Source organism: Salinicola endophyticus (genome assembly GCF_040536835.1).
Taxonomy (GTDB): Bacteria; Pseudomonadota; Gammaproteobacteria; order Pseudomonadales; family Halomonadaceae; genus Salinicola; species Salinicola endophyticus_A.
This window is the reverse complement of the sequence record NZ_CP159578.1, coordinates 452,878-904,440: the sequence shown is the minus strand read 5'-3', so window position 1 is coordinate 904,440 and position 451,563 is coordinate 452,878. Positions and strand designations below refer to the sequence as shown.

General features: G+C 65.9%; 417 protein-coding genes, 16 tRNA genes, 3 rRNA genes, 1 pseudogene and 1 riboswitch (2 of these 438 cut by a window edge). Of the genes and pseudogenes, 168 read left to right on the top strand and 269 right to left on the bottom strand.

The features are described from left to right. Both murU and ABV408_RS04305 read left to right on the top strand, forming a co-directional pair. Positions 1-376, top strand: the 3' portion of a protein-coding gene (gene murU, locus ABV408_RS04310) for an N-acetylmuramate alpha-1-phosphate uridylyltransferase MurU (protein ID WP_353981216.1). The gene continues 293 nt to the left of window position 1, outside the view; the window shows 376 of its 669 coding nt (coding positions 294-669); its start codon lies off the left edge, out of view; it ends in the stop codon at positions 374-376. Positions 377-436: 60 nt separating this feature from the next. Then, positions 437-856, top strand: coding sequence for an OsmC family protein (locus ABV408_RS04305; protein ID WP_035472326.1), 420 nt, complete (start codon positions 437-439; stop codon positions 854-856). A 119-nt stretch (positions 857-975) separates the two neighbouring features. On the opposite strand, the gene coq7 is transcribed toward ABV408_RS04305, so the two are convergent. From coq7 to purD, 4 genes are all read right to left on the bottom strand, one after another. After that, complete coding sequence (gene coq7, locus ABV408_RS04300) at positions 976-1,617, bottom strand: 2-polyprenyl-3-methyl-6-methoxy-1,4-benzoquinone monooxygenase (RefSeq protein WP_353981215.1); 642 nt, start codon at positions 1,615-1,617, stop codon at positions 976-978. Between the two features lie 69 nt (positions 1,618-1,686). Beyond that, a complete protein-coding gene (locus tag ABV408_RS04295; RefSeq protein WP_035472332.1) occupies positions 1,687-2,031 on the bottom strand; it encodes a histidine triad nucleotide-binding protein in 345 nt (114 codons plus the stop codon). Between the two features lie 57 nt (positions 2,032-2,088). Then, entirely contained in the window at positions 2,089-2,961 is an 873-nt protein-coding gene (locus ABV408_RS04290; RefSeq protein ID WP_035472335.1) for a phosphoribulokinase, read from the bottom strand. Between the two features lie 153 nt (positions 2,962-3,114). Next, positions 3,115-4,422 carry a phosphoribosylamine--glycine ligase gene (purD, locus tag ABV408_RS04285; RefSeq protein ID WP_353981214.1) on the bottom strand — a complete coding sequence of 436 codons (1,308 nt, stop codon included), beginning with the start codon at positions 4,420-4,422 and terminating at the stop codon, positions 3,115-3,117. Positions 4,423-4,612: 190 nt separating this feature from the next. On the opposite strand from purD, the gene ABV408_RS04280 reads away from it, so the two are divergent. Then, on the top strand, positions 4,613-5,326 hold the full coding sequence (locus ABV408_RS04280; RefSeq protein WP_353981213.1) for a 16S rRNA (uracil(1498)-N(3))-methyltransferase: 714 nt from the start codon (positions 4,613-4,615) through the stop codon (positions 5,324-5,326). A gap of 106 nt (positions 5,327-5,432) precedes the next feature. Here ABV408_RS04280 and ABV408_RS04275 read toward each other — a convergent pair whose 3' ends face one another. The 4 genes from ABV408_RS04275 to ABV408_RS04260 all read right to left on the bottom strand — a co-directional run bounded on the left by ABV408_RS04275 (position 5,433) and on the right by ABV408_RS04260 (position 10,969). Next, complete coding sequence (locus ABV408_RS04275; protein WP_353981212.1) at positions 5,433-5,828, bottom strand: hypothetical protein; 396 nt, start codon at positions 5,826-5,828, stop codon at positions 5,433-5,435. Continuing rightward, positions 5,825-8,092, bottom strand: a complete 2,268-nt coding sequence (flhF, locus tag ABV408_RS04270; RefSeq protein WP_353981211.1) for a flagellar biosynthesis protein FlhF — start codon at positions 8,090-8,092, stop codon at positions 5,825-5,827. Before flhF ends, ABV408_RS04275 begins: the two co-directional genes overlap by 4 nt. A 353-nt stretch (positions 8,093-8,445) precedes the next feature. Further along, entirely contained in the window at positions 8,446-9,786 is a 1,341-nt protein-coding gene (locus ABV408_RS04265) for a lytic murein transglycosylase (RefSeq protein ID WP_353981210.1), read from the bottom strand. Between the two features lie 145 nt (positions 9,787-9,931). Continuing rightward, positions 9,932-10,969 carry a deoxyribodipyrimidine photo-lyase gene (locus tag ABV408_RS04260; protein ID WP_353981209.1) on the bottom strand — a complete coding sequence of 346 codons (1,038 nt, stop codon included), beginning with the start codon at positions 10,967-10,969 and terminating at the stop codon, positions 9,932-9,934. A 526-nt stretch (positions 10,970-11,495) separates the two neighbouring features. Here ABV408_RS04260 and ABV408_RS04255 point away from each other — a divergent pair. From ABV408_RS04255 to ABV408_RS04225, 7 genes are all read left to right on the top strand, one after another. Beyond that, positions 11,496-11,672, top strand: coding sequence for a hypothetical protein (locus tag ABV408_RS04255; protein WP_353981208.1), 177 nt, complete (start codon positions 11,496-11,498; stop codon positions 11,670-11,672). A 288-nt stretch (positions 11,673-11,960) separates the two neighbouring features. After that, positions 11,961-14,765 (top strand): monovalent cation/H+ antiporter subunit A, encoded by a 2,805-nt coding sequence (locus ABV408_RS04250; protein ID WP_353981207.1) that lies wholly within the window; start codon positions 11,961-11,963, stop codon positions 14,763-14,765. Next, the gene (locus ABV408_RS04245; protein WP_353981205.1) at positions 14,765-15,115 is read left to right on the top strand and encodes a Na+/H+ antiporter subunit C; all 351 of its coding nucleotides are present in this window, start codon (positions 14,765-14,767) and stop codon (positions 15,113-15,115) included. Before ABV408_RS04250 ends, ABV408_RS04245 begins: the two co-directional genes overlap by 1 nt. Further along, positions 15,112-16,626, top strand: a complete 1,515-nt coding sequence (locus ABV408_RS04240; protein WP_353981204.1) for a monovalent cation/H+ antiporter subunit D — start codon at positions 15,112-15,114, stop codon at positions 16,624-16,626. The genes ABV408_RS04245 and ABV408_RS04240 overlap by 4 nt, the downstream gene beginning before the upstream one ends. Next, a complete protein-coding gene (locus tag ABV408_RS04235; RefSeq protein ID WP_353981203.1) occupies positions 16,623-17,120 on the top strand; it encodes a Na+/H+ antiporter subunit E in 498 nt (165 codons plus the stop codon). Before ABV408_RS04240 ends, ABV408_RS04235 begins: the two co-directional genes overlap by 4 nt. Then, complete coding sequence (locus ABV408_RS04230; RefSeq protein ID WP_035472357.1) at positions 17,117-17,386, top strand: K+/H+ antiporter subunit F; 270 nt, start codon at positions 17,117-17,119, stop codon at positions 17,384-17,386. Before ABV408_RS04235 ends, ABV408_RS04230 begins: the two co-directional genes overlap by 4 nt. Positions 17,387-17,414: 28 nt before the next feature. After that, positions 17,415-17,807, top strand: a complete 393-nt coding sequence (locus ABV408_RS04225) for a Na+/H+ antiporter subunit G (RefSeq protein ID WP_353981202.1) — start codon at positions 17,415-17,417, stop codon at positions 17,805-17,807. 149 nt (positions 17,808-17,956) lie between these two features. On the opposite strand, the gene hemH is transcribed toward ABV408_RS04225, so the two are convergent. Further along, positions 17,957-18,940 carry a ferrochelatase gene (gene hemH, locus ABV408_RS04220; RefSeq protein WP_353981201.1) on the bottom strand — a complete coding sequence of 328 codons (984 nt, stop codon included), beginning with the start codon at positions 18,938-18,940 and terminating at the stop codon, positions 17,957-17,959. Positions 18,941-19,053: 113 nt separating this feature from the next. Between hemH and ABV408_RS04215 the strand changes: the two genes are divergently transcribed. Then, positions 19,054-20,616 carry a cryptochrome/photolyase family protein gene (locus tag ABV408_RS04215; protein ID WP_353981200.1) on the top strand — a complete coding sequence of 521 codons (1,563 nt, stop codon included), beginning with the start codon at positions 19,054-19,056 and terminating at the stop codon, positions 20,614-20,616. 136 nt (positions 20,617-20,752) lie between these two features. Here ABV408_RS04215 and ABV408_RS04210 read toward each other — a convergent pair whose 3' ends face one another. From ABV408_RS04210 to rnr, 10 genes are all read right to left on the bottom strand, one after another. Next, positions 20,753-21,055 (bottom strand): DUF6482 family protein, encoded by a 303-nt coding sequence (locus tag ABV408_RS04210; RefSeq protein WP_035472366.1) that lies wholly within the window; start codon positions 21,053-21,055, stop codon positions 20,753-20,755. 171 nt (positions 21,056-21,226) lie between these two features. Beyond that, positions 21,227-22,930 carry a bifunctional diguanylate cyclase/phosphodiesterase gene (locus ABV408_RS04205; protein WP_353981199.1) on the bottom strand — a complete coding sequence of 568 codons (1,704 nt, stop codon included), beginning with the start codon at positions 22,928-22,930 and terminating at the stop codon, positions 21,227-21,229. Positions 22,931-23,113: 183 nt separating this feature from the next. Beyond that, complete coding sequence (locus ABV408_RS04200; protein WP_035472372.1) at positions 23,114-23,407, bottom strand: hypothetical protein; 294 nt, start codon at positions 23,405-23,407, stop codon at positions 23,114-23,116. A 28-nt stretch (positions 23,408-23,435) separates the two neighbouring features. Next, positions 23,436-24,821: a replicative DNA helicase gene (dnaB, locus tag ABV408_RS04195; RefSeq protein ID WP_035472375.1), complete on the bottom strand. Its 1,386-nt coding sequence runs from the start codon at positions 24,819-24,821 to the stop codon at positions 23,436-23,438. Between the two features lie 232 nt (positions 24,822-25,053). Continuing rightward, complete coding sequence (rplI, locus tag ABV408_RS04190) at positions 25,054-25,500, bottom strand: 50S ribosomal protein L9 (RefSeq protein WP_035472378.1); 447 nt, start codon at positions 25,498-25,500, stop codon at positions 25,054-25,056. 16 nt (positions 25,501-25,516) lie between these two features. Beyond that, positions 25,517-26,368 carry a hypothetical protein gene (locus ABV408_RS04185; protein WP_353981197.1) on the bottom strand — a complete coding sequence of 284 codons (852 nt, stop codon included), beginning with the start codon at positions 26,366-26,368 and terminating at the stop codon, positions 25,517-25,519. Positions 26,369-26,397: 29 nt separating this feature from the next. Further along, on the bottom strand, positions 26,398-26,625 hold the full coding sequence (gene rpsR / locus ABV408_RS04180; protein ID WP_035472385.1) for a 30S ribosomal protein S18: 228 nt from the start codon (positions 26,623-26,625) through the stop codon (positions 26,398-26,400). Positions 26,626-26,648: 23 nt separating this feature from the next. Further along, positions 26,649-27,062 (bottom strand): 30S ribosomal protein S6, encoded by a 414-nt coding sequence (gene rpsF / locus ABV408_RS04175; protein WP_110674708.1) that lies wholly within the window; start codon positions 27,060-27,062, stop codon positions 26,649-26,651. Positions 27,063-27,409: 347 nt separating this feature from the next. After that, entirely contained in the window at positions 27,410-28,234 is an 825-nt protein-coding gene (rlmB, locus tag ABV408_RS04170) for a 23S rRNA (guanosine(2251)-2'-O)-methyltransferase RlmB (protein ID WP_353981196.1), read from the bottom strand. Continuing rightward, positions 28,234-30,657, bottom strand: a complete 2,424-nt coding sequence (gene rnr / locus ABV408_RS04165) for a ribonuclease R (RefSeq protein ID WP_353981195.1) — start codon at positions 30,655-30,657, stop codon at positions 28,234-28,236. Before rnr ends, rlmB begins: the two co-directional genes overlap by 1 nt. A gap of 294 nt (positions 30,658-30,951) precedes the next feature. Between rnr and ABV408_RS04160 the strand changes: the two genes are divergently transcribed. The 10 genes from ABV408_RS04160 (at position 30,952) to ABV408_RS04115 (ending at position 40,031) form a co-directional block, all read left to right on the top strand. After that, a tRNA-Leu gene (locus tag ABV408_RS04160) sits at positions 30,952-31,038 on the top strand. A 49-nt stretch (positions 31,039-31,087) separates the two neighbouring features. After that, positions 31,088-31,174, top strand: a tRNA-Leu gene (locus ABV408_RS04155). Between the two features lie 29 nt (positions 31,175-31,203). Beyond that, positions 31,204-31,290, top strand: a tRNA-Leu gene (locus ABV408_RS04150). Between the two features lie 850 nt (positions 31,291-32,140). Beyond that, positions 32,141-32,599, top strand: a complete 459-nt coding sequence (locus tag ABV408_RS04145; protein ID WP_353981194.1) for a MarR family transcriptional regulator — start codon at positions 32,141-32,143, stop codon at positions 32,597-32,599. Between the two features lie 83 nt (positions 32,600-32,682). Further along, positions 32,683-33,588 carry a transporter gene (locus tag ABV408_RS04140; protein WP_353981193.1) on the top strand — a complete coding sequence of 302 codons (906 nt, stop codon included), beginning with the start codon at positions 32,683-32,685 and terminating at the stop codon, positions 33,586-33,588. A gap of 28 nt (positions 33,589-33,616) precedes the next feature. Beyond that, positions 33,617-34,381 carry a coniferyl-alcohol dehydrogenase gene (locus ABV408_RS04135; protein ID WP_353981192.1) on the top strand — a complete coding sequence of 255 codons (765 nt, stop codon included), beginning with the start codon at positions 33,617-33,619 and terminating at the stop codon, positions 34,379-34,381. A gap of 25 nt (positions 34,382-34,406) precedes the next feature. Continuing rightward, positions 34,407-35,876, top strand: coding sequence for a benzaldehyde dehydrogenase (locus ABV408_RS04130; RefSeq protein WP_353981191.1), 1,470 nt, complete (start codon positions 34,407-34,409; stop codon positions 35,874-35,876). A 124-nt stretch (positions 35,877-36,000) separates the two neighbouring features. Then, positions 36,001-36,843 (top strand): p-hydroxycinnamoyl CoA hydratase/lyase, encoded by an 843-nt coding sequence (locus ABV408_RS04125; RefSeq protein ID WP_353981190.1) that lies wholly within the window; start codon positions 36,001-36,003, stop codon positions 36,841-36,843. Between the two features lie 24 nt (positions 36,844-36,867). Then, positions 36,868-39,015, top strand: a complete 2,148-nt coding sequence (locus ABV408_RS04120; RefSeq protein WP_353981189.1) for an acetate--CoA ligase family protein — start codon at positions 36,868-36,870, stop codon at positions 39,013-39,015. Positions 39,016-39,068: 53 nt separating this feature from the next. Beyond that, on the top strand, positions 39,069-40,031 hold the full coding sequence (locus ABV408_RS04115; RefSeq protein ID WP_353981188.1) for an alpha/beta hydrolase: 963 nt from the start codon (positions 39,069-39,071) through the stop codon (positions 40,029-40,031). Between the two features lie 94 nt (positions 40,032-40,125). On the opposite strand, the gene ABV408_RS04110 is transcribed toward ABV408_RS04115, so the two are convergent. Together ABV408_RS04110 and ABV408_RS04105 are read right to left on the bottom strand one after the other, a co-directional pair. Next, entirely contained in the window at positions 40,126-40,869 is a 744-nt protein-coding gene (locus tag ABV408_RS04110; RefSeq protein ID WP_353981187.1) for a DNA/RNA non-specific endonuclease, read from the bottom strand. A gap of 118 nt (positions 40,870-40,987) precedes the next feature. Then, positions 40,988-41,263: an Lrp/AsnC family transcriptional regulator gene (locus ABV408_RS04105; protein WP_035474285.1), complete on the bottom strand. Its 276-nt coding sequence runs from the start codon at positions 41,261-41,263 to the stop codon at positions 40,988-40,990. A 379-nt stretch (positions 41,264-41,642) separates the two neighbouring features. Between ABV408_RS04105 and ABV408_RS04100 the strand changes: the two genes are divergently transcribed. Continuing rightward, positions 41,643-41,939: a high-potential iron-sulfur protein gene (locus ABV408_RS04100; protein WP_353981186.1), complete on the top strand. Its 297-nt coding sequence runs from the start codon at positions 41,643-41,645 to the stop codon at positions 41,937-41,939. A gap of 47 nt (positions 41,940-41,986) precedes the next feature. Here ABV408_RS04100 and ABV408_RS04095 read toward each other — a convergent pair whose 3' ends face one another. The 11 genes from ABV408_RS04095 to ABV408_RS04045 form a co-directional block, all read right to left on the bottom strand. Next, a complete protein-coding gene (locus ABV408_RS04095; RefSeq protein ID WP_353981185.1) occupies positions 41,987-43,543 on the bottom strand; it encodes a SpoVR family protein in 1,557 nt (518 codons plus the stop codon). A gap of 28 nt (positions 43,544-43,571) precedes the next feature. Further along, positions 43,572-44,855 (bottom strand): YeaH/YhbH family protein, encoded by a 1,284-nt coding sequence (locus ABV408_RS04090; RefSeq protein ID WP_353981184.1) that lies wholly within the window; start codon positions 44,853-44,855, stop codon positions 43,572-43,574. A gap of 114 nt (positions 44,856-44,969) precedes the next feature. Next, complete coding sequence (locus tag ABV408_RS04085) at positions 44,970-46,892, bottom strand: PrkA family serine protein kinase (RefSeq protein ID WP_353981183.1); 1,923 nt, start codon at positions 46,890-46,892, stop codon at positions 44,970-44,972. Positions 46,893-47,219: 327 nt separating this feature from the next. Beyond that, positions 47,220-48,275, bottom strand: a complete 1,056-nt coding sequence (locus tag ABV408_RS04080) for a low specificity L-threonine aldolase (RefSeq protein WP_353981182.1) — start codon at positions 48,273-48,275, stop codon at positions 47,220-47,222. 253 nt (positions 48,276-48,528) lie between these two features. Next, on the bottom strand, positions 48,529-50,541 hold the full coding sequence (locus tag ABV408_RS04075; protein WP_353981181.1) for an NADPH-dependent 2,4-dienoyl-CoA reductase: 2,013 nt from the start codon (positions 50,539-50,541) through the stop codon (positions 48,529-48,531). 363 nt (positions 50,542-50,904) lie between these two features. Beyond that, positions 50,905-50,981: transfer RNA gene (locus ABV408_RS04070), tRNA-Asp, on the bottom strand. Between the two features lie 31 nt (positions 50,982-51,012). Then, positions 51,013-51,089 (bottom strand) — tRNA-Val (locus tag ABV408_RS04065). Between the two features lie 30 nt (positions 51,090-51,119). Next, positions 51,120-51,196: transfer RNA gene (locus ABV408_RS04060), tRNA-Asp, on the bottom strand. Between the two features lie 103 nt (positions 51,197-51,299). Then, positions 51,300-51,376 (bottom strand) — tRNA-Asp (locus ABV408_RS04055). A gap of 42 nt (positions 51,377-51,418) precedes the next feature. Further along, positions 51,419-51,494, bottom strand: a tRNA-Val gene (locus ABV408_RS04050). Between the two features lie 64 nt (positions 51,495-51,558). Beyond that, positions 51,559-52,296 carry an alpha/beta family hydrolase gene (locus ABV408_RS04045; protein WP_353981180.1) on the bottom strand — a complete coding sequence of 246 codons (738 nt, stop codon included), beginning with the start codon at positions 52,294-52,296 and terminating at the stop codon, positions 51,559-51,561. Positions 52,297-52,608: 312 nt separating this feature from the next. Here ABV408_RS04045 and hpxO point away from each other — a divergent pair, with 312 nt between their 5' ends. Then, positions 52,609-53,781 (top strand): FAD-dependent urate hydroxylase HpxO, encoded by a 1,173-nt coding sequence (gene hpxO / locus ABV408_RS04040; RefSeq protein ID WP_353981179.1) that lies wholly within the window; start codon positions 52,609-52,611, stop codon positions 53,779-53,781. Positions 53,782-53,818: 37 nt separating this feature from the next. On the opposite strand, the gene ttcA is transcribed toward hpxO, so the two are convergent. The 4 genes from ttcA to ABV408_RS04020 all read right to left on the bottom strand — a co-directional run bounded on the left by ttcA (position 53,819) and on the right by ABV408_RS04020 (position 57,429). Then, positions 53,819-54,721, bottom strand: coding sequence for a tRNA 2-thiocytidine(32) synthetase TtcA (gene ttcA / locus ABV408_RS04035; RefSeq protein WP_035475387.1), 903 nt, complete (start codon positions 54,719-54,721; stop codon positions 53,819-53,821). Positions 54,722-55,006: 285 nt separating this feature from the next. Continuing rightward, the gene (locus ABV408_RS04030) at positions 55,007-55,228 is read right to left on the bottom strand and encodes a hypothetical protein (protein WP_353981178.1); all 222 of its coding nucleotides are present in this window, start codon (positions 55,226-55,228) and stop codon (positions 55,007-55,009) included. A gap of 110 nt (positions 55,229-55,338) precedes the next feature. Beyond that, a complete protein-coding gene (locus ABV408_RS04025; RefSeq protein WP_353981177.1) occupies positions 55,339-57,123 on the bottom strand; it encodes a sodium:solute symporter family protein in 1,785 nt (594 codons plus the stop codon). Positions 57,124-57,171: 48 nt separating this feature from the next. After that, positions 57,172-57,429: a DUF4212 domain-containing protein gene (locus tag ABV408_RS04020; RefSeq protein WP_353981176.1), complete on the bottom strand. Its 258-nt coding sequence runs from the start codon at positions 57,427-57,429 to the stop codon at positions 57,172-57,174. 444 nt (positions 57,430-57,873) lie between these two features. On the opposite strand from ABV408_RS04020, the gene ABV408_RS04015 reads away from it, so the two are divergent. Beyond that, positions 57,874-61,839, top strand: a complete 3,966-nt coding sequence (locus tag ABV408_RS04015; protein WP_353981175.1) for a NahK/ErcS family hybrid sensor histidine kinase/response regulator — start codon at positions 57,874-57,876, stop codon at positions 61,837-61,839. 150 nt (positions 61,840-61,989) lie between these two features. Here the strand turns inward: ABV408_RS04015 and ABV408_RS04010 are convergent, their stop codons facing one another. Continuing rightward, positions 61,990-63,285, bottom strand: a complete 1,296-nt coding sequence (locus ABV408_RS04010) for an outer membrane protein transport protein (protein WP_353981174.1) — start codon at positions 63,283-63,285, stop codon at positions 61,990-61,992. 334 nt (positions 63,286-63,619) lie between these two features. On the opposite strand from ABV408_RS04010, the gene ABV408_RS04005 reads away from it, so the two are divergent. The 3 genes from ABV408_RS04005 to ABV408_RS03995 all read left to right on the top strand — a co-directional run bounded on the left by ABV408_RS04005 (position 63,620) and on the right by ABV408_RS03995 (position 67,562). After that, complete coding sequence (locus ABV408_RS04005; protein ID WP_353981173.1) at positions 63,620-64,063, top strand: MerR family transcriptional regulator; 444 nt, start codon at positions 63,620-63,622, stop codon at positions 64,061-64,063. Continuing rightward, positions 64,060-66,867: a heavy metal translocating P-type ATPase gene (locus ABV408_RS04000; protein WP_353981172.1), complete on the top strand. Its 2,808-nt coding sequence runs from the start codon at positions 64,060-64,062 to the stop codon at positions 66,865-66,867. The genes ABV408_RS04005 and ABV408_RS04000 overlap by 4 nt, the downstream gene beginning before the upstream one ends. Before the next feature lie 245 nt (positions 66,868-67,112). Beyond that, on the top strand, positions 67,113-67,562 hold the full coding sequence (locus ABV408_RS03995) for a VOC family protein (RefSeq protein WP_353981170.1): 450 nt from the start codon (positions 67,113-67,115) through the stop codon (positions 67,560-67,562). Between the two features lie 10 nt (positions 67,563-67,572). On the opposite strand, the gene ABV408_RS03990 is transcribed toward ABV408_RS03995, so the two are convergent. The 12 genes from ABV408_RS03990 to ffh form a co-directional block, all read right to left on the bottom strand. Next, a complete protein-coding gene (locus ABV408_RS03990) occupies positions 67,573-68,187 on the bottom strand; it encodes a YitT family protein (RefSeq protein ID WP_106418572.1) in 615 nt (204 codons plus the stop codon). Between the two features lie 188 nt (positions 68,188-68,375). Then, entirely contained in the window at positions 68,376-70,184 is a 1,809-nt protein-coding gene (locus ABV408_RS03985) for a DHH family phosphoesterase (RefSeq protein ID WP_353981169.1), read from the bottom strand. 38 nt (positions 70,185-70,222) lie between these two features. Continuing rightward, complete coding sequence (locus ABV408_RS03980; RefSeq protein ID WP_353981167.1) at positions 70,223-70,843, bottom strand: glutathione S-transferase; 621 nt, start codon at positions 70,841-70,843, stop codon at positions 70,223-70,225. A gap of 50 nt (positions 70,844-70,893) precedes the next feature. After that, on the bottom strand, positions 70,894-72,282 hold the full coding sequence (thrC, locus tag ABV408_RS03975) for a threonine synthase (protein ID WP_353981166.1): 1,389 nt from the start codon (positions 72,280-72,282) through the stop codon (positions 70,894-70,896). Positions 72,283-72,642: 360 nt separating this feature from the next. Next, the gene (locus tag ABV408_RS03970) at positions 72,643-73,959 is read right to left on the bottom strand and encodes a homoserine dehydrogenase (RefSeq protein ID WP_035475370.1); all 1,317 of its coding nucleotides are present in this window, start codon (positions 73,957-73,959) and stop codon (positions 72,643-72,645) included. 423 nt (positions 73,960-74,382) lie between these two features. Next, positions 74,383-75,132, bottom strand: a complete 750-nt coding sequence (locus ABV408_RS03965; protein WP_353981165.1) for a DsbC family protein — start codon at positions 75,130-75,132, stop codon at positions 74,383-74,385. Between the two features lie 2 nt (positions 75,133-75,134). Further along, positions 75,135-76,022, bottom strand: coding sequence for a site-specific tyrosine recombinase XerD (xerD, locus tag ABV408_RS03960; protein ID WP_353981164.1), 888 nt, complete (start codon positions 76,020-76,022; stop codon positions 75,135-75,137). A gap of 143 nt (positions 76,023-76,165) precedes the next feature. Continuing rightward, positions 76,166-76,522, bottom strand: coding sequence for a 50S ribosomal protein L19 (gene rplS / locus ABV408_RS03955; protein ID WP_035475366.1), 357 nt, complete (start codon positions 76,520-76,522; stop codon positions 76,166-76,168). 112 nt (positions 76,523-76,634) lie between these two features. Then, positions 76,635-77,399 carry a tRNA (guanosine(37)-N1)-methyltransferase TrmD gene (trmD, locus tag ABV408_RS03950; protein WP_110674740.1) on the bottom strand — a complete coding sequence of 255 codons (765 nt, stop codon included), beginning with the start codon at positions 77,397-77,399 and terminating at the stop codon, positions 76,635-76,637. Positions 77,400-77,449: 50 nt separating this feature from the next. Beyond that, positions 77,450-77,992, bottom strand: coding sequence for a ribosome maturation factor RimM (gene rimM / locus ABV408_RS03945; protein WP_353982199.1), 543 nt, complete (start codon positions 77,990-77,992; stop codon positions 77,450-77,452). An 11-nt stretch (positions 77,993-78,003) separates the two neighbouring features. Next, on the bottom strand, positions 78,004-78,255 hold the full coding sequence (gene rpsP, locus ABV408_RS03940; protein WP_035475363.1) for a 30S ribosomal protein S16: 252 nt from the start codon (positions 78,253-78,255) through the stop codon (positions 78,004-78,006). Positions 78,256-78,412: 157 nt separating this feature from the next. Continuing rightward, positions 78,413-79,834: a signal recognition particle protein gene (gene ffh / locus ABV408_RS03935; RefSeq protein ID WP_353981162.1), complete on the bottom strand. Its 1,422-nt coding sequence runs from the start codon at positions 79,832-79,834 to the stop codon at positions 78,413-78,415. A 277-nt stretch (positions 79,835-80,111) separates the two neighbouring features. Between ffh and ABV408_RS03930 the strand changes: the two genes are divergently transcribed. Both ABV408_RS03930 and ABV408_RS03925 read left to right on the top strand, forming a co-directional pair. Next, positions 80,112-80,915, top strand: a complete 804-nt coding sequence (locus tag ABV408_RS03930; RefSeq protein WP_353981161.1) for a cytochrome c biogenesis protein CcsA — start codon at positions 80,112-80,114, stop codon at positions 80,913-80,915. 180 nt (positions 80,916-81,095) lie between these two features. After that, positions 81,096-82,379 (top strand): HlyC/CorC family transporter, encoded by a 1,284-nt coding sequence (locus ABV408_RS03925; RefSeq protein ID WP_353981160.1) that lies wholly within the window; start codon positions 81,096-81,098, stop codon positions 82,377-82,379. A gap of 48 nt (positions 82,380-82,427) precedes the next feature. On the opposite strand, the gene ABV408_RS03920 is transcribed toward ABV408_RS03925, so the two are convergent. Together ABV408_RS03920 and ABV408_RS03915 are read right to left on the bottom strand one after the other, a co-directional pair. Beyond that, positions 82,428-84,329, bottom strand: coding sequence for an MFS transporter (locus tag ABV408_RS03920; RefSeq protein ID WP_353981159.1), 1,902 nt, complete (start codon positions 84,327-84,329; stop codon positions 82,428-82,430). Beyond that, positions 84,326-84,940, bottom strand: coding sequence for a TetR/AcrR family transcriptional regulator (locus tag ABV408_RS03915; RefSeq protein ID WP_285951657.1), 615 nt, complete (start codon positions 84,938-84,940; stop codon positions 84,326-84,328). The genes ABV408_RS03920 and ABV408_RS03915 overlap by 4 nt, the downstream gene beginning before the upstream one ends. A gap of 261 nt (positions 84,941-85,201) precedes the next feature. Here ABV408_RS03915 and ABV408_RS03910 point away from each other — a divergent pair, with 261 nt between their 5' ends. Both ABV408_RS03910 and ABV408_RS03905 read left to right on the top strand, forming a co-directional pair. Continuing rightward, positions 85,202-85,876, top strand: a complete 675-nt coding sequence (locus tag ABV408_RS03910) for an SOS response-associated peptidase (protein WP_353981158.1) — start codon at positions 85,202-85,204, stop codon at positions 85,874-85,876. A 152-nt stretch (positions 85,877-86,028) separates the two neighbouring features. Continuing rightward, on the top strand, positions 86,029-88,884 hold the full coding sequence (locus tag ABV408_RS03905; RefSeq protein ID WP_353981157.1) for an insulinase family protein: 2,856 nt from the start codon (positions 86,029-86,031) through the stop codon (positions 88,882-88,884). Positions 88,885-89,046: 162 nt separating this feature from the next. Here the strand turns inward: ABV408_RS03905 and sbcB are convergent, their stop codons facing one another. The 4 genes from sbcB to minC form a co-directional block, all read right to left on the bottom strand. Next, positions 89,047-90,510 carry an exodeoxyribonuclease I gene (sbcB, locus tag ABV408_RS03900; protein ID WP_353981156.1) on the bottom strand — a complete coding sequence of 488 codons (1,464 nt, stop codon included), beginning with the start codon at positions 90,508-90,510 and terminating at the stop codon, positions 89,047-89,049. 84 nt (positions 90,511-90,594) lie between these two features. After that, the gene (gene minE / locus ABV408_RS03895) at positions 90,595-90,849 is read right to left on the bottom strand and encodes a cell division topological specificity factor MinE (protein WP_035475350.1); all 255 of its coding nucleotides are present in this window, start codon (positions 90,847-90,849) and stop codon (positions 90,595-90,597) included. After that, positions 90,846-91,667: a septum site-determining protein MinD gene (minD, locus tag ABV408_RS03890; RefSeq protein ID WP_353981155.1), complete on the bottom strand. Its 822-nt coding sequence runs from the start codon at positions 91,665-91,667 to the stop codon at positions 90,846-90,848. The genes minE and minD overlap by 4 nt, the downstream gene beginning before the upstream one ends. 93 nt (positions 91,668-91,760) lie before the next feature. Beyond that, positions 91,761-92,504, bottom strand: a complete 744-nt coding sequence (minC, locus tag ABV408_RS03885) for a septum site-determining protein MinC (RefSeq protein WP_353981154.1) — start codon at positions 92,502-92,504, stop codon at positions 91,761-91,763. 235 nt (positions 92,505-92,739) lie between these two features. Here minC and ABV408_RS03880 point away from each other — a divergent pair, with 235 nt between their 5' ends. After that, entirely contained in the window at positions 92,740-95,508 is a 2,769-nt protein-coding gene (locus tag ABV408_RS03880; protein WP_353981153.1) for a DUF349 domain-containing protein, read from the top strand. A 28-nt stretch (positions 95,509-95,536) separates the two neighbouring features. After that, positions 95,537-95,613 (top strand) — tRNA-Met (locus tag ABV408_RS03875). A 167-nt stretch (positions 95,614-95,780) separates the two neighbouring features. On the opposite strand, the gene ABV408_RS03870 is transcribed toward ABV408_RS03875, so the two are convergent. Further along, positions 95,781-96,566, bottom strand: coding sequence for a DUF3750 domain-containing protein (locus ABV408_RS03870; RefSeq protein ID WP_353981152.1), 786 nt, complete (start codon positions 96,564-96,566; stop codon positions 95,781-95,783). A gap of 105 nt (positions 96,567-96,671) precedes the next feature. Between ABV408_RS03870 and ABV408_RS03865 the strand changes: the two genes are divergently transcribed. Then, the gene (locus ABV408_RS03865) at positions 96,672-97,604 is read left to right on the top strand and encodes a tetratricopeptide repeat protein (RefSeq protein ID WP_353981150.1); all 933 of its coding nucleotides are present in this window, start codon (positions 96,672-96,674) and stop codon (positions 97,602-97,604) included. A gap of 125 nt (positions 97,605-97,729) precedes the next feature. On the opposite strand, the gene ABV408_RS03860 is transcribed toward ABV408_RS03865, so the two are convergent. Further along, the gene (locus ABV408_RS03860) at positions 97,730-98,878 is read right to left on the bottom strand and encodes a PatB family C-S lyase (RefSeq protein ID WP_353981149.1); all 1,149 of its coding nucleotides are present in this window, start codon (positions 98,876-98,878) and stop codon (positions 97,730-97,732) included. Between the two features lie 82 nt (positions 98,879-98,960). Between ABV408_RS03860 and ABV408_RS03855 the strand changes: the two genes are divergently transcribed. Continuing rightward, on the top strand, positions 98,961-99,410 hold the full coding sequence (locus tag ABV408_RS03855; protein ID WP_353981148.1) for a hypothetical protein: 450 nt from the start codon (positions 98,961-98,963) through the stop codon (positions 99,408-99,410). 27 nt (positions 99,411-99,437) lie between these two features. Here ABV408_RS03855 and ABV408_RS03850 read toward each other — a convergent pair whose 3' ends face one another. Further along, positions 99,438-99,734, bottom strand: coding sequence for a hypothetical protein (locus tag ABV408_RS03850; RefSeq protein ID WP_353981147.1), 297 nt, complete (start codon positions 99,732-99,734; stop codon positions 99,438-99,440). A 172-nt stretch (positions 99,735-99,906) separates the two neighbouring features. Here ABV408_RS03850 and ybaK point away from each other — a divergent pair, with 172 nt between their 5' ends. The 3 genes from ybaK to ABV408_RS03835 all read left to right on the top strand — a co-directional run bounded on the left by ybaK (position 99,907) and on the right by ABV408_RS03835 (position 101,652). Next, entirely contained in the window at positions 99,907-100,377 is a 471-nt protein-coding gene (gene ybaK, locus ABV408_RS03845; protein ID WP_353981146.1) for a Cys-tRNA(Pro) deacylase, read from the top strand. 166 nt (positions 100,378-100,543) lie between these two features. Next, positions 100,544-101,065, top strand: coding sequence for a DUF501 domain-containing protein (locus ABV408_RS03840; RefSeq protein WP_353981145.1), 522 nt, complete (start codon positions 100,544-100,546; stop codon positions 101,063-101,065). Positions 101,066-101,100: 35 nt separating this feature from the next. Then, complete coding sequence (locus tag ABV408_RS03835; RefSeq protein WP_353981144.1) at positions 101,101-101,652, top strand: TIGR00730 family Rossman fold protein; 552 nt, start codon at positions 101,101-101,103, stop codon at positions 101,650-101,652. An 8-nt stretch (positions 101,653-101,660) separates the two neighbouring features. Here the strand turns inward: ABV408_RS03835 and ABV408_RS03830 are convergent, their stop codons facing one another. Next, complete coding sequence (locus tag ABV408_RS03830; protein ID WP_353981143.1) at positions 101,661-101,861, bottom strand: hypothetical protein; 201 nt, start codon at positions 101,859-101,861, stop codon at positions 101,661-101,663. Next, a complete protein-coding gene (locus ABV408_RS03825) occupies positions 101,858-103,402 on the bottom strand; it encodes a lysophospholipid acyltransferase family protein (protein WP_353981142.1) in 1,545 nt (514 codons plus the stop codon). Before ABV408_RS03825 ends, ABV408_RS03830 begins: the two co-directional genes overlap by 4 nt. A gap of 142 nt (positions 103,403-103,544) precedes the next feature. Between ABV408_RS03825 and ABV408_RS03820 the strand changes: the two genes are divergently transcribed. Then, positions 103,545-104,510 carry an NAD(P)H-quinone oxidoreductase gene (locus tag ABV408_RS03820; RefSeq protein WP_353981141.1) on the top strand — a complete coding sequence of 322 codons (966 nt, stop codon included), beginning with the start codon at positions 103,545-103,547 and terminating at the stop codon, positions 104,508-104,510. Between the two features lie 19 nt (positions 104,511-104,529). Here the strand turns inward: ABV408_RS03820 and ABV408_RS03815 are convergent, their stop codons facing one another. Both ABV408_RS03815 and ABV408_RS03810 read right to left on the bottom strand, forming a co-directional pair. Continuing rightward, positions 104,530-105,027: a hypothetical protein gene (locus ABV408_RS03815; protein ID WP_353981140.1), complete on the bottom strand. Its 498-nt coding sequence runs from the start codon at positions 105,025-105,027 to the stop codon at positions 104,530-104,532. Positions 105,028-105,148: 121 nt separating this feature from the next. Next, entirely contained in the window at positions 105,149-105,664 is a 516-nt protein-coding gene (locus ABV408_RS03810; RefSeq protein WP_353981139.1) for a tetratricopeptide repeat protein, read from the bottom strand. Between the two features lie 288 nt (positions 105,665-105,952). On the opposite strand from ABV408_RS03810, the gene ABV408_RS03805 reads away from it, so the two are divergent. The 3 genes from ABV408_RS03805 (at position 105,953) to ABV408_RS03795 (ending at position 108,842) form a co-directional block, all read left to right on the top strand. Next, positions 105,953-106,990 (top strand): NADP(H)-dependent aldo-keto reductase, encoded by a 1,038-nt coding sequence (locus ABV408_RS03805; protein ID WP_353981138.1) that lies wholly within the window; start codon positions 105,953-105,955, stop codon positions 106,988-106,990. A 112-nt stretch (positions 106,991-107,102) separates the two neighbouring features. Next, positions 107,103-107,885 (top strand): peroxide stress protein YaaA, encoded by a 783-nt coding sequence (gene yaaA / locus ABV408_RS03800; RefSeq protein ID WP_353981137.1) that lies wholly within the window; start codon positions 107,103-107,105, stop codon positions 107,883-107,885. Between the two features lie 129 nt (positions 107,886-108,014). Continuing rightward, a complete protein-coding gene (locus ABV408_RS03795) occupies positions 108,015-108,842 on the top strand; it encodes a TIM44-like domain-containing protein (protein ID WP_353981136.1) in 828 nt (275 codons plus the stop codon). A 153-nt stretch (positions 108,843-108,995) separates the two neighbouring features. Here the strand turns inward: ABV408_RS03795 and ABV408_RS03790 are convergent, their stop codons facing one another. The 6 genes from ABV408_RS03790 to ABV408_RS03765 form a co-directional block, all read right to left on the bottom strand. Further along, positions 108,996-109,196, bottom strand: coding sequence for a hypothetical protein (locus ABV408_RS03790; protein ID WP_207031759.1), 201 nt, complete (start codon positions 109,194-109,196; stop codon positions 108,996-108,998). A 447-nt stretch (positions 109,197-109,643) separates the two neighbouring features. Then, a 5S ribosomal RNA gene (gene rrf / locus ABV408_RS03785) occupies positions 109,644-109,759 on the bottom strand. A gap of 144 nt (positions 109,760-109,903) precedes the next feature. Next, a 23S ribosomal RNA gene (locus ABV408_RS03780) occupies positions 109,904-112,792 on the bottom strand. A 336-nt stretch (positions 112,793-113,128) separates the two neighbouring features. Further along, positions 113,129-113,204 (bottom strand) — tRNA-Ala (locus tag ABV408_RS03775). Positions 113,205-113,307: 103 nt separating this feature from the next. After that, a tRNA-Ile gene (locus tag ABV408_RS03770) sits at positions 113,308-113,384 on the bottom strand. 69 nt (positions 113,385-113,453) lie between these two features. Continuing rightward, positions 113,454-114,993 (bottom strand): 16S ribosomal RNA (locus ABV408_RS03765). Together the 16S, 23S and 5S rRNA genes with 2 tRNA genes alongside form the textbook arrangement of a ribosomal RNA operon. 751 nt (positions 114,994-115,744) lie before the next feature. Here ABV408_RS03765 and ABV408_RS03760 point away from each other — a divergent pair. Continuing rightward, positions 115,745-116,533 carry a GntR family transcriptional regulator gene (locus ABV408_RS03760; RefSeq protein ID WP_353981135.1) on the top strand — a complete coding sequence of 263 codons (789 nt, stop codon included), beginning with the start codon at positions 115,745-115,747 and terminating at the stop codon, positions 116,531-116,533. Here ABV408_RS03760 and ABV408_RS03755 read toward each other — a convergent pair whose 3' ends face one another. Beyond that, on the bottom strand, positions 116,534-117,067 hold the full coding sequence (locus ABV408_RS03755) for a gamma carbonic anhydrase family protein (protein WP_353981134.1): 534 nt from the start codon (positions 117,065-117,067) through the stop codon (positions 116,534-116,536). Between the two features lie 57 nt (positions 117,068-117,124). Then, complete coding sequence (locus ABV408_RS03750; RefSeq protein ID WP_353981133.1) at positions 117,125-118,465, bottom strand: sodium-dependent transporter; 1,341 nt, start codon at positions 118,463-118,465, stop codon at positions 117,125-117,127. A gap of 222 nt (positions 118,466-118,687) precedes the next feature. Here ABV408_RS03750 and prlC point away from each other — a divergent pair, with 222 nt between their 5' ends. Together prlC and ABV408_RS03740 are read left to right on the top strand one after the other, a co-directional pair. After that, complete coding sequence (gene prlC / locus ABV408_RS03745) at positions 118,688-120,739, top strand: oligopeptidase A (RefSeq protein WP_353981132.1); 2,052 nt, start codon at positions 118,688-118,690, stop codon at positions 120,737-120,739. Between the two features lie 67 nt (positions 120,740-120,806). Next, entirely contained in the window at positions 120,807-121,064 is a 258-nt protein-coding gene (locus ABV408_RS03740) for a YheV family putative zinc ribbon protein (RefSeq protein WP_106418603.1), read from the top strand. 192 nt (positions 121,065-121,256) lie between these two features. On the opposite strand, the gene ABV408_RS03735 is transcribed toward ABV408_RS03740, so the two are convergent. The 21 genes from ABV408_RS03735 to ABV408_RS03635 form a co-directional block, all read right to left on the bottom strand. Next, on the bottom strand, positions 121,257-121,922 hold the full coding sequence (locus ABV408_RS03735) for a haloacid dehalogenase type II (RefSeq protein ID WP_353981131.1): 666 nt from the start codon (positions 121,920-121,922) through the stop codon (positions 121,257-121,259). Positions 121,923-121,985: 63 nt separating this feature from the next. Beyond that, a complete protein-coding gene (locus tag ABV408_RS03730; RefSeq protein ID WP_353981130.1) occupies positions 121,986-122,657 on the bottom strand; it encodes a metal-dependent hydrolase in 672 nt (223 codons plus the stop codon). Positions 122,658-122,843: 186 nt separating this feature from the next. After that, complete coding sequence (gene sodC, locus ABV408_RS03725) at positions 122,844-123,371, bottom strand: superoxide dismutase [Cu-Zn] SodC (protein ID WP_353981129.1); 528 nt, start codon at positions 123,369-123,371, stop codon at positions 122,844-122,846. Between the two features lie 102 nt (positions 123,372-123,473). Next, positions 123,474-124,310, bottom strand: coding sequence for a methylenetetrahydrofolate reductase [NAD(P)H] (metF, locus tag ABV408_RS03720; protein WP_353981128.1), 837 nt, complete (start codon positions 124,308-124,310; stop codon positions 123,474-123,476). Positions 124,311-124,532: 222 nt separating this feature from the next. After that, positions 124,533-125,498, bottom strand: a complete 966-nt coding sequence (locus ABV408_RS03715) for a cation diffusion facilitator family transporter (RefSeq protein ID WP_353981127.1) — start codon at positions 125,496-125,498, stop codon at positions 124,533-124,535. 112 nt (positions 125,499-125,610) lie between these two features. Beyond that, complete coding sequence (locus ABV408_RS03710; protein ID WP_353981126.1) at positions 125,611-125,745, bottom strand: hypothetical protein; 135 nt, start codon at positions 125,743-125,745, stop codon at positions 125,611-125,613. Between the two features lie 573 nt (positions 125,746-126,318). Beyond that, positions 126,319-126,414, bottom strand: a tRNA-Sec gene (locus tag ABV408_RS03705). Positions 126,415-126,476: 62 nt separating this feature from the next. Continuing rightward, complete coding sequence (gene selB, locus ABV408_RS03700) at positions 126,477-128,420, bottom strand: selenocysteine-specific translation elongation factor (protein WP_353981125.1); 1,944 nt, start codon at positions 128,418-128,420, stop codon at positions 126,477-126,479. Further along, positions 128,417-129,847, bottom strand: a complete 1,431-nt coding sequence (selA, locus tag ABV408_RS03695) for an L-seryl-tRNA(Sec) selenium transferase (protein ID WP_353981124.1) — start codon at positions 129,845-129,847, stop codon at positions 128,417-128,419. The genes selB and selA overlap by 4 nt, the downstream gene beginning before the upstream one ends. Positions 129,848-130,049: 202 nt before the next feature. Further along, positions 130,050-131,012 (bottom strand): formate dehydrogenase accessory protein FdhE, encoded by a 963-nt coding sequence (fdhE, locus tag ABV408_RS03690; protein WP_353981122.1) that lies wholly within the window; start codon positions 131,010-131,012, stop codon positions 130,050-130,052. Continuing rightward, positions 130,996-131,643, bottom strand: a complete 648-nt coding sequence (locus ABV408_RS03685; protein WP_285951631.1) for a formate dehydrogenase subunit gamma — start codon at positions 131,641-131,643, stop codon at positions 130,996-130,998. The genes fdhE and ABV408_RS03685 overlap by 17 nt, the downstream gene beginning before the upstream one ends. After that, entirely contained in the window at positions 131,640-132,584 is a 945-nt protein-coding gene (gene fdxH / locus ABV408_RS03680; RefSeq protein ID WP_353981121.1) for a formate dehydrogenase subunit beta, read from the bottom strand. The genes ABV408_RS03685 and fdxH overlap by 4 nt, the downstream gene beginning before the upstream one ends. A gap of 10 nt (positions 132,585-132,594) precedes the next feature. After that, a complete protein-coding gene (gene fdnG, locus ABV408_RS03675; RefSeq protein ID WP_353981120.1) occupies positions 132,595-135,669 on the bottom strand; it encodes a formate dehydrogenase-N subunit alpha in 3,075 nt (1,024 codons plus the stop codon). A gap of 266 nt (positions 135,670-135,935) precedes the next feature. Continuing rightward, positions 135,936-138,125: a TRAP transporter permease gene (locus ABV408_RS03670; protein WP_353981119.1), complete on the bottom strand. Its 2,190-nt coding sequence runs from the start codon at positions 138,123-138,125 to the stop codon at positions 135,936-135,938. A gap of 10 nt (positions 138,126-138,135) precedes the next feature. Further along, the gene (locus ABV408_RS03665; RefSeq protein ID WP_353981118.1) at positions 138,136-138,624 is read right to left on the bottom strand and encodes a DUF1850 domain-containing protein; all 489 of its coding nucleotides are present in this window, start codon (positions 138,622-138,624) and stop codon (positions 138,136-138,138) included. Between the two features lie 63 nt (positions 138,625-138,687). Then, positions 138,688-139,899 carry a TAXI family TRAP transporter solute-binding subunit gene (locus tag ABV408_RS03660; protein ID WP_353981117.1) on the bottom strand — a complete coding sequence of 404 codons (1,212 nt, stop codon included), beginning with the start codon at positions 139,897-139,899 and terminating at the stop codon, positions 138,688-138,690. 207 nt (positions 139,900-140,106) lie between these two features. Then, positions 140,107-141,342 (bottom strand): sodium:proton antiporter, encoded by a 1,236-nt coding sequence (locus tag ABV408_RS03655; RefSeq protein ID WP_353981116.1) that lies wholly within the window; start codon positions 141,340-141,342, stop codon positions 140,107-140,109. 148 nt (positions 141,343-141,490) lie between these two features. Continuing rightward, the gene (gene metK / locus ABV408_RS03650) at positions 141,491-142,711 is read right to left on the bottom strand and encodes a methionine adenosyltransferase (RefSeq protein ID WP_353981115.1); all 1,221 of its coding nucleotides are present in this window, start codon (positions 142,709-142,711) and stop codon (positions 141,491-141,493) included. Positions 142,712-142,923: 212 nt separating this feature from the next. Then, positions 142,924-143,742, bottom strand: a complete 819-nt coding sequence (locus ABV408_RS03645) for a hypothetical protein (protein WP_353981114.1) — start codon at positions 143,740-143,742, stop codon at positions 142,924-142,926. After that, positions 143,739-145,589, bottom strand: coding sequence for a glycerol-3-phosphate dehydrogenase/oxidase (locus ABV408_RS03640; RefSeq protein WP_353981113.1), 1,851 nt, complete (start codon positions 145,587-145,589; stop codon positions 143,739-143,741). Before ABV408_RS03640 ends, ABV408_RS03645 begins: the two co-directional genes overlap by 4 nt. Continuing rightward, positions 145,586-147,163 carry an FGGY-family carbohydrate kinase gene (locus ABV408_RS03635; RefSeq protein WP_353981112.1) on the bottom strand — a complete coding sequence of 526 codons (1,578 nt, stop codon included), beginning with the start codon at positions 147,161-147,163 and terminating at the stop codon, positions 145,586-145,588. The genes ABV408_RS03640 and ABV408_RS03635 overlap by 4 nt, the downstream gene beginning before the upstream one ends. A 304-nt stretch (positions 147,164-147,467) precedes the next feature. Here ABV408_RS03635 and ABV408_RS03630 point away from each other — a divergent pair, with 304 nt between their 5' ends. After that, positions 147,468-148,598, top strand: coding sequence for a zinc-binding dehydrogenase (locus ABV408_RS03630; protein WP_353981111.1), 1,131 nt, complete (start codon positions 147,468-147,470; stop codon positions 148,596-148,598). Further along, a complete protein-coding gene (locus tag ABV408_RS03625) occupies positions 148,591-149,379 on the top strand; it encodes a DeoR/GlpR family DNA-binding transcription regulator (protein WP_353981110.1) in 789 nt (262 codons plus the stop codon). Before ABV408_RS03630 ends, ABV408_RS03625 begins: the two co-directional genes overlap by 8 nt. 151 nt (positions 149,380-149,530) lie before the next feature. Here ABV408_RS03625 and ABV408_RS03620 read toward each other — a convergent pair whose 3' ends face one another. The 6 genes from ABV408_RS03620 to rpiB form a co-directional block, all read right to left on the bottom strand. Beyond that, positions 149,531-150,487, bottom strand: coding sequence for a D-ribose ABC transporter substrate-binding protein (locus ABV408_RS03620; RefSeq protein ID WP_353981109.1), 957 nt, complete (start codon positions 150,485-150,487; stop codon positions 149,531-149,533). An 87-nt stretch (positions 150,488-150,574) separates the two neighbouring features. Next, positions 150,575-151,696: an ABC transporter permease gene (locus ABV408_RS03615; protein ID WP_353981108.1), complete on the bottom strand. Its 1,122-nt coding sequence runs from the start codon at positions 151,694-151,696 to the stop codon at positions 150,575-150,577. Between the two features lie 85 nt (positions 151,697-151,781). Next, the gene (locus ABV408_RS03610; RefSeq protein WP_353981107.1) at positions 151,782-153,356 is read right to left on the bottom strand and encodes a sugar ABC transporter ATP-binding protein; all 1,575 of its coding nucleotides are present in this window, start codon (positions 153,354-153,356) and stop codon (positions 151,782-151,784) included. Then, positions 153,353-154,003 (bottom strand): DUF2291 domain-containing protein, encoded by a 651-nt coding sequence (locus tag ABV408_RS03605; protein ID WP_353981106.1) that lies wholly within the window; start codon positions 154,001-154,003, stop codon positions 153,353-153,355. Before ABV408_RS03605 ends, ABV408_RS03610 begins: the two co-directional genes overlap by 4 nt. A gap of 66 nt (positions 154,004-154,069) precedes the next feature. Continuing rightward, positions 154,070-155,182, bottom strand: coding sequence for a zinc-binding dehydrogenase (locus ABV408_RS03600; RefSeq protein WP_353981105.1), 1,113 nt, complete (start codon positions 155,180-155,182; stop codon positions 154,070-154,072). A gap of 457 nt (positions 155,183-155,639) precedes the next feature. Continuing rightward, on the bottom strand, positions 155,640-156,101 hold the full coding sequence (gene rpiB, locus ABV408_RS03595; protein ID WP_353981104.1) for a ribose 5-phosphate isomerase B: 462 nt from the start codon (positions 156,099-156,101) through the stop codon (positions 155,640-155,642). A gap of 367 nt (positions 156,102-156,468) precedes the next feature. On the opposite strand from rpiB, the gene ABV408_RS03590 reads away from it, so the two are divergent. Genes ABV408_RS03590 through tkt form a run of 3 tightly spaced genes read left to right on the top strand, consistent with a single transcriptional unit; the run spans position 156,469 to position 161,024 of the window. Next, the gene (locus ABV408_RS03590) at positions 156,469-158,196 is read left to right on the top strand and encodes a dihydroxyacetone kinase family protein (RefSeq protein WP_353981103.1); all 1,728 of its coding nucleotides are present in this window, start codon (positions 156,469-156,471) and stop codon (positions 158,194-158,196) included. Positions 158,197-158,205: 9 nt separating this feature from the next. Further along, positions 158,206-158,976 (top strand): triose-phosphate isomerase family protein, encoded by a 771-nt coding sequence (locus ABV408_RS03585; RefSeq protein WP_353981102.1) that lies wholly within the window; start codon positions 158,206-158,208, stop codon positions 158,974-158,976. A gap of 47 nt (positions 158,977-159,023) precedes the next feature. After that, a complete protein-coding gene (gene tkt, locus ABV408_RS03580) occupies positions 159,024-161,024 on the top strand; it encodes a transketolase (RefSeq protein WP_353981101.1) in 2,001 nt (666 codons plus the stop codon). A gap of 147 nt (positions 161,025-161,171) precedes the next feature. Here the strand turns inward: tkt and ABV408_RS03575 are convergent, their stop codons facing one another. After that, positions 161,172-162,062 carry a LysR family transcriptional regulator gene (locus tag ABV408_RS03575; protein ID WP_353981100.1) on the bottom strand — a complete coding sequence of 297 codons (891 nt, stop codon included), beginning with the start codon at positions 162,060-162,062 and terminating at the stop codon, positions 161,172-161,174. 190 nt (positions 162,063-162,252) lie between these two features. Here ABV408_RS03575 and ABV408_RS03570 point away from each other — a divergent pair, with 190 nt between their 5' ends. The 3 genes from ABV408_RS03570 (at position 162,253) to ABV408_RS03560 (ending at position 165,143) form a co-directional block, all read left to right on the top strand. Next, the gene (locus tag ABV408_RS03570) at positions 162,253-162,630 is read left to right on the top strand and encodes a hypothetical protein (RefSeq protein WP_353981099.1); all 378 of its coding nucleotides are present in this window, start codon (positions 162,253-162,255) and stop codon (positions 162,628-162,630) included. Positions 162,631-162,957: 327 nt separating this feature from the next. Further along, on the top strand, positions 162,958-164,142 hold the full coding sequence (locus tag ABV408_RS03565; RefSeq protein ID WP_353981098.1) for a DUF917 family protein: 1,185 nt from the start codon (positions 162,958-162,960) through the stop codon (positions 164,140-164,142). Then, positions 164,139-165,143, top strand: a complete 1,005-nt coding sequence (locus ABV408_RS03560; RefSeq protein WP_353981097.1) for a sensor domain-containing diguanylate cyclase — start codon at positions 164,139-164,141, stop codon at positions 165,141-165,143. Before ABV408_RS03565 ends, ABV408_RS03560 begins: the two co-directional genes overlap by 4 nt. A gap of 54 nt (positions 165,144-165,197) precedes the next feature. On the opposite strand, the gene ABV408_RS03555 is transcribed toward ABV408_RS03560, so the two are convergent. Next, positions 165,198-166,184 carry a sugar-binding transcriptional regulator gene (locus ABV408_RS03555; protein ID WP_353981096.1) on the bottom strand — a complete coding sequence of 329 codons (987 nt, stop codon included), beginning with the start codon at positions 166,182-166,184 and terminating at the stop codon, positions 165,198-165,200. A 193-nt stretch (positions 166,185-166,377) separates the two neighbouring features. Beyond that, positions 166,378-166,545: riboswitch (FMN riboswitch) on the top strand. Positions 166,546-166,682: 137 nt separating this feature from the next. Between ABV408_RS03555 and ABV408_RS03550 the strand changes: the two genes are divergently transcribed. Continuing rightward, a complete protein-coding gene (locus ABV408_RS03550) occupies positions 166,683-167,180 on the top strand; it encodes a 6,7-dimethyl-8-ribityllumazine synthase (protein ID WP_353981095.1) in 498 nt (165 codons plus the stop codon). 150 nt (positions 167,181-167,330) lie between these two features. On the opposite strand, the gene ABV408_RS03545 is transcribed toward ABV408_RS03550, so the two are convergent. From ABV408_RS03545 to ABV408_RS03530, 4 genes are all read right to left on the bottom strand, one after another. After that, entirely contained in the window at positions 167,331-168,839 is a 1,509-nt protein-coding gene (locus ABV408_RS03545; protein ID WP_207034146.1) for a tripartite tricarboxylate transporter permease, read from the bottom strand. 16 nt (positions 168,840-168,855) lie between these two features. Beyond that, positions 168,856-169,299, bottom strand: coding sequence for a tripartite tricarboxylate transporter TctB family protein (locus tag ABV408_RS03540; protein ID WP_035472198.1), 444 nt, complete (start codon positions 169,297-169,299; stop codon positions 168,856-168,858). Between the two features lie 104 nt (positions 169,300-169,403). Beyond that, entirely contained in the window at positions 169,404-170,456 is a 1,053-nt protein-coding gene (locus ABV408_RS03535; RefSeq protein ID WP_353981094.1) for an ABC transporter substrate-binding protein, read from the bottom strand. Between the two features lie 262 nt (positions 170,457-170,718). Further along, positions 170,719-171,771, bottom strand: coding sequence for a class I fructose-bisphosphate aldolase (locus ABV408_RS03530; RefSeq protein ID WP_353981093.1), 1,053 nt, complete (start codon positions 171,769-171,771; stop codon positions 170,719-170,721). A gap of 436 nt (positions 171,772-172,207) precedes the next feature. Here ABV408_RS03530 and ABV408_RS03525 point away from each other — a divergent pair, with 436 nt between their 5' ends. The 6 genes from ABV408_RS03525 (at position 172,208) to ABV408_RS03500 (ending at position 177,407) form a co-directional block, all read left to right on the top strand. After that, the gene (locus ABV408_RS03525; protein WP_353981092.1) at positions 172,208-172,564 is read left to right on the top strand and encodes a CidA/LrgA family protein; all 357 of its coding nucleotides are present in this window, start codon (positions 172,208-172,210) and stop codon (positions 172,562-172,564) included. Beyond that, entirely contained in the window at positions 172,557-173,285 is a 729-nt protein-coding gene (locus ABV408_RS03520; protein ID WP_353981091.1) for an LrgB family protein, read from the top strand. The genes ABV408_RS03525 and ABV408_RS03520 overlap by 8 nt, the downstream gene beginning before the upstream one ends. A 134-nt stretch (positions 173,286-173,419) precedes the next feature. Beyond that, a complete protein-coding gene (locus ABV408_RS03515; RefSeq protein ID WP_353981090.1) occupies positions 173,420-174,169 on the top strand; it encodes an alpha/beta hydrolase in 750 nt (249 codons plus the stop codon). 86 nt (positions 174,170-174,255) lie between these two features. Then, a complete protein-coding gene (locus tag ABV408_RS03510; RefSeq protein WP_353981089.1) occupies positions 174,256-175,293 on the top strand; it encodes a glyceraldehyde 3-phosphate dehydrogenase NAD-binding domain-containing protein in 1,038 nt (345 codons plus the stop codon). Between the two features lie 11 nt (positions 175,294-175,304). Continuing rightward, positions 175,305-176,468 carry a phosphoglycerate kinase gene (locus ABV408_RS03505; RefSeq protein WP_353981088.1) on the top strand — a complete coding sequence of 388 codons (1,164 nt, stop codon included), beginning with the start codon at positions 175,305-175,307 and terminating at the stop codon, positions 176,466-176,468. 6 nt (positions 176,469-176,474) lie between these two features. Further along, complete coding sequence (locus ABV408_RS03500) at positions 176,475-177,407, top strand: DMT family transporter (RefSeq protein WP_353981087.1); 933 nt, start codon at positions 176,475-176,477, stop codon at positions 177,405-177,407. 72 nt (positions 177,408-177,479) lie between these two features. On the opposite strand, the gene ABV408_RS03495 is transcribed toward ABV408_RS03500, so the two are convergent. From ABV408_RS03495 to ABV408_RS03475, 5 genes are all read right to left on the bottom strand, one after another. After that, positions 177,480-177,569: transfer RNA gene (locus tag ABV408_RS03495), tRNA-Ser, on the bottom strand. Between the two features lie 160 nt (positions 177,570-177,729). Beyond that, on the bottom strand, positions 177,730-178,455 hold the full coding sequence (locus tag ABV408_RS03490; RefSeq protein WP_353981086.1) for a transporter substrate-binding domain-containing protein: 726 nt from the start codon (positions 178,453-178,455) through the stop codon (positions 177,730-177,732). 159 nt (positions 178,456-178,614) lie between these two features. Then, positions 178,615-180,123 (bottom strand): tripartite tricarboxylate transporter permease, encoded by a 1,509-nt coding sequence (locus ABV408_RS03485; protein WP_353981085.1) that lies wholly within the window; start codon positions 180,121-180,123, stop codon positions 178,615-178,617. After that, on the bottom strand, positions 180,123-180,581 hold the full coding sequence (locus ABV408_RS03480; protein ID WP_353981084.1) for a tripartite tricarboxylate transporter TctB family protein: 459 nt from the start codon (positions 180,579-180,581) through the stop codon (positions 180,123-180,125). Before ABV408_RS03480 ends, ABV408_RS03485 begins: the two co-directional genes overlap by 1 nt. Beyond that, the gene (locus ABV408_RS03475) at positions 180,578-181,567 is read right to left on the bottom strand and encodes a tripartite tricarboxylate transporter substrate binding protein (protein ID WP_353981083.1); all 990 of its coding nucleotides are present in this window, start codon (positions 181,565-181,567) and stop codon (positions 180,578-180,580) included. The genes ABV408_RS03480 and ABV408_RS03475 overlap by 4 nt, the downstream gene beginning before the upstream one ends. A 260-nt stretch (positions 181,568-181,827) precedes the next feature. Here ABV408_RS03475 and ABV408_RS03470 point away from each other — a divergent pair, with 260 nt between their 5' ends. From ABV408_RS03470 to ABV408_RS03460, 3 genes are all read left to right on the top strand, one after another. Next, on the top strand, positions 181,828-182,496 hold the full coding sequence (locus ABV408_RS03470; protein ID WP_353981082.1) for a response regulator transcription factor: 669 nt from the start codon (positions 181,828-181,830) through the stop codon (positions 182,494-182,496). Then, complete coding sequence (locus ABV408_RS03465) at positions 182,493-183,935, top strand: sensor histidine kinase N-terminal domain-containing protein (protein ID WP_353981081.1); 1,443 nt, start codon at positions 182,493-182,495, stop codon at positions 183,933-183,935. The genes ABV408_RS03470 and ABV408_RS03465 overlap by 4 nt, the downstream gene beginning before the upstream one ends. Positions 183,936-184,018: 83 nt before the next feature. Continuing rightward, a complete protein-coding gene (locus ABV408_RS03460) occupies positions 184,019-185,002 on the top strand; it encodes an ABC transporter substrate-binding protein (protein ID WP_353981080.1) in 984 nt (327 codons plus the stop codon). Positions 185,003-185,023: 21 nt separating this feature from the next. On the opposite strand, the gene ABV408_RS03455 is transcribed toward ABV408_RS03460, so the two are convergent. The 13 genes from ABV408_RS03455 to ABV408_RS03395 all read right to left on the bottom strand — a co-directional run bounded on the left by ABV408_RS03455 (position 185,024) and on the right by ABV408_RS03395 (position 197,937). After that, on the bottom strand, positions 185,024-185,443 hold the full coding sequence (locus tag ABV408_RS03455) for a DUF393 domain-containing protein (RefSeq protein ID WP_353981079.1): 420 nt from the start codon (positions 185,441-185,443) through the stop codon (positions 185,024-185,026). A 98-nt stretch (positions 185,444-185,541) separates the two neighbouring features. Beyond that, on the bottom strand, positions 185,542-186,666 hold the full coding sequence (locus ABV408_RS03450) for an NAD(P)-dependent alcohol dehydrogenase (protein ID WP_353981078.1): 1,125 nt from the start codon (positions 186,664-186,666) through the stop codon (positions 185,542-185,544). A gap of 54 nt (positions 186,667-186,720) precedes the next feature. After that, a complete protein-coding gene (locus ABV408_RS03445; RefSeq protein WP_353981077.1) occupies positions 186,721-188,187 on the bottom strand; it encodes a benzaldehyde dehydrogenase in 1,467 nt (488 codons plus the stop codon). Next, positions 188,180-189,493, bottom strand: a complete 1,314-nt coding sequence (gene salA, locus ABV408_RS03440; protein ID WP_353981076.1) for a salicylate 1-monooxygenase — start codon at positions 189,491-189,493, stop codon at positions 188,180-188,182. Before salA ends, ABV408_RS03445 begins: the two co-directional genes overlap by 8 nt. 41 nt (positions 189,494-189,534) lie before the next feature. After that, positions 189,535-190,263 (bottom strand): alpha/beta hydrolase, encoded by a 729-nt coding sequence (locus ABV408_RS03435; RefSeq protein WP_353981075.1) that lies wholly within the window; start codon positions 190,261-190,263, stop codon positions 189,535-189,537. A 50-nt stretch (positions 190,264-190,313) separates the two neighbouring features. Then, entirely contained in the window at positions 190,314-191,528 is a 1,215-nt protein-coding gene (locus tag ABV408_RS03430; protein ID WP_353981074.1) for an outer membrane protein transport protein, read from the bottom strand. Positions 191,529-191,728: 200 nt separating this feature from the next. Beyond that, complete coding sequence (benD, locus tag ABV408_RS03425; protein WP_353981073.1) at positions 191,729-192,529, bottom strand: benzoate diol dehydrogenase BenD; 801 nt, start codon at positions 192,527-192,529, stop codon at positions 191,729-191,731. Beyond that, a complete protein-coding gene (benC, locus tag ABV408_RS03420; protein ID WP_353981072.1) occupies positions 192,526-193,551 on the bottom strand; it encodes a benzoate 1,2-dioxygenase electron transfer component BenC in 1,026 nt (341 codons plus the stop codon). Before benC ends, benD begins: the two co-directional genes overlap by 4 nt. A 22-nt stretch (positions 193,552-193,573) precedes the next feature. Next, a complete protein-coding gene (benB, locus tag ABV408_RS03415; protein WP_353981071.1) occupies positions 193,574-194,080 on the bottom strand; it encodes a benzoate 1,2-dioxygenase small subunit in 507 nt (168 codons plus the stop codon). Beyond that, entirely contained in the window at positions 194,077-195,462 is a 1,386-nt protein-coding gene (locus tag ABV408_RS03410; protein WP_353981070.1) for a Rieske 2Fe-2S domain-containing protein, read from the bottom strand. The genes benB and ABV408_RS03410 overlap by 4 nt, the downstream gene beginning before the upstream one ends. Before the next feature lie 22 nt (positions 195,463-195,484). Next, complete coding sequence (gene catA, locus ABV408_RS03405; protein ID WP_353981069.1) at positions 195,485-196,456, bottom strand: catechol 1,2-dioxygenase; 972 nt, start codon at positions 196,454-196,456, stop codon at positions 195,485-195,487. 57 nt (positions 196,457-196,513) lie between these two features. After that, positions 196,514-196,804 (bottom strand): muconolactone Delta-isomerase, encoded by a 291-nt coding sequence (catC, locus tag ABV408_RS03400; RefSeq protein ID WP_353981068.1) that lies wholly within the window; start codon positions 196,802-196,804, stop codon positions 196,514-196,516. A 14-nt stretch (positions 196,805-196,818) separates the two neighbouring features. Next, on the bottom strand, positions 196,819-197,937 hold the full coding sequence (locus ABV408_RS03395; RefSeq protein ID WP_353981067.1) for a muconate cycloisomerase family protein: 1,119 nt from the start codon (positions 197,935-197,937) through the stop codon (positions 196,819-196,821). Between the two features lie 107 nt (positions 197,938-198,044). On the opposite strand from ABV408_RS03395, the gene ABV408_RS03390 reads away from it, so the two are divergent. The 3 genes from ABV408_RS03390 (at position 198,045) to ABV408_RS03380 (ending at position 200,938) form a co-directional block, all read left to right on the top strand. Then, positions 198,045-198,953: a LysR family transcriptional regulator gene (locus ABV408_RS03390; RefSeq protein ID WP_353981066.1), complete on the top strand. Its 909-nt coding sequence runs from the start codon at positions 198,045-198,047 to the stop codon at positions 198,951-198,953. A 225-nt stretch (positions 198,954-199,178) separates the two neighbouring features. Next, positions 199,179-199,418, top strand: a complete 240-nt coding sequence (locus tag ABV408_RS03385; RefSeq protein WP_035472128.1) for a hypothetical protein — start codon at positions 199,179-199,181, stop codon at positions 199,416-199,418. Further along, entirely contained in the window at positions 199,415-200,938 is a 1,524-nt protein-coding gene (locus ABV408_RS03380) for a sodium:solute symporter family protein (protein ID WP_353981065.1), read from the top strand. Before ABV408_RS03385 ends, ABV408_RS03380 begins: the two co-directional genes overlap by 4 nt. A gap of 84 nt (positions 200,939-201,022) precedes the next feature. On the opposite strand, the gene pobA is transcribed toward ABV408_RS03380, so the two are convergent. Beyond that, a complete protein-coding gene (gene pobA, locus ABV408_RS03375; RefSeq protein ID WP_353981064.1) occupies positions 201,023-202,207 on the bottom strand; it encodes a 4-hydroxybenzoate 3-monooxygenase in 1,185 nt (394 codons plus the stop codon). 172 nt (positions 202,208-202,379) lie between these two features. Here pobA and ABV408_RS03370 point away from each other — a divergent pair, with 172 nt between their 5' ends. Next, positions 202,380-203,276, top strand: coding sequence for a helix-turn-helix domain-containing protein (locus ABV408_RS03370; RefSeq protein ID WP_353981063.1), 897 nt, complete (start codon positions 202,380-202,382; stop codon positions 203,274-203,276). Positions 203,277-203,568: 292 nt separating this feature from the next. After that, on the top strand, positions 203,569-204,825 hold the full coding sequence (codB, locus tag ABV408_RS03365) for a cytosine permease (protein ID WP_353981062.1): 1,257 nt from the start codon (positions 203,569-203,571) through the stop codon (positions 204,823-204,825). 81 nt (positions 204,826-204,906) lie between these two features. Here the strand turns inward: codB and pcaG are convergent, their stop codons facing one another. The 10 genes from pcaG to ABV408_RS03315 all read right to left on the bottom strand — a co-directional run bounded on the left by pcaG (position 204,907) and on the right by ABV408_RS03315 (position 215,557). Next, positions 204,907-205,539, bottom strand: coding sequence for a protocatechuate 3,4-dioxygenase subunit alpha (gene pcaG, locus ABV408_RS03360; RefSeq protein ID WP_353981061.1), 633 nt, complete (start codon positions 205,537-205,539; stop codon positions 204,907-204,909). Between the two features lie 10 nt (positions 205,540-205,549). Further along, positions 205,550-206,296, bottom strand: coding sequence for a protocatechuate 3,4-dioxygenase subunit beta (pcaH, locus tag ABV408_RS03355; RefSeq protein WP_353981060.1), 747 nt, complete (start codon positions 206,294-206,296; stop codon positions 205,550-205,552). Positions 206,297-206,493: 197 nt separating this feature from the next. Next, positions 206,494-207,417 carry a LysR substrate-binding domain-containing protein gene (locus tag ABV408_RS03350; protein WP_353981059.1) on the bottom strand — a complete coding sequence of 308 codons (924 nt, stop codon included), beginning with the start codon at positions 207,415-207,417 and terminating at the stop codon, positions 206,494-206,496. Between the two features lie 87 nt (positions 207,418-207,504). Further along, positions 207,505-208,695, bottom strand: coding sequence for an alpha/beta fold hydrolase (locus ABV408_RS03345; RefSeq protein WP_353981058.1), 1,191 nt, complete (start codon positions 208,693-208,695; stop codon positions 207,505-207,507). Between the two features lie 47 nt (positions 208,696-208,742). Beyond that, positions 208,743-210,056 (bottom strand): TIGR00366 family protein, encoded by a 1,314-nt coding sequence (locus ABV408_RS03340; RefSeq protein WP_353981057.1) that lies wholly within the window; start codon positions 210,054-210,056, stop codon positions 208,743-208,745. Between the two features lie 54 nt (positions 210,057-210,110). Continuing rightward, positions 210,111-211,316: a 3-oxoadipyl-CoA thiolase gene (gene pcaF / locus ABV408_RS03335; protein WP_353981056.1), complete on the bottom strand. Its 1,206-nt coding sequence runs from the start codon at positions 211,314-211,316 to the stop codon at positions 210,111-210,113. Next, positions 211,313-212,104: a CoA-transferase subunit beta gene (locus tag ABV408_RS03330; protein WP_353981055.1), complete on the bottom strand. Its 792-nt coding sequence runs from the start codon at positions 212,102-212,104 to the stop codon at positions 211,313-211,315. The genes pcaF and ABV408_RS03330 overlap by 4 nt, the downstream gene beginning before the upstream one ends. Continuing rightward, positions 212,104-212,922, bottom strand: a complete 819-nt coding sequence (locus ABV408_RS03325) for a CoA-transferase (RefSeq protein ID WP_353981054.1) — start codon at positions 212,920-212,922, stop codon at positions 212,104-212,106. The genes ABV408_RS03330 and ABV408_RS03325 overlap by 1 nt, the downstream gene beginning before the upstream one ends. A 280-nt stretch (positions 212,923-213,202) precedes the next feature. Further along, positions 213,203-214,552: an adenylosuccinate lyase family protein gene (locus ABV408_RS03320; RefSeq protein WP_353981053.1), complete on the bottom strand. Its 1,350-nt coding sequence runs from the start codon at positions 214,550-214,552 to the stop codon at positions 213,203-213,205. Between the two features lie 138 nt (positions 214,553-214,690). Further along, positions 214,691-215,557 (bottom strand): saccharopine dehydrogenase NADP-binding domain-containing protein, encoded by an 867-nt coding sequence (locus tag ABV408_RS03315; RefSeq protein WP_353981052.1) that lies wholly within the window; start codon positions 215,555-215,557, stop codon positions 214,691-214,693. A gap of 174 nt (positions 215,558-215,731) precedes the next feature. On the opposite strand from ABV408_RS03315, the gene ABV408_RS03310 reads away from it, so the two are divergent. The 3 genes from ABV408_RS03310 (at position 215,732) to ABV408_RS03300 (ending at position 218,987) form a co-directional block, all read left to right on the top strand. Further along, positions 215,732-216,730, top strand: coding sequence for a tripartite tricarboxylate transporter substrate binding protein (locus ABV408_RS03310; RefSeq protein WP_353981051.1), 999 nt, complete (start codon positions 215,732-215,734; stop codon positions 216,728-216,730). 111 nt (positions 216,731-216,841) lie between these two features. Next, entirely contained in the window at positions 216,842-217,312 is a 471-nt protein-coding gene (locus ABV408_RS03305) for a tripartite tricarboxylate transporter TctB family protein (protein ID WP_353981050.1), read from the top strand. Positions 217,313-217,487: 175 nt separating this feature from the next. Next, positions 217,488-218,987: a tripartite tricarboxylate transporter permease gene (locus tag ABV408_RS03300; RefSeq protein ID WP_353981049.1), complete on the top strand. Its 1,500-nt coding sequence runs from the start codon at positions 217,488-217,490 to the stop codon at positions 218,985-218,987. Between the two features lie 27 nt (positions 218,988-219,014). Here ABV408_RS03300 and ABV408_RS03295 read toward each other — a convergent pair whose 3' ends face one another. The 5 genes from ABV408_RS03295 to ABV408_RS03275 are packed head-to-tail and all read right to left on the bottom strand — an operon-like array spanning position 219,015 to position 223,865. Continuing rightward, complete coding sequence (locus tag ABV408_RS03295; protein ID WP_353981048.1) at positions 219,015-219,938, bottom strand: CehA/McbA family metallohydrolase; 924 nt, start codon at positions 219,936-219,938, stop codon at positions 219,015-219,017. A 51-nt stretch (positions 219,939-219,989) separates the two neighbouring features. Further along, a complete protein-coding gene (locus ABV408_RS03290) occupies positions 219,990-221,057 on the bottom strand; it encodes an ABC transporter ATP-binding protein (RefSeq protein WP_353981047.1) in 1,068 nt (355 codons plus the stop codon). Then, entirely contained in the window at positions 221,054-221,911 is an 858-nt protein-coding gene (locus ABV408_RS03285) for an ABC transporter permease subunit (protein WP_353981046.1), read from the bottom strand. The genes ABV408_RS03290 and ABV408_RS03285 overlap by 4 nt, the downstream gene beginning before the upstream one ends. Positions 221,912-221,925: 14 nt before the next feature. Then, complete coding sequence (locus ABV408_RS03280; RefSeq protein WP_353981045.1) at positions 221,926-222,819, bottom strand: ABC transporter permease subunit; 894 nt, start codon at positions 222,817-222,819, stop codon at positions 221,926-221,928. After that, positions 222,819-223,865 carry an ABC transporter substrate-binding protein gene (locus ABV408_RS03275; RefSeq protein WP_353982198.1) on the bottom strand — a complete coding sequence of 349 codons (1,047 nt, stop codon included), beginning with the start codon at positions 223,863-223,865 and terminating at the stop codon, positions 222,819-222,821. Before ABV408_RS03275 ends, ABV408_RS03280 begins: the two co-directional genes overlap by 1 nt. 316 nt (positions 223,866-224,181) lie before the next feature. Here ABV408_RS03275 and ABV408_RS03270 point away from each other — a divergent pair, with 316 nt between their 5' ends. Continuing rightward, the gene (locus ABV408_RS03270) at positions 224,182-224,967 is read left to right on the top strand and encodes an IclR family transcriptional regulator C-terminal domain-containing protein (RefSeq protein ID WP_353981044.1); all 786 of its coding nucleotides are present in this window, start codon (positions 224,182-224,184) and stop codon (positions 224,965-224,967) included. A gap of 98 nt (positions 224,968-225,065) precedes the next feature. Continuing rightward, complete coding sequence (locus ABV408_RS03265; protein ID WP_353981043.1) at positions 225,066-226,016, top strand: AEC family transporter; 951 nt, start codon at positions 225,066-225,068, stop codon at positions 226,014-226,016. 31 nt (positions 226,017-226,047) lie between these two features. On the opposite strand, the gene ABV408_RS03260 is transcribed toward ABV408_RS03265, so the two are convergent. Further along, positions 226,048-226,857: a sugar phosphate isomerase/epimerase family protein gene (locus tag ABV408_RS03260; RefSeq protein ID WP_353981042.1), complete on the bottom strand. Its 810-nt coding sequence runs from the start codon at positions 226,855-226,857 to the stop codon at positions 226,048-226,050. Between the two features lie 183 nt (positions 226,858-227,040). On the opposite strand from ABV408_RS03260, the gene ABV408_RS03255 reads away from it, so the two are divergent. The 4 genes from ABV408_RS03255 to ABV408_RS03240 all read left to right on the top strand — a co-directional run bounded on the left by ABV408_RS03255 (position 227,041) and on the right by ABV408_RS03240 (position 230,521). After that, positions 227,041-228,426: an SLC13 family permease gene (locus ABV408_RS03255; protein WP_353981041.1), complete on the top strand. Its 1,386-nt coding sequence runs from the start codon at positions 227,041-227,043 to the stop codon at positions 228,424-228,426. A 119-nt stretch (positions 228,427-228,545) separates the two neighbouring features. After that, positions 228,546-229,565 (top strand): protein-methionine-sulfoxide reductase catalytic subunit MsrP, encoded by a 1,020-nt coding sequence (gene msrP / locus ABV408_RS03250; protein ID WP_353981040.1) that lies wholly within the window; start codon positions 228,546-228,548, stop codon positions 229,563-229,565. Next, entirely contained in the window at positions 229,565-230,203 is a 639-nt protein-coding gene (msrQ, locus tag ABV408_RS03245; protein ID WP_353981039.1) for a protein-methionine-sulfoxide reductase heme-binding subunit MsrQ, read from the top strand. Before msrP ends, msrQ begins: the two co-directional genes overlap by 1 nt. 84 nt (positions 230,204-230,287) lie before the next feature. Beyond that, positions 230,288-230,521 (top strand): DUF2835 family protein, encoded by a 234-nt coding sequence (locus ABV408_RS03240; protein ID WP_353981038.1) that lies wholly within the window; start codon positions 230,288-230,290, stop codon positions 230,519-230,521. A gap of 89 nt (positions 230,522-230,610) precedes the next feature. On the opposite strand, the gene purL is transcribed toward ABV408_RS03240, so the two are convergent. Then, positions 230,611-234,540, bottom strand: a complete 3,930-nt coding sequence (gene purL / locus ABV408_RS03235) for a phosphoribosylformylglycinamidine synthase (RefSeq protein WP_353981037.1) — start codon at positions 234,538-234,540, stop codon at positions 230,611-230,613. Positions 234,541-234,806: 266 nt separating this feature from the next. On the opposite strand from purL, the gene mltF reads away from it, so the two are divergent. Both mltF and ABV408_RS03225 read left to right on the top strand, forming a co-directional pair. Beyond that, on the top strand, positions 234,807-236,258 hold the full coding sequence (mltF, locus tag ABV408_RS03230; protein ID WP_353981036.1) for a membrane-bound lytic murein transglycosylase MltF: 1,452 nt from the start codon (positions 234,807-234,809) through the stop codon (positions 236,256-236,258). Between the two features lie 59 nt (positions 236,259-236,317). Continuing rightward, positions 236,318-238,276: a diguanylate cyclase gene (locus ABV408_RS03225; protein WP_353981035.1), complete on the top strand. Its 1,959-nt coding sequence runs from the start codon at positions 236,318-236,320 to the stop codon at positions 238,274-238,276. Here ABV408_RS03225 and tadA read toward each other — a convergent pair. Next, entirely contained in the window at positions 238,271-238,738 is a 468-nt protein-coding gene (gene tadA / locus ABV408_RS03220) for a tRNA adenosine(34) deaminase TadA (RefSeq protein WP_353981034.1), read from the bottom strand. The two genes, ABV408_RS03225 and tadA, sit on opposite strands and share 6 nt — an antisense overlap. 139 nt (positions 238,739-238,877) lie before the next feature. Between tadA and ABV408_RS03215 the strand changes: the two genes are divergently transcribed. Continuing rightward, entirely contained in the window at positions 238,878-239,693 is an 816-nt protein-coding gene (locus ABV408_RS03215; RefSeq protein ID WP_353981033.1) for an acyl-CoA thioesterase II, read from the top strand. 127 nt (positions 239,694-239,820) lie between these two features. On the opposite strand, the gene ABV408_RS03210 is transcribed toward ABV408_RS03215, so the two are convergent. Next, complete coding sequence (locus tag ABV408_RS03210) at positions 239,821-240,894, bottom strand: NAD(P)-dependent alcohol dehydrogenase (protein ID WP_353981032.1); 1,074 nt, start codon at positions 240,892-240,894, stop codon at positions 239,821-239,823. 249 nt (positions 240,895-241,143) lie between these two features. Here ABV408_RS03210 and ABV408_RS03205 point away from each other — a divergent pair, with 249 nt between their 5' ends. Beyond that, complete coding sequence (locus ABV408_RS03205; protein ID WP_353981031.1) at positions 241,144-242,067, top strand: AraC family transcriptional regulator; 924 nt, start codon at positions 241,144-241,146, stop codon at positions 242,065-242,067. Between the two features lie 14 nt (positions 242,068-242,081). Here ABV408_RS03205 and ABV408_RS03200 read toward each other — a convergent pair whose 3' ends face one another. Further along, complete coding sequence (locus ABV408_RS03200) at positions 242,082-242,816, bottom strand: TSUP family transporter (RefSeq protein WP_353981030.1); 735 nt, start codon at positions 242,814-242,816, stop codon at positions 242,082-242,084. Positions 242,817-243,048: 232 nt separating this feature from the next. Here ABV408_RS03200 and ABV408_RS03195 point away from each other — a divergent pair, with 232 nt between their 5' ends. After that, the gene (locus tag ABV408_RS03195) at positions 243,049-243,540 is read left to right on the top strand and encodes a hypothetical protein (RefSeq protein ID WP_353981029.1); all 492 of its coding nucleotides are present in this window, start codon (positions 243,049-243,051) and stop codon (positions 243,538-243,540) included. A gap of 18 nt (positions 243,541-243,558) precedes the next feature. Here the strand turns inward: ABV408_RS03195 and ABV408_RS03190 are convergent, their stop codons facing one another. The 4 genes from ABV408_RS03190 to ABV408_RS03175 all read right to left on the bottom strand — a co-directional run bounded on the left by ABV408_RS03190 (position 243,559) and on the right by ABV408_RS03175 (position 246,926). Then, positions 243,559-244,068 carry an N-acetyltransferase family protein gene (locus tag ABV408_RS03190; protein ID WP_353981028.1) on the bottom strand — a complete coding sequence of 170 codons (510 nt, stop codon included), beginning with the start codon at positions 244,066-244,068 and terminating at the stop codon, positions 243,559-243,561. Between the two features lie 48 nt (positions 244,069-244,116). Beyond that, entirely contained in the window at positions 244,117-244,569 is a 453-nt protein-coding gene (locus tag ABV408_RS03185; protein WP_353981027.1) for an META domain-containing protein, read from the bottom strand. A 180-nt stretch (positions 244,570-244,749) separates the two neighbouring features. Then, positions 244,750-246,198, bottom strand: a complete 1,449-nt coding sequence (gene dacB / locus ABV408_RS03180) for a D-alanyl-D-alanine carboxypeptidase/D-alanyl-D-alanine-endopeptidase (protein WP_353981026.1) — start codon at positions 246,196-246,198, stop codon at positions 244,750-244,752. Between the two features lie 68 nt (positions 246,199-246,266). Next, on the bottom strand, positions 246,267-246,926 hold the full coding sequence (locus ABV408_RS03175) for an SAM-dependent methyltransferase (RefSeq protein ID WP_353981025.1): 660 nt from the start codon (positions 246,924-246,926) through the stop codon (positions 246,267-246,269). A gap of 336 nt (positions 246,927-247,262) precedes the next feature. Between ABV408_RS03175 and ABV408_RS03170 the strand changes: the two genes are divergently transcribed. The 7 genes from ABV408_RS03170 (at position 247,263) to ABV408_RS03140 (ending at position 254,490) form a co-directional block, all read left to right on the top strand. Beyond that, on the top strand, positions 247,263-249,140 hold the full coding sequence (locus ABV408_RS03170) for a beta-ketoacyl synthase N-terminal-like domain-containing protein (protein ID WP_353982197.1): 1,878 nt from the start codon (positions 247,263-247,265) through the stop codon (positions 249,138-249,140). Between the two features lie 43 nt (positions 249,141-249,183). After that, on the top strand, positions 249,184-249,672 hold the full coding sequence (gene coaD, locus ABV408_RS03165) for a pantetheine-phosphate adenylyltransferase (RefSeq protein ID WP_106418659.1): 489 nt from the start codon (positions 249,184-249,186) through the stop codon (positions 249,670-249,672). Continuing rightward, complete coding sequence (locus ABV408_RS03160) at positions 249,659-249,940, top strand: YfhL family 4Fe-4S dicluster ferredoxin (protein ID WP_405049937.1); 282 nt, start codon at positions 249,659-249,661, stop codon at positions 249,938-249,940. The genes coaD and ABV408_RS03160 overlap by 14 nt, the downstream gene beginning before the upstream one ends. Before the next feature lie 58 nt (positions 249,941-249,998). After that, positions 249,999-251,372: an MATE family efflux transporter gene (locus ABV408_RS03155; protein ID WP_353981024.1), complete on the top strand. Its 1,374-nt coding sequence runs from the start codon at positions 249,999-250,001 to the stop codon at positions 251,370-251,372. Between the two features lie 77 nt (positions 251,373-251,449). Further along, a complete protein-coding gene (locus ABV408_RS03150; RefSeq protein ID WP_353981023.1) occupies positions 251,450-252,763 on the top strand; it encodes a short-chain fatty acid transporter in 1,314 nt (437 codons plus the stop codon). Positions 252,764-252,905: 142 nt separating this feature from the next. After that, positions 252,906-253,382: an acyl-CoA thioesterase gene (locus ABV408_RS03145; protein ID WP_353982195.1), complete on the top strand. Its 477-nt coding sequence runs from the start codon at positions 252,906-252,908 to the stop codon at positions 253,380-253,382. 31 nt (positions 253,383-253,413) lie between these two features. After that, on the top strand, positions 253,414-254,490 hold the full coding sequence (locus ABV408_RS03140; RefSeq protein WP_353981022.1) for an ion transporter: 1,077 nt from the start codon (positions 253,414-253,416) through the stop codon (positions 254,488-254,490). 125 nt (positions 254,491-254,615) lie between these two features. On the opposite strand, the gene ABV408_RS03135 is transcribed toward ABV408_RS03140, so the two are convergent. After that, entirely contained in the window at positions 254,616-255,155 is a 540-nt protein-coding gene (locus ABV408_RS03135; RefSeq protein ID WP_353981021.1) for a cytochrome b, read from the bottom strand. A 119-nt stretch (positions 255,156-255,274) separates the two neighbouring features. Continuing rightward, positions 255,275-255,613 (bottom strand): I78 family peptidase inhibitor, encoded by a 339-nt coding sequence (locus tag ABV408_RS03130; RefSeq protein WP_353981020.1) that lies wholly within the window; start codon positions 255,611-255,613, stop codon positions 255,275-255,277. Between the two features lie 192 nt (positions 255,614-255,805). Between ABV408_RS03130 and ABV408_RS03125 the strand changes: the two genes are divergently transcribed. The 4 genes from ABV408_RS03125 to ABV408_RS03110 are packed head-to-tail and all read left to right on the top strand — an operon-like array spanning position 255,806 to position 259,773. Further along, positions 255,806-256,726: an ABC transporter substrate-binding protein gene (locus tag ABV408_RS03125; protein ID WP_353981019.1), complete on the top strand. Its 921-nt coding sequence runs from the start codon at positions 255,806-255,808 to the stop codon at positions 256,724-256,726. 7 nt (positions 256,727-256,733) lie between these two features. Further along, positions 256,734-257,921, top strand: coding sequence for an ABC transporter permease (locus ABV408_RS03120; RefSeq protein ID WP_353981018.1), 1,188 nt, complete (start codon positions 256,734-256,736; stop codon positions 257,919-257,921). 14 nt (positions 257,922-257,935) lie between these two features. Next, positions 257,936-259,012, top strand: coding sequence for an ABC transporter ATP-binding protein (locus ABV408_RS03115; protein WP_353981017.1), 1,077 nt, complete (start codon positions 257,936-257,938; stop codon positions 259,010-259,012). Then, positions 259,009-259,773: an ABC transporter permease gene (locus ABV408_RS03110; protein WP_353981016.1), complete on the top strand. Its 765-nt coding sequence runs from the start codon at positions 259,009-259,011 to the stop codon at positions 259,771-259,773. The genes ABV408_RS03115 and ABV408_RS03110 overlap by 4 nt, the downstream gene beginning before the upstream one ends. On the opposite strand, the gene ABV408_RS03105 is transcribed toward ABV408_RS03110, so the two are convergent. Next, entirely contained in the window at positions 259,758-260,675 is a 918-nt protein-coding gene (locus ABV408_RS03105) for a LysR substrate-binding domain-containing protein (protein ID WP_353981015.1), read from the bottom strand. The genes ABV408_RS03110 and ABV408_RS03105 overlap by 16 nt on opposite strands. Before the next feature lie 106 nt (positions 260,676-260,781). Here ABV408_RS03105 and ABV408_RS03100 point away from each other — a divergent pair, with 106 nt between their 5' ends. The 4 genes from ABV408_RS03100 to ABV408_RS03085 are packed head-to-tail and all read left to right on the top strand — an operon-like array spanning position 260,782 to position 264,556. Continuing rightward, positions 260,782-262,161: an acyclic terpene utilization AtuA family protein gene (locus ABV408_RS03100; RefSeq protein WP_353981014.1), complete on the top strand. Its 1,380-nt coding sequence runs from the start codon at positions 260,782-260,784 to the stop codon at positions 262,159-262,161. Positions 262,162-262,172: 11 nt separating this feature from the next. Beyond that, entirely contained in the window at positions 262,173-262,499 is a 327-nt protein-coding gene (locus ABV408_RS03095) for a hypothetical protein (RefSeq protein WP_353981013.1), read from the top strand. 37 nt (positions 262,500-262,536) lie between these two features. After that, on the top strand, positions 262,537-263,841 hold the full coding sequence (locus tag ABV408_RS03090) for a citrate:proton symporter (RefSeq protein ID WP_353981012.1): 1,305 nt from the start codon (positions 262,537-262,539) through the stop codon (positions 263,839-263,841). 4 nt (positions 263,842-263,845) lie between these two features. Next, on the top strand, positions 263,846-264,556 hold the full coding sequence (locus ABV408_RS03085) for an alpha/beta hydrolase (RefSeq protein ID WP_353981011.1): 711 nt from the start codon (positions 263,846-263,848) through the stop codon (positions 264,554-264,556). Positions 264,557-264,580: 24 nt separating this feature from the next. Here ABV408_RS03085 and ABV408_RS03080 read toward each other — a convergent pair whose 3' ends face one another. The 5 genes from ABV408_RS03080 to ABV408_RS03060 all read right to left on the bottom strand — a co-directional run bounded on the left by ABV408_RS03080 (position 264,581) and on the right by ABV408_RS03060 (position 269,645). Then, positions 264,581-265,345, bottom strand: a complete 765-nt coding sequence (locus tag ABV408_RS03080) for an SDR family oxidoreductase (protein ID WP_353981010.1) — start codon at positions 265,343-265,345, stop codon at positions 264,581-264,583. A 130-nt stretch (positions 265,346-265,475) separates the two neighbouring features. Continuing rightward, on the bottom strand, positions 265,476-265,772 hold the full coding sequence (locus ABV408_RS03075; protein ID WP_353981009.1) for a MarR family transcriptional regulator: 297 nt from the start codon (positions 265,770-265,772) through the stop codon (positions 265,476-265,478). Beyond that, on the bottom strand, positions 265,765-268,113 hold the full coding sequence (locus ABV408_RS03070) for an FdhF/YdeP family oxidoreductase (protein ID WP_353981008.1): 2,349 nt from the start codon (positions 268,111-268,113) through the stop codon (positions 265,765-265,767). The genes ABV408_RS03075 and ABV408_RS03070 overlap by 8 nt, the downstream gene beginning before the upstream one ends. 377 nt (positions 268,114-268,490) lie before the next feature. Further along, complete coding sequence (locus ABV408_RS03065; RefSeq protein ID WP_353981007.1) at positions 268,491-269,297, bottom strand: formate dehydrogenase accessory sulfurtransferase FdhD; 807 nt, start codon at positions 269,295-269,297, stop codon at positions 268,491-268,493. 216 nt (positions 269,298-269,513) lie between these two features. After that, positions 269,514-269,645 (bottom strand): entericidin A/B family lipoprotein, encoded by a 132-nt coding sequence (locus ABV408_RS03060; RefSeq protein WP_035475804.1) that lies wholly within the window; start codon positions 269,643-269,645, stop codon positions 269,514-269,516. 209 nt (positions 269,646-269,854) lie between these two features. Here ABV408_RS03060 and ABV408_RS03055 point away from each other — a divergent pair, with 209 nt between their 5' ends. Next, positions 269,855-270,280: an HIT domain-containing protein gene (locus ABV408_RS03055; protein ID WP_353981006.1), complete on the top strand. Its 426-nt coding sequence runs from the start codon at positions 269,855-269,857 to the stop codon at positions 270,278-270,280. A 146-nt stretch (positions 270,281-270,426) separates the two neighbouring features. On the opposite strand, the gene ABV408_RS03050 is transcribed toward ABV408_RS03055, so the two are convergent. Genes ABV408_RS03050 through ABV408_RS03035 form a run of 4 tightly spaced genes read right to left on the bottom strand, consistent with a single transcriptional unit; the run spans position 270,427 to position 273,222 of the window. Beyond that, the gene (locus tag ABV408_RS03050) at positions 270,427-271,458 is read right to left on the bottom strand and encodes a nickel/cobalt transporter (RefSeq protein WP_353981005.1); all 1,032 of its coding nucleotides are present in this window, start codon (positions 271,456-271,458) and stop codon (positions 270,427-270,429) included. After that, entirely contained in the window at positions 271,446-272,135 is a 690-nt protein-coding gene (locus ABV408_RS03045) for a DUF1007 family protein (protein WP_353981004.1), read from the bottom strand. The genes ABV408_RS03050 and ABV408_RS03045 overlap by 13 nt, the downstream gene beginning before the upstream one ends. A gap of 59 nt (positions 272,136-272,194) precedes the next feature. Continuing rightward, positions 272,195-272,608 carry a hypothetical protein gene (locus tag ABV408_RS03040; protein WP_353981003.1) on the bottom strand — a complete coding sequence of 138 codons (414 nt, stop codon included), beginning with the start codon at positions 272,606-272,608 and terminating at the stop codon, positions 272,195-272,197. Then, positions 272,605-273,222, bottom strand: a complete 618-nt coding sequence (locus ABV408_RS03035; protein WP_353981002.1) for a hypothetical protein — start codon at positions 273,220-273,222, stop codon at positions 272,605-272,607. The genes ABV408_RS03040 and ABV408_RS03035 overlap by 4 nt, the downstream gene beginning before the upstream one ends. Positions 273,223-273,436: 214 nt before the next feature. Here ABV408_RS03035 and ABV408_RS03030 point away from each other — a divergent pair, with 214 nt between their 5' ends. From ABV408_RS03030 to ABV408_RS03015, 4 genes are all read left to right on the top strand, one after another. Further along, positions 273,437-274,579 (top strand): glycerate kinase, encoded by a 1,143-nt coding sequence (locus ABV408_RS03030; protein ID WP_353981001.1) that lies wholly within the window; start codon positions 273,437-273,439, stop codon positions 274,577-274,579. 131 nt (positions 274,580-274,710) lie between these two features. Beyond that, positions 274,711-275,184 (top strand): Dps family protein, encoded by a 474-nt coding sequence (locus ABV408_RS03025; protein WP_353981000.1) that lies wholly within the window; start codon positions 274,711-274,713, stop codon positions 275,182-275,184. 196 nt (positions 275,185-275,380) lie between these two features. Continuing rightward, positions 275,381-277,117, top strand: a complete 1,737-nt coding sequence (locus ABV408_RS03020) for a PAS domain-containing methyl-accepting chemotaxis protein (RefSeq protein WP_353980999.1) — start codon at positions 275,381-275,383, stop codon at positions 277,115-277,117. After that, complete coding sequence (locus tag ABV408_RS03015) at positions 277,114-278,679, top strand: chemotaxis protein CheW (protein ID WP_353980998.1); 1,566 nt, start codon at positions 277,114-277,116, stop codon at positions 278,677-278,679. Before ABV408_RS03020 ends, ABV408_RS03015 begins: the two co-directional genes overlap by 4 nt. Here the strand turns inward: ABV408_RS03015 and rmuC are convergent. Beyond that, positions 278,676-280,232, bottom strand: a complete 1,557-nt coding sequence (gene rmuC / locus ABV408_RS03010) for a DNA recombination protein RmuC (RefSeq protein WP_353980997.1) — start codon at positions 280,230-280,232, stop codon at positions 278,676-278,678. The two genes, ABV408_RS03015 and rmuC, sit on opposite strands and share 4 nt — an antisense overlap. A 162-nt stretch (positions 280,233-280,394) precedes the next feature. Here rmuC and ABV408_RS03005 point away from each other — a divergent pair, with 162 nt between their 5' ends. Together ABV408_RS03005 and ABV408_RS03000 are read left to right on the top strand one after the other, a co-directional pair. After that, positions 280,395-280,958, top strand: coding sequence for a type 1 glutamine amidotransferase domain-containing protein (locus ABV408_RS03005; protein ID WP_106418683.1), 564 nt, complete (start codon positions 280,395-280,397; stop codon positions 280,956-280,958). A 114-nt stretch (positions 280,959-281,072) separates the two neighbouring features. After that, complete coding sequence (locus ABV408_RS03000; protein ID WP_353980996.1) at positions 281,073-282,218, top strand: phosphatase domain-containing protein; 1,146 nt, start codon at positions 281,073-281,075, stop codon at positions 282,216-282,218. A 42-nt stretch (positions 282,219-282,260) separates the two neighbouring features. On the opposite strand, the gene ABV408_RS02995 is transcribed toward ABV408_RS03000, so the two are convergent. From ABV408_RS02995 to ABV408_RS02970, 6 genes are all read right to left on the bottom strand, one after another. Then, positions 282,261-282,869: a Vat family streptogramin A O-acetyltransferase gene (locus ABV408_RS02995; protein ID WP_405049936.1), complete on the bottom strand. Its 609-nt coding sequence runs from the start codon at positions 282,867-282,869 to the stop codon at positions 282,261-282,263. Positions 282,870-283,060: 191 nt separating this feature from the next. Then, positions 283,061-284,536 carry an aminoacyl-histidine dipeptidase gene (locus tag ABV408_RS02990; protein WP_353980994.1) on the bottom strand — a complete coding sequence of 492 codons (1,476 nt, stop codon included), beginning with the start codon at positions 284,534-284,536 and terminating at the stop codon, positions 283,061-283,063. A gap of 112 nt (positions 284,537-284,648) precedes the next feature. After that, entirely contained in the window at positions 284,649-286,982 is a 2,334-nt protein-coding gene (locus ABV408_RS02985) for a GNAT family N-acetyltransferase (RefSeq protein WP_353980993.1), read from the bottom strand. 21 nt (positions 286,983-287,003) lie between these two features. Further along, the gene (locus ABV408_RS02980) at positions 287,004-287,417 is read right to left on the bottom strand and encodes a hypothetical protein (RefSeq protein ID WP_106418687.1); all 414 of its coding nucleotides are present in this window, start codon (positions 287,415-287,417) and stop codon (positions 287,004-287,006) included. Positions 287,418-287,528: 111 nt separating this feature from the next. Then, positions 287,529-289,079 carry a DHA2 family efflux MFS transporter permease subunit gene (locus ABV408_RS02975; RefSeq protein ID WP_353980992.1) on the bottom strand — a complete coding sequence of 517 codons (1,551 nt, stop codon included), beginning with the start codon at positions 289,077-289,079 and terminating at the stop codon, positions 287,529-287,531. 13 nt (positions 289,080-289,092) lie between these two features. Continuing rightward, a complete protein-coding gene (locus ABV408_RS02970) occupies positions 289,093-290,181 on the bottom strand; it encodes an HlyD family secretion protein (RefSeq protein WP_353980991.1) in 1,089 nt (362 codons plus the stop codon). Positions 290,182-290,427: 246 nt separating this feature from the next. On the opposite strand from ABV408_RS02970, the gene ABV408_RS02965 reads away from it, so the two are divergent. After that, positions 290,428-291,117, top strand: a complete 690-nt coding sequence (locus ABV408_RS02965; RefSeq protein ID WP_353980990.1) for a TetR/AcrR family transcriptional regulator — start codon at positions 290,428-290,430, stop codon at positions 291,115-291,117. Here ABV408_RS02965 and ABV408_RS02960 read toward each other — a convergent pair. Genes ABV408_RS02960 through ABV408_RS02950 form a run of 3 tightly spaced genes read right to left on the bottom strand, consistent with a single transcriptional unit; the run spans position 291,102 to position 294,939 of the window. Next, complete coding sequence (locus ABV408_RS02960) at positions 291,102-293,357, bottom strand: xanthine dehydrogenase family protein molybdopterin-binding subunit (RefSeq protein ID WP_353980989.1); 2,256 nt, start codon at positions 293,355-293,357, stop codon at positions 291,102-291,104. The two genes, ABV408_RS02965 and ABV408_RS02960, sit on opposite strands and share 16 nt — an antisense overlap. Continuing rightward, a complete protein-coding gene (locus ABV408_RS02955; RefSeq protein ID WP_353980988.1) occupies positions 293,354-294,388 on the bottom strand; it encodes a xanthine dehydrogenase family protein subunit M in 1,035 nt (344 codons plus the stop codon). Before ABV408_RS02955 ends, ABV408_RS02960 begins: the two co-directional genes overlap by 4 nt. Beyond that, the gene (locus ABV408_RS02950) at positions 294,385-294,939 is read right to left on the bottom strand and encodes a (2Fe-2S)-binding protein (RefSeq protein ID WP_353980987.1); all 555 of its coding nucleotides are present in this window, start codon (positions 294,937-294,939) and stop codon (positions 294,385-294,387) included. The genes ABV408_RS02955 and ABV408_RS02950 overlap by 4 nt, the downstream gene beginning before the upstream one ends. Positions 294,940-295,299: 360 nt before the next feature. On the opposite strand from ABV408_RS02950, the gene ABV408_RS02945 reads away from it, so the two are divergent. Further along, positions 295,300-297,018: a Na+/H+ antiporter gene (locus tag ABV408_RS02945; RefSeq protein ID WP_353980986.1), complete on the top strand. Its 1,719-nt coding sequence runs from the start codon at positions 295,300-295,302 to the stop codon at positions 297,016-297,018. A gap of 136 nt (positions 297,019-297,154) precedes the next feature. Next, positions 297,155-297,637 carry a DUF302 domain-containing protein gene (locus ABV408_RS02940; RefSeq protein WP_353980985.1) on the top strand — a complete coding sequence of 161 codons (483 nt, stop codon included), beginning with the start codon at positions 297,155-297,157 and terminating at the stop codon, positions 297,635-297,637. A gap of 160 nt (positions 297,638-297,797) precedes the next feature. On the opposite strand, the gene ABV408_RS02935 is transcribed toward ABV408_RS02940, so the two are convergent. The 3 genes from ABV408_RS02935 to ABV408_RS02925 are packed head-to-tail and all read right to left on the bottom strand — an operon-like array spanning position 297,798 to position 301,736. After that, positions 297,798-300,041, bottom strand: coding sequence for a xanthine dehydrogenase family protein molybdopterin-binding subunit (locus tag ABV408_RS02935; protein WP_353980984.1), 2,244 nt, complete (start codon positions 300,039-300,041; stop codon positions 297,798-297,800). A 22-nt stretch (positions 300,042-300,063) separates the two neighbouring features. Then, complete coding sequence (locus ABV408_RS02930) at positions 300,064-301,050, bottom strand: xanthine dehydrogenase family protein subunit M (protein ID WP_353980983.1); 987 nt, start codon at positions 301,048-301,050, stop codon at positions 300,064-300,066. Beyond that, positions 301,047-301,736: a (2Fe-2S)-binding protein gene (locus tag ABV408_RS02925; RefSeq protein WP_353980982.1), complete on the bottom strand. Its 690-nt coding sequence runs from the start codon at positions 301,734-301,736 to the stop codon at positions 301,047-301,049. Before ABV408_RS02925 ends, ABV408_RS02930 begins: the two co-directional genes overlap by 4 nt. Positions 301,737-302,001: 265 nt before the next feature. Between ABV408_RS02925 and ABV408_RS02920 the strand changes: the two genes are divergently transcribed. Further along, entirely contained in the window at positions 302,002-302,772 is a 771-nt protein-coding gene (locus tag ABV408_RS02920) for a MipA/OmpV family protein (RefSeq protein ID WP_353980981.1), read from the top strand. Positions 302,773-302,926: 154 nt separating this feature from the next. Here ABV408_RS02920 and nadA read toward each other — a convergent pair whose 3' ends face one another. The 3 genes from nadA to polA all read right to left on the bottom strand — a co-directional run bounded on the left by nadA (position 302,927) and on the right by polA (position 308,335). Beyond that, the gene (gene nadA / locus ABV408_RS02915; RefSeq protein WP_353980980.1) at positions 302,927-303,973 is read right to left on the bottom strand and encodes a quinolinate synthase NadA; all 1,047 of its coding nucleotides are present in this window, start codon (positions 303,971-303,973) and stop codon (positions 302,927-302,929) included. Between the two features lie 13 nt (positions 303,974-303,986). Beyond that, complete coding sequence (gndA, locus tag ABV408_RS02910) at positions 303,987-305,402, bottom strand: NADP-dependent phosphogluconate dehydrogenase (protein WP_353980979.1); 1,416 nt, start codon at positions 305,400-305,402, stop codon at positions 303,987-303,989. 152 nt (positions 305,403-305,554) lie between these two features. After that, positions 305,555-308,335, bottom strand: a complete 2,781-nt coding sequence (gene polA / locus ABV408_RS02905) for a DNA polymerase I (protein ID WP_353980978.1) — start codon at positions 308,333-308,335, stop codon at positions 305,555-305,557. Between the two features lie 222 nt (positions 308,336-308,557). Between polA and ABV408_RS02900 the strand changes: the two genes are divergently transcribed. The 3 genes from ABV408_RS02900 to speA all read left to right on the top strand — a co-directional run bounded on the left by ABV408_RS02900 (position 308,558) and on the right by speA (position 312,097). Next, complete coding sequence (locus ABV408_RS02900) at positions 308,558-308,875, top strand: DUF2782 domain-containing protein (protein ID WP_353980977.1); 318 nt, start codon at positions 308,558-308,560, stop codon at positions 308,873-308,875. A gap of 156 nt (positions 308,876-309,031) precedes the next feature. Then, positions 309,032-309,979, top strand: coding sequence for a homoserine kinase (locus ABV408_RS02895; RefSeq protein WP_353980976.1), 948 nt, complete (start codon positions 309,032-309,034; stop codon positions 309,977-309,979). Positions 309,980-310,189: 210 nt separating this feature from the next. Further along, positions 310,190-312,097: a biosynthetic arginine decarboxylase gene (gene speA / locus ABV408_RS02890; RefSeq protein ID WP_353980975.1), complete on the top strand. Its 1,908-nt coding sequence runs from the start codon at positions 310,190-310,192 to the stop codon at positions 312,095-312,097. 126 nt (positions 312,098-312,223) lie between these two features. Here the strand turns inward: speA and ABV408_RS02885 are convergent, their stop codons facing one another. Then, entirely contained in the window at positions 312,224-312,886 is a 663-nt protein-coding gene (locus tag ABV408_RS02885; protein WP_353980974.1) for a fumarylacetoacetate hydrolase family protein, read from the bottom strand. 179 nt (positions 312,887-313,065) lie between these two features. Next, positions 313,066-314,013 (bottom strand): ectoine hydroxylase, encoded by a 948-nt coding sequence (gene thpD, locus ABV408_RS02880; RefSeq protein WP_353980973.1) that lies wholly within the window; start codon positions 314,011-314,013, stop codon positions 313,066-313,068. A gap of 373 nt (positions 314,014-314,386) precedes the next feature. Here thpD and ABV408_RS02875 point away from each other — a divergent pair, with 373 nt between their 5' ends. Beyond that, on the top strand, positions 314,387-314,581 hold the full coding sequence (locus ABV408_RS02875) for a hypothetical protein (RefSeq protein WP_353980972.1): 195 nt from the start codon (positions 314,387-314,389) through the stop codon (positions 314,579-314,581). An 88-nt stretch (positions 314,582-314,669) separates the two neighbouring features. Here the strand turns inward: ABV408_RS02875 and ABV408_RS02870 are convergent, their stop codons facing one another. Next, entirely contained in the window at positions 314,670-314,975 is a 306-nt protein-coding gene (locus ABV408_RS02870) for a hypothetical protein (RefSeq protein WP_353980971.1), read from the bottom strand. Between the two features lie 515 nt (positions 314,976-315,490). Between ABV408_RS02870 and ABV408_RS02865 the strand changes: the two genes are divergently transcribed. The 12 genes from ABV408_RS02865 to ABV408_RS02810 all read left to right on the top strand — a co-directional run bounded on the left by ABV408_RS02865 (position 315,491) and on the right by ABV408_RS02810 (position 322,896). Beyond that, entirely contained in the window at positions 315,491-315,700 is a 210-nt protein-coding gene (locus ABV408_RS02865) for a tail protein X (RefSeq protein WP_035474354.1), read from the top strand. Positions 315,701-315,782: 82 nt separating this feature from the next. Further along, complete coding sequence (locus ABV408_RS02860; RefSeq protein ID WP_035474355.1) at positions 315,783-315,992, top strand: hypothetical protein; 210 nt, start codon at positions 315,783-315,785, stop codon at positions 315,990-315,992. Continuing rightward, complete coding sequence (locus ABV408_RS02855) at positions 315,989-316,489, top strand: lysozyme (RefSeq protein WP_353980970.1); 501 nt, start codon at positions 315,989-315,991, stop codon at positions 316,487-316,489. Before ABV408_RS02860 ends, ABV408_RS02855 begins: the two co-directional genes overlap by 4 nt. Continuing rightward, positions 316,486-316,854 (top strand): hypothetical protein, encoded by a 369-nt coding sequence (locus ABV408_RS02850; protein WP_353980969.1) that lies wholly within the window; start codon positions 316,486-316,488, stop codon positions 316,852-316,854. Before ABV408_RS02855 ends, ABV408_RS02850 begins: the two co-directional genes overlap by 4 nt. Next, positions 316,847-316,987, top strand: coding sequence for a hypothetical protein (locus ABV408_RS02845; protein ID WP_207034444.1), 141 nt, complete (start codon positions 316,847-316,849; stop codon positions 316,985-316,987). Before ABV408_RS02850 ends, ABV408_RS02845 begins: the two co-directional genes overlap by 8 nt. Beyond that, a complete protein-coding gene (locus tag ABV408_RS02840; protein ID WP_353980968.1) occupies positions 316,962-317,456 on the top strand; it encodes a phage tail protein in 495 nt (164 codons plus the stop codon). The genes ABV408_RS02845 and ABV408_RS02840 overlap by 26 nt, the downstream gene beginning before the upstream one ends. Before the next feature lie 123 nt (positions 317,457-317,579). After that, positions 317,580-318,218: a phage baseplate assembly protein V gene (locus ABV408_RS02835; RefSeq protein WP_353980967.1), complete on the top strand. Its 639-nt coding sequence runs from the start codon at positions 317,580-317,582 to the stop codon at positions 318,216-318,218. Further along, positions 318,218-318,568, top strand: a complete 351-nt coding sequence (locus tag ABV408_RS02830; RefSeq protein WP_353980966.1) for a GPW/gp25 family protein — start codon at positions 318,218-318,220, stop codon at positions 318,566-318,568. Before ABV408_RS02835 ends, ABV408_RS02830 begins: the two co-directional genes overlap by 1 nt. Before the next feature lie 3 nt (positions 318,569-318,571). Further along, positions 318,572-319,471, top strand: a complete 900-nt coding sequence (locus ABV408_RS02825; RefSeq protein WP_353980965.1) for a baseplate J/gp47 family protein — start codon at positions 318,572-318,574, stop codon at positions 319,469-319,471. Continuing rightward, positions 319,464-320,018, top strand: coding sequence for a phage tail protein I (locus ABV408_RS02820; protein WP_353980964.1), 555 nt, complete (start codon positions 319,464-319,466; stop codon positions 320,016-320,018). Before ABV408_RS02825 ends, ABV408_RS02820 begins: the two co-directional genes overlap by 8 nt. A 10-nt stretch (positions 320,019-320,028) precedes the next feature. Further along, the gene (locus ABV408_RS02815; RefSeq protein ID WP_353980963.1) at positions 320,029-322,233 is read left to right on the top strand and encodes a hypothetical protein; all 2,205 of its coding nucleotides are present in this window, start codon (positions 320,029-320,031) and stop codon (positions 322,231-322,233) included. A gap of 9 nt (positions 322,234-322,242) precedes the next feature. Then, positions 322,243-322,896 (top strand): DUF4376 domain-containing protein, encoded by a 654-nt coding sequence (locus ABV408_RS02810; protein WP_353980962.1) that lies wholly within the window; start codon positions 322,243-322,245, stop codon positions 322,894-322,896. Between the two features lie 103 nt (positions 322,897-322,999). Here the strand turns inward: ABV408_RS02810 and ABV408_RS02805 are convergent, their stop codons facing one another. Then, positions 323,000-323,515 carry a hypothetical protein gene (locus ABV408_RS02805; protein WP_353980961.1) on the bottom strand — a complete coding sequence of 172 codons (516 nt, stop codon included), beginning with the start codon at positions 323,513-323,515 and terminating at the stop codon, positions 323,000-323,002. A 118-nt stretch (positions 323,516-323,633) separates the two neighbouring features. Here ABV408_RS02805 and ABV408_RS02800 point away from each other — a divergent pair, with 118 nt between their 5' ends. From ABV408_RS02800 to ABV408_RS02770, 7 genes are all read left to right on the top strand, one after another. Then, positions 323,634-324,818, top strand: coding sequence for a phage tail sheath protein (locus ABV408_RS02800; RefSeq protein WP_353980960.1), 1,185 nt, complete (start codon positions 323,634-323,636; stop codon positions 324,816-324,818). Between the two features lie 40 nt (positions 324,819-324,858). After that, positions 324,859-325,371 carry a phage major tail tube protein gene (locus ABV408_RS02795; RefSeq protein ID WP_035474376.1) on the top strand — a complete coding sequence of 171 codons (513 nt, stop codon included), beginning with the start codon at positions 324,859-324,861 and terminating at the stop codon, positions 325,369-325,371. Positions 325,372-325,454: 83 nt separating this feature from the next. Then, positions 325,455-325,814 (top strand): phage tail assembly protein, encoded by a 360-nt coding sequence (locus tag ABV408_RS02790; RefSeq protein WP_353980959.1) that lies wholly within the window; start codon positions 325,455-325,457, stop codon positions 325,812-325,814. A gap of 50 nt (positions 325,815-325,864) precedes the next feature. Then, positions 325,865-326,029, top strand: coding sequence for a GpE family phage tail protein (locus ABV408_RS02785; protein WP_353980958.1), 165 nt, complete (start codon positions 325,865-325,867; stop codon positions 326,027-326,029). Beyond that, complete coding sequence (locus ABV408_RS02780; RefSeq protein ID WP_353980957.1) at positions 325,983-328,385, top strand: phage tail tape measure protein; 2,403 nt, start codon at positions 325,983-325,985, stop codon at positions 328,383-328,385. The genes ABV408_RS02785 and ABV408_RS02780 overlap by 47 nt, the downstream gene beginning before the upstream one ends. A 29-nt stretch (positions 328,386-328,414) precedes the next feature. Beyond that, positions 328,415-328,858: a phage tail protein gene (locus ABV408_RS02775; RefSeq protein WP_035470479.1), complete on the top strand. Its 444-nt coding sequence runs from the start codon at positions 328,415-328,417 to the stop codon at positions 328,856-328,858. Then, positions 328,855-329,856, top strand: a complete 1,002-nt coding sequence (locus ABV408_RS02770) for a contractile injection system protein, VgrG/Pvc8 family (RefSeq protein WP_353980956.1) — start codon at positions 328,855-328,857, stop codon at positions 329,854-329,856. Before ABV408_RS02775 ends, ABV408_RS02770 begins: the two co-directional genes overlap by 4 nt. Before the next feature lie 42 nt (positions 329,857-329,898). Here ABV408_RS02770 and ABV408_RS02765 read toward each other — a convergent pair whose 3' ends face one another. Further along, complete coding sequence (locus tag ABV408_RS02765) at positions 329,899-330,621, bottom strand: hypothetical protein (protein ID WP_353980955.1); 723 nt, start codon at positions 330,619-330,621, stop codon at positions 329,899-329,901. Positions 330,622-330,735: 114 nt separating this feature from the next. Here ABV408_RS02765 and ABV408_RS02760 point away from each other — a divergent pair, with 114 nt between their 5' ends. Further along, complete coding sequence (locus ABV408_RS02760; RefSeq protein WP_353980954.1) at positions 330,736-331,809, top strand: endonuclease; 1,074 nt, start codon at positions 330,736-330,738, stop codon at positions 331,807-331,809. On the opposite strand, the gene ABV408_RS02755 is transcribed toward ABV408_RS02760, so the two are convergent. Then, positions 331,810-332,202, bottom strand: a complete 393-nt coding sequence (locus ABV408_RS02755; RefSeq protein WP_353980953.1) for a hypothetical protein — start codon at positions 332,200-332,202, stop codon at positions 331,810-331,812. 389 nt (positions 332,203-332,591) lie between these two features. On the opposite strand from ABV408_RS02755, the gene ABV408_RS02750 reads away from it, so the two are divergent. Next, a complete protein-coding gene (locus tag ABV408_RS02750; protein WP_353980952.1) occupies positions 332,592-333,407 on the top strand; it encodes a transglutaminase family protein in 816 nt (271 codons plus the stop codon). 917 nt (positions 333,408-334,324) lie between these two features. Beyond that, positions 334,325-334,963, top strand: coding sequence for a hypothetical protein (locus ABV408_RS02745; RefSeq protein WP_353980951.1), 639 nt, complete (start codon positions 334,325-334,327; stop codon positions 334,961-334,963). Positions 334,964-335,072: 109 nt separating this feature from the next. Here the strand turns inward: ABV408_RS02745 and ABV408_RS02740 are convergent, their stop codons facing one another. The 6 genes from ABV408_RS02740 to ABV408_RS02715 all read right to left on the bottom strand — a co-directional run bounded on the left by ABV408_RS02740 (position 335,073) and on the right by ABV408_RS02715 (position 339,773). Continuing rightward, positions 335,073-335,654, bottom strand: coding sequence for a hypothetical protein (locus ABV408_RS02740; protein ID WP_353980950.1), 582 nt, complete (start codon positions 335,652-335,654; stop codon positions 335,073-335,075). After that, entirely contained in the window at positions 335,651-337,090 is a 1,440-nt protein-coding gene (locus ABV408_RS02735) for an AAA family ATPase (RefSeq protein ID WP_353980949.1), read from the bottom strand. The genes ABV408_RS02740 and ABV408_RS02735 overlap by 4 nt, the downstream gene beginning before the upstream one ends. Positions 337,091-337,419: 329 nt before the next feature. Continuing rightward, positions 337,420-337,761 (bottom strand): hypothetical protein, encoded by a 342-nt coding sequence (locus tag ABV408_RS02730; RefSeq protein ID WP_353980948.1) that lies wholly within the window; start codon positions 337,759-337,761, stop codon positions 337,420-337,422. Between the two features lie 14 nt (positions 337,762-337,775). After that, positions 337,776-338,135, bottom strand: coding sequence for a hypothetical protein (locus ABV408_RS02725; RefSeq protein WP_353980947.1), 360 nt, complete (start codon positions 338,133-338,135; stop codon positions 337,776-337,778). A gap of 123 nt (positions 338,136-338,258) precedes the next feature. Next, positions 338,259-338,924, bottom strand: coding sequence for a hypothetical protein (locus tag ABV408_RS02720; protein ID WP_353980946.1), 666 nt, complete (start codon positions 338,922-338,924; stop codon positions 338,259-338,261). A gap of 102 nt (positions 338,925-339,026) precedes the next feature. Continuing rightward, complete coding sequence (locus ABV408_RS02715; protein WP_353980945.1) at positions 339,027-339,773, bottom strand: LexA family transcriptional regulator; 747 nt, start codon at positions 339,771-339,773, stop codon at positions 339,027-339,029. 135 nt (positions 339,774-339,908) lie between these two features. On the opposite strand from ABV408_RS02715, the gene ABV408_RS02710 reads away from it, so the two are divergent. The 20 genes from ABV408_RS02710 (at position 339,909) to ABV408_RS02615 (ending at position 359,327) form a co-directional block, all read left to right on the top strand. Beyond that, positions 339,909-340,136 carry a hypothetical protein gene (locus ABV408_RS02710; RefSeq protein WP_353980944.1) on the top strand — a complete coding sequence of 76 codons (228 nt, stop codon included), beginning with the start codon at positions 339,909-339,911 and terminating at the stop codon, positions 340,134-340,136. A 93-nt stretch (positions 340,137-340,229) separates the two neighbouring features. Beyond that, on the top strand, positions 340,230-340,784 hold the full coding sequence (locus ABV408_RS02705) for an ogr/Delta-like zinc finger family protein (RefSeq protein WP_353980943.1): 555 nt from the start codon (positions 340,230-340,232) through the stop codon (positions 340,782-340,784). Between the two features lie 8 nt (positions 340,785-340,792). Further along, a complete protein-coding gene (locus ABV408_RS02700) occupies positions 340,793-341,254 on the top strand; it encodes a hypothetical protein (RefSeq protein WP_353980942.1) in 462 nt (153 codons plus the stop codon). After that, positions 341,251-343,701 (top strand): replication endonuclease, encoded by a 2,451-nt coding sequence (locus tag ABV408_RS02695; protein WP_353980941.1) that lies wholly within the window; start codon positions 341,251-341,253, stop codon positions 343,699-343,701. Before ABV408_RS02700 ends, ABV408_RS02695 begins: the two co-directional genes overlap by 4 nt. Positions 343,702-343,784: 83 nt before the next feature. Beyond that, positions 343,785-344,024, top strand: coding sequence for a hypothetical protein (locus tag ABV408_RS02690; protein WP_353980940.1), 240 nt, complete (start codon positions 343,785-343,787; stop codon positions 344,022-344,024). Further along, positions 344,017-344,232: a TraR/DksA C4-type zinc finger protein gene (locus ABV408_RS02685; protein ID WP_207034515.1), complete on the top strand. Its 216-nt coding sequence runs from the start codon at positions 344,017-344,019 to the stop codon at positions 344,230-344,232. The genes ABV408_RS02690 and ABV408_RS02685 overlap by 8 nt, the downstream gene beginning before the upstream one ends. Further along, a complete protein-coding gene (locus ABV408_RS02680; RefSeq protein WP_353980939.1) occupies positions 344,222-344,620 on the top strand; it encodes a DUF4224 domain-containing protein in 399 nt (132 codons plus the stop codon). The genes ABV408_RS02685 and ABV408_RS02680 overlap by 11 nt, the downstream gene beginning before the upstream one ends. A 64-nt stretch (positions 344,621-344,684) precedes the next feature. Further along, positions 344,685-345,962, top strand: a complete 1,278-nt coding sequence (locus tag ABV408_RS02675; protein ID WP_353980938.1) for a phage integrase central domain-containing protein — start codon at positions 344,685-344,687, stop codon at positions 345,960-345,962. A 110-nt stretch (positions 345,963-346,072) separates the two neighbouring features. Continuing rightward, entirely contained in the window at positions 346,073-346,480 is a 408-nt protein-coding gene (locus tag ABV408_RS02670; protein ID WP_353980937.1) for a Mor transcription activator family protein, read from the top strand. A 292-nt stretch (positions 346,481-346,772) separates the two neighbouring features. Then, on the top strand, positions 346,773-347,717 hold the full coding sequence (locus ABV408_RS02665) for a hypothetical protein (RefSeq protein ID WP_353980936.1): 945 nt from the start codon (positions 346,773-346,775) through the stop codon (positions 347,715-347,717). A gap of 147 nt (positions 347,718-347,864) precedes the next feature. Continuing rightward, complete coding sequence (locus tag ABV408_RS02660) at positions 347,865-348,188, top strand: hypothetical protein (RefSeq protein ID WP_285951484.1); 324 nt, start codon at positions 347,865-347,867, stop codon at positions 348,186-348,188. Between the two features lie 95 nt (positions 348,189-348,283). Beyond that, positions 348,284-348,541 (top strand): DUF1799 domain-containing protein, encoded by a 258-nt coding sequence (locus ABV408_RS02655; protein ID WP_285951483.1) that lies wholly within the window; start codon positions 348,284-348,286, stop codon positions 348,539-348,541. A gap of 29 nt (positions 348,542-348,570) precedes the next feature. Then, positions 348,571-353,673, top strand: coding sequence for an EF-hand domain-containing protein (locus ABV408_RS02650; RefSeq protein WP_353980935.1), 5,103 nt, complete (start codon positions 348,571-348,573; stop codon positions 353,671-353,673). Beyond that, positions 353,670-355,118 carry a hypothetical protein gene (locus tag ABV408_RS02645; RefSeq protein WP_353980934.1) on the top strand — a complete coding sequence of 483 codons (1,449 nt, stop codon included), beginning with the start codon at positions 353,670-353,672 and terminating at the stop codon, positions 355,116-355,118. The genes ABV408_RS02650 and ABV408_RS02645 overlap by 4 nt, the downstream gene beginning before the upstream one ends. Next, positions 355,118-355,987: a hypothetical protein gene (locus ABV408_RS02640; protein WP_353980933.1), complete on the top strand. Its 870-nt coding sequence runs from the start codon at positions 355,118-355,120 to the stop codon at positions 355,985-355,987. Before ABV408_RS02645 ends, ABV408_RS02640 begins: the two co-directional genes overlap by 1 nt. After that, a complete protein-coding gene (locus ABV408_RS02635; RefSeq protein ID WP_353980932.1) occupies positions 355,987-357,090 on the top strand; it encodes a hypothetical protein in 1,104 nt (367 codons plus the stop codon). The genes ABV408_RS02640 and ABV408_RS02635 overlap by 1 nt, the downstream gene beginning before the upstream one ends. 3 nt (positions 357,091-357,093) lie before the next feature. Then, a complete protein-coding gene (locus ABV408_RS02630) occupies positions 357,094-357,426 on the top strand; it encodes a hypothetical protein (protein ID WP_353980931.1) in 333 nt (110 codons plus the stop codon). Next, complete coding sequence (locus ABV408_RS02625; protein ID WP_353980930.1) at positions 357,426-357,863, top strand: hypothetical protein; 438 nt, start codon at positions 357,426-357,428, stop codon at positions 357,861-357,863. The genes ABV408_RS02630 and ABV408_RS02625 overlap by 1 nt, the downstream gene beginning before the upstream one ends. 358 nt (positions 357,864-358,221) lie before the next feature. Then, the gene (locus ABV408_RS02620) at positions 358,222-358,560 is read left to right on the top strand and encodes a TauD/TfdA family dioxygenase (protein ID WP_353980929.1); all 339 of its coding nucleotides are present in this window, start codon (positions 358,222-358,224) and stop codon (positions 358,558-358,560) included. Continuing rightward, on the top strand, positions 358,557-359,327 hold the full coding sequence (locus tag ABV408_RS02615) for a TSUP family transporter (RefSeq protein WP_353980928.1): 771 nt from the start codon (positions 358,557-358,559) through the stop codon (positions 359,325-359,327). Before ABV408_RS02620 ends, ABV408_RS02615 begins: the two co-directional genes overlap by 4 nt. Before the next feature lie 524 nt (positions 359,328-359,851). On the opposite strand, the gene xerC is transcribed toward ABV408_RS02615, so the two are convergent. Both xerC and mobH read right to left on the bottom strand, forming a co-directional pair. After that, positions 359,852-360,805: a site-specific integrase gene (xerC, locus tag ABV408_RS02610; RefSeq protein WP_353980927.1), complete on the bottom strand. Its 954-nt coding sequence runs from the start codon at positions 360,803-360,805 to the stop codon at positions 359,852-359,854. Between the two features lie 10 nt (positions 360,806-360,815). Then, positions 360,816-362,552: a MobH family relaxase gene (mobH, locus tag ABV408_RS02605; RefSeq protein ID WP_353980926.1), complete on the bottom strand. Its 1,737-nt coding sequence runs from the start codon at positions 362,550-362,552 to the stop codon at positions 360,816-360,818. 312 nt (positions 362,553-362,864) lie between these two features. Between mobH and ABV408_RS02600 the strand changes: the two genes are divergently transcribed. From ABV408_RS02600 to ABV408_RS02590, 3 genes are read left to right on the top strand one after another with little or no spacing between them, the layout of a single operon-like run. After that, positions 362,865-363,113 (top strand): DUF1654 domain-containing protein, encoded by a 249-nt coding sequence (locus ABV408_RS02600; RefSeq protein WP_353980925.1) that lies wholly within the window; start codon positions 362,865-362,867, stop codon positions 363,111-363,113. After that, positions 363,110-363,562, top strand: a complete 453-nt coding sequence (locus ABV408_RS02595; protein WP_353980924.1) for a translesion error-prone DNA polymerase V autoproteolytic subunit — start codon at positions 363,110-363,112, stop codon at positions 363,560-363,562. The genes ABV408_RS02600 and ABV408_RS02595 overlap by 4 nt, the downstream gene beginning before the upstream one ends. Beyond that, the gene (locus ABV408_RS02590) at positions 363,559-364,830 is read left to right on the top strand and encodes a Y-family DNA polymerase (protein WP_353980923.1); all 1,272 of its coding nucleotides are present in this window, start codon (positions 363,559-363,561) and stop codon (positions 364,828-364,830) included. Before ABV408_RS02595 ends, ABV408_RS02590 begins: the two co-directional genes overlap by 4 nt. 19 nt (positions 364,831-364,849) lie before the next feature. Here ABV408_RS02590 and ABV408_RS02585 read toward each other — a convergent pair whose 3' ends face one another. Further along, positions 364,850-365,590, bottom strand: coding sequence for a hypothetical protein (locus ABV408_RS02585; protein WP_353980922.1), 741 nt, complete (start codon positions 365,588-365,590; stop codon positions 364,850-364,852). A 204-nt stretch (positions 365,591-365,794) separates the two neighbouring features. Between ABV408_RS02585 and ABV408_RS02580 the strand changes: the two genes are divergently transcribed. From ABV408_RS02580 to ABV408_RS02570, 3 genes are all read left to right on the top strand, one after another. Then, complete coding sequence (locus ABV408_RS02580; RefSeq protein ID WP_353980921.1) at positions 365,795-365,926, top strand: topoisomerase DNA-binding C4 zinc finger domain-containing protein; 132 nt, start codon at positions 365,795-365,797, stop codon at positions 365,924-365,926. Positions 365,927-366,086: 160 nt separating this feature from the next. After that, on the top strand, positions 366,087-366,854 hold the full coding sequence (locus tag ABV408_RS02575) for a hypothetical protein (RefSeq protein WP_353980920.1): 768 nt from the start codon (positions 366,087-366,089) through the stop codon (positions 366,852-366,854). 131 nt (positions 366,855-366,985) lie between these two features. Further along, entirely contained in the window at positions 366,986-368,074 is a 1,089-nt protein-coding gene (locus ABV408_RS02570) for an AbiH family protein (protein ID WP_353980919.1), read from the top strand. Between the two features lie 79 nt (positions 368,075-368,153). Here ABV408_RS02570 and ABV408_RS02565 read toward each other — a convergent pair whose 3' ends face one another. The 12 genes and pseudogenes from ABV408_RS02565 to ABV408_RS02505 all read right to left on the bottom strand — a co-directional run bounded on the left by ABV408_RS02565 (position 368,154) and on the right by ABV408_RS02505 (position 381,599). Next, complete coding sequence (locus tag ABV408_RS02565; protein ID WP_353980918.1) at positions 368,154-368,483, bottom strand: FxLYD domain-containing protein; 330 nt, start codon at positions 368,481-368,483, stop codon at positions 368,154-368,156. Between the two features lie 188 nt (positions 368,484-368,671). Beyond that, a complete protein-coding gene (locus ABV408_RS02560; RefSeq protein WP_353980917.1) occupies positions 368,672-370,897 on the bottom strand; it encodes a DEAD/DEAH box helicase in 2,226 nt (741 codons plus the stop codon). A 159-nt stretch (positions 370,898-371,056) separates the two neighbouring features. Then, positions 371,057-372,166, bottom strand: a pseudogene (locus tag ABV408_RS02555) (DUF6094 domain-containing protein); the annotation flags it as partial. Between the two features lie 15 nt (positions 372,167-372,181). Then, complete coding sequence (locus tag ABV408_RS02550) at positions 372,182-372,778, bottom strand: hypothetical protein (RefSeq protein WP_353980916.1); 597 nt, start codon at positions 372,776-372,778, stop codon at positions 372,182-372,184. A 73-nt stretch (positions 372,779-372,851) separates the two neighbouring features. Next, positions 372,852-373,133 carry a hypothetical protein gene (locus tag ABV408_RS02545; protein WP_353980915.1) on the bottom strand — a complete coding sequence of 94 codons (282 nt, stop codon included), beginning with the start codon at positions 373,131-373,133 and terminating at the stop codon, positions 372,852-372,854. Positions 373,134-373,208: 75 nt separating this feature from the next. Next, positions 373,209-374,360, bottom strand: a complete 1,152-nt coding sequence (locus ABV408_RS02535; RefSeq protein ID WP_405049924.1) for a DUF3275 family protein — start codon at positions 374,358-374,360, stop codon at positions 373,209-373,211. A 102-nt stretch (positions 374,361-374,462) separates the two neighbouring features. After that, positions 374,463-374,852 (bottom strand): hypothetical protein, encoded by a 390-nt coding sequence (locus tag ABV408_RS02530; RefSeq protein WP_353980914.1) that lies wholly within the window; start codon positions 374,850-374,852, stop codon positions 374,463-374,465. Positions 374,853-374,936: 84 nt separating this feature from the next. Further along, a complete protein-coding gene (locus ABV408_RS02525; RefSeq protein WP_353980913.1) occupies positions 374,937-375,554 on the bottom strand; it encodes a hypothetical protein in 618 nt (205 codons plus the stop codon). Between the two features lie 110 nt (positions 375,555-375,664). Beyond that, on the bottom strand, positions 375,665-375,889 hold the full coding sequence (locus ABV408_RS02520; protein WP_110674234.1) for a hypothetical protein: 225 nt from the start codon (positions 375,887-375,889) through the stop codon (positions 375,665-375,667). A 436-nt stretch (positions 375,890-376,325) separates the two neighbouring features. After that, positions 376,326-380,135, bottom strand: coding sequence for an SIR2 family protein (locus tag ABV408_RS02515; protein ID WP_353980912.1), 3,810 nt, complete (start codon positions 380,133-380,135; stop codon positions 376,326-376,328). 340 nt (positions 380,136-380,475) lie between these two features. Then, complete coding sequence (locus ABV408_RS02510; RefSeq protein ID WP_353980911.1) at positions 380,476-381,168, bottom strand: RES family NAD+ phosphorylase; 693 nt, start codon at positions 381,166-381,168, stop codon at positions 380,476-380,478. Continuing rightward, positions 381,162-381,599 carry an antitoxin Xre-like helix-turn-helix domain-containing protein gene (locus ABV408_RS02505; protein WP_353980910.1) on the bottom strand — a complete coding sequence of 146 codons (438 nt, stop codon included), beginning with the start codon at positions 381,597-381,599 and terminating at the stop codon, positions 381,162-381,164. The genes ABV408_RS02510 and ABV408_RS02505 overlap by 7 nt, the downstream gene beginning before the upstream one ends. A 218-nt stretch (positions 381,600-381,817) precedes the next feature. Here ABV408_RS02505 and ABV408_RS02500 point away from each other — a divergent pair, with 218 nt between their 5' ends. Continuing rightward, entirely contained in the window at positions 381,818-382,117 is a 300-nt protein-coding gene (locus tag ABV408_RS02500) for a hypothetical protein (RefSeq protein ID WP_353980909.1), read from the top strand. A 37-nt stretch (positions 382,118-382,154) separates the two neighbouring features. Here the strand turns inward: ABV408_RS02500 and ABV408_RS02495 are convergent, their stop codons facing one another. From ABV408_RS02495 to ABV408_RS02475, 5 genes are read right to left on the bottom strand one after another with little or no spacing between them, the layout of a single operon-like run. Continuing rightward, positions 382,155-383,666: a conjugal transfer protein TraG N-terminal domain-containing protein gene (locus tag ABV408_RS02495; RefSeq protein ID WP_353980908.1), complete on the bottom strand. Its 1,512-nt coding sequence runs from the start codon at positions 383,664-383,666 to the stop codon at positions 382,155-382,157. A 1-nt stretch (position 383,667) separates the two neighbouring features. After that, positions 383,668-384,021, bottom strand: a complete 354-nt coding sequence (locus ABV408_RS02490; protein WP_353980907.1) for a hypothetical protein — start codon at positions 384,019-384,021, stop codon at positions 383,668-383,670. An 11-nt stretch (positions 384,022-384,032) separates the two neighbouring features. Next, the gene (locus ABV408_RS02485) at positions 384,033-385,469 is read right to left on the bottom strand and encodes a hypothetical protein (RefSeq protein WP_353980906.1); all 1,437 of its coding nucleotides are present in this window, start codon (positions 385,467-385,469) and stop codon (positions 384,033-384,035) included. A 4-nt stretch (positions 385,470-385,473) separates the two neighbouring features. Next, positions 385,474-386,427: a TIGR03756 family integrating conjugative element protein gene (locus ABV408_RS02480; RefSeq protein ID WP_353980905.1), complete on the bottom strand. Its 954-nt coding sequence runs from the start codon at positions 386,425-386,427 to the stop codon at positions 385,474-385,476. Then, the gene (locus ABV408_RS02475) at positions 386,424-386,849 is read right to left on the bottom strand and encodes a TIGR03757 family integrating conjugative element protein (RefSeq protein WP_353980904.1); all 426 of its coding nucleotides are present in this window, start codon (positions 386,847-386,849) and stop codon (positions 386,424-386,426) included. Before ABV408_RS02475 ends, ABV408_RS02480 begins: the two co-directional genes overlap by 4 nt. Positions 386,850-387,000: 151 nt before the next feature. On the opposite strand from ABV408_RS02475, the gene ABV408_RS02470 reads away from it, so the two are divergent. Beyond that, positions 387,001-387,423 carry a hypothetical protein gene (locus ABV408_RS02470; RefSeq protein ID WP_353980903.1) on the top strand — a complete coding sequence of 141 codons (423 nt, stop codon included), beginning with the start codon at positions 387,001-387,003 and terminating at the stop codon, positions 387,421-387,423. A 30-nt stretch (positions 387,424-387,453) separates the two neighbouring features. Here the strand turns inward: ABV408_RS02470 and ABV408_RS02465 are convergent, their stop codons facing one another. The 40 genes from ABV408_RS02465 to ABV408_RS02270 all read right to left on the bottom strand — a co-directional run bounded on the left by ABV408_RS02465 (position 387,454) and on the right by ABV408_RS02270 (position 425,927). Then, on the bottom strand, positions 387,454-388,209 hold the full coding sequence (locus ABV408_RS02465) for a DsbC family protein (protein WP_353980902.1): 756 nt from the start codon (positions 388,207-388,209) through the stop codon (positions 387,454-387,456). Continuing rightward, entirely contained in the window at positions 388,206-388,850 is a 645-nt protein-coding gene (locus ABV408_RS02460; RefSeq protein WP_353980901.1) for a hypothetical protein, read from the bottom strand. Before ABV408_RS02460 ends, ABV408_RS02465 begins: the two co-directional genes overlap by 4 nt. Then, on the bottom strand, positions 388,847-389,407 hold the full coding sequence (locus ABV408_RS02455; RefSeq protein ID WP_353980900.1) for a DUF2726 domain-containing protein: 561 nt from the start codon (positions 389,405-389,407) through the stop codon (positions 388,847-388,849). The genes ABV408_RS02460 and ABV408_RS02455 overlap by 4 nt, the downstream gene beginning before the upstream one ends. Continuing rightward, on the bottom strand, positions 389,404-392,322 hold the full coding sequence (locus ABV408_RS02450) for a conjugative transfer ATPase (protein WP_353980899.1): 2,919 nt from the start codon (positions 392,320-392,322) through the stop codon (positions 389,404-389,406). The genes ABV408_RS02455 and ABV408_RS02450 overlap by 4 nt, the downstream gene beginning before the upstream one ends. Next, entirely contained in the window at positions 392,322-392,768 is a 447-nt protein-coding gene (locus tag ABV408_RS02445) for a TIGR03751 family conjugal transfer lipoprotein (protein ID WP_353980898.1), read from the bottom strand. Before ABV408_RS02445 ends, ABV408_RS02450 begins: the two co-directional genes overlap by 1 nt. A gap of 10 nt (positions 392,769-392,778) precedes the next feature. Continuing rightward, positions 392,779-394,245 (bottom strand): TIGR03752 family integrating conjugative element protein, encoded by a 1,467-nt coding sequence (locus tag ABV408_RS02440; protein WP_353980897.1) that lies wholly within the window; start codon positions 394,243-394,245, stop codon positions 392,779-392,781. Continuing rightward, positions 394,242-395,111 carry a TIGR03749 family integrating conjugative element protein gene (locus tag ABV408_RS02435; protein WP_353980896.1) on the bottom strand — a complete coding sequence of 290 codons (870 nt, stop codon included), beginning with the start codon at positions 395,109-395,111 and terminating at the stop codon, positions 394,242-394,244. The genes ABV408_RS02440 and ABV408_RS02435 overlap by 4 nt, the downstream gene beginning before the upstream one ends. Next, on the bottom strand, positions 395,108-395,797 hold the full coding sequence (locus ABV408_RS02430; protein ID WP_353980895.1) for a PFL_4703 family integrating conjugative element protein: 690 nt from the start codon (positions 395,795-395,797) through the stop codon (positions 395,108-395,110). The genes ABV408_RS02435 and ABV408_RS02430 overlap by 4 nt, the downstream gene beginning before the upstream one ends. Further along, on the bottom strand, positions 395,794-396,186 hold the full coding sequence (locus ABV408_RS02425; RefSeq protein WP_353980894.1) for a TIGR03750 family conjugal transfer protein: 393 nt from the start codon (positions 396,184-396,186) through the stop codon (positions 395,794-395,796). The genes ABV408_RS02430 and ABV408_RS02425 overlap by 4 nt, the downstream gene beginning before the upstream one ends. A 13-nt stretch (positions 396,187-396,199) precedes the next feature. After that, positions 396,200-396,556: a DUF2976 domain-containing protein gene (locus tag ABV408_RS02420; protein ID WP_353980893.1), complete on the bottom strand. Its 357-nt coding sequence runs from the start codon at positions 396,554-396,556 to the stop codon at positions 396,200-396,202. A gap of 75 nt (positions 396,557-396,631) precedes the next feature. After that, entirely contained in the window at positions 396,632-396,862 is a 231-nt protein-coding gene (locus tag ABV408_RS02415; protein WP_353980892.1) for a TIGR03758 family integrating conjugative element protein, read from the bottom strand. Positions 396,863-396,865: 3 nt separating this feature from the next. Beyond that, on the bottom strand, positions 396,866-397,213 hold the full coding sequence (locus tag ABV408_RS02410; protein WP_353980891.1) for an RAQPRD family integrative conjugative element protein: 348 nt from the start codon (positions 397,211-397,213) through the stop codon (positions 396,866-396,868). Positions 397,214-397,368: 155 nt separating this feature from the next. Then, a complete protein-coding gene (locus ABV408_RS02405; protein WP_353980890.1) occupies positions 397,369-398,073 on the bottom strand; it encodes a TIGR03747 family integrating conjugative element membrane protein in 705 nt (234 codons plus the stop codon). Further along, positions 398,060-400,249, bottom strand: coding sequence for a type IV conjugative transfer system coupling protein TraD (traD, locus tag ABV408_RS02400; protein ID WP_353980889.1), 2,190 nt, complete (start codon positions 400,247-400,249; stop codon positions 398,060-398,062). Before traD ends, ABV408_RS02405 begins: the two co-directional genes overlap by 14 nt. Then, positions 400,246-402,276, bottom strand: coding sequence for a PcfJ domain-containing protein (locus ABV408_RS02395; protein ID WP_353980888.1), 2,031 nt, complete (start codon positions 402,274-402,276; stop codon positions 400,246-400,248). Before ABV408_RS02395 ends, traD begins: the two co-directional genes overlap by 4 nt. Further along, entirely contained in the window at positions 402,273-402,845 is a 573-nt protein-coding gene (locus ABV408_RS02390) for an integrating conjugative element protein (protein ID WP_353980887.1), read from the bottom strand. The genes ABV408_RS02395 and ABV408_RS02390 overlap by 4 nt, the downstream gene beginning before the upstream one ends. Positions 402,846-402,864: 19 nt before the next feature. Next, complete coding sequence (locus ABV408_RS02385) at positions 402,865-403,410, bottom strand: hypothetical protein (protein WP_353980886.1); 546 nt, start codon at positions 403,408-403,410, stop codon at positions 402,865-402,867. Positions 403,411-403,641: 231 nt separating this feature from the next. Next, positions 403,642-404,355: a TIGR03759 family integrating conjugative element protein gene (locus ABV408_RS02380; RefSeq protein ID WP_353980885.1), complete on the bottom strand. Its 714-nt coding sequence runs from the start codon at positions 404,353-404,355 to the stop codon at positions 403,642-403,644. A gap of 9 nt (positions 404,356-404,364) precedes the next feature. Then, complete coding sequence (locus tag ABV408_RS02375; RefSeq protein WP_353980884.1) at positions 404,365-404,886, bottom strand: hypothetical protein; 522 nt, start codon at positions 404,884-404,886, stop codon at positions 404,365-404,367. Positions 404,887-405,209: 323 nt separating this feature from the next. Continuing rightward, entirely contained in the window at positions 405,210-405,935 is a 726-nt protein-coding gene (locus tag ABV408_RS02370; protein WP_353980883.1) for an A24 family peptidase, read from the bottom strand. Then, positions 405,925-406,389, bottom strand: a complete 465-nt coding sequence (gene pilM / locus ABV408_RS02365) for a type IV pilus biogenesis protein PilM (protein ID WP_353980882.1) — start codon at positions 406,387-406,389, stop codon at positions 405,925-405,927. Before pilM ends, ABV408_RS02370 begins: the two co-directional genes overlap by 11 nt. Positions 406,390-406,392: 3 nt before the next feature. Beyond that, positions 406,393-407,691, bottom strand: coding sequence for a shufflon system plasmid conjugative transfer pilus tip adhesin PilV (gene pilV, locus ABV408_RS02360; protein ID WP_353980881.1), 1,299 nt, complete (start codon positions 407,689-407,691; stop codon positions 406,393-406,395). Between the two features lie 50 nt (positions 407,692-407,741). Next, complete coding sequence (locus ABV408_RS02355; RefSeq protein WP_353980880.1) at positions 407,742-408,680, bottom strand: ATPase, T2SS/T4P/T4SS family; 939 nt, start codon at positions 408,678-408,680, stop codon at positions 407,742-407,744. 5 nt (positions 408,681-408,685) lie between these two features. Next, the gene (locus ABV408_RS02350) at positions 408,686-409,306 is read right to left on the bottom strand and encodes a type 4 pilus major pilin (protein ID WP_353980879.1); all 621 of its coding nucleotides are present in this window, start codon (positions 409,304-409,306) and stop codon (positions 408,686-408,688) included. 31 nt (positions 409,307-409,337) lie between these two features. Continuing rightward, positions 409,338-410,426 carry a type II secretion system F family protein gene (locus tag ABV408_RS02345; RefSeq protein ID WP_353980878.1) on the bottom strand — a complete coding sequence of 363 codons (1,089 nt, stop codon included), beginning with the start codon at positions 410,424-410,426 and terminating at the stop codon, positions 409,338-409,340. Next, a complete protein-coding gene (locus tag ABV408_RS02340; RefSeq protein ID WP_353980877.1) occupies positions 410,423-411,961 on the bottom strand; it encodes an ATPase, T2SS/T4P/T4SS family in 1,539 nt (512 codons plus the stop codon). Before ABV408_RS02340 ends, ABV408_RS02345 begins: the two co-directional genes overlap by 4 nt. Continuing rightward, positions 411,958-412,485, bottom strand: coding sequence for a type IV pilus biogenesis protein PilP (gene pilP / locus ABV408_RS02335; protein WP_353980876.1), 528 nt, complete (start codon positions 412,483-412,485; stop codon positions 411,958-411,960). Before pilP ends, ABV408_RS02340 begins: the two co-directional genes overlap by 4 nt. Beyond that, complete coding sequence (gene pilO2, locus ABV408_RS02330) at positions 412,466-413,827, bottom strand: type 4b pilus protein PilO2 (RefSeq protein WP_353980875.1); 1,362 nt, start codon at positions 413,825-413,827, stop codon at positions 412,466-412,468. Before pilO2 ends, pilP begins: the two co-directional genes overlap by 20 nt. Next, positions 413,824-415,521: a PilN family type IVB pilus formation outer membrane protein gene (locus ABV408_RS02325; RefSeq protein WP_353980874.1), complete on the bottom strand. Its 1,698-nt coding sequence runs from the start codon at positions 415,519-415,521 to the stop codon at positions 413,824-413,826. The genes pilO2 and ABV408_RS02325 overlap by 4 nt, the downstream gene beginning before the upstream one ends. Continuing rightward, complete coding sequence (locus ABV408_RS02320; protein WP_353980873.1) at positions 415,521-416,729, bottom strand: TcpQ domain-containing protein; 1,209 nt, start codon at positions 416,727-416,729, stop codon at positions 415,521-415,523. The genes ABV408_RS02325 and ABV408_RS02320 overlap by 1 nt, the downstream gene beginning before the upstream one ends. 137 nt (positions 416,730-416,866) lie before the next feature. Further along, positions 416,867-417,661 carry a hypothetical protein gene (locus tag ABV408_RS02315; protein ID WP_353980872.1) on the bottom strand — a complete coding sequence of 265 codons (795 nt, stop codon included), beginning with the start codon at positions 417,659-417,661 and terminating at the stop codon, positions 416,867-416,869. Positions 417,662-418,285: 624 nt separating this feature from the next. After that, positions 418,286-418,414, bottom strand: a complete 129-nt coding sequence (locus ABV408_RS02310) for a hypothetical protein (RefSeq protein ID WP_353980871.1) — start codon at positions 418,412-418,414, stop codon at positions 418,286-418,288. Continuing rightward, positions 418,411-418,641: a hypothetical protein gene (locus ABV408_RS02305; protein WP_285951419.1), complete on the bottom strand. Its 231-nt coding sequence runs from the start codon at positions 418,639-418,641 to the stop codon at positions 418,411-418,413. Before ABV408_RS02305 ends, ABV408_RS02310 begins: the two co-directional genes overlap by 4 nt. A gap of 127 nt (positions 418,642-418,768) precedes the next feature. After that, positions 418,769-419,296, bottom strand: coding sequence for an STY4534 family ICE replication protein (locus tag ABV408_RS02300; RefSeq protein WP_353980870.1), 528 nt, complete (start codon positions 419,294-419,296; stop codon positions 418,769-418,771). 99 nt (positions 419,297-419,395) lie between these two features. Next, positions 419,396-419,761 carry a coiled-coil domain-containing protein gene (locus ABV408_RS02295; protein WP_353980869.1) on the bottom strand — a complete coding sequence of 122 codons (366 nt, stop codon included), beginning with the start codon at positions 419,759-419,761 and terminating at the stop codon, positions 419,396-419,398. Between the two features lie 782 nt (positions 419,762-420,543). After that, positions 420,544-421,377, bottom strand: a complete 834-nt coding sequence (locus ABV408_RS02290) for a hypothetical protein (protein ID WP_353980868.1) — start codon at positions 421,375-421,377, stop codon at positions 420,544-420,546. After that, positions 421,374-423,416, bottom strand: coding sequence for a DNA topoisomerase III (locus ABV408_RS02285; RefSeq protein ID WP_353980867.1), 2,043 nt, complete (start codon positions 423,414-423,416; stop codon positions 421,374-421,376). The genes ABV408_RS02290 and ABV408_RS02285 overlap by 4 nt, the downstream gene beginning before the upstream one ends. A 55-nt stretch (positions 423,417-423,471) precedes the next feature. Beyond that, positions 423,472-423,903, bottom strand: a complete 432-nt coding sequence (locus tag ABV408_RS02280) for a hypothetical protein (protein WP_353980866.1) — start codon at positions 423,901-423,903, stop codon at positions 423,472-423,474. A 952-nt stretch (positions 423,904-424,855) separates the two neighbouring features. After that, positions 424,856-425,338, bottom strand: coding sequence for a single-stranded DNA-binding protein (locus ABV408_RS02275; RefSeq protein ID WP_353980865.1), 483 nt, complete (start codon positions 425,336-425,338; stop codon positions 424,856-424,858). A 109-nt stretch (positions 425,339-425,447) separates the two neighbouring features. Then, positions 425,448-425,927 carry a DUF3158 family protein gene (locus tag ABV408_RS02270; RefSeq protein WP_353980864.1) on the bottom strand — a complete coding sequence of 160 codons (480 nt, stop codon included), beginning with the start codon at positions 425,925-425,927 and terminating at the stop codon, positions 425,448-425,450. Between the two features lie 3 nt (positions 425,928-425,930). On the opposite strand from ABV408_RS02270, the gene ABV408_RS02265 reads away from it, so the two are divergent. Beyond that, a complete protein-coding gene (locus ABV408_RS02265; RefSeq protein WP_353980863.1) occupies positions 425,931-426,593 on the top strand; it encodes a hypothetical protein in 663 nt (220 codons plus the stop codon). A gap of 2 nt (positions 426,594-426,595) precedes the next feature. Here ABV408_RS02265 and ABV408_RS02260 read toward each other — a convergent pair whose 3' ends face one another. The 17 genes from ABV408_RS02260 to ABV408_RS02180 all read right to left on the bottom strand — a co-directional run bounded on the left by ABV408_RS02260 (position 426,596) and on the right by ABV408_RS02180 (position 442,755). Then, positions 426,596-427,360 carry a PFL_4669 family integrating conjugative element protein gene (locus ABV408_RS02260; RefSeq protein ID WP_353980862.1) on the bottom strand — a complete coding sequence of 255 codons (765 nt, stop codon included), beginning with the start codon at positions 427,358-427,360 and terminating at the stop codon, positions 426,596-426,598. Between the two features lie 96 nt (positions 427,361-427,456). Continuing rightward, positions 427,457-428,698 carry an STY4528 family pathogenicity island replication protein gene (locus tag ABV408_RS02255; protein ID WP_353980861.1) on the bottom strand — a complete coding sequence of 414 codons (1,242 nt, stop codon included), beginning with the start codon at positions 428,696-428,698 and terminating at the stop codon, positions 427,457-427,459. Further along, a complete protein-coding gene (locus tag ABV408_RS02250; protein WP_353980860.1) occupies positions 428,698-429,321 on the bottom strand; it encodes a DUF2857 domain-containing protein in 624 nt (207 codons plus the stop codon). The genes ABV408_RS02255 and ABV408_RS02250 overlap by 1 nt, the downstream gene beginning before the upstream one ends. Further along, positions 429,321-431,354, bottom strand: coding sequence for a ParB family protein (locus ABV408_RS02245; RefSeq protein WP_353980859.1), 2,034 nt, complete (start codon positions 431,352-431,354; stop codon positions 429,321-429,323). Before ABV408_RS02245 ends, ABV408_RS02250 begins: the two co-directional genes overlap by 1 nt. Further along, entirely contained in the window at positions 431,351-431,857 is a 507-nt protein-coding gene (locus ABV408_RS02240; RefSeq protein ID WP_353980858.1) for a hypothetical protein, read from the bottom strand. The genes ABV408_RS02245 and ABV408_RS02240 overlap by 4 nt, the downstream gene beginning before the upstream one ends. Then, positions 431,850-432,539, bottom strand: a complete 690-nt coding sequence (locus ABV408_RS02235) for a DUF2786 domain-containing protein (protein ID WP_353980857.1) — start codon at positions 432,537-432,539, stop codon at positions 431,850-431,852. The genes ABV408_RS02240 and ABV408_RS02235 overlap by 8 nt, the downstream gene beginning before the upstream one ends. 296 nt (positions 432,540-432,835) lie before the next feature. Beyond that, the gene (locus ABV408_RS02230) at positions 432,836-433,705 is read right to left on the bottom strand and encodes a DNA adenine methylase (RefSeq protein ID WP_353980856.1); all 870 of its coding nucleotides are present in this window, start codon (positions 433,703-433,705) and stop codon (positions 432,836-432,838) included. After that, a complete protein-coding gene (locus tag ABV408_RS02225) occupies positions 433,702-434,256 on the bottom strand; it encodes a hypothetical protein (protein WP_353980855.1) in 555 nt (184 codons plus the stop codon). Before ABV408_RS02225 ends, ABV408_RS02230 begins: the two co-directional genes overlap by 4 nt. Next, positions 434,253-436,094: a DNA cytosine methyltransferase gene (locus tag ABV408_RS02220; protein WP_353980854.1), complete on the bottom strand. Its 1,842-nt coding sequence runs from the start codon at positions 436,092-436,094 to the stop codon at positions 434,253-434,255. The genes ABV408_RS02225 and ABV408_RS02220 overlap by 4 nt, the downstream gene beginning before the upstream one ends. Beyond that, positions 436,091-437,500, bottom strand: a complete 1,410-nt coding sequence (gene dnaB / locus ABV408_RS02215; RefSeq protein ID WP_353980853.1) for a replicative DNA helicase — start codon at positions 437,498-437,500, stop codon at positions 436,091-436,093. The genes ABV408_RS02220 and dnaB (ABV408_RS02215) overlap by 4 nt, the downstream gene beginning before the upstream one ends. Further along, complete coding sequence (locus ABV408_RS02210; protein ID WP_353980852.1) at positions 437,490-438,380, bottom strand: ParA family protein; 891 nt, start codon at positions 438,378-438,380, stop codon at positions 437,490-437,492. The genes dnaB (ABV408_RS02215) and ABV408_RS02210 overlap by 11 nt, the downstream gene beginning before the upstream one ends. A 146-nt stretch (positions 438,381-438,526) precedes the next feature. Then, a tRNA-Thr gene (locus tag ABV408_RS02205) sits at positions 438,527-438,602 on the bottom strand. A 21-nt stretch (positions 438,603-438,623) separates the two neighbouring features. Further along, positions 438,624-438,698, bottom strand: a tRNA-Gln gene (locus ABV408_RS02200). A 6-nt stretch (positions 438,699-438,704) separates the two neighbouring features. Then, positions 438,705-438,780 (bottom strand) — tRNA-Phe (locus ABV408_RS02195). A 91-nt stretch (positions 438,781-438,871) separates the two neighbouring features. Continuing rightward, positions 438,872-439,144, bottom strand: a complete 273-nt coding sequence (locus ABV408_RS02190) for an oxidative damage protection protein (RefSeq protein WP_207034522.1) — start codon at positions 439,142-439,144, stop codon at positions 438,872-438,874. A 14-nt stretch (positions 439,145-439,158) separates the two neighbouring features. Next, complete coding sequence (gene mutY / locus ABV408_RS02185; RefSeq protein ID WP_353980851.1) at positions 439,159-440,244, bottom strand: A/G-specific adenine glycosylase; 1,086 nt, start codon at positions 440,242-440,244, stop codon at positions 439,159-439,161. 87 nt (positions 440,245-440,331) lie between these two features. Beyond that, positions 440,332-442,755 (bottom strand): AsmA family protein, encoded by a 2,424-nt coding sequence (locus ABV408_RS02180; protein WP_353980850.1) that lies wholly within the window; start codon positions 442,753-442,755, stop codon positions 440,332-440,334. A gap of 242 nt (positions 442,756-442,997) precedes the next feature. Here ABV408_RS02180 and hisB point away from each other — a divergent pair, with 242 nt between their 5' ends. From hisB to hisF, 4 genes are all read left to right on the top strand, one after another. Further along, positions 442,998-443,591: an imidazoleglycerol-phosphate dehydratase HisB gene (gene hisB, locus ABV408_RS02175; protein ID WP_207034528.1), complete on the top strand. Its 594-nt coding sequence runs from the start codon at positions 442,998-443,000 to the stop codon at positions 443,589-443,591. Between the two features lie 52 nt (positions 443,592-443,643). After that, the gene (hisH, locus tag ABV408_RS02170; protein ID WP_353980849.1) at positions 443,644-444,285 is read left to right on the top strand and encodes an imidazole glycerol phosphate synthase subunit HisH; all 642 of its coding nucleotides are present in this window, start codon (positions 443,644-443,646) and stop codon (positions 444,283-444,285) included. Positions 444,286-444,380: 95 nt separating this feature from the next. Next, positions 444,381-445,139 carry a 1-(5-phosphoribosyl)-5-[(5-phosphoribosylamino)methylideneamino]imidazole-4-carboxamide isomerase gene (gene hisA, locus ABV408_RS02165; protein WP_353980848.1) on the top strand — a complete coding sequence of 253 codons (759 nt, stop codon included), beginning with the start codon at positions 444,381-444,383 and terminating at the stop codon, positions 445,137-445,139. Further along, a complete protein-coding gene (hisF, locus tag ABV408_RS02160; protein WP_106418753.1) occupies positions 445,136-445,909 on the top strand; it encodes an imidazole glycerol phosphate synthase subunit HisF in 774 nt (257 codons plus the stop codon). The genes hisA and hisF overlap by 4 nt, the downstream gene beginning before the upstream one ends. 142 nt (positions 445,910-446,051) lie before the next feature. Here hisF and ABV408_RS02155 read toward each other — a convergent pair whose 3' ends face one another. The 3 genes from ABV408_RS02155 to ABV408_RS02145 all read right to left on the bottom strand — a co-directional run bounded on the left by ABV408_RS02155 (position 446,052) and on the right by ABV408_RS02145 (position 448,001). After that, entirely contained in the window at positions 446,052-446,828 is a 777-nt protein-coding gene (locus ABV408_RS02155) for a DUF3298 domain-containing protein (protein WP_353980847.1), read from the bottom strand. A gap of 141 nt (positions 446,829-446,969) precedes the next feature. Further along, the gene (locus ABV408_RS02150) at positions 446,970-447,560 is read right to left on the bottom strand and encodes a YjaG family protein (RefSeq protein ID WP_353980846.1); all 591 of its coding nucleotides are present in this window, start codon (positions 447,558-447,560) and stop codon (positions 446,970-446,972) included. 138 nt (positions 447,561-447,698) lie between these two features. Then, positions 447,699-448,001, bottom strand: a complete 303-nt coding sequence (locus ABV408_RS02145; protein WP_353980845.1) for an MGMT family protein — start codon at positions 447,999-448,001, stop codon at positions 447,699-447,701. Between the two features lie 59 nt (positions 448,002-448,060). Here ABV408_RS02145 and ABV408_RS02140 point away from each other — a divergent pair, with 59 nt between their 5' ends. Then, entirely contained in the window at positions 448,061-448,705 is a 645-nt protein-coding gene (locus ABV408_RS02140; RefSeq protein ID WP_353980844.1) for a type 1 glutamine amidotransferase, read from the top strand. On the opposite strand, the gene mnmH is transcribed toward ABV408_RS02140, so the two are convergent. The 3 genes from mnmH to radA all read right to left on the bottom strand — a co-directional run. Continuing rightward, positions 448,702-449,784, bottom strand: coding sequence for a tRNA 2-selenouridine(34) synthase MnmH (gene mnmH / locus ABV408_RS02135; protein ID WP_353980843.1), 1,083 nt, complete (start codon positions 449,782-449,784; stop codon positions 448,702-448,704). The two genes, ABV408_RS02140 and mnmH, sit on opposite strands and share 4 nt — an antisense overlap. Then, a complete protein-coding gene (gene selD, locus ABV408_RS02130) occupies positions 449,781-450,821 on the bottom strand; it encodes a selenide, water dikinase SelD (protein ID WP_353980842.1) in 1,041 nt (346 codons plus the stop codon). The genes mnmH and selD overlap by 4 nt, the downstream gene beginning before the upstream one ends. A 108-nt stretch (positions 450,822-450,929) precedes the next feature. Continuing rightward, positions 450,930-451,563, bottom strand: the 3' end of a protein-coding gene (radA, locus tag ABV408_RS02125) for a DNA repair protein RadA (RefSeq protein ID WP_353980841.1). It continues 746 nt past the right edge of the window; 634 of the gene's 1,380 nt are visible here — the last part of the coding sequence; its start codon lies beyond the right edge, outside the window — the gene reads right to left on this strand; its stop codon occupies positions 450,930-450,932.

Here is a 451,563-nt window from a genome sequence, read left to right as displayed (position 1 = left end):
CGCCCCTTTTCTGCTGCTCAACGGCGATGTCTGGAGTGATATCGATCTGGCCCAACCGGCGCTGGCCGCGGGGGATCTGGCCAACCTGGCGATGGTCGATACCACCGACTTCCACCGCGGTGGCGACTTCCATCTCGACCCTAACGGACGCCTGCACGCCGAGGGCGAGCCGCGCCTGGTGTATGCCGGGGTCGGCGTGATCCACCCGCAGCTGATCGCCGATCTCCCCGACGGCGAGGCGGCCAAGCTGGCGCCGCTGCTGGTCGCGGCCATGCACGCCAAGCGCGTCGCTGGCTGGCACCACCGCGGCGACTGGGTCGATGTCGGCACGCCGCAGCGCCTGGCCGACCTCGAGAGCCGGCTGCGCCGGGCGTAACTTCAGCTAGGCGGGAGTGTTATGCTGCCGCCACGTTATCCGAGTGAAGGAATCGATTGCATGAAAGCCACAGTCAAGTGGACCGACGGCCGCCAGTTCGTCACCGAATCCGGCAGCGGCCACAGCGTCGTGATCGACGGCAACCCCGACCACGGCGGTCGCAACACCGGGCCGCGACCGATGGAACTGGTACTGATGGGGCTCGGCGGCTGCACCTCGTTCGACGTGATCCAGATCCTGGAGAAGGCCCGCGCCGACGTCACCGACTGCGTCGCGACCCTGGAAGCCGAACGCTTCGACGGCACGCCCAGCGTGTTCACCAAGATCCATGTGCACTTCGTGGTCACCGGCCGCGGCCTCAAGGACGCTCAGGTCAAGCGTGCGGTCGACCTCTCCGCCGAGAAGTACTGCAGCGCCTCGCTGATGCTGGCCAAGGGCGGCGTGGAGATCACCCACGACTACGAGATCGTCGAGGCCTGAGCGCCGGCCAGTCCGACGAGCCCCTCGAGCCCACAGCACAAGACGCAAAAACCGCGACTCCGGTCGCGGTTTTTGTTTGCCTTCCCGGCGGCTATCCGCCGCCCTCGACGACGCCATGCTCAGAGGCGATAGACGCTCTTGGTCATCACCTTCGACACCAGCCGCATGCCCCACTTCACCGGCAGCGGGAAGCGGCTGCCGCCGGACTCCAGCGCCATGCGCTCGTGCTGCGCTTCGTCGATGCGCATCTGTTCGAGTACCGCCCGCGAGCGCTTGTCGTCGATCGGCAGCTTGCGCAGATGCGCCTCCAGATGGCGCCCGACCTGCTCCTCGGTGGCGGCGACGAAGCCCAGGCTGACACGGTCGCCGACCGCCCCGGCCAGGGCGCCGAGTCCGAAGGAGGCGGCGTAGAAGGCGGGGTTGAGATAGCTGGTGCGGCCATCCAGTTCCCGCAGACGCTGGTCGCACCAGGCCAGATGGTCGATCTCCTCCGCTGCCGCCTCTTCCATCCGCTCGCGGGTGTCACCCAGCTTGGCGGTCAGCCCCTGACCCTGATAGAGCGCCTGGGCGCACACCTCACCGGTATGGTTGATGCGCATCAGCCCGGCCACGTGGCGGCGCTGCTCGTCGTCGAGTGCGCCCTCGGGCTGGGCGAGCGCCGGTGAGGGCCGGCGCGGCTGCGCCGATCCCGGCACCAGCGTGCGCAGCACGCTGTCGAACTGGTGGATCAGATTGTCGCTACGCGACAGCTGGCGCGCCATGTGAGTCTCCTTACCCGTGTGCGGATCATCCGCGAACGGATGGCCATATGCAGAAATGTCCCGGACCTATCAGCCCGGCGGCCAGGTCAGCTTGCGCCCACCCAGCAGGTGCATGTGGATATGATAGACCGACTGCCCGCCATCTTCGTTGCAGTTCATGACCACGCGGTAGCCGTCCTCGGCGAAACCGAACTGCTTGGCCAGCTTGGCCGCGGTGTACTGCAGCCGCCCGATCAGGGCCAGATCCGCTTCCTCGATATCATTCAGGGTGGCGATCGGCTTCTTGGGGATGATCAGCACATGAGTCGGTGCCTGGGGATTGATGTCACGGAAAGCGAGCACATGCTCGTCTTCGTAGACGATATCGGCCGGAATCTCGCGGTCGATGATCTTGCTGAACAGCGTGGGCTCCATGGGATCTCCTGCTCGAACATGAAAGGATCCGGCGTCAGCGGCTGACGCCTCGGCACATCAACGAAAACGGCGCTGCGCCAGCAGCTGGCGCACCTTGGGCGCCAGGATCAGATCCATCGCCAGCGACAGCCGCGCCCCCGGCACCACCAGGGTGTTGGGACGGCTCATGAAGGCATCGTGGATCATGGTCACCAGATAGGGAAAATCCACCGCTTCCGGGTCGCGGAAGCGGATCACCACGAACGACTCGCCGTCGTTGGGCACGTCCTGCAGCTCGAACGGATTGGAGGTGTCCACCGTCGGCACGCGCTGGAAGTTGATATGAGTGCGCGAGAGCTGGGGCTGGATGTAGCGCACATAGTCGTGCATGCGCCCGAGAATGGTCTCGATCACCGCTTCCTGCGAATAGCCGCGCAATTTGGTGTCGCGGTCGATCTTCTGCAGCCACTCCAGATTGATCGTGGGTGCCACCCCGATCAGCATGTCGACGTGCCGCGCGATATCCACCTCATGGGTCACCAGCCCGCCATGCAGCCCTTCGTAGAGCATCAGATCGGTGCCACTGGGGATCGGCTGCCAGTCGGTGAAGGTGCCGACCTGCCAGCCGGCCTCGATCATGCGCTTGTCTTCGGCATGGATATAGTGGCGGTAGGTGCCCTTGCCGCTATCGCCGTACTCCTGGAACAGCGTATCCAGCCTGTCCAGCAGGTTGGCATTGACCGAGAAATGCGACAGCTCCGCCTTGCGTTCCGGCTCGGTCTGCAGGATCTCGGCCAGCTCGGCCCGCGAGTAGCGGTGAAAGGCGTCACCGTCGATGAAGGCGGCGTGGACGTCCTCACGCGCGAACATGCGCTCGAAGGTGCGCTTGACCGTGGTGGTGCCGGCGCCGGAAGAGCCGGTGACGGCGATGATCGGAAACTCACGCGACATGCCGCGCCTCCCTGCCGAGCCGGATGACCCCCGACACGGCCCGGGCCGCCGCGGGACGGCAGGTCGCCGCGATGGCGTCGCGATATGGCTGTAGCTGCGGCATGGCGCTGGTTCCCCGATCCCGGTGCAGGTCGTGCCTGCACGCTGGGTTGATTAGCTGCGTGACGCGACGTCCTCGCGCTCACGCGCGATCGCCCGATGGGCGATGTCGCGGCGATACTCGGCCCCCGCCCAGGCGATCTCGGCGACGCCCGCGTAGGCCTGCTCGGCGGCGGCGGCCACGCTGTCGCCCAGCGCGGTAACACATAGCACGCGCCCGCCGCTGGTGACGACGCGACCATCGTCGCGCTGCGTCGTGCCGGCATGGAACACCTTGCAGCCGCGCTGCTCGGCGGCCTCGAGGCCGTCGATCGCATCATCCTTGGCATAGTTGCCCGGATAGCCGCCGGCCGCCATCACCACGCCAACCGCTGCGCGCGGGTCCCAGCTCCCTTCGGCACGGTCCAGGCGCTGCGCCAGGGCCGCCTGGCACAGGCCCACCAGATCGCCGTTCAGGCGCATCAGGATCGGCTGGGTCTCGGGGTCACCGAAGCGGCAGTTGTACTCGATCACCCTGGGCGCGCCGGTGGCGTCGATCATGAGCCCGGCATACAGGAAACCGGTGTAGGGGTGCCCTTCCGCAGCCATACCGGCGACGGTCGGGGTGATCACCTCGTCCATGATGCGCTGGTAGACCGCCTCGGTGACTACCGGCGCCGGCGAGTAGGCCCCCATACCGCCGGTGTTGGGGCCGGCGTCGCCATCGTAGGCGCGCTTGTGATCCTGGCTGGTGGCCATCGGCCAGACGTGCTCGCCGTCGACCATGACGATGAAACTCGCCTCCTCGCCATCGAGGAACTCTTCGATCACCACCCGGGCACCGGCATCGCCGAAGGCGTTGTCCTCGAGCATGTCACGGATCGCTGCGGCCGCCTCGTCGTGGGTCATCGCCACCACTACGCCTTTACCGGCGGCGAGGCCATCGGCCTTGATCACGATCGGCGCACCCTGCCGGTCGAGATAGTCGAGCGCCGGGGCGACTTCGCTGAAGGTCTGGTAGGCCGCCGAGGGGATCGCATGGCGCGCCAGAAAATCCTTGGTGAAGGCCTTGGACCCTTCGAGCTGGGCCGCGCCGGCCGAGGGGCCGAAGATCGCCAGGCCGGCCTGCTGGAAACGGTCGACCACGCCGGCCACCAGCGGCGCCTCGGGGCCGACGATGGTGAGCTCGACATCGTTGTCGCGGGCGAAGGCGATCAGCGCGTCGAAGTCCATGGCGTCGATCGCCACGTTGGTCAGCCCCGCCTCACGGGCGGTGCCGGCATTGCCGGGAGCCACGAACACCGTGTCGACCTGCGGCGACTGTGCCGCCTTCCACGCCAGGGCGTGCTCGCGCCCGCCGCCTCCTAGGATCAGAACCTTCATCGCTCGCCTTTCGTTGCGCTGTCACCGAATATGGAAGAGGCATTATGTCAGAAAGGCCCGGGCCAGAAAGCCCCCGAACGCATCGTGCCGGCTGCCGGCCGCCACGCGGCGGGTGCGCGGTTGGCCGCGGTGCCCGCGCCTGAGGCACAATAGGCGCCCCTTTCTCATCGCCGAGTGCCCCGCTGCCTGCATGAACCTGATTCTGCTCGAACCCGCCGACTGGATCGACGCCACCCACGCCCGCGTGGGCGACCCACGCCGCCTGACTCATCTGCGCGAGGTGCATCGTGCCGCCCCCGGCGACAGCCTCACCGTGGGCGCACTCGACGGCGCCATCGGCCGCGGCGAGCTGCTGACGCTGAGCGCCAGCGAGGCGCTGTTGCATGTCCCCGCACTCGACCGCGAACCGCCAGCGCCGCTGCCGGTACACCTGCTGCTGGCACTGCCACGCCCGCGCATGCTGGCGCGCAGCCTCGAACACATCGCCGCGCTGGGCGTGAAGCAGCTGACGCTGATGCACACGCGCCGGGTCGAGAAGAGCTACTGGCAATCGCCAGAGCTGCGCCCCGAGAAGATCCACCAGCACCTAGTGCTGGGGCTGGAGCAGGCGCGCGATACCCGCCTGCCCGAAGTAACCCTGGAGACTCGCTTCAAGCCGTTCGTCGAGGATCGTCTGCCGGCACTGCTGGCCGGCCGGCGCGGGCTGATCGCCCATCCTGGCATGCCGCGGGCCTGCCCCCGTGGGATCGACGAGCCGACGCTGCTGGCGATCGGCCCCGAGGGCGGCTTCGTCGATTACGAGGTGGCCCGCTTCGAGGAAGCGGGGTGCGAGGGGGTCCATCTGGGCGAGCGCATTCTGCGCGTGGAGACTGCGGTGACCGCGCTGCTGGCGCGCCTGTTCTGAACCGATGACGACACATCCGGACGGGCAAGGACAAGCCTGAACGGCCGATGACCAGCCGCCTGCGCGCAACGCCAGGCACGGCCATCCCAGGCACGGCGGCGAGGGGTCAAGGCACCAGCCAGCTTGCCGGGTCCTGGCTGAGCTCGACCCCCAGAAAGCGCCGCGCGGCGACGCTCAGGTTGTCCAGTCGCGCCTGGCTGATCGCTGCCGACTCCAGATGCAAGAGCGTCGGCAGCGGGCCGACATCCACCGCCATGCGCTTGAGCCAGCGGTAGTCGAGGGTCGCGTCCACCGGACGGCTCTCCATCCACAGCAGCGCATGCCCGGGTGCTGCGCGCGGCGCCTCGGCCAGGGTCACCGGCGCCCAGTGCCGCCCGCTGCGCTCGTTGAGCGACTTCAGCAGACTCTCCAGCGCGCCGCGCCGGGGTTCGCCCAGCACCAGCAGCGGCCAGCGATCACGCTGGCGCTGCCAGGCGCGCAGTCCGGCGGCCTGATCGCTCACCGCTCGGCGGCCGCCGCCGCCCCGCCAGCGCCCTTGGCGCGACGCAGGGTGTGGTGGGCACTCAGCGCATCCATCAGGCCTTCGAGCAGCGCCTTGGGCCGCCGCCCGCAGCGACGCTGGGCAATATCCGACAGGCGCGCACGCACGTCCGTGGCCCAGCCGGCTTCCGCCTGGGCCAGATGCAGTGCCAGAGCAGCCAGCGCCGCCGCGAGCTGCCAGCGATGGGCACGCTCCTCGAGCTCCGGGCGACGCGTCTTGAGCAGCCGCTCGGCCTGCTGAGTCAGGCTGGGCAGGCCTTCCAGCGCCAGCGCCGCGGCCAACCGCGAACCGCTGTCGAAGCCGGTGCGGGCACTACCGATCCAGAAGCGCCGTCCCAGCTGGCGGCCATCGGCCTCGTCGTGCCAGGTGCCTTCCCAGGCGATCACCGGCAGCCCCTCGCCATCACCACGGCGCTTGGCCAGGGTGGTCTCCAGACGCTTGAGATCGAGACGCGCCTGACGCCCGCGATGGAACATCGTGATCCCCGGCTGCGCTTCACCCAGCGCCAGCGCCTCGTCCAGACGCAGCCACTCGCCGCTATGGCGCACCCGGCGGCTGGCGCTGGTGGCGGCGAGCCAGCTGCGTCGCTGCACGTCGAGCCCGGCGAGCAGCTCGACATCCGGCAACTGGTTCAGCAGGTGCCACTCGGCACCCAGCGAGTCGGCCCAGGCAAAGCGCGCTTCGTCACCCGCCGGCAGTTCGTGGCGCGGCCACACCAGCGGCTGCGGCATGCCGTGGGCATCCAGCGCCACCAACGGCATCGCTTGCCCCTGGCCGCGCACCGGGGCCGGCTTGGACCACCATAGCGCGCGCGGCGCCCCCTCTCCGCGCAGCCCGGCCTGACGGTTCGCACTCATCATGCGTGCGGCGAAGGCGCCGCTCTCGGCGCCATGGTTGCGCGGCCAGGCGTGCTCCAGCCAGGCCATCCCCTGGACCTGTCGGCGCAGCGTGGCGAGCGTGGTCTCCAGCGCCTCGCCCTGGCGTAGCACGCCCTGGGAGAGTGCCTGCTGACGCGCCTGGGCCGGCGCCGCCGGGGCACTGCCCGCGGCGCGCGAGAACGGCGACTCGCCACCATGGTCGAGCGCTTCACGCAACAGCGCTTCGCGATCCACCGGCTCCAGATCTTCCGGCACCCGCTGTCCGCGCGAGAGATAGCAGAGCTTGAGCCCGTGGCGCATCAGCACGTCCAGCACCGGCCCCAGGCGCGCGGCCTCGTCGAGCTTGGTCAGAATGCAGCCCCACAGCGGCTCGCCAGCCTCCTGCGAGGCGCGCTGCCACGCCTCGACCACTTGCTCCAGGGTATCGCCGTGACGCGCGGCATCGAGCACCAGCAGCCGGCGCACGCTGACCGGCGCGGCGCCGAGGCGGGCGATTTCGCCCATCAGGCGCTGGTCGCGCTGGCTCATGCCGACGGTGTCGATCACCATCATGCGCTTGCCGCCGGAGCGTCCCATCAGCCCGCGGCGGGGCTGGGCCAGACGCCCCAGCAGCGCCCCCAGGTCGCCCTGTTCGTCGAGCGCATGCACTTCCACACCGAGCAGGCGCGCATAGATGCGCAGTTGCTCGGCGGCGCCGATACGGTAGCTGTCGGTGGTCACCAGCGCGGCCTCCCGCGGGCCGTGACGCATCACGTAGCGCGCCGCCAGCTTGGCCGTGGTGGTGGTCTTGCCGGCACCGGTGGGGCCGACCAGGGCGAACAGCCCGCCGGCCTCGAACAGCGCTTCTTCGCTGTCCAGCACCTCGAGGCGCGCCGCGAGCTGGCGCTCCAGCCACGCCTGCCAGGCAGGCGTCTCGGCCTCCTCGGCGGACTCGTCGAGCAGCGACGCTGGCAGCGTCTCGAGCAAGGTTTCGCACAGCACGTGGCTGAAACCGGCCTGGCTCAGCTGACGCAGGATGGCATCGCGTACCGCCTGCCCCGGGGCAGGCGCCGGGGCAGCGGTCTCGCGCAGCAACGCCCGCATGTCCTCGAGCATGCGCCGGTTGAAGGCTTCCCAGGCTGCCGGCGACTCGGCCGCGGCGCTCTCGCTCGCCGGCGTGCCGTCACTCTCGCCTTCGCCCGCGGGCCCGGCCAGCGCCTGGGCGTGGGCCTGCTCGGACATGGCGACGATCTCGACGCCACCGTCGACGACGCGGTTGGATAGGATCAGAACGTCCTCACCCAGAGCCTGGCGTATCTGACGCATGGTCTCCCGGGTGTTGGCACCGGTGAATCGCTGCACTCCCATGACTCGCCTCACGGCGCCGCGACGAGCGATGCACGAGGGCATCGCGCCGCGGCGCTCTCAAAACCGATGAAAGCGCCGAGTGTGACACGGCGCGGCGGGTGGCAAACAGTGGAAAAGACGCCGAATCGCGATCCAAGGAACCCCTGCCTAAATGCCTGCACGAGCGAATGACTACGTTGCGCGGTACTCGAAGGCTCGCCTAACCCCATGTTATGTCTCGCCCTCTGCGTTCCGTGCGCCTTGTCCCTCATCTCGTTCGACGATTTATTCAGCGCTTCCCCAATCGGCCCCCGCCACGCCGACACCGGGGTCATGCTGACCGGCGCGGCATTGCGCAGACAGGACGGCCGCCGTCAGGGCGTCTCGAGGCGCTGGATCAGCGCCTGAGTGGGATAGCCGTCCGGGGTGACACCGATCGAACGCTGGTAGGCGCGCAGCCCGGCCCGGGTATTGGGGCCGACCCGCCCGTCCGGCGTGCCGACGTCGAAGCCACGGGCGTTGAGCGCCTGCTGCATCTCGCGCACCTGGGTCCGGGACAGCGCCGGCTCCGAACGCGGCCACTGCCCCTGGATGCCGGGCCGCCCGGCGATGCGATCGGCAAGCGTGGCGACCGCCAGGGCATAGCTGGTGGAGGCGTTGTAGCGCATGATCACACGGAAATTGGGCCCGACCAGGAACGCCGGCCCCTCTGCCCCGGCCGGGGCGATGACCGAGGCCTCGGCGAAATCGGGCAGCGCCCCGCCGCCGACGCGAGCCACACCCTGGGCCGCCCATGCCTGGCTCGAGTGGCGCACCGAGAGTTCGGTCTGGGCATAGTCGAAACCGGCCGGCAGGGTCACTTCGGCGCCCCAGGGCTGGCCGCGCTGCCAGCCGGACTTGGCCAGGTAGTTGGCGGTCGAGGCCATGACGTCGGGAATGCTGCCCCAGATATCGCGCCGGCCGTCGCCGTCGCCATCCACGGCGTAGGCAAGGAAGCTGGAGGGAATGAACTGGGTGTGGCCCATGGCGCCGGCCCAGGAGCCGCGCATGTGGTCGCGATCGATATCGCCGTTCTGCAGGATCTTGAGCGCGGCCATCAGCTCGCCCCGGGCGAACGCCTGGCGGCGCCCTTCGTAGCCCAGCGTCGAGAGCGCGTCGATGGTCTCGAAGCTACCGAAATTGCTGCCGTAGTTGCTCTCCACACCCCAGATCGCGACCACGATGCTGCCGGGTACGCCGTAGCGCTGCTCGATGCGCTCGGCCAGGGCCTGATGGGCGGCCAACCGCGCGCGCCCGTTGGCGACACGCTGATCCGAGACCGCGCTATCCAGATAGCTCCACACCTGGCGGGTGAACTCGGGCTGGGAGCGGTCGAGCTCGATCACCCGCGGCTGATAGGTGGCGTGGTCGAAGGCCTCGGCCAGTGTCGCCCGGTCGATCCCCTCGCCGGCGGCCTGGCGACGAAAATCTGCGATCCAGGCGTCGAAGCCGGCACGCGCCTGCGGCGTGACCTGCTCGGCATCAGCGTCGGCGCGGGGCGTGGCGCTAGCGCTCGCCGAGGCACCGGCCTTATCGTCGGCCCCGGACGCCTGGGCGGCAGTGTCGGGCGCCTGGCTCGACGCCGGGGTGGCGGCCACGCTCTGACAGCCGACCAGGGCCAAAGAGAGGCAGAGAGAGAGGGTCAGGGACCCTTTGAGGGGAGCAGAACGCGTCACGATGCACTTCCTTTATGCTGGGAATCCTCGCGCCCTCGCCTGGCAGGCGTCGGCGTCAGCCCAGTGTAGCGCATCCCGCACGATCCCCGCGTGCTCCCAGGGTCGTGCGCCAAGTCGACGCGCGCCGACAGGGTTTACCCAACATCTAGTAACGATCGAACCAGGACCCCGTACTACGCCGCGGCGGCGCAGCGGGCGTTGGCTCACGGTGGCGCGGTGTCTCTTGGCGCAGCACGGTCACGGACCCGGCCGACTGAACATCGGGCGCGCCTTCGGCACGCAGGAAACCGGGCTCGCTGCCGCCGGACGGGTCGATGCACGAGGGCTGGAAACGGCTGACGTCGGCGCCATAGACCTGCTGGCGGCGCAGATACTCATGCCACAAAAGCTCGTGGCGCAGGTAGCGCTGCGGATGCTCGGCCCCGGCCGTACTATCCAGGCGCTCGCACAGCGCGTAGAGCTGACGCGCCGAGACGCAGCCCAAGGCGCGCCAGCGCAGCAGCTCGCGCACATCCTCGGGGTCCCATTCGCCCGGCGCGTCACGCAGCTGGCGCAGGCGTGCCTGGGCCGCCGGCTCCCCCCCCGACATCGTCGCCGCCAGCGGCTCGACGTCACCGAGCAGGCTACCGAGGGGCGGCAACCCGCGCGGGGCGTCGAACGGCCAGGGCGGCAGCGTGAACGGCTGCCCCGGACTCCTCGGTGCCAGGGCGCTCCTGCCCCGCGAGCGGGTGACGAACTCGCCGAAGGAGAACTCACGCATCTCGGTGTCATCATGCTGAGCCGGGAACAGCGGCGAGTCGGGCAGCACGCAGAGCTGGCCCGGCGCCAGCGCCGCCTGCACCAGCCGGGTCGTGGCGCTCTCGTTGCCCCCCTCCATGGCGTGGGTGATCACCCGCTGGGCACCGACCCGCTGGGCCAGCCGCGGCAGCAGTTGCTCGGGCTCGCCGACACACACCAGCAGGTCACTGCCTCGTGTCAGCAGCGTGCCGCGCAGATCGATCAGGCTCTGCCACAGCAGCGCCCACTGGGGCGACGTCTGCGCCGGCATCGCCTTGTCCAGCCAGCACGGTTCGAGCACGAAGACACATAGCAACGTCTCTGCGTGCGGTTCGACCGCCAGCAGATCGTTGTCGCTCAGGCGCAGATCGCGCCGGAACCAGATCAGATCGCAGGAAGATTCCATGCCGCCGCCTCTAGACTCGCGGGCTGGCTACCCGGCCATCGAGGCAATAGCTCCAGCCTGGCACTGCTTCGATGGCCGATTCCCGCTGCTGGAGACATCCAGGCGGTAGAGCGCGCCAGCCCACTATATTTGTACAAAAGCTATCACTACACAGAATTCATGTACAACGAATCCGCCATCCAATCGCTATGGCTCCCCCCAGGGCGGCGTGATACAGTCGTTAACGAGCGCCGGCTCGGTTACTCAAATATCCAATACTTTCAAGCCTTTCGGGCCCAGGCGAGAAAGCCGCGCTGCCCCGGAATGCCTATCACCGAGCTTGGGCCGTGCACGTGCGCCGTATCAGAGAAACGTTTTGAGTCGAAGCCGCGTGTTCGGCCGTAGACGCACAGCAAGCCTGACCAGCGTTCCACGAGAGAACGCCGCAGCCCCGGCGACGCCGGGCGCACCCTGCACGAACAGCGCTGTTGCAGCACGTTTCTCGAACGTGCAAGTCACGAAGCGCTTATCAGAGAGGAGAGACACCATGCCGGGCCACATGCCTAGCCAGCTGTCGCTGACATGCGCGACCTGCCGTATCGGTGCCCAGACTCCGTCGTCCCACGCTGGCATGCTCACCCTGAAAGGCCGCACCCCGGCGTGGATGCTGGCACCGCGTGGTGCGCGTCGCCCCTACCTGACCGATCCGCCCTGCCTGATCTGAGCCTGCCCGCTGTCCGTCACGCCGTGGCGGGGTGCGTGCGCCAGCGCCGCCATCCATCGGCGGAAACCGTGCCGCTCCGGCGGCCCAGTTCATCCGACCAACGCGTATCTCCTGATGTCCAGCGCTAGCACGCTGAGACGTGGACGAGTCCCTGAGAGTGGGCGAGATCGCCTACACTAGGACCGCCGGGCGCCATCACACCGGCCCCTCGACATACGCAGAGAGTCAGCCCGAGCCACCTGGTCTCGTCGGCTGTCCGTTCGGGTCCTTGAGAAGAGCGACAACTTCATGTCATTGCCGCTGATCGTGCTGCTACCCCTGTTGGGCAGCCTCATACCGCTGTTGAGCTCCAATCGACAGCGCAATCTCAATGCGGGATCGACCGCGATTCTGCCCGCCATAGCGCTGGCCATCGCGCTCTACCACGCGCCCCGCGTGCTCAGCGGGGAGGTCCCCCGCTTCAGCCTCGCCTGGGTGCCGCAGCTGGGGCTCGACCTGGCCTTCCGACTCGACGGGCTGTCGCTGCTGTTCGTGATGCTGATCCTCGGCATCGGTCTGCTGATCATCCTCTACTCGCGCTACTACCTGGCGCCCGAGGACAGCATGCCGCGCTTCTATGCCTATCTGATGCTGTTCATGACCTCGATGCTGGGCATCGTGATGGCCGACAACCTGCTGCTGCTGTGGGTATTCTGGGAGCTGACCAGTCTCTCCTCGTTCCTGCTGATCGGCTACTGGTACAAACAGAGCGAGGCGCGCCGCGGCGCGCGCATGGCGCTGACGGTGACCGGCATGGGGGGGCTGGCGATGCTCGCCGGTTTCCTGCTGCTCGGCCATATCGTCGGCACCTTCGACATGCAGACGGTGCTCGACAGCCGCCAGCTGATCCAGGCCGACCCGCGCTACCTGCCGGCGCTGCTGCTGATTCTGCTCGGCGCCTTCACCAAATCGGCCCAGTTCCCGTTCCACTTCTGGCTGCCGCACGCGATGTCGGCGCCCACGCCGGTCTCCGCCTTCCTGCACTCGGCGACCATGGTCAAGGCCGGCGTGTTCCTGCTCGCGCGCCTGCACCCGGCGCTTGCCGGCTCCCATCTGTGGCTCTACATCGTCACCCTGACCGGCCTGGTGACGATGATCTACGCCGCCTACTTCGCCCTGCTCAAGTACGACCTCAAGGGCGTGCTGGCGTTCTCCACCGTCAGCCATCTGGGCATGATCACCATGCTGTTCGGGCTCGACAGCAAGCTGGCGGTGATCGCGGGGCTGTTCCACATCATCAACCACGCCACCTTCAAGGCGTCGCTGTTCATGTCCTCGGGGATCATCGACCACGAGACCGGCACCCGCGACATCCGCAAGCTGAGCGGGCTGCGTCACAGCATGCCGATGACCGCGGCACTGGCCGGACTGGCGGCGGCATCGATGGCCGGCGTGCCGCTGCTCAACGGCTTCCTGTCCAAGGAGATGATGCTGACCGAGGCGCTCGGCAGCGGCATCCTCGGCGGCCTGGCGTGGCTGATCCCGGTGCTGGCGACCCTCGGCAGCGTGCTCTCGGTGGCCTACTCGCTGCGCTACGTGCGCAACGTCTTCTTCGGCCCGGCAGCCACGGATCTGCCCAAGACGCCGCACGAGGCGCCCTTCATGATGCGCCTGCCGATGCTGCTGCTGGTGGCGCTGTGCGTGCTCATCGGTCTGCTGCCGGCGCTGATGGTGACCGGTATTCTCGAAGCCGCGGGCCAGGCGACGATCCTCGCGCCACGCCCGGAACTGCACCTGGCGATCTGGCACGGTTTCAACCTGCCGCTGCTGATGAGCGCCATCGCCCTGGCCGGCGGCGTCGCCATCTACAGCGTGCGCCGCACCCTGTTCAGCTTCCAGCGCCAGTTCCCTCAGCGCAATGCGCTGATGCTGTTCGAGTACGCGGTGCGCCAGCTGCTCGGCGCCACCCAGCGCGGTATCGACCGTCTGGAGAACGGCTCACTGCAGCGCTACATGCTGTGGCTGATCGTGGTGGTGCTGTTCCTTACCGGCAGCGGGCTGCTCGATCTCACCCAGTTGAAGGGCGAGCTGCCGCTCAAGCCGCTGGATGGCCTCCTGGTGGTGGGCGCGTCGATCACCATTCTCGCCGGCCTCGGCACCGCCGTGCTGCATCGCCGCCGCCTGGTCTCGCTGATGATGCTCTCGGTGGTGGGGCTGATGGTGTCGCTGGCGTTCGCGCGCTTCTCGGCGCCGGACCTGGCGCTGACCCAGCTGGCGGTCGAGGTGGTCACGGTGATCCTGCTGATGCTGGCGCTGTTCTTTCTGCCCCAGCGCACGCCCAAGGAGTCGAGCGGCGCGCGCATCGTGCGCGACGTGCTGCTGGCGGCCAGCTTCGGCGGCATCGTCGCCAGCCTCAACTACGCCCTGCTGACACGCTCACTCGACAGCATCTCGGGCTACTTCCTCGCCAACAGCGTCAGCGGCGGCGGCGGTCACAACGTGGTCAACGTCATTCTGGTCGACTTCCGCGGCTTCGATACCCTGGGCGAGATCACCGTGCTGTGCATCGCCGCCATCGGCATCTACAAGCTGCTCAATCGCCTGCGCCTGTTCATGCCGTCGAGCGACAGCGAGGGCCGGCCGTGGTCGAAGGATCTGCACCCGATGCTGCTGGCCACGGTGTCGCAGAGCCTGCTGCCGCTGGCGCTGCTGGTCTCGGTGTTCATCTTCCTGCGTGGCCACAACGAACCCGGCGGCGGCTTCATCGCCGGCCTGGTCACCGCGGTGGCGCTGATCCTTTTGTACATCGCCCGCGGCGTCGACTGGGCGCAGCAGCGCCTGACCTTCCAGTACCAGCCGATTGCGGTGGCCGGAGTGGTGATCGCCGCCCTCACCGGCCTCGGCAGTTGGCTGTTCGGCCACAACTTCCTGACCTCGGCGTTCGGTCACTTCGCGATTCCCTATATCGGCGAAGTGGAGCTGGCCACCGCCATGCTGTTCGATCTCGGCGTCTATCTCACCGTGGTCGGCGCGACGCTGATGATCCTGGCCAACCTGGGCAAATTGACCACGCGTCACCGGCCCAGCAAAGAGAACGAGAAGGAGACCGTCTGATGGAAGCGCTCTACGCCACCGTAACCGGCTTTCTGGCGGCCAGCGGTCTCTACCTGGCCCTGCGCGGGCGCACCTTCCCCGTGGTCGTGGGGCTGACGCTGCTCTCCTACGCGGTCAACCTGTTCCTGTTCTCCACCGGCGGCCTCACCACCGACGGCGCCGCGGTGATCCAGGATGGCAAGACCCACTATGCCGACCCGCTGCCCCAGGCGCTGGTGCTCACCGCCATCGTGATCGGCTTCGCCATGACCGCGTTCTCGGTGATTCTGGCGATGCGCGTGCGCGGCGACCAGGGCAGCGATCAGGTCAACGACCAGCGCGGCGATGACGCCAGGGAGGAGAAGTCGTGATGCAGCATCTGATCATCCTTCCCATCCTGCTGCCGCTGTTCACCGGGCTCGCGATGCTGATCAAGCGCGACGCCACCATGCAGCCGCGGCGCACCATCGGCCTGGTGAGTACCGCGCTGCTGGTCGTGATCAGCATCGCCCTGGTGGTCGAGAGCAGCAACGGCCAGATCCGCTACTACGCCCTGGGCGACTGGCAGCCGCCGTTCGGTATCATCCTGATGCTCGATCGCCTCTCGGCGCTGATGGTGTGCCTGACCAGCGTGCTCGCCCTCGGCAGCCTGGCGTACGCCTGCGCCGGCGACGACAAGAAAGGCAGCAATTTCCATGGGCTGTTCCAGCTGCAGCTGATGGGGATCAATGGCGCCTTCCTCACCGGCGACATGTTCAACCTGTTCGTGTTCTTCGAAGTGTTGCTGATCGCCTCCTACTCGCTGCTGATGCACGGTGGCGGCAAGGACCGCACCCAGGCGGGCTTCCACTACGTAGCACTCAACCTGGCCGGTTCGGCGATGTTTCTGATCGCGCTCGGCGTGCTCTACGGCACCACCGGCACGCTCAACATGGCGGACATGGGCCAGCGGGTCGCCCAGCTCGACCCCGAGCGCCTGGGGCTGCTCAAGGCCGGAGCCTTCCTGCTGCTGGTGGTGTTCGGGCTGAAGTCGGCGATCCTGCCGCTCTACTTCTGGCTGCCGCGGGCCTATGCCAGCGCGCCAGCGCCGGTGGCAGCCCTGTTCGCGATCATGACCAAGGTGGGGATCTACGCCATTCTGCGCGTCTACACCCTGATCTTCGGCGACAGCGCCGGCGACCTGGCCAACTTCGTGCAACCATGGCTGTGGTGGTTCGCCCTGGCGACGGTCGCGCTGGGCGGGGTCGGCGTGCTCTCGGCCCGCGACCTGCGCACCCAGGTCGCCTATCTGATCCTGATTTCGGTGGGTACCCTGCTGGCCGGCGTGAGCATGGACCGCGTGGCCTCGCTCTCGGCACTGCTCTACTACATGCTGCATACCACTCTGGTCAGCGGCGGCCTGTTCCTGCTCGCCGACGCCATCGCCGACCAGCGCGGCAAGGCCGGCGCGCGTATCGTACCCGGCCGCGGCGTCACCCAGCCGGCGCTGCTGGGGCTGGCCTACTTCGTCGGGGCGATCACCGTGGTCGGCCTGCCACCGCTGTCCGGGGCGATCGGCAAGGCGCTGCTGCTCGACGCGGCGCAGCCGAGCGAGCAGCCGTGGCTGTGGCCGCTGCTGCTGCTGTCGAGCCTCGCCGGGCTGGTGGCGATGGGCCGCAGCGGCTCCACCATCTTCTGGAAGGCAGGCAAGCCCGACCCCGAAGGGCCGCGGCTCAAGCCGAGCATGCTGGCGGGGCTCGCCCTGCTGCTGGGCGCCTCGCCGCTGCTGGCGATCTTTGCCGGCCCGATCACCGCCTTCACCCAGGCGAGCGCTGCTCAGCTGCTCGACCCCGGCGCCTATACCCAGGCGATTCTCGCCCCGACTTCTGGAGGTGACTCATGATTCCTCCCGTACGCTGGCTACCGATGCCGGTGCTGTCGCTGCTGCTGCTGCTGGTATGGCTGCTGCTGCAGCAGAGCGTGGCCCTCGGCCAGTGGCTGCTGGGTGGCGTGCTGGCCGTGGCGATTCCGTTGCTGTGCCGCCCGTTCTGGGAGCGTCAGCCGCGCATCAAGCGCCCGCTCAAGCTGCTGCACTACCTGGGCCGGGTACTCAAGGACATCGTGGTGGCCAACCTCGAGGTCTCCAAGCTGATTCTCGACCCGCGCGGGCGCATGCGCCCGGCGTTCGTCGAGTACCCGCTGACGCTGACCGAGAACTTCCCCATCACCATTCTCGCCAGCACCATCACGATGACCCCGGGCACCGTGTCGGCCCACCTGCGCCTGGACAACCGCACGCTGCTGATCCACGCCCTCGACGTCGCCGACATCGACGGCCTGATCGCCGAGATTCATCAGCGTTACGAACGCCCGCTCATGGAGATCTTCGAATCATGATCGCTACCGCGCTGTGGATCGCCCTGGCGCTGTTCAGCGCCGCTATCGCGCTCAACTTCTATCGCGCCGTGATCGGCCCCAGCCTGCCGGACCGAGTGCTGGCGGTCGACACCATGTACATGAACTCGATCGCGCTGATCGTGCTGTTCGGTATCTGGGTCAACAACAAGGACTACTTCGAGGCGGCACTGCTGATCGCCATGCTCGGCTTCGTCAGCACCATCGCCGTGTGCAAGTACCTGCTGCGCGGCGACATCATCGAATAGCCAGCGCCACCGACTAGGAGAGCCAATCATGCTGGACACGCTGCTCGAAGGGGCGATCGCCTTCATGCTGATCGCCGGCGGGATCTTCGCCTTCATCGGCTCGCTGGGGCTGACCCACCTCAAGGACTTCTACATGCGCCTGCACGGGCCATCGAAGACCACCACCCTAGGGGTGGGGTGTACCCTGATCGGGTCGCTGATCTTCTTCAGTCAGGAGAATGGCCCGGTGATCCAGGAGCTGCTGATCACCATTTTCGCCTTCATCACCGCGCCGGTATCGGCGCACATGCTGGCCAAGAGCGCGCTGCATCACAAGCTCAAGCCGGACCCGCGGACCCGCGGCAATCCGCAGGAGCTGGAGAGCGACCGATCCAAGCACACGGTGGAAGAAGCGCCCCAGGGCAACTCGCCGCTGCCCTGACACCAAGGCTGTTAAAGTCGCCGTGACCGCGCAGATGAAGAAACGCGACCGAAACCCAAGGCGACACCCGGCGAGAGAGCCAACAAGAGAACAAAAGGGGCGCCGCTTGGCGCCCCTTTCTTCGCTGGATCATGAGTGCAGAGATAGGCTCACCAGCCAGCCGTGTTCTCCGCCACCAGCTGGCTGAGCAGATGGATATGCTCGGGGCGGTCGTTGAGCGCCGGGATATAGCGATAGCGCCCACCCCCGGCCTCCTGAAAGTATTCACGATTCTCGGCGTCGATCTCTTCCAGGGTCTCGAGACAGTCGGCGGCGAACGCCGGGCTGATCACGTCGACACACTCGGTCTTGTCGGCGCCCCACTGCTTGAGCGTCTCGTCGGTGTAGGGTTTGAGCCACTCTTCCCGGCCGAAGCGCGACTGATAGCTCTGGAACCAGCTACCCTCCTCGAGCTCGAGCGCCTCGGCGAGCAGCGCGCTGGTGCGCTGGCAGTGGCGACCGTAAGGGTCGCCGTTGTCGACATAGCGTTTGGGTATGCCGTGATAGGACATCAGCAGGCGCCCGCGATCGCCCAGGGTCTCCCAGTGTTCGCGTACGCTGGCGGCGAGCGCGGCGATATAGTCCGGGTGGTCGTGGTAGTGATTGACGAAGCGCAGTTGCGGCAGGTGCGGGCAAGGGGCCAGCGCCTTGGCCAGACGCTGGAAAACGGCACCGGTAGTGGTTCGCGAGAACTGCGGATAGAGCGGCAGCACCAGGATCTTGTCGACTCCGGCATCGCGCAGCGCCAGCCCGGCCTGCTCCATGCTCGGCTGACCGTAGGTCATCGCCAGCTCCACCGGAATCGCCTCGCCGGTGCGCTCGGCCAGCGCCGAGGCCAGCGCGCGCTGCTGGCGCCGCCCGATCGCCAGCAGCGGCGAGCCCTCCTCCTGCCACACCGAGGCATAGGCCTTGGCCACCTTGGGGGGACGAATGCGCAGAATCACCCCGTGCAGAATCGGCCACCACAGCCAGCGCGGCGCGTCGATCACCCGCGGGTCGCCCAGAAACTCCGCTAGATACTCTCTCACCGCCTTGGCCGTGGGCGCCGCTGGCGTTCCCAGATTGACCAGCATGACTCCGTAACGGGCCGCCATATCCTCTCCTTGTCTGCCGATACATCACTTGGCGACAGTCTACCACTCCCGCCTTGCTTAACCGCGATTAACTTATACGATGAACATCATGTGTATAAGTCATGGATAAGATCATGTCGCGCCCCCTGATCCTGATACTCGGCGACCAGCTCAGCGAGACACTCGACGTTCTCGTCGAAGCGCCGGACGATGCCCTCATCGCGCTGTGCGAGGTCCGCGCCGAGGGCGAGTACGTGCCGCACCACCCGCAGAAAATCGTGATGCTATTATCGGCGATGCGCCACTTCGCCGACACCCTGCGCGACAAAGGGTATCAGGTGCACTACAGCGCGCTCGATGATGACGATAACCACCACGACCTGCTCGAAGAGGCGGAGCGCCTGGCCGAGGCCTACGCCTGCGACGAGATCCGCGTCACCCATCCCGGCGAGTGGCGGCTGTTCGAACGCATCCAGCGCCGCGGCACCCGCTGGCGGCTCTACCCGGACAACCGCTTCTACTGTTCGATCGATGCCTTCGGCGAGTGGATGGCGGGACGCAAGCGCTTTCGCATGGAAGATTTCTACCGTCACATGCGCAAGCAGACCGGGCTCTTGATGCACGCGGACGAGCCGGCCGGCGGCCAGTGGAACTTCGATCATGACAACCGCGCGCCGATCGACCAGGGTCTCGACTTCCCCACCCCACCGCGTCACCGCATGGACGCCACCACTCAGGCGGTGGCCGAGCTGGTAGCGACGCACTTCGGTGAGCATTTCGGCACCCTCGAAGGCTTCAACTGGGCGGTGACTCGGCGCCAGGCGCTGGGTGATCTGCGTCACTTCATCACGCATGCGCTGGCCGACTTCGGCACCTACCAGGACGCCATCAGCGACAGCGAGCCGCTGCTCTACCACTCGCGCCTCGCCGCGGCGCTGAACATCGGCCTGCTCTCGCCACAGGAGGTGTGCGAGGCGGTGGAGACGGCCTGGCAGGACGGGCACGCGCCGATCAACGCCGCCGAAGGCTTCATCCGCCAGATCCTCGGCTGGCGCGAGTACGTGCGCGGCATCTACTGGCAGCGCATGCCCGGCTACAAGCAGGAGAATCGGCTCAACGCCCGCCGCGGTCTGCCAGCTTTCTACTGGAGCGGTGATACCGATCTGCGCTGCCTGCATCGGGCGATCGAGATGACCCGCGACAACGCCTACGCGCACCATATCCAGCGGCTGATGGTCACCGGCAATTTCGCCCTGCTGTGCGGCGTCTCTCCCGCCGCCCTGTGCGATTGGTACCTGGCGGTCTATGCCGACGCCTTCGAATGGGTCGAGCTGCCCAATACCCTTGGCATGACCCTCTATGCCGACGGCGGCTACCTCGGCTCCAAGCCCTACTGCGCGTCGGGAAAGTACATCGACCGCATGTCGGATCACTGCCGCCACTGCCGTTACGACGTCAAGCAGGTGACCGGCGGCGACGCCTGCCCGTTCAACAGCCTCTACTGGCACTTCCTGGAGCGCCATCGCGAGCGACTCAAGGGCAATCAGCGCATGAAGCTGATCTATGGCAGCTGGGACAAGATGGCGCAGTCGCGCCGCGAGGCGATCCTGGCGCAGGCGGGGGCCTTTCTCGAGCGTCTGGATACCGAGCCGCCTTACGGCCGCGGCGAGCACGCCGAGGGTTATCAGCGCCGCTGATACGCGCGCACGCCACCGCTATCGGGCAAGTCCTCGTCGACTTGCCGCGGTGAGTGTGTGAAGCGTTGGATTGATTAGGATCGAGGCGCGGGTTCAGCGCCCGAGCGAGCGCTCAGAGAAGCGGTCAGCGAAGCGCTCAGAAGACCAGCGGCATGCGTGACAGCAACGGATCGTGGTAGTGCGGCTCGTGGCCGACGATCTCGTCGTTGGCGACCTGCTGAACGAGATAGGCACGGTGGATACCGGCCTGCTTGAGTTCCCCGTAGACATCGTCGAGCGCGCGGAACAGCATCGGCTTGCCGCGGCGTGTCAGTACCTGGGTCGAGCCATCTTCCGGCTCCACCATCACCTGGTAGTAGCGGCTACCGGCGTGGGCGATGACGCGAATCTCGAAGTTGTCGTGATCGCGGGAAAAGCGTGTGAGCTCCTTGAGGTCCATGGTTCCCTCCTGTTCGGGTTGCATGTGCGAATACGGCGTTCAGCCATCCCTGCTGGACACCCGGCTGGCGCTTGGCCTGGCTGGCCTCGCGCATCCTGACCATTAGGTCGGATTCTTGTTAAGACTATATGTCAGTGGCGACATTTGCAGCATAAGAACGCCACCCTAGGATCATCGCTGCGGGTAGCGCTGCTCGCCGCGCAAGCTGACCACCACACGCCCGTGGGGCGCCCGCTTGGCCGCGCTCTTGAAGCGGCTCCAGAGGTCACCGAAGCTGTCGATGCGAGCATTCACCGGCACCCGCAGCGCGGTGATGGACAACCGTGTGTGGGGGAAGAAGCGCAGCTGGTCGAAGCGGTCCTTGGCCTCGAAGCCGCCAGCGCGGCGCTCGGTCTCCGGCAGCAGCTTGAGGCTCTCGGCGGCGAAGTTCTGCTGCAGTGCGGCCAGCCGAAGGTGCAGGCCAGCGGGGCTTTCGAGCAGCAGAATGAAATCGTCACCGCCGAGATGGCCGAGAAAGTCCTCACGCTCCAGGGCTTCGCTCAGTACCCGCGCCAGGGTCAGGATCATCTGGTCGCCCAGGGCATAGCCGAAGCGATCGTTGAACGGTTTGAAGTGATCGAGATCGAGATAGCAGGCGACGAAGGGCGTGTTCTGACGCTGATAGTGCTCGAGGGCGGCGCGGATCGGCCGGTTGCCCGGCAGCTGCGTCAGCGGATTGGCCTGACGCGCCAACTGAACCTGCTGCTCGGTGAATAGCTGCAGCAGGTTGATGACATGCCCGATGCCCAGGTAGCGGCCGGCGTCGGTGATGATGAAATCCTCATCGCGCATCGACTCGTCGCGGCCGGTCACCTTGCGCGAGACCTGCTCCAGCGGCTCTCCCGCCTCCACACAGAGCGCGCGCTGCTGCATCACCGTCTCGACCGGCTGGCGGCCGTGGAGATCGAAACCGTAGCGCTTGCCCAGCAGCGTCATCAACTGCTGACGCCCGAGCAGGCCGAGCGGCTGGTGACGCTGGTCGACCACGGCCAGGGCGTTGGCGCTCGGCAGGCGACTGAAACACTCCGCCGCCTCGGCCACTCTCGTCCCGATGCTCAGCGTCGGCAACGCCACGCTGAGGCGGCGGATCTCGGTCACCGCGACACTCTGGCGCCGCGCCGCGGCCAGCGCGACCAGCTGCGTTTCCAGCTGGGCGCGCTGGTCCTGCGGCGTGGGGCTGGGCCGCGCGAACAGCCAGCCCTGGTAGAAATCGGCCCCCAGCTCCACGAGCGCCTGCAGCTCGCCCTCGCGCTCGACCCCTTCGGCGACCACGCGACTCCCCAGACTGTGGGCGATATCGACGATCGAACGCACGAAACGGCGCTTGACCCGGTCGCGGTCGAGGCCGCTGACGAAGTGGCGATCGAGTTTGACGTAATCGGGGTTGAGCTGCGACCACAGGCGCAGCCCGGCATAGCCGTCGCCGAGGTCATCCAGGGCGATGGCGAAACCCATCGCCTGGTAGTGCTGGGCTGCCTCCGCCATCAGCCCCGGGTCGATGCCCGGCGACTGCTCGGTGATCTCGATCACGATCTGCTGCGGGCTCAGGCCGTGGGCCGCCAGCAGCGCCACGGTCTGGCCGCCGATGTGCGACGGATCGATCAGCACTTCGGGGGTGACATTGAGAAACAGCAGCTCGCTGAGCCCGGTGGCGACCCAGCCCTCGACCGCACGCTCGCGGCAGAGCCGCTCCAGTGGCGCCAGCTGGCCGGTCTCGCGGGCGGCATCGAAGAGCGGCAACGGCGTCGCGTAGGGCGATCCCCGAGGGCCGCGGGCCAGCGCCTCGTAGCCCAGCACCCGGGCGGTCGGCACGCTGACGATCGGCTGGAAATGCATGCATAGATCGCGCGTATCGAGCAGCCGCTGAAGTGGGCAAACGAGGGGCGCAGTCGGGGCAGGGTTCATGCCCGCCAGGGTGGCAGCCGCGCATGACAGTCATATGACAGCGCGCCCGTGGACAGGCTCCGCCGCCGTTCGCGCGGCACCCGGCACGGCCTCTGCCGGGCGTGGGGCCGGCGCCTACTGGTAGGCGGAGGGGTCGATCGCCTTGCCCAGGGAGTTGCGGTCGATCCAGCGCCCCGCCTTGGCTTCCTTGTAGCGGAATACCACGCGGTCACCCACTACCACCGGCAGCTCCGCATCCTCGGTCTGGTAGCTGTAGAGTTCGCCGTCCACGGTCAGCCAGTGCCGATAGAGATCCGGCATACCCAGCCACTCCTTGAACGGCCCCTCGCGTTCGAGCTTTTCCAGTTGCCCGCGAACCTCGATCTTGGGGACGCGTTGGCGCCGTCCGCGCTGAAAACCGCCTGCCATAGGTGTGACTCCTCAAGCCTTTGATGCGTTACTCGTAATGCTGGCCATAGCTGTCCGGGGCCAGGTCCTCGAATCGGGTGTACTTGCCGATGAACGCCATGTGTACGGTACCGATGGGGCCGTTACGCTGCTTGCCGATGATCAGCTCGGCCAGCCCCTTGTTGTCGGGATTATCGCTATTGTAGACCTCGTCACGGTAGACGAAGGCGATGACGTCGGCGTCCTGCTCGATAGCACCGGACTCGCGCAGGTCCGACATCACCGGGCGCTTGTTGGGGCGCTGCTCGAGCGAACGGTTGAGCTGAGACAGCGACACCACGGGGCAGTTGAACTCCTTGGCCACGCCCTTGAGCGAGCGCGAGATCTCGGAGATCTCCGCGGTGCGGTTCTCGGACAGCCCCGGTACCTGCATCAGCTGCAGGTAGTCGATCATCACCAGCCCGATGTTGCCGTGCTCACGGGCGATACGCCGCACCCGCGAGCGCAGTTCGTTGGGCGACAGTGCCGGGGTGTCGTCGATGAACAGCTGCTTGTCCTTGAGCAGGTTGACCGCCGAGGTCAGCCGCGGCCAGTCCTCGTCCTCGAGCTGGCCGGTCCTCACCCGGGTCTGGTCGATACGCCCCAGCGACGACAGCATACGCAGCATCAGCGACTCCGCCGGCATCTCCATCGAGAACACGATCACCGGCTTGTCGCCGGCGACCACCGCATGCTCGACCAGGTTCATGGCGAAGGTGGTCTTACCCATCGACGGGCGCCCGGCAATGATCACCAGATCCGAGGGCTGCAGCCCCGAGGTCATCTCGTCGAGGTCGCGAAAGCCGGTCGAGATGCCGGTCATCTGGCCCTTCATGTTGAACAGCTCGTCGATGCGGTCGACCGCCTTGGTCAACAGCTGACTCATGCCCTGAGGGCCGCCGAACTTGGGCCGCGACTCGCTGATCTGGAACACCAGCCGCTCGGCCTCGTTGACCAGTTCGTCGGAGGCGCGCCCATCCGGGGAGTAGGCACTGTCGGCGATCTGGCGCGAAGCCTGGATCAGTTTGCGCAGGGTGGCCCGCTCGCGCACGATATCGGCATAGGCGCGAATGTTGCCCGCCGAGGGCGTGTTGCGCGCCAGTTCCGCCAGGTAGGCCAGCCCGCCTACGCTCTCGAGCTGATCGCGCCGCTCCAGCGCTTCCGACAGAGTGACCACGTCGAGCGGCTGAGTGGCCTCGGCCAGCTCCGCCATGGCGTTGTAGGTGAGGCGGTGCTCCTGACGGTAGAAGTCGTCCGCCACCAGCCGCTCGGAAACCGTGTCCCAGCTGGAGTTGTCGAGCATCAGCCCGCCCAGCACCGACTGCTCCGCCTCCAGCGAGTGCGGCGGCAGCTTGAGCTTGGCCGTCTCTTGATCGTTATCGACGCGTTCGTTCATGCCTGGCCATCACCCTCGACAATCCGCTGGCGGAATTTGCCGTACATTATTTGCCGCACACGATTTGCCGCACATTCTACCCAGCCGGCGCCGCGACTCGCCACGCCCGCCAGCGCTTCTCGGCCGTGCCGGCCTTTCGCGACACGCGCCCATGCAAGACATGCGCCCATGAAAAAAGGCACGTGGGGCCGGGGCCCCACGTGCCTTGAGCGTCGCTGCGCGGGGAAACCGATTACTCGGCAACCACCACGACGCGAACGCTGGTGCTGACTTCGGCGTGCAGCTGCAGCGCGATGTCATATTCGCCGGTCTGGCGAATCGGACCTTCCGGCATGCGCACTTCGCTCTTGGCGACGTCGAGACCGGCCTGGACCAGCGCTTCGGCCAGATCGCGCGGACCGATGGAACCGAACAGCTTGCCTTCGTCGCCCGCTTTGGCGACCAGCGACAGTTCGATCTCGGACAGCTGTTCGGCACGGCTTTCGGCTTCCGCCTTGCGTGCAGCGGCCTGGGCTTCGAGCTCGGCACGCTGGGATTCGAACGCGGCGACGTTGTCCTTGGTGGCCGGCACGGCGAGACCGTAGGGCACCAGGTAGTTGCGGCCGTAGCCGGGCTTGACGGTGACCTTGTCACCCAGTTCGCCAAGCTTGCCGATGTTATCGAGCAGAATGACTTCCATTCTCGTGAACCTCTCGTCAATCACTGCGTGTCAGGCGACCGCGAAAATCCGCGAAGGTATCCACCAGTGCCAACAGCAGTACAATCAAAATCGTGGGCCAGGTAGTCAGCAGCAGCGCATAGAAGCCGACCAGCCAGAACCCGCTCATTCCCTTCACACCGATCAAACCATGAACCAGCGCCACGCCGGCCACCAGCAGCGGCACCCAGGCCAGCAGGCTGACGGCAGGTACTGCCAGCAGCATGCCTAGCGCAGTGGCACCGAGCAGCAGCGCCAGCTGCCCGCGCGACAGTTTCAGGGTGTGAAACTCCGCGCGGAAGCCGCCGGGGTTGTATAGCCCCGCCTGCCAGCTGCGGGCCAAAGCCAGACAGCCGATGCTCACCATCAGCACCACCAGGCCGGTGACTCCGCCGATGACCAGTGCGGCCATCTGCTGGGTGTCCACGCCCTGGGCCGAGAGCCGGTCCAGCATGCTGGAGACTTCGGCCGAGCTGCGCCGCAGCTCGTCGAGCAGCGGGCCGGCACCGCCGGCGGGCACGAAGATGCCCAGATGGACCAGCACCATGCACACCGAAGTGCCGGCGAGCAGCGTCTCGGTCCAGCGCATCCGGGCCCGCAGCACGGTGGCCATCAGCGCCACCAGCAGAATGCTCGCCAGCGGCACCGAATCGCCCTCCATCCACCACCAGCCGGCGGGGATGGCGGCGGCGATCAGCACCGGCGCGGCACTGGTGAGGCCGCGCCGCAGCGTGACCAGCCCGGCGACCGCGGCACTGAACCAGAACAGCCAGGGCACCAGCGCCGTCAGCGCTGCCACACCTACCGCCTGCGGCGTACCGCGCATGATCCAACGGGCCAGTCCCAGCATGACGCCTCGCTATGGTTGTCCGGGCCGGATTACTGGTGGCTGTCGGAGTACGGCAGCAGGGCCAGGTAGCGCGCGCGCTTGATGGCGGTAGACAGCTGACGCTGGTAACGCGCCTGGGTACCGGTAATACGGCTGGGAACGATCTTGCCGGTTTCGGTGACGTAGGCTTTCAGCGTATCGATGTCTTTGTAGTCGATGTACTTCACGCCTTCGGCGGTGAAGCGGCAGAACTTACGACGACGGAAAAAACGTGCCATGTGAATCTCTCCTCGAGCAGTGATCAGTTGGCTTCGGTAGCGGTTTCGGAACGCTCGGAACGCTCACGGTCGCCACGCTCGGAGGACTTGTCGTCACGACGACGGCTGCCCTTGTCGTCGGCCGGCTTCATCATCGGCGATGCTTCGGTGACGGCTTCCTTGTTGCGCACGATCATGCTGCGGATGATGGCGTCGTTGAAACGGAAGATGTTCTCGATCTCATCGAGGGTCTCGCCGCTGCACTCGACGTTCATCAGCACGTAGTGCGCCTTGTGGATCTTGTTGATCGGGTAGGCCAGGTGGCGACGGCCCCAATCTTCGAGACGATGCACGGTGCCGCCGTTTTCGGTGACGAGGCTGGTGTAGCGCTCGACCATGGCCGGAACCTGCTCGCTCTGGTCCGGGTGGACCATGAACACGATTTCGTAGTGACGCATGTTAGCTCCTTTCGGTTTGGCAGCTTCTGCGGGGTGATCGCGGTCACGCGCACCGCGAGAAGCAAGGAGTCGATTCCGGATCGCGCAAGCCCGCCACGCGCCGGATATTCGGACCTGTGAACGCCTCGCCGCTCCGTTGCCGGAACGTGCGAGCGCGGCTCTGCGAGCAGAGCCTGCCCACAGAACCGCGTAATTGTAGAGATCGAGGCGACCATGCGCAACCGCCGATACCGTGACGGCAGCAACGAAAGCGGGCCGGAGATGGCGTGTCACAGAGACGACGCCGCGGCGATGAGACGCGACCGTCCCTGCCGGCGATGCGCGCCCAAAGCGCAGCGAGGGTGGCGTCAGCCGCGCGCGGTGTGGCGCTGGCGCACCACCTCGAACAGGCACACGCCGGCGGCGACGGAGACGTTGAGACTGGTCACCTGCCCCTGCATCGGCAGCTTGACCAGCGCATCGCACGCCTCTCGGGTGAGACGCCGCATGCCCTTGCCCTCGGCGCCCATCACCAGCGCACAGGGGCCGCTGAAGTCGGCCTCGAACAGCAGCGTGTCGGCCTCGCCGGCGGTGCCGGTGATCCACACCCCCTGCTGCTTGAGCTTCTCCAGGCAGCGCGCCAGGTTGGTCACCTGGAACACCGGCACGCTCTCCGCCGCGCCGCAGGCGACCTTGCGTACCGTGGCGTTGAGCGGCGCCGACTTGTCCTTGGGCACGATCACTCCGTGCACCCCGGCAGCGTCGGCACTGCGCAGACAGGCACCCAGGTTGTGCGGATCGGTGATGCCATCGAGGATCAGCAGCAGCGGCGGCGTCTCCTCCTGCCACTGCTCCAGCCGCCACCACAGCGCGGTCTCGTTCTCGGCCACCAGCGGCGGGCAGAAACCGACCACCCCCTGATGCGCCGCCGGCCCCGATAGCGCATCGAGCACCTCGCGGGTGACCCGCTTCAGCTCGCAGCCGGCGGCATGCGCCTCGGCCAGCAGATCGTCGAGACGCTGCTCGGCGTGCCCCTGCTGGACCCACAGCACCCGTGGCGGCTGCTCACGCGCGAACAGCGCACGCACCGCGTGCACGCCGTAGACCGGTTCCAGGCCGTCGGGCGTGCGCGGACGCTCCGGCGCGGGCCGCGACTTGTTTCGCCCACGCTCGCGCTGAGGCCCCCGCGCCATCAGCGCTTACCGCGCCGCGGCCCGCGCGAGCGGCGCTGGCCGCCGCCGTTATCGTCGCCGCCCTGGCGCTCACGCTTGCCCGGGCGCTGCTTGCGCTTGCGCGGCGCCTGCTCGGTGGACGCCTCGCTGGCACCACCGCCATCTGGCTTGCGCGTGCGCGGCGTCTTGCGGTGGCGCGGTGCCGCGTCGGCGAGATCGAAATCGATCTTGCGGTCGTCGAGGTCGACCCGCGCCACGCGCACGGTGACGCCATCGCCCAGACGGTAGGCAACGCCGCTGCGCTCACCCTTGAGGCGGTGCTTCTCGGCCTCGTAGTGGTAGTAGTCGGAGGGCAGCGAGGTGACGTGGACCAGCCCCTCGACGTAGACGTCATCGAGGCGCACGAAGATCCCGAACTGGGTCACCGAGGCGATGGTGCCCTCGTAGGTCTCGCCCACCTTGTCGGAGAGGAACTCGCACTTGAGCCAGTCGGTGACATCGCGGGTGGCGTCGTCGGCACGCCGCTCGGTCATCGAGCAGTGCTCGCCCAGCTCCACCATCTGCTCGAAGGTGTAGGGGCACCAGGTGGTCGGCTTCTCGACCGGCGCGCCCTCGGCGCGCATCACCGTCTGGGTCTGGCGCGGGCCGCGGATCACCGAGCGGATGGCCCGGTGCACCAGCAGGTCGGGGTAGCGGCGGATCGGCGAGGTGAAGTGCGCATAGGCCTGATAGGCGAGGCCGAAGTGGCCCTCGTTGTGCGGCGAGTAGACCGCCTGGCTCATCGAACGCAGCATCACCGTCTGGATGATGTCGGCGTCGGGGCGGTCCTTGATCACCTCGCGCAGGGCCTGGTAATCCTTGGGCGAGGGGTCGTCACCACCGCCCAGGGTCAGGCCCAGCTCGCCGAGGAATACCCGCAGGTTCTCCAGGCGCTCGCTGGCCGGCGACTGGTGCACGCGATAGAGCGCCGGCAGGTCGTGCTTGTCGAGGAAGCGCGCGGTGGCCACGTTGGCCGCCAGCATGCACTCCTCGATCAGTTTGTGAGCGTCGTTGCGGGTACGCGGCACGATCTTCTCGATCTTGCGCTCGTCGTTGAAGACGATCTGGGTTTCGGTGGTCTCGAAATCGATCGCCCCGCGCGCCTCGCGGGCCTGGCGCAGCACCTTGTAGAGCGCATGCAGGTTCTCCAGCGATGGCACCAACTCGCGGTAGCGCTCGCGCAGCGCCTGCCCTTCCTCACTGTCGCCCTCATGCAGCATGGTGCCGACATCGGTGTAGGTAAGGCGGGCGTGGGAGCGGATCACCGCCTCGTAGAACTTGTAGCGGCTGATATTGCCGCTCTGCGAGATGTTCATCTCGCACACCATGGTGAGGCGGTCGACGTGCGGGTTGAGCGAGCAGAGGCCGTTGGAGAGCAGCTCCGGCAGCATCGGCACTACCTGGCCGGGGAAGTAGACCGAGTTGCCGCGCACATAGGCTTCGTTGTCGAGCGCACTGCCGCCGCGCACATAGTGGGAGACGTCAGCGATGGCGACGATCAGCTTCCAGCTGCCGGACTTGGTCTTCCACGCACACACCGCGTCGTCGAAATCCTTGGCGTCCTCGCCGTCGATGGTGACCAGCGGCGTATCGCGCAGATCGATGCGCGCACGCTTGTCCTCCTCCAGGACCTCGGCGGAGATGCCGGCGATCTGCTGATCCACCTCGGGCGGGAACTCTGCCGGGATATCGTGGGTGCGGATGGCGATGTCGATCTCGAGCCCCGGGTCCATGCGCTCACCCAGCACTTCGACCACTTCGCCCACCGGCTGCTGGCGGGTCTCCGGCTGGCGGGTGATATTGACCGAGACGATCTGACCATCCTTGGCGCCCTGGCTGGCGCTGTGCGGGATGATCACCTCCTGACTGATGCGCGAGTTCTCCGGGATCAGCACCGCGAACTCGGGGGAGTTCTGGCGGAAGACACCGACCAGGGTCTGGGTGTTGCGCGCCAGCACCTCGACGATGGTGGCTTCGTCGCGCCCGCGGCGGTCGCGGCCGCTGACCCGCACCAGCACCACGTCGCCGTCGAACACGCGGCGCATCTGGCGCGGCGGCAGCACCAGGTCGGGCTTCACGCCATCGTGGCGGATCAGGAAGCCCATGCCGTCGCGGTGCCCCTGAACACGCCCCTTGATCAGATCGAGCTTGTCGATCAGCGCATAGGCGCCCTTGCGGTCGCGCAGAATCTGGCCATCGCGCTCCATCGCGGCGAGACGACGACGCACCGCTTCCTGCTGGTTGTCGTCCTGGAGCCCGAGCATGGCGCTCATGTTCTCATGGGTGATCGGCTTGCCGTACTCCTCGAGCCGAGCGAGCAGATACTCGCGGCTGGGTACGGGATTGTCATATTTTTCCGTTTCGCGAGCCGCGTGCGGATCGTCGTCCAACGTCCAATGAGTCATGCAGCCATCGTCCTTGCTTCAGGGTGGGAGTCACGCGGCGGGCGGCAATTGCCGTTATTTACTTTATGGGTCATGCGTCAAGTATAGCGGTCACGCCTCTCCGACCCAACCACCGACGGCGTTGCATGCGTGCGAAGCTGTCGGCGCCATCCAGCGCCCGGTGTGATGGCGGCCCGAGAAAGGTCATGGTGATAAGGGTTTACGCCGAGGAGAGGCGCTGGCAGGAGATCGCGAGAGGTTTATCGACAAGGGCTTGCATTCGATCGCAGAGTCGGTATTATACACCGCGCCTTGGCCCAGATGGCGGAATTGGTAGACGCGCTAGCTTCAGGTGCTAGTGTCCTTACGGACGTGGAGGTTCAAGTCCTCTTCTGGGCACCATCGAGGTCGTCGACATGACGATCATCGAGGTAGACAGGGCCAGGATCGAGCCCGGATGGCGGAATTGGTAGACGCGCTAGCTTCAGGTGCTAGTGTCCTTACGGACGTGGAGGTTCAAGTCCTCTTCCGGGCACCAATCTCGATCCCGCGCAGCAAGCATGACAAGCCCAGGTGGCGGAATTGGTAGACGCGCTAGCTTCAGGTGCTAGTGTCCTTACGGACGTGGAGGTTCAAGTCCTCTCCTGGGCACCACGCTGTCATGCTTCATATGATGCGATTCTCCTGCTGGACACCCCCTGTCCTCACTGCAACACCCCCTCAATCCCAACGATTGTCCGAACACGCTTTGGGCTAGGCATTTTTGCGCGCCGCTGCAGGCTTTCTCGAATGGCCTGACGACGCCCTGAACAGCACCATTCTGCCCGCACTCACTGCTCGCCGCACTGTCACGAATCGACCGCTCCACGCCGTTCTTTCTCGTTTCACTCTTTCTCGCTCCGTTCTCTCGTTCCGCTCCTGCGTTTTCCTGCTGCGCACTGACTCCTGGCCAGCCCGCCCCCCGGCGGTTCGCCACCGTCGCACTCTTTTGCCCCTGTCTATCTGACTGTTTGCGTCTCTGTCTGTGCGCGACTTCCGCACGCCTGCTGCCGGCTCTGCTAGCCACACGCCCCCCCCGCGCGCCCATGGCGACGCTGCGTCTCACAATCTAGTTATTAGACGTAATGATTATGGATCATAACTATTTTCTTGCGGATACTCGCCTCGCACGTCGCTGCTGCGCTGGCGGGAGATGGCCGCATCGGTGGCGAATCCGGCCGGACCACGCCGCTCCCGGCCTCGAACCTCCATCCGCGCCCTTGCCGGAGAACGACCATGAACAAAACAACAAGTCGAAAAACAACGATGCCAAGAACAATCCGTCAAAAAACAACGAGGCAAAAAACTGCCGCGCTGCGCTCTCATCGATCCATCAGCCGCTATCATGGGGAGAACGCTTCGGCCCCCGTGCCGTGTCGCGCCCCGCTCCCGCGCTCCGGGCGGGGCGCACGGCCTGGGGCCGGTACTGTACTGCTCTCTCTATGCCAGGCCCGATCCCGCGCGCATGACTTCCGACGCCTCAGTTTCCCCCGATTCGCTCGACCAGTCGCGCCTGACGCGCCTGCTCGGATTTCGCATCACCCGCGCCGAGCTGCGCATACGCCGCCTGTTCCTGGAGTGCATGGCGCGCTTCGAACTCAAGCCGGTGGACTATTCGCTGCTGGTCCTGGTGGATGCCAACCCGGGCGTCAACCAGCGCCAGCTGGCCGAGGCGTTGGACGTCTCGCCGCCCAACCTGGCCATCGTGGTGTCAAGACTGATGAAGCGCGAGCTGCTACGCCAGGTTCGCGGCAAGCAGGACCGGCGCATGCAGCACCTGCATCTCACCGCCGCGGGCAAGCAGCTGCTCGACGAGACCGAGCTCGCGGTCAACGAGATGGAAGCGCGGCTACTCGACAGCCTCGGGCCGACGCACGGGGAGGCAATGCTGGCAGCGCTGGCGCGGCTCGAACATCTGGCCTGAACCACGTCGCCCGGTCGCTGCTGGGCCTGACGCTGACACTCGCCGCGGGACTTCTGCTCACGCCATCGGCCGAGGCCCAGTCGATGCCGCAGACGGTACAGCTACGCTCTGGCATGAACACCGGCGGTACCAGCTTCATGGATGGCTTCGGCCGTCTCGGCCAGGGCTGGACCTACATTCAATATGCGCGCCTGTCGCACCTCGATGCGATCAAGGATGCCAGCGGCGACGACTCACCCGCTTTTCGTGACCCGCAGATCGACTCCACCGCGCTGATCACCCAGTTCGCCTACACCTCCCCCTATCGCCTGTGGGGCGGCTGGCTCGGGTTCAACACGCTGGTGCCGCTGGTCAATCTGCATGCTTCCTTCGCCGACGACAGCCCCGCCACCCTGAGCGACAACGGCTTCGGACTGGGCGACATCACCTTCGGCCCCTATCTGCAGATGGCGCCGATCATCCGCCAGGGGCGTCCGGTCTTCTCACAGCGTTTCGAATTCGACGTGATCGCGCCGGTGGGCAAGTTCGACCGCGACCGTGCCCTCAACCCCGGTGATGGCTACTGGTCGATTCTCCCCAACTGGGCGGTCACCGTCCTCCCCACCCCGGCGTGGGAGATCAGCGCCCGCCTCAACTATCTCTACAACTTCGAAACCGACCGCGCCGGCGCACCGCCTGCCATCCCCGGCTTCGAGTTCGACAACGGCCAGGCCGGAGATGCCGCCTGGATCAACCTGGCCAGCTCCTACGCCGTCAGCGATGCGCTGCGTCTGGGCATCAACGGCTTCTACCTGCGCCAGCTGAGCGACAACCGCACCAACGGCGAGCGCGTGGCAGATTCGCGCCAGACCTTGCTCTATCTGGGGCCGGGCGGCGCCTATCGCTTCGATGCCGACAACCTGCTCAACGTCAATCTCTACTTCCCGCTCAAGGTCGAGAACGCCGCTGCCGGCAACAGCCTCAACCTGCAGTTCGTCCACAGTTTCTGAACGCGCCTTCGCGCAGAGGAGTCCAGACATGCAACTCTACGGCAAGACACTGATGGTGACCGGCGTCGCCTCGGGGATCGGCAACGAAGTCGCCCGCCTGGCACGCTTCCACGGCGCCCGGGTCATCGGGGTCGACCGCCATCCGGTCGACATGACACTGGATGCCTTTCATCAGGCCGACCTGAGCGATCCGCAGGCGATCGACGCACTCGTCGCGGCACTGCCCGAACGCCTCGACGGCCTGGCCAATATCGCCGGCGTGCCAGGCACCGCCGACCCGGCGTTGGTGGCGCAGGTCAACTATCTGGGCCTGCGCCATCTGAGCCAGGCACTGCTGCCGCGACTCACCGGCGGCAGCGTGGTCAACGTCGCCTCTATCCTCGGCGCCGCCTGGGCCGAGCGCCTGGAAGCCCACCGCGACCTCGCCGACACCCCCGACTTCGCCGCCGGTGAGCGCTGGCTGGCAGCACATCCGGTTCCCGCCGAGAGCTGCTATCAATACTTCAAGGAGGCGCTGATCGTGTGGAGCGCACGCTGCTCTCGGCCCTGGTTCGCGACCCACGACGTACGCGTCAACTGCGTCGCCCCCGGCCCGGTGTTCACCCCGATCCTCGACGACTTCGTCACCATGCTCGGGCCAGAGCGCGTCGCCGCGGATGCCGAAAAGATGAAGCGACCGGCGTTCGCCGACGAGGTGGCCGAGGGAGTCGTGTTCCTGCTCTCCGACGCCGCACGCTGGATCAACGGCGTCAACCTCCCCATCGACGGCGGCCTCGCGGCCACCGCCCTGTGACCCCTCATATTTCTGGAGAGACGCCATGAGCGATACCCCGACCCGACTCCCCGATCCCGCGCGCTGGCACGCCAAGCTGTTCGACGGTGACTGGATCGAGGCCGCCGCCACCCTCGAGGTGATCGAGCCCGGCGCCGGCACACCGCTGCATACCGTGGGCAAGGCCGATGCCGCCGCCGTCACCCGTGCCGTCACCCGGGCCAAAGAGGCGCAGCGCGCCTGGGCCGCGACCCCGCCCCGCGAACGCGCAGCAGTGTTCCATCGCGCCGCCGCGCTGCTCGAAGCGCAGGCGCCCGCCGTGGCGAGCCTGATCGCCCGCGAGACCGGAGCGATTCTGCCCAAGGGCGAGCACGAGGTGCGCGAGGCGATCGTGCTGCTGCAGCGCGCTGCCGCCATGCCGCTACAGGCCACCGGCCAGGTGCTGCCGAGCGAACCCGGGCGCATGAGCCTGGCCCGGCGCCGGCCGCTCGGCGTGGTCGGCGTGATCTCGCCGTTCAATTTCCCGCTGGTGCTGTCGCTGCGCTCGGTGGCGCCGGCGCTGGCGGTGGGCAACGCCGTGGTGATCAAGCCCGATCCGCGCACCCCCTACGCCGGCGGCTTCGCCATTGCCGAGGTCCTACACGCCGCCGGCCTGCCCAAGGGGCTCCTGCACGTGCTGCCAGGGGATGCCGAGGCCGGGCAGGCGCTGGTCGAGGCGCCGGGCGTGCCGATGATCGCCTTCACCGGTTCCACCGCCGCCGGCCGCCGCATCGGCGAGCTGGCGGGGCGCCATCTCAAGAAGGTGTCACTGGAGCTGGGCGGCAAGAACTCGCTGATCGTGCTCGATGACGCCGACCTCGACCAGGCGGTGTCGGCGATCGCTTTCGGCGCCTACTTCCACCAGGGCCAGATCTGCATGGCCACCGGCCGCGTACTGGTCCAGCGCCGCCTGGCCGCGGCGCTGACCCAGCGTCTGGCCGAAAAAGCCCGCCAACTGCCGGTGGGTGACCCGGCCAAGGAAGCGGTGGCGCTGGGACCGATCATCGACCAGCGCCAGCTCGAGCACGTCAAGGCGATCGTCGACGACAGCGTCGCCGCCGGCGCGGTGCTCGAAGCCGGCGGCACCCACGAGGGGCTGTTCTACGCCGCCACCGTACTCTCCAACGTGCGCCCGGGCATGCGCGCCTTCGACGAGGAGGTCTTCGGCCCGGTGGCCAACGTGATCGTCTTCGACGACGACGACGAGGCGGCGGCGCTGGCCAACGCCACCGACTACGGCCTCTCCGCCGGGATTCTCTCGGCCTCGGTGGGGCGTGCCATGGCGCTCGGCGACAAGCTGCATACCGGGCTTTTGCATATCAACGACCAGACCGTCGCCGACGAGGTGATCAACCCCTTCGGCGGTACCGGCAGCTCGGGCAACGGCACCAGTGTCGGCGGTCCCGCCGACTGGGAGCAGTACACCCACTGGCAGTGGGTCACGCTCAAGCAGACGCCGCCGAGCTACCCGTTCTGAGCGCTGCCCGCAGCGCCGAAGCGGCGCCGCGGGCCGGGTCTCATCCGTCACCCCGTTTCCGCTGCCACCGTCGCGCCTCGGCGCCACGCCGCAGCTCACTCTCCCAGCCCTGCGAGGTTTTGCCATGTCAACGTCACACAGCGAAGAAGAGACCGTCACCTACACCATCGAATCCGGCGTCGCCTGGGTGAAGTTCAACCGCCCGGATAAACGCAACGCCATGAGTCCGGCCCTCAATCGCCGCATGCTGGCGGTGCTCGACGCGCTCGAGTTCCACCCCGAGGTCGGGGTGCTGGTGCTCAGCGGCGAGGGCAGCGCCTGGACCGCCGGCATGGATCTGCAGCAGTACTTCCGCGATACCGAAGCCCACGGCCTCGCCGGCACCCGCCAGGCCCAGCGCGAGAGCTACGGCTGGTGGCGCCGCCTGCGCTGGTACGAGAAACCGACCATCGCCATGGTCAACGGCTGGTGCTTCGGCGGTGGCTACGGGCCGCTGTTCGCCTGCGATCTGGCGTTCGCCGCCGAGGAGGCCAAGTTCGGCCTGTCCGAGATCAACTGGGGCATCCTGCCGGGTGGCGGCGCCTCCAAGGTGGCGGTGGAGCTGCTCTCGTTCCGGCGTGCGATGTACCACGCCATGACCGGCGAGCCGATCGACGGCGCCACCGCCGCCGAGTGGGGGCTGGTCAACGAGGCGCTGCCGCTGGCGCGGCTACAGACGCGGGTCGCCGAGGTGGCCGCAATGCTACTGGAAAAGAATCCGATCGCGCTCAAGGCGACCAAGGATGCCCTGCGCCGGGTCCGCGAGATGACCTACGACAACGCCGAGGACTATCTGGTACGCGCCCAGGAGGCCGCCAACAGCCGTGACGACAGCGGCCGCCACGAAGGTCTGCGTCAGTTCCTCGACGAGAAGCGCTACAAGCCCGGCCTGGGCGCCTACGACCGCGCGCACTCCCGCGACGCCTGAGGCCTACCCAGAGGAGGCAGCATCATGTCGGACTCATCGCAGCAGGCGTCGAGACGCCTGCCCGAAGGCGCGGTAAGGCGCCTGCTGACACCGCGGTCGATCGCCATCGTCGGCGCCTCGGCCACCCCGGGCGCGCTCGGCGCCGCGGTGCTCGGCAACCTGACCCGCAACGGCTATGCCGGCGAGATTCACCTGATCAACCCCAGGCGCGCGGAGATCGCCGGGCGAGCGTGCCTGGAGAGCATCGCCGCGCTACCCGAAGGGGTCGATGTGGCACTGCTGGCGATCCCCCAGGCCGGCGTGGTGGACGCGGTGCGCGAACTCGCCGCGCGCCGGGTCGGCGCGGTGGTGATCTTCTCCGCCGGCTTCGCCGAGGCCGGCGAGGCGGGTCTGGCCCAGCAGCGCGAGATCGCCCGTATCGCCGCCGACGCTGGCATGCTGGTGCAGGGGCCCAACTGTCTGGGCAGCATCGACTACCGCCAGCGCCTGCCACTGACCTTCATCGAGGTGGCGATCAGCCCCGCCGAGGCCGAGCGCCACCGCAGCCAGCCGGCGATCGGCATTCTCTCCCAGAGTGGCGCCATGATGACGGTGCTCAACACCACTCTGGTGAGCCGCGGGCTGGCGCTCTCCTGCGCCATCTCCACCGGCAACGAGGCAGCCAGCCATCTGGAGGATTACCTCGACTACCTGCTCGACGATCCGGGTACGGCGGTGATCGCGATGATCGCCGAGCAGTTCCGCCAGCCCCGGCGCCTGCTGGCCCTGGCCCAGCGCGCCGAGGCCAGCGGCAAACGTCTGATTCTGCTGCATCCGGGCAGGAGCAGCGCGGCCCGTGCCGCCGCCGCGACTCACACCGGCGCCCTGGCCGGCGATCATGCGGTAATGCGCACCCTGGTCGAGCGCGCCGGGGTGGTGCTGGCCGAAACCCTGGAAGAGCTCGGCGATATCGCCGAGATCGCTCTGCGCTGCCCGGCCCTGCCCGCGACCGGCACTGCCATCGTGGGGGAGTCCGGCGCCTTCAAGGCGCTCTGTCTCGATCTCTGCGAAGCGCTCGAGCTGCCCCTGCCGACGATCGGCAGCGCCGACTCGCCAGCACTGCGCGAGGCGCTGCCGCCGTTCGTCGAGGTGAGCAACCCGCTCGATCTCACCGCCCAGGGCCTGGTCGACCCGCAGCTCTACCAGCGCACGCTGGAGGCGCTGTTCGCGGACCCCCGTTTCGGTACGGTCCTGGTCGGCCTGATCCAGACCGACCCGGTCACCTGCCGGATCAAGCTGCCGCCGGTGCTGCAGGCGGTACGCGAACAGCGCCCGGAGCTGGCGCTGATCTGCGCCGGCCTGGATGAAGGCGCCGAGATTCCCGCGGACTATGTCAGCGAGCTGCGCGCGCTGGGGGTGCCCTACTTTCCCAGCCACGAGCGCGCGCTGCGCGCCATCGCCCGGCTGCATCCGCTGGCCGCGCGCGACAACGAACGCGTGCCACCGGCGCCCCACGGCCTGGCGCTGCCCGCACAGGGGGGCGTGATTCCCGAGTACCGTGCCAAGCAGCTGCTGGCACCGCTCGGCGTGCCCTTCGGCGCGGGGGAGCTGGCCACCTCGCTGGACGAGGCGCAGCGTATCGCCGCCCACCTGGGCGGCGCGGTCGCGCTCAAGGCCCAGGCGGCGGCACTGAGCCACAAGAGCGATGTCGGCGGGGTCATACTGGGTGTCGAGGGCGAGACGGCGCTGGCCCGGGCCTGGGAACAGCTACATCGGGATCTGGCGCGCCTGGCCCCTGACACTCCGCTGGATGGCGTGCTGATCGAGCGCATGGGCGCCGCCGGCTGCGAGATGATCGTCGGCGCCCGTCACGACCCCCAGTGGGGGCCGGTGGTGCTGGTCGGTTTCGGCGGCGTCAGTGCCGAGGTACTGCGCGACGTGCGCCTGCTACCGGCGGACCTGAACGCGGCGGCGGTGCGCCGCGAGCTGGACAAGCTGCAGGGCGCAGCGCTGCTCCACGGCCACCGCGGCAAGCCGGCCTGCGACGTGGCTGCCCTGGCCGAGCTGGTGGCCGCACTGGGCGCGCTGATGCAGGCCGAACCGCGGCTGGTCGAGATCGACCTCAACCCGGTCATGGTCTACCCCGAGGGCCAGGGTGTGCTCGCCCTGGACGCCCTGATGCTGATCGCCTGACTAGCGGCCACACCGGTGGCCGCCCCTTACCCCCTGACAAGCAGGAGAGCGCCATGTCGGAACCGTTCGATCTTTCCCGTCTCGACCCCGAGGTCCAGACGGTCCTGGGCGAGATGGCGGCACAGTCGCTGCCGCCGCTGGATACCCTGCCGATCGCCCAGATGCGCGAGGTCTATCGCACGCTGGGCGATCGCCTCGGCGGCGAGGCGCAGCCCATGCACGAGATCCGCGATCTCGCCGCCGAGGGGCCGCTGGGGCCGATCCCGCTGCGCCTCTACCGCCCCCGCCCGGCGGACGCGGCGCCAGCAGCCGCGACGATCTATCTGCATGGCGGCGGCTGGATCATTGGTGACCTCGACAGCCACGACAAGATCTGCCGGCGCCTCGCCCACGCCTCCGGCGAGGCGCTGATCGCGGTGGACTACCGCCTGGCCCCGGAGCACCCGGCACCCAACGGGCCCGAGGATGTGCTCGCCGCGATTCGCTGGATCGCCGCCAATGCCGCCTCGCTGGGTCTGGACCCCGCGCGTCTGGCGGTGGCCGGTGACAGCGCCGGCGGCGGCCTCGCCGCCATGGCCTGCCAGCAACTGCGAGAGAGCGCCGTGGCGCTGCGTGCCCAGGTGCTGTTCTATCCCGGGCTCGACCTCACCCCCGAGTCGGACACCTTGCCGTCGCGTCAGCGCAACGGTCAGGTGCCGCCGCTCACCACCGAGCTGATGCGCGCCATGGCCGAGCCCTTCATCGGCGACTTCGACACCCACGACCTGCGCGTCTCGCCGCTGCTGGCAACCGATCTGCAAGCGCTGCCGCCAGCGCTGATCGTGACCGCCGAATTCGACGCCCTGCTCGACGAGGGGCGGCACTACCGCGACAAGCTGCAGGCGGCGGGTGTGGCGGTGACCTACGTAGAAGTGCCGCGCATGATCCATGGCTTCATCGAGATGGCCGGCGCCGTCTCCGCCGCCGTCAGCGTCCTCGACCAGGCCGCGGCATTCCTGCGCCAGCGGCTGGCGTGACCCGAGGGGCGGCATCACGCGCTAACGGCGGAGCTGACCGGTTCGGTTGGCAAGGCTGGCTCAGCCACGAGGGATGAGCAGCGAATCGCCCCGCTCACTGATAGCGGCCGGGGCGCCGGGAGATCGCCGCGAGGCCCCAGCCGGCGGTATCGACATGCCCTTCGAGCCGCTGCTGGACCTGCTCGCTGAGCAGCGGGAAGAAGTCGAGACCGGTACGCGCCTCGATCTCGTCGATGGTCACCAGGAAACGGTCCAGCGGCTCCTTGCCGCTGACCGTCTGCGGCATCAGGAAGGCGATCGCCCGCGGCGTGGTTCCCGGCACCACGATGATCTTGTAGAACGCCTCGGGAATCTGCGAGAAGCCGACCCGATGCAGCCACTGGTCGTCGTAGACCGGGCCGGTCAACACCCAGACGCTGCCGAAACGCGGCACGAAGTCGTCCATCACCGCCTCTTCCAGGCGCTGCCAGAGCTGGCGATTGAGGTGCGGCCGCTGCGGCGTGATGTTGGTCATCAGGAAGCTGTCGAGCTGGGCGCTTCGCCCATGGGCCACCGCCATGGCGTAGTTGGGGGCCATATGGCCTCGGTCATAGCCGCTGCCGGTGTAATCGCTGCTGGTGATCGGCCACAGGCTGCGCCAGTCGGGCGAGAAGTGGTCGGGCCGCGGCAGGCTGTGGGGGTTGTCCACCCGGGTCAGCGCATAGCCCACCCACAGCGGGCCGGCACGCAGATCCGACCAGCCGAGCAGGAAGCCGTCGTTGCGCAGCACCCGGTTCCAGCTGCGCCAGTCGCTCCACTGCCACTCGGGCACGCCCATCCAGCTGAGCTGATCGCGCACCCCGCTCTCGTGGTAGTACCAGAGCCCGCTGACGACAACGACGAAGACAATGGAGATCTTGGACGTACGCCAGAGCCGCGTCAGCGCTCCGGCAGACCGACGGCGCCCCACTCCGCGCTCAGAGGCCGACCGAGAACATGGCGTCGAGATCGTGGCGCGAATGCACCTGCATGGCGTTGAGGGTTTCAGTGTCGCGGATGCCCTCGACGCTCATCAGACGCTCGGTGACCAGGGTCGCGAGGGACTCGAAATCCGGCGTGCGCGCGATGGCGATGAGATCGTAGCGGCCGCAGGTCGAGTAGACTTCGCTGATCCCCTCGAGATCGGCGAGACGTTCGGCGACACCGCGAATCCGGCCCTTTTCGACGTTGATCAGAATGACCGCGTTCTGCATCTCTCTCTCCCACCGGCGGGTGGCCCCGGGCGGGACCACGACAATCAAGAATGAAGGCTCGGGCGCGAGTATATCAGCTCTCGCCCGGCGGCTGCGCTTGAACGGCGCCAGCGTGGGCCGCCATACTCGAGTCCTGGCTGCCGCCTCGCCGCCCGTCTATAGGGTTTGTACGAAAAGTCAGCGAGCGAAGGCCAGACCGGGGCGCGTAGCTAAGGCAAAAATCGGCGAAAACGGACCGGGCTGGCGCTCCAGTTTACGGGGTGTAAATGAGCATTTTTGACCGGGCTGGCGCTCCAGCCGATTTTTAACGCCGTATTGCCGAGCGCAGGTAGTTTTCGTACAAAGCATAGCGCCCACACCCACGCCGAGGAGCCTCAGCATGTCCATCGATCGCCGCCGTTTTCTGTGCCGTGGCGCCGCGCTCTCCGCCGGCCTGCTGCTGGCGCCCGGCTGGCGCGCCTGGGCTCAGTCAGCCCCGCTGCTCGACCCCGCCGCCAGGCAGGCGCGGGCGGTGCGCTACGTCGAGCAGGCCAGCGCCGCGCAGGACGACCCCGCCTACCGCGCCGGGCGGCGCTGCGCCAACTGTGACTTCTTCAGCGCCGGCCAGCGCTGCGCGCTGTTCCCCGAGCACCGCGTCTCTCCCGACGGCTGGTGTATGAGCTGGACCTCGGAATAACCCCAAGCACTTATTTCCACACCCGCTGATGATGGGCGCCGGGGGCTTCACGCCGACTCGCGCCCGCTCTCGGGGATCGGCCACTGGTAGCGGCGCACCGTATCGCCGTTCTCGATCGACTCCAGTTTGACCGGAAAACCCCATAGCTGATGCAGATGGCGCAGCACCGGGAACAGGCTCTGCCCCAGCGGCCGGCGCCGATCCTGCACGTGGCGCAGGGTCAGCGAGCGGTCACCGCGAATATCCGCCTCCCACACCTGGATATTGGGCTCCCGCGCCGAGAGCGCGTACTGCACGCTGAGCGCTTCGCGAATCCGGCGATAGCCGCGATCATCGTGGATCGCCTCGATCTGCAGGCTGTCGTCGCGGTCGTCGTCGACCAGGCTGAAAAGCTTGAGATCGCGGATCACCTTGGGCGACAGGAACTGCTGGATGAACGACTCGTCCTTGAAGTTGTGCATGGCGAAGTGCAGCGTATCGAGCCAATCGCTGCCGGCGATATCGGGGAACCACTCGCGATCCTCGTGGGTCGGCGCCTGGCAGATGCGCTGGATGTCGCTGAACATGGCGAACCCCAGAGCGTAGGGGTTGATCCCACCGAAATAGGGGCTGTCGTAGTCCGGCTGGCTGACCACCGAGGTATGCGACTGCAAGAACTCGAGCATCAGCCCCTCGTCGATCAGGCCGTCGTCGTAGAGCCGGTTCATCAGCGTGTAGTGCCAGAAGGTGGCCCAGCCCTCGTTCATCACCTGGGTCTGGCGCTGGGGATAGAAGTACTGGGCGAGCTTGCGCACGATGCGCACGATCTCGCGCTGCCACGGTTCGAGCAGCGGAGCATTCTTTTCCAGGAAGTAGAGCAGGTTCTCCTGCGGCTCGCTGGGGTAGCGGCCATGGCGATGCAGGCCGAGCGGATCGTTCTCGCTGTCCGGCAAGAGGTGGTCGGCGAGCGGCGCGGCGCGCTCCGGGATGGTGCTCCACAGGGTGTTGACCTGGGTCTGCAGGTAAGCCTCGCGCTCCTCCTGACGCCGCGCCTCGGCCTCGGCGGAGATCGGCGACGGGCGCTTGTAGCGGTCGACCCCGTAGTTCTGCAGCGCGTGGCAGGCGTCGAGCAGCTGCTCCACCGCCTCGACCCCGTGGCGCTCCTCGCACTGGGCCACGTACTTGCGCGCGAACACCAGGTAGTCGACGATCGCCGAGGCATCGGTCCAGGTCTGGAACAGGTAGTTGCCCTTGAAGAAGGAGTTGTGGCCGTAGCAGGCGTGGGCGATCACCAGCACCTGCATCATCAGCGAGTTCTCCTCCATCAGATAGGCGATGCAGGGGTCGGAGTTGATCACCAGCTCGTAGGCCAGCCCCATCTGACCGCGCCGATAGGCCTGCTCCACCGACAGGAACTGCTTGCCGAACGACCAGTGGTGATAGCCCACGGGCATGCCCACGCTGGCGTAGGCGTCCATCATCTGCTCGGAGGTGATGATCTCGATCTGATTGGGGTAGGTGTCGAGACGGTACTCCCGCGCCAGCTCGGCGATCGCCTGCTCGTAGCGCTCGAGGGTCTCGAAGTTCCAGTCCGAACCGGTGGCAATGGGCTTGCGTCGCGTCATCGATGTCTCCTCGGTGGCCATACCGACCTCAGCTTTCGGTACGCTGACGGAAGAGTTCGCGGAAGACCGGATAGATGTCCTCCGCCTGCACGATCTGCTCCATCGCGAAGCGCTCGGGATAGGCTGTCTTGATCGTGGCGTAGGCGTCCCACAGCGCCTGATGGGCGTGGGGCGTGATCTCGACGTAGGTGAAATACTGCAGCTTGGCCATCAGCGACTCGTCGAGCAGCTTGAGGCAGGTCGCGGAGTCGTCGTCCCAGTTGTCGCCGTCGCTGGCCTGGGCGACATAGAGGTTCCACTGCTCCGGCGAGTAGCGCGCCTCGATGATGCGATCGACCAGGGTCAGGGCGCTGGAGACGATGGTGCCGCCGGTCTCGCGCGAGTAGAAGAACTCCTCCTCGTCGACCTCCTTGGCCACGGTGTGGTGGCGCACGAAGACCAGCTCGACCTTCTCGTAATTGCGCTCGAGGAACAGATAGAGCAGCAGGAAGAAGCGCTTGCCGATGTCCTTGTGCGCCTGAGTCATCGAGCCGGAGACGTCCATCACGCAGAACATCACCGCCTGATTGGAGGGCATCGGCTGGCGGGTGAGGTGGTTGTAGCGCAGATCATAGGTATCGAGAAACGGGATCGATGAGATGCGCTTCTCGAGCCGCTCGATCTCCGACTTGAGCTCGTCGATCCGCGCCGGATTGCGCAGCACCGGGTCCTGACGCTCCTCCTCCGCCAGCGCCTCCTGGGCCTCGCGCAGGGCGCGTTTCAGCGGTGCGCGCATGCCGATGCGCCGGGCCTGGGCCTCGCGCATCGAGCGCACGATGTTGATTCGCGCCGGTACCCCTTCCCGTGAGATACCCGCGCGCACCGGGCGCGTCTCCTCGAGCACGCGCAGCTGCTTGCGCTCGAGATGCGGCAGTGCCAGACCGTCGAAGACGAAGTCGAGAAACTCCTCCCGCGACAGGGTGAACACGAACTCGTCGACCCCCTCGCCCTGGTTCGAGGCCTGGCCCTCACCGCTACCGCCACCGCCAGCACCGCCGCTCGGCCGACGCAGGCGATCGCCCTCGGCGAACTGCTTGTTGCCGGGGCTGACGATGGTACGCCGGCCCCCGGGGCCGTGCTGGAACGAGGGTTCGGAGATATCGCGTGAGGGGATCGAGACCTTCTCGCCGCGCTCCATGTCGGTGATCGAGCGCCGGTTGACCGACTCCTCCACCGCGCGCTTGATGTGCGCCCGGTAGCGCTTGAGAAACCGCTGGCGGTTGACCGCGCTCTTGTTGCGCGCATTGGGCCGCCGGTCGATGAAATAGCTCATGGCACCTCCCGCAGACTGGCTGCGGCGGCGGCCCGCGGTGGCCGGCCGCCGCCCGTAAGGCGCGCGGCGACCCGCCCCGCGCGCCCGCTGACCTCGGCGTCTGCCGCGGTCGACCTACTGCGACTTGCGCACGCGCAGATACCACTCGGAGAGCAGCCGCACCTGCTTCTCGGTATAGCCCCGCGTGACCATGCGGTCGACGAAATCCTCGTGCTTGCGCTGGTCGGAGGCCGAGGCCTTGGCGTTGAACGAGATCACCGGCAGGAGCTCCTCGGTGTTGGCGAACATCTTGTGCTCGATCACCCCCTTGAGCTTCTCGTAGGACTGCCAGTTGGGGTTCATGCCGTTGTTGTGGGCCCGCGCCCGCAGCACGAAGTTGACCACCTCGTGGCGGAAATCCTTGGGATTGGAGATCCCCGCCGGCTTCTCGATCTTCTCCAGGTCCTCGTTGAGTGCCTGACGATCGAACAGCTCGCCGGTTTCCGGATCGCGGTACTCCTGATCCTGGATCCAGAAGTCGGCGTAGGTGACGTAGCGGTCGAAGATGTTCTGGCCGTACTCGGTGTAGGACTCCAGATAGGCGGTCTGGATCTCCTTGCCGATGAAGTCGACGTAGCGCGGCGCCAGGTACTCCTTGATGAAGCGCAGATAGCGCTCATGGGTCTCCTTGGGCAGCTGCTCGCGCTCCAGCGCCTGCTCCAGCACGTATAGCAGATGCACCGGGTTGGCGGCGATCTCCTGGGTGTCGAAGTTGAACACCTTGGAAAGAATCTTGAAAGCGAAGCGGGTGGAGAGCCCGGTCATGCCCTCGTCGACCCCGGCGGCGTCGCGGTACTCCTGGATCGACTTGGCCTTGGGATCGGTATCCTTGAGATTCTCGCCGTCGTAGATACGCATCTTGGAGTAGATGCTCGAGTTCTCCGGCTCCTTGAGCCGCGAGAGCACCGAGAACTGCGCCAGCATGCGCAGGGTGTCGGGGGCACAGGGCGCGGCGTCGAGCGAGGAGTGCTCGAGCAGCTTCTGATAGATCTTGATCTCTTCGGAGACCCGCAGGCAGTAAGGCACCTTGACGATATAGACGCGGTCGAGGAACGCCTCGTTGTTGCGGTTGTTGCGGAACTGCTGCCACTCGCTCTCGTTGGAGTGAGCCATGATGATGCCGTCGAAGGGAATCGCCCCCATGCCCTCGGTGGGGTTGTAGTTGCCCTCCTGGGTCGCAGTCAGCAGCGGGTGCAGCACCTTGATCGGCGCCTTGAACATCTCGACGAACTCCATCAGCCCCTGGTTGGCCCGGCACAGGCCACCGGAGAAGCTGTAGGCGTCGGGGTCGTCCTGGGAGTAGAGCTCGAGCTGGCGGATATCGACCTTGCCCACCAGCGAGGAGATGTCCTGGTTGTTCTCGTCACCGGGCTCGGTCTTGGACAGCGCAATCTGGTTGAGCCGCGACGGGTAGAGCTTGACCACGCGGAACTTCGACAGGTCGCCGCCGAACTCCTTGAGCCGCTTGGCCGCCCACGGCGACATCGGGCCGTGCAGGTGACGCGTGGGGATACCGTACTCCTGGGAGAGCAGCTCGCCATCCTCCTCCGGCGAGAACAGCCCCAGTGGTGATTCGTAGACCGGCGAGTCCTTGATCGCGTAGAACGGCACGCGCTCCATCAAAAGCTTCAGGCGCTCGGCCAGCGACGACTTGCCGCCACCTACCGGGCCCAGCAGGTAGAGGATCTGCTTGCGCTCCTCGAGCCCCTGGGCGGCATGGCGGAAGTAGGCGACGATCTGCTCGATCGCCTCCTCCATGCCGTAGAACTCGGCGAAGGCGGGGTAACGGCGGATCACCTTGTTGGAGAAGATCCGCGACAGGCGGGGGTCCTTGGCCGTATCGATGGTCTGCGGTTCACCGATGGCGGAAAGCAGGCGTTCGGCGGCGCTGGCGTAGACACTGGGCTCCTTTCGACACAGTTCGAGATACTCCTCAAGGCTCATCTCTTCCTTCTGAACCCGCTCGTAACGGCTCTGGACGTGATCGAAGATACTCATGGAAGCCTCCTGGTCGTTACCCCCAACCGCTCAGGGCACTCACCCTGTCAGCCGGGCTAGCTGACTATCAGCATAGACAGATGCACGGAGCGCCGGGTAGACCCAATGGTCGAGTCATAGCGACGCAGCGTCGACAAGCTCGCTTTAGAACACGCTACCACGATCAGGGTTCGATGCACGGCAATTTGCGCGGAAAAAACCAAGGCCCCGACCAAAGTCGGGGCAAGCGTTTGAAACCGCTGAGAAATCACACATCTGGCGCGAACGGAAGGCGTTGCCGGCGGCCCGAAAAGCGCCTGCGGCGATAGCGGGAAGCCCCGCGGCGGGTCAGCGGGCGGCGTGGTCCAGCGCCGCACGGGCGTCGGTGAGCAGATCGTCGAGCAGCTCGGTGGTGGTGTTCCACGAGCAGACGAAACGCGCCCCACCGGCGCCGATGAAGGTGTAGAAGGTCCAGCCCTTGGCCCGCAACGCCTCGATCACCGGTGCCGGCAGGCTGACGAAGACGCTGTTGGCCTGGGTCGGGAACATCGGCCGGACGCCGGGCAGCGCCGCCAGCCCCTCGGCGAGGTAGCGCGCCATGGCGTTGGCGTGCTCGGCATTGCGCCGCCAGGCGCCGGTCTCCAGCAGCCCCAGCCAAGGGGCGGCGATGAAGCGCATCTTGGAGGCGAGCTGGCCGGCCTGCTTGCAGCGATAGGCGAAATCCTCGGCCAGACCCTTGTTGAAGAACAGGATCGCCTCGCCCAGCGGCAGCCCGTTCTTGGTCCCGGAGAAGCACAGCACGTCCACCCCGACCTGCCAGGTGAGCTCCGCCGGCGTGGCGTCCAGGGCACTGCAGGCGTTGGCGAAACGCGCGCCGTCCATATGCACGCGCAGATCGTACTTGTCGGCCATGGTGCGGATCGCCAGCAGCTCCTCGCGCGAATAGACGGTGCCCACCTCGGTGGCCTGGGTGATCGAGACCACCCGCGGCTTGGGGTAGTGGATATCGCTGCGGCGCACCACCAGGCGCTCGATCCCCTCGGGGGTAAGCTTGCCCTCTTCGCCCGGGCAGGTGAGCAGTTTGGAACCGTTGGAGAAGAACTCCGGGCCGCCGCACTCGTCGGTCTCGATGTGCGCCAGCTCGTGGCAGATCACGCTGTGATAGCTCTGACCGAGGGCGGCCAGGGTCAGCGAGTTGGCGGCCGTGCCGTTGAACACGAAGAAGACGTCGCAGTCGTAGTCGAACAGCTCGCGAAAGCGGTCGGCGGCGCGGTGGGTCCAGACGTCGTTGCCGTAGGCGAGATCGTCACTGGCGTTGGCCTGGATCAGATAGTCGAGGGCTTCCGGGCAGATGCCGGAGGTATTGTCGCTCGCCAGAAAGCGAGGAGTACAGTCAGAGGTCATTGGGCGGGTCCTTGTACGATCCCTCCCCCGCGAGCGAGGCTCGTGCGGAGGCCAGGCATGAACGCCTGAATCACGCGAAGCGCAAGCCGCGACGACAGGATCGCCATCGTCGCGGCTTGCGCTTCCTCAACCTCAGCAGTCTAACACCTGTCGGCGACGGCGGAAGCCAACCACCCGGGACGCCGCCGACTGCCCACCGGCGGCAGGCCCAGCGGGGCTAGCGGTGCGTGGAACGGCGGTGCCTTGCTCCCTCTCAGAGGCGTGCGGCCAGCCGCGTCCCCTGATCGATCGCACGCTTGGCGTCGATCTCGGCGGCGACGTCGGCCCCACCGATCCGGTGGGTGCCGATGCCAGCGCGGGTGAGATCGTCGAGCAGCGCAAGCTCCGACTCCTGCCCGGCGCACACCACCACGCTGTCGACCTCGAGCAGCCGCGGCTCGCCCGCCACACGCAGATGCAGGCCGGCATCGTCGATACGCACATAATCACACTCGGCCCAGCTCTCCACCCCGCGCGCCTTGAGCGCTGCCCGGTGCACCCAGCCGGTGGTCGCGCCCAGCCCCGCCCCCGGCTTGCCGGCCTTGCGCTGCAGCAGCGTGATCTGACGCGGGGCCGGCGGCGTCTGCCGCGGCTTGAGCCCGCCCGGCGCACTCACCTCGAGATCCACCCCCCACTCGTCGCACCATGCGTCCCTATCCAGCGCTGGCTGCCCGACGTGGGAGAGCAGCTCGGCGACATCGAAGCCGATCCCGCCGGCACCGATGATCGCCACCCGCCGCCCGACCCGTTCAGGGTGCAGGATCGCCAGCGGATAGGGCACCACGCTGGGGTGGTCGGCGCCCTCCAGCGCCAGCTCCCGCGGTTTGACCCCGGTGGCCAGGACCACCTCGTCGAAGGCCAGCAGCTGCTGGGCATCGACCTGCTGGTCGAGACGCAGATCGACGCCCCAGCGCACCAGCTGGCGTTCGAAGTAGCGCAGCGTCTCGGCGAACTCCTCCTTGCCGGGAATACGCCGAGCGTAGCGGAACTGCCCGCCGATCTCCGGCTCGCGCTCGAACAGGGTGACCCGGTGGCCACGCTCGGCGCAGGCAATGGCCGTGGCCAGCCCCGCCGGCCCGGCGCCGACCACGGCGATCTGCTTGGGCGCGGCGGTCGGCTCGAGTACCAGCTCGGTCTCGTGACAAGCGCGCGGATTGACCAGACAGCTGGTCAGCTTGCCCTGGAAGGTGTGATCGAGGCAGGCCTGGTTGCAGGCGATGCAGGTGTTGATCTCGTCGTCACGCCCTTCGGCAGCCTTCTCGACCCAGCCCGGATCGGCCAGGAAGGGGCGCGCCAGCGAGACCAGATCGGCGTGCCCCTCGGCCAGCACACGCTCGGCCACCGCCGGCATGTTGATGCGGTTGGTGGCCAGGGTGGGGATGCCGACGGCCGCGCGCACCGCTTGCGAGACGCCGACGAACGCCGCCCGCGGCACGCTGGTGACGATGGTCGGCACCCGCGCCTCGTGCCAGCCGATACCGCAGTCCAGTGCATCCACCCCGGCCGCCTCCAGCGCCGTGGCCAGGGCCACGATCTCGGACTGGGTACTGCCCTCCTCGACCAGATCGATCATCGACAAGCGGAAGATCAGCACGAAGTCCGCCCCGCAGCGGCGGCGAATGCCGCGCACGATCTCCAGCGCGAAACGCTGGCGCCGAGTCGCGTCGCCGCCCCAGTCGTCATCGCGCTGATTGCTGCGCGCGCACAGGAACTGGTTGATCAGATAGCCTTCCGAGCCCATCACCTCGACGCCGTCGTAGCCGGCACGCTGGGCCAGCTCGGCGCAGCGCACGAAATCCGCGATCTGCTGGTGTACCTCGGCATCGCTCAGCGCGTGGGGCGTGAAACGATTGATCGGCGCAGCGATGGCGGAGGGCGCAACCAGCGCCGGCGAATAGGCGTAGCGCCCGGCATGCAGGATCTGCAGGCAGATCGGCGTCTCTTCGGCGTGCACCGCCGCTACCACCTGGCGGTGCGCCTCGCACTCGGCCTCCTCGCTCAGCTTGGCGGCATGGGCGAAGACCGCGCCTTCGGCGTTGGGCGCAATCCCCCCGGTCACGATCAGCCCGACCCCGCGGCGCGCCCGCTCGGCGTAGAAGGCCGCCAGGCGTTCGAAGCCGCCGGGCGCCTCCTCGAGATTGGTATGCATCGAGCCCATCACGACCCGATTGCGCAGGGTCAGCGAGCCCACGCGCAGCGGGCGAAAGAGATTCGGATAAGCGGTCACGGTCGGCTCCACGCAGCGGTATGCGGCTGTTTTCAAACGCACGTATGAACGCCAGTGTAACCCAATCCACGGCGGCGACCATTCCACCAAAGCGGCATCGTCGCAGGCGGGCATATCGGCGGCCCCGGGTCTGCCGCTGCGAACGACGCCTCTGACAGGCACCAGGGGACAAAAAACAGGGCAGCGTCAGCGGAAAACAACGCAGCGTGAGTAGAGACAAGGAGGGACGCAGAGCGCGCGGCGGTGCCAGAAGCAAAGGCCAGAGACGAAAAAACCAGCTCTAAGGCTGGTTGGTTCGCTCACAGCGGCCGTTTGGGCGCTGCTGGTACTGGGCACTGACTAAACACATTGTCGAGACGTCGATGGCGGACCGGACGGGACTCGAACCCGCGACCTCCGGCGTGACAGGCCGGCATTCTAACCAACTGAACTACCGGTCCGCATATATCGGTGACCATCATCCTGAGACGATGGTGGGTGGTACAGGACTCGAACCTGTGACCCCCAGCATGTGAGGCTGGTGCTCTAACCGGCTGAGCTAACCACCCAAAACGTCTGACGCTGCGCAGCACGAAGTGTGGCGGACCGGACGGGACTCGAACCCGCGACCTCCGGCGTGACAGGCCGGCATTCTAACCAACTGAACTACCGGTCCACTCGAAGCATCGGGTCTGAGTCGTGAAACACCTACCTGATACCCACTACGCGACTTGCAAATGATACCCGGAAAACTTCTGCTCCCCGAACATCGGTGGAAATGGCGGACCGGACGGGACTCGAACCCGCGACCTCCGGCGTGACAGGCCGGCATTCTAACCGACTGAACTACCGGTCCCCAGTTTCCAATCACGTGATCCACGGTCCAGCGCTTGCGCGATGGTGGGTGGTACAGGGTTCGAACCTGTGACCCCCAGCTTGTAAGGCTGGTGCTCTCCCAGCTGAGCTAACCACCCGTGGTCACGTGGCGCTGCATTCTACCGGTAGCCGGTTGAAAGTCAACCGCTTTTCCGCAACGTTTTATCCTTGGTGTCGATTGACTTGCGCGAGGCGCCGGCAGATCAGGGCTGCAGCGGTGTCGATCAGTGCCGCCTGGCTCACGCCGAGACGCTTCGGGGGCTGCCAGTCGTGGTCACCACCGTCGAGAAAATGGCACTCGAGTTGCGCCGGCAGCGTATAGCCTTCGACCTCGGTGCGGGTCCCGAACGCATCCCGCGTCCCCTGCAGCAACAGCAGCGGACACGCGAGGTCGGGCCAGTGGTCGAGGCGCAGACGCTCCGGCTTGCCCGGCGGATGAAAGGGGTAGCCGCACAGCACCAACCCGGGCGTCGGCTCGCGCGCTGCCAGCAGGCTGGCCACCCGCCCGCCCATCGATTTGCCGCCCAGCCACGCCGGCGCCAGGCCGTCCGCGTCGATGGCCCGGCGCCAGGCGCTCAGTTCCGCCACCAGCCCCTCGACCCGCGGCGGCGGCCGGCGGCGGCCCTCACGGCGCATGCGCGCCATGTAGGCGAACTCCACCGCAATCACCTGTACGCCGCCTGCGGCCAGAGCGTGGCGCAGACGGCTCAGGAAGGGCGAGTCGTGCCCTGCCCCGGCGCCGTGGCTCAGCAGCAGCCGCGGCGCCTGCGCCGGCCCGCACACGCGCACACCACCGAGCGCGGTCTCGTGCAGCGTGTCGTCGCCGTGCGCCAGCGCGCTGGCGATCCGCCGGCGATCTTCGTCATCGGGTACCGGCACGTCATCTGCCTGGGTCCGCATCTTCCCTCCTCCTCACTTTCCCCTTCCCCACTTCGCTTGCCCGACTTCGTTGTCCCGCATTCGCTTGCCCGGGTATCGGTGCTTCGCCGCCCTCTTCGCAGCGCCCCCTGGGCGGTGGCCGTCGCTCGCCTCGAATCTGGCGAGACTGTTCCAGAACGGCCTGGTGGACGCTACCAGGCATTCCCCTGGGGCCTCGTTTCTGCGTAGGATGACAAAAACCTGTTCGATCGGTCAGGCACCTTGAGCGGCGGCGCCATGCCCCCGCTCGCCGACGATCCCCACGACACGACAATACGCTTGCGAGGATACCCCATGAGCTTGAACGTTCTGGTGATCGGTGCCGGCATGGGCGGGCTGACGGCCGCGCTGGCGCTAGCTCGCCGCGGCCATCGGGTGGCCGTGGTCGACCGGGTCGCCGAGCTGCGTCCGGTGGGCGCTGCCATCTCGGTGTGGTCCAACGGGGTCAAGATCCTCAAGGCGCTCGGCGTAGGCGAGGCGCTGGAGCAGGTCAGCGGCGACATGCAGCGCATGAGCTATTACACCCGCGACGGCGCCAGGCTCACCGACTTCAGCCTGGCGCCGCTGTATGCCGAGGTCGGCCAGCGCGCCTGCCCGGTGGCACGCGCCGCGCTGCAGCAGTTGCTGCTCGATGCGGTGGGCACCCAGGCCGTCACCCTGGGCACCGCCTGCACCGGCTATCGCCAGGACGATGCCGGCGTCACCGCCCACTTCGACGACGGCAGCGAGCGCCACGCGGACCTGCTGGTGATCGCCGACGGCACCCATTCGCGACTGCGCGAACAGGCGCTGGGCCGGCCGGTGCCACGACGCTACTGCGGCTACGTCAACTGGAACGTGCGCGTGCCCGCCAGCGAGGATCTGGCCCCACTGAACGACTGGGTACAGTACGTCGGCGATCACCAGCGGGTCTCGCTGATGCCGATGAGCGGCGATCCGGCGAACCCGGAGTTCTACTGCTTCTTCGATGTCCCGCTGCCCGCCGGCAGCGACAACGATCCCGCCCGCTACCGCGACGAGCTGGCGCACCACTTCACCGGCTGGGCGCCGCCGGTGCAGCACCTGATCGCCCGCATCGACCCCGCCGCCATGGCGCGGGTGGAGATCCACGACATCGAGCCGCTGGAGACACTGGTCGCCCCGCGCGTAGCGATACTCGGCGACGCCGCCCACGGTATGGCCCCGGATCTGGGTCAGGGCGGCTGCCAGGCGATGGAGGACGCCTGGGTGCTGGCCGAGGCGCTAGAGGCCAGCGACCACGCCATCGACGCAGCGCTCGAACGCTACGACGCCGCCAGGGTGTCGCGGGTGGGCGAGATCGTCAGCCGCGCGCGCCAGCGGGCCGAGACCACCCACGGCGCCGACCCCGCCGCTACCCGAGCCTGGTATGCCGAACTCGCCGCCGAGGACGGCCGCCATATCATGGGGGGGATGCGCAAGACGATCCTCGGCGGGCCACTCGGCTAGGCACCGTCTGATAGGCACTGTCTGAAAAGTGTCGCGCTCAGGCCTCGCGGGAGAGCAGGTCGAGCGCGTCGATCCGCGTCTCCTGACGCTGGCGCTGACGCGCCTCGAGCCCGGCAAAGTCGAACAGTTCGCGGTCGGCCAGCTGTGAGGGTGCGACATTGGTCACCGCCTTGAACATCGTCTCCAGGCGCCCCGGATGCTTGGCCTCCCACTCCGCCAGCATCTCCTTGACCACCTGGCGCTGCAGGTTGGGCTGCGAGCCGCACAGGTTGCAGGGGATGATCGGGAAGTCCATCAGCCGCGCATACTCGGCGATATCCGCTTCGCGGCAGTAGGCCAGCGGGCGAATGACGATGTTCTTGCCGTCGTCGGAGAGCAGCTTGGGCGGCATCGACTTGAGCGTGCCACCGTAGAACATGTTGAGGAACAGCGTCTCGAGGATGTCCTCGCGGTGATGGCCGAGGGCGATCTTGGTCGCGCCGATCTCCTCGGCGAAGCCGTAGAGCGAGCCCCGGCGTAGACGCGAACAGAGCGCGCAGGTGGTCTTGCCCTCCGGGGTCTTCTCCTTCACCACCGAGTAGGTGTCACGCTCGAGGATATGGTAGGCGACATCCTTGGTGGCGAGATACTCGGGCAGCACGTGCTCGGGGAAGCCCGGCTGCTTCTGGTCGAGATTGACCGCCACCAGCTCGAACGCCACCGGGGCGTTGCGCTGCAGGTTGAGCAGGATCTCCAGCATGGTGTAGGAGTCCTTGCCGCCGGACAGGCACACCATCACCTTGTCGCCTTCATGGATCATGCCGTAGTCGATGATCGCATTGCCGACCTGGCGGCGCAGGCGTTTCTGCAGCTTGTTGAATTCGCGTCTGGCCTTGGCAGACGCATCGGCCTCGGCAGTCTCTGCCTGCCGGCTATCGAGGGGATCGCTGGCTCGTTGCATGCTTCGCTCTTTCGCGCCGCTGCCCGCGACACGGCGAGGGCCGCCGGTCGCCGCTGGACGCGGGTGTCATTCGTGGGGTCGTGGGGCGCCTATGCTAACACCGCCCCGGGCGGCGGCGAAGCGCTGGCGTGGCGACGATCAGGGAATCACTGCATAAATGCCTGCACGAGCGAATGGCTGCGTTACGCGGTACTCGGAAGCTCGCCTAACCCCATGTTATGTCTCGCTTTCTGCGTTCCGGGCGCCTTGCCCTTCATCTCGTCCGGCGATTTATTCAGCGTTTCCTCAGATCACGTGCATCACACCCAGATAACGCACCGTCACCCCCACGAACAGCACCGCGATACCTGCGCGCTGCAGCTTGAACTCGGTCGGCGTGAGCACCATCCGCCGCTGCCAGAACAGCAGCACGCCACGCAGATCACGTGTGCGCCGCACATAGCGCAGATAGCTCACACTCACGACCAGCAGCCCGAGCAGCAACAGGCCATGCTCCATCCAGTTCATCACTGTTTCCTCACGTTATTCGTATCCTATGGTGAATATCGTCGCCGTCGGCCATCTCGACGCAAGACACCGCCCCGGCGCGCCGGGGCGGTGTGTGAGCAAGCCTCGGTTCAGTGGTCGACCGCGGCGCCGGCACCGCGGGGAACGCGGATCTCCTCGACGATCTGCTGGATCTCCGCCGGCGGCGGTGCGGTGAAGCGGCACACCACCAGCGACACCACGAAGTTGAAGATCATGCCCAGCGTACCGATCCCCTCCGGTGAGACGCCGAACCACCAGTGCTCGGGGGTGTTCATCTCCGGTGCCACGAACTTGAAGTAGACGATGTAGCTGAAGGTGAAGATCAGCCCCACCAGCATCCCGGCGATCGCCCCTTCCTTGTTCATGCGCTTGTAGAAGATGCCCATCAGGATCACCGGGAAGAAGCTCGACGCCGCCAGTCCGAAGGCGAATGCCACCACCTGAGCGACGAATCCCGGCGGATTGATGCCGAAGTAGCCGGCGATCACGATCGCCACCGCCGCGGCGATACGTGCCGCCAGCAGCTCCCCCTTCTCGGAGATGTCCGGCTTGAGCTGTTTCTTGAGCAGGTCGTGGGAGATCGCCGACGAGATCACCAGCAGCAGCCCGGCTGCGGTCGACAGCGCCGCCGCCACGCCCCCGGCGGCGACCAGCGCCACTACCCACGCCGGCAGATTGCCGATCTCGGGGTTGGCCAGCACGATGATGTCGCGGTCGATGTAGACCTCACCGGGGTTGTCGGTGGGGGCGTTGCTCAACAACCGCTCGCCGTGGCTGCCGCGCTCGCCGGTATAGACCGGGGCACCCTTGAACGGGTCGCCGGCGGACATCTGCACCTCACCGTCGGCGTTCTTGTCGGTCCACGCGATCAGCCCCGAGTTCTCCCAGTTGCGGAACCACTGCGGCAGCGATTCGTAGGCGGTGTTGTCGACCGTATCGATCAGGTTGACTCGGGCGAAGGCCCCCACCGCCGGCGCGCTGGTGTAGAGGATGGCGATGAAGAACAGCGCCCAGCCGGCACTGACCCGGGCATCGCGTACCCGCGGCACGGTGAAGAAGCGCACGATCACGTGAGGCAGACCGGCGGTGCCGCACATCAGCGCCGCGGTGATGAAAAAGACATCGATGGTCGACTTGGTGCCCGAGGTGTAGGCGCTGAAGCCGAGCTCGGTCACCAGCTGATCGAGCCGCGTGAGCAGGAAGACCCCGGTGTCGTTGCCGGCGGCGTCGAGCAGCGTGGCACCGAAGCCGGTCTGCGGCAGGATATGCCCGGTCATCATGATCGACAGAAAGATCGCCGGCACGGTGAAGGCGAAGATCAGCACGCAGTACTGCGCGACCTGGGTGTAGGTGATGCCCTTCATGCCGCCGAGCACGGCGTAGAAGAACACGATCACCATGCCGATCGCCACGCCGATGTCGACGTCGACCTCGAGGAAGCGGGCGAAGACGATCCCGGTACCGCGCATCTGTCCCGCCACGTAGGTGAACGAGACGAAGATGACGCAGATCACCGCCACCGTGCGCGCCACGTTGGAGTAGTAGCGGTCACCGATGAAGTCCGGCACCGTGAACTTGCCGAACTTGCGCAAATAAGGCGCCAGAAGCATCGCCAGCAGCACGTAGCCGCCGGTCCAGCCCATCAGGTAGACCGAGGCGTCATAGCCCGAGTAGGCGATGATCCCCGCCATCGAGATGAACGACGCCGCCGACATCCAGTCGGCCGCGGTGGCCGCGCCGTTGGCGATCGGCGAAACGCCGCCACCGGCGACGTAGAACTCCTTGGTGGAGCCCACCCGCGAGGCGATCGCGATAGCGATGTAGAGGACGAAGGAGCCCCCCACGAAGAGATAGGTCAGTAGTTGAATATCCATCAGGCCTGTCCTGTGTGTTGGTTATTGTCGGTTGCGATAGATGTCCAGTTACTGCTCTTCGACGTCGTACTCCCGGTCGAGCCGGTTCATCGCCCAGGCGTAGACCACGATCAGCACCAGGAAGGCGTAGATCGCGCCCTGCTGGGCGAACCAGAAGCCGAGCTTGAAACCGAAAAAGTGGATGGCATTGAGCGGCTCGACCAGCAGCACGCCGAAGCCATAGGAGACGATGAACCAGACCACCAACAGCGTCGCGATCAAGCGTACGTTGGCCTTCCAGTAGTCCTGCCGGCTCTTTCCCTTCATGAGATTCCCCCTCTCGCTGCTCGAAAGCGCCCCCCGCCTACCGGGCGCACACGGGTGCGTCCTGCCCGCCCCCGTGCCGATCGTCGGGCGCGCTGCTTAGCGCTCGAAAATCAACGGTTTGTCGGGTCCGGCGACACGAGTGCAGCCTATGTCAGAGGAGGCTTGCAGGGGCAGGCTGACTTTAGTCGAGGGCTGACACGCAGCTCGGTGCACTCGCGCCTTCTTCTTTAATATCAGTCGCTTGGAATATTCGTTCAGACATTGAACCTTGGTCTATCAGGCCAAAGCATGAGCGTCCGAGGCGCAGCCGGCGCTCACCTCTGTCACACTAGCCGCCCTGCAGCGCTACGCTGGCTAGACGCGCCGCGGCAGGCGATCATGGCGGGGGGTAACTCGAAAAGAATCACACGGGCGCGGAGGCGCCCGGCGCAAGTGGGGAAACACATGTTCGAAGGCGGCTTACTGATCGTCGTGGCACTGCTCTACGTGGCCACGCTGTTCGCCATTGCCTGGCGCGGCGACCGCCACGCCCGGCGCCACGGCCCGGCCAGCCGGCGGCCGATCGTCTACAGCCTGGCGCTGGCGGTCTACTGTACCTCCTGGACCTTCTACGGCAGCGTCGGCCAGGCCGCCACCTCGGGCTGGTCGTTCGCCAGCGTGTTCATCGGCCCGGTGCTCACCTTCCTGCTGTTCTGGCCGGTGATCACCAAGATGATCCGCGTGGCCAAACGCCAGAACGTCACCTCGATCGCCGACTTCATCGCCTCGCGCTACGGCAAGTCGCAGTCGTTGGCCGCCTTCGCCAGTCTGATCGCGCTGGTCGGCACGCTGCCCTACATTGCGCTGCAGCTCAAGGCGGTCTCCACCGCCTTCCGCGTGATGACCAGCGACGGCCACTCGGTCAAGGCGCCGATCGTCGACGACACCGCCTTCTATATCGCCATCGTGATGGCGGCCTTCGCGATTCTGTTCGGCACCCGCGACACCAACGCCACCGAACACCACGAGGGCCTGATCCAGGCGATCGCCTTCGAGTCGGTGGTCAAGCTGGTGGTGTTCCTGGTGCTCGGGGCCTACGTCACCTGGGGCATGTTCGACGGCCTCGGAGACCTGCTCGGCCGCGCCGACACCTATCTGCAGCTGCAGCAGCAGCTCACCGAGCAGAATTTCGACACCAGCTTCTGGACCCAGACCCTGCTGGCGATGCTGGCGGTGTTCTGTCTGCCACGCCAGTTCCATATCACCGTGGTCGAGAACACCAATACCGACGACGCCAAGCGCGCGCGCTGGCTGTTCCCGCTCTATCTGGTGCTGATCGGGCTGTTCGTGCTGCCGCTGGCGGCGGCCGGCCTGTCGCTGTTCCCCGGCGATGATCTGGCTCCCGACAGCTACGTGCTGGCGCTGCCGATCGTCGCCGATCAGCCGTGGCTGGCGATGCTCACCTTCGTCGGCGGGCTCTCGGCGGCCACCGGCATGGTAATCATGGCGGCGGTGGCCAATGCGATCATGATCTCCAACGAGATCGTGCTGCCGGCACTCTTCCGCCTGCGCTGGTTCGAGGAGAAGTCACGCGACTACGGGCGCCTGGTGCTGCTGGCACGGCGTATCACCATCGTCGCCATCCTGGCGCTGGCCTATCTGTTCTATCAGCTGGTGGCGGAGTACAGCTCGCTGGCCGCCACCGGCCTGCTCTCGCTCTCCGCTGCCGCCCAGTTCGCCCCGGCGGTGCTCGGCGGGCTCTACTGGAAGCGCGGCAACCGTCTCGGCGTGGTCACCGGGCTCAACGTGGGCTTTGCGATCTGGGCCTACACCCTGCTGATGCCGGCGCTGATTCGTGCCGGCCTGCTGCCGGAGGCGTGGCTGGCCGGCGGGCCACTGGGCGTGGCCTGGCTGTCGCCACTGCATCTGTTCGGGCTCAACGTCACCGACAGCTTCGCCCACGGGGTGATGCTGTCGCTCGGCTTCAACCTCTTTTTCTATATCTTCATCTCCCAACTGACGCCGCAGCGGGTGGTCGAGCGCATTCAGGCATCGCTGTTCGTCGACAGCATCGAGACCCGCCAGACCACGGTCAACCGCCCCTGGACCGGGGCCACCACGGTGGGCGACCTCAAGGTGCTGTGCGAGCGTTTCCTGGGCCAGTCCCAGGTCGAGCGCGCCTTCGACGACTACGGCCGGCGCAACGCCAAGCCGCTGGAGAACAACGCCCGCGCTTCGATCGACGTGATCCAGTTCACCGAACGCCTGCTGGCTTCGGTGCTCGGCGCCTCGTCGGCGCGCATCGTGGTCAACTCGGCGCTGCAGGGGCGCGGCATCGGAATCTCGGACGTGATCTCGATCGTCGACGAGGCGTCGCAGGTGCTGGAGTTCAACCGCGCCCTGCTGCAGGCGACCATCGAGAACATCAACCAGGGCATCGGGGTGGTCGACCAGAACCTCAACCTGGTGGTGTGGAACCAGCGCTACCTGGAGATCTTCCGCTTCCCCGACAACCTGATTCGTGTCGGCACGCCGATGGAGAAGGTGTTCCGCTACAACGCCCACAACGGCGAGTACGGCCCCGGTGACCCGGAGGAGCATGTCGAGCAGCTGATCGAGAACATCAGAAGCGGCCAGCCCCACCGCTACGAGCGCTACCGCCCCGACGGCAGCGTGCTCGAGGTGCTCGGCAATCCCATGCCGGGCGGCGGCTTCGTCTACACCTACCAGGACATCACCCAGCAGAAGCGCACCGAAGAGGCGCTGATCCGCTCCGAGAGCAACATCCGTATCTACACCGACAACGTGCCGGCGCTGATCGCCTACTTCGACACCGACTGCCGCTACCTCTTCACCAACCGCGCCTACGAGGCGGCGATGGGCATCGACCGCAACGCGGTGATCGGCGAGCGCGTGCAGAACGTCATGCCGGCGGCCGCGGCGCGCCAGCGCGGCCCCTGGATGCGCCGCGCCCTGGACGGCGAACGGGTCAATTTCGAGATCTCGCTGGACGACGGCGACGGCGGCGTGCGCTATATGCTGGTGACCTATACGCCCCACTTCGGCGAGGGCGGGCGCATCCTCGGCTTCTTCGCGCTCTACCAGGACATCACCGAGCGCCGCCTCGCCGAGATCGCCCTGCGCGAGACCAACGAGAATCTCGAAGAGCGCGTGCGCGAGCGAACCCAGGCGCTATCCAAGGCCAACGCCGCTCTGCGCCAGGAGAACCGGGTACGCGCCGAAGCGGAGCAGGCGCTGCGTCAGGCCAAGCAGACCGCCGAGGATGCCAACGCCTCCAAGACCCGTTTCCTCGCCGCCGCCAGCCACGACCTGCTGCAGCCGCTCAACGCCGCCCGGCTGTTCACCTCGGCGCTGGGCCAGCAGGTGGCGGATGGCGATCACCGCCGTACCATCGGCCATATCGACAACTCGCTGCAGGCCGCCGAGGAGCTGCTGGGCACCCTGCTCGACATCTCCAAGCTCGATGCCGGCGCGCTGACCCCGCGCCGGAGCCAGTTCCCGCTGGCCGACATCCTGCGTCCACTGCGCGCTGAGTTCGAGGTGATGGCCGACGACCGCGGCCTCGACCTGGACATGGTCGCCACCAGCCTGTGGGTCGACAGCGACGCCCAGATGCTGCGGCGCATCGTCCAGAACTTCCTCTCCAATGCCCTGCGCTATACCCAGCAGGGGCGGGTGCTGCTGGGCTGCCGCCGGCGCCACGACCGGGTGGTGATCGAGGTCTGGGACACCGGGCCGGGTATCCCCGACTCCAAGCTCAGCGAGATCTTTCAGGAGTTCCGGCGCCTCGATCAGGCCTCACGCCACAAGGAGAGCGAGCGCGGCCTGGGGCTCGGCCTCTCCATCGCCGAGCGCATGAGCCGGGTGCTCGACCACCCGATCCAAGTCCGCTCCAAGGTTGCCGCCGGCACCGTGTTCTCGGTCTCGGTACCGCTGGTGGCCGGCCGCCGCGGCAGCCCCAAGCCAGAGGAGAGCGCCCCGCGGCGCAGCGGTAACAAGCTCGGCGGCACGCGCATCCTGTGCATCGACAACGAGCGCCTGATCCTCGAAGGCATGAAGGCCATGCTCGAAGGCTGGGAGTGCGAAGTCTTCACCGCCACCTCCATCGGCGGCGCCAAGTCGGCGATCCGCAACATGGGCGGCGACCCCGACGCCATCCTCGCCGACTACCACCTCGACAACGAAGTGACCGGGGTGATGGCGCTGGAGGCGCTGGAGGAGCTGTGCGAACAGAGCGTGCCGGGGATCGTGATCACCGCCGATCGCACCGAGGAGGTCGCCGACGAGATCAAGCGCGGCGGCTATCAGCTACTGCTCAAGCCGGTGCGCCCGGCCGCCCTGCGCGCCCTGCTCACGCGCACACTGCAGGCCTCGCGGGCGACCCGCGCGGCGGGTGACGAGAGCCCCTGAGCCAAGCGCAGGCTGAAACGACGACGCGCCGCAGAGAGCGGCGCGTCGATGCAGATTGGCAAGCTGTGGGTGAATGCCCCGTTGGTATACCGGTTCGCCGGCCCGGGGCCAAGTGCCCGGGGCCGGCGAGCGCGACGGCAATGCGCAGGCTTAGAAGCGGTAGGTTGCCTGCACCCCGAACAGATTGAGCGAGTTGTCGTAATCGGCCTGATAGGAGGTGCCGTTGGCATCCTGCAAATCGACGTCGGCGCGATCTTCCCAGATGTAGCTGTAGGCGGCATCGATGGTCAGGTCGGGGATCGGGGTCCAGCCGGCACCGATCGAGACCAGATTGCGGTCCGCTGTGGGCACGCGCGGGCTGCGGTGGGCATCCTTGACCGGCGACTGGTCATAGGCGATACCGCCGCGCAGGGTCCAGGCCGGATTGACCTTGTAGGAGAGACCGGCGGCGTACTGCCAGGTGTCGCGGTAGTCCTGCTGCTCATCGATCGGCAGCCCCAGATCGTTGTCGACCACCAACTGGTCGAAGCGACTCCAGCGGATATAGGTCGCCCCGGCCATCACCGTCCAGCGGTCGTCGAGCTGGTGAGTGACCGAGAAGTCGATGGTCTCGGGCAGAGTGATATCGAGCGAGCCGTCGCCGCTGGCGTTGAGGAAGATCGGGCCGCTCCCACCCACGCCGCCGAAGACATTGGAGGCATCGACGTCACCGGTGAGGTGGTAGTCGACCTTGGAGCGGTAGGTGAGACCCAGGGTGGTGGACTCCACCGGGCGGTAGATCAGACCGATGTTGTAGCCCCAGGCGTCATCGTTACCCTTGACGTTGACGGTGCCGTCACCGGCGGCGGCCGGGTTGAGCGGATTGGGGGTCTTGCTCTCCAGCTCGCCCTTGATGTGGTTGTAGGTCACGCCGAAGCCGACGGCGAACTTGTCGTTGAAGCGGTACGACAGCGTGGGCTGGGCGGTGATGACCTCCAGGTCGCTGTAGTTGCCGAAGTAGCGCCCCTTGAAGTCGTCGCCGTAGTCGGTGACCAGGCCGAATGGCGCATAGACGCCGAGACCGAAGCTCCAGCGGTCGTTGATCGGCTGCACGTAATAGCCGAACGGCACCGCCTTGTGCGGAATCATGTCGCCGTCGGTACTGCCCTGGGTACCGACCACACCAGCGACTGTCGGCTGGGTGCCGCTGTCGTTGCTGATGTCCGAGCTGGCGTCGATGTAGTGGGTACCCGCGGTGACCTGAGCACGGTCGAGGAACGACATGCCCGCCGGGTTGCCGAAGACGATGGAACCGTCCTGAACGTTGGAGGAGCGTCCAGCCCAGGAGGTACCCTGGCCACTGACGCTCTGCTCCTGGAGTTGAAAGGACCCGGCCATGGCCTGGCTGGAGGCAGCGGCACTCACCAGCGCGATGGCCAGCGACAAACGGTTGTAGCGAAAAGACATAGCTCGTTCCCCTCTCCCAGTGGTCGCCCTTGCGCTTGCGCGTCTGGCGATCGTCTCCGCAGGCGCGATCTCGCTATCGCCTCGGCTATTAGTTTTCCCATCCCTTTTTCACTCAGCGCCGCATCAGCGTCAATGCGCAAACGGTCGTTTCAATCGCATTTTTGACTTCTCTTTAGTCGTAATACGAATCGCTATGTCGCTTTAGCTGCCATTGGCACTCAATGCCCCCCCTAACCAGCTTGCCAGCGCCACGCTCCGGTGATAGGGCATCGCCTTGACCTATGTGTTAGACCTAGGTTTTACACTGCTCTCGACAAGCGCGGAGGAGCTCACGATGAAAGTCACCGAACTGGCCAGAAGCGCCGGGGTCACCGCCGAGACCGTACGCCACTACACGCGCCAGGGTCTGCTGACGCCGCGGCGCGATCCGGACAACGGCTATCAGCTCTACGACCAGCGTGACCTGGGTCGACTGGGCTTCATCCAGCGCGCACGCACGCTGGGCTTCAGCCTCAAGGAGATCGCCGAGATTCTCGACCAGGCCGACCAGGGCGACTCGCCGTGTCCGCTGGTGCGCGATCTGCTCGCCGCACGCCTGCCGCGTATCCATGCCCAGATCCGCGAGCTGCAGGCGCTGGCAGAGCGCATGGAGCACGCTCTCGAGGATTGGGCACGGATGCCCGACGGTGCCCCCGACGGGCACAGCATCTGCCGCCTGATCGAACATACGTCCGACGGCGCCCACGGCTGCCAGGCCGCGCCGGGGAGGTCCGCGTGAACCGCTATCGCTATCGCGTCGACGCCATGCACTGCCAGGGCTGCGTCAAGCGTATCCGCGCGGCGGTGGCTGACGCCGACGCCGAGGCCACCCTCGAGGCCGCCCCCGCACAGCGCGAGCTGACGGTCACCACCCAGCTCGACGAGACAAGCCTGCGTCGACTGCTCGACCACGCCGGCTATCCCGCCGCGCCCCTCGACGAGACGAGCGATGCAGCGCTCACCCTGCAGGTACCGGCCATGCACTGCCAGGGCTGCGTCAAGCGCATGCGCGCGGCGATCCAGCAGGTGGATACCACCGCCGAAGTCAGCGGCGAACCCGCCGAGCAGCGGCTGGACGTGGTCTCCGTCCTGCCTGCCGAACGCATCGCGGACCTGCTCAGGGAGGCCGGCTACCCCCCCGCGCCCTGCGCCACCTCGGCCCAGGGCCTAGCAGTAATGCAAAACGAAAAAGCGCCGCCCGCTACGGCGACCGACGTGCAGCCTGCCCAGGCCATACCGCGGCGCCCTTCCAGCGAGTCCGTCAGCGAGCCAGCCGGCACGCCTACCGAGACGGCCGCCGACAGCGGCGCCCTGCGGCGGCTGGCAATCGGCGGCATGACCTGCGCCGGCTGCGTCAGTGCGGTACAGAAGGCGCTCGCGGCCACGCCGGGGGTGACCCGCGCCCAGGTCAACTTCGCCAGCGAGACGGCGCAGGTCGGCGGCAGCGCCGAACTCGATGCGCTGATCGCGGCGGTACGTAGCGCCGGCTATACGGCGACACCAATCGCCGATCTGCGCCAGGCCAGCGCCCAGCGACAGCGCGACAACCGCCGCCAGTGGCGCCGCCATCTGCGTGACGCCTGCCTGAGCCTCGCTCTGGGCATACCGATGATGCTGGCGATGTTCGTCCACCAGCCCCGCCTCGAGGGTGGCGAGCGCTGGCTCTGGCTGGCCCTGGGGCTGGCCACGCTGGGCGTGCTCGCCACTGCCGGGCGACGCTTCTTCGACGGCGCCTGGAAGGCGTTTCGCCACCATCAGGCCAACATGGACACGCTGATCGCCCTGGGTACCGCCGCGGCCTGGCTCTACTCGATGACGGTGGTGCTGTTTCCCGGCCTGATCCCGCCGGCCTCACGCCATCTCTACTTCGAGGCCTCGCTGATGATCGTGGGGCTGATCGGTATCGGCCAGGCGCTGGAGCTGCGCGCCAAGGGACGCAGCAGCCAGGCGCTGTCGCGTCTGCTCGATCTGCAGAGCCGTACCGCTCGGGTGATTCGCCAGGATCAGGAGCGCGAAGTCGCGATCGAGAGCGTGCAGGTGGGCGAACGCATCCGGGTGCGCCCCGGCGAGCGCCTGCCGGTGGATGGCGAGGTCGAGAGCGGCGAGAGCCATATCGATGAATCGATGCTGACCGGTGAGCCCGAGGCGGTGCGCAAGGGCCCCGGCGACAGCGTCAGCGCCGGAACCGTCAATGGCCGCGGCAGCCTGGTCTATCGCGCCACCCAGGTGGGTGACGATACCCGCCTCGGACGTATCGTCGATCAGGTCGCCCAGGCGCAGGAGTCGCGCCCGCCGATCGGCGCCCTGGCCGATCGTGTCGCCGGCATCTTCGTACCCAGCGTGATGATCGTCGCGGTACTCACCGCCCTCGCTTGGCTCGATGTCGGGCCCGCGCCGCAGCTGGTGCACATGCTGGTGGCCGCAACCACGGTATTGATCATCGCCTGCCCCTGCGCGCTGGGGCTGGCGACACCGATCTCGACCATGCTCGGTATCAGCAAGGCCGCCGAGCACGGTGTGCTGATCCGCGACGGCGAGGCGCTGCAGACCGCCAGCCGCCTGAGCACCCTGGTGGTCGACAAGACCGGCACCCTCACCGAAGGGCGCCCGAAGGTGACCGCCAGCCACTACTGGCAGACGCAGGCAAGCGCCCAGGCGGCGGTGGTCGCGCTCGAACGCGGTTCGGAGCATCCGTTGGCGAGCGCCCTGCTAGCGCACCTGGACGAGGCGCCCGAGCCCCCGGCGGTCGAAGCCTTCGAGAGCGTCACCGGGCGCGGGCTGGTCGCCAACCTGGCGGACGGCACCCGGGCGCTGCTCGGCAACGCCGCGCTGATGCACGACCACGCCATCGATATCGCGCCCGCCAAGCAGACCGCCGAGGCCTGGCAGCAGCAGGCCGCAAGCGTGGTCTATCTGGCCCTGGACGGCCAGCTGGCGGCGCTCTTCGCGGTGCGCGACGCCCTGCGCGAGGACAGCCGTGCCGCGGTGGCCCGACTTCGCCGGGCGGGGCTAAAGGTGGTGATGCTGAGCGGCGACAATGCCGCCGCGGCCAACGCGATCGCTCGTGAGGCGGGCATAGACGAAGTCCACGCCGAGCTGCTGCCGGGTGACAAGCAGGCTGCGGTGGCGGCACTGCAGCAGCGCGGCGAACGCGTGGGCATGGTCGGCGATGGCATCAACGACGCCCCGGCGCTGGCCCAGGCGGATGTCGGCTTCGCCATCGGCCAGGGCACCGATGTCGCCATCGAGAGCGCCGGTATCACGCTGATGCGCGACTCGCTGCACGGCGTGGCCGATGCCATCGCCATCAGTCGCGCCACGCTTTCCAATATCAAACAGAATCTGTGGGGGGCATTCGGCTACAACGCCCTCGGCATCCCCATCGCCGCCGGCGTGCTCTATCCGTTCACCGGGATGCTGCTGTCACCGATGCTCGCGGCGCTGGCGATGTCGGCCTCCTCGGTCACGGTGGTCGCCAACGCCAGCCGCCTGCGCCGCTTCACCCCGGGCGGTGGCACGCCCTCCGCCGAGGAGCGACACTGATGCTGATACTGCTCAATATGCTAGGCCTGGCGCTCATCCTCTTTATCGTGTGGTGGTTCTGGCTCAAGAACTGAGAGGGTATTTACAAACTGCCTGCGCTCGGCAATACGGCGTTGAAATCGGCCTCAAAGTACTCATTTACGCCATGTAAACTCCGCCTTATCGGCCGATTTCGCCTTGCCTTGCCTTCACTCGACGAGTCTGTAAACACCCTCTGAGCGCCACACCGTTCGAAAGGAGATCTCATGTCCGACTCATCCGGCACTGCCAGCGCTAGCGCACCGCCGCTCGACGGCATCGTCGAGAGCGTGCTCTACACCGCCGACAAGGCCCGCGCCCGGGACTTCTTCGAGCGCGTCCTGGGACTGGAACCGCACCTCGCCGACGAGCGCTTCCTGGCCTACCCGGTGGGTACCAGCATGCTGCTGGTGTTCCAGCGCGGCGAGACCGACACCACGGTGACGCTGCCCGACGGCATGGGCACCATTCCGCCCCACGACGGCGCTGGTCGCCAGCACGTGGCGCTGGCAATCAGTGCCGACCGGCTCTCCGCCTGGGAGGCGCATCTCGACACCGAAGGCGTGATCATCGAGGGACGCACCCGCTGGCCACGGGGCAGCGAGAGCCTCTACTTCCGCGACCCGGACGGGCATCTGATCGAGCTGGTGACACCGGGGCTGTGGCCCTGCTATTGACGCGCAACGCTCAGCTGCGGCTGACGCCGGTATAGCGCCCCGGACGGTGGTTGAGGGTGAGAATGCCGCTGAGCACCGCCGCCCCCAGGATCGAGTAGAGCACGTTACTCACCGGTAGCACGGCGAACGCGGCCAGCATCACCAGGCCATCGAGCGCCAGCTGCACCTTGCCCGCGCTCCAGCCGTGGCGATCGTGCAGGTGCAGGGCGAGGATATTGAAGCCACCCAGGCTGCCGCGATGGCGAAACAGCGAGAGCACCCCCAGTCCGATCAGCGCCCCGCCCATCAGCGCCGCAAACAGTGGCGTCACCTTTCCGATCTCGATCCAGTCGGCGATATGCCAGCTGAGCCAGGAGAGCAGCGCAATGGCGGCGAAGGTCTTGAGCGTGAACTGGTGCCCGATCCGCTGCCAGGCGAGCCAGTAGAACGGCAGGTTGACCACGAAGAACACCGGCCCGAAGGGCCAGCCGGTGGCGTAGCTGATCAGCAGCGAGATACCCGCCGTACTGCCGATCAGAATCTCGGCGTGCTGATAGAGCACCACGCCGAGCGCGGCGCAGGCCGACCCGAGCAGAATGGCGAGCACGTCTTCGTGCGTGCGGTGACGGATCTGGGGGCTGTCCATCGCGGGTTCCCTTGGCATTGTGTGACCATCGCCGTGGCGCGGTGGCGCCGCCGGCCTGGTGGAAAGCGCGGCGCTTGTGGCGCCGCTGCGTCGCTCGCGGTGCGCGAGACAGCCAATGATAGCGTCAATTCAGCCAAGGGAGTGGATAGCGTAGCGGCGGCCGGTGCAGGCCTGCACCCGCGCGGATATCAGCCGCTCAGGCGTTCGGCGTGCTCGACCATCAGCTGCAGCGACTCGCGCCCTTTCCAGCGGTTGCGCGAGAGCTTGAAGCCACAGCGGACGCGGTCGCCCACGGCGATCGGATGCGGCGCCCCCGGCGCCAGGGCGCGGAACCAGATGGCGCGGGTGACGCTGGCATCGCGGGAGAGCTCCAGCATCAGGTGGTTGCCCTCCGCCCCCACCGCGCGCAGCTGCTCGACGTGGAAGGTGGCCTCGAACAGCGGCGCCTCGAATTCGCGCCCATAGGGTGCCAGCGCCGCCAGCTCGTCGAGGGTGGCCAGCGAGAGCTGTGCCGCCGCCAGCTCGCCGTCGGTCCATACCACCGGATAGAGTTCGCGCCCGCCCAGCTGCTCATCCACCGCCTGCAAAAAGGCGTCGCGGAAACGCTCTAGCTCGCCCAGCGGTACCCCCACGCCGGCGGCACCGCGATGCCCGCCGAAACGCGGCAGACTCTCCGGTGCCAGCTCATGGGCGCGCTGCAGGGCGTCACGCAGATGCAGCGCCTCGATCGAACGCCCCGAGCCGGTGAGCATCTCTGGCGTGGTGGCCGGTGTCAGCACCAGGGTGGGACGTCCATAGCTCTGGACCAGGCGCGAAGCGACGATCCCCTGCACCCCGGCGTGGCCCTGCGGCAGATGGATCACCAGCGCCGGCGGGTTCTCGGCCAGCTGCGCCAGCGCCAGACCGCGGGCCTGCTCGACCATGTCCGCTTCCAGCGCCTTGCGCGCCTGGTTGTCGTCGTCGAGCACCTGCAGGTGGCGCCGAGCCACAGCGTCATCCGTGGCCAGCATGAAGTGCAGCGCAGCGTAGGGGTCGTCGAGGCGCGAGCGCGCGTTGATGCGCGGGCCCATCTGGAAGGCCAGGGTCTCGGCGTCGAACGGCACGCTGTCGCCCCCCAGGCGCTCCGCCATCACCCGCCAGCACGGCGCCTGCATGCGGTTGATCAGACGCAGGCCATAGCTCACCACGGCGCGGTTGGCGGCACTGCCACCCAGCGAGACACAATCTGCCACCGTGCCCAGGGCGACGTAGGAGAGCCAGGGGGCGAGCTTGGGCGTCGACGCAGAGAGCACGCCCTGCTCGATCAGCACCGCCCGGGTGAGCGACATCATCAGCCACGCCACCATGCAACCAGCGATGGTCTTGTCGGGATAGTCGCAGTCGTCGCGGGTGGGGTTGATGGTGGCGTAGGCCGAGGCCGGCGGCCCCGCCAGCGGCAGCGCGTGGTGATCGGTCACCACCACATCGATACCGGCCTCGCGCAGGCGAGCGATCCGCGGCTCGTCGGAGGAGCCGCAGTCGGCGGTGACCACCAGGCTGGGGCGCGGCTTGAGCGCCAGGGTGCGCTCGACCAGCGGTAGGCTGATGCCGTAACCATCGTTGATGCGATGGCCGATCAGACTGTGCAGGCGGGTGGCGGGCACGCCGAACAGCTCGGTCAGCGCGCGCAGGATCACCACGTGAGAGGTGATGCCGTCGACGTCGTAATCGGTGAGGATACCGATGTGCTCGCCCTCACTCACTGCCCGCGCGATCCGCTCGGCCCCGCGGCGCGCATCGGCCAGCCGCTCGGGATGGCTGAGATGACGCAGGGCCGGATCGGTCAGCGCCGCCAGCGACCCCGCATAGCCCGCCAGGCGTCCCGCCAGGACCCGCGCCTGTAGCTCGGTCAGGCCCTCGGCCTGGGCGCGCCGGTAGAGCGCCGCGTCGCGCTCGCGCGGTAGCAGGCGCGGACGGGTGAGTTCATCGAGCGATGAGCGGGAAAGATCGGGGTCCAAGCAGCCTCCTGGCATGATTACCCTAACGCGCCCCCAGGTTAGGTGAGCCCGATCATGACGTGCTTGCGGTAGGCGGGACGCGACTGCAACCGCGTGTACCACGCAGCCAGATGCGGCAGATCGGGACGCTCGATAGCCATTTCGAACCACGCATAGGCGAAGCAGCCCAGCGGAATATCCCCCATTCCCCACTCTGCCCCCGACAAAAAGGGCTGTTCTGACAATGTCCTATCTACTACGCCGAGTAGCGCCCCGCAGGCAGCAAGTCCTTTTTCGACCGCCTTGTCGTCGCGCTGTTCGGCCGGCAGGCGCACCGTATTCCAGAACACGTCCTTGAAGGGGGATGCCAGCGACGATGTCGCCCAGTCCATCCACTTGTCGGCCTCGGCACGCGCCGCGGGATCCGCACCCTGCTGTGAGCCGCGCCCATATTTGGCGCATAGATAGCGCACAATCGCGTTGGACTCCCACAGCACGAAATCCTCGTCCTGTAGACAAGGGATGAGACCGTTGGGATTCATGGCCCGGAAGGCAGGCTCGTCGACCACGCCATAGGCGCCGCCCGCATCGATGCGTTCGAAAGGCAGCTCCAGCTCCTCGGCACACCACAGCACCTTCTTGACGTTGGTCGAATTGGCGCGTCCCCAGATCTTCAGCATGGCTCTTGTCCTCACTGGATGACGCCGAGCGCCTTGGCGCCCGGCCCTTGTCAGCGGCGGTTGTCAGCGACGAAGCGCTGAACCGCGGCGAGTTCCGCCGGCAGCACCGTGTAGCGCTCTTCGCGTTCGAGCAGGCCGTCCATGTGCGGCGGCAGCGGCGCCCCGGTGAAGCCCGCCTTGACCACCGCCTCGGCGAACTTGGCCGGGTGCGCGGTGGCCAGGGTGATCATCGGCGTGGCGCGGTCGGCGCGCACCCGCTCGACGGCGCGATAGCCGGTGGCAGTGTGCGGGTCGAGCAGCTCCTTGGTGCGCTGGTGCGCCTCGCGGATCACCTCGAGGATGGTGTCGTCATCGACGCTGAAGCTCGAGAACTTCTCGCGCAGCCGTGCCAACGGCGCCTCGGCGAGTGCCGCCGGCTCGCGCTGGAAGCGCTCGAGCAGCTCGCGCACGGCGCTGCCGTCGCGCTCGTAGGCATCGAACAGCAGGCGTTCGAAGTTCGACGACACCACGATATCCATCGACGGCGCCAGGGTGGCGGCGAGTTCGCGCTTGGAGAAGTCGTTGTCGGCGAGGGTGCGGTGCAGGATGTCGTTGGCGTTGGTGGCGATGATGAACTGCTTCACCGGCAGCCCCATCTGGCTCGCCATGTAGCCGGCGAAGAGATTGCCGAAGTTGGCCGAGGGCACGCAGAAGCTCACCTCGCGATGCGGCGCACCGAGGGCGACCGCCGAGGCCACGTAGTAGACGATCTGGGCCATGATGCGCGCCCAGTTGATCGAGTTGACCGCCACCAGACGGGTGCCGTCGAGGAACGCCTGATCGGCGAAGCTCGCCTTGACCATCGCCTGGGCGTCGTCGAAGTTGCCCTCGATGGCAATATTGAAGACATTGTCGGCGAGCACCGTGGTCATCTGCCGCCGCTGCACCTCGGAGACGCGGTTGTGCGGGTGCAGGATGAAGATATCGAGATGGTCGCAGTGGCGGCAGCCCTCGATCGCCGCCGAGCCGGTATCACCGGAGGTGGCGCCCATGATCACCGCGCGCTCGCCGCGCTTGGCCAGGAAGTGATCGAGGATCCGCCCCAGCAGCTGCAGCGCGACGTCCTTGAACGCCAGCGTGGGGCCGTGGAACAGCTCGAGCAGGAAGTGATTGGCGTCGAGCTGGTTGAGCGGCACCACCGCCTCGTGGCTGAAGGTGGCATAGGCGTCGTGAACCAGGCCGCGGAAGGTGTCGTCATCGATCTCGCCGCCGACAAAGGGCTGCATCACCTGGAAGGCGATCTCGGCATACGACAGCCCCGCCATCCCCGCCAACGTCTCCGCCGACAGCTGGGGCACCGTTTCCGGCACGTAGAGCCCGCCATCGCTGGCCAGACCGGTCAACACCACTTCCTCGAAATTCAGCGCCGGCGCCTGCCCGCGCGTACTGATATAACGCATCTTGGTTTCCACTCGGTCCTGGGCTACTAGCCCCTGCTGTCAGTCGCGACTTAGAGGGTGTTTACAAAATGCCTGCGCTCGGCAATGCGGCGTTAAAATCGGCCTCAAAATGCTCATTCACCCCGCGTAAACTCCACTTTTTCGACCGATTTTGCCTTGTCTTGCCTTCGCTCGCCGACTTTGTAAACACCCTCTTAGAACGCCTTTCACAACCGCTAGACGACGTGGGCTCATCCGGCGGCAGGGCCTCGCGAGGGCGCTGTGAACCCCTCCCTGGGCGCTACCTTTGCCATCCCTGGCAAAGGACCCTCGCTTTGCGCTGCCCCCGCACCCATTGTCAGAGGGTTGGGGAATGGGCTCTTATTCCTGCTCGTCCAGGGACTCGACCCGAATCCGCGTCACCGGACCGGCGATGTCGGCCAGCGACTCGAGCTGGCGGATCGCCTCGTTCATGTGCTGCTCGCGGGTGCGATGAGTCATCAGGATGATCGGCACCAGTTCGCCCTCGGTGGCCTCTTTCTGGATGATCGCTTCGATCGAGATGCCGTGCTCGGAGAGAATGGTGGCGACCCGCGCCAGCACCCCGGGGCGATCCACCGCCAGCAGCCGCAGGTAGTAGGCGGTGACGATATCCTCCATCGGCAGGATCGGCAGCGCATTGACCTCGTCGTTGACCCCACTGAAGGCCAGATAGGGCACCCGGTAGTGGTGCGCGGTGGTGATGTCGCGGGCCACGTCGAGCAGATCCGCGACCACCGCCGAGGCGGTCGGTTCGGCTCCGGCCCCGGCCCCGTAGTAGAGCGTCGGACCGGTGGCGTCGCCCATCACCGCAATGGCGTTCTTGACCCCGTGGACATTGGCCAACAGGCGCTCCTTGGGGATCAGGGTCGGATGCACGCGCAGCTCGACGCCGCTGTCGCTGCGCCGGGTGATACCCAAGTGCTTGATGGTGTAGCCGAGGTTGTCGGCCTGCTCGACGTCCTCCGCGGTGATCCGCGCGATGCCCTCGGTGTAGGCGCGATCGAACTGCAGCGGCACGCCATAAGCGATCGAGGCGAGGATGGTCAGCTTGTGGGCAGCGTCGATGCCCTCGACGTCGAAGGTCGGGTCGGCCTCGGCGTAGCCCAGCGCCTGGGCCTCGGCGAGCACGTCCTCGAACGCCCGGCCTTCGTCGCGCATATGGGTCAGGATGTAGTTGCCGGTGCCGTTGATGATGCCGGCGAGCCACTGGATACGGTTAGCGCCGAGCCCCTCGCGCAGCGACTTGATCACCGGGATACCGCCGGCCACCGCGGCCTCGAAGGCGACGATCACGCCCTTGTCATGGGCGGCGCGGAAGATCTCGTTGCCGTAGACCGCGATCAGCGCCTTGTTGGCGGTGACTACGTGCTTGCCGTGCTCGATGGCGGTCATCACCAGCTCGCGGGCAACGTCATAGCCGCCGACCAGCTCGACCAGCACGTCGACATCGGGGTTGCGCGCCACCTCGAAGATGTCGCGGGTGACCTTGATACCGGTGGTGTCGCAGTCGGGGTTGTCGCGGCGCGCACCGACCTGCTCGATCACGATCGGGCGACCGGCGCGACGCGCGATCTCGTCGGCGTTGCGTGTCAGCACATTGAAGGTGCCCCCGCCTACGGTGCCCAAACCGCAGATACCCACTCTCACCGGTTTCAAGATATCACTCCCCTGTCTCGCGGCGCGGCAAGCCTGCCGCGCCGCCTGATTGTCTTAAGGCCCGCTGTCGCAGGTCCTGGGTCCGGGCCGGCCAAGCGCCCCATGAGTTGTACGACGTTCTGGACGACGTGGTGGCCCCAGAACCGTCCGCGCTCGTCGGCTTTTTGTACAAGCCCTGGCCGCCCTTTTCGCGCCCAACACGCGACGGATGCAGCGCCGCGGGGCCGGTCACGGTAGAAAGCCCCGCCCCCCTTGTCAAGGGAACCACTGCTTAAATGCCTGCACGAGCGAATGACTGCGTTGCGCGGTACTCGAAGGCTCGCCTAACCCCATGTTATGTCTCGCCCTCTGCGTTCCGTGCGCCTTGCCCTTCATCTCGTTCGGCGATTTATGCAGCGTTTCCCAAGCGGCGGCGCCCCGGTTTCAGCTCTTGGCGTTGGGGTCGATGCCGAGCATCGCCGCCAGGCGCTTGGCCGGCAGATAGCCCGGCACCATCTTGCCATCGGGGAAGATGATCGCCGGGGTACCCTGGATGCCAGACTCGACCCCCAGCTGGTACTGCTTGGCGATCGGTGCATCACAGCTCGCCGGGGCGTCCACCGCATCGCCGCGGAAGGCGGCACTCATCGCCTCGGAGCGGTTGTCGGCACACCACACCTGGGCCAGCTGGCGCGCGGCGTCGGAGTCCGGCCCCATGCGCGGGAAGGCGAGATAGTCGACCTCGATGCCCATGGCGTTGAGCTGGTTCATCTCGGCGTGCAGCTTATGGCAGTAAGGACAGGTGGTATCGGTGAACACCGTGAGCCTGGCCTTGACCTTGCCCGCCGGCTTGTAGACCACCCGCTGGTCCTCCGGCACCTTGTCGATGAGCGCCTGACGCCGTGCATTGGCCGCCTGCTCGGTCAGGTTGACCATGCCATCCTTGGCGTTCTGATAGAGATCGCCGACGATCAGATATTCGCCCTTGGCATCCGCGTAGAGCGTATTGCCCCCCTTCAGCCGCACCTCGTAGAGCCCCGGCAGCGGCGAGTCGTCGATCGACTCGATCGGCAGCGGCTGGCCGCTGTGGGCATTGAGCTTGGCGGCCAGATCACTGGGCGGCTTGGCGAAGGCAGCGGGCGTCAGGCAGAGTCCGGCCAGCGCCAGCGCGGCCAGGGTCGAGCGACTTCTCATGTTCAACCTCTCGGGTGATGTTGGGCGTGCAGGGCTTCCAGGCGGGCCTGGGCCACATGCGTGTAGATCTGCGTGGTGGATAGATCACTATGCCCCAGCAGTAGCTGTACGACACGCAAATTGGCGCCATGATTCAATAAATGGGTCGCGAAAGCGTGGCGCAGCGTGTGCGGCGACAGCGGCTTGTCGATCGCCGCCAGGCGGGCATAGTGCTTGATCCGGTACCAGAAGGTCTGGCGCGTCATGCAGGCATCCGCGCGCCCGGGAAACAGCGCCGGCTGACGGATGTCGCGCATCAGCTCGCCACGCCCCTGCCGCAGATAGCGCTCGAGCCAGCTCAGGGCCTCTTCGCCCAGCGGCACCAGCCGCTCCTTGTCCCCCTTGCCGCGCACCAGCACCACCCCCTGACGCAGGTTGACCGCCGCGACGCTGAGCCCCACCAGTTCGGAGACGCGCAGACCGCAGGCATAGAGCAGCTCGAGCATGGCGCGATCGCGCAGGCCCAGCGCCGAGTCGACATCCGGCGCTGCCAGCAGCCGCTCGACATCGCGCTCGTCGAGCGTCGCCGGCAGCCCGGGGGTGATCTTCGGCGGCTCGATCTCGGCCAGGGGGTCGTGGGCGATCAGCCCTTCGCCCAGCGCCCAGCGATAGAAGCGCCGTAGACACGACAACAGCCGCGCCACCGAGCGCGCATGGTAGGTCTCGCGACGGCCATCGACGAAGGCGTTGACACTGCTCTCGGCGGGCGCCAGCAGCCGCTCGTCACGGCTTTCGAGAAAGCCGATCCAGGTCGATAGGTCGTGGCGGTAGGCGCTCAGCGTGTGTTCGCTGACGCCGCGCTCGAGCCACAGCGCATCGAGAAAGGCGTCGCGGCGGTCGTGATCGTTCATACGCTCATGGGCTCGTGATCATCGGCAGAGTTGGCTCGACCCCGCAGCATAACGCAGAAGACCCCGTGCGCCGAATGCGCACGGGGTCTTCTCGGATGGCGATGCCAACGCCCCGGCCACCAGGTGCCGGGGCATCATCGCTATCAGCCCAGCTTTTCCTTGATACGCGCGGATTTGCCGCTGCGCTCGCGGAGGTAGTAGAGCTTGGCCTGACGCACGTCGCCGCGACGCTTGACTTCGATACCGGCAACCAGCGGGCTGTAGGTCTGGAAGGTACGCTCGACGCCGACACCGTGGGAGATCTTGCGCACGGTGAAAGCGGAGTTCAGACCGCGGCTGCGCTTGCCGATGACCACGCCTTCGAAGGCCTGCAGACGCTCGCGGTTACCTTCCACGACCTTGACCTGGACGACCACGGTATCGCCGGGGGCGAAGGCCGGGATGTCCTTGTTCATCTGCTCGTTCTCGAGCGCCTGGATCACCTTGTTCTTGCTGCTCATGTCTTGCTCCTGGTTTGAGAGGAGTGCCCCTGGGGGCGCTCCGTGATCCCGGCGCGAGTTCGCTGAACCGGCGCGGAATCGGACTGTGAGTGACGCATGCAGGCGCCTGGCCTCATGCACCGCCGTCGCGTGCGACGTGTTCCTCGATGAACTCGTCGAGTAGCTGCTGCTGCTCGCGGTCCAACGTTCGGCTCTCCAACAGATCCGGACGCCTGAGCCAGGTGCGTCCGAGAGATTGCTTCAGGCGCCAGCGCCGGATCGCCGCGTGATTGCCGCTGAGCAGTACCTCCGGCACCCGGTGACCATCGATCACCTCGGGGCGGGTGTAGTGCGGACAATCGAGCAGACCGCTGGCGAAAGAGTCTTCGCTCGCCGAGTCGCTGTGGCCGAGTACCCCAGGCACTTCACGGGACAGCGCGTCGATCAGCACCATCGCCGGCAGCTCGCCGCCGCTGAGCACATAGTCACCAATCGACCACTCTTCGTCGATATCGGCTTCGACCACGCGCTCGTCGATGCCTTCGTAGCGCCCGGCAACCACGATCAGGCTCTCGCGGGCGGCCAGTTCCCTGGCGCCGGCCTGATCCAGCCGCCGGCCCTGCGGCGAAAGGTAGATCACCGTCGGGCGCCGGCCCTCGGCGGCGGCACTGCGGCGGGCGTCATCGAGCGCCGCGCGTAGTGTCGCCACCTTCATCAGCATGCCGGGACCTCCACCGTAGGGGCGATCGTCGACCGTGCGATGTCTGTCCGTGGCGTAGTCCCGAGGATTCCACAAGGCCATCTCAAGCAGGCCTCGCTCCACGGCCCGACCGGTCACGCCATGCCGGGTAATGGCCTCGAACATCTCCGGGAACAGGGAGACGACACCTATCCACACGGTACGCTTCTCCTCCCCAGCCGCGCTCTTGCCCCCGCCTGCGCGGGAAGCTAGAACGTCGGGTCCCAATCGACCGTCATCTCGCCGGCGGCGAGATCCACCGCGACGATCACATCGTCGGGCAGAAACGGCAGCAGCCGTTCACGATCGTCCACGCTGTCGCTGCCGGGCTTGACCACCAGCACGTCATTGGCACCGGTCTCGAACAGATGATCGACCCGGCCCAGCCTGACGCCCTTACGGGTCACCACGTCGAGCCCCTCCAGCTGATGCCAGTAGAACTCGCCGTCTTCCAGCGTCGGCAGCGCCGACTTGGCCACCGACACGTCGGCGCCGGCCCACTGCTCGGCCAGCTCACGGGTGTCGACGCCTTCCAGCCGCACCACCAGCGCCTTGCCCTGCGGGCGCGCCTCGATCAGCTTGCGCACCTCGCGCTGGCCGTTGAGCGTCAACGTCCACTCGGGGTAGTCGAAGATGCCCTCGGCCGGGCTGGTGTACGAATAGACCTTGAGCCAACCCTTGACGCCGTGCGGGCTGGTCAGGCGGCCCAGCAGCACCTGCTGCGGGTCGTCGTCATGCGCCGCTGCCGACATCACGCTCGAACTCAGGCCTGGGCCTTGCGTGCTTCTTTGACCAGCTCAGAGACGCGGTCGGAGACCTGCGCACCCTGGGACTCCCAGTGAGCGACGCGGTCGAGATCGACGCGCAGACGCTCTTCCTGACCGCGCGCGATCGGGTTGAAGAAACCGACGCGCTCGATGAAGCGGCCGTCGCGGGAAACGCGAGAGTCGCTGACGGTCAGGTGATAGAAGGGACGCTTCTTGGCGCCACCACGTGCCAGACGAATGGTAACCATTGCGTTGATAATCCTTCGGTTAAGTGAATCGTTACGCCACGGAATCGAGTCTTCCCGGGCGTAGGCCCGAGACGAAGACGCAGCATTCTACGGAAAAGCCCGCCGATTGGAAACCTTTTGTTGAGGTTTGCCACCGCCCGGCGGGCGCGCGGGCGGCTCAGCGCCAGGGGAAACCGCCGCCGCCACCCATGCCGCCCATGCCCCCCATACCGCCGGGGCCACCCGGGCCGCCGCCGCCGCCCATCATGCCCGACATGCCGCGCATCATCTTCTGCATGCCGCCTTTCTGGCCGGCCTTCTTCATCATCTTCTGCATCTGCTTGTGCTGCTTGAGCAGACGGTTGAGATCGGGCACCTGGAGACCTGCACCGGTAGCGATGCGCCGCTTGCGCGAGCCGTTGATGATCTCCGGCTTGCGGCGCTCCTGCGGGGTCATCGAGTTGATCAGCGCCTCGAGCTTGCCGAACTCCTGCTCGGCGCCCTTGTTCTGGGCCATCTCGGCCATCTGCCCCATGCCGGGCAGCTTCGACATCAGACCGCCCATGCCGCCCATCTTCTTGAGCTGCTGCAGCTGGTCGCGGAAGTCCTCGAGATCGAAGCCCTGGCCCTTCTTGACCTTCTTGGCGAGCTGCTCGGCCTTGCCCTTGTCGACGTTGCGCTCGGCCTCTTCGATCAGCGACAGCACATCGCCCATACCGAGAATGCGCGAGGCGACGCGATCGGGGTGGAACGGCTCCAGCGCATCGACCTTCTCGCCCATGCCCATGAACTTGATCGGCTTGCCGGTGATGTGGCGCACCGAGAGTGCGGCACCGCCACGCGCGTCACCATCGGCCTTGGTCAGGATGACCCCGGTCAGCGGCAGCGCATCGTGGAACGCCTTGGCGGTGTTGGCGGCATCCTGACCGGTCATGGCGTCGACCACGAACAGGGTTTCCTGCGGCTGGATCGCCCGGTGCAGCGCCTGGATCTCGGCCATCATCGCCTCGTCCACCGCCAGGCGGCCGGCGGTGTCGACCAGCACCACGTCATGGAACTGGATCTTGGCGTGCTTGATCGCCGCCTCGGCGATCGCCACCGGCTGCTCGGCGCTGGTCGACGGGAAGAAGTCGACCTCGACCTCACGCGCCAGGGTCTCGAGCTGGTCGATGGCGGCCGGACGATAGACGTCGGCGGAGACCACCAGCACCTTCTTCTTCTCGCGTTCGCGCAGGTACTTGGCCAGCTTGGCCACCGAGGTGGTCTTGCCCGCCCCCTGCAGCCCCGCCATCAGCACCACCGCCGGCGTGCCCTTGAGGCTCAGCGCCTCGTTGGCCTGGCCCATGATCGCTTCCAGCTCCTGCTGCACGATCTTGACGAACTGCTGGCCGGGGGAGAGGCTCTTGGAGACCTCCTGACCCACCGCGCGCTCGCGCACGCGATCGACGAAATCCTTGACCACCGGCAGCGCGACGTCGGCCTCGAGCAGGGCGCGACGCACCTCTCGCAGGGTGTCCTTGATGTTGTCTTCGGTCAGGCGCGCCTGGCCGGTGATCGACTTCAGCGTCTGCGACAGGCGATTGGAGAGACTTTCGAACATGGAACGCTCCGGGCGGCGATGCCGGGCACCGCAGGGTTCGACCAGGGGATCGCGGCGCCGCTGAAAAAGAATGTGGCTGACCATTATACGCGTGAGTGCCACGTCTCTCCACGTACCGATGCAGGACAGCCGCGCCATCCCCCGGCGGCCGGGGTCACGGCTGGGCGCAGCGACGCCGATTGGGTATAGTGGCCGACGCTATGTACAGGATTGATCTGAATACTCCTTCACCGTTCGGGCGGGCGCCTCGCGGCCGCTCCATGAGGCTTTGACACCGATGCCGGCGCTTCCCTTCGCCCTGGTCGCTATCGTCTGCTATCTCGCCGCCGGACTCTGGCAGAGCCTGAGCCTGGCCCGGCGCGTCGCCGAGCGCCCGCGCTGGGTGCGCACCGCCGGGGTGGTCGCGCTGCTCTGCCATGGCGTGATCGTCGGTCTGACCCTGCTCGGCCCCCACGGGCTACACATGGGGCTGACCCAGAGTGCGGCGCTGATCGGCTGGGTGGTGGTGGCACTGCTGCTGCTGTTCAGTCTGTTCAAGCCAGTGCTGAATGCCGGCGTATGCATCTTCCCGGTGGCCGCCATCACCATCGTCGCCGCCATCGGCATGCCCAGCACCATGACCGAATCGGGGATCTCCCCCGGCCTCTACTTCCATATCCTCAGCTCGATCGCGGCATTCTCGTTCTTCGCCATCGCCGCAGTGCAGGCAGTGCTGCTGGCGTTCCAGCATCATGCGCTGAAACAGCGCCAGACCCTGGGTATCGTTCAGGTACTGCCACCGCTCACGCGCATGGAGCAACTGCTGTTCGAACTGATCTGGTGCGGCATGCTGCTGCTGACGGTGGCCATCGTCAGCGGCTTCGTGTTCGTCGACAACCTGTTCGCCCAGCACCTGGCGCACAAGACCATCCTGTCGCTGCTCGCCTGGCTGATCTTCGCCGCCCTGATCGCCGGCCATCACTACCTCGGCTGGCGCGGCCCCAAGGCGGTGCGCTGGACGCTGGCCGGTGTCGGCGTACTGGTGCTGGCCTTCTTCGGCACCAAGTTCGTGCTCGAGTACATCTTCCACTACAACGCCTGATGCCGGGATCATACCGGGCCTTCGACGCTTGGCGGTTGCGCGCGCGCCGCTCTCGGGCCAAGCTCGAACGAGCGAGTGGCTCGCGGCCGTGATATCGGCCCCGTCTCGACGCACCTCCCGGCGGCTCGGCGGCGCCGGGGGCGCCGGGGGCGTCTCAACGAACAAGAGGAAAGCGCCGTCTTGAACGACGACATACCCTTGGGCCTGATGCTGGGCCTGCTCTTCGTGCTGGTCTGCCTCTCGGCTTTCTTCTCCAGCTCCGAAACCGGCATGATGTCGATCAACCGCTATCGCCTGAACCATCAGGCCAACAGCGGCGGCCGCGCAGCCAGACGCGTGGTCGAGCTGCTCAAGCGCCCCGATCGCCTGCTCGGGGTGATCCTGATCGGCAACAACCTGGTCAACAACCTGGCCGCCTCCATCGCCACCATCGTCGCCATCCACTTCTTCGGTGATGTCTCCGGCCCCGCCATCGCCACGCTGGCGCTGACCATCGTGGTGTTGATCTTCGGCGAAGTGACCCCCAAGACCTATGCCGCGATCAAGCCCGACCGCATCGCGCTGCCCGCCTCGCTGGTGCTGGCACCGCTACTGCGTCTGTTCTATCCGCTGGTGTGGCTGGTCAACGCGATCTCCAACAATCTGCTGCGTCTGCTCGGGGTCAAACAGCTCGAGGCGGGCAAGGACAACCTCACCCGCGACGAGCTGCGCAGCGTGGTCCATGAGGCAGGACCGCTGATCCCCAGCCGCCACCAGGCCATGCTGCTGTCGATCCTCGATCTCGAGAACGTCACCGTCAACGACATCATGGTGCCGCGTCACGAGGTGGTCGGGCTCGATCTCGACGACGACCTCGACGCCCTGCTTGCCCAGATCCGCCAGAGCCAGCACAACCGTCTGCCGATCTACAAGGGCGACATCAACAACATCATCGGCATCCTGCACCTGCGCAACGCCTCACGCTTCCTGACCAAGCCCGATCTCACCAAGGCAGCGATCGTGCAGGAGGCGCGCGAGCCCTACTTCATCCCCGAATCCACCCCGCTGCATACCCAGCTGCTCAACTTCCAGCAGCAGAAGCGGCGTATCGGCGTGGTCGTGGACGAGTATGGTGACGTGCAGGGGCTGGCGACGCTGGAGGATATCCTCGAGGAGATCGTCGGCGAGTTCACCACCGACGTGGCCGGAACCTACCGCGATATCCATCCGCAGACCGACGGCGCCTACGTGATCGAAGGCACGGCCAACATTCGCGAACTCAACAAGGCGTTGGGATGGCAGCTGCCCACCGACGGCCCCAAGACCCTCAACGGACTGATTCTGGAGCAGCTGGAATCCTTCCCCGACGCCGCCGCCTGCCTGCAGATCGGCACCACCCGACTGGAGATCCTGGAAATCAAGGATAATCTGATCACGTCGGTACGCTGCTGGCAGCAGGGGGTCAGGCGGCGCAGCGGCGAGTGACGCCCGGGGCCGCCGGCGTCATCGCCGACAGGCCCGCACTCGCCAGGATCAGATCAGCCCACCGCGACGCTGGGCCAGCTCCTCGTCGGCGCGCTGCTTGAGCGCGCGCACCCGAGTCTCGAGCAGCCCCCGGGTCGCCTCGCGGGCGTTGATCGGCTCGCCGAAGGCCAGGATCACCCGAGCACGCACACGGCGTGGCCACTTGCTCAGCGCCTTGCCGCCGCAGTTGGAGGTCCACGAGCCCCACAGCCCACCCAGCGCCGCCGGCACCACCGGTACCGGGTTGCGCGCCAGCACCAGCTCCAGACCGCGGCGGAAGGCGTGCACCTCGCCATCCGGCGTCAACCGCCCCTCGGGAAAGATCATCACCACCTCGTCGTGGCACAGCGCCCGGCTGACCTCATCGAGAGCGCGGCGTACGCCACCCGGATCGCGCCGGTCGGAGTCCACCGGGATGGCCCCGGCGATACGGAAGAACCAGTTGAGCCAGGGCGACTCGTAGATCGGCCGATCCATCATGAAGCGCAGCGGCCGCGGGCAGGCGCCACCGAGCACCAGCGCATCCATGAAGCTGACGTGGTTGCACACCACCAGTGCCGGGCCGGTGGCGGGAATGTGGTGGCGGTCGCGGAAGCGCAGCCGATAGACCAGACGCACCAGCACGAAGATCAATAGCCGCAGCGCCGGGCGCGGATTGCGGATCAGCAGACCGATACCCACCAGCAGCGCGGCCCAGCCCAGGCCGTAGAACAGCGTCGCCAGCGACAGTGACAGCAGGCTGAGCACGACGATACCGAACAGCGCCGAGCCGATCATGAACAGCGCATTGAGAATGTTGTTGGCGGCGATCATGCGCGCCCGCTGCGCCTCGGGGCTGGCCAACTGCATCAGAGTGTAGAGCGGCACGCTGTAGAGCCCGCCGCCGAGGCCGACCAGCGCCAGCAGCGTGCTCATGCGCCAGAACTCGGTACTCCCCAGCAGCGTGACCAGCGCCTGGGGCGCCTGGGCCGGCACCACGGTGCCCGCCAGCTCGATCCCCGCGACCCCGATCACCAGCACCCCGAGGGGTACCAGCCCCAGCTCCAGGCGCCCGGCCGAGAGCCGTGCGCAGAGCAACGCGCCGGCCCCCACCCCGAGCGCAAAGGCGCCGAGCAGAAAGCTCACCGCACCCTCCTCGCCGTGGGCCACATCGCGCACCCAGGCGGGCAGCTGGGTCAGATAGCAGGCGCCCAGGAACCAGAAGAAGCTGATGCCGATCAGCGCCAGGCGCAGGCGGCGCTCGCGCAGCCCGTCGCGCATCACCTCGAGGGTGCCCGAGAGCGGGCGCCAGGCGACGCGCCCAGTGGCAATGGGCGGCGCCGGCGGCACGCCGAAACTGGCGACCAGCCCGGCCAGCGCCACCGCGACCAGCGCCAGCGCGATCGCCGCGCGGCCCAGGGCACCATCGAGGGACGCCAGCACCCCGGCCAGCAGCGTACCGAGCAGAATCGAGACGAAGGTGCCCAGGTTGACCCAGGCGTTGCCCTTGACCAGCTCGGTCGCCGCCAGATGCTGCGGCAGGATGGCGTACTTGACCGGCCCGAACAGCGCCGACTGGGTGCCCATCATGAACAGCAGCGCCAGCAGCAGCGCGAACAGCTCGAACCAAACCGCTGCAGCCGCGGCGAGCATGGTCGCCAGCTCCAGCAGCTTGAGCCGGCGCACCAGGCGCTGCTTGTCGAGATGATCGGCGAGGGTGCCGCCCCAGGCGGAGAACAGGAAGAACGGCAGGATGAACAGTCCCGCCGCCAGATTGTTGAGCAGCCCCGTGTCCCAGCCGTAGCGCGGTACGGCGACGAAGGTCAGCAGCAGCAGCAGGACGTTCTTGAACAAATTGTCATTGAAGGCGCCGAGCGCCTGGGTCCAGAAGAAGGGCGCGAAGCGGCGTCGCGCGAGCAGCCCCCGGGTCACGTCGCGTCCGGAAGATGCCGCAGGCCGCGCAGAGTGGTCGAGAGCAGCTGGTCGAGCAGCTCCCCGACCTCCATCGGTTGGCCCTGCCAGTAGCCGAGACGGTCATTGAGCCCCAACTGCACCAGACCGTGCACGCTGCCCCACAGGGTGCGCGCCATACGCCGCGCCTCGACCGCGGAGAGCGCCGGCTGATGGCGCCGCAGCGCCGCCTCGACACGCACGAACAGCGCCTCGATGATATGGTTCTGGCGCTCGTCGAGCTCGCCCTCCTCCGCCAGCGGATACTCGAACAGCATCTGCCAGCGATAGGGCTCGTGCTGGGCGTATTGCCAGTAGGCGGTGGCCAGCGCCTTGAGCTGCGGCTCCGGCTCGGCCTCCTCGAGCCCGGCAACCGCCGCGCCCATACGATCGAGGGTCTCGATGTTGACGTACTGCAGCAGATTGCTGAAGCTGCCGTAGAGCTTGAGCAGCGTGCTCGGTGCACAGCCCACGTCTCGCGCCAGTGAGCGCAGCGACAGCGTATGCACCGAATTGCCCTGCAACCAGGCATCGCATGCCGCCATCACCTGGGCATGAAGCGCCTCGGGCGCATGCTGTCGGGGTCGAGCCATCGAATCCCTCGCTCGGAAAATCATCAGTCGCTGTCACGCCCCGCCGGGTGCGGGAATGTTGTTGTCGATTTAAAATCGAACAGCGTTTCCCAGCATATCGGTAATCTCTGCAAACGCAAGCGTCCATACGGCTAACACATCGATTTCGCGAGGCTTTTGCCAGTGCTACCGGCACCGTGGCGAGGCCCTGCCAGGGACGGCGTGCTAGACTCCAGCCAGCGCTGGCAACGCCTGCGATTCAATGCACTCTCAGGAGAGACCATGGCCGGTCGCTTACATATCGACGACTGGACGCGCCACCCGACGCTGGCGGCGCTGGGCCAGCGCCAGCAGCCCCGCCTGAGCCCCAACGTGGCGCCGCGGCAGTGGGCCTCGATCCTGCGCCGGGACGCCGACAGCACCCGACTGTGCGACGCGTTCTGGGGCCTCACGCCCGACTGGCTGGCGGTGCTCGACCACGCCCCGCACTGCGCCCGCGCGGAGTCGCTGGAGAGCCGCCCGATGTTCCGCGAAGCGTTCGCCACCCGGCGCTGTGTGGTCCCGGTGACCGGGGTGTTCGTGTGGCAGCAGAGTGCGCGCGGCAAGCAGCCCTATCTGGTGACCCAGGCCGAGCGCGCGCCGCTGCTGCTGGCCGGCCTGTGGACCCGCTATCGTCAGGACCACGGCCCCGAGCGCGACTCCTTCGCGCTGATCACGGTGCCCACCTCGACCTTCCTCGGCGCGCTCACCGACCGCCTGCCGGCGATCGTGCCGCTGGCCGCCCTGGATACCTGGCTGGCCGAAGAGACCCCGGCAGTCAAGGCGCGCGAGTGGCTGACCCCGGCGCCGCCGGAACTTCTGGGGGCGTTTCCGGTCTCCAAGCGGATCAACGATCCGGCGCATCAGGATTGGGCATGTGCCTACCCCACCGGCCCCATGCAGGTGTGGTCCGCCTAGCCCACACGCGGCCGTTTGGACACCGTGGTTGTTTGGCACATAGTGTTCGACCGGGCTAGCACACCAGTACCACGCAACGCAGCGATTCGTTGGGGACGCCGAGTCCGCGCAGACATTTTGTGAACACCCTCTTAGACAGACAGGGAGCATCCATGCCTCACCCCCGGATATCGCGCGCGCCCACCTGCGCCTGGCTGGCCGGACTCGGCCTCATGGCCCTGCTCGGCGTCTGCCAGGCCGCACCGCTGGCCCCAACGGCCGAGACAGCCGCCGCCGAGGCGCCGCCAGCGACCGGCGACACGCCGATCCAGAGTCCCAACGACAGCCGCGCCTATCGCGCCGTCACCCTCGCCAACGGGCTCGAGGTGCTGCTGATCAGCGACCCCGAAGCCGACAAGGCGGCGGCGGCCATGGACGTCTCGGTGGGCAGTGACAACGACCCCGCCGACATGCCGGGGCTGGCGCACTTCCTCGAACACATGCTGTTCCTGGGCACCGCGGGCTACCCCGATCCGGACGGCTACCAGAGCTTCATCCAGCGCAACGGCGGCTCGCACAATGCGTTCACCGCAGCCCAGGACACCAATTTCTATTTCGATGTCGACCCCCAGGCCTTTCCCGAGGCGCTGGACCGCTTCGCTCAGTTCTTCGTTTCGCCCCAGTTCAACCCGGAGTACGTCGACCGTGAACGCCACGCGGTGAACTCGGAGTACCAGGCGCGCCGTGCCGACGACGCCCGCGGCATCGCCGAAGCGCTGGGCAAGGCGCTCAACCCCGAGCACCCGATCAACCACTTCTCGGTCGGCAACCTCGACACCCTCAACAGCGATAAGCGCCCGCTGCGTCAGGCGCTGGTCGACTTCTACCGCGCCCACTACGACGCCAACGTAATGCATCTGGTGGTGCTCGCGCCGCAGCCGCTGGACACGCTGGAACAGGAGGTGCGCAGCCGCTTCGTGGCCATCGCCGACCACGACCTCTCGCGGCCGCAGATCGACACCCCGCTGGCGCTCCCCGGCCAGTTGCCGGCACGCCTGCGGGTCAAGACCCACGAGAGCCGCCAGCGCGTCGAGTTCCTGTTCCCGATCGCCGACCCCATCGGTGACTATGCCGACAAGCCCGATGCCTACGTCGCCAACCTGCTCGGCCACGAAGGCGAAGGCAGCCTGCTCGCCGCGCTGCGCCGACAGGGCTGGGCCGACGGGCTCTCCGCCGGCACCCGCGAGGCCGACGGCCGCCACGCCCTGTTCGATGTCTCGATCAGTCTCACTGCCGAAGGGGTGGCGCATCTCGACCAGATCCAGGCCAGCCTGTTCGCTCAGATTCAGCGCCTGCGTGACCAGGGTGTGGAGGCGTGGCGCTACCGCGAGCAGGCCGACCTGGCCCAGCAGGCGTTCCGCTTCCAGCAGCGCCAGGAGCCGATCCAGACGGTGAGCAGCCTGGCCATGAGCCTGGCCTACTATCCGCTCGCCGACGTGCAGTATGCGCCCTACCGCATGGATCACTTCGCCCCCGCGGCCATCGATGCACTGCTCGACCGGCTCACGCCGGACAACCTGCTGCGGGTCTACAGCGGCCCCGAGGTCGAGGGCACGCAGACCACGCCCTACTTCGCTGCCCCCTATACCCTGACCCGGGTGTCCCAGTGGCCCGAGGCGCAACCCCTCGACGGCCTCGGGCTGCCCGAGCCCAACCCCTATATCGCCGACGATCTGAGCGTCGAGAGGTTTCCCGCCGCCGAGCCCGAGCGCCTCGTCGACACGCCGAGCGTCGAGCTCTGGCACCAGGCGGACAGCGATTTCGGCGCGCCCCGGGTCGAGTGGCGCTTCAGCCTGCAGTCTCCCCAGGCCGCCAGCGATGCACGCCACGCCGTGCTCACGCGGCTGCTGGCAGGCTGGCTCAACGATGGGCTCAACGAGCGCTTCTACCCGGCCTCCCTGGCCGGCCAGGAGTTCGTCGCCTATGCCCACGGGCGCGGCATCACCCTGGCCTTCTCCGGCTGGCGCGACCACCAGGCGCGCCTGATGCAGACCGTGATCGAACAGCTCCAGCACGGCGAGATCAGTGCCGACAGCCTCGCCCGGGTCAAGCAGGGGCTGGCGCGCAGCTGGCGCAACGCACCCCAGGATGCGCTCTACCAGCAGATGCAGCGCACCCTGGGCGAGGCGCTGATGCGCCCGCAGATCAGCACCCGCAACATGCTCGCGGCGCTCGATGAGATCGACGTGCAGGACGTGCGTGACTACCGCCGGCACTTCCTCGGCCAGCTCTACCTGCAGGGTATGGCAGTGGGCAACCTGGACGCCGAGCTCGCGCGACGCGAAGGCCTGCTGGTGGCCAATGCGCTCGCGCCGCGGCTGCACGCCGACGACATCCCGCCGCTCACCGCACTCGAAGTGCCGGCCGATGCTCCGGTGCTGCACCCGAATACCGCCCGCGACGACGCGGCGGTGCTGCGCTATCTCCAGGGCCCCGATCGCTCGCTGGCCAGCCAGGCGCGCCTGGCCGTGCTCGGCCAGCTGATCGGCCCGCCCTTCTTCGCCCAGCTGCGCACCGACGAGCAGCTCGGCTATATCGTCAACGCCGGCTACGCGCCGCTGCTGGATGCTCCCGGGCTGAGCCTGCTGGTGCAGTCGCCGAGCGCCGACAGCGCCAAGATCGACGCGCGCATGGATGCCTTCCTGGCCCGCTTCGACCAGCATATCGATACCCTCGACGCCAGTGAACTCGCACCCTACCGCGAAGCGGTGCGCCAGCAGCTGTTGACCCGCGACCAGTCGCTGGAGGAGCGCGCCGACCGTCTGTGGCAGAACCTGGCCTACCCGGAGGTCGACTTCGAGCGTCGCCGTCACCTCGCCGCGGCGGTCGCCGAGGTCACGCCACAGGCGCTCGAGCAGGCGTGGCAGGCGCTGCGAGCGCACCCGGCGCTGCGTATCACCGCCGACCCGGGCGACACGGCCAGCGACGTCGATGCGCTGACCCACGGCTTCAATCCGCTGCCGCGCTGAGCGGGGTCACCCACCCCAGAAATGCAGCGCCCCGGCCATGGCCGGGGCGCTTTGCATCGTGTCAGGGTACAGCGTTTGATGCTGATCGCCCTTGCGCGGAGCGACAGCTCGCGGGCGTCTCCATTGGCCGCTGCGACGAGGAGTGACCGCACCCGCCACCGGTCAGTAGGCGTCGAAGGCCTGCTCCGGCATGATCGACTCGACGTACATCACCAGCTCTTCGAGCACCTGACGCTCGCGCGCGTCGAGGGCGGTCTGGTTGAGCCGTTCGATCTCCCGCGCGAACTCCTTGAGGGTGAAGGCACCGCTCTGCGGATCGTTCATGCGTGACCAGCGGTAGGCCTCCCACTGCGCCTTCTCCTCGCTCTCCAGCGTCTCGGGATAGCTGCGCGCGCGCATGCGGAACAGCATCTCTTCCAGCCGCGGGTCCTGAAAGGCGAAGCCGGTCTGTCCCAGCGCCTCCGGCGGCGTGGCGTGGACCCGCTCCATCGCCTGACGGTCATGCGGCGAGAAGAAGCCGCCGGAGTAGAGCATCAAATCGGGGTCCCGCGGCGGCTCGGCAGGCCCGTCGGCAAAGGCCGCAGCCGCCTTGCTGGCGGCTTCCGGGTTCTGCAGCAGCGTCTGCCAGTGGCGCTCGCACAGGGCGCGATCGATACTCAGGCGCTCGGCCACCGTGGCGTCAACCGCGGCAATCGGCAGCAGCACCGGGCTGCGGTTGAGATGCACCACCTTGAGCGGAATGCGCGATTCGCCCTCGGCCAGTTCGCTCTCGCTGACGAACAGCCGCGCCTTGATCTCCTCCAGCGATAGCGACGCCAGCGGCGCCGGATCCACCGCCAGGTCGTAGACGATCACCCCATTGGGGTTGCTGGGATGCTTGGCCAGCGGCACTACCAGCGCGCTGCAGCCGCGGCTCGCCGGGTAGCGCCGTGACACGTGCAGCATCGGCTTGCGCGCCTCGACATCGAGCAGTGCCGCGACCCGACGCTTGTCGCGCAGCGACAGCAGATACTCGAAGAACTTGGGGTTGGCTTCACGCAGCCGTCGCGCCAGGGCGATGGTCGCGCGCACGTCGGCCAGTGCATCGTGGGCCCCGGCGTGCTCGATCCCGTTGGCGGCGGTGAGGTGCTCGAGCTTGAAGCTGGGCGCACCATCCTCGCGCTGCGGCCACTCGATACCGTCCGGGCGCAGCGCGTAGAAGGCACGCACCGCATCGATCAGGTCCCAGCGCGAGTTGCCGTTCTGCCACTCGCGGGCGTAAGGGTCGAAGAGGTTGCGGTAGAACAGATGACGACTCACCTCGTCGTCGAAGCGCAGGCTGTTGTAGCCCAGCGAGCAGGTACCCGGCACGCTCATCTCGGCCAGGATACGCGCGGCGAACTCTGTCTCGGGCACGCCGCGGCGCAGCGCCGCCTGGGGGGTGATGCCGGTGATCAGGCAGGCCTGGGGGTGCGGCAGGTCGTCATCCGCGGGGCGCGCATAAAGGGTCAGCGGTTCGCCGATCGGATTGAAGTCGGCATCGGTGCGAATGGCCGCGAACTGCGAGGCGCGGTGGCGCCGGGGGTCAGCGCCGAAGGTCTCGTAGTCGTGCCACAGAAAAGTCAGTGCCGCCTTGGCCTTGGCCATACCGCTCTCCGCCTGCGCAAAAGCGCAAGCCTAGCACACGCCCGGGCGCGACTCATGCCCCCCGGGGCGCGATTCGGTGGCAGCTCAGTCGCGGTTGGGCAGGGTCACGTTGAGTTCGAGCACCGAGCAGTCGTTGTCGCTGTCGAGACTGATGCTGATCGCATCCTGATCGACCTGAACATAGCGCCGGATCACCTCGAGCAGCTCCTGCTCCAGCATCGGCATGTAGTCAGGCTGGCCACGCTGGCCGCGCTGGTGCGCGACGATGATCTGCAGCCGCTCCTTGGCGACCGACGCGGACTTCTTGCGTTCACCCTTGAGAAAGTCGAGTAGTCTCACCGGCGGCCCCCTCCTCCGAACATGCGCGAGATGAGGCCACGCTTCTGCGCCGCGTGGAAACGCAGCGGCACCTCTTCGCCCATTAGTCGAGCTACCGTGTCCAGATAGGCCTGACCGGCATCGCTCTTGTCATCATGGACCACCGGCACGCCCTGGTTGGAGGCGCGCAGCACCGCTTCCGACTCGGGGATCAGGCCGATCAGCTCGATCGCCAGGATCTCGCGGATGTCTTCCAGATTGAGCATGTCGCCGTCATCAACGCGGTTGGCGTTGTAGCGCGTGATCAGCAGGTGCTCCTTGACCGGATCGCGATTCTGCTCGGCGCGCCGCGATTTCGACGACAGCAGCCCGAGAATACGGTCGGAGTCGCGCACCGAGGAGACCTCGGGGTTGGTCACCACCACCGCCTCGTCGGCGAAGTACATCGCCAGCTGGGCGCCACGCTCGATCCCTGCAGGGGAGTCGCAGATGATGTAGTCGAAATCCTCGGCGAGATCGTTGAGCACCTTCTCGACGCCTTCGAGCGTCAGCGCATCCTTGTCGCGGGTCTGAGAGGCCGGAAGGATGTGCAGGTTCTCGGTGCGCTTGTCACGGATCAACGCCTGGTTGAGCCCCGCCTCGCCCTGGATGACATTGACCAGGTCGTAGACCACGCGCCGCTCGCAACCCATGATCAGATCGAGGTTACGCAGACCCACGTCGAAGTCGATGACCACGGTCTTGTTGCCGCGCAAGGCCAGTCCCGTGGCAATGGCCGCAGCGCTGGTCGTCTTGCCGACGCCACCCTTACCGGAGGTTACAACGATGATCTTGGCCAAGATGAACTTCCTGTTACCCGATAGATTGTTGATCACACCCGCCCGAAGCGGGGCGACACCTTATCGTCTTCGGCGCCGCTCGGCTCTGCCGGTTCAGGTCAAAGCCGAGATGCGCAGCTGATCTTCCCTGAGCTGCACCTGGACGCTCGCCCCCAGCATACGCGGGTCGATGTCCTCGAGACGCTTGTAGGTACCCGCCACCGAGAGCAGCTCTGCATGCAGGTCATGGCAGAAGATGCCCGCCTCGCGATCACCATGAATACCTGCCAGGGCACGCCCGCGCAGTGGCCCGTAGACGTGTACGCTGCCCGCCGCGAGGACTTCGGCACCGGGATTGACCGCGCCGATCACCACCAGGTCGCCCTCGGGCGCCGATACCTGCTGACCCGAGCGCACCGTGCCACGATGGATGCGCCCGCCGGCGTGGGCCCCTTCGGTGCCGGCCAGCGGCAGCTCGGTCTCGACCTCCACCACCGGCTCGGCCGGGCTGGCCTCGACCGCCTTGGGGCGGCTCTCCTGCGGCGGGAACCAGCCCAGGCCCAGGGCCCAGGCGGACTGTTTGACGGGATCGGGGCCGCCACGCACCGCCACCGGCAGCAGCTTGTGCGCGCGGCACACGGCACAGATACGCTCCAGCGCCAGATGCGGCTCATCGAGCCGCTCGACGCTGAGCACCACCGGCGTGTGCTGGAAGAAGGCCGGGGCCTGGCTGACCTTGCCGGCCAGCTGGGCGCGCACGCGCTCCGGGTCGCCACTGGTCAACTCCATGACCGTCATGGGCAGCATGCCACCTTTGAACGTGAAGGCAGTCTCTGCCCGATCCCTGTTGAGACTCATGACCGAACTCCGCAGCGGGGAAATAGGGGTTACGCTATGCGAGGGCGTCTGCCGCTGCAACCGATCATAAGGCCAGCTAGACCTTTTGTCAGGTGTCGCCGACGGCCGACGCCCGTGGCTCTGCACTCTTTTACCGCGGGCCGTCAAATGGTTAGATAGGCGGCTGCCGCCGATGCCACGCCGCCCGCCGCATCGGCCACCGCCAGCCCGTCGTTTTCAGGATGCCAAACCTGCCATGCCAGGACTCTTTCAACGCCTACTGTCTCCCCGTCGGCGGCGCCCGCGTTGGGACCACCAGGACCCCAGCGTGCGCGCCCACGCCGCGCTGCAACTCGATGCCGGCGACCATGCCGCGCTCAAGACGCTATCCCGAGACAGCGATGCCAGCGTACGCCAAGCCGCGCTGTCGCGCCTGAGCGATCCCGACACGCTGCTCGCGTGGCACCACGAAGCCGCTTCTCCCGAATCGCTGGCACGCCTGATCGATGTGATCGGCGGCCGCGAGCAGCCCGCGCTGGAGCTCTCCCGGCGTGTTGCGCTGGTAGCGAGCCTGAACGAGCAGGCACTGCTCGATGCGCTGGTCGAACAGGGCGACAACCAGACGCTGCGGCTGACCGCCCTGGCCAGAATCGAGGATGAGGCGCGGCTGGTGCACCACGCCAGTGACAACGGCATTGCTGCGGTGCGCCTGGCGGCGGCCGAGCGCGTCTCCAGCCCGGCCGGTCTGGGCACGCTGGTCAAGCAGGCCAGGCGCGACAAGCAGGTGGCGCGGCTGGCCCGCGAGCGGCTGGCGCGCCAGCGTGCCGACGCCGAGCAGCAGGCCGCCGCCAGCGCCGAACGCGAGCGTCTGCTGGAAGCCCTCGAAGCGCACGCGCACCGCCCCTGGGAGCCACTCTACGAGGCGCGCCTGAAGCACTGGGTCAAGGCATGGGAACCCCTCGCCGACGGCGCCGACCAGCCCCAGCACCAGCGTTTCGATATCGCCGTTGCACGCTGCCGCCAACGCATCGCCGAACACGAGCACCACCACCGCGAACTGGAACGGGTCCAGCGCGAGAAGGCCACAGCCAAGGCCACCCGCGAGGGCATCCTCGAGGCCCTGGAACAGGCGCTCAATACCGTCAGTGCGAGTGAACCGCTGACCACCGAAGCGATGGAGGCGTTGGCCTCGCGCTGGCAGCTGCAGAGCGAGCGCTGGCAGTCGGTCTCCGACGACTACGGTGTCAGTGACGCCTACGCCGCGCGCCATGCCGAGCTAGAACGCCGGGTACAGACACTGTGGCAGGCATGGGAGCGCCTGACACAGTTGGCACCCGAGCTGCGCCAGGCTTTGGATCAGGAGGGTGACACCACCGCACTGCTGGCCCGCCTCGACTGGCCACAGACCCTCCCGCCGACCGCTCTGATCGCGGATGCGCTACGTCAATCGGCCGCCCCCATCGCCGCGTCGGCAGCAGCGCGTGACAGCAGTGCCCCGCCGACCTGGGACGAGTCGGCGCTCAGCGCTCAGCTCGACCAGCTCGAAGCCGAGCTCGACAGTGGCCGCTACCGTCCCGCGGCGCAGATTCAGCGCCAACTGCGCCAGCAGATCGACGCCAGCCCTGCCGCACTGCCCGCCGCGCTCGAGCAGCGCTGGAAGCAGCTCACCGCCAGGCTCGCCGAGCTGCGCGACTGGCGCGGCTTCGTTGCCGCACCCAAGCGAGAGGAGCTGCTCACGGCGATCGAGGCACTGGCCGAGGCGCGCGAGCAGAGCGATGCCGAGCGCCACCGCCGGCATCAGCAGTTGATCCGCGAGTGGCGCCAGCTCGGCGATGCCGCCGCCAGTCGTGAGCTGGCGCAGCGCTTTCGCACCGCTTCCGACGCCCTGCACACCCAGTTGGCGGCCTGGGAGAGCGAACTCGCCAACCGCGAGCGCGACAATCTCGAGCTCCGTGAAGCGCTCTGCGAACAATTGGAGACGCTGCTCGACAATCCCGCCGAGGATGCCGACCCCGACGCCCTGCGGCGTATTCGCGATGCTGCCCAGGAGCAGTGGGACCAGCACTGGCCGGTACCCAAGCGCCGTGCCGCCGCGCTGGGACGGCGCTTCGCCCGGCTGCGCCAGCGCCTGCAGACGCTGATCGACGCCCGCGCCGGAGATATCGCCAGCCACAAGCGCGAACTGGTGGCCGAGGCCCAGCGCCTGGCCGAGCAGACGGGGCCGGCGCAGCAGCGCGCCGATCAGGCCAAGCAGCTGCAGCAGCGCTGGCGCGAACTGGGGCGCGCACCCAAGGGGGTCGAGCAGACCCTGTGGCGACAGTTCCGCAGCCACTGCGACACCATCTTCGCCGCGCGCGATGCGCTGCGCGGCGAGCAGCAGGCACGCCAGCAGCAGCGCTTCGACGCCATGCAGGCGCTGATCGACAAGCTCGATGCATGGCAGCCGACCCACGCTGGCGAACGCGACGTGCTGGACGCCGCCCTGGCGGAGGCTCAGCGCCTCTCGCCGCTGCCGCACAGCCGTCGCAGTGAGGGCATGGAGCGGCGCTGGCAGGGAATCGTGCATGCCCGCGAAGTGACCCTGGAGCGGCTCGAACTGGTCGCCCAGGCGCGTACCTGGCCCGACTATCGCCGCTGGCTCGAACAGGCGATCGCCGGCACGGCGCTCGATCCCGAGCCGCCCGCCGCGCTGCGCCAGCGCCTGCAGCAGCGACAAAAGCAGACACCACTCGCCGCAGACGACGCCGAAGAGGTACTGCAGCGCTGCCTGGTGCAGCTGAGTCTGCTCGCCGGTGAGCCGATCCCCGAGGCGCTGGAGCCGCTGCGCCTGGAGGTTCAGGTAGCGCGCCTCAACGACGCTCTGGGGCGCCCGCCGACACCACCGGAGGAGCTCGAGCAGACGCTGCTGCGACTGTTCACCATCACCCCGCTGGAGGCATCGCTATGGGCCCGTTACGCCTCTTCGTTCGATGCCCTGCTGGCCCGACTGGGCAGTGCGGGTCACGAGGGTGTTGACACGCGCTAATACTTACGTATAATTCGCCCCACGTTGATGCGGGGTGGAGCAGTCTGGTAGCTCGTCGGGCTCATAACCCGAAGGTCGTCGGTTCAAATCCGGCCCCCGCTACCAAATTATTAGGCCGGTGCCTTTCGAGGCACCGGCCTTTTTTTGTGGCCACCTTCCCTGGCGGCCACCCTTCGAGCCGTCGGCTGCGCCGACGTCAAAAACCGCTCCCGGCACTTTTTGGTGGACACCTTCCCTGGCGGCCATCCTTCGGGCCGTCGGCTACGCCTTCATCATTGTTCATCGCGCCGTGGCGGCTGGACCATGCCCAGGCGCCCGATGCCGGGCAACCGCAGGGCCGGCGGATCGAGATCGACACCGACGCCGAGACCCAGCAGGTTGAACTCGACCCCCTCCTCCCACGCCGCGGTCACGCCCACAAGCCCGCCCAGCGAGAGCTGATAGCCGCTGTGCGACGGCGCCCGGGCCAGCGGACCGTCGAGCAGATAATCCTTGCCGATGGCGTTGGCCGGAAAGTCCACCGCCAGTTCCGGTACCTGGCGCACCACCCAGGCGACGAAGGTGTTGCTGTTGGGCCCGGGCCAGATGCGATAGTGCCCGGCCTGGGGATAGCTCGGCACCACCTGCTCGATGGTGGCGATGGCCCGCGCCGCCGGGGCTCCGCGCAGCTCTGCCAGCAGTTCCGGAGGGTTGCCGTACCAGGCCCGGTCCGGCTGCGCCACGGCGACCTGCACCGTGGGGCGGCGCCAGCTCACCACCTGATAGACGCGGTAGTGCGCGGCGTGTTCGGCCTTGGTCGCGATCCAGGTATGCACGCCGAAGGCGCCGCGCCAGGCGAAGGCGCGCGCGGCATAGACCTGTACCAGCGCCGCCGGCGTAGTCGCAGGGTCCGGTGCCAGACCGCTCACGCTGCGCGAGGCGTGCTGCCAGTCGCCGCGCCAGTCGACCTGCTGCGACAACAGCAACCAGGCCGGCCCTAGCAGCAGACACAGGAGCAGCAGCAGGCCACCGCAGAGCAGCTTGAGGATCACACGCAGGCCACGGATGGCACTCGACATGAGATGCTCCCCCGTTCGAGAAATGGACCGCCGGGGGTTGAATCACCGGCCGCTGACCCGCATAACACTCGCCAATCCCGTACCGCACATCAAGGGCACTTCTTCATGGCAATCGTCGATCCCCGCACAGGCCAACCGCTCACCAGCCCCGACGGCCAGGACAGCAACGACGCGGCGCAAGCTCCGGCGGAGGACGTCATCGTCGACGTCACCCTGGACAACTTCCAGCAGGTGGTGCTGGAGGGCTCGATGCAGCGCCCGGTGCTGCTGCAGAGCTGGGCCGACTGGTGCGAGCCGTGCAAGAACCTCAAACCGATCCTGGAGAAGCTGGCACGCGAATACGCCGGCGCCTTCGTGCTCGCCAAGCTCGATATCGAGGCCTATCCGCAGATCGCCTCGCAGTTGGGGGTACGCTCGGTGCCCGACGTCAAGCTGATCGCCCAGGGCCAGCTCTACGATCAGTTCCAGGGCGCGCTGCCGGAGAAGCAGGTGCGCGAATGGTTGGGCAAGTATATCGAAGCGCCGGCCGACGCCGCCGAGAGCCCCGAGGAGATGGCCCAGGCGGCACTCGCCAGCGGCGACACCCAGACCGCCCAGGCGATCTACCAGGAGCTGATTCAGCAGTATCCGGATTACCACGACTATCAGGTCGACCTCGCCGGCGTGCTGGTGGCTGCCGGCCAGACTCCGGATGCCAAGCAGATCCTCGACAATCTGCCGCCTGAGCACCGTGACTCGCCCAAGGCGCGCGGCGTGCGTGCGCGTATCGAATTCGGCGAAGAGGCGCCGAGCGCGGCCGAGATCGAGGCCCTGGGCGAGCGCGAGGATAGCGAGGCGCGGTTCCAGCGCGCGCTGCGCGCGGTCGCCGACGGTGACTACGAGCGTGGCCTGGAGGGTCTGCTGGCGCTGATGAAGGCTGACCGCGCCTACGCCGACGACGCCGCCCGCAAGACCCTGCTGCGGGTCTTCGACGCCCTCGGCGCCGACCACCCGCTGACGGTCAGCTACCGCCGCCGGCTGTTCGCCATGCTCTACTGAGCCACTTCTACGGGGCCATTTCTACCGTGCCACTGCACTGACACGGCCACCGCCCGCGCTCCCCGTACTGTAACCCGCAACACCCGGCCCCGGCCGGGTGTTGCGCGTCAGCTATCTGCCACCGGTCAGCTCAGGACACGATCCAGCCGCCCCAAGGCCGCCTCCAATGTCTCGCTCGGGGTGCCGAAGTTGAGGCGCACGAAGCCGGGCCAGCCGAAGTCGGCGCCATCGGAGAGCGCCACCCGGGCCTCCTCGAGCAAGCGCTGCTGGGGCGAGTCGGCGAATGCGCTGGCGCGAAGGTCCAGCCACGCCAGATAGGTCGACTGCGGCGACGATAGCGTCACCCCGGGCCAGCCAGCGACATGCCGCTCGAGGCGCACCAGATTGTCGCGCAGCACCCCGAGCAGCGCCTGACGCCACGCTTCTCCCTCGGCGTAAGCGGCCTCGGCGGCGTGCAGCCCAAGCACGTTGACGCCCGGCAGCACTCCCGTCGCGGCGCGCTGGAAGCGCTCCCGCAGGCTGGCGTCGGCGATCACCGCACAGGCCGCCGAGAGTCCGGCGATATTGAACGTCTTGGAGGGCGCCCAGAGGGTGATCAAGCGCTCGGCCAGTTCGGGGCAGAGCAGGCCCAGCGGCTGGTGCGGCCGTTCCGGGTCGAGGATCAGATCGCAGTGCAGCTCGTCGGAAACCACGATCAACCCATGGCGCTGCGCCAGCTCGGCCAACCCGCGCAGCTCGTCGACATCCCATACCCGCCCGGTGGGGTTGTGCGGGTGACACCACAGGAGCACCCGGGTCGTGGGCCGGATGGCCGCTTCCAGCGCCTCCAGATCGAGCCGCCAGTCGCCGCCGGGGGTGGTCGGCGGGGCCAGCTCGAAGGTCTGCGCCTCGCGCCCGGTATGGCGCGCCACGCTCAAGAACGGCGGATAAATCGGCGTCGCCGTGAGCACACCCTCGCCGGGCTCGCTGAACGCCAACGCCGCCAGGTGCAGCGCCGGGACCACACCCGGCACCCAGCACTGCCAGGCGGGGTCGATGGACCAGCCGTAATGGCGCTCGCTCCAGCGGCAGAGGGTGTCGCGCAGCGCCGGGGTGGCATCGGCATAGCCGAACACGCCGTGGTCGACGCGCCGGCTCAACGCCTCGATCACCGCGGGCGGCGAGCGGAAGTCCATGTCGGCAACCCACAGTGGCAACACGTCCTCGGCGTACTGCTGCCATTTCTTGGTCGGATACTGCCGTCGATCGATCGGCGTGGCAAAATCGAAACTCACAGTAACGTTCTCATCCGGTTGATGATTGTCGGCCAGTCGGCGCCTTCCCAGAAAGACGCCGACTGGCAGTGAAGGAGCGCCAATGACAGAGACTCTCTGCCGCGGTCGTGCCGCACGTCCGTTCTATAGCCGCGTGGTCACGGGCAGCTCGGCGCTGGTCGGCCACTGGCTGCTGCTGGGCCAGGCCGACCCCGACCGCCTGGCGATGATTCTGGCCGATACCGCGCGCCTGGCCAAACTCGGCGACCCCGACGGCACCCCGGACGGCGCCACCTTGACCGCCTGGAGCGGCGACGCCACGCCGCCGCGCTGGGCCGCGCGCACGGCGCTGTTCCTGCTGGTGCAGATGCCCGCCCGGCCCACGCCGCGAGACGCCGACGAGGCCTGCGCCTGGGCCTACTGCTGGCTGCGCAACCGCGAGTTCCCCTCGCTGGAGGCGGCCCGCGACGCCCTGCCGGCGCATCTGCACACACCGCTGCACGCGGTGCTGGAGGACGCCTGGCAGGACCACCACGGCCAGCGTCTGATCTGAGCGCGGTGGCGGCCGCCATCGCGTTACTCAGCGCTTGGGCACGAAGCCATCCGGCTTGTCCGCCAGCCAGGTGACGAAGGCGCGGATATCGGGATGCGCCATCAGCGCCTCGCGGCTGGCATAGTGGTCCGCCAGCTCGCGCTCGCTGAGCATGCGGTGGAGATGCGAATGGCACGGGCGACAGATCCACAGCACGCGGGTGTGCATCTGCTCGCGCCCGTAGCGCTTGCGGTAGCGTGGCTTGCGGTGCAGCGCGCGGGGAATCAGATGGTGGCGGGTCAGCGGCGCTCGGCGTCCGCACAGCCCACAGCGGTCATGGCTCATCGGTTGGCGTTCAAGCGGCTCTTCAAAGCGGTCTTCAAGTTGGCGGCTCGCATCCGGCAGGCGTCGTTTCAGCCTAGCGGCGCCAATCAGGGCGCGCCAGCAGCGCGCTGGCCTGAGCCGGTCATGTAGACTGGCGCGCCGCGCTGTACCCATTCTTACAAGGAGTGCTGCCATGACACCGGCCGTGCGTCTGCTCGAATCCCGTGGCGTCGACCACCGCGTCACCGCCTACTCGCTCGATGCCGCGTCAGAGAGCTACGGCCTGGACGCCGCCCGCGCCCTGGCGCTGCCCCCGGCGACGATCTTCAAGACGCTGCTGGCACGCACCGACACGGGGAGCCTGGTGGTCGCCATGGTGCCCGTCGACGCCACGCTCGACCTCAAGGCGCTGGCCAAGGCCGCCGGCGCGCGCAAGGCGCAGATGGCCACCCCGGCCGAGGCCGAGCGCGCCACCGGTTATCTGGTCGGCGGCATCAGCCCGCTGGGACAGAAGCGCCGCCTGGCGAGCTTCATCGACGACAGCGCGCTCGACCTCGACGAGATCCATGTCAGCGCCGGCAAGCGCGGGCTGGAGCTGTCGCTGGCCCCGCGCGACCTGATCACGCTGCTGGCGGCGACGCCGGTGGCGCTGGCACGGCGCTGAGAGAGACAGCAGTGCGGGGGAGTCGATTGCCCGGCCCTATCCGGGACGACTATCATGCGCCCTCCCGGCGGTCATGCGCGCTCCCGGCGGCGATGCGCGCCCCCAGTGCACGCCCCGGCGATGACGCGCCGCCACCGTTGCCACACGCTCATACGGAATATCCAGCATGGTGATTCGCACCGATCAGACACCGACCGAGGCCCAGTTGGCGATCATCGCCGAGCAGCTCGGCCGTCCGCCGCGCGGACTCGAAGCGGTTGCCGCCACCGATAGTCAGGGTCGTCCGCTGGTCCTGCGCATGGCGCCGATCGTCGACGATGCGCCCTTTCCCACGCTCTACTGGCTCTCCTGCGAGCGCCTCAAGGTCGTGCTCTCGCGGCTCGAGGCGAGCGGCGTGATCAAGGAGCTGGAGGCACGCCTGCAGCAGGAGCCGGCGTGGCTTGCCAGCTACCACGCCAGCCATGCCGACTATGTCGCCCAGCGCTGGTCGTACATGAGCGATGCTCAGCGCGCGGAAATCGAACGCCGCGGCTTCGCGCCGCTGATGCGCGAACGTGGCGTCGGCGGGATCACCAACTGGGACCAGGTGCGCTGCCTGCACACCCAGTACGCCCATCACCTGTGCGGCGACAATGCCATCGGACGCTGGCTCGACGAGACCTACGACGTCGCCGCCAGCATCCCCTGACAGCCGTCTCATCCGATCGCTGAAGGAGCGACAACGTGCATATCTGTGTCTATCTGGGTTCCCGCGAGGGCAATCACCCGCAGTTCGCCGCCGCCACCGAGGCGCTCGGCCAGGCCATCGCCGCGCGTGGCTGGGGGCTGGTCTACGGCGGCGCGCGCAATGGTCTGATGGGGCGTCTGGCAAACGCCTGCCTCGCCGCCGGCGGTGAGGTGATCGGCGTGATGCCCGAGCATCTGGTCCAGCGCGAGGTGTCGCACCAGGGCCTGACCCGGCTGATTCGCGTCGCCAACATGCACGAACGCAAGGCGACCATGGCCGCCCACGCCGATGCCTTCATCGCCCTGCCCGGCGGCATCGGTACGCTGGAGGAGCTGTTCGAGATCTGGACCTGGCGCTATCTGCAACTGCACCACAAACCGGTGGGCGTGCTCGATGTGGGCGGTTTCTACACCGGGCTGCTGAATTTCCTCGACACCACCGTGGAGCACGGTTTCCTGGACGCCAGCACCCGCCGCGAACTGATCGCCGACACCGATATCGAGCCCCTGCTGGATCGGCTGGCGGCGGATCGCGATCCGGCCGCCTGACGCCCGGCTCACTCCGTACTCAGCGCCGGCGTCACCGCGTCGGCGCCGACATAGCGGCGGCGCTTGTCGGGCTTGAGCCGAGTGACGTCGACCACCACCAGACCATCCACGCAGAAGCCGAAATCGGTATCCACGCCGAACCCCAGAAAGCGCACCGCCCCGGGTTCGGCGACCTCGCAGTACTGCTTGTAGAGCACCGGTACGCTCACCCCCATCGCCTCCAGCTGTTCACGCAGGCGGCGAAAGTCCTCGTCGCGATCGCCACCGTCGAACAGCCGCTCCGCCTCCAGCCGTCCGGCATCGGAGAGCACGAAGGGGCCCGCGGCCGCACGCCCTCCTCGGGGTCACCGTAATAGTGGCGGTAGTAGCTGACCACCAGCTCGCGGGCGCGCAGCGGCAGCGCCGCCGACAGCGACACCGGGCCGAACAGCCAGCGCACCTGCGGGTGATGGCGCAGATAGGCGCCCAGCCCCTGCCACAGATAATCCAGGCTGCGCCGCCCCCAGTAGCGCGGCTGGACGAAGCTGCGCCCCAGCTCGAGCCCGTGGCGAAGTTCATCCCAGGGCGCCGTCTCGAGGTGGAACAGGGTCGCGGCATAGAAGCCGTCAGGGCCATGAGCGTCGAGGATCGCTCCCGCTTCACCCAGGCGATAGGCCCCGGCGATCTCCAGGTCACGGTCGTCCCACACCAGCAGGTGGCGGTAGTAGTCGTCGAAGGCATCGAGATCGCGTCGCCGACCGGTGCCTTCGCCGACCCGGCGGAAGGCGATCTCGCGCAGCCGGCCGATCTCGCGCAGCACCACGCCGTGGGGCGGCCCCTCGACCAGCAGAATCTGCTTGCCGTCCTTGGTCTCGCCCAGCCGACGCGCCTCGCGCAGCGCTTCGCGCAGCGCCTGCCGGCTCTCCGTGTGGGCGATCGCCGCTTCACCGCGGAACAGCCCCTTGCGCCCCTGCCCCAGCCGGTAGACGTGCTTGCGCAGCAGCTTGAGCGTCGCCTCCGAGCGCAGGCCGCCGCGCGCCAGCCGCTCCAGCGGCAGCAGGTCGCCGATGCGCACGCGTAGCTGGCGATCGCGCTGGCGGAACATCTCGTGCGGCAGCAGCAGCGTACCGATCCCGTCGCGCAGGGCGGCCAAGGCGTAGAACAGCCAGGAGTTGCGCCCGCCCACGTGCAGCGGCAGCAGTGGCGCATTGGTGCGCCGCGCCAGATGCAGGACCCCGGCCTGCCAACGACGATCGCGAATGCCGCGCGGGCAGGCCCGGGAGACCTCACCGGCGGGAAACACGATCACCGCCTCCTCGCGGTCCAGCGCCGCCTCGATCGCGGCCAGGCTGCGCCGATAGCCGCGCCGGTTCAGGTTGTCCAAGGGGAGCAGGCAGGGTTGCAGTGGCTCGATCTGGGCCAGGATCGAGCTCGCCACGATGCGCACGTCGCTGCGCACATCGGCCACCAGGCGTAGCAGTGCCAGGCCGTCGAGGGCGCCCAGCGGGTGGTTGGCGACGATCAGCACGCGTCCGAACACCGGGATGTTCTCCCGCTCCCGCGAGGAGACCGCATAGCCGAAGCGGAAGTAGTCGAGCACCTGCTCGACGAAGGCCAGGCCACGCGTCTCGCGGTGGCGCGCCAGGAAATCATTGATCTCGCGCTCATGGATCAGACGACGCATCAGCGCCGTGGTGCAGTGCCGCAGCCAGCGAGGCAGGCGACGAAAGCCGCCGAGGTGTCGTTCGAGCAGCGCGCCGGTATCGATCATGGGCCATCCCCTCTACTACGTATACGAGTGACGTGGGCGGGTGACATGGATGGCTGCCAGCATGGCGCTGACATATGACAACGGCGTGGCCATCGCCGGGCTGCTAGAGTGAGGGGATGTCCTTAGCGAGGAGAGTACATCGATGCACGCGATCGCCATCGAGTCGCAGCGCCTGGTGTGGCGCGAACATGAAGCACCCGGCCCGGTAGGGGCCACGGAGGTGCGTATCGAGGTGGCCTGGGCCGGGGTCAACCGCGCCGATCTGATGCAGCGCGCCGGCAAGTATCCGCCCCCGCCGGGCGCCCCGGACATTCCCGGGCTGGAGGTCAGCGGTACCATCGCCGAGGTGGGGCCGCGGGTCGAGCGCTTCCGCCGCGGCGACGCGGTCTGCGCGCTGCTGGCCGGCGGCGGCTACGCCGAACAGGTGGTGGTGGATGAAGCCCAGGTGCTGCCGATCCCTGCCAATCTCGGTCTGCGCGAGGCAGCGGCACTGCCCGAGGTGTTCGCCACCGCCTGGCTCAACCTCTACATGGAGGGCGCCGCTCAGAGCGGCCAGCGCATCCTGCTGCACGCCGCGGCGAGCGGCGTCGGTACCGCCGCGATCCAGCTCTGTCGTGCCTTCGGCAACCCCTGTTTCGTCACCGCGGGGAGTCAGGAGAAGCTCGACGCCTGCACGCGCCTGGGTGCCGACGCCGGCTGGAATCGCCACGACGGCAGCTTCGTCGACGCTGTCAAGGCGTGGGGCGGCGCGGACATGATCCTCGACCCGGTCGGCGGTGACTACGTGGAGCAGGATCTGGCGGTACTGAACGCCGATGGCCGGCTGGTGCTGATCGGGCTGATGGGCGGCATGGAGGCGAAGCTCGATCTCGGGCGCATGCTGATGAAGCGCCAGCGCGTGATCGGCTCGACCCTGCGCTCGCGTTCAGCCAAGGCCAAGGGGGCGATCCTGGATGCCCTGCACGCCCAGGTGTGGCCCAGACTCGCAAGCGGAGAGATCAAGCCGCTGATCGCCGAGAGCTGGCCGATCCAGGAAGCGGAGAGCGCCCTTCAACACCTCGATGACAATGCCAATATCGGCAAGGTGCTGCTGCGGGTCAGCGCTTGAGTCACCGCGCCGCCGGGGCTCACTCGGCGGCGAGCCGGCGGGTCTCGCTGTAGGTCAATTGCAGCAGCCTGGCATCGTCTCCGGCGCGATGGCGGCGGATGTCATGATCCTGCACCACCCGCTCCTTGGTCTCGCGCCACAGCGTCACCTGCGCCTCGGAGAGCAGCCGACGCAGCGCTTCCAGACGAAATCGCGGCAGCATGCCGGCCTGATCGAAGAGCAGCGCGAGCCAGGTGTTGTCGTAGCCCCAGCTGTCGCTGTAGGCGACACCGATCTCGGCCAGCTCATCATTGAGCCAGCGCGCCACCTCGACCGCCGGGTAGCCCTCGCGGACCAGCCGCGCCCGCGAGATGCCGTGCAGGAGCTCGGCCTTGGCGTCCCAGTGGGTCCAGGTGTCGGCGGGTTGGATCAAGAAAGCACAGCGCGTGCCGTCGGCCCGGGCCAGGCCAACCTCGATGGGATAGCTGCCACGGCCAAAGCCCGAAGCTTCGATGTCTAAAAGGACAGGCAGCGACACGGAGTGGACTCCCTCTTCATGATGCCGTCGCATCTGGCGACGCCGGTGTGGCGTCATCATGACAGTGTTGGCGCGGGAGTTCACCCCGACCGCACGCGGCACCGGCAGGCACCGCCGGGGTTCAGTGCGTCAGCGGCGCGGCCTGAGGCGCTTCGAGCAGGGTCTGGCCAGCGAGATGGTCGGCATACTGCGCCCAGGCCTCGGCCCGCGCCGGATCCTGCGCAAGCCCCAGCTCACCACCGAGATAGGCCTGCGCCAACCGCTCGGCAGCCTGGCGATGGCCGTTCTCGCCGGCCCGGGCATACCAGGTTACCGCGTGATGCTCGTTGGGCTGGTACTGATTGCAGCCGTGCTCATAGAGACACCCGGCCTGGAACTGGGCGTGACTGTCGCCCTCCTGTGCGGCCTGCAGCACGTAGCGTGCGCCGGTGGACTTGTCCTGGGGCGAGACACCGCGTGCCAGCAGTACGCGGCCATAGAGCGACCGCGCCGGCAGATGGCCGGCGTCGGCACAGCGCTTGAACCACTTGAGCATCAGCCGCTGCTTGCCGGGCGAGCGGGTCATCCAGCGCGTGTGACACAGTCCGGAGGCGAGACGAAACTCGAAGCGTGTCAGGAAAGAGAACGTCTGTGGCATAACTGACAGTGACCTTGAGGACGAAGACCGGTAGCGGTCCGAGAAACCCTGTCGATCTGGACGCATCTTTGTTCTACGACAACACGGTTGTTAACGACGTCGGAATCGACTTGCTGCAGGCTCGCCCGGGGCTGCCGGGCGGCGAAAGGCCGCAAGCATACGCCTCCCCGATGGCCGACTCAACCCCCGCCGCAGGGGCGCTATTTGCCGCCCCCGAAAGGCCCCAGTAACATACGATTTTCAGTCGTCTTTTCGGCCCTCGGACGAGGGCCCTGATGGGAGCGCAACATGCAACGACGCCCACTCGGCAAGACCGACATGCAGGTCTCGCGCCTGTGCCTCGGCACCATGACCTTCGGTGAGCAGAACAGCGAGCAGGAGGCCCACCAGCAGCTCGACCGTGCCGTCGACGCCGGGATCAACTTCATCGATACCGCAGAGATGTACCCGGTGCCGCCCAAGGCCGAGACCCAGGGGCGCACCGAAGCCTATATCGGCAGCTGGCTCCAGCAGCGCGGTCGTCGCGACGATCTGATCATCGCCAGCAAGGCCGCCGGTGCCGGCCGCGGCATGACCCATCTGCGCGGCGGGCCGCGCCACACCCGCGAGCAGATCCATCAGGCACTCGATGCCAGTCTGCAACGTCTGCAGACCGACTATCTCGACCTCTATCAGCTGCACTGGCCCGATCGCCACGTCAACTGCTTCGGAGAGCTCGGCTACTTGCCGGGTGACGACAGCGAGGCCACCCCGCTCGAGGAGACCCTGGGGGCGCTCAAGGAGGCCCTGGACGCCGGCAAGATTCGCGCCGTGGGGCTCTCAAACGATACACCGTGGGGCGTGATGCATTGCCTCCACCTCGCCGACACCCTGGGGCTGCCACGCGTGGCCAGCGTGCAGAACCCCTACAACCTGCTCAACCGCAGCTTCGAGGTCGGTCTGTCCGAAATCGCGCATCGCGAAGCGGTCGGCCTGCTGGCCTATTCACCGCTGGCCTTCGGCGTGCTCTCGGGCAAGTACCTGGATGGCCAGCGTCCGGCCGATGGCCGCCTGACGCTGTTCGAACGCTTCTCGCGCTATACATCCGACATCGCCCAGGAGGCGACCCGCGCCTATGTCGAGATCGCCCGCCGCCACGCCCTCGATCCGGCGCAGATGGCGCTGGCCTTCGTCACCGCGCAACCTTTCGTCACCAGCAATATCATCGGCGCCACTACGCTGACCCAGCTGGAATCCAACCTCGCCAGTGATCAGTTGACGCTCTCCGACGAGGTCATGGAGGAGATCGAAGCGGTGCACCGTCGCATCTCCAATCCCTGCCCCTGAACGCCCCGGGGCACTGACGCGGGCCGCTCTCAGGCGGAGATACCGTTCATGGCGGCCCGCGTCGCCCCCGTCATCGCCGCGCAGCCCTGCCGCTCGATAAGGAACCTACGCCATGCTCAGCATCATCTCTCCAGCCAAGACGCTGGACTTCGAGACCCCGGCAACCACCAGCGAGGTCACACGCCCCGACTATCTCGAACAGAGCCGCGAGCTCATCGAGATCCTGCGCGGCTACTCTCCCCAGCAGCTCTCCGAGCTGATGGGCATCAGCGACAAGCTGGCCGGGCTCAACGCGGCACGCTACGCCGAGTGGCAGACGCCGTTCACCCCGGACAACGCCAAGCCCGCCGCCCAGGCGTTCCAGGGCGATGTCTACGTGGGTCTGGACGCGGCCAGCTTCAGCGCCGCCGACAACGCCTTCGCCCAGTCGCACCTGCGCATCCTCTCCGGGCTCTACGGGCTGCTGCGACCCCTCGACCTGATCCAGCCCTATCGTCTGGAAATGGGCATCCGACTCGAGAACCCCGCCGGCAGGGATCTCTACGCCTACTGGCGTGAGCGGCTGACCCGCGACCTCGACGCGGCGATCGCCGAGAGTGGCAGCAATACCCTGGTCAATCTCGCCTCCAACGAGTACAGCAAGGCGGTCGACCTCAAGCGCCTGGCCGCCGATGTCGTCTCGCCGGTGTTCAAGGACGAGAAGAACGGTCAGTTCAAGATCATCAGCTTCTACGCCAAGAAGGCACGTGGCCTGATGGCCGCCTGGCTGATCCGCGAACGCGTCGAGTCACCCGCGGCACTGACCGATTTCGACGTCGCCGGCTATCGCTACGCGGCCGGGGAATCCAAGCCGGGCCAGCCGGTCTTCCTGCGCCATGAGCGCGATCGCGATTGAGTCGAGGATTCACGTCGGGCGCAGGCCCCGTTCAGCTCCCATTCATGCAATGCTGAGACAATGGGAGCAGTGACCGGGCCTCTCGCCTTCGGTTTCGACGACACCCGATTTCCCCTCAGGAGATATGCCATGCGCAACCTCTTCGTCATGCTGCTGGTCGGCATGCTCGGCATGACAGCCGCCGTGGAGCACGCCGAGGCCAAGCGCTTCGGCGGCGCCAAGAGCTTCGGCTCCTATTCGCGCTCGGCTCAACAGCCGGCCACGGCGCCCGCCCGCGGCAGCGCCACGACCCCGCCACGCCAACCGAGCCCGGGTCTGTCACGCTTCGCAGGTCCGCTGGCCGGCCTGCTCGCCGGCGGCCTGCTCGCCTCGCTGTTCTTCGGCGGCGCCTTCGACGGCATTCGCATGCTCGATCTACTGCTGATCGCCGTGGTGCTGTTCATCGCCTTCCGCTTCCTGGCAGCGCGGCGGCGACACGCTCACGCCAATGCCGGTGACGGTCACGCTGCTCAGCGCGAGCAACATGCCGCCCAGCCGATGCCGTTCTCGACTGGCGGTGCGGTCGGTGGTGCGGGTATCGCCAGCGAGCCGGAATGGTTCGACCGCGAGCGCTTCCTGGCCGGTGCCAAGGAGCACTTCATGACCCTGCAGCGAGCCTGGGACAACAACGACCTGGAACGTATTCAGGAGTATGTGACCCCCGAGCTCTACAATCTGCTCAAGGCAGAACGCATGGAACAGCCGGCCAACAACCGCACCGAGATCGTGCGTCTGTTCGTGGAGCTGGGCAGCGTGCAGGAACTCCAGGGCGAAGCGGAAGCCACAGTGCTGTTCCACGGCGTGCTGGAAGAGAATGGCGAAGAGACCGAGTTCAACGAGACCTGGCACCTCAAGCGCGCACTACGCGACGGCGCCCCCTGGTACGTTCAGGGTATCGAGCAGAACACCGCCAACTAACGCGCTATTCTGCACAACGAGTTCTACACAACGAAAAACCGGGCCCAAGGGCCCGGTTTTTTATTTACCGCTTTTTTGCTCACCACTCTGTCAGCGCTTTATGACAACCAGGGTTGTTTGCCTGCTTATCCACGTCGGCGCTGACGCCTGGCGTCAATTCTTGGCGTCTTCCGCCTTGTCCTGAATGTTGTCGCCGGCGTTTTCCATAGCCTGCCCGGCATCATCCACCGCATTGTCCACTGATTCACCCGCTTTCTCGGCCGGACCATCGTCGTTGTCGCAGGCTACGACGCCGAACGCCATCATGCCCAGCATCATCGCCATGGCCATCTTCTTCAGTAGATCAGAACGCATATCGACACTCCTTTGGATACGACTCCGTATATGACCCTCATAACATAGTCGGTAATGTTTACCTCAGCCAGCGTTCGCACACCCCTTCCCCATTTGCTCCGCGATAAGCCAGAAGATGCAGATCACTGTCGGCAAATGGCGTCAGTGCCGAGACCAATGAGCCCTCGACACCCATGACCCGGCCAGCCTCGGCCAACTATCCACAGGCGGTCACTGCGGGCTCTCGATAAAGGGGGTGGGGATAAGTTAAGAGCAGCGGGCCTGGGCCGCGTAGCGGGGAAAGGTTTCGAAGGATTCAGGTCCCATAAACGAGTGAACCCCAGTCTCTCTCGAGACTGGGGTTCGGTATCGATGCCTGACGATGCCCCGGGCGGCGCTCCGCTACTCTTCAGGGAGAGGCCCCTAAACGAATGAACCCCCGGCCTGAGCCGGGGGTTCGGTATAGGTGCCTGACGATGACCTACTCTCACATGGGGAGACCCCACACTACCATCGGCGCTAAGCGGTTTCACTTCTGAGTTCGGCATGGAATCAGGTGGTTCCCACTCGCTATGGTCGTCAGGCAAAACTGACGTCGACATGAACCTGTGACACGCTTTCACGCACCGGCTTCACATCGACCAATCTGGATCATGCTGATGATACGTCTCTTGCCTATCCGGCCATTGTCGCGATGTGATCGCCCGACCCAGACCCCTTGGGGTTATATGGTCAAGCCTCACGGGGCATTAGTACACGTTAGCTCAACGCCTTGCAGCGCTTCCACACCGTGCCTATCAACCAGCTCGTCTTGCTGGACCCTTTAGGAGACTCGAAGTCTCAGGGAGATCTCATCTTGAAGGGGGCTTCCCGCTTAGATGCCTTCAGCGGTTATCCCGTCCGCACATAGCTACCCGGCAGTGCCACTGGCGTGACAACCGGAACACCAGAGGTGCGTCCACTCCGGTCCTCTCGTACTAGGAGCAGCGCTTCTCAAATCTCCAACGCCCACGGCAGATAGGGACCGAACTGTCTCACGACGTTCTAAACCCAGCTCGCGTACCACTTTAAATGGCGAACAGCCATACCCTTGGGACCGACTTCAGCCCCAGGATGTGATGAGCCGACATCGAGGTGCCAAACACCGCCGTCGATGTGAACTCTTGGGCGGTATCAGCCTGTTATCCCCGGAGTACCTTTTATCCGTTGAGCGATGGCCCTTCCATACAGAACCACCGGATCACTAGAACCTACTTTCGTACCTGCTCGACGTGTCTGTCTCGCAGTTAAGCACCCTTATGCTCTTGCACTCAATGCACGATTTCCAACCGTGCTGAGGGTACCTTCGTGCTCCTCCGTTACTCTTTCGGAGGAGACCGCCCCAGTCAAACTACCCACCACACACTGTCCTTACACCGGATCACGGTGCGAAGTTAGAACGCCAATGATGCCAGGCTGGTATTTCAAGGTTGGCTCCACCGCAACTGGCGTCACGGTTTCCAAGCCTCCCAGCTATCCTACACAAGCAACATCAGCGTCCAGTGTGAAGCTATAGTAAAGGTTCACGGGGTCTTTCCGTCTAGCCGCGGGTACACAGCATCTTCACTGCGATTTCAATTTCACTGAGTCTCGGGTGGAGACAGCGTGGCCATCATTACGCCATTCGTGCAGGTCGGAACTTACCCGACAAGGAATTTCGCTACCTTAGGACCGTTATAGTTACGGCCGCCGTTTACCGGGGCTTCGATCAGGAGCTTCGCTTGCGCTAACACCATCAATTAACCTTCCGGCACCGGGCAGGCGTCACACCCTATACGTCCGCTTACGCGTTAGCAGAGTGCTGTGTTTTTAATAAACAGTTGCAGCCACCTGGTATCTTCGACCGGTTCGCGCTAGGAGAGCGAGTCTCTTCACGCTACGCCGGCGCACCTTCTCCCGAAGTTACGGTGCCATTTTGCCTAGTTCCTTCACCCGAGTTCTCTCAAGCGCCTTGGGATTCTCACCCTGACCACCTGTGTCGGTTTGGGGTACGGTCGCATGTGATCTGAAGCTTAGAGGCTTTTCCTGGAAGCGTGGCATCGATGACTTCCGGACCGTAGTCCGTTCGTCTCGTCTCTCGGCCTTGAGAGCCCGGATTTGCCTAAGCTCTCAGCCTACTGACTTTCACCAGGACAACCAACGCCTGGCTCACCTAGCCTTCTTCGTCCCCCCATCGCAATCACATCCGGTACGGGAATATTGACCCGTTTCCCATCGACTACGCTTTTCAGCCTCGCCTTAGGGGCCGACTCACTCTGCTCCGATTGACGTAGAACAGAAACCCTTGGTCTTCCGGCGGGGGAGGTTTTCACTCCCCTTGTCGTTACTCATGTCAGCATTCGCACTCGTGATACCTCCAGCATGCTTCTCAACACACCTTCGCAGGCTTACACGACGCTCCTCTACCGCTCATCCTGAGGATGAACCCGTAGCTTCGGCATCTGGTTTGAGCCCCGTTACATCTTCCGCGCAGGCCGACTCGACTAGTGAGCTATTACGCTTTCTTTAAAGGATGGCTGCTTCTAAGCCAACCTCCTAGCTGTCTATGCCTTCCCACATCGTTTCCCACTTAACCAGAATTTGGGGGCCTTAGCTGACGGTCTGGGTTGTTTCCCTTTTCACGACGGACGTTAGCACCCGCCGTGTGTCTCCCACGCTCTACTCACCGGTATTCGGAGTTTGCCTCGGGTTGGTAACCCGGGATGGGCCCCTAGCCGAAACAGTGCTCTACCCCCGGCGGTAATACGTGAGGCGCTACCTAAATAGCTTTCGAGGAGAACCAGCTATCTCCGAGCTTGATTAGCCTTTCACTCCGATCCACAGCTCATCCGAATCTTTTTCAACAGATCCCGGTTCGGGCCTCCAGTCAGTGTTACCTGACCTTCACCCTGGCCATGGATAGATCGCCCGGTTTCGGGTCTATATCCAGCGACTGGTCGCCCAGTTAAGACTCGATTTCTCTACGCCTCCCCTATACGGTTAAGCTCGCCACTGAATATAAGTCGCTGACCCATTATACAAAAGGTACGCGGTCACAGAACGTGTCTGCTCCCACTGCTTGTACGCACACGGTTTCAGGATCTATTTCACTCCCCTCTCCGGGGTTCTTTTCGCCTTTCCCTCACGGTACTGGTTCACTATCGGTCAGCCAGGAGTATTTAGCCTTGGAGGATGGTCCCCCCATGTTCAGTCAAGGTTTCACGTGCCCCGACCTACTCGATTTCACAGGATCAGGTTTTCGACTACGGGGCTATCACCCGCTATGGCCGGACTTTCCAGACCGTTCGTCTAACCAGTCACCTGCTTAAGGGCTACTCCCCGTTCGCTCGCCGCTACTGGGGGAATCTCGGTTGATTTCTTTTCCTCGGGGTACTTAGATGTTTCAGTTCCCCCGGTTCGCTTCCCAACACCTATGGATTCAGTGTGGGATACCCAGCTTATGCTGGGTGGGTTTCCCCATTCGGACATGCCCGGGTCACAGGTTGTTTGCCACCTCACCGAGCCTTTTCGCAGGCTACAACGTCCTTCATCGCCTCTGGCTGCCAAGGCATCCACCGTGTGCGCTTAATCGCTTGACCATATAACCCGAAGGAGTCTGGTCGCGCGATCACAACGACAATTGCCGGATACGCTTGAGACGTATCACTTTTCGTTCCTCTCTTGCGAGAAGAACTGTCAGCATGATCCACATTGTTAAAGAGCGTTTAGAGCAGAAGCTCTAAGCGATCGACTCGGTCACGGCGTTAGCGACGAAGCGGATGGCTTAGAACTCGATGACTGTGTGGCGTGTGCCAACGGGGAAAGATTTGGTGGAGCCAAGCGGGATCGAAGTCGTGCGCGACCCCGGTCTGACCACCTGACGTGCAAGGCAGGCGCTCTACCAGCTGAGCTTCTTCAGCACTTTCCGAAGACAGTGGTGGAGCCAAGCGGGATCGAACCGCTGACCTCCTGCGTGCAAGGCAGGCGCTCTCCCAGCTGAGCTATGGCCCCAGACAATCCAGCTATCTGGATAATTTTCGTCATGACAAGGCGTTTCACGGTGACGCATAGCCTGCTATGCGAGCCGGGAAACAACGCGGTCATGGCGTAAATTTGGTGGGTCTGGGCCGATTTGAACGGCCGACCTCACCCTTATCAGGGGTGCGCTCTAACCAACTGAGCTACAGACCCAAACAGTCATTGCTCTTGGTCGATCAGGTAATTGATTGTGAGCGCTTATCTCGCGATCCGCTAATCGTTTAAGGAGGTGATCCAGCCGCAGGTTCCCCTACGGCTACCTTGTTACGACTTCACCCCAGTCATGAACCACACCGTGGTGATCGCTCCCCCGAAGGTTAAGCTAACCACTTCTGGTGCAGTCCACTCCCATGGTGTGACGGGCGGTGTGTACAAGGCCCGGGAACGTATTCACCGTGACATTCTGATTCACGATTACTAGCGATTCCGACTTCACGGAGTCGAGTTGCAGACTCCGATCCGGACTGAGGCCGGCTTTCTGGGATTCGCTCCACCTCGCGGTCTCGCAACCCTTTGTACCGGCCATTGTAGCACGTGTGTAGCCCTACCCGTAAGGGCCATGATGACTTGACGTCGTCCCCACCTTCCTCCGGTTTGTCACCGGCAGTCTCCCTAGAGTTCCCGACCGAATCGCTGGCAAATAGGGACAAGGGTTGCGCTCGTTACGGGACTTAACCCAACATTTCACAACACGAGCTGACGACAGCCATGCAGCACCTGTCTCAGAGCTCCCGAAGGCACCAAGGCATCTCTGCCAAGTTCTCTGGATGTCAAGGGTAGGTAAGGTTCTTCGCGTTGCATCGAATTAAACCACATGCTCCACCGCTTGTGCGGGCCCCCGTCAATTCATTTGAGTTTTAACCTTGCGGCCGTACTCCCCAGGCGGTCGACTTATCGCGTTAACTGCGCCACTAAGTCCTTAAAGGTCCCAACGGCTAGTCGACATCGTTTACGGCGTGGACTACCAGGGTATCTAATCCTGTTTGCTACCCACGCTTTCGCACCTCAGTGTCAGTGTCAGGCCAGAAGGCCGCCTTCGCCACTGGTATTCCTCCCGATCTCTACGCATTTCACCGCTACACCGGGAATTCTACCTTCCTCTCCTGCACTCTAGTCTGGCCGTTCCGGATGCCGTTCCCAGGTTGAGCCCGGGGCTTTCACAACCGGCGTGCCAAACCACCTACGCGCGCTTTACGCCCAGTAATTCCGATTAACGCTCGCACCCTCCGTATTACCGCGGCTGCTGGCACGGAGTTAGCCGGTGCTTCTTCTGCGAGTGATGTCCTTCTTGACGGGTATTAGCCGCCAAGCTTTCTTCCTCGCTGAAAGTGCTTTACAACCCGAGGGCCTTCTTCACACACGCGGCATGGCTGGATCAGGCTTGCGCCCATTGTCCAATATTCCCCACTGCTGCCTCCCGTAGGAGTCTGGGCCGTGTCTCAGTCCCAGTGTGGCTGATCATCCTCTCAGACCAGCTACGGATCGTCGCCTTGGTGAGCCATTACCTCACCAACCAGCTAATCCGACATAGGCTCATCCGATAGCGCAAGGTCCGAAGAGCCCCTGCTTTCTCCCGTAGGACGTATGCGGTATTAGCCTGGGTTTCCCCAGGTTATCCCCCACTACCGGGCAGATTCCTATGCATTACTCACCCGTCCGCCGCTCGCCACCAGGGAGCAAGCTCCCCGTGCTGCCGCTCGACTTGCATGTGTTAGGCCTGCCGCCAGCGTTCAATCTGAGCCATGATCAAACTCTTCAGTTAAAAGTCTGATAGTCCTTACCTCTTCTCTGCCCGAAGACAGAAGAAGCGAAGCGGACCAAACTTGGTTCAAGGTCAAACGAATCTTAGACGAGTCGCTTGCCTTGATATGCTGTGACTGGCGTCACGCAAGACAAGCGCCCACATCAATTACCTGATCGATTGTTAAAGAGCGTCCTTACTTGAAGTCTCGTCTCACGCAGAGTGTCGAGCCTTCTGCCGTGACCCGAAAGTGACTCAAGTGCTTGTCAGCGCTTGCTTTCTGGGTCGCCGTAAGGAGAGGCGTATTTTAAGGATCTTGGCGAAGATGTCAACGTCTTTCTTGTCGACCCTTGCCCGGTTCACGTTGCCGCCTGAGAACCGATCCTGGAAAAGCGAGGCGCGTATTCTGCTACCTCCGCGGCTAAGTGTCAATCGATTTTTTTCAATCTTTTCAACAGCTTAGCTAGCTTTTCCACCAACCCCGAGAACCTGTCTCGGCGTCAGCGGATGCGTACTTTACGGATCCACCCCGGACTTGGCAAGGGGAAATCTCGAAAAAGTGTCAGCGCATTCCGCTACTGGCACTACAGGCCTCGTATGACGGGGCTTGCGACAGATAGCCCTTACAGTCAAAGGTCAGCGCCGCGTGATCGACAGCACGATATTATACTTCGGCTGTCGTGAACGGCCGCCGTTGCCCAGGGGTAGGCGTTGCTTCACGTCCGGGCCACGGCATAGTGGATAACATCATTGCCATTCGAGGGAGTCGCACGTGCCGCCATCGCCCCTACGCCAGCCGCGTCTGGCCGACGTCATCACCCAGCGTCTGGAGACGCTGATTCTGGAGGGCAGCCTAAAGGCCGGCCATCGCCTGCCGTCGGAGCGTGAGCTCGCCGAGCGTTTCGGCGTCTCGCGCCCGTCGCTGCGCGAGGCGATCCAGAAGCTCTCGGCCCGCGGCTTGCTCACCAGCCGCCAGGGCGGCGGTACCTATGTCAGCGAGCGGCTCAGCGACAGCTATGGCGACCCGATCATCGAGATGCTGTCGCGCCACGATGAGTTCTATCTCGATGTGCTCGAGTTCCGCGATGCCATGGAGGGGATCACCGCCTACCACGCAGCGATGCGCGCGACCCCGGCGGACAAGGAGATGCTGCAGCAGCGCTTCCAGGCCCTGCGCGACAGCTACGCCGACCCCAGCCAACAGGGCGACGCCCTGCGCGAGGCCAGGGCGGATGCCGCGTTCCATCTGGCGATCGCCGAGACGGCACACAATGTGCTGATGCTGCACACCATTCGTGGGCTGTTCCAGCTACTGGAGAAGAGTATCGTCGCCAACCTGGCGCATCTGTTCGAGCGTCCCGATGCGCGCAGCCTGCTACTGGATCAGCACCGGGCGCTGCTAGAGGCGATTCTGGAAGGTCGCGCCGAAGATGCCCGGCATCTCGCCCACGAGCATCTCGGCTACGTCAAGGAGGGGTTGATGGAGATGCAGCGCGCCGAATTCCGCGCCCAGCGCGCCGAGCGACGCACCCAGCTACTCAAGGGTACGCCGCCACGCTGATCACTCGCCGCTGAGGTGACGATCCTTGAGCTTGACGTAGTTGCCCGCGGTATAGGCGAAGAACTCACGCTCCTCGGGCTTGAGCGGGCGCAGGGGCTTGGCCGGGTTGCCGGCATAGACATGCCCGCTCGCCAGCGTCTTGCCCGGCGGCACCAGGGCGCCGGCGGCGATGATCACCTCGGACTCGACCACGGCGCCGTCGAGCACGATGGCGCCCATGCCGACCAGCACCCGATCGCCCACGCGGCAGCCGTGCAGCGTTGCCTGATGCCCCACGGTCACCTCATCGCCGATGATCAGCGGATGTCCGCCGGGGTTGTAGTCGCTGGCATGGGTGCAGTGCAGCACACAGCCGTCCTGCACGCTGGTGCGCGCGCCGATGCGGATGCGATGGACATCGCCGCGAATCACCGCCATCGGCCACACCGAACTGTCGTCACCCAAGGCCACATCGCCGAGCACCACACTGGTCTCATCGATGAAGACCCGCTCGCCCAGACTCGGGCCGATGCCCTGATAGGTTCTCACTGCCATGGATGAAATGCCTCCCTTCGTTCGACGCCGCCCGGCGTCGATGGTCATGGATCGTCTCTATATCAGGCTCGACAACAGCACCACCGCCGTCAACGGGATCGAGACATAGCGCACCACGCCGCGCCACAGCCGGAACCCCGCCGTCGGCGCGCCCAGCGCCGAGGCCGCGGCTTCGGGCAACATGCGCCAGGCGGCGAAGATCGCGATCAGCAGCCCGCCGATGGGCAGGAAGATATCCGGCGGCACCGTGGATACCAGGGCGAAGAAGTTCATCTCGCCGATCCAGTGCACGTCGGCCAGGGTCGAGAATGACAGCACCGAGAGCAGACCCACACCCCACACCAGCGCACCGATCAGCAGCGCCGCCCGCCCACGGCGCCAGCCGGCGCCGATCAGCATCGCCACCATCGGCTCGGCCAGATTGATCGAGGAGGTCCAGGTCGCCACCAGCAGCAGCAGGAAGAAGGCCCCCAGCCAGATCTGCCCACCCGGGAGCTCGCTGAAGGCGATCGGCAGCGTCACGAACATCAGCCCCGGCCCCTCGGTCGGATCGAGACCGTGGGTGAACACCACCGAGAAGATGGCGATACCCGAGAGCAGCGCCACCGCGATATCCAGCAGGGCCACTGCGCACACCGCCCGCGGCAGACTCTGCTCTTCGGGCATGTAGGCGCCATAGGCCATTAGCGCACAGGCCCCCACGGCAAGGGTGAAGAAGGCGTGCCCCATGGCGTTGAGCACCACCTGGAGATCGATCGCCGCCGGATTGGGCGTGAACAGCCAAGCCATCGCCGCGCCGAAGCCGGCGGTGGTGACGGCGTAGCCGCCGAGCACGATCAGGATCACGTAGAGCAGCGGCATCATCACGTTGTTGAGCTTCTCCAGCCCGTTGCTGACCCCGGCGGCGACCACCGACATGGTCAGCAACATGAACAGCGTGTGATTGAAGGTCATGCGCAGCGGATCGGCGAGGAAGGCGTCGAAGGCCGAGCCGATCTGTGCCGGCGTACGCTCGACGAAGCCACCATTAACCGCGTCGACCAGATACTCGATCGACCAGCCGGAGACCACCGAGTAGAACGAGAGGATGAAGAAGACGGTGAGCGCCCCGAACAGCCCGAGCCAGCGCCAGTGCGGGCTGACCCCGGCCTCGCTGGCGAGATACGCCAGCGCCTGCATCGGGCTGCGCCGGCCGGCACGCCCGATCAGGATCTCCGCCATCATCATCGGCAGGCCCAGCACCACCACGAACAGGATGTAGAGCAGCAGAAAGGCCGAGCCGCCGTTCTCCCCGGTCATGTAGGGGAAGCGCCAGATATTGCCCAGCCCCACCGCGGCGCCGGTCACCGCCAGAATGAAAGCACGGCGTGAGTGCCAGCGCTCCAGGGTTTCGTTCATCGTCTCGTCACCTTCTATCTTGGCGGGGCGCCGTCGCTACAGGACCGTCTTCACGTGGCCATCGTCACGGAGAAAGGAAGCGAGCCTATCAGGGCTCACCGTCACGGCCAATCCTGGCATCGCACGGGCAAGGCCCTGCCGATCGGCAGACTGGCCAGCGCGTTGAAAGGCACGGCCATCCCCCCCATATACTGTGGCATCGATTCTTCGTCCGAGGTGATCATGTCGCACAATCCGCTGCTCGACTCCAACACGCTGCCGCCGTTCGAGGCGATCCGCCCCGAGCATGCCGTTCCCGCGGTCGAGAAGATCATCGCCGACAACCGCGCCGCGATCGACACCCTGGCCAATCAGCAGGCGCCTACCTGGGACTCCCTCGCCGCACCGTTGGAGGCGCTCGACGACCGTCTCTCCCAGGCTTTCTCGCCGGTGTCGCACCTCAACTCGACGATGAACAGCGACGCCCTGCGCGACGCCTATCAGCAGTGTCTGGCGCTGCTCTCGGAGTACAGCACCTGGGTCGGCCAGCACACCGCGCTGTTCCAGGCCTTCGAACGCCTGGCCCAGAGCGAGGATTTCTCTGCGCTTGACGAGGCCCAGCGCAAGGCGGTCGACAACACCCTGCGCAACTTCCGCCTCGCCGGTGTTGACCTGCCCAGCGAGCAGAAGCGCCGCTACGGCGAGATCCAGGCACGCCTCTCCGAGCTGGGCAATACCTTCTCCAACCAGCTGCTCGATGCCACCCAGGCGTGGCACAAGACGCTGCCCGACGCCTCGCGCCTGGCCGGCCTGCCGGAGAGCGCGCTGGAGATGCTGGCCGCCAACGCCGAGGCCAAGGGCGAAACGGGCTATCGCATCACCCTCGATGTGCCCTGCTTTCTGCCGATCATGACCTTCGCCGAGGATCGCGAACTGCGCCAGGAGGTCTACACCGCCTACGTCACCCGCGCCTCCGACCAGGGCCCCAACGCCGGCGCCAACGACAACGCCCCGGTGATCGAGGAGATCCTGGCGCTGCGTCATGAGCTGGCTCAGCTACTCGGCTTCGCCACCTACGCCGACTACTCGCTGGAGACCAAGATGGCCGAGTCTCCCGACCAGGTCCTGGGCTTTCTCGACGATCTCGCCGAGCGTGCCCTGCCCCAGGCGCGGCGGGATATCGGCGAGCTCCAGACCTATGCCCGCGACACCCTCGGCATGGGCGAACTGGCCCCCTGGGACATCGGCTTCGTCAGCGAGAAGCTGCGCCAGGCGCGCTATGACATCTCCCAAGAGCAGCTGCGCCCCTACTTCCCCGCGCCGCGGGCGGTGGACGGCCTGTTCCGCGTGGTCGGCAAGCTCTACGGCATCCGCATGACCGAGAATCCCGAGGCTCCGCGCTACCACCCGGACGTGCGCTACTTCGACGTGCTCGACGGCGACACCCCGATCGCCGGCTTCTACCTCGACCTCTACGCCCGGGAAGGCAAGCGCGGTGGCGCCTGGATGGACGTCTGCCGCACCCGGCGCCAGCGCGAGGATGGTTCGCTGCAGCTGCCGGTCGCCTACCTGACCTGCAACTTCACCCCGCCGGTCGGCGGCAAGCCGGCGCTGTTGACCCACGACGAGGTGCTGACACTGTTCCATGAGTTCGGTCACGGCCTGCACCACATGCTGACCCGGCAGACGGTGGCCGACGTCTCCGGCATCAGCGGCGTAGCCTGGGACGCAGTCGAACTGCCCAGCCAGTTCATGGAGAACTTCTGCTGGGAGCGCGAGGGGCTCGACTTGATCGCCGGCCACGTCGACAGCGGCGACAAGCTGCCGGATGCACTGCTCGACAAACTGCAGGCAGCGCGCAACTTCCAGTCGGCGATGCAGATGATGCGCCAGCTGGAGTTCTCGATGTTCGATCTGCGCCTGCACCACGAGCTCGCCACCCCCAGCGCCGCCGACGTGCAGGCACTGCTCGATGGCGTGCGCGCCCAGGTGTCGGTGGTCCCCAGCGTCGACTTCAACCGCTTCCAGAACGGCTTCTCGCATATCTTTGCCGGCGGCTACGCCGCGGGCTACTACAGCTACAAGTGGGCCGAAGTGCTCTCGGCGGACGCCTACAGCGCCTTCGAGGAGGCCGGCATCTTCGACGCCGAGACCGGCCAGCGCTTCCGCAGCGAGATCCTAGAGCGCGGCGGCTCGCGCGATGCCGCCGAGCTGTTCAAGGCGTTCCGCGGCCGCGAGCCGAGCATCGAGCCGCTGCTGCGCCATACCGGCATCGAACCGCGCGACGCCGCCTGACGGACGGCGCCGAAACGCACCCAGGGGCGGGCAGGCGAACCCTGCCCGCCCATCAGCGAGGTCAGCCATGACACACACACCCAAACGCTTCATCGCCGGCGCCATCTGCCCGCGCTGTGCGGCCATGGATCGCATACGCAGCTGGGAGCAGAACGGTATCCGCTACCGCGACTGCGTCAGCTGCGACTTCTTCGAGCAGCTGCCGGTGGAGGACAGCGCGCAGGACGAACTGCCAACCCGGGTCAATCAGCCCCGCGAGACCCAGAAGCCCGCGCGCGAAGAGATCAGTACAGTGAAGATCATCGATCCCGGTACCCGCCACTAGGCACCACCTGAAAAGGACTGCGCTCGCCCTCGCGGCGTTAAAAATCGGCTCAAAATGCTCATTTACACCCCGTAAACTGGAGCGCCAGCCCGGTCCCTTTTCGCCGATTTTTTCCTTAGCTGCGCGCCCCGGCCTTGCCTTCGCTCGTCGACTTTTCAGACAGCACCTAGTCTCTATCGAATCCAAGCCGCCTCATCCCGCTGCGACGACCTGGGCCATCAGCTGGCGCAGGTCGTCACCGCGCCAGGTGGGCACCTGCTCCAGCGCCGGGTCCATCGCCTTGCCCGGGCGCGCCACGAAGGCGGTACGCATGCCCACCGCCTGGGCACCGATCAGATCCCAGCCGTGGGCCGCCACCATGACCATCTCCTCGGGCGCGACCGCCCAGTGCGCCGCCGCCGCGCGATAGGGCTCCGGCGCCGGCTTGTAACGCGCGACCCGATCGACGCTGAGAATGGCATCGAAATAGGCCGCCAGACCCGCCTGGGATAACTGATGCTGCGCCGCCTCGCTGGCACTATTGGTCAGCGCGGTGAGGGTGTGCCCCTGCTGGCGCAGCCGGGCCAGCGCCTCGACGGCGTCGGCGTGCGCCGGCATGGCCAGCACGCCGTCGACCAGCGCCTGCTCGTCGGCGGGCGTGATCGCGACCCCGTGCTTGGCCCCGAGCTGGCGCAGCGCACTCCTGGCCAGCTCGGCGAAGGGCGCGAAACGTCCGACCAGATTGGCGGTCATCCAGGTTTCCTGCAGGATCAGGAACCACTCGCCACGGCGCGCCTCGGTGCCGAACCAGCGCATGAACAGCGGGTCAAGCGCGGCGGTATCGAGCAGCGTTTCATTGACGTCGAAGACCAGATGCATGGGGCCTCTCCCTTGGGTGGTTGGCCCCTCAGTGTAGAACGCGATGCCCCGCGGCGCGGGAACCTAGCGCCCCCATCCCAGCCCATGTGTCAGCACCTCTCGCAGCACCGCCAGCGGCGGCAACCAGGCGATCAGATGCACCGAGGTGAGCAGCAGCATCAGCGAGCTGCCGGGGGCCTTCCAATCGAACGGTTTGAGCGCAGTGCCGAAGGAGCGCTTGAACCGCGCCCCGGTGAGATCGACGCTGTAGAGTTCGTCCAGCGCCAGGTGGATGAGAAAGCCGAGCGTCAGCGCCAGGCCGTGAAGCCAAGCCAGGCGGGCCGGCTGGCCGAGCAGGGTGAAACTTGCCGCCGCCGTCGCCAACCCGCTGAGCACCGCTGCCAGCAGCGAGTGCCACAGCCCGCGATGCACGGTGAAGCGGGCGAACAGCGCGCTGGCCAGATAGCGCACCGCCAGATAGGTCGCGCCGCAGGCGGCGAACAGTTGCGCCGGCGTGACCCGATGCTGCAGCAGCAGCACCGCCACGACGATGGCGATCAGCGCCAGGATCTGGAAGATCAGGCGCACCGCCCGGGAGTTGTCGGCGTCGATATCGGGCAGAATGCCGCCGAAGGTCACCAGCCCGGCGATCGCCGCCGCCTGCCATAGCCCGTAGAGCGACGCCTGCCACCCCGCCTGGGAGGCTATCAGCCCTCCCACGCTGGCGACCCCGAAGTGGGTGCGAAAGTTGGCCATCGGTGCCGCCGCTCCAAGACTGGATAAATAGCCAGATTATGCGGCTTGCGGCCTATGGAAAACAATAGCTTAGACGGCGGCGTTTCGGACATCAGCGATACCGCGCCGATGCGGCATGAGCCCCCGATACAATACGGCCCCGCCGAAGCGGGGCCGTGTGGGGAGCCGCAGCCGCGCAACGCCGCGTTACTCGATCACGCCGCAGGCGACACGCGCCCCGCCGCCACCCAGCTTGGGCTGATCGCTGTAGTTGTCGCCGCCTGAGTGGATAACGAAGGCATGACCGGAGAGGTCGGCTTCGCTCAGGCGCGGCGCCAGCACCGGGGTGGTGGCGTTGCCCTCGGCATCCACCGCCAGCACCGGCAGATCCCCCAGATGGCCGGCATCGCTATAGGGCCCCTGGTGAGAGTCGGTCTGCTCGGGGTCGAAGTGGCCGCCCGCGGTCCCCGCCGGGGTCACCTTGCCGTCACTCTCGCTGGGATCGCAGCTGGGGTTGGTGTGCAGATGGAAACCGTGAATGCCGGGTTCGAGACCGGAAAGATCCGGCGTCAACAGCAGCCCATAATCGGTATCCCTGGCCGTGATGGTGCCCATGGACTCCCCCACCCCCTGGGTGGAGACGCTGTGCATGTCGACCTGCGTATCGGCCTGTGCCAGCCCCGCCAGCGTCAGCAGAATACCCACGCCCAGGGCGCTCGCTATCGTCCGTTGCATCGTTCACCTCCTCTCGACCATGGTGTCCGGCACGGGCCAGCCCATTGCTCGCCCGCCGCTCTCACCCTAGTCGAAGTCGTGCAACGGCGCGACGTGAGCGCCTCAGGCCAGGTTGTCGAGGATGCGGAGCGACGGGCCGGCCTGATTGAGGGTGTAGAAGTGCAGCCCCGGCGCACCGCCGTCGAGCAGACGCTGACAGAGCCGTGACACCATGTCGGTGCCGAACGCCTGGATGCTCTGCTGGTCGTCGCCATAGGCTTCGAGCTGCTTGCGCACCCAGCGCGGAATGTCGGCGCCGCAGGCCTCGGAGAAGCGTGCCAGCTTGCTGTAATTGGTGATCGGCATGATGCCGGGCACGATCGGTGTCTCCACCCCCAGCGCGCGGGCCCGATCGACGAAGTGGAAGTAGGCGTCGGCGTTGAAGAAGTACTGGGTGATGGCGAAGTCGGCGCCGGCTTTCACCTTGCGCGCGAAGTTCTCCAGATCGCGCTCGGCGCTCAGCGCCTGGGGGTGAAACTCGGGGTAGGCGGCCACCGCGATATTGAAATGATCGCCGGTCTCGGCGCGCACGAACTCGACCAGCTCGTTGGCGTAACGCAGCTCACCCGCCCCGCCCATACCCGAGGGCAGATCACCGCGCAGCGCGACCAGGCTATCGATACCCGACTCGCGGTAGCGTCCAAGCAGCTCGCGTATCGCGGCCTTCTCGCTGCCCACGCAAGAGAGGTGCGGCGCCGTGGCGACGCCCCCCTGACGCAGCGCCTCGACGGTATCGAGGGTGCGCGCCTGGGTCGAACCGCCGGCACCATAGGTGACCGAGAAGAAGCGCGGCGAACGTGCGCTCAGCGCATCCCGCGTGGCGCCGAGCTTCTCTCGCCCGGCCGCAGTATTGGGGGGAAAGAACTCGAAGCTGATGCCCAGGGGGAGATGCGTATTCATGCGCGCCTTCGTCTCGAAATCGGATCAGGAGAGAGAGGCGCTGGCCCGGGCCGTCGGACGCCCGTCACGACCCATGCGAGCCTCTCTACGACATGGGCTCATTGTGCCCGCCGCCTCCAGCCCCGGCCAATGAAACTTTCCGCGCCCGGGTATGAAAGCCGGTCACGCCAGCGCTTCGAATGCATCGCGCTCGATCCGTGCAGGCAATGCCAGGAAATGGGGTCAGGGATGGACACCGGCGTGGCAGTCACCACCGGTACGGCAAGCGGCGGTCTCGACCTGAAGGGTGGCGTGGTGGATCGCGAAGCGCGACTGCAGCACGCCATAGGCGCGCTCGATCACCGCATCGTGCTGGTCGGCCGAGGCGATCACCAGATGCGCGCTGAGCAGCGGGTCCTGCGGCGTGAGCCCCCAGACGTGCATGTCGTGCAGCTCATCGACCCCCTCGACCGCCAGCAGCGCCAGACGAATCTGATCCACGTCGAGGCCCTCCGGGGTACCCTCGAGCAGGGTATGGGTGGAGCGCCGCAGAATCGTCCAGGCCGCGCGCAGGATCAGCCCCGCAGCGAGCACCGAGAGCAGCGGGTCGATCGGCGTCCAGCCGGTGAGCAGAATCACCACCGAGGCCACGATCGCCGCTACCGAGCCGAGCAGATCCCCCAGCACGTGCAGCAGCGCACCGCGCAGATTGAGGTTTTCCTGATCGCCACCGTGGAGAATCTTGAATACCACCAGATTGACCACCAGCCCGAGCACGGCGATGGTCATCATCGGCCCGGCCAGCACCTCCACCGGCTGGGTGAAGCGCTGAACCGCGGCGATGAAGATCCACACCGCGATGCCGAACAGGGTCAGCCCATTGACGAAGGCGGCGAGCACCTGAAAACGCTGATAGCCGAAGGTGCGCCGGGTATCCGGCGCGCGGCTGCCCATGGCGAAGGCGAACAGGGCCAGGCCGAGCGAGAAGCTGTCACTGAACATGTGCCCGGCATCGGCCAGCAGTGCCAGCGAGCCGGAGATCAAACCACCCACCACCTCTGCCAGCATGAAACCGGCGGTCAGCAACATCGCCAACTTGACCCGCGTGGCGCTGTCGGCGGTCACTTCGGGCGTATGGTCGTGATGATGGTGGCCGCCATGATCGTGATGATGATCATGGGGGTGGGCGTGGTCGTGATGAGCGGGCATGGTGCGCGTCCGTCTAACGTGTCCCTCTAGAGTAGCGCAAGCCGCCCACGCTATTGTATTACACTCCTCTGCCCGCAAGCGGCATCGCGGGTTGCCTCACCCGGGGATCGCCTCAGCGCCAGGGACGCTGGCGCCAGAGATCCCAGGCGATGCCCACCGCGATACCGACCCCGATACCCCAGCCCCACTCACCGCTGGCGAGCCATACCACCACGCCGGCGACGATGCCGATGAGAGAGCCCTGCATATGACCTCCGTTTCGCTGAAAGGATCGACGCTTCCGCGACACGGAAAGCTGGCGCATGATGCCATGGGAGAGGACGAAGACAACAGCACAGGGGAGCGCCGGCACGCAGACGAACGAAAGGTGTCGCCGCAGCGCGGAAAGGCAAGGATAGATAGAGAGGCATCCAAATAGGCATGGGTGACGAACGCCGCCCATGAGAGCTCACCCCGCAGTCCTTTGCGGTCATGCCGCCTGGCTAAGTGAGCCCGCTCAGCATGAACCGTCAACCGGCGGTAACCAAGGCAAATATGATAATCCACGCATCACTTTTGCTAATGGCAACACTTAAGTTCCCTTAATCATGAAGTTATACCCGAACACCCGTTCAATAACCCCTCGTCATTTTTTGTATCTGCGAAAAGGTCGCGAGAACAGCGGCTTGCTTCCCTGCCGAACACGCTCCGCAGAGCACAATCAGCGGCAACTGGCACCAGCGGCTCGCGCGAGATCGCAGAAACGGTAGCAGCCTGCAAGGAGGGTGGCATCGTGGGTGGCGCTGGCGAAAGCATGAGGGATGGTGAAAGCATGCAAGGGTGGCGGAAGAGAGTGGGAGTCGAACCCACCAGGGACCGCTGGCAGCCCCTACAGGAGTTGAAGTCCTGGCGTCCCACCGGGGAACGATTCTCTTCCAGGTGCGTGATTTCCCGGGCAGAGCCCAAGCGCCGCACGCGACTGACCGCGCAGGCGCGCGGTCAGGTGAACAGCATATCCTGTCGAATCACCTTGTGACCATCGCCGACGCGTCGGGTGAAGCCGACACGGTCGAAGAATTCAAGCATCGCCACCGCCAGCTTGCGCCCGCAGCCGACCCGATCGCGAAACGCCGACGCCACGACCCCCTCCGGCGAGCAGGCCGCAAGCTCGCGCACCCAGTCGGCGAGCTGGGCCACATGAGGGGTGAGAAAGAAATGATCGTGGCGCAGTTGGTAGACCTCGCCGAGCAGCGCCGTGCGTCGCAGCAGGGTGCGGATCTCCCCCTCATCCACGCCCAGTGTCATGGCGATATCGCGCACCCGGGGCGGTTCGAACGGCGTCTGCGCCAGCAGCGGCCGCACCGCCTGCCAGCGCGCGGCATCGGCCTCTCCCAGCGTCGCCCGATGGTCGGCCAGGGCGATGAAGGGCCCGTGCTGGACGATCTCTCCCCCGGCTTTCCAGCGCTCCAGCAGCGGGCGGAAAAGCGCCGGCGGCAGCGCCGGTGCGCTCATCCGCCGCAGCCGGTCGATCTCCGCCCCACGCATCGCCGGCTCCTCGACGTGGACCTGGCCCAGACGCGCCACCACCGCCGCGTAGCGCGCGGCCAGATCGTCGACGCGAAAGGCGTGGCGCGTGGCCGCGTCGGCGGCGATCACCACCCATCCGGCCTGGGCGGCCGCTTCGTCGAGAACCGCCGCGGGCAGGTCGAGATTGGCCGCCAGGGCCACCAGGTCGACACTCTGGCCGCTGGCGAGACGCGGCCACAGCGCTGCCAGTTGCACTTCGCCGTCCGCCTCCGGGAGCATCGCCCTCAGTGCCTGCAACCAGGCCAGGCGCGCCGGCTGACGCGCACCACGCCGCGGTGGCGCCACGTCGAGCACGCGTGCGCCGGCCAGGGTGCGGCTGGCGCCGTGGTCGCGCACGATCAGCGCATCGCCGTGGGCCGCGTGCAGCGGCGCCGCCAGCACCAGCTGCGCCAGCATGGTCTGGCCAGGGGCCAGCGTCTCACCCTCGAGCAGCGAGACATGGCCGGTGACATGGGCGCTGAGATGGTGCAGATGCACCGGCGTCCAGTGCTTGAGCGGTTCGGCTTCCGACAGCAGTGCGAGGGTGACGTCGAGCCGCTGACGTCCCTCGACCCTGGAGTCCGCGGCGACTACCCAGTCCCCGCGCGACAGCGTGCCGCGCTCGACCTCGCTGCCACTCAGATTGAGCGCGCAGCGCTCGCCGTGTCGGGCCAGCGCGACCTCGCGATTCTGTGCCCGCAGCGCGCGTACCCGCGCGCTGGCCCCGCCCGGCAGCAGGCACACATTATCGCCCTGGCGCACCTCACCGCTGCGGATGGTGCCGGTGACCACCACCCCCGCGCCCTGCTTGACGAAGGCACGGTCCACCGCCAGCCGAAAGCCACCGCTCACCCTGCGTGCCGTCTGCGCGCGCGCCGCGGCCCACAGGGCATCACCCAGCGCCGCCTGGCCCGCGCCGGACAGATTGGAGACGGCGAACAGCGGCGCCCCGGCGAAGCGCGTCTGCGCCAGCCAGGCGGTGATCTCCGCACGCACCTGCTGCACCCGGGCGGCGTCCACGCGGTCGCACTTGGTTAGCGCGACCCAGGCGCGCTCGACCCCGAGCAGCTCCAGAATGCGCAGATGCTCGACGCTCTGCGGCATGATGCCGTCGTCCGCCGCCACCACCAGCAGCATGGCGTCGATGCCAGCGGCACCCGCAAGCATGTTGGCGATGAAGCGCTCATGACCGGGCACGTCGATGAAGCCGAGTACCGCCCCCTCGCTCCCCGGTGGCGGTGTGGGATAGGCGTATCCCGGCTCAATGGTCAGGCCGCGCGCCTGCTCCTCCTTCAGGCGGTCGGTGGCGATACCGGTGAGCCCGCGGATCAGCGCGGTCTTGCCGTGGTCGACGTGCCCCGCGGTACCGACGATCATGCCGCCTCCCAGCACGCCGGCAGCGTCGCCAGCTGCGCCAGGAACGCTTGCTCGTCGGCGGGCTCGGCGAGACAGCGCAGATCGAGCCATAGCGCACCCTCGTGGGTGCGCCCGATCACCGGTCGCGGCAGTGCGCGCAGCGCCCGCTCGAGACGGGCCAGATCGCGCCCGCGCGGCGTATGCAACACCAGCGCACGGCTCTCCAGGCGATCCACCGGCAGCGAGCCGCTGCCGAGCTGACTGCGGCAGGCCTCACTCTCCACCGTGGCGATGCCGGCGAGTGCCGCCCGCAGTGGGTTCAGCAGACGCTCGGCCTGCTGTGCGATTTCATCCTCCACACGGGTCAACAGCCGCAGCGTGGGCAGCTCGCGCGCCGGCGAATCGCTGTCGCGATAGACCCGCAGCGTGGCCTCGAGGGCGGCCAGGGTGAGCTTGTCGCAGCGCAGCGCGCGCTTGAGCGGATGGCGCTTGAGACGCTCGACCAGCTCGCGCCGGCCGACCACGATCCCCGCCTGCGGACCACCCAGCAACTTGTCGCCGCTGAAGGTGACCAGATCGGCCCCGGCGGCGATCGCCTCCGCCGGCTGCGCCTCGTGGGGCAGTCCCAGGGCGCGGAAGTCGGTCAGCGCGCCGCTGCCCAGATCGATCATGAAGGGAATACCGTGGGCGTGGGCGATCGCCGCCAGCTCCGGCTCCGGCACGCTGCTGGTGAAGCCGGCGATGGCGTAGTTGGAGGTGTGCGCCTTGACGATCAGACCGCTCTGTTCACCCAGCGCCTGACGAAAGTCACGTGCATGGGTGCGGTTGGTGGCCCCCACCTCGACCAGCCGGCAGCCGGCGGCGGTCATCACGTCGGGCATACGGAAAGCGCCGCCGATCTCGATCATCTCGCCGCGCGAGATGATCGCCTCGCGACCTGCCCCCAAAGCGCTCAGCGCCAGCAGCACGGCGGCCGCATTGTTGTTGACCACGGTCGCCGCCTCGGCCCCGGTGAGTTCGACCAGCAGCGCCTCGACCAGACGGTCGCGGTCGCCACGCTGCCCGCCTTCGAGGTCATATTCCAGCGCCGCCGGGTGGCGTGCCGCCTCGACCATCGCCGCGATTGCCGCCTCGGCCAACGGCGATCGTCCCAGGTTGGTATGGATCACCGTACCGGTGAGATTGAACACCGCGCGCAGGTTGGGCCGGGTCAGCCGCACGAGACGCTCACGCACCGCATCGATCAGCGCCGGCTCATCGAGTGAAGTCGGCGCGTCCGGCGCCGCCAACCAGCGACGCCACTCGGTGAGCGTGTCGCGGATAGCGCGGGTGAGCACGCGCTCACCATGGCGTGACCGTTCCGGTTGCAGGGCGGCATGGGCCAGCAGCACGTTGACGGCAGGCAGGTGGCGACGAAGATCGTTGCTCGCGGGAGAGATCTCGGACATGAACGGCTCGACAGATCGAAGAATGGCCGGGGCGACACCGGGGGTGCCCCCGATTTAAGCGTCGCCGCCACGCCAGCACAAGAGACCCGGCGCCGTACGGCCCGGGGGAAGGGAACAGCCGCGGGTCACCAGCCCCGCAACGGCAGGCGAGCGTGGCCGCGAACGTGGACACGCCCGCGCCACTGGCAGCCGTGAGCCGATCTCAACCGGCGTCGGGCGCCCCCAGCACCAGCAGCGGATTGAAGGCCCGCCGCGCCAGCTCGCGGTCGGCGATCAGCATGTCCAGGGCCAGGCTGGCGAGGTCGTCGGCGAGCGGATCGGCATCGGCCTCCCACTCCTTCTGCACCACCTTGAGATAGCTCGCACAGTGATCGCAGGTCTCCGCCTGTACCGGCAGCACGCGCTGCCCAGCGTCATCCTCGAGCCCGCAGTAGTCGAGCGTCCGGCTATCGCCGCACTCGACGCAGCGCGCGCGCTCGGCGTACCACTCGGTGGCGCACAGCCCGCAGTGCAGATAGCGCACCCGTGAGCGCGCCATGCCGATCTGGATCACGCTGGCCACCGCCGGCGCACCACAGCAGGGGCACAGCGCGCGCATGGCCTCGGCTGGGCGCCCTGGTGGCCGAGCCAGGGTGCGCGCCTGACGGGTCCACGCCACCTGCAGCGCTGCACCCACCAGCGGCGCCAATGCGGTCTGCTCGGGGTCGAGCGACTCACCGCCGAGCAAACGCGGCACCAGCGCCTCACGGGCCGCCGCCGAGGCACCGCGCAGGGCCTCGAACCACTCGCGCTGCGCCGCCGGCACCTCGCCGTCGAGCTCGGCGATCAGCGCGTCGAGATCCTCGCGCCAGCTCATGTCGCGCCACAGCCCGTCGATCGCCAGCGGCGGCACGCCGTGGGCGATCGCCACCTCGGCACTCGCGGTCACACTGGTACGGGGCTGCTGCAGCACCCGGTGTTGGGCGGCGACCACCTGCGCCATGAAGCGCAGGTAGTCGGCCATCGCCGGCACGCGTTCGGCCAGCCGCTGCAGGCGCTCGGCACGTTCGGCGAACAGCTTGCGGCCCGGCAGCACCACCATCGGCGGCGCCCCCGGCGAAGGGGGCGCCTGACCGAAAGTGTGGCCGGGGTCACTGCCCGGAGGGCGTTCAGGGTTGCTGCTCACGGCGCTGCTTCTCCTCCTGTTCGCGGGCCCAGAGGCCATGGTGATGTCGGGCCCAGGCGCGGGTCACCCAGCCCTGGGTCATCGAGCGGATCGAGCCCTTGACCCAGAGCGCGGCATAGACGTGGACCACGATGGTGACGATGGCAACGAACGCCGCCAGCGCGTGGACCAGACTCGCCAGCCGGATCAGCGGGATCGGGAAGTAGCCGGCGAACCACGGCCGCCACATGATCACGCCGCTGACCAACAGCGCCGCGATCGACACCACCAGCGCCCAGAACACCAGCTTCTGGCCCGGATTGTACTTGCCGATCGGCGGCAGCTTGTCATCGCGGTTGTCGAGCACGTCGCCGATCTGACGCATCCACTGCACGTCGTTCTCACCCAGCAGGTTACGGCTGACGTGGCGTACCGCCATGGCCACGAACAACAGCACCAGCACCAGGCCGAGGAAGGGGTGCAGGATACGCGCCCACACCGGCCCGCCGAGGCTGTGGCTGAGGAAGAAGAACGCCGGGTGGAAGAACGCCAGCCCCGACAGCGCCAGCAGCACGAACGCGATCACCATGGTCCAGTGATTGGCGCGATCGAGCGGCGAGTAGCGCACGAGACGATCCTGGGAGCGCTTCATCGGTCACCTCCATGCGGGCGGTCGTCCGCGTCGTCGCGCCGGCGCGTGGCGTCGTAGCCGAGCGTGGTCGGGTCGTCGTCGGGGCCTTCCTCGGGCTCCTCCTTCGGCCCCTTGGTCACGTAGTGGATCACCCCGGCAAAGGCGGTGATGCCGATGATCGCCGCCATGATCGGCTTGGTCACCCCCTTCCAGGCGCCGACCAGCGGCGAGATACGTGGGTCCTTGGGCAGGCCGCTGTAACGGTTGGGGTCGTTGGCGTGATGCAGCACATACATCACGTGGGTCCCGCCGACCCCCGCCGGGTCGTAGATGCCGGCATCGCGGAAGCCCAGCGCCTTGAGATCGCCGACCCGCTTGGCGGCACGATCGAGCATGTCCGCCTTGGTGCCGAACTCGATGCAGTTGGTCGGGCAGGTCTTGACGCAGGCCGGCTCCATGCCGGCGTTGACCCGATCCGAGCACAGCGTGCACTTGTAGGACTTGCTGTCCTTCGGCGAGATGCGCGGGATATCGAACGGGCAGCCGGTGATGCAGTAGCCGCAGCCGATGCAGTGGTTGGAGTCGAAGTCGACGATCCCGTTGGCGTACTGCACGATAGCGCCGGGGGCCGGGCACGCCGCGAGGCAGCCCGGCTCGGCACAGTGCATGCAGCCATCCTTGCGAATCAGCCACTCGAGATTGCCATCGGCCGTCTCGTGCTCGCTGAAGCGCATCACCGTCCACGACTCGGCGGTGAGGTCGGTGGGGTTGTCGTAGGTGCCGTGGCACTCCCCCACCTCGTCGCGCAGGTCGTTCCACTCCATGCACGCCACCTGGCACGCCTTGCAGCCGATGCACTTGGAGACATCGATCAGCTTGGCCACTTCCTCGACGTGGCTGCGCGCCTGCGGTGGCGGGGTCGTGGTGGCAGAGCGGGCAATGATGTTTTGCGAATTGATCATGGCGAGCCCCCTAGGCCTTCTCGACGCGGACGGTGAACGACTTGTACTCCGGCGTCTGGGTGTTGGCATCACCGACGAACGGCGTCAGGGCGTTGACCAGATAGCCCTTCTTGGCCACGCCGGTGAACCCCCAGTGCAACGGAATGCCCACGTGGTGCACCTGGCGGTCGCCGACCGTCATCGGCTTGAGCCGCTTGGTCACCACCGCCACCGCCTTGATGAAGCCGCGCTTGGAGGAGACATTGACCCAGTCCCCCGCGGCCACGCCGATCTCCTCGGCCAGTTTCTCGCCGATCTCGACGAACTGCTGCGGCTGGACGATGGCGTTGAGCCGGGCGTGCTTGGTCCAGTAGTGGAAGTGCTCGGTCAGGCGGTAGGTCGTCGCGGCGTGCGGGTACTCCTCCGGTGTGCCCAGGGCCGCGCGGTCCTCGTCGAAGATGCGTGCCGCCGGGTTGTTGCGCACCTTGGGCTTGCCCGGATGCAGCAGGTTCTGCGGCACCGGCGACTCGAACGGCTCGTAGTGCTCGGGGAAGGGGCCGTCGACCATGCTCTGTCCGGCGAACAGGTGTCCTACCCCTTCCGGCTGCATGATGAACGGCATCTGCCCTTCGGACGGCGCCGAGGTCTGCGGGAAATCCGGCACATCGGCACCGATCCAGCGCCCCTGCTCCGCGCTCCACCACACGAACGCCTTGTCGGCACCCCACGGCCGCCCCTGCACGTCGGCGCTGGCGCGGTTGTAGAGTACGCGCCGGTTGGCCGGCCAGGCCCAGGCCCAGCCCAGGGTGTTGCCGGTACCGTAGGGGTCGGCGTTGTCGCGCCGCGCCATCTGGTTGCCCGCTTCGGTCCAGCAGCCGGTGAAGATCCAGCAGCCGGCGGTGGTCTTGCCGTCGGCGGTCAGCTCACCGAAACCGGAGAGCTGCTCGCCGGCACGGCGCACCACCTGCCCCTGGGCGTCGGTCAGATCCTCCAGCGCATAGCCGTTGAACTCGCGCGCGAGTTCTTCCGACTTGGGTTCGTGGGGGATCTTGTAGTCCCAGGTCAGGTTGAGGATCGGCTCGGGGAAGACCCCGCCCTCCGTCTGGTAGAGCTGCTTCAGCCTGAGGAACAGCTCACCCATGATGCGCGTGTCGGGGCGCGACTCGCCAGGCGGCGGCGCCGCGGCCCAGTGCCACTGCAGCCAGCGCGCGCTGTTGACGATCGAGCCGTCATCCTCGGCGAAGCAGCAGGTCGGCAGCCGGAACACCTCGGTGTCGATCTGGCTGGGGTCGACGTCGTTGTACTCGCCGTAGGACTTCCAGAACTCGCTGGTCTCGGTGTTGAGCGGGTCCATCACCACCAGATACTTCAGCGACGACAGCGCGCGGGTGATCTTGGCCCGGTCGGGGAACGAGGCGAGCGGGTTGAAGCCCTGGCAGAAGTAGCCGGTCAGCTCGCCCTTGGACATGCGCTCGAAGGTGTCGAGAATGTCGTAGAGCGGCCGTTCGAGCTTGGGCAGCCAGTCGAAGCACCAGTCGTTGTCGGCGGTCGCGGCCTGCCCGTACCACGCCTTCATCAGGCTGACGTGGAACTTCTCGTAGTTCTTCCAGTAGGAGACCTGCCCCGCCACCGTGGGCTGCTTGGTGCGCTTGTCGATATAGGCGCGGTATGCCTGCTCCTTGGCGTTGGCCAGGGTCATGTAGCCCGGCAGCAACTGCGACAGCAGCCCCAGATCGGTCAGGCCCTGGATGTTGGAGTGCCCGCGCAGCGCGTTGACCCCGCCCCCCGGCATGCCCATGTTGCCCAGCAGCAGTTGGACCATGGCCGCGGCGCGGATGATCTGCGAGCCGATCGAGTGCTGCGTCCAGCCCAGCGCATAGAGGATGGTCATGGTCTTGTCGGGCACCGCCATCGCCGCGATCTTCTTCCAGATGCGCTGGATGTCGGCCACCGGGATACCGCTGATGCTCGAGACCATGTCAGGGGTGTAGCGCGCATAGTGCCCGCGCAGCAGCTGGTAGACGCAGCGCGGATCGCTGAGCGAGTCGTCGCGGCGCACGAAGCCGTCGTCGCCCTTCTCGTACATCCACGACTGCTTGTCGTAGCTGCGCGTGGCCTCGTCGTAGCCCGAGAACAGACCCTCCTCGAAGCCATAGCCGTCGCGCACGATCAGCGCCGCGTCGGTGTAGTTCAGCACGTACTCGCGCTGGATCTGGTCGGTCTCGATCAGATAGCTGATCAGCCCGCCGAGGAAGGCGATATCGCTACCGGTGCGGATGAAGGCGCGATCCTGCGCCACCGCGCTGGTACGGGTGAAGCGCGGGTCGATCGTGATCAACTCGGCCTTGTTGTGCTCGATGGCCTCGGTGACCCAACGGAAGCCCACGGGGTGTGCTTCGGCGGAGTTGCCGCCCATCGACAGAATCAGATTGGCATTGCGGATGTCGACCCAGTGATTGGTCATGGCACCGCGACCGAATGTTGGGGCAAGACCTGCCACCGTCGGTCCGTGTCAGACGCGCGCCTGGTTGTCGAACGCCACCATGCCCAGCGTACGCACCACCTTGTGGGTGATGTAGCCGGCTTCGTTGGAGGAGCCTGACGCCGCCAGGAAACCCGTCGTCGTCCAGTGGTTGACCGTCTGCCCCTGGGCGTTGCGCTGCACGAAGTTGGCGTCGCGGTCATCCTTCATGTGCCGAGCGATGCGCCCGAGCGCCTCGTCCCAGCTGATCCGCTTCCACTCGTCACTGCCGGCCTCACGCACCTGTGGATAAGCCAGGCGGCCATCGCTGTGGACGAAGTCCAGCAGCCCGGCGCCCTTGGGACACAGCGAACCGCGGGATACCGGATGATCCGGATCGCCCTCGATGTGGAAGACGTTCTGCTCGACGTTCTTCGCCCCATCGCCCTTGCTGTAGATCAGAATGCCGCAGCCCACCGAGCAGTAGGTGCAGGTGTTGCGGGTCTCCTTGGCGTGGGTCAGCTTGAACTGCCGGATCGAGGCTTCGGCGGGCTCCGGAGCGAACCCCATCACCGCCAGGCTCGACGTCGCCAGCCCCGCCCCGCCCAGTTTGAAAAACTGGCGCCGCGTGACGTTAATTGCCATGTGCCATCCTCATCGGATTGTGTCGTTACCACCGCCCTGGCGGTCCTCCCAGGGGTGCCTGCAGCATCAACCAGCACGCCCGGCGTTCAGGGGGGGGATACGGCGCTTTTGAGCAGCGCCTTAAGTCAACTTTATAGCAGGCGCGGAGCCAGGCGTCTCCTAGTTGCGACGAAAAGCCCAGACCAGACGCCGACGCCCGCGTGAGCGGGCGTCGGCGTGTCAAGAGCGTGCAGGAAACGGTCAGAAAAGATATCGGCGAGCCGTCGTCAGCCACCGCTCGGGGCAGTCTGCGCCGGCTTGGCCTTGGCCAGCAGGAACAGCACCACGGTGATCACCGCACCCACGACGTCGCTGGCCAGCCCCGGGAAGATCAGCGCCAGCGCACCGACTGCCGCCAGTATTCGCCAGAAGGGGTTGAGCGGCCGGCGCAGGTAACCCTCCACCGCCACCGCCAGCAGCAGCACCCCGATCACCCCGGTGACGATCACCCACAGCGTGTTCCACAGGGTGGCGTCGATCATCAGCATGCTGTGCGCGAACACGAACATGTAGGGCACCACGAAGCCGGCAATGGCGAGCTTCATCGCCTGGAAGCCGGTGGCATTGGGCGAGCCGCCGCTGATACCGGCGCCGGCATAGGCGGCCAGCGCCACCGGCGGCGTCAGGTTGGCGAACAGCCCGAAGTAGAACACGAACATGTGGGCGACGAAGATCGCGGTGTCGTTGCTACCGGCCAGCTCGCGGAACAGCGGCAGGTTGAGCAGGATCGGCGCCGCCATGGTGCTGGTGATGATATAGGTGGGAATGCTCGGCAGCCCCATACCGAGCACGATCGAGGCGACCATGGTCAGCACCAGGGTGACCAGCAGCTGTATCATCGGGATCGGAATCTGCTGGCCCAGCGTGACCACCGCGTCGGCGGCATCCAGAGCAATGCCGGTCAGCGTGGCGATGCCCACGATGATCCCCACCGCCCCGCACGCCACGGCCACCGGAATGGCGTTGCGCACGCCATCGGCCATGGCATCGCGGCAGTCGCCGACATCCATCTTCTCGGCCACCATGCCGAGCTTGGCCCGCAGCGCGTTGATCGCCACCGGCACCAGGATCACCAGGAACAGCGTCCAGCGGCTGGCCGGGAAGTTGGGCAGCGGGTTGCCGGTGAACAGCGCACGCAGCTGCGGCTCCAGGATCAGCAGCACCAGGATCAGGCCGAGCCCCAGGGTGACCCGGCGGGTGCCGCAGATCAGCACGGTGGCGGCGATCGACCAGAAGGCGGCGAAGAACGGCGCACGGCCGTCGAACAGCAGCCACAGCAGCACCGCCATCGGCACCAGCAGATGTCCGCGCTTGAGCATCACCGTCTTCAGCGGCGTCAGTTGAGAACGCGGAATGCCCTCGAGGCCGTTACGCATGGCGCGCAGATGGACCTGGAACAGCACCCCGAGATAGTAGAGCAGGGCCGGAATGATGCCGGCCAGGATCACCTGGGTGTAGGGCACCGACAGCACCTCGGCCATGATGAAAGCCGCCGCACCCATGATCGGCGGCAGAATCTGGCCGCCGACGCTGGCCGCCGCCTCCACCGCCCCGGCGAAGTTGGGCTTGTAGCCGGTCTTCTTCATCAGCGGAATGGTGAAGGCGCCGGTGGTGACCACGTTGGCGATCGCCGAACCGTTGATCGAGCCGAGAAAACCGCTGGCGATCACCGCGACCTTGGCCGGGCCGCCGCGGGTGTGCCCGGCGATCGCCAGCGCCAGATCGTTGAACAGCTGCCCCAGCCCGGACTTGCCGAGAAAGGCGCCGAACAGGATGAACAGGATGATGTAGCTCGCCGAGACCCCGATCGCGGTACCCAAGAGCCCTTCGGTGATGAACACCAGGTGCGAGACGATCTGGCGGCAGGTGGCGAGAATGATGTTCTCGTTGAGCGCCGGATAGAACGAGAGCTTGGCGTAGAAGCCGTAGAGCAGAAACAGCGTGGCCAGGATGGTCAACCCCCAGCCGGTGACCCGGCGGGTGGCGTCGAGCACCAGCAGGATCGCCACGAAGCCGACGATCATGTCGGTCTGATTGATACGCCCGGCGGAGGCGATCACCCGGTCCGACACCATCAGCATGTAGACACCGATGGCGAACGCCGCCAGCGCCAGCAACGCATCGCCCCAGGGTATCCGGTCACGCGCGCCCTTGCGCGTCAGCGGGTAGAGGATAAAGGCCAGTCCCAGCAGCGTATACAGGTGAATGCTGCGCTGGGCCACGTCCACCAGCGGCCCCGAGAACGAGGTGTAGAGGTGGAACAGCGCCAGCAGCACGCTGACCCCGGTGACGAACTGGAGCACTGCCCGCGGCAGCCGGTCGCGCACCAGGCTCTCACGATCGAACTTCTCCAGCGCCTCCTTGACCGACGGATCCTCGGGACCATCGGCGGAAAGCACCACTTTTTGTTCTGACATACTCGATTCCCTAGGGCTGGTTGAGCCAGGGTACCCACGGCCTCAGCAGCGCCGGGAGTACCTGCCACACAGGCGCTTTTACCACAGAAAAGGTCAGGATGGGGGGCGGATCATGGCGGGACAGCGGGATCACGTGACCGGCGAAGATCATCCGGTAGTGCTCCGCGACCGCCGCCTGGATCGCCAGCGGGTCGACCACCCGGTCGATGCCGGTCATCACCACCCAGCCATCGGCGAGATGGGTCTCCTTGCCCGCATGGGCGGGCACGCCGGCACCAAAGGTCTTGAAGCGAGTACCGGTGATCTCGATCGCCCTACCGGCGGTAATGCGGTACCACTCTTCCCAGTCCTCCTTCTCGACCGAGTGCATCCAGCGGATCTTGAAGGTGGTACCGGCCCAGCCGGGCAGCGCCAGACGCCACTCGGCGCCCTGCTTGACCGCCAGCCAGGGGAGCGGATACGCAACGGTGGCGATCCCGAGCAGGATCGCCACCGTCATCACTAGGCGCCAGCGCCGGCGGATCATCCCCCGACCACTGGCGTCACGCCGCACGCGGCATTATCAGGACTGCGGTGCCTTGTCCTCGGCTTTGCCCTGGCCATCGTCGCTAGCCGAGGCGTCGCTGCCGGAAGCTTCGCCAGCCATGGCGTCGCTGTCGCTCTGCGACTTGGCGGCGTCACCGTTCTCGGCCAGGGTGGCGTAGTAGGCTTCGGCGCCCGGGTGCAGCGGCACCACCAGATTCTGGTTCATGCTGGCCGGATCGAACTGCTTGAGCGCGCCGACAGAGACATTGCCCGACTCGAGATAGTCGTGGAAGCGCTTGGTCAGATCCTCGGCGACGTCGTTGCGCATGTCGCTGCCGACGATCATCACGTTGCGGATCGCCACGGTATCGACCGCACTGCCCAGGTCATAGCGCTCGGGAGCACCGGCCGGAATCTCGTAGTTCTCGTAGTACGGGTACTTCTCCAGCAGCTTGCTGGCGACGTCGCCGCTCACCGGCACGAAGGTGATGTCGGTGCTCTGCATCAGCCCGGTGATGCTGGAGTTGGGCACGCCGGAGGTGAAGAAGGCGGCATCGATGTTGCCGTTGCTCATGCCGGTGACGCTGTCGGCGTAACCGGTGTGGCTGACCTGGGCCAGATCGTCGTAGCTCAGACCGGCCGACTCGAGCACCTTGGCCGCGCTCTGCTCGACCCCGGAGCCGACCTTGCCGACGCCGACACGCTTGCCCTTGAGATCGGCGATGCTGTGGATGCCGCTATCCGCGGTCGCCACCACCTGCACCACGTTGGGGTACATGCCCGCCAGCGCCTTGATGTCGGCGGGGTTACCATCGAACTGGTTCTGGCCCTTGATCGCATCGTAGGCGACGTCGCTCATGACGATCGCGATCTGGTTGAGGCCGTCGGTGATGTTGTTGATGTTCTGCACCGAAGCGCCGGTGGAGACCACCTGGACATTGCCGACCAGATCACTGGCTTCGAACACGCTCTTGAGCGCACCGCCGATCGGATAGTAGCTGCCGCCGGTACCGCCGGTGCCGAAGATCAGATTGACCGGCTGCGCCTGCTCCGCCGAAGCGGTGTCGCTGGCAGAGGACTGGCTGGTGCTACCGTTCTCGCCCTGGGCGGGGGTCGACTCGCTCTGCTGAGAGGACGACGATGTCTGGCTCTCGCTGCTCGCCTTGTCGTCGGCATCATCGCCGCAGCCCGCCAGCAGTGCACCGGAAAGACCCAGTGCGGCAAACAGCATCCCTGTACGTAGCCTCATGGTATACCCCGTCTGTTGAGTGTGATCGCCTTGCGTCCGCGCGTGGCGCCGTCACTGGCCCACGCGCAGCGTTCGTCCATGGCCCGCGGGTCATGATTCATGCTTCAGGCTCGGTGACCCGGCCCTGCGCGACAGGCCCCAAGAGTAAGCAAGGCCCGCCCGCGATACCATGCCGGCACCGAAGACTCCGACTAAAGTCTATATTCCCTACCGCTTCCCAGCCGCCAGTACCCGACGCACCACCCGGCCGATGGTCAGCCCCTGGGAAACGATCGATACCAGCACGATCAGATAGGTGACGTTGAGTACCACGTCGCGCGCTTCACTGGGCGGCAGCGACAGCGCCAGCGCCACCGAGATCCCCCCGCGCAGCCCGCCCCAGGCGAGCACCGGAATCGAGCCGCGCCGGAAATGGGTGTGCGCCAGCGTCACTGGCACCGCCACCACCAGCCAGCGCACTGCCAGCAGCAGCAGGATCAACGGCACCGCGACCCACAGGTAGTCGACCCGGAACGGCAGCGCCAGCAGCTCGAGCCCGATGATCACGAACAGCAGCGCATTGAGAATCTCGTCGATCAGCTCCCAGAAATCGTTGAGATGCTGGCGCGTCTGCGGCGACATCGCATGGGTCCAGGCGTGGTTGCCCACCACCAGCCCGGCGACCACCATGGCAATGGGGCCGGAGACGTGCAGATGCGTGGCCAGGGTATAACCACCGAGCACCATCGCCAGCGACAGCAGCACCTCGACCTGATACTGGTCGACCCGCTTCATCAGCGCGTGCACGCCGTAGCCGAGCAGCAGGCCGAACAGCGCGCCGCCACCGGCCTCCTCGGCGAACAGCCAGATCGCGTGCCAGCCGAACAGCGACTCACCGCTCTCGGCCGCCGCCAGCAGCAGCGTGAACAGCACCACCGCGACGCCATCGTTGAACAGCGACTCGCCGACGATGCGCACCTCCATGTCCGCCGGCGCACCGGCACCGCGCATAATCCCCAGCACCGCCACCGGGTCGGTGGGCGAGATCAGCGCGCCGAACACCAGACACCAGGGCAGTGCCACCGGCACGCCCAGGGCGGCCAGCAGCCAGTGGGAGGCGAAGCCGATCAGCAGCGTGCTGGCTAGCACCCCCAGGGTCGCCAGCACGCCGATCGAGATCCAGTAGTCGCGCAGCTTGGCGACATCGACGTGGAGCGCGCCGGCAAAGAGCAGAAACGACAGCATCCCGTTCATCAGCAGGCTGTCGAAGTCGAGCGCCTCGACCCAGCCCCGCGCCAGCGCCGCGGGGGCCTCCCAGCCCAGCGCTGCCAGCCCCTGCATCGCCAGCGACAGCAGTAGCGCGCTCAGCATCACACCGATGGTGGCCGGCAGCCGGATGTAGCGTTCGTTGAACCAGGCGAGCCCGGCGGTCACGGTCAGAATGATCGCGGCGAGTTCGAGCACGAGGGCCTCCTAGTCATACGTAAATTGCCATACGTAAATAGCCATATGTGAATTGCCATGCGTGAAAGGTGATACCCGCGACGCAAACGGGCCCGCCGAAGCGGGCCCGTGGCTGCGTCACAGGTAGAGAGTGTCGGACGCCGCAGACTCAGAGACCGGCGGCGGCGCGCAGCGCCTCGGCGCGGTCGGTCTTCTCCCACGGGAAGGCGGTGAAGGTCTCGGTCTGGCGCTCACCGTTGACGTCGGTCCAGGTGTAGCTGGTCTCGAACGGCTCGCGCCCGAAGTGGCCATAGGCCGCGGTGAGGCGATACATCGGATGCAGAAGGTCGAGCATGCGAGTGATCGCATAAGGGCGCAGATCGAAGTGCTCGCGCACCAGCTCGATGATCTTGGCCTCGGCGATCTTGCCGGTACCGAAGGTGTTGATCGACACCGAGGTCGGCTCGGCCACGCCGATGGCGTAGGAGACCTGGATCTCGCACTTGTCGGCGAGCCCCGCGGCGACCACGTTCTTGGCCACGTAGCGTCCGGCGTAGGCGGCGCTGCGGTCGACCTTGGAGGGGTCCTTGCCGGAGAAGGCACCGCCACCGTGACGCGCCATGCCGCCATAGGTATCGACGATGATCTTGCGCCCGGTCAGGCCGCAGTCGCCCACCGGGCCGCCGATCACGAACTTGCCGGTGGGATTGATATGGAAGCGGGTGCCGGCGTGGATCCAGGCGGCGGGGAGCACGTCGCGGATGATCAGCTCCTCCACCGCCTTGCGCAGCTCCTCCTGGGAGATCTCCGGGTCGTGCTGGGTCGAGAGCACCACCGCATCGACACCGTTGGGCTTGCCGTCATCACCATAGGTGAAGGTGATCTGGCTCTTGGCGTCCGGGCGCAGCCAGCCCAGGGTGCCGTTCTTGCGCAGCTCGGCCTGACGCTCCACCAGTCGGTGCGAATAGTGGATCGGCGCCGGCATGTAGGAGTCGGTCTCATTGGTGGCGTAGCCGAACATCAGCCCCTGGTCGCCGGCACCCTGATCCTCCGGCTTGCTGCGGTCGACGCCCTGGGCGATGTCCACGCTCTGCTTGCCGATCAGGTTGATCACGCCGCAGGTCTCGCCGTCGAAGCCGACATCGGAGGAGGTGTACCCGATATCCAGGATCACCCGCCGCACCAACTCTTCCAGGTCGACCCAGGCGGTGGTGGAGATTTCGCCGGCGACGATCGCCACGCCGGTCTTGACCAGCGTCTCGCAGGCCACGCGCGCCTGCTTGTCACGGGCGATGATGGCATCGAGCACCGCGTCCGAGATCTGATCGGCGATCTTGTCGGGGTGGCCTTCGGAGACAGATTCGGAAGTAAATAGAGAGTATTCGCTCATGGCGTACAGTGATCCCTTCGTTCTCGGGTTGCGGCTCGCGGGCAAGGCCGCCTGACAACACAGCGGCGCCGTCGCTCGAATGAACGGATGGAAACGACGCACGGCATCCCCGCCCCGGACGCGCCGGGAGAGGGATCGAATGTTTGCACACAGAATAGCGACGCCCCGGGGATAAGCCAAGCGCGCGCCGCGGGGCGGTCATGGCACCGGCGCTACGCGCCGCCATCACGGTCGTGGCCGGCGCCGTGCACTTGGGCTACCAGTGCGCGGATGCCGCGCTCCGGGTCATCGCGCTGCCAGGCGTTACGCCCGAAGATCACCCCGCGGGCACCACCCTCGAGCGCCTGGTCAGTGAAGCGCGCCAGCGCCGCGTCGTCGCCCATCGCCGCCCCGCCCAGGATCAGCACGGGTACCGGGCAGCTCGCCGCGAGCAGGCGCATGTCGGCGATCTCGCCGGTGAACTGCGCCTTGACCAGATCAGCCCCCAGCTCGGCAGCGATCCGCGCCACCCGGGCGATCCGCTCGGGGTCGAGACGGCCGCCCTCGCGCTCGCCCCACACCACCGCCTCGACGATCAGCGGCAGTCCCAGCGCCTCGCAGCGGCGCGCGGTCTGCGCCACCCGGGCCAGATTGTCGGCCTCCCGCGCCGGGTCGGCGTAGCCCGAGATCAGGCACATCACCACCGCATCGGCACCCAGCGCCTGGGCCTCCTCAGGGGTCGCGAGCAGGCGCTGGTGCTCCTCGCCGGCGAGGGTGAAGTCGCCCACGCAGGGGTAGTCGATGCGCACCACCGCCGCCGGCGCCTCGCGGCAGGCGAACAGCGCCGCATTCTGCTTGAGCAGGCCCGGCGACAGCAGCACCGCATCGGGGCCGGCCGCCGTGATCGCCGCACACACGCCGTGCGCATCCCGGGCGTGATCCACCGGCCCCGCCAGCAGGGTGCGATCGAAGGCGACCATGCAGCTGCGCCCGCTGGCGCGGCGGAACAGGCGGCCACAGCGGAGCTGGGCCGCGCTGGGCGTTGCGTTCATCGCGCTTCTCCTCTTTCTGCACCCGCACCCGTCTCCGTCTGCGATACGGAATCCGCAGACTCGGCGGCATCAAATGGGCCCAGATCCACGCCGTGATGCTCGCTGGCGATGGCGTGGGCCCGAGCGATCTCGGCCTCCCGCGCTGCCGCCGACCAGCCCAGCGCCGTGCCGCAGTGTGTCGCCACCTCCGCCACCACCGCGGCCGTCAGCCGCGCCGAAAGCGCGATGGGCAGGCGCCGGAACAGCACGTCGCCGAGCCGTTCGACACGCTCGAAGCGGCATACGAAGTCGATCTCTCCCGCCCGATAGTCGGGCAGCGAGGCCAGCGGCTGCTGGCCCTCGGCGATGGCCTCACAGTGCGCCGCCACCGCTTCGCCACGGCTGCCGTAGCGCTCGAGCAACGTGATCGCGCGGCGCCGGTCGCCGCCGCAGGCCGCCGCCACCCGGCCCAGCCAGAGATCGCGGGCGGCCTCGTCCTGGGGATAGCCGTGGCCGCCACCGATCGCCAGTTGCTCGGTGCTCAGGTCGCGCCGGCGTCCTAGCCGTGCCAGCACGTCGTCGGCCACCTCGGCGGCAAAGCCGCGGAAGGTGGTCCACTTGCCGCCCACCAGCGAGAGCAGCGGCACCTCGCCGAGGCGATCCTCGCGCACGGCGTGATCGCGGCTGATCTGGCCGGGGTCGTCGGCGTCGCTGCGCGGCAGCGGGCGGACACCGCTATAGCGGTAGCGTACCCGCTCGGCGCCGATATCCAGATCCGGAAACAGATAGCGCACCGCCTCCAGCATGTAGTCGCGCTCGTCGTCGTCGCATACCGCCTGATCGGGGTCGTCGCAGCGGATATCGGTCGCCCCCACCAGCACGTGCTGCATGAACGGATAGATCAGGCAGATCCGCCCGTCGGGGGTGCCGAAGTAGATCATGCGGCCATCGAGCTGACGCCGGATCTCGGGCACATCGACGATCAGATGGCCGCCCTTGGTGCCACCGATATAGGCCGTCTCGCGCCCCAGCAGCCGGTTGATCTCATCGATCCAGGCGCCGCCGGCGTTGATCACGATGCGCGGGCGCACTTCGAAGGCCTCACCCTCGGCATCGCTGAAGCGCAGGGTGGCACCCTCGGTACCGCCCTGCCCCGACTGCTGGCCGGCCACGGGATCGAGGGTCTCGGAGTCCAGAGTCACGGAGTCCAGGGTCGTGTAGTTGAGCGCCAGCGCCCCGCGGTGGGCGCGGCAGCCGTCGTCGATCAGCTCGAAGCCGAGCCGCTCGGCCTGGGTGATCGCCGCGTCGTAGTAGGTGTGCAGCGCCTTGACGTCGTTACGCACGTCCGGCAACGACTCGCGCACCCGACGCCCGAAGAGCACCGAGTGGCGCGGCATGCTGCGAAAGTGACGACCGAAGAAGTCATAGAGGGTGAGCCCCACCTCGCTGATCAGCACGCCGCGGTCGTCGATCTTGGCCGGGCGGCGGAGGAAGCGCTTGAGCGAGGGCCAGATGCCACCGAACCAACTGTGGGTCGGCATCGCCGTGCGCAGCGGGTGGACCACGTGGGGGGCGTTGCGCAGCAGCAGGTTGCGCTCGCGGGTCGACTGCGCCACCAGCCGGAACTCGCCGGTCTCCAGATACTTGAGCCCGCCGTGGATCAGCCGTGACGGCGCGGCGCTGGCGCCGGCGCAGAAGTCCTGCTTGTCGACGATCAGCACGTCGACGCCCTGCAGCGCCAGATCGCGGAACAGCCCGGCGCCGTTGATGCCGGCGCCGATGATCAGCACCTCGACATTGGGGTCGTTCGCCAGGCGCTCACGTGTGGCCTGGCGCGCATCTGGCGTATCAGCGTGATGGGATGTCATGGGTGCTCTCCCGGGGTGGGCGCAGAGGTAGCGGAAATGGGCGTCGCGCCTTCCGTTGCGTCGGCATGCGTCGCGGCCTGGCTATCGAGCATGCCCCATAGCGGGCGCAGACACTCGACCAGACGCTGATAGCGCTCGAAACGCACCTGGCATGCCTGCTGGCGCTGCGGGTCGGGGCGGTAGCACTGCTGCGGCTCACACAGCGCCGCCGCCGCGGCGATCGAGGGGAATACCCCGGCGCCGACACCGGCACAGATCGCCGCCCCCCAGGCGGCGGCCTCCTGGGTCCGCGCAGTCTCGATCTCGCGACCCAGGATGTCGGCGAACAGTTGCGCCAGACGCGGCGAATGGCTGCCGCCGCCGGTGATCCGCGTGCGCCGGATGGCAAAGCGCGAGGCCAGCGCATCCACGTGCACGCGATGGTTGCAGACCACGCCTTCGAGGATCGCGCGCAGCACATGGCCACGCTGGTGCCAGCCCTGCAGCCCGAACAGCCCGGCGCTGGCCGGCTCCGCATAAGGGGAGCCGTACAGGAAAGGGTGATAGACCAGCCGCGAGTCGCTGGCGAAGGCCTCTTCCAGGGCCTCCTCCATATCGGCCAGGAAGGCCGCGGTGCCACCATCGCCGGGGCGCCCCCACTGGCGATGGAACCACTCGAGATTGCTCGACGACGCCGGCGAGATCGCCATGTTGAGCCACTGCCCCGGCCGCAGACCGTTGCGCGTGGCCCAGCGCGCATCGGGGCGCGGCACGTCGGAGAACACCTCGTTGATACTGAAGGTGCCGGCGGCGATGGTCAGGCTGTCGCTGTCGACGTTGCCCAGCCCCAGCGCGCTGGCGGTGACATCGTGCAGACCGGCGGCCACCGGGGTGCCGGCGATCAGGCCGGTCTCGCGTGCCGCCGCCGCAGTGACCTGGCCTACGATCTCCTCCGGCATGCGAATCGGCGGCAGCGCCTCGGCGACCGGCTCGATACCGAGCAGAGCCAGCCCCTCGCGGCTGTAGCGCTGGGTGTGCACGTCGGTATAGCCGCTGCTCGCCTCGGTGAAATCGGTGGCGATCTCGCCGCACAGCTTGAACCGCAGCCAGTCCTTGCAGGTCAGCACGTGGCCGAGGGCAGCGAAACGCTCGGGCTGCTCGGTACGCATCCACGCCAGCAGCGCCACCGGCGAGAACGCGAACGGCACCTGGCCGAGACGCGCCAGCGCCTGCTCGTGCACGCCTGCGTGGCACCAGCGCTCGACCACCCCGGCGGCACGGCTGTCGAGCGAGGTGATGCCCTTGCCCAGCGCCTCGCCGTGGCGGTCGACGGGGTAGAGACCATCGCCGTGGGCGGTCACGCCGACAGCGAGAATCTCGCTGGCGCTCACCCCGGCCTGCGCCAGCGCGTCACGGATGGCCCCGGCCGCGCCGGCCCAGACCGTCTCCATGTCGCGCTCGACCCAGTGCGCCTGGGGATGTTCCAGCGGTGAGGATTGCCGCCCCACGCCCACCACGTCACCGGCGAGCTCGAAGATCACCGCCTTGGTCGCGCTCGACCCGCCGTCGAGCCCCATCAGATAGCCTTGCGCCACATCTGCCTCCTGCCCCATAGAGACGCGCTGAGCACCGGCCGACGATCGACCGACTCCGGCATTTCTAACATCGAACTGTGAAAATGCCGCCTTAGACGATGGTGTTAGCGCTTACGAGATAGACAAATAAGAATTTTATTTTCATATGCTTGAAAAACACCACCAGCCTGAGAAGCAGAGGCTAGACCAAAGTCATGGCACCCAAAATCACGCCAGAATGTTATGAATGGAAGTAGATTTTCGGGATCGACTTGCATGAAAGACTTCCAGGGCCCCTGCCCGCTCATTCACTCGGGAGAGCCGCATGCCAAGCCCCGCCCCTAGTACTGACGCGCGCAGCACCGCCCCGCTGCCCGACACCATGCACGCCGTGGTCTGCCACGGCCCGGGGGACTACCGGCTCGAGCAGGTGGCCACGCCACGACCGGGGCCACGGGAGCTGATCCTCAAGATTCACGCCTGCGGTATCTGCGGCAGCGACCTCAAGTGCCGCGACGGCGCCGCCATGTACTGGGGCGACGGCGAGCGTTTCGCCGCCTTCGTCAAGCCGCCGATGATCGTCGGTCACGAATTCGCCGGCGAGGTCGTGGCCCTCGGTGAGGGTGCCGCCGAACACTTCGGCGGCGTGACCCTGGGCCAGCGCGTGGTACCGGAGCAGATCATCCCCTGTCGCCAGTGCTTCTATTGCCAGCGCGGCCACTACTGGATGTGCGAGGTGCACCATATCTTCGGCTTCCAGGGCGGCGTCGCCGACGGCGGCATGGCCGAATACCTGCGCGTACCCGAGAATGCCGTGCTGCACCCGGTCGACCCGCGGCTGTCGGTGGAGGATGCCGCCTTTCTGGAACCCCTTGCCTGCGGCATCCATGCGGTGAACCGCGCCGAGATCCAGTTCGACGATACCGTAGTGATCGCCGGCGGCGGTCCGATCGGCCTGGCCATGGTCCAGCTCGCCCGGCTCAAGACGCCCAAGCGGCTGATCCTGGTCGACACCCACGACGACCGCCTCGAGTTGGCTCGGGAGTACGGCGCCGAGCATCTCTTCAACCCGCATCGCGACGACATCGCCGGCGAGGTGCGCGCCCTCACCAACGGCTACGGCTGCGACGTCTACATCGACGCCACCGGCTCGCCCAGCGGGGTGATCCAGGGGCTGGAGGCGCTGCGCAAGCTGGGGCGCTTCGTCGAGTTCAGCGTGTTCAAGGAGCCGACTCAGGTCGACTGGTCGACCATCGGCGACCGCAAGGAGCTGGACATTCGCGGCTCGCACCTCTCGCCCCACACCTATCCGGTGGCGATCGATCTGCTCGCCCGCGGTCTGGTGACCACCCGCGGCATCGTCACCCATCGGGTGCCGCTCAGCGACTTTGAGCGCGGCTTCGAGATCGCCGCCCGGCGCGATTCGATCAAGGTGGTGCTGACCCAGGATGCCTGACACCCCAAAACGCCAACGGGACGCCACCGCACGCCGCCAGGCGCTGCTCGACTATGTGATCCAGGCCGGCGCCGCACAGGTCGACGAGCTGGCCACCCGCTTCGGCGTCAGCCGCATGACGGTGCACCGCGACCTCGATGCCCTCGTCGCCCAGGGCATGGTCAACAAGCAGCACGGCGGCGTCACCACCCGCGCCTCCAGCGTGTTCGAGAGCAACTTCGCCCTGCGCGCCCAGCTCGCCGCCGGTGAGAAGCGCGCCCTGGCCCGCGCCGCGCTGCAGGAGATCGCCGCCGGCGAGGCGCTGATCCTCGACGACTCCACCACCTGCGCCGCGCTCGCCGCGCTACTGCCGGAGCGCGCACCGCTGACCGTGATCACCAACGGTCTGGCGAGCATCGAGCGGCTCAAGGCGACCAGCGATATCCGCCTGATCACCCTGGGCGGCGACTACCAGCCGCGCTTCAACGCCACCTTCGGCCTGCTCTGCGAGCAGACGCTGGCCAGCCTGCGCGCCAATGTGGCGGTGCTCTCCGCCTCGGCGATCCTCGGCACCACCGCCTACGTGCAGGACCCGGCGGTGACCCAGATCAAGCGCGCCCAGATGGCCGCCGCCGAGCGCCGCATCCTGCTGGTGCACAGCGCCAAGTTCGGCCACAGCGCGCTGCATCGGCTGGCCGATCTCAGCGAATTCGACCTGGTGCTGATCGACGCAGGTCTGGCAGCGCCACAGCGCGAGGCGCTGGACGAAGCGGGTATTCGCTATCGCCTGGTTCGACACTAGCCCTCCCCCCAGCCTATCGAGTCGCAATCAGACATCCATTCCCTAGCCAGCCTTTCATGCGCCAACGCCAACGAACTCGCCGCGGGGGATACCCGCGGCGAGAAGCGGCCACGACTGGCGGCCAGGCCGCCGGATAGTTACTGCTTGATAGTTACTGCTCGAGCACGAAGGGCGAGACGTACTTGTCGACGTTGTCCGGGGTGATCAGGATGCAGTCGAACAGGTGCTTTTCCCCTTTCAAGCCGGTGCTGCCGGTCTGGATGTACTTGTCGGCCATCTGCACCGCGGCCCGGGAGAAGATCGCCACCGGCTGCAGCACGGTATAGGCCAGCTCGCCGGACTTGATCGCATCCACCGCATCGGGGGAGCCGTCGAAACCACCGACCACGACGTCCTTCAGCTTGCCCGCCTCCTTGAGCGCGGCGATCGCGCCGAGGGCCATCTCGTCGTTGCCGCTGATCACCCCCTGAATGTCGGGATGCGCCTGCAGCAGGCTCTGCATCTTGTTGTAGCCCTGGGTGCGATCCCAGTTGGCGACGTCTTCACCCACCTTTTGCAGGTCCGGATACTGGCTCAGCACGGTGCGGTAGCCGTTGGAGCGAGTCGCGGCGTTGTTGTCCGAGGGGGCACCCTTGAGCTCGACGTACTTGGCCGAATCGCCCACCGCCTGGACCCACTGCTGGGCGCCAACTGCCGCCCCCTGGGCGTTGTTGGAGACCAGCTGCGCCTTGGCCAGACCCTGCTGGTTGATCTCGGCGTTGACCAGAAATACCGGGATGCCGGCGTCGACCGCCTTGCGCACCGCGCCCACCGAGCCGTCGGCATTGGCCGGGTCGAGAATGATCGCCTTGGCCTTGTTGGTGATCGCGGTATCGATCTGGCGGCTCTCGGTGTTGGTATCGCCCTTGTGGGCGCTGACGTTGGCCGAGTAACCGAGCTCCTCGGCGGTCTGCTGAGCGATCTTGCCCTCGGTCAGCCAGTAGGGGTTGGAGGGATCGTTGACGATGATCGAGATCAGCCCTTTGTCCTGCGCCAGTGCGCTACCGGCGAGCAGCGGCGCACTCAGGGCGAGGGCTGCGATCAGCAGGCGTTTTCCTGTCTTGAGCATGATGGTCACCCTTCTTTTGCGGTTGTCTGGCGTTGTACGAGTCGTTGTCTGAGTCAGTGGCGTCGAGGGGTGCGGCTTGGCACCACCTCAATGCTGGGTTGCCGGCTTGGCGGCTGGGCTTTTCCCGTCGCCCGGGGCCTGCCCCGAAGACGCAGCGGGAGAAGAGGGCGTCGCGGACGTCTTGCGCCGTCCGCCGTACTGAATGCTGTTGAGCAGCACCGCCAGCACGATCACCGCGCCGGTGAACACGGTCTGCCAGTAGGAGGAGACCCCGATGATGACCAGGCCGTCGGACAGAAAGCCGATGACGAAGGCCCCCAGCAGCGTGCCGCGCACGCCGCCGCGGCCACCGGTGAGCGCCGCACCGCCGATCACCACCCCGGCGATCGCGGTCAGCTCGTAGGTGGTGCCCGCGGTGGGGCCAGCGGAGGTGAGCTGCGATGACAGCACCAGCCCGGCGATTGCCGCGCAGATGCCCGAGAGCACATAGACCGAGACCTGGACGCGCTTGACCGGCACACCGGAGAGCTCCGCGGCGCGGGCATTGCCGCCGGTGGAGTAGACCCAGCGTCCGAACGGCGTGCGCGCCAGCGCCAGCAGGGTGACCACCGCCACGATCGCCAGCACCCAGACCCCCACCGGCACCCCGAACAGGCGATTGAAACCGAGCCAGTCGAAGCCGGTGTTGCCGAGTGCCGGATCACCGCCGAGGTTGTTGTAGGTCAGGCCGTCGGTCATCAGCAGGGCGACCCCGCGGGCGACGTAGAGCAGGCCCAGGGTGGCGACGAACGCCGGCACCTTGAAGTAGGCGATCAGCACGCCGTTGATGGCGCCGATGAAGGCCCCCACCGCGCAGGTCAGAATCACCACCACCCACACCGGCGGATACAGCGTGACGCCGAACGCATCCAGCGTCACACCCTGCATCAGAAAGCCCGCGACCACCCCGCACAGGCCCAGGGTCGACCCCACCGAGAGGTCGATACCGCCGGTCAGGATCACCAACAGCATGCCGATGGAGAGCAGCCCGAAGATCGCCACGTGGGACGACATGGTCAGGAAATTGCCGGTCGAGAAGTAGACCGGCGACAGCAGCGAGAAGATCACGATGATCGCGATCAGGGCGAAGAAGGCGCGCCCTTCGAGCAGCATGCGCCCCAGATCGAAGCCTCCGCCCTGACGCCGCGCTGTGTGACTGTGATTGGACATAAACGACTCCCTCATGAAATCCACAACGTCTGTCGGCGCGACCCGGCGCGTGACGTGCCCGGGCGGCCCTCGAGCGGTCATTCGTTCAGGCGACCACCGACTCCCCGGAGGCGGCCATGATCTGCTCCTTGGAAACATCGGCGCCGAACTCGGCGGCGATGCGTCCCCGGCTCATCACCACGATGCGGTGGGCGATACTCAGGCACTCGCCGACTTCGGAAGTGGAGAAGATCACCGCCAGCCCCTGCCGGGCCGCGCCCTCGGCCAGCAGCTTGAACACCTCGGCCTTGGCCCCGATATCGATGCCGCGGCTGGGCTCGTCGAGCAGCACCACCCTGGGATGGGTCGCCAGCATCTTGCCGATCACCACCTTCTGCTGGTTGCCGCCGGAGAGCGAACCGATGTCGGCGCGCGGGCCATCGGTCTTGATGTGCACGCTGGCAATCGACTCGTCGATGACCCCACGCTCGCGGCTACCGGAGGTCAGAAGCCCCTTGGTGAACGCCTTGATGCTCGCCAGCGACAGGTTCTCGCCCACCGACATGGTCTGCACCAGGCCGTCGCGCTGGCGATCCTCGGGGACCAGCACCAGGCCGTTGTCGATGCGCTCGGCGATACTCAGGCGGGAGACATCGACGCCCTCCAGCAGCACTCGCCCGTCGCTCAGCGGCACGCGCCCGGCGATGCACTCCAGAAGCTCGGTGCGCCCCGCGCCCATCAGCCCGTAGATGCAGACGATCTCGCCGGCGCGCACCATCAGCGACAAGCGGTCGACCACCGAGCGCTCGGGCACGTTGACGTCGGCCACACTGACCTCCTCTATCGCCAGCGCCACCTCGCCGATGGTGTGCCCGGTGGGCGGCGAGCCGAGGTCGAAGTTGTCGCCCACCATGTTGCGCACGATCCACTCCAGGTCGATGTCGGCCCGCTTGGCGTAGGCGGTCATCACCCCGTCGCGCAGCACCACGGCGTGATCGGTGATGGTCAGCGCCTCTTCCAGATGGTGGGAGATATAGACGATCGACACGCCGCGACTCTTGAGATCGCGAATGACCCGGAACAGCACCTCGACCTCGGAGGCCGAGAGCGCCGAGGTCGGCTCATCCATGATCAGGATGCGTGAATTGACCGACAGCGCGCGGGCGATCTCGACGATCTGCTGCTGGCCGAGACGCAGATCCTCCACTGGCGTCAGCGGATCGATCGGCTCGTCCAGCGCCTCCATCAGCGCCCGCGTCTGACGCGCCTCCTCGGCGAAGTCGATCCCCGTCGGGCCCTTGATCTCGCGGCCCATGAAGATGTTGTCGCGCACGCTCAGATTGGGCGCCAGGCTAAGCTCCTGGTGGATGATCGAGATACCCAGCCGGGTGGCATCGGTGGTCGAGGCGAAGCGCACCGGCTCGCCGTCGAGCACGATCTCGCCGGAGGTCGGCTGGATCACCCCGGAGAGCACCTTCATCAGGGTCGACTTGCCCGCCCCGTTCTCGCCGAACAGGGTGGTCACCTGGCCGCGGAAGACATCGAAATTGACCGTCTTCAGCGCCTGCACGCTGCCGAAGGACTTGGCCACGTTGCGGGCCGAGAGCACCACTTCGTCGTCGCGCCGGGCGTCGCCGGTGGCAGCCGCGGGGGCCGGCGCGGTGCTGTCCAGGTGACTCATTCGACGTCCATCCTCACCGGCGTCACCAGCCAGTTCTTGGGGTTGATCAGCTTGAACACGCCGGTCACCGTCACCGTCTTGCCACTCAGGTCGGCGGTGTCGATATCCGCCAGCACGGCGGCCTTCATGGCATCGTTGATCGAGGCACCGGCGTTCTGGTACTCGATCTGGTTGGTGAACTCGCCGAAGCTGATCTCGCCGGTGGCGTCGCGCAGGTCGGTGCCGTTGATCGCCGGGCCGGTCTGCACGCGAATGGTGATCGCCGCCGGCACACCCTCGACCGCCACCGTATAGATGCCCGAGCGCGCCTCGCCCACCACGCCGGTGAAGGTCACCGGCACCACCGGGCCGAAGCTGTCGCCGACGCCGTACTTCTGCCCCGCGGCGCTGGCATCCGCGAGCACCGCGGTGGCAAGCTCGGCGGCCGGCACCGCGCGCTGCTCCACGCTCTTCTGGATTGCCGGGAAATGCTCGCTACCGTAGGTGGCGGCGGAGAAGCCGCCGGCCAGCTCCGCCTCGTGGCCGATCTCCACCACCGTGGTATCCCACGCCATGGCGGCGATGACCGCCACCACCACGGCCCCCAGGATCACCCGCCGGCGTGTCTTGCCAGACCTGCGCGGCCGGGCTGCAACGGTTGCACTCATGACCAGAGCCCTCCTGTCAGGCGCTTTGCACCGCCGCCCGCCGAACCGGTGGGCGGCGGCTCAGGTTCAAGGGATCAGCACGATCTTCAGCGACTTGGCCCCGCTCTTCATCAGCTCGAAGCCCTCTTCGTACTTCTCCAGAGGCAGCTTGTGAGTGACCACGCCTTCGGTGGGGAAGTCACCGTTACGGATGCCCTCGATCACCAGCGGATAGCAGTAAGGGCCCAGGTGGGAGCCGAGCACATCGAGCTCCTTGCGGTCGGAGATGATGCTCCAGTCGACGCTGACCGGGTCCTTGAACACGCTGAACTCGACGAAGCGCCCCAGCTTGCGGATCATCGATAGCCCCTGCTCCACCGACTTGGGATGCCCGGTCGCCTCGATGTAGACGTCGCAGCCGTAGCCGCCGGTCATCTCCTTGATGATCGAGACCACGTCGTCGCGCTTGGGGTTGAGGGTGAGATCGGCACCGAACCGCTTGGCCAGCTCCAGACGCTCGTCGAACAGATCGAGCACGATCAACTTCTCGGCACCGGCCTTCTTGGCCGCCCCGACCATGCCCAGCCCCAGGGTGCCGGCACCCGAGAGCACCACCACGTCGCCCAGCTCGATCCGGGCGCGCTGCACCGCATGCAGCGAGCAGGCGTAGGGCTCGATGAGGATCGCCTTCTCCAGCGGCAGCTCCTCGGGCACGTGGTAGTTGATCGCCTCCTTGGTGAACTTCATGTACTCGGCCATGCCGCCGTTGACATTGTTCTGGAAGCCGTAGAGGTCGTGCTTCTCGCACATCCAGTACTGGCCGCGGTTGCAGAAGCGGCAGTTCCAGCACGGCACGATCTGCTCCGAGATCACCCGGTCGCCGGGCTGGTAGCCCTCGACCTGGGCACCCACCTTGACCACCCGGCCGATGAACTCGTGGCCCGGGATCATCGGCGCCTTGATATAGGCGGGCTGGGTCTCGTCGCCCCAGAAGCTCGGCGCCCCGTCGTAGGACTTGATGTCACCGGCGCAGATGCCGCACCCCTCGACCTTGACCAGAATCTCCTTGTCATCGATCTCGGGTACCGGCACCTCTTCATAGCGGTAGTCACCGGGGGCGTAGGCCACCACGGCTTTCATGGTCTTGGGAATCTCGCTGGCGGCCGTCTGCTGCGGGGAGGTGGTGGTGGATTCGGACATGATCGCCTCCGGGGCTTAAACACATGATCAATATTCGGTCATATGTTTTTAGCGCAATCGACGAAACCACATCAACGCGGAAGGCCACCATAAAGCCTAAGACTTTAGGCAAATACCACATAAGATACTGTTTTTTATAAATTTAAAATAGGAAGACCGAACCGAACGAGACTAAAGTTGCAACCTGCATCTCAGGGTCTTTCGCCACTCTGAACCGCGCTTTTTGCCTGAACAGAGCGACATCATACGATCATATGTTCATATCGACTCTCAAATGCTCACCGCACCAGAAAGCGAAAGCGCCCGGACCGCATACTCCAGACACGCAACCAGAGTACATCGCACCCACCCACCCCCACACAACGAGAGCCCCACAACGAGAGCGCCCGCGACTCAGGAAGAGTCGCGGGCGCTGGATCATCGCGGATACAGAGGCAAGGTGGCGCTGATCAGTGCCTCAGCGCCGCTCGCGCTCGTAGGCATCGATGCGGTCGATCTTGGGCTGCGAGCGCCCGCCCGGCTCGTACTCGCTGGAGAGAAAGGTCGTGGCGATCACCTTGGCCAGCTCGACCCCGATCACCCGCGCCCCCATCGTCACGATCTGGGCGTCGTTGCTCTTGCGCGCACGCTCGGCCGAGTAGGTGTCGTGGGCCTGGGCTGCGCGAATGCCCGCCACCTTGTTGGCCGAGATCGCCACGCCGATGCCGGTGCCACACATCAGCACGCCGCGATCGAAACGTCCCTCGGCGATTGCCTGGGCGATCTCGAAGGCGACATCCGGGTAGAGGATCGGCTTGCCGTCGTGGGTGCCGAAATCCTTGACCTCGTGGCCGAGCCCACGCACGTGATCGATCATCGCCTGCTTCATCTCATAGGCGGCTTCGTCACAGCCCACCGCCACTCGCCACTGCTCTGCCATCGTTCACCTCCGATTGCCGTCTCTGACGTCGGTTGTCGACGGCGACATCATAGACCGACCATGCTCATATGAACAAATAGACTTCATATGATCGAATCTATCCGCCAAAAACGCACCTACGATCCCGGGCAGGCGAGTGAAATCAGCTCGCCAGTCGCTACGAGACGCTCTGTGGATTCGCGCCACATGGCGTCAAATCACCACCAAAGTCGCATATCCGCTGCCCCTGCCACCGCTATGATGAGGCTGATATCGCGCGCAGAACCATATGCGCAGACAAAGAACAAAATATCACCCTTGATCCCGCGGTCATGCCGGCCCGGCCAGCCGCAGCGTTATCCACTTATCCAACCCGGGAGCGTCGGTCATGACACGCCTCTACAACGATCCAGTGAACTTCGTCGACGAAGCCACCGCGGGCTTCGTCGCCGCGCATGCGCAGCGGGTCTGTCAGGTACCCGGCGGGGTCATCCGCAGCACCCGCAGCGAGCCGGGCACCGTCGCCGTGGTCATCGGCGGCGGTTCCGGGCACTACCCGGCGTTCGCCGGCTTGGTGGGCCAGGGCCTGGCCCACGGTGCGGTGATGGGCAATCTGTTCGCCTCGCCCTCGGCGCAGCAGGTCTACAACGTGTGCAAAGCGGCCAACAACGGCGGTGGCGTGCTGCTGAGCTTCGGCAACTACGCCGGCGACGTGCTGCACTTCGGTCAGGCCCGCGAGCGGCTGATCCGTGAGGGCATCCCCTGCGAGATCGTCGCGGTGATCGATGACATCTCCAGCGCCGATCGCGAGGAGTTGCACAAGCGCCGCGGCATCGCCGGCGACCTGACCGTGTTCAAGGTGGCCGCCGCCGCGGCCGAGGCCGGCTATTCCTTGGAAGAGGTGGTGCGCATCTCGCGCAGCGCCAATCTGCGCACCCGCTCCATGGGCGTGGCGTTCGATGGCTGTACGCTGCCCGGCGCCGACGACGCGCTGTTCCACGTGCCTGCGGGCAAGATGGCGGTGGGCCTGGGCATCCACGGCGAACCGGGCATCAGCGAGCAGGATGTGCCCAGCGCGGACGCCCTGGCGGAGCTGCTGGTCTCGCACCTGCTCGAGGAGGTACCCGACGGTGTCGAATCGGTGCGCGGCGCCCGCGCTGCGGTACTACTCAACGGGCTCGGTTCGATCAAGTACGAAGAGCTGTTCGTGGTCTACCGCCGGGTCCATGCCCTGCTGGGGGAAGCGGGCGTCGAGATCGTCGAGCCCGAGGTCGGCGAGCTGGTCACCAGTCTCGACATGGCGGGCGCCTCGCTGACCCTGTTCTGGCTCGACGACGAGCTCGAACGGCTGTGGCGCGCCCCCGCCGATACCCCGGCCTATCGCAAGGGCAGCCTCAACCCGGCGCCGCCGATCGACACCGCAGCGCTCGACATTCCCGATGCCGATGAGATTCCCGCCGCCAGCAAGGCCTCAAGGGACGCGGCGCGCTGCGTCGCACAGGCGCTGCGCGCCACCCGCGACGTGATCGATGCCAACGTCGACAAGCTGGGCAAGCTGGACGCCATCGCCGGCGACGGCGACCATGGCATCGGCATGCAGCGCGGCGCGGTGGCCGCCGCCGAGGCGGCGGAACAGGCGCTGGCCCGCGGTGCCGGGGCCGGCACTCTGCTGCGGCTGGCCGCCGAGGCGTGGTCGGACCGCGCCGGCGGCACCTCCGGCGCGATCTGGGGCGTCATGCTCAATGCCCTGGGCCTGACCCTGGGTGACGACGCCGCGCCGCAGGCCGAGCACTACGCTCGCGGGGTGGCCAAGGCCAAGCAGGACGTGATGGAATTCGGCAAGGCCCAGCTCGGTGACAAGACGCTGGTCGATGCGCTGGTGCCGTTCAGCGACGCCTTGAGCCAGCGCCTCGCCGCCGGTGACGACCTGGCCAGCGCCTGGGGCACCGCGACCCAGGCCGCCCACACCGCCGCCGAGGAGACCCAGGCGCTGAAGCCCCGGCTCGGCCGTGCCCGGCCGCTGGCGGAAAAGAGCGTGGGTACGCCAGACCCGGGCGCCATTTCCCTGGCGATGATCCTCGATGCAGTACAGCGGGTCATCGCCACCGCCGACTGAGAACACAGCATGAGCGCACCGACGATCACCCTGGGCATCAGCTTCAAGATGTACTTCGGCTACGCCCAGACCCTCGCCTGGTGCCGACAAGTCGCGGACTGCCTGCCGCGCTACCCGGCCGTCGCCGACGGTCGGGTAGCGCTGTTCGTGCTACCCAGCTTCCCGGCCATCGCCCCGGTGCTGGAGATCTTCGCCGACACCCCGGTCGGCGTCGGCGGGCAAAACCTGTATCCAGCGCCAAACGGTGCTTATACTGGCGAAGTGAGCGGGGCCATGCTGGCCGAGATGGGCTGTCGCCATGTCGAGATCGGCCACGCCGAGCGCCAGCGCCTGTTCGGTGAGGATGCCGCGAGCATCGCTGCCAAGATGCAGGTGGCGCTCGACCACGCGCTGACGCCGGTACTGTGCGTCGGTGAGGCCGAACGCGGTACGCCGCAGGCTGCCGTCGAGGCCTGCCGCGAGCAGATCGCGCGCGCGCTCGACCTGGCCACACCGGCTCAGCACCATCAGCCGCTGGTGATCGCCTACGAGCCACACTGGGCAATCGGTGCCGCCGAACCGGCGCCGCTTTCGCATATTGCAGCGGTGTGCCAGGGTCTGCGCGAGCAGCTCGCGACCCATCCGGCGGCCAGCGTGATCTATGGCGGCAGTGCCGGCCCGGACTTGCTGACGCGGCTCGCCGGGCGGGTCGATGGCCTCTTTCTGGGGCGCTTCGCCCACGATCCGGCCGCCTTCGAGGCCGTCGTCGGCGAAGCCTGCTCGCTGGTGGCGGCCCGCTGAATTCATCGCGCCACCATCCATTTACGATCTAGGGGATTCGATAGCCAATGCCATCTCGCCGTCAGCTAGCCAACGCCATCCGCGCGCTCTCCATGGACGCCGTGCAGCAGGCCAATTCCGGCCACCCCGGCATGCCGATGGGCATGGCCGACATCGCCGAAGTGCTGTGGAACGACCACCTGAAGCACAACCCCGCCAATCCCGACTGGGCCGACCGTGACCGCTTCATCCTCTCCAACGGCCACGGCTCCATGCTCCACTATTCTCTGCTCCACCTGACCGGCTACGACCTGCCGCTGGAGGAGCTCAAGAACTTCCGCCAGCTCGGCTCGAAGACACCGGGCCACCCGGAGCACGGCCTCACCCCCGGTATCGAGACCACCACCGGGCCGCTGGGCCAGGGTCTGGCCAACGGTATCGGCATGGCGATCGCCGAACGCACCCTGGCGGCACAGTTCAACCGCGACGGTCACGAGATCGTCGATCACCGGGTCTGGGTGTTCGCCGGCGATGGCTGTCTGATGGAGGGCATCAGCCACGAGGCTTGCTCGCTGGCCGGCACGCTGGGCCTGGGCAACCTCACTGTGTTCTACGATGACAACGGCATCTCCATCGACGGCGAAGTCAAAGGCTGGTTCACCGACGACACCGCCCAGCGCTTCGAGGCCTACGACTGGCACGTGGTGCGTGACGTCGACGGCCACGACGCCGAGCAGATCAACCGCGCCATCGAAGAGGCCAAGTCGGTCAGCGACAAGCCGACCCTGATCATCTGCAAGACCGTGATCGGCTTCGGCTCGCCCAACAAGGCGGGCAAGGAGGAGAGCCACGGCGCGGCGCTGGGCGAGGACGAGGTCGCACTGGCACGCAAGGAGCTGGGCTGGACCTCGCCGGCGTTCGAGATCCCGGACGAGTACTACCAGGCGTGGGATGCGCGTGAACGCGGCGCCAAGCTGGAGGCCGACTACGACGCCAAGCTGGCGGCCTACGAGCAGGCCCATCCGGCGCTCGCCAAGGAACTCAAGCGGCGCTACAGCGGCGCGCTGCCCGAAGGCTTCGACGGCGATGCGCTGGTCAAGCGGGCCCAGGAGAAATCCGAGAAGCTCGCCTCGCGCAAGGCCTCGCTCGGCGTGCTCAACGAGCTCGGCCCGGACCTGCCGGAGCTGTTCGGCGGCAGTGCCGACCTCGCCCCGTCCAACCTGACGCTGTGGAAAGGTGCCAAGGCGATCAGCAAGGACGACTTCGACGGCGGCTACCTGCACTACGGCGTACGCGAGTTCGGCATGGGCGCGATCGCCAACGGCATCGCCACCCACGGCGGCTTCATCCCCTACGACGCCACCTTCCTGGTGTTCATGGAATACATGCACAACGCCGTGCGCATGTCGGCGCTGTCGCACACGCGTGTCATCCACGTCTTCACCCACGACTCCATCGGGGTGGGTGAAGACGGCCCCACGCACCAGCCGATCGAGCAGCTCGCCGACCTGCGCAACCTGCCGGGCCTGGCCACCTGGCGCCCGTGCGACGCCACCGAGACAGCAGCGGCCTGGGTCGAGGGGCTCAAGCGCGAAAAAGGCCCCACTGCGCTGATCTTCTCGCGTCAGGACCTGCCGGCGCAGTCGCGTGACGACGCGCAGCTCAAGCAGATTCGCCGCGGCGGCTACGTGCTCAAGGAGGCCGAAGGCGGCCAGCCGGAGCTGATCCTGATCGCTACCGGCTCCGAAGTCGGCCTGGCGATGGATGCCGCCACCGAACTCGAGGGCAAGGGTAAGCGCGTGCGCGTGGTGTCCATGCCCTGCACCACCGAGTTCGACGCCCAGGACGCCGCCTACCGCGAGTCGGTGCTGCCGGGCGACGTGCGCAAGCGTCTGGCGATCGAGGCCGCCATTACCTCCACCTGGTACAAGTATGTGGGCCTCGACGGCGACGTCATGGGCATGACCACCTACGGCGAATCGGGCAAGGGCGGGGATCTGTTCAAGCACTTCGGCTTCACGGTCGACAACGTCGTCGCCCGCGCCGAGAAGCTGCTGGCCAACGCCTGACTCTCTGGCTCTCCCGTGCGGGGCGTCACCTCGCTCAGAGCGGGAAACGCCAGCGCAAACGCCCGGCCAAGGCCGGGCGTTTGCGTGTGTGTAAGGCCGAGATGAAAGCGGCGTAAAGGCAGAGTTCGTCATCACCGGCAGGGATGATCAACCCTCATCGAAGGCCGCCACCACCTGCTGCGCCAGCACCTCGTCAACGTCGCCACCGTTGGCGCGCCGCACCAGCGCCACTTGATACTCGCCTAGCGGGGGCAGGTCGCGCTCGCCGATTCGCTGCAGCGGCGGGCGCACCAGACTGCGCGGAAACGGCAACACCGCCAGGTCCGCGACCGCGGCGGCCTGCTGTCCGGCGCATAGATCGCAGGAGTAGGCCACGCGATAGTCGATGCAGGCGCGGTCGAGCGCACTCAGCGCCATCGCCCGCCACGGGCAACCCTGCTGCGCCAACGCCAGCGGCAACGGCGAGCGCTGCACGGCGAGTCCCCCTTCGCGCCCAGCCCATACCAACGCTTCACGGTGAACGATCTCGCCCCGCGTCTCGGTGCCGGGATTGCCGGCCACGACCAGCACGACATCGAGCTCGCCCGCATCGAGACGCCCCAGCAGCTCGACACTGCGCGCCACCGACACCTCCACCTGCACGGAGGGGAACTCGCGCGCAAAGCGCGGCAGCACCTGGGAGAGGGTTCTTTCGAGCACATCATCGGTGACGCCGAGGCACACCCGACCCTCGAGACCGGGCGACAGAAACTGGGTCACCGCCTCGGCGTTGAGCTTCAGCAGACGCCGCCCGTAGCCGAGCAGCAGCTCGCCCTCCGCGGTCAATCTTACATGCCGCGCCTCGCGCACGAATAGCGTCTGCCCTAGCGTCTCCTCCAGGCGTTTGATCTGCATGCTGAGGGCGGAAGGCGTGCGGAACAGCTGTCTAGAGGCGCGGGTGAAGCTGCCGCTCTCGGCGATGGTCACGAAGCTGCGTATCACTTCACTGTCGAGCAGGGGGAGCTTGTCCGGTAGCGCCGGAGCAGTGACCGCTTTCATCGCCGCGCACCTTTCAGAAAAAATGAAATCACAATGTAGTTCTTTTCGATTTTCTGATCAAACCCTGCCCGCCATACTGCACTTCGAGGTCGCGACCCTCTCATCACATGCCGCCGCCAACGGCGCCACAAGCCCGTCGGAAAGAGACCAAGACGAGCACCCGCGGGTGCTCGCCGGGAGGAGTAGCGCGATGCAACCACACGACTCGAGAAGTGCACGTCAGGCCATGGACGCCGCCAACCGCCTGGCCCCGCCGATCAAACCGGTGCCGCCCAAGATCTATATGCCGGCGATGCCGCCGCTGGGGTGGATCCACGCCTTGGAGGTGCAGTGGTGGCACTATCGCCGGCGCCGACTGTTCCTGCGCCACGTGCTGCCCATCGCGGCCTGCGACGATATCCTGCTGGCCGATATCGGTTATCGTCGCGAGCAGATCTTGTGGGCAGCGCGGCTACCGCTGAAGTGCGATGCGCTCAGCGAACTGGAGCGTTTGCGCGCCGCCTCGCCAGGCGAGGGATCTCAGCGCCGAGGCCAGCGCACCACCGCCCTCGCTTGCTGCGCGGATTAAGCTCTGTCTGAAAAACCGGCGAGCGATGACCATACAAGGTTGTTCAGTGAGTCGATTGCTAACGCCGTATGGGCGAGCGCAGGCATTTGTCAGATAAAGCGTAGCGCTCGCCAACGCCTGACCCTTCTGGCCCACCCCGCCTGGGGGTGGGCCTCTTCCGGCGGGCGGCCGTCCGCTCGTCTTGATTTCCCGCCTCGCTTTAGATCATCCTAAAACCGCTGTCGCCTCCGCCGATATGCCCCTAGGCATCGGCACCCATACCAATAACAACACTCAACGTGGCAACCTTGGCCCCCTGCCAGATGCCACCCTAGCGAGAAAGATCGCATGACCTTTCAATACGGGCTCGACGATTTTCGTCACATTGTCACCGGCGCCGCGCTGATGGCCAGCGGGGGTGGCGGCAGTTACCACGACGCCATGCGGGTACTGGACCAACTCCAGGAAAGTGGCTGGTGCGGCAGTGTGGAGGTCAAGGACTACGACGGCGCCACAGAGGCCTGCGTGCTGGCCATGATGGGCTCACCAGACGCCGCCGAAGACCTCTCCCTCGCGGCGATCCAGCGCTCGATGAACAACACCGTCGATGCCTTCCAGGCACTCTGCGGCACGCCACCGGTGTGCGTGATTCCCGTCGAAATCGGGCCAATCAACTCGCTCGTGCCGCTGATCGCTGCCCTCGGCGACAACCCGGTCAAGTGGGTCGTCAACGGCGATGGCAGCGGACGCGCCGTGCCGGAACTACCGCAAACGCTCTACAGCGGGGCAGCGAACCTCTCCGCCAGCCCTTGCATCCTGGCCGATAGTGCCCAGGATGCCGCGGCCGCACGCTCGGTGCGTCTGCAAGCCACCACGGCCGCCGATGTCGAGTCCCTGGCAGGCAGTGTCGTCGCCGCGTTCGGCAGCTACGCCGGCATCATGCTGTGGCCTTCCACATCGGCCAATGACTTCGCGCTGGCGAACCACTATCTGCCCGGCACACTGGAGCAGGTCAGACGGCTGGGTGACTATATGGATAGCGCCGACGGTCCGCGCACCACCGCAGAGGTCGTCGCCAAGCTCGAATCGCTCACCGGTCGAGACGTCACGTGCGCCATCACCAACGGCTATATCACCGAGGTCACGCAGTCGACGAACGGCGCCTCTCTCGATGTCGGCATCATTCGCGTGGACGACACCCCCGATCCACGCAACAGCCGCATCACGCACTATATCTACAACATGAATGAAAACCTGATCATGTACGCTGCCCAAGATGGTGCCCCCGTGATCATCGCTCCGGACTCCATCTGCTACTACTCGGAACACACCGGCCGCGGCTTTTCCAATGCCTTCGACGATCTGGCGCCTTACCATGATCGGCAAACCGGGAAGAGTACCGGCGTGCCGATCAGCGTCATCGGTATCCGCGCCGCCAAGGCCTTCCGCGACGCCGCCGGCGTTTGCGACTCTTTCGCCGGCCTGCTGCGACGCATCGGTTACGCTGGCGGGTCAATCAACGGCCCAGAATGAGCGATCTTCCTGTGGACGAACAGGATCTCTACAAGAAGCGCCTGCAATTGACGCTCGAGGCCAGCGGGCTCGATCTGTGGGAGAACAACCTCTCCACGGGGGAAGTGGTCTTCGGACTGACCAAGATCTTCGCCGACCTCGGCTATAGCGAGGACGAGCAGGCCAGCGAGATCAGCGATATCTTCACACTCATGCATCCCGACGACGTGATGATGGTGGAAAAGGCCATCACCGATCACATCGACGGCCTCACCGAGCGCTACTACAGCGAATTCCGCATCCGCGCACAGTCCGGCCAGTGGGTGTGGTACGCCAATTACGGCAAGATCATCGACGATGCGGTCTTTGGTAGTCGCTTCATCGGGGTCAGCTTCAGTCTCGCCGACAAGAAGCGCCAGGAGGAGGAGCTGCTGGCGCTCAACACCCGCCTGTCAGAACAGAACGCCCAGCTCGAACGCCTCAACGCCGAGCTCCATACCTTGGCCACCCGCGACCCGCTGACCGGCATCTACAACCGCCGCCATCTACTGGAAGTCGGCGAGCGCGAGTATCAGCGCTCGCGGCGCTTCGCGCATCCGCTGACGCTGCTGATCGTCGATATCGACTTCTTCAAGCGCATCAACGATACCTGGGGCCATGTCACCGGCGATCTGGTCATCCGCGCCGTCGCCGAGTGCTGCGTGAACGAGGCTCGCGAGGCCATCGACACGGTGGGCCGGATCGGGGGGGAAGAGTTCGCCATCGTGCTGCCAGAGACCCCGCTCGCGGCGGGGCTGGCGTTCGCCGAGCGGCTACGTCAGTGCGTCGCCGAGATGCGCGTCACGACCCATGATGGCATTGACGAGGCAGCGGTCACCCTGAGTATCGGTGTCGCCGAGCTCACCGCCGACTGCCGCGACTTTCGGGACCTGGTTGCGCTCACCGATCACGCCCTGTATCGCGCCAAGCGCGGAGGACGCAACCGAACCCAAGGTCACGGCGCCTCATCCTCAGCGTCTTAACGGGTCGCGAGCTGACGCCGGGTAGTGCGTAAGCGCGGGCGGCTGCGGTAAGGCTCAGCCTTCGCCATCATCGACCCGTGTCGCCTCGTCCAGGCGCAGGATGGTGTGGGCGTTGGTGACGCTGGTGGCCAGGGTGTCGATCACCCCGGTGCGCAGCGCGCCGAGGATACCGGCGGCCTTGGTGTTCTCGGCAGCGATGGCGATGACATCGGGTATGCGTGACAGATCGGTGATGGTCAGGCCGATCACGCGGCCCTGCATCGGCGTCATCGATGGACGCCCATAGATGTCGATGAAGTCGTAACCCATCATGTCGCCGACGGTACCCGAGAGGCGCGCCTCGGCGGTCTCCTGGGGCGAGAACCAGCCCATGCGCACCATGTTGCTGTTCTCGCTCAAGTCACCGATACCGATCAGGGCGAAATCGGCACGCCGCGCGCGGTCGAGGGTCTGGCGGATGGTGGGGTTGTCGTACATGGCATCGCGCAGCTCGAGGTTCTGCACCAGCGCCGGGGCGTAGAGTGTTTCGCTGTCGCCGCCGAACTTCATCGCCAGGCGCCGGCAGATATGGTCCGGGTTCATGTACTCGCCGGCCCGCACCGAACCACCGATGGCGCAGACGAAGGAGCAGTTGCGCTGGCCCTGCTCGAAGGCGTTGTCCGCCACCGCGCCGACGTTGCGCCCCATGCCCACGGCGACGATGGCACCCTCGCTCAGGCTGCGCGAGAGATGGTCGGCGACCAGACTGGCGACATTGCCGCGCTGCACCTCGGGGTCGGCATGGTCGAGAGCGACCAGCGCGCGCTTGATGCCGAAGCGGCGGATCAGCGCCTGCTCGATCTCCGCGCTCACCGCCGGGTGCTGGCGCACGCGTACGTCGACGATCCCCTCGGCCTGGGCGCGCTTGAGCAAGCGCCCGGCCTTGACCCGCGAGATGCCCAGGCGGTTGGCGATCGCTTCCTGGGTCTCCCCCTCGATGTAATAGAGGGTAGCGATCTCGGTCATCAGCGCGATCTCGGCGGTGTCGTTGCGCTCGCTCATGCGGTCTCGGTCCGGGTGGCAGAAATAGGGAAAGGGGTCGGGCGGCCAGCGTCGCGTCGCGCACCGCCAAGGGCCTTGCACACGCACAGTGGACGCCACCACACGATACCACAGCAGACCCCGGCGCCGGCCTTCCGTGCCCCGGGTGAAGGGCGTAGACTATGGGCGAATGTCGGCGGCTGTGTCTGCCGACATCGGTTCTCAGGGCGGGGTGGAAGTCCCCACCGGCGGTGATGGCAGCGCGCTTGCGCGCGGCCCAAGCCCGCGAGCGCCGGGCAGCGCGCCACACTGGCTGCCCGGGTCAGCAGATTCGGTGCGATTCCGAAGCCGACGGTCATAGTCCGGATGAAAGAGAACGGTGTCACTTGTCCATGTCGATTCGGTCCACCGACCGCCCCCGGCCAACTGGCCGAGTGCCGTGGTGCCTGCCGTCTTTCGCGTACGCCAAGCGCGCCGCAGCCCTGATTCTGGTTACCTCGACCATCACAGGAAACGACCATGAATCAGTCCACCTCCCCGCAGCTCTCCGCGCATACCCGCGCCCAGCGCATCGCCTTCATCCGTGCCGACTGGCATGGCGATATCGTCGGCAACTGCCACTCCGCCTTCGTCGAGCGCCTCAGTGAGCGCGGTTTCTACACCGCCCAGTTGGAGACCTTCAGCGTCCCCGGCGTGTTCGAGATCCCGCTGCAGGCCAAACTGCTGGCCAAGAGCGGTCGCTACGCGGCGATCGTCGCCTCGGGCTTCGTCGTCGACGGCGGCATCTATCGTCACGATTTCGTCTCCACCGCGGTCATCGACGCCCTGATGGCGCTGCAGATGGAGCAGGAGGTTCCGGTGATCTCCGCAGTGCTGACCCCGCACCACTTCCACGAGCACGAAGCGCATACGAGCTTCTTCCGCGAGCACTTCCTGACCAAGGGCACGGAAGCCGCCGAGGCGTGCTTGGCGACACTGGAAAACCTCCATCAGGTGCGCAAGCTCTGCGTCGACTGAGCCTTGGCCGGCGACATCCGCCGGCGCCCCAGGCTCCGGCGCCTTGCCCCGGGCAAGCCACAAAAAGCCCACGCCATCGGCGTGGGCTTTTTCGTTCGTGGCTTTGTCGCTCGTGGTCTTTATCGTCGTATGGCGGGGTAGCCGACCCGCTCACTCGACCAGACTGTTCGCCCCGCCGCGCCGGTTGCGCACGCGCAGATAGATCGCAAAGGCCACCGAGACCGCGATCAGCACCCACAGGAAGGCGGCGATCGGGCTCTTGGTGAAGAAGATCGTCAAGTTGCCGTAGGACTCGATGCTCTTGACGAAGTAGACCTCCGCCGACTTGCCGAGAATGAAGCCGATGATCAACGGCACCACCTCCAGCCCGATCTTCTGCGCCACATAGCCGAACACGCCGAAGATCAGCAGCGTCCAGACGTCGAACATGATCCCGTAGTTGATGGCATAGGCACCGACCACGCACATCATCACGATCAGCGGGTAGAGGATGTACTTGGGCACCTCGATCACCTTGGCGATATGGCGAATGGCGAAGTACATGATGCCGAACATCAGCACGTTGGCCGCCACCAGGGCGATGATCATCAGATACCAGGTGTCCATGTTGTTGCCGATGAACAGCGGGCCGACCTGAATGCCCTGCAGGGTGAAGGCACCGATCAGGATCGCGGTGGTCGAGTCGCCCGGAATCCCCAGCGACAGAAGCGGCACCAGTGCCCCGCCGGTGAGCGCATTGTTGGACGACTCCGAAGCGACGATGCCCTGGGGCGCGCCCTTGCCCATCTGCGACGAATCGCGGGAGAAGTTCTTCTCCTGGCTGTAAGCGAGCACCGAAGCGGCGCTGCCGCCGACCCCGGGGAGCATGCCGACGAAGGTACCGATCCCGGAAGAGCGGATCAGATTGACCAGTTGCCCCTTGAAGATCGAGAACGAGAAGCGTGCGCCGCCCTTGAGCTTGATCCGGCCCTGGCCGGGGGCGTCGGCGAAGCCGTTCTCGGCGTCGAGCAGGATGGTACTCAGCCCGAAGATACCGATCAGCACCGGCAGCAGCGAGAAACCGTCGATCAGGTAGTACTGCATGAAGTCGAACATCAGCCGCGGCTCACCGTTGCCGCCCTCGGTGATCGAATAGGTGCCGATCAGGCTCAGCCAGACACCGAGCACCCCGCTGAAGATACCCATCAGCATGTTCGAGCAGAGCGAGGCGATCACCGTCAGTGCCAACAGGATGATCAGGAACTTCTCCACGTAGGAGAACTTGATCGCGAAATCCGCCAGCACCGGGGCAAAGAAGAACAGTACCGCGGCGCTGAACAGCCCGCCGAAGATCGACGCCACGATCCCGGTCTTGAGCGCCCGCTCGCCCTCGCCGCGCTGGGCCATGGGGTAGCCGTCGAAGGTGGTGGTGATCGACGACGGCGTACCGGGAATATTGAGCAGTACCGCGGGCACCATGCCCCCCGAAATACCGCCGACATAGAGCCCGAGCAGCAGCGCGATGCCGTTGACCAGACCGAAGGCGTAGGTCAGCGGTAGACACACCGCCACCGCCATGGTCGCGGTCATGCCGGGAATGGCGCCGAAGATGATGCCGATCAGCGTGCCGGCCGCGATCAGCGTGAAGAACATCGGGGTGAGGTGGGACAGAATGTCCATGGGTCGGACCTCCGGGTCAGGGCAGCGTGATGCGGAACAGCTGCGCCAGCACGTACCAGGCGATGGCCGGGGCGATCAGCGCATTGAGCGTGATGATCAGCAGGATCCGGCGGGAGAGGCGCTCGGCATAGAGCAGCGAGAGCGAGAACACGAACAGCACCGACATGATCAGAAAGCTGTAGCCGGTGTTGGGGAAGACGTCGCTCAGTACCCCCATGAGATAGAAGTAGAGCGTCACCAGCACCAGGGTGCCGAAGAAGCGCTTGCGGTCGAAGTTGCCCTCGCGCCCGCCTACCACGCGCCCGGCGTGCCGCAGTGCAGGCACGATGCGGCGATAGCGGGTCACCAGGATCATCACCAGCAGGATGCCCAGCAGCGTGGTCACGATACGCGGAAAAAACAGATGGGATTGGCTGAAGTCGATGGTGACATCGAACAGCGATAGCCAGTGGCTGTCCATGGGAAGTGGCTCCTGGGCCGGGGCGTGCGCCGGTGGCATCTAGCGTGAGATCGACAAAGAGATCCAAGGCGCCGGCCGAGCACGGCCGGCGCCGCAGAGCGAGCCTAACCCTTCAGGTCATCGATAATGGTCCGATACTCCTCGCTCTTCTTCTCGAGATAGGTCGCCGCCTGCGCGGACGGCTTGAAATCGGGAATGAAGAACGAGCGCTTCTGCTGCTTCTGGATCTCGCCCTGGTCATAGATGTCGGCCAGCGCGGTATCGATGCACTTGACCGCGGCCGGGTCCATGTCCTTGTTGTAGAGGAAGAAGAACTCCTTATCGAAGGTGAAGTCCTGGCCATCGCCCATCGGCACCTTGACGTTGGGCGTCACGTACTGGAGTAGCTGCTCGCGGGAGGTATCGCCCATGCCTGCGGCTTCGGTCTGGGCGACGGTGTCGTGGCGGGCAGTGATCCAGACGAAGCGCATCGCCTTCTGGTCGTCCGCCGGCAGCTGAGTGTACTGCTCGTTGGCCTGCACCGAGCCGTTGATCACGTCGGCGGCGCCGTCGAACAGCAGCTGGTTCTTGTCCGCCTGGGAGCCGGTATTGACCGCAACGATGTTGCCCTCCTTGCCCGGATACTTCAGGCGAACCGCATTCTTGAGCGCCGAGAAGCCGATTTCGGAGACGCCGCCGGGCTGGATCGCGACCCGAATCTGCTTGCCGTTACCGGCCGCGGCCATGATGTCGTCGAGGCTCTGGTAGGGCGAATCCTTGGGCACCAGGTAGGCATTGCCCGGGTTGATGGCGATGGTCGGCCCGACGATGAACTTGTCGAAGATGTCGGGGTAGCCGTTGACCCCGTAGAGATTCCCCAGATAGGCGCCATCGTGGAAGATCATGATGGTATTGCCGTGGCGACTGCGCTCGAGCGCCTGAAAGGCCGGCATCACGCCGACGGCATCGACCTTGGCGTTGATGTCGAGCTTCTTGGCCAACTGGTCGACCACGATGCTCGAGTTCTGATAGGTGTCTCCCCCGGTCGAGGTCGAGCCGATCACCACACGCAGATTGCCCGGTAGCGGGCAGTCGTCGGCGGCGTTGGCCGAGGTCGTCAGACCGATGGCGGCGCTGGCCAGCAGCGCCAGGCAGGCTTTGCTCCAGATCGGTGTCATGCTGCGTCTCCCCTTTCCCCGGCCGGCTCTCGCGGCGAAGCACCAGGCTGGGCGTCTCGCCAGCGGCGGGATATGAAAATGATAGCGTTATCATTCAACGCGACAGCCAAGGTAAAAGAGAGCGCCTTTGTCATACAATTGAACTTAGGTCGGCAGACCAAAGTCGATGGAGAGACCCGAGAGAGCGCTTTCAGAACGCAAAAAGCCCGGCCTGACAGGCCGGGCTCTTGCCTGGTACAGCGCCGATACGGCGCCGGCCAGGTCAGGCGATGCTGACGTCCTTGGACAAATAGACGTCCTGGATGGCGTTGAGCAGCTCGATGCCCTCCTTGAGCGGCTTCTGGAACGCCTTGCGTCCGGAGATCAGGCCCATGCCGCCGGCCCGCTTGTTGATGACCGCGGTGCGCACCGCTTCGCCCAGGTCGGACTGGCCCTTGGAGCCGCCGCCGGAATTGATCAGTCCGGCACGGCCCATGAAGGCGTTGGCGACCTGGAAGCGCGCCAGGTCGATCGGGTGATCGCTGGTCAGCTCGCTGTAGACTTTCTCATGGGTATGGCCGAAGCCGATCGCCTTGTAGCCGCCGTTGTTCTCGGGCAGCTTCTGCTTGACGATGTCGGCCTTGATGGTCGCCGCCAGGTGCACCGCCTGGCTGGTGAGGTCGGAGGCGACGTGGTAGTCGACCCCATCCTTCTTGAATTCCGGGTTGCGCAGGTAGGACCACAGCACGGTGACCATGCCCAGCTCGTGGGCGCGCTCGAAGGCTTCGCTGATCTCCTGGATCTGGCGGCGGCAGTCCGGCGAGCCGAAGTAGACGGTCGCGCCGACCGCGATGCAGCCCATGTCGTGGGCCTGCTCGACCTGGGCGAACAGGGTCTGGTCGTACATCGCCGGCAGGGTCAGGCTCTCGTTATGGTTGAGCTTGAGCATCAGCGGGATCTTGTGCGCGTAGCGCCGTGCCACCGAGGAGAGCACGCCCAGGGTCGAACAGGCGCAGTTGCAGCCGCCCTGCAGCGCCAGCTCGAGGATGTTCTTGGGATCGAAGTAGGCCGGGTTGGGCGCGAAGGAGGCGCCGGCGGAGTGCTCGATACCCTGGTCGACCGGGAGGATGCTGACGTAGCCGGTGCCGCCGAGACGGCCGTGGTTGAACAGCGTCTGCAGGTTGCGCATCACGTGCGGGCTGCGGTCGCTGTCGGCGAAGACGCGGTCGACGAAGTCCGGGCCGGGCAGGTACAGGTCCTCTTTCTTGAACCCGCTACAGGTGTAGCTCAGCAGGCTGTCGGCCTCGTCGCCCAGCAGCTTGGCAATATCGGTCATGATGCGTTTCCTCTGTCCTCAGATGGTACGTCGGGGAGTCTCGACGGGTACGGCTTCCCTGCCGCTGCCCCGGGGCAACGGCTCGCAAGACGCTGATGGCGACGCCGGGCCGCCAGGCCCCTCGCCCCGCCGGGTGCGTCCACCGCGCGCTCGACGGCCGGCCTCTCTCCGTCACGACACTTCGAGCGCGGTCGAACGGGCCCCAGAATAAGCGACAATGCCGCTCAGTTCACGCGCTGCGCGCGAGTCGTGCAAACCTTGCGCGCGAGTTGCCGCGGCTGTCGCCATTCGCTGACGCGATATGGGGCTCAGCGGCCACGGCCCCACAGCGTGTCACGAGTGGCTTGGCAACGCGGGCTGAAAATCGTCATGGGAAAGTGGGATCACGACGCGATCTGCTACGCTAGCGACTTTTCCGCCTTCTCGGAGACCTGACATGTCCGTGCTGCGGGGCTTTCTGTGGCTGCTCGCTTTCCTGCTGCTGGGCCAGGCCATCATGCTGTGGCTACCCATCGCCCTGCCCGCGGGGGTGATCGGCATGCTGCTGCTGACGCTGTGGTTCTGCCAGCGCGGCGGCATGAACGCCGATGTGGTCGCCGTCAGCCAGCCGCTGATCGCCATGCTCGCGCTGCTGATCATGCCCGGGGTGGTCGAGATCTTCTTCGTCGCCGGGCGCTTCGCCGATCAGGCCGGGGCCATTCTCACCGCGCTGCTGCTGGGCACCCTGGCCAGCGTCGCCTCCAGCCTATGGCTGATGCGCCGCTGCCTGCCGCCGGAGACACCGCATGAGTGAGCTGGGCGCGACCCTGGCGGCCGTGCCGCAGGCGTGGTTCGCCACCCCGATTGGGGCCATCGGGCTGACCCTGGCCGCCTACTTCCTCGGCGTGCATCTGTTCAAGCTGATGCGCCACCCCAGCTGGTGCCCGCCGGTGATCATCGCCGCGCTGCTGATCGCCGCAGTGATCGCGCTGCTGCCGATCGGCATCGATGATTACAACCGCGGTGCCGCCTGGCTGATGCTGCTGCTCGGGCCGGCCACGGTGGCACTGGCGGTGCCGCTCTACCAGCAACTGGGGCAGATCCGCGCGCTGTGGAAGCCGATCGTGCTGACGCTGCCGCTCTCGGCCACCTTGGCCGCCTGCTACGCGGTACTGATTGCCTGGCTGCTCGGCGCCCCACCCGAAGTGCTGGCCTCACTGGCGCCGAAGTCGGTGACCTCACCGATCGCGCTGAGCCTGACCCAGGAGCTGGGCGGCTCCACGGCGCTGCTGATGGGCGCGCTGATGACCACCGGGATCACCGCGATCTTCGGCGTCGAGTGGCTGAGCCGCTGGATGCGCATCCGCGACCCGCGCCTGATCGGCCTCGCCCTGGGCATCAACGGCCACGCCCTGGGCACCGTGCGCGCGTTCGAGATCAGCCACCAGGCCGGCGCCTTCGCTTCGCTGGGCATGAGCCTGACCGGCGCCTTTACCGCCATCGTGCTGCCGCTGGTATGGCATCTGTGGGCGTGATCGACGCCGGCGCTGACACAGCGGCTAGTTGGAGATGACAGACGCCGCCGAGATGACGGACGGCACTGGGGTGAGAGACTACGCCGAGGTGAGAGACTACGCTGGGGTGACACTCATGGCATGGAGGCCAGACGATGACACTCTCGAGCGATAGCGGGCAGGGGCGCCCGACCCTCGTGCTGATGCACTTCTTCGGCAGTTCCCACCGCGAGTGGCGCGAGGTGATCGGCCACCTCGACCCGGCGGCGCGCGTCGCCACCCTGGACATGCCGGGCTTCGGCGACGCCCGCGACCGCCCCGGCTATGACGTCGCCGCCATGACCCGCCACGTAATCACCGAGGTGGAGGCCGCAGGGCTCGACGAGGTGGTGCTGGTCGGCCACTCCTTCTCCGGGCGCATCGCGATGACCGTCGCCGCCGAGCGCCCGGCCTGGCTGCGCGCACTGGTGCTGATCGCGCCGTCGCCGCCCGGCCCGCAGACGATCAGTGCCGAGGAGCACCGCTTCCAGCTCGATTTCGACTTCAGCGAGGCCCAGGCGCGGGCGTTCATCGACGGCGCCAGCGCGGTGGCGCTCGATCCGGCAACCTACCAACGCGCGGTGGAGGATGCGATCAACGCCACCCCGGCGGCGTGGCGCGCCTGGCCTGAGCACACCTACGCCGAGGACTGGCGCGAGCGCGTCGGGGTGCTCGACCTGCCCGCCTGGGTGCTGGTGGGTGATCGCGACCCCTCGCTGCCGCCGGCGGTGCAGCGCGAGTCGGTGATGCCGCACCTGAGCGCCGCCGAACTCGAAATCTTCCCCGGCTATGGCCATCTGCTGCCGATGGAGATGCCCGCCGCCCTGGCCGCGCGCCTCGATGCCATCGCTGCCGGTTGCCGCTGAGGTCGGGAGCAGGGTTCGGCCCCTGCGGCGGCGCAGTGAATGCGCTAACATGCCTGCCTTCGTGAATCTCTCGAACGGGCCCCGGCATGACGTATCGCATCGCCATCAACGGCTACGGGCGGATCGGCCAGAGCGTGCTGCGCGCCCTGGTGGAACGCCCCGAGCTGCCGTTCCAGGTGGTCGCCATCAACGAGCTCTCCGAGCTGGAAACGCTGGCCTATCTGACCCGCTACGACACCACCCACGGCCGCTTCCCCGGGCGCGTCGAGACGCATGGCGACGAACTGGTGGTCAACGGCCAGGCGATCGCCATCCGCCGCGCCGCTGACCCCGAAGCGCTGGATTGGGGCGCCCTGGGGGTGGATCTGGTGCTCGAGTGCTCCGGTAGTTTCAAGGATCGCGCCACCGCCGAACGCCACCTGCAGGCCGGCGCCGCGCGGCTGCTGTTCTCGCAGCCCGCCGAGGCGGACGTCGACGCCACCGTGGTCTACGGCGTCAACCAGTCGATGCTGACGGCGGATATGCGCGTGGTCTCCGCCGCCTCCTGCACCACCAACTGCCTGGTGCCGATCCTGCACGTGCTCGACCGCCACTTCGGGGTCGAGCACGGCGTCACCACCACCATCCACTCGGCGATGAACGACCAGCCGGTGATCGACGCCTACCACAACAGCGACCTGCGCCTGACGCGCTCGGCGATGCAGTCGATCGTGCCGGTGGACTCCGGCCTCGCCCGCGGCATCGGCCGTCTGATGCCGCACCTGGCGGAGCGCTTCGAGTGCCTCCACGTGCGCGTGCCGACGATCAACGTCTCGGCCATGGACATGGCGATCTCGCTCGCCTGCGAGACCGACGCCGCGGCGATCAACGCCTGCCTGCGCGACGCCAGCCTCGGCCGCTATCAGGGCCTGCTCGGCTACACTGACGAGCCCATGGCCTCGGTCGACTTCAACCACGACCCGCGCTCGGGTATCGTGGACGCCACCCAGACCCGCGTCGCCGGGGGCCGCCTGCTCAAGGCGCTGTGCTGGTTCGACAACGAGTGGGGCTTCGCCAATCGCATGCTCGACGTCGCCCACCACTGGCTCGAGTGCCCAACCGCCGGTACCGCCTCTCCCCGTTAAGGAAGGAACGCATGAACGTACATAAGATGACTGAGCTGGATCTCTCGGGTAAGCGCGTCCTGATCCGCGAGGACCTCAATGTGCCGGTCAAGGACGGCAAGGTCACCAGCGACGCCCGCATCCGCGCCAGCCTGCCGACCATCCGCGCCGCCCTCGATGCCGGCGCCCGCGTGCTGCTGATGAGCCATCTGGGTCGCCCCACCGAAGGCGAGCCGGCCGACGAGTTCAGCCTCGCCCCGGTCGCCCGGCATCTCGGCGAGCTGCTGGGTCAGCCGGTCCGCCTGGAGAAGGACTATCTCGACGGCGAGGTCGAGATCGGCGACGGCGAAGTGGTCATGCTGGAGAACGTGCGCTACAACCCGGGCGAGAAAAAGGACGACGAGGCGCTGTCCAAGGCCTACGCCGCGCTCTGCGACGTCTACGTGATGGATGCCTTCGGCACCGCCCACCGCGCCCAGGCCTCGACCCACGGCGTCGCCCGTTTCGCCTCCCAGGCCTGCGCCGGCCCGCTGCTGGCGAGCGAGCTGGAAGCGCTGGAGCAGGCACTCAGCGCGCCCAAGCGGCCGATGGCGGCGATCGTCGGCGGCTCCAAGGTCTCGACCAAGCTCGAAGTGCTCTACGCCCTGGCCGAGAAGTGCGACCAGCTGATCGTGGGTGGCGGCATTGCCAACACCTTCATTGCCGCGGCCGGCCACAACGTCGGCAAGTCGCTCTATGAAGCCGATCTGATCGACAAGGCCAAGGCGCTGATGGCCAAGGTCGAGATCCCGCTGCCGAGCGACGTGGTGGTGGCCACCGAGTTCTCCGAATCCGCCACCGCCACGGTCAAGCCGGTGGATCAGGTCGGTGACGACGAGATGATCCTGGATATCGGGCCGGAGACCGCCGAGCGTCTGGCAGCGCTGCTCGGCAACGCCGGCACCATCCTCTGGAACGGCCCGGTGGGGGTGTTCGAGATCGACCAGTTCGGCAAGGGCACCGAGACCCTCTCCCACGCCATCGCCGACAGCCCGGCGTTCTCGATTGCCGGCGGCGGTGACACCCTGGCCGCCATCGACAAGTACGGCATCGCCGAGCGCGTCTCCTACATCTCCACCGGCGGCGGCGCCTTCCTCGAGTACGTCGAGGGCAAGACCCTGCCTGCCGTCGCCGCGCTCGAAGCCGCCGCGCGCTGAGCGCGGATGGCTAGCCCGGAGACGTTCGCGCCGAACCCTGCGGCCGCCAGACGCACGCGTCTGGCGGCCGCAGGCATTCTATTCGCCGGCGCGCTGTGGGGGCTCTACTGGATTCCCATCCGCCGCCTCGAGGCGCTGGCCCTGGGCGGCGTCTGGGGCTCACTGATCGTCGCCCTCGTCACCTGCTGCCTGCTCGCGCCCTGGGCGCTGGCCGGGCGCGCACGGCTGCGCCGCTGTCATCCGCTGGGGATACTCGCGGTGCTGCTCGGCGGGGCGGCGTTCATGTGCTACTCGGTGGGCCTGGTCCAGGGCCAAGTCGCGGTGGTCATCCTGCTGTTCTACCTCACCCCGGTGTGGAGCTCGCTGATCGAGCGGCTGTGGTGGCGCTGGCCACTCACCGGCCGACGTCTGGCCGTGATCGCGCTGGGGCTGGGTGGCCTGACGCTGGTGCTGGGCGCGGCCGGCTCGCCGCTACCACGCACCCTGGGCGACTGGCTGGGGCTGGTCTCCGGCGTGCTGTGGGCGATCGCCTCCAGCGGCATGCGCGCGCGCAGCACCCTCGGCCCGGGCGAAGGCAGCTTCGTGTTCGCCCTGGGCGCCGTGCTCGGTGCGCTGGCACTGACACCGCTGCTCGGCCCCTGGCCCGGGCTGCCGCCGATGCCGGCGCTGGGTCAGGCCGTGGCCTGGATCGCCGTCTCCGCCACCCTGTGGTGGGCCATATCGCTGGCGATCGTGGTATGGGCGGCCAGCGTGCTGGCACCGGCGCGCCTGGGGATTCTGATGATGAGCGAAGTGCTGGTGGGCGTGCTCTCGGCGGCGCTGTTCGCCGGCGAGCCGCTCAGCGCGCTCCAGCTCGGCGGCGCGCTGCTGGTGATCGCCGCCGCGGTGCTGGAGGTGGCGCCGCTGCCGGGACGTCGCCTCTCGGACACGGCCCGCTGAAGACGCTTCGACGGCGTGCCTGAAGGTCGCCCACGAAAAAGCCGGCTACATGAGCCGGCTTTTTGCTGTTCGTGGCGGAGAGGGAGGGATTTGAACCCTCGATACCCGCGAAGGTATGCCGCATTTCGAGTGCGGTGCATTCGACCACTCTGCCACCTCTCCTGACGCAATGGCCAACAACGCTCCAACAGCACGCAGAGGGTGCCGCCAGACGTTCCCGGCGTTTCGCGGTGACGAAGCATAACAGAAAACACCCGCACCGTGTGAAGCCCCTACGGCATTTTTCGGGGCAAAAACCGCCACCTGCGTGACCTACCCCCGCTCAGGGGGCGACCTCCGCGTCACCCTGCCCACTCTCGCTCAGCGCACGCTGGACCATGCCCTCGTGCTTCATCCGCGCCAGGAACGCCTCGACGTAGTCGGCGACCTCGGCCTGGGCGCGGGGCAGCGCCATGCACTGCTCGATCGCGGTGAAGCGCCCCGGCAGCACTCGATAGCCGCCATGGGCCTCGGCGTAGCGGGTCAGCGGCTGGCGCACCCCGGCGGCGGCGTCGAGCCCCTGCTCGACGAACAGCTCGATCGCCGCGGCCGAGGTGGGCGCGCGCACCAGCTCGGCGTGCTGGAGAGTGCGCGAGAGATAGAGGTCGTAGGCCGCGCCCTCGCCCACCGCGATGCGCACACCGTCACGGTCGAGCTCCTCGACCTGAGCGAACGCCGCCGCCTCGGGCACCAGGTAGGTGCCTTCGATCAGCACATAGGGCGAGGTGAAGTGAATCGTCTCGGCACGCTTGGGGTCGCGGGCCAGAAACGCCAGCCGCCAGTCGGCGTGTTCGAGATCGGCGACCACGGCCCCGGCGGCATCGTAGGTGACGAACGCGACAGCCACATCCAGCTCCGCCGCCAGCGCCCGGCCCAGGGCCGCTGAGACGCCGCCCGGCTCGCCATCCTCACGGCGCTGGGCCAGCACCGGATTGCCGTAGTTGATCGCCACCTTGAGCCGCCCTTCCGGCGCCAGCATGGCCCGTACCCGACACTTCGATGTCTGCATGATCACTCCCGTTGGCCGAGGCTCGGCGCGCTGTAGCAGATGGGCAGACAATAGCCCCCTCGCGGCATCAAGTCATCTTCGACATGAGTCCCACAAAAAAGCCCCGCCGAAGCGGGGCCAGAGGATCAGCGCCAGCGGCAGCGCGCCGGCACGTGCGCCTCAAGCGGACCGGGCAGGCAGGAACTTGGCCTTGAGCCTGCCCGCGAACAGCGGGATGAACGCCACCGCAGCAGCGGCGATCCACAGCCCGATCGAGAGCCCGGACTGCCACAGGATGGCGAGGTCGCCACCGCTGATCGACAGCGCCCGGCGCAGGTTCTCCTCCATCAGCCCGCCGAGCACGAAGCCCAGCACCACCGGCGCCAGCGAGAAGCCGAACTTGCGCAGCAGATAGCCGAACACGCCAATGGCCAGCATCAGATAGATCGCCATCAGGTCGGAGTGCAGCTGATAGACGCCGACGAAAGCGAGAATCGCCACGCTGGGTACCAGCAGCCAGCGCGGTACCTGCAGCACGCGGGCGAAGACCCCGGCCAACGGCAGGTTGAGCAGCAGCAGCATGACGTTGCCGATATAGAGCGAGGCGATCAGCCCGCCCACTACCATCGGCTGCTCGCGGAACATCATCGGCCCCGGGTTGATGTTGTAGAGCATCAGCGCGCCGAGCAGGATCGCGGTGGTACCGGAGCCGGGGATGCCGAGGGTCAGCATGGGCACGAAGGAGCCCGCGGCGGAGGCGTTGTTGGCCGCTTCCGGCGCCGCCAGGCCACGCATGTTGCCGGTGCCGAAGCTGTTGTCGTGGTCGCTGATGCGCTTCTCGGTGGTGTAGGCCACGGCGCTGGCGACGGAGGCGCCGGTACCCGGCAGCACGCCGATGACGAAGCCGATCACGCTGGAGCGCAGGATCGCCCACTTGCAGTAGAGCACCTCGGAGAGCTTGACCATGACACGGCCGATCGGCGCCATCTCGCCATCCTGGTCGTGACGGAAGGCGTGTTCGAGCATCAGCAGAATCTCGCTGACCGCGAACAGCCCGATGATCATGACCACGAAATCGATGCCGTCGTAGAGCTCGGGCATGTCGAAGGTGAAGCGCAGTACGCCGGTGCCGGAGTCGACCCCGACGGTGGAGATCAGCACGCCGAGCACGGCGCCGATCAGCGTCTTGAGTGGATCCTTGCCCATCATCGCCGACATCGAGGCGAAGGCGAAGATCATCAGCGCGAAGAACTCGGCGGGCCCGAACTTGACCGCGACGATCGCCAGCAGCGGCGCGAACAGGGTTAGCCCCAGGATCGCTACCGTGGCGCCGATGAACGAGCTTACCGCGGAGAGCCCCAGTGCCGGGCCAGCGAGACCCTTCTTGGCCAGCGGGTGGCCATCCAACGTGGTCATCACCGCGCCGGCGTCGCCGGGCACGTTGAGCAGGATGCTCGACATGCGCCCGCCGTATTCGGAGCCGGTGTAGATGCCCGCGAGCAGAATCAGCGACGACTCCGCCGGCAGGCCGAGGGTATAGGCCAGCGGCATCAGGATGGCGATGCCGTTGATCGGGCCGATGCCCGGCAGCGCGCCGAACAGCGTGCCCAGCAGCGCACCCAGGAAGGCGAGCCCGAGATTGAGCGGCGTCAGCGCGACGCCGAAGCCCTGAATCAGGAAATCGAACATCAGTTGGCTCCCAGCAGCGGTTCGATCCAGCTACCGGTGGGTAGCGAGATGCCCAACGCGTAGGTGAACAGCAGATAGCTGCCGAGGGCGAGCAGCACCCCGCCGACCAGGGCCTTGAGTGGCGAGGCGCCGAACAGCCAGGCGATCGCCACGCTGACCAGCGCGGTGATCAGCAGGTAGCCGGCCTCGATGAACAGCGCGGCGTACACCACCAGCAGCCCCATCACCACCAGCAGGCGCAGCAGCAGCGCGCCGCTGGGCCATTCGCCGTTGGGCCCCGGGCGCACGAACAGCACCACCGCGAGCAGTGCCAGCAGCCCCGCCAGCAGCAGCGGGAAGGCCTTCGGCCCCACCGGGTCGTAGCTGAACGGCACCTCGAGATGCCAGGCCTGGACGGCGATGAACGCCGCCAGACCGAGCAACAGCAGACTCAGGATGCGGTCGGCGGCGTGTCTCATTGGGTCAGACCCACTTCCTTGGCCAGTTGCGAGAAGCCAGCGACCTGCTTCTTGACGTACTGGTCGAAGTCATCGCCGAACTTGCTCATCGGGAACAAGCCACGACCTTCACGCAGCTTGGCGAAGCTCTCGGTCTGGCTCAGCTCGCGCAGACGCTCGACCCACGCCTGATAGGCTTCGTCGCTGACCTTCGGGCCCATGTAGTAGCCGCGCCAGATCGGCCACTCGACGTCGTAGCCCTGCTCCTTGGCGGTGGGGATATCGGCGTAGGGGCCAGCCTGGCGCTCTTCGGCGAGTGCCGCGAGGATGCGCACCTCACCGCTGTCGAGCTGCGGCTTGAGTTCGGCCAGATCGCCGGTGAACACCTGGATGTGCTCGCCCAGCAGTGCCGCCAGCGCCTCGCCGCCGCCCTCGAAGGAGACGTAGCGCAGCTTGCGCGGATCGATGTTGGCGGATTTCGCCATCAGCGCCGCCTTCATCCAGTCCTGGCTGCCGACCGTACCGCCGGCGCCGATCACCACGCTGGAGGGGTTCTTCTTCAGCGCCTGCATCAGCTCATCGAGGTTCTGCCACGGGGCGTCGTTACGCACCACCACCGCACCGTAGTCGACCCCCAGCGCGCCCAGCCAGCGCACGTCGTCGACCGACTGCTTGGCACCGAACTTCTTCAGCGCCAGATTGAGCGCGGCACCGGTACTCGCGGCGACGATCAGGTTGGGGTCGTCGTTGCGCACGCCGGTGACGTGGTTATAGGCGACCGCGCCGATACCGCCCGGCATGTAGGTGACCAGCATCGGCTCGTCGATCAGCTTGGCTTCCTGCAGGCCGTTGGCGGCCAGGCGGCAGGTGAGATCGTAGCCACCGCCGGGCTTGGCCGGGGCGATACACTCGGGGGGCTTGGCCTGGGCCTGAACGGCACCGGCCAGCAGCGCGCCACCGGCCACGGCGGCGGCCAGCCAACGACGAAGGGAGGATGATTTCGGCATGCTCAGCGTCTCCTGGATTGTTATGCTCGCTATCCGCTCGGGCGCTCTTCGGAGTCAGCCCGCAAGCGACGGTTCAAACAGCACAGGGGCGATGCTAGGCCGCCAACCTTTCATCAACCTGTCATCTAGACCTTTGGTCTAATCAAGACATTGGTCTTATGCTGGCCGGTCGCGGCGCCGAGCCAGCGCGTTCCGAGTCCGCACGGTCGGTCTCCTGCTGGCCATCTCACCCTGACGACACACTGGCGCGGAGAGACGTCATGCATCTGCTGGTCATCGAAGACGATCCTCTGCTGTCACGCTCGCTGGGCGAGGCGATGGCCCGTGCCGGCTATCGCATCGACGCGCTGAGCCGAGTCGAGGACGCCTGGCAGGCGCTGCGCCAGCGCCGTTTCGATCTGATTCTGCTCGACCTGGGCCTGCCCGACGCCAGTGGGCTCGAGCTGCTGGCGCGCCTGCGCGACACCGGCGACGCCACCCCGGTGATGATCCTCACCGCGCGTGACGGGCTCGAGGATCGCGTGCGCGGGCTCGACCTGGGCGCCGACGACTACCTGGCCAAGCCGTTCTCGATCAGCGAGCTGGAGGCGCGCGTCCGCGCCCTGCTGCGACGCAGCCAGCAGCGTCTCGACGACCGCCTGCACTTCGCCGGGCTGACCCTGGACACCCACGCCGCCAGCGTGTGGCTGGCGGGCGAGCCGCTGGATCTGCCGCGGCGGGAGTTCCGCCTGCTCGAAGCGCTGATGCTCAACGCCGGGCGCATCGTGCCCCGGGAGACGCTGGAGGATCGCCTGTTCGGCTTCGAAGCGGTGGGCGCCAACGCCCTCGAGGTCTACGTCAGCCGGCTGCGCAAGCGGCTCCAGGACGCCCCGCTGGCGATCCGCACCCTGCGCGGGCTGGGCTATCGCCTGGAGGAGCGCCGCGAGTGAACGCCCGCCCGGTGTCGCTCAAGCGCCGTCTGGCGCTGTGGCTGACCGCGATCGTCGCCGGGCTCGGCACGCTGCTGCTGATCGAGGCCTACACCAGCGCCCACAAGGCCGCCGACCGCGCCCTCGACGGCCAGCTCGCCGCCGCCAGCCTGACCATGGCCGAATCGCTGCAGTGGCCCGACGGCCAGCCCACCCTGGAGATGCCCGCCTCGGCGCTGCAGATTCTCGCCACCCAGTGGCAGGAGCGGGTGTTCTACTGGCTCCAGGCCGACAACGGCCGCCTCATCACGCGCAATGCCAAGCTGCCGATCAGCGCCGCCATGCGCGACGCCGCCAGCCACCATCCGGTGTTCTACGACGCCGACCTGGATGGCGTACCGATCCGCCTCCATGGCCGTGAGATCGACTCCGCCGGCTGGGACACCCAGGAGCCGGTACAGCTGTGGGTCGGCCACACCCGGCGCGGGCGCGACCTGCTCGCCGGCGAGCTGTTCGAGAAGAGCGCCACGCGTTTCGCCGCCATGGTGCTGATCACCGCAGCGCTGCTGATGATCGCCGTGCGCGCCCTGCTGGCGCCGCTGGAGCGACTGCGCCGGGCGCTGCGCGACCGCCACCCGGACGACGTCGAGCCGCTCACCCTCGAGGTGCCGCGGGAGATGCGCGAGTGGGTGGACACCCTGAACCGCCTGCTCGCCGACCAGCGTGACCGCCGCGCCACCCTGCTGCGCTTCATCGCCGACGCCTCGCACCAGTTGAAGACCCCGCTGGCGGGGCTGCAGAGCACTTCTGAGCTGGCCCTGGCCAGCTCCGATCCAGCTGCCTGGCAACGCGCCCTGAACGAAGTCCACGACAGCGCCAGCCGCACCAGCCGGCTGGCCGGCCAGATGCTCAGCCTGACCCGGCTGCGTCATCTGGGCCCCGACCAGGAGCGCCAGCAGCTGGCGCTGGACACACTGCTGCGCGCGGTGGTGATGGAGTGGGCCGACCGCCAGGAGAGCCGCGACCACGATCTCGGCCTGGCGCTCGAGTGCGCGCTGCCCGCCTGGGTCGCCGGCGAACCCTGGGCGCTGCACGAGCTGCTCAACAACTTGATCGACAATGCCTGCCGCTACACCCCACACGGCAGCCAGATCACGGTGGCGCTGCGCGATCTCACCGCCGACCGGCTGGAACTGTCGATCGAGGATGACGGCCCCGGGGTCGAGGCGGCGGCGCGCGAGCGCCTGACGCGGCCCTTCGAGCGCGGCCAGCGCCAGGACACCGAGGGCTCGGGGCTGGGTCTGGCGATCGTCGACTCCATCGCCCGGCGTCACGGCAGCCCGCTGGAGCTGAGCGCGGTGAGCCCGCACGGGCTGCGCCTGTCGCTGACACTGGCACGTCTGGATCCCGCCGCTTCAGGCCCCGACACGCACACCCCAGCCCCCGGAGAACGCGCATGAGCCATCCAAAGCGCAGGTTGCCGACCGCACTGGCTCGCCTATGTCTATCGCTGGGGTTGGGGCTAGGCTCAGGCGTCGCGCTGGTGACGACACCCGCCGTGGCCGAGCCGCTGATCGTCGAAGCCGCGCTGGATCGCCCGGTGTTCCAGCCAGTACTCAATGCCTTCAGCGCCGAGTACCCACAGATCACGCTGGACTACCGCGAGCGCTCCACCCTCGAAGCCGACCACCGGGCACGCGACGCCGAGGACCCGCCGGACGTGGTGATCAGCTCGGCGATGCCGTGGCAACTGGCGCTGAGCAACGAAGGCCGGGCGCAGGCGCTCGACAGCGTCGAAGCGCGGCGCTGGCCGGCCTGGGCCAAATGGCGTAACGAGGTGTTCGGCTTCACCTTCGAGCCGGTGGTGATGGCCTACCGCCTGGAGCTGGCCTCGCACATGCCGCCACCGACCACCCACCGGGATCTGCTCGACCTGCTGACCGACTATCGCCACTGGCTGCGCGGGCGCGTGGTCACCTACTCACCGCGGGACAGTGGCGTCGGCTACACCCTACTGCAGCAGGATGCGCGCTATACGCCGCGTATCTGGGACCTGGTCGCGGCCATGGGCGCCGCCGACGTCGACCTGGCCCAGAACACCCGGGCGATGCTCGAGGGCCTGAGCGACGGCCGCTACTGGCTCGGCTACAACCTGCTCGGCTCCTACGCCATGGTCTGGGCACAGAGCCACCCCGACATCATCGTGCAGGTGCCCAACGACTACTCGCTGGTGCTGATGCGCATGGTCTTCGTCCACCGCGACGCGCCGCACCCGCAAGCCGCGCGGCGCTTCGTCGACTTCCTGCTCAGCCAGCGCGGCCAGCGCATCCTGGCCGGCAGCACGCCGCTGTTCAGCGTGCGCGACGACGTCATCGGCCCCTACACCGCCCAGCGCCTGCGAGACCAGGTCGGCGACCACCTCTATCCGATTCCGATCAACGCCACCCTGCTCGCCTTCGTCGATCCGCTGCGGCGCCAGGCCTTTCTGCGCCGCTGGGACCGCGAGCTCAATATCTTGAGCGAGTGAAACGCGCCCTGGGACAAGCGCTCAGGCGCGCGGCGGCGCATCATCGTCGATCCGGCACTGGCCGCTGTCGCAGGGCGCACAGCGCTGGCGCCCGGTCAGCCAGCCGGAAAGCAGATAGCGGCGCGGCGCGAACCAGCGGTAGACGCGGTCCGCCAGCGGCCTGATCAGCGGCCAGCGCAGCGGCGCGGTGAGCCAGCCACGCCCCACCAGCGACCAGGCGCGATGGGTGACGTCGAGCCCGCGCAGGCGCTCCCCGCGGTAGTACCCGAGCAGGATCGCGCTCGCGTCCGCCGGTTCGACATCGGGCCAGCGCTGGCTGAAATCGGCGGCGTGGATATCCTCGAAGCGAATGCGACGGTGGCGGTCCAGCCGCCGCAGATGGGTGATCTCGTGGACACACAGGGGGCAGGCGCCATCGTAGAACAGCGTCAGCTCGGCCATGAGGGCCTCCTTGTCGAAACGTTCTCGATGCCGATAAGTCTAGCGCACAGGTGGCGCCTCATGGGCCGATGTATACCCGTAACGCGCCCCTTCCGACCTCAACTTGGCATACGTAGCACGGGCTTCAACGTCACGCCCTTCTCACTGTCGGCGACGGCCTGCTCGATATCGGCAAAGTCGTAGAACTTCACCAGTCTGTCGAACGGGAACCGCCCCTGCAGGTACAGCTCGACCAACTGCGGAATAAAGCGTCGAGCGACGCTGTCACCCTCGACGATGCCACGAATGCTCTTGCCGCCCAGCAGCAGATCGTTGACATCGAACGCGGCCTCGGTCCCCAGGGCCGGAGCACCCACCACGCCCAGCACGCCGAGACTGCCGAGCGCATCGACACCCTGACGCAACACCTCAGGGCGCCCGGTCGATTCCAGCGCAAAGTTGACGCCACCACCGGACAGCTCACGCACGCGCTCGACCACGGATTCCTTGCCGGCATTGATCACGTGAGTCGCCCCCAGCTCCAGCGCAAGCTCGAGCCGCGAGTCGATCATATCGACGGCGATGATTGTGGTCGCGCCGGCGATACGAGCGGCCATGACAGCAGACAGTCCCACGGCACCCGCGCCGAAGGCGCAGAAGCGGCTGCCGGGCGTGACACCAAGCGTATTGATGACCGCACCGGCACCGGTTTGAATGCCACAGCCGAGAGGCCCCAGCAGTTCGAGCGGCGCCTCGCGGCTTACCCGAACGGCATTGTTTTCACGGCTCAACGCATAGGTGGCAAACGACGACTGACCGAAAAAATGATCGTGAACGGGCTGGCCGCTGGCATCGTGGAGCGCCTGCTCGCCATCGGGGCCGGCGCCGCTGAAATTGCGCGCAAAGAACTCGCTGCAGTAGGAGGCGTGGCCGGCGTCGCAGGGCAGGCAGTCACCGCAGTAGGCGTAGCTCAGCACCACGTGGTCACCCACTTCCAGCGAGTTTACCGCCGGACCGACAGCCTCGACCACGCCGGCGCCTTCATGGCCGAGCACCGCCGGCAGCGGTACCGGATAGAACTGATCGCGCACGATCAGATCGGTGTGGCACATGCCAGTGGCCACGATCCGCACCAGCACCTCGTCTTCACGCGGCGCTCTGAGAGTCAGTGTCTCGAGCCGAAAGGCACTCCCCTTTTCCCGCGTTACCGCCGCCTTGATGGTCATGGAGTTATCAGTTGTCATGGATCACCTCGCTGTCGGGTCGAACGTACACGGCACCGGCCGCGCACCAGGCACTTACAACGGATAGACCGGCGCCTCGCTTTTCAGCGTCAGCCACTGCCACTGGGTAAATTCGTCGAGATTGGCCGGCCCACCGACCGCGGTGCCGTTGCCCGAGGCGCCGACGCCGCCGAAGGGGTTGATCACTTCGTCATCGACGGTCTGGTCGTTGATGTGCAAAAGCCCGGTATGGAGCCGCTCGCCAAGCCGCAGCGCACGGCCGACGTCTTTTGCGATGACACCGGCAGACAGGCCGTACTCGGTGTCATTGGCCAGTCGCACCGCCTCGTCGTCATTGTCGAAGGGGATGACCACCGCCACGGGAGCGAAGGTCTCCTCGTGAAAGATCGGGTTGTCGGGTGTCACGTCGCACACCACCGCCGGCTGAAAAAAGAGCCCTCGGGTTTCGCCACCGATGCGAACGCTCGCCCCGGCCTCGCGGGCACGGGTCAAAAGATCCGTGGCGTGATCACGCTGGGCCTCATCGATCAGCGGCCCGAGCGCCACCTCCTCGACGGCCGGGTCACCTACCTTTAGCTCTTTTGCCCGTTCGGTCAGTCGCGCGACGAAGGTGTCGTAGATGGCTCGATGGACCAGAATGCGGCCGCAGGACATGCAGATCTGGCCCTGATGTAGATAGGTGCTCCAACTGGCATTGCTGACCGCCCGATCGATGTCGACGTCGTCCAGAATGATCAGAGCATTCTTGCCACCGAGCTCCAGCGAGACCTTCTTGAGCCGCGCACCAGCGCGCTCGCCGATCTTGCGCCCGGCAGCGGTCGAGCCGGTGAACTGGATCATCGCGATATTGGGGTCTTCGACCATCGCCGAGCCCACCTCACGCCCACCCGGCAGGACAGAGAGTACCCCGGCAGGCAACCCGGCCCACTCGAACAGCCGTGCAATGGAGAAGCCGCCGCATACCGTCGTGCGGGGGTCTGGCTTGAGCACCACACCGTTGCCCAGCGCCAACGCCGGTGCCACCGCCCGCATGGCCAGATACAGCGGAAAGTTGAACGGCGCGATCACGCCAACCACGCCCAGCGGGCGCCGTCGGGCCAGACTCAGCCGGCCAGGCGTCGACGGCAGCACCTCTCCGGCGGCTGCGGAAGGGAGCTCGGAGGCCTTGTGCAGCGCCTTGATCGTCAGCATGACCTCGAATGCCGCCTTGGCCGGCGTCGAGCCGCTTTCGAGCACCAGCCACTGTTCCAGCGCCTGACGATGCGTTTCGGCCAGCCGAGCAGCCTGCCGTAACACCTCGGCCCGGTCATCATAAGGATGCTCGAACCACCCGGCGGCGGCCCTGCGGCTTGCTCTGGCAGCATCCGCTACCTGCGCAGTGTCCGCCGCGCCCGTCTGCCCCAACGTCTCGCCGCTGGCGGGGGCGCGTACGGTCAACGTCTCACCGCCACCCTCGACCCAGCGCCCGGTGAACAAACGGTTCTGCCAGAGTGAGGGAGCCAGCAACTGTTCGTCACTCATGGTTGTGCTCCAGGATAGAGGCATCGGGTTGGCTGGTGGCCAGCAGGGCCAGGGCGTCGTCGATGGTGCGCCGCGGGTCGGCCGACCATAGCCAGTCGAAGCGGGTTTCCAGTTCGCGGGCGAGCGCTTCATCGCCACAGGCTTGCCAGGGGCCTCGGCGCTGGTAGAGTTCGCCGGCCTCGAACGAGGTGCGCTGCACACGACTCGAGTGCGGTCGGCGCAGGCGGTCGAATTCGGCCAGCACCGCTGCGACCCTGTTCTTGTCGCAGGCGGTATCTCCCAGCAGCTCGCTCAGCACCCATGCGTCTTCCAACGCCTGGCCGGCACCGGCGCCCTGGTGCGGCAGCATGGCGTGGGCGGCGTCGCCGATCAGCAGCACGTTGTCGCGGTGATAGTGCGGTAGCGGCGCGATATCGTGCAGGGCCCAGCGAGTGGGCGCTTCGATACAGCCAAGAATCGCCTGTGTGCCCTCGCCCCAACCGGCAAATGCCGCCAGCATCTGCGCCTGCGTCACCTCCTCGACCCAGGCATCAGTGACGGCCTGGCGTGGGCGGGGCAGCGTGCTGTCGGTCTCGAATGCCACCACATTGACCACCTCGCCATCCTTGACCGGAAAGGTCAGGAGGTGACGATCCTCACCCAGCAGCATCTGCGGCACCTTGGCCAGTCGCTCATCCGCGCCTCGGCGCCGGAGTTCGGCCTCCAGCGTCGTGCGCGGGATCAGCCCGCGATAAGCGTAGGTGCCACTGAAACGCGGCCCGGTATCGCCATAGTGCTCGGCGGGCAGCACATGCTCACGCAGAGCGGATTTGATCCCATCGCAGCCAATCGCAACGTCGCACTCGGCATGAGTGCCATCGGTGAATGACAGCCGAACGCCGTCCTCGCTCTGAGCCACCTCGCAGCAGCGTTTGCCGAAGCGGGCGATGCCGTCGGGCAGGCAGGCGACCAGACTGTCGAGAAAATCGGCGCGGTGCACCGAGGACTGGCCACAGCCCGGCGCCAGGGTGGCAGTGATGTAGTGGTCGTCGACGCCGTGGCGCCACTCGAACCAGACATCCTCGAACGGTGCTGGTGAGCCATCGGCCACCCGGCTGTAGGCCTCCCCCAGTTTGAGTTGCTCGATGGCGCGTACCGCATTGGGTCCAAACGATACGCCTGCGCCGATTTCGGAAAACGCCTTGGCCGACTCGAATAGCGTTACGTCCAGATCCTCGTGGCGCGACAGGCCGATAGCCAGTGCCACCCCACCGATACCGCCACCGACGATTCCCACTCGAAGGCGACTGTTCGTTGTTGGTGTCATGATGAACCTCCCTCTATAAGCGGTGCGAAGTCGGCGGCCACTCAGGGGCGAGCGGCCTGGATGATAGCCTCGGCCAGAGCATCGGGGTTGCTCTGACAGACCATGTGTCCCCCAGCCAGAGAGACCATGCGATAAAGTCCGAGCCGCTGACTCATGCGCGGATGCCAGCCGAATTCGCCGGGCGTGAGCGCCACGTCATCCCAGGCGTAAAGCCAGCTGCGCGGAATCTCGAGATGATGAAAAGTTGGCAGCGCCACCGGGTCGAAGTGACTGCGCATAGGTGTCGGTGACAGATGCCCGTAGGCGGCCTCGGCAGCATCCGCATCGAGGTCGTTGGCGAAAGCGTCACGAAAGACCGGAAACGGCAGCATCAAGCCGCTCGGGTCATCCTTGATCGTGTCCCACAATGCCTGATGCCCCGGCGGCAGCATGTCGTACAAGGACTCGCCGTCACGCAGCACGAACGCATTGTGGAATATCATCCGCTCGAGTCGATCGCCTCGACGCTCGGCCAGACGCTGTAGCAGCGTGCCGCCCCAGCTGTGCCCAAGCGCCACGAATCGATCGGGGCAGTGGGTGTCGACGTAATCGATCAGTGAGGCCTCACAGTCAGCGTGACTGACGCTGCGATCGCCGTCCGGTCCGTGACCGGCGATGGTTGGCACGAACACGTCATACCCTCTCCGACGCAGACGCTCGGCCACGGGTTGCCAGACCTCGGCGTCGCAAAAGGAGCCATGAATCAATAGCAGTGCATGAGTACCCGTCATCGCTCTATTTCCTTGTGATTGAATGAGTGAAAAACGCGACCACGTTTGGTTTACAGGGGCACGCCGATGCCGAACGACAACATGTCGACACCGATCCCCACATCGACGCCCCGCGAGGCACCGGCGCCGTGCAGATGCTCATACGGCATATGAATGAAGGCACCGTTGAGTTCGATGCCATTGCCGAGGGTGTAACTCGTGCCGACGGTGTAATGATCACGCCCCATCAGCGGTGCGAGCGCTGCCAGCCTGGACTCATCGCCGGAGACCAGCTTGCTGGCGAGGGAGACGCCGCTGCGGAGCGTCCAGTGAGGGGTGACGTCGTAGCTGGCCCCGATGCGCAATACGCGCTGGTCCTGCCAGCCAAAACCAGGGCCGTCGCGATCGCCCAGCGCACCGCCTTCGGTGAAGGCATTGCCCCAGGTGTTTTCCTCCGACCAGCCAAGCCACATGACGTCCAGCGCCAGCGTCAGACGCTCATTGGGGGTGTAGGCCAGGCCGATACCGGCCTGCTGAGGCATGTCGATGCGGCCTTCCGGCAGCAGCCGACGGTACTCATCGAAGCGACTGAAGCGCATTGGCGTACGATAGGTCGCGCCCACCTGCCATTCGGGAGAGAGCCTGCCGATGTAGCCGAAAGCGGCACCGTAGCCGGTGGCCCAGTCGCCCTGCGTCCGCTCGAGGCCGAGATTTTCGATCCCGCTGACTCTCAGCCGCTGGGCACCGAGCAGCAGCGAGGCACCCAGGTAATGTCCCGGGGCGAGACGATAGGTCAGAGTGGGATGCACGATGCTCTGAATCAGCTTCGATTTGAGGTCGGTAGTGCCGTAGCCGGGGACGGCCTCGCCGTAATCGAGTTCGACCCCGTTGCTGATCATGGACACCCCAGCAGTCCAGTCCTCCGACAGGCGGCGGTTGAATCCGAACTCCGGCACCAGCGGCAGCGGCGAGTCGTGGTAACCGTTGCCGGCGGCATCCAGATCGATGTCGGCCGAAATCACAGTCAGGTCGACGTCGAAACGGTCACCGACAAGCGCCATGCCAGCCGGGTTATTGGCCGCGGCCAACGAATCCTGCGGCAGCGCGATCGAAGCCCCGCCCATTCCCAGAGCGCGGGTGCCATAGCCTGGCATGTTGAAGCCATTGTTGGCCTGGGCGGTCGGCGCGACGAACACGAGCGCGGCAGCGGTCGTGAGCGCGGTGACAGTGATGCGTTTGGCCCACTGAAGGGAGATATCGAGGGTAGACCCTTGAATCGATGACATGGGTAGCGACTCCTGACACTGTTATTGGTGTTATTGGCAGCCATGCCGCTCAGTGCGTGGCCAGGTCATGACGCAGACTGGTGCTCTTTTCGATGTGCTTCATGAATCGAGGTCCTTGTTAGGGTGTTGTCGGACGCTTGTTCACTGGACTCAACGGCGAGTGAGGCCGATCGGTTTTCTCTTCTGCGTACGGCGACGATCTAACCGCCGTCGCCGCCGGCCACCGGCAAGACCGAGCCGGTGATGTAGCTGGCCTCGTCGGAGGCCAGGAACAGAATCGGGGCGGCCTGCTCGTCGAGGCTGGCGTAACGCTTCATGAAGCTCGATGACAGGGTCTGGTCGATGTGGGCCTGAAACCAGCCACGCGCCTGCTCGGTGGTGGCCTCGGGGGTACCCCGAGAGATCTGTCGTGGCGGTGCGGACGTGCCGCCGGGGGCGGTGGCGACCACGCGGATGCCGTGCGCGGCGCCTTCGAAGGCGAGAGATGTCGTCAGGGCGTTGATGCCGCCCTTGGCCGCCGAGTAGGGAATGCGGTGGATGCCGCGGGTGGCGGCCGAGGAGACGTTGACGATCACGCCCTCTCCCTGGGTGACCATCGTCGGCAGCACTGCCCGGCAGCACCACAGCGTGGGCATCAGCGAGCGGGTGATCTCGGCCGATATCTCGTCGGCGCTGAACTCGGTGAACGGCTTGAAGTTGATCGCCCCGCCGACGTTGTTGATCAGCACATCGATTCGGCCGAAGTGTTCACGCGCGGCGCTCATCGCCGACTCGGCCCCCGCAAAGGTCTCGAGATCGGCCCGTACGGCGATCGCCTCGCCGCCCTGCTCACGGATCGCCACCGCGACTTCGTCGACGATCTCGGCGCGATCGACCAGCACCAGGCGCCCGCCCTCGTCGGCGGCGCGTTCGGCCACGCGGCGACCGATACCCTGAGCGGCACCGGTGATCACCATGACGCGATCCTGAAAGCGCGCCGAGTCAGGCGCGGCGCCCCTCATGCCGCCTCCTCGACCCGCTTCGGGGTGAACTTCTCGTAGTAGAAGCCGGCCGGTTCGAGGCCCAGGCTGTCGAAATGCGCCAGCACCGCATCGACCATCGGCGGCGGCCCGCAGAGATAGACGTCGACATCGCCGTCGTTGAGCATCTCGGCGGCCAGATGGTGGGTGACATAGCCCTTGCGCGGATGCGTGCTCTGCTCGTCGACCACCACCGTGGTGTAGGCGAAATCCGGCAGTGCCTCGGCGAAGGCATCCAGCGCCTCGCATTTGACCAGGTGGTCGTCCCGATTGACGCCGTAGATCAGATGCACCGGCTGGGCCGAGCCCTGCGCCTGGAGCTGGGCCAGCATCGCCAGCATGGGTGCCAGCCCGGTACCGCCGGCCAGCATCAGAATCGGCCGACTGACCGGGCGTAGATAGAAGCTGCCCAGCGGACCCTTGAGCGTCATGCGGTCGCCCGGCGCTGCCCGCTCGCGCAGGTAGCCGCTCATTCTGCCGTCAGGGACGTTGCGGATCAGGAACGTCGCGCGCGTCGTGCCGGGCGCGGAGCTGAACGAGTAGGCGCGGTAAGCGTTCTCGCCGGGGATGTCGATATTGACGTACTGGCCGGGCAGGAAGCCCAGTTCCGTGCCCGCATCCAAGTCGATGCTCAGTTCGAGGCTGTCGTCCGAGAGCGCCTCGACACTCGCCAGCGTGCCGACATATTCACCGATGCCGGTCTTGCAGCGCGTCGAGTCGGCGGCGATTCGCACGACGCAGTCCGAGGCGGGCACCATCTGACAGGTCAGTACCTGACCGCGGGCGGCCTCTTCATCGGAGAGTGCCTCATCCAGATACTCATCGCCGAGGTCGAACTCGCCACGCTCGCACTGCCCCTTGCAGGTGCCACAGACGCCATCGGAGCAGTCCATGGGCAGGTTGATACGCTGACGATAGGCGGCGTCGAGCACGGTTTCGTTGTCACGGCACTGAATGAAGCGGGTGACACCATCCTCGAAGTTGAGTGCGATGCGATATTCCATGACGTTATCCCTCCCGGCCTCATCAGATGTGATAGATATCGATCACCTGGTGGATATAGTCGTTATTGAGCACCACCTTCTTCTCGCGGATCAGCGGCTTATCGCCGCTGACATCGAGGATGTAGAACGAGGTGCCGAAGAAGCTGTGGGTCTCGTGGTAGCGGTGGCTCAGGTTGTGCCAGTTGAAACGCAGGTGAAGCTGCCCCGCGTCTTCCGCGAGAATCTCGAGGTTGGAAATCTGATGGGTCACACGCGGTTCCGGGATACTGGTGGCGCCGGAGCGCTCGGTCTTGATCCGATAGACTCGGTCCTCCAACCCCTGGCGGTTGGGGTAGTAGATCAGTGAGATTTCGCTGTGCGGATCCTCGGTGAGCCGGTCTTCGTCGTCCCAGGCCGGCATCCAGAACACGGCGTCCTCGTGATAGCACTCGAGCCACTCATCCCACTTGCGGTCATCGAGCAGCCGAGCTTCACGGAACACGAAGGCCTGTACGTCGAGATAGCGTACGTGGAGATAGTCGAGACTCATGCCGCGTCCTCCTCGTCACCAGCACTGGTGGCGATCGTCTGCGAGCGCTCGCGTGCCACGGCGCGCAGCATCTGCTCGACCCAGTGCTTGTGGTGAAGCACGTAGAGCCCTTCGTCCTCGGGAGAGGCCCCGCTCATCAGCGGCTTCATGTCCACGGCACGGGCGTTGTCGTCCGGACCCTCGATCCACTGTTTGGCGCCGCGGCTCAGGTCATTCCATTCGAGATTTTCCGCGGCGTAGCCGTGCTGGCAGGCACGAAACTCTTCCAGGTCGTCCGGTGTGCCCATGCCGCTGACGTTGAAGAAGTCTTCGTACTGACGGATACGCAGCGCCCGGCTCTCGGCGGGCTCCCCCTTCGGCGCGAAACAGACGATGGTGACCTCACTTTTATCCACGGCCAGCGGTCGGATGGTGCGCAGTTGGGTAGAGAATTGGTCCATCAGATAGAGGTTGGGGTAGAGACACAGGTTACGCGTCTGATTGACGATGGCGTCGCCCCGAGCCGCGCCGAATTCGGCCGCGATCTCGTCGCGGTGCTGGTAGACAGGCCGGACTTCCGGGTTGATCAGCCGGGTCCAGAGCATCATGTGCCCATGATCAAAGGAGTAGAACCCGCCCATGCTCTTCGACCAGCCGTTGGCGTCCACCGCCCGGGTGCCGCCCTTGTCGTAGTTGCGCCGCTCCATGGTGGAGGCGTAGTTCCAGTGCACCGAGCTGACGTGATAGCCGTCGGCGCCGTTCTCTGCCCCCAGCTTCCAGTTGCCGTCGAAGGTATAGGTCGAGGTACCGCGCAGCACTTCGAGCCCTGCGGGCGCCTGATCGACGATGTTGTCGATGATCTTGGTGGTTTCGCCCAGGTGCTCGGTCAACGGCATGACATCATCGCTGAGGCTGCCGAACAGGAAGCCGCGGTAGTTCTCGAAGCGCGGCAGATGCTTGAGGTCGTGCGAGCCGTCCTGCTTGAAACCGTCGGGGTAGGCCCCGGTCTTTTCGTTCTTGGCCTTGAGCAGACGCCCGTCGTTCTTGAACGACCAGCCGTGGAACGGGCAGGTCAACGTGCTCTTGTTGCCGCGCCGCTTGCGACACAGGGTGGCACCGCGGTGGCTGCAGGTATTGAGCATGGCATGCAGCTCGCCCTCCTTGTCGCGCGTGATGATGACCGGCTGACGCCCCATGAACAGGGTGAAATAGTCGCCCGGTTCGGGAATCTGGCTTTCATGCGCCATGAACAGCCAGTTGCCCTCGAAGATGTGCTTCAGCTCCAGCTCGAAAAAGGCCGGGTCGGTGAACATGCTGCGATGGCAGCGGAAGATGCCCTGTTCGGGGTCGTCCTGTACGACGTTGCGAACACGGGTTTCGAGTTGATCGAGATGTGGGGTCATGATCGTGCTCCTCGCGGGTGGCCTAGACTTTCGCGGTACCCGCCAACTGGCTGGCGAGGTCGTCTGCGCTCTCTTTCGCGCGCGGCCGGGCGTGACGGGTTTGAAGAGCGGCTTCATCGGTCGGCGCGAGTTCGATGTCGAACACCACTTGCGAGAAGGGTCCCTCCAGCCCGCGCCGTTCGACCTCCTCGGTGTCCTCGATCCGCTCGGCGGGAATCACCAGCTCCTCGCGGGTGGCAAAAGCGAAGTCGTCGAAGGTGTAGGGGTCGCCGGCCAGATTGATCTGGGTGGTCAGATGCTGGTGGCCGGGCGCCGAGATGAAGAAGTGAATGTGCGCCGGACGTTCGCCGTGGCGGCCGAGCGATTTGAGGACGACGTCGGTCGGTGCGCCTTCGGGTACGCCGTACCCGGAGGGAATGATGCTCCGGGCGGTGTAGCGGCCGTCGCTGTCGGTGTAGATCGTGCGGCGCAGGTTGTATTCGGACTGCGAGGGATCGAAGAAGGAGTAGCCGCCCTTGTCGTTGGCGTGCCAGATCTCGACCTTGGCGCCCTGAATCGGCGTGCCGTCGACGTCGCGCACCTGGCCGGTGAGCCACATGGTCTCGCCTTCGGTGGCCTCATCACTCATGCGGGCGAAGCCGTCGGCTTCCGGGGCACCCGCTACGTAGAGCGGCCCTTCGATGGTGCGGGGCGTGCCGCCGGTGCGCTGCGCTTCGGCATCGATGGCGTCACGGCGCATGTCGAGGAAATGATCGAACCCGAGGCCCGGCGAGAGCAGGCCGAACTGGGTCTGACTGCCCAACGCGTTGAGCAGATTGACGGCCGCCCAGTACTCCTCCTCGGTGATATCGAAGTCGTCGACCAGTCGGAACAGATCACTCACCAGACGATGAACGATCTGCTTGGCCCGCGCGTTTCCACCCGCCGTATCCAGCCCGCTGATCGTGACCAGGAAATCCTGGACTTCGGGGGTATCGAAGATTTTTACGCTCATGGGTATCACCTCTTGTTGTCGATTGAATGCGCCACGGTCAAACGGCTTCGTGCCCGATCAGCTGTCGTCGTCGCGGATCGAGGAGGGATGACGACACAATGGGCGGACCTGAATCTGCATATACGGAAACAGCGGCAACCCACTGATGATGCGGTGCAGCGTCTCGTTGTCCTCGACATCGAAGATACTGACGTTCGAGTAGCTGCCGGCCACCCGCCACAGATGACGCCAGGTGCCCTCTTGCTGAAGCGTCTGGGAGTACGCCTTTTCTGTTGCCTTGATGTCGGCAGCCTGCTCTTCGGGCATGTCACTGGGCAGATGAACGGTCATTTCGACGTGAAACAGCATGGGAGTGCTCCGGTTCAGGGGCGGGTGTAAAAGCGCAGCCGGTCTTCATCGAGGGTGACGCCAAGCCCCGGCCCACTGGGCAGGTCGACGCCGAACTCGTGGTAGTGGAGCCCCTCGGTGACGATGTCGTCTTGCAGCAGCAGCGGCCCGAACATCTCGGTACCCCATTCGAGCGAGGCCAAGGTGGACCAGGCATGCAGCGAGGCGGCGGTGCCGATGGTGCCTTCGAGCAGGGTGCCGCCGTAGAGGCCGATCCCCGCGCTCTGCGCCAGTTGGGCCAGCTCCAGCGCACCGCGCGGTCCACCAGCCTTGGCGATCTTGAGGGCAAAGGCGCCGCTGAAGCCGGCGTTCACGAGTGTCAGGCCATCGCCGGCATCCTGAACGGCCTCGTCGGCCAGCATCGGCACTCGGAAGCGGCTGGCCAGCCGCGTGAGCCCGGACACCTGACGGGCGGGAATCGGTTGTTCGATCAGCGCGACGCCGGCCGCCTCGAGGGCCGCGATGCCCTGCACGGCGGTGTTTTCGTCCCAGGCCTGATTGAGATCGACCTGCACATCGGCACGCCCTTCGAGTGCCGCGCAGATCGCCTCGGTGTGGCGTAGATCCTCACGCAGGCCATTGGCACCCAGCTTGAGCTTGAACTGACAGTGGCGGCGTTCGTCCAGCCGTTGAAAGGCTTCGTCGATGTCCTTGTGGGTATCGCCACTGGCCAGCGTCCACAGCACCGGAAAATGCGCATGCACCGCCCCGCCAAGCAGCACCGCGACCGAGACGCCGAGACGCTTGCCCTGGGCATCCAGCAGCGCCGTTTCCAGCGCCGAGCGGGCGATGGCGTTGCCGCGCACGTGAAGATCGAGGCGGGCCATCAGCGCATTGAGGTTGTCGGCCGGCTGACCGATCAGCAGCGGGGCCAGCCAGGTATCGATGTTGCACTGGATACTCTCCGGACTTTCGGCGCTGTAGCTCAGCCCGCCGATAGTGGTGGCTTCACCCACGCCTTCGATGTCATCGGAGCTGCGCAAGCGCACGATGACCAGCGTCTGGCGGGCCATGGTAGTCATCGACAGCCGATGCGGCCGAATGGTGGGCAGGTCGACGAGCTGGGTGGAGATCGAAGAGATGAAGGGGGGCATGGGCGCCTCTTGTCCAGACGATGGCCGTTGAAGTGACCTAAGTCTGATTGCGCGCCCGGGTGGCGAAAAATATCGTTTGAGTCCCTTCCCATACTTTGAAGGTATGCATGGAACTGCGTCAGCTACGCTATTTTTGCGCGGTCGCCGAGGAGTTGAACCTCACCCGTGCGGCCCAGCGACTGCATATGGCCCAGCCGCCCTTGTCTCGGCAAATCAAGCAGTTGGAGACGGAACTCGGGGCGCCACTGTTCACCCGTCGGGCCCGTGGACTGACGCTGACCCACGAAGGCAAGTTCTTCCTGGAGCACGCACTGCAGATTCTGGAAAAGATCGATACCACCGTGACGGCTACGCGGCGCATGGCGCGGCGCGGGCACCAGGTGTTCGGGATCGGCATGGTGGGATCCCTGCTGTTCGGGCAGTTGCCACAACTGATTCGCCGCCTGCGACAAACGGATGACATCGAACTCTTGCTGCTGGAGTTGACCACGGTGAGCCAGGTGCAGGCACTCAAGGCCGGTCGTATCGACATCGGCTTCGGCCGCCTGCGGGTCGACGACCCCGACATCGAGCAGGAGATCCTGTTCGACGAGCCGATCGTCGCCGCCCTGCCGGCGGCGCATCCGCTGGCGTGCACCCGCCCGACACTCGCACAGCTCGCCGCTTACCCCCTCATCATCTACCCTGCCGCACCGCGTCCGAGCTACGCCGACGCGGTCCTCAGCCTGTTCCGCCTGCGCGGGCTCAAGGTGCAGGTGATTCAGGAGACCAACGAACTCCAGACCGCGCTGGGGCTGGTCGCCTCAGAGCTGGGGTTCAGCCTGGTGCCGGAGCAGGTCATGCGCCTGCAACGCCGCGAAGTCGCTTACGCCCGCCTGGCCGAGGCCAACATCACCTCACCGATCATATGCAGCCGTCGGCGGGAACCCGTGACACCCGCGATGGCCATGACCAACGACATCCTGAAGGAGCTGGTGGACAACCGTCTCAGCGGACGTTTCACCATCGATGGATAGCGCCGACGTCGACAGCCGACTGTGCATCGCGCGCGCTTATCCGACACTCACCCGACGCCTATCGGCCTCCCGATCGCCCCCGCGATCCTCCACCAAGGTCGCATGCGTTCGCCCGGCGCGAAGTCTCGCTTTGCCGAACGTCAATAGCCAGGGCGCGAGCGCGCTGGCTATAGTCCACGGTCGAATTCGTCGTGCGCCGACGCACGCGCGCCATCGGGGGAACACATGAAAAAACGAATTACCGAACCGGTCAAAAAGCCCGCCGTCTGGATCGGCTTCGGCGTGCTCTTCACCCTGGTCACGCCCTGGTACTTCCCGGCCGGGTCCTGGTCGCCGCTGTTCTGGGGCATTCCCTACTGGGCGTTGATCATCATCGCGGTGTCGCTGGCGCTGTCGCTGTTCATCACCTGGGTCGTGCTCTATCAGTGGGATACCGGGGCCGACGAGACGGAGGATGAGCGATGAGCATGGACCTCGCGTTCGGCGGCTGGTCGGGGATTCTGGTCCTGGGGCTCTACGGCGGCCTGATGCTGGCGGTGGGACTGTTCGCCTTTCTGCGCCACCGTGGCGTGCGCGAGAGTCTCGACGAGTACTATCTGGGCGGGCGTGGCCTCGGCGCCATGGTGCTGTTCTTCACCTTCTTCGCCACCCAGTACAGCGGCAACACCGTGGTCGGCTATCCGCCGACGGCCTACCGCCTGGGCTATCAGTACCTGGTATCGGTGCCGTTCTTCATCATGATCATCATGGTGTATCTGTTCTTCGCCCCCCGGCTCTACTCGCTGGGCCGGCGCTTCAGTCTGCTCACGCCGGTGGACTGGATCGATCTGCGCTTCCGCTCCAAACGGGTCAGCGTGCTCGCCGCCATCCTCATGCTCTATGGCCTCGGCAACTATCTGCTGGAGCAGTTCGTAGCCATCGGCCAGGGGGTGTCGGGGCTCACCGGCGGCACCATTCCGTATCAGATCGGGGTGATCTTCTTCATCGTGATCATGGTCGCCTACAGCTGGCTCGGCGGCATGCGCTCGGTGGCCTATACCGACACCATCCAGGGGCTGGCGCTGCTGTTCGGGGTGTTCACGCTGCTGATAGGCTCGCTGATCTACATCGGCGGGCTGCCCAGCGCTGCCGAGACCATGGCCGCCAACGCGCCCCAGAAGCTGGGGGCCCCCACGGGCAAGGCGTTGACCACCTGGTTCTGTCTTCTGGTGCTGGTGGGGATCGGCGCGGCGATCTACCCGCACGCCTTCCAGCGCATCTTCTCCGCGCGCAGCGAGCGCACCCTCAAGCGCTCGTTCATCCGCATGGCCTACATGCCGTTTCTGACCGCGGGCGTGGTGTTCATGGTCGGGATCATCGGCATCAGCGCCTTTCCCGATCTCACCACGGCGCAGTCGGAGCAGCTGGTGGGCATGCTCGCCAACGCCCTGGCCAACCAGAACACCTTCTTCTACTGGGCCATGGTGCTGCTGTTCGGCGGGGTGATCGCGGCGATCGTCTCCACCGCGGACTCGGTGCTGTTGACCTTCTCCTCGATCGTCTCCCACGATCTCTACGGCCGCTATCTCTCCCCCGATGCCAGCGAGTACCGCAAGATCCTGGTGGGCAAGCTGGTAGGGGTCGCCGCGGTGGTGGTGCTGGTGCTGATCGCCTGGTACCCGCCGGGCACGCTCTATCAGATCTTCGTGCTCAAGTTCGAGGTGCTGATCCAGACCGCGCCGGCGCTGATCCTGGGCCTCTACTGGCGGCGTCTGAATGCCCAGGCGGTATTCGTGGGCATGCTCGCCGGCACCGTGCTGGCCGCTGCCTTCACCTTCGCCGGCTACCGCCCGCTGGGCGTGTTCAGCGGCCTCTGGGGGCTGCTGCTCAACCTGGTACTCTGCGTCGGCGGCTCACTGCTGGTTGGCGCCTCCCCGGCCCAGCGCGAGCGCGCCGAGGAGATCATCGCCTTCCCGCCGCAGAGCCCGGCAGCCCGCGCGGGCTGAGCGCCAGGCGCGATTCCTTCCCAGTGTTGCCACTGCCGCATACGCCTTCGCCACTGGCGAAGGCGTATGCGTTTGGGCGCTGCCTCATTCCAGCACTTCATAAGGCAGGCCGACGTAGTTCTCGGCGATCGTGGTCAGACCGGCCTGGGAGCCGAGGCTGTAGTCGAACTCGGCCTGGCGCACGCGCTCGTCGAAGTCGAGCGTCTGGCCGAAGTCGTGCAGATGGCGCGTCATCCACCAGGAGAAGCGTTCGGCCTTCCACACCCGGCGCAGACAGGTGGGCGAGTAGCGCGGGATCAGATCGGTGCGCCCCTGGTGATAGATGGCAGCGAACAGCCGATGCAGCACGCCCACGTCGCCGGCGGCCAGATTGAGCCCCTTGGCACCGGTGGGCGGGACGATGTGCGCGGCATCCCCGGCCAGGAACAGCCGCCCGTGCTGCATCGGCTCGGCGACGAAGCTGTGCAGCGGTGCGATGCTCTTCTCCAGCGACGGCCCGGTGACCAGCTGCGCGGCCACCTCCCGCGGTATCCGGCGCGACAGCTCGTCCCAGAAGCGGTCGTCCGACCACGCCTCGACTCGCTCGCCGGCGGGCACCTGCAGGTAGTAGCGGCTGCGCTCGGCAGAGCGCATGCTGCACAGCGCAAAGCCGCGTTCGTGACGCGAATAGATCAGTTCGTGATGCACCGGCGGGGTATCGGCGAGCAGCCCCAGCCAGCCGAACGGATAGTCACGCTCGAAGGTGGCGAGCGTCGTCGAGGGGATGGATTGACGCGAAACGCCGTGGAAACCGTCGCAGCCGGCGATATAGTCGCAGTCGAGGCGCATCGACTCGCCGTTGTAACGGCATTCGAGATAGGGCGACTCGCTCTCGATGCCGTGCAGCGATACCTCCTCGGCTTCGTAGAGCGTGGTCAGCCCGGCGTCACGCCGGGCGGCCATCAGATCGCGGGTGACCTCGGTCTGACCGTAGACGGTGACCCGCTTGCCGCCGGTCAGCGCGGCCAGATCGATGCGTACCCGGCGCTCGCCCAGGGCCATCTCGAAACCGTCATGGGGAATGCCCTCGGCGTCCACCCGCGCGCCGACCCCGGCCTCGTGCAGTAGATCGACCATCCCCTGTTCGAGTACCCCGGCGCGGATGCGCCCCAGGACGTAATCCGCCGAACGTCGCTCGACGATGACATTATCGATGCCGTGGCGATGCAGCAGTTGCCCCAGCAGCAGGCCGGCGGGGCCGGCGCCGACGATCGCGACTTGCGTGCGCATGATGCCTCTCCTCCAATGGCGGGTCAGAGCCTGAAATGGCACTTTTCACCACCATTGTTCGCCATCGCTCACCATCGGATAAGGCAAGATTCCTAGCCAAAATGATCATTTCCAAGGATAGGCGCCTGACTTTAGTCTGATCCCAGCCCCCTACGACGCGAGAGCCATGCGCATGGCGACGTCCCCGTCCGTTCCTACCTATCAGCTCTATGGCGAGACCCGCCACTGGCCCACCCCGGACCTGCTACACTGCGAGACCATCGCCGAGCGCAGCCGGCTCTACGCCTGGCATATCCGCGCGCACCGCCATGCCGACCTGATGCACCTGCTGCTACTGCGCGAGGGCCAGGTCGAGCTACGGCTGGGCGACCTGGAGGCCGCCATCGACACGCCGGCCATGATCTGCGTGCCGGCCACCGTGATTCATGGCTTTCGCTTCTCGCCCCAGACACAAGGGCATATCGTCACCCTGGCGCAGCCGCTGGTGGCGCGCCTCCACGCGCGCCTGCCCCAGGCCGAGGTGCTCGCCACCGCCGCCCACTATCCGCTGGCAGCGCAGCCGGAGGCCGCACCGCTGGCACAGCTGATCGCACTCATGGACGGCGAGTATCGGCGTGCGCCGGGGGGCGCGCAGGAGGATCGCGAGGCGATGCTGACGACCCTGATCGAAGCGGTGACGCTGCATCTGTGGCGCCGAGCAAGGCGGCGTCAGCGCCTCCCCAGGTCGGGTCAGGAGCGCGGCGAGCGTCATCTCGAGCGCTATCGGCAGCTGATCGAAACCCGCTTCGCCGAACAGCCCTCGATTCCCGAACTGGCGGCCGAGCTGGGTATCGGTGACGCCCATCTCAACGCGCTCTGCCGACGGCTCACCGGCCACAGCGCCCTGCAGCTGCTGCACGCGCGGCTGCTACTGGAGGCCAAGCGTCAGCTCACCTATACCCAGCAGAGCATCGCCCAGGTCGGCGAGCGGCTGGGCTTCACCGAACCGACCTATTTCACCCGCTTCTTCAAGCGCGGCACCGGCATGACACCGCGCACCTTTCGTCAGCGCGGCGCGGCGCCGGGCTGAACGCGTCGTCTCGACCAGTGGCCCGCGTGTCGCCGTGCGCAGCGAGCCCTGCCCTCGAATGGCGCAGGCATGAACCAGAACGGGGCATGAACCCTCTCTAACGCCCAGTCGGGGCCGCCTCACCGCGGGTCGATCCGACAGCCAGCCCGCTTTTTCGACACGTCAGCGCTCGAAAACCGACAATCGCACGGCGTCTTTTGGCATTCAGCGGAGAGTGGAACGCGCCTTGCTACGGGGTAGCGGTAGAGCGGGGAAATACCACTGTTCAGACCAACGTCATGCGGAGAACGTCATGGAAACCTCGGATTACCCACTGAGCGAAGTGCCCCCCAGCGAACGCAAGGGGCTGCTCTCCACCTCGGCCGTGCTACTCGGCTTCACCTTCTTCACCGCCACCATGTGGGCGGGCGGCTCCCTCGGCAGCGCCTTCTCGTTCGACCAACTGCTGTGGGTGATTCTCATCGGCAACCTGCTGCTGGGCGCCTACGCGGCGGCACTGGCCTATATCGCCTGCAAGAGCGGCCTCAACTCGGTGCTGATGGGGCGCTTCTGCTTCGGCGAGGTGGGCAGCAAGCTCTCCGACGCCCTCCTCGGCTTCACCCAGATCGGCTGGTACGCCTGGGGCACCGCCACCATCGCCGTGGTGCTGGTCAAGACGCTGGGCCTGTCGGCAGCGCTCGAGACGCCGCTGATGGTGCTGTTCGGCCTGGCCTTCTGCATCACCGCGATGATCGGCTTTCGCGGGCTCGACCTGCTGTCCCGGGTCGCCGTGCCGGCGATGCTGCTGTTCATCCTGATCAGCCTCTACACCGGTATGGTGGACGTGGGCGGTCTCTCCGGCCTGACGGGCCAGACACCCAGCGAGCACATGAGCGTCGCCGCCGCCATCACCGTGGTGATCGGCACCTTCATCAGCGGCGGTACCCAGGCCACCAACTGGAGCCGTTTCGCGCGCACTCCCAGAATCGCGGTGATCGCGACGCTCGGCGCCTTCTTCGTCGGCAATGGCCTGATGGTGCTGACCGGGGCACTGGGCGCGATGATCTATCAGCAGGCGGATATCGTCGATGTGATGCTGGCCCAGGGCTTCGTGACGCTGGCCGTGCTGATGCTGTTCCTCAACATCTGGACCACCCAGGACAACACCATCTACAACTTCGCCGTGGCCGGCTGCAACCTGCTGCGTACCGACAAGCGCCGCGTGGTCACCGTGGCCGGCGCCGCCATCGGTACCGTGCTGGCCGTGGGGGGCATGTACGATCTGCTGATTCCGTTTCTGGTGCTGCTCGGCACCTTCATCCCGCCGATCGGCGGCGTGATCATGGCGGACTTCTGGCTCCAGCATAAGGGCCGCTACCCGGCGCTGGCCGAGGTGCGCCTGCCCGCCTTCAACTGGACCGGGCTGGCCGCCTACGTGATCGCCTCGGCGACGGCCTACCTCTCCCCGGTACTGCCGCCGCTGGTGGGGGTCATCGTGGCGGCGGCGAGCTACGCCGTGCTGCTGAAACTGCCGCGCTTCGGCCCACTGCCGGGCGCGGCCAGGGAGTGACCTGGCGCTCACCCGCGCCCAGATACCGAAGGAGGCCAAGCACACAACATGACCGGGCGGCGGGGATGCCGCCCATGCGGCTCAGAAATCGAAGAACACCGTCTCACCCTCGCCCTGCAGGCGGATATCGAAGCGGTAGCAGGTTCGTCCCTCTCGCGTCTCCCGGGCCGCGATCAGGGTCTGGCGTCGGGTCGGTGATTCGATCGCGTTGAGGATCGGGCAGGTGGCGTTGGCGTCCGTCTCGTCGTCGAAGTAGAGCCGGGTCTGGAGCTGGATGTTGATGCCGCGGGCGAAGATCGCCAGGTTGACGTGCGGTGCCATGCGCCGCCCGTCCGCCAGCGTCACCGCGCCGGGCTTGATGGTCGTGAAGCGCCACTCGCCGTCGTTCTGCGCGGTGGCGGCACTGCGCCCGAAACTGTTGAAGGGTGCGGCGAGATCGAACTGGCACTGATATTCACCGTCGGCATCGGCCTGCCAGGCTTCGAGCAGCGCATCGCGCACGGTGTCACCATTACCGTCGATGACCCGGCCGACGAGCTCGATGGGCTCGCCCTTGGCGGCGTCGCCGGCGAGCTGCGGGCCGATCTCCTCATCACGCGGCGGCAGACCGGCGATATCCAGGGCCAGGCCGATATGCACGTAGGGGCCAGCGGTCTGCGACGCGGTCTCCTTGAGCAGGGTGTCGGCGAGCGGGCGTGAGTTGGGCTGATGCATGACGGTCTCCTTACCCCTGATTCTCGAAATAGGTCTGCACCGCGCCGCGCACCACCAGATCGAAGCGGTAGGCGAGGCAGTCCATGCTGCGGCTGCGCGCCATGTCGAGGCGCCCGGTCATGGTGGCGACCGCCTCCGGATCACGCAGGGTGTTGACGATCGGACACAGCGGGATCAGTGGATCGCCCTCGAAATACATCTGCGTGATCAGCCGGGTGGAGATCGAGGGCCCCATCACCGAGACGTGGATATGCGCCGGGCGCCAGCTATTGACGTCGTTGGGCCAGGGATAGGGGCCGGGCTTGATGGTGCGGAAACGGTACCAGCCGTCGGCGTCGGTCAGGCAGCGGCCGACACCGCCGAAGTTGGGGTCGAGCGGGGCCAGATAGCGATCCTTCTGATGGCGGTAGCGGCCGCCGGCATTGGCCTGCCACATCTCTACCAGGGTCTGCGGCACCGGCTTGCCGAACTGATCCACCACGCGGCCGAACAGCAGGATACGCTCGCCGATGGGCAAACCGGCCGCGCCGCCCAGGGCAGGGTCTTCACGAAAGTTGAGCAACAGATCGTTGTCGTGGGGGCCCAGGCGCAGGCGGGTGAAGTCGGGGCCAGCGAGTTCCGAGCGCGTCGGCGCAACCAGGCTGACCAGCGCCTGACGCGGCGAGCGTGCCACACTGGTCTTGTAGCCCGGGGCGTGGGCCGGGGGGTGCCACTCGCGGTCGCGGGGCACGAAGCGCGTGTCGTCATTGTAGGGCATGGGGCCTCTCCAGCTCGTCGGTGGCTCCATTGTCCCCCACCGCCGTCACCTGCCAAGTGAAAGCCTCGCGCTCGGGCATAACCGGGGAGCTATATCGGCCGAAGGTCTAAGAGGGTGTTTACAAAATGCCTGCGCTCGCCGATTTTTCGTACCCCCTGATGTGTGAGGTCTGAGCGCGCGTGGCCGTCGAGTGTCACTCAAGGCTCGTCGACGTCAGCGCCTTTCACCTCGGCGGCGATCTCTCGCAGGCACGCCTGCAGCCGCTCGGCGCCGGCACTCAACGGTAGCGACAGATTGGTACACAGACCGAGCGCCCCGCCATGGGTCTCCAGCGCCACCGGCAAGCGCACCAGCACGCCGCTGGCAAGATCCTCGCGCACCGCATCCAGCGGCGCCACCCACACTGACTCGGTGGCCAGCACGTAGCGCCGGCTGAGTGACAGCGAGAGCGTCTCCAGCGCGATCGGCGGGCACCAGCCGCCCTGCTCGACCCAGAAGCGCTCGACCTGCTCGCGCAATGTGGTGGCCGCGGGCGGAATCACCCAGGCGGCCGCGGCCAGCGCCGCGGCATCCCCCGCCGCCAGCGCATGGCCGGCGCGGGCGACCAGCACCAGCGGCTCGTGGTAGAGCGGCTCGAAGTGCAACCCGCGAATTTCGCGCGCCTCACTCATCCGCCCCACCACCATCTCCAACTCGCCGAGCCCCAGCCGCGAGAGCAGATAGGCGCTGGAACCGGTAGTCACCTGTACCCTCGCCCCCGGCAGCGTCTGCGCCAGCCGCACCAGCGCCAGCGGCAGCAGCCCCTGCTCGACGCTGGAAAGCGCACCGAGACGCACCACCGCCCGGGCGCTGGTCTGGTGCACCGCACGGAAGCCGGCATCCAGGCTGCGCAGCGCCGGGCCGGCGTGGCGCAAAAGCGTCGCGCCCGCCGCGGTCAACGTGACCCCCGACGGGCTACGCTCGAACAGCGCCGCGCCGACGATCTCCTCGAGTTCGCGGATGGTCTTCGACATCGCCGGCTGGGTGATCGAGAGGGTCTGCGCCGCCCGCGCCATGCTCTGGAGCCGGGCCACTTCCTGGAAAGCCATCAGATGGCGCAGCTTGACCCGGGCATTGAGCATCACGGCACTCCTGAGGCGGGGTTCACACGGGCCGCAGCGGGCCCGGATGGCGATCGCCCCCGATGAGAGCCCAGTCGCGCGGGGGCGTCAACCGCCCCAGCCGTGCTGCTTGGCCAGGGCGAAGGCGTGGTTGGCCGCCGGCACCCCGGCGTAGACCGCCACGTGCATCAGTACCTGACGCAGTTCGGCTTCGCTCAAGCCGATCCGCCTGGCGGTCTTGAGATGCAGCGTCAGCTCCTCGCGCCCCAGCGCAGCGAGAATCGCAGTGGTGATCATGCTGCGCTCGCGATGGTCGAGATCAGGGTCGCTCCACAGCTCCCCCCAGGCCAGCCGGGTGATCATCTGCTGGAACGGCCGGTCGAGCGAGGTCGCCTGCTGGGTGGCACGGGCGACGTGGTCGGCACCGAGCACCGCTCGTCGGGTCTCCAGCCCGGTGGCGTGATCGACGCCCTGCTCGGCCATCGCCGGTGACGGTGTCAGCCGTGCCAGCAGCAGTTCCACCAGGCGTGCCGGGGCTTCCAGCGACGGCACGTGACCCACGCCATCGAAGATCGTCGGTGCCTCGGCGCCACACTCTTCGGCCAGCGCGGCGAGGGTCGCCGGTGGCGTGGCGCCATCCTCGCTGCCGCCGATCAGCGTGAGCGGCACCGCCAGCGTCGCCGCGCCGGCATTGGCGCCCAGCCGTCCGACGAAGGTGTGGCGGCCGAGCATCTCGCACAGCAGCGCATAGGACTCATCCTCGTTGCGCGCCATCGCCAGCCGCCAGCCGGCGGCCAGGGCGGGGTCGGCCTCGACGCTCGCCGGCGCGAACCAGCGCGGGACGATCTCCGCGCTCATGGCCGCCAGCCCCTCGCTGCGCACCCGGTCGGCACGGGTCTGCCACATCTCGGCACTGCCGATGACCGCGCCGGTATTGGTCAGTGTCGCCGAGTAGAGCCGCTCGGGATGCGCGCTCAGCAGTTGCTGGCCGATCACACCGCCGATCGAGGTTCCGGCGAAGTGGAAGCGCTCGGCCCCGGCGAGATCGGCCAGGGCGAGGGCCTCGGCGGCCAGCGCCGCCGGGGTGATCTCGCCGCGCGCACGGTCCCAGCCAGCGCTGGCGCCGTGGCCCGGCAAGTCCCAGGTGAGTACGCGAAAGCGCCGGCTCAGCGGCGTGACGACGCTGTCCCACACTGCCTGGCTCATCCCCAGCGGATGGGCCAGCAGCAGCAGCGGCTGAGTGTCGCCGCCGAGCAGACGATAGGCGACGGTGCGGTCGTCGAGCGTGACGAAAGGCATGACCAGGCTCCTTGGTTCAATTGCGCGGGTCGGGTGGCGTAAAAAGCCTAGGCGAAGGCTGCCAGGGCGACGAAAGTCCCCGCAATGGCAACGCCCGAGATCACCAGCCAGATCAACAGATAGCCCATGATGTCGCGGGCCGACAGGCCGGCCACCCCGAGCAGCGGCAGCGCCCAGAACGGCTGAATCTGGTTGGTCCAACCATCGCCCCACGTGAACGCCATGATGGTGCGCGCAGGGTCGGCGCCGAGGGCGTAGGCCGCCTTCATCATGATCGGCCCCTGGATCGCCCACTGGCCACCCCCGGAGGGGATGAAGAAGTTGACCGCCCCGGCGGAGAGAAAGGTCCACAACGGGAAGGTCTCGCGGGAGGCCACCGAGATGATCGCTTCGGAGAACTGGGTGACCAGATCGGCGTGGGTCATCATCCCGGCGATGCCGGCGTAGAGCGGGAACTGCACGATGATCCCGCGGGCGGCGCCCACCGCCTTCTCCACCGCGCCCAGGTAGGCCGCCGCGCTGCGGTGCAACAGCAGGCCCAGGGTGAAGAAGATCAGAATGACCGTGTTGAGATTGATGCTGAAGTCACCCTTGGCCACTTCACCGAGCAGATAGGCGGCGGCGAGCAGCCCCAGGAACAGCGTCGGCAGCCGGCTGTGTTCGAGCCAGTCGGAGAAGCTGCCGTCGCCGCGCTGCGCCGATGTGTCCGCCGCGGGGTCGTCGGCCGCCTCCAGGCGCACGATCTGCTCGGGCTGTTTCTGCAGCATGAAGAAGGCCACCAGCAGCGCCAGCAGGGCCAGGGTCAGGGCGATGTTCCAGCTGGCGTAGAGGGTGTCAGAGACCGGCACGATACCGATCGCATCCTCCATGAAGTGGCCCGGCGTGGCGATCACCAGCGGGATCGAGGTCGAGGGCCCGCGCACCAGCTCCCCCCCGTAGGCGGCGGCCACGATCAGCGGAAAGTGCACCGCCACCCGGCGCCCCATCTCGCGCGCCAGGATCGCCCCGGCGACCATGCCGAAGCCCCAGTTGAGGTAGTAGCAGACGAAGCTCACCACGATGGTGATGGCCAGCGCCTGGCGCGGCGTCGAAGCCTGCCGGGTCAGTGCCCCGAGGAGCTGCTGCATCACCGGCGTCAGCGCCAGCACGTAGCCGGTCAGCAGCACCAGCACCATCTGCATACCAAACTTGAACAGCGAAGAGAACCCCTCGCCCCAGTACTGCGCCATGTCCAGCGGCGTGCGCTCGCCCAGCACGATGCCGAGGACGAAGACGATGGCGGTGAGAATCACCGCCAGCACGAAGGCGCTGGGCAGATAGCGCTGCACCAGCCGCACGGAGAATTGCGTCACCGCTTGCATCGAGGTTCCCTCTACCGAATTATCGTTTGTCGTTGGGGTTGAAGTGGCCGCGGCTCACACCCGCTCGATCACCGTGGCGATACCCTGGCCCACGCCGATGCACATGGTGCACAGCGCGAAGCGCTTGTGGCTGCGCGCCAGCTCGTAGGCCGCCGAGCTGATGATGCGCGCCCCCGACATGCCCAGCGGATGGCCCAGCGCGATGGCACCGCCGTTGGGGTTGAGCCGCGGGTCGTCGTCGGCCACACCGAGTTCACGCGCACACGCCAGCACCTGGGCGGCGAAAGCCTCGTTGAGCTCGAGCACGTCCATCTGATCGATGCTCATACCCAGCTTGTCGAGCAGCTTGCGCGTCGCCGGCACCGGGCCGACGCCCATGATGCGCGGCTCGACCCCGGCGGTGGCCATGCCGTGAATGCGCGCGATGGGTTCGAGCCCGAAGCGCGTGAGCGCCGCCTCGCTGGCCACCAGCATCGCCGCCGCGCCGTCGTTGACCCCGGAGGCGTTGCCGGCGGTGACACTGCCGTTCTCACGGAACGGCGTGGGCAGCTTGGCCAGTGCCTCCAGCGTGGTTTCCGGACGCGGATGCTCGTCGCGATCGAAGATCAGCGGCGCCTGCTTGCGCCGCGCAATCTCGATCGGCACGATCCCCTCGCCCAGCCGGCCGGCCTCCTGTGCCGCCTGGGTCAGCTGCTGCGAGCGATAGGCGTAGCGATCCTGGTCCTCGCGCGAGATCTTGAACTGCTCGGCGACGTTCTCGGCGGTCTCGGGCATCGAGTCGACCCCGTAGCGCTTCTCCATCAACGGATTGACGAAACGCCAGCCGATGGTGGTGTCCTCCATCTGCTGGTTGCGCGCATAGGGTGAGCCAGCCTTGCCGATCACATAGGGCGCGCGCGACATCGACTCGACACCGCCGGTGAGGATCAGCTCGGCCTCGCCGGCGCGGATCGCTCGCGCCGCGGTGCCGATGGCATCCATGCTCGAGCCGCACAGGCGGTTGATGGTGGAACCCGGCACGCTGGTGGGCAGCCCCGCCAGCAGCGCCGCCATGCGCGCCACGCTGCGGTTGTCCTCGCCGGCCTGGTTGGCGCAACCCATGATCACGTCGTCGATCGCCGCCGGGTCGAGCTGCGGGTGCTGCGCCAGCACCGCCTCGAACAGCCGTGCCGCGAGATCATCGGGACGCACGCTGGCCAGCGCGCCACCGAAACGGCCCACCGCGGAGCGCAGCGGCCGGCACAGATAGACGTCGTTCATGCGTTCTCTCCCGTCTCGTTGCCGGCATGGTGGCGTGCGGTGCGCGCCTTGAGCTCGCGCAGCACCTCCAGCTCCTTGGCGCCGGGTTCGGGGGTGGTCTCGAGCCACTCGGCAAAGCGGATCGCCCAGCCGGTTGCCTCCTGGACCTGCTCGGCGGTCACGCCCGGATGCAGCGAGACCACCACCAGCTCCTTGGTCTCGGGATCGGGCTTCATCACGCACAGGTCGGTGATCACCCGGGTCGGGCCGCGGCCGATGTGGGGCACGCCATCGCGGGCGGTGCCGTCGCGGCCGAAGCCGACCGTGGTGACGAAGTCCACCGCCTCGACGAAGGTGCGCTTGGAGTGCTTGACGGTGATGAACACCTCGCCGGCGTTGGTGGCGATCTCGGGCGCACCACCGCCGCCCGGCATCCGCACCTTGGGCTCGCGGTAGTCACCGATCAGCGTGGTGTTGAGATTGCAGTAGCGGTCGATCTGCGCGGTGCCCAGAAAGCCGACGTCGACATGCCCGCCCTGCAGCCAGTAGCGGAACATCTCCGGCACCGAGACGGTGCTCAGCGCGGTCTCGCACAGCTCGCCGTCGCCGATCGACAGCGGCAGCACATTGGGTTTGGTCTGCAGGGTGCCGGACTCGTAGATCAGCACCACGTCCGGGGCATGGGTCAAGCGGGCCAGGTTGGCCGCCTCGGAGGGCAGGCCGATCCCGACGAAACAGGTGGTGCCGTTCTCCAGCGCCCGGGCGGCGGTGACGGTCATCATTTCCGCAGCGGTGTAGTCGAGGCTCATCAGGCGGCTCCTCCGGCGTGGTAGACATGTTCCTCGAGCCAGGCGGCAAAGGTCTCGCGGTCGCGGGCAATCGCATCCCAGGCCTTGTAGAAGGCGTTGTCCCGCGGGTAGTAGCCGTGGGCGTAAGAGGGGTAAGCGCCCTGCTCGGCCACGGCGATGGCATCGATCGCCCAAGAGGGAATGACGCAGGCGTTGGGCCCCGCCTGCAGCTCGTCGACCACCTCCTCGACGGTGACGATGCTGTGACGCGCCGCCAGCACCACCTCCTTCTGCACGCCGATGATCCCCTCCACCAGCACGTTGCCGGCGCGGTCCGCCTTCTGCGCATGGACGATACCCACGTCCGGGCGCACCGCCGGCACCGCGGCCAGGCGCTCGCCGGTGAACGGGCACTCGATGAACTTGATCTGCGGATTGACCTTGGGCAGGTCGCTACCCACGTAGCCGCGCAGTACCGCCAGCGGCAGACCGGCGGCGCCGGCCTCGAAGGCGCAGGCCATGGCGGCGTGGCTGTGCTCGAAGATCTCCAGCGGCTGCGGATAGCCCTGCTCCACCGCATCACGCAGGCGGTGCAGCGAGCCGACACCGGGGTTGCCGCCCCAGGAGAAGATCAGGCGGCGGGCACAGCCGGCGCCGATCATCTGATCGAAGATCAGATCCGGGGTCATGCGGATCAGGGTCAGCTCGCGCCGCCCCTGGCGGATGATCTCGTGCCCGGCAGCAAACGGAATGAGATGGGTGAACCCTTCCATGGCGAGGGTTGCCCCATCCTCGACGTAACGCGCCACGGCGTCGCGGAGCGAGAGGAATTCGGCCATCGTGCGTGACTCTCCTTCAGATGACGGGCTTTCAGGTGACGGCAAACCGACGGCCGCCAGCCACAGCCCTGGTGGGTCTCGATATGCCGCGCATCGCTGTCGCGCCCACTTCGACAACCTTCGTGACGCCGGCAAATGTTCGCTTTGCGAACACTGGTTTGCATTACGAACACGCTATCGCCACCGTCGCCCGTGGTCAATCGCACAACGCAGCGAGGCCTCCGTGGAGGCCTCGCCGAGATCGCTGCAGTGAGTCGGTGATGTCTTGTAGAACAGGACGTTAGGAGGGATCGAGACGCGCCAGCACGCGCGTGACCTGCGCCTCGCTACTACCAATGTATAAGTCGATCGCCAGCGCCGACCGTAGCGCAGAAGGATCGATCGTCGCCGCCGCCACCGCTGCCGCCACCTCGGGCTGCGCCAGCACCACCTCGGCATAGTCGCGCTGCTCGCGGCGCGCCGTCTCGCCGGCCTCGCGGGCGATCCGCTGCGCCGCCGCGCTGGGTAGCGCTTCCGCCAGCAGGCGCGCCGCCGGTTCCGCCAGCACCGCCCCGCCGCTCAGGCGCAAATTGCGCGCCATCGCCTCGACGTGGACCTCCAGCCCCGCCAGCAGCGGCGCCAGTGACCCCAGCGCGCCCTCCACCAGCAGCACGCCATCCAGCAGTGGCGCCCACTCCGCGTGCCACTCGCCGAGGCCACGCTCCAGCGGCTGGGCCCCGGCGTTGACCACGGTGGCGTGGGCCGCGTGCACCTGGCGCGCGGCGGCGCGGATGCGCGCGCAGGCGACCGGATTGCGCTTGTGCGGCATCGACGACGAGCCGCCCACCCCTTCGGCGGCCGGCTCGCTGAGCTCGGCGACCTCGCTCTGGCACAGCAGGGCGATATCCAGCGCCATCTTCTCCGCCGCCACCGCGGCGGCGTCGAGCGCCCCCATCAGCGCCAGCAGCGGCTGGCGGTCGGTGTGCCACGGCAGCAGCGGTGCCGCCAGCCCGAGCCGCGCGGCGAGCCCGGCCATGATCTCGAGCCCCTCGTCGAGGCCCGAATGCACCCCCACGGCACCGCCGAACTGCACAGGGAGCCCACCATCTATCACCGCCGCCAGACGCGCGTCGGCGCTCTCGAGCCCCCAGGCCCACTGTGCCACCTTGGCACCGAAGGTGATCGGCAACGCCTGCTGCATCAGGGTGCGCCCGATCATCGGCGTCGAGCGGTGGTCGCGCATCAGCGCGCAGGCGGCACGTCGCGTGCGTGCCAGGTGCTCGCGGATGGCCACCAGCCGCGGGCGCAGCAGCAGCATCAGCGCCGAGTCGACGATATCCTGGCTGGTGGCGCCACGGTGGAAATGGCGCCGCAGCGACTCCGGCAGCCACGCCTTGGCCTGGTTGACGAAGGGAATGGCGGCGTTGCCGCCGTTCTCGACCTCGGCGGCCAACGCCGCCAAGTCGAACGCCTCCAGCGGCAGCGCCGCGGTGAGCGCCGCCGCCGTGCCCGGCGGCAGCACGCCGCACGCCTCCTGCTCCGCCGCCAGCGCCAACTCCACCTCGCGCATCGCCGCGACGACCTCACGCGCCTCGAGGGCGGCGAGACCGGCAGCACTCATGAAAGGGTGGCGAAACAGGGTGTCGTACATGGGATCTCCCGGCGCGCATCGCTTGGCGAACGAATGTTCGTGATACGCACTCATGCTAGGTCGGCGCGCGATGCCAGGGCAAGCGCGGCGGTCACGCCACTGCCCCCGCCCGTGCAGAGAGAATGCGAGCGCCGCGGCTCACCCGGCGTGGCTGCCCAGCAATTGCTGATGATAGTGGCGGTAGAGCGCCGGGGTCTGGGCGTCGACCTCGGCCGCCCGCGCCGGTTCGCCCCAGAACAGCTTGAAGGCGTCGACACCCTGGTACACGAACAGACTGACACCGCTGATCACCGCGGCGCCGGCGGCCTCGGCCCGGGCGATGAACTCAGTGCGTGCGGGCACGTAGACGGCATCGAAGATCCACTGGTCGGCGCGGATCAGCGCCCCGGGCAGCGGGCAGCCGGGGCTCTTCTCGTGGCCGATCGGGGTGCAGTTGACCAGCCCGTCGCACTCCCCAGCCAGCGCAGCGAGGGCTTCGGGCGCCACCGCGCGTGCCGCGAACCCGGCCGCGGTGAGCTGCGCCGCCAGGGAGTCGGCCTTGGCGCGGTCGAGATCCAGCAGCAGGATCTCCTCGGCGCCGAGCTGGCCCAGCCCGAAGGCCACCGCCTTGCCCACGCCGCCGCTGCCCAGCATCAGCACCCGGCCCGGCGCCCGCGCCCCCAGGGTCGCGCGGTAGCCGGCCACGAAGCCGGTGAAGTCGGTATTCTCGGCGTGGACCCCGGCGGCGTCGAAGATCAGAGTGTTGGCGGCACCCACCAGACGGGCACCCTCGCTGGCGCTATCGGCCAGGGCCAGCGCCTGCTCCTTGTAGGGATAGGTGACATTGACCCCGCGCAGGCCCTGGGCGCGCAGCTCGGCCACCTGCACCGGGACCGAGACCGGCGGCGCGATCAGCGCATCGAACAGCGTGTAGGTGACCGGCAGGCCGAGCAGCCGGCCGAGACGCCGGTGCAGGTCGGGCGCGCTGGAGTGTTGGATCGCCTGGCCGATCAAGCCTAACTGCATGTAAGAGTCTCCTTCGCCGAGAAGTGGTAGACGAAGGATCATGATAACCCGGCCACCCGGAAGCCGCGGCTTTCAGGCATAATCGCCCCCCGGTGGGTCCCCCGAGCACCGCCACTCGCACGACGAACCACAGTACGCTGACACACCCAAGACAATATCCAAAAGGCTTTTCCCATGCTCAAGCACACCCTCACGGCGCTGGCCCTGGCCACTGGACTGACGGCGACCTCGCTGGCCGCGGCGGACTACCCCGAGCACAACATCCAGGGCATCATCCAGTGGGGCGCCGGTGGCGCCACGGACAACGTGGCACGCAGCCTGACCCCGCACGTGGAGGAGGTGCTGGGCACCAAGATCATCCTCAACAACCGCCCCGGCGGTACAGGCGTGATCGGCATGAACGAGGTGATGCACAAACGCCCCGACGGCTACACCGTGCTCTATGGCGCCGAGAACCCGCAGCTCTATCCGATCATGGGCCTGGCCGACTTCACCTACGCCGACATGCAGCCGATCAACGTCATCGCCCAGGGCCTGGTGGTGATCGCGGCCCCCGCCGACAGCCCGTTCGACAATTTCCAGGACCTGCTCGACTACGCCCATCAGCATCCCGACGAGCTGCGCATGGGTGATACCGGGGCCGGCGGCCTGCCCAGCACGCTGCTGGCGATGATCAATGCGGTCGACAGCCTCGAGGTGCGCAGCGTCACTTTCGGCGGCGACGGCCCCGGCATCACCGCCATGCTCGGCGATCATATCGACTTCATGCCGCTGAGCCTCGCTGCGGCCAAGGAGCAGATCAAGGCCGGCCGGCTCAAGGGGCTGGCAGTATTCACCCGCGAGCCGGTCGAGGGCCTGCCGAACATCCCGCCGATCACCCAGGCGCTGCCGAAGATCGCCGCCTACCTGCCGTGGGGGCCGTTCTGGGCCGTGGCGGTGCGCAAGGATACGCCCGACGCGATCGTCGATACGCTCAGCGACGCCTATGCCAAGGGGGTAGCCAACGAGCAGTTCCAGCGCTTCCTCTCCGACAACAGTGCCAAGTCGCTCAACCTGCACGGTGAAGAGGCCGAGCAGTTCCTGAAGCGCTGGCAGTCGGTGACCGCCTGGGCCCTGGAGAAGGCCGGTTCGGCCAAGGTCTCGCCGGAGAGCGTGGGCATTCCCAAGCCTTGATACGCCGCGCGTCCCCATGAACCACGCGCGCCGCGCCGCCCGCCTCCCCGGCACGGCGCGGCCTCCCGTTGATTTCCGGCGGCGCCAAGCGCCGCCGTCCTGGAGTGTCGCATGTCTCACCCCCCTCCACTGAAAGCCGGCGAGCGCGCCTTCAATCTGCTGCTGCTGCTGTTCAGCGTCGGCGTGTTCTACGAGGCCTACCGCATCTCGGGCTTCGAGCTGCCCAACTCGGCGGGCGCCTTTCCGCTACTGCTGGGGGCGATCATGATCGTCACCATGCTCTCGATCCTGCTCGGCCAGCGCCACCATCCGCGACCCGAGGCCGGCGGCGCCCTCGGCGAGCTGCGCCAGTTCCTCACCACCCACTTCCCGCTGCCGGTGGTGTTGTTCTCGCTGCTCGCCGTGGGCTATCTGCTGGCGCTGCCGGGGCTGGGCTTCATCGCCGCCACGGCGCTGTTCCTGCTCATCGCCCAGCTCTGTCTGCGGCGCGGCCACTGGCTCAGTGCCGTACTCGTCACCGTGCTGATCACCACGGTGATCTATGCGCTGTTCACACTGCTATTCCAGGTCTATCTCCCCTGAGAGGGTGTTTACAAAATGCCTGCGCTCGACGATACGGCGTTGAAATCGACCTCAAAGTACTCATTTACACCACGTAAACTCCGTCTTTTTCGGCCGATTTCGCCTTGTCTCGCCTTCGCTCGTCGAATTTGTAAACACCCTCTGAGCCGCCAGCGTTTCGCCAACGAGGTTTCCCATGGGTGACACCCTCTCCTTCTTCCTGATGTCGTGGCTCGACCCGTCGCTGCTGATGCTGACCGCGGCGGGCACCCTGGCCGGTATCTACGTCGGCGCCATTCCCGGTCTCTCGGTCACCATGGCGACGTCGATTCTGATCTCCTTCACCTTCTCCTGGGACGTCAACGACGCCCTGGCGCTGATCGTCGGCATCTACACCGGCGGCGTCTACGGCGGCTCGCGTACGGCGATCCTGCTCAACATTCCCGGCGCGCCCTCGTCGGTGGCCACCGCCTTCGACGGCTACCCGCTGGCCCAGCAGGGCGAAGCCGGGCGGGCCATCGGCCTGAGCACGGTGATGTCGGTGATCGGCGGGTTGCTCGGCACCCTGGTGCTGGCCAGCGTCGCCCCCTACCTCTCCGACATGGCCCTCAAGTTCGCCCCGCGCGACTACTTCCTGATCGCCGCGTTGGGCCTGCTGCTGGTCGGCAGCCTGGCCGCCGAATCGCTCTCCCGCGGGATCTTCGCCGCCGCCCTGGGCGCGGTGATCGGCCTGGTCGGGCTCGACCCGGTGACCGCCGATCCGCGCTTCACCCTGGGCAGCATGCAGCTGATGGGCGGTATCCACTACGTGGTGGTGATGATCGGCATGTTCGGGGTCGCCGAGGCGTTCTTCCAGCTGCACCAGCTCGACGCCACGCCGGTGCGCCAGAAGGTGGACAAGATCCTGCCGTCGCTGAGTCTGGTGCTGAAGTTTCTGCCGCTGTCGATCCGCACCTCGCTGATCGGGGTGATCGTCGGCGCCCTGCCCGGCACCGGCGGCGATATCGCCTCGCTGTTCGCCTACGACCACGCCAAGCGCACGGTGAAGAAGCCGAGCAAGCCGTTCGGCGAGGGTGCCTACGAGGGGCTGGTGGCCCCGGAGACCGCCAACAATGCCGCCGTGGGCGGGGCCTATGTGCCGATGCTGACGCTGGGCATGCCGGGCGACGCGGTGACCGCGATCATCATCGGGGCGCTGACCATCCACGGTCTCAACCCCGGCCCGATGCTGATGATCGAGACGCCCTATATCTTCTGGTTCACCGTGGGCAATCTGGTGCTGGCCAATCTGTTCCTGCTGCTGTTCGGGCTCACCGGCATCAAGCTCTTCGCCAAGGTGGTGGAGCTGCCCAAGGCGATCCTGATCCCGCTGATCCTGGTGCTCTGCGTGGTCGGCACCTACTCGCTCAACGGCAGCATGACCGAGGTCTACTGGATGCTCGGCTTCGGCCTGCTGGGCTACTTCATGAAAGTGTTCCGCTTCCAGATGGGGCCGGTGATCCTGGGCGTGATCCTGGGCCCGCTGATGGACACCTCCTATCGCCAGGCGATGGCCTCGGTGGGCAACGACAGCGCCGCCTTCGTGAGCGGGCTGTTCACCCATCCGCTGTCGCTGGCGCTGACCCTGGCGGTACTTTTTCTCCTGCTCGGCCACTCGCCGCTCAAGCGTCTGCTACGCCGGGAGAAGATCGCCTGACGCAGCGCGTTATGTCGGCGGCGGTGCTCACTCGCGCCAGATGGGGTTGCTCCAGGCCCGGCGTCCGCCAGCATCGATCAGCGTCACCCGGATCCATTCACGCCGGATGAAGCGTGAAAGCGGTATGCGGGTCCGGGTCATCGAGTGGCCGTGAATCGCGCTGGCCGCCGTTCCCGAGGCCTGGACGATGACCGTGCACACCGCCGTGGAGGCGACCTCGACCGCCTCCTCATCGACGACGATGTCCACGAAGCCTGGGCCCTGAGTCGCGTAGAAGTCACCGCGCTTGAGCGCTTCCAGCAGCAGTTCCGGCGTGTTCGCTTCGGCCTTCACCTCCACCCAGCCGCCGAAGTGATCCGGCTCGCTGAAGTGGGCATCATCGGTGGCGATCAGGCTCAGCCGGCGCCCCTCGGTCAACAGCAGATCGGCGATCGCCATACCGTCGCCGCGATCGCAGCCCCTGGCGCAGCCATGGTTGTAGATCTCAACCGCGTGCGCCGCCTCGATGGTGCGCGCGTCGGCCAGCGTCAGGCCAGACCACTGCGGATGCGCGATGGCCACGAAGGCACCGGCCCGGCGCGCCCTGGCGGCGAGCTCGGGACCGCTCTCCTGCCCGTCTACCGGCTGAAAGCTCGGCGTATGCGAGGGCGCGAAATCCAGCGGCAGCCCCACCGCCAGCAGATGCCAGAGTTCGCCATTTTGCATCGCACCGCTGTGCAGCTCAGCGCCGAGCAGCGTGGTGAAGCCCTCGTCACTCCAGGCGCGTGTATCCGTGACGGGGTAGTCGTACATGCCGATGAAGTGATCGGTCAGGGCGATGAAATCGTAGCCCTCGGCGCGGTAACGTCGGCACACCTCGGCGGCTTCCAGAACACCGTCGGAGAACGTCGAGTGGGTATGCAGGTTGCCGCGGTAGAAGCGGCCGGGGCGGGAGAAGGCTTCAGGTCTCACGATAACTCTCTCTTTGGTCATCGACTCGTAGGCGCAAACGGGCGTGTGGTGTCAGTCGTCGAGCAGCAAGACGTCACCGGCGGAAAAGTGCAGTTCGATACGCTCTCCCGGGTGTGGCTCGAGCGTCCCGGCCTGGTTGAAGATATCGCAGGCGATCCGCTGGCCCGCCACCTCGACCTGGACGCGGATCACCGAGCCCAGAAAGCGGCAGTCGAGCACCTCGCCATCGAGCGCGACGTCGTCGGCGCCGTGCGGCTGGATGCCGAAGGCTTCCGGGCGCAGGGCCAGGGTGACGCTGTCGCCCGCGGCAACCGCCACGCGCTGCCTCAGGGCCTGTACGCAAAGGCGCTGCCCGGCCATCTCGACGAGAGATTCGCCCGGGGCCACCACGCGCGCCTCGAAGGTGTTGAGGGTGCCGACGAAACTGGCCACGAACCGCGTGGCCGGGCGGTTGTAGATCTGCGCCGGCGAGCCGATCTGGTCGGCGCGCCCCTGATGCATCACCACCACGCGATCGGAGATCGACAGCGCCTCCTCCTGATCGTGGGTGACGAAGACCGTGGTGATGCCCAGCTCACGCTGAATCCGGCGAATGTCGTCGCGCAGCGCCACACGGATGCGCGCATCCAGCGCCGACAACGGCTCGTCCAGCAGCAGTACCCGGGGGCGCGGTGCGAGTGCTCGCGCCAGGGCGACACGCTGCTGCTGACCGCCCGACATCTGATACGCATAGCGCCCCGCCAGCGGTTCGAGATCGATCAGCGCCAGCATCTCACGCACCCGAACATCGATCTCGCGCTTGGCCAGGCCGGCGATCTTCAGCCCGAAGGCGACGTTGTCGTAGACGCTCATGTTGGGAAACAGCGCATAGCTCTGGAAGACCATGCCGATATGCCGGCGATTGGCCGGCAGCCGGGTCACCTCCTCTTCACCGATACGGATCACGCCGGCGCTGGGCGTCTCGAAGCCGGCGATCATGCGCAGGACCGTAGTCTTGCCGCAGCCGGAAGGGCCGAGGAAGGCGACGAACTCGCCCTGCTTCACTTCGAGATCGAACCCCTCGACCGCGGTATGCTCGCCAAAGCGCTTGCCCAGGGCCTGCAATTGCAAAAAACTCATGAGACGTCCCGTTCCTTCTTGGTCGCGCGCCCTGCCCATAGCCGCGGCAGGAAACGCTGCCCCGGCTTGCGCAGCGCAAAGAACTGCATCAACGCCATGCATACCCAGGTGATGACGAAGGCCATGATCGCCAGCGCCGCGGGCTGGTAGGCGTAGTCCTGCCCCATCTGCACCAGATAGGGGCCGAAGGCAGGGCGGCTGAGCAGGCTCGCCATGACGAATTCGCCCAGCGAGATCGACAGCGTCAGGAAAGCGCCGGCCACGATCGCCGAGCGCACGTTGGGGAAGATGACGCTGACGATGATGCGCCAGCGGGAGGCGCCGAGGCTCTCAGCCGCCTCGGTCAGGGTGACGATGTCGATGGCCGCCATGCCGGTATCGATGGCGCGGAACATGTAGGGCAGCGCGAGCACCACGTAACCGATCACCAACAGCAGATCGAGGCGCGAGTCGCTGGTGGTCAACGGCAGCAGCGAGCCGTCGCCGTACAGGCGCATGTAGCCGAACACCATCACGATCGGCGGGATGATCAGCGGCAACAGGCTGGCGAACTCGACGAAGCCGCGCGCCCGCGGCAGCTTCAGCCGCACCCAGTAGACCGTCGGTACCACCAGCAGCGTGCCCGCCAGGATCGCCAGCAGCGAGGCCACCGCCGAGTAGGAGAGGCTATCGATGAAGCGCTCGCTGGCGAACAGCCAGTGATAGGCGGCGAAGCTGGTCTCGCCGCGTTGCATGCCCAGCGAGAACTGAAAGGTGGCGTACAGCGGCAGCAGAAAATAGCCCGCCGCCAGCAGCACGATACTCCACGACAGCAGCGGCCAGCGCCTTGCGCTCTCGACTTTGCGCCATCTCATCGCGTTGCCCCGCCTCATCGCTGCCACCGTTCGGCGCGCGCGCGCAGCACGAAGTAGAGCAGATTGGTCACCACCATGATCACCACCATGCCCAGTGCCAGCGCGAAACCGAGATTGGGGTTGTAGAGCACGTTGCCGCGGATCTGCTGGAACAGCAGTATCGGCACCACCGGAAAGTTGGCACCGGTCAACGCCACCACCGTCGCTAGCGTGCCGAAGGCGTTGGCGAACAGCAGCATGAAACAGCTCAATACCGAGGGCGTCAGCACCGGCAGCGCCACTCGCCGCCAGTACTGGGCGCGGCTGGCCCCGAGGCTCTCCGCCGCCTCCTGCCATTCACGCTTGAGCCCCTGCATCGCCGGCGTGATGATCAAAAGCATCAGCGGTAGCTGAAAATAGAGATAGGTCAGCGCCAGCCCCCAGAACGAGAACAGGCTGAAGCCGCTGGCGTAGAGATTGATCCCGAACAGATCGCGCAGCAGCACGGTGACTAGACCTAGCCGGCCGAGCGTGGCGATGAACGCGAACGCCAGCGGCACGCCGGCGAAATTGGAAGCCACCCCGGAGAAGGTGGTAAAGGCATGCCGCAGCCACGCCGGCAGGCCGCCGTGGAGCAGCGCATAGCAGAGCAGCAGCCCGAAGAGCGCGCCCAGCCCGGCGGAGACCAGGCTGAGACGGATCGACAGCGAATAGGCGTTGGCGATCGCCGGCGACGCCAGCGCGCGCAGGTTGTCGAAGGTGAACTGCCCCTGCGGGGTCTGAAAGGCCCCCTGGACCAGATAGAGCACCGGCAGAATCAGAAACAGCAGCACGAACAGCGCGAACGGCACGAGACCCAGCCAGCGCCACAGCGGCGAGCCGCTCAGGCTCGCCGCATCTGCTCGCGCCCGCAGAAGGCGATGCGCCATTACTGGACTCCCATCTCCCGCGCCCAGTTATCGGCCACGGCCGTCTTGGCCGCGGACTGCGCCTTCAGGGTGGGGAAGATCGCCTTACGATAGTTCTCCGCCGGCGGCAGGCGATCGAGCAGTGCCTGCGGCACGACACCGCGCTCGACCATGTCGTTGAAGCGAATCGGATGGCAGTACCCCTTGAGCCAGCCGAGCTGCCCTTGATCGGAGTAGAGATACTCCATCCACAGCTTGGCCGCGTTGGGGTGCGGCGCATAGGCGGAGATGCCCTGCACGTAGACCCCTGCCACCACCGCATCGCTGGGCACGACGACATCGATCGGCGGGTTGCCGTCGAGCTTGTCGCGCATCGCCAGCAGGTTGTAGTCCCAATCGAAGTAGATCGGCGTCGTGCCCTGGGCGATGTTCTGCGCCGTACCGTTGACCGGCACCAGAATGCCCTTGTCCTTGAGCTGCTTGAAGTAGGCGATGCCGGCGTTGAGCGCGTCGGCGCCCGCCTTGCCACCCTTGGCGATCCCGGCGGCGTAGACGGTCATCATGACACTGTTGCCGGTACGCGGGTCGCCGGCCAGCGCCACGCCGTTGGTGTACTCGCTGGCATTCAGATCGGCGAAACTCTGCGGCGACTGGGGATAGATGTCGCGGTTCACGCCCATGGCGAGCACGCCGTAATAGTCGCCGTACCAGTAGCCCTCGGCGTCCTTGACGTCATCGGGGATCGAGTCCCAGGTCGAGACCTTGTAGGGTTGCAGCAAGCCATCCTGCTTGGCCACCGGCCCGAAAGAGAGGCCGACGTCGATCACGTCCGGCGCCTGTGGGCCGGTATTGCCCTGGTTGGCCTTGATCGCCTGCAGCTCATCGCCCGAGCCGGCGTTGGGGTTGAGCTCATTGACCTTGATGCCGTACTTCTTCTCGAAGCCGGCGATCACGTCGCCATAACCACACCAGCTATGCGGCAGGGCAATGGTGGTCAACATGCCCTCCTGCTTGGCCGCGTCGATCAACTGCTGAGAGGGGGCCGCGTGAACGGGACTGGCGATCATGGCGGTCAACAGCAGTGTCCCCAAGGTGCAGGAAAGCGGCTTCGGACGGCGACATGACAAAACATTCATCGGCTGGCTCCAGGCGGGTCGAGGAAGTCGAGGCAGCCGGTGAGGCATGCTTTGACAGGACCCGAATCCTGCGCCGTCATCGTGACGCCAGCATGACCAGCACATGACGCCAGCATGACCAGCCTATGACGCCGGCCAATAGCCACCTTGGGCGCTAGCGCGTGCTGAACGGATGTTCGCCAGCCGAACCTTGCGTAAGATGGGGTAGTGAACACCACCTCGCGAAGGAAGGAAGGAAGAGATCGGCATGGACTCCAAGGACGATACGCTCACCCCTGAGGATCGCGACTTCGTGACCGCCCTGGCCAGCGGGCTCGAGGTGATTCTCGCCTTCGACCAGCGCACGCCGCGCATGACGCTGAGCGAGGTCGCCGCCAAGACCGGCATGAACCGCGCCCGCGCACGACGCTTTCTGCTCACGCTGCATGCGCTGGGCTATGTGCGCAAGCAACAGCGTACCTTCGAGCTGGCGCCCAAGGCGCTGCAGTTGGGCTACGCCTTTCTCTCCTCCAACGGCTATCGCACGGTGATCCAGCAGCATCTGGAGGCGATCACCGACGCCACCGGCGAGTCGTCGTCGATGGGCGTGCTCGACGGCGACGACGTCACCTACGTGGCGCGCTCGGCGGCGCCACACCGGCTGATGTCGATCTCGCTGGCGGTGGGCACACGGCTGCCGGCGGCCTATACCTCGATGGGGCGGGTACTGCTGGCCCAGCTGCCGACGGCAGAGCGCGACGCCTTCCTGGCACGGGTCGACCTTCAGCGCCATACCGAGCACAGCCTGACCGACACCGCGGCGCTGCGCGACTGCCTGGCGCAGGTCCGCGAGCAGGGCTACTGCGTGGTCGACCAGGAGCTGGACTCCGGCCTGCGCTCGCTGGCGATCCCCGCCTTCGACGCCCACGGCGAGCTGATCGGCGCACTCAACGTCAGCACCAACGCGGCGCGCGTCGAGCTCGCCACGCTCACCGAGCGCTTTCTGCCGCTGCTGCGGGAGAAGGCGGCGCAGATCGCGACCCAGGTCAACTGACCCCGGCGCCGATCACACTTGCCCCCGACGTCGCGCCGGATCATGATATTAGACTTAAGTCTAAAAACCGATCCTCTCCCCATTATCGAGTCCTCGCCTTGAGCACCATCTTCGGCGCCATCGTGCCTATCTTCATCCTGCTCGCGATCGGCTATCTGGCCGTGCTCAAGCGAGTCGTCGACAAGGCGCACATCCAGGGCATGGGCCGCTACGTGATCAACATCGCGCTGCCCGCGCTGGTAATCCAGGCGCTGCTGCAGCGCCCGCTGGGCGAGGTCTTCAATGTCCCCTATCTGCTCGTCTACGGGCTGGGCTCGGGGCTCGCCTTCGCCCTCACCTTCGCCCTGGTGACACTGCGCGGCAACGCGCCGCTGGCGCGCCGGGCGATGTACGCGCTCGGCACCTCGGCCTCCAACAGCGGCTTCATCGGCTATCCGGTGGCGGTACTGGTGGTCGGCCCCAGCGCGGGTATCGCCCTGGCGCTGAACATGCTGATCGAGAACCTGCTGGTGATCCCCACCGCGCTGGTGCTGGCGGAGCTGGCGAGTCAGGCCCGGGGCGGCCTGTGGGCGACCGTCCGCCCGGTAGCCCTGCGCGTTCTGCGCCATCCGCTGATTCTGGCCATCGCCGCCGGCAGCCTGCTCGCGGCGCTCGATCTGCATCCGCCGGCGCCGCTGGCGCGGGTGCTGGAGATGCTCGCGGCGTCATCGTCGCCGGTGGCGCTGTTCGTGATCGGCGGCACGCTATGCGGGCTGCGCGTGCGCGGCATGGTCAAGCGGGTGACACGTCTCGCGCTGGCCAAGCTGACCCTGCACCCGCTGTGCGTGGTGCTGATGGTGCTACTGATACCGGGCCTCGATCCAGTGCTGGCCACCGCCGCAATCGTCTTCGCCTGCGCGCCGATGCTGTCGATGTATCCATTGCTGGGGCAGCGCTACGGTTTCGCCGAGATGGGCACCGCGGCGATGGTGATGGCCACACTGCTCTCCGCCCTGACCCTGGCGCTGGGGATCTGGCTGTCGCACCAGTGGCTACTCGGCACGGCGTGAAACCTCCGGCTCGCCACGCAACCCGCTGCACTCAGCCGACTGCCCGCAGCGCGCGGTCGAGCCGCTCCCAGCCGGCCAGCGCGGTCATCCCGGTGGGCATCACCCCGAGCACGTCGCTGAACACCTCCAGTGAGATCGGCCCGGCATAGCCGGTGCGCGCCAGCGCGGCGATGAAACGCTCGACCTCGAGCTCCCCCTCGCCGGGGAAGGCACGCCGGTGGCGACTCACCGTCTGCAGGTCCTCGCGCAGCGGCGCCGGCGCGTCGGCCAGCTGCACCAGCCCGATCCGTGATGCCGGCAGCCCGGCCAGAGTCTCCAGCTCCAGCCCCAGGGCCAGCACGTGGTAGCTGTCGAGCACCAGCGACAGCGCCGGATGGTCGGCCAGTCTGACCACCTCCCACGCCTGGCGATAGTCGTTGACATGCCGGCCCCAGCACAACGCCTCATAGGCGATGGTCATGCCGCGCGTGGCCGCCCGTTCGGCCAGCTCGCCCAGGCTGTCGGCCGCCGCCGTCAGCTCGGGGCGCGCCTCGGTCAGCGTGGTGCTGGCCGCCAGCAGCTGCGTGCCACCCAGGTCGGCAAGCGTGTCGAAGTGGCGCTCGGCGCGTTCGAGCATGCGCCGGTGCGCCTCTCCGCTGAGCCCTTCGGCGTCGCGGAACGGCTGCAGGGCGACCACCGTGAGCCCGAGATCGTGGCAGTGTTCGCCGATCCGCCGCGCGCTGTGGGTGTCGCGCTGCAGATCCTCGGCGAAGATCTCGACGCCGCCGAAACCGGCCCGAGCGATCGCCTCCAGCCGGCTCATCAGTTCGCCGCTCAGACACAGCGTGGCCATGGCACGCATGCACTCTCCTCCCGTGACAGCTATTTCCGGTATGACGCAGGGCCTCCGCCAGTGACACCGCCGGCGCCCAGGCTATCAGCGTAGCCGCTAGCGCGGACGAGGGCTTGGAGGTGGGCGCGGTTCGCCCCCTGGGGGCTGATATACTGCCCGCCGCCTCGTGTCCGTACTGCCCAGGAGCCCCGCATGTCCCCTGCTCGTCCGTCGCTGGCGTGGCGTCACGCCGTCGCCGCGCTCGCCGTTGTCGTCATCTTCACGCTGCTGCTGGGCGCGGGCCTTGCGCCGCTGACCCGGGCGACCATGGTGGTGGGCTTGGGGATCGGCCTGTGGGCCACCGGGTGGCTGCCGCAGTGGCTCACCGCGCTGGTGTTCTTCACCCTGTGCATGGCGGCCAAGGTCACCCCCGCGGCGGTGGCCTTCTCGGGCTTCGAGTCGGCGGCGACCTGGCTGGTGTTCTCGGGCATGGTGATCGGCGCGGCGATCAATCACACCGGGCTGGGCGAGCGCGCGGCCATCCGGCTCGGCCCCTATCTCGCTTCGGGCTATCCGCAGGCGGTGTTCGGTATCGGCCTCGCCGCACTGCTGGCATCGTTCGTGATGCCCTCCTCGATGGGGCGCATCCTGCTGCTGACGCCGATCATGCTGACCCTGGTCGAACGCCTGGGCTACGCGCCCGGTGACCCGGCACGCAGCGGCTTTCTGCTCAGCGGCATCATGTCGAGCTTTCTGCCCGCCTTCGCCATCCTCCCGGCCAACGTGCCCAACAACGTGCTGATGGGCACCAGCGAGGCGGTGCTCGGCTTCTCGCCCAGCTACGGTCACTACTTCCTGCTCCACTTCCCGGTGCTGGGCCTGCTCAAGTGGCTACTGCTGCTGGGGCTGATCCTGCGCTTGTTCCCCGCCGCCGCACCGGGTCCGCATCAGGCGTCATCGGCACCACCGACAGCCCCCGAGGGACGCCCCAATCTGATCATGATAGGGCTGCTGGCATTCGCCGTGGTGATGTGGATGACCGACGCCTGGCACGGTATCTCGCCGGCCTGGATCGGCATGCTGGTAGCGCTGGTATGCCTCTACCCCGGTAGCGGCCTGCTGCCGCCCAAGCCGCTGGCGCAGATGAACCTGGAGCCGTTTCTGTATGTCGCCGGTATCGTCAGCCTCGGCGCCCTGGCCCACGCCAGCGGCGTCGGCGCCGCGCTCGCCGGCTACCTGCTGAACGTGCTGCCGCTGGCCCCCGGCGCGGATGCCGGCAACTTCGGCTGGCTCGCCGGTCTCTCCACGCTGCTGGGGATGCTGGCGACGCTGCCGGGCATTCCCGCGGTGATGACCCCGCTGACACCGCAGCTGGCCGAGGTCACCGGCTGGTCGCCCCAGGCGGCGGTGATGATCCAGGTGCTCGGCTTCTCGACCATCGTGCTGCCGTATCAGTCGCCGCCGCTGATCGTCGGCCTGCTCGCCGCCCGGGTGAATCTGCGCCACGCCATTCGCGTCACGCTGCCGCTGGCGCTGATCACCGTCGTGCTGCTGTGGCCGCTGGACTATCTTTGGTGGCGGTGGCTGGGCGCTTTCTGACGGCGCTGACCCAACTGCACGCGGCTGCATCCAGGCGCCGCCAGCCTGCGTAAGCGCTTTCGAGGCTCGGCGAACGGCCGGCCAGCGCGAGTGATGCGCCAGAACAGGGAGAACCCGCGATGCTGATCAAGATTACCCGCCCCGGCGACCTGCGCGAGTCGAACGTCACCCCCGAGTCGGTCTACCTGTCGCGCAGGCGCTTTCTCGGCGGCCTGGCCGGGGTAGGCGCGGGCCTGGCGCTCTCCGGGCGCGCGCTGGCAGCGCCCGCGGACTACGCCGACGTGCCCGCCGGTGACCCGCCCGCCTGGCTCGCCGGCGAGATCGAGCGCGCCAAATGGGATGCGGTGGTACCCCAGGACCCCAAGCTGGACAAGCTCACCCCCTACCAGGACGCCTCGGCCTACAACAACTTCTACGAGTTCGGCACCGGCAAGGGCGACCCGTCGAAGCGCGCCGGCTCGCTCACCACCCAGCCGTGGAGCGTGGTGATCGACGGCGAAGTCGACAACGGCGGACGCGTGGCGCTGGAGGACCTGATCACCCCGTCGCGGCTCGAAGAGCGCATCTATCGCCTGCGCTGCGTCGAGGCGTGGTCGATGGTGATCCCGTGGCTGGGGATTCCGCTGGGCGACGTGATCGCCCGCGCCAAGCCCACCGCCAAGGCCAAGTACGTGCGCTTCGAGACCCTGGTGCGCCCCCAGGAGATGCCGGGGCAGGACTCCGCCTTTGCGCTGATCGACTGGCCCTATACCGAGGGTCTGCGTCTGGACGAGGCGATGCATCCGCTGACGCTGCTCGGGGTAGGCATGTACGGGCGCGAGCTGCCCAACCAGAACGGCGCCCCGCTGCGCCTGGTGGTGCCCTGGAAGTACGGCTTCAAGAGCATCAAATCGATCGTGCGCATCTCGCTGGTGAGCGAGCAGCCGGTCAACTCGTGGCAGGCGATCGCCCCCGACGAGTACGGCTTCTATGCCAACGTCAATCCCCAGGTCGACCACCCGCGCTGGAGCCAGGCCACCGAACGGCGCCTGCCCAATAGCCTGTTCAACCCAAACATCATCGATACCCGGATGTTCAACGGCTACGCCGACCAGGTGGCGAGTTTGTATAGCGGCATGGACCTGAGGAAGCAGTTCTGATGGCCTCATCGCGCTCTACGCTGACGCTGTGGCGCGTCGCGGTCTTCTGTCTGGCCCTGACGCCGCTGCTCTACTGGAGCTATCAGGTCGCGCTCAATGCCGCCGGCCCGGAGCCTGGGCGCTACCTGCTGCTCAATATCGGCCAGGGCACACTGTGGATGCTGTTCGCCACCCTGAGCCTGACCCCGCTCAGCAAACTCACCCGCTGGAAGGGCTTCGCCCTGATCCGACGCCAGCTGGGGCTGTGGACCCTGGCCTACGCGGTGGCTCACCTGCTCTGCTATGCGCTGTTCATTCTCGGCCTCGACCTCAGCAGGCTGGGCAGCGAGATCGTCCGCCGCCCCTATATCATCGTCGGTATGCTGGCGCTGCTGGGCCTGGTGGCGCTGGGGGTGACCTCCAACCGGGCCTCGATGCGCAAGCTCGGCAAGCGCTGGAAGACACTGCACAAGGTCGTCTACCTGGTGCTGGCGCTGGGCCTGCTGCACTTCTTCTGGGTGGTGCGTGCCGACCTCGGCGAGTGGAGCCTGTATGCCGCGATCGGCGCCGGCCTAATGCTGCTGCGCCTGCCGCCGGTTTCACGCCAGCTGCCCCGGTTGCGCCAGCAGATCAAGCGCGAGCACCGCCAGCCTGGCTGAGCCACCGGCCGCCGGCACGGCATTGCCCGGCGGCCGCGCTTGAGGCACGCTGCGCCCAGGTGTCAGTGGATTCCCGAACCCTCCATGCCCAGCGTCGATATCACGCTCTCTCTCAGCCTCGACCAGTGCCGAAGCTACTACGCCGGCGCGGTGGAGAGCATCCAGACCTACACCCTCGATGGGCGGCGGGTGCGCTTTCCTGCCCGCGCCCTGCATCGCCTGGTGAGCCATGACGGCGTGCACGGCCACTTTCGGCTGTATTTCGATGGGCATGGGCGTTTCACCGCCATCGTGCCGCTGGACGCCATGCGGCGCTAGCCGATTCGGAACGCGGGCCAATAAAAAAAGCCGACCTGCCCTGAGGGCCAGCCGGCTTTTTCGCGTCGAGCGCTACGCGGGCGCGTGGATTAGCCCACCCACACCCGCGCATTTCGGAACAGCCGCATCCAGGCGCCGTCCTGGGTCCAGTCGGCCGGCCGCCAGGAGTTGGTGACCGCACGCGCGACCCGCTCCGGGTGGGGCATCATGATGGTGACGCGCCCGTCCGGCGTGGTCAGCCCGGTCACCCCGGAGGGCGAGCCGTTGGGGTTGGCCGGGTAGCGGGTGGTCACCTGGCCGTCGTTGTCGACGTAGCGCAGCGCGATCTGACCGCTGCCCTGCATGCCGCGCAGATGGCTGCTGTCGGCGAACAGCGCCCGGCCTTCGCCGTGGGCCACCGCCACCGGCAGGGTCGAACCGGCCATGCCGGCGAACAGGATCGAGGGGGTCTGCTCGACCTTGACCATCGACACGCGCGCCTCGAACTGCTCGGAGTGATTGCGCACGAAGCGCGGCCAGCGCTCGGCCCCGGGGATCAGCTCCTTGAGCTGCGAGAACATCTGGCAGCCGTTGCACACGCCGAGCCCGAAGGTGTCCTCGCGGGCGAAGAAGGCGGCGAACTGATCACGCGCCCGCGGGTTGTAGAGCGCCGACTTGGCCCAGCCACCGCCGGCGCCGAGCACGTCGCCGTAGGAGAAGCCGCCACAGCCGACCAGTCCTTTCATGTCGTCGAGGGTAATGCGCCCGGCGAGGATGTCGCTCATGTGCACGTCGACCGCCTCGAAGCCGGCGCGGTCGAAGGCCGCCGCCATCTCGACGTGGCCGTTGACCCCCTGCTCGCGCAGGATGGCGACCCGCGGGCGCACGCCCTGGTTGATGAAGGGCGCGGCGACATCGTCGTCGACGTCGAAGGTGGGGTTGGCGGAGAGCCCCGGATCGCGCAGGTTGAGCAGGCCGTCGAACTCGCTCTTGGCGCTCTCCGGGTTGTCGCGCAGCGCCTGCAGGCGGTAGCTGGTCTCCGCCCAGGTGCGCTGGGCCATGGCCCGGGTGGTCTCGAGCAGTGGCTCTTCGAACAGTGTGATGCGCACCTGATCGTCGTAGCGCGGGCGCGCGATCACGCCGCAGGTGTCGATACCCGCAGCGGCGAACTGCGCCAGCACGAACTCGGTATCGCGGCGGTTGACCTGGATCACCGCCCCCAGCTCCTCGGCGAACAGCGCGTCCACCGCACCCACCGCGTCGTCGGTGAGCCAGTCGAGCTTGATCTCCAGCCCGCCGTGGCCGGCAAAGGCCATCTCCAGCAGGGTCACGATCAGCCCGCCATCGCTGCGGTCGTGATAGGCCAGCAGCTTGCCGTCGGCGTTGAGGCCCTGGATGACGTTGAAGAACGCCACCAGATCCTCGGCCTCGTCGAGATCCGGGCAGACGTTGCCGACCTGACCGTAGACCTGGGCCAGCGCCGAGCCGCCGAGGCGGTTCTGGCCGCGACCCAGATCGATCAGGATCAGATCGCTCTCGTCCTGGTCGAGACGCAGCTGCGGGGTCAGCGTCGCCAGCGCATCGGTGACCGGGGCGAAGCCGGTGATATCCAGCGTCAGCGGCGCGGTGACGCTCTTGTCTTCGTCATCGGCCTGCCAGGCGGTGCGCATCGACATCGAGTCCTTGCCCACCGGCACGGCGATGCCCAGGGCCGGGCACAGCTCCATACCCACGGCATGCACGGCATCGTAGAGCGCCTGGTTCTCGCCGACATGGTCGGCGGCGCTCATCCAGTTGGCGGAGAGCTTGACGTCGGAGAGCGCAGCGATCGGCGCCGCTGCCAGGTTGGTGATGGTCTCGGCCACCGCCAGACGGGCGCTCGCCGCCGGATCGATCAGCGCCACCGGCGGACGCTCGCCGGTGGCCATCGCCTCTCCGGCGTGGGTGTCGAAGCTGGCGGTGGTGACCGCGCAGTCGGCCACCGGCACCTGCCACGGCCCGACCATCTGGTCGCGTGCCACCAGGCCGGTGATCGAGCGGTCGCCGATGGTGATCAGAAAGCTCTTCGAGGCCACCGTGGGCAGCCGCAGCACCCGGTCCAGCGCTTCGCGCAGGTCGAGGTTGTCGAGCCCCAGGCCGGGCAGGTTGAGCGTGTGACGCTCGAAGCTGCGCTGCATCTTGGGCGGCTTGCCGAACAGCACGCTCATCGGCAGATCCACCGGGTCGGCCTCGAACTGGCCGTCGCGCACGCTCAGATGGTGCGCCTCGGTGGCCTCGCCGACCACCGCGTAGGGGCAGCGCTCACGCTGGCAGATGGCATCGAAAACCTCGAGCTGCTCCGGCGTCACAGCCAGCACATAGCGCTCCTGGGCCTCGTTGCACCAGATCTCCAGCGGGCTCATGCCGGGCTCGGCGTTGGGCACCGCGCGCAGATCGAACAGCCCGCCGCGGCCGCCATCCTTGACCAGCTCCGGCAGCGCATTGGAGAGCCCGCCGGCGCCGACGTCGTGGATGAAGGCAATAGGGTTGGCTTCGTTCAAGGCCCAGCAGCGGTCGATCACCTCCTGGGCGCGGCGCTCGATCTCGGGGTTGTCGCGCTGCACCGAGGCGAAGTCGAGATCCTCACTGGAGGAACCCGAGGCCATCGACGACGCCGCACCGCCGCCGAGGCCGATCAGCATCGCCGGCCCGCCCATCACGATCAGCTTGGCGCCGACAGGGATCTCGCCCTTGAGCACGTGGGCGTCACGCACGTTGCCGTAGCCGCCGGCCAGCATCACCGGCTTGTGGTAACCGCGACGCTCGATACCCGCCGCCCCCACGGCGTCGAGCTCGAAGGTACGGAAGAAGCCGTTGAGGTTGGGGCGGCCGAACTCGTTGTTGAACGCCGCGCCGCCGATCGGCCCCTCGAGCATGATGTCGAGCGCCGACTGGATGCGCTCGGGCTTGCCGTAGTCGAAGGCTTCCCACGGCTGCACGAACTCGGGGATGCGCAGGTTGGAGACGGTGAAGCCGGTCAGCCCAGCCTTGGGCTTGCCGCCGCGGCCGGTGGCGCCCTCGTCGCGGATCTCGCCGCCGGCACCCGTGGCCGCGCCCGGGTGCGGGGCGATCGCGGTGGGGTGATTGTGGGTCTCCACCTTCATCAGAATGTGGATCGGCTCCTGGGTCGCGGCGTAGACCTGGGTCTCGGGCGCCGGGAAGAAGCGTCCGGCGCGGCTGCCCTCGATGATCGCGGCGTTGTCGCTGTAGGCCGAGAGCACCTTGTCGCTGGACTGCTCGAAGGTGTTCTTGATCATCTTGAACAGCGAGTGGCTCTGCGCCTCGCCGTCGATCACCCAGTCGGCATTGAAGATCTTGTGACGGCAGTGCTCGGAGTTGGCCTGGGCGAACATCATCAGTTCGACGTCGGTCGGGTTGCGCCCGAGCTCGCCGAAGGCCGTGACCAGGTAGTCGATCTCGTCGTCGGCCAGGGCCAGCCCCAGCTCGCCGTTGGCGGCGGCCAGCGCCGGGCGCCCGCCGCCGATCACGTCGACCGTGGCCAGCGGCACCGGCGCCTGCTGCGAGAACAGCTTGGCGGCATCGCTGGCGTCCTGCAGCACGCTCTCGGTCATGCGATCGTGCAGACACGCGACCAGCGCGGCGAAGGCCTCGGCCTGGGGCGCCTGGCGGAAGGTCACGCGATAGTCGATACCGCGCTCGAGCCGGGCGACCTGGGTCAGGCCGCAGTTGTGCGCGATATCGGTGGCCTTGGACGACCACGGCGAGATGGTGCCGATCCGCGGCACCACCAGAAAGCGGTGGCCGTGCGCCGCGGCGTCGTTGCCCGCCGGCGCATCGCGCTCCGCCAGCGTGCCATGACCATAGTCGAGCAGCCGCTCGAGCGTGTCGCGGGCGGCGGCGTCGAGATCGCCGCGATGGTCGACGAAGTGGACATAGTGGGCTTCGAGGGTCTCGACTTCGGGCACCGCGTCGCGCAGGTCGGCGAGCAGCTTGGCGTGACGGAATGCAGATAGCGCGGGAGCGCCTTGCAATTCGAGCATGGCGAGGAAAGCCTCCAGGACGGTCAGGGATCGCGTGGCTGTCTGAGCGCGGATCGATCGGGCGAATCGGGGCAGCGCGGCCGAATCAGGGCGCCATGATACTGGAAAGCGGCGCCGCTCGCTAAGCCCGCACCGCGGGCGACGCCCAAAGCGCACACAGCGTGGCAAGCCTCTTGATTAGCGCCCGTCGAAGTCTCCGCCAGGAGATGACATCGGCGCCGCGGGCGGCTATGGTGTGGCGTCATGCCGTGACCGATCCCTCCCGCATGCTCCATCTCTCAAAGCGCCTGCGTGCTGCGTTGACGGTACTGCTGGCCATGGCCACCCTGCTGTGTCCCGCCGAGCTGCTGCCACGCCTGGGCGACGGACTCGATTCGATCCGTCAGCGCGACTTCCTGCAGGTCGCCACCCGCAATGGCCCGATCACGTTCTATCAGGGCGGCCATGGGCCGACCGGCTTCGAGTACGAGCTGGTACGGCGCTTCGCCCATTCGCTGGGGGTCAGCCTGGCGGTCAAGAACGATAGCCGCATCAATGACGTGCTCGACGATGTGCGCCAGGGCGAGGCCGACCTCGGCGCTGCGGCGCTGACCCTCGATCAGCGCCGCAGCGGGCTGCGCTACAGCCAGCCGATCCTGACCCTGCAGCCGCTGGTGGTCTATCGCCGAGGGCTGCCGCCGGTGCGCAGTCTCGACGATCTGCTCAACCTGCGGATCGGGGTGATCGCCGGCTCCGGCAACGCCGCGGCGCTGCGCGCCCAGCAGCAGAACCTGCCCGGGCTGGGCTGGCGCGAGGCCGACGACCTGGCCATCGCCGACCTGCTGGAGATGGTCGAGCGCGATGATCTCGACGCCGCGGTGGTCTATACCCATCAGTTCAAGCTCAACCGGCTGTTCTTCCCCAACGTCGAGCGCGGTTTTACGCTGGGCAAGCCGCTGACACTGGTCTGGGCCTTCTCCGCCAGCCAGCCGCTGGCCCTGCAGCAAGCGGCCAACCGCTTCATCGCCGCACAGCGGCGTAGTGGCGATCTCGACGAGCTGATCGGACGCTACTTCGGCCACGACGACTATCTCGAATACGTCGGCGCACGCCTGTTCATTCGCCATGTCCGCAACCGCCTGCCGCGTTTCGTGCCCTATTTCAAGGAAGCCGCGCGGGATACCGGCTTCGACTGGCGTCTGCTCGCCGCGCTGGGTTATCAGGAGTCTCACTGGAAGCCGGATGCCACTTCGCCCACCGGGGTGCGCGGCCTGATGATGCTGACCCGCCCCACCGCCGACGAGATCGGCATCGACAACCGCCTGGACCCGCGTCAGAGCGTCGACGGCGGCGCGCGCTACCTGCGCCACGTACGCGACCGCCTGGACGCCTCGATCCCTGAGCCCGACCGCACCTGGATGGCACTGGCGGCCTATAACGTGGGGCTTGGCCACCTCTTCGATGCCCGTGATATCGCCGCCCAGCGCGGCGGCGACCCTGACCGCTGGCTCGACGTGCGCGAGGCGCTGCCGCTACTGCAGCAGCGCGAGTGGTATTCGCAAGCCAACCATGGGTATGCTCGGGGCGGGGAGCCGGTGATCTACGTGCGTAACGTGCGCCGCTATTACGAAATATTGAAGTACGTCAATCGCAGCCAGCAGCAGTTCGATCAGTTGGGCCAGCGCACCTTGGACAGCGACACCATGACCCCGCTGGAAATCGTCACGCCCCTGATGTAAGTCGTGGCCGGTGCAGCCACGAACTCTGTGGCTGCGCCTCGAGGAGCCGTCGATCGCCTATGCCCTTGGTGTCCAGTCTCATGCTCTACCTGAGCCTGCCGTTCATCGTCTGGACACTCTGGTCGGGCGAAGATCCTGCCCAGCGCTGGGTGCTGGCGCCGCTGCTGGGCCTGCTGGCGCTGGGTCAGTGGTTCACCTGGCAGCGCTGGCTCATTCTCAGCCGCTGGCTGCTGATTCCCACCGCGCTGGTGACACTCGGCGCGCTCGCCAGCTTCATGCTCAGCGAGAACTGGGTCGCCACCAGCACCTGGCAGGGCTGGGTCGACCATCTGCCGGGTGGCTTGACCCTCTACCAGGTGCGTCCCTCGCCGCTGGCGCTGGCCGCGCTGTTCACGCTGATACTCAACCTGCTGCTGCTCAGCCGGCTGGGGCTGGGTTCGCCGGCACTGCTGCTGCTCGTCGCCGGCTGCACCGCGCTATTGAGCGCGCGCACACTGCTGCCCGACCCGCCCCATGCGAGCGCGCTGATCGGGGCACCGCCGGCGCTGCTGGCGGCGCTCTGGCTGCTCTGGGGGGGCCAGCTGGCACACCTGGTGGAACCATTGCTGCGTTACTGGCAGCGTATTCTGCCGCCGCTGGCGATCGCCGGTGCGATCATGCTGGTCGTGCTGTTCGGCTGGCAGCAGCAGCGCCAGAACGACAATGACCGGCTGTTCGCCCAGATCGCCAATGACGGCGACCGCATCGCCACTCTGCTCGCCACGGAGACCGATGCCCATCTCAAGGCGATGCGCCGCTTCGCCAGCTTCTGGGACATGCTCGGGCAGATTCCCACACGCTCCGAGTGGGAGCGCCAGGCCAAGCGCTATTACGAGGATTTCGGTTACTTCCGCAACATCGCCTTCATCGATCGCGACGGCGAGGTGCTGCGCATCTATCCCATGCGCGGCAATCAGGCCCTGCTCGGGATCAACCTCTACCGCCGCCAGCTCGAGACCAACGCAGTGCTCGACCGGCCGCTGGTCTACGGCATCGAGGGGCAGACCGGGATCATCGACTTCCTCCAGGGGGGGCGCGGCGTGATCAGCTATCTGCCGGTGCGCAATATCGTCGATGGTGAGCTGCTGGGGGCGGTGGGTATGGTGGTCAGTGTCGACAACCTGCTCAAGTCGCTGCTGCGCAAGAACTACAGCAGCGATCGCGCGATCATGGTGCTCGACCACCAGCAGGTCTATTTCCACGGCGGCCCATTGGCCAACCTCTCGGACTGGCGCTACCAGCGCCCGGTGCGGGTCGGCGCCGATACGCTGACGCTCAGCGTGCAGCCCGATCTCGATCTGCTGCTGCGTCAGCGCGATCGGGTGCCAGAGATCACGCTGGTGTTCGGCCTGGTGCTCGCCTACCTGGTCTACATGGTGCTCTACGTCTATCGCCGGCTGGCCCAGCAGCATCGTCTCGCCAGCCAGGCCAACGACTCGCTGCGCCACGAGATCGCCCAGCGCGAGCGGCTGCAGAGCGAGATCGAGTGGTTGGCGCGCCACGATGAACTGACCCAGCTGCCCAACCGGCGTCACCTGATGACCTGGCTGGACGAGCACCAACAGGCGCTGCCGCTGGCGCTGATGATCTGCGATCTGGACCACTTCAAGCGCGTCAACGACCACTTCGGCCATCTCGCCGGCGACCGCTATCTGGCCACCGTAGCGGCGTGCTGCCGTGACCCGATCGAGGCCGCCGGCGGTATCTTCGCACGCTACGGCGGCGAGGAGTTCGTCGCCTGCGTGCCCGGTTGCGACCGCCAGCAGGCGCAGCGTCTGGCCGAGTCGCTGCGCCTCGCGGTGGCCGACACCGAGCTGGTCCAACCCGACGGCCAGCCGGTGACGCTGAGCATCGGCGTCAGCGTGGCGAGCGGCGGCACCCTGCAGCGCGAGGCGCTGTTCCAGGCCGCCGACGAGTCGCTCTATCGAGCCAAGCAGAAAGGCCGCGACCGGGTCGAGATGGACGGCCTGGCGCTATGAATCGCCCGCCCGACGGGCCTGGAAGAAGCCCTTGAGCAGGCGCCGCGCCGGCGCCGCCAGCACACCACCGCGGACCTCGATACGGTGGTTGAACCAGGGCTGGGCGAACAGGTTGGCGCGCGACTCGGCCATGCCGCCCTTGGGCTCGGCGGCGGCATAGACCAGACGCGCCAGGCGCGCGTGGATCATCGCCCCGGTGCACATCAGGCACGGCTCCAGGGTGACGTACAGGCTGCAGCCGTCCAGGCGGTAGTTGGCCTGCGTGAGGCTGGCATCACGCAGCGCCTGGACCTCGGCATGGGCGGTGGGGTCGTGGCTGGCGATGGGGCGATTGTAGCCGCGCCCGATCAACTCGCCGGCGGCATCGACCACCACCGCGCCGATCGGCACCTCGCCCGCCGCCAGCGCCAGTTGCGCCTGCTCCAGCGCCCGATGCATGTAGAATTCGTCACTCTGGGTCATGCGCTGCCCGCTCGTTGGATCGCCCTCGGCGCGCGCCCGGGCGGGCACGTCAGCCGTCATTACCGTTGCCACCGTTTTGGTCGATACCGCCACTAGTTCGATCAAAACTGCCACTACTACTGCACGCAAGGATACGCGAATGAGCCAAGCGTTGGATGATCTCGTCGCCCTGCTGGGTCTCGAGGCTCTCGAAGAGAACCTGTTCCGCGGCCAGAGTCAGGATCTGGGCCTGCCCCAGCTGTTCGGTGGCCAGGCGCTGGGACAGTCTGCCGCCGCCGCCACCCGCACCGTGCCCGAGGATCGCTACCTGCACTCGCTGCACGGCTACTTCCTGCGCCGCGGCGACGCCGCGCTGCCGGTAGTCTACTCGGTCGATCGCGTGCGCGACGGCGGCAGCTTCACCACCCGCCGCGTCACCGCGATCCAGAAAGGCCAGCCGATCTTCTTCTGCAGCGCCTCGTTCCAGGGGCGTGAGGAGGGCATCCACCATCAGCCGAGCGCCCCCGAGATCGACCATCCCGAGGCGCTGCTGGCGCGTGGCGAGGCGGTACATCAGCGCTTTCGCAATCACCCGGTGGAGTTCATCACCGTCGAGGAGCGCCATGATTGCCCGCCGTCACGGATGATCTGGTTCCGTCTCGCCGGTGGGCAGCTGCCCGCCGACCCGGCCCTGCACCGCTATCTGCTCGCCTACGGTTCGGACTTCAATCTGCTGCTGACCAGCCTGCTGCCCCACGACGTGACCCTGGGCGACCCGCGGTTGCGCATCGCCAGCCTCGATCACGCGCTGTGGATCCATGAGGACCCCAAGCTCGATGACTGGCTGCTCTACGTGATGGAGAGCCCCTGGGCGGGTGGCGCCCGCGGTTTTGCCCGCGGCAGCTTCTACGACACCCAGGGGCGTCTGATCGCCTCCACCGCGCAAGAGGGCATGGTGCGGGTCGGCGGAGACTAAAGCGCCGCTCGGCCGAACGCAAAAGCGCGCGCCCCGAAGGCCGCGCGCTTGGCACGCTCACGCTATCCGAGTACGGGTCGCGTGGCAGCTCTGGGCTGAGGCCAGAGCCAGGACTAGAGCCAGGCGATCAGGCCGCCTCGGCATCCTTGAGCGAGGCCATGTCGATGACGAAGCGGTACTTGACGTCACCTTTCTGCATGCGCTCCCACGCCTCGTTGATCTGATCGATATTGATCATCTCGACGTCGCAGGTGATGCCGTGCTCGGCGCAGAAATCGAGCACTTCCTGGGTTTCCGGCATGCCCCCGATCAGCGAACCCGCGAGCACACGGCGACGGAACACCAGGTTGGCACCGGAGATCGCCGGGTCGATCGGCTCCAGCAGCCCCACCAGGATGTGCGTGCCGTCCGGCTTGAGCGCTTCCAGGTAAGGGTTGATGTCGTGCTGCACCGGCACCGTGTCGAGCATGAAGTCGAAGGTCTCGGCGACCGCCTGCATCTCGTCGTCGCTGGTGGAGATGACCACGTGGTCGGCGCCCTGCTTCTTGGCCTCGGCCTTCTTCGACTCGGAGCGGGTGAACAGGGTCACCTCGGCACCCAGCGCCTTGGCCAGCTTGACGCCCATGTGGCCCAGGCCACCCATCCCGATCACGCCGACCTTGTCACCCGGCTTGACGCCATAGTGCTTGAGCGGCGAGTAGGTGGTGATGCCGGCACACAGGATCGGCGCCGCGGACTTCAGGTCGATGCCGTCGGGCATGCGCACCACGAAGCGCTCGCTGACCACTACCTTGTCCGAATAGCCGCCCTGGGTCAGGGTGCCGTCGTGCTTGTCGGGGCTGCCGTAGGTCATCACGAAACCTTCGGCGCAGTAGTTCTCCAGACCGTCCTGGCACGCCTTGCACTCGCGGCAGGAGTCGACCATGCAGCCGACGCCGACCAGATCACCGACCTGGTACTGACTGACATCGTCGCCCACGGCGGTGACGCGCCCCACGATCTCGTGGCCCGGGATCACCGGATAGGAGGCCATGCCCCAGTCGTCGCGGGCGAAGTGAAGATCGCTGTGACAGACGCCGCAGTAGAGGATTTCGATGGAGACGTCATCGGGGCGCGGGGCACGGCGCTCGAAGTTCCACAGCTGCAGCGGGGTGCTGTCGGAGTGGGCGGCATAGCCTTTGGCCGAGATCTTATCGCTCATGGGAAAGCTCCTTTTCCGGGGTCGCTCTCGACCCGTGAATAACGGCGCAAAGTGTGGTCCATCATGCGCCGCGCCGCCATGCTCGATTCTGCCGAAGGTCTGCCAGATTCTGCTTAAGGAAAGCCGATTTTGGCACACCAGTGGTAACAATCGTGCACAATACCCCGAAACCTAACTACACTTAACCCTCCGGAAAACCATTGCTCGGTTCGCCGGGCCAGCAGATACCGCAGCGCAGGGGACTCGCCGATGCTCGACACACGCTCACCACTGCTCGATCGCGCGCCCGCCGCACCGGCCGGCGCCACGCCAAGCGAGGCGGTCTCCGCGCGCCGGCTGGCCGAGGCGATCACACCGCTGGTCAGCGGCGAAGGGTTCATCGATACCGCGGTGGAGGGGGTACGTCTGATCGCCTCACGCTGTAGCTGTGCGCGCACGCCGCTGATCTACGAACCGGGCATCTTCGTCATCGCCCAGGGCGACAAGATCGGCTATCTGGGCGAGCGCGTGATCCACTACGGGCCGGGCAACTATCTGGTCCAGGCGCTGCCGATGCCGTTCGAGTGCGAAACGCGCACCCCGGAGAACGCGCCGATGCTGGGGATCAATATCGCCTTCGATCCGCTCACCCTCAGCGAGCTGGTGCAGCAGCTTCCCGCCCCGGGGCGCGAACTCGGCGACCCGGCACCGATGGCAGCGGTGGCGCTGGATGCAACCATGGAAGCGTGCGTGCTGCGCCTGGTCGACTGTCTCGGCGACGCCACCGAGAGCCGGGTGCTCGGCCCGGGGCGCGTCAGGGAGGTGCTGTTCGCCGCGCTGCGCGGGCCCCAAGGCGCCTCGCTGCGTCAGTTGGTGCAGCGTCAGGGGCAGTACGCGCGGATCATCGACGCCCTGACCTACCTGCACCGCCACTTCGCCAGCGCGCTGACGGTGGAGGCTTTGGCCGCCCAGGCCAACATGAGCCCATCGCACTTCCATCATCACTTCAAGCGCACCACGCAGCAGTCGCCGCTGCAGTATCTCAAGCGTCTGCGCCTGCTCAAGGCGCGGGCGCTGCTCGCTCAGCAGCGCATGAACGTGGCCCGCGCCGCCAGCGAGGTGGGCTATCGCAGCACGTCCCAGTTCAGCCGCGAGTACAAGCGCTACTTCGGTATCAGCCCCTCCCGCGGGTAAGCCGCGGGCCGGGGTCAGAGGCCCATCAATCCGCGTATCAGGTAGTAGCCGCCGACCACAGTGACGATCCAGCGCGTCCAGGTGCGGAAGCCGCTGTCGCTCAGCCGGGTCAGGACCAGATTACCGCTGCGCGTGCCGAGAAAGGCGAGCGGCAGCCCCAGCAGCACCCAGCCCCACTCGCCCGCGCCCATGGCGACAGCGGCCTGCCAGTAGAAGACGATTTTTAGCGAGTGCGCGATCACCTGGATCGACGCCTTGCTCGCGACCACCGTGCGGCGGTCGAGATGGGTACGAATGAAGCCGATATCGATGGTCGGCCCCGACACCCCCACGGCGATGGTCAGGCCACCGGAGACCACGCCGCAGAGCACCGCGTGCCCGGGGCGTGAAACATCCAGATGAAACCAGCGCTTGGGGATCCACACCAGCACCGGCATCAGCCCGAGCACGATCAGCACCACCGTCTCGCTGGGGTGGTAGCGCACCAGCGCCAGCGCCAGCGCGGCGATCACCACCCCGATGGCAATACCGCCGACGATGCGCCAGTCGATGAAGTGGCGCGACAGCCACGCCCGCGAGGCGTTGGCTGAGAGCTGGATCACCCCGTGCACGGCGATCGCCGTGGCCGCCGGCAGCCAGGCGAGCAGAAAGCCGAGCAGGATCAGCCCGCCGGCCATGCCGAACACACCGGAGAGCACCGAGGTGGCGAAGACCACGCCCAGGAACAGCAGAGAAATGGGTAGGGTCATGCAGGGTCTATACTCCCAAATGATAGGAACCACTGCATAAATGCCTGCACGAGCGAATGGCTATGTTGCGCGGTACTCGAAGACTCGCCTAACCCCATGTTATGTCTCGCCTTCTGCGTTCCGTGCGCCTTGCCCTTCATCTCGTTCGGCGATTTATTCAGCGCTTCCATAGTCCTGCCCCGGCCCGGCCTCGCGCGCCGGCAGTTGTTCACTGAACTGAAGGATGATCCGCATGCCCTGCCCCACCCGCTCGCAGCACCCGCTTTGCCGCTTCCCGCTGGCGTCGCTGGCCATCGCCCTGACGGCCTCGCTGGCACTGACCGCACTGCCCGCCCAGGCCTCGAGCCCCGCGGCCTGGGAAGATCAGACCCGCGATGTGATCGCCCAGTGCACGGACGCCAGTCAGTTCCCGGACGCCGAACCGGCCGGCGCGCCGGTGCTGTTCGACGACGAGGCCGGCACCACCGCCCTGCTGCTGCAGGGCCATTACCCTCAGCAGCACATGAACGGCCGCGCGGGGCAGGAGCTCTGCCTCTACCTGCGCGCCAGCCAGGAGGTCTTCATCGCCCCGGCCGACAAGCTCACCGCGGGCCCGGACGCTCTGCCCGACGCGCCGACGGATACCGCTGACGACACCAGCAAGAGCGATGGGGCCGGGAGCAACGACACGGCAACCGACGATGCCGCGACCGAAACATCCGGCGCCCCTGACAAGGCGCCCTGAGAGGCCCGCACAGGAGCGCTATCCGTGTGAACTCAGCAGGCGCTGGTAGAACGCCAGATCGAGCCAGCGCTCGAACTTGTAGCCCACCTCGCGCACGGTGCCGGCGTGGCTGAAGCCGAGGCGCTCGTGCAGCGCGATGCTGGCGACATTGGTGGCGTCGATGCCGCCGATCATGCTGTGGTAGCCCTGCGCCTCGGCGCGCGCGATCAGCGCCTCCATCAGGCAGCGCGCCACGCCGCGCCCGCGATAGTCGCGATCGACGTAGACCGAGTGCTCGACGCAGTAGCGGAAAGCGGCGTGGGGCCGGAACGGGCCGTAGGTGGCAAAGCCCATCAGCCGGCCGCTGGCATCGTCGCACACGCCGAGGATCGGCCAGTCACTGGCGTGCTTGGTCTGAAACCACTGCGCGACGACATCCAGCGTGCGCGGCTGATACTCGTAGAGCGCGGTGGTATTGAGAATGGCATCGTTGAAGATCGTCATCACGGCGTCGCCGTGGGCATCGAACTGGCACTCGATCGGGGTCATGCGGACACTCGTTCCCATCATCGTTATTGGATAGACGCACCACCGGGGTCAGTAGAGTGCCGTCGCCTGCAGCGTGGCCAGCGGACGCTCGCGGCTATCTTCCAGCACCAGCCGATCACCGCTGCGCGCCAAATGCCGGGTGCGCGAGAGCACATCGAGCCAGTCCTGCTCCTGTGCCTGCAGCGGGCCGCTGCAGGCGCGGCGGGTGGTGCCCAGGGCCGAGAAGCTCAGCGCGTCATCGGTGTGCTGGTAGCGCCCCATCAAGCGATTGCAGCCGGTCGAGCCGCGCACGTGGCCGGCGGCGTTGAACACCAGATGCGCCTCGCGCTGCTGGTCACCCACCACCGCCGCCTCGCCACCGAGGCTATCCAGACGCCAGTAAGTGCCCACCAGCGGCTCGCTGGGCGCGGTACGCCCGGCACAGGCGGTGAGCAGACCGGTCAAGCCGACGAGGGCAAGCCCCGCCAGGGCGAAACGCAGAGACTTGGGCAGCGTGAACATGGCTAGAGACCTCAGGCGACGGATAGGACGGCGCGCCGCCTCGACGGCACGCCAATCAAAGAGGTCATCTTCGCCCGATTCGGCCAGTGTCGACAACTCGTGCCCCGTGCGGGTGTCGACAAATCAGGCCCCGAGTCCGGCGTGACCGCCGGGGTCGGCCGGCGTTACGCCCGTGGCCCTTCAGTGGCGCTCGATCATCGCCGTCAGATCCTCGGCGATCAGCGGCAGGCTCTCGCGCCAGGAGAGATAGGGGGTGGAGGCGGTGCCGTTGATCAGCACCGCGAAGCTGCCCCAGCGCCCCTCGCGGGTGCGGAAGTAGCCAGCGACGGCGCGCACCGTGACCGGCTCGTTGAGAGTCCCGGTCTTGAGCATCACGTGATCCTGGAACACCTCGCTGCCGCGGCGGATGAAGTGCATCGGCCCGTTGGTCGGCACCTGCATGCCGGCGACGAAGGTGGGGAACAGCGAGGCGTTGGCGTACATCGCCGCCAGTAGCGCATCCACGCTGCGCGCCGAGACGCGGTTCTCCGGGGTCAGGCCGCTGCCGCTCTTCAGCGTCGCCGCACCGTGCCCGGGCAGACCGGCGGCGAAGCGCTGGAGCATCGCCCCGGCGTCCGCCAGCTGCTGCTGAGAACCGACGGTGAGATCCATCGCCAGGGTGTCGGCCATGAAGTTGTTGGAGTAGTTGAGGGTGCGCAGCAACAGCTCCTGCAGCGGCTTGCCCTCGACCGCGGCGAGCTGCGCGGCGGTCACCGGCGGCGGCTGCTGGCTCACCGCATAGCCGCGGCTCACCGCCACCCCGGACTGCTGCAGCAGCGCCAGCAGCGTCTGGCCGGTCTGGTCGGCGGGGTCGGAGCTGGCCTTGTAGATCGCCTGGGGGAAGCTGTCGGCCGGGATCTGGCCACTGACCTTGAGCGTATCGCCCTGGCTGTCGGTGACCCGCGCGGCGGAGAGGCTCAGCGAGCCGTTGGCGGCGACCGTACGCACCTGGTTGTCGACACGCAGGGTCGGCGTCACCGTATCGCAGCTGGTGATCCGCGCCGGCTGCCCCACCGCCCCCGGTGCCACCGTGGCGCACCAGCTACCGTAGTTGATCGCCGCCGACGACAGCAGCGCGCTGTAGGCATTGGAGCCCCGGGTGCGCGTCTCGCAGCGGTCGGTGGTGGTGCAACGCACCGGCCCGAAGCGCCACTGGCTGATCACCAACTGGCCGTCGACCCGCTTGACGCCGCTCTCGCGCAGCTTCTGGATCAGCCGCCACAGCTCCTCGGAGGTGAGCGCCGGATCGCCGCCGCCCTCGAGTACCAGGTCACCATGCAGGGTGCCGCTGGGGTCGACGCTGCCGACCGAGACGAAACGGGTGGTGAAGCGGTGCTGCGGGCCCCAGCGGTCGAGCGCTGCGGCCGCGGTGTAGAGCTTGGTCACCGACGCCGGCGACAGCGCCCGGTCGGGGTCGAGCGCCCCGAGCACCTCGCCACTGCCCAGCAGACGCGCCTGGGCGCTGATCGCAAAGCCCTTGTCGGCGAGCTGGGCGACATGGTCGAAACCCGCCGCCTGTGCGGCCAGGGAGAGCGTGGAGAGCGAGACCAGACATGACGCCAGAAAACCGCGATACAACGCTTGCCGCATGATGAGAACGTCCGCACTGAGTGAAAGAAAAAGGAGGTGAAGCATCAGTCAAAACCGATGCACCGAGACTAGTCGAGATCGACCGCGTAGCGCCACAGCGTCTGGCCACTCTCGGCATACTTGCGCTCGAACGGGGTCAGGAACGTCTCCCCGGGGTTGAACGCGCCCCACTCACCGCGCCGGTCGCACAGCGTCTCTACCGCCAGCGCGAACTCCTCGACGTAGATCGCCCAGTTGGAGCGCAGCTCCAGGCTCCCGCCCAGCGCGACCAGGGTGGGAAAGACCGGATGGCCGTGCCAGCGCTTCTTGAGCTGGGCGCTCTTGGGATAGGGGTTGGGATAGAGCAGGTAGTGGCGCGCCGGGCGCCAGCCGGTCTCTTGGGCCAGGCGCCAGAAGTCGACCAGGTCGGCGCGTACCAGCAGCGCATTGGCCGGCAGCTCGCCATGATCGCGGGAGAGACGCTGCTCGCTGCGGTCGACGCCGATCACCGCGTGGTCGGGGTGGGTCAGCGCCAGGCGCCGGGTGGAGAGCCCCACGCCGCAGCCGGCATCGAGGAGCAGCGGCTTGCCAGTGGCAGCGAGCCAGACCGCGGCGCGTTCGAAGGCGTCGCGGGTGTGCTGGGCCGGCGGGCGCTGCCAGACGCTGGCGCGGGCACGCGCGACGCGACGCGCGAGGTCGCGATGGGGTCCACTCTGATTGCTGACGATGGCGCGCGAAGACGATTGCATGGCAGAAACACTGACGCTCGGAAAGACCTGCCAGTCTAACAGCCCTAAAGCCTGCGATCTCGCCACGCTAACCGCCCCCTCACCGTGGTGGCCGCGGCGCGGCATGACGACACGCACGCGCGGGTGTATCATCCCAGCCCACATTCAGCCAATCTTGGCAATACGCCCTTCGAAGGCAGGCGCGGTTCACCGTGTTTCGTCGATTCCCGCAATCGGCACGCGCCCTGTCGGGAGACGCCCTTTCTCGTCGCTGCGTCACTCCCTGTCTCGAAGAGCCCGATTGCCCCCAACGCTCACGAGGGACGTGGCTTGTCACATTTACCGGTGATCGTCGGCATGGGCGGCGTCAATGCCGCGGGAAGGACCTCCGGGCACCACGCCTACCGCCGCACGATTCTCGAAGCCCTGCCAGAGACGGCACAGACCCAGACCCTGGTGGCCCTGGCCGCACTCATGCGCCTGGTCACCCGCAGCGCGGACGGCGGCTGGGAGAGCGCCGAGGGTGAAGCCCTCGACGCCTCCCAGATCGTCGCCCGCTATCGCGAGCACATCCTCGCCCACACCCTGATCCGCCGCATCGAGGACGATGCCTTCGGCGCCGCGGGTATCCCCGGCAACCGCGAACTGGCGATGACCTTCGCCGAGCCGGTGCGCTTCACCACCTCGCGCCGGCAGCTACCGCAGCCGCTGCCGGCGGGCTGGGAAGTGCGCGAGATCGACCGTCACACGGTCGAGGTCGCGGTGCCCGCGGGGGCGCTGCAGGCGCTGCTGCCGGAGCGCCGCCAGGCCGCCGTGCGCGCCGCCGGCCAGCTACCGCTGGGCTTTGCCCCGGATACCTTCTATCGCAGCGTGCACCATCCGCGCGGGCTGTCGATGGCGATCTTCGGCGTCAGCGACTGTCTCGGCCAGAGCGGTCTCGACTGGGAGCGCGTGCGCGGCCAGCTCGACCCCGATGCCATCGCGGTCTACGCCGGCAACTCCATCGGCCAGCTCGACGACGCCGGCTGGGGCGGCATGCTCAAGAGCTTCGTCACCGGCAGCCGTACCACCTCGAAGCAGATGCCGCTGGGCTACGGCCAGATGCCGGCCGACTTCCTCAACGCCTACGTGCTCGGTAGCGTGGGCGCCACCGGTGCGATCCAGGGCGCCTGCGCGACCTTCCTCTATAACCTGCGTCTCGGGGTCGAGGATATCCGCCAGGGCCGCCGCCGCATGGTGATGGTCGGCACCAGCGACGCCCCGGTGACCCCCGAGATCATCGAGGGCTTCCGCGCCATGAGCGCGCTGGCCGACGACCAGAGCCTGATGGCGCTGGATGCGCTGGAGCTGCTCACCGACGCCGACTACCAGCGCGCCTGCCGGCCGTTCGCGCGCAACTGCGGCTTCACCATCGCCGAGGCGTCGCAGTTCGTGCTGCTGATGGACGACTCGCTGGCGCTGGAGACCGGCGCCCAGATCCTCGGCGCGGTGCCGGAAGTCCACGTCAATGCCGACGGCTGGAAGCGTTCGATCTCGGCCCCGGGCATCGGCAACTACATCACCCTGGGCAAGTCGGTCGCCCTGGCGCGCTCGATTCTCGGCGACGACAGCGTGCGCCAGCGCACCTATCTGCACGCCCACGGCACCAGCACACCCAAGAACCGCACCACCGAGTCGCACATCTTCGACCAGGTGGCGCGCGCCAACGGCATCGAGAACTGGCCGGTGGCGGCGATAAAGGCGTTCATCGGCCACTCCCAGGGCAGCGCCGCGGGGGACCAGATCGCCAGTGCTCTGGGGACGTTCGCCCACGGCTACATCCCGGGTATTCCGACCCTGGATGCGGTGGCCGACGACGTCTTCGCCGAGCGCCTGCGCTTCTTCCGCGAGCCGCTGGCGTTCGAGGCCGACGCCAGCTTCATCAACGCCAAGGGTTTCGGCGGCAACAATGCCACCGGACTGCTACTCTCGCCGGCAGTGACCGAGCGTCTGCTGGTCAAGCGTCACGGCCAGCGCGCAGTGGACGCCTGGCGCGGGCGCCGCGAGCAGGCGCTGGCCGCCTCGGAGCAGTATCGCGAAGCCGCCGACAGCGGCCGCTTCGAGGTGATCTATCGCTTCGGCGAGGGCGTGCTCGAGGGCCCCGAGCTGGAAGTGGGGGCCGAGGCCATCCACATCCCCGGCTATGCCCAGCCGGTATCGCTCAAGGCCGACAACCCCTTCGGCTCGCTCGAGTGACGCAAGCGAGCGATAAGGCGGCAACCGCCAGGAGAGTGAGCGCATGAACACCGTGGTCTATCCCGGCACCTTCGACCCCATCACCAACGGCCATCGTGATCTGATCCAGCGCGCCGCGCGGATCTTCGACAAGGTGGTGATCGCGGTCGCCGCCAGCCCGCGCAAGCAGCCGGCGCTGGCGCTGGCCGAGCGCGAGGCGCTGGCGCGTGAGGTGGCCGCGGACTGGCCCAATGTCGAGGTGGTGGGTTTCGATGGCCTGCTCACCGAGCTGCTGGCCCGGCTCGACGCGCGCATTCTGCTGCGCGGGGTGCGCGGCGCCACGGATTTCGAGTACGAGCTGCAGCTGGCCAACATGAACCGTGCCCAGTCGCCGGACGTGGAGACGCTGTTTCTGACCCCGGAGATCCAGAACTCCTATCTCTCCTCGACCCTGGTACGCGAGATCGCGCGCCTCGGCGGGGACGTTTCCCAACACGTATCGCCGTGCGTGGTCGACGCACTCCGCCGGCGCTTCGCGACTGACGGCGCCTGAGCGCCGCGAGGAGAGCCACATGGCCCTGATGATCACCGACGAATGCATCAACTGTGACGTCTGCGAGCCGGAGTGTCCCAACGACGCCATCTCGCCCGGCGAAGAGATATACGTCATCGACCCCGCGCGCTGCACCGAGTGCGTCGGCCACTTCGACGAGCCCCAGTGCCAGCAGGTGTGCCCGGTCGACTGCATTCCACTCGACCCCGAGCGCCCGGAGACGCGTGAGCAGTTGATGGAGAAGTACGAGATCATCACCGCCGCCTGAGCGGGTCGCGGTGGCTGCTGCACCAGCGCACTCGTCTTCCCCGCCTGTAAGGAATACCGTGGCCAGCCAGGACACCCCCCGCTACTCCACCCGTCACGTCTGGACGCTGGCGTGGCCGATCATTCTCTCCAATATCACCGTGCCCCTGCTGGGGCTGGTAGATACCGCCGTGGTCGGCCATCTGCCGGATTCGCGCTATCTCGCCGCGGTGACCCTCGGCGCCACGCTGTTCAGTTTCCTCTACTGGGGCTTCGGCTTCCTGCGCATGGGTACCACCGGCCTGACCTCGCAGGCGGTGGGCCGCGAGAACGACAGCGACGTGCGTCTGCTGCTGGCCCAGTCGCTGGTGATGGCGACGGTGATCGGGGTGGCGCTGATCCTCTTCTCGCGTCCGCTGATCGCCGGCGGGCTGTGGCTGCTCGACGGCAGCGAGGCGGCCATGCAGCTGGCCGCCGACTACGCCCATATCCGCATCTTCTCGGCCCCGGCGGTGCTCGCCAACTACGCCATCCTGGGCTGGTTCATCGGCCAGCAGAAGACGCGTATCACTCTGGCGATACTGCTGCTGACCAACGGCGTCAACATCGTGCTCGATCTGCTGTTCGTGGTCGGCTTCGGGCTGGCCAGCGATGGCGTCGCCTGGGCCTCGCTGCTCGCCGACTACGCCGCCCTGGCGTTCGGCCTGTGGCGGGTCGCGGTGCACTGCCGCCAGCTCGGCGGCTCGCTGTCGCGCCAGGCGCTGCGGGTGTGGGCACACTACGCCGCGCTGATCCGGGTCAACCAGCACCTCTTCGTGCGCACCCTGGGGCTGTTGTTCGCGCAGGCGTTCTTCACCGCTCAGGGGGCCAACTTCGGCGATACCACCCTGGCGGCGAACGCGGTGCTGTTGCAGTTCATCATGCTCACCTCCTTCGCCCTGGACGGCTTCGCCAACGCCGCCGAGGCACTCACCGGCCGCTCGGTGGGCCGGCGCGCCTGGGATGACTTCGGCGACGCAGTGCGCGCCGCGGGCAAGCTCTCGCTGCTGGTGGCGGGGGCGGCGATGGCGCTGTTCGCCCTCGGCGGCGACTGGCTGGTCGCGCAGCTCACCGACCTGCCGGAGGTACGCGCCACCGCCAGCGACTTCCTGCCGTGGATGATCGCCATGCCGTTGCTGGCGGTGTGGAGCTATCTGCTCGACGGGGTCTTCATCGGCGCCACCGAGAGCCGTGCCATGCGCAACTCGGTATGGCTGGGACTGGCCGTCTACCTGCCGACGTGGTGGCTGACCCAGGGCTTCGGCAACCATGGCCTGTGGTTTGCGTTCCTGGTGTTCACGCTGGTGCGCTCGGCCACCCTCGGCGCCTGCTATGTGCACTACCGGCGCACACGCTGGTGCGCCGTCGCCGGAAATCCCAAGAGCGCAGAAAGTGCCGAGGAATCAGTCAGCTAGCCGTCGACCAAGGTTGACTAATCGCGACAGGGAGAATGCGCTAGGCTGCGCTTAAAACAACAGCGAGCCCCGCCACCATGCTGCAGAAACTCTCCCGCCCCGCGGTCAAACTGGTCGAGCGCTACCTGCCCGATCCCTATATCTTCGTACTGCTGCTGACGCTGGTCGCCGCGCTGGCGGCGATGCTGTTCGAGCAGCAGTCACCGCTGGCGGTGATGCGCTACTGGGGCGACGGCTTCTGGGGGCTGCTGGCGTTCTCGATGCAGATGCTGCTGGTGCTGGTCACCGGCTTCATGCTGGCGAGCTCACCACCGGTCAAGCGCCTGCTCGACGCCCTCGCCGGCCTGGCCCGCTCCCCCGGCGGTGCGATCGTGCTGGTGACCCTGGTGTCGCTTGCCGCGAGCTGGATCAACTGGGGCTTCGGGCTGGTGATCGGGGCGCTGTTCGCCAAGGCGCTGGCGCGCCGGATACGGGTCGACTACCGCCTGCTGATCGCCAGCGCCTACTCCGGCTTCGTCGTCTGGCACGGCGGCCTGGCGGGCTCGATTCCGCTCACCATCGCCACCCCGGGCCACTTCAGCGAGGCCCAGATCGGTATCATCCCCACCTCGCAGACGATCTTCTCGCTCTACAACCTGCTGATCGTCGGGATCCTGTTCGTGGTCATGCCGCTGATCAACCGCTGGATGCTGCCGGACGAGCAAGAGAGCGTCTATGTCGAGCCGTCCCAGCTCGCCGAGCCCGACAGCGCGCGGCCGACGGACACCACGCGCCCTGCCGACCGGCTCGAGAACAGCACTTTGCTGTCGTGGCTGGTGGGTATTCCGGGGCTGGCCTACCTCTTCCACTACTTCGTCTTCGCCGGCGGCGGGCTCAACCTCAACAGCGTCAATTTCCTGTTCCTGTCGCTGGCGATCGTGCTGCACCGCACCCCGCGCAGCCTGCTGATGAGTCTCCAGGAGGCGATCAAGGGCGGTGCCGGCATCGTCATCCAGTTCCCCTTCTATGCCGGCATCATGGGCATCATGATGGGCTCGGGGCTGGCGCAGTCGCTCTCCGAGCTGTTCGTCGCCATCGCCAGCGCCGACACCCTGCCCTTCTGGTCGTTCATCAGCGCCGGCGTGGTCAACCTGTTCGTGCCCTCCGGCGGTGGCCAGTGGGCGGTGCAGGCGCCAGTGATGCTGCCCGCGGCCCAGGCGCTGGGCGCCGACGTGGCGCGGGTGGCGATGGGCGTGGCCTGGGGCGACGCCTGGACCAACCTGCTGCAGCCGTTCTGGGCCCTGCCGGTGCTCGCCATCGCCGGGCTCAACGCCAAGGACATCATGGGCTTCTGCCTGATCCAGCTGGTGGTGACCGGGGTGATCATCGGGTTGGGTCTGACCTTCTTCTAGACCCCGTTCGAAAAGGACTGCGCTCGGCAGTACGGGCAGTCACGCCCGATCTGTGGTACATCTGGCCCACGACAATACTGGGTCAGACAACGCCGAGGACACCGTGACGCCCGACGATTTTCCGCGACAGCACGAGCTGTCGATGACCGTGCTGATGACCCCCGACATGGCCAACTTCAGTGGCAAGGTGCATGGCGGGGCGATCCTCAAGAAGCTCGACGAAGTCGCCTACGCCTGCGCCAGCCGCTACTCCGGTAGCTACGTGGTGACGCTGTCGGTGGATCAGGTGCTGTTCAAGCAGCCGATCCATGTCGGCGAGCTGGTCACCTTTCTCGCCATGGTCAACCATGTCGGCCGCTCGTCGATGGAGATCGGCATCAAGGTGCTGGCCGAATCGATTCAGGAGCGCGTGATCCGCCACACCAATAGCTGCTACCTGACCATGGTGGCGGTGGACAGCGCGGGGCATCCGGTCGAGGTGCCACCGCTGGCGTTGAAGACCCCGTTGCAGAAGCTACGCTTCGAGAAGGCCGCGATGCGCAAGAAGCTGCGCAAGCAGGAAGCCGAAGAAGAGCGCAACGCCATGACCGCCTACCGCCAGGGCCACCACGACGTGTGAGCCCCGACGGCGGCACCGACAAGGAAGTCCGATGCCCGCAAGCGCGCCCCACGCCGCACCCACCAAGCGCCCGATCAGCCGCTTCAGCGAACGCCTGCTGCTGGCCTGGGACATCGCCGTGGTGGTGCTGGTGGCGATCAACCTGGCCCTTTTGCTATTCGATAGTCTCTATCTGATCCCGCCGCTCAACGAAGCCTTCGAAGCGCTGGCCCCGGGGCTCCACCACGCCTATCAGGTCAATGTGCGCGAGCACTTCTTCCGTATCGATCTGTGCTTCGTGGCGATTTTCATCCTCGACGTGCTGCTGGGCTGGGCCATCGCCATCGCCCAGCGGCGCTACGCACGCTGGTTCTTCTACCCCTTCGTGCACTGGTACGACGTGCTCGGCTGTATCCCGCTCGCCGGTTTCCGCCTGCTGCGCGTGCTGCGCGTGGTCTCGCTGCTGATCCGGCTACAGCGGCTGGGGGTGGTCGACGTGACCCGCTGGCCGCTCTACCGCTTCTATCGCACCTACTATGGGGTGGTGATGGAGGAGCTCTCCGACCGCGTGGCGATCAAGTTGCTGGGGGATATCCAGCACGAGATCGCCCAGAGCGAACACCTCACCCGGCGCGTCTCCGAGGAGGTGATCCAGCCACGCAAGGCGGCCCTGGTGAGCGAGATAGCGGCACGCCTGGAGCGTACCATCGACAAGAGCTACGCCGAGAACCATCGTCAGGTCCACCGCTACGTCTCGGCGCTGGTCGCGCGCACCCTGGAAGAGAATGCCGAACTGCGTCGGCTCAAGCGTCTGCCCATGGGCGATGCCGTGGCCGAGGGGCTCGAACGCAGCCTCGACGATATCGCCAACCGGGTAGTCCACGAGGCGATCGACGGCCTGCGCTCGCCGCACTTCCACTCGCTGCTGGCCGATCTGGTCGGCAGCGGTATCGACGCCTGGCTACGCGTCGACAAGACCACCGATCAGGTCACCCAGCAGGTGCTGATCGACGTGCTCGAGCTGCTCAAGCAGCAGGTCGCGGTGCAGCGCTGGAAACTCGAGATGGACCCGGAGCGCACCATCCGCGAGCGCGACGCCGCACGCCAGGCTGCCGGCGAGCAGCGCTAGGTACGCCACCAGCCCAGGTCGGCAAGATCGCTACCACGGGAGAGGGGGCGAAGGGCCGCCGTCGAGGGCGCACGCAGCGCCTTCGACAGCAGCGGAAGAGTCAGGCTATTGGCAGATGAAGCGGCTTATTGCGGGCCGCCGGGGCGCCCGACCATGCGCTTCAGGGTATCGTCGCGACGCCCGAAATGGTGATGCATCGCCATCGCCACATGCCCCAGGATCATCAGCGTGATCAACCAGGCGATCGGCTCGTGGACCATGCCCAGCGACGCCGCCCAGGGCACGTCGGCGCCAGGCACCAGCACGCTGCCGAAGGCGTGTACGCCGTAACCGGAGCCCCAGGTCATGAGCACGCCGGAGAGCGGCATCATGATCAGCAGCGCATACATCAGCACGTGCGCCCATACCGCCAGCCGCTGCAGGCTGCCTTCATGCAACGGGCGATGGCCGAGCTGGGACAGCGCCCACAGCGTGCGGATCGCCATCAGTGCGAGCACGCTGACACCGATGCTGGTGTGCCAGGGCAGGATCAGCTGACTGAAGGCGTTGCCGTCCCACACTTCGTGCAGGAACACGCCGGTGAGCTGAACGATCACCAGCGCGGCCACGGCCCAGTGCAGAAAGCGGGTCGCCGAGCCATATACCTGGGGGGAGTCCTGCAGCATGGCGAAGGTTCCTTGTCGGGTTATCTCGTCTCGTGAAGGCGCGGATCATACGCCAGAACGCGCGCTGCCGCTCGTCCACGAGCGCCGATACCGCCTGACATCTCGGTTGGGCGACTGCCTCAACCGCAGGCGAGGGACAGAATCCGGCGCTGGTCGTCGACCCGGATATCCAGCCGCCCGGGGCGATGATCCATGGTGACCTGCTCGTCCGGCTGGATCACGCGGATCTCGTCGGCACGCGAGCGATCCTCGATCCAGCGACGGGTGGTCTCGTCGAGAATCTGACCGTTCATGCTGCCGACCGCCTGCGCCCCACAGCTATCCGCGGGCAGCGGCTCCATCATCGGCGGCGGGGGCGGTGCCTCGTCCGGTGCCGGCGCGGTGCTACAGCCTGCCAGAAACAGGCTGCCGAGCAGCAGGGTGGTGGCGGGAATCTTCATCGACATCTCCTTGTACATGGGAAAGCCTCCTTGGTCGGCTCCAGATTAGCACCTGCGACGCTGGAGAACAGCGATTGGTCGCTCGGCGGTCGGCCCGCTAGACTCTGCTGATACATGGAGCGGTATGCCCCGCATCCATCGACAACGATATCGACAACGTCGCCGACAATATCGGCGTGCCGCCACGGCCGCCCAGCCAGGGATGACATCATGCGCAAGCTACTCGCCATCGGCCTCGCCGCCGCCACCCTCACGGCCGCTATCGGTACCGTCCAGGCCGCCGACGCGCCGATCCGCGTCGCCTCCAAGATCGATACCGAGGGCTCGCTGCTCGGCAACATGATCGTCGAGGTGCTCGAGCGCGCCAACCTGCCGGTGGAGAGCCGCCTGCAGCTGGGGCCGACCAATATCGTGCGCCAGGCGCTGCTCTCCGGCGATATCGACCTCTACCCCGAGTACACCGGCAACGGCGCTTTCTTCACCGATACCACCGACGACCCGGCGTGGAAGAACGCTGCCGAGGGCTACGCCAAGATCCGCAAGATGGACCTCGAGCAGCACCAGCTGGCGTGGCTGACCCCGGCCCCCGCCAACAACACCTGGGCGATCGCCGTGCGCCAGAACGTCGCCGATGCCAACGATCTCAGCAGCATGGCCGACTTCGGGCGCTGGGTGGACAACGGTGGCGAGGTCAAGCTGGCCGCCTCGGCGGAGTTCGTCGAGAGCGACGCGGCGCTGCCCAGCTTCCAGCGCGCCTATGACTTCACCCTCGACGAAGATCAGCTGCTGGTTCTATCCGGCGGCAATACCGCGGCGACCATCCGCGCCGCCGCCGAGGGCACCAGCGGCACCAACGCTGCCATGGTCTACGGCACCGATGGCGCCATCGACGCCGCCCAGCTCAAGGTGATGGACGACCCCAAGGGGGTGCAGATGGTCTACGCCCCGGCGCCGGTGGTGCGCGAAGCAGTGCTCGAGGCGCATCCGCAGATCGCCGAGCTGCTCGAGCCGGTGTTCGAATCTCTCGATCGCGAGACCCTGCAGCGCCTCAACGGCAAGATCCAGGTGGATGGGCTGCCGGCCAAGCAGGTAGCGCACGACTATCTGAGCCAGCAGGGCCTCCTGGACTGACCACGGCATGCCGCATGAGCACGCCCCGCGGGTGATCGGCAACCGGGTACTGCTGACGCTATGGCTGGCCGCGGCCGTGGGCGTGGCGCTGCTGCCGTTCGCGACGCTCTCGCCCAACCGGCTGGTCTCGGGCCAGCCAGTGATGCTGTGGCAGGCGCTATCCAGCTGGCAGCTCGGTGCACTGGGCCTGATCGCGGCGGGGCTGTTGCTGGCCGCGCTGGCGCGGGGGCTGGCGTCGCGTACCACCTGTTGGTTGGGGCTGGCGCTGACGCTGCCGTTGCTGGGGCTGGCGCTGTTCGCCCTCGGCGACTATGCCCAGCGCGCCCTAGCCGAAGCCTCCCCCGCCGCCCGGGTCTCCCAAGGCGGCGCCTTCTGGCTGCTGCTGTTGGCGGCAGCGCTGATCGCCGTGGATGCGCTGCAGCGCCTGCGCCTGGCGCTGCTGCCGCGGGCACTGTTCGCGCTGCTGGCGCTGGGCCTGATCGGCGCCTGCCTGGCCAGCGACCTGCTCGCCCCGCTGTCGTTGATGCGTGAATTCGCCAATCAGCGTGACATCTTCGTCGCCCAGGGCCTGCGCCATCTCGCCCTGGTCGGCGGGGCGCTGCTACCGGCGCTGGCGCTGGGGCTGCCGCTGGGGCTCGTGGCGGCTCGCAGCCGGCGCTGGCGCGATGGCCTGTTCAGCGTGCTCAACGTGTTCCAGACGCTGCCCTCGATCGCGGTGTTCGGGCTGCTGATCGCGCCCCTGGCGGCGCTGGCCCGCGCGGTGCCGTGGCTGGGCGAGCTGGGGGTCAGCGGTATCGGGGTGGCACCGGCGATCATCGCGCTGGTGCTCTACTCGCTGCTGCCGGTGGTGCGCAACACTTACGCCGGCCTCACCGGGGTACCGGCGACGACGCTGGAGGCGGCCCGCGGCATGGGCATGACCTCGCGCCAGATCCTGTGGCGGGTGGAGCTGCCGCTGGCGCTGCCGGTGATCCTTTCTGGGCTGCGCATCGTCACCGTGCAGGCGATCGGGCTCACCGTGGTGGCGGCGCTGATCGGCGCCGGCGGCTTCGGCGCCTTCATCTTCCAGGGCCTGGGGCAGTACGCCATCGACCTGGTCCTGCTCGGCGCCATCCCCACCATCGTGCTGGCGGTGATCGCCGATTTCCTTCTGCAACTGCTGGTGGCCGCGAGCCGCCCGCCCGGCACCCGTTGACCCGGGGGAACCCCATGATCGAACTGCAAGGGCTGACCAAGACCTACGCCGGCAAGCGGGTGGTCGACGACGTCTCGCTGACGCTCGAGAGCGGCGAATTCGGCGTGCTGATCGGGCCCTCGGGCTGCGGCAAGTCGACCACGCTGAAGATGATCAACCGCCTGATCCCGCTGAGCGAGGGGCGCATCCTGATCAACGGTGACGACGTCACCCAACTGCCCGTTGAGCAGCTGCGGCGGCGGATCGGCTACGCCATCCAGTCCACCGGGCTGTTCCCGCACTGGAGCGTGGCGCGCAATGTGGCCACCGTGCCGCAACTGCTCAAGTGGCCCAAGGCGCGCATCGATGACCGCGTCGACGAGCTGATGACGCTGTTTCAACTCGACCCGGCCGAGTTCCGCGACAAGTACCCGCACCAGCTCTCCGGCGGCCAGGCACAGCGGGTCGGCGTGGCGCGGGCGCTCGCCGCCGACCCCGAGGTGCTGCTGATGGACGAGCCGTTCGGCGCGGTCGACCCGCTCACCCGCGAGACGCTGCAGGCGGAGATGAAGCGCGTCCACGCCCAGACCGGCAAGACCATCGTCTTCGTCACCCATGACATGGACGAAGCGCTGGCCCTGGCCACGCGCGTTGCCCTGCTCAACGGCGGCCGCCTGGTGCAGTACGACCGCCCCATCGAGATGCTGGTAAAGCCCGCCGATGACTTCGTGCGCGAATTCATCGGCCAGGCCGATCTCGGCCTCAAGCTGCTGTCGCGACGCTTCGTGCACCAGTACCAGCGCCGCGCCCGGCTGGCGCCGGAGACCGGCCTGGAGCGTCTCGACGAGCACGCCTGGCTGGTCGACGCCGAGGGCCGCCCCAGCGCCCTGGCCGGCGCGCGGCTGGATGACGCCGACGCCATCACCCGGGTCAAGCCCGAGTGGATCGCTACCCCGGAGATGAGCATGAAGGAGGCGCTGTCGCGCATGGTGTGGTACCGGGTGACCGCGCTGCCGGTGGTGGACCGCGACGGACGTCTGATCGCCGAAGTGGGCATGCCCGGAGTGATGGGTATCGAGGGCGACAGCGCCGTCAGCGAGGCCGCATCATGAGTGTTGCCGCCGCGCGCAGGGGGCGGCTGCGTCGCGCCGCCGCCGGCAACCTCACGCTGGTGCTGCTCACACTGCTGCTGGTGGGGCTGACGCTGGGCATGGGCCAGCTGGAGCCGCAGTTCCGGGCACTGTTTCCCGATCTCAGCCAGCCGCTCTACAGCCGCGACAGCTTTCTCAACCTGATGCTGGCACACATCGGCCTGGTGCTGGTGTCGTCGCTGATCTCGGTGAGCGTCGGCGTGGCCGCCGGGCTCTTCGTCACCCGCCCTACCGGGCGCGAGTTCGAGCCCATGGTGTCGTCGCTGGCCGCCATCGGGCAGACCTTCCCCCCGGCAGCGGTGCTCGCCATCGCCGTACCGCTGGCCGGGTTCGGCTTTACCCCGACGATCATCGCGCTGTCGCTCTACGGCCTGCTGCCAGTGATCCAGAACACCATCGCCGGGCTCGGCACGGTCCCCGCCAGCACTCGGGAAGCGGCACGCGGCAACGGCATGAGCGCGTGGCAGATCCTGTGGCGGGTGGAGCTGCCGCTGGCGATGCGGGTGATCATCGCCGGGATTCGGGTGTCGGTGATCATCAACATCGGCACCGCCACCATCGGCTCCACCGTCGGCGCCAAGAGCCTGGGCACGCCGCTGATCGCCGGCCTGGTGGGCAACAATCTGGCCTACGTGATCCAGGGTGCACTGCTGGTGGGGCTGCTGGCGATCGTCACCGACCTCGCGTTCGAACGCCTGGAACGGCGCTACACCTTCGGCTGAACCTGCGCGGCGGCCGCCCCGAGGTCGGCAGCGATCTGCTTGCGCAGCTGACGCAGGAAGGCCGCCAGCGCCGGCGAGTCGTGCAGCGGCTTGCGCCGCAGAATGCCGATCTCGCGCGGCTCGCGCAGCGCCACCGGCAGCCGGGTCATGTCGCTCAGGTCGAATACCGCGACGCTCGAGGCCGGCAGCAGTGCAAAACCCAGCCCCGCACGCACCATGGCGATTGCCGAACTCATGAAGCTCAGTTCCCAGCTCGGTGAGCGGGTCATGCCGGCCTCGCGCATCGCCAGCTCGGCGAAGTGGCGCGCGCTCGATCCCGGTGCCATGGCGATGTAGGGCATCTCCGCCAGGCCGTACCACGGCGACTCGCTGGCCCGCACCACCCGCGGCGGGGTGATCAGGATCAAGCCATCGTGGAACAACGGCTCGAAGTCGAGCTCGCGGTCGTGGCCCAGCGGCGAAGCCAGCCCCATCTCCACCTCGCCGCGACGTACCCAGTCGTCGACCTCGCCGGCGAGGCCATCGCGCAGGCTCAGGGTCACGCCGGGATGGCGCTTGCGAAAGGCAGCGATGGTTCGCGGCAGCAGCGACGAGGCCACCGAGGGCAGCCCCGCCAGTGACAGGTGCCCCTGGGCCAGCTGACGCACATTCTGGGTATCCTGCAGCGCCAGCGCCATGTCGGCGAGAATGCGCCGGGCGTGTCCCAGGAAGAGCTCGCCGGCTTCGGTCAGCACCACCTTGCGCGTATTGCGCGCGAACAGTTCGACCCCCAGCTCCCCTTCCAACTTTCGTATCAGGTAGCTCAGCGCCGGCTGGGTCAGGTGAATCGCCTGCGCCGCCCGGGTGAAGCTCGCCAGCTCGGCGGTCAGCACGAAGGCACGCAGCTGTCGCTGGTGAAACATGGCGCTCTCGCATCAAGAATTTTTATCAATTCATAAGATATATGGTTTTGCCTGATGGAGACACGTCGGGCCATCGTCGGCACAACGCTATCAGCAGGAAGCTCCCATGCCCGATTTACCTTCCCCCTCACCGTCTACCGCTACAGGCCGCGCCTACATCGGCTGCGGTGCCGGCTTTGCCGGTGATCGCCCGCGCGCCGCGGTGGCGCTGGTCGAGGCGCTGGCGGCCTGTGATGGCCCGCGCTACCTGTTCTTCGAACTGCTCGCCGAGCGCACCCTGGCCGAGGCGCAGCTGCGCCGTTTGAGCGATCCCGAGCGCGGCTACGCCAGCCAGCTGTTCGCCTTTCTCGAACCGGTGGTGGCGCGCTGCCTTGCGCTAGGCATTCCGATCATCACCAACGGCGGCGCCGCCAACCCGACGGCGGCAGCGCGGCGCCTGCGAGATCAGCTCCACGCCCAGGGGCTGACGGCACGCATTGCCTGCGTGCTCGGCGACGACCTGGTCGGCGAAGCCGCCGACGCCGACTGGCTGCCCGCCGACTGCCCAAGTGACGAGATCGTCTCGTGCAATGTCTATATCGGCGCCGACGCGGTGGCCCAGGCGCTGGCCGAAGGCGCCGATATCGTGATCGGCGGACGCCTCGCCGACCCCTCGATGGTGGTGGGGGCGCTGCGTCATGCCCATGGCTGGGCCGGGGACGACTGGGCCAGGCTGGCGGTGGCCACCGCCGCCGGGCATCTGCTCGAGTGCGGCACCCAGGTCAGCGGCGGCTACTTCGCCGACCCTGCGCACAAGCCGGTGGTCGACCCCGCCCATCTCGGCTGCCCGATCGCCGAAGTCGGCCGCGACGGCAGCCTGGTGATCACCAAGGTGCCCGGCAGCGGCGGTGGCGTCAGTGAGCGTACGGTCAAGGAGCAGCTGCTCTACGAAGTCCACGACCCGGCGGCCTACCTGACCCCGGACGTCACCCTCGATCTCTCCGGCGTCCATCTCGAGCGCCAGGGCCCCGACCGGATCGCGGTGTGCGGCATCACCGGACACCCGGCGCCGGCCACGCTCAAGGGCAATCTCGGCCTGCGCGGGCTGTGGTTCGGCGAGGCGGGTATCTCCTATGCCGGCCCTGGCGCGGTGCCCCGGGTGCGCCTGGCGCTGGAGATCCTGCGCCAGCGGCTGGCCGAGGAGACCCCGATGCTACGCCCGCACTTCGACGTGATCGGCGTCGCCAGCCTGTTCAACGACGGCGACGGCGCGTGGCTGGATCAGGCGCTGGCGGCGGCCCCCGAGGTCGCTGACGTGCGCCTGCGCGTGGGGATCGTCGACCGCGATCGGGAGGCGATCGAACGCGCACTGCAGGAGGTCGAGGCGCTCTATCTCAACGGCCCGGCGGGCGGTGGCGGAGTACGCCGGCAGCTCGGCGAGTCGCTGCGCACGCAGGCCTTCTTCATTCCCCGTACGCGGGTCACCCCCTATCTGACCTGGCACTGAGGAGCTCTTGCATGCATCCGGAGATTCTACTCGCCGATGTCGCCCACGCCCGTGCCGGCGACAAGGGCAACACCCTCAACGTGGCGGTGTTCGTGTTCGACCCGGCCCACTATGCCTGGTTGGAACGCACTCTGACCGAAGCGGTCGTGGCTGAACGCTTCGCCCATCGCCGCCCGCACAAGGTGACCCGCCACTGCCTGCCTGGCCTGCACGGCATCAACTTCGTCATCGACGGCGCGCTGGAAGGCGGGGTCAACCAGAGCGCCACCCTCGACCGCCACGGCAAGAGCCTCAGCTATCTGCTGCTGGGGCTGCGCCTGCCCTCGCCCGCGCCCTGAACGGGCCGTTCGACACACGCCAACACACGGAGCCACTATGATAACAACGCTCGGATTCGTGATGATGCTGGGCATCATCGCGCTGATACTGCTCAAGCGGCTGACCCCGGTGGTCGCCTTCGCGCTGGTGCCGGTTGCCGCCTGCCTGCTGGCCGGTTTCTCACCGGCCGAAACCGGCGGCTTCATCAAGTCCGGCCTACTCGCGGTCGCGCCCACCGCGACGCTGTTCATCTTCGCCATTCTCTACTTCGGCATCATGCGCGAGCGCGGCCTGTTCGATCCGCTGGTCAATTTCCTGATCCGGCGCACCCGGGGTGAGCCGCTGCGGGTCGCCGTCGTCACCGTGCTGGTGGCCGGCATCGCGCATCTCGACGGCGTCGGCGCGGCCACATTCCTGCTCACGATTCCCGCCTTCCTGCCGCTCTATCAGCGCCTGCGGATGAGCCCGCTGATCCTGCTGTGCCTGGTCGGGCTAACCGCCGGGGTGGTCAACATGGTGCCCTGGGGTGGCCCCACCGCGCGTGCCGCGGCCACCGCCGGGGTCGATGCCTCCGCGCTGTGGCTGCCGCTGGTGCCGGTACAGGCGCTGGGGATCGCGCTGCTGCTGGGCCTGGCCTGCGTCTTCGGCGTACGCGCCCGGCGCCGGCTGCGCGCCGAGGGCCACGCCGCCGGCGGCGACATGTCGGCCTACCTGCTGCCACCGCGCGAGACCGCGCTCGCCCTCGGCGACTGGCGCTACTGGGCCAATGTGGCGCTGACCCTGACCATCCTGCTGATCCTGTTCACCGGCGCCTTCCCGCTCTACGCCAGTTTCATGGTCGGGCTCGGCATCGCCCTGCTGCTCAACTATCCGCGCCCGGACGAACAGGGGCGCCAGCTCGCACGCCATGCCAATGACGCGCTGCAGATGGCGCTGGTGATGCTGGCGGCGGGGATTCTGCTCGGGATTCTGGCCGGCGCCGGTATGTCCGACGGCATGGCTGCGGCGCTGATCGCGCTGCTGCCGGCGGGCTCGGCCGGGGTGCTGCATCTGATAGTGGGCTTCTTCGGCGTCCCGCTGGGCATGCTGTTCTCGCCCGACGCCTACTACTTCGCGCTGATGCCGATCGTGCGCGACATCGCCACCGCCGCCGGCGTGCCGGTGGACGCGGTGGCCCGCGCCATGCTGATTGGCGAGAACACCGGCTTCAGTATCAGCCCGGTGGTGCCCAGCGTCTATCTGGCCATCGGGCTGGCCCAGGTGGAACTGCGCGAGCACCTCAAGTTCACCTTCCTGTGGGCCTGGGGCATCGGCATCGTGCTGCTCGCCTTCGCCTGGGCGATCGGCGCCATCGGTGGCTGAGGTCATGCCCGCGGGCGGCGTCCTGGTGGCGCTGCCCGGCACGCTGCTGCCACCGACGATCTTCGCCGAGGTGGCACTGCCCGACGGCTGGCACTGGCATGGCGTCGACTGGCTCAACGGTCACGGTGATGGCGACCTGACCCAGGTCTCCGACCAGCTCCAGCGCCACTGGCCGGCGGGTGGCAGTGCATCGGCGCTGCTGGTGGGCCACTCCGCCGGTGGCGTCATTGCGCTGCAGCTGGCCGCCGCGCTGGGCGAGAGTCTGGCCGGGTTGGTGCTGATCGACACCGGCGCCAGCGCCGCCGGCCACGGCGACCCGCAGCTACCCCAGCGGCTGCGCGCGCAGTGGGGCGAGGCGTTTATCGAGGCCTTCCTGCGCCGCTGTGTCGGCGAGGCGGCGCTGGCGCGCCATGGCCGGCACCTGCGCGGCTACGCCCGCGGCTGTGACCCCGAGCGCGCCTATCGGGCCATGTGCAGCCTGCGCCGGCTCGATCTCCGCGCACGGCTGAGCGAGATTCGCTGCCCCACCCTGGTGGTACATGGCGAGCGCGACCCGGCGCGCAGCTGGCTGCACGCCACGGCGCTGGCAGACGGCATCGCCGACGCCCGCCTGCGGCGCCTCAACGCCGGCCACACCCCGATGCTCGACGGTGCGGGAACGCTATCGCAGGCGCTGGGCGACTTCCTCATCGGGCTTGAGGCGAAGAGTCGGTGAACGCAGGTGGTGTCTATCAGGAGGCTAGCCGAAATACTGGGCGCCATTGATATCGACAATGCTCCCCGAGACGAAGGCGGCACCATCACTGGCCAGCCAAAGTGCGGCCGAGGCGACGTCTTCGGGCACGCCGGCGCGCCCGGCAGGAATGCCGGCGACGGTGTCGCGCTTGGACGCTTCGCTGGTGAAGGTGGCGTGGAACGGGGTCGCCTCGATGAACCCCGGCGCCAGCGCGTTGACGGTGATGCCGCGTGCGGCGACCTCCTTGGCCAGCCCGCGGGTGAAGCCGAACAGCGCGGCCTTGGCGGTGGCGTAGGCGGTGGCGCCAGGGTGGCCTCCGTTGCGCCCGGCCAGCGACGACAGCGTGATGATGCGTCCCCCCTCGGCGCCGAACAGCGGCAGCAGGTAGTGGGTCACCAGAAACACCGAGTCGACGTTGAGCGTCTGCACCTGGCGCCACAGGGTATAGGGCATTTCCTCGATGCTCGAGCGCTGCACCAGACCACCGGCGTTGTTGATCAGGATATCGACCCGACCGCATTCGGCCCGCAGCCAGTCGGCGAATTCGGCTACTGCGGCCTCGTCGGTGACGTCGAGCGCCCGTGCCAGTGCCGGCTCGCCGCCGCTGGCGCTGAGCGCCTCGAGTGCCGCGGCGTCGGGCTGGTGGGAGCGATAGGTGACGACCACGCGGGCGCCGGCCGCCGCCAGGGCTCGGGCAATGGCGTAGCCGATACCCACACCGCCACCGGTGATGACAGCGATACGGCCCTGCAGCTGTGATTCAGACATCGGTTCCTCCGGATGAAGCGCGAATGGCGGGCGCCGACGCGCTCGGGCGAGCGCATCAAGCATCGGCCCCAGAGCTCAGGATAGCGCCAGATGGGAGTCGCGACGTCGGAGCGTGCGGGTCGTTTGGGGGTCAGGCCTCGACGTCGGCGAGCAGTCGTAGCCCCAGTGCCGGGCTGGCGCCAACGCGGGCCTGGGTGGCGATCCAGCCAGCGGCTTCGAGCTCGGCGGCGGCGCGGCGCACCAGGGCATGCTCGATGCCCAGATGACGTGACAGCCGCGCGCTGGAGAGCGACGGCTCGGCGACGTCATGCAGCGCAGCCAGTAGCAGCGCCGCCAGCGGGTCGAGTTCGGGATGCGCCGCCTGGAGCGCCGTGAAACGGCGCGCCAGGGCGGCAGGATCGAGCTCGGAGGGCCCGCGCTCAGGCAAGGCGGGCGCTCGCTGCCAGGCGCACGGCCACCGACTTCGATGCCGGGGTGTGGCTCTGCTCGCCCTTGTGGTCGAGCGGGATCAGCGGATTGGTTTCCGGGTAGTAGGCGGCGGCGCAGCCGGCGGGCGTATCGTAGGCGACGATCTTGAAGCCATCGGCACGCCGCGTCACGCCATCCTCCGACTCGCCGATTAGGTCGACCCACTGCCCCACGGCAAACCCCAGCCGGTCGATATCCTCGGGATTGAGAAAGATCACCCGACGGCCGTTCTCGATACCGCGGTAACGGTCATCGTAGCCGTAGACCGTGGTGTTGTACTGGTCGTGCGAGCGCATCGTCTGCAGCGTGATCCAGCCCTCCCGGGCGGCGAGCCGCTGGTGCATCACCTCGCCCGGCAGCGCGTCGTCGGAGAACTCCGCCTGGCCGCTGGCCGTCGGGAACTCACGGCGCACCACCGGATTGGCCAGCCAGAAGCCGCGCGGCGCGCGTACCCGGGTGTTGAAGTCGTCGAACCCGGGAATCACCGCGGCGATATGCTCACGAATGCGGTCGTAATCCTCGCGCAGTGCCGCCCACTCAACGCTGTCGTCGTCACCGAACAGGCGCTCGGCGATCTCGGTGAGGATCGCCACCTCCGAACGCAGCGCCTTGTCCGCCGGGCGGTTGATGCCCGCCGAACCGTGCACCATGCTCATCGAGTCCTCGACCGTGATCAGCTGCGCCTTGCCCGCCGCGTTGCGATCGATCTCGCTGCGCCCCAGGCACGGCAGGATCAGCGCCTCGCGCCCGGTGATCAGATGGCTGCGGTTGAGCTTGGTGCTGATGAAGGCGGTCAGCGCGCAGTTGGCCATCGCCTGCTCGGTGACGCCGCTGTCGGAAATGGCACGGGTGAAGTTACCGGCCAGACCGACGAAGACCTTGCCCGGCTGGTCGCGCATCGCCTTGACCGCGGCCACCGAGTCGACCCCGTGATGGCGCGGCATGGGGCGCTGATAGTAGGCCTCCAGCGCGTCGAGCAGCTCCTCCGCGGGCTTCTCGAAGATCCCCATGGTGCGGTCGCCCTGGACGTTGGAGTGGCCGCGCACCGGCGAGGTGCCGGCGCCGGGCTTGCCCAGGTTGCCGCCCAGCATCAGCAGATTGACGATCTCGCGTACGGTGGCCACCGAGTGCACGTGCTGGGTGATGCCCATGGCCCAGCAGGCGATGGTGGCACGCGAGCGGGCGTAGAGATCCGCGGCCTCGCGCATTTCACGCTGAGACAGCCCCGATTGGGCCTCGAGCTCGGCCCACTCGGTGGCCTCGACCCGTACCCGGTAAGCCTCGAGATGCGCGGTGTGCGCGGCCAGGAAGGCGTGGTCGAGCACCGTTTCACCGGCGGCATCGCGCTCGAACAGCGCCTTGGCCATGCCGCGCACGGCGGCCATGTCACCGCCCAGCTTGGGGCGGAAATAGAAGGTGCTGATGCGATGGCTACCGTTGTGCAGCATCTCCAGCGGCTTCTGCGGATCGGCGAACTTCTCCAGCCCACGCTCCTTGAGCGGGTTGAAGGAGACGATGGTGGCGCCGCGCTCGGCCGCTTCGCGCAGCACGCCGAGCATGCGCGGATGGTTGGTGCCGGGGTTCTGGCCGAACACGAAGATCGCCTCGGCGCGCTCGAAATCCTCCAGCCGCACACTGCCCTTGCCGGTGCCCAGGGCCGCGCTGAGCGCAACGCCGCTGGCCTCGTGGCACATGTTGGAGCAATCGGGCAGGTTGTTGGTGCCGAAGCGCCGCGCCAGCAGCTGGAACACATAGGCCGACTCGTTGCCGGCCTTGCCCGAGGTATAGAAGATGGCGTCATCGGGAGTCGGCAGCGCCTTGAGTTCCTGTGCTACCAGTGCGAGTGCGTCCCCCCACGCGATCGGCTCGTAGTGATCGGTGTCGGCGTTGTAGCGCATCGGCTCCACCAGCCGCCCCTGATCCTCGAGCTGGTAGTCGTCCCAGGTCTTGAGTTCGCTGACACTGTGGCGGGCGAAGAACTCGCGCGTGACGCGCTTGGCGGTGGCTTCCCAGGTCACCGCCTTGACCCCGTTCTCGCAGAACTCGAACGACGAGCCGTGCTCCGGGTCACCCCAGGCGCAGCCGGGGCAGTCGAAGCCGTCGGGCTGGTTGAGCTTGAACAGCGAGCGCGCGTTGAGCGCCGGCGAGCGGCTGTGCCACAGATGCTTGCCCACCGACTTGAGCGCGCCCCAGCCGCCGGCCGGGTTGCGGTAGGAGAAGACCTTGGGATCGCGGGCAAGGCCCGCCTGCGGCGGCTCTTGGGGGGCCGAAGACTCTGGGGCTTGGCGAGACTGGGACATGGGGTTCCTTGCTGCGTGAAGGCGTGCGTCGGCCGGATCATCAGCGCTCGCGCGGCACGCGCTGACGGGAGATCGCCTCGGAGGCTGGGCGAGACCGGCTGGCGGTCGGACCGCGCGGGCGTTCGGCACTGGATCGCGCCCGGCACCCGGGCATCGCTCAATACCAAAGCCTAAGGTTAATACCAAAGTATAATACGAAAGCATAGTACGCCCGCTAACTAGTGGCTGTCGATACAGCCACCACTTAAGGCGTCAAGGCATGGCTTATCGGCCCCGCGGCGGCGCGCTTGAGGGCGGCGGCCCGGGCCGAGGGATCGGCATGGTGGATCGGCATGGAGCCAGCGGGTCAGACTAGCGGGTCGAACGGGTCGAATGGATCAGCGGTCGCCGCGACTCAACAGTTCGAGCTGACGGCCACGATGGCAGTTGATCAGGGTGAGATTGCAGGCACGCGCCACTTCTACCGCCAGGCGCGAGGGATAGGAGAGCGTCGCCAGGGTCGCGATGCCCGCGCGGACACTCTTCTGCACCAGTTCCAGGCTGCAGCGGCTCGAGGTCATCGCCCAGGCGGCCTGACGGCCCTGGCGCAGCCCCTCACCGATCACCTTGTCGAGGGCATTGTGACGGCCGATATCGCGCCCCTCGGCGATCAGCTCGCCGTCGGCAGCGAAACTCAGGGCCAAATGCATGCCGCTTTCAGCGCGGTCTTGGAGCGCCGCAAGCCCGCTGCGCAGGGCCGCCGGCGCCGGGGGGGCGGCCGCGACCAGCCGTGTCAGCCCGAATAGCAATTGCGACTCTTCCTGCACGCCGCAGGCGCCGCAGCCGCTGGTGGTGGTGGTGGCCCGCGCCTGCCCCGCCGCCCGCCGTTCGATCCGCGCCGCCACGCCCAGGCGCACGCGATGGCCATGGCGGCTGCTCTCACAGGCAAGCGACTCGATATCAGCATAGCGGTCGATCACCCCCTCGCTAAAGGCGAACCCCACGGCCAGCGCTTCGAGCTGATCCGGTGTCGCCAGCACGGTGGCGTAGGCGGTGTCGTTGAAGAGAATCGAGACCGGACGCTCCTGCGGCCCCGGCAGCGCGCCGAGATCGATCTCGCTGCTGTCGTGGTAGGCGGCGGTGGCAGCGCTATCTTCGGGCGAGGGCTCGGCGTCGGGCGTGGCGTGAGGTGAATCTGGCGTCATCGGCTGTCGCAGCTCTCCACGGTAAACACGGATCGAACCGCGCGAAATTCGGTGGGTGATTGAGGGTGGGCGCAGAGATCGAGCGTAGCGGAGAAGACGACCGGAGGGATAGCCCCAAGGCGCGCTATACGAACCGCATCGTTACCCCGGCGGGAAAAGGCGACGACTCGCGCACATCCAGAGCGCCCGGCGGCTCGCCGCCGGACGCCCCTTACCTCAGTTGGCGGCGTCCTGTACCGCTTCGCCACCCTCTTCGATGTCCTGACCCGCACCGCTGACGGTGTTGCAGCCGGACAGGATACCGGCACCCAGCAGGGCGAGCAGAGACAGCGCAATCAGTCGTTTCATCGTTGTCGTCCTCCATAACGTTTGTTGGCGAGTGGCCCGAGGTGCCACCGAGGCCGGATTCTGGCCGGCCCACTGTCAACATAGCAGAGGCGCCCACGCTGCGCGCTGTCTACCCGCCACCGCCGCCCCGACGTGGCCGCAGCGCTCGACGTCGCTGCGTGGCCGCCCGTAGAGTAGGCGCTTTCTGCCGCCGATCCACCGGAGCCGACATGCCGACCTTCACCCTCGACCCGCGCCTCGAACAGGACAGCCTGCACGTCATCGACCTGACGCTGTGCCAGCTGCGGCTGAGCCGCGACGCCCGCTACCCCTGGGCGATCCTGATTCCGCGCCGCTCCGACGTGGTCGAGCTCTACCACCTCGATAGCGAGGCGCAGGCCCGGCTCTGGCACGAAGGCACGCGCCTGGGCGAAGCGATGATGCGCCACTACGGCGGTGACAAGCTCAATGTGGCGACGCTGGGCAACATGGTGCCGCAGCTGCATCTGCACGTGATCGTGCGCACCCGCGGGGACGACGCCTGGCCGGGGCCGGTCTGGGGTCAGGGCGAGTCGCGCGCCTATACCGAAGCCGCCCTGGAGAGCCGCCGCGGCGAGCTCGAACAGTTGGCGCACGGAGCCGGCCTCGTCGACTGAACTCAGAGGGTGTTTACAAATTCGGCGAGCGAAGGCAAGACCAGGCGAAATCGGCCGAAAAAGCGGAGTTTACATGGGGTAAATGAGCATTTTGAGGCCGATTTTAACGTCGTATTGCCGAGCGCAGGCATTTGGTAAAAGCTCTCTCAGGAAGCGCTGTGTGCCCCCGGCAACAGCGGCGAGCCCGCGGCCGCCCCCGGCGTGCCCAGGAAGGGCGCGCCGGGGGCCGGGCCCTGCTGCCACTGGGCCAGGGTGAGCGAGAGGCCCAGCGCCAGGATCACCGCGCCACCGGCCAAGCCGACCCAGGCGCCCCACGGCCGCTGCCCGGAGAGCGGCGCCAGACGCCGCTGGGTCCACTCCCGCGCCAGCACACTCGCCAGCGCCAGCGACGACACCGTCAGCGCCGTGCCCAGCGACATCGCCAGCACCGCCACCACACCCTTGCCGAATTGATCCAGCAGCGCCGAGGCGCCCAGCAGCAGCACCGCGCCGCTGCAGGGGCGAATGCCGATGGAGAGCACCGTCAGCGCCGCCGTGCCCCAGGTCTGGGCGCGCTGGGGTGAGACGTGATGGTCATGGCCACAGCCGCAGCCCGCGGCGTGATCATGATCCGGTTCATGGGCGTCATGGTGGCCATGAGCGTGAGCGGACGCCCCCCGAGGGCCGGTGTGCCAGTGCCACAGCCGGCGCAGCGAGCGCCAGCACAGCCACAGCCCGACCAGCGCCACCATCACGAAGCTCGCCAGTTCCGCCTGATCGACGCTGGCCATCGCCTCACGGGTCAGCCAGCCGAGCCCGAACACCAGCACCGCGACCAGGGCGATCGCCACCAGCCCCTGCAGCAGCGAGGCGAGCGCGGAGAGCACGATGGCGCGCCGCCAGGCCCCACCCTGGGAGGCGAGATAGGTACTCAACACCACCTTGCCGTGACCGGGCCCGGCGGCGTGGAAGACGCCGTAGCCGAAGCTGACGCCGAGCAGCACGCTCCAGGTGGTAAGCCCCGGGGCGCGGTCGATGGCGGTGATCGCCGCGGTCAGGGCGTGATAGAGGTCGCGCTGCCACAGCACCACCTGCACCGCCGCCTGCTGCCACCAGCCGAGCCAATAGATCGTTCCAGCGGCGAGCAGCACGCCGCCCAGGGCCAGCGCCACGCTGCGCCAGGGGCTCAACCGGGACATCGAATCTCTCCGGTTTCGGCGAAGAAGCGCCCCAGGTTGGGCTCGCCGGTGTCGCTCTTGTCGAGCATCGCCGCTTCCATCACCTTCTGCGGATCGGGCTTGGCCTTGACGATACGCGTGGTGCAACCGGGCGGTGCACGATCCAGGGTGAGCGCTTCGGGCAGCGGCTGGGAACCGTCGGCGTTGGCCTCGTGGACCATCTCGATATAGTAGGTGGGGTCGAAGACGCGGTAGCGCAGCAGATGCCCGCCCAGCGCCACCGGCTGGGCCAGCGGCAGCACGAACTCGAACACCAGCCGCTCGCCGTCGATCTCGGTGTTGGTGTCGACCACTTCGGCCTGGGCCAGCTCGCGGCCGTCGAGATCGATCCAGGTCAGGTTGTGCTGGTTGGCGAGATTGTTGCGGATCTCGCCGCCCAGGGCATCCAGCCGCACCGCCATGCTGCTGTCGTCATCGACGCTGGCCAGCTCCTCCATCACCACCTGGCTATAGAAGGGGTCCATGCGCCACTGCTGACGCAGCGCCTCCAACCGCCCCTGGGCATCGAACTCACCGCGTACGCTGATATCGACCCAGCCGTGGGGATGAGCCGAAGCCAGCGGCGACCAGCCCAGCATGCTCAGCCCCAAGCCGATGCCCAGGCTCAGGCACCAGCCCCGTTGCAGGCGCTGACTCAAGAAACCCTGGCGCGACCCCAACCGAGCCCGATGACGCTGATCTGCGTACGACTCGCGGTTCACGGCAGCAGCCCCAGGCGGCGCTGCACGTCGATGAACAGCGGATCGAGCGACACGGCGTCCAGCGGCTGGCCGCCGCGGCGACCGCTCAGGGTGAGATAAGTATTCCCGTTCTGCAGCACCAGCCCCGGCGGGCGCTGGCTGCCGCCGGTCACCTCGGCGTGTATCTCGTAGCCGCTGCGCGAGGCGAGCACCGCATCGATCTGGCGCAGGTCGCCGTCGGCCTGACGAATCACGAAGCCGCGCTCGGCGAGCATCGCCAGCGTCGCGCGCAGGGTGGCGTCCTCGCTGGCGGTGACGGCGATACTGCGCGGCTGTGCTGGCGGGTTCACCGCGCAGCCGGCGAGCCCCAGCAGCAGGATCAGCGTCAACGAAAGCCCAAGGCGCGGGATACGCGGAAAGCGTGAGGTCATGGGCTTGCTCCTGACGCGGCCGGGGCCGCCAGTTGAGAGTCGATCGACTGACGCAACTGGGCGCAGAAGCCGGGCTGGTTGTAGCTGCGCGCATCGATCAGGTAGCCGTTGTGATCGACCACCACCGAATCGCGGTCGACGTAGGTGGTCGCCTCGGGCGTGACCACCGAGACCCGCTCGATCTGCACCGGGTCGGTGTTGTAGCCACCGCCGAAACCCTGGAACACCCCCAGCGAGTAGCCGTGGCTACCACCGAGGCCGAAGCCGCCCCAGAACCCGGTACGCCCGAAGGGGCTGTCGACCGCCCCCAGGCCGGGCTGGGCGGTACGCCGCTCGGCGCTGACCAGCCCCAGCTTGGCGTCGGTATCGAGCACTTGATAGCCCTGCTGCTCCAGCGCCTGGCGGGTGGCACGCAGGCGGGCCAGGGTCTCCCCGGTGGCCGGCCACTGACAGGCGGCGGGCAGTGAATCCGAGCGAGTGGCGGCAAGCGGCTCCGGCGCGGCCAGCGACTGACAGCCGCTGGTCAGCGCCACCACCGCACCGACCACGAACCAGCCCGTGGGGCTGGAGCGCGTCGCGCGGGGCAGTCGGCGACGCCAGGATGATGGTTTCATGGCACTCTCCTCGAGAGGCAACGGCGAACAGCGTGAGCATGACAGTTGGTCTGTCGTCGGTCCATGTCCATTAGGCGTTTCTGAAAACGGCCTTCACCCTGCCGCGGGCCGGGCCGTCGCCGCGGGCGTCGAACGGCGCTATGCTGGTCGCGCCACTGCGCCCAGGCCTGTACCCACGGCCGCACCCACGCCGTCAGCCATAGCCGAGGATTCGATGAAGATCGTCATTGCTCCCGACAGTTACAAGGACGCGCTCAGCGCCCGCGAGGCCGCTGCTGCCGTGGCCCGCGGCATCGCCCGCGAGTGGCCCGAAGCGAGCCTGCATGAGTGCCCCATGGGCGATGGCGGTGAGGGCACGCTGGACGCCCTGCTCGCGGCCACCGGCGCCGAGCGCCGCCGCACGCGGGTGCAGGATGCCCTGGGCCGCCCGGCAGAGGCGAGCTGGGGCTGGATCGCCGAGTCTCACACCGCCTTCATCGAGCTGGCAGAGGCGAGCGGGCTGCAGGCCCTGACCCGTGACGAGCGCACCGCGCTGCACAGCACCACCCATGGGGTCGGCGAGTTGATACTGGCGGCGCTGGACGCCGGCGCCCGTCACCTGGTGCTGACGCTGGGCGGCAGCGCCACCAACGACGCCGGTGCCGGCATGCTGGTGGCCCTCGGCGCCCGCCTGCTGGATGACCACGGCCAGCCACTGCCAGCGGGCGGCGCGGCACTGGCGGCACTGGCGACACTCGATCTCGACGGCCTCGACCCGCGGCTGGCGAACTTGACGGTTCAGACCGCCGTCGACGTCGATAACCCGCTGCTCGGCCCGCGCGGCGCCAGCGCCATCTTCGGCCCGCAGAAAGGCGCCAGCGACGCCGACGTCGAGCGCTTGGACGGCGCACTCGCGCACTTCGCCGACCACGCCGCCCGCGTCCTCGGCGAGGACCATCGCGAGCTGCCCGGTGCTGGCGCCGCCGGCGGTATGGGCTTTGCCGCCCGCGCCTTTCTGGGTGCCGAGCTGCGCCCGGGGATCGAGCTGGTCATGGCACAGGTGGGGTTCGACGCGCTGCTCACCGACGCCGACTGGGTGATCACCGGCGAGGGCCAGCTCGACGGTCAGAGCCTCGCCGGCAAGACGCCGATCGGCATCGCCCGGCGCGCACAGCAGCACGGGGTACCCAGCGTGGTGCTGGCCGGGCGCCTGGGCGAAGGCTGGCAGGCGGCCTTCGACCACGGCGTCACCGCCGCCTTCGCCCTCGCCGACGGGCCGCTAAGCCTCGACGCCGCACTGAACCGCTGCGCCGCCCTGCTGGAGGACAACGCCCGCAGCCTGGCGCGGGTGTGGCGCGCAGAGCGCGGTCGGGCCTGAGAGAATATCCTCTTCCCCGAGACGGCTCGGATAGTCGCCGCCTATGCCGGCCATACCCAGGCTTGGCTGGGCAGCGACGACATGGCGACATACACTTTGGTCGCGCCCATCTCTTTTTAAGGAGGAATGTCATGTCGGATACCAACGCCATCGGCCTGCACGCATCCGCAGCCGAGCAGCTCGCCGAGAAGCTCAACGCACTGCTGGCCAACTACCAGATCTTCTACATGAACGTGCGTGGCTACCACTGGAACGTCAAGGGCGAGCAGTTCTTCGAGCTGCACGCCAAGTTCGAGGAGGTCTACACTGACCTGCTGACCAAGGTCGACGAGGTCGCCGAGCGTATCCTGACCCTGGGCTATCAGCCGCTGCACGCCTATAGCGACTACTTCGCGGTATCGAAGATCCAGGAAGACACCAAGGTCTCCGACGGCAAGCAGTGCGTGCGCGGGCTGGTGACGGGTCTCCAGGTGCTGATCGAGCTTCAGCGCGACCTTCTCTCGCAGGCCAGCGACGCCGACGACGAGGGCACCGCCTCGCTGGCGAGCGACTACATTCGTGAGCAGGAAAAAACGGTCTGGATGCTCAACGCCTATCTCGGCTGACGCGTTCACGCTCTTTTCCGCTGCTGCCATCGATGCCGCCCTACGGGGCGGCATCGTCTTTTGGGCCCGGTTTATCTCGCCGATAGCCGCGTTTCATTAAACTTCCCCCCCGCCCCGCCGATGTGTTGCGGTACCCACCAAGAGCTTTGCCGGTAGGCAGGCTCGCGGCTCCCATACCGCTTCGCGGAGGCACTGCATGTCCCTGGAAACTTCTGCTTCTGGCACCGACTCGATCACCGCGCCGCCGCTGGAGGCGCTGTGGCAGGCGGTCAACCGCTCCCAGGCCGTGATCGAGTTCGATCTCGACGGCCACGTGCTCGACGCCAATGCGCGCTTCCTCGAAGCCATGGGCTATCGCCGCGACGAGGTCATCGGCCAGCATCACCGCCTGTTCTGCGACGAGCGCCATGCCCAGAGCCGCGCCTATCAGGAGTTCTGGGGGCGCCTGGGGCGCGGCGAGTTCGTCAGCGGCGAGTTCAAGCGCCTCACCCGCCAAGGCGAAGAGATCTGGCTGCAGGCGACCTACAACCCGGTGCTCGATGGCGAGGGAAAGCCGCACAAGGTGATCAAGCTGGCCACGGACATTACCCTGCAGAAGCGCGCGGTCGCCGAGTACGAGGGCAAGGTCAAGGCGATGGATCGCGCCCAGGCGGTGATCGAGTTCGATCTCGACGGTCATGTGCTCACCGCCAACCAGCACTTTCTCGACACCGTGGGCTACAGCCTGGAGGAGATCGAGGGCCGTCACCACGCGCTGTTCTGCCAGCCGGAGTACGCCAAGAGCGACGACTACCGCCAGTTCTGGGCGCGCCTGCGCCAGGGCGAGTTCTACAGCGGCGAATTCCGCCGTCTCGACAAGCACGGTCGTGACATTTGGCTGCAGGCCACCTACAACCCGATTCTCGACGCCAGCGGCCGCCCCTACAAGGTGGTCAAGTTCGCCCACGACGTGACCGCCGAGCGCCAGCGCAACGCCGAGTTCAAGGGCCGGATCAACGCCATCGACCGCGCCCAGGCGGTGATCGAGTTCGATCTCAAGGGCAACATTCTCGCCGCCAACCAGAACTTCCTCGACACGCTGGGCTATCACGCCGACGAGATCGAGGGGCAGCATCACCGCATGTTCTGTGCGCCCGAGCATGTGGTCAGCCGCGAATATCGCGACTTCTGGCTGGCGCTGAGCCGCGGCGAGCTGTTCGATGGTCGCTTCATGCGACTGGGCAAGCATGGCCGCCGGGTCTGGATCCAGGCCACCTACAACCCGATCTTCGATGCCGACGGCAAACCCTACAAGGTGATCAAGTTCGCCACCGACATCACCGCCGAGGTCGAGCTGGAAGAACACATTCACGCCCAGACCGAGGCCATGAGCCAGTCGATCCACGCGCTCAATGCCTCCATCGCCTCGATCGCCGAGAACACCCAGCTGACCCGTTCGCTGGCCCGCGAAACCCAGCAGGAGGCCAACCGCGGCACCCAGTCGCTGCACGACTCGCGCGAGGCGATGGCGGCGATCCAGAAGTCGTCCGAGGATATCGATGCGATCGTCAAGGTGATCGGCGAGATCGCCTCCCAGACCAACCTGCTGGCGTTCAACGCCGCCATCGAGGCCGCCCGCGCCGGTGAGCACGGCCTGGGCTTCTCGGTGGTCGCCGACGAGGTGCGCAAGCTGGCCGAGAAGTCCGCCGACGCCACGCGCCAGATCAACCGCCTGCTGGGCGAGTCGCTCAAGCGCATCGACAGCGGCAATGCCGTGACCCAGCGCGCCACCGACTCCTTCGCGCGCATCGTCGAGGGCGTGGCCCAGACCACCGACTCGATCGAGGAGATCGCCACCACCGCCAGCGCCCAGCTCGAGACTGCCAACCGAGTCGACGGCGCGATCCGTGAACTGGCCAGGGCGACCCGCGGCGAGGAACGGGGGACGTCATGAGCACACACATCTTCGGCATCCTGCGCGTCGGGGCCGCTGATGTCGCCCTCGATGCCCACGTCCTGCGCGAGGTGGTGCGCCTGGAGCGCCTGCCGCCACCCCGCCCGCGAGCGCCGGCCTGGTCGCGGGGCACGCTGTCACTGCGCGGCCAGCCGCTGCCGCTGGTCGACCTGGCAAGTCTGCTGCAGCTCGATCATGAGATCCCGGCAGCGCCCACCGTCGATACCGACGACGAGGCGCCCGTGAACCAGCACCAGGGCGAGGGCCGTGACGGATCCCAGGCCAGCTTCGTCGCCGTGGTGGCGCATCGCGGTGCGCGGTTCGGACTGTGCGTGACCCAGATCGTCGACGTGATCGAGGTGCGGCCAAACCAGCAGCATGCGGTGAGCCAGGGCAACGGCTCCGCGCTGGCGCTGACGCCTTCGCTGATCGATCACCCGAGCCTGGCACACCCGGCTTACCGGCTCGACCTGGATGCGCTGTTCGCGCTGGAGGAGATGGTCGCGGTCACACCGTCGGCCGCGCAGCCCGGGCACCAATCGCCCGAGGCATCGACATCGCCGACAGTGACCAGTGACGCCACGCCAACGCTGATCACTGCCCGGCGCTGGCTGATCGTGGAGAGCGGCGGCCAGGCGCTGGCGCTGGATACCGCCATCGTCGGTGAGGTCGCCAACTGCCCCGAGATCGAACCGCCGCCGATCGAGCTCGACGCCTACCTCGGCAATGTCACGCTGCGCGGCGCGCGGCTGCCGCTGTTCGATCCCGGCGAGTTGATCGGCCGCGCGCCCCAACGGGCACGCCCCAGTTACATGGTGGTGCTCGATGGCCCCGAAGGGCGTCTGGCGCTGGCCCTGGAGCACGTCACCGCGCTCAGCGCCAACGGCACCCTATCACCGGCCGGCCCGGGCCAGGCGGCGGCGGTGGCCGGGCTGGTCGTCGGACCCTCGGGGCGCGATGCGCTGGCGCTCGATCACCGGGTGCTGCTGTCGGCGCTCAATCTGAGTGCGCTGGCGCGCCTGCATGCGCGGCTCGATGGCGCCCAGGCAGGCAGCGCAGCCGCCGAACACCACCCCCGGCGGCGCTTCGCGCTGGTGCGCTTCAGCTGTGCGGGCGACTACACTACCCTGCTCGATCAGCTCGACGCGGTCGATGCCGCCCCCACCGACTATCTCGCCAGCGGCGGCGACCCGCGCTTCGTCGGCGTCTGGCGCCGTCACGGGCGCAGCGTGGCCTTGGTCGACCTGCGTCGTCTGCTGGGCCGCGACGCCTCGCGCCCGCCCCAGCACGTGCTGATCGCCGATAGCGGCCAGGGGCTGATCGGATTCCTCACCGACGCGGTGCAGCGCATCGACTACATCGAGGCAGCCGAGGAGAGCCTGGTGGTGCGCTGGCGCGGCGACATCGACCCAGCGGCCCCGGCGATCGAACGCGCCAAGCGGCTGATCGCCCTCGGCAGCGGCGAGCGCCACCAGGTGATGGCCATGATCTGTCTGCAGGGACTGGCGATCGACCTGGCAGCGAGCAGCGCGGCGCCGGCGAACGCCGCCGAGCCCCTCTAGCCCGGCCCGCTTACGTCCGAACGGCCCGGCATGCGGGCCGCGGCTGCGCTATCGTCGCGGCCGTTGCGCGTTGCGTCTTCGGCGTGATCGTTGGCATCGCCACCGCTATCGCCGTGCTCACCTTCGCGGCTCGCGTCGGCGCCGGGCGCGGAGCGGTCGAGCGCCGCCTCGTCGGCATCCGCTCCGGCCTCCCGGGTCAGATGCTCGGGCAGCGCGCGCTTCATGCGCACACCGAGCTTCTCCAGCGCCAGCGCCTGACCGACCAGACTGCCCTGTCCGGTAGAGAGCCGCCCCATGGCCTGATCGTAGCTGCCCCGAGCACGCCCCAGATGACGCCCTACATCCTCAAGGCTCGAGACGAAGCCCTGGAACTTGTCGAGCAGCTTGCCGGCACGCTCGGCGATATGGCGCGCGTTTTCGTTCTGGCGCTCCAGATTCCACAGGCTCGCCACGGTACGCAGACTGGCCAGCAGCGTAGTCGGCGTGACCACCACGATGTCGCGCGAGAAAGCGTCCTGGAACAGGGTGTCGTCGAACTGGAAGGCGACCGCAAAGGCCGGCTCGATGGGCATGAACAGAAACACGAAATCCGGCGAGCGCAGCCCCGGCAGACGCGGGTAGTCGCGCCCCGCCAGGCCGTCGATGTGCGCGCGGATCGCCTGCACGTGGGCGCGCAGCGCCTGCTCGCGCTCGGCGTCTTCCTCGGCATTGACGTAGCGCACATAGGCGTTGAGCGAGACCTTGGCATCGACGATCAGATGCTTGTCGTCGGGCAGGTAGATCACCGCGTCGGGGCGCTGGCGGCCCTGCTCGCCTTCGATCGAGACTTCGCGGCGGTACTCGATGTCGCGGCGCAGCCCGGAGCGTTCGAGCACAGACTCCAGCATCACCTCGCCCCAGTTACCCTGCATCTTCTTGTCGCCCTTGAGTGCCCGGGTCAGGTTGGCGGCCTCTTCGGTGATCTGGCGGTTGAGGGTGGCGAGCTGGTCGATCTGCACCTTGAGCGTGGTGCGCTCGCGCACCTCCTGGCCATGGATCTCCTCGAGCCGCTGGCGAAACCCGCTGACCTGCTCGCGGAAGGGCTTGAGCAGCGCTTCGAGGCTGTCGCGGCTCTGGGCGCTGTAGGCGCGCTGGCGCTCATCGAAGATCCGCCCCGCCAACGCCTCGAACTCCTGCGCCAGGCGCGTCTTGGTCTGCTCCAGAAGCTCGAGGCGCTCGGCGTGCTGGCGCTGCTGCTGCTCGTTCAGGGTCTCGAGCCGGCCATAGCGCTCGCGCAGATCCGCCAGACGCGCATTGAGGCTCTCCACCTGCTGGTCGCGCTGGGCCAGCTGGCGCTTGAGTTCGGCTTCGCGCTCGCGCAGCTCGTCCTGCTGGGCATCACTCTGGGCCAGCTCCTGTTCCAGGCGTTGGCGCTGGCCCTCCACCTCGCGCAGCCGCGTGCCGAGCCCCTCTGCCCTGGCCCTTGCCCGGCGCCACTGCCATAGGGCGGACCCGCCGGCCAGCACCAGCAGGCCGACCAGCCCCCAGACGAGCACCAGCGTGTGCGTGTTCATCGCGCTCTCCCTCCGCTCATGCGTTCCATGACTTTACCGCCGCCCGCCAGGGCCGGCTTGCACTCTCGCCCTCATGTTCCACACTGAGGGGCGGGCAACACGTGGACCGGGATGGCCCACGTGCCCACACACTCCATGACACATCACGACCAGGAGGTCACGATGGCTCAGCAACTCAACGGTAAACGCGTCGCCATTCTCGCCGCCGACGGCTTCGAGGAGTCCGAACTTGCCTCGCCCCGCGCCGCACTGCAAGGCCAGGGCGTGGAAACGCACGTCATCACCCCGGACGGCAAGGGCATTCGCGCGTGGGCCGAGACCGAGTGGGGTGACACCTACGAGGCCGACAAGGCTCTCGATGCCGCCAACCCCAGCGACTACCACGCGCTGGTGCTGCCAGGCGGCCTGTTCAACCCGGACACCCTGCGCATCAACGACAAGGCGCTGGCCTTCGTCAAGGCGTTCTTCGAGGCCGGCAAGCCGGTCGCGGCGATCTGCCATGCGCCCTGGATCCTGATCAACGCCGGCGTGGTCGAGGGGCGCAAGCTCACCTCGGTGCCCTCGGTCGCGCAGGATCTGAAGAACGCCGGTGCCCACTGGGTGGACGAATCGGTGGTGGTCGACAGCGGCTTCGTCACCAGCCGCACACCGAAGGATCTCGACGCCTTCAACGCCAAGCTGCTCGAAGAGCTGGCCGAAGGCCGGCACAGCCAGCAGCACGCCTGAGCGTCATCCCGCATGAGACCGAACGCCCGCCGCCAGGCGGGCGTTTTCGTGTGCTTTGCGGGATCGCCCGAGGCTTCCCATACTCAAGGCACTCGATCCAGGAACCGCCAGCCCGTGACTCACTCCACCTCTTCGCGCCGCCTGCCGCGCCTGTTCGTCAGCAAGCTGGCCCACTTCGCCAAGAAACTGGTGCGCCTGTTCACGCGCCCGGTACGCCGCGACAGCGGCCGCGGCGGGGTCGTGGTGCACCCGTTCCGCGGCTACGGCTCGCAGCGCGAAGCCTTCATCATGGGGCGCGTGTTCCGCCAGCCGGGGCGCCTGCTGGCGTGGCAGGAGGGCGGCATGATGCAGGATCTGGTCGATATCACCCGCCGCGTGGTGCGCCGCGGCATCGCCGAGGCACAGGTCGACATCCGGCTCGGCACCACCCACGCCTCGGTGACCACCGACCGTGACGGCTACTTCTACGCGCATATCGAGATCACCCACAGCCTGCCCGGCGATGCGATCTGGCACACCGCCAAGCTGCAGGTGCTCTCCGAGGCGGATGCGATCAGCACCGAGACCGAAGTCTATATCCCGCCGACCAGCACCGACCTGATCGTGATCAGCGACATCGACGACACCGTGATGTACACCGGGGTCGCCAACAAGCTCAAGATGCTCTATCGGCTGTTCGTCGAGACAGCCGACCAGCGCACCGCCTTTCCCGGCGTCGCCGCGCTCTACCGTGCGCTCTACGGCGGTATCGAGGGCAACCGCAAGCGCCCCATGCTCTACGTCTCGCGCGGACCCTGGAGCATCTACGAAATGCTCGAAGCGTTCTTCAATCTGAACCGCATTCCGGTCGGGCCGATCCTGTTCCTGCGCGAGTGGGGCATGACCCTCAAGCGCCCCTGGCCGCGCAAGGCCGAGGAGCACAAGTCGGACGTGATCCGCAACATGCTGGCACTCTACGACGACCTGCCCTTCGTACTGATCGGCGACAGCGGCCAGCACGACCCGGAGGTCTATACCGAGATCGTCAAGGCGCACCCGGATCGGGTCCGCGCGATCTACATCCGCAAGGTGGACGACGACCCGGCGCGCGACGCCGCAATCGCCGCCCTGGCCGAGGAGCTGCGCCACGCCGGCTGCGAGCTGGTGCTCGCCCGCGACAGTGTGAGCATGGCCGAACACGCCCACGCCAAGGGGCTGATTTCGGAGGAAGGGTTGGATGCGGTACGCGCCGATACCCGCGCCCAGCAGCAGCGCGAGTGAGCCGCTGCGGCGGCGCGTTGACACCGCCGCCGAGTCGATTCGTCAGGCGTGGGGCGAGCAGGCCATCAGCGCATCGATGTCACCCGCGACGATGTCTTCCAGGTGTTGCGTGATCTTCTCGATGGGCCAGTCCCACCAGGCCAGCGCCTCGAGCCTGGCCACGTCTTCCGGCGCGAAGCGCTGCTTGATGGGTTTGGCCGGATTGCCGCCGACGATGGTATAGGCCGGCACATCGGATACCACCACGGCGCGCGAAGAAACGATGGCGCCATTGCCGATGGTCACGCCGGGCATGATCAATGCGTCGTAACCGATCCAGACATCGTTACCGATGACGGTGTCGCCCTTGAACGGCAGGTCACCCGCTTCCGGCATGACCTTTTCCCAGCCATGGCCAAAGATCTGGAAGGGATACGTGGAGATGCCCGAAAGCTTGTGATTGGCCCCATTCATGATGAATGTCGCACCGCGCGCGATGGCGCAGAACTTGCCGATGACCAGCTTGTCGCCGATGAACGGGAAGTGATAGAGGACGTTGCGCTCGAAATCCTCCGGCGCCTCAGGATCGTCGTAGTAGGTATAGTCGCCGACGACGATATTCGGATTCCGCACGGTATTCTTGATGAAACAAACCTGCGGAAACCCCTCCATGGGGTGCTTGGTGTCTGGATTCGGACCGTTCAAGGTTTCTCCAACGAGTTTTTCCAGCGCGTTTCCCCAACGCGCTTCCCCAACACCAGGGGAGCAATCGCAGTCTGCCGCGGGGCGTCGAGGCGCGCTGTCGTTGTCAGGCCGGCGTCATGGCGCCGCCGGCCCGAGGGCCTCTGCCCGGCAGCGGCTGATCAGGCCGCGCGGCCCGAGCCGATATCCGCCACCAGCGCCTTGAGCACCTGCCAGAACTCCTCGACCGAGGCGATCTCGGTGCGCTCGGTGGGTGAGTGGGCGCCCCGGATCACCGGGCCGAAGGAGATCATCTCCAGCTGCGGGTACTTGCTGCCGATGATGCCGCACTCGAGCCCGGCGTGGATCACCTTGACTGCCGGTTCCTGACCCAGCGTCTCCTGGTGCAGGCGCTTGAAGCGCGCCAGCAGCGCGCTGTCGGCGCTCGGCGTCCAGCCCGGGTAGCCGTTCTCGACCCGGGTGCGCGCACCGATCAGCCCGAACAGCGCGGTGAAGCGGTCGGCCAGATTTTGCGTGGCGCTATCGCGCAGCGAGCGCACCAGCGCGCAGAGGTGGAAACGCCCGTTCTCCAGCGTCACCACGCCGAGGTTGTTGGAGGTCTCGACCACGCCCGGCACTTCCACGCTCATGCGCTCGATGCCGTAGGGCGCGGCGTGCAGCGCCGCCACCAGCAGGTCGGTGGCGGTATCGGTCAGCGCCTCGGCGGCGTCGCAGGAGAGCTCGCCCGGCGAGAGCGTCAGGCTGACGCCGTCGTCGACGCCGGCCAGCTCGTCGCGGTAGAGCGCCTGTAGCTCGGCCAGGGTCGCTTCCAGTGCCGGCAGATGGCTCTCGTTGACCACGATGGTGGCGAAGGCTTCCCGCGGCAGGGCGTTGCGCAGGGTGCCGCCATGGTAGTCGACCAGACGGATGTCGTACGCCTCCAGCGCCCGCAACGCGCGCACCAGCAGCCGGTTGGCGTTGCCGCGCTCCTTGTGGATATCGACCCCGGAGTGGCCGCCGACCAGGCCGGTGAGCGCCAGACGCCGCATCACCTCTTCCTCGTCGCAGCCACGCATCGGCAGGTCGGCGTCGATCACCACGTCGGCGCCGCCGGCGCAGCCGATATAGACCTCGCCGCGATCCTCGGAGTCGAGGTTGAGCAGATAGCGCCCTTCGAGCCAGCCCTCCTCGAGGCCCAGCGCGCCCTTCATCGAGGTCTCTTCTTCCAGCGTGAACAGCGCCTCGATCGGCCCGTGGGCGATGTCGTCGGTTTCCAGGATCGCCAGCGCGGCGGCCACGCCGAGACCATTGTCGGCGCCCAGGGTGGTGCCGCGGGCGTGCAGCCAGCCATCTTCGACGTAGGCGTCGAGCGGGTCGTTGAGAAAGTCATGAGGGCGGTCGGCGTTGGCCTGGGTGACCATGTCCAGATGCCCCTGGAGGATGATCCCCGGGACCGACTCGCAGCCGGGCGTGGCCGGCTTGCGGATGCGCAGGTTACCGCTGCTGTCGCGATCGTGAGCGAGCCCTTGGGCATCGGCCCACTGCTCCAGCGTTGCCACCAGCCGGGCTTCGTGCCCCGAGGGCCGCGGCGTGTTGCACAGGGTACGGAAATGCCGCCAGACGGGTTCGGGAGAGAGCGTTAACAGATGATCGTTCATGTCGATTCCGGCCTCGCCGACACCCGCAGGCGGCGGCAGGCTTGCAACGGTGATGGAAGAGAAAGGCCCGGCCCGCAGCGCGGCGGGCGGCCTGTTTCAGTGTGCCAACACCTTACTCGCCCGGCGCCGGCTTGACCATATCGCCGCCTTCACCGGCCGCCGCGAGCAGGCCGCGGGCAAGCGCCCGGGCGCGCGCCTGGCGCCCACGCCGGCCATCGTCAGAGAGGCGTTCGTCATGGCCCTGGAACAGCGCCGCCACCGCGGTGGCAATGGCTGCCGGCGTGCCCAGCGCGGCGGCGACATCACTGTCCTGCACGCTTTCCTTCGGGGTATCCGCCAGCGCCGACTCACCACCCGGGGCAGGCTGGTGACGCCACCAGTCGAGCCACGCCTGACGCAGCCAGGGCCGCACCAGGGCCAGCTCGCCCCCACCCTCCGCGAACCAGGCCAGCCGCGCCCTGAGGGCGTTGGAGGCCGGCCCGGGCTCGCCTTCCCAGAGCAGTGACGCCGCCACCTCGGGGTCGAGATCCCGTGCCGCCTGGCTGAGCAGATCAGGCAGCAGCAGACGGAAATCCGCCGCCATGGCGGCCAGCGTATCCCGCGCCGCAGGCGTCAGCCCCCGCCCCAGCATCAGCGCCGGCTCGCCGCTGGCCGCCTCGCGGGTCAACCCCAGGCGCAGAGTCACGAATCCGGCGCGGCGCCAAAAGGCGATCAGCCCCGGCTCGGCGCCGAAGCTCACACCGAGGCGCTCGATGCCTGCCGCCGTGGCAGCTTCTTCCACCGCGGCGAGCAGCTGGCTGCCCACCCCGCGGCGGCGCAAGGCCGGATGCACGGCGATACGCATGAGCCGCCACCAGCGCGCGCGCGCGGCATCGAGATAGCCGCCATGAAAGGCCAGCGACTGCGCCATCAGGTGCCCTCGCGGGCGGCGTCTGCCGTGGTGGATCTCCGCGGCCAGGGCAGCATCGAAGCCCCCCTCCGGCTGGACTACGGCGATCGCCACCAGCGCCTCGCCCAGCATGACGGCCGGTAGCGCGACCTCGGGGCCGTCGAGCAGATGGCGCAGATCGCTGGGTGCGGTGCGATAGTGGGCCTGTACCAGCAGCCCGAACGCCTGGGTCAGCAGCGTGGCATTCGCCGCCAGCGCCTCGCGGTCGAGCCAGACCACGCGCGGTGCGTGATGCTCGGCGCTGGCCGCCACCGTCTCGGCGCTCGCCGCCTCGGCATCGAGACACAGCAGATCCCGGGTCAACGCCTCCAGCGGGTCGCCCGCGGCCCAGCGCACCGGCTCGCTCAGGCGCAGCCGCCGCCAGCCCGGCGTCAACTGGTCGAGACGCTCGCGCAGGCGCACCTCGAAGCCGCGCCCGGTGCCTTCGTAGCCGTGCACCGTGGTGGCGAAGGCGAGCCGCGGAAAGCGTTCCAGCCAGCGGATCAGGCGGGCAGCGGGGATCGCCGCCGCTTCGTCCACCAGCAGGGTCGGCGGCGCGTGCGGGTCGATGTCGGTATCATCGAGCGCGGGCAGCACCCGCTCCGGCGGCAGCCAGGTGACCTGCGCCGGCTGCCCCGCCAGGGTCAGGGTGAAGCCGGTCTCGTCCAGGCGCCCCTCGGGCAGCAGCGCTGCGAGGCGCGCGAACAGCGGCGCCACCGCCTCGCGGGTGGACGCGCTCACCCACAGCTGCCGCTCGCCCTGCTGCAGCCGGCGTGCCGCGGCGATCCCCAGGGCGGCGCTCTTGCCGCGTCCGCGATCGGCGACCAGCACCAGCGGCCGGCGCCGACGCAGCCGGGTCAGCCGCGCCACCGCCTCGGCCTGGTCGGCGGTGAGACAGTCGGCGTCCCTGCTCGTCGGTGTCGGTGACGATGTCGGTATCGATATCGGTGTCTGCGCCTGTACCGGGTTGCCCGCCGATAGCCTCGACGCACCGGCCCGTGGTAGTGGCGCTTCGGGCGTCCACACCGCCATTGATTCTGCGGCCATCAGCTCACGCGCCACCCGGCGCAGATAGCGCGCCTCCAGGGTCTGTGCCGCGTGGGGCCACTGGGTCAGGCGACGGTAGTCGGCGTCCCCCCGCCACGGGCCCGCCTCGGGGGTGAGCCAGTGTGCCGGGGTCAGTAGCACCAGCCAGCCCCCGGCGAGGACGGTGCCGCTGAGCGCACCGAAGGCGTCGGGGTCGAAACCGCCCTGGGGCGAGACGGCATCGATGACCACCAGGTCGTGCTCCTGGCCCAGCCGCGAGCGCGCCTTGGCCGCCGCGAGCCGGGGGATGTCGGGTGCGCTCTCGTTGACCGGGCCGAGCCACAGCGGCGCGCGCCAATCGCCGGCGGCGATCCACTCGCTGGCTCGCGCCAGCGCCGTATCAGGGTCGGCGGCGATCCACAGCACCCCGCGCACCCGGCGGGCACGCAGCGCCTCACACTGCTCACGCAGCCACTCGGCCAGCGGGCTCACGTTTTTCTCCAAAGAGGTCGCCTAGCCAAAGAGATCGCCGAGATCGGGTTTGAGCGTGGGGCAGAAGCGCGCCAGCACCAACGCCAGGGCCACACCGCCCAGGGTCAGCAGCACCGGCAGCCAGCTGAAGGCCACGCCGGAGGAGACATAGAGGTAGAGAAAGAACAGCGACATCACGCCGCCGCCGAGCAAACGCCCGGCACGCACGCCGGCCAGATAGACGCTGACCAGCACACCGAGACAGGGGATCAGCACGCTGCACAGGTTGATCACGAACTCGCGTCCGGACGCGGCGACGCCGGGCAGCAGCAGGCGCGCGGCCAGCTCCCATACCACCAGATAGATCAACACCGGCGCGGCGAAGGCGCCGATCAGGCGCGACACGGTACGAACGGGCTCGTCGGCGCCCGGCTTGGGCGGTTGCGGGGTCTGCATCATCGGCTTCCAGAACGGGTTGGCAAAGGCGGCGCGGCCGTCGCGGTCACGCCACCGACAGGACTGGCGCTATTGAAGCATCCACGCCGCGCGCCTGCATCTCCCCCCGCCTCAGTGCTCGATGCGCTTGAGCAGCAGCACCAGCGGCACGCTGATCAGGTAGAGACAGCCCATCCACAGGAAGATGTCGTTGTAGGCGAGGACCTGGGTCTGCACGCCGATCCGCTGGCCGAGCATCGCCACGGCGCTGTGGTAGGGATCGGCGACATGCCCCATCAGCAGCGACTGATAGTTGGCGATCTGCTGCTGGACCACGAGCCGCCCCTGGTCGAGCGCCGGGATCAACTGGTTCCAGTGGTAGTCCTCACGCCAGTCGCGCACGGTATCGAGCATGGCGAGCCCGACCGCACCGCCCAGGTTGCGCATCACACTGAACAACCCCGCGGCGTTGCCCAGCTCCGCCGGCCCCAGGGTGCCCAGGGCGATACGCGAAGCGGGGATGATGCACATGATCATGCCGGTACCGCGCACGATCTGCGGCCAGAAGAACTGCCAGAAGCCCGACTCGCTGGTGAGATTCGAGTTCATCGCGGTGCCGATGCCCACCAGCAGCAGGCCGAAGAAGAGCAGCACGCGCAGATCGACCGAGTTGGTCAGCCGCCCCACCACGGGTGCGGTGAAGAACATTGCCACCCCGGTGACGAACATCACCTCACCGATCTGCAGGCTCGAGTAGCCGCGCACGCCGCCCAGAAACAGCGGCATCAGGTAGACCAGCCCGTACATGGCGATGCCGACGACGAACACCAGCCCGGTGCCGACCGAGAAGTTGAGATTCTTGAACGCACGCAGATCGACGATCGGGTGCTCGCAGGTGAGCACGCGCCAGAAGAAGCCGATGCAGGAGGCCACGCAGAGCAGCGTCATCCACACGATCAGCTCGCTCGAGAACCAGTCATCGCCGGGGCCCTCCTCGAGCACGAACTCGAGGCTGCCGAGAAACAGCGCGATCAGGATCAACCCGGTGAAGTCGAGCCGCTTGGCAACGCTGGCATCGCCTTCGTCGACGTCGAGGAAACGCCACACCGCCAGCGTCACGAAGATGCCGGGGATCACGTTGACCAGAAACAGCCAGTGCCAGCTGAAGATCTCGGTGAGATAGCCGCCCACGGTGGGGCCGATCGACGGCGCCAGCGTCACCACCATGCCGATGATGCCCTGCACCGTACCCATCGCGCGACGCGGGAACAGCGAAAAGCTGACCGCCTGGGTCAGCGGGATCATCGCCCCGCCCATGAAGCCCTGGATCGCACGCAGCACGATCAGCTGATCGATGCTGGTGGCCAGCGCACAGCCGAGGCTGGCCAGGGTGAAACCGGCGCACGAGATGACGAAGGCGACCCGGGTCGAGAGCCAGCGCATCAGCACCCCGGAAAGCGGGATCATGATGATCTCGGCAATCAGGTAGGAGGTCTGGATCCACGAGATCTCGTCGCTGGAGGCGGATACGCCGGCCTGGATCTCGTTGAGCGAGCTGGCCACGATCTGGATATCGAGGATCGCCATGAACATCCCGAACACCGCCGCGACGAAACCGAAGCGGTGGTGCCAGGAGGGCATCTCCTGCGGGCCGCCGTTGGCGGGCGGCGCGACCTCACTCATGCCGCGTCACTCCTCACGGGGCGCTGTCTTCGAGCGCGGGGCCGGGATCGAAGTAGATTGCCTGGCCGTCGACCTGACGCGTGTCCACCGAGGGCACCACCGAGAGCCCCGCCTGCAGCCGCCACAGCTGATCCTTGGGGCCGGTGATACGGATCTTGACCGGCACCCGCTGCACGATCTTGTTGAAGTTGCCGGTGGCGTTGTCCTGCGGCAGCAGGCTGAACTGGGTGCCAGTGGCCGGGGCCACGCTGTCGACCTTGCCGGTGTAGGCGATATCCGGGTAGGCGTCGACCTCCAGAGAGACCGGCTGCCCCACGCGCATGCGCTCGATATCGGTCTCCTTGAAATTGGCCACCACGTAAGCGCTGGAGACCGGCACCAGCTGCATCAGAGTCAGCGACGGCTGGGCCAGGTCGCCGGCCTCCACCGTGCGGTTGCCGACCACGCCGGTGCGCGGGGCGACGATGCGAGTCTTGGCGAGCTGGTTCTGGTAGTAGTCGATATCGGCCTGGGCGGCATCGCGCTGGGCCTGGGCGCTCTCCACCGCGGCCTGATCGGCGCTCAGCCGGCGCTTGGCCGACTCGACGCTGGCCCGGCGCGCGGCCAGCGTGGCCTGGGCCACGCGCAGCGAGGCGCGGTCGTCGTCGAGCTGCTGACGCGAGGCGTAGTTCTTCGACGCCAGCGACTGCGAGCGTTCGAGATGCTGGCGCGCCTGGGCGACGTCGGATTCCGCCGCGCTCACCTGCGCCTGGGCTTCGTCGATGCTGGCGCGGTCGAGTTCGATCTGGCGCTGGGCCTGGGTCACACCGGCGGCGTTGACCGCGAGCTGAGCCTGGGCCTGGGCCAGCTGGCTGCGGGTGTCGCGATCATCGAGCTGGACCAGCAGCTGGCCCGCCTCGACGCGCTGGTTGTCGGTCACCGCCACCCGCGCCACCTTGGCCGTGAGTTCGGCGCGCACCGCCACGCTGTCGGTGTGTACGTAGGCGTTGTCGGTGCCGACAAAGAAGCGGCCGGTGTGCCACCAGTGCCACGCGAACACCAGCGCGGCCACCGCCACTACCAGGACCGCCGCCGCCGTATAGAGCTTTTTCTTGATCTTCATGCGTTGATCTTCATGCCTTTGACTGGGTGCAGGAGACACGGATAGTTGCCGGAGACACAGGCGCAATCGAGCCTTGTGACGGCACTCGCGCCTTGTGACGACGCTGCTACACCCGCCACTACGCCGCGCCGCTAAACCTCGCCATCACGCCCGCCGACTTTTCGTGCAAAGCCCAAAGTGTAGTGTATGCTACACTATCTTTCGTAAAACGCCACCGCGATCACGTTACGGCTGGCAACCCACGCGTTGCACCCACCATTCACCCTTACCGAGGCCACCGCCAGCGCCATGCCGTCACCCGATGCCCCACGCCCGCTGACGCCCACCACCGAGCGCGGTCTCAAACGCCGCGACGCGCTGATGGACGCGGCCCAGAAGCTGTTCCTCGAGCAGGGCTACGGTCAGGTCAGCGTCAACGATATCGTCGCCGAGGCGGGCGGTTCGCTCTCTACCCTCTACCGCCACTTCGGCAGCAAGGAGGGGCTGTTCCAGGCCATGATAGAACGCCGCTCCCACCACCTCTATGAGGCGCTCTCCGCCGAGGGCGTCGACGGCCTGTCGGTGGAACAGGCGCTGCAGCGTCTGGGCGTCACCCTGCTGATCAAGGTCATCGATGGCGAGACCCTGGGCATCTACCGCGAAGTGGTGGCGGAGAGCCCGCGTCAGCCCGAGCTCGGCCAGCTGTTCTACGCCGCCGGGCCGGGCCGCGTGCGTCAGGCGCTGGCCGCTTATCTCGCACGCCAGATGCGCGCCGGGCGCCTGCCCCAGAGCGACGCCGTCGAGCTCGCCGGTATCTTCCTCGGCTCGGTGCTCGGCGAGCTGCATCTGAACCAGCTGTTGCAACTGGAATCGCCGCCTTCGCAGGCGGCGATCGAGCAGCGCGTGGCGCGCTGCGTCTCCCTCTTCGTCGGCGGGTTGCGCTACCCCGAAGCGTGATCGGCAAGCAGCGCCTCGATGGTCACCGGCAGGTCGCGGTAACGCTTGCCGGTGGCGTGATAGAGCGCGTTGGAGATTGCCGGGGCGATGCCGGTGAGACCGATCTCGCCCACCCCGCGGGCGCCGAACTCGTTGAACTTGAAGTCCGGATAGTCGAGCAGCTCGACGTCGATCTCGGGGATGTCGGCGTGTACCGGCACGATGTAGTCGGCCACGTTGGCGTTGATCAGCCGGGCGTCACGCGGGTCGTAGTCGAGCTTCTCGAACAGCCCCATGCCGATCCCCATGACGATACCCCCTTCGACCTGGTTGCGCGCCGTGGGCGGATTGATCGCACGGCCGATATCCATGCTCGACACCACCCGTGCCACCCGCACCCGCGAGATGCCCGGGTCGACGCGCACCTCGACGAAGTGGGCACCGAAGGAGCGGAAGCTGTACTGCTTCTTCTCCTCGCCCGGGGCGCTGCTGCCCTGACCGTTGACGCTGGACAGACGCATGCCCTCGAGCACCTCGGCAAAGCTGTGGCTGCGTTCGCCGTCACTCAGCGCGCCCTCGGCCACCGTCAGGCTGTCGGCATCGACCCCGGCGAACACCCCACCGTGGCCGGTCGCCACCTCCTTGAGCGCGCTCAAGGCATCGCGGACCGCCACCGCCACCGCCGGCAGCGTGGTCGCGGTGGCCATCGAGCCGCCGGAAAGCGGCCCTGTCGGCAGGCTGGTCTCGCCCAGCTTGACCTCGATGTCAGCCACGGCGACGCCGGTCAGCTCGGCCACCGTCTGGGCCACGATGGTGTAGGTGCCGGTGCCGATGTCCTGGGTGCCACAAGCCGCGAACAGGGTGCCATCGGCGCGCAGCTCGACCCGCGCCTGACACGGCTGGCGCCCGGCGAACCAGGTGCACGCGGCCATGCCGTAGCCGATGATCTCGTCACCGTCGCGCATCGCCCCGATGCCCGGGTCGCGCTGGGCCCAGCCGAAGCGTTCGGCGGCGCTGTGCAGACACTTGTCGAGCTGCTTGCTCGACCACGGCAGGCCGCTCTCCGGGTCCTCGTGGGCGTAGTTGCGCAGACGCAGCTCGACCGGGTCCATCTCGAGCGCCACCGCCAGCTCGTCCATCGCGGTCTCCAGCGCGAAGATACCGGAGACCTCGCCGGGCGCGCGCATCGGGCAGGGCGTGCCGTGGTTGAGCGCCAGGATGCGCTGGCTGACCGCCAGGTTGTCGCAGGCGTAGAAGCTCGGCGTGGCGCTGCCGCAGGCGTCGACGTAACGATCCACCAGCGAGGTCTCGGTGGTGGAGTCATGGATCACCGCGCTCAGGCGGCCGTCGCGATCCGCACCCAACCGCAGGCGCTGGCGCGAGGCGGGGCGGTTACCACCGCCGGTCATGTCCTGGGCCCGCGGCAGCACCAGCTTGAGCGGACGCCCGAGCTCGCGCGCGGCACCGGCGGCGGCCACCGCGTGGGGCCACATGAACAGCTTGTTGCCGAAGCCGGAGCCGATGTAGTGGGAGATGACCTCGATGTTCTCCTGCGCCAGATCGAAGATCCGGGCCATGGCGTTGCGCTGGTAGAACACCCCCTGACTCGACTCGTGCACCACCAGCCGGCTGCCGCCGTCGCGCCATTCGGCCAGGGTGGCGTGCATCTCCATCTGCAGGTGGCTCTCGGCGGCGATGTGATAGACCGCATCGATCTGCACCTCGGCGCCGGCGAACGCGGCTTCCGGATCGCCGCGGGTGGTTCCTGAGTCTTCCAGCAGCTCGCCTTCGGTGTGGCTGTCGTGGGCGCCGTCGAGCAGGCTCGAGATCGCCCCGGTCTCCTGGCGGTAGCGGGCCACCACGCGCTGGGCGGCCGCGCGGGCCTGGGCGAAGCTCTCCGCCACCACCAGCGCGACGTACTGGCCGTGATAGTAGATGCGCTCGTCCTCGAACGGCAGGCGCACCTCGCTCACCTGATCGCCGTGCCCCATGCTGTTGGGCGAGCGGTGCAGGCGCGGAAAGTTGGCGTGGTGGAAGATATCGACCACCCCGGGCATCGCCAGCGCCTCGTCGAGTTCGAGGCGTGCCAGGGTGCCGTGGGCGATGCTCGCACCGACCGGATAGCCGTAGAGCATGCCCTCGACGCTGAGTTCGCCGGTGTAGCCGGCACGGCCGGTGAGCTTGAACTCGCCGTCGATACGCGGTGTGCGCTGGCCGACGACCTGGGGCTGGGCGAGTGTCGACTGGGTCAGATCGTTCATGCCTGGCTCTCCTGGGTGTCGGTGCCGCCCTGGCGGGCGGCGCGTGTGGCATCGCGCAGGGCGCGTACGATCGCCTGCTTGGCCAGGTCGACCTTGAAGGCGTTGTGGGCGAGCGGCCGGGCGTCGCGCAGGGCGATCTCGGCGGCGCGTTCGAAGCTCGCCAGTTCGGCCGGCTGACCGACCAGGGCCGCCTCGGCCTCGCTGGCTCGCCACGGTTTGGTGGCGACACCGCCAAGGGCGAGCCGCACCTCGTGGATCCGCCCGCCATCCAGCTTGAGCTGCGCCGCCGCCGAGGCCAGCGCGAATTCGTAGGAGGCGCGGTCACGCAGCTTGAGATAGTGCGACCCGGCCGTCGCCAGCGACGCATCGAGTGTCAGCGGCACGTCGAGGGTGAGCGCGGTGATCAGCTCGTCTGCGGCGAGATCGTGCTCGATGTGCGGCGTGTCGCCGGGCAGCCGATGGAAATCGGCGAACGCCACTTCGCGCTCGCCCGCCGGCCCTTCGAGGGTCAGGGTGGCGCCGATGGCGGCCAGCGCCACGCACATGTCCGAGGGGTGCACGGCAATACAGTCGGCACTGCCACCGAGCAGCGCGTGCATGCGGTTGATGCCATCGCGGGCATCGCAGCCGCTGCCCGGCTGGCGCTTGTTGCAGGCGCTGCCGACATCGCGGAAGTAGGGGCAACGAGTGCGCTGCATGAGGTTGCCGGCGGTGGTCGCCATGTTGCGCAACTGGGTCGAGGCGCCCGCCAGCAGCGCCTGGGAGAGCAGCGGGTAGTCGCGCGTCACCTCCGGGTGATGAGCGAGATCGGTATTGGTCACCAACGCCCCGATCCTGAGCCGACCATCCGCCAGCCGCTCGACCGTCTTCAGCGGCAGCGCATTGATATCGACCACCGCCGCCGGGCGCATGACGTTGAGCTTGACCAGGTCGAGCAGGGTGGTGCCGCCGGCGACGAAGGCGGTCTCGGCGTTGCCGTGCTGCGCCGCGCTGCCGACGCTCTCGGCGCGGGAGAAGTCGAAGGCTCTCATGGGGTCCCCTCCCCGGCCCGGCTCGTGGCGTCGTCGGCCAGGGTCGCGCGCGCCTGCTGGATCGCCGTCAGGATATTCTTGTAGGCACCGCAGCGGCAGATATTGCCGCTCATCGCCTCTTTCACCGCAGCATCGTCGCTGCCGATGCGCGCGTCATTGAGCAGTGCCGTCGCCGACATCATCTGCCCCGGCGTGCAGTAGCCGCACTGGAAGGCGTCGCAGGCAAGGAAGCTCTGCTGCACCGGGTGCAGCTCGCCTTCCCGCGCCAACCCCTCCACCGTGGTGACGTGCTGGCCTTCGCACATGACCGCCAGCCGCAGGCAGGCGTTCATCGCCTGGCCGTCGACGTGCACGGTACAGGCACCGCACTGGCCGTGGTCGCAGCCCTTCTTGGTACCGCCCAGGCCGAGCTGCTCGCGCAGCACGTCGAGCAGTACCGCGTTGGGGGCGACCTCTAGCGAGATCGGCTGCTGGTTGAGGGTGAAGTTGACGTTCAGGGTCGGCGCGGGGATCCCGCGCCGGGTCGGGGAATGCACGGAATCGTCCATCATGCCGGCTCCTCATCGATGATCGAGGCGCGGCCCCGGGGCGCGTCACTGCGCGCGGCCACGCCCCGCGGTCTGGGGCGACTCGCGTGAACACCATGGCCCGGGGCAGACGGCACCGACGCCACGCTGGCGGGCACCGGGCGCGCTGCGATCGGGAACCAATGGGTATCACGGGAATCCATGCAGGGCGGGGCGCTGTCAGGACGCCATCGCCGTGTCGACTGATCAGCATAGACACCCGAGCGCCACCCCGCCCGGAGACGACTGTAAATGTCTCCGCCGGCCCTCCGCGCACGTCGACTTCGGTTAAGCTTGGCCGCTCGCGCCATCCGACCCACCCAGCAAGGACGATCCACGACCACCATGAATACGCTGATCCTGGTCCTGATTCTGCTGCTGGTGGCTTCGGCCACCGGCGTCATCACTCGCTTCGTACCGGCGCTGCCGACGCCGCTGGTGCAGATCATCCTGGGTGCCCTGCTGGCCTGGCCGGCGGCCGGACTGCATGTCGAGCTGGAGCCGGAGATCTTCCTGCTGCTGTTCATCGCCCCATTGCTTTTCGCCGATGCCCGACGCTTCCCCCAGCGTGAATTCATGAGCCTGCGCGGCCCCATCCTGGCCCTGGCGCTGGGGCTGGTGCTGTTCACCGTGGTCGGCGTGGGCTACTTCATCCATCTGCTGTTTCCGGCACTACCGCTGGCGGTGAGCTTCGCCCTGGCGGCGATCCTCTCGCCCACCGATGCGGTGGCGGTATCGTCGATCTCCGGCCGTCTGCGGGTGCCGCCGCGGCTGATGCGAGTGCTCGAGGGCGAGTCGCTGATGAACGATGCCTCCGGCCTGGTGGCGTTCAAGTTCGCCGTCGCCGCCGCACTCACCGGCACCTTCTCGCTGGTCGACGCCACTTTCAGCTTCTTTATCATTGCGGTGGGCGGGCTGGTGGTGGGGGCGCTGCTGGCCATGGGCTTCAACCTGTTGCGCACCCGCCTGATCGAACGCCATCTGGGCGAGGCAACCACGGTTCAGGTGATCCTGCTGGTGCTGCTGCTGCCGTTCGCCGCCTATCTGCTCGCCGAGCACCTGGGGCTCTCGGGCATTCTCTCAGCGGTGTCCGCGGGGATGGTGATGAACCGCGCCGACCTCAAGCGGGTCGGCCAGTTGAATGCGCGCATGCAGACCCAGAGCGTGTGGGAGATGCTGGAGTTCGTGCTCAATGCACTGGTGTTCCTGCTGCTCGGCTTCCAGCTGCCAGCGATCATCAATGGCGCCCTCGACCACTCGCTGCACGACATCGGCGACTACGAGTTCCTGCGCCTGCTCGGCTACGTGGCGATCATCTCGCTGGCGCTGCTGCTGTCGCGCTTTCTGTGGGTCTGGCTGGCCAGCGAGGTCGGGCTGGCGCTGACCCGGCTGCGCGGCCTGATCCACGGTCGCCCGCGCCTGCCGACGCCGGACGGCAATGGCCGCCTGTCACTGCGCCTGATGCTGGCGGCGACCCTGGCGGGTATCCGCGGCACCATCACGCTGGCCGCAGCGCTGTCGCTGCCGCATCTGATGGAGAACGGCACCCCCTTCCCCAATCGCGAGCTGCTGATCTTTCTCGCCACCGGGGTGATTCTGTTCACGCTGGTCACCGGCAGCATCGGCCTGCCGCTGGTGCTGCGCAATCTGAAGCTGCCCCGCGACACCCGCGAGTTCGACGAGGAGCGCCGCGCACGCATCGCCGGCGCCGAGGCGGCGATCTACCGTATCGAACGTTTCCACCACGACCGCACCGGCGAGTTCGCCCGGGCCCAGACCAACGACGAGACGATCATCGCCTTCAACGACATCAGCGCCCAGTTGATGGCCTACTATCGTGAGCGCATGGCGCTGCACTCCACCGAGACCGCCACCCCGCAGCTGGCCACCAGCCGTGAGCTGGAGCGCGAAACGCGACTGGAAGCGCTGCGTGCCGAGCGCCGTGAGTACTACAAGCTTCGCCAGCGCCACCGAATCAACGACAATGTGCTCAGAAAGCTGGTGCGCGAGGTCGACCTCGCCGAAGCCGCGCTGACCAGCGACCAGGGCCAGCCGGCTCACTGAACCGCGACATGGGGCCGCACCTGCCTTGCACGCCTGGGCGGCCGGCCCCAGATCAGCTGCAACCATTGCCAACTGTCGTTCACGCGCGTGAAGACAGAGTGTTCGATACCGACAGGAGAGAGGGATGAGACGACCGATGTCACGCTGGATCACCGCCGCGAGCCTGGCGCTCGCGAGCCTTGCCACCGTCACCGCCGCCAGCGCCCAGGAGACGCAGGCGGCCGCAACGGTGCCGGGTTTGATCGCCACCCCGGTCGAGGGCAGCGTGCACCAGGTGGCCGGTCGCTTCGCCGACAACGTGCGCACCAGCGGCATGACCATCTTCGCGCGCATCGACCATCGCCAGGGCGCAATGTCCCGCGACATGGCCATGTTGCCCAACGAAGTGATCGTGTTCGGCAACCCCAAGACCTCGACGCCCCTGATGCAGTGCGCCGCCACCGCCGGCATCGACCTGCCGATGAAGGCGCTGATCTGGCAGGACAGCGACGGCCAGACCTGGCTCGGCTACGACGACCCGCAGTGGATCGCCACGCGCCACGGGGTCGGCGACTGCCCCGCGGTCGCTCCTCTCAGCCGCGAAATGCAGGCGCTGGTCGAGGCGACCGCCGAACGCTGATAGCGCCATCACCCTGGGCGCCAGACACACGGGCGTATCGACACCGACGACGTGACGACGACAAATATCAAGACCAAGGCAAAGACCAAGACAAAGACGCCGGCCCTGAGGCCGGCGTCGATGCGTTATGGGCCAGACGCGGTGGACTGGCACGGATGACTCAGGCCGTGCGCGCCTCGGGCACGTCATCCATCAGCTTGTCGAGGGTGATCGGCAGCTCGCGGATCCGCTTGCCGGTGGCGTGGTGCACCGCGTTGGCCACGGCGGCGGCGAGCCCGGTGATGCCGATCTCGCCGATGCCGCGGGCGCCGTACTCGTTGAAGCGGGTGTCGGGGTAGTCGAGCAGGATGACTTCAACCTCGGGCTGGTCGGCGTGGACCGGCACCACGTACTCGGCATAGTCGTTGTTGACCGGACGGCCATTGCGGGCGTCGTACTCGGTCGCCTCGAACAGCCCCATGCCGATACCCATGACGATCGCGCCTTCGACCTGATTGCGCGCGGTGGTTTCGTTGATCACCCGGCCGACATCGATGGCGCTGACCACGCGGGCCACGCGCAGATGCGAGATGCCCGGGTCCCAGCGCACCTCGACGAAGTGCGCGCCGAAGGAGCGGTAGGAGTACTGTGCGTCGGCGCCCTCGGTGTGGGCTTCACCGTCGGCGCTGCCGTAGCGCGCAGCGCCAAGGATGTCGGCAAAGCTCACCTGCTTGCCATCGGCGTTGCGCAGGCCGCCCTCGGCGACCTCGAGATCGTCGCTGGCGCCCCCAGCGAAGGCACCATTGGCGCCGGTGGCGTAGCGCTTCATCTCGTCCAGGGCGACCCGCGTGGCCTTGGCGATCGCCGGCAGCGTGGTCGCGGTGGCCCAGGAGCCACCGGAGACCGGGCCATCCGGGTAGGAGGAGTCCCCCAGTTCGACCGTGACCCGCTCCAGCGGCAGGCCGGTGAGATCGCTCACCGCCTGGGCGACGATGGTGTAGGTGCCGGTGCCGATGTCCTGGGTGGCGCAGGAGGCAAACGCCGTCCCGTCGGCACGCAGCGAGACCCGCGCGTCGCACGGGCGCTTGAGCGCCTCCCAGTTGCACGCCGCCATGCCGTAGCCGACGATCTCGCGCCCCTGGCGCATGCTGCCGATCTCGGGGTTGCGTGCGGCCCAGCCGAAGCGCTCGGCGGCGCGCTGGGTCGCCTCGACGATATGGTTGCTGGAGAAGTCGAGGTCTTTGCTCTCGTCGCGCTCGGCATAGTTGTCGAGGCGAAAATCGAGTGGGTCGACGCCGGCCGCGGCGGCCATCTCATCCACCGCCGACTCCAGCGCGAACAGCCCCGGCGCGGCACCTGGAGCGCGCATCGAGGTGGGCGTGCCGCGATTCACCTGGGTCGTTGCGTGACTGACCGTGAGATTGGGGCAGCTGTAGAGACTCTTGGTCACGCTGCCGCAGGTCTCGACGTACTGGTCGGTGAACGAGGTGGTGTTGATCGATTCGTGACGCAGCGAAACCAGCTTGCCGCTGCCATCGGTGGCCAGGCGCAGGCGCTGACGCGTCTCCGGGCGGTGGCCGGTGGTGGTGAACATCTGCGCCCGCGGCACCATCAGCTGTACCGGCCGCCCCAGCTCACGCGCGGCGGCGGCAGTGGCCACGGCGTGAGGCCAGGTCCACAGCTTGCTGCCGAAGCCGGAGCCGATATAGGGCGCGTGCACGGTGACCCGCTCCGGCGGGATGGCGAACATCTTGGAGAGCGCGTTACGCGCCATCACCACGCCCTGGGAGGCATCGAAAATGGTGAGATGGTCGCGCTCCCACCACGCCGTGGAGGCGTGCATCTCCATCGGGTTGTGGGTCTCCACCGGGGTGCGGTAGGTCACATCGATGTGCCGGGCAGCGCTGTCGAAAGCCGCCGCGGCATCGCCGCGCGAATGATTGCCACTGCCGCTTTGGGTGCCGTGGGCGGCGACGCCCTGTTCGAGATTGGCGAGTGCCGCGTCTTCGGCATAGCTGACGTCGACCTCACGCGCCGCCGCGCGGGCGTTCTCGAAGGTATCCGCCACCACCAGCGCCACGAATTGGCCGGCGTAGTAGATGCGCTCATCCTCGAACGGCAGACGCGTCTCCTCGACCTTGTTGCCCTGGGCAAAGCTCGACGGCGAGCGGTAGAGCTTGGGGAAGTGCCCGTGGTGAAAGATATCGATCACGCCAGGCATCCGACGCGCGCGTTCAACGCTCAGTTGGGTCACCTTGCCACTGGCGATGGTGCTGAACACCCCGTAGCCGTAGGTGAGACCGGCGGGCAGTTGATCGGCGGCGTAGTAGGCGCGCCCCGAGAGCTTGTCGGGGCCGTCGATACGCGGCACGCCGGCACCGATGATCGCCCCGAAGTGCGGGTCGCTGGGCTTGTCGTCACTCATCTGGATCTCTCCTCGCCGCGGCTCAGGCAGTGGTCAGGTCGGTCAGGTTGCGCACGATCGCCTGCTGGCCGAGGGGAATCTTGTAGGCGTTGTGGGCATAGGCGGTGGCATGCGCGAACGCGCGCTTGGCGGCATCGGCAAAGCGCTGCTCGCTCACCGGCTGGCCCGCAAGCGCAGCCTCGACCTCCGGCGCACGCCAGGGCTTGGTGCCGACGCCCCCCAGCGCCACCCGCGCTTCACGAATGGTGTTGCCGTCGAGCGTCACGATCACCGCGCTGGAGGCGAGCGCGAACTGATACGACTGGCGGTCGCGCAGCTTGAGATAAGCCGAGCGGCTGCCGGCGAGCGGCGCGTCGAGCACCACGTGGGTGATCAGCTCGCCGGGCGCCAGCGCATGTTCGCGCTGCGGCGTGTCGCCGGGCAGCAGATGGAAATCGGCAAAGTCGATCTCGCGCCGGCCCTCCGGGCCCTCGACCTGCACCTTGGCGCCGATCGCCGCCATCGCCACGCACATGTCCGACGGATGCGCGGCGATGCAGCTGTCGCTGGTGCCGAGCACCGCATGGACCGAGCGGTTGACGCCACCGATGGCGGCGCAGCCGCTGCCCGGCTCGCGCTTGTTGCAGGCCGAGACGCCGTCGCGGAAATAGGGGCAGCGCACCCGCTGCATCAGGTTGCCGCCGGTGGTGGCCTTGTTGCGCAGCTGGGTCGAGGCGCCCGCCAGCAGCGCCTGGGACAGCACGGCGTAATCCGCGACGACACGCTGGTCGCGGGCCAGCGCGGTGTTGGTCACCATGGCGCCGATACGCAGACGGCCATCGTCCAGACGCTCGATGCGGTCCAGCGCCACGCCGTTGATATCGACCAGCTTGCGCGGCTGCATCACGTCCAGCTTGACCAGATCGAGCAGCGTGGTGCCGCCGGCCAGAAAGGCCGCTTGGTCATCGCTGCCGTGTGCCGCGATCGCGGCCGCCGGGCTCTCCGCCCGGGCATAATCGAAGGCTCTCATGCCGGATCTCCTGCGAGCTTGCCACGCGCCGACTGGATCGCCGCGACGATGTTCTTGTAGGCGCCACAGCGGCAGATGTTGCCGCTCATCGCCTCGCGTACCTCGGCATCGCTGGTGCCGATCGCGGGGTCGTTGAGAATCGCCACCGCGCTCATCATCTGACCCGCGGTGCAGTAGCCACACTGATAGGCATCGTGCTCGAGAAAGGCCTGCTGGATCGGGTGGCGCTGGCCGTTCTTCTCCAGCCCTTCGACCGTGGTGATCTCGTCGCCGTCGTGACTGACCGCCAGGCTCAGGCAGGCGTTGATCGCGGTGCCGTTGACCAGCAGCGTGCAGGCACCGCACTGGCCATGATCGCAGCCCTTCTTGGTGCCGGTGAGCCCCAGCCCATGGCGCAGCGCGTCGAGCAGGATGACGTTGGGCGTCACATCGAGCCGATGCGGCTGGCCGTTGACGGTCAGCGTGATGCGCTGCCGGCCTTCGGCCGGCGGGGCATCGGTCTGGGTCTGAGGCTGGTCCGGCGAGCCGGCATAGCTGACCTGGGACAGCGCCGGCGCCGCGGCAATGGCGAGGCCGGAGGCGCCAGCGGACTGCAGGAACCGCCGGCGGCCGGGAGAGTGGGGCTGGGTGTCGCCGCGGGGGTCGAAGTGATCGACGCCCGGCGCGGTGCGCTCGTTGTCATCCATGTCAGGGATCCTCATCAAGGCTGTGCCGCTGCCGGCATCTTTGTCTTTCCAGCGTGGTGCTCTGGTTTATCGGGGCGCGGCAGGGAAAGGAGGCGTAGTGCTTCACTGAACTTAGGAAAAGTGCGGCACCAATGCCAAATCATTGGCGTAATTCGCGCGATTCACGCAGAAATGGGCATCTTCCGCAGGCCCGCGACGCGGCTGGTCTTTTGCTCAGGCCTGCCGTATGTTTTCGCCCAACTGCATCGTCACAGGGATCAGAGAGATGAGTGCTTCACGTCATGGTGTCCGTCTGCTGGCGCTCGCCGCCGGCCTTTCCTCCGCCGCCGCGGTCAGCGCGGCCCAGCCGACCTGGGAAGGCAGCGTCGGCGCCGGGGCGATCTATGCCCCAGACTACCTGGGTAGCGACGACTACGAGTGGAACGCCTGGCCGTCGCTGGATGCGACCTACGGCGATACCTTCTTCGTCAGCGTGACCGACGGCATCGGCTGGAATCTGGTGCGCGAGGGCAAGTGGCGGGTCGCCCCCTTCATCGGCTACACCTTCGGCCGCGACGACACCGGCGACATCCGCGCCCTGGATCAGGTCGACGGCGGCGCCACCGCCGGCCTGCGCGCCAGCTATCTCGACGACACCTGGCACTACAGCGCCGCCGCCGAAACGCCGTTCACCGGTGATATCGACGGCTATCGGGTCAAGTTCGCGGCGACCCATGTCGCCCGCCTCGGCGAGCGCGCCGCCTTCACCGTCGGCCCGCGCTTCAGCTACACCAGCGCGGCCTGGACCGACGATCTGTTCGGCGTTTCGGCGGGCGAGAGTGCGCGCTCAGGGATTCGTGCCTACGACCCGAACGATGGCTACTTCACTCTCGGCGCCGATGCCACCCTGAGCTACTACCTTACCCGCCAGTGGTCGATCACCGGCCTGGTCGGCGTGGCACGCCTCACCGGCGACGCCGAGGACAGCCCGATCGTCGACGATCTCGGCGACGCCACCCAGTGGCGTGCGGGGGCCTTCATCAACTATCACTTCTGATGCCAAGCACGGGTGATACAGAGCGCTGGTGAAGAGCGCTGGTGACGTAGAACATCGGTGACATCGTCAGGGGCGCCCCACGCCGCCCTAACTACGAAAACGCCCGCCCCGGCATCGGCCGGGGCGGGCGTTGTCGTCTTTCAGCGTAACGCGTCTAGCGCTTTAACTCGGCACCGAACTCAAGCATCCGATTCAACGGAATCAGCGCCCGACGTGCGATCTCGGGGTCGACATGAATCTCCTGACCGCAACCGTTGGCGTCTGACAGCACCGCCAGGGTGTTCTCGAGACCGTTCATCGCCATCCACGGGCAGTTGGCGCAGCTTCTACAGGTCGCGCCATTACCCGCGGTGGGTGCGGCCATGAAGGTCTTGTCCGGCATCAGCTGCTGCATCTTGTAGAAGATGCCGCGATCGGTGGCGACGATGAAGCTGGGGTTGTCGAGCTTCTGGGCCGCACTGATCAACTGCGAGGTAGAACCGACGACATCGGCGATCTCCACCACCGAGGCCGGTGACTCCGGGTGCACCAACACGGCGGCCTGCGGGTGCAGCGCCTTGAGATCGAGGATTCCCTTGGCCTTGAACTCGTCATGGACGATGCACTCGCCCTCCCAGCAGAGCACGTCTGCCCCGGTTCGCTCGCGCACATAGTTGCCCAGATGGCGATCCGGCGCCCACAGGATCTTTTCGCCCTGGCGGTCGAGGTGATCGATCAGCTCCACCGCGATCGACGAGGTCACTACCCAGTCGGCACGCGCCTTCACCGCCGCCGAAGTGTTGGCATAGACCACCACGGTGCGTTCCGGATGCTGATCGCAGAAGGCGGAGAAGGTATCCGCCGGACAGCCGATATCCAGCGAGCAGGTCGCCTCCAGCGTGGGCATGAACACCCGCTTCTCGGGGCTCAGGATCTTGGCGGTCTCGCCCATGAAGCGCACCCCGGCGACGATCAGCGTGGTCGCCGGGTGATCCTTGCCGAAGCGGGCCATCTCCAGCGAGTCGGCGACGCAGCCACCGGTCGCTTCCGCCAGCGCCTGGATCTCGGGATCGGTGTAGTAGTGCGCAACCAGCACTGCGTTACGCGCCTTCAACTGCGCCGCGATACGCGCCCGATAGTGCGCTCTGGCCTCTTCATCGAGCGCCGGCTGCGCCTGGCCCGTCAGATGCTCGCGAACGCGTTCCCGCTCCCGCTCCGCCATCGCCTCGTCTCCGTCAGTCCTGCAACCACTCGGTATGGAAGGTCCCTTCGCGATCGACACGCTTGTAGGTGTGAGCGCCGAAGAAGTCGCGCTGGGCCTGGATCAGATTGGCCGGCAGTTTCTCGCTGCGATAGCTGTCGTAGTAGGCGATCGCCGAGGAGAAGGTCGGCACCGGGATGCCATTCTGGACGGCATGACCGATCACGTCGCGCAGCGCCTGCTGGTAGTTGCCGGCGATTTCACCGAAGTACGGCGCCATCAGCAGGTTCTTGAGCTCGGGGTTCTCCTGGTAGGCGTCAGTGATCTTCTGCAGGAAGCGCGCACGGATGATGCAACCGGCACGGAACAGCTTGGCCACTTCACCGTAGTTCAGGTCCCAGCCATGATCTTCGGAGGCGGCGCGCATCTGAGCGAAGCCCTGGGCGTAGGAGGCGATCTTGCTGAAGAAGAGCGCCTTGCGCACCTTCTCGATGAACTCGGCCTTGTCACCCTCGAAGGTCTTCTGCGCCGGGCCCTTGAGCACCTTGGACGCTGCGACACGCTCGTCCTTCAGCGCGGAGATGAAACGCGCGAAGACCGACTCGGTGATCAGCGGCAGCGGCACGCCGAGATCCAGCGCGCTCTTGCTGGTCCACTTGCCGGTGCCCTTCTGCCCCGCCGAGTCGAGGATGATATCGACCACGTCGTGATCGCTCTGGTCATCCGGCTTGGTGAAGATCTTGGCGGTGATATCGATCAGGTAACTGTCGAGTTCGCCTTCGTTCCATTCACTGAACACGTCGGCCAGCTCGGCGTTGGAGAGCCCCAGCGAGCCCTTGAGGATCGCGTAGGCCTCGGCGATCAACTGCATGTCACCGTATTCGATGCCGTTGTGGACCATCTTGACGTAGTGGCCGGCACCGTCCGGGCCGACATAGGCCACGCAGGGCTCGCCGTCATCGGCACGCGCGGCGATCTTCTCGAGGATCGGCGCCACCATGTCGTAGGCTTCCTTCTGCCCCCCCGGCATGATCGACGGTCCCTTCAACGCGCCCTCCTCGCCCCCGGAGACGCCGGTGCCGATGAAGTTGAAGCCCGCTTCGGAGAGCTCCTTGTTGCGGCGGATGGTGTCCTCGAACGGCGTGTTACCGCCGTCGATCAGGATGTCACCCTGGTCGAGATGCGGTTTGAGCGACTCGATCGTCTTGTCGGTGGCATCGCCGGCCTTGACCATCAGCAGAATGCGCCGCGGGGTCTCCAGCGACGCCACGAACTCCTCGACGCTGTAGAACGGCTTGAGCTTGCTGTCGCCGTTCTCGGCCATCACCTCGTCGGTCTTCTCCGCCGAGCGATTGTAGATCGACACCGTATAGCCGCGACTCTCGATGTTGAGCGCCAGATTGCGCCCCATGACGGCCATGCCGACCACGCCGATTTGCTGTTTGGCCATGGAATTGATGCTCCTTGCAAAAATGAAGCCGCCACGCGGCGATGAACGTCACCCGCTGACGGATGCTCCCTATTGTAAGGCAGAGCGGGCGTTCCGCCGAATCGCCCGCTGCCCCGCCCGGCACCGCCGGCTGGAGACTAACCAGCCGGGGCTCAGTGCGCCTCGTCCCAGTTGGCGCCGCTATTGGCGTCGACGATCAGCGGCACCTTGAGTTCGGCGGCGCACTGCATACGCTGGCGCACCGCGGCGATGAAGTCGTCGCTCTGCGCCTCGGCGACCTCGAAGACCAGTTCGTCGTGCACCTGCATCACCATCCAGGCGTCGAATTCGGCCTGACCCTTGGCGGGGTTGAGCCAGTGGTGCACGTCGATCATGGCGAGCTTGATGATGTCCGCCGCGGTTCCCTGCATAGGGGCGTTGATCGCGGTGCGTTCGGCGGCCTGGCGCCGGGCGTGATTCTGCGCCTTGATCTCCGGCAGGTAGAGCCGGCGCCCGAACACCGTCTCCACGAAGCCATCTTCCGCCGCCTGGGCGCGAATCCTGTCCATGAAGGTGGCGACGTTGGGGTAGCGATCGAAGTAGCGGTCGATATAGGTCTGCGCCTGACCGCGCTCGATGTGCAGCTGCTTGCCCAGGCCCCAGGCACTCATGCCATAGATCAGCCCGAAGTTGATCGCCTTGGCGCTGCGCCGCTGATCCACGGTGACCTTCTCCAGCGCCACGCCGAAGACCTCGGCGGCGGTGGCGGCGTGGATGTCCTGATCGTTGGCGAAGGCGTCGAGCAGGCCCTTGTCATCGGAGAGGTGCGCCATGATGCGCAGCTCGATCTGCGAGTAGTCGGCGGCGACGATGCGGTAGCCGTCGCGGGCGACGAACGCCTGGCGGATCTTGCGCCCCTCTTCGGTGCGGATGGGGATGTTCTGCAGATTGGGGTCGGAGGAGGACAGCCGCCCGGTGGCGGTGACCGCCTGGTGATAGCTGGTGTGCAGCCGCCCGGTAGCCGGGTTGACCAGCCGCGGCAACTTGTCGGTGTAGGTCGACTTGAGCTTGGTCATGCCGCGGTGGGCCATGATCAGCTTGGGCAGCGGATAGTCCAGTGCCAGCTCTTCGAGCACCGCTTCGGCGGTACTCGGCGCGCCCTTGGGCGTCTTCTTGATCACCGGGATCTTCTGCTCGTCGAACAGGATCTCCGCGAGCTGCTTGGGCGAGCCGAGGTTGAACTCCCGGCCCGCCAGTTCGAAGGCTTCGCTCTCGAGCTCGCGAATGCGTGTTTCCAGCGCCTGGCTCTGGGCATGCAGGCGCGCCGGGTCGAGGGCCACGCCGCCGCGCTCCATATGCGACAGCACCGGAATCAGCGGCCGCTCGATACGGTCGAGCACCTCGGCCAGGCGCCCTTCCGCCTCGAGCTTGGGCCGCAGTTCGCGATGCAGGCGCAGGGTGATATCGACGTCCTCGCAGGCGTAGGGAACCGCCTCCTCGAGCCCGATCTGATCGAAGGTGAGCTGCTTGGCGCCCTTGCCGGCGATCTCTTCGAAGCTGATCGTCTTCTCACCGAGGTACTTGAGCGCCAGCGAATCCATGTCGTGTCGCGTTGCGGTGGAGTTCAAGACATAGGACTCGAGCATGGTGTCGATCAGCTCGCCGGCGACCCGAATGTCGTAGCGCGCCAGTACCGAGATGTCGTACTTGAGGTTCTGCCCGATCTTGGCGATGTCGGGGTTTTCGAGCAGCGGCTTGAGCGCCGCCAGCACTGCGTCGCGATCGAGCTGATCGGGGGCATCCAGGTAGGCGTGGGCCACCGGAATGTAGGCGGCCTCGTGCGGTTCGAGCGCCAGCCCGATGCCGACGATGTCGGCCTCCATATAGTTGAGGCTGGTGGTCTCGAGATCGAAGCAGAACGCCTCGCTCGCCGCCAGGCGCTCGACCCAGGCGTCGAACTCCGCCTGGGTGAGCAGGGTGTGATCCTCGCGCGAGGGGCTGGCCAGCGCCGGGTCCTCGTCGACATCATCGCTCGCCACCGCACTGCCCGAGGCGACGTCGTCCACGCCCTCGTCCTTGCCGTCGAGCAGCTCACCCAGCCAGTTCTTGAATTCGAGCCGGGTATACAGCGCCTTCAGGGCCTCGCGGTCGGGCTCGGCCAGGTGCAGCTCGTCGAGCCCCACCGGCAGCTCGCAATCGGTCTTGATCGTGGCCAGACGATAGGAGAGAAAAGCCTGCTCGCGGTTGGCTTCGAGCTTCTTGGGCAGCGTCTTGGCGCCGCGGAAGTCGAGCGTGGTGACGTGCTCGAGATCGGCATAGATGGTGTCGAGGCCGCCGCCCATGCCCTGGAGCAGGCCGAGCGCGGTCTTCTCGCCGACCCCGGGGACGCCGGGGATGTTGTCGACCTTGTCACCCATCAGCGCCAGATAGTCGATGATCAGTTCGGGCGGTATGCCGAACTTCGCCTCCACCCCGGCCACGTCGAGGGTTTCGTCCTTCATCGTGTTGACCAGGGTGATATGGGCGTTGACCAGTTGGGCCATGTCCTTGTCGCCGGTGGAGATCACCGCATCGCGCCCGGACTCGGTGGCAAGCCTTGCCAGCGTGCCGATGACGTCGTCCGCCTCGACCCCCTCGATGCACAGCAGCGGCAGGCCGAGCGCTCTGACACAGTCGTGCAGCGGCTCGACCTGGGGCCGCAGATCGTCCGGCATCGGCGGCCGGTGGGCCTTGTACTCGGCGTAGATCTCGTCGCGAAAGGTCTTGCCCTTGGCGTCGAACACCACCGCCATCGGGCTCTGCGGATACTGCTTGATCAGGCTCTTGAGCATCGCCAGCACCCCGCGCACTGCACCGGTCGGCTGACCGTCGGAGGTCGACAGCGGCGGCAGGGCGTGAAAGGCGCGATAGAGATAGGAGGAACCGTCGACGAGGACGATAGGGGCATCTGCCATGAGCTGGGGCATCCGTGACTGGCTTTCGATGGCCTCATGATACGCAAGGCGCCGCTCGGCGTCAGGGCGCACCGCCGGCAATCGGGAATCCCCACCCGTGCCGGTGGTCGAAGCAGATGCGAAGAGCCGCGATCCAGCGCTAGACTGGGCCGCGCAGGCACTCGCTGCCGCCGGGAAGCACTTTCGCCGCCCGTGGCAGCCGCGCTATCGGAGGTCATTGCCATGCCCAAGACGACATTGCACACGCGGCTTCAGGCGCTGCGGCACCCGCTGCCGGGCGCGCTGCTGGCCACCCTGCTGGTCGCGACCGCGCTGACATCCACGGCGCTGGCGCAGAACACGCCGACGCCCCAGGTCACTACCCACAGTGATGCCCAGCAGACGGTCTCGGAGTATCGGCTCAACGGCAAGCTCTACGCCATTCGGGTGGCGCCCAAGTCGGGGCAGGCCTACTTCCTCTACGACGCCGACGGCGACGGCAACTACCAGCGCCGCGATGCCGATACCGTACCGGTACCCGCGTGGGTGCAGCGCGAGTGAGGCGCTTACAGCGTGGCCGCGTCGCGACGACGCACGCCTAGGCCGCAGCGTAAATGACGGCTGCGCCGTAAACGCAGGCAGCGACGCACATGAGGTAGGAGCGCGCCGCCGCAACCGCTACAATGCGCGGTTTCCGCTCCCAGATCCGATATTGCCATGGCCGTATTCACTCCCCTCGACGACGCCCAGGTCGCTGACTTCCTCACGCGCTATACCGTCGGCGACTTTGTCGCGCTGAAAGGCGTCCCCCAGGGCACCGAGAACAGCACTTTCTTCGTGACCACCGATCAGGGCGAGTGGGTGCTGACGCTGTTCGAACAGGGCGAGTTCGAGGATCTGCCGTTCTTCGTCGATCTACTCGACTATCTGGACGCCCAGGGCCTGCCGGTGCCGGGGCCGGTCCACGACCGCCAAGGGGTCGCCCTGCAGCGTCTCGCCGGCCGCCCAGCGCTGCTGTTTCCGCGCATGCCCGGCAGCCACCCCAGCGCCCCCAATCTGGCCCAGTGCGCCGCGCTCGGCGATGCGTTGGGGCGCATGCATCAGGTGTCACAGCGCTTCACCGGCCAGCGCGACAATCCGCGCAACCTAGCCTGGCTGGAGCGCCGCCATCGCGAAGTGCTGCCCCATCTCGATAGCCGCGACCAGGCGCTGATGCGCGAGGAGATCGCCGCCTACGCCGAGGCCTTCACCGATGCCGAGCTGCCGCGCGGCGCCATCCACGGCGACCTGTTCCGCGACAACACCCTCTACGACGGTGACCACCTCGGCGGCATCATCGACTTCTACAACGGCTGCACCGGCGAGCTGCTGTTCGATCTGGCGATCGTGATCAACGACTGGACCAGCGATGCCGCGGGCGAGATCGACCGCGCGCGTTACGACGCCATCCTCGGCGCCTATCTGGCTCACCGCCCGCTGAGCGCTGCCGAACGCGCGCTGTGGCCGCTGATGCTGCGCATGACCGCGCTGCGCTACTGGCTGTCGCGCCTGCTGGTGATCCATGTCGACCCGCCGGCGCACGACATCACCCCCCACGACCCGGCGCGCTTCCGCATCCTGCTGATGCAGCGGATAGAGGGCGAAGTCCCGCCGCTGCCGGCGTGAGCGCCGGACGCGTTGTCGCCTAGGCTAGTGTGGCGCCGTACCCGCGGCTCCGGCTGTGACGCGGCGCCGAACCCGCGCGGTCGCGCCGTGGCTTTTTTCCTGAAATTCATGGTTCCCGACACAGTGCAACGGCATAATGCGCGCCATCGTCGCCCGGCGCGCTAGCTGTCTTGTCGTCGGGATTTCACCGCCGGTCCACCGGAGAGCGTCATGCCGAATCCTTCTCCCGCCGCACAGGCCCGCCGCACCTACAATATCGATCAGTGGGGCAGCGGCTACTTCGACGTCGACGATCAGGGCCGTACGCTGGTCAGGCCGCTGGGCAGCGAAGTGCCCGGCCCCAGCATGGTGCTCGACACCCTGGTCGACAAGCTGCGCGACGCCGGCCTGCGCCTGCCAGTGCTGGTGCGCTTCATCGACATCCTGCACGACCGGGTCGAACAGCTGTGCATGGCCTTCGATCAGGCGATGCAGGAAGAGCGCTATCAGGGCGGCTATACCGCGGTCTATCCGATCAAGGTCAACCAGCAGCGCCGCGTGGTCGAGGAGATCCTGGCCACCCAGGAGCGCGGTCACGGCCGGGTCGGTCTGGAAGCCGGCAGCAAGCCGGAGCTGATGGCGGTGCTGGCACTCTCCGGTGACGGCCCTTCGGTGATCATCTGCAACGGCTACAAGGATCGCGAATACATCCGCCTGGCACTGATGGGCGAGAAGCTCGGCCACAAGGTCTACCTGGTGGTGGAGAAGTACTCCGAGCTGAGCCTGATCCTGGAGGAGGCGGAGAAGCTCCAGGTGCGGCCGCGTATCGGCGTGCGTGCGCGCCTCTCCTCGGTGGGCAAGGGCAAGTGGCAGGACACCGGCGGCGAGAAGTCGAAGTTCGGCCTCACCGCGACCCAGATCCTGACCATCACCGAGCGCCTGCGCAGCGCCGGTGCCCTCGACAGCCTGCAACTGGTGCATTTCCATCTGGGCTCGCAGATCGCCAATATTCGCGACATCCAGCGCGGCCTGCGCGAGTGCGCGCGCTTCTACCACAGCCTGCGCGAACTCGGCGCGCCGATCGATACCGTCGACGTCGGCGGCGGGCTGGGCGTGGATTACGAAGGCACGCGTTCGCGCAGTTTCTGCTCGATCAACTACTCCATGCGCGAGTACGCCAGCAACGTGGTGTGGGCCTTCAGCCAGATCTGCAACACCCACGAGCTGCCGCATCCGCAGATCATCTCCGAGTCCGGACGCGCCCTGACCGCCCACCATGCGGTGCTGGTGACCAACGTCATCGGCGAAGAGCGCATGGGCCACATCGAACCGGAGCGCCGGGTCGGAGAGGACCCGCATGTCGACGAGCTGTGGCGGGTCTATGACCGGCTCGAAGGCATGCGCGAGCCGCGCGATCTGGTCGAGGCCTACCACGACGTGGTACAGGCAGTGGGCGAGCTGCAGGATCGCTTCGTCATGGGGCTGGCCGATATCCAGGCCCGCGCCGAGGGCGAGTCGGTCTACTTCGCGGCCTGCCAGCGCCTGCGCGACCGGCTCGACGGCCGCAACCGTGCCCATCGCGACATCGCCGACGAGCTGGCCGAGAAGCTCGCCGACAAGCTGTTCGTGAACTTCTCGCTGTTCCAGTCGCTGCCGGACGTCTGGGGTATCGACCAGGTCTTCCCGGTGCTGCCGCTGACCGGACTCGACCATACGCCGACCCGGCGCGGGGTGATCCAGGACATCACCTGCGACTCCGACGGGCGGATCGACCTCTACGTCGACGGCCAGGGGCTCGAGAGCACGCTGCCGCTGCCCGAATGGGACGATGACGACGACAAGCTGCTGGGTCTGTTCCTGGTCGGCGCCTATCAGGAGATCCTAGGCGATCTGCACAACCTGTTCGGCGATACCGACTCGGTCGACGTGGCGCTGGACGACAATGGCGAGTGGCGCCTCTCCCACGTGCAGCAGGGCGATACCGTGGCCGCGGTGCTGGGCTACGTCAACTTCGACGCCGAGGCGCTCAAGAAGCAACTCACCGAGCAGTTGATCGCCAGCCCGCTGAGCGTCGAGGAGCGCGAGCAGTTCGTCGAAGAACTCTCCGCCGGCCTGAGCGGCTACACCTATCTGGAGTGAGACGCCGAGCCAGCCTCATGACAGATGCAAAAAACCGCGACGAGATCGCGGTTTTTTGTGCCCGGCAGTTTGTCGTGCCCGACGGCTCTTGCATCTGGCATCAGTGCCCCGGCACCGGCAGACGCCTCAGCGGGTGCGCGTGCCGATATCCAGCCCCAGCGATAGAGACAGACCGAGCACCGCCTCCCGCGGCAGCTTGCCGACGCCGGCCGGGGTGCCGGTCAGCACCACATCGCCGGGTTCGAGGGTGAAGGTGCGGGTCATCTCTTCGAGTAGCGCCGGGACGCTGAAAAGCATGTCGCTGAGCTTGCCACTCTGCTGGCGCTGGCCGTTGATATCCAGATGGAAAGAGACACTGGCCCAGTCGGTATCGGCATCCACCGGCACGAAGCGCGATAGCGGGCAGGCACCGTCGAACGCCTTGGCGCGCTCCCACGGATGACCTTTCTCCTTGAGCGCCGACTGCACGTCGCGCAGGGTGAGGTCCAGTGCCAGGCCGGCCCCGGCGATACCGGCGAGCGCTTCCGCCGCACTCGCCGCGCTCAGACGCTCGCCGATCAGCAGCGCCAGTTCGGTTTCGAAGTGCACCTCGCCATGGGTGAACTGTCGAGCGATAGGCGATTCGAGCTCCACCGCGCTGGTCGCCGGCTTCATGAACAGCAGCGGTGAACTGGGAACCGGGTTATTGAGCTCGGCGGCGTGCTCGGCGTAATTGCGCCCCACGCACAGAATCTTGCCCAGTGCATACCCTGTTTCGCTGCCGTCGACGAAGCGCGTGGTGAAAGCCATGCTCTACTCCCCTGCCAGTGGTGGAACCGCTAGAAGTGCGCCGAAGGCAATACGAAAAACCGCCATCGACGCAGACTCGACGAGTCTAGCCTCAACGGCGGTCGATGGCATCACGCCTGCCGGCGAGCCTGGCTCTCTATGCTATCTATCGAAGAGCAGAGCCAGGCCGCGGCGCGTCGTCAGTGGGTCACGCCTTGGGGCGTCCATACCTCATCCGGCGCATGGGCCAGAAACGCCGGACGCGGCTGCTTGGCCCCGAACGGGCGCACGCAGGCATTGTCGCGACGGTTGAAGACGAAGAAGGCGTTGCTGCGCGGGTCCGGCGACATATTGGCGTTGGAGCCGTGCAGGGTGTTGCAGTCGAACAGCAGGAGCCCGCCGGCAGCGCCGGTCGGCGCCTGAATGCCATTGGTTTCGATCAACTCGCGCAGAGCATCCTGACTCGGCACGCCGAACTCCTGCTGCTTGAGCGAGCGCTTGTGGTTGTCGTCCGGCGTCTCACCCAGGCAGTGCACGAACACCTTGTGCGAGCCCGGCACCAGCATCAACGGGCCATTGAAGTGATGATTGTCGGTAAGCACGATCGAGGCGCTGACGGCATGCATCTCGGGCATGCCGTCCTCGGCGTGCCAGGTCTCGAAGTCCGAGTGCCAGTTGAAGCCCTTGCCCTGGAAACCAGGCTTGTAGTTGATCCGCGACTGATGCACGTAGACGTCGCCGCCCACGATCTGACGTGCCCGCCCGGTCAGGCGCGGGTCCGCCGCCAGTTGCGCGAAGCGCTGCGACAGGAAATGCACGGCGAACAGTGAGCGGATCTCCTGGCTGTCCGGCTCGGTGATGGCAAAGTCGCGGTCGCGAAAATCATCCCGCGCCAGCAGCGCGGCAAGCTCCTCGCACAGCGCATCGACTTCGTCATGTCCCAGGAAGTTGGGCTCGAACAGGAAGCCATCGCGCTCGAAGGTGTCCAACTGGGTGGCGTCGAGTGGCCCGTCCAGATGGCGGCCCTTGACGACTGCCTCCTGACGTTCACGCCAGAGCGCTTCCTGCGACCGGCGCAAACGTGTCGGATAGCGATCCTGCTTCGTCCACGTGTCCTGCTTACGGGGGGATGCGGTCTGTACTGACATCCAATCACCTCCAAGTTTGTGATCAGGTTTCAGATCCAGTCCTCGGCAGTAGTGCCGATAGGTGGGTCGAGTGGAGTTTCCTCATCTGACATCAAAAGGGTCTCTAGCCTAGAAAAGTCGGCCAGAATTGCAACCGCCTGCCCCGGTCAGCCCCCGGGCCACTATCGGCGCTGCGCTTCTGCGACCGTTTCGGCCCGGCCACCGTGGCAGGCCCAATCAGGGGCAGCGATAACGTAAAGCAAGAAAATGACAGCTTCGTGCCCCGCGATCTGGCACAGGAACCCATAGATGGGGGCGGGGTCGTGCCAGGCGTCATCAAGCTTTCATCCGCGACAGCCACACTCCCGCTGCCGTTTTCCGGGAGAGGCAAGCCATGATCTGCATCACGCTCGACATGCAGTGCTCGCTGTGCGGCAGCGACCGATTCCACCTGCCGACGCAGCCCGGGGAGAGCCCCCATGTGCGCTGCGCCAACTGTACCGCCGTGAAGTGCCAGACGCTGGCGCTGGAGTCGACCTTGATGGCGTCTCGCCGCGAACAGACGCCGCCGCGTCATCGCGCAGCATGACAGATCTTCCAGCGTGCCAATGGGCCGGCTATCACCGCACGCCCACGGCGCGACTGACGACCTGACTGCTCACGGCGCCAGCGAGCTGTCACGGCACCGAATCACTCGACGACGGCGCCGCTTCGCGCCCGAGTGATCCCGCCATCTCACCGCCGGGGCTGCCGTGCCCGGAAACGGTATCCCTCGAGATCTCCCCGACACCGAGATCGCGATAGGGTCGCATCGGCCGCGGCGTAGGCTGGCCATAGAAGACATGAAAGGGCTCTGCGATCAGCGTTTCGGGCGGACGCGGTACGTCCCCATAGCGGCAGCGGAACTCGGCACAGTCACCGGCCAGCGCGGCTGCACCCTGCCCCACACAGCCGAGCACCAAGAGAACGGCAAGCGTCTTCATCCCACCTCCTGATTCGCGTTCATCGCCCACCTAGACGCGAGCGAGTATAGGCGCGTCGGCTCCCTCACGAAGGACGATAAACCTGCGACTCGCCGGCCGATCTCCCTCCCATACCGGCCCTAAACGGGCCGATCTCTAGCGTAGATGCAGCAAGACCTACTGATTACAAGACAACGCCACTATCGATAGAAAACAATGGTTTATCTTATTCCCGACTACGCATATCCCGTCTCTGCCGTGCGCTGGTGCGGGGAGTGCGGGGGAAGTGTTCGTCATCTTTCCGGCCCGCCTGACATACGGCTCCCGCGCTCTGGTTCACGCTCGTGATCGCGCTCTGCCATCCGCGTGGCACGCCGCTTCTGCTGGCCTGGGTTGTCGCCGGGCGGTGGACGTTCGCGCTGGATTGAGGCCGGCGGGCGGGCGTCGCACTCTCGGGGCATCGTGAGGTGCCGGGGTGCCCGCGCCGCTCATCGGCACGGGCCCCGGGCGAGTCGAGTGCCAAGCCGGGAGTACGCATGCCGCGAACCGTGTCGAGTCTTCAGGGCGATACCGTCGATCGCCTGTGTCAGCGCCATTACGGGCGTACCGATCTGGTGGTGCAGGTGCTGACGCACAATCCCGGGCTGTGCGCGCTGGGCCCGCGGCTGCCGAGCGCCACGCCGGTGGTGCTGCCGGATGTCGCCTCGCCGTCACCCACGCCGCGGGTGATCGAGCTGTGGCGCTGAGCCCGGCCCGATCAGCGCTTCTTTCATCCCGTCGCGGGCCGGTGTGAGCGTCATACCGGCCCGCGTCGACGCAGGAATCGGCATGGCCCATCAGTCGAATATCACCACCGAGGCAATCAAGACCACGCCGCCTGCGCTCGTCTCGCTGCTGCATGCCGGCGGCATGACGCCGTCGGATTGGGTCACGGTGCTGACCCTGGCCTATCTGGCGCTGCAGATCGGGCTGATCGTGCCCAAGTATCTCGGCAACCTGCGCGAGTGGTGGGCGCGCATTCGGCGGAGGCGTTCATGAACCACTGGAAACGCTGGCTCGGCGGCGCGGGTATCGGCGGCGCCTGCGGCCTGGCGCTGTCGCTCTCGATCAATGTGGTCAAGCACTACGAGGGCACCGAGCTGCAGGCGTATCCCGACCCTGTCGGCATCCCGACGATCTGCACCGGCCATACCGGGCCGACGGTCGCGCTGAACCAGACCCGAACCACCCAGGAGTGCGAGGCGCTGCTGGCCGGCGACCTGGGCGAGGCATTCGCGGCCATCGACCGCCACGTCGCGCCGGCGATCAACGCCACAATGCCGCCGACCCGCCGGGCGGCGCTGGCCTCTTTTATCTTCAACGTCGGCGAGGGGGCGTTTCGCGACTCGACCCTGCTGGCCAGGCTGAACGCCGGCGACACGCGCGCCGCGTGCGATCAGCTCGCGCGCTGGGTCTATGCCGGTGGCCGCAAGCTGCCGGGGCTGGTCGAGCGCCGTGCGGCGGAGCGCGAGCTGTGTCTGGCGGGGCTGGAATGACGGCGCGCACGCTCGTCATGCTCGCCGTGCTGGCGATCGCCGCAGGCACAGGCTGGCTCAGCCGCGGCTGGTTCGAGGATGCCCAGCGCCTCACCGCCCTCGAGGCCGCCCAGGCCGCGGCCAGCCAGGCGCTGGCGCGGGAGTCCGTCATCGCCGGCGTGGTCGAGGCGCGGCTCGCGACCCTCGACACCCATCAACGGGTCATCGACCGCGGAGTGATTCGTGAGATCCAGAAGCCGATTTATCGCCGCGTCTGCCTTGAGCCTGACGCTGTGCGCCTGCTCAACGACGCCGCCGCCGGCCGCGCCCCCGATCCAGCAGACGCTGCTGACCCGCTGCCCGACGACGCTGCCGCCGTTGAGTGACGGCAGCGGCGCCAGCGTGGTGCTGACGCTGCGCGACTGGGCGGCGCAGTACCACGCCTGCGCGATTCGACATAACGGACTGGTGACCACCCTGGAGGAGACCCGACATGCAACTGCTGAACGCCCTGATTGAACATCTGCGGCGCACCGTGCCGGCGCTGCAGGAGATGCCGAACCGGCTCTCGGCGCAGGTGGACGAGGGGCGCATCCGGTTCGCCCCGGGGGCCTCGCTCTCCCAAGGCTATGCGGTGACCGCCGCACTGACGCTGCACGCCTATGACGACACCCTGGACGCGGTGATGCTGCCGCTGCTGGCGTGGCTGTCGCGCTATCAGCCCGAGCTGGGGCCGGAACCGGGCCTGCGCTTTGCCTGGGCCTTCGCCGGCGAGGCGCCCGCCGACCTGCGCCTGTGGGTGCCGCTCGAGGAGCGCGTGGTGGCGCGCCACGACTGCGCCAGCGGCGAGATCACTCTCGACCATCGCCAGCCCGCCTTCGCGCACGAGACCTGCCCCGCCGAGCACTGGCAGCTGCTGCTGCGCGACGACAGCGCGGGTGACGAGGGGTATCGGTTGGTGGCCGAGTGGGATGGCCCGCTGGCCTAACGCCCGGCGTCGGGGGCGATAGAAAGCGCCCACGTCGAACCCCCGCCGACAACGCCCGCGGCTCGCCAGCCCGCCCCGCGCCGCGGACCATGAGCGCATGCCGTCTCCCGCCACCGGTGCGCCATGAACTCCGTCGAACTTGCCCGTCTGCTCCACAATCTGATCCGCGTCGGCCGTGTCGCCGCGATCGACCACGCCGCGGTGCGCGTGCGCGTCCAGAGCGGTGCGCTACTCACCGACTGGCTGCCGTGGCTGACCGCCCGCGCCGGCCACAGCCGAACCTGGAACCCGCCGACCCTGGGCGAGCAGGTGCTGCTGCTGGCCCCCGGCGGCGAGCTGCGCGGCGCCCTGGTGCTGCCGGCGCTGAACTCGGACGCGGTGCCGGCGCCGAGCCATGATGCCAACGTGACCCAGCTCGAACTGCCCGACGGCGCGCGGCTCCGCTACGACCACGCTGCCAGCCACCTGAGCGCCACCCTGCCCGGCTCGGCCAGCCTCGACGCCCAGGGCGCGGTGAGCGTCACCACCGCCGCCGCCCTCACCGCCACCGCCGCCGGCGGCGCCACCCTCAACGCCGACACCGTGATCAACGGCAATCTCACCTTGAACGGCAACTTCAGCCAGCCCAGCGGCCAGACCGCGACCATGGCCGGCGATACCCACTTCACCGGCGCGGTGACCAGCAACGGCCGCGACATCAGCGCCAGCCACACCCACGGCGGCGTGCAGCGCGGCGGCGCCCAGACGGAGGGGGTGAACTGATGGCCGGCATGGATCGCACCAGCGGCGCGGCGCTGGCGGGCATCGCCCATATTCGCCAGTCCGTCACCGACATTCTCACCACGCCCATCGGCTCGCGGGTGATGCGCCGCGACTACGGCTCGCTGCTGCCGGAGCTGATCGACCAGCCGCTGGATGGCGCCACCGCCCTGCGCGCCTACTCGGCCACGGTGGTGGCACTGATGCGCTGGGAGCCGCGGATTCGCGTCAAGCAGGTCACGCGCCACGTCTCTACCACGCGCCCCGGGCGGCTGACGCTCAGCGTGCACGCCGAACGGGTCGACGACGGCGCCGACCTCACCTTCGATATCCCCCTGGGACAGGAGACCTAAACCATGGCCGGAGGCTTCACCGCCGTCGATCTCTCGCGGCTGCCCGCGCCGGATATCGTCGAGCCGCTCGACTTCGAGACGATTTTCGCCGCCCTGCTCGCCGACCTGCGCGCGCGGGCTCCGGCGTTCGATGTCAGCGTCGAGTCCGACCCCGCCTACAAGATCCTGCAGGCCGCCGCCTACCGCGAGCTGCTGCTGCGCCAGCGGATCAACGAAGCCGCCCAGGGGGTGATGCTCGCCTACGCCCGCGGCGCCGATCTCGACCACCTCGGCGCGCTCTTCGGCGTCGCCCGCCAGACCCTGGACGCCGGCGACCCCGCAGCGGTGCCGCCGGTGCCGGCCACGCTGGAGACGGACGCCGACTTGCGCCGGCGCATTCAGCTCTCGCTGGAGGGATTCTCCACCGCCGGCCCCGAGGGCGCCTACGTCTTCCACGCGCTCTCCGCCGACGGCCAGGTGCTGGATGCCAGCGCCACCAGCCCGGCGCCGGGCGAGGTGGTGGTGACGGTGCTCGCCCGCGACGGCGACGGCAGCGCCCCGGCCGAGCTGCTCGCGCGCGTCGACGCCACGCTGTCTGCCGAGGATGTGCGCCCGCTCACCGATCACGTCAGCGTGCGCAGCGCCGAGATCGTCGACTACCGTATCGCCGCCACCCTCTACTTCTACGCCGGCCCCGACCGCGAAGTGGTGATGCGCGAAGCGCGCGCCGCCGCCGCCGTCTATGCCGAGCAGCAGCACCGTCTGGGCCTCGATGTCACCCTCTCCGGGCTCTACGCCGCGCTGCACCAGCCCGGCGTGCAGCGGGTCGAGCTCACCGACCCCGCGGCGAGCCTGGTGATCGACCGCACCCAGGCGACCCACTGCACCGAGATCGCGCTGCGCGACGGAGGTCTCGATGAGTGAGCCGAGCCCCCGCGCCAGCCTGCTGCCGCCCAACGCCAGCCCCCTGGAGCACGCCCTGGAGACCGCCGCCGCCGGTGCCAGCGAGCTGCCGGTGCCGCTGCGCGCGCTGTGGAACCCGGACACCTGCCCCGCCGAGCTGCTGCCGTGGCTCGCCTGGGCGCTCTCACTGGATGCCTGGCAGCCCTACTGGCCGGAGCGCATCAAGCGCCAGCGCCTGCGCAACGCGATCGAGATCCAGCGTCGTAAAGGCACCGCCAAGAGCGTGCGCGACGTGGTCCGCTCGTTCGGCTCCAGCCTGGCGCTACGCGAGTGGTGGCAGAAGGCCGAGCCGGGCGCGCCGCACACCTTCGACGTGGTGCTGACCCTGGGCGCGGAGGTGCCCAACAGCGCCGCCTTCCAGCAGGACATCGTCGACGAGATCACCCGCACCAAGCCGGTCCGCTCGCACTTCACCTTCACCGCCGGGCTCAGCGCCACGGGCGGTGTCGGCGTCGCCGGCGGCGCCCGAGCCTACGTCTACCGCCGCCTGGCGGCCACCGCCCACTAGAGGACCCCCGATGGCCATCGTCTTCACCATCACCGATGCCGGCCGCGCCGCGCTGATCGACGCCGACCACGACGGCACCACGGCCCTGACCCTCAGCGAGATCGGCTTCGGCCGCGGCCGCTACACCCCCAGCGCCGACCAGACCGCCCTGCGCGAGCCGATCAAGCGTCTGGCCAGCATGGCCGGCCAGGCGGTCGCCGCCGACACCCTGCACGTCAGCGTGCAGGACGAGAGCAGCGACACCTACGCCGTCGGCGAGATCGGCCTGTTCACCGACGCCGGCGTGCTCTTCGCGGTCTATTCGCAGAGCGAGTGGATCATCGAGAAGGCCGCCCCCTCGACCCTGCTGCTGGCCACCGACCTGGTGGTCGAGTCCCTCGACGTCTCCTCGATCACCTTCGGTGACGCCGCCTTTCTCAACCCGCCGGCCACCACCGAGGTCGCCGGGGTGCTCGAACTCGCCACCCAGGCCGAGGTCGACGCCGGCAGCGACGCCCGCCGCGGGGTCGTCCCGCGCACGCTGAAGGCGTTCATCGACAAGGTGCTCGCCGCCTACGCCACGCTGACGCAGCTCAACGACCACGCCGCCAGCCGCAACCACCCGGCAGCGACCACCAACGCCCAGGGCATGGTCGAGCTGGCCACCTACGCCGAGACCAAAGAGGGCAGCGACAACGCCCGCGCGGTGACGCCGGCGGCCAACAAGTCGGCGCTGGATGCCCACCGCAGCGAAGGCGGCGCCCACGCCGCGACGCGGATCTCCGTCGAGAACCTGGCCAAGCTGGGCAACCCGACCACGGTGCAGAACGCCCTGAGCGCGCTGGGTAGCGCGGCCCGGCGCGACGAAGGCCCCGGCAAGGGGCTGGATGCGGATACGGTGGATGGCATCCACGGCAATCAGCTTCTGCGTAATACCGACGATGTCATGAACGGCACGCTGACGGTGAATACCGGCATTCTGCTTGGAGCACCGGTTGCCGGCCAGACGCAAATCCGCATGGTCTCCGACAGCAGCCGGGCCTGGTTTCAGTTCTACAATCGCGATGATACCAGCGAAGCCAGAACGCTCATTTTCAGCGGATATGGCGGCGTCAGCCTGGCCGATGATGGCCTCCAGGTGAAGCATGGCAATGGCTATCGAAAGCTCTGGCATGAGGGCAACGATGGCGCGGGTTCCGGGCTCGATGCCGATACAGTCGATGGCCTTCAAGCCGGTCAATTCCTGCGCTCGGATACCGGCAACAGTAGAGTCCCCATGGGCTCGACGAGTTCAACTAACTGGGACGGTCTGGTCTACGACGACAGCGCCAATACGCTGGCCTTCTTCGCCGACCAGGACCCTTCCGCCCACACTCCTCGCGTGCTGCTCGGCCCTGGCTGGGTGGAGGCCGGTGGCGACCGATTGCTGAAAGAGAAGGATTACGATAAGGCAGGGATTCGCGGCAGCGGCGGCGCTAGAGTATCCGTCTCTAGCGGCGGCAATCTCGATATGCACGATGGCAACGGCTACATCTTCCGAGTCAACGCCAGCGGGCGACTGGATCGCGCTGATGGTGGCATTGATGCCTCGCTGCTGGATGGGAAAGCGGCGATCGATATCTCAGGTAGTGCCGATAAGGTCGACGGCAAGCACGCGAGCGATTTCATCTGGCGTCGTGGCCAAGCGTCGCAGCAGATAGTTGGCAAGCTGGAACTATGGGGCTCAGGCCACGCGCTGAACAATTCGTCAGAGGCCTATGGCATCACGCTCAAATCTTTCGCACCGGGCGTGGTCTTCGAGGACCGCACCACCGATGCTGGCAGTGGCGCGCTGTGGTTCGATTCTGATCATTTGACCTACAGCTACAGCGCCAGCGGCGGCGAGAATCCGGTCACCAATGCCGATGCAGAAGAGATGCTACTGATCAGTCCTCGGGATCTGCGCTACAAGCAACAACGCATCTGGCACGACGGTGACGCCGCCGCAAGCATCCAGACCAACGGCTATGCACGACTGCCCAATGGCTTATTGATTCAATGGGGCACACATGATGTGGACTCCTACGAAACCTTCCCTATCACTTTCCCCAACCGCTGCGCCTCAGTCGTTCTGACAGATTTGGGAGTATTGAACACCGGCGACATTTCCGTTGATGAACAAAGCGCCTCGGGCTTCCGAATCCATGCCGAAGTCCCCAGTGCAGGCAAGGCATATTACATGGCCATCGGCTACTAAGGATCCATCATGACAAACATAACTGCGCGGGCTTCATATTATTTCAGCCCATCTCGATGCGAATTCTTCGCCGGTGAGTTTCAAGAGTCTTACGTAAAATCCGGAAGCTGGCCAGACGATGCCATCGCCGTCACCGACGAAGAGTTCGAGGCTTATGCCGCCCAAGCGCATGGCAAACCCAAGGACAAGATACTTGGCTCTACGTCCAGCGGCCGGCCAGCTTGGGTAGAGAGACCCATAGCCCCGATATTCCGCCTCGCCAACCGCCAGCGTGCGGCGATCGAATCGGCCCTGGCCAACGCTCTGCGCGCCGGCATGCCCTACACCCTGCCGGACGGTAGCGAGGATGTGATCCAGACCCGGCCGGACGAAGACGAAGCCAATCTGCTCGGGTTGGCGATCGAGGCCCGCGACCGTCGTGCCGCCGGCGACACCGAGGCCAACATGGCGCTGCGGGCGCAATCGAACACCGTCTACTCGCTCACGCCCGAGCAGATGATCGCACTGACCGACGCCGCCAAGGCGTTCAAGCAGGGGTTGCTGGCCAAGTCATGGCAGCTCAAGGACGCCATCACCGCCGCCGAGGCCGCCGGCGACCGCGAGGCGATTCAGGCGGTGAGATGGGAGCCCGCCGATAACACCGAGGCCGATACGGCCACGTGATGAATAACGCATTGATCGCTAAGCGCTGCAGGCGCGGCTGGAACTGGGTCGGTAGGTAAACTGAACGAGATGGCCCGCCTAATGGCGGGCTATCAACGGATTTCTACGCGCGGACCACAGTTATCCGACCTTGATAAAAAACAGCCCCCTTCCTGTTTCCAAACATATCTTTATAGATAATTTTAACTTTCCAACTCCTCAGAAATGACTCTTTTTTCCGACTATCAAAGGGATTTATGCTCTGGGTAGAAAAGACAACTATCTTCTTTTCCTCTCCTGCCCCTACAGCTTGCCCCCTCGGCAGATACGTACTGCTAAGAAGCTCATAGTAGTGTGCCGAATAAGCCTGCCTCATTACTTCGTGAAATCGATGAACTAGACCCGCACCACTCTCCTCAAAGGACTTTTCGATTCCTGGCGACTCTACTTCAAATGACTCAATGATTGCTGGGCCATTTCCTTTGTTTGAAACGATAAAAGCGTGCTCATTTGGCGAGTCAGATTGTAACCAAGCACTCAAAACAGGCTTCGCCGACAAACGACTCGTTCGAATCGACATGAACGCGCTGACTCCAGAAACCACAATTGCCAGTATAGAAATGCCCGTCGTCCAACACATGTGCGATTATCCCCTACTCTGTATGAGTGCACTCTACACCGCCCCCCGCTCGCTCCAGACTACCATCCCCCACACCATGAGCCCCTGACAGCCCCGTTACCCTGATCAGGAACCCCTCATGGCACTCGACCAATACCATCACGGCGTGCGCGTCTCGGAAGTCAACGACGGCACCCGCACCCTGCGTACGATCTCCACCGCGGTGATCGGCATCGTCGCCACCGCCGCCGACGCCGACGCGACCGCCTTCCCCCTCGACCGCCCGGCGCTGGTCACCGATATCACCACCGCCATCGGCCAGGCCGGCAGCAGCGGCACCCTGAAAGGCGCGCTCAGCGCCATCGCCGAGCAGGCGCGCCCGATCGTGGTCGTGGTGCGCGTCGCCGAGGGTGCGGACGCCACCGAGACCAGCGCCAACGTGATCGGTACCACCACCGACAGCGGCCAGCGCACCGGCCTGCAGGCGCTGATGAGCGCCAAGCAGAAGCTCGGCGTGACCCCGCGCCTGATCGGCTGCCCGGAACTCGATACCCCGGAAGTGACCACCGCCCTGGTGCCGCTGCTGCAGTCGCTGCGCGCCTTCGGCTACGCCTACGCCCACGGCTGCGAGACGCTGGCCGACGCCACCGCCTACCGCGACCAGTTCGGCGCCCGCGAGCTGATGCTGATCTGGCCGCAGTTCGAAGCCTTCGATGCCGACACCGCCGCCACCGCCCCGCGCAGCCCGGTGGCCGTGGCGCTGGGCCTGCGCGCCAAGCTCGACCAGGAGATCGGCTGGCACAAGACGCTCTCCAACGTGGTCGTCAACGGCGTCACCGGGATCGACCGCGACGTCTTCTGGGACCTGCAATCCGCCGCCACCGACGCCGGCCTGCTCAACGCCGCCGACGTCACCACTCTGGTCAACCAGGGCGGCTTCCGCTTCTGGGGCTCGCGCACCTGCGCCGGGCCGCAGTCGCTGTTCCCGTTCGAGAACTACACCCGCACCGCGCAGATCCTCGCCGACACCATCGCCGAGGCCCACCTGTGGGCGGTGGACAAGCCGCTGCACGCCTCGCTGGCCCGCGACATCATCGAAGGCATCAACGCCAAGTTCGCCGAGCTCAAGGCGCTGGGCCTGATCATCGACGGCCGCGCCTGGCTCAACGAGTCGCTCAATACCCGCGAGAGCCTCAAGGCCGGCAAGCTGCGCATCGACTACGACTACACCCCGGTGCCGCCGCTCGAGGACCTCGGCTTCCAGCAGCGCATCACCGACACCTATCTCGCCGACTTCGCCACCCGTGTCGCCGCGAGCGCCTGAGCGCCGGTTCGGCCCCGAGACCCTTTAGGAGCATTGATCGATGGCACTTCCCAAGAAACTCAAAGCGCTGAACCTGTTCGGCAACGGCGACAGCTACCAGGGCCAGATCCAGTCGGTCACCCTGCCCACCCTCACGCGCAAGATCGAGGAGTGGCGCGGCGGCGGCATGGACGGCAGCGTCGGCATCGACATGGGCATGGACGGCCTGATGACCTGCCAGTGGACCGTGGGCGGACTGGTCGAGTCGATCTTCGACAACTTCGGCGCCTCGCGCCTCGACGCCGACCTGCTGCGCATGACCGGCAGCTACGAGCGTGACGACACCGACGAGGTGGTCGCGGTCGAGGTGGTGATGCGCGGCCGCCACACCGAGATCGATTTCGGCGACGCCCAGGACGGCGAGAACACCGAGCACAAGATCACCAGCACCCTGAGCTACTACAAGCTGGTGATCGGTGGCGTGACCAAGATCGAGATCGACCTGCCCAACTACGTGTTCAAGGTCAACGGCGACGACCGTCTGGCGCGCCGCCGCCAGGCGCTGGGTATCTAAGCCGCGCCCCGTCAGCGGTGGCCTCCCGCCGCTGACGGCGCCCGACGCGCCCCTCACCCCACGATCACCACCGAGAGACACCCATGAGCCAAGCCCAGAACGCGACTACCGCCGCTGAAAAGACCGCTGATATCGACGCTGGCCAGACCGTCGCCGACGGCACCCGCGCCACCATCGCCCTCGACACGCCGATCGTGCGCGGCGAGCAGCGTATCGACGAGATCGTGCTGCGCAAGCCGAGCGCCGGCGAGCTGCGCGGGGTCAACCTGGCCGACGTGCTGCAGATGCAGACCGACGCCCTGATCAAGCTGATCCCGCGGCTCTCCCAACCCAGCCTGACCGAGCACGAAGCGCGCCAGATGGACCCCGCCGACCTGGTCCAGTGCGGCAGCGACATCGCCGGTTTTTTGCTCTCGAAGCGGGCGCGGGGCGAGACCGCCTGACGCCCCGCGGCGCGGCCGAGATCGCGCTGCCGGCCCAGGTGGAAGATGCGATGGCCGACCTGGCCATCGTCTTCCACTGGACCCCCACGGACTGCGCGGACTTCAGCCTGCGCGAACTGATGGAGTGGCGCGAGCGCGCCCGCCAACGCTCATCTGCAGAGGAATCCAATGGCGCGCAACCTCCCCCTCCCGGCGCTGCTCGCCAGCGTCGCTAAGCTCACCGCCCCGCTGACGCGCCTGCGTCGCGAATCGCCGCGTGTTGTCCGTCCGGCGGCACCCGCCGGCGTGCCGTCGGACGCTACCGCCGTCGCTGGCCGCACCTGGCGGGATAGCGCCCGCCTGCGCGACGCCCTCGATCAGCTGCGCCAGACGATGGTGCGCCAGCAGCGTCTGCTGCCGGCCCCCGCCGCCGCCCCGGCACTGCCGCCGCCGGCGGCCCGGGTCGCCCAGGCCAGACACGCGCTACCGCTGCCGGCGCCCACGGCAAGATCCGCGCCGTCTCTCGAGGCGACGACGGCTACGACGACAACTACGACAACCGCGGCACGGGCCCGCCCGCGACCGCAGCCCGTCGAGCTGCCCAGCGGCGGGCTAGGGTTCGGCAGTCTGATCCAGGGCGCCAAGACCCTGCTCGGCCCCGCCCTGGCGTTCCAGCGCGAGCAGCGCCACGTCCGCCGCGCCGGCGGCTTCACCCGCGACGACCCGCGCGCCCAGGCACTGGCTCAGCAGGCCCGCGAGCTCGGCACCCAATCCGGCTTCGGCGCCACCCAGATCGCCGCGGCCCAGGCCGCCCTGCTCCAGCGCCAGGTCAGCCCGGCGGCGATCCAGGCCTCCCTCGGCGACATGGTACTGCTCGCCCAGGCCAACGGTGACGAGCTGGTCGCGAGCGTCTCCCGCACCAGCGCGCTGGCCCGCAACGCCGGGGTCGACCTCGCCGCCGACGGCGCCATGGCCCGCTTCGCCGACGCCCTCACCGCCGAGCGGCTCAGCGCCGCCCGTCAGGCCAGCACGCCGGCACGTGCCGCCGGGCTCCCCGCCACGAGCGAGCCGCGCCCGGCCCCGGCAGCCATCGTCAACTCAGCAGCCATCACCAACCCGACGGCCAACGCCGCTCCGGCCGCCGCCGTGCCCGATCTCAGCGGCACGAACCTGCGCGCCGCGCGCCGCGAGGTGGACGACCTGAGCGGCGACCTCGACGCCCTGCAGGCGGCCTGGGAAGAGACCAGCATCGCCTTCGCCGCGGCCAACGACGGCGCCCTGCGCGATCTGATCAAGGGCATCGCCGAGATCACCCGCGGCATCGCCGGCTGGATCGACGACAACCCCGAACTGACCACCCTGCTGGCCCAGTTCCTCGGCGTGCTCGGCGGCATCCTCGCCACCGTGGGCCTGCTCGCCAGCGGCATCGGCGCCGTGCTCGCCCCGCTCACCGCACTCAGCGGCGTGCTCACGCTGCTCGGGTTCAACCCGGCCACGCTGACGATCCTCGCCATCGTCGCCGCGGTCGCCGCCCTCGGCGTCGCCGCCTACCAGATCTACCGCCACTGGGGCGAGATCAGCCAGTGGTTCAGCCAGCGCTGGCAGCAGGTCAAGGACGCCTTCGCCGGCGGCATCGGCAGCGTCATGCAGCTGCTCGCCAACTGGTCGCCGCTGGGGCTGATCTACCAGGGCATCGTCGCCACCCTCGACAAGCTCGGCATCGAGGTGCCGGCCAGCATGAGCACCCTCTCGGACGCCATCGTCAACGGCCTCAAGAGCGCCTGGAAAGGCATCACCGAACTCTGGAACTGGTTCGAGACGGCCCCCGGCCGCGCCATCGACGCGGTCGTCAAACTGGTCACCGACTGGGACCTGATGGGTCAGCTCAAGGAGAAGTGGGACGCCGCCATCGGCTATCTCAAGTCGCTGCCCGGCAACCTCTGGGGCAGCGGCCAAGAGATGGCGGGCAAGGCCGCCGATCGCGTCACGTCGCTGGCCAGCGACGCCGGTGATGGCCTCAAATCGCTCAAGGAGAAAGCGAGCGAAGGCGCCCGCGCCGTCGGCGATCGGCTGGTAGCGGGCAAGAACTATGTGGTCGAAGGCGCCAGCAGCCTGGCCCAGAGCGCCCTTACGAGCTTCAGCGACATCCTGGGTATCCAGTCGCCCTCCCGCGAGTTCGCCAAGCTCGGCGGGTATACCGTGGACGGCCTGACGCTGGGGATCGAGCGCCAGCGCGACGAGCCCATCCAGCGTATGGTCGCAATCGCCCGCGATATCGTCCGCGCCGGTGCCGGGCTCACCCTGGCCGCTGCCGCCGTGCCGGCCAGCGCGCAGCCGCCGTTCGCCGCCGAATTCGCCCTACCCGGCGTGACTCCGATCACCCTGGATACCCGCGCCCCGCTGGCCGCCAGCGCCCCGCCCGCGGTCAGCGACAACCGCGTCCAGATCGGCGATATCCATATCCACGCCGCCCCCGGCATGGACGAAAACGCCCTGGCGCGCCAGGTCGCCCAGGAAGTCCAGCGCGCCCTCGAGCAGGCGCAGCGAGAGCGGGCCGCGTATCAACGTTCGTCGATGTGGGATCGGGATTAAGCGGCCCCACCGGATTAAAGGAGAGCACCATGCTCATGGCCCTCGGTATGTTCGTATTCGAAACGCGCTCGGTGCCCTACCAGCAGCTCCAGCGCACCAGTGCCTGGCGCCACGCCGCCCAATCTCGGGTCGGCGCGCGCCCGGCCTATCAATATCTCGGCCCGGGCAGCGACACCTTGACCCTCAGCGGCACCCTGCTGCCCGAGTTCACCGGCGGCCGCCTCGAGCTCGACGCCCTGCGCCAGATGGCCAGCCAGGGCGACGCCTGGCCGCTGATCGAAGGCACCGGGCGCCAGTACGGGCTGTGGGTGATCACCCAGGTCGACGAGACCGCCAGCCAGTTCCACCGCGACGGCGCCGCCGGCAGGCTCGACTTCAGCCTCAGCCTGGAACGGGTCGACGACACTCGCCTCGACCTGCTCGGCAGCCTCACCGCCGAGAGCCTCTCGCGCCTCAACGGAGCCTACGCATGAGCGCCACGGTTAGCGGCGCCGCGCGCCCCGACTACCGCCTCAGCCTGGGTGGCGAAGACATCACCCCGCGGGTCAATGGCCGGCTGATCACCCTGCGCCTGACCCGCCAGCGCGGCGGCGAAGCGGATCAGCTCACCCTCACCCTCGCCGACCACGACGGCCGCCTGGCGCTGCCGCCGCATGGCGCCACCCTCGAACTCGCCCTCGGCTGGCACGACAGCGGCCTGGCCAGCCGCGGCACCTTCATCGTCGACGAAGTCGAACACAGCGGCGCCCCGGACCGCCTCCAGCTGCGCGCCCGCGCCGCCAACCTGCGCCAGCAGCTTCCCGGCAAGCGCTCGCAATCCTGGCACGACCTCACCCTGGCCCAGCTGATCGAGACCCTCGCCGCGCGCCACGGCCTCACCCCGGTGGTCGGCGACACCCTCGCCGGCATCCGCCTCGAACACATCGACCAGACCGACGAATCCGACCTCAACTTCCTCACCCGGCTCGGCCAGCGCTTCGACGCCATCGCCACGATCAAGGCCGGCCACCTGCTCTTCACCCGCGCCGGGGAAGGCCTCAGCGCCAGCGGCCTGGCCCTGCCCGGCGTCGTGCTCACCCGCCGCGACGGCGACCGCCACCGCTTCGCCCAGAGCGACCGCGACGACCACACCGGGGTGATCGCGCACTGGAACGACACCGCCGGCGCCGAGCGTCAGGCGGTCCAGGTCGGCGACGACACCAAGCCCAAGACCCTGCGTGACACCTACGCCAGCGCCGCCGACGCCCGCCACGCCGCCGAAGCCGAATGGCGCCGCCTGCAGCGCGGCCAGGCCAGCCTCGACCTCACCCTGGCCCGCGGCCGCGCCGACCTCGGCCCCGAGACCCCGCTCACCCTGCGCGGCTTCAAGGCCGGCATCGACGAACGCGCCTGGCTGGTCACCCAGACCACCGAAAGCCTCGACGACAACGGCTACCTCACCCAGCTCAGCTGCGAACTGCGCGGGGGGTGAAGGCGGCCTTGGCCCGCACAGCACACTGGCCAAGGCCGCGGCTCACGTCGTCGCGCGCGCCGAGCGCCGCTGCAACGCCAGCCCCACCAGCTCCGCCTGGAAGGCATAGCGCGTCGCCAGCCAGCGCTGCACCATGGCGCCGAGCGAGAGCCCCAGCAGCAGGCAGACGGCGACCAGCGCGGCGAGCCGGAGCGCGCCCGCGCGGGTCCACGCGATGCCGGCCGGTGAGAGCGCCGAGAGCACGCCGACGCCACCCAGCGCCTCGATGGCGCTGGAGGCCAGCAGAAACAGCGAGACGCCCGCCGTGGGCGAGCCGAAGAACAGCGTCACCCGCCGCTCCAGCCGCCGCACCTTGATCTCCAGCCACGGCTGCACCTCGGCCAGCGCCGCGGTGGAGAAGCCGGCGAGCCGATCGACCGCCGCCCGGTCGTGGCGAAACTCGCGAATCAGATCGTCCCGCGTGATCCGCCGCCAGCACACCAGCAACCGCCCGGCGAGCAGCAGCGGCACGCACAGCGGCACCAGCGACACCAGCTGCGCCAGCAGCCCCAGCCCGAGCACCACCCAGCGGAACGCCGCGGGCAGCGGGCCGAGGCTCAGATGCACGAGCACCAGCCCCGCGAGCAGCGCGAGCAGTACGCCCCCGGCCACCAACGCCCAGGTCGCCCCGCGATTCACGCGGCGCTCGAACGGCGCCTGATGCCCCGCCGGCCGATACTGCGCCAGCCGGTCCAACACCGTGAGCAGCTTGACTGCCTCCCCCATGCCACCTCCGTCGTCGTCTCGAGCCTATCCCCGGCATGCATCGTCCCCGGCATGCATCGCCGCGGCCGGGCCTCTACAATGCGCGCCTGCTAAATCAAAGGATTCTAATCAAGCATGCGCGCTGTTTCCGCCCTCTGTCTGTCGCCCGCACTCTGTCTGTCGCCCAAACTTCGCCTTTCCCCCCGACGCGGCCTCTCCCTCACCCTGGTCGCGCTCTGCCTTTTGACCCCGCTGGCCACCCCGCCGGCGCAGGCCGCGCCGCCCAGCTCCTTCTCCGCCGCCAAGCGCCTGGCGGAAAGCGAGGTCTATGTCGATCAGGACCGCACCTTCTACTGCGACTGCGCCTTCGACTTCGACACAGGCCCGGATCTCGCCAGCTGCGGCTACCGGATTCGCAAGCAGCCCAAGCGCGCCGCGCGCATCGAGTGGGAGCACGTCATGCCCGCCTACGACTTCGGCCGGCAGCGCCAGTGCTGGCAGGAAGGCGGCCGGCGCCACTGCCGCGCCAGCGACCCGGTGTTCCGCCAGGCCGAGGCCGATCTGGTCAACCTGGTGCCCTCGGTGGGCGAAGTGAACGGCGACCGCTCCAACATGCGCTACGGCATGGCCGCCAGCGCCGACGCCTACCAGTACGGCCAGTGCCCGGCCAAGGTCGACTTCCCCGAGCGCACCTTCCAACCGCCGGCGGCGGTGCGCGGCGACATCGCCCGCACCTACTGGTACATGCGCGACACCTACGGCATCCAGATCGGGCGGCAACAGCAGCAGCTCTTCCAGGCCTGGGCCAAGGCCGACCCGGTGAGCGCCTGGGAGCGCGAGCGCAACCGCCGCATCGCCAGGATCCAGGGCCACGGCAACCCCTATGTGGAAGGCGATACCTCAGGTGGCAAGCGCGAGGGAAAGACGGAAGAGAAGGCTGAAAAGAAGGCTGAAGAGAAGGGCGAAGGGAAGAACGAAGCGAAGACAGACAAGCGCGGCAGCGCCGAGGCGCCGGCCTGGACGAAGGGCCGGGATTCGCGCCCGCTCGACCCCGAACGCGCAGCGGCCGCCGCCTTCAGCTGCACCCCACGCAAGAGCTGCGGCAAGATGCGCTCCTGCGAAGAAGCGCGCTACCACCTGACCCAGTGCGGCAACACCCGCCTGGATGGCGACGGCGACGGCACCCCCTGCGAAGCGCTCTGCGGCTGATCAACACACATAACGCCGCGCCTGACTGATCACCACCCCGCGCAGGATCTCGCCGCTCACGAACAGCGACTCATGGCCCTGCAGCGGGATCAGCCGCACCCGGCCGCCGATCCGCCACACCCGGCCCAGCAGGTGCTCCCCCTCCAGCTTGGCCACGATCAGATCCTCATGGGTCGGCAGGCGATCCTCATCGACGATCAGCACGTCCCCCTCGATCAGCGGCCCCTCGCAGCCCGCCGCCGGGCCCAGCTCCACCGCATAGCAGCTCGGCGGAAAGCTATTGAGGTCATACCCTGTCAGCGCCGGATGGCCCAGCCCCAGCATCAGCGGCCCCAGATATTGCACCTGCATCGCGTCATCCACCTCGACCCAGTCATCGTTGTGCCATCGCACTCGCCACGCACCCGCCCGGCGGCCGACCGCTTGTCGTTTCGAATACTGTATACGCATACAGCACAACATGGGAAGCCGCACGCGACGCAACGGCGCGAAAAGGCATGCCCAAGCGCCAGCCGGCGGGTCCGCACAGGCAACGCCCCTGCCGGGCCAGCCAGCGACCGCCCATTCGCGGGAATCCCCCGCACCAGCCATACTGCAACGGCTCCCCCCGCGACACGCCCGGGCCGGCGCCGGCCTCGCACCGCGCCCACCCCGCCCCCCTCCCGACCCCGCACGGACGGACGGCAGACCGTCAGCGACGCCAGACCGCAACGCCCCTGGCGACCGGAGCCCCAAGGCCGGCCGCGTCACCCGTCAACGACCGCACCTGCGGAGGCCCCACCGTGAGAATCCAGCTCGGCTGTGAAATGATCTTCCAATTCACCGGCCCCACGCCGATGATTGCGCTGCTCAATGTGCACCACTCGCGCTTTTCGCATCTCGAAGGGCCCGACCACCTGACCACCTCCCCCAGCGTGCCCATCGCCAGCTACCGCGACGGCTTCGGCAACTGGTGCAACCGCCTGGTCGCCCCCGCCGGCACCTTCACCCTCGGCACCAACGCCGTGCTCCACGACGACGGCCAGCCCGACCCGATCGACCTCAGCGCCACCCAGCACCCGGTGGAAGCGCTACCGGCGGACGTGCTGCCCTACCTGCTCGGCAGCCGCTACTGCGAGACCGACCTGCTCAGCAACATCGCCTGGGAACGCTTCCAGCACACCCCCGCCGGCTGGCAGCGGGTGCAGGCGATCTGCGACTTCGTGCACCAGCACCTCACCTTCGGCTACGAACACTCCCGGCCCACCCGCACCGCCGCCGAAGCCTACCGCGAGCAGCTCGGCGTCTGCCGCGACTACACCCACCTGGCGATCACCCTGTGCCGCTGCATGAACATCCCCGCGCGCTACTGCACCGGCTATGTCAGCGACATCGGCAAGCCGCCGCCCTACGCCAACATGGACTTCGCCGCCTGGATGGAGGTCTACCTCAGCGGCCGCTGGTGGACCTTCGACCCGCGCAACAACGCCCCCTGCCTCGGCCGCGTGCTGATCGCCCAGGGCCGCGACGCCACCGACGTCCCGCTCACCCACACCTTCGGCCCCAACGCCCTGGGCGGCTTCAGCGTCTGGATCTACGAACTGCCCGCCGCCTCCTGACCCGGCACGCCGCCAGCGGCCGGCCGGCGTGAAGCCATGACAAACGCGCACGGGCCAACGACACGGCGCGGGTGACGCGCATGGCAGCCATCGGAAAAGCTAAGAAGAGCGGGGGAAAGAGAGAGGGGAAAAGAGAGGGGGGCAGAGCGATCGACGTGACAAGCAGGCAATAAAAGAGGGCCAGCGCAAGCGCAAGGGCCCCCAGTCAGTACGGCCTAAAGGTACTGGCTTCCGCGGCCCTTACGTTCCGCGCATCCGTGGCATCGGACACTCCGTATCCGGGTTCCTGTTCACATCCAATCCTTGGATGCGTGCAGCATAGCCCCTAACAATCATTAGCGATATGAATGTATGGAGATCCATAAAAAAGATTTGAAACTAAATGTAACGGCCGACTGTTGCCAGTCGGCACATCCACGGCGAGCGTCATAAGTATCCCTACTTATCGTCCCGACTGCCCGCCACCCGTGGACAGCGCCACATCCCTGAAGCGGTGGCGATTTTAGGGTTTTTTCCGGGATTTTCCAGTATTAAAAATACTGATTAGAAAATTCGATACGGACCAGCAAAAAACGCCCCAATAAGGTAACCTGATGTAACAGGCCGCCTATGGCGACAGCGCGGGACCCGGCGTGCAGGCAAAAAAAAGCCCGCGGGGACACGCGGGCGAACACCTAATCCAGGACGCCAACAAGCCGATGGGACGCGCTTGTGGACTGCCTAGCACTATAGCCTGCCTCCATCGCATAACGCCACACACCGTAGCGGATTTTTTTTCAGCGTTTTGCCACCATCGGTTATGGCATGGTGTTTGAAGTGCGCGCGGGGTGAAGCGGCCCCCTGAGCGCCCGGCTGCGGGATCAAGCTGCCGCCCCCGCTGCCGATGATGACAAGGTTCATGATCCACAGGAAAAACGATGAGCAGCATCAACGGCATCGCGCTATCGTCGAAGAAATCGCCCCTCACCCACTGGGTCGTCGTCTGCGAGGAGTGGCGCGCCCTGGTCGACCGCTACTCCCGCGTGCTGGGCGGCCAAGAGAACATCTTCAACTACACCGAGCGCCCCCACCTGGGCGTTTTCAGCGCCGCCGCCTGGCGCGCCGGCTTTATCGCCATCGAAGAGTTCCGCTACCAGAAGCATTCCGAAGACGCCGAATATCGGTATGGCCGCTGCGACCTCTGGCTATCCACGGACAACCTGCGGCGTCAGGACTATATCGAAGCCAAGCAGGAGGATATCCACCTCGAAGGCGGCAACGCCGAAGCCTTCGCGGATCGCACCCTGAAAAGCGCCATCGCGGATGTGACTCTAACGCGGGGCGACCGCACCAACGTCAACAGCGTCGGCCTCGCCTTCTTCAATATCTGGCGCCCAGATCCCTGGGAAGTGACGTCAGCGCAGATTCTGGACTTTATCGAAGAGATGAAGGGATACCGGAAAACGCTGGAATGCGACCTGATGAGCTGGACCTTCCCCGACGAGGCCAGAGAGAAGAGCAACCCCACCAACGCCCTGGGGGCGGTGATACTGGCCAAACGCCTGCCGAAGGCTTAGGTCGAGGGTGGCCAATATACTGCTGAGAAAACTGGCTAGCTATAACTCGCAAGCATAGTAACCCAAGCGTCTCGGATATCTATTCCGCCCTGCGACACAGCTCCAACACTTAGACTTCGGTGAAAGTATCCCTGTGAATAGTCGGAGGAGAAAGCATTGGTTTAATCAAAGCAACCTTATTCTTCAAGACGTAAGGCCTGTAAGAATTAAAGACATCTAAAGCCGAAGACTTTACTCGTCTTTCAAAATCCTCACGAGAGATCTTGGCTCCTCTGTCTTTATATGGAAAACAAACCACCCAGAGATTCAACCTCCTTACCGAAAAATCCCCGGAAAACACGTCAGCAAAATCAACAGGGAAAAACCGTTGAAACATTGTGTCAAACTTTTGCTTCACCTCGGACACCTTGATATTTCTAGGCCGATAAGAAGACCTTAGCTCAATGACGTAGAAATCATACCCGCTTGGACTATTGTCAATAATAGTAACGTTATCCACCGACTTCGGAGGCTCATGCATGACTCTTGAATTATAATATCCATCCGGCTTTAATACGACTGAAAAAGATGGATCAGGAACACCTTCGAAGTTAAGGACGGAGCCATCCAGCTCAACTTTAATGCCGCACTCTTCGATATCCTTTTCAACAATTAAAGACAGCTTGTCATGAGCATAAATCAAGTCAATCATAGATCATCATCCAACGAGTCGATCAAGTCCATTTTTTCTTCTAGAAGACGCTGAGAGGCATCAATAAAATTGTTATCATCAATACCGTATTCATCTATTTCTTGGCGAAAACCAACCCCACCCTTATCTGTCATGGCAAATAAATCGCACCTCACATTCTGGGGGAGCAACTCCTTCTTTATCATTATATTGCTGAGTTTATTGAAGACATAATTACTATGAGAAGTCATAACCACACTAACGCCCAATCCAGCCAACTGGGCATATATCTCGGTCATTTTTATTTGATTCTCAGGATGAAGGTGGGCCTCCGGCTCTTCTATAATTAAAACCTGACGAAAAAGCCCGTACTTTTTCAGGTTATTACGAAAGCGACGAGCTGGAATAGCTGGACTGACCTGGGTCAATATATGTCGAATATACGCCACTATCGGCGCGACCTCAGAAACCATCGAAGAGGTGCCAGCTAAGTCTAGACGCAAATCAGTGTTCAAAGGCTGATAATAGAGACGTTTTTCATTCTCATCAAATTCAATGGTCCCCTTGAGAACGTCACGCTCAATCTTTTTCGCGACCTCCTCTATTTCGCTACTCGACTTGGCGTTGCTTGTATTGATGTTAGATAGCTTTATGAAATAATCACTTAGCTGTTGCGAAATACCAGGTATCTCTATCTTCTTAGATAACAACGATCTACTCTGGGAGAGCTGTGCGATAATTTGGCCAAACGCCTGCAAAGAAAGATAAAGCCCAGAACGTGAGGCTGGCAGATAGTGGACATCATTAATCCTATACGAAACATCTCTGTAGCACTTGATAACCCGATGGATGCAATCTTGCCGCAAGATATTGACAGCTTGTTTCTCTGTCTTTTCCACCTTAGTGTTTCTATATATGATAATCTTATTTTCTTGGGCAACCGTAGTTCTATTTTGTTTAACCGCACGAAGGTAGAAATCCTCGGAAAACTGTACATCTATAACTTCAAATCCATCAACATCGCCTTCGAGAATGACACTAAAAAAGTCCAACCCTACCGTTATCTTTGCTTTCTCACCAGAAAATCTATTAGAAATAGAACTCAGCTCGCTATATGACGCCTTTATGGCATCAGACAAATAGGCGCCAAGGGTGCTGTCAAAAAGCTCCTTTGCAATCATTCGATATGAGGCATTAACTTTAACCTCTTGCTTACCCATATCAATTGTAGGAAAATCCTCATCGGAAGGATATTCTTTTGCGGCCAGATCGTCTTCCAAGAGGATATAAAAATTCCGCAACGAGGAAAGCTCATGAACAGCCTTCAATACTGAATAAAAAGCTGAAAGCGCATAAGACTTACCTACGTTATTAGTACCCACTATCAAATGGAACGAGCTCTCTGTATCAAACTCAAATTTATGAACAGGTCCATAATTCTCGATAACCACCTTCATAAAATTTTGCTCTCAAAGTAATGTTTAGCAATCAAAACCCAAAGCCTAAGCTTTATCCCATCACTTCCGCATAACCAGTGCTGCTCATGTGCATTAAACCGTCTATTTAATGCGCCCATGCTTAAACTATAGACTCATAGTTGACAAGAATACACATAATGTTGTCTATGCGTCTCCCTTTGTGCTGCATTGCGTCTTCGGTAAACGGGGCAGTCAAATACTCCTTATACAGCAACTCCTAACGCCACCACACCTACTGCCCACCCGCTTTGGTCGTAGGCGATCACCCCAGCGGCCGGGCGGCCGGGCGGCCGCCGGGGCGTGGGGCATCACTCGAAGTTGAACGACTGGCGGTTGTTCGCCGCGTTCGTCTCCATCTGCACACAGCCGTAGAGGGTGCTGTAGCTGCCACTTGGGGTGCCGACGTTGGCGATGTCGTTGCAACCCTGGCGCATGCTGGCCGGGAGCTTCGTCCACACGGGCTTGAGGTTGTTATAAGCGGACTGCTCCATCTGAATGCAGCCGTTATACGTCAGGTTGCTGAAACTGCCGCCGACTTGCGCCACCTGGTTGCAGTAGGCTTCGACGTCATAGCGCGGCAGCTTGTCGGCATGGGCGGTGCCGGCCGCCAGCGAAGCCAGCAGCAGGCCGCCCAGAGCAAGGCGTTTCATGGCACTTCCTTCTCTCAGCTCAGGGTCTGCACCGCGCTCTGGACGTAGCTCGGGGTGAGCTGGCCGTACTCGAACGAGGCCTTGGCGCTGTCGTCGTGGAAGGCGGCGCCGAGGATGCCCAGGCCGATGAAGTAGATCACCGGGGAGACGATCAGGCTGACGATGAGCTGGGTGATGCCCATGCCGGTGCGCCCGCGGGTGATCACCACGATGGCGACGATGAAGGCGACGAGGTTGAGCGGCCAGCCGACGAAGACGCCGAGGCCGGGGAGCGGCACCAGAAAGCAGAGCCAGGTGACGATCAGCAGCGCCCAGACAGCTTTGACAGGCGCGGATTTGCTGCCAGCGGCAGCGGGGGTGATGGTATCGGTCATGTTGTCGATTCCCTTGCGGTATGGCGCAGCTCTAGCGGCCGCTTATTGCCGGTGTGCGGGCTTTGTGCCCGTCGCTTCCGGTAGATCCTTGGTACTGCGCTGTTGCGCCCGGGCCGTTGTGGTTTACCCCTCCTGGTCCATGTCGACCAGGATGGTAGCTTCCCCTTCCTGCATGGCACGGTCGATCAGCACGTTGGAGAGCCGCAGCGAGCGGGTCTCACCCTGGGCAAAGTTCACCGAGCCGAAGGTGACCGGTTCGTCGTCGAGCCAGGACGCGAGCACGGCGGTGTCGATGTCGCGCTCGAGGTCGTTGACCACCAGCAGGCGGACCTCGTACTCGGGCGTGGGCCCCAGGTTCTCGCGCTGCACCTTGTCGATCCGCGAAAGGACCGCCGGGGGGATGGCCAGCCCCAGCAGCCGACGCGGGTCGCTGGTGAGGCTGAGGGTATCGGTGGAAACGAAGGTCGCGGCGTCACCGTCACGATCGATGGCGACCGGCAGCGAGAATTCGGCCCAGCTGGTGAGTTTCTGCTGGTAGCAGCTCTTGAACTCGGCCTGGGGGAAGATCGTCGGCACCTGCTCCTGGGCTTTCACCAGCGAGCTCGAGGGTTGGCGCGAATCTTCGTAGCTGTCGCAGCCGGGGATTTCGAAGCGCACCGTGCCGGGGATCTGGGTGACCGCGGGGTCGAGCAGTTGCGAGAGCGGCACTTCGACCCCGAACTCGGTCTTGCAGCCGGAGAGGGCGAGCAGGCAACCCAGGCCCGCCAGCCAGCGTGAACGTATCAACATATTGTGTTCCCTTGCGTTTGACTCGGCAGCTCTAGCGGCTGCTCGTTCCGGTTTGCGGGCGTGGTCGCCCGTCATGTTCGGTAGATCCTTGGCCTTACAACCTCAAAACACCCGCCCCACCTTCCTCCAGCACTGGCCGATGATCTCCACCGAGGCGAGGTCGTCGGGCTTGATCAGTTCGCGCTCGTAGGCCGGGTTGTCGCTGATCAGTATCCAGGCGCCGCCGGCGACGCGCTGCACCCGCTTGAGGCGTAGCTCGTCATCCATGCGCAGCAGGAAGACGCCATCCGGCGTGCGCTGGGCGCGGTTGACCAGCACCTGCTCGCGGTCGCGGATGGTGTCGCCCATGGAGTCGCCGCGGGCGGTGACGCCGACCACCTGGGCGGGGTCGACGCCGTCGGCCTCGAACAGCGCGGCGGGCAGGTAGAAGGTCGCTTCGATGCGCTCGGCGTCGAAGATGCGCCCCGCGCCGGCGGCGGCTTCGATGTCGTACATCGGCACCGGCAGCGTGCCGTTGGGGTGAAGGTCAGCGCCGCTCGAATCGCGGTCGCCGCTCAGATAATGAATCCCCGCCTCGCGCACGCCCTCGGGTGCCGCGGGGGGATTAGCCGCCCAGGCGGCATCCCCCGCCGCGCTCTGGCTCTGGCCCGCCAAGACGATACCCGTCAAGACAAAGTGCACATCCACGCCAGCGCCGGCGGCGGCTTCGAGGTACTCCGCTCGCGGGCTGCGCTCGCCACTCTCGTAGCTCGCCTGGGCGCGCTTGGAGACGCCGCACAGCCGCGCCAGCTCTTCCTGCGACAGGGAAAGCCGGTGTCTCTCCTGCTTGAGGCGGTCAGAAACGTGCACTTTTCTCCCTCTCACCCTTTGACAATTGCACGTTTGCGCAATAGCCTCTCCCATTAGATGCACAAACGTGCACTCAGCACAGCCCCGGACCTCCCGGCGCCGACGTGCTCAAGATTCCACAAGGGAGAATATCACATGACGTCTCAGTCGCCCGTTAACCGCTCGCCCAACGGCTGCCGCTGCCAGGTGATGACCCAGCTCACCCCGGCGGAGCGCGACCGCTTCAAGGCGCTGGCCGCCGAGGAGGGGCGTTCGCTCTCGGCCACCGTGCGCCTGCTCGCGCTGCGCGGTCTGGCCCAGCAGGAAGCGGCACCGCTGGCAGCCCCCGGTGCCCGCCACGCCGACACCGCCGGTACGTCCTAGGGCACAGGCCGAATGCATGAACGTGCCGGTGCCGATCGATCTCCCGGTGTCGCTTTTCTTCTCTCTTCTTCTCTCTTGGTGAGGTGAGCGCCGATGCGCAATCTCTGGACCTGCCCTGAATGCGGCGCGCCGAGCCGGCTGCGCCACTCCCGGCATCTGCCGGGCGGGCCCGATACGAGCTACCAGCAGTGCACCGAGCCGGCCTGCGGCTGGTGCGGCCAGGCGCAGCACAGCGTGCGCAAGACCACCACGCCCTCGGCGCTCACCCCGGCGGCCCAGCAGGCCCGCCAGCAGGTGGTGGCGGCCACGGATACCGACGAGACGCGCCCGCAGTGGCGCTGCCCGGCGTGCCACTCGCGCTGCCGGGTGCGCTCTTCCAAGCAGCTGCTGCCGGACTACCGGATGGCCTATCTGCACTGCACCTTCGGCCCCTGCGGCTGGATCGGCCAGGGCGATTACGTGGTGCTGGAGACGGTGAGCCCCAGCGGCATCCCCAACCCGGGCTATGCCCGCCGTCTGGCGGCGCATCTGCCCTACCGCCCGGCCCCGGCCGCCGCGCCGCTGCCGACCCGTGGCGCTGAGGTCGTCGAGCCCGCCACCGAAACCGACGCCGCCACGCCCACGCGCTCCACGCCCCGGCATCCGTGAGGTCCGCCATGCGCGCTCCCCAACGCCTCTCGTCTCCCGCTCAGCCGCCCGCTCAGCCGCGCGCCGCCGACGTCCAGCCGGATGGCCGCGCCGGCTTCGGTGCCCTGCGCGCCGAGCTGCACGCGCGCTGTGCCGATGAGGATCTGGCCGCGCTGTGGGCCGGGCTGAAGCTGGGCGAGCGCAAGGCGATCGCCGCCAGCGCCGGGCTGCACCCGCGGGATGCCGAGGCCGCCATTGCCGCGCTGAACCAGGTGGAGCGCGATGCGATCCGCGCCGCCATCGGCCGCATGAGCCGCTACGCCCAGGCGCTGCACGCCTGCCTGGGTAGCCAGCGCTGCCATGCCCAGCCGAACGCCCGCCCGCCGCACCCCAGCCGGGCGCTGGCCGCCAATGCCCGCCGCGCGCTGGATCGCGGCGATACCCCCGGCGCCCGCCACTGGCTGGGGCTGATCGAACGAGGTGAGCCGTGAGCGCGATCGAGACGTCTCATACCTTCGGCACCCCCGAGTGCCGGCAGTGGCGTCAGGGCTTCTTCGAGCGCCTGCCGTCGCTGGCCGAGGCGCTGGCCGCCGGCTTCGTCGCGGTGGCCACTCGCCACGGCAACACTGCCGGTAACCGCTGGCTGGCACGCCGGGCCGCTGGGCTGATCGAGCCGGAGCGGGTGTGCCGGCGCTTTCCGCCCCTGGCCGCCGACCTGCGCCGCGCCTTCGCGGAGCTGCGCCGCCAGGCCGAGACGCCGCTGGACGGTATCGCCGCCGGCTGCGCCTGGCTGGAGACGGTCGAGCGCCGCCTGACCCTGGGCGCCTTCAACGCCAGCCACGACGATGACGCCCTGATCGACTACGCCCGCGCCCAGGCCCGGGGCGCGGAGGACGTGCGCCATCAGCTCGTCGCCAATATCGCCAACCACAACCGCCGCCAGCGCCTGGGCCTGCTGCCGCCGCCGCGCCGCCTGCCGCGGCTGCCGGGGTCGAGCCTCTCCGCTCAGGCTCGGGCCCGCGCCGGGCTGATCGCCCGTGGCCCCAACCCGCTGACCCCGCCGCGCCCCGGCGTGCCGCTGCTGTCTCTCTTTACCTGGCAGCGCGCGCCGCTGATGACCCTGGCCGTGGCCGACAACCTGGCGCTGGAACGCGCCCGGACCCGCGCCCGCCACCACGGCATCGCCCCGCCCAGCCTGCGGCTCAAGCCGGCGGCCCAGCTCGCCCGCTTGAGCTGTGAGCGCTGGTGGCGGCGCCAGTTGCGGCGTCTCGCCGGGCGGCGCCTGGAGCAGGTGCTGCGCGAAGCGCGCCGAGTGCACAAACGTGCAGGCATTTACTGCAGCGAGCTAACGCTCACCCGCCGCCGCGCCCAGAAGGTGCGCAACCGTGCGCTGCTGGAGACGCTGGAGGCGATCAACCAGGCGGGCCAGACCTACACCCTGGCCGAGCTGGCCGAGCTGGGGCTGGCCAACCCGGACCACCGCCGCGCCGAGCTGATGCTGCGCATCCGCGATACCGAGGTCGAAGCGCGGCGCCTGGGCCATGTCGGGCTCTTCTTCACCCTGACCGCGCCCAGCCGCTTCCACCCGGTGCTCGCCGCCAGCGCCCAGCGCAACCCGAAGTACGACGGCAGCACCCCGCGCGAGGCGCAGCAGCATCTGCAGGCGCTGTGGGCCAAGGCGCGCGCCTCGCTGGCCCGGGAGGGCCTGGGCATCTACGGCATCCGCGTGGTCGAACCGCATCACGACGGCACCCCCCACTGGCACCTGCTGGTGTGGGCCAAGCCCGAACACGCCGCGGCGGTGACGGCGACCCTGCGCGGCTACGCCGAGGCGGAATCGCCGGAAGAGCTCTACGACCGCGCCGGCAATAAGACAGATGCGCGCTTCAAGGCCGAGACCATCGACCCCGCCCGCGGCACCGCCGCCGGCTACGTGGCCAAGTACATCTCCAAGAACCTCAACGGCGAGCAGTTCGCCCGTGCCGGGGTCGAGGGCGACCACCTCGACCGCTACGGCCAGGCGCTGACCGACGCCGCCCCGCGCATCGAGGCGTGGGCGGCGACCTGGGGCATCCGCCAGTTCCAGTTCCTGGGCCTGCCCAGCGTCACCGTGTGGCGCGAAGTGAGACGCCTGACCGAACGCCAGGCGGACGCCCTGGACCAGTGGGAAGCCGCCACCCGCCCGCGCCCCAGCATCGCCCGGGTGCTGCGCCGGGTGCGCGCCGCCGCCCTGGCCGGCCAGTGGGACCGCTATCTGCGTCTGATGGGCGGGCCCAACGCGCCGCGCAAGTGCCAGCCGATCAAGCCGTGGTCGATCCCCGCCTTCCGCCGCTCCCAGACGGGCGAAGACGCCTTCAGCCACGCCAGCGGCGAGGTCGACCCGGGGCGGATCGAGCGCGGCCGCTACGGCGATGAGATCCGCGTGCCCAAGGGGCTGGTGGTCAGCGACCGCCGGGGCCACACGGCCGAGTACCTCACCCGCCTCTACCGCTGGGAGGTGCGCCCCAAGCGCGGCCTGGCCATGGGCGCGGTGGGTGGATTTTTGGGAGGCGGCGCAGCCGCCGACCCTTGGACTTGTGTCACTAACTGTACGGACCCCGCTTCTTATAAGACCACGACGCGGCCGAGCTGTACGGACCCCGCTTCTTATAAGACCAAGACGCGTCCGAGCGGTACGGCCCCCGCTTCCCAAACCAACACGCCGCCGAGCACGGTGCCGCGCCATCTGCTCACCCCGCGCGAGCCGAGCCCAGAAGCGCTGGCCGAGCAGCTCGCCCGTTACCACGCCTGGCGCGCCAGCGAAGCCGCCCGCGCCGAGGTGGAAAACGCCGACCACGAGCAGCGCCTGATCCGTGCCCTCGCTCGGCGCCAGACATCACGCCCACCGGCGCCCACCGGCGCCCACCGCCGGCCCCTTCGCCGGGCCGAGCGCCGGTGACGGCGTGCCCGCGACCCGCTGACCCGGAGAGCCCCATGACCCCGACGACGAATACGACCCCGAACCCGAACAGGAGCCAAAACATGAACCAGAACATGACCTTGACCCAGACCCACCCCGCCAGCGGCGCCGAGAAGATCGCCCGCGGCACCCTGCAGGAAGCCGGCGAGCTGGCCGTGCTCAGCGACATGAGCGGCGCCACCCGCCACCGCTACGCCCTGGTGATCGCCTTCGACAGCGAAGAAGCGCTGCGCCAGGCCGTGACCCACCACCGCTGCGCCTACCGCGATGGCCAGCACGTTCAGGAGCTGACCCATGGCTGATCTGGCCGACAACGCCGGCGCCGTCATCGAGCGCCATCTCGCCCAGTCGCTGGCCCGCCACCGGCTGCCCGAGGCCCAGACCGGCGCCCCCGAGTGCGCCGACTGCGGCGAGGAGATTCCCGCCGCCCGGCGCGCCGCCGCGCCCTGGACCGACACCTGCATCGACTGCCAGTCGCTGCGCGAACGGAGGCTTCGCCATGTGCGCTGATCTGTCTATTCGCGGCCCCGACGCCGGCCGCAGCGCTTTAGCCGGCTCCGAAGCCAGCCGAAAAGCCAACCCCGGCGCTGTATATGGCGCCGACGCCAGCCGTGGCCCGTTATCCGGCGCCGACACCGGCCCGCATTCCGGCGCCGACACCGGCCCGCATTCCGGCGCCGACACCGGCCCGCATTCCGGGGTGCTCGGCTGCGAGGCGCTGCGCCAGATCACCGGCTATCAGCGCCCGGCGGATATCGCCCGCTGCCTGCGCGAGCAGGGCGTGCGGGTGTTCCACGGCCGACGCGGGCCCTGGACCACCCTCGACCTGATCAATCAGGCCGGCGGGCTCGGCGGCCACGCCGCCAACGACACCCTCGACCCGCGCCAGGTGCTGTGACCTGGCGCGTCACGCGACCCGAACCAGACCCAAGCCAGACCTGAACCAAAACAAGGACGCCACCATGCCCGCTGCTGATACTGCCGCCCGACACCGCGGCGAAGCGCGCCATACCGACCGCCCCCGCGGCGCCGCTGATCACGCCGCGCGATCTGCAGCCGCCCAGCCCCGCGGCGAGAGCGGTGAGAGCGGCCGCCGGCGCTATCACCCGGCGATCCCCGCGCATATCGACCAGACACGGCTGCCGTCGGGGATCTACTTCGATGCCCGGGGGCGCGGGCGCTGGTACCTGCAGTACCGCGACGAGGCCAACCGCCTGCGCCGGCGCAACGTCGCCGACGCCCAGGCGACCCTGGACGAGCTGCGCCAGATCGCCACCGAGCGCGACGGGCTCGCGCGCGACTCGCTGGCCTATCTCGCCGCCGCCTTCCACGCCGCCGAGCAGTTCCAGCAGCTCGCCCCGCGCACCCAGCAGGACTACGCCTGGTGCCGCAAGCTGCTGATCGAGATGCCGACCAAGCTGGGCAAGCCCCTGGGCGAGCTGCCCACGCGCCAGTTCCAGCCGGCGCTGGTCCAGCGCCTGGTCGACCGCATCGCCAGCGACGGCACCCCGGCCAAGGCCAACCACCTGCTGCGCTACCTGCGCCGGCTGTTCCGCTGGGGCATCAACCGCGGCTACTGCGACACCAACCCGGCGCGCGGCGTCGAAGCCGCCCGCGAGCGCCGCCGCCGCCGGCTGCCCGAGCTGGAGACCATCGAGGCGCTGACCGCCTTCGCCCGCGAACGCGGCCAGCGCCGCCGGGGCGAGGCCGGCGCCTGCGCCCCCTATCTCTGGATCGTGATGGAGCTGGCCTATATCTGCCGCCTGCGCGGGATCGAAGTGGTCACCCTCACCGATGCCCACCACACCGCGGCGGGGGTGCACACCAACCGCCGCAAGGGCAGCCGCGACAGCGTGATCCGCTGGTACCCGCGCCTGCGCCACGCCTGGGACGCCGCCACCCGCCACCGCGACGCCCTGTGGCGTGCCCGCGCTCTGCCGGTGCCCAAGGAGGCCGCCGCGCGCCCGCTGATCGTCGCCGCCGACGGCGCCGCGCTGCAGAAATCAAGCCTCGACAGCGCCTGGCAGCGCTTCATCCGGCTCGCCATCGCCGAGCGCGTGATCCGCCCCGAGCAGCGCTTCGGCCTGCACGACCTCAAGCGCCGCGGCATCACCGACACCGCCGGCACCCGCCACGACAAGCTCGAAGCCAGCGGCCACCGCTCGCCGGCGATGATGGATGTCTACGACCTGAGCGTCCCTCTCGTCCCCTGGCCCGGCTATCGCGCCGAGGCTGTCTGAGGCGCGGAAACAAGAGGCGCGGTGACCCGAGACGACACGCACCGACACGACAACCCCCGATCGAACACCCCGGCGCCGGGCCCTGACCGCGCGCCCCGGAGGCGAGAGCGATGACCGAGACCTTCGAGCTGTTCCCGGCGATCCCCGACGACGCCACGGCCGCCCCCAGCGACCCGGCGCTGCTGGCCAAGTGGCCCAGCGGGCTGATGGATCTGATCCACACCCTCGAGCGCACCTTTGGCGACGCCGGCGCCGAGCCAGCCCAGGCGCGCCACTGGGCCTTCACCACGGTGCGCGCGCTGGCCGCCCACCACGGCGGCCACTCCTTCTATCTGCCCCGGGGCCAGCGGCTGGAGACCGCGCTGCGCGACCGCGAGATGTTCGAAACCTTCGACGGCACCCGCGCCAGCATCACCGCCCTGGCCACGCATCACCAGCTCAGCGAGATCCATGTCTACGCCATCATCGCCCGGCAGCGGCGGCTGGCGCGGGAACGGCGCCAGCGCGCCCTGCTCTAGGCGGCCGGGCGCCAGAAAGATCAGCGACACGACGCCGGTCGGGCCGGGGCAGCGCTGAAGCCAGGGTCTGACGCCAGGGATGGCGTCAGTAGCGCCCAGGGAAGGGTTCACAGCGCCCTGGCGCGGCGCTGCCCCAGCCCGGCCACACGCCACCCACCTTTCGTAAACCGCCTTAACTGGGTCGCCCCCGCCGCGGCCGGCATCCTGAGCCCTGTCCGACCAGCAACCGGCCATCCGTGCCCCGCGCCGGAGCCAACGTTCCATCAGCCGCCGACCGGCGGGGAGACTTGACGTGAGCAACCAGAAAACCAACCGCCGCGTGATTCGCTTCGGGCTCGAAGCGAGCTACAACGCCGAGGCCATGCCCGCCGAGATGGCGGCGATCCAGCCCACCTCGATCGAGGTGACGCCGCTCTCCGGCGACGACATCCAGCGCAGCGTGATCCGCCCCTACTACGGCAACACCCCCAGCCTGCCCGGCGAGAAGCACATGCAAGTGCAGCTCGCGGTCGAGATGGTGTCGCCGCAGAGCGCCGGCAGCGCGCCGCCGTGGGGCAGCCTGCTGCGCGCCTGCGGCTTCGCCGAAACCCTGATCGCCGCCGACGGCGACACCCCGGCCCAGGTCGTCTACACCCCGGTGTCGGACAACGAAGCCTCCGGGCGCCTCTACTGCCATGTCGACAAGACCCTGCACGAAGGCCGCGGCGCCCGCGGCACGGTGCAGTTCGCGCTCAACGCCCAGAGCGTACCGACCATGACCGTCACCTTCATGGCGCTGCTGCGCCCGATCGTCGACGCCCAGCTGCCGACGGTGGACCTCGACGCCTGGCAGGCGCCGCTGGCGATCAACAGCACCAACACCGACCTCAGCGTGTTCGGCCGCGCATCGACCCCGTTCAGCCAGTTCAGCCTCGACATGGCGGTCCAGACCCGCCACCGCACCGTGGTCGACGCCAACGACGTCGCCATCACCGGGCGCGCCCCCACCGGCTCGATGCAGATCGACGACCCGGGCGTCGGCGAGATCAACTTCTTCCAGCGCGCCCTCGCCCGCGAACCGGGCCCGATCGTCTTCGCCCACGGCACCGAAGCCGGCAAGACGCTGGAACTCAACCTGCCGCGGGTCACCATCCAGGCGCCGAGCTACGCCGACGACGAAGGCGACCAGATGCTGACGATCCCCTACACCCCGGAACCGATCGTCGGCGACGACGAAGTGCGCATCGTCTGCCGCTGACGCCGGCAGCGCCAGCCCCGGGGCGCTGTTTAGCCGGCCCGAAGCCGCCGGCAGCACCAGTCCCGGGGCGACTTTCTAGCCGGCCCGAAGCCGCCGGCGACGCCAGCAAAGCCTCTTTCATATCGTTGATCCACAGGAGTGCCACCCATGTTCACCCTCAACCCCAAGCGCACCTACCAGCAGCCGGTCGTCGTCACCCTCTACGACGAACAGGGCAAGGAGCAGACCGGGCGCTTCACCGCCACCTTCAAGGTGCTGCCCCACGACGAAGCCCAGCACCTGCCGGAAGAGACCAAGCTGCTCGACGCGGTGCTGGTCGGGGTCAGTGACATCGAAGTGCCGGGCGAGCACGGCGAGCCGCTGGTCGGCGAGGCGCTGTGCGAGGCGGTCAAGAACGACCCGGCAGCGAGTGTCGCCCTGATCAGCGCCTACCACGACAGCATCACAAAAAAGAACCGGCCCAGAACCTGATCGACGCCGGCGCCTTCTGGGCCCGGGGCGCCCGGCGCCCGCCGGCACGCAGCGCGGCCGAATTCCGCCGCGAGTGCGCCGAGCTGGGCATCCGGGTGCCCGAGACGCTGAGTCTCGACGACACCCCCGAGACCTTCGCGGTGCTGCCGGAGAACTGGGAGGCGCTGGCGCTCTTCCTCGACTGCGCGACCCAGTGGAAACAGACGCCGATGGGCGGCGTCAGCGGGCTCGACTACGCCGCCCTCAAGGTGGTGATGGAGCTCTCCGGCGTCACCCCCGGGCAGGCCCAGGCGCGCTTTCAGCAGGTCCGACGGCTTGAACGCGGGGCGCTGGAGGCGATGCGGGAGACCTAACTGACAAGGGCTGCAGGAGCACACTTTCGATGGCCAATGATTCCCCTCTCCAGGTCACCCTGACCGCCGACGCCCGGCCGCTGACCGGCGTCCTGCGCGACAGCGCCCAGGCGCTGGGGGCCTTCGCCGACGACGCCGAACGCAGCGGCCAGCGCTTCGCCGCGGCAATGGCGCAGAGCGCCCGGCCGCTGGAGACGGTCAATGGCCATCTCCAGCGGCTGGAGGCCCTTGGCCGGGTTGCGGGCGGGCAGCTTGCCGCCCTCGGCCGCGCCGGCGTGGGTGGCCTGCGCGATCAGGCCAAGCAGCTGGCCGAGACCGAATCGCTGGCCCAGGCCCTCGGGCTCAGCGCCACTCGGCTGCAAGAGTGGCAGTACGCTGGCCAGCAGGTCGGGCTGCAAGCCAGCCAGGTCGGCGAGATCTTCACCCGGCTCCAGACCACCCTGGGCGAGCTCGGCGCCGGCGCTGGCACTAGCGACGCGGCGGGGGTGTTCGCCCAGCTCAATCTCGATCTGCGCGAGCTGCAATCCCTCGCCCCGGATGCCCAACTGCAACGGATCGGCGAGGCGATCGCGCGCCTCGACGACCCCGCCCAGCGCACCCGCGCCTTCGAGACCCTGGCCGAAGGCGCCTCGCGGCTCAACCCGCTGCTGCAGGCGGGCGGGCTGCGGCTGCGCACCTACCGCGACGAAGCGCAGCACCTGGGCGTGGCGCTCTCCTCCCTCGAACTGGCCGATGCGGCCCAGGCCGACCGCGCCCTGCGCCAGGTCGGCGCCGCGGTGGAAGGGCTCGCCAATCAGCTCCTGGTCGCCCTCGGCCCAGGCCTGGCCACCGCCGCCGACGGCCTGAGCGGGCTGATCCGCGACGCCGGCGGCATGCGCGCGGTGTTCGACGGCCTGGTCACCACCGGCCAGGTGCTGGCCTCGCTCTATGCCGGGCATCTGGCGCAGAGCCTGGCAACCTACGCCACCGGAGCGCTGGCCGCCAACGGTGCCTCGATCACCCTGACCGGCACCCTGCGCATCCTGCGCAGCGTGATGGCCACGGCCTTCGGGCCCTTGGGCGTCGTCGTCGCCGCGGCGGGTGTGCTGTACACCTTCCGCGAAGAGTTGGGGCTGGTACCAACCTATGCCAAAGATGCCGCCGATGAGGTCGACCTGCTCACGGGAAGCATCGAAGGGCTCAGCCGAGCGCAGCTCGAGAACAAGAAAGTCGGCATCGTCGCCAACCTGGTCCAGGCCCAAACCGAGGCCGCGACCCTGCAGAAGCAAATCGACGACCTCCAAAAGAAAGCCCGCTCCGAGTCGATCCAGTTCCAGGGCCGGCCCGGCGCAGCGGCGGCGCAGCTTTCCGGCGTCAGCGGCATCGGCGGGCTCACCGGTGAGCTGAAAAAGCGCCAGGCTGCCATCGAGGCCAACCAAACCGCGCTCGATCAGGTCAACCAGGCGATCGCCAAATTCGGCGAAGCCTCAAATGCTGCCACGCCGCCCGCGAACCAACTCAATACCGAGATCGACGACGGAGCCACGGCCGCCCGCGCCCAGGCCAATGCCCTGCAGGCGCTAGAGGATCGGCTCGATCCCGTTGCCGCCTCCCAGCGCGCGTTTCAGACCGACACGCAGACGCTCAACCGGTCGGTCGCCATGGGCGCAATCACCTTCGACCGCTACTTCGATCTGGTCGATAAACTCCAGCACGCTTATCGGAACTCAGGCGATGCCGCAAAGGACGCCAGCCAGGCGGCCAAGACCGCGACCCACGAGACCAGCGTGCTCTCGCGCACCCTGGATCAGATGGTCGCCGGGCTCGACGACACCTTCCAGGGCTTCTGGGCGCGCATGCTGGGCGGCGCCAAGGTCTCGTTCGAGGGCCTCAAGAGCCAGGCGATCTCGACCCTGGCCGAGATCATCCACGCCTACACCACCAAGCGCATCGTCGCCTCGCTGGGGCTGTCGGTAGGGGGCTCGCTGGCCGGTACCGGCAGCGCCGTGGCGAGCGGCACGGGCGGCGGATTCGGCGGCAGCGGCCTGGATCTCGCCAGCCTGGGCAAGAACCTTTATCAGGGCGTCACCGATGGCTTCGCCTCGATCCAGTGGACCGGCGTGCCCACCGGCGCCACCGCCTACACCAGCGGCTTCGGTTCCCAGGTAGCGACCGGCGGCGGCATGTTCGGCGGCAGCTTTCAGAACTTCACCGGTTGGAACGGCATGGCCTCCCTCGCCGCGGCCTACGCCGGTACCCAGGTGGGCAACAAGCTCGGCTCGTCGCTGTTCGGCAAGCAGGCGAATTCAAACCTGGGCGCGACCATCGGCGGTGGCGTCGGCACCTTCTTCGGCGGCTCGCTCGGCGCCTTCGCCGGCTCGACCCTGGGCGGCATGGTCGATTCGCTGTTCGGCTCCAGCCGTAAGTACAAGGCGGGGCTCGTCAGCTACGCGGAGACTCCGGATGGACCGGTGCAGGACCGCTATTACGACTCGGGCAATCGCAAGCGGTTGGTCGGTGGCCGTGAATCAGCGTTCGGCTCGTTCGGACTGACCCACAAGACTAAATTCGACGTCGATCCGCTGGCCGACTTCCTGGATGCCCTCCAGGCCCTCGACAACACGATCGCTACCGGCGCCAGCGCCAAACAAATCGACGCGGTCAAGCAGTCTCTCGATGGCTTCTATACGTCGGTCTCCAACGACCCGCTGACCGACATGCTGACCGACCGAATGGCAGTGATCAAAGCAGCGCTGCTGGATAGCTCAAGCGACGTCGGTGACACGCTGATCGAGCGCGTCGGCGATATTACTGCCAAGAACGCTGAAAAATTAGCGCCCAAACTGGCCCAGGCGCTGCAGCTCGGCAACCTGATCGACGGCCTCTCCGACAGCGTGCGTGGCTACGCCGTCGGTGTGGTCAGCGATACCCGCCGCTCGATGGAGGACGCGCTGGCCCAGATCACCGCCGGGGTGGCGGCGCATGCCGCGGTCTCGGCGATCGCGGATCAGTTGAACCTGAGCTTCGATGCGATGGGCGAGCGCGCCGTCGAGGCCGCCCTGAACCTGCAGCAGCTCGCCGGCGGCCTCGATAACCTGCAGAGCCAGGCGCAGCGCTACTACGCCAACTTCTTCAGCGAGCAAGAGCGTGAGCAGCGCGCCATCGCCCAGCTCACGCCGACACTCCACCGCGCGGGGCTCTCGGCCTATTCGACCCGCGAGCAGTTCCGCGCCGTGGTCGAGTCGCTCGATCTCAACACCGCCGCCGGGCGCCAGACCTACAGCGAGCTGATGGGTATCGCCGACGCCTTCGCCGCGATCAGCGCGCCGGTCCAGGCGACGACCCAGTCGTTGCAAGACCTGCAGGCCGCGGCCAGGTCGCAGGTGGAGACGGCCAAGGACGCCGTGCGCCAGGCCTACCAGACCTTCGCCGGCCAGGCCTTCGATCAGCGCATCACCCTGCTTAAGCTGGCCGGCCGCGAGCAGGCCGCACTCAGCCTGCAGCGCCAGCAGGAGCTGCAAACGCTCGACGCCTCGCTGCGCCCGATCCAGCAGCGCATCTGGGCGCTGCAGGATGAGCAGGCGGCGCTGGCCGACGCGCGCCAGGCGAGTGACGACTACCGCAGCGCGCTGGCCCAGGCGTCGAGCCAGCTCGCCCAGACCCTGGGCGGCATCAGCAGCTGGATCGATCAGCAGCAGGCCAGCGGCGGCAGCCCCGGCAGCGATCTACAGGCGGCCCAGGCGCAGTTCGCGCGCCAGCTGGTCAGGGCCCAGGGCGGCGACCGCGACGCCCTCGGCGGGCTGACCCAGTACGCCGAGCGCTACCAGCAGGCGGGGGCGGCCTACTACGGCTCGGGTACCGGTTACCAGCGCATCCGGGACGAGATCCTGGACGCCTTGGGCGAGCTGCCGGATCAGGTCAGCGCCGAGCAGTACGTGGCCGAGGAGATCAAGGCCGCGCTGGCGAGCGCCGTCGATCAGTTGCCCGGCGGCATCGCCTCGGCGCTGGACCCGCTGTTCGCGGCGCTGGATACCAATCTGGATGGCCTGCTCACCTTCGGCGAGCTGCAGACCGGGCTTCAAGGTATCGCCTCGGACGCCCAGATCCGCAGCCTGATCCAGCAGCTCGACAGCGACGGCGATGGCCAGATCTCGGCGCTGGAGGCGATCAAGGGCGCCACTGACCGGGTCGACGGCAACACCGGCACGCTCGAATCCCGCGCTCTCGATCAGCTGCGCCAGCTCACCGAGCTGAGCGCGGAGATGACCCGCACCACCGACCAGTTCATCACGCTCAACACGACCATGCAGAGCCTGCAGGAGGCCCTGGTGGCGCTGGGGCTGGCCCAGCAGCAGGCGGCCGAGATCGAGGCCCGGCGGCGGGCGGCCGAGGCCGCCGAGAAGCAGCGTATCGCCCAGGAGCGGGCGCGGACACTGGCCGAGCAGCGCAAGACGCTGCAGGGCGAGGTCCGCTCGCTGCAGGCGACCTATGACGGCTACCAGAAGGTGATCGCGTTCAACCAGAACCCGAACATGCGCACCGGGCTGACGGGGCAATACCTGAACCATTCCAACGTCCGTCGAGGCGCCTCATCGCTGGATGACCTGCTCTCGGGCCATTACGACTACCGCTACCGCACGAACCTGCCCACCTCCCAGCGGGTGCGCGCCCTGCTCAAGGACTACAACGAGGCGATGCAGAACAGCGACTCGGTGGCCCAGCAGCTCGCCGTGCTCAAGCAGTCCCTCGACCGCCTGCCGACCTACAACATCGGCGGGGCCTTCGGCGGCGCCGAGATCATCACCCAGCCGACGCTGTTCAATACCGCGCTGATGGGCGAGGCGGGGCCGGAGGCGATCATGCCGCTCTCCCGCGGGGCCGATGGCTCGCTGGGCGTGCGCCTGGACGGCGCGCCGGCGCCGGTGGGCGGCCAAGGTGGCGGCCATGGCAGCGCCGAGCTGGCGCCGCTGCTCCAGCGCCTGGCCCAGCTCACCGCCGAGAACACCGAGCTGCTGCGCCGGATCGAGGCCCACGAGGGCGCCGGGGTGCGGGTGGCCCAGGCCGGGCATCAGCGCTCGATCGATCAGCTCACGCGTATCGCCGAGAGCAACCAGGCGCTGGATGACCGCGCCCGACTGGAGGCGCTGGCATGACCTGGCTGCTCACCATCGAGGCCCGCGACCCGGATGACCGGCCCTGCGTGCTGCGCTTCTCCGACGGCGCCTACGACGCCCCGGACGACACCCTCTATCTGCCGCGCATCCAGCAGCCGGGGCTCTATCAGGCCGGGCTCTACGCCGGCGGGGTGGTCGGGGTCGAGCGCTCCGGGGTCGGCGAGACCACGCTGATCAACGCCGATGGCGGCTTGGATCACCTGGCCGACTACGCCGTCGATGGCCGCACCGTGGTGCTCTCGCTGGCCACCGACACGGGTGTGACCGAGATTCTGCGCGGTACCGCCGCCGGGCTCGGCTACCAGCGCCAGACGCTGGCGCTCACCCTGCGCGCGCCCCAGGCGCTGCTGCAGCGCCCGCATCCCTACCAGACCTATGCTGGCAGCAACACGCTGCCCGAGGGGGTCGAGGGCACCGCCGACGATATCCAGGGCCAGCCCAAGCCGCGGCTCTACGGCGACGTGCGCAACGCCCAGCCGGTGCTGGTCAACAGCGCCAGGCTGATCTATCAGGTCAGCAGCCGCGACGACTGCCAGGTCGACGCGGTCTACGACCAGGGCGCCGCGCTGACCCGCGGCGCCGCCTACGACTCCCTCGCCTCCCTCCAGGCCAGCGCGCCGGCCGCCGGCGAGTGGCGGGCGTATCGCGGCTATCTGCGCCTGGGCGCGCCCCCGGTGGGCACGCTGACCTGCGACGCCCAGACCGCAGAGACCAGCGTGGCGGCGGTGATCGCCGCGCTCTGCGCCGAAGTGGCCCAGCCCTGCGACGCCACGGCGCTGGCCGGGCTGGGCCGGGTCGGGCTCTACGTGACCGACAGCGCCACCACCGCCGATCTGCTCGACCGCCTGGTCACCGCCGGCGGCTGGTGGCGGCTCGACGCCGAAGGCACGCTGCGCGCCGCTCGGCTCGAGAACCCACGAACACAGACCGGCGACGCGCCGACGACGATCCACGACCACGAGATCGTCAACCTCGAACGCAAGGCCACCGGCGCCAGCAGCGACGGCCTGCCGATCTGGCGGGTGACGCTGCGCGCCGACCGGCTCGAGACCACCCAGACCGACCTCGCCGGGGTCGTCGACGACAGCCGCCGGGCGCGTCTCGGGCGCCAGTACCGCGAGGCGATCGCCGAGCGCCCCGAGGTGCTCGCGCGGCATCCGCTGGCCGGCGAGCTGACCCTCGACACCTGCCTGCGCGACCTGGCCGACGCCCAGGCCGCGGCCGAGGCGATCCTCGATCTGGTCAGCGTGCGCCGTGACCGGGTCACGCTGGAGGGGCGCCTGCGCCACCACCAGCCGGCGATCGGCGAACGGGTCGAGGTCGTCACCCCACGCCAGGGCTACGCCGCCGGCCGCACGATGCTGGTCCTCGGCCAGCAGATCAACGCCCGCAGCGGGCGACTCACACTGGAGCTTTGGGGCTGATGGCACTGAATCCCGACACGATCACCCTGTGCTGGCCCAACCGGGTCGAGCGCGCCACGCTCTCCGGCGGTGCCTGGCTCGACAGCCTGCCGCTGACGCTGGCCCAGGACCCGACACTCGCCGTGCGCTGCAAGAGCCAGAATGCCGACCCGGCCTCGACCTGGTTCGACATCACGCTCGACAAGCCGCGGCCGATCCAGTGCCTGGCGATCGCCGCGCACTCCTTCTCCGCCCCGGCGCGCTACCGGGTGCGGATCTACGGCGATACCGACCGGCAGTTCCTGCTCTGGGACAGCGCCTGGCAGACCGTGTGGCCGCAGCTCTTCGCCACCAGCGAGCTGGAGTGGGAGTACGACAACTACTGGCTCGGCACCATCGCCGAGGAGGATCGCGCCCTCTACACCCCGCTGCTGACGGTGTTCGCCGACGAGGTCCAGCTCGCCCAGCAGGTGCGGGTGGAGATCGACGACGCCGGCAACCCGGAAGGCGCGGTGCGCTTCGGCCGGGTCTTCCTGGCCGACGCCTGGCAGCCGGCGACCAACGTCTCCTACGGCATCCAGCACGGCTTCGACAACGCCACCGAGTTCGCCGAGGCCGGCGACCGCACCGAGTATGCCGATGTGAAGCGCCAGCGGCGCACCGCGACGTTCAGCCTCGACTGGCTCTCCGAGGAGGAGGCCTACCAGCGGCTCTACTCGCTGCAGCGCGTGCTCGGCACCCATGGCGAGCTGGTCTACGCCTTCAACCTCGCCGCCCGGCCGGAGAACTTCGCCCGCACCTTCCTCGCGCGCCAGCAGCAGCTCGACCCGCTGGCCCAGCCCTACGCCTTCACCCACACCCATAGCCTCAAACTGCTGGAGATCCTCTGATGGCAACAGTCACCTTTCCCGAAGAGCTGGGCGGCGACGGCCTCACCGTCACCGACGACGCCAACCCGGATACCGGCCTCGCCGCCGGCGGCCATCGCCTGCGCTTCGTCCCCGCGCTCAGCAACAGCGTGGCCATGGCGCGGACCGCTACCGACCAGGCCGCCGCCGCCAAGCAGAGCGAGACGGCGGCGGCGGCGAGCCAATCGGCGGCCAAGACCAGCGAGACCCGCGCCGCTGGCAGCGCCTCGGCGGCCAGCAGCAGCAAGACCGCTGCGGCCAACAGCGCCACCGCGGCGGCGAATAGCGCGGCCAGCGTCGATGCCAGCCAGATCATGCACAAGCGCGGCTCGGGGCTGGCGAACGAGGTGGGTACCGCGGCCACGAGGGATGTGGGGACGGCCGATGGCGAACTGATGGAGGTAGGAATCTGGGGACTGGGTGGAACGGCACCGGATATCGCCGACGAATTTGGCCGAGATTTCGACACCTGGATTCGGGAAAACAAGATCGGCACCATCGCCAACCAGTGGTCCAATGGGCCCTTGGGCGATGGCAATTACACCGGGTTATTGATCAACCTATCCCGTGTCTATATGAACTTGATCTATCAGAAGTTCATCGGCGTCAGCGATCTATACATCTATGAACGTATAGGAGACATCTCGAAACAAGAGTGGGGACAATGGTCTCGCTGCTTCAACACCGGCAGCATCTCCGATGACAGGTCAGATTTCCTCTTCAAGCACTACGAGAATGCCAATGGCAGCGTGATCAAATTCGGTGACGGCACGGCCATCGCTCGCAAAAGCTTTTTCGTACTGACCGAGGATGCTGGCACCATTGGCAGCAATCGTATCAAACAGGCGGTTTGGACACTTCCGCTACGCGCCGTCAGTTCAGACTCTGTCACACCCTCCATCGTTTTCGCCGATGGCACCGACTATGGCGGAAAAGAGATCAAGTACGAAGACATGTGCTATCTCAGAGCTTACCCCAGCGGCAACGGATCAACGGTAGTCGCGCAGGTCGGTGATTTGCAAAAACGCGATCTATCCGATTACACACCGCGCGTTCACCTCACCGCGACATACAACTGGAGATAGTCGATGAAACTGATAATGACTCCCCAGCGCCAACGCGAATACGCCCCGGCATCTTTCTCCGCCCAGGGCGAAGCGCTCACCGTGACGATCGGCAGTGCGAGCGACATGATCGACTTCGGTCAGGCCGGCCATGGCACCTTCGAGGAGTTCGCCTCCACGACACTGCCGTGGATGCCGGTCCTCAGAGCCATCAAGACAGATGCGGGCCTGACCGTCTGGGTGCTCAACGACTACGGCCCCGAGCCGACGCGCGAGGACGATGAGTCGAAGGACGAGTTCGCCGCACGCTATGCCGAATGGAACCGACAACGCGACGAGTATGAGGTGCAGCTCTGATGGCAACTTTCATTCACACCCCGGCCCCCACCGACGCCGAGCGCCTGGCCGACGCCCAGGCCACGGCAATGCAGCGCCTCAACCAGAACTACGAAGCTGCCGCCGGCCCGCTAATCCGCGACTATCCGGAGAGCGAACGCCTGAGCTGGGGCACCCAACAGGCCGAGGCCACGGCCTACCGGACGTGGCAGAGCGCTGGCGAGCAGGGCGACGCACCCGCCACCCCGGCGCTGGCCGCGATTCTCGCCGGGCGCAACGGCAACGCCGGCACCGAAACGCTCGAGCAGCTCGTCGCCGCCGTGATCGCCCGCGCCGAGGCGTTCATCGCCTGGCAGACGTTCACCGGCACCCGGCAACGCGGCGAGTGGGCAATTCAGGCAGCCACCACGCCCGATGCAGCACTCGCCGTGACCTGGGAGCGTCTGACGGCTGGCTAGTCCAGCAAGCCCCACACCGGCGGTGCGCTAATGAGCGTGCCGCCGGCCTCGCCACGTGCCTGCTCCTGCGACCGACAGGGACAGGGACAGGGACAGGGACAGGCGTCATCCTTTCTGTCTCGATCCGCGATGTCATTATCCTACCCTGTTGTAGGATTTATCTTACACAAGTTGTCTCTGATGTATGATTGAAAAGCCCGAACTCCCTCTCTACACTGCCGCCCGTCATATCACGCCAAACATAATAATCGACCGCTTGAAACCGACAACCAACGCCTTCTGAGTATCCGCGCCAGCGGCGACATCAGTACATCCTCCGGCGCCATCTAAACAATACGGTTTTCCCGATCTCGACCCCGTGCCACGCACCGTTGCGCGCCCGCGCAGACGGCCGGCATCCGCGCGCCGTCGTGACGACACGCGCTCAGCAAGCGACAGGAAAATCATGGGTATCGAGATCGATCAAGCACACGTCCTGGCCTTCAAGGGGATGACCCGGGAAGAGAACCAGCCGCTCATCCGCTATCTCACCGAGCGCATCGCCCAGTCGGAGTTCACTTTCCGGGTCACCTGGGAAAAGGACATGGTGGCCCTGTGGGACAACCGCCTCGTCCATCATCATGCGGTCAACGATTACCACGGCGCGCTGCGGGTCATGGACCGGATCACCGTCAACGACCGGGAGCTCGAGGCATGACGGCCTTCACCTTTCTGAGCGAACACCTGCTGATCACGCTGTTCGTGGTCGCCATCTTCGCCGGCTTCATCGACGCCATCAGTGGCGGCGGCGGGCTCATCTCCCTGCCCGCCATGCTGCTGCTGGGCATTCCGCCCTCGCTCGCGCTGGGTACCAACCGGCTGCAGGCCAGCATCGGCGAAGCGACCTCCTTCGCCACCTACCTGCGCCACGGCCAGCTCGACCGGGAACTGGTGATCGGCGGCATGCTGTTCACCGCGCTCGGCGCCCTGGCCGGCACCGGCGTCGCGCTGATCGCCTCCCACGCGCTGCTCGATACCCTGATCCCGTTCCTGATGCTGGCGATCCTGCTCTACACGCTGTTCTCGAAGAAGCTGCGCCAGGACCTGCCGGCCAGGAAAGTCATGCCGACGCCGGTCTACCTGGTCGCCTTCGGCCTGCTCATCGGCTTCTACAACGGCTTCTTCGGCCCCGGCACCGGCGCCCTGTGGGTCTTCTCGCTACTCATCCTGCAGGGCATGAGCATCAAGCACGCCTCGATGACCTCGAAGCCGCTCAACCTGACCGGCAACGTCGTCTCGCTGGCCTTCTTCATGGCCGCGGGCAGCGTCAACTACGCCATCGGACTCGCCATGGGCGCCGGGCAGATCCTCGGCGCCTACCTCGGCAGTCACCTGGTCATGCGCAACGGGTCGTCAATCGTCAGGCCGCTGTTCATCGTCGTCACCGGCATCATGACAGCGCGGATGTTCTACCAGAACCTGTGACCCCACCTCCGCCCGCCGCCGGCGCGGATCAGACACGTACACTCGCCCGATCGGCGCGGCCGCTTTCATAGACCGGGTCGGGTCGGGTCGGGTCGGGTCGGGTCGGGTCGGGTCGGGTCGGGTCGGGTCGGGTCGGGTCGGGTCGGGTCGGGTCGGGTCGGGTCGGGTCGGGTCGGGTCGGCAACACGGTGGAACGTCTGCTACGCGGGGCTGATACGCAGACACAAAAAAACCGCCATTCAGGCGGTTATCTTCAAGGCTAAAAAGCCTTATCAATCAATCTCTAAGCTCTGGTGCCGACACCAGGAGTCGAACCCGGGACCTACTGATTACAAGTCAGTTGCTCAGATTCAGTCTCTACTGATGCAGCGCCCTCCGCCATTCAAGCTACCAAGTGTCACCTGCAGATCCTTTCTGCACTACATTGGCACAGTCGATAGTGTCTCGATTACATCCGGCATGTCAACCCCACCGAGGAGCTGTGACAGCAATTCAACGCAAAGCCCTGGCGAGCGCCCACCTGACTAGAGCTCAGGCCGTGCATTCAGCGCCCGTCTCATTGCCTCAACATCAGGATGGACGTACCCCAGTGTCGTGCGTACATCCCCATGGGTCAGGATGTTCTGGACCACGTGGAGATTCCTCTCTGGGCTTTCCATGAGGCTAGTGCCCAAGAAGTGTCGAAAGCGGTGAGGAGTAATTCGGCAACCTGAAAGCGAGGATAATGCGGTGAAAAATCGCTCCACCTGCCAGGTATCCATCGTGTCACGCTTGTGCCTATGGCTGAAGCGATTGACGTTGAATAGCTGATCTTTTCTCTTGAACCCACAGCTGTGAGCGGCAACAACAAGCTCGTACATGAATGGATATAGCTCATCCGGTATAGGCAACGTCGTCTCGGAATGAGTTTTGGACCCAATTGCTGATGCGCGAAAGACCCTCTTCTTGAGATTGATATCGCCCGCTTCTATGTGCAGCAACTGGTTCAGACGAATGCCGGTGTGAAAAAAGGTTTCCATGACTACTCGCCAAAACCATGCCGGATGGATTTTTGAGCACTCGTCATAGCTGGACTCGAAGCGCCTGCAGACATCCAAAACCTCTCTAGCATATCGTATTTCGAAAGGCTTCAAACTTTTCTTAGGGATCCGAGGCTGCCTCACTGAAACGTCTGCAAATGGATTGACAGCAGTAGCCACCAGCCCATGTTTAATGCCATAGGTATAAAGTGCCTTGAGATGACGAGCGTAGTTATTCCAACTACTTTCTGTTATGCCTTCTTCACGACCTGCACCTTTCAAGATAGAGGTTCGCCAAGCTATTACAGTCTCACGGCTGACCATGCTTGGATATTCTTGACCGCCAAGAAATTTCCTGAAAATTCTCACTACGCCAACGTAGGTGCTCACACTTTTCGGGCGTAGGTTCTTATCCGCCGCGTAGCGGCTCAACAGTTCAGCAAAGGATACGTCGTACACTACTTTCTCCCTAACCCTCGGCGCTGGTCAGTTTCAAAACCCAGTTATCGGGCGGCACAGGGCGTGCCAGCTCTTCAGGCTCCTTGATCAGATAACCCATTAGATATGTCGTTTTATTCGGACCACTAACGGAAACCTTGTGAATATTCACGCCTTGACTTTTGATATGCCGACCAAGTTTTTGAAAACCACTTTGCACTTGCTTCCACTCACTGCTCACCCCTGATTCGGCAGCAGCGAATTTCTTGAATACACCCGGACTGACCAGAAAGAACGTTCCATCTACTGTGTGGACTACGGCTTTTGTATCGTTCACAACGATGGAGCGATCAGAGACTCCCTGCTTTAGCCAATCCCAAAATTGCTCGCCAACCCCACCAAGGTTGCTGCTCCCCCCGCTACCGGGTGCCAAGTCATCCGAAGAGATATTGGATGTAGCCACTTCTGTCGCCCTTCGTTTCATGTCGTCCACGACGGTCTTAGACTCGACGTCTTCTCCATTGGCTTGCCCATCAATACCAGGTGAGAGATCACTAAAAATGGATAACAGGTCATCATCTAAGCTCCCGCCTGAAGCAATGCTTCCCGAAGAATCAGGAACATCTGTAACAGGAGAATCTTTATTCACTTGCACTGAAGTACTTTCTCCTGCTGCTTTCTTGGCTTCATGCTCTACGCTGGCGCCTATTTCCTGATCGCTGCTTTGTGGCTCCGGGTTGCTGTCCCCAACCTCATCGTAACCAAGTGTAACAACTTTTCCTTTAAAAGGCTCAGGCTTGTCACCCGTTCCCCAGATCAAAGTTGGGGAGATCTTGATCATGTTCAGCGAATAGGCCCAGTCTCCATCCGAGACTTGGCACTTCCATACCGACTTTCCTTCGGCAACCTCTTCTATCAACCCATGCGCTTGCAGCTCGCCGTATAAGCGAGTTAGATCCGAGGGAATGCTCTTCACGCCCTGGTCATAAAGATATGCTTTGAGTTCATTAACGGCTCTAGGTGATACCAGCCAAAGAGCCTCGTCCGTCAGCCAGGCCACACCGCCTTTCTGGTTAAGTTGAAACTGCTCCTTGACCATGTAGCGCAGCCCGTCAGCGAGCTTGCGTTGAAGCGATTCGACGGGCGCAGCGAGCGCCTGCAGCGGATCACCACCCATAGCCTTCGAGACGCTAGCGCGATCCGCCTGGTGTACGATTTCCGCAATGATGCCACCGCGGTCTGTGTGACCAGAGATGGTATAGGTGAGTAACCCGAACAGGCGGGGCTGCGACAGGAGCCAGTCAAGTACGTGCGGGCCCAGCACTTGCTGACATAGCATCGGGTTTAGCGCGGCGTGCAGGTTGTAGTCTCGCCCCGGACGGTATCGAACCCTGTACGGAGCGGGTATCGGACCGTGCCAGAGCCTCCAGGTCTTTCCATCCTCTAAATGAATCTCGATATCGACGAGCGTCTTCGCCACGTCATGCATCAATGCGGCGTAGATGATCGCCGCACTCCATAACTCTCCCGAAGAACTTTGATCTTCGGGCTTGGCCCCCGGGGGTAGCAGGTGACGCTGACGTAGCTTCAGCCCGTAGCACGCCATCTCTAACGCGTGATCGAGCATGCCTCCGGCGTAAGAGTGGTGATGAGACTCCGAGGCGGGAAGCTGCTGCACCAGCTCCGCATAGCGCTGAATCGGTGCCAGGATGTAGTCGTCGAAAGCCTCTTGGGTCAGCGATGTCGTGTCCCAGAGCATTTTGAGCATCTGCTGACGACGCGGTAAGGCGAGGAGTTCTGGTCCACTACTAGGGTACTCCAGCCCCAGCCCCGCTCCCTGCCGCCTCACCGAGCGCGCGCGTCCCCACGAGCGAAGTCGCTCTAGTAGCATCGATCTGTTCCAGCAGCTGAATGATCCGTCTATGAGGCCTGCTGCTTGCTGACGTGCGAAGGAGAAACGTTAATTCAGTTCGACGCGCATTCAGTGCTTCGCGAGCCCTCCCATTGGCAATCATTCGACAGCGCCTGGCTTTCTGATAGATACTGTACATGCATACAGTATTCTTAGGAGCACGCTGCCATGCCCTCATCGACGAAGCGCCAGCAGTCCTATCAAACCCTCGTCCGCCGCATCCAGCAGCAGCTCGCCAGGGCGCGCAATCGCGAGCAGTTCGAGGTCACGCTGTTCCGGCTAGATGAAGACGACCCGATCGCATGGGATCGCATACTCGACGAGTTCGACGAGCTAGATTACGTCACTGTCACCCGGGGCGGCCCCGCCGAAGCGCTGATCGCTTGGGACCCTACCGAAGCGGAGGCAGCGTCATGAACACCATCGTCGATGTCCTTGGCCAGGCCGACCTGGGCGCGCCGCGGTCTTCGATACCGCTCGCCGCAGGCGAGGTCCGCGCGGGCTTCCCGTCGCCGGCGGATGACTACCTCGAGACGACGCTCGACCTGAATGAACTGCTGATCCCGCACCCTACGGCGACGTTCTTCGTTCGGGCCAAAGGGCATTCGATGGAGCGTCACGGGATCTACGATGGCGATCTGCTGATCGTCGATCGCTCTCTTGAGGCGACGGTGGGAGATGTCGTGATCATGGCGGTGGACGGAGAGCTGACGTGCAAGCAGATGCAGAAAATTGGCCAGCGCTACTACCTGTGCTCGGGAAACGAGCACTTCCCGCCAATCCCGCTCGCGGGGTGTGAGTGCCATTGCTGGGGTGTGGTGACAGACAACGTCCATTCGCTGCGACGCGGGCGCTCCGGGAAGTGATCGGGCTCGTCGATTGCAACAACTTCTACGCGTCGTGCGAGCGGGTGTTCCGCCCTGACTGGGAAGGACGGCCGCTGGCCGTACTGTCGAATAACGACGGCTGCGTGATCGCTCGCTCGAACGAAGCTAAACAGTTGGTCGAGATGGGGGCGCCGGCGTTCAAGATCCCTCCCTCCGTACGGCGTGAGCTGATACTGGTCTCGAGCAACTACACCCTATATGGCGATATGAGCCGACGGGTGACCGCGACGCTCCGCGAGTTCACTCCCGACGTCGAGATCTACTCCATCGACGAGAGCTTCCTCGGGTTCGATGGATTCCGGATTGAGCGGCTCAAGGATCACTGCCAGCGGCTTCGATACGTCGTGCGCCGCAATACCGGTATCCCGGTGAGCGTCGGGCTGTCGACCAGCCGGACGCTGGCCAAGGTTGCCAACAAACTGGCGAAGAAAGTGGCCGTTTACGAGGGCGTGTGCCTACTTCAGCCCGATAGCGAGATCACCCGTCGGATCCTCGAGGACACACCCGTCACCGACCTGTGGGGCGTCTCCGGCCGCCTGGGCCAGCGGCTTAGTCAGATGGGGATCGTGACGGCATGGCAGTTGCGGGAGGCAGACCCGAAGCGGATCCGCGCCAGATTCAGCGTCGTGCAGGAACGACTGGTCTACGAGCTCCGTGGCATCGACTGCATCGACACCGACGACTATGGCGAGCCGAAGAAGAACATCATGACCAGTCGGTCGTTCGGGCGGCTGACGTCAGATCCGCAGGAAGTGCGTGCTGCCATCCGCGCCCACGCTGCCCGCGGCGCCGAGAAGCTGCGCAAGCAAGGCAGCGTGGCACGGGCGATTCAGGTTCACCTGAAAACGAACAAGCACCGCGAAGACCTGGCGCAATATTATCCCGCGCTGGTCGTGCAGCTCCCCCACCCCAGTAACGATACCCGCGTGATCGTCGGAGCCGCCCAAACAGCGCTGTCGCGCATCTGGCGCGACGGCTATCGCTACATGAAAGCGGGCGTGATGATGCTCGACCTCGTGCAGGCCGACTCTCTGCAGCACGATATCTTCGACTCCCCGGCGAGTGATGCCGAGCGTGAGCGATCGGCCAAGGTAAGCGCGGTGATGGACGAGCTGAACCGGCGTATGGGCCGCGGCACGGTGAGGCTAGGCGGCACGAGGGGCAGAGCGGATTGGAAGCTCAAGGCGGAGCTGCTGACGCAGCGCTACACCACACGATGGAACGAGTTGCCAACCGCAAAAACATAACCTTACATTGAAGCAAACATCAGGAAGGTTTTAGCTTTTCTAAGATTAGCTCTCGATACTCATCATTCAACTTTGAATTCAACTTTGCAGTGTCCTCTAATATCTTGCCACCCAGATAATCACGCAAACAAATCAGGCATTTGTAAAAATCAGGAATAACACCAGGATAGAAAGATAGACTTTGTTGGCCAGAGTTATCTTTAACCGAATAATCCCCTTCAGCACCAATAGCAATGTTCAAGCGAACATAGCCCGTACTAATCTCCTCGTGCGCATAAACACCATGCCTCTTATCAATTAGATTGTCGTGACAACTCCTTACATCGCTCTTCCCCCCAAAGACTTGTTCAGGTTTAAGCTGTAGCCTAGAAGAATTATTCTTGGCACCCAAAAACAATCTCGCATAACTCACTAACAGCCCGGCCAAAATATAGTCTGCATTAGTGGTGAGCTGCGGAAACACTGCCATCGCAACAAAACGTTTGCCGTTACTGCGTACCATCGATTGCAGCCTATCTAAATCGGTCTCGTTCTCAGTCGGATTGCTGGCATTTGAAATCGCATGCATTGCATCAAGAACATCAGCTGGGATGTCGACGCTACCAATTGGATTAATAATATCTTGGCCAACAAAATCTCCCAACTCATGCAGACAAGAGAGCATGACTCTTGTATCATAATGGACTGATATTAACCACTCCAGACCACTCACTCTTTTGGCAAAGGAAATATTATCTCTCGCAAGCTCACGCAGCAACATAACGCCCCCGTCAAAGAAACGAATCAATACCACCAAATTAAGAACCTAGATTTCTTTATCGGCAACCCCCTAAAAAAATTTAGCCCACGCCCCAACTCAGCATTAGCACTTAGCAACAAAATAAATAATTGAAAAACGCTGGAAAAAGTGTCAAATTAACTTGACGCAGCACATTCTACAGATAAGATTATAGCGGACAATTCAATGAGTGGTCATTGTGCAAGATGCGGTGCCGAATTACGGCTTAAAAAACATAAAGGCGAGAAGTTTTGGGGGTGTTCAAGATACCCCAAATGCACATGGACCAGGAAGCGATTCAAGGACTCTCCAGGATAGATTTTTAAATTGGATTGATGAGCGTGCTGGGCGGCATTTTTTATCGCGGCTCGGCGCTATCGAAAACGTCGGGCCGACGCCCCCGCCAACGCGGAGAGGTCGAGAGTGGGGAAAGCGAACCGACTGCACTTTATCAAATTAAAAAAACGACGGGTATAAAATGAAAGCAACGGGAATTAGCAACAACTTTGAGTTTTTATTACCGGGCAATATCGCTCTCTTACACGGGTATCAATACAAACAAATGGGATGTGACATTAGAATATATGAAGAAATAGACCCCATGATAGACGCCTCAACTGGAGATTATCGTTTCAAAACCCATTTGTGCAATGGGGTAGAACAAGAAGCCAAAGCTTATCTAATCGGAAAAGAGCTAACAGACCTATTTAGAGGCGCGGCGTGCATAACATCAACCTTGGATTACGAAGACAACCCACTCCAACATATCACCCTACAAGGAGTCATCAAAAATGGAAAAAGAATTCACTACAACGAATATCCATCTGAAGCCCCTGGACTGTTTCAAGAAATGTCAAGAACGATCGCACCATCTGCTGCCCATACAAAAACTTTTACAGGGACGCCAGAAACACTTTTGATCGAAAAATGCAAAACTGACACTGCTCTTTATGCGCTACTAAAATACTTTAGCTTTGAGCAAAACTGGGTCACCTTATATAGAGCTTATGACACGCTAAACTATATCTATAAAAATGATGAAAACCTAGAAAAGCCTTTTGAAACCTCAGAGGCAAACCGCTTCAGATGCTCAGCGAACAACTATGTAATAACTGAAACTAGTTCTCGCCATGGATACCAAGGAGAGCCGGAGAAAAAGGTCAGTAGCACCATGACACTGAGAGAAGCACAAAAGTTCATCAGAGATGCTTGCCATGAATACGTTGTTGGTCGGCTTGAGGAATAGAAATACGGGGATCTAAAATCCGCATCTAGCGTGAATTGACCGTTTACAGTATTGGAGCATTTATCCAATGCGAACGTGGCCAAGTATACGTACCCAGCGGTTCTGTGTAGCGAGGATCGGCATCGGCGAGCATGCAGGAGTTGCCTGCGGCCCCGGCGGGTGCAGATAGGCCAAGAAAGCGAAAAGCAAACCATGGACATAGGGAATCATGCAATGGCAAAAAAATAAATTATCGCAAATGGCAGTCTTCAGCTCTCAAAATATTACCGCATCACCCAAAAGGGACTCTCATGAGTTTTAGATTATTTGTTATCGGCAATGGATTCGACTTATTTCATAAATTATCTAGCAGCTTAGCGGACTTCTCCAGGTATGTTAAACAGAAAAATCCAAACCTTCACGAAACCATAGACGAATACTTACAGTTGGAGGGTAACTGGAACACGCTTGAGATGTCTCTCGCGGATTTTGATGCTGAGCGAGCGTTGGACGAGGCTCTAGAGTTCCTACAGCCCTATTCCACAGAAAACTGGAAAGACGCATATCACCACGAGTACCAGTACGAGCTGGGAAAAACAATAGCGGCAGTTTCAACAGAGCTGCTAGCCCATTTCTACAACTGGATAGACTCACTAGACACCACTTGCTTGACTCCAAAGCCACAGTTCAATTTTTCACAATCAGACATCTTTTTAACTTTCAACTACACCAATACACTAGAAGACGTCTATAGTATAGAAGCCACTAACACCCTATCCATTCATGGCAGCATCTCCAATGGCGAGGATCTTATTTTGGGTCACGCATGGGATCCAGAAGAAATACCTGATTACAACAATGTACCAAATCCAGAGGATTTGGACACAAGAGTCATGGAAGGAAATGAGATGGTAAACTCATACTTTCAAGAAACTTTCAAGCCAACAGATGAGATCATAGAAGAGCACCACTCATTTTTTGAGCAGCTGCGCGAAGCATCAATGGTGATAATCATAGGACATTCGCTGTCTTGTGTGGACAGACCATATTTTGAAGAGATATACAAAAACACCCCTCTCGACATTACTTGGCTAGTGACCTATCACAGTGAAGAAGACAAAGCTAATCATCTTGATTTTTTGATCTCAATGGGCATTGAGAATTTCAAGCAGTGCAACACCCAGGATATCGCCCAACAGCTACGCTATTTAATTTTTTCATCTGAGCACAATCTTACTTGAAGGAACTCTATCTTTTATCCTGGCGCCCCTAAAAATAAGGACACCAGGGAATTGCCAGTTTTCAAGATAGAGCCACTGACTAATACTCTGTGATTTTAACAAACTTGGCGTAAGCAAAATCTTGGACGTTAGCTGTCGCACCAAAACGCACCTTACCACCAGGCGCGACATTAGACAAATTGGCTATAGCATTTCCCACCTGCCTATCTTGTTGATCGTATAAATTAAAGCTGATAAAAACTGAGCCCACTACATCTTTACTATTATTAACCGCCTCGCCGACTATACGAGCATAGCCTTGACTATTATCAATCGACACAGAGTTTTCGACAAGAACAACGCCTTGCGCAAAAGCCGACCCAGCGACTAGCCAAAGTGAAGCCATGCAAGTCATGATGATTTTCTTCATTTTACCACCTTTATATTGAGACCTTTGCCTGCACCAACCTCGTTTCATCCTCACCCTAGAGCTGAGGCTATAGCGAATGTGAGTGCAGAACCACTCTAACCGTCATGCTCTTCAATGACTAACCTTCAATTAGATGAGCAAGAAAAAACCCCTCCGAAGAGGGGTTAGGTTTGAAATGATCGCGAACGTCAGGCAACCAGCTGACGGGCCAGCTCCACTTCGACCGACTCGCCATCGCTGTTGAGCGCATCGAGCCCTGATTCGGGAATATCCCCAGAGGTGCTCTGTGCCACCGCGATCTTTGCCGCCATCAGCCGCAGGCAGGCTATTTGTGACGTCTCGGCGTAGCCGAAGAACACCACCCGCACTGCCCGATGCTGACCGATACGCCAGGAGCGCCGCGCGGCCTGCTGCAAGGTGTAGACGTTCCAGCCAGTCTGCATGAACGCGATCGTCGGGAAGTCGAGAAGATCCAGCCCAGTCTTGACCAGCTCCGGATTGGTGATCAGGACATCGATCCCGTTCTCGACCTGATCCGCAATCCAGTCCTCCCGCCGACTGGTGTCGACGCTCGAGCGCAATATGGCCACTTTCAGGCCCTCTTGCTCGAGCACGCGCTTCAGGCGACTCGTGGTATCGCGCTTGCCGGTGTAAGTGGAGTAGACCAGCACCTTGCGGCCCTGGGTTTTCTCCGATCGGCATAGCTCGATCAGTTCGTCCTCCTTCGGCATCGTAGACGCTTCGTCGAAAATCGACTTGGCGAAACTGATCAGCGCCCGCGAACGCGGATGCTTGACCGCTTCCGGTCGAAAACAGCAGTCAGGCCACGCCAGCAGCACATTGAGCACAACGCCCAGCAAGGTGGTGTCCTTGTGTGCCAGCGCTTCTCTCAGCGCCTGTGTCAGCTCTCCAGAGAGCTTGTCGTAGGCACTGGCCTGAGCAGACGACATTGGCACTTCCACGAACTCCTCGTCATAGGGCGGCAGTACATCGCCGCCGATGTCCTTGAGCTTGAGGAAGACCGTGAAGGGCAACACGTAGCGCAGGATGCCCTTGGGGCCAAACCCAGGTGCCTTCACCGTGCGCACCGAGGTTTTCCGCCCCTTCGCCGTCTTGTGTCCAGCGCCCTCACGCTCCGAGTAGATATCCTTGAGGACACCGTGCTCGCGCATGAAAGCCATGGACGCCGCACCCAGTGAATTGCGCTGGGGACGATAGCCGTCTTCGATCATCACCGGTGTCAGGATCCGGAAGAGCAGATAGAACAGGTCGTCGGCGTAGCCGCCCATCAGCGTGCCAGTCAACAAAAGCGTCTTGCGTGCCTTCGCTGCCAGTACACCCATGGCCTGACCCTGGGCCGACCCCGCGTTCTTGTACTCATGCCCTTCGTCGACGATCAGCAGGTCGAAGAATTGGTCGGGGAGATAGCGCTTTATGAACTCGCTCGGCTGGAACCCCCCTTCACCGAAGCCGAATTCGATGTTGGCCATCGCCCGTTCCATTCTCGTTGCCTGTCGATCGTTGAACACCAGGTCGCCGTTCTCGTCCATCAGGTTGATGAAATCGTGCGCGTTGTCGGCGAGCATCGACGACAGAAAAGCCTCGCCGAATCGGTCGATCAGCTTGTCGGCAGTCACCTTGCCGATGGTTGGAATGCGCTGCAGCGCCTTGAGCACCGAACGACGGCGGGCATCCCCTTCGGGCTGCCGCTGTCGTATGAGTGTCCAGAGCTGACCACCGCATCCCGCGCACGCCTGCTGACGCTCGGTCTGCTGGAACGACTCGAACCGGACCGGCTCATTGTCGTTGTCTAGGATCATGCGGCCGCAGTCCGGACACGCCGCGAAGCGTCCTGACAGGGTGCGCCTGGGGATAGCCACCGGTACCCAGTGAAATCCCATTCGCATCCGCACGCGACCCAGCACGAAGAACTCTGGCCGGCCATCGTCTGGCTGCCCCAACTGCTCGCGCAGCTTGAGCAATTTCGCCAGCGTATCCGGTCCATTGAGCACCCAGACTCGAGCTTCGGGCACCGTCTCGAGGATCTCGCGCCGCCACTTGTAGACCAGGTGGGGCGGAGACACTATCAGCGATCGACGATAGCCTTCGGTCGCCATCACGGCGGCGACCGCGATCGCCATCATGGTTTTGCCGGTCCCCATCTCGGCGTTGATCACGCCGGCACGCTCGTTCTGATCCAGTAGCAGTGCGCAGATCGCGTGAACGACGTCTGCCTGTGCCGGGAACGGTTGGCGTGCCAACGCGTTCATCACCGCCTGTCGCGCCGGATCCCCGCGACCGTCATAGACCGGGGGATGGGTGTGGTTGAGCGTATCTAGAAGCCCGTCGCCGAACTCATCGATGAAATCGTTGAGCGCGATGACGTTATCCGGTGCTGTGCAGGGCATGTTCATATCCGTCTCCAATGAAAACGGGCAGAACATGCCCCTACGGGCTAAGTTCTGCCCGTAGGGGTTGGCACGCTCCATGAGCGTGCGTGGTAGTTATGCCGTCTCGGCGTCCGAGTCGACCGGTTCAGATGGTGCCGGCGCATCCAATGCCAGCGTCGAGGTGATTTTGAACAATCGCCCCTTATCAGGAGAGCCAGGCGTGACGTCCCAAGCCATGATGGCTGGCACGAAGCGATCGGTCAGGATTCGACGCTCGCTGATGTTGCCATCGGCGTCCTCGTCGAACTCGACCTTCGAGGACTTCTCCTTGAAGGTATCGCCCTTCACGACCAGTTGGCGCCCTGAGCGCGAAGTCACGATGCCCGATATGCCTCCTGCTGCCAGGGACAGCGCGAGGTGCCAGCTGGAAAGCTGGCGCAGCGGACGTCGCTGCGTGACCCCATCGGTCCAGAATGCGAGGTTGAAGTCGGGCCATAGCCCGCCCAGCTGATTGATCTCCTGCTCCAGCTGTTCGGGTTCCAGCGACATGCGGTAGCAGTGAGGTGTGTTACCGATCGCCGGCGGCACGTCATACAGACCATCACACCAGATCTCGGGCAGCGGCTCGGGCTTAAATTCTCCCAGTCCGATTTGCTGCAGCATCTTCCTGTTGGGTTTAGTCCTGTCGTTGGCCAGTAGTGCATTGCGCTTCGTGCGAACGCCGAAGACGACGACCTGCTTGAACGTATCGACCGCGGCCTCGAACGCAGTCACGCGATCGAAGTGTTGGCTGACCCAGCTCGACAGCTCATCGTCGAAGACATAGTGCGGCACGATCATCACCATGACGCCACCGTACTGCAGCAGGTGAACACAGCGCTGGTAGAACAGCTTTTCCAGCCGCTGTCGTCCCTTGCCGGCATACCCCTTGCTGCCGCCGGTCTCGCTGACGAGATCGCCGTAGGGTGGGTTGAACCACAGCAGCCCAAACGATCGCGGCGAGATGACGGTATCCATCAGATCCGACTGGATGCCGACATCGACCAGGCCCTGCATGTGGTGTGCTCGCTCGAGATTGAACTCGATGCCATAGGCGTCAGTTCGATCCCGGCCCAGACGATAAGCGCTCTCCAGAATCGCGTGCCCTTCGCCGGCGCACGGATCCAGAATGCGCACTCGCTGGTCATGCGAGGTGCCCAATGCCTGAAGGACACGATCGATCGTGTCCTCGTCGGTCGGGTAGTAGCCGTTTTTGGCGAAGTTGCGCGCCAGGCGTGGAAACATCAAAGCCATGGTGGCCTCCCGGGTTCATTGCGTGGCGAGATCGCCGGCGTGTATGAGCTGACCAATGGCGTCCTGGACGCTGGCCAGCGAGAGATCGATCCAGACGCCTGACAGGCGCTCGGACATTTGATCGAGCATGCGGATCGCCCCGTGCTCGAGGAGCAGTTGGACGATCGTGGGTCGCCAGTGATCCAACAACGGAAACGCAGCGAGATCCCGCAGACGTGACCAGAGCATCGCGCTCTTGTCCTGTTGCGAGTCGCGTTCGTTGAAGATCGCGTAGCACTGACGATTGGCGCGATCCGGATCCTGACAGCGTTGATCGAACAGCCAGAGGTTCAGCAGGCTGCCGAACCGCGTCTGCCGATAGGTCCGCGTCGTGCGTTTGGACAGACGTTCACGATCCAGCTGTAGAGCGACTGACTGACCGTCTCGCTGGAGCGTGACCCCGGTCCAGCCGCCTTCGGCGATGGGCAGGGTCAGCTTGGCCATCAGTTCGTGAATGGCGGTATCCCGCCCCCACAGGGACAGAAAGACCGCGCGATCGCCGTCGGCGACATAGCTATCCAGAAAAAGCTCCGGCGCCTCGTCGAGGCGCCAGAGTGGTGTGGAAGTTGGCATACTGCCTCCATCATCGTGGGTGATGGGAGCAAGCTGCCCTAGGGGCAGTCTCGCCCCCAGGGGTGGATATGGTTCAGTCGGGCACGAATGCCCCCTGATAGGGGTCGTACCGCAGCGTCTCGCGATCCTCACGGATGGGACCGTGCCCTGCCTTGTAGATGTTGAGGAGATAGCGATCCCGGTAAGCGACAGCCTCTTTCGCGGCGTCTGCAGGAATGCCTTCCTCGATGAAGTAATCGACCAGCTCTTCGTCAGACGACACCTCGTCGTTGGACAGCACATCTTCGATGTTGAAAAGCTGCTGTTCCGAAAGGTCTGCAAACACGGCCGGATTGGGTTCTTGATTCATGTCCATGATGTTCTCCAGGGGTGGAGGGACGAGCCCACCCCATCGGGCGGCTTCGTCCCGAGGGGGTTAACTGAATCGGAGTTAGGCCGCTGCCACAGCTGAATAGGTCCAGGTCTGTGTCGCGGTATCGAGTTCATAGCCGAGCTGCTTCAGCCGAGATATCTGGGCACGCAAGGTGCCCCGATCGACCGTGGAGTCCAGCCTGACGCTGTCGCCCAGTGGCCACTGGTGCCCGAACAGCTCGATGTCCTGATCATCCGCCTGGGGCCGACGCGTCGGCTTGGCTTCGGCGCTCGCCTTGAGAGGTTGATCGGTCGATGCCTGCGGGCGGTTTTCCTGATGAACCTGCTTCAGGAATTCCGCTGCCAGGCGTGCCGCGCCGGAGGCGCGAAAGATGGCCTTCTTGTCCGACTGCAACACCTCGATCCAATTGGCGATGTAGGCGGCATCGAAGGCCTCGTTACGAATACCGAAGTGCCCGCACAGAAAGGCTGAGCCCATCTGCGCGATCAGCTCTTCGAAGGCGTATTGCGGCGAACCGAAGCCATCGAAGTCGGTGATCCCGGGACGTGCCAGCCGTGACTCGTGGCCGGTGGCGTGGGTGAGTTCATGCAGAGCCACGCTGTAGTAGCTCTCTGCGCTGTGGAACCGCGATTTTGCGGGTAACAACACTCGATCCTGACTGGGGAAATAAGCCGCACTCTCCCGATCGAGAGAGTGTGTGACCTTGATGCCACAGCCCACGATGAAGTTGTCCAGCATCGCGATGTCTTCGAGCCCCTCAGCCCCCTTAGGTGGAGGGTTGGTGACCGAATCAGGCAACCCATCGAACTGGTCCACGTTATAGAGGTTGAACCCTCTAACGATCGCGAAGCGCTTCTCTTTGGGATTGCCCTCCTCGTCCAGCACTGGCTCCCCAGCAGCATCGAGAATCGAACGCTTCATAGGTTTGTATAAACAGGCCAGCGTGCTTTGCTGACCAGAACGTTTTGTCGCACCAAGCTCTTTCGCTTGGCCCAATGTGAGCCAACGGTCTTGTGAGAAACCGCGCTTTTCAGCCATACCCCAGAGCAATGGGACATTGATGCCCTGGTATTGACGCCCGGAGACAGCGTTGCAAGGGATGAGTGGCGTCCGGCTGGACGAGTCCCAAGGATTGCCAGTGCCTGGCAAATAACCTGATTTGAGACTGTCCAGAATCTGGTTTGTGATCGCTTGGTAGATATCAGACATCGTCAGCACCTCGAGCTGACGACCAGACCCTCCCCCGCCGGGAGAGGATCACGGTCGGGGTGGAGGGAGAAGCCCGGCGAACCGGGCTCATTGGGTTAGAGATCAGGCGGCGAGGCGATCCCGCCCTCGCAGCGAGAACACCAGCACGTGCTTGCCGTAGAGACGTTCGACCTCGGCGTGCACCTCGACGTCCAGAGGCAACAGCAATGCACCCGAGCGGTGAGGTGCGCATACCTCGAAGTCGAACGCGCGCGCCCCTGAGGGGGCGTCAGCGAGCTTCTGGCGCGCCTCGGTCAGGAAGGCGTCCAGGCGCTCTATCCAGTGCAGCTGGTCCAGCGCAGGATGAAGCGATGCTGCTGAATCGAAGAGCGCGGCCACCTCAGTGATGAGCGGCTGCTCCATCTGCACCATCACGTCGTGACGTTCAGGGCAGAGTCCGAGGCGCTGCGCTTTGGCAGTGAGGTCGATGCGGATAGTGGCATTGGATTGCATGAGAACTTCTCCTCAAAAAAATGGGGAAGTCCTCGCCCCATGGGGAAGGAAACTTCCCCATGGGGTGGATGCTGCTTGAGTGGATCAGCCGACGACTGTCGCCCGCCAGGTGTTGCGGTGGGTGCGGACCTTGCGGTGCCCTACCACGACGCCATGGACGTTGCGGACCGGCTCAGAAACGTCGACAGGGGTTTTCCCGAGAAACTCAAGGATCACCCGCTGTCCGACTTCCAAGTTGGTCTCACGCGCCACGCGGCGCAGATCGACGCCCCACACGGTGCGCTCCTGGCCTCGATCGTCTCGCAGGGTGATGTAGAAGCTCAGGCGGTTACCCGCCTTGAACTCGTAAGGGGCGTTGCCCAGAGCAACGATGGTCCCGTCATCACGACGCTCCGACATGGGGCCGGCAGACGTATGGCTTTGCGTCCGAGTGGAGCGCTTAGGCCGAGGTTCGACGGTCGGACGACCGAGTAGATCCGCGGGCGCGGTAGCGGCGACCCGGAGCAGCCAAAAGGCACTGACTGGAATCCAGAAGCTGTTCGGCAAGGTACGACCGAGCAGACCGATCTTGACGATGCCGAGTGCGTTGAGCCACCACAGCGACACGAACGTCAGCCACGTCCACCGCAGTGGCTCGGGGATGACATCGGGCAGCATGATGACTAGCAGCGCGGAGAGGTTGAGGAACTGATGGAGTTTCATGGTGTGGCTCCTGAAGTGAGGATTCAGGAGATACACCGGTCCCATAGGGGAGGCGTTCCCCTGATGGGTAAGGTCCAGAGCACGCCGCAGCGGCGAGGGCTAGATTGCGATCAGCTGAAGAACTTGATCGCTGAGAGGAAGCCGACAGCGGCGACCAACATGCCACCGAGACGGATCGTAAGCGTTTGCGTGATGCGCTGCTCGAGATCCCTCAAGTCTTGCTTGCTGGCGATATCCCGCATGTCATCCTCCAGGGCGTCAATCACATTCCGGGCCTTATCGGCTGGAACATCGATCGCGCGGAGCGCGTCGTAGAGGCTTATTGAGTGCTTCATGGGAATCTCCTGAATTTAAAGGGAGATTCCCCGCCAGGGAGATCTCCCTGGGAGGGTGAGTTGCATCCGGCTCGCGATGAGCGCCGTCTCTCGGGATGCGTTACGGCTTCGGGATTGCCCGAAGGCAAATGGCGTCACTGATGACCGTCAGTGACCAGCGGCGTACTGGCTGAGGATAGCTGGACTAGATGATGAGCTGCAAGAGTCGCCGGTTAGACCGGCGCTGCCCTGCCCTCGCTGAACACCAAACGCGGCCCAGAACGGTCCTTCGTGCCAAGTGCAGCAGAACGCGCTGCCCCGACATGGAAGGCGGGAAGCAGCCGACGATACGGAAGCAAGAAGTACCCCCAGCCGCATGTCTATATGGTTTTCATTACACCAAAGCTGCAATGGCCGGCTCGACACAAGAGGTGTTGCCGTTCAAGTCCCTTGTAAATTAACTTCGCTCAACCAGGTCAATCAGGCGCAAATACCGCTCATCAGATGTCAGCTTGGGGTCGCTTTCGGCGATCACGGCCAGAACTTTCGGCAATTCATAAGATGGCAAAGCTAGAGCCTTTGGTGTGGCCCTGTTCATTAGATCCAATGTAGCTTCAGGGTAGCGCGCCGCAATTGGCTCTTCTTCATTGATCTTTCGGGTGAACCTGAAGAACGGATGGTCGCTCCTCTCGATCGGGACCAGAAATTTCTTCACGGCGTCCCAGACCACCGGAAAGCTGTCGCCGGTATCATCAAGAAGGTCTATCCACGCTTTTACCGAGGACGATGTTCGGTACCTGCGCTCCCTCGGCCAATCCTCGTTAATGAACGGGATAACAAGTTTGGTCCAGCCGTTTTCGTTATGCTGCCCTACCAAGCCCAACCAGGAGATGAACTGGTTCCGGGTATCGCCAGATATAGCCCGTAGGACCGAACGCATTTCCTTTCTTGATGGGCTAGAAGGTTCGTCAGGATTGAACATTCGCATGAAGCCTAGCCATTGGGAAACGACCTTCGACATTTCGCGCCCCCAAGAAAAGCCCTCGATCCAAGGGATCAGTTCAAGCAGTAGCGGCTTTATGACTTCGGCCAGCGGCAGCAACGGAGCTCGCTTACTATGCAAAAAGCCATTCCATGCTGGTTCCGACGAGGGATGATCGAATGCAAGCATTGGAACAAGGCGGCCCCGAGTCCATTCAGGATCGACGAACATGAACCAATTGAGCTTGCTCATCGTGACCGAAACCGCGTGGTCAGCCCCTTCCCCAGGTGCAGCGAAGAGGCGCTCCAGCCGGCTCTTGATATGTTCCGGGATAAGAGAACCGGCTTCGTGCTTCTCTCCCGGAACGGCGCGGTAAAGGGCCTCTGTGCACTGGCCAAGCGGTCCGTTGATCGCATGTCCGAGCGTTCGCCTGGACCGCTTCACTACTTCGTCCCTGAAGCGCACCTCCCCGAGGCCTCTCTGGGCTGCCTCCGCGCTACCGCTCAGGATGCCGTCAACGACGTGATCGAAGACTGCCCACCCGAGCTTGTCATTGAACTTTAGAATCGCCACTATGTTGGTTTCGAGCCATCGCCCCAGTGTGTGCCGCAGCTCTGCGACCACTGTGTCTGGAAGTCGGGTTAGCCTGTGCAAGAAGACCCGTCGTAGCCGCGGAGGAATATCCTCGGGCATTTCGTTGATCATGGATGACCAGAAGGCCTGCGGGTAGTCACCGCTCTTACCTGCAACGGTGAGAGCAGACAAGGCCTTACAGGGGTTGGCTTTCACTAGCCCGGTGAATGGCCGCTTATCGGTGAAGCTGTGGAAGTCCCGCTCAAGATCATCCTTAGCTCTCGCCACGATTTCATTCACAGGAAGATCCAAAATAGCTTCGGGGCTCTCGTCAGTTGCGACAAAGCCGGAATGGGAACCGCGCTCTGTGACCGTTGATCTCGCCCATCCATCGCTCCACTCAGGAATGCCCTGGATCATCTTGTGAAGGCGCTCGTTGCGATCAGCGGCAAAGACACAATCCTCAAGTTGGAGATAGCGGGCATATCGCGCGGCGGACTCGTCCCGAAGCTTGGGAAACTCCTCGTCTGACCAACAGGAAGGTTGATCCGGCCCTTCCAGTATTCGATCGGTCAGCCTGTCCTGACTCTCTTGTGAAAACTCCGTCCAGCGGTCCACCATCAGGAAAAGAAGCTCTCGGGCTACGTCGATATCCCAGAAAATTGTCTGATCGAAGGATAGTACGGCTTGGGCAACTCGATCAGCTTCGAAGGCATTCTTCTTACTGTAGGCATACAGCTTGAGTTTCCGAAAGAAGAACGGCTCCGCCTCCGACCAGATCGTGGCATGGGCTTGTACCAAATCGGGCCGTGTCTCCGACAGACGATCGAGAAGCTCAACAAACCATTTCATGACCTCGGCAGCTTCTGTGACATGCTCTCGGCCATCGATTAAACGATTCGGATAGCAGGTAGGAGTATCGAAGTAGGCTGTCTCGATGTCAGCCAGCAGACCTGACGCGATGGTTAGCTGATCTTCCAGAATTGCGAACACCTGCGGCAAGGCTTCGTCGGACACTGGGAGATCATCGTTGTGCCGTTCAAGGAATTTGATTTCGAACTGACCGAGGTCGCTGAAGCAAACGTCATCCCACGACCCCAACGGCGGCCTCGATTTCCCCAAGCCGAGTAGTGGGAGGATGTCGACCCTCGGAGTTGTCACCCGTCGGAAGTCGCGAATAACGCTGGCCGTCCATCCTTCTTTGGCTACCCTCTCCTTAAGGTGAAACCAGCTTCCGTCCCATTGGCGGTTCCGGGGGTCCCGATGATGCTCTAGGACTAGGTTCCAAATGTGGCGCGCCCGCCCCGAGAGGCTTTCTCGGTGCTCTAACTGCCATTCGATTTGATGCAGCAGGCGAGGGTGCAGGCCGTTTTGCTGAATTGCCCACCAGGCCAGAACAGGGCTATCGATCGCCTTGCTGATCCACGTGATGAGGTGACCAAGCCGGATTGGAGTTGCTTCGTTCCCTTCGGGTTGTCGCCCAGCGAGACAATGAGCATCAGGCGGATTGTCGTCCCCGTCTCGCCAGACGAGAAGATTGTCATTGATTATACCCCGCCACTGCACATCATCCGAAATGTGTTCAAGATCGTCGTCGAGCCCGTAGGCTGATCCTGGATCGAACGTTTCGGCTTCTTGACCGTAGCCCTTGCTCGGCTTTGCTGATCGCACATTGCTATCGATCACACACACCCATTCTGGGTCAGGCGTCGGATCGGCCAAAGCAAACAACTTGGCACCCTGTACGGTCCGGAGCACGTGGGCGACTTGCCCACGCTCATGGGCCGACATAGCCTTGGGGTCCCCTTGGCTGGACGTAATCACCGAAGACCGCCATCGCCGAGGATCGTCGGCGCGATCCGCCCAGGCCTCCATGGTCTTCCATAGATCAGCATGATCGGCATAGGCAATGGCAGTCACGCCTCGATCACGCCATTTGGCTTCAATCTCTTCCGGTAGGCCCCGATCGAACGCATAGAGCCGAGATCGATCAAACTGGCCATCATGGTTCAGACCTTGAAGAAGGTATTTGATCGGAGGGTCTTCGGCTTGGTAGCCGACAAGCACCACGGTGTATCGGTCCAATAGGCTTCGGATGAAGTTTGTAGCCCATCCTTCCGACAAATAGGCGCGCCCGAAGTCTGCGCTGCTCAGCACGTAGGAATGATGATCCGAGCCAGAGTCGGCCAAGCGACCATGGAGATACGTGATCCCCTCGATTGTCGTTCCGACCGCAAGATCGGGGAAGACTGGAGGCACATGCCTTGCGATTTTGTCGCCATTCGACCCGGTCTCGAACATCAGGTCAAAGTTTGTGGTCACGATCTGGGGAACGCCGCTTGAATTCGTCGAAATCCGTTTGATCAGAGCGTGTTCACGTCCAACATCTTCCTCCGATGGCGAGACATTCAGTCTTTCGGTGACCAGTGCATTAACTTCGTCTCTGCCGTACTCTTGGTGCATCAGATTAAAAATTTGATCGAGCGGGACGTTCGGTCCGTAAGGGTCGTCCAGCCAAGACTGGAAGGCCGTCATGATCGGTGAGTCCTCCGGTGGGTCGAAAAACTCGATGACGTGCTGAGTTAATCCTACAAAGCTAGGCATTCCAGACGGTTGGGAAACACCTGCGCCACACAGAAATACAACACGCCCTGCATCACAGCGTGCTAGGAGGACATCCGGTATTGAGGGTGCATCAGCGTAAAATCTCATGGTCTAAACCTATCGGTTATACTTGCAGTCAATACTGATCCACTTGCGGAGATAATACACTGCTCGCTTATACGGGATACAGGTGGTTTTGTTGCTTGGACCGGGCGGCAGGTTGTGACCAAGAGCTGAATAGGTGGGGAAGCCATATCACTCGGCGAGTCCAAACTAGAACGCACTCAGCGGCTAGTGCCGGAGGGGCTAACCTTTTGCCCTTTCCCTCGCCCGGCCCTTTGGGGTTTCCCTGGTCTTCCAACCGGATAACCCCCTTCCCCTTACTCCCCCTTCCCTTCACTCCTTTTGGCCTGGCCATTTACCCCTTTCCCTCGGGGGGAATACTCGTTCAGGGCAGGCTCACAACACTGACCGCGGTAACCCCCTGGCTCCAGATCATCTCAAGGTGGGCGGACTGTACGACAGAGTGAACAGGTCGCGGGGTCATAAGTCCCCAGCACACCGCACCCTGCTGCCTAACGGATGGATACCTTATGCCGGGCATTTTCTGGTCGCTGGCCGCGGCGCCCAGCGCACGACTGGCGGTATAGTCGTCCGGGGCAAAAATGGGATCGTCCAGCGGTAACTGACAGAGGTCCAGAAGATTGGCCTCAGAGAACTCGCAGATCAGCTCACGGAACACGAAACGATCAAAGCCCAGATCAGGGACGTTTTGCCAATAAGCCTCCTGGTGGTGGCGAACTTCGGAGATGGCCGTATCCAGGCAATCAGCCAGGTACAGCACTCCAAAGCTTCCGTCGCTGAATCGCGAGCCGCTGGTATTGAGGTGGGTGAAGGGCGCAACCGCGTATGAGCAGCCCGTTATGCCGAATGGAATGTCTGCCCGGTCGATGAGTCCGAGGTCGCCTGCCTCAGTCAGCAGCCGAGGATTGGTGAGCGCCTGGAGCTGATGCAGCGCGTCGAACTCTCTCTCGTCGGCCACGTCATCGAACAGGCTGATCGGGGGAAACTTGGAGTTGACCAGTCGATGCGCTCGGCGAGTCTCTTCAGGCAGCCGAGGTATCTCCTCAAGGCTTACCACTGGGCGCCCCGCAGCCCGTCGATGCGCTTGAAGGTCTCGTACAGGCCCGGGAGTCCGGCCCGAGTCATCGATTCCAAAGGCGTGAGGCCGTTAAAGCCAGGGTTGTGGTTGGGCATGTTCACGAAGCCATAGACGTTGGCTGGGTTCTCGAACAGCGTCCTCAGTGCAGCGTGGATGTTCAGCACGAGGCTGATCCGCGTCAGCTGGTCGGGATCGACGTTGACCTGCCATTCCTGATCACCACGCTTGGCGCGATTGTAGGTACTGCGAGAGACACGTAGGACCTCTGTTCCCTGATCCTGGGTGGCCCCCCACTTCTCCAAGATCTTTACCGCAGCGCGCAGTCCAGCAGTGTTGCGTGCTTTGTCATCGGCCAACTTTTCTACGGCTGTCATGATCGCCCCCAGGTCAGTAGACACAAATATATCCATGGCGTGTCTACAGATCAACATGCTAGAGTCGTGAGGTGGACCATGAAACCCTGGACACATTGAGGCTTTCTCGAATCGCAACGCCCTTCGAGATGGATCAACCGCCTGCCACAGCACTACCGGTTGACATTGCGACCGAGACCGATTAAGCCTTGCCGTTCAGCACTACCCGGGGTAGTCTGAATTCACACTCCGTAACAGTGCATGGGAGATCCCCCATGAAGCTCACCAGTCTCTTTACCGAACAGCGTCGACAAGCCGCCAAGAAAGCAGCCCGCAGAACGATGAAAGGCTCAGTCGCCTTCTCGTCGGCGCTGCTGTTCGGCACCAACGAGTCCCAAGGGCTGCTCCGGACGCTGGGTCAGGCTTCTGCCGAGGCAGGGAAAAACGTATGGAGTTCGCTACCCAAGGACTCAACTGCGTCGCCGATGCCAGACTCACCCGAAGAGTCAGATGGCTACAGACACGGCATGCAAGGCTATGGATATTACAGTGGTGGATTCAAAATTCACGACTAGAACTGCTGGCCTTATTGCCGGCAGATAAACGGAAATCTCATAGTTTTCCACCTGAAGCAGCTGATTGCGCAGCCTGTCCTCCCTTCTGACCAGCTCCCTTGGCCTCTCTACTTGCCTGACCCACGCCGTCTACGGCGCCTCCTGTTTTGAATCCGGCCCAACCCAGTGACGCCATCCAAATACTCGGCAGAACCAGGAACATCATCCCGTTGACAAACGTCATTACCATCTTGTCGTTCGCATTCTCCACACCCGCTGTCCAACTCATCTTCGCTGCCTCACTGTCATACATTAAGCCGATCAAGTGGGAATCTAGCCAACGGGCCAGCTCCCACCAGAAAGTCAGGAAGAACAACCCAAAGAGCCCGAACGTGGCGAGTCCGGCAACCTTCATCGAGTAGGCAGAGGCCACGGAGACGAAGGGCAGACAGATGATGATTGCCATCAGCAACGTGCTCTGAATCATGGGGAGTGACTGCCTGAGGCTATCCATACCGGCCAGGAACGGAATCGCGGTGAGTGCGTTGCCCACCATCGCCGCCGTCGAAGACACATCATCGGCAAGCCCGCCGTCGAGACTACGGTAACCGATCGAGGCTTGATCCGTGTTGCCGTTCGCAGCCCCCGAGCGCGGGCTAACCATGCGACGGATCATGTAGTCATCGGCGTTGGGCGTGGATGGGAAGACGCTCTGCACGCGTGCCCAGAAAGAGGGGCTGACCTGGGCTTTGAGCCGCGCCCTGAGGCCCGCTGTGCCATCACTCCACCACTCCTTACAGCTCGGATAGCCGGGCCGGCCGGGCCCCGTACTGGGGCGCGCACTGTCTCGGGCGGCCTGGTATGGGAAGCCGGGCATGGGACGATTCGCGTAGAAGCTGTCGTAATAGCCGGGCGTGTTGAGGAAGAACTTGGAGCCGATCCAGTCCACGTCTTGGCTTTCCGTGGGCGTAAGGCTCGCGCCTGTCTGGAACAGCTTGTTGCGCGAGGGGCCGAAGCAGGCCAGTTGGAACTCTCCCACCTCTCGCTGTAGCCCGGGGTCGGTGATCGAGCTGAGATCCAGCGCAGTCCTGACCGACTGGTAGTCGGTCGAACAAGGGATCTTAGACACCGCGGCGTTGGTGATCCCCTTCGAGAGGGCATGGGTGATCGCCCACCACATGGGCACGCGCGCCTGCTGCCCATCGATCGCGGTCAGCGTCGACTCCCCCCACTGTCCCGATGACAGCAAGACCGTCCCGCACTGATCCGCATGCGCTTGGCTCACGTTCACCGGGTTCACGCCGAAGTTGAAAACAGGCACGCAGGTGAACACAACCACCAGAATCATGGCGTAGAGACGGGACTCGATGCGGTTAAGCGACAACACCCCCTTGTTCCCCTCGTCGTCACCCTCCTGCCGCGCTCGGAACCATTCGCCGGCGATCAGGGCGATGAACGGCGCCGACGCGATCCCGGTCGAGGACAACGTGTCCCAGATCCCATTGTTGATGATCCACCCGAGAGTGAGCATGGTGCCTTCCATGTAGTCATTCACCACGAACGTCGCCATGTCAGCCCCCCCACCAAGTGATCAGGTTGTAGGTTTCGATCAGCCCTAAGACGATCAGCACCATGCGCTCGAGCTTGCGTAGCAGCAGGCGCGCCTGTGCGCCGCCATCCTTATCGTCAGCGACGCTACGCAGCAGGCGTGGGCGCCCATAGCGGATCCAGAAACAGGCCACTGCGCCGTAGAGCAGTGCTCTCCACAGCAGCATGACTGGGCGGTAGTCATCCAGCGCCTCGCGGTAGGCCTGAAACCCGCCGAACAGGCGCACCCCGATAGAGGAGATGATGCCGGCGAGCACGAACGACGCTACGAGGCCCAGCAGGCCCATCAGCAGGGGATGGCGCTTGAGAAATGTCATCGGTTGTTCCCTTAGTTGCCGTCGACAGGGGCGCCGTTTGCACCGAGCTGGCTGCGCGGTGACGTGTACTCGTCCTGGACGGATCCCGCCGCGCGGTTGGCAGCGCGATGCAGCGCCGAGCTGGCTGCGTTGCTGGCCAGCGATTTGCGGATGTCCATCTCGCTCTGCAGCAGCTCGATGTCCCGGTTGAAGGCGTCGATCTTGCGGTCAAGAGCACTCATCCCCTCCGCATTGTTCTCGATGCCGGGGTCGCTGGTTCCGGCGATAAGCGCGCGGCGCGCCCACATGGCTTTGGTCAGAGTGCGCGCAAGCGCCATCTCACTAGCCAAGCGCTGGGCCAGCAGTGGCGCCTGGGGATCGCTGCGCAACGCCTCGATGACGCCACGGGAAACCGCGAGACCGTTACCCGCCGAGACGTCATTGAGCTTGGCCGGAGTGATTGAGCCGCCGTTGATCATCTCTACCAACGACTGGTGGATCTTGTTCTGCTCCGTCTCGAGCTCCCGGATGAGGCCGGTACCGGCAACCGACTCAGCCTTCTCGCAGCCCTCGCAGGAGCGAAGCTCGGTGTCCCCTACTACTTTGCGGGTCCATTCGGCGGCTTCCTTGGGACTGCCCCAGACCGTACACATGCCGCCCTGGCAGTCGCGGCCACGACCGCCGATACCACCACCCGTTCCGCCGGATCCGCCGGCGATGCCACCGCCGCCGACCCAATCCCCGCCGGAGGTAGCCACCGAGCCCCAACCGCCACCGCCGCCGGAGACAGGCGCTTCACTGGTGGGGTCCGAACGCCCGTAGAGCAGGTTGTAACCGGCCGTGGCGGTGTCTTCGACCACCCGCATGGGCGCCTGGCCACTGCCCCCGCGCTTTTGACCACCGACCCAAGTGCGGCCGGCGTTGCCGGCTTGGCGCTCCGCTTGCGCTTCGGCGGACACCGCATCGGTGTTGCGGGCGGCGATGTCCTTCCAGTTTTCGGCGACGGCAGCCTGCTGCATGCGCCCACCAAGGGTGGCGTCGGCTAGTTGCTCGGACATGCGCTGGCAGGAGAGCTTCGATTTGTCGAAGTCGAGCCGGCCCTGCATGACGCCATTGGTCAGCAGGTCGTAGAGGGCTGGGTTGGAGCGCTGAATGATCATCGCCGGCAGACTGGCGACTGCACCGGTGGCATTGGAGACCACCCGACTCATCATGTTCTGAAAGCCCTGGGTGACACCGTTGAGCTGGTTGCTGACGGTGGAGCCCAGATCGAAGTTGCCGCAGGTGGCATCGACGTTCCAACGCACGCCCAGCCCGGTTAGCCGCGGGCTATGGCTCAGCCCCGCCGAGGCGCCGAAGGGTGAGGCGCCCCCGATGTCGTAATACAGACTGTCTGCGGACTGCGCTTGGGCGACCAGCGGCAAGGCCAGCATCACCGAGAGTGTCAGGGGTAAAACGGCGTGCTTCATAGGGCTAGCCTCCGGTGAAGTAGAGCAGTTTCTGGCCCCGGCGCTTGCAACAACGATAGGGCCGCCAGAGCGCCCACACGTAATCACCGGGCTGCTGCAGGGCAGCGTTCTGCCAGCCATCAGGGAAGATCGAGCAGGACATAGATAGGTTCGGCTGCAGGCGCTGCCAACGATGTGTCGAGCGGTCTCCCTCTTTCACCGGATCCGGCCCCCAGATGCCTTTGCTCGGCGACTGAGGCGCGACCAGCGACTGGTAGACATGGGGCTGCCCTGAGCGCGTCACGATGTCCGCGGCGCGCTGCGCCGTGGTCGCGGCGACCTTGTAGTCGTGGGTCTGGGAGACGAATCCGCTACGCGGATAGATCGGGCTCCACAGATCTCCGGGCGCTCCCATCTCACGCATCCCCGGCACCAGCGCCTCGGGATAAGCCATCTCGGGCACACCCGAGCGCCACGCCAGCGCATCAAGTGTCGAGATGAAGTAGGGATTGAACGGCACTGCTTTGCTGTGGCACATGAAGCCGAAGCCGCCGGCGAATTCGTAGAACAGCTTCGAGGGATGTCCGATGGCATCGACGTTCTTGAAGTGGGTGTTGGCATGCTGTGGGGCGATGTTCTCGTGACTCGAGCCACCGCCCAGCGCGTTCCCCAGCGGCGGAGAGAGTAGCGCGATCTCACGCCAGGGATTGTCGCCGGTGTTCTCGTAGCTGCTGACGACCAGCTCGGGGATGTAGTGCTTGACCCGGATCGACGTGCGGACGGTACAGCCCCAAACCGAGCAGTAGAGCCAGGCGCAGATGCCGACCACCTTGTAGTCCAGGCACGAGGGGCTGAGCGAGGAGGCCATGATCTCTGGGGTGGTGATGGCCTCGGCCCGCGGCGCATGCGTTAGGCTGGCCAGCGCCACGAACAGCGCGAGCGTGACACCGCCCGCGAAGGCTTTAAGTCCCCGGATCACTGCCCTGCCCTCGCCTGCCGGATCTCCTGTAGCGCCGCGCTCACATCGGCTTGCCCGTACACCACATAGCGGCTGTCGACGACCACCGCGGGCAACTTCTCTACGCCCAGCATCCAGGCGCGGGCCAACCCCTGATAGAGCTGGCCGTACTGTTTAAGGGTCTGCTGCCACCCCGGCTTGCTCATGCGTGCCTTGAGGATTTGCTCGGCCCGCTTCGGATCCGCCGGCAGGTCTTGCGAGATACGGGCATCCAGGCGCGCGGGGGCATCAAGTTCGATGACGGCGGCGTCGCTTGGGACATTGACGACAGGCTCCTCAGCGGTGGTGAACACCTCGACGCCGGCGATGGCGGCATGGCTCCAGACGAGCAGGCAGAGTGACAACAGCGCGGTGCGTGGTCGCGGCCGACAGACGCTGAACATGGATGGGTCTCCACGGCGGTATCAGACGACAGGTGTACCGCGTTCATGCTGGGCGGGCAGTAGAGAACGTTAAACGCATCTGATAGGTTTTTCGCGGCGACGCTCCCTGAACCCTTTAGCTCGATCACCTAATGAATCCGCGAGAACCCACATGCCGAAACTCAAACGCCAGATTATCTCTCTCGAAGGTTTTTTTGATGGATTACTGCCATTCCTGAACAATTTCCTGAGCATGTCGATCCTCATGGCCATGGGGTTATTGGTGTTAATCCAGTCCCCTCAATACTTCATCACAGTACCCGCAGCCATAACTTTCACTCTCGCCCTTATCGGAATGCTTGTGAATAGCTACAGATTTACAAAACAGACTATACCGAACCCGATGCCTGACACCTTGAAACCGCACTTCGAAGCAAGGCCGGCTAAAACACCAGGCTGGCTCATAAACTTCTTCCAGGATCTCATAAGAAACCCAAGTTACATAATGATAGGGATGATAACACTGGTAGTCACTGAAGCCTTAGTTCTAGCGGGATTTGTCAACATGGCAATCAATTTGAAAGCGGCACTATAAGGACATTGTCATAGCGCCGGTCGCGAGCTATCAGTGAGCAGTGTTAATTGCCTGAATCAACTGCTCCGCTGGCACGTAGCCTTCCCCGATCTCACCATCGGGCAGCACGATCGTGGGCGTACCCTTCACCCCGAAACGCTGCCCCAGCTGGAAACCATCTTCGACGGCACTCTGGCAACGCTGTGTGGGCTGGTCCGTCAGCGTCTCGCCTTGGAAAGCGCGGTCCATGGCGTCGGTGGGTGATGCAGCGCAAAGGGCCTGAGCCAGCTGATGGGCGGCTGGTGACTGACTGCCGGCGCGCGGGAACGGCACGTAGCGCACGGCGACCCCGGCCGCCGTCAGCTGATCGATCTCCTGATGCAGCTTCTGGCAGTAGGGGCACGTTGTGTCAGTGAACACGGTGATTCGGCCCACCTCCTCGCCCTGGGCAGGGAAATCTACTGTGCTTGCCGCCGGCAATGCCTTCAGCTGTGCCAGACGATCCTGTCGGCTGTGCTGCTCAGTGACATCGGTGAGGCCATCGGGAGCGTTGTCGTAGAGCGTGCCGACGATCATTCGCCGCCCCTGGGCATCGCTGTAGAAGGTCTCGCCACTAGGCAGCCGGACCTCATAGAGCGGCCCCTGGATCTCGACGGGACGAACCGAGTCGGGGGTGACCGAGTTGCCGTTGATCACTAGCGCCTTCAGCGCGGGGGGGATCTTCGCGTCCGTGACCACAGTAGCCGCGAGCAAAGGCATGGGCGCCAGAAGCGCCAGCAACGGAACGCTGGCCAGCATCGCTTTCATCTCAGGGCCTCCAGGCTCTTGACCGCAGACTCGCCGCCATAAGTGGCCACCGTCCAGCAGTCCTCCAGCGTCACCGCGGGTAGTGCCAGGGATTCATGGATCGTGACCAGCCGCCATCCTCCCCGCAGCACCTCCACCACATGCGCGCGCCGAGTCGGGGAGATTCCGCGCTGACTGAGGCGCGAGAAGCGGTTCCGGCCGATCTCAGGGGTGGAGTGGGTGTCCCCGGCGTAGCCGCTCTGCTGCCACCAGTTGCCGATGTCCATCGACCAAGTACGGCCCGGCCCCGCATCGAACGTGAGGTCGAATTGATGGGTGATCTCGATGCGCCCCGGCGCCATACCGGCAGCCTCGACGGTCCAGCGGAATACCACGTCACCGCCCGTCAGCCCTTCGGGCAGCTCGACGAAGTGCCCCAGACGGCAGTCATCGGAGCCGCCAACGAAGTAGAGAGGGTTGGGGTAAGGCTGGCATATCGCCCAGCCACGCTCGGGGACGATCGGCACCTCGCGCCAGCTCGCTGTCACGGACAGCGAGATGTTCTGGGCCAGAACCTGGTCGAACGGGTCGATCTGCAGCACGGGCAGCAGGTGAAGTGTGCACCGGCGTGCATCCAGCGCCACGACGTTGTTGGTTGTCATTCAGATGATCCTTCAAGCTGAAGCGGTGAGGTGCCCAGAGATGCCTTCAGGCGATCGCGAATCGCCTCGGAGTCATAGCGCCCTTGAACGGGGAAGCGCAGCAGCGGGACGCCCGCGGAGGAGAAGGCGTCATCCACGAAGCGGTCGCGCCGGCGGCGATCACGGCGCAGGTGGCTACGATCATCTAGCTCTATCGCCGCGAGAATCCGCCCGCCCAGTGGCTCGCACAGCACGATGTCGACGTGCTTGGAACTGATCAGCCGGAAGTACCGCCACCAACGTTGATCGCGCGGGTGACGCTGACGGAAGCGAACCTGGAGCACATCCGCGATGCGGACCTTGCAGGCGATCATCGCGCCCGAGCCCACGGCGCGGCTCACCGCACTGAGGAAGGCCTGCTCAGCCGCGCTGTTGAGCTGCGGCTGCGCAGCGTAGGGCAGCGACCGCCGGCCGCGGCCGATCAGCATCATGATCACCCAGCCCAGGCAGAGCCCCCCGAGACAGAGCGCAGGGATACTCAGCAGTGTCACCACCTCCGAGAAGTCGCCGGCACTCATGACGTGGCTCCTTCACGGGTGTCGTATGCGTCTTCCTCGATAAAGCCGCGGGCAGCATCCATCTGCTTGGCGATGTGAATAGCGGCATCGAGTTCGGAGCAGCGCTTCTCTAGCATGATGTTTCGCCTCGCGCTCTTCTCATCACCCTCGGTACCAGAGAGAGCGAGGTAGAGGCTCGGCTGCACGACACGGAACAGCGATTCGACCGTGGAAGCCAGCACCACGCCCTCGGTGTACTTCTTCGAGATCTTCGTCGCCGACAGCAGCAGCTGTTCCTGCGCCGGCGACAGCGATTTGAAGCGCTTGATCTTCTGCACCTCATCGGGTGGCATCACCAGACAGATCCACCACTCGATCATGTTCAGCAGCTTCTCCGCGGCGTCGGGAAAATCCTCGACGTTCTGGGTCGCGAACCAGAGCCAGTACATGAGCTTGCGCCCCATCTTGCCGACCTTGACGAAAAACGGGGACAGCAAGGGGTTGACCGTCACGATGTGGCTCTCGTCAGTAATCTGGACGATGTGACGGCCGTCGTACTGAGTGCGCTCGGCCAGGTTGGTGATCATATTGGTGATCGAGATGACCGAGAGCGCGAGTTGCGCGCCGTAGCCCTCGCGGGCGTAGGTGGCAATGTCGACCAGTGTCACATCGCATTCAGGCCAGGGCTCGCCGGCCGAGTTGAACACCTCGCCATCGAAGCCGTCACAGAACAGGCCGATATTCATGCCCATCTCGTTGGCGCGGCGTCGAGTGTCCTCATGAACGTCGGGATCGCTCGAGATAGCGAATAAGGCGTCACGCACGTCTTCGGCCTTGCACGGTCGTTCCTGCTCGAACGTCAGGCGAGCAGCGCGCATGATGGCATCGCGCACCATCCGCCGGTCGGAGCGCCGAAACCGCCGTTCTTCCTCTTCTTCTCCCCCTGTGATCATGAGGCGCGCGGTGATTTCCATTTCACCCAGCAGATCGCGCTTATCCTCGTCGAGGTTCTCTTCTTCCTCGTCGACCGGCGCCGGCATCCGGTCGTCATGCTCTCCCAGCGCACGCGCTTCGGCATCCTCATCCGCGCGACGACGTGCATACTCGTCCTCGAGTAGCCGGTGGGCTTCGAGAAAAGGCGCCAGGGATACCCCAGAGCCAGGCGCGAGCTTGACCTTGTTGACGCTCAAGCCGTTGCGCTCGAAATAGTCGGCGAGCAGCCCGAAGCTGTTTCCGACCTCGATAAGGAACAGCTTCGGCCGGCGCACCGCCATGAGCTGGGCACAGATGGCGGTCAGCGTTGCCGACTTGCCCGCGCCGGTCGGCCCGCTGATGAAGGCATGGGCGTTTTTCTCACGATCGAGCAGGTTGAAAGGATCGAACGAAAGGGTCTCACCGCCGCGGTTGAACGCTGTCAGCCCCGGTCGACCAGTCCCTCTTGCGCGGCCGAAGAACGGGCTCAGGTTGGCCAGGTGCTGGACATAGTTGTAGGCGGTATACCAGCGGTTGCGGGCGTCCTTGTCGGGGTCGAAGGCCATCGGCAGCCAGCGCAGGTAAGTATTGAGCGAGGCGACCTCATCTTCCGGCTCGACGGGTTTCAAGCTCGCCTGGTACAGCTTGGTGCTCAACGCCTGACACCGCTGGCGAAGATCGCTCTCATCGTCGCCGCGGACATAGAATACGAGCGACGACTGGTACAGATAGTGCCGTTCCCCCATGAGGGCCTTGGCCTTTTCGCAGTCCTTGCGCACGTTCGAGGCCAGTACGCTGTCGCCGTGGGCCTTGTCCTTGAGCCGGTTGACGTGATCCTCGAGGGGCTCCTGCGGCGAGGCGACGATCGTCATCGCCATGATCGTGCCCTCGGGCAGGACATCCATCAGCGCATTCGACACCTTGGACTGCTCGCCCTGGCGCTTGACCTCACCAGTGATATGGCCAATGTCCGGGCACCGGCGAAGCTCATCGACGACGAGGCAGCGATGCGGCAGGCCGTCGAAGTACCACAGCCCCTTCTCGGCATCGGACTCCGGCGCGTTGAACAGCACGTCAGCACCCAAATCGTAGTCATAGGGCAGGTGCGCATCGCCGGGGTACTCCACCATCTCGTAGAACGCCTGGGGGTCGTCAGCTGACAGTGCGGGGCGGGGGTTGAGCCAGGCCACCATCCAGCGGTGGAAAGCGCGACCATCATAGCGACGCAGCGAGAGACCCACGCCGTCCAGAGCCGATGCCAGCCGGTCGTAGACCAGGTTAGCCTCCTCCTCCGGCGATAGCGGCTGCCCCCGCCGCGTCTGGGTCTGCCGGTTGAGGCGCCGGTAGAGCACCAGCCGGGTCCGGCGGGTCTGGCCCTTCCAACGTGTCTGCGTCACGACGTCATCATGGAAGACGCCGCCTTCCTGGGAAATCGACTTGAGATGGCGCTCGAACTGCTGCAGCCACTCCTGGGTGTAGGTCGTCTCGAGCAGCCCACTCGACGCCCGATTCGAGCCCGGATCGGGACAGTCGATGTAGGCTCGCAACTGCGCCATGATCTCGCGATAGTCCACTTCGTCCTGGGCGTAGATCTGCGCCACCCACGGGGAATGGTCATGCTGAGGCAGGGCATCCTGGAATGCCCCCTCGATGAGGTCGCGTTTGGCGGTGAGCCACTCCTCCGAGCGGCCTTCCGTGGCCAGCGGCACGATCTCGGCGACGATTCCCACCGAGCGACAGTCATCCATCAGAAAGCTCTGCGACTCTGGCAGATACTCGATGAACGGCAGGTAGTTGGCGAAAGACGGAGCTCGCTTGTAAAGCTCGTCGATGTCACGCTCGGTTATCGGTTTGCCACGCGGTATCGCGCGCGGACGCACACTCCCCGGCGCCGACTGCTGCTCGCCGCTACCAGGCTGCTCGCTACCACCGAACCAGCGGTTCATCAGCGCATTGAACGACATCAGCGCGTTCTCCCCACGGGTCGAGCCCCCTCTCCGGGCATCGCGTACTGCGCCGTGTTGTATAGGGGGAAGACGGTCGAATAGCCTGGCACCGGGACGCTCTCCCCTCCGGCAAGGTGGGGATAGACGAACATCACCAGATCCGGGTTCGGCAGCCGGGAGAACTGGCTATGGATCTCGTTGGCAGCGTCGCGGGTGTAGCTCTCCTGCTGGCCGCGCATCGCGTCGTCACCGAGCGGGCGCCGCAGCGCACTGCGCGCCGCATCCACCGCACGCTGCCCCGGGCTGCCGGTACGGTGACTAGCACCGTCGAGCGTGGATCCCTGCTCCCAGAGTTGCTGCATGGTCATGCCGTTGGTCGGCATCAACTCATCCTTGGAGGTGGCACAGCCCGATAGCAGTCCCAGACCGAGCAGCGTGAGGGTGGCGACCGCTGCACGTGGCATCGACCGATGGTCAGTCGAGCCCGACTGTCGTTGCGGCTGATGTGTCATAGCGCACCTTCCTCCCCTGGGTCTCGTAGTCGATGGGCAACTGCTTGTTGATGTGGATCGCCACCTTCTTCCCCGGGGGCACGTACACGGCGGCGAAGGCCTCGCCGTAGAGTTTGTTGACCCACTGGCTCATGTCGTTGACGCCCTGGCTGAGGATCTGCCCCACGGCCTGGTTGCCGGTCATCGCCTGGGTGACGCCACCATCGGTGCCGATGGAGGTAACCGAGGTCGAATCATCATCCGAGAGCATGGTCGCCGCCCCGGCGCCGGCAGCCGTCAGCAGACTCTGGGTGCCGAGATACTGCTTGGCGTTACTGCGACGCACGCCACTGATACAGGGAATACCTGCCTGGTCACTGATCCAGCCGATGGCATTGCCACCGCCGATAGTCTGGCTCTGCTGGCCGGAATCGCCGCCCCCCTGATTCACGTCTTCCGGTGACGGCACGGTGCGAATCGTGCCGTCTTCGAACACGAAGGTGAGACTGGTGATGTTTCCGCGGACACACGAGAGGGTCCAATCGCCCGTGGCGGTGCCGCTGGCAATCGCCGCCTGCACTTCCGGCAGTTCAATGCCGTTGGCGGTGAGGTTGTCCTTGCCGATCATGACTTTAAAGGGATAGGGGTCGTTGACCGTCCCATCGACCGGGACACGACCGAGCAGTGCTGTCATCGCTAGCGAGCCCATCAACGTGGCGTTTTCGGGAATGGTGTAGACCGGCTTCACCGTGGACTCGTCCGGGCGCCCGGTGGCACTCGCCTTGATCGCGCTGCCGGCCCGCGTGACCGTATCGCCTGCCTCGGCAGCGAACGAGGTCGGGAAGAGCGGTTCATCATCCCGGCGCCCTCCGGAGCGCGGGTCGGGCTGGCGCTGATCCATGGGCTCGACCCAGGCGAGGGCCTGACCCGCATAGGTCCCGGTAGGGCCTCCGCCGCCCTCCAGGCCTAGCCCGATCGGTACGTCATCTTTGCTCTGACTGCCGGTGACACCACTTTGAATCTTGTGGATCTGGCTCTGCAGACTCTCGAGCAAACTCTGGTTCTGCTGCTGGTCCTGCTGGCGTTGCTGGGTAAAGCGCTCCTGCTGCTGCTTAAGTGCTTGCTGTACTTGCGACTGGACGTCGCTGCGCTTCGCGACGAGCTCGCTGTTCTGCTGTCGCAGCGCCTGATTCTCCTGAATCACCTCATCCATCTTCGCTTCCATCGAGCGCGTCTGTCCGACGAGCGTGGCCACGGTGTCTTCAGGGGTGTCACCCTCGATACCCAGTGCCTTCATTTCATCCTTGCTCATCGTGAGCGAGGGGTCCTTCTGGCCCGTCGTGTCGCGCCGGGTGGCATCTTTCGAGCTTGGCCAGAACAGGATCAATGCCACCCCGCACAGAACGGCCGGAACAAGGAACTTCAGCAAGCCATTGCCGCGCAGTATCATGGCTCCCCTCCCACCACTCGCTTGGACGCCAGGGCGGACAACGGAAGGGCCTGTGCGAGCGATTGCCCCCGCGTCACGATGAACGCCGTGGTGGTGTCCCTCAGGCTGCCGCGCGGGCCCAGCGTGTCGTGCATGAAAGTCGCACTGTAGAGGTCGCCCTGCAGCCAGCGCGGATCCAGTTCGAACGCGCGCGACGAGTCACGATTCGAGAGCCGCACCGCGGTCACGACCCAGCCCTGCAGCTTCCAGGCGGCGATCGGCGCCGCGGTTACCGGCAGCGCAGGCAGTAAAGATGGCAGTCGCTCGGGCAAACGCATCGCCACACGGTCGACCCCTGAAACGGCCTCGATCGCCCGCTCGGGCGCATAGAGAGACTGCGCCGCATAGCGCGTCAACACGACCGCAACCGGGGTATTCTCGCGCGCTGGCTCACTGGCCTGCGTAGACTCCTCCTCCTCGGCGTCCGTTGCCGCGGTATCCCCCCTGCCACCCGCGCTTTCGTTAGGAAAGACGATGCGGATCTCTTCGTCACTGGCACCGGACGGCTTGGCAGTCAGGTCAATCAACACGACTTCGTTGGTTTCAACGTCTTGGATGCGTACTCGCTGCGTGTCGAATGGCTTGCTCGCCTTGAGATAGATCGCCCCACCCGCGCTCTGCACTCGCAAGGTCTCGGGATCAGCGATCTCGCGCGGCAACCCCACCCGGACGTTGCGATCCAGCACGATGACCCGCTCGCTGCCGACGGGCAGATCGATGGGCAACGGCTGGCGATCCCAGTGCAGAATTTCGATCGCGTTTGCCGATGCAGCCATGCCGAGTAGCAGGCAGAAAACGAGAGTCCGAAGTGCAATGGAACCCGTCATGGCGTCGCCCCCTCGCCGGTAGCGGTATCGCTTGAGTCCGCATAGCCCAGTCGCTGAGGTACGCCAGAGAAACAGCCTTCGCTGGAGCCAATCTGCAGCCCCCAGGGGTTCGCATTGGGATCGTTGTCGACGCGTGAGACGTAGAGCGGATAGCGCACGTAGGTATCTCTGACCGTCGTGCCGGCATAGGTCTCGCTCACGCCCATGTCCGCGGTCACCACCCAATGATCACGGTCGATGACTTTGACGCCCCCAGGTCCGGTGGGGGTATCGTTCTGGAACCCACGTCCAGGGATTTCGTAGATGCCGCGCACTCGCCCCTTCAGCTCTCCTCGCGCGCGACGCTGAGCGTAGTCACGCTGCAGGTAACTCACGCAGGCCGGCGTCAGAAAGTTGCGATAGGCATCGATATTGCGCTTGTAGTCCGCCTCGCCGCTCACCGGCCACCGGTTGAGGGTCTGCCAGACGTAGATCGCGAAGGTGTAGACGTTGGGCTCAGGCACCTTCCACCACTCCCGCGTGCTCCCCGTGCGCAGGTCGGGCGGGGTATAGACGGTGAGGCGCTCCGGCGCGCTCTTCCACCCCCAGAAAAAGCACAGGCAGAGCAGCGCGAGCAAACCGATCACGAGCCGCAGGGTCGTAATATGGGCATCCCGTGCCGACAGTGCGTGACGCATGCGGCTCATGGTTGCCTCCGGCGCTGGTGAGAAGAGCGTCGCACGGGATCGCGGCGGATGCGCCAGCGGATCGACTGCTGTATCAGTTCCCCCCCACCAGGCACCGGGATGCCGACCTTTTCCAGCTGCCACTGCAGGCGCCGATAGAGCCAAGCCGAGGGGCGCCCCCGCCGGAGTCGGCGCATGATGCTGCCGCCAAAACCCAGGAACACGCCGCCCCCGATGATCATGCACGTCGGTACCATGGCGCCCATCCCGACAAGCGCCCACCCCAAGAGCCCTACGGGTAGAAAGGCGGCAAGGCCCGATAACGTGCAGATCACCACCTCCTTGCCGGTCATTCCCCGGAAGACGATCGGGGTGGCATTGAGGCGTGTTGGAATGAACTCGATAGTCACAGTCGCCCCACCCTCAGCTCATGATCGGATCGCCGTAATTGGCAAGCCAGATGACGATGACGACCATCAGAACACCAAAGGCGACGACGGCGCCGAGCGTGCTCCACTCGCCGCGTTTCTTCGACTCATGGAAGCCCCAGATCAGGGCGACGATGAAGACGATGATCGCGAAGGCCGTCAAACCGATATAACCGAGACTGAAGCCTTCGGAGCCCACCTTTTTAATCGTTCCGAAGAGATTGCCATCGGCCCCCTCCGTGATTTTCTCCTGCGTTGGCAGCGCCCCCATGGCCGCGACCGAGGGCAAAAGGAGAAGGCTCGCCAGTGCATGCCTTACCTGGCCAAACCGCTTTGCGATCCGGGTTTTCATTGCTGACTTTCTCCTCTCTCGTTTGCATAAATTCGTGCGATAGCACGCAGTCACATCACCGACGATCTCGCTGCTTCAAAGCAGCAGCCAAAGCAGAATCACCAACACCATCGCCCCCCGAATGAGGCTCCAGAACAGGGTAAATTCGCTCACACGCCCCGTTGTCCAACCGCGAAACGCACTGATGACTAGCCAGACCAACCAGATGACGGCCAAGCTGCAGCCGACGCTGGTGACCAGCACATTGACGGTATCGGCGCCGACTCCTGCACCGGCTTGAAACGCGGCTTCTGTCGCACCAGCCATGGCTCATTGCCCCCGGTCGTCGAGGTAGTCGCCGGCTAGCGGCTGGGGATCGCGAGGTAGCGATCGACTGGGTGCTAGATAGGTATCGATCCCCCGCGTGATCGCCAGCAGGTCTGCCCTCAGACGGGGGATGTCGAAGTAGATCCGTGTCGTGGCCGGATCTGCATGGCGCTGTCGGTCGGCGATGCGGTCGACCACGACACGGATCTGCTCGATTTGGGTCTGGATCAGTGAGAGATCGCGTCGCTGGATCTCATCGATGTCATCGGCCTGCGCCATGGACGGCAAGGCGATGGCCAAAGCGGACCCGGCGATCGCGATCAGGCGAGGAGAAAGGTGGCGATCCAGCATGGTTGAACCCCGAGAGGCGTTGACCCGACATGCAGGCATGGTCGCCGGTCGAATCCGCTGAATCAGCCGGAAACGTTAAGTCGATATCTGCGGCATTCCTTGGACAAAAAAATCCCCCGCGAGGCGGGGGCAAAGGGGGGTAGGAAGCAGAGGCCTCAGAGATATTTCTTGAAGCTCGCGGTGGCGATCGCGATCATCAAGCCGAACACCAAGGCACAGGGGAGCAGGAAGAGACTGGGGTGAATCGAGAACGGCAGCGACAGGTAGATCAGCCAGCCGGTCAGGAAGATAGGGGTCACCATTCGCTTGGCATGGTGATAGACGAAGGCCGACTCACGGCCGGCGCCGAAGCGCCGCAGATCCCGGCTGACCAGGCCATCGGTGAAGCCAACGATGGCAGCCAGAATGAACAGCGGCGCCGTCAGAACCAGGATGACACAGCGGGTCAGCGTCATCAGTGTCACGTAGATCGCCGCCTGCGCATAGGTCTTGAGCGCACCCAGCCACCCCATCTCCCCCGCCCCCTGCTCGACCCAGTGGGCGATGCCGGATTTGACGAACAGCCACTGGTACGCGGTGTCCACCACCATCGTGGCGAACGCCACCGGTGACGAGACGACCAGGGAGCGCGAGAACTGGCTATCCAGGTACCCCATCTCGGAAGTCATGGTCTGGTAAGCGTGCTGAGAGCCCGGGGCGCTGAACCAGTCGAAGTAAATGCCGACCCACTCGATCACAACGCTGCAGATGATCGAGATGAAGACGATCCAGATCAGCGTGAACGGCAGCTTGAGCAGCGTACCGATAAGCCCCGCCCGCTTCTTATCCGCGCGACGCGCGGGGGCCTCATCCCTCGCCATCGTCCCTCGCTCCTTCGGCTGGCTCGCCGACCTCTACCGACAGAGAAGCTACTGGCTGAGCAGCGGCACGGGGGTCGATCGGGGGCAGCTCGAAGTCGAAATCGATGGGCGGCGGGCGAACACTCTCCCACCAGGCGTCCCCGCTCGAATACTTGGCGCGCATGCGCTTAGCGATATCCGCAACGTCTCGCGGTACATCCTCGCGCCGATCAGGCAGTGGCAGCGGCATGCGGATCTTCCATAGCTGCCCGCCTTCCAGCAATGCGAACGCCTGCCCCTTGGGTAGGCTGACAACGTCATTCGGCGTCAGCATATCGACGGACTCGGTGCCGATACGGTCACCGGCCGACGAGCTGAAGTCCTGATCGGAATTGACGTCGGCGTTGTCACTGGCCATGGACACCATCATCCGCGTCGAAACGTTGACCCGCGGGAGCTGATCGGTGAGCAGGCGCGCGGTGCGCTCTTCACGGACTCGCAGCATGATCAGGTTGTTGAAGTTGCCGATCACCTGCCCGGCCTTGGCGGTTGAGCCGATTCTGGCCTCGATGTCAGAGAGCGTCTGGGTGTAAGCGGTCACCTGGATGCCGGCACCGCCGCCCTTGTTTATCAGCGGGATGAACTCATCGCCCATCAGCTCGTTGAACTCGTCGCAGTGCAGGTTGATCGGCAGTTTCTGGCTCCCGCCCTGCCCGGGAAGGCCATCCTCGGATCCGAACTTGTAGATGTGACCGGCGACCGACACGATGTCGGCGAACATCGAATTGCCAACGGCCTGGGCGACCTCAAAATCGCTCAGCGCATCGAGGCCGACGTAGACCACCCCCTTCTTGCGAATGATCTGCTGCCAATCGATGATCGGGCGCTCGTCCTCGATGTCGTCATAATCCGGAGAGAGCAGCTCAGCGATCTTGCCGCTGGTCAGCTTCTCGAGCAGCGGTAGCAAACTGGCCACGATCTTGTCGAAGTACGTCTTGTCGTAGCGCACGGCGCTGAGCAATCCGTCGAGCACCGGGTCGGTCAGCGACTCGATCACATCGGGCTGCTGCAGATACTGGACGATCGCCACCACCCGCTTGTGCCGCCCCACCATGTTGCGCGGCATGTTGCGGTCGTTGAGCTTGCCCTCGATCTCGGTGATCTGTTGATTCGCCCCGGGCATCCGTTGCTCCAGCGTCGCCTGGACGTACTGCATCAAGAGCGCATCGATATTCACAACGTCGGCCAGGATCTGACCATAGCTCGGCCGCTCGCCGAGGGCGTGCCTCGCGCGCGCGACGATATTGACGAAGCGCCAAGCGAACTGACGAAACGCCGCGGAGTTGCCCTCTCCCGAGAGCTGACCGGTCACGCGGGTCGACACCTCAGAGAGCCGAGAGAATCGGCCCACCGCATTGTAGCGACAGGACACATCTGGCCAGCCCAGATGGAAAATGTAGAACTCGTCCCCCCGGCCAGCCTTTTGCGCCTCGGCATACATGCGCAGCATCAGGTCCGCATCCCCCTTTGGGTCGAAGCAGATCGTGATATCGCCGCGGCGAATATCCTGAGTAATCAAGATCTCGGCCAGGCGCGTCTTGCCCACCCGCGTCGTCCCTTCGACAAGCGTGTGCCCCACGCGCTCGCCCAGCGGCATCCACACGTCGTGCTCCAGCCACTCGACGGCGTGCAGGGCCGGCCGGCCACCCACCGGCGGCAGAGGCCGCACGGGGTTCAGCACCGAGTCCCAGCGCAGCAGCGCAGCGATGGACCGACCAATACCCCCCTCGAGTCGCCGCTCGATGATTCTCGCTCGCTGGTAAATAGGGCTCGGCTCGATGTATCGCTTCGCGCCGGGCTGGGCCGACTCGTGCAAGCGCTGGGTATGCTGGGCACCCCACTTGAACCCCTTGCCCAGCCACAGACTGCGGCGGCTCAACGGCACCTTACGCGCTGGCAGCGCGAAACGAGGCAGACGCCGCATGTTGCGACGGTAGCGCAGGACGACCCAGGCTTGCCTGGCGCGCCACAGGCCCAGGCCCGCAAACCCCACGGCGGTACTGATGCCGACACTCGGCGTCAGCGCCAGGGACCACGGCGCCCAGAGACAGAGCACGGCGCAACCGGCGCACACACAAACCGTGTTGAGCTCTACGGCCGGACGCAGAAGTGACTCGAGCGGGTGATTGCTACTCATGCGGCTCGGTCCCTAATAGCGCTATTGAGTGCCAGCAGTACCCGATCGGCGAACGTTCGAGCGCTCCTGGACGCAGGAAGGTTGCAATAACTGCAGAGCTGGTTGAGCCGGTATCCTCCAAGACCGAGATGAACCCCAAGCGTCGCGCGGTCCGACTTCTCGGCGTCGGCGGCGATGGGTACGATCGAGAAAACCAGATACCCGCCGAGACGGCAGTCCTCGTCATAGACGCTGACACAGTGGTGCATCACGGCGCCCTCTGTACGCAGAGCCGCGCTATCGGTCAGGGGTGTTGCGATGAAATGGTCAGTTTGGATTGCATCGATCGGCGACGACCAGGAGAGATCTTGAGACCTGGGCTCACCCTCACACTCCCGTGCCCGCCTGCCAGCTTCCTCCAGTACCTGCTCGTGCCAAGTATCGGCGTGGCGCATCACTGCAGCCCAATGCATGTTGTGATCTGGCCAGCGGTAGTTCTGTGACCCGCACCAGTCGCTGGCCTGCTCAAGCCTAGCCTCGGCGCGAGGTTTGGAGCGCATTAGCTCGCGATAGCCCTGATCTTTCCAGACGATGAGTCGACTGGTGACCCAACTACGCCCTAGCCTCCTGACGGCGGGCTCCTTCAACACCTCGAGGCCTGGGCCAGCCCCAAAGTTCTTCTTCAACAGAATCAGACCTGCATTGATAGCCAGTATTCTTGCTGCCGGCCGCGGATCTTCCGATGGCGTCAGCGCCTGCAGGAAAGATATCCACTCATCGATGTACCGTCGGGCACCACCAAAATGCTCGTCTAGCTGTTCCCACCCCTTCAGCACGAGAGCCACGGCGGCCGGTGAAGAGTCGTTGAGGAAACGAAAGCTACTCCGACGCTCCAAGCTGCATATCACCCCAAGCGGGCGGAAGGCTCGACGATCGACAAGCGTTTGGGTCTCGCCCTGTAGTACCCATAGCTTGCGCGAGAAAAGATCGGCGCGCGCCCAGTTGTGGGGATGGATCTTCGACAGCAGCGGCAACCATTGCGGTCTTTCGGTAGCGATACGCTCCACCGCGTTGAGGTTGGCCTGAACGCGCAGCACGTGCTTCAGCGAAAGGCACGCACGCGGCCCCTCGATTCGTGATGCCAGGGAGATCGCCTGGCGATCCAGTGCCTCACGCCACAGGCCGGTGGTCAACGCCTTGACGCGATAGCCGCCCAGTGTCCTGAGCTGCGCATAGGATCGCCCACCGCCCAGGTTCAAGGCCCGAATACCGCCAAACTGCGCTTGTAGCGTGGCCAGCCGCTTCGTCGCCGTACGTTGGTAATCTGCCTTGCGTTTCTCGTTCTCTGCGCACTCGTGGCAATGCTCGCCCCCTCTCGGCTCGTAGTTGAGCCCGTCTTCCGGTAGGGCTCCCTGCTCATCCCACCACTGAGCGCAGCTTTCGCAGAAATCGACTTCCATGGGGTACCTGACATCCGACAGCAACTCCTGCTCCAACGATTGGTCGTTGGCGAGTATCAAACAGGTCTTCGACAGATCGCTTCGCTCCCAGCGTCGAACTAGCTCCCGATTGAGATAGTCGTACTTGGATGTAGGCAACCTGAGTGCCTTCGATGCTTGCCGAAAGATTTCATGGAAGACGTATTCGATGAGACTTTCCCAGGTGAAAGCCAGCACTCCTTCCGCTGGCACAGGCAACAGTTTCAGCTCTGGCCAGCGGTCCAGATATCGATCACGTCGCCAGCGACCACTCGCCAAGTCGAGTCGATAGGTGCGTGTCTCTCCCGACATCGTGTGTCGGATCTTCCACAGTCCCAGGAGGATGTGGTCGGTTTCACCACGCCGGGTCGTTTCCCGCCGGATCAGGCGAGTCACATTGGTCTCGACCAGCCAAGTCACCATCAGTTGCGTAGTGCGAGACCACATCAGCTCGACCGCCTTCTCTCGTCGGGTGGCACTGCGCTTATAGCGTCGGAAGCACCGCTCGACTGAAGCAACCAGCGAATCCTTGTCGGTTAGTGATGAAGCCATGACGAGATCCTTACTCATTGCTCGATGCCGCGTTCACTGATCAGCACGGGGTAGTGATGCAGGCCCAGGCGCTGAGCCAACCCGTCACCTGAAACCGGACGAAGCTCCAGCCCCTCCGCGGCCTGGCGTAGCGCCTGCAGGCCTGCCTCCGTCTCGACCTGAACGACCAACCCCACGGCATGAGCCTTGCGGAGAACGTCGCCGCGCTGGGCCAGCCATCGACGCGATAGATCGTCGTCTCCAACCAGGAATATCGGGGTAAAGCCCCCCGGCAGATGAAGCTGCCGAGGCTGCACATGCCCCGGGGTCAGCCGCGCGCTGGCGATCGGCAGCATGTCCTGCTCGGAAAAGGGTGGCGACGAGCGGGCACCTTGACTGGGCTGCGCAGAGAACCCGTCACCTTCGTCGACACCCGCGCCGTTGATCGCCACATAGTAAGGGCGCGCCGAAATGCCACCGTGATCCGCGACTACCGTCAGCTGAGGCAACCCTTGGGGCCGCTTCGCAGACTCTTGGGCCTCTGCTGCGGAGGTCAGGGCAACTGCGAGAAGCAGGGTCAAAACCAGGATGTTGCGCGGGTACGTCATGACGGATCTCCTTTACCGCTCAGCGGTGAGCCACTTCGGCCGTCCAGGGACGCTTTGCCGGCGTCACCCATGTCACGTCAGCCGGCGCCGGCGTATCGGGTCGGGGTGTCGGTGTCACCCAGGTGATGGGCTCGATGGGCGTCTCTGAAGGTTGATTAGCGGCCAACCTCTCACCACTCGCCGATTCGCTAATCCCATCTCGGGCCAGCGCCGAGCCCGGCAAATGGCCGGCACCGAGTAGCGCGAGTTCCCGACGCACCACAGCGCGATAGCGTGCTGCGGGCGCCCCGCCCGCGGGCCGGTGATAGCGCCCGGCGGCGATGAGCCAGTCGCCTGACTCATCGAAGTAGCGCCGAATCAGCCCTGCCGCCTCGTCGAGATTGGCGTAAGGGTTCAGGCCATCGCAGGGATCCGCGAAGCGCTGACCAGGACCGAAAAGCTGCGGCTGCCAGCGAACGTTGAGCTGGGCGATGCCGACATCTACGATCTGGGTCTCATGCAGCGCATCGCGCAGCGCGCGACACGCCGATGACCGCTCTTTGAAGTGCAGCGCCTTACCGGCCACGTTGAGCGTCCACGGCCATGGGCGCCGACCAGCACCGAGACGAACGACTGACTCGGCGCTGGCTACCGCGTAGAGCATCTCCGGAGGGACGCCGTGCCGCTCCGCGGCGACAATATACGCCGGCGGTACCGCCGCTCCCCCCGCTGAAGCTGGCGTTGCGGCCAGTGCCCAGATGGCAAAGAGATAACCGCCTCTAACGAGCCTGCTGACTTCTCTCCGGCAGCCCATGTTTCAGCCCCTCGGTGCCACACGTGGCAGCTCGCTAGGATCTACCTGCAACGCATCACCGTGGTTGAGCGTCACATGACCAGAACGGACCTCACCGGGCGGAATCCCGATCGACGTCGCCCAGCGCCGGATCCGGTCGTCATTGCCCTTCGCATCGACGACCCAAATATTCATTGCGCTACCGGTATTGATGAGGCGCTTGACGACCGCCACGCAGCGAGGGCACCCCTGCGTGGCGACTACCACATCGAGCCGCTGGCTGCTCGTTGACGGACTGTCACCGAAGACCGAGCGCGTCTTATCGGCTTCCTGTTTCGAGGAGAAGGCATTCACCGGCATGTCGCCGGGGTACAACCGCTTCCAGGCGGCATCGTATGCCCGCTGAAACGCCAGCTCGGACTCAACGCGCGCCCGCTCGGTCTTGACCAACTGCTCGGCGTATTTCTGCCGCTCAGCATCGGAGCGCGCTTCCAGACCCAAGGCGGTCAGCGGATCCAGGTTGGGCGACCAAGTACCGCGCGGGCCCTTCATGATGCTCTGGTAGCGCTCGTACTCTTTCTGACTCAGTCCCCAGGCCTGCGCCGCCTGCTGCTGACTATGACCAATCACCGTCTGCGTCTCTTGGGTCGATTGGCTCTCCTGCTGCGCGATCGCCAGGGGAGATGCGACAAGCAGACAGACCGTCAGCCAGAAAGCAGGGCGAGGGATCGGGTTCATGCGAAGCTCCTAGGGGATCGGAAGTACGACGGTCTTCCCGCTGACCGTGAAAGCGGCTGAGCGACCGTCGATCGACGACAGCATCCAGCCGCCAACGGCCTGCCCTTCGCCGACCAACGTCAGGTCACTCAGCCGCTGGCTCTTTCCCAGCGCCACCACAAGATAAGGCCGGCCACCCCGCTGCTCGAGGCCAGTGATGTCGAACGTCGGTGACGGTGGCGATGGCTTCTGGCGACTCGCTGTCGGCTTTCGGCTCACACGCTGCTTACGCACCTTCTCGATCTGCGATTCGAGAGTCTGCTGCTTCTCCTGCGCCGCACTGAATCTCACATCCGTGGAGTCGGACAGGCTTTGAATTCGACTGCTCAGTGCTTCGACTTGGCCGGGAATGTCGAGCACCGCCTGTTGCTTCTGCCAGGTCTCGAGCGTCTGCAGACGAGAGGCAAGATCGTCGACTCTGTCCTTCTGCGCGGCCTGTTGTGCCTGCGCTTTATCGCGATCGGTATCCAGTGATTGGATGTCGAGCTGCACCTGTGAGAGGCGCTCGCTGAGAGACTGAAGCGCGGACTCGATTGATGACCGAGCCCCACTACCAGGAGCAAACAACGCGAAACATCCCACCACTATTGCGACCAGTAGGGCTCCAGCAACCATGAGCGAGCGCGTGCGAGTGAACCTCCGCTTCCGAGTACCACCGCGGGCATATTCTGTTGGGTTCTCCCCGCTCACAGTCGCATCAGCGGGGTCTTGGTCATCGCGCATGGTGGCCTCGCATGAGCCCTGAATGATGCTGGTTACGGTGCCTAATGGCTCAGCATCGGGCGACGGGAAACGTTAAATCCATCGAGCGAGATTTATGTCGGCAAGCCGTGGGTCAACTGGCCAGCCAAGACGGCCCAACCGGCCACCGTGATAGCCGGGGCGAAGGGTATGCCCTCCCGAATGCCGTGACGCTTAACCCAGCGGAGCCAGAGCAGCTGAAGCAGTCCCGCGACCATGGCGCCCCACACTACGATGGCGACGCCCCAGACGCCGACCCAGCAGCCCCAGGCGGCGAGCAAGGCTGTATCCCCTTCACCGATATGATCTCGGCGCAGTTGCCCTACTGCCCAAAGCGAGAGCCCCAGCAGCCCGCCCCAGACGCTATGCGCGAGTGGCACCCAACTCGCCACCGTTGAATGCAACATCAGGCCCATGAGGCCAACCAGGCCGCTCAGGGCATAGGGGATCAGTCGATAGCGGCAGTCGATCAGCACGATCACCAAGGAGGTCCAGCCGAGGACGGCAAAGCCCGGCCAGAAGGCCGATATCGAGCGTCCGAGCGGCGCCAGCAGAGCCAGCAGCATGGCCGCGGTGAAGAGGCCAGCAGCCATGCCCAGACTGCCGCGATCTCGGGCTACCGGTTTGAGATGGCTCAGCTCCGCGGCGGGATCAGTGCCTAACACGTCGCAGGCTTCACGGACCCAGCGCCGCTCCAGCGCGCCGGCGAGCCAATCGGCGAGCCGGCTGGCCGCCGCCCCGCCTTGCAATCCCAACAGCAAGGCACAGGCGTAGAGCCAGATCGTCATCTCACCGACCATGTGTTATCCCCGGTCCGAAGTTGATGACCACGACACTGCCCTCCGGAATGTCGTCGGGAATCGCTAAGGTGGTGGTCGTGTAAGGGCTACGCAGCCATCCCTGGCTTGCATAGCCCACACCGCGGCGATCATCGAGCTGATGCATCAGCGCGCTCAAGATCCCGGACTCAGATGACCAGGTGTAGGCCACGCCGCTCGAAACCATGAACGTCATGCCCGGTGCATTCTCGAAGCCCCGCGGCCAGGGGAGAGATTGTGTAGATGTGGGGGCTTGGTCAGCCCAGCCACGCTTGTCGGCCCACTCCCAGGTCAGCGCCGACGCCTCGGCGAGCTGGAAGGCATAGCGTTGCCGATCGCTGCGATCCATGGCGAGACTGGCGTCGTCGACACGGCTCTGCGAAAGCGTGAGCATCACGACCACGACGGCAATGGCTGCGAAGATGGTCCCCGACATGCGCTAGGCTCCCAAGGGCAGAAACCATACGTCGCTGCCGTGGGTGACGAAATACCAGTCACCCTTACGCACGCCGAAAGTCACCGTGCCACTGTTGCCGGCGCGAGAGCTATCGCACGCCCCATCGCTGTGCCCACCGCTGCGCGTACTTGTGCATTGTCCATCCACCTCGGCACCGACAAAGCGTATAGCGTTGCGATCAGTGCCAGGCGGGTTTTTTGCATAGGGGCCCATCTGGACATTTGATTTTCCACCTCGCTGCACCCAGGCCTCACTACCCGAACTCTGGCCAATCACCATGACGATGCCATCGCTCGGCGCAGTCTCCGCGTAGTAGCTGTTCCCACCTCGCTGATACCGTCCCGGGTGCCGCCAGTGCCCAAAGCCGGCGCCCCCCACCTTGCTCCATTTCCCGCTAACGCAGCTGAGTAGCGACCCGTCGGATTGTCGGCCGATCAGTCCGTTGGGCTCACACCCTGCCCCCGGGTTCTGCGTCGTGCTCGCCAACAGATAGCCACCCTGGACGGTCCCCCCTGTTACCACTCCCTTGTTCCCCGTAGCGCGGATCCAATCGTGGTCGCTCATGTGCCAGCCACCGCCCCATTTCTGGGCATACCAGCCGCTGTTACCCGCGGTAACGAACTGCTTCGCGGATATCTTGTCGGCCTCCTTGATGTCGTGGTCTGTCATGTCCAGATCGGCACGCATCTCGTTGAGATCGGGGCGTCCCGGCACCGGCACACGATAGAGATAGTTGGGATCGAGAGCCCCTCGCGTGAACAGCATCACGCTGGCTAGGTGCCCACCGCCCGGGTCGAGCTGATAGCGGGAGAGCGTCTCCTCCCAGCTGCCGGAGACACTGCGCGCCTTCCTCGTGTCATCATCGGCAATCACCCCGCCCGCGGCACCGGATTCCTGCGCCGCGGAGCGCATCACGCTGTAGGGCAACGTCTGCCCTCCCGTCGTCGTGACCAACGCACGCAGGTTGTCATTGCCACCACCGTCACGAATCACCTTGATTGCATAGCTCTGGTTGTAGCTGTTCTTCGCTGGCGAGGAAGCGTCGAGATAGCCGGACCGCACTAGCATGTCGTGAGAGATCGTGACCGGCCCCGACTTGGTGCGTTGCTGTAGAAGTGCCAGATTGTCCTGGATATAGCGCTGCGATCCTTCGGCAACGCGCTTCAGTTCGGCGCCGACAACCTGTGCATCCCTGGCGTCAGTCGCGCGCTGCTGAAACTGGATGAAGATGGGCGACATAGCCGCCATGATGGCCAGCACCACAATGGCTTCCATCACCATCGAGCCACGCTGCCGTCGTACCGAACTCACCTGTGATCGTATGGTTATCATCACGCCCCCCCTCCCAGCCGATACTGCTGCGCCTGGCGATCGACTTCGTTCATCAAATCGCCGATGCGCTCGGCACGGATGAGCTGTTTGACCTTGTCGTCGATCACCAGAGTTTTGAACGACACCTGCACCTGCCCACCACCATCGATCGATAGCCGTTGATGCGCGACAACCCCTAGCCCCTCGGCCAGCAGTCGATACGCACGGTCGTTCGCCGTCAGCGTTGCCAGGCGCTCGACGGCATCTGCCGGCGTTCCGGCATGGAGCGTCGAGAGGATGAGATGGCCGTTGATTGAGGCCTCGACTACCTGGCGCGCCGTCTCGCTGTCGCGGATCTCACCCACCATGATCTGGTCGATCCCCGCGCGCAGCGCCCGAAGCAGTGGCTCGCGGTATCCCACGTCACGGGACGTCGCGATCTGTATGCATCGCCCCGACTCGTGCAGGCCATCGAGCAGTGTCTCGGTCGGATCCTCGACCGCGAGCGCGATGTCCCCGTGAAGGGATAGCCGCCGAGCCAGGAGCGACACCAGCGTCGACGTCTTGCCGTGCCCGCTACTGCCGACAATCAAGATCAGGCCTCGCTGCAACTCGAGGACGCGCTCCTTCACCGGCCGGGGAATCGGCAGTTGCTCGAAGTCGCGAATCGAAACCTCGCGCCGGCGCAGCACGAAAATCGGGCTGCCGCCACCGATCGATTCCAGGACCGTGACCCGATAGGAATGCGTCGCCATATCCAGTGCGAATTCCGGCCCCTGCGCCTGATATTGCCCGTGGCACATCTGGTAGAGCGCCCTCAACGCCCCGTGACTCGCGTGGTTCTTGGTCACGGCCTCGCGCTTGAGCGTGTCGAGCGTACGGATATCGATCCAGTCCTCAGCCAGATAGAGATCCCGAAACGCCAGCTCGGCGAGCTGTTCACGCTGATTTGCGTTCATCAGGGTTACCGTGGAAGCCCCTGATTATTAAAGCTGCTGACGTTAGTGCGCCACAGCAGCGTGTTGTAATCCTTGTTGCACTTGGATGTAGCCTCGGACCGAGTCATTGACCCACCCTTAGCCCCACTTCCCGAGCCTGTTTGATTTACCATCAGATCGATCTTTTTATCGAGATTGACGTTCTGTGCCATGGTAATGCAGGCATCTTGAGGGACATTGGTATAAAGCAGTGCATAACCTGCATCTTTACCTTGGAGCTGAACCATGCCATTCCAGTTATTGGTCAGCTGATCCGTCTCCTTGTCGTAGGTCATCGTTGAGGGAATAGCTCCGGCGATGTCGAGTGACGGCAGCAGGCTGCCGTTGCCATAACCACCTACTCCACGAAATTGAGGCGCCGATGACAGCAGAGCCTGAGCATTACTGGTTGCCATTGAGGCATCACCACGAGCGATGAGATAAGAACCAGCCCATGTGGCCAATGCGCTAAACACGATGAAAACGATCAAATAAATCACCATCTCGCCAACCGCCATGGCGCCTCGCTGGCGTCGCCTTACAGGCCCGCCCAACTCACTCTCATCTACTGACTGATGAGTGACAAAGGTATCTGTTGCAGAAATCATGTTATGTTCTCCAGTCTGGATGGTCGGCAAATCAGCCGGTTTTCATAAAACTCATCTGCATGGACGCCATTGCACCTGCCATGCCCAGGATCATCGTGGCGTTGAGAATCAACATCCCGAAGTTGAAGATTGCCGCCTGGCGTTTTACACGCTCAACGGAACGCTCGAGCCAATCGCGTCCAAACTCGCCTAGCGTCTTTTCAAACCCACTCAACGAGGCCAGCAGACGAAGAGCTTCGACGCCTTCGCGAGAAGGAAAATTCAATCGGCTTTGATGTAACGCCTTACCCAGATCACTGCCGGTCATGACATAGTCCAATGTCATGTCGATGCGCTCTCGCAGATAGGGGGAAGCAAATTCGGACATACGTTGAAGTGCGATGCGGATTTGCATCCCTGATCCAATCAGGACGGCGATATCAATGAGAAATGAGCTGCCGACAACCTCGCGATATATCGACCAGGGTGGAATACGTTCGACCCACAGCCGGCTTCTACCATGCCAATGGGGTATGGAAAGCAAGATTGCCAAAACCGATACCACAGAGCCGATTAGTAGTAGTGGCCAGAAGTTCGCTACGACATCGGCCCCATTACGAATCAGGCGATTGGACAGCGAAAGCTGTGAGGGGTCGAGACGCGACAGCAGTGCGGGCACCAGTCGCGTCGAAAACACATAGGCCGCAACCCCCATTCCCAGCAGCTGCAAAAGCGGACCTACCGCGGCGCTCAGGAGCGTCTTCTTGATAGTGCCTTGGACACGAATCAGCTCTCGACAACGCTCCAGCGCCCCGGAAAGGTCATTACCCTGCTCACCCGCAGAGAGCGCCAGCGCTTCCGAAGGCGGCGCCCAGGAGGAAACCCCACGGGAGAGCGTCAGACCCTCGTCGGCAACACGGCTTAGCAGGTCTTCGGTCATCAACGCCATCGGCCGCCAAGGATGCCGCCCCTCCGCGGAATAGACCGATAGCATCGCCGTCAAGGCGTCGCGTAAAGAGACGCCATTCTTCAGCAGCAAGCGCAAGCTGGCATAGAAATCAGAACGCTTCCGAGCGTCAATCCACACCTTGGCAAAGCTCAGCCTTATACGATGAGCATCATTGAAGAGGAGGCCAATCATGAAAAGCTCTCCTCTGACGCGAGCAGTTGCTCATCGTCACCGATGCGGGTGCCCGTCTCGCGCTCGGCAAGCGCCGGGTCGAGAGTACCGTCCAGGATGCGCTGTCCCAGGAGTGCACTCTTGCTGATCCCACCCAATTTCGTCAGCCAGTGACGGCGTGCCGGATGCTTGCCGCGGGTACGGAAAATCTCCATGAACGCGTAGTCCGGCGCGATCATCTCCGCGATCACGATCCGGCCGTTGATGCCACGATGGCAGCTATCACAGCCCTCACCCCGCGCACGGATCGTCTCGCGGCGCCCCCCTGGCGTGCGCTCGACCAATGCCTGCAGCCGCGCCTCCAGCTCGGTATTACCGCTCTCGCCAAAGGGCCAGGGGGTGGCGCAATGAGGGCAGACGGTGGGAACCAGCGATTGATTCACGAGGAGATGAAGCAGCTGAGGGTCGAACAGTAGATCATCGGCAATGCCCAGCTCACGTAGACGGGCCGGAATCATGGTGGCATCGGTGACATGCAGCGTGGTCGCCACTCCGTGTCCCGTCATGGCAGCGTCGAATGCCGCACTCGCCGACGCCCCGTCGCGGACCTCCCCCACCATGATGTAGTCAGGGTTGAGGCGCATGAAGTTGGTGATGGCTTCTGACCAAGCGCGCTTCACTGCCCCCCGATCGTTCTCGTCGACGACCTGGATCGGCGTCTGAACCGCCCCAGCGATTTCGTACTCGGGGGGATGCTCGGCGGTGATGAGATGAATGCCTTGGCCAGTTTCTCGAAGTAGCCAGCTCATGGCGGCCTGTAGCGTCGTCGATTTACCCGACCCGGTGGGCCCTGACAGCACCATGATGCCGCGGCGACGCCAGAGTGCTGCCTTCATCATCTCGACCTGACTGGGGACAAAGCCCATCTCTTCCAGTGGTCGCATCTGCTTGATGCCCGGCAGCAGGCGCATCACCATCAGGGTGCCCTTGTCAGTCGGGCGTGTTGAAATTCGCGCCCCGTAAAGGCCCAGTTCGCGCACCACGTCTTCGCCTAGCCGAGCATCCTGCGGTCGCAGCGGGTTGTAGTGCGGCTTGCTGACATCACACATTCCCTGATAGATCGTTGAACACAGCATCAGACCATCGTCTCGCGAGACCTGAAGTGTGGGCACCAGCTCGCCGTGGATGCGATACCAAATCGAGGTTCGCGCGTCCCCTACGCGGATATGAATGTCCGAGGCGCCGCGAGCGACGGCACGGCGCAGCAACCCGGTTACCTCGGCGCGGCTACCCAGCAGTCTCTGCGCACGATCGTCGTCGGCCTGGCCCTCCAAGGTCTGTAGCTCTTCGAGCTCGACAATGCGCACGACGATCTCGGGACAGAGACGTCGCGCGCGCTGTTGGAATGACATGACGTCCGGGCGGCTCTGATAAGCCCTGGCAATCAACAGCTCACCATCAGCTATTCCCACCTGCTCGCGTAGCTCCTCGGGAACCTGGAGCGTCAACTTGGCAGCGGCGTTTCCGTCAACGACCATCGCAGAGGACTCGCTCATGACGGCCCCCCGACAAGCGTCAAGGTATGTGGCTTACCCTCGGCATCCTGCAGGACCACCGTGGTCGCATCGATACCGCGCACCCGATACGCATCGAGACGCTGCCCGGCACGCACATCGACTTGCCTGCCATCGGGCAGCAGCAATGAGGCCACCCATGCCCCACCGCCGCCATAAATGGCGACTGGCTGGGGAAGTGTCGTCGGCTTGCGGTGCTGTACTACTGAATCAGTGGCCGGCTCACCAGCCTCCATAGGAGCTTCAGGAGCTGTCGCCGTCGCGGGTGCAGGTACTGCGGTCGGATCGCTGCCATCCAGTTCTGCGAGCAGCGCCTTCTGACGCGCCTGGGCTTCCAGCAGCAGATTGCCGCGCAGCAGGCTCGACAGCTTGTCGAGGGTCGGGTCCGGTTGGACATCCGACTCCGCGGCGACGCTCGTGCCCGAGAAGAGCATCAGCAGAGCGAGCACGCAGACAGCAACTGCCGTCTGCTGCCGGCCCTGACGATCACGATTTGGCATCGGCATAGAAATCTCCTGTGACATGCCATGACGCGCGCTCTACTTGCACACCGTCTCCGTTCTTCAGTGCGTTGAGCGACAGCGTGACCCTTTTGATTCGAACCCCGGGCAGATCCAGGTCTCGAGCTACCAGCATGGCTAGCGCCCCACCTTGGAAATCGAAGTCGAAGGTGTTCCACGGGAGTTGCACCGTCGGTGCGTCATCACTCGGCACTTCTCCCGGTAACAGCACCTTCACCGGTGCCTCGTCGCGGCGAGAGAAATTCACCGGCTGCGCCACGCGCTGGAACACCGAGGTGAAGGCTACGAGTTGTCCCTGCGGCAGAGGCAGCGACTCGTCGCGGTACTGAGGGTGCGCAACAGGTTCGGGCAGGCGAACTCGGGCTTCCTCGCCCCGCTCGCCAAAGGCGACTTCTGCGCTAGACGCAAACGCCCTGGCACGTGCTGCCTGAAAATTCTGGGTGCTCAATCCTTCCGAGCGCGCATAGCTGAGGATCAGCTGATCCTTGTCGCACTCGGCGCCGGTCAACGGCCAACCGGCCACGAAAACCGGCATTTCGAGGATTCGCGCGATGCAGGCTTTGCCGAGATTGGTGGCTTCGGACTTCCAGGGATGCGCCAGCAAGGCTTGGCGCTGGGCCTCAAGCTCCGCAGCATGCTCAGCCTCGCGGCGGGCCTGCTCTGCCGCCGCCCGCTTCGCGGCCTGGCTATCGAGATAGTGCTGATACCAGCTGTACCCAACGATGCAGCCCGCCAACAGGGTCAGTCCGCCCGCGGCGAGCGCGAGCCGCCGCCGCCGTGCGGCGAGCGAGGTCGTGGAGAGGACGATGAGTCTGGCGCGCTGCAGCTCACGTCGCCGCGGACGCTGCTCGAAAAACGCCGCGAGCGAAGTCTCACTATCGCTCTCGCCAAACCCAAAGTGCGCCGGCATCGTGAGCCGGAAGTCCCCGTCCGATATGGGATGCATGGCAACGAGGTCGACGAGGCCGTTGCGGATCTGCGCCTCGGGCCCTGCGATATCGAACCCGGGCATGATCAGCCCGCCCTCGTCGACAGCGACCAGGGCGTAAATCGTCTCCTCCTGCTCGGCATCGGCGGGAAGCTCGAGGATCGTCACGCTCTTAGGGCCTTGCCGGTCGGCGATCAGAGACGCCAGACTGAATCCCTTCCCTCGATTACCGAACCCCACCCCGAGACGCCCGGGCAATCGCCGCATCGCAACACTCTGGAACTGGAGTTCCTGGCCCCTCTCACGCAGCTCGCGCGCACCGGTCCGCGCTGACATCACCTGCCAGAACAGTCCGGCCACATAATCCCGGCCGCGGTGCTGGACCACGTGCTCGTTCATGACGACCTCAAGACCGGCGTGAGCAGGATCACCACGACATCCCGCTGATGCTCGGCGCTTCGCTGGCCACCGAGCAAAATGTTGTTGGGATTGCCTACACCGCTGCGATCAGCCGAGTCACTGGTCTGATCGAACCCCGTCAGCACCAGCGTCTCGCCGCTGCGGATACGGACTCGCTGCGAGAAGGATCGGCTGTCGATCTCCGGCACCTGGATCGACTGATCTCCACTGGAGACCGTCCTGAGGGCGATCAGAGAGGACAGCGAGATGTTGAATTGCAGAAGGATCTCGTTGCTCCCGGACTCTGGAAGCACGTACGGCAGCACATTCATATTGAGCCCAGTCGTCACGGTCCCAGGGGTCAGCTCGCTGGTGAGCCCCACATCGGTGGTGGCCGTCGTCGAAGAGGACTGCAGGTAGGCTGTCTGGCGAGCGACCTGGATGGGTACCGGCTGCAGATTGGTGGTGGTCGCTGACGGCGACGCAGAGACACTGACGGCGCCCTGCTTCGACAGCGCTGACAGGATCGCCCGAGTGCCGGCCAGGGTGCTGTTGGAGGTATCGAGCACGTTGAAGGTGAGCTGGCTCGCCCCATTGATCGCGGCGTTGCCGGAGGCACCCAGCTTGATGCCCAGACTCTTGGCCGCAGACTGATACACGGCACCCCAGTCGATGCCAAGCGCGTCACTCCGACTCAGCCGGACGTTGATCACCTTGGCATTGATCACCACCTGCTGTGTCAGCAGCTTGTTCAAACGCTCGACATACCGCGACACCTGGTCGATCACCGCCGGCACGTCTTTGACTGTCACGGAGCCGGTCGAGGTGGACATCGACATTCGGCCCACCCCAGGCGTGAGCATGGTGCCGATATCCTGATTGATATCGGCGAGAACGTCGGTTGCCAAGGTCATCTGAGAGGAAGACTCGCTGCCGGTCTGGCCGCTGACACCCGAATCACTCCCCCCCGAGCTGCCGCCACCGGCACCGCTGCCAGTGGACACTGACGTGCCACTATTGACCCGGCTGGACCAGCTCGACGACATCGCGAAGGAGTAGATCGGGAAGGTCTTGCTCTGGAGATAGCTGACCTCGATGCTGGGATCGGGCCGATTCGCGTCGTAGCTCCAGGAGAGCCCCAGATCCGCGGTGACTTGATCCAGCAGCGCATTGAGCGGCCCACCCAGCCAATCGATCGACACTCGCTTGACGCGCCCCATAGAGGTGCTTCGCGCACCGCCCGACCAGCTCGAACCACTGGAGTCCGGTAGCCCCAGCTGTTGCTCCATACCCGCATCTCCCGATGCCTCCGCCGCGCTGGGGGTCGAGCTGGGATCAAGATAGCGTTGTGCGTCCGGGGTGATGCGAATCGACACGTGACACAGGCTGCTGACACGGCGTGTCAGTTCCGACAGCGTGACCTGGCGCTGAGGGCGATAGGTGACCTCGCAGTCCAGGAACGCGGGCTGAGGCTTGGGGATCGCCACAGGCTTGTCATCGACCCACATGCCTTCGTTGACGCGGAAGAGCGGTCGTTGGGTCTCGGCCTGTTGCCGCTGCTCGAGCAGCGAGTGCGCGATACGACTCTGGGTTTCAGCCCGATCCTGAGTCTGGTCGATGTTCTTGATCGCAGAGCATCCCGTCATCCCGAGGGAAACGCCGGCAAGCAGCAGGGCAGAGAGGGTCGAGCGCATCAGTCATTCCCCCGCATGGGAGACACCACCACGAGACGCTGAGAGGGATACGTGTCCACGTAGAGCGGCCTCTTGGCACGCCGGTAGGTTTCGGAGACGGACTGCAACGCAGCGAGGAAATCGCCGCTAAAGCGCAGCGGCGCGCGGAGCTGATAGTCGTAGTCCGCACTCCACACCAGACGCCAGTGCGCTCGCGTGCTCCACTCATCCAGCCCCTCACGCAGCGATTGACCGGTATCCAGCGTCCACTCGGGTATCGCCCTCGCCTGGGTCACGGGAGCGATGGCCGCCTTCTTCTGCGGCGACGCTTTGGCAGTGGAGCCGGCCGCGGCGATCGCCGTCGCCACCTCGATCTTGGCGGGAGGCGCCGCAGGTCTCGTCGTCGCTGACGTGTCGCGTCGGGGAAGCGGTGTCTTTACCACAGACCCTGTACTGATGCTGGCGAGCAGACTCGGCGGGGGCGCCGTAGCCTCCGATGCTTGAGGGGACGGTGCGCCTGGCTTCGGGGTCGGCGCTACCGATGAAGTGGGCTCACCCTTCGCGGGATGAGTGGAGACGACTCGCCGTTCGTGCTTCGTCATCTCACGCTGAGGCTGATCCCCACCCGGTTGGCGTGGTACCGCCGAAGCCTGGTGGGAGGCGTTCTTTGTACCGGGCTCAGTGTGACGGGCCACGATCACCTTGGCGGGCGACTGCCAGCGCATGCCCTTGGGTAGGCGATATGTCACCTCGCGCCCTACCCGATCGACATAAAGCTGCCAGGGCTCCCCCGCCAAGAGCTGAAGCGCCTCCGAAAGCGGCATGGGCCCGAGATGATGATGCGCCGCCGGCAGCGGCCGGCTGTAGAGGCGCCGCTGTGCATCCGTGACCGCGCCGAACAGGGTGTATCCCGACTCATCCAGCACGTATCGAAGAGCGGTGCCGACATCGGCTTCGACGCCGGCGGGGATATTGATCTCGATCGACTGCTGCAGCAGATCACGCTGCCCCTGGCGCGGGCGCGCCGAGACCAGGGTATAACGTCCCTCGCGTGACACCTTCACCTGATCGTCGTCCGGCGCGAGCGTCGAATTCACCGCCTCCCAACCCAACAGTTTGGGTGGCGCCGGCTTGGGTACCGGAGGCGTAGCCACGGTCTGGGTGCTCTGGCAGCCGGAAAGCACGGTGACCAGCGTGATCGTGGCTAAACTCACGCGCGACATTGGCATTGACGAAGCCTCGACATCGAATAATGGGCAATGCCGATAGCGTGAGCGGATCGTCAACTAGCGTCACAAAAAACGTTTAATTCGAATCGCAATGTTTCTTGACAAAAAAAGCGCCCCGCAGGGCGCTTGATTAAATTTCATTCGAAATAGCTGATTAATCGCTGCAGTGTCTGATCATCGAATCCCGCGCCCAGAAGCGAGGCAGTCGACTTGAGCGCACAGAGTGGCGAGGCGTGCTCCTCGATCCACTCCGCTTCACCGCACGCCTTGCGGCGGTAGAGGTTCCAGGCTCCCCGCTGCCCGGCCTCTCGTGCCCCACGGACAGACTGAGGTAGCTGTCGATAACCAACCTCCAGTCGCTGCTGGGGCATCAAGGGGTTCATCACCACGACATCGATCGCGTTCGCCGCATAGCCCTCGATCTCCAGGAGCGGACGTTGATGGCCACAGGCTGTCATACCGACGACATCCAGTACCTGGCCATGCCACGTGCTCCCTTCGGAGAAGCGGGTAGCGATCCACACCATCGCTTCGGTCTCGGAACGAAACGGGCCATCTGCTCTTGGCACCACTGCATAGGCGCCATCAATGACCTCCAGATACCATCCCTCGTTCTCTGGGAAGAAGATCGGCCAGCCCGCGTCGGCCAGCTCGGTGGCCAGGCTGGCCGACGTGTCAGAGTTCCACTCGGGACGCGACAGCTCGGCACGCATCTTCGACAGCAGAACCTCATGCTGGCCGGTGTGCGTGATACCGCCGCCGCCGAAGTTGAGGTGCTCACACAAATCGTCGATGTCGACACGCGCCAGGCTATCCTCGGCAAGCTCCCCGATCTCGCCCGGAAGGCTATCCGAGTCACGCTGCAGGTAGCGCAGCGCCGCCAGGATGACGTTGATGGCGTCAGGATTTAGCTCATAGCTCTGTGCATTCATGGCCTTGCTCCAATGGTCAGGCGGAGCCACACCCACTCAGGGGCATGACCCCTGAGTGGGTGTGTAGGTTCAGAAGATGATCAGGTGACTGCAACGTCTATCACAGGGCGGGCCGAAAAAGCCTCGAGCGCCGCCTCGGGCGAGTCACCAGTGAAGGAGCGCCCCAGCCGGTCGAATACAATCCAGGCAGCGCTCCCCCGATTGCGTTCGCAGTCGTGTGCCTGGCGTAGATACCCCACCGCGACGGCAGACCAGATTGCATCGCCTTCATAAAGGGTATGACCGCCAGGTTCCGGCTTCAGGCAGTAGCAGTGCATGTCGATAGCCTCAAAATGAGTGAGGCCATCCCACCGGGAAAGGGCCCCAGGTGGAAGAAGAAAGGTTAAGCCCGTCTGGCAACGAGACCGTCTTGGCGCTAGAGATTCGTGAAACTGTCATGAAAACAGCCTCCGGGAGGAGGCTGTCTTGAATGACAAGTTCAGGCTGGATCAGCGTTTACGACGCGCTGCCATCTTGCGAAGAGTGGCGTACGCGTAGCCGCCCGCGACGGCCAGCGAGAGGGAGAGCACGACGAAGATCGTGCCCAACAGCAGGTTTGCATAATCCATCAGTCATCACCTCGCATCAGTGGTGCCGATGCTTCTGGCGTTTTTGCAGATCCTTGAGCACCAGCCAGGCGTAGCCCAAACCACCAACCGAGAGGATGAGGAAAGGAGCCATCACGGCTGCAAATCGCAGCAAATCATCGTTCATTGGCCATCAGCCTCCTTGGCTGCGTCAATGGATTGATTGATTCTAACCCTCAACACGACAGCGACCAACACCACGACAGTAGCAATACCCCCACCCAACACCGCATAGGCGAGTTGAATTTGGTGGGCGATGACACCGCCAAGTATGCAGGCCGCTACGATGGTTGAAGCGATGCGCTCTATTGCCTCAGCGATGGCAAGACCTAGCGCATGGTTTTTCTGCTTCATCGGCGCAACTCCTAAGTCTCGCGCGGAGATGCACCGCCCGGTTGGGGAGTGAATCCCCAGGCGGGTGGAATGGAAACCGACACTGACGGGAGGCTAGCTTCCCGTCAGTGCGGCGAGTGAGGTGGAATCAGGCAGCCGACTCGGCAGCACCGACAGAACCGCAGTCGCCCGTGTGCGCAGCGGCTTGAGGTTCCTCCTGGGGAGTATCGGCAGGCGGTTGGTCAGAAGGCGCTTCTTCACGCCGCGGCGCTTCATAGACCTTCTCGCCATCCACCTTGACCCAGTTGATGAACAACAGACGTGCTTTCAGGCTCACGCCGGTTTCACCCGCGCGATCCCCTTTCGTCCGTGTGAACAGGTCGGCGTACAGATCGCCCAGCTTGAAGCCGACAAGGATCTTGGGCTCGGAAAGCCCTTTCTCCTTGCGATCGGCCACCGTCGCGGCGAACTTCTTGACCAGTCTCTCCGCCTCGGCACCGCTGACGCGGCAATCGAATCGGCGGTACTCGACATCCGTCGCGGGTCCGTTCAAAGCCGAGATATCGCAAGCCCAGAATGGGTCGCCACGCTTGGGCGTGACCTGGCGAATCCGGTTGACGTAACCCACGCCGGTGATGTGGAGATCGAAGAACTGGTTATCGGTCGATTTGGACATGATGTAACTCCTTGAGTTGAGTCTAAAAAACTCCAGGAGATACACCATCCCCATCGGGGAAAGTGTTCCCCCGGATGGGTAGGTTGTGATGCGGTGCGATTAGCTGAAAAACTTGATCGCAGTCAGAAAGGCGATACCCAGTGCAAACATTCCACCGAGGCGGAGTGTCATTTGATTACCCAGTTTGACCATGTCGATCTTCAGCTCGGAACGAACAGAATCGATCTTCTGGTCCAGCTGTGAACGAACAGAATCGATCTTCTGGTTCAGGTCGGTTCGAACAGCGTCGATATCCGTTTTCAGAGCAGCGCGAGTCTCGGCAAGGTCCGTTTTGGTGGCGAGCGTATGCTCGGCCGCCTCACGGAAGGCTCGTCCATGAGCCTCGGCAATCGCTTCGGCCTGCTCCTGAGTGAAGCCGGCCGTACGCAGTTGCCTCGCGAACTCTAGGGTATCGATGGCGTACATCGTCATCTCCAGTCTTCTCCGTAGCTTGGGGAAGACACACCCCAACCGGGAAGTGTTTTCCCGGGTGGGTGAAATATCAGTGGCATCCAACCCTTGGCAGGGCGCTGTCTTGCGGGATGCGTTACAGCTTTGGGGCCCGAAGGCAAAGGGCGTCACTGATGACCGTCAGTGACCAGCGGCTTACATCGACAGGATTGCGCTGCGGCTCCACGGCGTCAACCCCAAAACGATCATCAATCGCAAGCCGTGGCGGCGATGCCGCCGCCGCGCCTTGGGATTGAGGACCAGAACCGCGAGACCAGGAAGCCACCGATACCGGTACGGGTAGCGAGTAGGGAATCAGCCATGATGCCAGCTGCCGAGCATGCCCCTCGTAGTCATGTCGACCGCTTTCGCATCCGGTCCCGAATCATGGCGTTAGACCGTTACGGTTGTGCGCGGATCCCCGCACAAAGGGAGCCCAGGGGTCAGGCGGTGGGCTCCGCCAGGGTGAATCTAAGTCCAACCGGCCAGCCGGGAACCCCCTGATGGAGATCCCTGGCTGGCCAGTCGAGATGGGCATTGAAGGGGGTCGACGACCGGTCGACCTGAAAAACAAGGAACCTGGAACCCGATACATGCCAATGTAGTGCAAGAAAGTGTCTCGCGGGGGGTGCGCATTCTCACCAGGTGTTTGCGCTTTGGGCTCGGACTCGTGAAGAGTCCAAAGGGATCAACTGATGACCGCCAGTTGACAGCGGGGTACGCCCAAATTATCGACGAGTGCGTTGCATCTGGCAAGATCACAGGCCATTCACTTCCCTGGCCCTGAACCAGCACCCCCATTTTCTGGTACGGGGATACCCCAACCTGTCCAGATGAGGCGGGATCTCACTACGCGCGCTTCTATCCGTCCCATAGTGATGGCCGCCATTCTCATTCAGGTAATCAATGATCTGCTCGATGTGCCGCTCTGTCTCCGGCGCAGAGGCAAGGAAATCATCCACCATCTTCATGGTTCGCTTGAACGGCGTCATGAACTCGGTCCCTCCGCCCCTCGCCCCAGGCTGAGCAATACGCATGTCTGGATTGAGCTGATCGATCAAGACATGTGCCGACCGGCGGGCGCCAGGCTGGATACGAGGTGCGATCCGGCGCGTGATGGTGTAACGCTGAGGGATCAGCTCAACCTCACCACCATACCGATGTTCCACGGCAGGCTGCTTCTCGATCGACATGAGCCCTATGTGGAACTCCCTTAGCAGCCACCACAGCAGATTGTTGGACCGGTATTGCGGACGCTTGCAGGCGACCCAGATCAAATGCGGCATGCCGGCCTGCTCGGGGCGCGAGTGCGTCCGCCATCGGCTCGCCTGCTCGATGACACTCAGGTTCAGCGAGCGCTTACACTCGAAGACCTGGCAGATACCCCTTCGGGTCGCGATCAGATCCGGGCGCCCGGGGAAAGTCTCTAGCACCACCTCGGGATAGGTCTCCCAACATTGGGCCCGCAATCTCTGGTCCACCACCCAGGCGATCTCCGTTTCGGCCATGACGTGGTCGAAGGCCCAAGGTTCCTCGCCACTCCCCTGCAGGTATTCCGTGTGATTGCTCTCCCAGTCATCGCGATCCATCATCCCTGCTCTCCACTGGATGACGTTCTCTTGGCGCCCCGGCGTCCCTTGGCCTTCCGCGGTCTGCTGATCGGCTTGGTGCCATCGCAATCGGGATAGCGGGAGCACGACCAGAAGTCCCCATGATCGCTCTTGCGCTTCCGCATCGTGGCCTGGCACTTGGGACAGGTTTCGCTCGGCGCCTCTGGGAGATTCAACTGGGGGCGCTGGAGCGCCAGACCGACGAGCTTATCGATCATCACATGCTGCCTGGACATGAAGTCATCGAGCGTCATCGTCCCCTCAGCGACCTGATCCAGCGCCTGCTCCCAGAGCGCTGTCATACCTGGATTGCTGATTTGCGGGGGCAACGCTGCAATGAGCCCCTGCCCCACCGGAGTCGACACGATTGTGCGCCCCTTCTTTCGGATGAAGCCGCGCTTCAGCAGCGTCTCGATGATGCCGGCGCGAGTCGCCTCAGTGCCGATACCAACGCTCTTTCGCAGCCGTGCACGTAGCCGCTCGTCGGTGACCAACTTCGCAACGTTCTTCATCGCCTTGATCAAGCCACCTTCGGTGTAGAGCTTCGGTGGCTGCGTGTGGCGATCCTTAACCCGAACCTCCCGCACAGAGTAGGTTTCTCCCTGACGGAGAGGCGGGAGCGCCTGCACGACTGAAGCCTCCTGCTCCTCATCGTCACCATCCTGCTGCCCTTTGCCCTTCCCTCGGGGGAAAAGTACCTTCCACCCCTCGATCTGTACCTGACGCCCCGAAGTCACAAACGTCTCTCCGGCAATATCCAGCCGAACATCGGTCTGATCGTACTCATGGGCAGGTAGAAACTGGGCAAGGTAATAGCGACGAATGAGATCGTAGACCCGAAACTCAGCCTCACTCATCCGATCGATCCGACAGGCGCTGGTCGTGGGAATGATCCCGTGGTGAGCTGTGATCTTGCTGTCGTCCCAGACTCGGCTCTGGAGAGTCAGATCCAAACGCTCGATAACAGGAGCAAGCTTCTCATCCGAATGCAGGAGCGCCGTCACGACCTCCCCAACCTCTTCAAGCATTGATGCCGGAAGGTAACGGCAGTCGGTACGAGGATAGGTTGCCGCATCATGGGTCTCGTACAGTGACTGGGCGATATCGAGCACCTGCTGAGCACCAAAGCCAAAGCGCCTGGAGCACTCTTCCTGCAGGGTACTTAGGCTTAACAAGAGTGGCTGAACTTCGTTCTTACGCGACGTTCGGACGGATACCACAGAGGCCTGGCCATCCTGGCAGCGGGCGGCCACCGAGCGCGCTGCCTCCTGATGGATACAACGGCCCTCCCCATCGAGCCAGTCGTCGTTGCCAGGCAGCCACGTGGCCTGAAACACCCCATCCCGAGCTTGCAGGCTTGCCATCACTTCGAAGAATGGCTTGGAAACGAAGTTGGCGATCTCCTGATCTCTTCTAACCACAAGGGCCAGCGTTGGGGTCTGAACACGGCCTACTGATAGCACGCCCTGGTGCCCCTGCTGCTGCGCTAGGATCGAAAAAGCTCTTGTCAGGTTCATGCCCACGAGCCAGTCGGCTCGTGAGCGCCCTAAGCCTGCCTGATAGAGCGGCCACGTCACCTCTCCGGGATGGATGCTACTCAGTGCCTTACGAATCGACGGTTCATTCAACGCCGAGAGCCAGAGCCGAGAGACGCGGCCTCGGTAGCCACAGGCATCAAGGATCTCGCGCCCGATAACTTCACCCTCGCGATCGGGATCGGTAGCAATCACGACTTCGCTGCACTGCTTGAGCAGCTGCTGGATGATCTTGAACTGCTTGCCAGCATCCTTACGGACGACGTGCTTCCATTGCGATGGACGGATCGGCAGCGATTCCAGCGACCAGCGTTTCAATCCCGGATCATATGACTCCGGGGGTGCTTGCTCGAGAAGATGGCCGAAGGCCCAGGTCACGGTCATTCCGTCACCCTGCAGACAGCCATTGGCTTTGCGAGAGACACCGAGAGTGGCTGCAATTTTACGAGCCTGGTCAGGTTTTTCGCAGAGAAAGAGACGAGACATCACTCGGGGCCCTTGGGGGATTCAGGGACCAGCCTGACGGGCTGGATCAGCACCGTCAGTCGGAAACGTTAACCCCCTGCAGCAGATAATGGTCGTCGTCGATGATCCAGGCCTCAGCGCCGACATAACCTGCGCCACGAGTATTGTCCTCTGCCACGCACTCCACGCCCGGATGCTGAGTCAGCGCGTGCGCCAAGCGCTGCGCCAAAGAGCCGTTGAAAGGGATATCGGCGTCCAGCCAGAACCATATGGCCGAGGTGGCATCATCGATGGTGATGACCTCGCCGCTGCACCAGCGCATCGGAACCAGATAGCGACCCTGGCCGGCTTTTAGAATAGTGGGCTTGAGCAAGGAGCCATCAGGAGCGCCGCGGGCCTGGACTTGGCGTTCCGTGAACGCCAAGATCAACTGCTCTACAACGTGACGTTGACCATACCGTGGACGGACGAAGAACCGGTGATACACCGCGCCATCGCGAGCACACATTGCCAGATAAACTCCTTTGAATACCGCTGCCGCTCTCGATAGACACCAAGTCGATTGCAGGTTGATTATTCAAAGATCAGTAATTGGGGCGGCGATCCTCACCAGCACCAACAGCACCATACCAAATCAACTCTTTCGCCTTGCGCATCGCCCAGCCGGCCGGGGCACACGAACGATGGGACTAACATGATCTTCGCACCAAGCTACATACTTTGTGGCCATCCACAACTGAGGCAAGGTTACTTTCGGGTTTAATTTTTTAGCTCTAGTAACAAACCCACCATATACTCCCCACATATTACGACCACCACAGAGGTCACAAAACATAGCATTAGCAACACAAACCGGTTATCTGAGCCCCAGGCCGCTATAACAAAAAACAAACAGCCAATCACAATCAACAGCTTTATCGTGATGAGGGACATGTTCACTCCCCGCCCGCGGCTTTCACCAACGCAGCCAAGAACGCCGGCGATACATCATTCAGCCGCGCCACTCCGTAAGCTGGGTAACTTGGCAAGCAAAGTATCTCGGCCAAGGTCATGATTCTTCCAGCCTCGTTGTCTTCGTAGCCGCACTCCCTGCAGCCACGGTTACACTTCGGAAGTCTGCTAGCGCAACCGGGGCAAATCACCACGTCCAAGTTAGTCATCAATATTCCTTTGATTATTGACCACTAGCAACAGGCCGCACTACTTGAGAGCTTCGCGCTGATTGCTCAGTATCTTCATCTCACTACACTGATACTGATACCTAGTCAGCTCAGAATGTCGGACCGGTTCATCCCCATCGATCAGACGTTCGCGAAGCCTTTCAGCTATGCATCTATCCCCCCCAAGCAGATCCTGAATCTCTTGGCGACTTAACGGTGTTTTCATATGGGTAGTGCTCTCGTTAACGTAAATACCTAGTAGAATCAGAAAAGTAACACCGGCACCCACGATTATCCGGATCATGATTCAGGACCCACTGGATCCTCCCACTCGCCATCTTGACCCGCCGATTTCGCATAGACGCTCGGTTGAGGAACAGAAGCCGATGGAGGCTGACTCCCCTGCTGCTGGCTCTGAGGCTGCATGAGCAAGACCTGCGCAATACGAAAGGGCAAAATGCCGACTCGGACGGCCTGAACCTTGAATTCTGAGCGATCATTACCCTCGCTGTCCTTCCATTCGTCATGCACCATCCTGCCAGATACCATCACCCGCTGGCCTTTCTGGTAAAGACGGGCCCAGTGCTCGACATCCCGATCCCAAAGCTCGACTTTGGCCCAAAAACCTCCCCTGTCGACGTTACCCTCTTCAGTCGGGACGGGGTTGTCGAACCGAATATTCAATCGAAGAAGCCCGCGGGGCGGCTTGTTACCGTTGGACGGGAACATCCTCACCTCGGGATCCGAACCGATGTTCCCCTCGCCCATGAAATGCGTGCTCATCTCAACCTCCAGAATCGAATGAATGTCCGACTACATTGGCGGCAATACTGGTAGAGCGTCAGTAAGAAACGTTAAGGCCGGAGCCGCCCTATTTCCGCCTCCGGCTGAATCAAATCATGGCTTCGACTTCATCGAGATCTTTAAGCAGGCGATTCAGTCGGTCCACCTGTCGAGTGGCTGCGGCGATCTTGGCGTTGAAGATTGCGCGCTCGGTCTCGATCTGAATCAACTGACGCTTCATGCCCACAGAAACATTGCCGTGCTGAAGCACGGCTTCGAGAAGGCGTCGCCCCATCTGGGTTTGCGCCTTATCGCGCCACTGCACAGCTCGCACTCGCCCGCCACTGTTATTGTGGGGTTTGAGCCACAGCCCCACCTGGACCACCGTCTTGTTGTACCGATTCGCAAAGTCCGCGGCTTCTTGCCAGAGTCGGCGGCACTCCGGCTCTAGTTCGTCCCGAAACCGGATCACCTCCCCTTTACCCTTAAAAGGTTTTAAAAGGCCCTTTGCGTACTGATCCAGTGCAAAGTCCCGTGGCTCATCCAGTGCAAGTTCTCGATGCTTATCCAGTGCAGTCGTTTTGGCCACGATGTGTCCTCGGATGTACGAATAGAAGAATGTGGAGCCACCCGGTGCCGCCCTCGGCTAAGTGATGCCAGTGGCATCACCCTGGGTGCCCGGTGCCGCCCTCGGCTAAGTGATGCCAGTGGCATCACCCTGGGTGCCCGGTGCCGCCCTCGGCTGAGTGATGCCAGTGGCATCACCCTGGGTGCCCGCTGCCGCCCTCGGCTGAGTGATGCCAGTGGCATCACCCTGGGTGCCCGCTGCCGCCCTCGGCTAAGTGATGGCAGTGGCATCACCCTGGGTGCCCGGTGCCGCCCTCGGCTGAGTGATGCCAGTGGCATCACCCTGGGTGCCCGGTGCCGCCCTCGGCTGAGTGATGCCAGTGGCATCACCCTGGGTGCCCGGTGCCGCCCTCGGCTGAGTGATGCCAGTGGCATCACCCTGGGTGCCCGCTGCCGCCCTCGGCTGAGTGATGCCAGTGGCATCACCCTGGGTGCCCGGTGCCGCCCTCGGCTGAGTGATGCCAGTGGCATCACCCTGGGTGCCCGCTGCCGCCCTCGGCTGAGTGATGCCAGTGGCATCACCCTGGGTGCCCGCTGCCGCCCTCGGCTGAGTGATGCCAGTGGCATCACCCTGGGTGCCCGGTGCCGCCCTCGGCTGAGTGATGGCAGTGGCATCACCCTGATCTGACTTCAGTCTTCAGCTTCTGGCGATGCACTTAGCAGTTGATCAGCGTCTAACTCGGTGCCTTCGAGTTCCTCCTGGCCAGACTCGGCCAGTGCAGATTCCTCCCGACGGATCGCAGGGGCGAATTCGCTGCGGCGTTTCCCTTCCAGAATGTCCTGGGGCAGCTCGCCAAATTTCTCGAGAGCGTTACGCGCCTTGGCGTTGTTCGCGGCGAAATCATCACGCGTGGCACCACTGAAACCAGGAAACTTCACGGGGGTATAGCAGAGCGATCGCAAGGCATGGCCGCCCTGATCACGAATCATCGCCCCTCGCTGCTTGTTGCCAATAAGCCCAATGTGATGTCCCAGAAGCACGTCGCGCACGATACCGTCGTACTGCATCAGGAGCATGACGGCTTGCCATCCCATTTGACCGCCCGTGAAAACAGGCGTGACGAACGGCTGCTGGCTGACGTTGCGGCTGACATCGAGTCCTTCAGGAATTTGCTCCAAAACAGAGCTGACCCTGGCGCTGAGCTGATTCAGTGATTGCCGTGTGTCGTGGATCTTCTCTTCGATGAGGAGCAGCCACTGGTCAGCGTAGGGATCGTCCTTCGCGGCAGCCTGATGGATTCGGCCGGCCAGAGAGAGGAATTGTTTGAGGCCCACTACCTGGGGTTTACCACTCTCGACACCACGACCATGCCATACCAGGACACCTGGGTAGGTATGCAGCGTCATCTCGATCTTGCTTCGTAGTTGCCCCACACGAGGTTCGTTACCGGCCATGCTCACTCCTGACGTCAATGCACTGGATGTGATGCCAGCATCCACACTCACCACGTGTTGCCCCATCGGAAACGTTAAACGCGATCTCAGCGCTTTCTAGCGTTCGTTGCGCTGCAGGCCAAGACGATGTAACAGCTGCTCGCGCGCCTGCTCAGTCTCGGGGGAAATCGGCTGGGGCCCCTGTTTGGACACCGTTGACTGTAGCGGCACCACGGGTCCTGCGGCGGCTTCTGTGCTTGGTCGCTCCACACCCCGCCGCTTGTCAGCGATGTGCCGCCCGAAGTGCGTCAGCTGGAAATTGTCCGAGGCAGCACGCTTGGCCAGGGTGTGCAGGAAGCCCAGGGTGTTCTTGACCTTGCCGGCATCGACTCGCCCAGCGGCTTCGTCGATCACCGCCTGCTGCACGTCGGCTGACAACCCTGTCAGCAAGAGTCTCACCGACTCCCGCTCGTCGGCCGTCAGCTCGAGCGGCCAGCTCCAGACCAGCGAAGCCTGGCCCGACTCGCGCGCGGTGGTTTTACACACACTGTTTGTATAACTACGTACTGTAGGGGGAGGCGCATCGGAAACTGTGCCGTAAGTTACTGATTTACGCATGAGTTTCCGTTGGGAACTGGGGGCATCCACCTCGGGAAACTGCCCGAGTTTCCGCTGGAAACTGGGAGAACCTGTCTGAGTTTCCGCCGGAAACTGGGCGGGAGCTGACTGAGTTTCCTCTGGAAACTCGGCTCGGCGTTGCCGCTCGGCTCGCCGGTCGATGACATCGAGCCGGGTCGGTAGCTCGAGTACGCCACTCTCAGCCAACTCGTCACGCACCAGTTGTGCCACCTCAGCGACGTCCCGGTTATGGTGACGAGTGCACCGTATGACGTACTCGATGTACTCGACATCGAGCGACAGAGACTCGGCGGGTGCCAGCGGCTCGTCATGCAACACGTAGACATTGCCGATCATGCGCCCGTTCTCGGTATTGCGGGCCTTCATCCCTAGTGTCATCCAACGAGTCAGTCTGAGGATCGCGATGACCCGGGCCACCGTTTTGCGTGACGCTTTGCGATTGGCACCGGAGCGCAGCAACGGCTCCAGCTCGTCGTAGGTGGGAAAAGCAGTCGTACGATCGGCGTTCGAGAGAAGCCGGATCATCTGCCAGCCGAGCACATCGACCGCGCCCAGGCGCTGATCGAGCAGCAGGGCGCGGGGAACGGTTTCATGGGGGTTCCCCATGAACAGCAGTCCGTCGAGAGGATCATCCTGACCGCCTGACGCCGAGGCTGCCTGGCCTCGGCGTTGGGTCATGGATGACGCGGCGCGTCCAATGAGCGCGTCGAAATGCTTCATCAGCCAGGCATCCCTTTACCGCTCGAAGCCTCGATTGTCTCGTCTTCCGCTGGCAGGCTCTGCTGGGGGGCTTGCTCAGGCTCGGTCCATTGCTTGATCAGCATCCAGATTACCGCCAGGGGCAGATCCACTTCCTCGGACAGCACCAGCATGCCGCGGATATCCTCAGCAGCGCGCGGGCTCGCCGGATCGTGGGAGATGGTTTGCCAGCGCCGGTACGCCTCATGCTCGACCGCTTCGTCAGGCATGGGCAACCTCCCCTGACGACTGGGCACGCCCAGCAGCGTACGTCGCGCGGAACAGTCGTTAGGCGTAAGCCCGAAGAACGTGACCAGCATCTGCACGCTCGCGCCTCGTCGGATGCACTGATCGACGATCCCATCACGATCCTGATCCCTGTCGACACGGCGCAATGCCGCCTTGAACGTCTCATGATCCAGCTCGAAGCGTGCCACGCCCGGAAATTCGTGGATCAGGGACTCGATTTCGCTAGCACGCAGCCGACTGAGGCTCTGCAACTCCTCGTCGTGGAATCCCAGTGCGCGAGCGCGACGCATGTCACCTTCGCGGATCAAGATCAGCGCCTGGTTGAACAGCGCGTGATTGAGTTGCGGTGCTGCCATCACGAATCCCCCTCGGCCTGCTGTACCTCGCGCAATACCCGAATCAACCGGGTCAGCCAGAACACGCGTACGAAAAGCCCGTCGGGCAGGCGAACCTCACTGTCGTCCCCGTGGCTCCCCACCATCTCGCCGAGGAGAGAGATATCGCTCGGCATCATCGGATCGATGTTTCCCTCCAGGCCGGCGAGCAGTTGCCAAACGAGCTGTGCGCGGCGACTCGGTGCCCCTTCGAGCGGCCCCAGCTCGTAACCGAGACCTTCACGCGCGTTGAGGCGAATGACCTCGCTTGATCCGCTCGCCTCGATCCCTGCCCAACTGGCCAGCAACTGTACGACTTCACCAATCTGCATACGCAGATCTCGAGCATTGCGGCGCCAGGTCGGCACATGCCAAAGATCCGTGATAGGTGCGATCGGCCCACCGTCCTGAAGCGGCACGCTCTTGAGTGCCGCTGCCTCGAAGTCGATGGCCTCTTCGCCGTGCTCCTTCGCCTGCCAGTGACGCAGCTGGCGATGGCCCTCCGTCTCGTGGTGGGGAGATAGCGTCAGATCAGCGGCAATCGTGGCCTGCTCCTCCGGGCTCCGCATCGGCTGAGGATTGTGTTCACGCATCAGCCCATCGCTATCCAAGAGATCTTCCTCGGGGTCGCTCTCGCCGTGGCCGAGCCCGCGAATTGTCACGGGCATCTGTTCGGACTGGGCCTTAAGTTCAGCATTCTGCTGCTCGAGCTGCGCGAGTTGCGCGCGCATCTGTTTGATCGCAACCGACTCGCTGACGCCGCCAGATTGTGGCACCCCACGCTCGGATGGCGGCGCCGCGGGCGGGGAAAGATCGCTTTGCCCATCGCCAAAGGTCAGATCATCGGGATCGAGATCGCTGCCCCCACTGATGGGGCCCTCATTGACTCCGGGGGCTTTGGTGATCGGCGCTCCCCCTGAGGCATCCGAGGACTTGCCGGACGAAGGGCGACCCGGGGAGATTTCAGGCTTGGGAGGATAGAGATGGCGCTCTTGGGGATGACGCAGCCGGGCCAACTCGCTATCGACCGTGGTCCAGATATCGTCACGCTCTTCTTGAGTAGCCGCGCGGGCATACTTGCGCACCGTGAACCAGTTCTTCCACGCCATATCAATGGGGTTGAAGTGAAGTCCGGTATGCTCATTGAGCATGCCCTTCAGCCGGTCCTCGACGATGTTCCAGCGAAACTCGGTCTGGCCTTCGTGGTCGAGTAGGGTCATCTCCTCATGCCAAGCCTGGGCAAAATCGCCGTCGACAACGTTCTTGGCCCACTGCTCTCCCTCGCCTAGATCGTCGGCGTGCTCCATCCAGTAGTCGGCGCAACGGGTCCAGCACTCTTCGCAGAATTGGCGGTATGAGATCAGCTTTTCGATCTGAGGACGACCCATGCCGGCATCCAGCGTCAGCGGCAGCGTCGGCAGGAAATGCTCAATGGTGTAGAGCATTCGACTGATATGGCTTTGATCAATGGTGTACCCGAGCAAGCGCAGCCGCTTTGTCAACTCGCGCTGGGAGATGCTCTCACCCGCCTCCTCCTCCAACATGCGCTTGGCTTCGAAGATCCCGCGCGCACGCTCGATCCAGCTCAGCTGACCCCGGTTGTCGTTCTCCGCCAGGTGCCCGGCAAGGACGTTGATCTCGCCCTGCCAAGGCACAAAGTGGCAATCCTGCTGGTTGAAGCGCTCGTCGCCGGTCTCCTGATATAGCTCGTTGAGGATCTGCAGGCGGGTGTTACCGCCGTCCGAGATCATGTAGCGATCATCGCCTGGCCGCTGGGTCACGGTCAGCTTCTGCTTGAGCCCCACGGCACGGATCGACTCTTTGATCTCATCATACTTAGGGTTCAGGTGCGTCCGCGGGTTGCGATCGTAGGGCCGCAGTTGAGCGAGCCTCAGGGTGATCGGCTGCTCACGAACCGGCGCAGGCAACCGATCCGTGAGCTGACTGTTGAGCTTCGGACCCGGCTGTCTCAACTTTGCCGTAATCTGATCGGGTGTGACGGATGATCTGCTCATGGGGTCCGCTCCGGCTGCAACGAGGTGCAGCACTGTGAATCAAAAAAGTGCTCCAACTGCCTCTGCAGTCGGCCAAGGCTCTGGGTTAGGCCATGAAGGCTCAAGTCGCTGCGGGTCTGCGGGGGATAGGAATCGCATAACGCCTGCAGGCCACGTCGCAACTCTCCCAAGTTGTCGCTCACGATCACCAGCAGCTCGAAGTCACTGAGGTCGATATACTGGAGCTGGGCCCAGCGCAGGTTGTGGTGCTGCTGCATCTTGAGCCGGCCGGTCTTGTCGCAAGCCATGTGAAAGACCAGCCAGGTATCGGCAAGCAACGCCCGTAGCGCGTCGTTGCGCTTGCTCTGAGCCTGCGGATGAATGGCGAACCAGGACTCCAGGGTCTCGACCCATTCGGGGAAGGGATCCAGCCGCCCAAGTGCCATACACTCCTGACCGTGCAGATACCGCTCCATGCCCTGGGCACTGGCCTCCTGTGATGGAAATGCGAAGATCTCAGCCATGGGTCAGCTCCTTGTGCTTGTCGCGATCGACGCCGCTGTGCAGTCGGGCATGACGTCCGGCCGCATAACCTTTCGCCATCGCTCGGTGATCGTCGCGACGATGCCCTCGATCAATGGCCTTGAGTGATTCCAACTCGGGATATAGGCGCTGCTGGAAGTGCTCGATCGCGGCGATGGCCTCCTCTGTCTTCTGCACCGGCACAATGTGCTCGTATGCCCCAGCCACCCATGCCGAAGCGTATGCATCGGCACGACGGACTTTGGTGACGCGCTTCGCCCGCTTGTGCATGCCATTGAGAAATGCCTTGCGATCACTGATCAGCTGGCGCTGCAGCACCTCGAAGGCATAAGCCGCGATGCGCACCTGGCTTGCCTCCCCGAGGAAGGCGAAGTCCCCTTGCCAGCCTCCCACGGTTCGTCTTGGCTCATAGACGGCGGCGGTTCCGAAAGCCGAGTTGACTAGCTGAACTAGGCAATTCAGCCAGCGCGGCGGCTCGCGCCCAGCAGGAGTTTTGATGGCCACCCGATCTATGGTCGAAGCGGCAACATCGATCTCGCTGATGCCATATTCAGCCATCAGGCGCTGCGCCTGCCGCAGCGCCGTTCCCGCCTCATGCTCGTTGGCCGAACGAGATAACGCCAGGCAGCGCTCGATCTTGCGGAGGATGCGATCGGGAGTCATTGGACACCTCCCCCCTGTCCTCGACGGACATCGAGTGATTCAAGGCCTAAAAGGGCTGAGCTGGAATTGTCCTTCATGCATCCCCCTCCTCTTCTTTCTGTAGCCGTCGCAGCCTTGCCAAAACATTCTTTTCCGCACGCGCATCGCTGGGTGAAAATCCGGTGAATACAGGCGGGCAACCTGCCTTGATGAAACGAACGTGACCGCCTCGTGTACGCTCGACGCGCCAGCCGTGAGTCACGGCGTAACGCACTACACGCTTTAGGGCGCGGGTCGAGCAGCGGATCGGGAGTGAGTCAGCCATGAGACACCTCCAGATACGACAGATTGAGCTCCATTTGGCCGGCCCATTCTGCCGCGCGAGGATTGAGCCAAAGACACTCGGTACGCCGGCCCGAGCCTCTTTGAGCCGATGCCTGTACATGCCGCCGGGTCATACGCCAATCACGTAGCGCCTCGCGATAGAGTGCGGCGTCGTAACCGGAGAGGATGACGTAGCCCTTAGCGAGCCGCAGGCGCTCAAGCAATTCGACATGACGCTGATCGCTCAGCTCATGGCTATAGGCATGCCGATGCCCACTCTCTCGGGTTTCCCCGAGATAAGGGGGATCGACGTAGTGGAGCGTGCGTGGGGAGTCATGCTGGGCGATCACGGTCAGGGCATCGCGGTTCTCGATCAGAACACCCGACAAGCGCTCAGCGACACGACCGATCACGCTGGGCAAACGCTGCCAGTGATGTTGTGTCGTGCCATGAGCACGTCGGGTGTCTGTGCGAAAGCCGGAATTGCCGCGCGTCGCGCCGGCTGTTCCGAACCCCATATGGGCACGAATCAACAGGCGTCGAGCACGCTCGATCGGATCCTGCGCAGGGTCCCAGGCTCGCTCGAATTCGAGTCGCGCATAGGGCGTCAGAGCCACCTGCTCGATTAGCCACGCACGCTGCTGGGAACTACGCAGCACCTCGAACAGATTGACGACATCGCCGTCCAGATCGTTGTAGACCTCGGCATAGCTGCGTGGCTTCTGTAGGAGCACGCCAGCGGCGCCACCAAAGGACTCGACATAGACATCGAAGGCAGACATCGGAGGGAAATGCGCCATGATCCATGGTGCCAGGCGAAATTTGCCGCCGTGGTAGCGCATTAGTGGGGCAGTCACTGTCATGACGCTATCCTCCGCGCCGCCGCGTTGGACTGGTGACGTTGGTCGAGATCTTCGAATCGATTCATCCATTGTTGGAAGGCGTGATCCATCGACCACGGCTGGATGTGGAGGGGAAGCGGTACTACCCCTTCGAGGCAACCCCACTCATCCCCTTCGAAGAGCAGATCGCGGCGCTCCGTTGCAAGCAGGATCAGGTCGATATTTTTGATGCAAGGGTCCATCACTTCTGGGAGCCCGAAGCGCTCAGCAATCGCCAACCAGAACCGTTCCTCTACCTTCTTGAACTCCGGCATGAGGGCTTTCAATGGCGAGACCATATCGCCGACATAGGCTTCAGTGGCGTCGTGCATCAGCGCCGTTAGTTGATGCTCGGAGGGCACAAACTGACTGGCGAGTACGCAGTGCTGCGCAACGCTGTAGTGCTCAAAAGTATGTCCGCCGAAACGGCAGATTCGACTCAGTGCGCGACCGATGTCGGATGGTTCGATCATCTGTGGCGTGGGATTCGCCATATGAACCGAGAGGCCAGAATGAGTAGTGATGAAACTCATGAAGCACCTCCAGCGCGAGCGGGATGGCCCGGTGTCTCAACGGACAAGCCGACAGCCAAGTTGCGCACCCAGATCGGCGTTGCGCCGAGCGCGAACGTCTCGCCGGCCCAGGCCAGCAGCAGCGTGGTACCCATCACGCCGGCGATCGCTTCGGCGGCATCTCGTGGCACGGCATTGCCGATGCGCTCACGCCAGGCGCTATCACTAAGGCCGGACAGCTCCAAATATTCATGCGGATCGATCAGGCTTTGCAGCGCGGCTAGCTCAAGGGTGGTGAACGGCCGGTGCCAGGTGCCATCGAGCGAGCGGATCACAGCGACCAGCTTCTCGTTTGGCTCGGGCATTCGGGGATCGGCGACTGACCAACGACCGTTGTCGTGCCCAGCAGCGGCCGACACGGCGCCGCTAGGGCTGGACCAGGGCACAACGCCGTAGTGCCCAGCGGTCAGGTAATTGTCGCCGCGGCCACGTTTCATGCCAGGTCGTGGATCGGCGATGGCCAATGCGCCACTTCCGAAACGGGCGCCGGTGACTGTGCGGCATGACTCGTTGAAGCCAGTGATAGCGAGCTTGCTGCCGTGCGCGGATTTAGGCCATCCGGTGCGAGGGTCTGCGACAGCTAGACCGCCCGAGGTGGGACCTGTACCGCCAGTGACTGACGGGCTGTGCCGGCTCCATCGAACGATGCGGTAGACATTGTTGTGGCGGACGCCGACAACCCGGGGATCAGCGACCGCATAGGTACCTTGCCCCGGCGACTGCTGGCCAGCAATAGCTCCGGTGGAGCAGTCCCAGCGGCGGACACCGTAAGCCTGGCCGTCGCGCCATGCCGCTGACTGATCGAAACGCGGATCTGCGACCGAAAAGCTGCCGTTGCCGGGGCGACTGGCGCCGGCGATGGTGCCGGTGGCATCGGTCCAGTCATTGACGCCCAGAAAGCCATTGCGGCCCTCGGGCACGATCAGGTAATCACGCAGGTGGCCGTTCTCGACGACGAGCTTGTTTAACGACCGCCAGTCGCTCCCGGCCTGCACGAAGGCGAGCCGTACCCAGGTCTTCCACTGAAGGCGCGGGATGCGGTGCATCGGCCCGGCGCGCTCTTCGCCTGGCATGGACATCTCGCCGAGCACCTCACCGACCGAACGCAGCGCGCGCTTGGGGGGCTCGTAAAGAAACGGCGGCACCTTTTCGCGATGGCGAGCCACCAACAGGAAACGCTTACGCGACTGGGCGAGACCGCCGAGTTCACCGCAGTCGTGAGTCGTCTCGGCGACGGCGTAGCCGTAGTGCTCCAGCAGCGAGATGATCTGATCGAGCAGCTCCCGCCCGCGGTTGGCGATGCGCGGCACGTTCTCGAAGATCAGCAGCTCCGGTGGATCGTCGGTCCAGGCTTCGAGCGTCAGCCAGATACCGCGCAGCGTCAGCCGGTTGAGCGCCTGGTACTTCGGCGTGCTGCTGCGGCTCTGCGACAGCAGCCCCGAGAAACCCTTGCATGGCGCGCTGAGGAACACGATGTGCGGCCGCTCGCCATCCGCAGCGGCATGGATGTCGGCTGGCGTCATCTCGCGCCATTCCGCCGGCGGCTCCGCGCCGTGAAAGGTGCGGTATTGATCGCGGTCGAACAGGTCCATGACCGTGCCGCGCGTGCCAGTCAGCCGCTGGAAGTCGGCGATGGCGCCGGCGTCGACGTCGATCCCGCCGATACACCGAAAGCGCGCCTGCATGTTGCCGACGCGTGCGTTGCCGCGGTTGAACCCTGCGGCGCCGCCGCCCAGGCCACAGAACAGGTGGAAGTGGCGAATCTCATGGTAGGAGAGCAGGCTTGGCATCATTTTCATGACCGCACCTCCCTTACCTGCTTCCAAGCCAGGGATTCGAAGCGCGTATGGGCGCCCAGAAACGCGAGATGTACCGTGCCAGTGGGACCGTTGCGCTGCTTGCCGATGATCAGCTCGGCCAGCCCCTTGTTGTCTGGGATATCTTGGTTGTAGACCTCATCGCGGTAGACGAAGCCTATGACGTCGGCGTCCTGCTCGATCGCGCCGGAGTCGCGCAGATCGGCCATACAGGGCCGCTTGTTGGGGCGGTTTTCGAGTGCACGATTGAGCTGCGAGAGCGCCACCACCGGGCAGTTGAGATCCTTGGCGGTCGCCTTGAGGATGCGCGATATCGCAGAAATCTCGGTGTTGCGGTTCTCGCAGCCCGGCTCTTCGAGCAACTGCAGATAGTCGATGAGGATCAGAGCCGGTTTGCCGTGGCGGCGCATCAGCCGACGTGCACGAGACTTGAGTGAGGTTGCGGAGAGCCCACTGGAGTCGTCCACGAACAGGCGCTCCTCGAAGCCCAATATGCGGTTCGTGGCGGCGGTCAACTTTTCCCACCCCCCGTCGTCCAACTGGCCCGCGCGGAGTTTGCTCAGGTCCAGCCGCCCCATGCTCGCCATCAGACGTAGCATCAGCTGTTCTTCGGGCATCTCGAGCGAGAAGACGAAGATCGGTGCCGTGGCCAACTCCACACGACCGGCGGTTGCCTCCAGAGCATTCTCGACGAGGTTCATGCCGAGCGTGGTCTTACCCATCGACGGGCGGCCAGCAATCACGATCAGGTCCGAGTCCTGCCAGCCGCAGGTAAGAGCGTCGAGATCTTGGTAGCCCGTCGGCGTGCCAGTGATGCCATCCTTGGCATTGAAGGCGCGATCGATGGTATTGATCGCCGCCGTCAACGCCGGACGTATGCCGTTTTCCTTGCCCTGCCGATTTTCGGCCAACTCGAAAAGTTGTCGCTCTGCCGCTTCGATCAGGATCTGACTGAGCTGCTGCCCATCCAGCGCCCGCTGACTAAGATCACGCCCCATATTGGCCAGCTGCCGGCGACGCTGATGCTCATGAACGATGCCGGCATAGGCAACCACATTGGTAGCCGACGGCGTGTTGCGGGCCAGCTCGGCCAGGTAGGACAAGCCACCACAAGTCTCGAGATTCCCATTCCGCTCCAATGCCTCGGAGAGCGTCACCACATCCAGCGGTTTCTCGTCATGGGATAGCGCTTCCAGCGCCTTGAAGATCAGCCGATGCGGGTGGTGATAAAACGCGCCGGCGTCGACTATTTCGCAGATATCGTCCCATTTCGTGTTGTCGAGCATCAACGCGCCCAGGGTGGACTGCTCAGCCTCGATGCTATGGGGGGGCAGAAGTCCCATGACTTCTGCTTCCGCGGATGCGGAGGATACGGCCTCAATGGACATGGCCCACCCCCGGTTTCCCCATCCCAGGCTTGCTGTTGGGCGTCACCGTGCCTACGGCACGGATGGCATCCGCCCACTCTGGGTAGAGGTCAGTCGCCACCGACTTGAGTTGGTCGGCACAGGCAGGCGATTTGCGTCCCGAAGGTTTGCGCGGTTCGACTCGATGAACCGGTAGGCCCTTCAACGCCGCTGTGCGATAGGCAGAGAGGTTGACCAGTGGTGTCTCGAGCACACTGATGCCGTGATCTTCCACCTCGGCATACATGCTGCGAATGCTGTCGGCGATCTCCCGCGCATCCCGGAGCTGGTCGGTCATCTTATTGAGCAGGATGGAGACCGGCGGCACCTCGAACCGGGTATATCGTGCCAGCTCGCGCAGCTCGTCGAGCATGCCCTGAGTGCCTCGGACAAATTCACGGGCAGTGAGCAGTTCGGGAACGATGGGTGATACCAGTCGATCGGCGGCCATCACGGCCATCTCGAGAATGACGGAGCGCGCGCCCTGCGTATCGATCAGGATGGCATCGTAGCGATCGGCGAAGCGATCGAGCAGGTCTATCAGCCGGAATCGACCGTTGGGGGCATTGAGCAACAGCTGCTGCAACTGACTCCGGTGGTCATTTGAGACAATGATGTCGAGGTTGGTAACAGCGGTATGAGAAATGATCTGGTCAAGGTCGACCAGCTCTGTCGCGAGCAGCTCGTACACCCCACCAGGGGCAGGCTGGGACAGCTCATAGTAGGAAGAGAGGGTTGGCTGGGAATCGAGGTCTATGAGGAGGACTCGTAGACCGGCATCCGCCAGGAGGCCACCCAAGTTTGCAGTGGTGGTGGTCTTTCCGACACCGCCCTTCGAGCATACGATCGTAGAAACGCGCATATCCACACTCCGTCCAAGCTGAATGGAACGAGTGCAGAGAGGATATTAGGTGAGAAAATCAGGAGCTTGCGAACGGCTAGAGGGGAATCTAGAGGGCGGGGAGCGATCACCGTGTGAAACGCTCTGTTCCCTTCATCTCTAAGCTCTGGTGCCGACACCAGGAGTCGAACCCGGGACCTACTGATTACAAGTCAGTTGCTCTACCAACTGAGCTATGTCGGCGAGCATAGAGACGTTGGCAAATGGCTGGGGTACCAGGATTCGAACCTGGGAATGCCGATACCAAAAACCGGTGCCTTACCACTTGGCGATACCCCAGCAGCGTGGTGGCCAGAGACGGAATCGAACCGCCGACACGGGGATTTTCAATCCCCTGCTCTACCAACTGAGCTATCTGGCCCTTGCCAACGGGGACGAATTAAACCAGTAAGCCTTTCACGGGTCAAGCCTTTTATTTCAAAAAGATGGGATCTTTTTCGCCCCCACCAAAATCACTGGCTCGGCGGCACGTAGCCTTCGGCGTGGTCGGTCTCCTGGTTGTCGAAGAAGCGCTCCATCTGCGCCATCAGGTAGGCGCGCGCTTCGGGGTCGAGCATATTGAGATGCTTCTCGTTGATCAGGCGGGTCTGCTGGGCCTGCCACTCTTCCCAGGCGCGCTTGGAGACGTTCTGTTGAATCTCCTGGCCCTTGGCGCCGGGCAGCGGTGGAAACGGCAGGGCTTCGAGCTCCTGCTGGTACTTGCGGCAGAATACGGTACGAGCCATGGATCACTCCTGGGTCAGTCGGTCGTCGTGGGTGTCTGGGCCAGCTTGTCGAGCAGGGTCTTCACCGGCGCGGCCAGGCCGATGTCGCCAGGGGCCGCGGGGTCCACCCAGCGCTCGTCGGCGCCTGCGGCGATAGGGGTCGCCAGCGTGGCATCGCTGGCCGTCGCAGGGCAAGGCGTGATGTCGAGGCGAAAGTGAGTGAAGACGTGGGTAAACGGTTGCCAAGCACGGGCCAGGTGTGCACCGGGGTAGCGCGCCAGCCAGTCGCGCAGCGTCTCACCATCGTCGAACTGGGGAAAGCACCAGAGACCGCCCCATAGCCCCGTCGACGGGCGCTGACGAAGCAGAACCCGGCCACTGCCATCCTGCAGCATGAGCATCTGGGTGCTGCGCGTGGGGATCTCACGCTTGGGCTTGGACCCGGGATAGTCGCGCTCACGCCCCTGCGCATGCGCCACGCAGACGTCTTCGAACGGACACAGCAGGCAGCTGGGTTTCCCCCGGGTACAGATCATCGCGCCCAGGTCCATCATAGCCTGGGTGTAGTCAGGCAGGCGCTCGTGGGGCGTATAGCGCTCGGCCAGCGCCCACAGCCGCGCCAGCACGTCGCTGCGCCCAGGCCAGCCCTCCACCGCATGCAGCCGCGCCAGAACACGCTTGACGTTACCGTCGAGAATCGCCGCGCGCCGTCCACTGGTAATGCTGATGATGGCGCCGGCGGTGGAGCGGCCGATCCCGGGCAATGCGGTCATGGCATCAAGGTCATGGGTCGGGAATTCGCCAGCGTAGTCCTCGACCACCTGCCGTGCGGCCTTGTGCAGGTTGCGCGCGCGGGCGTAGTAGCCAAGCCCGGTCCACAGATGCAGCACGTCGTCCTGTGGCGCCGCGGCGAGCGTCTGAACGCTGGGAAAGCGCGCCATGAAGCGCTCAAAGTAGGGCACTACGGTAGCGACCTGGGTCTGCTGCAGCATGATCTCGGAGACCCAGACACGGTAGGCGGTCTTGTTCTGCTGCCACGGCAGCGTCTTGCGCCCATGCAGGTCGAACCAGTCGAACACGCGGCGCTGGAACGCCTCGGTCGATAACGCAAACTCAGCCAAACGGCACCTCGGATCAGCGGATGGCGACAGGGGATGATCGCAAAGCGCCGACAAGACGTCGGCGCGGGCACTGGCCAGTAAAGGCGGTCATTTGAACAGGCCTCGGATCTTGTCGCCGAGCTCCTGTGAAGCGCCATCGCCCAGGGCATCGTCGATCTTGCGCCGGGTCTTGTCGTCGAGCTTGTCATCGAGCACTTCATCGACCCGTTTGCCGGCCTTGCGCTTGGCTTCGTCCTCGGCCAGCGCCCCCAGCGAACGCTGGAACGCCTCGCGGTCGAAGCTGCACCAGCTGGCCGGCGCGTCTGTCAGGCTGCCCTGGCAGCGGATCGGGAAGTCGATTCGCGCCAGGCGCGGGTTGACGCTGCAGGCGGCCTGATCGGCGGTATCCTGCAGGCGGGCCGCGGCGCGGTAGTCGAGCCGGTCGGTGACCAGGTTGACCTCCCCTTTGCCGCTCAGGTTCACCCCGGGGATAGCGATATCGAGATCGTCGTTGTGCGCCACGCCATCCTTCACCACCACGGTGGCCTGTAGCCGATCGAAGGCGGTGTCCGGGCTCCACTCGCGATCGGACTGCTTGCCCTCCAGTGTGGCAACCGCCGTACACAGCTGCTTCGGCACGTTGACGTCGAGCATGGCGCCATCATCGATGCGCAGTGCCGCCTGGCCATTGAGGTTCTGCTGGATCCCGGCAAGGGTGTTGGTGCGCGAGTCGAAGTCGCCCTGCAGGCTGAGCGTGCCGCGCAGCGGCGAGGCCTTGCCACTCACATCCTGGTACAGCGGCGCCAGTTGGACACCCTGCAGACGCTCGGTGAAGGAGAGTTGAATGGGCGACTGGCGCAGATCGAGCGCGCTGGAGGCCTTGACGCTGCCGTCGTAGAGGTTGGCGCTCAGCGAATCGATCCGCTGGCGTCCATCGCTGCCGCTGGTGGCCAATGCAACGTCGCTGAGCTTGGCGCCCTTGAGCGTGAGCGCGTCGAGCGTCAGATGCCCTTCCTGTTTCAGATGGGCGAGCCAGTCCACGGGCAGCAACCCAGCCTCTTCGCCGGCCGCCAGCGCCGGCGCAATGCCGAGGCTACCGAGCCAGGCGGTGGCCTTGTCAGATGCCTTCGCGTCATTCTGCGCCGGTGCACCACCACTCGCCGCCGCGGGCGGCAGGTAGGCATCGAGATCGAGCTTGTCGCCCTCGAGATCGAAGTTCAGCGCGCTGCCATCGTAGGCCGCGCCTAGCGAGCCGCGCAGTTGGGTCTGATCGAGCGTGAGCTGAAGATCGGAAAAGTCCACGCGCTGGGCATCACCCGTGAAGGGGCCGCTCAGCGAGAGCGCGGTCAGCGCCTTGTCATTGGCGCTGCGCACGTCGACACCGAAGCGGGTGAGCCAGTCGCGTAGCGAGAGCGGCGCCAGATTCAGCCGCCCCTGATAGTGCGGGTCACTATCCAGTGCGGTGATCTTGGCATTACCGCTGAGGTCGAGATTATCGTCCCCGGTCAGTGCCACATTGCTCAGCTCGGCAGTTGCGGCATCGAGGTCGGCGCTGGCATCGAGCTTGAGATCGAGCGACAGCGGCGACTTCTGCAGCGCCGGCGAGGAGATTGCCGCCCCCAGCTGGACACCTTCGGCGCGGTACTGACGCTGACGCGTATCGGCCACCAGGCTGGCGATCTTCAGGTTGCCACTCTGGGCCTGTTCGGCGATATCGGGCAGCTGCGCCTTGCCATTGAGCGTGACTTTGTCGAAGGTGTAACGCCCGGCGCTCAGATCCATACGCATCTGGCTCTTCAACTGCACATTGCCGTTCATCCTGGGCTGCTCGCCCGAGAGATCGAACGAGAGCTGCAGCGGGAACGAAGACTGCGGGCTGACATTGCTGCTGGTCAGCGACAGATTGGAGAGCGTGACGTCCAGCGGGCGACGCGGGTCGACGTAATGAACCCGGCTGTTGGTGACCTGGACGTTGGCGATATCGAACGCCACCGGCTGGCTATCGCTCCCGGCCTGACCACCGCTATCACTCTTAGCACTGCTCTCAGCCTGACCACCGTTCGCGGACTGGGCGACGCCGGCGTTCTTGCCCGTGGCGTCGGCGGCAGCGTCACGCTGGGCGAGACGGTCGAGTAGCGTCTGCCAGTTGCCCCGGCCCTGGGCGTCGCGCACCAGGTTGAGACGCATGCCATCGAGGATCAGGCCATCCACCGAGACATCGCCGCTCAACAGCGGCGCGAAGGCGACACTCACCTCGGCCTGGTCGAAGGCGACGAAGGGCTCGTCGTCGTGGGACTGGCGCGGAAGCCAGGCCTCGGCGTCGGCCACGCTGACCCCGATGCGCGGGTAGAAGCTCCATGACAGCGGACCATCCAGGCGCAGCTCGAGTCCGCTCTGATCGCGCACCGCCTCGATCAGCCGCGGTTTGAGATCGTTGGGATCGAAGAAGGTGGTGATATAGACCACCGCCGCCACGACCACGATGCCCAGCACGCCGACGGCCGCGAGCAGCGCTCTGATCAATCCTTTCATGCGCGCCGGACCTCCTTGACAGCGTGGCCCACTGGCGGGGCCAGGAATGATTGGCGGGTATCTCGACGACACCCCACTAGGGTATCGCTGGTTCGCGCGGCTTCCGGCATGCCTCCTGTCTCTCCCTGTCAACGCGGCGGCTCGGCCGAGGCCGCTCTGTGATCCCCGCATTGTAGCGGATGCCCGGGGCGATTCTCTATAATGGCCGATTCTCGCCACACCTACCGGGAGACTCCCCACGCATGTCCCAGCGCATCGCCACGGTGTCACGCCAGACTCAAGAGACCCAGATCACGGTCACCGTGAATCTCGACGGCAGTGGCCGTCTCGAGAGCCGGACCGGGGTCCCCTTCCTCGACCACATGCTCGACCAGGTCGCCCGCCACGGCATGCTCGACCTCACCATCGAGGCCGACGGCGATCTCGAGATCGACGATCACCATACCGTCGAGGATCTGGGCATCACCTTGGGTCAGGCATTCGCCCGGGCGATCGGCGACAAGCGCGGGATTCGCCGCTACGGCCACGCCTATGTCCCGCTGGACGAAGCGCTGTCACGGGTGGTGATCGACTTCTCCGGCCGCTCGGGCCTGTTCATGGACGTCGAGTTCACGCGCGCCAGCATCGGCCGCTTCGATACCCAGTTGTGCTGGGAGTTCTTCCAGGGCTTCGTCAACCACGCCCAGGTGACTCTGCACATCGACAACCTCAAGGGTTTCAACGCCCACCACCAGGCGGAGACCATCTTCAAGGCCTTCGGCCGCGCGGTACGTGCCGCGGTGGAAGAAGACCCGCGCATGGCCGGCCAGCTGCCGTCGACCAAGGGCAGCCTGTGAGGGCGCACGCCGCCCGCCCGGCGGCTGTCACCGATTCTACGAGGAGCGCACGATGACGATTGCGGTAATCGACTACGGCATGGGCAACCTGCACTCCGTGGCCAAGGCGCTCGAGCACGTCACCCACGAGAACGTGGTGGTGACCAGCGACCCGCGCGCGATTCGCGGCGCCTCGCGGCTGGTGCTGCCGGGCCAGGGCGCGATCCGCGACTGCATGGGCGAACTCGAACGCAGCGAGCTGCGCGGGCTGGTCGGCGAGCTGCTCGACGCCCAGCAGAAGCCACTCCTGGGGATCTGCGTCGGCCAGCAGATGCTGTTCGAACACAGCGACGAGAATGGCGGCATCGACTGTCTCGGTTTTCTGCCCGGGCGCGTGCGCCACTTCGGCCAACAGTTGAAGGGGCCGGACGGCGAGCGCTTGAAGGTACCGCACATGGGCTGGAACCGAGTCGTCCAGCACCACGCCCACCCGCTGTGGCGGGGCATCGACGATGGCGCGCGCTTCTACTTCGTGCACAGCTACTATGTCGACGCCGCCAACTCGGACGACGTCTTCGGCGCGACCCACTACGCCGGTGTCGAAGCCCACGTGGCCACCGGCCGTGGCTGCGTCTTCGCGGTGCAGTTCCACCCCGAGAAGAGCGCCCGCGACGGCCTGCAGCTGCTGGAAAACTTCGTCAACTGGGCGCCCTGAGCGCGCCGCGCCCGGGACGCCGCCAGTACGGCGCCGCCCCATCGATCATGTGCCAGCCGCGCTCGCGCTGGCCGACACGCAGAGGATTCGACGACATGCTGGTGATTCCCGCCATCGATCTCAAGGACGGCCAATGCGTGCGTCTCAAGCAGGGCCGCATGGACGACGCCACCGCCTACGGTGACGATCCGGTGGCCATGGCCGCACGCTGGGTGGAAGCCGGTGCCCGCCGCCTGCACCTGGTCGACCTCAACGGCGCCTTCGAAGGCAAGCCGGTCAACGGTGAAGCGGTTACCGCCATCGCCCGTGCCTATCCGGACCTGCCTATCCAGATCGGCGGCGGTATCCGCAGTGCCGAGACCATCGAACACTACCTCGCCGCAGGCGTGAGCTACGTCATCATCGGCACCAAGGCGGTGAAGGAGCCGGCCTTCGTCGGCGAGATGTGCCGGCAATTCCCCGGCCACGTGATCGTCGGGCTCGATGCCCACGACGGTTTCGTCGCCACCGATGGCTGGGCCGAAGTCTCCGCGCTCAAGGCGGTCGATCTGGCCAAGCGTTTCGCCGACGACGGCGTGACCTCGATCGTCTACACCGACATCGCCCGCGACGGCATGATGCAGGGCGTCAACGTCGAGGCGACCGCTGCGCTGGCCCGCGACGGCGGCCTGCCGGTGATCGCCTCCGGCGGCGTCACCGATCTGGCGGATATCCGCGCCCTGGCCGAGGTCGCCGACGACGGCATCATCGGCGCCATCACTGGCCGCGCCATCTATGAGGGCTCCCTCGACGTGGCCCAGGCCCAGACGCTGAGCGACGAGATCCGTGGCGCTGCCCGGGGAGGCCGCGCGTGACTCTCGCCAAGCGCATCATCCCGTGTCTCGACGTCGATGCCGGCCGTGTGGTCAAGGGCGTCAACTTCGTCGGTATCCGTGACGCCGGCGATCCGGTGGAGATCGCCAAGCGCTACAACCAGCAGGGCGCGGACGAGATCACCTTCCTCGATATCACCGCCAGCCACGAGGATCGCGGCACCACGGTGGAGATGGTCGAGCGCATCGCCGGTGAGGTGTTCATCCCGCTCACCGTGGGCGGCGGCATCCGCCGCTGCGAAGACATTCGCACCATGCTCAACGCCGGGGCCGACAAGATCTCGATCAACACCGCCGCGGTGACCCACCCGGACTTCGTGCGCGAGGCAGCCGAGCGCTTCGGCAGCCAGTGCATCGTGGTGGCGATCGACGCCAAGCGGGTCAGCGCCGAGGGCGAACCGCCGCGCTGGGAGATCTTCACCCACGGCGGGCGCCGCCCCACCGGGCTGGATGCCGTCGAGTGGGCGCGCAAGATGGTCGACTACGGCGCCGGCGAACTGCTGCTGACCAGCATGGATCGCGATGGCACCAAGGTCGGTTTCGATCTCGGCGTCACCCGTGCGATCAGCGATGCCGTGGAGGTACCGGTGATCGCCTCCGGCGGTGTCGGCAACCTCGACCACCTGGTGGCCGGGGTTAAGGAGGGCGGCGCCGATGCGGTGCTCGCCGCCAGCATCTTCCACTTCGGTGAGTACACCATCCCCGACGCCAAACGCTACATGGCCGAGCACGGCATCGAAATGCGCCTCTGAGCGCGGCAAGATCTGCGCCGAAGCCGCAAGTGCGTAGTCACTAACAGCGGAGTGAAGAACAGCGCCGCGACCCGATCGGGTCGCGGCGCTTGCGTGGGTAAGGTGTGCTTCCGTGCGGTGTGCTTCAGTGCGGGCTCACAGCTTAGGGCAGATAGCGCGGGCGCAGGATGCCCTGGAGATCAGTGTAGGGGATGGTCAGCACTGGCTGGCCCACGGCGTAGGGCGCCAGATCATAGACCTGATACTTGACCGCCAGGGCGTCCTTCAGCGGCGCCACGTTCTCGGAGACGACGAACGGCCACTGCTCGGCGGAGAGCCCCTGAGCCTGATCCGTCTGCAGCCAGCGCTGATGGGCGCGCGCCAGCGCCGCCTCGTAGGCTACACGCTGGCCGGGCTCGAGCATCTCTGCCAGCGAGACCGGCTCGCGGGTGTCGCGGTCGATGACCAGATACTGCGTCAGCGGCAGGCCGTGGGCGCCGCCGCTGAACAGATAGCCGTCCAGCTCGATGACCAGCAGGTCGTCGTGGTCCGCGATCACCTTGGCATCGAGATCGGCGGCGTAGCCCGGCAGCTCCGGCACCTCGCGGCGCGCCTCCTTGGCGGCGGCGAAAACCTGATCGGCGAAGTCGTCGAACGAGGAGGCACGGCCGATCGCGCTACCGTTGGGATCGTCACTGAGACCGCTGGCCAGTGCGAACAGCCGCTTCTGCAGTAGCGCCGACAGCTCGGGCGACTCAGGGAAGCGCAGATAGTCGGCCTCGACTACGGCGCAGGCATCACCCTCGCACCCCGGTTCGTGAGCTGTCTTCGTGACCGCTTCGGTACGCAGCGGGTCCTGGCGCCAGCCGGAGAGACTCTGGCAACCGCTCAGCACCAAGGTAGCCAGCATGAGGGCGCCGAGCGCCACACGATGAGACATGCAGTTCCTCCTTGAACGTCTTGCCGCGCGTGCACGGCCGTCGTTGTCGCTTGTCGCAGGCGCGCTCCGCGCCAACGTTGGCTTGATATCTACTAATATAGCGCCTTTTCAAGTACGTTTCGCGCCGGTGCCCGCCCCGCTTCAGTCCAGGCTCAGACCCAGGTTGCTGATCCCCTGGTTACGCCCCAGCGTGCGCAGCTCGCGAAGTGCCTCGATGTTCGGGTCGGCCTCTACCGCTTCCAGCACCGCATCCTGGTAATCACGCTCGTCCTGCATCAGCTCGTGTTCGCGGAATAGCGCATTGAGACGCTCCGAATCCTCGCTGCCATCGACCATCTCGATATAGGCGCGCACGCCGTTGCGCGATACCTGGCTAACCTCCAGCACCGCTTCCGGCGCCTCGCTGCGCAGCGCGTCCAGCAGCGTGGTCAAGGCCATGATGCTCTCGGTGGCGCGCCGCGCGCCGAAGCTGTCGTCCGCTTCTGGCGGCTCTACCGCCGCCAGCTTCTCGGCCTGCTTGTCGAAGTCGATCTTGGCGCTCTTGACCTGTAGCCGCTCCCACACCAGATCGAGCACGTTGTAGAGCACGTTGGGGTCGCCCATGCGACTCATGCCGGCATAGAGGGTGTAGTTGGGCGTGAGACGCTCGCACAGCGCCGCCATGAAGGCGATACGCTGGCGCGGATTGAGCGCGCGCAGGCGCTGATTGAAACTGGCGGCGGGATGGGACATCGGAACTCCAGAGTGACAGCGGCGACGTATCGCGCGGTAAATAGTAGAAGCTAGATGGGTGAACCTAAACGAATGAACTGCCACGAAGCGGCGTAGCCGAGTGAACCTGAAGGCCGGCCGCGCTCACGTCGGGCGCGGCTAGTCCGGCCACAGCAGCCGCGCCGGCACGCGACCGGCGGCATCGAACACCACGCCCTCTTCACGCAGCAGGCGCTGCTGCTCACTGGCGCCGCCGTGATCAGCGACCCGCCGGGTGGCGTTGATCACCCGATGCCAGGGCAGCCCGTGACCGGCGGGGAGTTGGCGCATGGCGGTACCCACCAGACGCGCGGTGGCGCCCTCGGTCATCCCGGCAATGCGTCCATAGGTGGTCACGCGGCCGGTCGGAACCTGCGCCACCACGGTGTAGATCTGCTCCAGCAGCGCAGCGCGTATCGCCATGATCGATCGATCTTTTTCCGCTTGTGAAGGGCGTCTCACGCCCGCATCATGACCTTATCATGCATATTTACTTTCTCCAGCACAGCTCGCTTTTTGCCCCCGGCCGCCTGGCCGACTGGCTTCAAGGCATGGGCCACAGCCACAATCGCTGCCGGCTCGACGAGGGCGAACTGCCGCCGCCCTGGGATCACTTCGACGGTCTGATCCTGCTGGATGCCCTCGGCCCGCTCGACCCTCAACTGCTCAAGCGCGAGCGCAAGCTGCTGGATCGCGCGCTGAAGAGTGGCAAGCCGGTGCTGGGTATCGGCTTTGGCGCCGCCCTGATCGCCGAGGCGCTGGGCTCGATCGTCTCGCCGGCGGTCGAGCCCGAGCGCGGCTGGCGCACTCTGACCCTGGACCCGGCCAGCCCGCTGGACCTTCCCGAGACCTTCGAGGCGCTGCTGTGGCACGGCGATATCTTCGGCCTGCCTGATGACGCCTTGCCGCTGGGTCACACCGCCGCCGGGCCGGTACAGGGCTTCGTCTGGGATCGTGGCCGCGTGATCGCCATGCAGTGCCACCTGGAGCTGACCGCCAAAGACGCCCAGGCGCTCTGCGCCCAGGAAGGAGCGATGGCAGACTGCGGCGATCTCTTTGCCGACCCCAGGCGCTTCGACCGTCAGGCGGCGCTGTTGGATCGCCTCATGAGCCAATGGCTCGACTAGCCCCGGTGTCCCGCGCTCCAGGCCTGCGCCGCTTGCAGACACTCGTCCCAGCTGCCGACGATCAAGGTCTGGCGCTGCTGGCTCTCGAGCTGCTGGCGATACATGGGGTCGTAATACTCTTGCAGCAGCGGGGCCAGCCAGGCGTCGTGGGCCTGGGGCTCACCGGCGGCCCCGAAGGCACGCTGCTGGGCCTCAAGCAGGCGCCCCAGGCGCTCGCTGCCGAGCCGCTTGCCGAGCCGCTTGAGCGCGCCGGAGAGCTGCTTGCGAAACAGCGCCTCGCCCAGCAGCGGCCCGTAGTCGCGGTGGTAGAGCGCGCTCAAGTCTTCGATATAGTCCTTGCGAATCTGCTCCAGACGCCAGTCGAGGGGCATCTCCACGCGCACACAGGGGGCGTCTTTCATCGTCTGCCAGAAGGTCGCCGGAATCGCCAGCCGCCCGATCCGCTGGGATTCGTCCTCCACCACCCGCGCCTGCGGCCGGCGCCAGAGGTCGAGCGCCAGGCCATGTTCGAAATCGATCTGCGAGGGGCCGACCCGCGGATGCTGGCCAAAGGCGGAGCCCTTGTGGCGCGCCAACCCTTCGAGGTCGACCCCACTGTCGAGCGCGCCCACCAGCGCGGTCTTGGCGCACCCGGTGAGCCCGGCCACCAGCAGCAGCGGGCCGCTGCTCTGCTGCTCCAGCAGGCCGAGCAGGGCGTTACGCATCGCCTTCCAGCCGCCGCGAATCCGCGGTACCGGGCGTCCCCGCTCGCGCAGCCACTGTTGGCTGATCTTGGAGCGCATGCCGCCCCGAAAGCAGTAAATGATGCTCTCGGGCGCCGCGTCGAGCGCCGCCTCCCAGGCGGCCAGCCGCCGCTCGCGCAGATCGCCGGTCACCAGTTCGTTGCCCAGCGCCACCGCGGCTTCCTGCCCCGAGAGCTTGTAACGAATGCCGACCTCGCGGCGCTCGTCGTCATCCATCAGCGGCAGGTTGATGGCCCCGGGCAGCGCGCCGGCGGCGAACTCGATAGGGGCGCGGACATCGATCAGCGGCCGCTCGAGCAGCGCTAGATCGGCCTCGACGAATTCGCTGCCGCTCAACCCCGCACCTCGATCAGCCGAGCACCACCAGCGGGGCTGACGCACTCGCCGAAGGCTTCCAGCGCCAGCCGATGCTCGCGCCCGATGCGCTCGACATCGTCGGCCCAGGCGGGATCGACCGCCAGCAGCAGGCCGCCAGAGGTCTGCGGATCACATAGCCACTGCCAGTGCGCCTCGTCCATCTCGCCCAGGGCCGTGCCGATCGCTTCACGGTTGCGCCGCGTGCCGCCGGGTACCGCGCCCTGACGCCGATACGCCTCGGCCTCGGCCAGACGCGGCAGCTTGGCGAAGTCGATACGCGCCTCGACCCCGCTCGCCGCACACACTTCACTCAGATGCCCGGCCAGGCCGAAGCCGGTGACGTCGGTCATGGCGTGCACGCCCTCGACGCGGGCCAGTGCCGTGCCGATGGCATTGGCGGTGAGCATCGTCTCGCGCGCCAAGCCCTGGTGTCCGGGCTGCAACAGGCCCTGCTTTTCCGCCGTGGTCAGCATGCCCACCCCCAGCGGCTTGGTCAGATAGAGCAGATCACCGGGCTTGGCGCCGCTGTTGAGCTTGAGATGGGCGAGGTCAACCAGGCCGTTGACCGCCAGCCCGAAGATCGGCTCGGGGGCATCGATCGAGTGACCGCCGGCCAGCGCCATACCCAGCTCGCGACAGACCGCCTGGGCGCCGGCCACGACATCACCGGCCACCTCACCGGGCAGCTTGTCCAGCGGCCAGCCGAGAATGCCTAGCGCCATGATCGGCGAGCCGCCCATGGCGAAGACATCGCTGATGGCATTGGTCGCGGCGATACGTCCGAAGTCGAACGGATCGTCGACGATCGGCATGAAGAAATCGGTGGTGGAGATCAGCCCGCGGCCATCGCCGAGGTCGTAGACCGCCGCGTCTTCGCGCCCCTGGTTGCCCACGATCAGCTTGTCGCTGCTGGCCCCCGGCCCCGCCTTGGCGAGAATCCGATCGAGCACGTCGGGCGCGATCTTGCAGCCGCAGCCGGCGCCGTGGCTGTACTGGGTCAGACGGATGGCACTCATGGTCGCACTCCTCACGCGGTCCCGATGGTTGTTCAAGGTGCAGTGTAACCGACGGCAGCGGTGAACGATGCCCTCGCCGCCCCCGTGGGCAGCGCCGCAGGCGCGGATTCAGAGCGCTTCCAGCGCCTCCGAGAGTTTGTCCACTGCCACCACCTGCATGCCGGCAGGCGCCTGCCGCGGCGCATTGCCACGCGGCACGATGGCCCGCGTGAAGCCGTGCTTGGCGGCCTCGACGATACGCTCCTGGCCGCTCGGCACCGGGCGAATCTCACCGGAGAGCCCGACCTCGCCGAACACCACCAGCTCGCGCGGCAGCGGCCGGTTCTGCAGGCTGGAAACCACCGCCAGCAGCACTGCCAGATCGGCGCTGGTCTCCAGCACCTTGACCCCGCCGACGACGTTGAGAAAGACATCCTGATCGCCGGTGAACAGGCCGCCGTGCTTGTGCAGCACCGCGAGCAGCATCGCCAGACGGTTGTGATCGAGCCCCACCGCCACCCGGCGCGGGTTACCCAGCGCCGACTCGTCGAGCAGCGCCTGCACCTCGACCAGGATCGGCCGGGTGCCCTCCCACACCACCATCACCAGGCTGCCGGAGGCTTGCTCTTCACTGCGCGAGAGAAAGATCGCGCTGGGATTCTTGACCTCCTTGAGGCCCAGCTCGACCATCGCGAACACGCCCAGCTCGTTGACCGCGCCGAAGCGGTTCTTCTGCCCGCGCAGGGTGCGAAAGCGCGAGTCG

What these genes read in the sequence shown, in the direction of transcription:
- rplI (WP_035472378.1), bottom strand. Translation starts at nt 25,500, where the DNA reads ATGGAAGTCATTCTGCTCGATAACATCGGCAAGCTTGGCGAACTGGGT.
- ABV408_RS02740 (WP_353980950.1), bottom strand. Translation starts at nt 335,654, where the DNA reads ATGATTGACTTGATTTATGCTCATGACAAGCTGTCTTTAATTGTTGAA.
- ABV408_RS03315 (WP_353981052.1), bottom strand. Translation starts at nt 215,557, where the DNA reads ATGCAGTTAGGCTTGATCGGCCAGGCGATCCAACACTCCAGCGCGCCC.
- ABV408_RS03305 (WP_353981050.1), top strand. Translation starts at nt 216,842, where the DNA reads ATGTCTCACCCCCCTCCACTGAAAGCCGGCGAGCGCGCCTTCAATCTG.
- ABV408_RS03410 (WP_353981070.1), bottom strand. Translation starts at nt 195,462, where the DNA reads ATGACCCCACATCTCGATCAACTCGAAACCCGTGTTCGCAACGTCGTA.
- ABV408_RS03640 (WP_353981113.1), bottom strand. Translation starts at nt 145,589, where the DNA reads ATGACATCCCATCACGCTGATACGCCAGATGCGCGCCAGGCCACACGT.
- ABV408_RS02240 (WP_353980858.1), bottom strand. Translation starts at nt 431,857, where the DNA reads ATGGCTGAGATCTTCGCATTTCCATCACAGGAGGCCAGTGCCCAGGGC.
- minC (WP_353981154.1), bottom strand. Translation starts at nt 92,504, where the DNA reads ATGAGTCTCAACAGGGATCGGGCAGAGACTGCCTTCACGTTCAAAGGT.
- ABV408_RS02585 (WP_353980922.1), bottom strand. Translation starts at nt 365,590, where the DNA reads ATGTTGCTGCGTGAGCTTGCGAGAGATAATATTTCCTTTGCCAAAAGA.
- ABV408_RS03600 (WP_353981105.1), bottom strand. Translation starts at nt 155,182, where the DNA reads ATGTCCGAATCCACCACCACCTCCCCGCAGCAGACGGCCGCCAGCGAG.
- ABV408_RS02485 (WP_353980906.1), bottom strand. Translation starts at nt 385,469, where the DNA reads ATGAAGCACGCCGTTTTACCCCTGACACTCTCGGTGATGCTGGCCTTG.
- pcaH (WP_353981060.1), bottom strand. Translation starts at nt 206,296, where the DNA reads ATGCCCTACAATGACGACACGCGCTTCGTGCCCCGCGACCGCGAGTGG.
- ABV408_RS03615 (WP_353981108.1), bottom strand. Translation starts at nt 151,696, where the DNA reads ATGTCCAATCACAGTCACACAGCGCGGCGTCAGGGCGGAGGCTTCGAT.
- ABV408_RS03620 (WP_353981109.1), bottom strand. Translation starts at nt 150,487, where the DNA reads ATGCTCAAGACAGGAAAACGCCTGCTGATCGCAGCCCTCGCCCTGAGT.
- ABV408_RS03805 (WP_353981138.1), top strand. Translation starts at nt 105,953, where the DNA reads ATGCAACGACGCCCACTCGGCAAGACCGACATGCAGGTCTCGCGCCTG.
- ABV408_RS02600 (WP_353980925.1), top strand. Translation starts at nt 362,865, where the DNA reads ATGCCCTCATCGACGAAGCGCCAGCAGTCCTATCAAACCCTCGTCCGC.
- ABV408_RS04120 (WP_353981189.1), top strand. Translation starts at nt 36,868, where the DNA reads ATGTCGGACTCATCGCAGCAGGCGTCGAGACGCCTGCCCGAAGGCGCG.
- hisA (WP_353980848.1), top strand. Translation starts at nt 444,381, where the DNA reads ATGCTGGTGATTCCCGCCATCGATCTCAAGGACGGCCAATGCGTGCGT.
- ABV408_RS03385 (WP_035472128.1), top strand. Translation starts at nt 199,179, where the DNA reads ATGAAAAAACGAATTACCGAACCGGTCAAAAAGCCCGCCGTCTGGATC.
- ABV408_RS02245 (WP_353980859.1), bottom strand. Translation starts at nt 431,354, where the DNA reads ATGAGCAGATCATCCGTCACACCCGATCAGATTACGGCAAAGTTGAGA.
- ABV408_RS03965 (WP_353981165.1), bottom strand. Translation starts at nt 75,132, where the DNA reads ATGAGAAGTCGCTCGACCCTGGCCGCGCTGGCGCTGGCCGGACTCTGC.
- xerD (WP_353981164.1), bottom strand. Translation starts at nt 76,022, where the DNA reads ATGAACGATCACGACCGCCGCGACGCCTTTCTCGATGCGCTGTGGCTC.
- ABV408_RS03660 (WP_353981117.1), bottom strand. Translation starts at nt 139,899, where the DNA reads ATGAGGCTACGTACAGGGATGCTGTTTGCCGCACTGGGTCTTTCCGGT.
- ABV408_RS02680 (WP_353980939.1), top strand. Translation starts at nt 344,222, where the DNA reads ATGTGCGCTGATCTGTCTATTCGCGGCCCCGACGCCGGCCGCAGCGCT.
- ABV408_RS02225 (WP_353980855.1), bottom strand. Translation starts at nt 434,256, where the DNA reads ATGAGTTTCATCACTACTCATTCTGGCCTCTCGGTTCATATGGCGAAT.
- ABV408_RS03300 (WP_353981049.1), top strand. Translation starts at nt 217,488, where the DNA reads ATGGGTGACACCCTCTCCTTCTTCCTGATGTCGTGGCTCGACCCGTCG.
- ABV408_RS02460 (WP_353980901.1), bottom strand. Translation starts at nt 388,850, where the DNA reads ATGACAACCAACAACGTCGTGGCGCTGGATGCACGCCGGTGCACACTT.
- ABV408_RS03610 (WP_353981107.1), bottom strand. Translation starts at nt 153,356, where the DNA reads ATGAGTCACCTGGACAGCACCGCGCCGGCCCCCGCGGCTGCCACCGGC.
- rimM (WP_353982199.1), bottom strand. Translation starts at nt 77,992, where the DNA reads ATGTCGGCAGCGGCGCATGACGACGACCCGCAGCAGGTGCTGCTGGGC.
- ABV408_RS02690 (WP_353980940.1), top strand. Translation starts at nt 343,785, where the DNA reads ATGAACCAGAACATGACCTTGACCCAGACCCACCCCGCCAGCGGCGCC.
- ABV408_RS02885 (WP_353980974.1), bottom strand. Translation starts at nt 312,886, where the DNA reads ATGGCTTTCACCACGCGCTTCGTCGACGGCAGCGAAACAGGGTATGCA.
- ABV408_RS02650 (WP_353980935.1), top strand. Translation starts at nt 348,571, where the DNA reads ATGGCCAATGATTCCCCTCTCCAGGTCACCCTGACCGCCGACGCCCGG.
- pcaG (WP_353981061.1), bottom strand. Translation starts at nt 205,539, where the DNA reads ATGCATCAGCCCAACTCACGCCCGCTCGCCGACACCCTGCTCAAGGAG.
- hisB (WP_207034528.1), top strand. Translation starts at nt 442,998, where the DNA reads ATGTCCCAGCGCATCGCCACGGTGTCACGCCAGACTCAAGAGACCCAG.
- ABV408_RS02150 (WP_353980846.1), bottom strand. Translation starts at nt 447,560, where the DNA reads ATGTCCCATCCCGCCGCCAGTTTCAATCAGCGCCTGCGCGCGCTCAAT.
- ABV408_RS02790 (WP_353980959.1), top strand. Translation starts at nt 325,455, where the DNA reads ATGAGCCAAGCCCAGAACGCGACTACCGCCGCTGAAAAGACCGCTGAT.
- ABV408_RS04020 (WP_353981176.1), bottom strand. Translation starts at nt 57,429, where the DNA reads ATGAAGGGAAAGAGCCGGCAGGACTACTGGAAGGCCAACGTACGCTTG.
- dacB (WP_353981026.1), bottom strand. Translation starts at nt 246,198, where the DNA reads ATGCGGCAAGCGTTGTATCGCGGTTTTCTGGCGTCATGTCTGGTCTCG.
- ABV408_RS02700 (WP_353980942.1), top strand. Translation starts at nt 340,793, where the DNA reads ATGCGCGCTCCCCAACGCCTCTCGTCTCCCGCTCAGCCGCCCGCTCAG.
- ABV408_RS02430 (WP_353980895.1), bottom strand. Translation starts at nt 395,797, where the DNA reads ATGAGCCGCATGCGTCACGCACTGTCGGCACGGGATGCCCATATTACG.
- ybaK (WP_353981146.1), top strand. Translation starts at nt 99,907, where the DNA reads ATGACACCGGCCGTGCGTCTGCTCGAATCCCGTGGCGTCGACCACCGC.
- ABV408_RS02935 (WP_353980984.1), bottom strand. Translation starts at nt 300,041, where the DNA reads ATGAGTGACGACAAGCCCAGCGACCCGCACTTCGGGGCGATCATCGGT.
- rlmB (WP_353981196.1), bottom strand. Translation starts at nt 28,234, where the DNA reads ATGGCGCGGGGGCCTCAGCGCGAGCGTGGGCGAAACAAGTCGCGGCCC.
- ABV408_RS03685 (WP_285951631.1), bottom strand. Translation starts at nt 131,643, where the DNA reads ATGAAGCGCTCCCAGGATCGTCTCGTGCGCTACTCGCCGCTCGATCGC.
- ABV408_RS02315 (WP_353980872.1), bottom strand. Translation starts at nt 417,661, where the DNA reads ATGAATGCACAGAGCTATGAGCTAAATCCTGACGCCATCAACGTCATC.
- pcaF (WP_353981056.1), bottom strand. Translation starts at nt 211,316, where the DNA reads ATGAACGACGTCTATCTGTGCCGGCCGCTGCGCTCCGCGGTGGGCCGT.
- ABV408_RS03185 (WP_353981027.1), bottom strand. Translation starts at nt 244,569, where the DNA reads ATGTTCACGCTGCCCAAGTCTCTGCGTTTCGCCCTGGCGGGGCTTGCC.
- ABV408_RS02625 (WP_353980930.1), top strand. Translation starts at nt 357,426, where the DNA reads ATGGCAACTTTCATTCACACCCCGGCCCCCACCGACGCCGAGCGCCTG.
- pilO2 (WP_353980875.1), bottom strand. Translation starts at nt 413,827, where the DNA reads ATGAACGAGCACGTGGTCCAGCACCGCGGCCGGGATTATGTGGCCGGA.
- dnaB (WP_353980853.1), bottom strand. Translation starts at nt 437,500, where the DNA reads ATGTCCATTGAGGCCGTATCCTCCGCATCCGCGGAAGCAGAAGTCATG.
- ABV408_RS02515 (WP_353980912.1), bottom strand. Translation starts at nt 380,135, where the DNA reads ATGAGATTTTACGCTGATGCACCCTCAATACCGGATGTCCTCCTAGCA.
- ABV408_RS03880 (WP_353981153.1), top strand. Translation starts at nt 92,740, where the DNA reads ATGCCAGGACTCTTTCAACGCCTACTGTCTCCCCGTCGGCGGCGCCCG.
- ABV408_RS03370 (WP_353981063.1), top strand. Translation starts at nt 202,380, where the DNA reads ATGGCGACGTCCCCGTCCGTTCCTACCTATCAGCTCTATGGCGAGACC.
- ABV408_RS02820 (WP_353980964.1), top strand. Translation starts at nt 319,464, where the DNA reads ATGAGTGAGCCGAGCCCCCGCGCCAGCCTGCTGCCGCCCAACGCCAGC.
- ABV408_RS03525 (WP_353981092.1), top strand. Translation starts at nt 172,208, where the DNA reads ATGTCCGTGCTGCGGGGCTTTCTGTGGCTGCTCGCTTTCCTGCTGCTG.
- metK (WP_353981115.1), bottom strand. Translation starts at nt 142,711, where the DNA reads ATGAGCGAATACTCTCTATTTACTTCCGAATCTGTCTCCGAAGGCCAC.
- ABV408_RS02760 (WP_353980954.1), top strand. Translation starts at nt 330,736, where the DNA reads ATGCGCGCTGTTTCCGCCCTCTGTCTGTCGCCCGCACTCTGTCTGTCG.
- ABV408_RS02960 (WP_353980989.1), bottom strand. Translation starts at nt 293,357, where the DNA reads ATGAACGATCTGACCCAGTCGACACTCGCCCAGCCCCAGGTCGTCGGC.
- ABV408_RS03175 (WP_353981025.1), bottom strand. Translation starts at nt 246,926, where the DNA reads ATGCAATCGTCTTCGCGCGCCATCGTCAGCAATCAGAGTGGACCCCAT.
- ABV408_RS02805 (WP_353980961.1), bottom strand. Translation starts at nt 323,515, where the DNA reads ATGTGTTGGACGACGGGCATTTCTATACTGGCAATTGTGGTTTCTGGA.
- pilM (WP_353980882.1), bottom strand. Translation starts at nt 406,389, where the DNA reads ATGTCGGGGACCATCTTCGCAGCCATTGCCGTCGTGGTCGTGATGCTC.
- ABV408_RS02785 (WP_353980958.1), top strand. Translation starts at nt 325,865, where the DNA reads ATGGCCGACCTGGCCATCGTCTTCCACTGGACCCCCACGGACTGCGCG.
- ABV408_RS03825 (WP_353981142.1), bottom strand. Translation starts at nt 103,402, where the DNA reads ATGATCGATACCGGCGCGCTGCTCGAACGACACCTCGGCGGCTTTCGT.
- ABV408_RS02440 (WP_353980897.1), bottom strand. Translation starts at nt 394,245, where the DNA reads ATGATACTGCGCGGCAATGGCTTGCTGAAGTTCCTTGTTCCGGCCGTT.
- ABV408_RS02390 (WP_353980887.1), bottom strand. Translation starts at nt 402,845, where the DNA reads ATGACGTACCCGCGCAACATCCTGGTTTTGACCCTGCTTCTCGCAGTT.
- ABV408_RS03310 (WP_353981051.1), top strand. Translation starts at nt 215,732, where the DNA reads ATGCTCAAGCACACCCTCACGGCGCTGGCCCTGGCCACTGGACTGACG.
- ABV408_RS02325 (WP_353980874.1), bottom strand. Translation starts at nt 415,521, where the DNA reads ATGCGCTCGACCCTCTCTGCCCTGCTGCTTGCCGGCGTTTCCCTCGGG.
- ABV408_RS03470 (WP_353981082.1), top strand. Translation starts at nt 181,828, where the DNA reads ATGCATCTGCTGGTCATCGAAGACGATCCTCTGCTGTCACGCTCGCTG.
- ABV408_RS02840 (WP_353980968.1), top strand. Translation starts at nt 316,962, where the DNA reads ATGCAACTGCTGAACGCCCTGATTGAACATCTGCGGCGCACCGTGCCG.
- ABV408_RS02895 (WP_353980976.1), top strand. Translation starts at nt 309,032, where the DNA reads ATGGCCGTATTCACTCCCCTCGACGACGCCCAGGTCGCTGACTTCCTC.
- ABV408_RS03540 (WP_035472198.1), bottom strand. Translation starts at nt 169,299, where the DNA reads ATGGACAGCCACTGGCTATCGCTGTTCGATGTCACCATCGACTTCAGC.
- ABV408_RS02405 (WP_353980890.1), bottom strand. Translation starts at nt 398,073, where the DNA reads ATGGCGAGGGATGAGGCCCCCGCGCGTCGCGCGGATAAGAAGCGGGCG.
- ABV408_RS02350 (WP_353980879.1), bottom strand. Translation starts at nt 409,306, where the DNA reads ATGATTTCTGCAACAGATACCTTTGTCACTCATCAGTCAGTAGATGAG.
- ABV408_RS02535 (WP_405049924.1), bottom strand. Translation starts at nt 374,360, where the DNA reads ATGTCTGATATCTACCAAGCGATCACAAACCAGATTCTGGACAGTCTC.
- ABV408_RS03455 (WP_353981079.1), bottom strand. Translation starts at nt 185,443, where the DNA reads ATGGCCGAGCTGACGCTGTTCTACGATGGCGCCTGCCCCCTGTGTGTC.
- flhF (WP_353981211.1), bottom strand. Translation starts at nt 8,092, where the DNA reads ATGGGAGTGCAGCGATTCACCGGTGCCAACACCCGGGAGACCATGCGT.
- ABV408_RS04085 (WP_353981183.1), bottom strand. Translation starts at nt 46,892, where the DNA reads ATGAGTATCTTCGATCACGTCCAGAGCCGTTACGAGCGGGTTCAGAAG.
- ABV408_RS04250 (WP_353981207.1), top strand. Translation starts at nt 11,961, where the DNA reads ATGTCATTGCCGCTGATCGTGCTGCTACCCCTGTTGGGCAGCCTCATA.
- ABV408_RS03125 (WP_353981019.1), top strand. Translation starts at nt 255,806, where the DNA reads ATGCGCAAGCTACTCGCCATCGGCCTCGCCGCCGCCACCCTCACGGCC.
- ABV408_RS02575 (WP_353980920.1), top strand. Translation starts at nt 366,087, where the DNA reads ATGAAAGCAACGGGAATTAGCAACAACTTTGAGTTTTTATTACCGGGC.
- ABV408_RS03750 (WP_353981133.1), bottom strand. Translation starts at nt 118,465, where the DNA reads ATGAACGAAACCCTGGAGCGCTGGCACTCACGCCGTGCTTTCATTCTG.
- ABV408_RS02925 (WP_353980982.1), bottom strand. Translation starts at nt 301,736, where the DNA reads ATGGATGACAACGAGCGCACCGCGCCGGGCGTCGATCACTTCGACCCC.
- purL (WP_353981037.1), bottom strand. Translation starts at nt 234,540, where the DNA reads ATGCTCGAATTGCAAGGCGCTCCCGCGCTATCTGCATTCCGTCACGCC.
- ABV408_RS03590 (WP_353981103.1), top strand. Translation starts at nt 156,469, where the DNA reads ATGACACGCCTCTACAACGATCCAGTGAACTTCGTCGACGAAGCCACC.
- ABV408_RS03840 (WP_353981145.1), top strand. Translation starts at nt 100,544, where the DNA reads ATGGTGATTCGCACCGATCAGACACCGACCGAGGCCCAGTTGGCGATC.
- ABV408_RS03135 (WP_353981021.1), bottom strand. Translation starts at nt 255,155, where the DNA reads ATGCTGCAGGACTCCCCCCAGGTATATGGCTCGGCGACCCGCTTTCTG.
- ABV408_RS02290 (WP_353980868.1), bottom strand. Translation starts at nt 421,377, where the DNA reads ATGATGGATCGCGATGACTGGGAGAGCAATCACACGGAATACCTGCAG.
- ABV408_RS03320 (WP_353981053.1), bottom strand. Translation starts at nt 214,552, where the DNA reads ATGTACGACACCCTGTTTCGCCACCCTTTCATGAGTGCTGCCGGTCTC.
- ABV408_RS03480 (WP_353981084.1), bottom strand. Translation starts at nt 180,581, where the DNA reads ATGAGACACGCCGCCGACCGCATCCTGAGTCTGCTGTTGCTCGGTCTG.
- selB (WP_353981125.1), bottom strand. Translation starts at nt 128,420, where the DNA reads ATGATCGTCGGTACCGCGGGGCACGTCGACCACGGCAAGACCGCGCTG.
- ABV408_RS04025 (WP_353981177.1), bottom strand. Translation starts at nt 57,123, where the DNA reads ATGGATATTCAACTACTGACCTATCTCTTCGTGGGGGGCTCCTTCGTC.
- yaaA (WP_353981137.1), top strand. Translation starts at nt 107,103, where the DNA reads ATGCTCAGCATCATCTCTCCAGCCAAGACGCTGGACTTCGAGACCCCG.
- ttcA (WP_035475387.1), bottom strand. Translation starts at nt 54,721, where the DNA reads ATGCAACGAGCCAGCGATCCCCTCGATAGCCGGCAGGCAGAGACTGCC.
- rmuC (WP_353980997.1), bottom strand. Translation starts at nt 280,232, where the DNA reads ATGAACACGCACACGCTGGTGCTCGTCTGGGGGCTGGTCGGCCTGCTG.
- ABV408_RS03530 (WP_353981093.1), bottom strand. Translation starts at nt 171,771, where the DNA reads ATGACCGATATTGCCAAGCTGCTGGGCGACGAGGCCGACAGCCTGCTG.
- ABV408_RS03040 (WP_353981003.1), bottom strand. Translation starts at nt 272,608, where the DNA reads ATGACCTCACGCTTTCCGCGTATCCCGCGCCTTGGGCTTTCGTTGACG.
- mltF (WP_353981036.1), top strand. Translation starts at nt 234,807, where the DNA reads ATGCTCCATCTCTCAAAGCGCCTGCGTGCTGCGTTGACGGTACTGCTG.
- ABV408_RS03170 (WP_353982197.1), top strand. Translation starts at nt 247,263, where the DNA reads ATGGGCGGCGTCAATGCCGCGGGAAGGACCTCCGGGCACCACGCCTAC.
- ABV408_RS03855 (WP_353981148.1), top strand. Translation starts at nt 98,961, where the DNA reads ATGACAGAGACTCTCTGCCGCGGTCGTGCCGCACGTCCGTTCTATAGC.
- ABV408_RS03795 (WP_353981136.1), top strand. Translation starts at nt 108,015, where the DNA reads ATGCGCAACCTCTTCGTCATGCTGCTGGTCGGCATGCTCGGCATGACA.
- ABV408_RS03755 (WP_353981134.1), bottom strand. Translation starts at nt 117,067, where the DNA reads ATGGCAGTGAGAACCTATCAGGGCATCGGCCCGAGTCTGGGCGAGCGG.
- nadA (WP_353980980.1), bottom strand. Translation starts at nt 303,973, where the DNA reads ATGGCGGAGCGGGAGCGGGAACGCGTTCGCGAGCATCTGACGGGCCAG.
- ABV408_RS02830 (WP_353980966.1), top strand. Translation starts at nt 318,218, where the DNA reads ATGGCCGGCATGGATCGCACCAGCGGCGCGGCGCTGGCGGGCATCGCC.
- ABV408_RS03820 (WP_353981141.1), top strand. Translation starts at nt 103,545, where the DNA reads ATGCACGCGATCGCCATCGAGTCGCAGCGCCTGGTGTGGCGCGAACAT.
- pobA (WP_353981064.1), bottom strand. Translation starts at nt 202,207, where the DNA reads ATGCGCACGCAAGTCGCGATCGTCGGCGCCGGCCCCGCCGGCCTGCTG.
- ABV408_RS02920 (WP_353980981.1), top strand. Translation starts at nt 302,002, where the DNA reads ATGAGTGCTTCACGTCATGGTGTCCGTCTGCTGGCGCTCGCCGCCGGC.
- traD (WP_353980889.1), bottom strand. Translation starts at nt 400,249, where the DNA reads ATGAGTAGCAATCACCCGCTCGAGTCACTTCTGCGTCCGGCCGTAGAG.
- speA (WP_353980975.1), top strand. Translation starts at nt 310,190, where the DNA reads ATGCCGAATCCTTCTCCCGCCGCACAGGCCCGCCGCACCTACAATATC.
- ABV408_RS02320 (WP_353980873.1), bottom strand. Translation starts at nt 416,729, where the DNA reads ATGCCAATGTCGCGCGTGAGTTTAGCCACGATCACGCTGGTCACCGTG.
- ABV408_RS03550 (WP_353981095.1), top strand. Translation starts at nt 166,683, where the DNA reads ATGAATCAGTCCACCTCCCCGCAGCTCTCCGCGCATACCCGCGCCCAG.
- ABV408_RS02300 (WP_353980870.1), bottom strand. Translation starts at nt 419,296, where the DNA reads ATGTCCAAATCGACCGATAACCAGTTCTTCGATCTCCACATCACCGGC.
- catA (WP_353981069.1), bottom strand. Translation starts at nt 196,456, where the DNA reads ATGAGCGTAAAAATCTTCGATACCCCCGAAGTCCAGGATTTCCTGGTC.
- ABV408_RS02930 (WP_353980983.1), bottom strand. Translation starts at nt 301,050, where the DNA reads ATGAGAGCCTTCGATTATGCCCGGGCGGAGAGCCCGGCGGCCGCGATC.
- benD (WP_353981073.1), bottom strand. Translation starts at nt 192,529, where the DNA reads ATGAGGGGCGCCGCGCCTGACTCGGCGCGCTTTCAGGATCGCGTCATG.
- ABV408_RS04185 (WP_353981197.1), bottom strand. Translation starts at nt 26,368, where the DNA reads ATGCTGGGACTGGCCCGTTGGATCATGCGCGGTACGCCGCAGGCGGTA.
- ABV408_RS02980 (WP_106418687.1), bottom strand. Translation starts at nt 287,417, where the DNA reads ATGCAGACCCCGCAACCGCCCAAGCCGGGCGCCGACGAGCCCGTTCGT.
- ABV408_RS02855 (WP_353980970.1), top strand. Translation starts at nt 315,989, where the DNA reads ATGAACCACTGGAAACGCTGGCTCGGCGGCGCGGGTATCGGCGGCGCC.
- ABV408_RS03340 (WP_353981057.1), bottom strand. Translation starts at nt 210,056, where the DNA reads ATGCAAGCGGTGACGCAATTCTCCGTGCGGCTGGTGCAGCGCTATCTG.
- ABV408_RS02295 (WP_353980869.1), bottom strand. Translation starts at nt 419,761, where the DNA reads ATGTACGCCATCGATACCCTAGAGTTCGCGAGGCAACTGCGTACGGCC.
- ABV408_RS03735 (WP_353981131.1), bottom strand. Translation starts at nt 121,922, where the DNA reads ATGCATCTGGTCTTCGACGTCAATGAAACGCTGCTCGATACCGCCGCG.
- ABV408_RS02415 (WP_353980892.1), bottom strand. Translation starts at nt 396,862, where the DNA reads ATGGCTGGTGCGACAGAAGCCGCGTTTCAAGCCGGTGCAGGAGTCGGC.
- ABV408_RS03730 (WP_353981130.1), bottom strand. Translation starts at nt 122,657, where the DNA reads ATGGCCAACTTTCGCACCCACTTCGGGGTCGCCAGCGTGGGAGGGCTG.
- ABV408_RS03350 (WP_353981059.1), bottom strand. Translation starts at nt 207,417, where the DNA reads ATGCTCAATGCCCGGGTCAAGCTGCGCCATCTGATGGCTTTCCAGGAA.
- ABV408_RS03145 (WP_353982195.1), top strand. Translation starts at nt 252,906, where the DNA reads ATGACCGTGCTGATGACCCCCGACATGGCCAACTTCAGTGGCAAGGTG.
- ABV408_RS03475 (WP_353981083.1), bottom strand. Translation starts at nt 181,567, where the DNA reads ATGCCGAAATCATCCTCCCTTCGTCGTTGGCTGGCCGCCGCCGTGGCC.
- ABV408_RS03390 (WP_353981066.1), top strand. Translation starts at nt 198,045, where the DNA reads ATGGAACTGCGTCAGCTACGCTATTTTTGCGCGGTCGCCGAGGAGTTG.
- rplS (WP_035475366.1), bottom strand. Translation starts at nt 76,522, where the DNA reads ATGAGCAGCAAGAACAAGGTGATCCAGGCGCTCGAGAACGAGCAGATG.
- ABV408_RS02735 (WP_353980949.1), bottom strand. Translation starts at nt 337,090, where the DNA reads ATGAAGGTGGTTATCGAGAATTATGGACCTGTTCATAAATTTGAGTTT.
- ABV408_RS02675 (WP_353980938.1), top strand. Translation starts at nt 344,685, where the DNA reads ATGCCCGCTGCTGATACTGCCGCCCGACACCGCGGCGAAGCGCGCCAT.
- ABV408_RS02355 (WP_353980880.1), bottom strand. Translation starts at nt 408,680, where the DNA reads ATGAACGCAAATCAGCGTGAACAGCTCGCCGAGCTGGCGTTTCGGGAT.
- ABV408_RS04305 (WP_035472326.1), top strand. Translation starts at nt 437, where the DNA reads ATGAAAGCCACAGTCAAGTGGACCGACGGCCGCCAGTTCGTCACCGAA.
- ABV408_RS03130 (WP_353981020.1), bottom strand. Translation starts at nt 255,613, where the DNA reads ATGTACAAGGAGATGTCGATGAAGATTCCCGCCACCACCCTGCTGCTC.
- tadA (WP_353981034.1), bottom strand. Translation starts at nt 238,738, where the DNA reads ATGACCCAGAGTGACGAATTCTACATGCATCGGGCGCTGGAGCAGGCG.
- ABV408_RS02945 (WP_353980986.1), top strand. Translation starts at nt 295,300, where the DNA reads ATGAATACGCTGATCCTGGTCCTGATTCTGCTGCTGGTGGCTTCGGCC.
- ABV408_RS03910 (WP_353981158.1), top strand. Translation starts at nt 85,202, where the DNA reads ATGGCCGGTCGCTTACATATCGACGACTGGACGCGCCACCCGACGCTG.
- ABV408_RS02975 (WP_353980992.1), bottom strand. Translation starts at nt 289,079, where the DNA reads ATGAGTGAGGTCGCGCCGCCCGCCAACGGCGGCCCGCAGGAGATGCCC.
- ABV408_RS03990 (WP_106418572.1), bottom strand. Translation starts at nt 68,187, where the DNA reads ATGGACAGCCCCCAGATCCGTCACCGCACGCACGAAGACGTGCTCGCC.
- ABV408_RS04135 (WP_353981192.1), top strand. Translation starts at nt 33,617, where the DNA reads ATGCAACTCTACGGCAAGACACTGATGGTGACCGGCGTCGCCTCGGGG.
- ABV408_RS02505 (WP_353980910.1), bottom strand. Translation starts at nt 381,599, where the DNA reads ATGGATATATTTGTGTCTACTGACCTGGGGGCGATCATGACAGCCGTA.
- ABV408_RS03995 (WP_353981170.1), top strand. Translation starts at nt 67,113, where the DNA reads ATGTCCGACTCATCCGGCACTGCCAGCGCTAGCGCACCGCCGCTCGAC.
- ABV408_RS03625 (WP_353981110.1), top strand. Translation starts at nt 148,591, where the DNA reads ATGCCTGACACCCCAAAACGCCAACGGGACGCCACCGCACGCCGCCAG.
- ABV408_RS03325 (WP_353981054.1), bottom strand. Translation starts at nt 212,922, where the DNA reads ATGGCCGAATTCCTCTCGCTCCGCGACGCCGTGGCGCGTTACGTCGAG.
- ABV408_RS03505 (WP_353981088.1), top strand. Translation starts at nt 175,305, where the DNA reads ATGAACGTACATAAGATGACTGAGCTGGATCTCTCGGGTAAGCGCGTC.
- thpD (WP_353980973.1), bottom strand. Translation starts at nt 314,013, where the DNA reads ATGTCAGTACAGACCGCATCCCCCCGTAAGCAGGACACGTGGACGAAG.
- ABV408_RS03195 (WP_353981029.1), top strand. Translation starts at nt 243,049, where the DNA reads ATGCCCTGCCCCACCCGCTCGCAGCACCCGCTTTGCCGCTTCCCGCTG.
- ABV408_RS03395 (WP_353981067.1), bottom strand. Translation starts at nt 197,937, where the DNA reads ATGCCCCCCTTCATCTCTTCGATCTCCACCCAGCTCGTCGACCTGCCC.
- ABV408_RS03520 (WP_353981091.1), top strand. Translation starts at nt 172,557, where the DNA reads ATGAGTGAGCTGGGCGCGACCCTGGCGGCCGTGCCGCAGGCGTGGTTC.
- ABV408_RS03715 (WP_353981127.1), bottom strand. Translation starts at nt 125,498, where the DNA reads ATGCCCGCTCATCACGACCACGCCCACCCCCATGATCATCATCACGAT.
- ABV408_RS02815 (WP_353980963.1), top strand. Translation starts at nt 320,029, where the DNA reads ATGGCCATCGTCTTCACCATCACCGATGCCGGCCGCGCCGCGCTGATC.
- ABV408_RS03850 (WP_353981147.1), bottom strand. Translation starts at nt 99,734, where the DNA reads ATGAGCCATGACCGCTGTGGGCTGTGCGGACGCCGAGCGCCGCTGACC.
- ABV408_RS03100 (WP_353981014.1), top strand. Translation starts at nt 260,782, where the DNA reads ATGCCCGATTTACCTTCCCCCTCACCGTCTACCGCTACAGGCCGCGCC.
- ABV408_RS04030 (WP_353981178.1), bottom strand. Translation starts at nt 55,228, where the DNA reads ATGAACTGGATGGAGCATGGCCTGTTGCTGCTCGGGCTGCTGGTCGTG.
- ABV408_RS03020 (WP_353980999.1), top strand. Translation starts at nt 275,381, where the DNA reads ATGTCCCTGGAAACTTCTGCTTCTGGCACCGACTCGATCACCGCGCCG.
- ABV408_RS02145 (WP_353980845.1), bottom strand. Translation starts at nt 448,001, where the DNA reads ATGGCGATACGCGCTGCGCTGCTGGAGCAGATCTACACCGTGGTGGCG.
- tkt (WP_353981101.1), top strand. Translation starts at nt 159,024, where the DNA reads ATGCCATCTCGCCGTCAGCTAGCCAACGCCATCCGCGCGCTCTCCATG.
- ABV408_RS03665 (WP_353981118.1), bottom strand. Translation starts at nt 138,624, where the DNA reads ATGACGGTGGCGATCCTGCTCGGGATCGCCACCGTTGCGTATCCGCTC.
- ABV408_RS03645 (WP_353981114.1), bottom strand. Translation starts at nt 143,742, where the DNA reads ATGAACGCAACGCCCAGCGCGGCCCAGCTCCGCTGTGGCCGCCTGTTC.
- ABV408_RS03025 (WP_353981000.1), top strand. Translation starts at nt 274,711, where the DNA reads ATGTCGGATACCAACGCCATCGGCCTGCACGCATCCGCAGCCGAGCAG.
- ABV408_RS03380 (WP_353981065.1), top strand. Translation starts at nt 199,415, where the DNA reads ATGAGCATGGACCTCGCGTTCGGCGGCTGGTCGGGGATTCTGGTCCTG.
- fdxH (WP_353981121.1), bottom strand. Translation starts at nt 132,584, where the DNA reads ATGATCAATTCGCAAAACATCATTGCCCGCTCTGCCACCACGACCCCG.
- ABV408_RS02745 (WP_353980951.1), top strand. Translation starts at nt 334,325, where the DNA reads ATGAGCAGCATCAACGGCATCGCGCTATCGTCGAAGAAATCGCCCCTC.
- ABV408_RS03545 (WP_207034146.1), bottom strand. Translation starts at nt 168,839, where the DNA reads ATGGACATTCTGTCCCACCTCACCCCGATGTTCTTCACGCTGATCGCG.
- ABV408_RS02670 (WP_353980937.1), top strand. Translation starts at nt 346,073, where the DNA reads ATGACCGAGACCTTCGAGCTGTTCCCGGCGATCCCCGACGACGCCACG.
- selA (WP_353981124.1), bottom strand. Translation starts at nt 129,847, where the DNA reads ATGTCCGAGATCTCTCCCGCGAGCAACGATCTTCGTCGCCACCTGCCT.
- ABV408_RS03140 (WP_353981022.1), top strand. Translation starts at nt 253,414, where the DNA reads ATGCCCGCAAGCGCGCCCCACGCCGCACCCACCAAGCGCCCGATCAGC.
- ABV408_RS03345 (WP_353981058.1), bottom strand. Translation starts at nt 208,695, where the DNA reads ATGCCTTTCGTCACGCTCGACGACCGCACCGTCGCCTATCGTCTGCTC.
- ABV408_RS03490 (WP_353981086.1), bottom strand. Translation starts at nt 178,455, where the DNA reads ATGCAGACATCGAAGTGTCGGGTACGGGCCATGCTGGCGCCGGAAGGG.
- ABV408_RS03105 (WP_353981015.1), bottom strand. Translation starts at nt 260,675, where the DNA reads ATGTTTCACCAGCGACAGCTGCGTGCCTTCGTGCTGACCGCCGAGCTG.
- ABV408_RS03790 (WP_207031759.1), bottom strand. Translation starts at nt 109,196, where the DNA reads ATGCGTTCTGATCTACTGAAGAAGATGGCCATGGCGATGATGCTGGGC.
- ABV408_RS02190 (WP_207034522.1), bottom strand. Translation starts at nt 439,144, where the DNA reads ATGGCTCGTACCGTATTCTGCCGCAAGTACCAGCAGGAGCTCGAAGCC.
- pilP (WP_353980876.1), bottom strand. Translation starts at nt 412,485, where the DNA reads ATGCCGATGCCAAATCGTGATCGTCAGGGCCGGCAGCAGACGGCAGTT.
- ABV408_RS03190 (WP_353981028.1), bottom strand. Translation starts at nt 244,068, where the DNA reads ATGACCCCGATCGAGTGCCAGTTCGATGCCCACGGCGACGCCGTGATG.
- ABV408_RS03585 (WP_353981102.1), top strand. Translation starts at nt 158,206, where the DNA reads ATGAGCGCACCGACGATCACCCTGGGCATCAGCTTCAAGATGTACTTC.
- ABV408_RS03005 (WP_106418683.1), top strand. Translation starts at nt 280,395, where the DNA reads ATGGCTCAGCAACTCAACGGTAAACGCGTCGCCATTCTCGCCGCCGAC.
- mobH (WP_353980926.1), bottom strand. Translation starts at nt 362,552, where the DNA reads ATGCTCAAAATGCTCTGGGACACGACATCGCTGACCCAAGAGGCTTTC.
- ABV408_RS04045 (WP_353981180.1), bottom strand. Translation starts at nt 52,296, where the DNA reads ATGCGGACCCAGGCAGATGACGTGCCGGTACCCGATGACGAAGATCGC.
- ABV408_RS02685 (WP_207034515.1), top strand. Translation starts at nt 344,017, where the DNA reads ATGGCTGATCTGGCCGACAACGCCGGCGCCGTCATCGAGCGCCATCTC.
- pilV (WP_353980881.1), bottom strand. Translation starts at nt 407,691, where the DNA reads ATGGTGATGGAAGCCATTGTGGTGCTGGCCATCATGGCGGCTATGTCG.
- benC (WP_353981072.1), bottom strand. Translation starts at nt 193,551, where the DNA reads ATGGAATATCGCATCGCACTCAACTTCGAGGATGGTGTCACCCGCTTC.
- ABV408_RS03905 (WP_353981157.1), top strand. Translation starts at nt 86,029, where the DNA reads ATGCCTCACCCCCGGATATCGCGCGCGCCCACCTGCGCCTGGCTGGCC.
- ABV408_RS04210 (WP_035472366.1), bottom strand. Translation starts at nt 21,055, where the DNA reads ATGGACCTCAAGGAGCTCACACGCTTTTCCCGCGATCACGACAACTTC.
- ABV408_RS03445 (WP_353981077.1), bottom strand. Translation starts at nt 188,187, where the DNA reads ATGAGTGACGAACAGTTGCTGGCTCCCTCACTCTGGCAGAACCGTTTG.
- ABV408_RS02615 (WP_353980928.1), top strand. Translation starts at nt 358,557, where the DNA reads ATGACGGCCTTCACCTTTCTGAGCGAACACCTGCTGATCACGCTGTTC.
- ABV408_RS02445 (WP_353980898.1), bottom strand. Translation starts at nt 392,768, where the DNA reads ATGCCACGTGCAGCGGTCGCCACCCTCACGCTGCTCGGTCTGGGACTG.
- codB (WP_353981062.1), top strand. Translation starts at nt 203,569, where the DNA reads ATGGAAACCTCGGATTACCCACTGAGCGAAGTGCCCCCCAGCGAACGC.
- dnaB (WP_035472375.1), bottom strand. Translation starts at nt 24,821, where the DNA reads ATGAACGAACGCGTCGATAACGATCAAGAGACGGCCAAGCTCAAGCTG.
- ABV408_RS04295 (WP_035472332.1), bottom strand. Translation starts at nt 2,031, where the DNA reads ATGGAGCCCACGCTGTTCAGCAAGATCATCGACCGCGAGATTCCGGCC.
- ABV408_RS03060 (WP_035475804.1), bottom strand. Translation starts at nt 269,645, where the DNA reads ATGAAACGACTGATTGCGCTGTCTCTGCTCGCCCTGCTGGGTGCCGGT.
- ABV408_RS02850 (WP_353980969.1), top strand. Translation starts at nt 316,486, where the DNA reads ATGACGGCGCGCACGCTCGTCATGCTCGCCGTGCTGGCGATCGCCGCA.
- rpiB (WP_353981104.1), bottom strand. Translation starts at nt 156,101, where the DNA reads ATGGCAGAGCAGTGGCGAGTGGCGGTGGGCTGTGACGAAGCCGCCTAT.
- ABV408_RS02410 (WP_353980891.1), bottom strand. Translation starts at nt 397,213, where the DNA reads ATGCTGGATCGCCACCTTTCTCCTCGCCTGATCGCGATCGCCGGGTCC.
- ABV408_RS03090 (WP_353981012.1), top strand. Translation starts at nt 262,537, where the DNA reads ATGATAACAACGCTCGGATTCGTGATGATGCTGGGCATCATCGCGCTG.
- ABV408_RS02640 (WP_353980933.1), top strand. Translation starts at nt 355,118, where the DNA reads ATGGCACTGAATCCCGACACGATCACCCTGTGCTGGCCCAACCGGGTC.
- ABV408_RS03275 (WP_353982198.1), bottom strand. Translation starts at nt 223,865, where the DNA reads ATGATCGCCAGTCCCGTTCACGCGGCCCCCTCTCAGCAGTTGATCGAC.
- ABV408_RS03565 (WP_353981098.1), top strand. Translation starts at nt 162,958, where the DNA reads ATGACCTTTCAATACGGGCTCGACGATTTTCGTCACATTGTCACCGGC.
- ABV408_RS02800 (WP_353980960.1), top strand. Translation starts at nt 323,634, where the DNA reads ATGGCACTCGACCAATACCATCACGGCGTGCGCGTCTCGGAAGTCAAC.
- ABV408_RS02450 (WP_353980899.1), bottom strand. Translation starts at nt 392,322, where the DNA reads ATGTCGTTCAATGCGCTGATGAACCGCTGGTTCGGTGGTAGCGAGCAG.
- ABV408_RS03050 (WP_353981005.1), bottom strand. Translation starts at nt 271,458, where the DNA reads ATGTCCCGGTTGAGCCCCTGGCGCAGCGTGGCGCTGGCCCTGGGCGGC.
- prlC (WP_353981132.1), top strand. Translation starts at nt 118,688, where the DNA reads ATGTCGCACAATCCGCTGCTCGACTCCAACACGCTGCCGCCGTTCGAG.
- ABV408_RS03605 (WP_353981106.1), bottom strand. Translation starts at nt 154,003, where the DNA reads ATGAGTGCAACCGTTGCAGCCCGGCCGCGCAGGTCTGGCAAGACACGC.
- ABV408_RS02870 (WP_353980971.1), bottom strand. Translation starts at nt 314,975, where the DNA reads ATGAAGACGCTTGCCGTTCTCTTGGTGCTCGGCTGTGTGGGGCAGGGT.
- ABV408_RS03290 (WP_353981047.1), bottom strand. Translation starts at nt 221,057, where the DNA reads ATGAGTTTTTTGCAATTGCAGGCCCTGGGCAAGCGCTTTGGCGAGCAT.
- ABV408_RS02630 (WP_353980931.1), top strand. Translation starts at nt 357,094, where the DNA reads ATGAAACTGATAATGACTCCCCAGCGCCAACGCGAATACGCCCCGGCA.
- ABV408_RS03080 (WP_353981010.1), bottom strand. Translation starts at nt 265,345, where the DNA reads ATGTCTGAATCACAGCTGCAGGGCCGTATCGCTGTCATCACCGGTGGC.
- ABV408_RS04260 (WP_353981209.1), bottom strand. Translation starts at nt 10,969, where the DNA reads ATGGAATCTTCCTGCGATCTGATCTGGTTCCGGCGCGATCTGCGCCTG.
- ABV408_RS04080 (WP_353981182.1), bottom strand. Translation starts at nt 48,275, where the DNA reads ATGACCTCTGACTGTACTCCTCGCTTTCTGGCGAGCGACAATACCTCC.
- ABV408_RS02875 (WP_353980972.1), top strand. Translation starts at nt 314,387, where the DNA reads ATGATCTGCATCACGCTCGACATGCAGTGCTCGCTGTGCGGCAGCGAC.
- ABV408_RS02525 (WP_353980913.1), bottom strand. Translation starts at nt 375,554, where the DNA reads ATGAAACTCCATCAGTTCCTCAACCTCTCCGCGCTGCTAGTCATCATG.
- ABV408_RS03285 (WP_353981046.1), bottom strand. Translation starts at nt 221,911, where the DNA reads ATGAGATGGCGCAAAGTCGAGAGCGCAAGGCGCTGGCCGCTGCTGTCG.
- ABV408_RS02645 (WP_353980934.1), top strand. Translation starts at nt 353,670, where the DNA reads ATGACCTGGCTGCTCACCATCGAGGCCCGCGACCCGGATGACCGGCCC.
- sodC (WP_353981129.1), bottom strand. Translation starts at nt 123,371, where the DNA reads ATGCAACGGACGATAGCGAGCGCCCTGGGCGTGGGTATTCTGCTGACG.
- ABV408_RS04200 (WP_035472372.1), bottom strand. Translation starts at nt 23,407, where the DNA reads ATGGCAGGCGGTTTTCAGCGCGGACGGCGCCAACGCGTCCCCAAGATC.
- ABV408_RS02155 (WP_353980847.1), bottom strand. Translation starts at nt 446,828, where the DNA reads ATGTCTCATCGTGTGGCGCTCGGCGCCCTCATGCTGGCTACCTTGGTG.
- msrQ (WP_353981039.1), top strand. Translation starts at nt 229,565, where the DNA reads ATGGCCTCATCGCGCTCTACGCTGACGCTGTGGCGCGTCGCGGTCTTC.
- hpxO (WP_353981179.1), top strand. Translation starts at nt 52,609, where the DNA reads ATGAGCTTGAACGTTCTGGTGATCGGTGCCGGCATGGGCGGGCTGACG.
- ABV408_RS02230 (WP_353980856.1), bottom strand. Translation starts at nt 433,705, where the DNA reads ATGACAGTGACTGCCCCACTAATGCGCTACCACGGCGGCAAATTTCGC.
- ABV408_RS03515 (WP_353981090.1), top strand. Translation starts at nt 173,420, where the DNA reads ATGACACTCTCGAGCGATAGCGGGCAGGGGCGCCCGACCCTCGTGCTG.
- ABV408_RS03930 (WP_353981161.1), top strand. Translation starts at nt 80,112, where the DNA reads ATGCCGGCGCTTCCCTTCGCCCTGGTCGCTATCGTCTGCTATCTCGCC.
- ABV408_RS04235 (WP_353981203.1), top strand. Translation starts at nt 16,623, where the DNA reads ATGATTCCTCCCGTACGCTGGCTACCGATGCCGGTGCTGTCGCTGCTG.
- ABV408_RS03210 (WP_353981032.1), bottom strand. Translation starts at nt 240,894, where the DNA reads ATGAGCGATAAGATCTCGGCCAAAGGCTATGCCGCCCACTCCGACAGC.
- benB (WP_353981071.1), bottom strand. Translation starts at nt 194,080, where the DNA reads ATGAGTCTCGACTATCTCCACGTACGCTATCTCGACGTACAGGCCTTC.
- ABV408_RS03915 (WP_285951657.1), bottom strand. Translation starts at nt 84,940, where the DNA reads ATGGCTCGACCCCGACAGCATGCGCCCGAGGCGCTTCATGCCCAGGTG.
- ABV408_RS03030 (WP_353981001.1), top strand. Translation starts at nt 273,437, where the DNA reads ATGAAGATCGTCATTGCTCCCGACAGTTACAAGGACGCGCTCAGCGCC.
- ABV408_RS02865 (WP_035474354.1), top strand. Translation starts at nt 315,491, where the DNA reads ATGCCGCGAACCGTGTCGAGTCTTCAGGGCGATACCGTCGATCGCCTG.
- ABV408_RS02940 (WP_353980985.1), top strand. Translation starts at nt 297,155, where the DNA reads ATGTCACGCTGGATCACCGCCGCGAGCCTGGCGCTCGCGAGCCTTGCC.
- ABV408_RS02305 (WP_285951419.1), bottom strand. Translation starts at nt 418,641, where the DNA reads ATGAAGCAGAAAAACCATGCGCTAGGTCTTGCCATCGCTGAGGCAATA.
- ABV408_RS03710 (WP_353981126.1), bottom strand. Translation starts at nt 125,745, where the DNA reads ATGCAGGGCTCTCTCATCGGCATCGTCGCCGGCGTGGTGGTATGGCTC.
- polA (WP_353980978.1), bottom strand. Translation starts at nt 308,335, where the DNA reads ATGGCAGATGCCCCTATCGTCCTCGTCGACGGTTCCTCCTATCTCTAT.
- ABV408_RS02730 (WP_353980948.1), bottom strand. Translation starts at nt 337,761, where the DNA reads ATGAAACGCCTTGCTCTGGGCGGCCTGCTGCTGGCTTCGCTGGCGGCC.
- ABV408_RS03035 (WP_353981002.1), bottom strand. Translation starts at nt 273,222, where the DNA reads ATGAAACCATCATCCTGGCGTCGCCGACTGCCCCGCGCGACGCGCTCC.
- hemH (WP_353981201.1), bottom strand. Translation starts at nt 18,940, where the DNA reads ATGGCGGCCCGTTACGGAGTCATGCTGGTCAATCTGGGAACGCCAGCG.
- ABV408_RS04280 (WP_353981213.1), top strand. Translation starts at nt 4,613, where the DNA reads ATGAACCTGATTCTGCTCGAACCCGCCGACTGGATCGACGCCACCCAC.
- ABV408_RS03575 (WP_353981100.1), bottom strand. Translation starts at nt 162,062, where the DNA reads ATGAAAGCGGTCACTGCTCCGGCGCTACCGGACAAGCTCCCCCTGCTC.
- coaD (WP_106418659.1), top strand. Translation starts at nt 249,184, where the DNA reads ATGAACACCGTGGTCTATCCCGGCACCTTCGACCCCATCACCAACGGC.
- ABV408_RS03450 (WP_353981078.1), bottom strand. Translation starts at nt 186,666, where the DNA reads ATGACAACTGATAACTCCATGACCATCAAGGCGGCGGTAACGCGGGAA.
- ABV408_RS02310 (WP_353980871.1), bottom strand. Translation starts at nt 418,414, where the DNA reads ATGAACGATGATTTGCTGCGATTTGCAGCCGTGATGGCTCCTTTCCTC.
- sbcB (WP_353981156.1), bottom strand. Translation starts at nt 90,510, where the DNA reads ATGGCCAAGGCCAAGGCGGCACTGACTTTTCTGTGGCACGACTACGAG.
- ABV408_RS02565 (WP_353980918.1), bottom strand. Translation starts at nt 368,483, where the DNA reads ATGAAGAAAATCATCATGACTTGCATGGCTTCACTTTGGCTAGTCGCT.
- catC (WP_353981068.1), bottom strand. Translation starts at nt 196,804, where the DNA reads ATGCTGTTTCACGTCGAAATGACCGTTCATCTGCCCAGTGACATGCCC.
- ABV408_RS03510 (WP_353981089.1), top strand. Translation starts at nt 174,256, where the DNA reads ATGACGTATCGCATCGCCATCAACGGCTACGGGCGGATCGGCCAGAGC.
- ABV408_RS04290 (WP_035472335.1), bottom strand. Translation starts at nt 2,961, where the DNA reads ATGTCGCGTGAGTTTCCGATCATCGCCGTCACCGGCTCTTCCGGCGCC.
- ABV408_RS02765 (WP_353980955.1), bottom strand. Translation starts at nt 330,621, where the DNA reads ATGGGGGAGGCAGTCAAGCTGCTCACGGTGTTGGACCGGCTGGCGCAG.
- ABV408_RS02810 (WP_353980962.1), top strand. Translation starts at nt 322,243, where the DNA reads ATGACAAACATAACTGCGCGGGCTTCATATTATTTCAGCCCATCTCGA.
- ABV408_RS02520 (WP_110674234.1), bottom strand. Translation starts at nt 375,889, where the DNA reads ATGAAGCACTCAATAAGCCTCTACGACGCGCTCCGCGCGATCGATGTT.
- ABV408_RS02720 (WP_353980946.1), bottom strand. Translation starts at nt 338,924, where the DNA reads ATGTTGATACGTTCACGCTGGCTGGCGGGCCTGGGTTGCCTGCTCGCC.
- ABV408_RS03110 (WP_353981016.1), top strand. Translation starts at nt 259,009, where the DNA reads ATGAGTGTTGCCGCCGCGCGCAGGGGGCGGCTGCGTCGCGCCGCCGCC.
- ABV408_RS04015 (WP_353981175.1), top strand. Translation starts at nt 57,874, where the DNA reads ATGTTCGAAGGCGGCTTACTGATCGTCGTGGCACTGCTCTACGTGGCC.
- ABV408_RS02250 (WP_353980860.1), bottom strand. Translation starts at nt 429,321, where the DNA reads ATGGCAGCACCGCAACTCAATCACGCGCTGTTCAACCAGGCGCTGATC.
- ABV408_RS03270 (WP_353981044.1), top strand. Translation starts at nt 224,182, where the DNA reads ATGGACTCCAAGGACGATACGCTCACCCCTGAGGATCGCGACTTCGTG.
- ABV408_RS02210 (WP_353980852.1), bottom strand. Translation starts at nt 438,380, where the DNA reads ATGCGCGTTTCTACGATCGTATGCTCGAAGGGCGGTGTCGGAAAGACC.
- ABV408_RS03205 (WP_353981031.1), top strand. Translation starts at nt 241,144, where the DNA reads ATGCTCGACACACGCTCACCACTGCTCGATCGCGCGCCCGCCGCACCG.
- ABV408_RS02560 (WP_353980917.1), bottom strand. Translation starts at nt 370,897, where the DNA reads ATGAACATGCCCTGCACAGCACCGGATAACGTCATCGCGCTCAACGAT.
- ABV408_RS02495 (WP_353980908.1), bottom strand. Translation starts at nt 383,666, where the DNA reads ATGGCGACGTTCGTGGTGAATGACTACATGGAAGGCACCATGCTCACT.
- ABV408_RS02285 (WP_353980867.1), bottom strand. Translation starts at nt 423,416, where the DNA reads ATGTCTCGTCTCTTTCTCTGCGAAAAACCTGACCAGGCTCGTAAAATT.
- ABV408_RS03500 (WP_353981087.1), top strand. Translation starts at nt 176,475, where the DNA reads ATGGCTAGCCCGGAGACGTTCGCGCCGAACCCTGCGGCCGCCAGACGC.
- ffh (WP_353981162.1), bottom strand. Translation starts at nt 79,834, where the DNA reads ATGTTCGAAAGTCTCTCCAATCGCCTGTCGCAGACGCTGAAGTCGATC.
- ABV408_RS04255 (WP_353981208.1), top strand. Translation starts at nt 11,496, where the DNA reads ATGCCGGGCCACATGCCTAGCCAGCTGTCGCTGACATGCGCGACCTGC.
- ABV408_RS02660 (WP_285951484.1), top strand. Translation starts at nt 347,865, where the DNA reads ATGTTCACCCTCAACCCCAAGCGCACCTACCAGCAGCCGGTCGTCGTC.
- ABV408_RS02995 (WP_405049936.1), bottom strand. Translation starts at nt 282,869, where the DNA reads ATGGAGGGGTTTCCGCAGGTTTGTTTCATCAAGAATACCGTGCGGAAT.
- ABV408_RS02280 (WP_353980866.1), bottom strand. Translation starts at nt 423,903, where the DNA reads ATGTGTGCTCGCGATGGCGCGGTGTATCACCGGTTCTTCGTCCGTCCA.
- ABV408_RS02370 (WP_353980883.1), bottom strand. Translation starts at nt 405,935, where the DNA reads ATGGTCGGTGAGATGACGATCTGGCTCTACGCCTGTGCCTTGCTGTTG.
- ABV408_RS04105 (WP_035474285.1), bottom strand. Translation starts at nt 41,263, where the DNA reads ATGCAGAACGCGGTCATTCTGATCAACGTCGAAAAGGGCCGGATTCGC.
- ABV408_RS03255 (WP_353981041.1), top strand. Translation starts at nt 227,041, where the DNA reads ATGTCCCCTGCTCGTCCGTCGCTGGCGTGGCGTCACGCCGTCGCCGCG.
- ABV408_RS04090 (WP_353981184.1), bottom strand. Translation starts at nt 44,855, where the DNA reads ATGAGCTATTTCATCGACCGGCGGCCCAATGCGCGCAACAAGAGCGCG.
- ABV408_RS04005 (WP_353981173.1), top strand. Translation starts at nt 63,620, where the DNA reads ATGAAAGTCACCGAACTGGCCAGAAGCGCCGGGGTCACCGCCGAGACC.
- ABV408_RS02825 (WP_353980965.1), top strand. Translation starts at nt 318,572, where the DNA reads ATGGCCGGAGGCTTCACCGCCGTCGATCTCTCGCGGCTGCCCGCGCCG.
- ABV408_RS03810 (WP_353981139.1), bottom strand. Translation starts at nt 105,664, where the DNA reads ATGCCACAGACGTTCTCTTTCCTGACACGCTTCGAGTTTCGTCTCGCC.
- ABV408_RS02255 (WP_353980861.1), bottom strand. Translation starts at nt 428,698, where the DNA reads ATGAAGCATTTCGACGCGCTCATTGGACGCGCCGCGTCATCCATGACC.
- purD (WP_353981214.1), bottom strand. Translation starts at nt 4,422, where the DNA reads ATGAAGGTTCTGATCCTAGGAGGCGGCGGGCGCGAGCACGCCCTGGCG.
- hisH (WP_353980849.1), top strand. Translation starts at nt 443,644, where the DNA reads ATGACGATTGCGGTAATCGACTACGGCATGGGCAACCTGCACTCCGTG.
- ABV408_RS02835 (WP_353980967.1), top strand. Translation starts at nt 317,580, where the DNA reads ATGAACTCCGTCGAACTTGCCCGTCTGCTCCACAATCTGATCCGCGTC.
- ABV408_RS04100 (WP_353981186.1), top strand. Translation starts at nt 41,643, where the DNA reads ATGTCCATCGATCGCCGCCGTTTTCTGTGCCGTGGCGCCGCGCTCTCC.
- rpsR (WP_035472385.1), bottom strand. Translation starts at nt 26,625, where the DNA reads ATGGCACGTTTTTTCCGTCGTCGTAAGTTCTGCCGCTTCACCGCCGAA.
- ABV408_RS03065 (WP_353981007.1), bottom strand. Translation starts at nt 269,297, where the DNA reads ATGACGCCAGATTCACCTCACGCCACGCCCGACGCCGAGCCCTCGCCC.
- ABV408_RS04125 (WP_353981190.1), top strand. Translation starts at nt 36,001, where the DNA reads ATGTCAACGTCACACAGCGAAGAAGAGACCGTCACCTACACCATCGAA.
- ABV408_RS03225 (WP_353981035.1), top strand. Translation starts at nt 236,318, where the DNA reads ATGCCCTTGGTGTCCAGTCTCATGCTCTACCTGAGCCTGCCGTTCATC.
- ABV408_RS02725 (WP_353980947.1), bottom strand. Translation starts at nt 338,135, where the DNA reads ATGACCGATACCATCACCCCCGCTGCCGCTGGCAGCAAATCCGCGCCT.
- ABV408_RS02635 (WP_353980932.1), top strand. Translation starts at nt 355,987, where the DNA reads ATGGCAACAGTCACCTTTCCCGAAGAGCTGGGCGGCGACGGCCTCACC.
- ABV408_RS02220 (WP_353980854.1), bottom strand. Translation starts at nt 436,094, where the DNA reads ATGAAAATGATGCCAAGCCTGCTCTCCTACCATGAGATTCGCCACTTC.
- ABV408_RS02775 (WP_035470479.1), top strand. Translation starts at nt 328,415, where the DNA reads ATGCTCATGGCCCTCGGTATGTTCGTATTCGAAACGCGCTCGGTGCCC.
- ABV408_RS02180 (WP_353980850.1), bottom strand. Translation starts at nt 442,755, where the DNA reads ATGAAAGGATTGATCAGAGCGCTGCTCGCGGCCGTCGGCGTGCTGGGC.
- msrP (WP_353981040.1), top strand. Translation starts at nt 228,546, where the DNA reads ATGCTGATCAAGATTACCCGCCCCGGCGACCTGCGCGAGTCGAACGTC.
- ABV408_RS02770 (WP_353980956.1), top strand. Translation starts at nt 328,855, where the DNA reads ATGAGCGCCACGGTTAGCGGCGCCGCGCGCCCCGACTACCGCCTCAGC.
- ABV408_RS02435 (WP_353980896.1), bottom strand. Translation starts at nt 395,111, where the DNA reads ATGACGGGTTCCATTGCACTTCGGACTCTCGTTTTCTGCCTGCTACTC.
- ABV408_RS02860 (WP_035474355.1), top strand. Translation starts at nt 315,783, where the DNA reads ATGGCCCATCAGTCGAATATCACCACCGAGGCAATCAAGACCACGCCG.
- ABV408_RS03485 (WP_353981085.1), bottom strand. Translation starts at nt 180,123, where the DNA reads ATGTTCGATTTCCTGATTCAGGGCTTCGGCGTCGCGCTGACGCCGCTC.
- ABV408_RS04205 (WP_353981199.1), bottom strand. Translation starts at nt 22,930, where the DNA reads ATGCATTTCCAGCCGATCGTCAGCGTGCCGACCGCCCGGGTGCTGGGC.
- ABV408_RS03430 (WP_353981074.1), bottom strand. Translation starts at nt 191,528, where the DNA reads ATGTCATCGATTCAAGGGTCTACCCTCGATATCTCCCTTCAGTGGGCC.
- ABV408_RS03555 (WP_353981096.1), bottom strand. Translation starts at nt 166,184, where the DNA reads ATGAGCGAGCGCAACGACACCGCCGAGATCGCGCTGATGACCGAGATC.
- ABV408_RS03740 (WP_106418603.1), top strand. Translation starts at nt 120,807, where the DNA reads ATGACACACACACCCAAACGCTTCATCGCCGGCGCCATCTGCCCGCGC.
- ABV408_RS02345 (WP_353980878.1), bottom strand. Translation starts at nt 410,426, where the DNA reads ATGATTGGCCTCCTCTTCAATGATGCTCATCGTATAAGGCTGAGCTTT.
- ABV408_RS04230 (WP_035472357.1), top strand. Translation starts at nt 17,117, where the DNA reads ATGATCGCTACCGCGCTGTGGATCGCCCTGGCGCTGTTCAGCGCCGCT.
- ABV408_RS02955 (WP_353980988.1), bottom strand. Translation starts at nt 294,388, where the DNA reads ATGAGAGCCTTCGACTTCTCCCGCGCCGAGAGCGTCGGCAGCGCGGCG.
- ABV408_RS03980 (WP_353981167.1), bottom strand. Translation starts at nt 70,843, where the DNA reads ATGCTGAAGATCTGGGGACGCGCCAATTCGACCAACGTCAAGAAGGTG.
- ABV408_RS03200 (WP_353981030.1), bottom strand. Translation starts at nt 242,816, where the DNA reads ATGACCCTACCCATTTCTCTGCTGTTCCTGGGCGTGGTCTTCGCCACC.
- ABV408_RS02420 (WP_353980893.1), bottom strand. Translation starts at nt 396,556, where the DNA reads ATGAAAACCCGGATCGCAAAGCGGTTTGGCCAGGTAAGGCATGCACTG.
- ABV408_RS02275 (WP_353980865.1), bottom strand. Translation starts at nt 425,338, where the DNA reads ATGAGCACGCATTTCATGGGCGAGGGGAACATCGGTTCGGATCCCGAG.
- ABV408_RS03215 (WP_353981033.1), top strand. Translation starts at nt 238,878, where the DNA reads ATGAGCCAAGCGTTGGATGATCTCGTCGCCCTGCTGGGTCTCGAGGCT.
- ABV408_RS02970 (WP_353980991.1), bottom strand. Translation starts at nt 290,181, where the DNA reads ATGAAGATCAAGAAAAAGCTCTATACGGCGGCGGCGGTCCTGGTAGTG.
- ABV408_RS03670 (WP_353981119.1), bottom strand. Translation starts at nt 138,125, where the DNA reads ATGTCAGAACAAAAAGTGGTGCTTTCCGCCGATGGTCCCGAGGATCCG.
- ABV408_RS02455 (WP_353980900.1), bottom strand. Translation starts at nt 389,407, where the DNA reads ATGAGTGCCGGCGACTTCTCGGAGGTGGTGACACTGCTGAGTATCCCT.
- gndA (WP_353980979.1), bottom strand. Translation starts at nt 305,402, where the DNA reads ATGGCCAAACAGCAAATCGGCGTGGTCGGCATGGCCGTCATGGGGCGC.
- ABV408_RS02710 (WP_353980944.1), top strand. Translation starts at nt 339,909, where the DNA reads ATGACGTCTCAGTCGCCCGTTAACCGCTCGCCCAACGGCTGCCGCTGC.
- rpsF (WP_110674708.1), bottom strand. Translation starts at nt 27,062, where the DNA reads ATGCGTCACTACGAAATCGTGTTCATGGTCCACCCGGACCAGAGCGAG.
- ABV408_RS02780 (WP_353980957.1), top strand. Translation starts at nt 325,983, where the DNA reads ATGGCGCGCAACCTCCCCCTCCCGGCGCTGCTCGCCAGCGTCGCTAAG.
- ABV408_RS02595 (WP_353980924.1), top strand. Translation starts at nt 363,110, where the DNA reads ATGAACACCATCGTCGATGTCCTTGGCCAGGCCGACCTGGGCGCGCCG.
- ABV408_RS03560 (WP_353981097.1), top strand. Translation starts at nt 164,139, where the DNA reads ATGAGCGATCTTCCTGTGGACGAACAGGATCTCTACAAGAAGCGCCTG.
- ABV408_RS02530 (WP_353980914.1), bottom strand. Translation starts at nt 374,852, where the DNA reads ATGCAATCCAATGCCACTATCCGCATCGACCTCACTGCCAAAGCGCAG.
- ABV408_RS03070 (WP_353981008.1), bottom strand. Translation starts at nt 268,113, where the DNA reads ATGTCCCAGTCTCGCCAAGCCCCAGAGTCTTCGGCCCCCCAAGAGCCG.
- ABV408_RS02900 (WP_353980977.1), top strand. Translation starts at nt 308,558, where the DNA reads ATGCCCAAGACGACATTGCACACGCGGCTTCAGGCGCTGCGGCACCCG.
- thrC (WP_353981166.1), bottom strand. Translation starts at nt 72,282, where the DNA reads ATGCGTTATATCAGTACGCGCGGGCAGGCGCCGGCGCTGAATTTCGAG.
- ABV408_RS04145 (WP_353981194.1), top strand. Translation starts at nt 32,141, where the DNA reads ATGACTTCCGACGCCTCAGTTTCCCCCGATTCGCTCGACCAGTCGCGC.
- ABV408_RS03570 (WP_353981099.1), top strand. Translation starts at nt 162,253, where the DNA reads ATGCAACCACACGACTCGAGAAGTGCACGTCAGGCCATGGACGCCGCC.
- ABV408_RS03330 (WP_353981055.1), bottom strand. Translation starts at nt 212,104, where the DNA reads ATGAGCCTCGACTACACCGCTGCGGAAATGATGACCGTCACCGCCGCC.
- ABV408_RS04140 (WP_353981193.1), top strand. Translation starts at nt 32,683, where the DNA reads ATGCCGCAGACGGTACAGCTACGCTCTGGCATGAACACCGGCGGTACC.
- ABV408_RS02705 (WP_353980943.1), top strand. Translation starts at nt 340,230, where the DNA reads ATGCGCAATCTCTGGACCTGCCCTGAATGCGGCGCGCCGAGCCGGCTG.
- ABV408_RS03260 (WP_353981042.1), bottom strand. Translation starts at nt 226,857, where the DNA reads ATGCGTGCCATGGCCACGCTGTGTCTGAGCGGCGAACTGATGAGCCGG.
- ABV408_RS02545 (WP_353980915.1), bottom strand. Translation starts at nt 373,133, where the DNA reads ATGGACATGAATCAAGAACCCAATCCGGCCGTGTTTGCAGACCTTTCG.
- ABV408_RS04215 (WP_353981200.1), top strand. Translation starts at nt 19,054, where the DNA reads ATGTCGCGCCCCCTGATCCTGATACTCGGCGACCAGCTCAGCGAGACA.
- ABV408_RS02570 (WP_353980919.1), top strand. Translation starts at nt 366,986, where the DNA reads ATGCAGGAGTTGCCTGCGGCCCCGGCGGGTGCAGATAGGCCAAGAAAG.
- ABV408_RS04225 (WP_353981202.1), top strand. Translation starts at nt 17,415, where the DNA reads ATGCTGGACACGCTGCTCGAAGGGGCGATCGCCTTCATGCTGATCGCC.
- ABV408_RS04130 (WP_353981191.1), top strand. Translation starts at nt 34,407, where the DNA reads ATGAGCGATACCCCGACCCGACTCCCCGATCCCGCGCGCTGGCACGCC.
- salA (WP_353981076.1), bottom strand. Translation starts at nt 189,493, where the DNA reads ATGACACCAACAACGAACAGTCGCCTTCGAGTGGGAATCGTCGGTGGC.
- metF (WP_353981128.1), bottom strand. Translation starts at nt 124,310, where the DNA reads ATGAATACGCATCTCCCCCTGGGCATCAGCTTCGAGTTCTTTCCCCCC.
- ABV408_RS04245 (WP_353981205.1), top strand. Translation starts at nt 14,765, where the DNA reads ATGGAAGCGCTCTACGCCACCGTAACCGGCTTTCTGGCGGCCAGCGGT.
- ABV408_RS03120 (WP_353981018.1), top strand. Translation starts at nt 256,734, where the DNA reads ATGCCGCATGAGCACGCCCCGCGGGTGATCGGCAACCGGGTACTGCTG.
- ABV408_RS03535 (WP_353981094.1), bottom strand. Translation starts at nt 170,456, where the DNA reads ATGACACCGATCTGGAGCAAAGCCTGCCTGGCGCTGCTGGCCAGCGCC.
- ABV408_RS03015 (WP_353980998.1), top strand. Translation starts at nt 277,114, where the DNA reads ATGAGCACACACATCTTCGGCATCCTGCGCGTCGGGGCCGCTGATGTC.
- ABV408_RS02260 (WP_353980862.1), bottom strand. Translation starts at nt 427,360, where the DNA reads ATGGCCGGTAACGAACCTCGTGTGGGGCAACTACGAAGCAAGATCGAG.
- ABV408_RS02550 (WP_353980916.1), bottom strand. Translation starts at nt 372,778, where the DNA reads ATGCCAACTTCCACACCACTCTGGCGCCTCGACGAGGCGCCGGAGCTT.
- ABV408_RS02395 (WP_353980888.1), bottom strand. Translation starts at nt 402,276, where the DNA reads ATGAGTAAGGATCTCGTCATGGCTTCATCACTAACCGACAAGGATTCG.
- coq7 (WP_353981215.1), bottom strand. Translation starts at nt 1,617, where the DNA reads ATGGCGCGCCAGCTGTCGCGTAGCGACAATCTGATCCACCAGTTCGAC.
- ABV408_RS03055 (WP_353981006.1), top strand. Translation starts at nt 269,855, where the DNA reads ATGCCGACCTTCACCCTCGACCCGCGCCTCGAACAGGACAGCCTGCAC.
- ABV408_RS02235 (WP_353980857.1), bottom strand. Translation starts at nt 432,539, where the DNA reads ATGACTCCCGATCGCATCCTCCGCAAGATCGAGCGCTGCCTGGCGTTA.
- ABV408_RS02340 (WP_353980877.1), bottom strand. Translation starts at nt 411,961, where the DNA reads ATGAGCGAGTCCTCTGCGATGGTCGTTGACGGAAACGCCGCTGCCAAG.
- ABV408_RS03870 (WP_353981152.1), bottom strand. Translation starts at nt 96,566, where the DNA reads ATGTCGAGTGCCATCCGTGGCCTGCGTGTGATCCTCAAGCTGCTCTGC.
- ABV408_RS03085 (WP_353981011.1), top strand. Translation starts at nt 263,846, where the DNA reads ATGCCCGCGGGCGGCGTCCTGGTGGCGCTGCCCGGCACGCTGCTGCCA.
- ABV408_RS02470 (WP_353980903.1), top strand. Translation starts at nt 387,001, where the DNA reads ATGCCGAAACTCAAACGCCAGATTATCTCTCTCGAAGGTTTTTTTGAT.
- ABV408_RS02580 (WP_353980921.1), top strand. Translation starts at nt 365,795, where the DNA reads ATGAGTGGTCATTGTGCAAGATGCGGTGCCGAATTACGGCTTAAAAAA.
- ABV408_RS03435 (WP_353981075.1), bottom strand. Translation starts at nt 190,263, where the DNA reads ATGACGGGTACTCATGCACTGCTATTGATTCATGGCTCCTTTTGCGAC.
- ABV408_RS03280 (WP_353981045.1), bottom strand. Translation starts at nt 222,819, where the DNA reads ATGGCGCATCGCCTTCTGCGGGCGCGAGCAGATGCGGCGAGCCTGAGC.
- ABV408_RS02795 (WP_035474376.1), top strand. Translation starts at nt 324,859, where the DNA reads ATGGCACTTCCCAAGAAACTCAAAGCGCTGAACCTGTTCGGCAACGGC.
- ABV408_RS02140 (WP_353980844.1), top strand. Translation starts at nt 448,061, where the DNA reads ATGCATATTTACTTTCTCCAGCACAGCTCGCTTTTTGCCCCCGGCCGC.
- ABV408_RS04095 (WP_353981185.1), bottom strand. Translation starts at nt 43,543, where the DNA reads ATGACGCGACGCAAGCCCATTGCCACCGGTTCGGACTGGAACTTCGAG.
- ABV408_RS02990 (WP_353980994.1), bottom strand. Translation starts at nt 284,536, where the DNA reads ATGAACGATCATCTGTTAACGCTCTCTCCCGAACCCGTCTGGCGGCAT.
- ABV408_RS04115 (WP_353981188.1), top strand. Translation starts at nt 39,069, where the DNA reads ATGTCGGAACCGTTCGATCTTTCCCGTCTCGACCCCGAGGTCCAGACG.
- ABV408_RS02950 (WP_353980987.1), bottom strand. Translation starts at nt 294,939, where the DNA reads ATGATGGACGATTCCGTGCATTCCCCGACCCGGCGCGGGATCCCCGCG.
- ABV408_RS03150 (WP_353981023.1), top strand. Translation starts at nt 251,450, where the DNA reads ATGCTGCAGAAACTCTCCCGCCCCGCGGTCAAACTGGTCGAGCGCTAC.
- ABV408_RS02380 (WP_353980885.1), bottom strand. Translation starts at nt 404,355, where the DNA reads ATGAACCCGATCCCTCGCCCTGCTTTCTGGCTGACGGTCTGTCTGCTT.
- ABV408_RS02475 (WP_353980904.1), bottom strand. Translation starts at nt 386,849, where the DNA reads ATGTTCAGCGTCTGTCGGCCGCGACCACGCACCGCGCTGTTGTCACTC.
- ABV408_RS03095 (WP_353981013.1), top strand. Translation starts at nt 262,173, where the DNA reads ATGCATCCGGAGATTCTACTCGCCGATGTCGCCCACGCCCGTGCCGGC.
- ABV408_RS02490 (WP_353980907.1), bottom strand. Translation starts at nt 384,021, where the DNA reads ATGACATTTCTCAAGCGCCATCCCCTGCTGATGGGCCTGCTGGGCCTC.
- ABV408_RS04010 (WP_353981174.1), bottom strand. Translation starts at nt 63,285, where the DNA reads ATGTCTTTTCGCTACAACCGTTTGTCGCTGGCCATCGCGCTGGTGAGT.
- selD (WP_353980842.1), bottom strand. Translation starts at nt 450,821, where the DNA reads ATGAGTGCCATCCGTCTGACCCAGTACAGCCACGGCGCCGGCTGCGGC.
- ABV408_RS02500 (WP_353980909.1), top strand. Translation starts at nt 381,818, where the DNA reads ATGAAGCTCACCAGTCTCTTTACCGAACAGCGTCGACAAGCCGCCAAG.
- ABV408_RS03865 (WP_353981150.1), top strand. Translation starts at nt 96,672, where the DNA reads ATGGCAATCGTCGATCCCCGCACAGGCCAACCGCTCACCAGCCCCGAC.
- ABV408_RS03630 (WP_353981111.1), top strand. Translation starts at nt 147,468, where the DNA reads ATGCCAAGCCCCGCCCCTAGTACTGACGCGCGCAGCACCGCCCCGCTG.
- ABV408_RS02465 (WP_353980902.1), bottom strand. Translation starts at nt 388,209, where the DNA reads ATGAAAGCGATGCTGGCCAGCGTTCCGTTGCTGGCGCTTCTGGCGCCC.
- ABV408_RS03115 (WP_353981017.1), top strand. Translation starts at nt 257,936, where the DNA reads ATGATCGAACTGCAAGGGCTGACCAAGACCTACGCCGGCAAGCGGGTG.
- rnr (WP_353981195.1), bottom strand. Translation starts at nt 30,657, where the DNA reads ATGACTCATTGGACGTTGGACGACGATCCGCACGCGGCTCGCGAAACG.
- rpsP (WP_035475363.1), bottom strand. Translation starts at nt 78,255, where the DNA reads ATGGTTACCATTCGTCTGGCACGTGGTGGCGCCAAGAAGCGTCCCTTC.
- ABV408_RS03240 (WP_353981038.1), top strand. Translation starts at nt 230,288, where the DNA reads ATGCCCAGCGTCGATATCACGCTCTCTCTCAGCCTCGACCAGTGCCGA.